Annotated in this window: 409 protein-coding genes, 23 tRNA genes, 3 rRNA genes, 1 other RNA gene, 49 pseudogenes and 4 riboswitches (2 of these 489 cut by a window edge); of the genes and pseudogenes, 376 read left to right on the top strand and 109 right to left on the bottom strand. The window is 38.3% G+C overall.

The window, feature by feature from the left end; all coding sequences use genetic code 11:
* From RGF10_RS02950 to sdhB, 5 genes and pseudogenes are all read left to right on the top strand, one after another.
* Positions 1-157, top strand: a pseudogene (locus RGF10_RS02950) (anaerobic C4-dicarboxylate transporter family protein); it begins 1158 nt to the left of the window's first position.
* Positions 158-323: 166 nt separating this feature from the next.
* On the top strand, positions 324-1775 hold the full coding sequence (aspA, locus tag RGF10_RS02955) for an aspartate ammonia-lyase (protein WP_412176674.1): 1452 nt from the start codon (positions 324-326) through the stop codon (positions 1773-1775).
* A 74-nt stretch (positions 1776-1849) separates the two neighbouring features.
* On the top strand, positions 1850-2464 hold the full coding sequence (locus RGF10_RS02960) for a succinate dehydrogenase cytochrome b558 subunit (protein ID WP_318507146.1): 615 nt from the start codon (positions 1850-1852) through the stop codon (positions 2462-2464).
* Between the two features lie 58 nt (positions 2465-2522).
* Entirely contained in the window at positions 2523-4286 is a 1764-nt protein-coding gene (gene sdhA / locus RGF10_RS02965) for a succinate dehydrogenase flavoprotein subunit (RefSeq protein ID WP_318507147.1), read from the top strand.
* A 5-nt stretch (positions 4287-4291) separates the two neighbouring features.
* Positions 4292-5045: pseudogene (gene sdhB / locus RGF10_RS02970) on the top strand (succinate dehydrogenase iron-sulfur subunit).
* Positions 5046-5101: 56 nt separating this feature from the next.
* Here sdhB and RGF10_RS02975 read toward each other — a convergent pair.
* Positions 5102-6133 (bottom strand): CdaR family transcriptional regulator, encoded by a 1032-nt coding sequence (locus RGF10_RS02975; RefSeq protein ID WP_318509316.1) that lies wholly within the window; start codon positions 6131-6133, stop codon positions 5102-5104.
* Between the two features lie 575 nt (positions 6134-6708).
* Between RGF10_RS02975 and dapA the strand changes: the two genes are divergently transcribed.
* The 8 genes from dapA (at position 6709) to RGF10_RS03015 (ending at position 14219) form a co-directional block, all read left to right on the top strand.
* On the top strand, positions 6709-7605 hold the full coding sequence (dapA, locus tag RGF10_RS02980; protein ID WP_318507148.1) for a 4-hydroxy-tetrahydrodipicolinate synthase: 897 nt from the start codon (positions 6709-6711) through the stop codon (positions 7603-7605).
* Between the two features lie 34 nt (positions 7606-7639).
* Positions 7640-8965 carry a gluconate:H+ symporter gene (locus RGF10_RS02985; protein ID WP_318507150.1) on the top strand — a complete coding sequence of 442 codons (1326 nt, stop codon included), beginning with the start codon at positions 7640-7642 and terminating at the stop codon, positions 8963-8965.
* A gap of 152 nt (positions 8966-9117) precedes the next feature.
* Complete coding sequence (garR, locus tag RGF10_RS02990) at positions 9118-10005, top strand: 2-hydroxy-3-oxopropionate reductase (protein WP_318507152.1); 888 nt, start codon at positions 9118-9120, stop codon at positions 10003-10005.
* 98 nt (positions 10006-10103) lie between these two features.
* Positions 10104-11456 (top strand): glucarate dehydratase, encoded by a 1353-nt coding sequence (gudD, locus tag RGF10_RS02995; protein WP_318507154.1) that lies wholly within the window; start codon positions 10104-10106, stop codon positions 11454-11456.
* Between the two features lie 133 nt (positions 11457-11589).
* Positions 11590-12723 carry a glycerate kinase gene (locus RGF10_RS03000; RefSeq protein ID WP_318507156.1) on the top strand — a complete coding sequence of 378 codons (1134 nt, stop codon included), beginning with the start codon at positions 11590-11592 and terminating at the stop codon, positions 12721-12723.
* A gap of 200 nt (positions 12724-12923) precedes the next feature.
* Positions 12924-13625 (top strand): FadR/GntR family transcriptional regulator, encoded by a 702-nt coding sequence (locus RGF10_RS03005; RefSeq protein WP_318507158.1) that lies wholly within the window; start codon positions 12924-12926, stop codon positions 13623-13625.
* A gap of 122 nt (positions 13626-13747) precedes the next feature.
* Positions 13748-13936, top strand: a complete 189-nt coding sequence (locus RGF10_RS03010; protein WP_318507160.1) for a hypothetical protein — start codon at positions 13748-13750, stop codon at positions 13934-13936.
* The gene (locus RGF10_RS03015) at positions 13923-14219 is read left to right on the top strand and encodes a CBO0543 family protein (RefSeq protein WP_318507162.1); all 297 of its coding nucleotides are present in this window, start codon (positions 13923-13925) and stop codon (positions 14217-14219) included. Before RGF10_RS03010 ends, RGF10_RS03015 begins: the two co-directional genes overlap by 14 nt.
* A 63-nt stretch (positions 14220-14282) precedes the next feature.
* On the opposite strand, the gene RGF10_RS03020 is transcribed toward RGF10_RS03015, so the two are convergent.
* Positions 14283-14573 (bottom strand): c-type cytochrome, encoded by a 291-nt coding sequence (locus RGF10_RS03020; protein WP_318507164.1) that lies wholly within the window; start codon positions 14571-14573, stop codon positions 14283-14285.
* A gap of 455 nt (positions 14574-15028) precedes the next feature.
* Between RGF10_RS03020 and RGF10_RS03025 the strand changes: the two are divergent.
* Positions 15029-16305 (top strand): annotated as a pseudogene (locus RGF10_RS03025) (dicarboxylate/amino acid:cation symporter).
* Positions 16306-16383: 78 nt separating this feature from the next.
* On the opposite strand, the gene RGF10_RS03030 reads toward RGF10_RS03025, so the two are convergent.
* Entirely contained in the window at positions 16384-16911 is a 528-nt protein-coding gene (locus tag RGF10_RS03030; protein WP_318507165.1) for an NUDIX hydrolase, read from the bottom strand.
* Between the two features lie 230 nt (positions 16912-17141).
* On the opposite strand from RGF10_RS03030, the gene RGF10_RS03035 reads away from it, so the two are divergent.
* Entirely contained in the window at positions 17142-17540 is a 399-nt protein-coding gene (locus tag RGF10_RS03035) for a hypothetical protein (protein WP_318507167.1), read from the top strand.
* A 254-nt stretch (positions 17541-17794) separates the two neighbouring features.
* Here the strand turns inward: RGF10_RS03035 and RGF10_RS03040 are convergent.
* Positions 17795-19851: pseudogene (locus RGF10_RS03040) on the bottom strand (molybdopterin-dependent oxidoreductase).
* Positions 19852-20149: 298 nt separating this feature from the next.
* On the opposite strand from RGF10_RS03040, the gene RGF10_RS03045 reads away from it, so the two are divergent.
* Positions 20150-21463, top strand: a complete 1314-nt coding sequence (locus tag RGF10_RS03045; protein ID WP_318507169.1) for an AAA family ATPase — start codon at positions 20150-20152, stop codon at positions 21461-21463.
* Positions 21460-22095, top strand: a complete 636-nt coding sequence (locus tag RGF10_RS03050) for a retron system putative HNH endonuclease (RefSeq protein WP_318507171.1) — start codon at positions 21460-21462, stop codon at positions 22093-22095. The genes RGF10_RS03045 and RGF10_RS03050 overlap by 4 nt, the downstream gene beginning before the upstream one ends.
* Positions 22096-22303: 208 nt before the next feature.
* Here the strand turns inward: RGF10_RS03050 and RGF10_RS03055 are convergent, their stop codons facing one another.
* Positions 22304-23254, bottom strand: coding sequence for a trypsin-like peptidase domain-containing protein (locus RGF10_RS03055; RefSeq protein ID WP_318507174.1), 951 nt, complete (start codon positions 23252-23254; stop codon positions 22304-22306).
* Between the two features lie 28 nt (positions 23255-23282).
* Positions 23283-23777 (bottom strand): hypothetical protein, encoded by a 495-nt coding sequence (locus RGF10_RS03060; protein WP_318507175.1) that lies wholly within the window; start codon positions 23775-23777, stop codon positions 23283-23285.
* A gap of 352 nt (positions 23778-24129) precedes the next feature.
* On the opposite strand from RGF10_RS03060, the gene RGF10_RS03065 reads away from it, so the two are divergent.
* Both RGF10_RS03065 and RGF10_RS03070 read left to right on the top strand, forming a co-directional pair.
* On the top strand, positions 24130-24522 hold the full coding sequence (locus RGF10_RS03065) for a YkvA family protein (RefSeq protein WP_318507177.1): 393 nt from the start codon (positions 24130-24132) through the stop codon (positions 24520-24522).
* Between the two features lie 220 nt (positions 24523-24742).
* Positions 24743-24936, top strand: a riboswitch (Lysine riboswitch).
* Between the two features lie 207 nt (positions 24937-25143).
* Positions 25144-26532, top strand: a complete 1389-nt coding sequence (locus RGF10_RS03070) for an amino acid permease (protein WP_318509318.1) — start codon at positions 25144-25146, stop codon at positions 26530-26532.
* Positions 26533-26595: 63 nt separating this feature from the next.
* On the opposite strand, the gene RGF10_RS03075 is transcribed toward RGF10_RS03070, so the two are convergent.
* The 3 genes and pseudogenes from RGF10_RS03075 to RGF10_RS03085 form a co-directional block, all read right to left on the bottom strand.
* Positions 26596-27621: a GerAB/ArcD/ProY family transporter gene (locus RGF10_RS03075; RefSeq protein ID WP_318509320.1), complete on the bottom strand. Its 1026-nt coding sequence runs from the start codon at positions 27619-27621 to the stop codon at positions 26596-26598.
* A 322-nt stretch (positions 27622-27943) separates the two neighbouring features.
* Positions 27944-29088 (bottom strand): annotated as a pseudogene (locus RGF10_RS03080) (Ger(x)C family spore germination protein).
* A complete protein-coding gene (locus RGF10_RS03085) occupies positions 29063-30700 on the bottom strand; it encodes a spore germination protein (protein WP_318507180.1) in 1638 nt (545 codons plus the stop codon). Before RGF10_RS03085 ends, RGF10_RS03080 begins: the two are co-directional and overlap by 26 nt.
* A gap of 598 nt (positions 30701-31298) precedes the next feature.
* Here RGF10_RS03085 and RGF10_RS03090 point away from each other — a divergent pair.
* Positions 31299-31955: a 5-bromo-4-chloroindolyl phosphate hydrolysis family protein gene (locus tag RGF10_RS03090; protein WP_318507182.1), complete on the top strand. Its 657-nt coding sequence runs from the start codon at positions 31299-31301 to the stop codon at positions 31953-31955.
* On the top strand, positions 31952-33157 hold the full coding sequence (locus tag RGF10_RS03095) for a toxic anion resistance protein (RefSeq protein WP_318507184.1): 1206 nt from the start codon (positions 31952-31954) through the stop codon (positions 33155-33157). Before RGF10_RS03090 ends, RGF10_RS03095 begins: the two co-directional genes overlap by 4 nt.
* Before the next feature lie 289 nt (positions 33158-33446).
* Here RGF10_RS03095 and RGF10_RS03100 read toward each other — a convergent pair whose 3' ends face one another.
* Entirely contained in the window at positions 33447-34121 is a 675-nt protein-coding gene (locus RGF10_RS03100) for a DUF975 family protein (RefSeq protein ID WP_318507186.1), read from the bottom strand.
* 262 nt (positions 34122-34383) lie between these two features.
* Here RGF10_RS03100 and RGF10_RS03105 point away from each other — a divergent pair, with 262 nt between their 5' ends.
* From RGF10_RS03105 to RGF10_RS03115, 3 genes are all read left to right on the top strand, one after another.
* Entirely contained in the window at positions 34384-34584 is a 201-nt protein-coding gene (locus tag RGF10_RS03105) for a cold-shock protein (protein ID WP_318507188.1), read from the top strand.
* Between the two features lie 171 nt (positions 34585-34755).
* The gene (locus RGF10_RS03110) at positions 34756-35889 is read left to right on the top strand and encodes a PAS domain-containing protein (RefSeq protein WP_318507190.1); all 1134 of its coding nucleotides are present in this window, start codon (positions 34756-34758) and stop codon (positions 35887-35889) included.
* Positions 35823-37043, top strand: coding sequence for a putative bifunctional diguanylate cyclase/phosphodiesterase (locus RGF10_RS03115; RefSeq protein WP_318507191.1), 1221 nt, complete (start codon positions 35823-35825; stop codon positions 37041-37043). Before RGF10_RS03110 ends, RGF10_RS03115 begins: the two co-directional genes overlap by 67 nt.
* Before the next feature lie 160 nt (positions 37044-37203).
* Here the strand turns inward: RGF10_RS03115 and RGF10_RS03120 are convergent.
* Positions 37204-38138 (bottom strand): annotated as a pseudogene (locus tag RGF10_RS03120) (VanW family protein).
* 312 nt (positions 38139-38450) lie between these two features.
* Here RGF10_RS03120 and RGF10_RS03125 point away from each other — a divergent pair.
* The 3 genes from RGF10_RS03125 (at position 38451) to RGF10_RS03135 (ending at position 41020) form a co-directional block, all read left to right on the top strand.
* Complete coding sequence (locus RGF10_RS03125; protein ID WP_318507193.1) at positions 38451-38828, top strand: PH domain-containing protein; 378 nt, start codon at positions 38451-38453, stop codon at positions 38826-38828.
* Between the two features lie 120 nt (positions 38829-38948).
* Entirely contained in the window at positions 38949-39509 is a 561-nt protein-coding gene (locus RGF10_RS03130; RefSeq protein WP_318507195.1) for a transposase, read from the top strand.
* On the top strand, positions 39506-41020 hold the full coding sequence (locus tag RGF10_RS03135) for a YifB family Mg chelatase-like AAA ATPase (RefSeq protein ID WP_318507197.1): 1515 nt from the start codon (positions 39506-39508) through the stop codon (positions 41018-41020). The genes RGF10_RS03130 and RGF10_RS03135 overlap by 4 nt, the downstream gene beginning before the upstream one ends.
* 61 nt (positions 41021-41081) lie before the next feature.
* Here RGF10_RS03135 and RGF10_RS03140 read toward each other — a convergent pair whose 3' ends face one another.
* The 9 genes from RGF10_RS03140 to RGF10_RS03180 all read right to left on the bottom strand — a co-directional run bounded on the left by RGF10_RS03140 (position 41082) and on the right by RGF10_RS03180 (position 48663).
* Complete coding sequence (locus RGF10_RS03140) at positions 41082-41300, bottom strand: hypothetical protein (protein ID WP_318507199.1); 219 nt, start codon at positions 41298-41300, stop codon at positions 41082-41084.
* A 293-nt stretch (positions 41301-41593) separates the two neighbouring features.
* On the bottom strand, positions 41594-42025 hold the full coding sequence (locus RGF10_RS03145; RefSeq protein WP_318507200.1) for an Hsp20/alpha crystallin family protein: 432 nt from the start codon (positions 42023-42025) through the stop codon (positions 41594-41596).
* Positions 42026-42171: 146 nt separating this feature from the next.
* Positions 42172-43293: a putative bifunctional diguanylate cyclase/phosphodiesterase gene (locus RGF10_RS03150; protein WP_318507202.1), complete on the bottom strand. Its 1122-nt coding sequence runs from the start codon at positions 43291-43293 to the stop codon at positions 42172-42174.
* Positions 43294-43324: 31 nt separating this feature from the next.
* Positions 43325-44257, bottom strand: a complete 933-nt coding sequence (locus RGF10_RS03155; protein WP_318507203.1) for a PAS domain-containing protein — start codon at positions 44255-44257, stop codon at positions 43325-43327.
* A 125-nt stretch (positions 44258-44382) separates the two neighbouring features.
* Positions 44383-46173 (bottom strand): diguanylate cyclase, encoded by a 1791-nt coding sequence (locus tag RGF10_RS03160; RefSeq protein ID WP_318507205.1) that lies wholly within the window; start codon positions 46171-46173, stop codon positions 44383-44385.
* 244 nt (positions 46174-46417) lie between these two features.
* A complete protein-coding gene (locus RGF10_RS03165) occupies positions 46418-47197 on the bottom strand; it encodes an SGNH/GDSL hydrolase family protein (RefSeq protein ID WP_318507206.1) in 780 nt (259 codons plus the stop codon).
* 201 nt (positions 47198-47398) lie between these two features.
* Positions 47399-47785 (bottom strand): rhodanese-like domain-containing protein, encoded by a 387-nt coding sequence (locus RGF10_RS03170; protein ID WP_318507207.1) that lies wholly within the window; start codon positions 47783-47785, stop codon positions 47399-47401.
* A 132-nt stretch (positions 47786-47917) separates the two neighbouring features.
* Positions 47918-48277 (bottom strand): rhodanese-like domain-containing protein, encoded by a 360-nt coding sequence (locus RGF10_RS03175; RefSeq protein WP_318507209.1) that lies wholly within the window; start codon positions 48275-48277, stop codon positions 47918-47920.
* A gap of 125 nt (positions 48278-48402) precedes the next feature.
* Positions 48403-48663, bottom strand: coding sequence for a metal-sensitive transcriptional regulator (locus tag RGF10_RS03180; RefSeq protein ID WP_318507211.1), 261 nt, complete (start codon positions 48661-48663; stop codon positions 48403-48405).
* A 290-nt stretch (positions 48664-48953) separates the two neighbouring features.
* Here RGF10_RS03180 and RGF10_RS03185 point away from each other — a divergent pair, with 290 nt between their 5' ends.
* Positions 48954-49409: a hypothetical protein gene (locus RGF10_RS03185; protein ID WP_318507214.1), complete on the top strand. Its 456-nt coding sequence runs from the start codon at positions 48954-48956 to the stop codon at positions 49407-49409.
* Positions 49410-49525: 116 nt separating this feature from the next.
* On the opposite strand, the gene RGF10_RS03190 is transcribed toward RGF10_RS03185, so the two are convergent.
* A complete protein-coding gene (locus RGF10_RS03190) occupies positions 49526-50464 on the bottom strand; it encodes an LCP family glycopolymer transferase (RefSeq protein ID WP_318507216.1) in 939 nt (312 codons plus the stop codon).
* Positions 50465-50683: 219 nt separating this feature from the next.
* Here RGF10_RS03190 and RGF10_RS03195 point away from each other — a divergent pair, with 219 nt between their 5' ends.
* A complete protein-coding gene (locus tag RGF10_RS03195) occupies positions 50684-51139 on the top strand; it encodes a hypothetical protein (protein ID WP_318507219.1) in 456 nt (151 codons plus the stop codon).
* A 92-nt stretch (positions 51140-51231) separates the two neighbouring features.
* On the opposite strand, the gene RGF10_RS03200 is transcribed toward RGF10_RS03195, so the two are convergent.
* Positions 51232-51864 carry an SdpI family protein gene (locus RGF10_RS03200; RefSeq protein ID WP_318507221.1) on the bottom strand — a complete coding sequence of 211 codons (633 nt, stop codon included), beginning with the start codon at positions 51862-51864 and terminating at the stop codon, positions 51232-51234.
* A complete protein-coding gene (locus RGF10_RS03205) occupies positions 51861-52151 on the bottom strand; it encodes an autorepressor SdpR family transcription factor (RefSeq protein ID WP_318507223.1) in 291 nt (96 codons plus the stop codon). The genes RGF10_RS03200 and RGF10_RS03205 overlap by 4 nt, the downstream gene beginning before the upstream one ends.
* A 214-nt stretch (positions 52152-52365) precedes the next feature.
* Between RGF10_RS03205 and RGF10_RS03210 the strand changes: the two genes are divergently transcribed.
* Together RGF10_RS03210 and galU are read left to right on the top strand one after the other, a co-directional pair.
* A complete protein-coding gene (locus RGF10_RS03210; RefSeq protein ID WP_318507226.1) occupies positions 52366-53541 on the top strand; it encodes a galactokinase in 1176 nt (391 codons plus the stop codon).
* 459 nt (positions 53542-54000) lie between these two features.
* A pseudogene (galU, locus tag RGF10_RS03215) lies at positions 54001-54877 on the top strand (UTP--glucose-1-phosphate uridylyltransferase GalU).
* 130 nt (positions 54878-55007) lie between these two features.
* Here the strand turns inward: galU and wecB are convergent.
* A complete protein-coding gene (gene wecB / locus RGF10_RS03220; RefSeq protein ID WP_318507229.1) occupies positions 55008-56153 on the bottom strand; it encodes a non-hydrolyzing UDP-N-acetylglucosamine 2-epimerase in 1146 nt (381 codons plus the stop codon).
* 318 nt (positions 56154-56471) lie between these two features.
* On the opposite strand from wecB, the gene RGF10_RS03225 reads away from it, so the two are divergent.
* The 4 genes from RGF10_RS03225 to RGF10_RS03240 all read left to right on the top strand — a co-directional run bounded on the left by RGF10_RS03225 (position 56472) and on the right by RGF10_RS03240 (position 64509).
* The gene (locus RGF10_RS03225; protein ID WP_318507231.1) at positions 56472-58568 is read left to right on the top strand and encodes an LTA synthase family protein; all 2097 of its coding nucleotides are present in this window, start codon (positions 56472-56474) and stop codon (positions 58566-58568) included.
* A gap of 391 nt (positions 58569-58959) precedes the next feature.
* Complete coding sequence (locus RGF10_RS03230) at positions 58960-60990, top strand: hypothetical protein (RefSeq protein WP_318507233.1); 2031 nt, start codon at positions 58960-58962, stop codon at positions 60988-60990.
* Positions 60991-61124: 134 nt separating this feature from the next.
* Complete coding sequence (locus RGF10_RS03235) at positions 61125-61673, top strand: N-acetylglucosaminidase (protein WP_318507236.1); 549 nt, start codon at positions 61125-61127, stop codon at positions 61671-61673.
* 256 nt (positions 61674-61929) lie between these two features.
* The gene (locus RGF10_RS03240) at positions 61930-64509 is read left to right on the top strand and encodes an N-acetylmuramoyl-L-alanine amidase (RefSeq protein ID WP_318507238.1); all 2580 of its coding nucleotides are present in this window, start codon (positions 61930-61932) and stop codon (positions 64507-64509) included.
* A gap of 142 nt (positions 64510-64651) precedes the next feature.
* Here the strand turns inward: RGF10_RS03240 and RGF10_RS03245 are convergent, their stop codons facing one another.
* Positions 64652-65554 (bottom strand): glycosyltransferase family 2 protein, encoded by a 903-nt coding sequence (locus tag RGF10_RS03245; RefSeq protein WP_318507240.1) that lies wholly within the window; start codon positions 65552-65554, stop codon positions 64652-64654.
* A 68-nt stretch (positions 65555-65622) separates the two neighbouring features.
* Positions 65623-67053 (bottom strand): oligosaccharide flippase family protein, encoded by a 1431-nt coding sequence (locus RGF10_RS03250; RefSeq protein WP_318507242.1) that lies wholly within the window; start codon positions 67051-67053, stop codon positions 65623-65625.
* A gap of 342 nt (positions 67054-67395) precedes the next feature.
* Here RGF10_RS03250 and RGF10_RS03255 point away from each other — a divergent pair, with 342 nt between their 5' ends.
* Positions 67396-68469 carry a glycosyltransferase family protein gene (locus tag RGF10_RS03255; RefSeq protein WP_318507244.1) on the top strand — a complete coding sequence of 358 codons (1074 nt, stop codon included), beginning with the start codon at positions 67396-67398 and terminating at the stop codon, positions 68467-68469.
* A 53-nt stretch (positions 68470-68522) separates the two neighbouring features.
* Here the strand turns inward: RGF10_RS03255 and RGF10_RS03260 are convergent, their stop codons facing one another.
* Entirely contained in the window at positions 68523-69509 is a 987-nt protein-coding gene (locus RGF10_RS03260) for an LCP family glycopolymer transferase (protein WP_318507246.1), read from the bottom strand.
* Positions 69510-69825: 316 nt separating this feature from the next.
* Here RGF10_RS03260 and RGF10_RS03265 point away from each other — a divergent pair, with 316 nt between their 5' ends.
* The 12 genes from RGF10_RS03265 to RGF10_RS03320 all read left to right on the top strand — a co-directional run bounded on the left by RGF10_RS03265 (position 69826) and on the right by RGF10_RS03320 (position 80695).
* On the top strand, positions 69826-70611 hold the full coding sequence (locus tag RGF10_RS03265) for a glycosyltransferase (protein ID WP_318507248.1): 786 nt from the start codon (positions 69826-69828) through the stop codon (positions 70609-70611).
* Positions 70612-70652: 41 nt separating this feature from the next.
* Positions 70653-71270 (top strand): YveK family protein, encoded by a 618-nt coding sequence (locus tag RGF10_RS03270; RefSeq protein ID WP_318507251.1) that lies wholly within the window; start codon positions 70653-70655, stop codon positions 71268-71270.
* 75 nt (positions 71271-71345) lie between these two features.
* Complete coding sequence (locus RGF10_RS03275) at positions 71346-71999, top strand: hypothetical protein (protein WP_318507254.1); 654 nt, start codon at positions 71346-71348, stop codon at positions 71997-71999.
* The gene (locus RGF10_RS03280; protein ID WP_318507256.1) at positions 71992-72555 is read left to right on the top strand and encodes a hypothetical protein; all 564 of its coding nucleotides are present in this window, start codon (positions 71992-71994) and stop codon (positions 72553-72555) included. Before RGF10_RS03275 ends, RGF10_RS03280 begins: the two co-directional genes overlap by 8 nt.
* A complete protein-coding gene (locus RGF10_RS03285) occupies positions 72552-73382 on the top strand; it encodes a glycosyltransferase (protein WP_318507259.1) in 831 nt (276 codons plus the stop codon). Before RGF10_RS03280 ends, RGF10_RS03285 begins: the two co-directional genes overlap by 4 nt.
* Positions 73383-73397: 15 nt before the next feature.
* Complete coding sequence (locus tag RGF10_RS03290; RefSeq protein ID WP_318507261.1) at positions 73398-74114, top strand: glycosyltransferase family 2 protein; 717 nt, start codon at positions 73398-73400, stop codon at positions 74112-74114.
* A 132-nt stretch (positions 74115-74246) separates the two neighbouring features.
* Entirely contained in the window at positions 74247-75122 is an 876-nt protein-coding gene (gene rfbA / locus RGF10_RS03295) for a glucose-1-phosphate thymidylyltransferase RfbA (RefSeq protein ID WP_318507263.1), read from the top strand.
* Positions 75123-75132: 10 nt separating this feature from the next.
* Positions 75133-75693 (top strand): dTDP-4-dehydrorhamnose 3,5-epimerase, encoded by a 561-nt coding sequence (rfbC, locus tag RGF10_RS03300; protein ID WP_318507266.1) that lies wholly within the window; start codon positions 75133-75135, stop codon positions 75691-75693.
* A gap of 13 nt (positions 75694-75706) precedes the next feature.
* A complete protein-coding gene (gene rfbB / locus RGF10_RS03305) occupies positions 75707-76729 on the top strand; it encodes a dTDP-glucose 4,6-dehydratase (protein WP_318507268.1) in 1023 nt (340 codons plus the stop codon).
* Positions 76729-77571, top strand: a complete 843-nt coding sequence (gene rfbD / locus RGF10_RS03310; protein ID WP_318507270.1) for a dTDP-4-dehydrorhamnose reductase — start codon at positions 76729-76731, stop codon at positions 77569-77571. The genes rfbB and rfbD overlap by 1 nt, the downstream gene beginning before the upstream one ends.
* 399 nt (positions 77572-77970) lie before the next feature.
* Positions 77971-79074 (top strand): glycosyltransferase family 4 protein, encoded by a 1104-nt coding sequence (locus RGF10_RS03315; RefSeq protein ID WP_318507272.1) that lies wholly within the window; start codon positions 77971-77973, stop codon positions 79072-79074.
* A gap of 103 nt (positions 79075-79177) precedes the next feature.
* On the top strand, positions 79178-80695 hold the full coding sequence (locus tag RGF10_RS03320; RefSeq protein WP_318509321.1) for a DUF6056 family protein: 1518 nt from the start codon (positions 79178-79180) through the stop codon (positions 80693-80695).
* A gap of 153 nt (positions 80696-80848) precedes the next feature.
* Here RGF10_RS03320 and RGF10_RS03325 read toward each other — a convergent pair whose 3' ends face one another.
* Positions 80849-81481 carry a YigZ family protein gene (locus RGF10_RS03325; protein WP_318507274.1) on the bottom strand — a complete coding sequence of 211 codons (633 nt, stop codon included), beginning with the start codon at positions 81479-81481 and terminating at the stop codon, positions 80849-80851.
* A 462-nt stretch (positions 81482-81943) separates the two neighbouring features.
* On the opposite strand from RGF10_RS03325, the gene RGF10_RS03330 reads away from it, so the two are divergent.
* The 7 genes and pseudogenes from RGF10_RS03330 to RGF10_RS03360 all read left to right on the top strand — a co-directional run bounded on the left by RGF10_RS03330 (position 81944) and on the right by RGF10_RS03360 (position 88408).
* Positions 81944-82687 carry a response regulator transcription factor gene (locus RGF10_RS03330; RefSeq protein ID WP_318507276.1) on the top strand — a complete coding sequence of 248 codons (744 nt, stop codon included), beginning with the start codon at positions 81944-81946 and terminating at the stop codon, positions 82685-82687.
* A gap of 239 nt (positions 82688-82926) precedes the next feature.
* Entirely contained in the window at positions 82927-83769 is an 843-nt protein-coding gene (locus RGF10_RS03335) for a DegV family protein (RefSeq protein ID WP_318507278.1), read from the top strand.
* Between the two features lie 104 nt (positions 83770-83873).
* Positions 83874-85364 carry an ATP-dependent helicase ComFA gene (locus RGF10_RS03340; RefSeq protein WP_318507280.1) on the top strand — a complete coding sequence of 497 codons (1491 nt, stop codon included), beginning with the start codon at positions 83874-83876 and terminating at the stop codon, positions 85362-85364.
* A 29-nt stretch (positions 85365-85393) separates the two neighbouring features.
* Positions 85394-86128, top strand: a complete 735-nt coding sequence (locus RGF10_RS03345; RefSeq protein ID WP_318507282.1) for a ComFC family protein — start codon at positions 85394-85396, stop codon at positions 86126-86128.
* A gap of 251 nt (positions 86129-86379) precedes the next feature.
* The gene (hpf, locus tag RGF10_RS03350) at positions 86380-86934 is read left to right on the top strand and encodes a ribosome hibernation-promoting factor, HPF/YfiA family (RefSeq protein WP_318507284.1); all 555 of its coding nucleotides are present in this window, start codon (positions 86380-86382) and stop codon (positions 86932-86934) included.
* Positions 86935-87304: 370 nt separating this feature from the next.
* Positions 87305-87881: pseudogene (locus RGF10_RS03355) on the top strand (chromate transporter).
* On the top strand, positions 87878-88408 hold the full coding sequence (locus RGF10_RS03360; protein WP_318507286.1) for a chromate transporter: 531 nt from the start codon (positions 87878-87880) through the stop codon (positions 88406-88408). Before RGF10_RS03355 ends, RGF10_RS03360 begins: the two are co-directional and overlap by 4 nt.
* Before the next feature lie 425 nt (positions 88409-88833).
* On the opposite strand, the gene RGF10_RS03365 is transcribed toward RGF10_RS03360, so the two are convergent.
* Positions 88834-89613, bottom strand: coding sequence for a TerC family protein (locus RGF10_RS03365; protein WP_318507288.1), 780 nt, complete (start codon positions 89611-89613; stop codon positions 88834-88836).
* Between the two features lie 537 nt (positions 89614-90150).
* Positions 90151-92665 (bottom strand): annotated as a pseudogene (gene secA / locus RGF10_RS03370) (preprotein translocase subunit SecA).
* A gap of 420 nt (positions 92666-93085) precedes the next feature.
* Between secA and RGF10_RS03375 the strand changes: the two are divergent.
* The 23 genes and pseudogenes from RGF10_RS03375 to RGF10_RS03485 all read left to right on the top strand — a co-directional run bounded on the left by RGF10_RS03375 (position 93086) and on the right by RGF10_RS03485 (position 122521).
* Positions 93086-94435 carry a cytochrome c3 family protein gene (locus tag RGF10_RS03375; protein WP_318507290.1) on the top strand — a complete coding sequence of 450 codons (1350 nt, stop codon included), beginning with the start codon at positions 93086-93088 and terminating at the stop codon, positions 94433-94435.
* Between the two features lie 127 nt (positions 94436-94562).
* Positions 94563-95237 (top strand): cytochrome c3 family protein, encoded by a 675-nt coding sequence (locus RGF10_RS03380; protein WP_318507292.1) that lies wholly within the window; start codon positions 94563-94565, stop codon positions 95235-95237.
* Positions 95209-95853, top strand: a complete 645-nt coding sequence (locus tag RGF10_RS03385) for a hypothetical protein (RefSeq protein ID WP_318507294.1) — start codon at positions 95209-95211, stop codon at positions 95851-95853. The genes RGF10_RS03380 and RGF10_RS03385 overlap by 29 nt, the downstream gene beginning before the upstream one ends.
* Before the next feature lie 470 nt (positions 95854-96323).
* Positions 96324-97670 (top strand): cytochrome c3 family protein, encoded by a 1347-nt coding sequence (locus RGF10_RS03390; RefSeq protein ID WP_318507296.1) that lies wholly within the window; start codon positions 96324-96326, stop codon positions 97668-97670.
* 649 nt (positions 97671-98319) lie between these two features.
* The gene (locus RGF10_RS03395; RefSeq protein ID WP_318507298.1) at positions 98320-99675 is read left to right on the top strand and encodes a NapC/NirT family cytochrome c; all 1356 of its coding nucleotides are present in this window, start codon (positions 98320-98322) and stop codon (positions 99673-99675) included.
* A gap of 85 nt (positions 99676-99760) precedes the next feature.
* On the top strand, positions 99761-100936 hold the full coding sequence (locus tag RGF10_RS03400) for a NapC/NirT family cytochrome c (protein ID WP_318507299.1): 1176 nt from the start codon (positions 99761-99763) through the stop codon (positions 100934-100936).
* 197 nt (positions 100937-101133) lie between these two features.
* Complete coding sequence (locus RGF10_RS03405; RefSeq protein WP_318507302.1) at positions 101134-101568, top strand: tetratricopeptide repeat protein; 435 nt, start codon at positions 101134-101136, stop codon at positions 101566-101568.
* A gap of 107 nt (positions 101569-101675) precedes the next feature.
* The gene (locus RGF10_RS03410) at positions 101676-101969 is read left to right on the top strand and encodes a hypothetical protein (RefSeq protein ID WP_318507304.1); all 294 of its coding nucleotides are present in this window, start codon (positions 101676-101678) and stop codon (positions 101967-101969) included.
* A gap of 25 nt (positions 101970-101994) precedes the next feature.
* Positions 101995-102642: a 6-bladed beta-propeller gene (locus RGF10_RS03415; RefSeq protein WP_318507306.1), complete on the top strand. Its 648-nt coding sequence runs from the start codon at positions 101995-101997 to the stop codon at positions 102640-102642.
* A gap of 118 nt (positions 102643-102760) precedes the next feature.
* On the top strand, positions 102761-104725 hold the full coding sequence (locus RGF10_RS03420) for a cytochrome c3 family protein (protein ID WP_318507308.1): 1965 nt from the start codon (positions 102761-102763) through the stop codon (positions 104723-104725).
* A 282-nt stretch (positions 104726-105007) separates the two neighbouring features.
* Entirely contained in the window at positions 105008-106816 is a 1809-nt protein-coding gene (locus RGF10_RS03425; protein WP_318507310.1) for a cytochrome c3 family protein, read from the top strand.
* 588 nt (positions 106817-107404) lie between these two features.
* A complete protein-coding gene (locus RGF10_RS03430) occupies positions 107405-109246 on the top strand; it encodes an Ig-like domain-containing protein (RefSeq protein WP_318507312.1) in 1842 nt (613 codons plus the stop codon).
* Positions 109247-109565: 319 nt separating this feature from the next.
* Positions 109566-110369, top strand: a complete 804-nt coding sequence (locus RGF10_RS03435) for a TerC family protein (protein WP_318507314.1) — start codon at positions 109566-109568, stop codon at positions 110367-110369.
* 138 nt (positions 110370-110507) lie between these two features.
* Positions 110508-111191: a zinc metallopeptidase gene (locus tag RGF10_RS03440; protein WP_318507315.1), complete on the top strand. Its 684-nt coding sequence runs from the start codon at positions 110508-110510 to the stop codon at positions 111189-111191.
* Between the two features lie 171 nt (positions 111192-111362).
* Positions 111363-112658, top strand: coding sequence for a hemolysin family protein (locus RGF10_RS03445; protein ID WP_318507317.1), 1296 nt, complete (start codon positions 111363-111365; stop codon positions 112656-112658).
* Between the two features lie 184 nt (positions 112659-112842).
* Positions 112843-113944, top strand: a protein-coding gene (prfB, locus tag RGF10_RS03450) for a peptide chain release factor 2 (protein WP_318507319.1) whose coding sequence is annotated in 2 segments (ribosomal slippage) — positions 112843-112914 and positions 112916-113944 — 1101 coding nt in all. Because the reading frame shifts where the segments join, the coding sequence is not laid out codon by codon here.
* A gap of 622 nt (positions 113945-114566) precedes the next feature.
* Positions 114567-115436, top strand: a complete 870-nt coding sequence (locus RGF10_RS03455) for a YitT family protein (protein WP_318507321.1) — start codon at positions 114567-114569, stop codon at positions 115434-115436.
* Positions 115437-115491: 55 nt separating this feature from the next.
* On the top strand, positions 115492-115824 hold the full coding sequence (gene cccB, locus RGF10_RS03460; RefSeq protein WP_318507323.1) for a cytochrome c551: 333 nt from the start codon (positions 115492-115494) through the stop codon (positions 115822-115824).
* Between the two features lie 394 nt (positions 115825-116218).
* Positions 116219-116905: a cell division ATP-binding protein FtsE gene (ftsE, locus tag RGF10_RS03465; protein ID WP_318507325.1), complete on the top strand. Its 687-nt coding sequence runs from the start codon at positions 116219-116221 to the stop codon at positions 116903-116905.
* Positions 116895-117788, top strand: a complete 894-nt coding sequence (gene ftsX, locus RGF10_RS03470) for a permease-like cell division protein FtsX (RefSeq protein ID WP_318507327.1) — start codon at positions 116895-116897, stop codon at positions 117786-117788. The genes ftsE and ftsX overlap by 11 nt, the downstream gene beginning before the upstream one ends.
* Positions 117789-118044: 256 nt before the next feature.
* Positions 118045-119337 (top strand): murein hydrolase activator EnvC family protein, encoded by a 1293-nt coding sequence (locus tag RGF10_RS03475; RefSeq protein ID WP_318507329.1) that lies wholly within the window; start codon positions 118045-118047, stop codon positions 119335-119337.
* A 182-nt stretch (positions 119338-119519) separates the two neighbouring features.
* A pseudogene (locus tag RGF10_RS03480) lies at positions 119520-120970 on the top strand (S41 family peptidase).
* A 363-nt stretch (positions 120971-121333) separates the two neighbouring features.
* Entirely contained in the window at positions 121334-122521 is a 1188-nt protein-coding gene (locus RGF10_RS03485; protein ID WP_318507331.1) for a PDZ domain-containing protein, read from the top strand.
* 129 nt (positions 122522-122650) lie between these two features.
* On the opposite strand, the gene RGF10_RS03490 is transcribed toward RGF10_RS03485, so the two are convergent.
* From RGF10_RS03490 to RGF10_RS03500, 3 genes are all read right to left on the bottom strand, one after another.
* Entirely contained in the window at positions 122651-123160 is a 510-nt protein-coding gene (locus tag RGF10_RS03490) for a DoxX family protein (protein WP_318507332.1), read from the bottom strand.
* Positions 123161-123397: 237 nt separating this feature from the next.
* Positions 123398-124399, bottom strand: a complete 1002-nt coding sequence (locus tag RGF10_RS03495) for a cation diffusion facilitator family transporter (RefSeq protein WP_318507334.1) — start codon at positions 124397-124399, stop codon at positions 123398-123400.
* Between the two features lie 81 nt (positions 124400-124480).
* Positions 124481-124771 (bottom strand): hypothetical protein, encoded by a 291-nt coding sequence (locus tag RGF10_RS03500; protein WP_318507336.1) that lies wholly within the window; start codon positions 124769-124771, stop codon positions 124481-124483.
* Between the two features lie 268 nt (positions 124772-125039).
* On the opposite strand from RGF10_RS03500, the gene galE reads away from it, so the two are divergent.
* The 4 genes and pseudogenes from galE (at position 125040) to RGF10_RS03520 (ending at position 128217) form a co-directional block, all read left to right on the top strand.
* On the top strand, positions 125040-126029 hold the full coding sequence (gene galE, locus RGF10_RS03505) for a UDP-glucose 4-epimerase GalE (RefSeq protein ID WP_318507338.1): 990 nt from the start codon (positions 125040-125042) through the stop codon (positions 126027-126029).
* A gap of 167 nt (positions 126030-126196) precedes the next feature.
* Positions 126197-126361: an LPS translocon maturation chaperone LptM gene (gene lptM, locus RGF10_RS03510; protein WP_318507340.1), complete on the top strand. Its 165-nt coding sequence runs from the start codon at positions 126197-126199 to the stop codon at positions 126359-126361.
* Positions 126362-126376: 15 nt separating this feature from the next.
* A pseudogene (locus tag RGF10_RS03515) lies at positions 126377-126697 on the top strand (redoxin domain-containing protein); the annotation flags it as partial.
* A gap of 593 nt (positions 126698-127290) precedes the next feature.
* Positions 127291-128217, top strand: coding sequence for a cation diffusion facilitator family transporter (locus tag RGF10_RS03520; RefSeq protein ID WP_318507342.1), 927 nt, complete (start codon positions 127291-127293; stop codon positions 128215-128217).
* 83 nt (positions 128218-128300) lie between these two features.
* On the opposite strand, the gene RGF10_RS03525 is transcribed toward RGF10_RS03520, so the two are convergent.
* Entirely contained in the window at positions 128301-128540 is a 240-nt protein-coding gene (locus RGF10_RS03525; RefSeq protein WP_318507344.1) for a hypothetical protein, read from the bottom strand.
* 209 nt (positions 128541-128749) lie between these two features.
* Between RGF10_RS03525 and RGF10_RS03530 the strand changes: the two genes are divergently transcribed.
* The 23 genes and pseudogenes from RGF10_RS03530 (at position 128750) to RGF10_RS03630 (ending at position 147200) form a co-directional block, all read left to right on the top strand.
* The gene (locus RGF10_RS03530) at positions 128750-130210 is read left to right on the top strand and encodes a c-type cytochrome (protein ID WP_318507346.1); all 1461 of its coding nucleotides are present in this window, start codon (positions 128750-128752) and stop codon (positions 130208-130210) included.
* Between the two features lie 287 nt (positions 130211-130497).
* Positions 130498-132949 (top strand): annotated as a pseudogene (locus RGF10_RS03535) (heavy metal translocating P-type ATPase).
* 660 nt (positions 132950-133609) lie between these two features.
* Positions 133610-133966 (top strand): hypothetical protein, encoded by a 357-nt coding sequence (locus tag RGF10_RS03540; RefSeq protein ID WP_318507347.1) that lies wholly within the window; start codon positions 133610-133612, stop codon positions 133964-133966.
* A gap of 83 nt (positions 133967-134049) precedes the next feature.
* Positions 134050-134223, top strand: coding sequence for a double zinc ribbon domain-containing protein (locus RGF10_RS23740; protein WP_412176711.1), 174 nt, complete (start codon positions 134050-134052; stop codon positions 134221-134223).
* 209 nt (positions 134224-134432) lie between these two features.
* Complete coding sequence (locus tag RGF10_RS03545) at positions 134433-134942, top strand: zinc ribbon domain-containing protein (protein ID WP_318507349.1); 510 nt, start codon at positions 134433-134435, stop codon at positions 134940-134942.
* A gap of 26 nt (positions 134943-134968) precedes the next feature.
* A complete protein-coding gene (locus tag RGF10_RS03550) occupies positions 134969-135337 on the top strand; it encodes a hypothetical protein (protein WP_318507351.1) in 369 nt (122 codons plus the stop codon).
* A 199-nt stretch (positions 135338-135536) separates the two neighbouring features.
* A complete protein-coding gene (locus tag RGF10_RS03555; protein ID WP_318507353.1) occupies positions 135537-136706 on the top strand; it encodes a PAS domain S-box protein in 1170 nt (389 codons plus the stop codon).
* A 14-nt stretch (positions 136707-136720) separates the two neighbouring features.
* A complete protein-coding gene (locus RGF10_RS03560) occupies positions 136721-136975 on the top strand; it encodes an ATP-binding protein (protein WP_318507355.1) in 255 nt (84 codons plus the stop codon).
* Positions 136968-137872: pseudogene (locus RGF10_RS03565) on the top strand (sigma-54-dependent transcriptional regulator); the annotation flags it as partial. The gene RGF10_RS03560 and the pseudogene RGF10_RS03565, both read left to right, overlap by 8 nt.
* A 244-nt stretch (positions 137873-138116) precedes the next feature.
* Complete coding sequence (locus RGF10_RS23745) at positions 138117-138350, top strand: helix-turn-helix domain-containing protein (protein ID WP_412176675.1); 234 nt, start codon at positions 138117-138119, stop codon at positions 138348-138350.
* Between the two features lie 207 nt (positions 138351-138557).
* A complete protein-coding gene (locus tag RGF10_RS03570; protein ID WP_318507356.1) occupies positions 138558-138986 on the top strand; it encodes a zinc ribbon domain-containing protein in 429 nt (142 codons plus the stop codon).
* Between the two features lie 37 nt (positions 138987-139023).
* The gene (locus RGF10_RS03575) at positions 139024-139227 is read left to right on the top strand and encodes a hypothetical protein (protein WP_318507357.1); all 204 of its coding nucleotides are present in this window, start codon (positions 139024-139026) and stop codon (positions 139225-139227) included.
* A gap of 75 nt (positions 139228-139302) precedes the next feature.
* Positions 139303-139638, top strand: a complete 336-nt coding sequence (locus tag RGF10_RS03580; RefSeq protein WP_318507359.1) for a hypothetical protein — start codon at positions 139303-139305, stop codon at positions 139636-139638.
* 210 nt (positions 139639-139848) lie between these two features.
* Positions 139849-140946, top strand: a complete 1098-nt coding sequence (locus RGF10_RS03585; RefSeq protein ID WP_318507362.1) for a hypothetical protein — start codon at positions 139849-139851, stop codon at positions 140944-140946.
* Positions 140947-141018: 72 nt separating this feature from the next.
* On the top strand, positions 141019-141720 hold the full coding sequence (locus RGF10_RS03590; protein WP_318507364.1) for a hypothetical protein: 702 nt from the start codon (positions 141019-141021) through the stop codon (positions 141718-141720).
* 1 nt (position 141721) lies between these two features.
* Entirely contained in the window at positions 141722-142198 is a 477-nt protein-coding gene (locus RGF10_RS03595; RefSeq protein ID WP_318507367.1) for a cytochrome b/b6 domain-containing protein, read from the top strand.
* Between the two features lie 2 nt (positions 142199-142200).
* Positions 142201-142512, top strand: a complete 312-nt coding sequence (locus RGF10_RS03600) for a hypothetical protein (RefSeq protein ID WP_318507371.1) — start codon at positions 142201-142203, stop codon at positions 142510-142512.
* Positions 142502-142846 (top strand): hypothetical protein, encoded by a 345-nt coding sequence (locus RGF10_RS03605; protein ID WP_318507373.1) that lies wholly within the window; start codon positions 142502-142504, stop codon positions 142844-142846. The genes RGF10_RS03600 and RGF10_RS03605 overlap by 11 nt, the downstream gene beginning before the upstream one ends.
* 9 nt (positions 142847-142855) lie before the next feature.
* Positions 142856-142984: a hypothetical protein gene (locus tag RGF10_RS03610; RefSeq protein ID WP_318507374.1), complete on the top strand. Its 129-nt coding sequence runs from the start codon at positions 142856-142858 to the stop codon at positions 142982-142984.
* Between the two features lie 84 nt (positions 142985-143068).
* The gene (locus RGF10_RS03615) at positions 143069-143458 is read left to right on the top strand and encodes a hypothetical protein (protein WP_318507376.1); all 390 of its coding nucleotides are present in this window, start codon (positions 143069-143071) and stop codon (positions 143456-143458) included.
* 108 nt (positions 143459-143566) lie between these two features.
* A complete protein-coding gene (locus tag RGF10_RS03620) occupies positions 143567-144301 on the top strand; it encodes a multicopper oxidase domain-containing protein (protein ID WP_318507378.1) in 735 nt (244 codons plus the stop codon).
* Positions 144235-145164 carry a multicopper oxidase family protein gene (locus tag RGF10_RS03625; RefSeq protein WP_318507379.1) on the top strand — a complete coding sequence of 310 codons (930 nt, stop codon included), beginning with the start codon at positions 144235-144237 and terminating at the stop codon, positions 145162-145164. The genes RGF10_RS03620 and RGF10_RS03625 overlap by 67 nt, the downstream gene beginning before the upstream one ends.
* Positions 145165-145406: 242 nt before the next feature.
* Positions 145407-147200 (top strand): urease accessory protein UreH domain-containing protein, encoded by a 1794-nt coding sequence (locus RGF10_RS03630; RefSeq protein WP_318507381.1) that lies wholly within the window; start codon positions 145407-145409, stop codon positions 147198-147200.
* 115 nt (positions 147201-147315) lie between these two features.
* On the opposite strand, the gene RGF10_RS03635 is transcribed toward RGF10_RS03630, so the two are convergent.
* From RGF10_RS03635 to RGF10_RS03655, 5 genes are all read right to left on the bottom strand, one after another.
* Entirely contained in the window at positions 147316-147531 is a 216-nt protein-coding gene (locus RGF10_RS03635) for a heavy-metal-associated domain-containing protein (RefSeq protein ID WP_318507383.1), read from the bottom strand.
* A gap of 132 nt (positions 147532-147663) precedes the next feature.
* Positions 147664-149043 (bottom strand): sensor histidine kinase, encoded by a 1380-nt coding sequence (locus RGF10_RS03640; protein ID WP_318507385.1) that lies wholly within the window; start codon positions 149041-149043, stop codon positions 147664-147666.
* Positions 149043-149729, bottom strand: coding sequence for a response regulator transcription factor (locus RGF10_RS03645; RefSeq protein WP_318507387.1), 687 nt, complete (start codon positions 149727-149729; stop codon positions 149043-149045). Before RGF10_RS03645 ends, RGF10_RS03640 begins: the two co-directional genes overlap by 1 nt.
* Positions 149730-149762: 33 nt before the next feature.
* A complete protein-coding gene (locus RGF10_RS03650) occupies positions 149763-150494 on the bottom strand; it encodes an urease accessory protein UreH domain-containing protein (RefSeq protein ID WP_318507389.1) in 732 nt (243 codons plus the stop codon).
* Between the two features lie 210 nt (positions 150495-150704).
* Positions 150705-151151, bottom strand: coding sequence for a PCYCGC motif-containing (lipo)protein (locus tag RGF10_RS03655; RefSeq protein WP_318507391.1), 447 nt, complete (start codon positions 151149-151151; stop codon positions 150705-150707).
* 300 nt (positions 151152-151451) lie between these two features.
* Here RGF10_RS03655 and RGF10_RS03660 point away from each other — a divergent pair, with 300 nt between their 5' ends.
* Genes RGF10_RS03660 through RGF10_RS03670 form a run of 3 tightly spaced genes read left to right on the top strand, consistent with a single transcriptional unit; the run spans position 151452 to position 153768 of the window.
* Positions 151452-152819, top strand: a complete 1368-nt coding sequence (locus tag RGF10_RS03660; RefSeq protein ID WP_318507395.1) for a sensor histidine kinase — start codon at positions 151452-151454, stop codon at positions 152817-152819.
* A 30-nt stretch (positions 152820-152849) separates the two neighbouring features.
* Positions 152850-153521, top strand: a complete 672-nt coding sequence (locus RGF10_RS03665; protein ID WP_318507398.1) for a response regulator transcription factor — start codon at positions 152850-152852, stop codon at positions 153519-153521.
* Positions 153522-153531: 10 nt separating this feature from the next.
* Positions 153532-153768: a hypothetical protein gene (locus tag RGF10_RS03670; RefSeq protein ID WP_318507400.1), complete on the top strand. Its 237-nt coding sequence runs from the start codon at positions 153532-153534 to the stop codon at positions 153766-153768.
* Between the two features lie 75 nt (positions 153769-153843).
* Here the strand turns inward: RGF10_RS03670 and RGF10_RS03675 are convergent, their stop codons facing one another.
* Positions 153844-155082, bottom strand: a complete 1239-nt coding sequence (locus RGF10_RS03675; protein WP_318507401.1) for a hypothetical protein — start codon at positions 155080-155082, stop codon at positions 153844-153846.
* Between the two features lie 459 nt (positions 155083-155541).
* Here RGF10_RS03675 and RGF10_RS03680 point away from each other — a divergent pair, with 459 nt between their 5' ends.
* From RGF10_RS03680 to RGF10_RS03720, 9 genes and pseudogenes are all read left to right on the top strand, one after another.
* A complete protein-coding gene (locus RGF10_RS03680) occupies positions 155542-156072 on the top strand; it encodes a YdhK family protein (RefSeq protein WP_318509323.1) in 531 nt (176 codons plus the stop codon).
* A gap of 223 nt (positions 156073-156295) precedes the next feature.
* The gene (locus RGF10_RS03685) at positions 156296-157423 is read left to right on the top strand and encodes a ParM/StbA family protein (RefSeq protein ID WP_318507403.1); all 1128 of its coding nucleotides are present in this window, start codon (positions 156296-156298) and stop codon (positions 157421-157423) included.
* A gap of 5 nt (positions 157424-157428) precedes the next feature.
* Positions 157429-157791: a hypothetical protein gene (locus tag RGF10_RS03690; RefSeq protein ID WP_318507405.1), complete on the top strand. Its 363-nt coding sequence runs from the start codon at positions 157429-157431 to the stop codon at positions 157789-157791.
* A 154-nt stretch (positions 157792-157945) separates the two neighbouring features.
* On the top strand, positions 157946-159265 hold the full coding sequence (locus RGF10_RS03695; protein ID WP_318507407.1) for an MFS transporter: 1320 nt from the start codon (positions 157946-157948) through the stop codon (positions 159263-159265).
* Positions 159266-159339: 74 nt separating this feature from the next.
* Positions 159340-159906 carry a TVP38/TMEM64 family protein gene (locus tag RGF10_RS03700; protein ID WP_318507409.1) on the top strand — a complete coding sequence of 189 codons (567 nt, stop codon included), beginning with the start codon at positions 159340-159342 and terminating at the stop codon, positions 159904-159906.
* A gap of 75 nt (positions 159907-159981) precedes the next feature.
* Positions 159982-160356: a metal-sensitive transcriptional regulator gene (locus tag RGF10_RS03705; protein WP_318507411.1), complete on the top strand. Its 375-nt coding sequence runs from the start codon at positions 159982-159984 to the stop codon at positions 160354-160356.
* 15 nt (positions 160357-160371) lie between these two features.
* Positions 160372-160578 (top strand): copper chaperone CopZ, encoded by a 207-nt coding sequence (gene copZ / locus RGF10_RS03710; RefSeq protein ID WP_318507412.1) that lies wholly within the window; start codon positions 160372-160374, stop codon positions 160576-160578.
* A gap of 80 nt (positions 160579-160658) precedes the next feature.
* Positions 160659-163081, top strand: a pseudogene (locus tag RGF10_RS03715) (heavy metal translocating P-type ATPase).
* 70 nt (positions 163082-163151) lie between these two features.
* Positions 163152-163283 (top strand): hypothetical protein, encoded by a 132-nt coding sequence (locus tag RGF10_RS03720; RefSeq protein WP_318507414.1) that lies wholly within the window; start codon positions 163152-163154, stop codon positions 163281-163283.
* A gap of 443 nt (positions 163284-163726) precedes the next feature.
* On the opposite strand, the gene RGF10_RS03725 is transcribed toward RGF10_RS03720, so the two are convergent.
* Positions 163727-163882 (bottom strand): hypothetical protein, encoded by a 156-nt coding sequence (locus tag RGF10_RS03725; RefSeq protein WP_318507417.1) that lies wholly within the window; start codon positions 163880-163882, stop codon positions 163727-163729.
* Between the two features lie 121 nt (positions 163883-164003).
* Positions 164004-164759, bottom strand: coding sequence for an alpha/beta hydrolase (locus RGF10_RS03730; protein WP_318507419.1), 756 nt, complete (start codon positions 164757-164759; stop codon positions 164004-164006).
* A 268-nt stretch (positions 164760-165027) separates the two neighbouring features.
* Here RGF10_RS03730 and RGF10_RS03735 point away from each other — a divergent pair, with 268 nt between their 5' ends.
* The 6 genes and pseudogenes from RGF10_RS03735 (at position 165028) to RGF10_RS03760 (ending at position 172533) form a co-directional block, all read left to right on the top strand.
* A complete protein-coding gene (locus RGF10_RS03735; RefSeq protein WP_318507421.1) occupies positions 165028-165261 on the top strand; it encodes a CsbA family protein in 234 nt (77 codons plus the stop codon).
* 405 nt (positions 165262-165666) lie between these two features.
* Positions 165667-167654 (top strand): annotated as a pseudogene (gene uvrB / locus RGF10_RS03740) (excinuclease ABC subunit UvrB).
* 9 nt (positions 167655-167663) lie between these two features.
* Positions 167664-170543, top strand: a pseudogene (uvrA, locus tag RGF10_RS03745) (excinuclease ABC subunit UvrA).
* Positions 170544-170697: 154 nt separating this feature from the next.
* Positions 170698-171027 (top strand): magnetosome magnetite crystal formation protein family, encoded by a 330-nt coding sequence (locus tag RGF10_RS03750; protein ID WP_318507423.1) that lies wholly within the window; start codon positions 170698-170700, stop codon positions 171025-171027.
* Between the two features lie 2 nt (positions 171028-171029).
* The gene (locus tag RGF10_RS03755) at positions 171030-172136 is read left to right on the top strand and encodes a DUF4097 domain-containing protein (protein ID WP_318507425.1); all 1107 of its coding nucleotides are present in this window, start codon (positions 171030-171032) and stop codon (positions 172134-172136) included.
* Positions 172137-172170: 34 nt separating this feature from the next.
* A complete protein-coding gene (locus RGF10_RS03760; protein WP_318507427.1) occupies positions 172171-172533 on the top strand; it encodes a phage holin family protein in 363 nt (120 codons plus the stop codon).
* Positions 172534-172636: 103 nt separating this feature from the next.
* On the opposite strand, the gene RGF10_RS03765 is transcribed toward RGF10_RS03760, so the two are convergent.
* A complete protein-coding gene (locus RGF10_RS03765; RefSeq protein WP_318507430.1) occupies positions 172637-173263 on the bottom strand; it encodes an N-acetylmuramoyl-L-alanine amidase in 627 nt (208 codons plus the stop codon).
* A complete protein-coding gene (locus RGF10_RS03770; RefSeq protein ID WP_318507431.1) occupies positions 173178-173393 on the bottom strand; it encodes an N-acetylmuramoyl-L-alanine amidase in 216 nt (71 codons plus the stop codon). The genes RGF10_RS03765 and RGF10_RS03770 overlap by 86 nt, the downstream gene beginning before the upstream one ends.
* A gap of 282 nt (positions 173394-173675) precedes the next feature.
* Between RGF10_RS03770 and hprK the strand changes: the two genes are divergently transcribed.
* The 19 genes and pseudogenes from hprK (at position 173676) to RGF10_RS03865 (ending at position 190566) form a co-directional block, all read left to right on the top strand.
* Complete coding sequence (gene hprK, locus RGF10_RS03775) at positions 173676-174611, top strand: HPr(Ser) kinase/phosphatase (RefSeq protein WP_318507433.1); 936 nt, start codon at positions 173676-173678, stop codon at positions 174609-174611.
* 34 nt (positions 174612-174645) lie between these two features.
* The gene (lgt, locus tag RGF10_RS03780) at positions 174646-175464 is read left to right on the top strand and encodes a prolipoprotein diacylglyceryl transferase (protein WP_318507435.1); all 819 of its coding nucleotides are present in this window, start codon (positions 174646-174648) and stop codon (positions 175462-175464) included.
* A gap of 149 nt (positions 175465-175613) precedes the next feature.
* Entirely contained in the window at positions 175614-176258 is a 645-nt protein-coding gene (ppaX, locus tag RGF10_RS03785; protein ID WP_318507438.1) for a pyrophosphatase PpaX, read from the top strand.
* Between the two features lie 5 nt (positions 176259-176263).
* On the top strand, positions 176264-176767 hold the full coding sequence (locus tag RGF10_RS03790; protein WP_318507440.1) for an acyltransferase: 504 nt from the start codon (positions 176264-176266) through the stop codon (positions 176765-176767).
* A gap of 188 nt (positions 176768-176955) precedes the next feature.
* Positions 176956-178122, top strand: coding sequence for an ATP phosphoribosyltransferase regulatory subunit (locus tag RGF10_RS03795; RefSeq protein WP_318509324.1), 1167 nt, complete (start codon positions 176956-176958; stop codon positions 178120-178122).
* The gene (gene hisG, locus RGF10_RS03800) at positions 178119-178748 is read left to right on the top strand and encodes an ATP phosphoribosyltransferase (protein WP_318507441.1); all 630 of its coding nucleotides are present in this window, start codon (positions 178119-178121) and stop codon (positions 178746-178748) included. Before RGF10_RS03795 ends, hisG begins: the two co-directional genes overlap by 4 nt.
* Before the next feature lie 16 nt (positions 178749-178764).
* Positions 178765-180031, top strand: a pseudogene (gene hisD, locus RGF10_RS03805) (histidinol dehydrogenase).
* 48 nt (positions 180032-180079) lie between these two features.
* A pseudogene (hisB, locus tag RGF10_RS03810) lies at positions 180080-180671 on the top strand (imidazoleglycerol-phosphate dehydratase HisB).
* Complete coding sequence (gene hisH / locus RGF10_RS03815; RefSeq protein WP_318507443.1) at positions 180672-181307, top strand: imidazole glycerol phosphate synthase subunit HisH; 636 nt, start codon at positions 180672-180674, stop codon at positions 181305-181307.
* A complete protein-coding gene (hisA, locus tag RGF10_RS03820) occupies positions 181307-182038 on the top strand; it encodes a 1-(5-phosphoribosyl)-5-[(5-phosphoribosylamino)methylideneamino]imidazole-4-carboxamide isomerase (protein WP_318507445.1) in 732 nt (243 codons plus the stop codon). Before hisH ends, hisA begins: the two co-directional genes overlap by 1 nt.
* On the top strand, positions 182039-182797 hold the full coding sequence (gene hisF / locus RGF10_RS03825) for an imidazole glycerol phosphate synthase subunit HisF (RefSeq protein ID WP_318507448.1): 759 nt from the start codon (positions 182039-182041) through the stop codon (positions 182795-182797).
* Positions 182794-183420, top strand: a complete 627-nt coding sequence (gene hisIE, locus RGF10_RS03830; protein ID WP_318507450.1) for a bifunctional phosphoribosyl-AMP cyclohydrolase/phosphoribosyl-ATP diphosphatase HisIE — start codon at positions 182794-182796, stop codon at positions 183418-183420. Before hisF ends, hisIE begins: the two co-directional genes overlap by 4 nt.
* A gap of 343 nt (positions 183421-183763) precedes the next feature.
* Positions 183764-185266, top strand: a complete 1503-nt coding sequence (locus RGF10_RS03835) for a tetratricopeptide repeat protein (protein WP_318507452.1) — start codon at positions 183764-183766, stop codon at positions 185264-185266.
* Positions 185267-185522: 256 nt separating this feature from the next.
* A pseudogene (trxB, locus tag RGF10_RS03840) lies at positions 185523-186474 on the top strand (thioredoxin-disulfide reductase).
* A 471-nt stretch (positions 186475-186945) separates the two neighbouring features.
* Positions 186946-187404, top strand: coding sequence for an 8-oxo-dGTP diphosphatase (locus RGF10_RS03845; protein ID WP_318507454.1), 459 nt, complete (start codon positions 186946-186948; stop codon positions 187402-187404).
* Between the two features lie 21 nt (positions 187405-187425).
* A complete protein-coding gene (gene rapZ / locus RGF10_RS03850; RefSeq protein ID WP_318507456.1) occupies positions 187426-188319 on the top strand; it encodes an RNase adapter RapZ in 894 nt (297 codons plus the stop codon).
* A complete protein-coding gene (locus tag RGF10_RS03855; RefSeq protein WP_318507458.1) occupies positions 188316-189284 on the top strand; it encodes a gluconeogenesis factor YvcK family protein in 969 nt (322 codons plus the stop codon). Before rapZ ends, RGF10_RS03855 begins: the two co-directional genes overlap by 4 nt.
* Positions 189285-189337: 53 nt before the next feature.
* A pseudogene (gene whiA / locus RGF10_RS03860) lies at positions 189338-190284 on the top strand (DNA-binding protein WhiA).
* Positions 190285-190308: 24 nt separating this feature from the next.
* Complete coding sequence (locus RGF10_RS03865; protein WP_318507460.1) at positions 190309-190566, top strand: HPr family phosphocarrier protein; 258 nt, start codon at positions 190309-190311, stop codon at positions 190564-190566.
* Between the two features lie 75 nt (positions 190567-190641).
* Here the strand turns inward: RGF10_RS03865 and clpP are convergent.
* Positions 190642-191242 (bottom strand): annotated as a pseudogene (clpP, locus tag RGF10_RS03870) (ATP-dependent Clp endopeptidase proteolytic subunit ClpP).
* A gap of 409 nt (positions 191243-191651) precedes the next feature.
* A tRNA-Arg gene (locus RGF10_RS03875) sits at positions 191652-191723 on the bottom strand.
* Positions 191724-191904: 181 nt separating this feature from the next.
* On the opposite strand from RGF10_RS03875, the gene RGF10_RS03880 reads away from it, so the two are divergent.
* The 9 genes from RGF10_RS03880 (at position 191905) to eno (ending at position 201120) form a co-directional block, all read left to right on the top strand.
* Positions 191905-192300, top strand: a complete 396-nt coding sequence (locus RGF10_RS03880; protein ID WP_318507463.1) for an RNA polymerase factor sigma-54 — start codon at positions 191905-191907, stop codon at positions 192298-192300.
* Positions 192248-193222, top strand: coding sequence for an RNA polymerase factor sigma-54 (rpoN, locus tag RGF10_RS03885; protein WP_318507464.1), 975 nt, complete (start codon positions 192248-192250; stop codon positions 193220-193222). Before RGF10_RS03880 ends, rpoN begins: the two co-directional genes overlap by 53 nt.
* Before the next feature lie 68 nt (positions 193223-193290).
* A complete protein-coding gene (locus RGF10_RS03890; protein WP_318507466.1) occupies positions 193291-193548 on the top strand; it encodes a glutaredoxin family protein in 258 nt (85 codons plus the stop codon).
* Positions 193549-193673: 125 nt separating this feature from the next.
* Positions 193674-194696: a sugar-binding transcriptional regulator gene (locus RGF10_RS03895; RefSeq protein WP_318507468.1), complete on the top strand. Its 1023-nt coding sequence runs from the start codon at positions 193674-193676 to the stop codon at positions 194694-194696.
* 126 nt (positions 194697-194822) lie between these two features.
* Positions 194823-195830: a type I glyceraldehyde-3-phosphate dehydrogenase gene (gene gap / locus RGF10_RS03900; protein WP_318507470.1), complete on the top strand. Its 1008-nt coding sequence runs from the start codon at positions 194823-194825 to the stop codon at positions 195828-195830.
* A 350-nt stretch (positions 195831-196180) separates the two neighbouring features.
* Positions 196181-197365, top strand: coding sequence for a phosphoglycerate kinase (locus RGF10_RS03905; protein ID WP_318507472.1), 1185 nt, complete (start codon positions 196181-196183; stop codon positions 197363-197365).
* 27 nt (positions 197366-197392) lie between these two features.
* On the top strand, positions 197393-198154 hold the full coding sequence (gene tpiA, locus RGF10_RS03910; protein WP_318507474.1) for a triose-phosphate isomerase: 762 nt from the start codon (positions 197393-197395) through the stop codon (positions 198152-198154).
* Positions 198147-199682 (top strand): 2,3-bisphosphoglycerate-independent phosphoglycerate mutase, encoded by a 1536-nt coding sequence (gene gpmI / locus RGF10_RS03915; protein ID WP_318507475.1) that lies wholly within the window; start codon positions 198147-198149, stop codon positions 199680-199682. Before tpiA ends, gpmI begins: the two co-directional genes overlap by 8 nt.
* Before the next feature lie 142 nt (positions 199683-199824).
* Positions 199825-201120 carry a phosphopyruvate hydratase gene (eno, locus tag RGF10_RS03920; RefSeq protein WP_318507477.1) on the top strand — a complete coding sequence of 432 codons (1296 nt, stop codon included), beginning with the start codon at positions 199825-199827 and terminating at the stop codon, positions 201118-201120.
* A 212-nt stretch (positions 201121-201332) separates the two neighbouring features.
* On the opposite strand, the gene RGF10_RS03925 is transcribed toward eno, so the two are convergent.
* Complete coding sequence (locus tag RGF10_RS03925; protein ID WP_318507479.1) at positions 201333-201977, bottom strand: hypothetical protein; 645 nt, start codon at positions 201975-201977, stop codon at positions 201333-201335.
* A complete protein-coding gene (locus RGF10_RS03930; protein ID WP_318507480.1) occupies positions 201958-202308 on the bottom strand; it encodes a nuclease-related domain-containing protein in 351 nt (116 codons plus the stop codon). Before RGF10_RS03930 ends, RGF10_RS03925 begins: the two co-directional genes overlap by 20 nt.
* A gap of 383 nt (positions 202309-202691) precedes the next feature.
* On the opposite strand from RGF10_RS03930, the gene secG reads away from it, so the two are divergent.
* The 7 genes from secG (at position 202692) to RGF10_RS03965 (ending at position 210442) form a co-directional block, all read left to right on the top strand.
* Positions 202692-202925 carry a preprotein translocase subunit SecG gene (gene secG, locus RGF10_RS03935; RefSeq protein ID WP_318507482.1) on the top strand — a complete coding sequence of 78 codons (234 nt, stop codon included), beginning with the start codon at positions 202692-202694 and terminating at the stop codon, positions 202923-202925.
* 166 nt (positions 202926-203091) lie between these two features.
* Positions 203092-203838: an alpha/beta hydrolase gene (locus RGF10_RS03940; RefSeq protein WP_318507485.1), complete on the top strand. Its 747-nt coding sequence runs from the start codon at positions 203092-203094 to the stop codon at positions 203836-203838.
* A gap of 48 nt (positions 203839-203886) precedes the next feature.
* Complete coding sequence (gene rnr, locus RGF10_RS03945; protein WP_318507488.1) at positions 203887-206217, top strand: ribonuclease R; 2331 nt, start codon at positions 203887-203889, stop codon at positions 206215-206217.
* A 104-nt stretch (positions 206218-206321) separates the two neighbouring features.
* Positions 206322-206789: an SsrA-binding protein SmpB gene (smpB, locus tag RGF10_RS03950; protein ID WP_318507490.1), complete on the top strand. Its 468-nt coding sequence runs from the start codon at positions 206322-206324 to the stop codon at positions 206787-206789.
* Positions 206790-206989: 200 nt separating this feature from the next.
* Positions 206990-207326: a transfer-messenger RNA gene (ssrA, locus tag RGF10_RS03955) on the top strand.
* 625 nt (positions 207327-207951) lie between these two features.
* Positions 207952-208320 (top strand): ArsR/SmtB family transcription factor, encoded by a 369-nt coding sequence (locus RGF10_RS03960; protein ID WP_318507493.1) that lies wholly within the window; start codon positions 207952-207954, stop codon positions 208318-208320.
* On the top strand, positions 208313-210442 hold the full coding sequence (locus RGF10_RS03965; protein ID WP_318507495.1) for a heavy metal translocating P-type ATPase: 2130 nt from the start codon (positions 208313-208315) through the stop codon (positions 210440-210442). The genes RGF10_RS03960 and RGF10_RS03965 overlap by 8 nt, the downstream gene beginning before the upstream one ends.
* Positions 210443-210502: 60 nt before the next feature.
* Here RGF10_RS03965 and RGF10_RS03970 read toward each other — a convergent pair whose 3' ends face one another.
* Both RGF10_RS03970 and RGF10_RS03975 read right to left on the bottom strand, forming a co-directional pair.
* Entirely contained in the window at positions 210503-211594 is a 1092-nt protein-coding gene (locus tag RGF10_RS03970) for a copper resistance D family protein (protein ID WP_318507498.1), read from the bottom strand.
* Positions 211595-211597: 3 nt separating this feature from the next.
* The gene (locus tag RGF10_RS03975) at positions 211598-212164 is read right to left on the bottom strand and encodes a copper resistance CopC family protein (RefSeq protein ID WP_318507500.1); all 567 of its coding nucleotides are present in this window, start codon (positions 212162-212164) and stop codon (positions 211598-211600) included.
* Positions 212165-212383: 219 nt separating this feature from the next.
* Between RGF10_RS03975 and RGF10_RS03980 the strand changes: the two genes are divergently transcribed.
* Positions 212384-212998, top strand: a complete 615-nt coding sequence (locus tag RGF10_RS03980; protein WP_318507503.1) for a class I SAM-dependent methyltransferase — start codon at positions 212384-212386, stop codon at positions 212996-212998.
* A gap of 132 nt (positions 212999-213130) precedes the next feature.
* On the opposite strand, the gene RGF10_RS03985 is transcribed toward RGF10_RS03980, so the two are convergent.
* Positions 213131-213439: an ArsR/SmtB family transcription factor gene (locus tag RGF10_RS03985; RefSeq protein ID WP_318507505.1), complete on the bottom strand. Its 309-nt coding sequence runs from the start codon at positions 213437-213439 to the stop codon at positions 213131-213133.
* A gap of 131 nt (positions 213440-213570) precedes the next feature.
* Positions 213571-214059, bottom strand: coding sequence for a cytochrome c-type biogenesis protein (locus RGF10_RS03990; protein ID WP_318507507.1), 489 nt, complete (start codon positions 214057-214059; stop codon positions 213571-213573).
* Positions 214060-214437: 378 nt separating this feature from the next.
* Between RGF10_RS03990 and RGF10_RS03995 the strand changes: the two genes are divergently transcribed.
* The 3 genes and pseudogenes from RGF10_RS03995 (at position 214438) to RGF10_RS04005 (ending at position 217869) form a co-directional block, all read left to right on the top strand.
* On the top strand, positions 214438-214701 hold the full coding sequence (locus RGF10_RS03995) for a glutaredoxin family protein (protein WP_318507509.1): 264 nt from the start codon (positions 214438-214440) through the stop codon (positions 214699-214701).
* A gap of 259 nt (positions 214702-214960) precedes the next feature.
* Complete coding sequence (locus tag RGF10_RS04000; RefSeq protein ID WP_318507512.1) at positions 214961-215356, top strand: DsrE/DsrF/DrsH-like family protein; 396 nt, start codon at positions 214961-214963, stop codon at positions 215354-215356.
* A gap of 550 nt (positions 215357-215906) precedes the next feature.
* Positions 215907-217869, top strand: a pseudogene (locus RGF10_RS04005) (CoA-disulfide reductase).
* A gap of 112 nt (positions 217870-217981) precedes the next feature.
* Here the strand turns inward: RGF10_RS04005 and RGF10_RS04010 are convergent.
* Positions 217982-218683: an SDR family NAD(P)-dependent oxidoreductase gene (locus RGF10_RS04010; RefSeq protein ID WP_318507514.1), complete on the bottom strand. Its 702-nt coding sequence runs from the start codon at positions 218681-218683 to the stop codon at positions 217982-217984.
* A 274-nt stretch (positions 218684-218957) separates the two neighbouring features.
* Here RGF10_RS04010 and RGF10_RS04015 point away from each other — a divergent pair, with 274 nt between their 5' ends.
* From RGF10_RS04015 to RGF10_RS04055, 9 genes and pseudogenes are all read left to right on the top strand, one after another.
* Positions 218958-219149: a hypothetical protein gene (locus RGF10_RS04015; protein ID WP_318507515.1), complete on the top strand. Its 192-nt coding sequence runs from the start codon at positions 218958-218960 to the stop codon at positions 219147-219149.
* 242 nt (positions 219150-219391) lie between these two features.
* The gene (locus tag RGF10_RS04020) at positions 219392-220216 is read left to right on the top strand and encodes a DUF4405 domain-containing protein (RefSeq protein ID WP_318507518.1); all 825 of its coding nucleotides are present in this window, start codon (positions 219392-219394) and stop codon (positions 220214-220216) included.
* Positions 220217-220603: 387 nt separating this feature from the next.
* Positions 220604-221638 carry an efflux RND transporter periplasmic adaptor subunit gene (locus tag RGF10_RS04025; RefSeq protein ID WP_318507520.1) on the top strand — a complete coding sequence of 345 codons (1035 nt, stop codon included), beginning with the start codon at positions 220604-220606 and terminating at the stop codon, positions 221636-221638.
* Positions 221635-222337: pseudogene (locus RGF10_RS04030) on the top strand (ABC transporter ATP-binding protein). The gene RGF10_RS04025 and the pseudogene RGF10_RS04030 overlap by 4 nt, the downstream one beginning before the upstream one ends.
* Positions 222334-223509 (top strand): ABC transporter permease, encoded by a 1176-nt coding sequence (locus RGF10_RS04035; RefSeq protein ID WP_318507522.1) that lies wholly within the window; start codon positions 222334-222336, stop codon positions 223507-223509. Before RGF10_RS04030 ends, RGF10_RS04035 begins: the two are co-directional and overlap by 4 nt.
* A 115-nt stretch (positions 223510-223624) precedes the next feature.
* A complete protein-coding gene (locus RGF10_RS04040; protein ID WP_318507524.1) occupies positions 223625-224305 on the top strand; it encodes a response regulator transcription factor in 681 nt (226 codons plus the stop codon).
* Positions 224253-224951 carry a hypothetical protein gene (locus tag RGF10_RS04045; RefSeq protein ID WP_318507526.1) on the top strand — a complete coding sequence of 233 codons (699 nt, stop codon included), beginning with the start codon at positions 224253-224255 and terminating at the stop codon, positions 224949-224951. The genes RGF10_RS04040 and RGF10_RS04045 overlap by 53 nt, the downstream gene beginning before the upstream one ends.
* On the top strand, positions 224944-225741 hold the full coding sequence (locus RGF10_RS04050; RefSeq protein WP_318507528.1) for a sensor histidine kinase: 798 nt from the start codon (positions 224944-224946) through the stop codon (positions 225739-225741). The genes RGF10_RS04045 and RGF10_RS04050 overlap by 8 nt, the downstream gene beginning before the upstream one ends.
* A 182-nt stretch (positions 225742-225923) precedes the next feature.
* A complete protein-coding gene (locus RGF10_RS04055; RefSeq protein WP_318507530.1) occupies positions 225924-226850 on the top strand; it encodes a DUF4405 domain-containing protein in 927 nt (308 codons plus the stop codon).
* Between the two features lie 268 nt (positions 226851-227118).
* Here the strand turns inward: RGF10_RS04055 and RGF10_RS04060 are convergent, their stop codons facing one another.
* The 3 genes from RGF10_RS04060 to RGF10_RS04070 form a co-directional block, all read right to left on the bottom strand.
* On the bottom strand, positions 227119-227847 hold the full coding sequence (locus RGF10_RS04060; protein ID WP_318507532.1) for a C39 family peptidase: 729 nt from the start codon (positions 227845-227847) through the stop codon (positions 227119-227121).
* A gap of 212 nt (positions 227848-228059) precedes the next feature.
* On the bottom strand, positions 228060-228719 hold the full coding sequence (locus RGF10_RS04065; protein ID WP_318507533.1) for an NAD(P)H-dependent oxidoreductase: 660 nt from the start codon (positions 228717-228719) through the stop codon (positions 228060-228062).
* Positions 228720-229275: 556 nt separating this feature from the next.
* Entirely contained in the window at positions 229276-230331 is a 1056-nt protein-coding gene (locus tag RGF10_RS04070) for a lactonase family protein (RefSeq protein ID WP_318507534.1), read from the bottom strand.
* A gap of 142 nt (positions 230332-230473) precedes the next feature.
* On the opposite strand from RGF10_RS04070, the gene RGF10_RS04075 reads away from it, so the two are divergent.
* The 5 genes from RGF10_RS04075 to RGF10_RS04095 all read left to right on the top strand — a co-directional run bounded on the left by RGF10_RS04075 (position 230474) and on the right by RGF10_RS04095 (position 234827).
* On the top strand, positions 230474-231097 hold the full coding sequence (locus RGF10_RS04075) for a YczE/YyaS/YitT family protein (protein WP_318507536.1): 624 nt from the start codon (positions 230474-230476) through the stop codon (positions 231095-231097).
* A gap of 103 nt (positions 231098-231200) precedes the next feature.
* Positions 231201-232547, top strand: a complete 1347-nt coding sequence (gene gabT, locus RGF10_RS04080; RefSeq protein ID WP_318507539.1) for a 4-aminobutyrate--2-oxoglutarate transaminase — start codon at positions 231201-231203, stop codon at positions 232545-232547.
* Between the two features lie 88 nt (positions 232548-232635).
* Complete coding sequence (locus RGF10_RS04085; RefSeq protein ID WP_318507541.1) at positions 232636-234081, top strand: NAD-dependent succinate-semialdehyde dehydrogenase; 1446 nt, start codon at positions 232636-232638, stop codon at positions 234079-234081.
* 193 nt (positions 234082-234274) lie between these two features.
* Positions 234275-234547 carry a ubiquitin-like small modifier protein 1 gene (locus RGF10_RS04090; protein ID WP_318507543.1) on the top strand — a complete coding sequence of 91 codons (273 nt, stop codon included), beginning with the start codon at positions 234275-234277 and terminating at the stop codon, positions 234545-234547.
* 1 nt (position 234548) lies between these two features.
* Entirely contained in the window at positions 234549-234827 is a 279-nt protein-coding gene (locus tag RGF10_RS04095) for a MoaD-like domain-containing protein (protein WP_318507545.1), read from the top strand.
* A gap of 81 nt (positions 234828-234908) precedes the next feature.
* Here the strand turns inward: RGF10_RS04095 and RGF10_RS04100 are convergent, their stop codons facing one another.
* Together RGF10_RS04100 and RGF10_RS04105 are read right to left on the bottom strand one after the other, a co-directional pair.
* Positions 234909-235880 carry a nuclease-related domain-containing protein gene (locus RGF10_RS04100; RefSeq protein ID WP_318507547.1) on the bottom strand — a complete coding sequence of 324 codons (972 nt, stop codon included), beginning with the start codon at positions 235878-235880 and terminating at the stop codon, positions 234909-234911.
* Between the two features lie 638 nt (positions 235881-236518).
* Complete coding sequence (locus RGF10_RS04105) at positions 236519-238348, bottom strand: aldehyde ferredoxin oxidoreductase family protein (RefSeq protein WP_318507549.1); 1830 nt, start codon at positions 238346-238348, stop codon at positions 236519-236521.
* A 157-nt stretch (positions 238349-238505) separates the two neighbouring features.
* Here RGF10_RS04105 and RGF10_RS04110 point away from each other — a divergent pair, with 157 nt between their 5' ends.
* A complete protein-coding gene (locus tag RGF10_RS04110) occupies positions 238506-239534 on the top strand; it encodes a ThiF family adenylyltransferase (protein ID WP_318507551.1) in 1029 nt (342 codons plus the stop codon).
* 366 nt (positions 239535-239900) lie between these two features.
* Here the strand turns inward: RGF10_RS04110 and RGF10_RS04115 are convergent, their stop codons facing one another.
* Together RGF10_RS04115 and RGF10_RS04120 are read right to left on the bottom strand one after the other, a co-directional pair.
* The gene (locus RGF10_RS04115) at positions 239901-241112 is read right to left on the bottom strand and encodes an IS256 family transposase (RefSeq protein WP_318503453.1); all 1212 of its coding nucleotides are present in this window, start codon (positions 241110-241112) and stop codon (positions 239901-239903) included.
* 67 nt (positions 241113-241179) lie between these two features.
* Positions 241180-241998 (bottom strand): helix-turn-helix domain-containing protein, encoded by an 819-nt coding sequence (locus RGF10_RS04120; RefSeq protein ID WP_318507553.1) that lies wholly within the window; start codon positions 241996-241998, stop codon positions 241180-241182.
* Between the two features lie 306 nt (positions 241999-242304).
* Between RGF10_RS04120 and RGF10_RS04125 the strand changes: the two genes are divergently transcribed.
* The 3 genes and pseudogenes from RGF10_RS04125 (at position 242305) to RGF10_RS04135 (ending at position 246403) form a co-directional block, all read left to right on the top strand.
* Positions 242305-243576, top strand: a complete 1272-nt coding sequence (locus RGF10_RS04125; protein ID WP_318509326.1) for an ammonium transporter — start codon at positions 242305-242307, stop codon at positions 243574-243576.
* 271 nt (positions 243577-243847) lie between these two features.
* Positions 243848-244783, top strand: coding sequence for a manganese-dependent inorganic pyrophosphatase (locus RGF10_RS04130; protein WP_318507555.1), 936 nt, complete (start codon positions 243848-243850; stop codon positions 244781-244783).
* Between the two features lie 397 nt (positions 244784-245180).
* Positions 245181-246403, top strand: a pseudogene (locus RGF10_RS04135) (alanyl-tRNA editing protein).
* A gap of 54 nt (positions 246404-246457) precedes the next feature.
* On the opposite strand, the gene RGF10_RS04140 reads toward RGF10_RS04135, so the two are convergent.
* The 3 genes from RGF10_RS04140 to RGF10_RS04150 form a co-directional block, all read right to left on the bottom strand.
* Positions 246458-247252, bottom strand: coding sequence for a TIGR00266 family protein (locus RGF10_RS04140; RefSeq protein ID WP_318507556.1), 795 nt, complete (start codon positions 247250-247252; stop codon positions 246458-246460).
* Positions 247253-247447: 195 nt separating this feature from the next.
* Positions 247448-247924: a hypothetical protein gene (locus RGF10_RS04145; protein ID WP_318507557.1), complete on the bottom strand. Its 477-nt coding sequence runs from the start codon at positions 247922-247924 to the stop codon at positions 247448-247450.
* Positions 247925-248016: 92 nt separating this feature from the next.
* Positions 248017-248898 carry a cation diffusion facilitator family transporter gene (locus RGF10_RS04150; protein WP_318507558.1) on the bottom strand — a complete coding sequence of 294 codons (882 nt, stop codon included), beginning with the start codon at positions 248896-248898 and terminating at the stop codon, positions 248017-248019.
* 295 nt (positions 248899-249193) lie between these two features.
* On the opposite strand from RGF10_RS04150, the gene RGF10_RS04155 reads away from it, so the two are divergent.
* From RGF10_RS04155 to RGF10_RS04165, 3 genes and pseudogenes are all read left to right on the top strand, one after another.
* Positions 249194-249871: a protein kinase family protein gene (locus RGF10_RS04155; protein ID WP_318507559.1), complete on the top strand. Its 678-nt coding sequence runs from the start codon at positions 249194-249196 to the stop codon at positions 249869-249871.
* Between the two features lie 92 nt (positions 249872-249963).
* Positions 249964-250488, top strand: coding sequence for a hypothetical protein (locus tag RGF10_RS04160; RefSeq protein WP_318507561.1), 525 nt, complete (start codon positions 249964-249966; stop codon positions 250486-250488).
* Positions 250489-250545: 57 nt separating this feature from the next.
* Positions 250546-251548 (top strand): annotated as a pseudogene (locus RGF10_RS04165) (Gfo/Idh/MocA family protein).
* A gap of 52 nt (positions 251549-251600) precedes the next feature.
* Here RGF10_RS04165 and RGF10_RS04170 read toward each other — a convergent pair.
* Positions 251601-252266, bottom strand: a complete 666-nt coding sequence (locus RGF10_RS04170) for an FMN-dependent NADH-azoreductase (protein WP_318507563.1) — start codon at positions 252264-252266, stop codon at positions 251601-251603.
* A 265-nt stretch (positions 252267-252531) separates the two neighbouring features.
* On the opposite strand from RGF10_RS04170, the gene RGF10_RS04175 reads away from it, so the two are divergent.
* Entirely contained in the window at positions 252532-253734 is a 1203-nt protein-coding gene (locus tag RGF10_RS04175; RefSeq protein ID WP_318507565.1) for an MASE3 domain-containing protein, read from the top strand.
* A 48-nt stretch (positions 253735-253782) separates the two neighbouring features.
* Here the strand turns inward: RGF10_RS04175 and RGF10_RS04180 are convergent, their stop codons facing one another.
* The 5 genes from RGF10_RS04180 to RGF10_RS04200 all read right to left on the bottom strand — a co-directional run bounded on the left by RGF10_RS04180 (position 253783) and on the right by RGF10_RS04200 (position 257309).
* A complete protein-coding gene (locus RGF10_RS04180; RefSeq protein ID WP_318507568.1) occupies positions 253783-253926 on the bottom strand; it encodes a hypothetical protein in 144 nt (47 codons plus the stop codon).
* A gap of 71 nt (positions 253927-253997) precedes the next feature.
* On the bottom strand, positions 253998-254738 hold the full coding sequence (locus RGF10_RS04185) for an ABC transporter ATP-binding protein (protein ID WP_318507569.1): 741 nt from the start codon (positions 254736-254738) through the stop codon (positions 253998-254000).
* Positions 254735-255433, bottom strand: a complete 699-nt coding sequence (locus RGF10_RS04190; protein WP_318507571.1) for an ABC transporter permease — start codon at positions 255431-255433, stop codon at positions 254735-254737. Before RGF10_RS04190 ends, RGF10_RS04185 begins: the two co-directional genes overlap by 4 nt.
* 54 nt (positions 255434-255487) lie before the next feature.
* Positions 255488-256366, bottom strand: a complete 879-nt coding sequence (locus RGF10_RS04195; protein WP_318507573.1) for an ABC transporter substrate-binding protein — start codon at positions 256364-256366, stop codon at positions 255488-255490.
* Positions 256367-256382: 16 nt separating this feature from the next.
* Positions 256383-257309: a substrate-binding domain-containing protein gene (locus RGF10_RS04200; protein ID WP_318507575.1), complete on the bottom strand. Its 927-nt coding sequence runs from the start codon at positions 257307-257309 to the stop codon at positions 256383-256385.
* Positions 257310-257908: 599 nt separating this feature from the next.
* Here RGF10_RS04200 and RGF10_RS04205 point away from each other — a divergent pair.
* Positions 257909-259076, top strand: a pseudogene (locus tag RGF10_RS04205) (FtsW/RodA/SpoVE family cell cycle protein).
* Positions 259077-259116: 40 nt separating this feature from the next.
* Here RGF10_RS04205 and RGF10_RS04210 read toward each other — a convergent pair.
* The 4 genes from RGF10_RS04210 to RGF10_RS04225 all read right to left on the bottom strand — a co-directional run bounded on the left by RGF10_RS04210 (position 259117) and on the right by RGF10_RS04225 (position 264009).
* Positions 259117-260181 (bottom strand): Ger(x)C family spore germination protein, encoded by a 1065-nt coding sequence (locus RGF10_RS04210; RefSeq protein ID WP_318507577.1) that lies wholly within the window; start codon positions 260179-260181, stop codon positions 259117-259119.
* Positions 260174-261265 (bottom strand): GerAB/ArcD/ProY family transporter, encoded by a 1092-nt coding sequence (locus tag RGF10_RS04215; protein WP_318507579.1) that lies wholly within the window; start codon positions 261263-261265, stop codon positions 260174-260176. The genes RGF10_RS04210 and RGF10_RS04215 overlap by 8 nt, the downstream gene beginning before the upstream one ends.
* A gap of 128 nt (positions 261266-261393) precedes the next feature.
* Complete coding sequence (locus RGF10_RS04220; protein WP_412176676.1) at positions 261394-262875, bottom strand: spore germination protein; 1482 nt, start codon at positions 262873-262875, stop codon at positions 261394-261396.
* Positions 262876-263040: 165 nt separating this feature from the next.
* On the bottom strand, positions 263041-264009 hold the full coding sequence (locus tag RGF10_RS04225) for an ABC transporter substrate-binding protein (protein WP_318507581.1): 969 nt from the start codon (positions 264007-264009) through the stop codon (positions 263041-263043).
* 202 nt (positions 264010-264211) lie between these two features.
* On the opposite strand from RGF10_RS04225, the gene RGF10_RS04230 reads away from it, so the two are divergent.
* The 5 genes from RGF10_RS04230 to RGF10_RS04250 are packed head-to-tail and all read left to right on the top strand — an operon-like array spanning position 264212 to position 268867.
* Positions 264212-265216 (top strand): FecCD family ABC transporter permease, encoded by a 1005-nt coding sequence (locus RGF10_RS04230; RefSeq protein ID WP_318507583.1) that lies wholly within the window; start codon positions 264212-264214, stop codon positions 265214-265216.
* Positions 265213-266265, top strand: coding sequence for a FecCD family ABC transporter permease (locus tag RGF10_RS04235; RefSeq protein WP_318507585.1), 1053 nt, complete (start codon positions 265213-265215; stop codon positions 266263-266265). The genes RGF10_RS04230 and RGF10_RS04235 overlap by 4 nt, the downstream gene beginning before the upstream one ends.
* Positions 266266-266321: 56 nt before the next feature.
* Positions 266322-267143 (top strand): ABC transporter ATP-binding protein, encoded by an 822-nt coding sequence (locus RGF10_RS04240; RefSeq protein ID WP_318507587.1) that lies wholly within the window; start codon positions 266322-266324, stop codon positions 267141-267143.
* Complete coding sequence (locus RGF10_RS04245) at positions 267136-267909, top strand: IucA/IucC family C-terminal-domain containing protein (RefSeq protein ID WP_318507589.1); 774 nt, start codon at positions 267136-267138, stop codon at positions 267907-267909. The genes RGF10_RS04240 and RGF10_RS04245 overlap by 8 nt, the downstream gene beginning before the upstream one ends.
* A gap of 40 nt (positions 267910-267949) precedes the next feature.
* Entirely contained in the window at positions 267950-268867 is a 918-nt protein-coding gene (locus tag RGF10_RS04250) for a proline dehydrogenase (RefSeq protein ID WP_318507591.1), read from the top strand.
* A gap of 88 nt (positions 268868-268955) precedes the next feature.
* On the opposite strand, the gene RGF10_RS04255 is transcribed toward RGF10_RS04250, so the two are convergent.
* Positions 268956-269087, bottom strand: coding sequence for a YuzL family protein (locus RGF10_RS04255; RefSeq protein WP_318507593.1), 132 nt, complete (start codon positions 269085-269087; stop codon positions 268956-268958).
* Positions 269088-269324: 237 nt separating this feature from the next.
* Between RGF10_RS04255 and RGF10_RS04260 the strand changes: the two genes are divergently transcribed.
* From RGF10_RS04260 to yunB, 21 genes and pseudogenes are all read left to right on the top strand, one after another.
* The gene (locus RGF10_RS04260; RefSeq protein ID WP_318507595.1) at positions 269325-271712 is read left to right on the top strand and encodes a 3-hydroxyacyl-CoA dehydrogenase/enoyl-CoA hydratase family protein; all 2388 of its coding nucleotides are present in this window, start codon (positions 269325-269327) and stop codon (positions 271710-271712) included.
* A 195-nt stretch (positions 271713-271907) separates the two neighbouring features.
* Positions 271908-273084: pseudogene (locus RGF10_RS04265) on the top strand (acetyl-CoA C-acetyltransferase).
* Between the two features lie 85 nt (positions 273085-273169).
* Complete coding sequence (locus RGF10_RS04270) at positions 273170-274954, top strand: acyl-CoA dehydrogenase FadE (RefSeq protein ID WP_318507597.1); 1785 nt, start codon at positions 273170-273172, stop codon at positions 274952-274954.
* 202 nt (positions 274955-275156) lie between these two features.
* A complete protein-coding gene (locus RGF10_RS04275) occupies positions 275157-275513 on the top strand; it encodes an arsenate reductase family protein (protein WP_318507599.1) in 357 nt (118 codons plus the stop codon).
* A 27-nt stretch (positions 275514-275540) separates the two neighbouring features.
* Complete coding sequence (gene gcvH, locus RGF10_RS04280) at positions 275541-275924, top strand: glycine cleavage system protein GcvH (RefSeq protein ID WP_318507600.1); 384 nt, start codon at positions 275541-275543, stop codon at positions 275922-275924.
* A 182-nt stretch (positions 275925-276106) separates the two neighbouring features.
* Positions 276107-276460 (top strand): toprim domain-containing protein, encoded by a 354-nt coding sequence (locus tag RGF10_RS04285; RefSeq protein ID WP_318507602.1) that lies wholly within the window; start codon positions 276107-276109, stop codon positions 276458-276460.
* 10 nt (positions 276461-276470) lie between these two features.
* Positions 276471-276779, top strand: a complete 309-nt coding sequence (locus RGF10_RS04290) for a thioredoxin family protein (RefSeq protein WP_318507604.1) — start codon at positions 276471-276473, stop codon at positions 276777-276779.
* A 23-nt stretch (positions 276780-276802) separates the two neighbouring features.
* On the top strand, positions 276803-277183 hold the full coding sequence (locus RGF10_RS04295) for a hypothetical protein (RefSeq protein ID WP_318507606.1): 381 nt from the start codon (positions 276803-276805) through the stop codon (positions 277181-277183).
* A 43-nt stretch (positions 277184-277226) separates the two neighbouring features.
* Positions 277227-277329: riboswitch (SAM riboswitch) on the top strand.
* Positions 277330-277413: 84 nt separating this feature from the next.
* The gene (locus RGF10_RS04300) at positions 277414-278724 is read left to right on the top strand and encodes an O-acetylhomoserine aminocarboxypropyltransferase/cysteine synthase family protein (RefSeq protein WP_318507608.1); all 1311 of its coding nucleotides are present in this window, start codon (positions 277414-277416) and stop codon (positions 278722-278724) included.
* Between the two features lie 126 nt (positions 278725-278850).
* Positions 278851-278967: riboswitch (SAM riboswitch) on the top strand.
* 253 nt (positions 278968-279220) lie between these two features.
* Positions 279221-280246: a methionine ABC transporter ATP-binding protein gene (locus tag RGF10_RS04305; RefSeq protein WP_318507610.1), complete on the top strand. Its 1026-nt coding sequence runs from the start codon at positions 279221-279223 to the stop codon at positions 280244-280246.
* Positions 280239-280904, top strand: a complete 666-nt coding sequence (locus RGF10_RS04310; RefSeq protein WP_318507612.1) for a methionine ABC transporter permease — start codon at positions 280239-280241, stop codon at positions 280902-280904. Before RGF10_RS04305 ends, RGF10_RS04310 begins: the two co-directional genes overlap by 8 nt.
* A gap of 18 nt (positions 280905-280922) precedes the next feature.
* Positions 280923-281759 carry a MetQ/NlpA family ABC transporter substrate-binding protein gene (locus tag RGF10_RS04315; protein WP_318507614.1) on the top strand — a complete coding sequence of 279 codons (837 nt, stop codon included), beginning with the start codon at positions 280923-280925 and terminating at the stop codon, positions 281757-281759.
* Positions 281760-282158: 399 nt separating this feature from the next.
* Positions 282159-282944 (top strand): Fe-S cluster assembly ATPase SufC, encoded by a 786-nt coding sequence (sufC, locus tag RGF10_RS04320; protein ID WP_318507615.1) that lies wholly within the window; start codon positions 282159-282161, stop codon positions 282942-282944.
* A 17-nt stretch (positions 282945-282961) separates the two neighbouring features.
* Complete coding sequence (sufD, locus tag RGF10_RS04325; protein WP_318507616.1) at positions 282962-284272, top strand: Fe-S cluster assembly protein SufD; 1311 nt, start codon at positions 282962-282964, stop codon at positions 284270-284272.
* Entirely contained in the window at positions 284272-285501 is a 1230-nt protein-coding gene (locus tag RGF10_RS04330; RefSeq protein ID WP_318507618.1) for a cysteine desulfurase, read from the top strand. Before sufD ends, RGF10_RS04330 begins: the two co-directional genes overlap by 1 nt.
* The gene (gene sufU / locus RGF10_RS04335; protein WP_318507619.1) at positions 285491-285928 is read left to right on the top strand and encodes a Fe-S cluster assembly sulfur transfer protein SufU; all 438 of its coding nucleotides are present in this window, start codon (positions 285491-285493) and stop codon (positions 285926-285928) included. Before RGF10_RS04330 ends, sufU begins: the two co-directional genes overlap by 11 nt.
* A gap of 250 nt (positions 285929-286178) precedes the next feature.
* A pseudogene (gene sufB / locus RGF10_RS04340) lies at positions 286179-287578 on the top strand (Fe-S cluster assembly protein SufB).
* Between the two features lie 208 nt (positions 287579-287786).
* Positions 287787-288632, top strand: coding sequence for a DUF72 domain-containing protein (locus RGF10_RS04345; protein WP_318507621.1), 846 nt, complete (start codon positions 287787-287789; stop codon positions 288630-288632).
* A 654-nt stretch (positions 288633-289286) separates the two neighbouring features.
* Positions 289287-290663: a bifunctional metallophosphatase/5'-nucleotidase gene (locus RGF10_RS04350; RefSeq protein ID WP_318507623.1), complete on the top strand. Its 1377-nt coding sequence runs from the start codon at positions 289287-289289 to the stop codon at positions 290661-290663.
* Positions 290664-290722: 59 nt separating this feature from the next.
* Positions 290723-291025: a YunC family protein gene (locus RGF10_RS04355; RefSeq protein ID WP_318507625.1), complete on the top strand. Its 303-nt coding sequence runs from the start codon at positions 290723-290725 to the stop codon at positions 291023-291025.
* 107 nt (positions 291026-291132) lie between these two features.
* Positions 291133-291888 (top strand): sporulation protein YunB, encoded by a 756-nt coding sequence (yunB, locus tag RGF10_RS04360; protein WP_318507626.1) that lies wholly within the window; start codon positions 291133-291135, stop codon positions 291886-291888.
* Between the two features lie 34 nt (positions 291889-291922).
* Here yunB and RGF10_RS04365 read toward each other — a convergent pair whose 3' ends face one another.
* Complete coding sequence (locus tag RGF10_RS04365; RefSeq protein ID WP_412176712.1) at positions 291923-292897, bottom strand: M23 family metallopeptidase; 975 nt, start codon at positions 292895-292897, stop codon at positions 291923-291925.
* 208 nt (positions 292898-293105) lie between these two features.
* Here RGF10_RS04365 and lipA point away from each other — a divergent pair, with 208 nt between their 5' ends.
* On the top strand, positions 293106-294029 hold the full coding sequence (gene lipA, locus RGF10_RS04370) for a lipoyl synthase (protein WP_318507630.1): 924 nt from the start codon (positions 293106-293108) through the stop codon (positions 294027-294029).
* A gap of 63 nt (positions 294030-294092) precedes the next feature.
* On the opposite strand, the gene RGF10_RS04375 is transcribed toward lipA, so the two are convergent.
* Positions 294093-294689, bottom strand: a complete 597-nt coding sequence (locus RGF10_RS04375) for a YhcN/YlaJ family sporulation lipoprotein (protein ID WP_318507631.1) — start codon at positions 294687-294689, stop codon at positions 294093-294095.
* A gap of 140 nt (positions 294690-294829) precedes the next feature.
* On the opposite strand from RGF10_RS04375, the gene RGF10_RS04380 reads away from it, so the two are divergent.
* Entirely contained in the window at positions 294830-295114 is a 285-nt protein-coding gene (locus RGF10_RS04380) for a YutD family protein (protein WP_412176677.1), read from the top strand.
* A gap of 66 nt (positions 295115-295180) precedes the next feature.
* On the opposite strand, the gene RGF10_RS04385 is transcribed toward RGF10_RS04380, so the two are convergent.
* The gene (locus tag RGF10_RS04385; RefSeq protein WP_318507634.1) at positions 295181-295447 is read right to left on the bottom strand and encodes a DUF3055 domain-containing protein; all 267 of its coding nucleotides are present in this window, start codon (positions 295445-295447) and stop codon (positions 295181-295183) included.
* A gap of 119 nt (positions 295448-295566) precedes the next feature.
* Between RGF10_RS04385 and RGF10_RS04390 the strand changes: the two genes are divergently transcribed.
* On the top strand, positions 295567-296004 hold the full coding sequence (locus RGF10_RS04390) for a DUF86 domain-containing protein (RefSeq protein WP_318507636.1): 438 nt from the start codon (positions 295567-295569) through the stop codon (positions 296002-296004).
* A 133-nt stretch (positions 296005-296137) separates the two neighbouring features.
* The gene (locus RGF10_RS04395; RefSeq protein WP_318507638.1) at positions 296138-296905 is read left to right on the top strand and encodes a TIGR01457 family HAD-type hydrolase; all 768 of its coding nucleotides are present in this window, start codon (positions 296138-296140) and stop codon (positions 296903-296905) included.
* 418 nt (positions 296906-297323) lie between these two features.
* Here the strand turns inward: RGF10_RS04395 and RGF10_RS04400 are convergent, their stop codons facing one another.
* Complete coding sequence (locus RGF10_RS04400) at positions 297324-297827, bottom strand: phosphatidylglycerophosphatase A family protein (RefSeq protein ID WP_318507639.1); 504 nt, start codon at positions 297825-297827, stop codon at positions 297324-297326.
* Between the two features lie 207 nt (positions 297828-298034).
* On the opposite strand from RGF10_RS04400, the gene yutH reads away from it, so the two are divergent.
* From yutH to thrB, 5 genes and pseudogenes are all read left to right on the top strand, one after another.
* Complete coding sequence (gene yutH / locus RGF10_RS04405) at positions 298035-299048, top strand: spore coat putative kinase YutH (RefSeq protein ID WP_318507641.1); 1014 nt, start codon at positions 298035-298037, stop codon at positions 299046-299048.
* Positions 299049-299137: 89 nt separating this feature from the next.
* On the top strand, positions 299138-300127 hold the full coding sequence (locus tag RGF10_RS04410; RefSeq protein WP_318507643.1) for a 2-hydroxyacid dehydrogenase: 990 nt from the start codon (positions 299138-299140) through the stop codon (positions 300125-300127).
* 169 nt (positions 300128-300296) lie between these two features.
* Entirely contained in the window at positions 300297-301595 is a 1299-nt protein-coding gene (locus tag RGF10_RS04415; RefSeq protein ID WP_318507645.1) for a homoserine dehydrogenase, read from the top strand.
* A pseudogene (thrC, locus tag RGF10_RS04420) lies at positions 301592-302654 on the top strand (threonine synthase). Before RGF10_RS04415 ends, thrC begins: the two are co-directional and overlap by 4 nt.
* Positions 302651-303574, top strand: coding sequence for a homoserine kinase (gene thrB, locus RGF10_RS04425; protein ID WP_318507646.1), 924 nt, complete (start codon positions 302651-302653; stop codon positions 303572-303574). The pseudogene thrC and the gene thrB overlap by 4 nt, the downstream one beginning before the upstream one ends.
* Before the next feature lie 46 nt (positions 303575-303620).
* Here the strand turns inward: thrB and RGF10_RS04430 are convergent.
* Positions 303621-303842, bottom strand: a pseudogene (locus RGF10_RS04430) (NifU family protein); the annotation flags it as partial.
* Positions 303843-303994: 152 nt separating this feature from the next.
* On the opposite strand from RGF10_RS04430, the gene RGF10_RS04435 reads away from it, so the two are divergent.
* Entirely contained in the window at positions 303995-304324 is a 330-nt protein-coding gene (locus RGF10_RS04435; RefSeq protein ID WP_318507648.1) for a DUF1462 family protein, read from the top strand.
* 99 nt (positions 304325-304423) lie between these two features.
* Here RGF10_RS04435 and RGF10_RS04440 read toward each other — a convergent pair.
* Positions 304424-305492: pseudogene (locus tag RGF10_RS04440) on the bottom strand (NAD(P)/FAD-dependent oxidoreductase).
* A 335-nt stretch (positions 305493-305827) separates the two neighbouring features.
* Between RGF10_RS04440 and RGF10_RS04445 the strand changes: the two are divergent.
* Both RGF10_RS04445 and RGF10_RS04450 read left to right on the top strand, forming a co-directional pair.
* Complete coding sequence (locus RGF10_RS04445; RefSeq protein WP_318509329.1) at positions 305828-306064, top strand: YuzB family protein; 237 nt, start codon at positions 305828-305830, stop codon at positions 306062-306064.
* A 359-nt stretch (positions 306065-306423) separates the two neighbouring features.
* Entirely contained in the window at positions 306424-306786 is a 363-nt protein-coding gene (locus tag RGF10_RS04450; protein ID WP_318507649.1) for a HesB/IscA family protein, read from the top strand.
* A 328-nt stretch (positions 306787-307114) separates the two neighbouring features.
* Here RGF10_RS04450 and RGF10_RS04455 read toward each other — a convergent pair whose 3' ends face one another.
* Entirely contained in the window at positions 307115-308110 is a 996-nt protein-coding gene (locus tag RGF10_RS04455; RefSeq protein WP_318507651.1) for an NAD(P)/FAD-dependent oxidoreductase, read from the bottom strand.
* Positions 308111-308477: 367 nt separating this feature from the next.
* Between RGF10_RS04455 and RGF10_RS04460 the strand changes: the two are divergent.
* The 3 genes and pseudogenes from RGF10_RS04460 to RGF10_RS04470 all read left to right on the top strand — a co-directional run bounded on the left by RGF10_RS04460 (position 308478) and on the right by RGF10_RS04470 (position 311377).
* Positions 308478-309646, top strand: a pseudogene (locus tag RGF10_RS04460) (NAD(P)/FAD-dependent oxidoreductase).
* Positions 309647-310070: 424 nt separating this feature from the next.
* Positions 310071-310394 carry a YuiB family protein gene (locus RGF10_RS04465; protein ID WP_318507653.1) on the top strand — a complete coding sequence of 108 codons (324 nt, stop codon included), beginning with the start codon at positions 310071-310073 and terminating at the stop codon, positions 310392-310394.
* 277 nt (positions 310395-310671) lie between these two features.
* Positions 310672-311377: pseudogene (locus RGF10_RS04470) on the top strand (3D domain-containing protein).
* A 60-nt stretch (positions 311378-311437) separates the two neighbouring features.
* Here the strand turns inward: RGF10_RS04470 and RGF10_RS04475 are convergent.
* Positions 311438-311911, bottom strand: coding sequence for a divergent PAP2 family protein (locus tag RGF10_RS04475; RefSeq protein ID WP_318507655.1), 474 nt, complete (start codon positions 311909-311911; stop codon positions 311438-311440).
* Positions 311912-312128: 217 nt separating this feature from the next.
* Between RGF10_RS04475 and RGF10_RS04480 the strand changes: the two are divergent.
* The 5 genes and pseudogenes from RGF10_RS04480 to kapD all read left to right on the top strand — a co-directional run bounded on the left by RGF10_RS04480 (position 312129) and on the right by kapD (position 316076).
* Positions 312129-313633: pseudogene (locus RGF10_RS04480) on the top strand (leucyl aminopeptidase).
* A 125-nt stretch (positions 313634-313758) separates the two neighbouring features.
* On the top strand, positions 313759-314010 hold the full coding sequence (locus RGF10_RS04485; RefSeq protein ID WP_318507657.1) for a hypothetical protein: 252 nt from the start codon (positions 313759-313761) through the stop codon (positions 314008-314010).
* A gap of 250 nt (positions 314011-314260) precedes the next feature.
* On the top strand, positions 314261-314884 hold the full coding sequence (locus RGF10_RS04490; RefSeq protein ID WP_318507659.1) for a DedA family protein: 624 nt from the start codon (positions 314261-314263) through the stop codon (positions 314882-314884).
* A 42-nt stretch (positions 314885-314926) separates the two neighbouring features.
* Positions 314927-315313 (top strand): hotdog fold thioesterase, encoded by a 387-nt coding sequence (locus tag RGF10_RS04495; RefSeq protein ID WP_318507661.1) that lies wholly within the window; start codon positions 314927-314929, stop codon positions 315311-315313.
* A gap of 142 nt (positions 315314-315455) precedes the next feature.
* Positions 315456-316076: a 3'-5' exonuclease KapD gene (gene kapD, locus RGF10_RS04500; RefSeq protein WP_318507663.1), complete on the top strand. Its 621-nt coding sequence runs from the start codon at positions 315456-315458 to the stop codon at positions 316074-316076.
* 224 nt (positions 316077-316300) lie between these two features.
* On the opposite strand, the gene RGF10_RS04505 is transcribed toward kapD, so the two are convergent.
* Positions 316301-316684: a kinase-associated lipoprotein KapB gene (locus RGF10_RS04505; RefSeq protein WP_318507665.1), complete on the bottom strand. Its 384-nt coding sequence runs from the start codon at positions 316682-316684 to the stop codon at positions 316301-316303.
* Between the two features lie 86 nt (positions 316685-316770).
* Between RGF10_RS04505 and RGF10_RS04510 the strand changes: the two genes are divergently transcribed.
* The 3 genes and pseudogenes from RGF10_RS04510 to RGF10_RS04520 all read left to right on the top strand — a co-directional run bounded on the left by RGF10_RS04510 (position 316771) and on the right by RGF10_RS04520 (position 318411).
* A complete protein-coding gene (locus RGF10_RS04510; RefSeq protein WP_318507666.1) occupies positions 316771-317508 on the top strand; it encodes a peptidylprolyl isomerase in 738 nt (245 codons plus the stop codon).
* A 95-nt stretch (positions 317509-317603) separates the two neighbouring features.
* Positions 317604-317810, top strand: coding sequence for a hypothetical protein (locus tag RGF10_RS04515; protein ID WP_318507668.1), 207 nt, complete (start codon positions 317604-317606; stop codon positions 317808-317810).
* A gap of 83 nt (positions 317811-317893) precedes the next feature.
* Positions 317894-318411 (top strand): annotated as a pseudogene (locus RGF10_RS04520) (superoxide dismutase family protein).
* An 84-nt stretch (positions 318412-318495) separates the two neighbouring features.
* On the opposite strand, the pseudogene RGF10_RS04525 reads toward RGF10_RS04520, so the two are convergent.
* A pseudogene (locus RGF10_RS04525) lies at positions 318496-319604 on the bottom strand (MalY/PatB family protein).
* A gap of 333 nt (positions 319605-319937) precedes the next feature.
* Here RGF10_RS04525 and RGF10_RS04530 point away from each other — a divergent pair.
* On the top strand, positions 319938-320438 hold the full coding sequence (locus tag RGF10_RS04530; RefSeq protein ID WP_318507669.1) for an Lrp/AsnC family transcriptional regulator: 501 nt from the start codon (positions 319938-319940) through the stop codon (positions 320436-320438).
* Complete coding sequence (locus RGF10_RS04535; protein ID WP_318507671.1) at positions 320438-321622, top strand: aminotransferase; 1185 nt, start codon at positions 320438-320440, stop codon at positions 321620-321622. Before RGF10_RS04530 ends, RGF10_RS04535 begins: the two co-directional genes overlap by 1 nt.
* Positions 321623-321803: 181 nt before the next feature.
* Here RGF10_RS04535 and RGF10_RS04540 read toward each other — a convergent pair whose 3' ends face one another.
* Entirely contained in the window at positions 321804-322142 is a 339-nt protein-coding gene (locus RGF10_RS04540; RefSeq protein ID WP_318507673.1) for a helix-turn-helix domain-containing protein, read from the bottom strand.
* A gap of 235 nt (positions 322143-322377) precedes the next feature.
* Between RGF10_RS04540 and yugI the strand changes: the two are divergent.
* The 5 genes and pseudogenes from yugI to RGF10_RS04565 all read left to right on the top strand — a co-directional run bounded on the left by yugI (position 322378) and on the right by RGF10_RS04565 (position 327675).
* Positions 322378-322792, top strand: a pseudogene (yugI, locus tag RGF10_RS04545) (S1 domain-containing post-transcriptional regulator GSP13).
* A gap of 241 nt (positions 322793-323033) precedes the next feature.
* Positions 323034-324227, top strand: a complete 1194-nt coding sequence (locus RGF10_RS04550) for an ornithine--oxo-acid transaminase (protein WP_318507675.1) — start codon at positions 323034-323036, stop codon at positions 324225-324227.
* A gap of 97 nt (positions 324228-324324) precedes the next feature.
* Positions 324325-325487, top strand: a pseudogene (locus RGF10_RS04555) (iron-containing alcohol dehydrogenase).
* Between the two features lie 155 nt (positions 325488-325642).
* Positions 325643-326992 (top strand): glucose-6-phosphate isomerase, encoded by a 1350-nt coding sequence (locus RGF10_RS04560; protein ID WP_318507677.1) that lies wholly within the window; start codon positions 325643-325645, stop codon positions 326990-326992.
* Between the two features lie 275 nt (positions 326993-327267).
* Positions 327268-327675 (top strand): YugN-like family protein, encoded by a 408-nt coding sequence (locus tag RGF10_RS04565; RefSeq protein ID WP_318507679.1) that lies wholly within the window; start codon positions 327268-327270, stop codon positions 327673-327675.
* 58 nt (positions 327676-327733) lie between these two features.
* Here RGF10_RS04565 and RGF10_RS04570 read toward each other — a convergent pair whose 3' ends face one another.
* Positions 327734-328513 carry an ion channel gene (locus RGF10_RS04570; protein WP_318507680.1) on the bottom strand — a complete coding sequence of 260 codons (780 nt, stop codon included), beginning with the start codon at positions 328511-328513 and terminating at the stop codon, positions 327734-327736.
* 335 nt (positions 328514-328848) lie between these two features.
* Between RGF10_RS04570 and RGF10_RS04575 the strand changes: the two genes are divergently transcribed.
* The 21 genes and pseudogenes from RGF10_RS04575 (at position 328849) to RGF10_RS04675 (ending at position 348931) form a co-directional block, all read left to right on the top strand.
* Entirely contained in the window at positions 328849-330891 is a 2043-nt protein-coding gene (locus RGF10_RS04575; protein ID WP_318507681.1) for a BglG family transcription antiterminator, read from the top strand.
* 33 nt (positions 330892-330924) lie between these two features.
* A complete protein-coding gene (locus tag RGF10_RS04580; RefSeq protein WP_318507682.1) occupies positions 330925-331377 on the top strand; it encodes a PTS sugar transporter subunit IIA in 453 nt (150 codons plus the stop codon).
* Positions 331378-331421: 44 nt separating this feature from the next.
* The gene (locus RGF10_RS04585) at positions 331422-331706 is read left to right on the top strand and encodes a PTS sugar transporter subunit IIB (RefSeq protein ID WP_318507683.1); all 285 of its coding nucleotides are present in this window, start codon (positions 331422-331424) and stop codon (positions 331704-331706) included.
* 159 nt (positions 331707-331865) lie between these two features.
* Positions 331866-332147 (top strand): PTS sugar transporter subunit IIB, encoded by a 282-nt coding sequence (locus tag RGF10_RS04590; protein WP_318507685.1) that lies wholly within the window; start codon positions 331866-331868, stop codon positions 332145-332147.
* A 74-nt stretch (positions 332148-332221) separates the two neighbouring features.
* Entirely contained in the window at positions 332222-333493 is a 1272-nt protein-coding gene (locus RGF10_RS04595) for a PTS galactitol transporter subunit IIC (protein ID WP_318507687.1), read from the top strand.
* 193 nt (positions 333494-333686) lie between these two features.
* Positions 333687-334733, top strand: coding sequence for a galactitol-1-phosphate 5-dehydrogenase (locus tag RGF10_RS04600; protein ID WP_318507688.1), 1047 nt, complete (start codon positions 333687-333689; stop codon positions 334731-334733).
* A 6-nt stretch (positions 334734-334739) separates the two neighbouring features.
* Positions 334740-335771 (top strand): zinc-binding dehydrogenase, encoded by a 1032-nt coding sequence (locus RGF10_RS04605; RefSeq protein ID WP_318507690.1) that lies wholly within the window; start codon positions 334740-334742, stop codon positions 335769-335771.
* Between the two features lie 418 nt (positions 335772-336189).
* Positions 336190-336645, top strand: a complete 456-nt coding sequence (gene rpiB / locus RGF10_RS04610) for a ribose 5-phosphate isomerase B (RefSeq protein WP_318507692.1) — start codon at positions 336190-336192, stop codon at positions 336643-336645.
* Between the two features lie 24 nt (positions 336646-336669).
* Positions 336670-337356, top strand: coding sequence for a ribulose-phosphate 3-epimerase (locus RGF10_RS04615; protein WP_318507694.1), 687 nt, complete (start codon positions 336670-336672; stop codon positions 337354-337356).
* Between the two features lie 48 nt (positions 337357-337404).
* The gene (locus RGF10_RS04620; RefSeq protein WP_318507696.1) at positions 337405-338280 is read left to right on the top strand and encodes a 6-phosphofructokinase; all 876 of its coding nucleotides are present in this window, start codon (positions 337405-337407) and stop codon (positions 338278-338280) included.
* Between the two features lie 103 nt (positions 338281-338383).
* Entirely contained in the window at positions 338384-340390 is a 2007-nt protein-coding gene (tkt, locus tag RGF10_RS04625) for a transketolase (RefSeq protein WP_318509330.1), read from the top strand.
* 27 nt (positions 340391-340417) lie between these two features.
* On the top strand, positions 340418-340684 hold the full coding sequence (locus RGF10_RS04630; RefSeq protein ID WP_318507698.1) for a phosphocarrier protein HPr: 267 nt from the start codon (positions 340418-340420) through the stop codon (positions 340682-340684).
* Positions 340685-340793: 109 nt separating this feature from the next.
* Positions 340794-340903, top strand: a riboswitch (TPP riboswitch).
* 262 nt (positions 340904-341165) lie between these two features.
* Positions 341166-341975, top strand: coding sequence for a hydroxyethylthiazole kinase (thiM, locus tag RGF10_RS04635; RefSeq protein ID WP_318507700.1), 810 nt, complete (start codon positions 341166-341168; stop codon positions 341973-341975).
* A gap of 14 nt (positions 341976-341989) precedes the next feature.
* Positions 341990-342800 (top strand): annotated as a pseudogene (thiD, locus tag RGF10_RS04640) (bifunctional hydroxymethylpyrimidine kinase/phosphomethylpyrimidine kinase).
* Positions 342801-342828: 28 nt separating this feature from the next.
* Positions 342829-343482 (top strand): thiamine phosphate synthase, encoded by a 654-nt coding sequence (thiE, locus tag RGF10_RS04645; RefSeq protein WP_318507702.1) that lies wholly within the window; start codon positions 342829-342831, stop codon positions 343480-343482.
* A 200-nt stretch (positions 343483-343682) separates the two neighbouring features.
* The gene (locus RGF10_RS04650; RefSeq protein WP_318507704.1) at positions 343683-343919 is read left to right on the top strand and encodes a hypothetical protein; all 237 of its coding nucleotides are present in this window, start codon (positions 343683-343685) and stop codon (positions 343917-343919) included.
* On the top strand, positions 343912-344676 hold the full coding sequence (locus RGF10_RS04655; protein WP_318507706.1) for a GerAB/ArcD/ProY family transporter: 765 nt from the start codon (positions 343912-343914) through the stop codon (positions 344674-344676). Before RGF10_RS04650 ends, RGF10_RS04655 begins: the two co-directional genes overlap by 8 nt.
* Before the next feature lie 41 nt (positions 344677-344717).
* Positions 344718-345014, top strand: coding sequence for a hypothetical protein (locus RGF10_RS04660; RefSeq protein WP_318507708.1), 297 nt, complete (start codon positions 344718-344720; stop codon positions 345012-345014).
* Between the two features lie 21 nt (positions 345015-345035).
* Entirely contained in the window at positions 345036-346148 is a 1113-nt protein-coding gene (locus tag RGF10_RS04665; protein WP_318507710.1) for a GerAB/ArcD/ProY family transporter, read from the top strand.
* Entirely contained in the window at positions 346135-347778 is a 1644-nt protein-coding gene (locus tag RGF10_RS04670; protein WP_318507712.1) for a spore germination protein, read from the top strand. The genes RGF10_RS04665 and RGF10_RS04670 overlap by 14 nt, the downstream gene beginning before the upstream one ends.
* The gene (locus tag RGF10_RS04675) at positions 347711-348931 is read left to right on the top strand and encodes a Ger(x)C family spore germination protein (protein WP_318507714.1); all 1221 of its coding nucleotides are present in this window, start codon (positions 347711-347713) and stop codon (positions 348929-348931) included. Before RGF10_RS04670 ends, RGF10_RS04675 begins: the two co-directional genes overlap by 68 nt.
* A gap of 63 nt (positions 348932-348994) precedes the next feature.
* Here the strand turns inward: RGF10_RS04675 and RGF10_RS04680 are convergent.
* Both RGF10_RS04680 and RGF10_RS04685 read right to left on the bottom strand, forming a co-directional pair.
* A pseudogene (locus tag RGF10_RS04680) lies at positions 348995-351090 on the bottom strand (transglycosylase domain-containing protein).
* Positions 351091-351247: 157 nt separating this feature from the next.
* On the bottom strand, positions 351248-351439 hold the full coding sequence (locus RGF10_RS04685) for a hypothetical protein (RefSeq protein ID WP_318507715.1): 192 nt from the start codon (positions 351437-351439) through the stop codon (positions 351248-351250).
* 155 nt (positions 351440-351594) lie between these two features.
* Here RGF10_RS04685 and RGF10_RS04690 point away from each other — a divergent pair.
* Both RGF10_RS04690 and RGF10_RS04695 read left to right on the top strand, forming a co-directional pair.
* Positions 351595-352808 (top strand): annotated as a pseudogene (locus RGF10_RS04690) (MFS transporter).
* Positions 352809-353089: 281 nt separating this feature from the next.
* Positions 353090-353683, top strand: a complete 594-nt coding sequence (locus tag RGF10_RS04695; protein ID WP_318507717.1) for a cell wall hydrolase — start codon at positions 353090-353092, stop codon at positions 353681-353683.
* A 74-nt stretch (positions 353684-353757) separates the two neighbouring features.
* Here the strand turns inward: RGF10_RS04695 and RGF10_RS04700 are convergent, their stop codons facing one another.
* Entirely contained in the window at positions 353758-355038 is a 1281-nt protein-coding gene (locus RGF10_RS04700) for an FAD-dependent oxidoreductase (RefSeq protein WP_318507719.1), read from the bottom strand.
* Positions 355039-355273: 235 nt separating this feature from the next.
* A pseudogene (locus RGF10_RS04705) lies at positions 355274-355721 on the bottom strand (Dps family protein).
* A 261-nt stretch (positions 355722-355982) separates the two neighbouring features.
* On the opposite strand from RGF10_RS04705, the gene RGF10_RS04710 reads away from it, so the two are divergent.
* Positions 355983-356951: a bile acid:sodium symporter family protein gene (locus tag RGF10_RS04710; RefSeq protein ID WP_318507721.1), complete on the top strand. Its 969-nt coding sequence runs from the start codon at positions 355983-355985 to the stop codon at positions 356949-356951.
* A gap of 112 nt (positions 356952-357063) precedes the next feature.
* Here the strand turns inward: RGF10_RS04710 and RGF10_RS04715 are convergent.
* Positions 357064-357946: pseudogene (locus RGF10_RS04715) on the bottom strand (sulfite exporter TauE/SafE family protein).
* Between the two features lie 260 nt (positions 357947-358206).
* The gene (locus tag RGF10_RS04720; protein ID WP_318507723.1) at positions 358207-358554 is read right to left on the bottom strand and encodes a helix-turn-helix domain-containing protein; all 348 of its coding nucleotides are present in this window, start codon (positions 358552-358554) and stop codon (positions 358207-358209) included.
* Positions 358555-358733: 179 nt separating this feature from the next.
* Between RGF10_RS04720 and RGF10_RS23750 the strand changes: the two genes are divergently transcribed.
* From RGF10_RS23750 to RGF10_RS04950, 49 genes and pseudogenes are all read left to right on the top strand, one after another.
* Positions 358734-359087: a DUF5658 family protein gene (locus RGF10_RS23750; protein WP_412176678.1), complete on the top strand. Its 354-nt coding sequence runs from the start codon at positions 358734-358736 to the stop codon at positions 359085-359087.
* Between the two features lie 90 nt (positions 359088-359177).
* Entirely contained in the window at positions 359178-359861 is a 684-nt protein-coding gene (locus tag RGF10_RS04725) for a TrkA C-terminal domain-containing protein (protein WP_318507725.1), read from the top strand.
* A gap of 207 nt (positions 359862-360068) precedes the next feature.
* Complete coding sequence (locus RGF10_RS04730) at positions 360069-360623, top strand: DUF6470 family protein (RefSeq protein WP_318507727.1); 555 nt, start codon at positions 360069-360071, stop codon at positions 360621-360623.
* An 80-nt stretch (positions 360624-360703) separates the two neighbouring features.
* Positions 360704-360988 carry a flagellar biosynthesis anti-sigma factor FlgM gene (gene flgM / locus RGF10_RS04735; RefSeq protein ID WP_318507729.1) on the top strand — a complete coding sequence of 95 codons (285 nt, stop codon included), beginning with the start codon at positions 360704-360706 and terminating at the stop codon, positions 360986-360988.
* 2 nt (positions 360989-360990) lie between these two features.
* Positions 360991-361476: a flagellar protein FlgN gene (locus RGF10_RS04740; protein ID WP_318507730.1), complete on the top strand. Its 486-nt coding sequence runs from the start codon at positions 360991-360993 to the stop codon at positions 361474-361476.
* 90 nt (positions 361477-361566) lie between these two features.
* The gene (gene flgK, locus RGF10_RS04745; RefSeq protein WP_318507731.1) at positions 361567-363021 is read left to right on the top strand and encodes a flagellar hook-associated protein FlgK; all 1455 of its coding nucleotides are present in this window, start codon (positions 361567-361569) and stop codon (positions 363019-363021) included.
* A 16-nt stretch (positions 363022-363037) separates the two neighbouring features.
* Positions 363038-363946 (top strand): flagellar hook-associated protein FlgL, encoded by a 909-nt coding sequence (flgL, locus tag RGF10_RS04750; protein WP_318507733.1) that lies wholly within the window; start codon positions 363038-363040, stop codon positions 363944-363946.
* Between the two features lie 141 nt (positions 363947-364087).
* Positions 364088-364717 carry a flagellar brake protein gene (locus RGF10_RS04755; protein WP_318507735.1) on the top strand — a complete coding sequence of 210 codons (630 nt, stop codon included), beginning with the start codon at positions 364088-364090 and terminating at the stop codon, positions 364715-364717.
* A 354-nt stretch (positions 364718-365071) separates the two neighbouring features.
* Entirely contained in the window at positions 365072-365980 is a 909-nt protein-coding gene (locus RGF10_RS04760; RefSeq protein WP_318507737.1) for a coiled-coil domain-containing protein, read from the top strand.
* Between the two features lie 218 nt (positions 365981-366198).
* Entirely contained in the window at positions 366199-366579 is a 381-nt protein-coding gene (gene fliS, locus RGF10_RS04765; protein ID WP_318507738.1) for a flagellar export chaperone FliS, read from the top strand.
* Positions 366580-366589: 10 nt separating this feature from the next.
* Positions 366590-366937 carry a hypothetical protein gene (locus tag RGF10_RS04770; protein ID WP_318507740.1) on the top strand — a complete coding sequence of 116 codons (348 nt, stop codon included), beginning with the start codon at positions 366590-366592 and terminating at the stop codon, positions 366935-366937.
* 226 nt (positions 366938-367163) lie between these two features.
* Complete coding sequence (locus tag RGF10_RS04775) at positions 367164-367478, top strand: hypothetical protein (RefSeq protein WP_318507742.1); 315 nt, start codon at positions 367164-367166, stop codon at positions 367476-367478.
* Between the two features lie 118 nt (positions 367479-367596).
* A complete protein-coding gene (locus RGF10_RS04780) occupies positions 367597-368289 on the top strand; it encodes a glucosaminidase domain-containing protein (protein ID WP_318507744.1) in 693 nt (230 codons plus the stop codon).
* A gap of 206 nt (positions 368290-368495) precedes the next feature.
* Entirely contained in the window at positions 368496-368894 is a 399-nt protein-coding gene (gene flgB / locus RGF10_RS04785; protein ID WP_318507745.1) for a flagellar basal body rod protein FlgB, read from the top strand.
* Between the two features lie 5 nt (positions 368895-368899).
* The gene (gene flgC, locus RGF10_RS04790; protein ID WP_318507747.1) at positions 368900-369355 is read left to right on the top strand and encodes a flagellar basal body rod protein FlgC; all 456 of its coding nucleotides are present in this window, start codon (positions 368900-368902) and stop codon (positions 369353-369355) included.
* Positions 369356-369366: 11 nt separating this feature from the next.
* On the top strand, positions 369367-369669 hold the full coding sequence (fliE, locus tag RGF10_RS04795; RefSeq protein ID WP_318507749.1) for a flagellar hook-basal body complex protein FliE: 303 nt from the start codon (positions 369367-369369) through the stop codon (positions 369667-369669).
* 30 nt (positions 369670-369699) lie between these two features.
* Entirely contained in the window at positions 369700-370515 is an 816-nt protein-coding gene (gene fliF, locus RGF10_RS04800; RefSeq protein ID WP_318507751.1) for a flagellar basal-body MS-ring/collar protein FliF, read from the top strand.
* A 7-nt stretch (positions 370516-370522) separates the two neighbouring features.
* A complete protein-coding gene (locus RGF10_RS04805) occupies positions 370523-371293 on the top strand; it encodes a flagellar M-ring protein FliF C-terminal domain-containing protein (RefSeq protein WP_318507753.1) in 771 nt (256 codons plus the stop codon).
* 4 nt (positions 371294-371297) lie between these two features.
* Complete coding sequence (gene fliG / locus RGF10_RS04810) at positions 371298-372299, top strand: flagellar motor switch protein FliG (RefSeq protein WP_318507755.1); 1002 nt, start codon at positions 371298-371300, stop codon at positions 372297-372299.
* Positions 372283-372885 (top strand): FliH/SctL family protein, encoded by a 603-nt coding sequence (locus RGF10_RS04815; RefSeq protein WP_318507757.1) that lies wholly within the window; start codon positions 372283-372285, stop codon positions 372883-372885. Before fliG ends, RGF10_RS04815 begins: the two co-directional genes overlap by 17 nt.
* A gap of 74 nt (positions 372886-372959) precedes the next feature.
* On the top strand, positions 372960-373082 hold the full coding sequence (locus RGF10_RS23755) for a FliH/SctL family protein (RefSeq protein ID WP_412176713.1): 123 nt from the start codon (positions 372960-372962) through the stop codon (positions 373080-373082).
* A 4-nt stretch (positions 373083-373086) separates the two neighbouring features.
* Positions 373087-374410 (top strand): annotated as a pseudogene (gene fliI / locus RGF10_RS04820) (flagellar protein export ATPase FliI).
* The gene (locus tag RGF10_RS04825; protein ID WP_318507758.1) at positions 374407-374622 is read left to right on the top strand and encodes a flagellar export protein FliJ; all 216 of its coding nucleotides are present in this window, start codon (positions 374407-374409) and stop codon (positions 374620-374622) included. The pseudogene fliI and the gene RGF10_RS04825 overlap by 4 nt, the downstream one beginning before the upstream one ends.
* Positions 374600-374842 carry a hypothetical protein gene (locus tag RGF10_RS04830; protein ID WP_318507760.1) on the top strand — a complete coding sequence of 81 codons (243 nt, stop codon included), beginning with the start codon at positions 374600-374602 and terminating at the stop codon, positions 374840-374842. Before RGF10_RS04825 ends, RGF10_RS04830 begins: the two co-directional genes overlap by 23 nt.
* A 12-nt stretch (positions 374843-374854) precedes the next feature.
* Complete coding sequence (locus RGF10_RS04835; protein ID WP_318507761.1) at positions 374855-375703, top strand: MotE family protein; 849 nt, start codon at positions 374855-374857, stop codon at positions 375701-375703.
* A gap of 29 nt (positions 375704-375732) precedes the next feature.
* On the top strand, positions 375733-376263 hold the full coding sequence (locus RGF10_RS04840) for a flagellar biosynthetic protein FliO (RefSeq protein ID WP_318507763.1): 531 nt from the start codon (positions 375733-375735) through the stop codon (positions 376261-376263).
* Between the two features lie 37 nt (positions 376264-376300).
* The gene (gene fliP / locus RGF10_RS04845) at positions 376301-377050 is read left to right on the top strand and encodes a flagellar type III secretion system pore protein FliP (RefSeq protein ID WP_318507765.1); all 750 of its coding nucleotides are present in this window, start codon (positions 376301-376303) and stop codon (positions 377048-377050) included.
* A gap of 15 nt (positions 377051-377065) precedes the next feature.
* Positions 377066-377335, top strand: coding sequence for a flagellar biosynthesis protein FliQ (gene fliQ / locus RGF10_RS04850; RefSeq protein ID WP_318507767.1), 270 nt, complete (start codon positions 377066-377068; stop codon positions 377333-377335).
* 4 nt (positions 377336-377339) lie between these two features.
* Positions 377340-378119, top strand: coding sequence for a flagellar biosynthetic protein FliR (fliR, locus tag RGF10_RS04855; RefSeq protein ID WP_318507769.1), 780 nt, complete (start codon positions 377340-377342; stop codon positions 378117-378119).
* Position 378120: 1 nt separating this feature from the next.
* On the top strand, positions 378121-379212 hold the full coding sequence (flhB, locus tag RGF10_RS04860; protein ID WP_318507771.1) for a flagellar biosynthesis protein FlhB: 1092 nt from the start codon (positions 378121-378123) through the stop codon (positions 379210-379212).
* Complete coding sequence (gene flhA, locus RGF10_RS04865; protein ID WP_318507772.1) at positions 379209-381242, top strand: flagellar biosynthesis protein FlhA; 2034 nt, start codon at positions 379209-379211, stop codon at positions 381240-381242. Before flhB ends, flhA begins: the two co-directional genes overlap by 4 nt.
* Positions 381239-382081, top strand: a complete 843-nt coding sequence (locus RGF10_RS04870; RefSeq protein ID WP_318507774.1) for a flagellar biosynthesis protein FlhF — start codon at positions 381239-381241, stop codon at positions 382079-382081. The genes flhA and RGF10_RS04870 overlap by 4 nt, the downstream gene beginning before the upstream one ends.
* Positions 382078-382707 (top strand): flagellar biosynthesis protein FlhF, encoded by a 630-nt coding sequence (locus RGF10_RS04875; RefSeq protein WP_318507775.1) that lies wholly within the window; start codon positions 382078-382080, stop codon positions 382705-382707. Before RGF10_RS04870 ends, RGF10_RS04875 begins: the two co-directional genes overlap by 4 nt.
* A complete protein-coding gene (locus tag RGF10_RS04880; protein ID WP_318507777.1) occupies positions 382664-383560 on the top strand; it encodes a MinD/ParA family protein in 897 nt (298 codons plus the stop codon). The genes RGF10_RS04875 and RGF10_RS04880 overlap by 44 nt, the downstream gene beginning before the upstream one ends.
* A 12-nt stretch (positions 383561-383572) precedes the next feature.
* Positions 383573-383908, top strand: coding sequence for a hypothetical protein (locus tag RGF10_RS04885; RefSeq protein ID WP_318507779.1), 336 nt, complete (start codon positions 383573-383575; stop codon positions 383906-383908).
* Between the two features lie 59 nt (positions 383909-383967).
* Entirely contained in the window at positions 383968-384768 is an 801-nt protein-coding gene (locus RGF10_RS04890; protein WP_318507780.1) for a sigma-70 family RNA polymerase sigma factor, read from the top strand.
* Positions 384769-385039: 271 nt separating this feature from the next.
* On the top strand, positions 385040-385840 hold the full coding sequence (locus tag RGF10_RS04895) for a CheR family methyltransferase (protein WP_318507782.1): 801 nt from the start codon (positions 385040-385042) through the stop codon (positions 385838-385840).
* A gap of 6 nt (positions 385841-385846) precedes the next feature.
* Complete coding sequence (locus tag RGF10_RS04900) at positions 385847-386890, top strand: protein-glutamate methylesterase/protein-glutamine glutaminase (RefSeq protein ID WP_318507784.1); 1044 nt, start codon at positions 385847-385849, stop codon at positions 386888-386890.
* Positions 386891-386989: 99 nt separating this feature from the next.
* Positions 386990-387661, top strand: coding sequence for a hypothetical protein (locus RGF10_RS04905; protein WP_318507786.1), 672 nt, complete (start codon positions 386990-386992; stop codon positions 387659-387661).
* Between the two features lie 142 nt (positions 387662-387803).
* Positions 387804-389060 (top strand): hypothetical protein, encoded by a 1257-nt coding sequence (locus tag RGF10_RS04910; protein ID WP_318507787.1) that lies wholly within the window; start codon positions 387804-387806, stop codon positions 389058-389060.
* Positions 389061-389112: 52 nt separating this feature from the next.
* Positions 389113-390018, top strand: coding sequence for a flagellar hook-length control protein FliK (locus RGF10_RS04915; RefSeq protein ID WP_318507789.1), 906 nt, complete (start codon positions 389113-389115; stop codon positions 390016-390018).
* 67 nt (positions 390019-390085) lie between these two features.
* Positions 390086-390532, top strand: coding sequence for a flagellar hook assembly protein FlgD (gene flgD / locus RGF10_RS04920; RefSeq protein WP_318507791.1), 447 nt, complete (start codon positions 390086-390088; stop codon positions 390530-390532).
* A gap of 30 nt (positions 390533-390562) precedes the next feature.
* Complete coding sequence (locus RGF10_RS23760; RefSeq protein ID WP_412176679.1) at positions 390563-390820, top strand: flagellar basal body protein; 258 nt, start codon at positions 390563-390565, stop codon at positions 390818-390820.
* A gap of 23 nt (positions 390821-390843) precedes the next feature.
* Positions 390844-391506, top strand: a complete 663-nt coding sequence (locus RGF10_RS04925; RefSeq protein WP_412176714.1) for a flagellar hook-basal body complex protein — start codon at positions 390844-390846, stop codon at positions 391504-391506.
* Positions 391507-391565: 59 nt separating this feature from the next.
* A complete protein-coding gene (locus RGF10_RS04930; protein WP_318507792.1) occupies positions 391566-391991 on the top strand; it encodes a flagellar basal body-associated FliL family protein in 426 nt (141 codons plus the stop codon).
* Positions 391992-392018: 27 nt separating this feature from the next.
* Complete coding sequence (gene fliM / locus RGF10_RS04935) at positions 392019-392993, top strand: flagellar motor switch protein FliM (RefSeq protein WP_318507794.1); 975 nt, start codon at positions 392019-392021, stop codon at positions 392991-392993.
* A 1-nt stretch (position 392994) separates the two neighbouring features.
* Positions 392995-394110 (top strand): flagellar motor switch phosphatase FliY, encoded by a 1116-nt coding sequence (fliY, locus tag RGF10_RS04940; RefSeq protein WP_318507796.1) that lies wholly within the window; start codon positions 392995-392997, stop codon positions 394108-394110.
* A gap of 27 nt (positions 394111-394137) precedes the next feature.
* Positions 394138-394500: a response regulator gene (locus RGF10_RS04945; RefSeq protein WP_318507798.1), complete on the top strand. Its 363-nt coding sequence runs from the start codon at positions 394138-394140 to the stop codon at positions 394498-394500.
* A gap of 53 nt (positions 394501-394553) precedes the next feature.
* Entirely contained in the window at positions 394554-394946 is a 393-nt protein-coding gene (locus RGF10_RS04950; RefSeq protein ID WP_318507800.1) for a hypothetical protein, read from the top strand.
* Between the two features lie 107 nt (positions 394947-395053).
* Here the strand turns inward: RGF10_RS04950 and RGF10_RS04955 are convergent, their stop codons facing one another.
* Entirely contained in the window at positions 395054-395827 is a 774-nt protein-coding gene (locus tag RGF10_RS04955) for an OmpA family protein (protein ID WP_318507802.1), read from the bottom strand.
* Positions 395828-395842: 15 nt separating this feature from the next.
* Positions 395843-396631, bottom strand: a complete 789-nt coding sequence (motA, locus tag RGF10_RS04960; protein WP_318507803.1) for a flagellar motor stator protein MotA — start codon at positions 396629-396631, stop codon at positions 395843-395845.
* Positions 396632-396904: 273 nt separating this feature from the next.
* Here motA and RGF10_RS04965 point away from each other — a divergent pair, with 273 nt between their 5' ends.
* The 17 genes and pseudogenes from RGF10_RS04965 (at position 396905) to RGF10_RS05040 (ending at position 412704) form a co-directional block, all read left to right on the top strand.
* Positions 396905-398917 carry a chemotaxis protein CheA gene (locus RGF10_RS04965; protein WP_318507805.1) on the top strand — a complete coding sequence of 671 codons (2013 nt, stop codon included), beginning with the start codon at positions 396905-396907 and terminating at the stop codon, positions 398915-398917.
* A 21-nt stretch (positions 398918-398938) separates the two neighbouring features.
* Entirely contained in the window at positions 398939-399370 is a 432-nt protein-coding gene (locus tag RGF10_RS04970; RefSeq protein WP_318507807.1) for a chemotaxis protein CheW, read from the top strand.
* Between the two features lie 34 nt (positions 399371-399404).
* On the top strand, positions 399405-399884 hold the full coding sequence (locus RGF10_RS04975) for a chemotaxis protein CheW (protein ID WP_318507809.1): 480 nt from the start codon (positions 399405-399407) through the stop codon (positions 399882-399884).
* A gap of 57 nt (positions 399885-399941) precedes the next feature.
* Positions 399942-400451 (top strand): annotated as a pseudogene (locus RGF10_RS23765) (MCP four helix bundle domain-containing protein); the annotation flags it as partial.
* A 588-nt stretch (positions 400452-401039) separates the two neighbouring features.
* A complete protein-coding gene (locus RGF10_RS23770; protein WP_412176715.1) occupies positions 401040-402077 on the top strand; it encodes a methyl-accepting chemotaxis protein in 1038 nt (345 codons plus the stop codon).
* 92 nt (positions 402078-402169) lie between these two features.
* Positions 402170-402613, top strand: coding sequence for a YaaR family protein (locus RGF10_RS04985; RefSeq protein ID WP_318507813.1), 444 nt, complete (start codon positions 402170-402172; stop codon positions 402611-402613).
* Between the two features lie 29 nt (positions 402614-402642).
* Positions 402643-403077 (top strand): flagellar basal body-associated FliL family protein, encoded by a 435-nt coding sequence (locus RGF10_RS04990; RefSeq protein ID WP_318507815.1) that lies wholly within the window; start codon positions 402643-402645, stop codon positions 403075-403077.
* 60 nt (positions 403078-403137) lie between these two features.
* Positions 403138-403251 carry a flagellar basal body protein gene (locus tag RGF10_RS04995; protein ID WP_318507816.1) on the top strand — a complete coding sequence of 38 codons (114 nt, stop codon included), beginning with the start codon at positions 403138-403140 and terminating at the stop codon, positions 403249-403251.
* 25 nt (positions 403252-403276) lie between these two features.
* Positions 403277-404008, top strand: coding sequence for a flagellar hook-basal body protein (locus RGF10_RS05000; protein WP_318507818.1), 732 nt, complete (start codon positions 403277-403279; stop codon positions 404006-404008).
* A gap of 27 nt (positions 404009-404035) precedes the next feature.
* Positions 404036-404878: a flagellar hook-basal body protein gene (locus RGF10_RS05005; RefSeq protein ID WP_318507820.1), complete on the top strand. Its 843-nt coding sequence runs from the start codon at positions 404036-404038 to the stop codon at positions 404876-404878.
* 52 nt (positions 404879-404930) lie between these two features.
* The gene (locus tag RGF10_RS05010) at positions 404931-405593 is read left to right on the top strand and encodes a flagellar cap protein FliD N-terminal domain-containing protein (RefSeq protein WP_318507822.1); all 663 of its coding nucleotides are present in this window, start codon (positions 404931-404933) and stop codon (positions 405591-405593) included.
* Positions 405547-406431, top strand: coding sequence for a flagellar filament capping protein FliD (gene fliD / locus RGF10_RS05015; protein ID WP_318507824.1), 885 nt, complete (start codon positions 405547-405549; stop codon positions 406429-406431). Before RGF10_RS05010 ends, fliD begins: the two co-directional genes overlap by 47 nt.
* Before the next feature lie 197 nt (positions 406432-406628).
* On the top strand, positions 406629-406973 hold the full coding sequence (locus RGF10_RS05020) for a carbon storage regulator (RefSeq protein ID WP_318507826.1): 345 nt from the start codon (positions 406629-406631) through the stop codon (positions 406971-406973).
* Between the two features lie 93 nt (positions 406974-407066).
* A complete protein-coding gene (locus RGF10_RS05025) occupies positions 407067-407903 on the top strand; it encodes a flagellin N-terminal helical domain-containing protein (RefSeq protein WP_318507827.1) in 837 nt (278 codons plus the stop codon).
* 1203 nt (positions 407904-409106) lie between these two features.
* Positions 409107-410102: a DoxX family membrane protein gene (locus tag RGF10_RS05030; protein WP_318507829.1), complete on the top strand. Its 996-nt coding sequence runs from the start codon at positions 409107-409109 to the stop codon at positions 410100-410102.
* Positions 410103-410276: 174 nt separating this feature from the next.
* On the top strand, positions 410277-410663 hold the full coding sequence (gene flaG / locus RGF10_RS05035; RefSeq protein ID WP_318507831.1) for a flagellar protein FlaG: 387 nt from the start codon (positions 410277-410279) through the stop codon (positions 410661-410663).
* 465 nt (positions 410664-411128) lie between these two features.
* Positions 411129-412704: pseudogene (locus tag RGF10_RS05040) on the top strand (diguanylate cyclase domain-containing protein).
* A gap of 91 nt (positions 412705-412795) precedes the next feature.
* Here RGF10_RS05040 and RGF10_RS05050 read toward each other — a convergent pair.
* Positions 412796-415624 (bottom strand): EAL domain-containing protein, encoded by a 2829-nt coding sequence (locus RGF10_RS05050; RefSeq protein ID WP_318507837.1) that lies wholly within the window; start codon positions 415622-415624, stop codon positions 412796-412798.
* Positions 415625-415931: 307 nt separating this feature from the next.
* On the opposite strand from RGF10_RS05050, the gene RGF10_RS05055 reads away from it, so the two are divergent.
* Complete coding sequence (locus RGF10_RS05055; RefSeq protein WP_318507839.1) at positions 415932-416699, top strand: MerR family transcriptional regulator; 768 nt, start codon at positions 415932-415934, stop codon at positions 416697-416699.
* A gap of 118 nt (positions 416700-416817) precedes the next feature.
* Positions 416818-417651, top strand: coding sequence for a carbon-nitrogen hydrolase family protein (locus RGF10_RS05060; protein WP_318507841.1), 834 nt, complete (start codon positions 416818-416820; stop codon positions 417649-417651).
* A 69-nt stretch (positions 417652-417720) separates the two neighbouring features.
* Here the strand turns inward: RGF10_RS05060 and RGF10_RS05065 are convergent, their stop codons facing one another.
* The gene (locus RGF10_RS05065) at positions 417721-418002 is read right to left on the bottom strand and encodes a hypothetical protein (protein WP_318507842.1); all 282 of its coding nucleotides are present in this window, start codon (positions 418000-418002) and stop codon (positions 417721-417723) included.
* Between the two features lie 397 nt (positions 418003-418399).
* On the opposite strand from RGF10_RS05065, the gene RGF10_RS05070 reads away from it, so the two are divergent.
* Positions 418400-418561 (top strand): hypothetical protein, encoded by a 162-nt coding sequence (locus tag RGF10_RS05070; protein WP_318507844.1) that lies wholly within the window; start codon positions 418400-418402, stop codon positions 418559-418561.
* A gap of 642 nt (positions 418562-419203) precedes the next feature.
* On the opposite strand, the gene RGF10_RS05075 is transcribed toward RGF10_RS05070, so the two are convergent.
* The 4 genes from RGF10_RS05075 to RGF10_RS05090 all read right to left on the bottom strand — a co-directional run bounded on the left by RGF10_RS05075 (position 419204) and on the right by RGF10_RS05090 (position 426232).
* Entirely contained in the window at positions 419204-419617 is a 414-nt protein-coding gene (locus RGF10_RS05075; protein WP_318507845.1) for a protein NO VEIN domain-containing protein, read from the bottom strand.
* A complete protein-coding gene (locus RGF10_RS05080; RefSeq protein WP_318507847.1) occupies positions 419587-423168 on the bottom strand; it encodes a sacsin N-terminal ATP-binding-like domain-containing protein in 3582 nt (1193 codons plus the stop codon). Before RGF10_RS05080 ends, RGF10_RS05075 begins: the two co-directional genes overlap by 31 nt.
* A 161-nt stretch (positions 423169-423329) precedes the next feature.
* Complete coding sequence (locus RGF10_RS05085; RefSeq protein WP_318507849.1) at positions 423330-425048, bottom strand: hypothetical protein; 1719 nt, start codon at positions 425046-425048, stop codon at positions 423330-423332.
* A gap of 50 nt (positions 425049-425098) precedes the next feature.
* A complete protein-coding gene (locus RGF10_RS05090; protein WP_318507851.1) occupies positions 425099-426232 on the bottom strand; it encodes a dsDNA nuclease domain-containing protein in 1134 nt (377 codons plus the stop codon).
* A gap of 306 nt (positions 426233-426538) precedes the next feature.
* Here RGF10_RS05090 and radC point away from each other — a divergent pair, with 306 nt between their 5' ends.
* From radC to RGF10_RS05105, 3 genes are all read left to right on the top strand, one after another.
* Positions 426539-427054, top strand: a complete 516-nt coding sequence (gene radC / locus RGF10_RS05095) for a RadC family protein (RefSeq protein ID WP_318507853.1) — start codon at positions 426539-426541, stop codon at positions 427052-427054.
* A 401-nt stretch (positions 427055-427455) separates the two neighbouring features.
* Complete coding sequence (locus RGF10_RS05100) at positions 427456-427677, top strand: glycine zipper family protein (RefSeq protein ID WP_318507855.1); 222 nt, start codon at positions 427456-427458, stop codon at positions 427675-427677.
* Positions 427667-427798, top strand: a complete 132-nt coding sequence (locus RGF10_RS05105; protein WP_318507857.1) for a hypothetical protein — start codon at positions 427667-427669, stop codon at positions 427796-427798. The genes RGF10_RS05100 and RGF10_RS05105 overlap by 11 nt, the downstream gene beginning before the upstream one ends.
* A 344-nt stretch (positions 427799-428142) precedes the next feature.
* Here RGF10_RS05105 and RGF10_RS05110 read toward each other — a convergent pair whose 3' ends face one another.
* Together RGF10_RS05110 and RGF10_RS05115 are read right to left on the bottom strand one after the other, a co-directional pair.
* Positions 428143-429171, bottom strand: coding sequence for a hypothetical protein (locus RGF10_RS05110; protein ID WP_318507859.1), 1029 nt, complete (start codon positions 429169-429171; stop codon positions 428143-428145).
* Between the two features lie 175 nt (positions 429172-429346).
* The gene (locus tag RGF10_RS05115) at positions 429347-431305 is read right to left on the bottom strand and encodes a hypothetical protein (RefSeq protein ID WP_318507861.1); all 1959 of its coding nucleotides are present in this window, start codon (positions 431303-431305) and stop codon (positions 429347-429349) included.
* A 350-nt stretch (positions 431306-431655) separates the two neighbouring features.
* On the opposite strand from RGF10_RS05115, the gene RGF10_RS05120 reads away from it, so the two are divergent.
* Positions 431656-431862: a helix-turn-helix domain-containing protein gene (locus tag RGF10_RS05120; RefSeq protein ID WP_318507862.1), complete on the top strand. Its 207-nt coding sequence runs from the start codon at positions 431656-431658 to the stop codon at positions 431860-431862.
* 190 nt (positions 431863-432052) lie between these two features.
* A complete protein-coding gene (locus tag RGF10_RS05125; protein ID WP_318507864.1) occupies positions 432053-433177 on the top strand; it encodes a site-specific integrase in 1125 nt (374 codons plus the stop codon).
* A gap of 204 nt (positions 433178-433381) precedes the next feature.
* Here RGF10_RS05125 and RGF10_RS05130 read toward each other — a convergent pair.
* Together RGF10_RS05130 and RGF10_RS05135 are read right to left on the bottom strand one after the other, a co-directional pair.
* Positions 433382-433454 (bottom strand) — tRNA-Ala (locus tag RGF10_RS05130).
* Positions 433455-433588: 134 nt separating this feature from the next.
* A complete protein-coding gene (locus RGF10_RS05135) occupies positions 433589-434284 on the bottom strand; it encodes an MgtC/SapB family protein (protein WP_318507866.1) in 696 nt (231 codons plus the stop codon).
* A 145-nt stretch (positions 434285-434429) separates the two neighbouring features.
* On the opposite strand from RGF10_RS05135, the gene RGF10_RS05140 reads away from it, so the two are divergent.
* Positions 434430-435326, top strand: a complete 897-nt coding sequence (locus tag RGF10_RS05140; protein WP_318507867.1) for a DMT family transporter — start codon at positions 434430-434432, stop codon at positions 435324-435326.
* Between the two features lie 42 nt (positions 435327-435368).
* On the opposite strand, the gene RGF10_RS05145 is transcribed toward RGF10_RS05140, so the two are convergent.
* Positions 435369-435545 carry a hypothetical protein gene (locus RGF10_RS05145; RefSeq protein WP_318507869.1) on the bottom strand — a complete coding sequence of 59 codons (177 nt, stop codon included), beginning with the start codon at positions 435543-435545 and terminating at the stop codon, positions 435369-435371.
* 576 nt (positions 435546-436121) lie between these two features.
* Here RGF10_RS05145 and RGF10_RS05150 point away from each other — a divergent pair.
* From RGF10_RS05150 to RGF10_RS05265, 24 genes are all read left to right on the top strand, one after another.
* Positions 436122-437672, top strand: a 16S ribosomal RNA gene (locus RGF10_RS05150).
* A gap of 195 nt (positions 437673-437867) precedes the next feature.
* Positions 437868-440805, top strand: a 23S ribosomal RNA gene (locus RGF10_RS05155).
* A gap of 112 nt (positions 440806-440917) precedes the next feature.
* A 5S ribosomal RNA gene (gene rrf / locus RGF10_RS05160) occupies positions 440918-441034 on the top strand.
* The 16S, 23S and 5S rRNA genes sit together here with 21 tRNA genes alongside, the layout of an rRNA operon.
* 12 nt (positions 441035-441046) lie before the next feature.
* Positions 441047-441122, top strand: a tRNA-Val gene (locus RGF10_RS05165).
* 3 nt (positions 441123-441125) lie between these two features.
* Positions 441126-441201: transfer RNA gene (locus tag RGF10_RS05170), tRNA-Thr, on the top strand.
* A 6-nt stretch (positions 441202-441207) separates the two neighbouring features.
* Positions 441208-441283: transfer RNA gene (locus RGF10_RS05175), tRNA-Lys, on the top strand.
* Between the two features lie 13 nt (positions 441284-441296).
* A tRNA-Leu gene (locus RGF10_RS05180) sits at positions 441297-441381 on the top strand.
* 6 nt (positions 441382-441387) lie between these two features.
* Positions 441388-441462, top strand: a tRNA-Gly gene (locus RGF10_RS05185).
* A gap of 7 nt (positions 441463-441469) precedes the next feature.
* Positions 441470-441558, top strand: a tRNA-Leu gene (locus tag RGF10_RS05190).
* Between the two features lie 10 nt (positions 441559-441568).
* Positions 441569-441642: transfer RNA gene (locus RGF10_RS05195), tRNA-Arg, on the top strand.
* 8 nt (positions 441643-441650) lie between these two features.
* Positions 441651-441727: transfer RNA gene (locus tag RGF10_RS05200), tRNA-Pro, on the top strand.
* 21 nt (positions 441728-441748) lie between these two features.
* Positions 441749-441824, top strand: a tRNA-Ala gene (locus tag RGF10_RS05205).
* A 20-nt stretch (positions 441825-441844) separates the two neighbouring features.
* Positions 441845-441921: transfer RNA gene (locus RGF10_RS05210), tRNA-Met, on the top strand.
* A 10-nt stretch (positions 441922-441931) separates the two neighbouring features.
* Positions 441932-442008, top strand: a tRNA-Ile gene (locus RGF10_RS05215).
* A gap of 16 nt (positions 442009-442024) precedes the next feature.
* Positions 442025-442118, top strand: a tRNA-Ser gene (locus tag RGF10_RS05220).
* A gap of 34 nt (positions 442119-442152) precedes the next feature.
* Positions 442153-442226 (top strand) — tRNA-Met (locus RGF10_RS05225).
* Between the two features lie 3 nt (positions 442227-442229).
* A tRNA-Asp gene (locus tag RGF10_RS05230) sits at positions 442230-442307 on the top strand.
* 21 nt (positions 442308-442328) lie between these two features.
* Positions 442329-442404: transfer RNA gene (locus tag RGF10_RS05235), tRNA-Phe, on the top strand.
* A 30-nt stretch (positions 442405-442434) separates the two neighbouring features.
* Positions 442435-442510: transfer RNA gene (locus RGF10_RS05240), tRNA-His, on the top strand.
* 11 nt (positions 442511-442521) lie between these two features.
* Positions 442522-442595: transfer RNA gene (locus tag RGF10_RS05245), tRNA-Gly, on the top strand.
* Positions 442596-442600: 5 nt separating this feature from the next.
* Positions 442601-442677: transfer RNA gene (locus tag RGF10_RS05250), tRNA-Ile, on the top strand.
* 17 nt (positions 442678-442694) lie between these two features.
* Positions 442695-442769 (top strand) — tRNA-Asn (locus RGF10_RS05255).
* Positions 442770-442777: 8 nt separating this feature from the next.
* Positions 442778-442868 (top strand) — tRNA-Ser (locus tag RGF10_RS05260).
* A gap of 8 nt (positions 442869-442876) precedes the next feature.
* A tRNA-Glu gene (locus RGF10_RS05265) sits at positions 442877-442948 on the top strand.
* Between the two features lie 271 nt (positions 442949-443219).
* Here RGF10_RS05265 and RGF10_RS05270 read toward each other — a convergent pair.
* The gene (locus RGF10_RS05270) at positions 443220-443357 is read right to left on the bottom strand and encodes a hypothetical protein (RefSeq protein WP_318507871.1); all 138 of its coding nucleotides are present in this window, start codon (positions 443355-443357) and stop codon (positions 443220-443222) included.
* A 210-nt stretch (positions 443358-443567) separates the two neighbouring features.
* On the opposite strand from RGF10_RS05270, the gene glgB reads away from it, so the two are divergent.
* From glgB to RGF10_RS05295, 5 genes and pseudogenes are all read left to right on the top strand, one after another.
* Entirely contained in the window at positions 443568-445514 is a 1947-nt protein-coding gene (gene glgB, locus RGF10_RS05275) for a 1,4-alpha-glucan branching protein GlgB (protein ID WP_318507873.1), read from the top strand.
* Positions 445456-446634, top strand: a complete 1179-nt coding sequence (locus RGF10_RS05280) for a glucose-1-phosphate adenylyltransferase (RefSeq protein WP_318507874.1) — start codon at positions 445456-445458, stop codon at positions 446632-446634. Before glgB ends, RGF10_RS05280 begins: the two co-directional genes overlap by 59 nt.
* Positions 446635-446676: 42 nt before the next feature.
* Positions 446677-447702 carry a GlgC family sugar phosphate nucleotidyltransferase gene (locus tag RGF10_RS05285; RefSeq protein ID WP_318507875.1) on the top strand — a complete coding sequence of 342 codons (1026 nt, stop codon included), beginning with the start codon at positions 446677-446679 and terminating at the stop codon, positions 447700-447702.
* Positions 447699-449152 (top strand): annotated as a pseudogene (glgA, locus tag RGF10_RS05290) (glycogen synthase GlgA). The gene RGF10_RS05285 and the pseudogene glgA overlap by 4 nt, the downstream one beginning before the upstream one ends.
* Positions 449142-451540 (top strand): annotated as a pseudogene (locus tag RGF10_RS05295) (glycogen/starch/alpha-glucan phosphorylase). Before glgA ends, RGF10_RS05295 begins: the two co-directional pseudogenes overlap by 11 nt.
* Before the next feature lie 46 nt (positions 451541-451586).
* Here RGF10_RS05295 and RGF10_RS05300 read toward each other — a convergent pair.
* Positions 451587-452522 carry a 1,4-dihydroxy-2-naphthoate polyprenyltransferase gene (locus tag RGF10_RS05300; RefSeq protein ID WP_318507877.1) on the bottom strand — a complete coding sequence of 312 codons (936 nt, stop codon included), beginning with the start codon at positions 452520-452522 and terminating at the stop codon, positions 451587-451589.
* 360 nt (positions 452523-452882) lie between these two features.
* Here RGF10_RS05300 and RGF10_RS05305 point away from each other — a divergent pair, with 360 nt between their 5' ends.
* The 7 genes from RGF10_RS05305 to menC all read left to right on the top strand — a co-directional run bounded on the left by RGF10_RS05305 (position 452883) and on the right by menC (position 460363).
* The gene (locus RGF10_RS05305) at positions 452883-453725 is read left to right on the top strand and encodes a chorismate-binding protein (protein WP_318507879.1); all 843 of its coding nucleotides are present in this window, start codon (positions 452883-452885) and stop codon (positions 453723-453725) included.
* Entirely contained in the window at positions 453658-454290 is a 633-nt protein-coding gene (locus RGF10_RS05310; RefSeq protein ID WP_318509332.1) for an isochorismate synthase, read from the top strand. Before RGF10_RS05305 ends, RGF10_RS05310 begins: the two co-directional genes overlap by 68 nt.
* On the top strand, positions 454287-456041 hold the full coding sequence (menD, locus tag RGF10_RS05315) for a 2-succinyl-5-enolpyruvyl-6-hydroxy-3-cyclohexene-1-carboxylic-acid synthase (protein ID WP_318507880.1): 1755 nt from the start codon (positions 454287-454289) through the stop codon (positions 456039-456041). Before RGF10_RS05310 ends, menD begins: the two co-directional genes overlap by 4 nt.
* Positions 456042-456101: 60 nt before the next feature.
* Positions 456102-456854, top strand: coding sequence for a 2-succinyl-6-hydroxy-2,4-cyclohexadiene-1-carboxylate synthase (menH, locus tag RGF10_RS05320; RefSeq protein ID WP_318507882.1), 753 nt, complete (start codon positions 456102-456104; stop codon positions 456852-456854).
* An 18-nt stretch (positions 456855-456872) separates the two neighbouring features.
* Entirely contained in the window at positions 456873-457691 is an 819-nt protein-coding gene (menB, locus tag RGF10_RS05325) for a 1,4-dihydroxy-2-naphthoyl-CoA synthase (RefSeq protein WP_318507884.1), read from the top strand.
* A 72-nt stretch (positions 457692-457763) separates the two neighbouring features.
* Positions 457764-459254, top strand: a complete 1491-nt coding sequence (locus RGF10_RS05330; protein ID WP_318509334.1) for an o-succinylbenzoate--CoA ligase — start codon at positions 457764-457766, stop codon at positions 459252-459254.
* Positions 459255-459256: 2 nt separating this feature from the next.
* The gene (gene menC, locus RGF10_RS05335; RefSeq protein WP_318507885.1) at positions 459257-460363 is read left to right on the top strand and encodes an o-succinylbenzoate synthase; all 1107 of its coding nucleotides are present in this window, start codon (positions 459257-459259) and stop codon (positions 460361-460363) included.
* 74 nt (positions 460364-460437) lie between these two features.
* Here the strand turns inward: menC and RGF10_RS05340 are convergent, their stop codons facing one another.
* The gene (locus tag RGF10_RS05340) at positions 460438-460602 is read right to left on the bottom strand and encodes a DUF1540 domain-containing protein (protein ID WP_318507887.1); all 165 of its coding nucleotides are present in this window, start codon (positions 460600-460602) and stop codon (positions 460438-460440) included.
* Between the two features lie 123 nt (positions 460603-460725).
* A pseudogene (locus tag RGF10_RS05350) lies at positions 460726-461373 on the bottom strand (metal ABC transporter substrate-binding protein) (it continues 306 nt past the right edge of the window).

Here is a 461373-nt window from a genome sequence, read left to right on the forward strand (position 1 = left end):
AACTATCCAACTGTCGTTGCGGCCATTAACTTTGACCGTACCCGGAACAACAGGAATCGGGAAATACATTCTTAACCACAGCTTCATGCTGCCAGGACTAATCGCGACCCTAGGCGCTGTAGGAATCGGCATCCTCCTAAGCATGGTCGTACTTTAAAGCGTTGGGGGACAGTCCCCCAGTGAAGTACAGCATTAAAGCAGCGGGGGACTGACCCCCGCTAATGTACAGCGTTAAAGCAGTGGGGGACTGACCCCCGCTAATGCACAGTGTTAAAGCAATCGGGGGTGTGTCCCCCACATTAGGATATTAGGAGATGATTGAGATGGAAGAATTATTCCGGATCGAAAAGGATTTTCTAGGTGAAAAAGAGGTACCAGCCCAAGCTTATTATGGTGTACAGACGATGCGTGCAATTGAAAACTTTCCAATCACTGGATATAAAATTGATGAAGCATTAATTATTGCAATGGCAATTGTTAAGAAAGCAGCCGCATTAGCAAACGCTGAAATCGGTCAACTTGACCAAAAGGTAGCAGATGCAATCGCTCAAGCAGCCCAAGAAGTAATCGATGGTAACCTTCATGATCAATTCATCGTTGATCCAATCCAAGGCGGTGCCGGGACTTCGATTAATATGAATACAAATGAAGTCATTGCCAACCGCGCGCTTGAAATAATTGGTGAAACAAAAGGGAATTACAAAGTCATCAGTCCGAACTCGCATGTAAACATGGCGCAGTCCACAAATGATGCATTTCCAACTGCGATTCATCTTTCAACCTTATCTACTTTGGATATCCTTCTTGAAACGATGGGGGATTTGCACGAAGAATTCATGAATAAAGCTCGTGAATTCGATGGAGTTATTAAAATGGGACGGACTCATCTCCAGGATGCTGTGCCGATTCGTCTTGGTCAGGAATTCGCAGCCTATGCTCGAGTGTTAAAAAGAGATATCGACCGCATTGAAGCAACACGTAAACATTTGTACGAAGTGAATATGGGCGCAACAGCAGTAGGAACAGGATTAAATGCAGACCCTACCTACATTGAAAAAGCAGTTCGTAACCTAGCTGAATTTAGTGGCTACCCATTAACTGGCTCAGAAAATCTTGTTGATGGTACGCAAAATACAGATTGCTATATTGAAGTTTCTTCAGCTTTAAAGGTTTGTATGTTAAACATGTCAAAAGTGGCAAACGACCTTCGAATGATGGCTTCTGGTCCACGTTGTGGATTGGGCGAAATCAACCTGCCTGCACGTCAACCAGGATCATCCATCATGCCAGGTAAAGTAAATCCAGTTATGGCTGAAGTTCTGAATCAAAGTGCATTCCAGGTTGTTGGGAATGACTTAACGATCAGCATGGCATCAGAAGCAGGACAATTTGAGCTAAATGTTATGGAACCTGTTATTGTCTTCAATCTATTGCAATCTATTAAGATCATGACGAATGTCTTTAATGTATTCCGTACTCACTGCTTAAGCGGAATCACTGCAAATGCAGAAAGAATGGCTGCATATGTTCATAACAGTGTCGGCGTTATTACAGCGATTAACCCACACGTTGGTTATGAAACAGCTGCTTCGATTGCTCGTGAAGCAATTGTTGGGTCAAGACCAGTTCGTGAAATCGTGCTTGAACGCGGTGTGTTAACAAATGATGAGCTTGATACAATCCTAAATCCATTTGAAATGACGCACCCAGGTATCTCTGGAAAAATGTTAATTGAAAAGAAGAAAGCAGTTAAACGTGAGCTTGTAATGGCGTAACGTATTGGATCTAGTAGACTGCTAGATTTTATAAAAGAAATAAAGCTCGTAGATAAAAAGGAGGCAGCAAGGTTATGGAGCGAGGAAAAAACCAGCATTTATACCGAAAGCTACACTCCCTGTCAGGAATCATCCCAGTTGGGGTGTTCCTGATGGTTCATTTATTTGTGAACTACACGGTAACGTGGGGGATGGACGCATACAACACCGCCGCAGGAGTAATGGGGAATCTACCATTTAAAGTTTTCCTAGAGGCGTTCATTATTTTTATTCCGCTATATTTTCACGCAATTTATGGAATCTATATCGCATTTCAAGCAAAACACAATGTCGGTCGCTATAACTATTTTAGAAACTGGAAATTTTACCTACAACGAATAACTGGAATTATTACTCTTATATTTGTGACGTGGCATATTTGGGAAACGAAGGTTCAGGTTGAGTTTTTTGGAGCAGAAGCGAACTTTGATTTGATGGCCGGTATCGTTGACAATCCACTGTCATTGGCCCTATACATCATCGGAATTGTCGGATCAATCTTCCATTTTGCTAATGGAGTTTGGACATTCTTGATTACGTGGGGAATTACCGTGACTCCGAAATCACAAAAGCTATTCCAATACATTACGCTTGGTCTATTTGTCGTGTTATCGATTATCGGGATCCGTGCGATTTTAGCATTTGCTTAAAACGAAAGTCCACACAGCAAGTAGGGTTTGTCGAAAATAGGATAGGAGGAAAAGGCAGATGAGCAAAGGCAAAATTGTCATAGTCGGCGGCGGATTAGCAGGTTTAATGGCTGCTATTAAAATCGCCGAAGCTGGAACAAAAGTAGATTTATTCTCAATTGTCCCAGTGAAACGTTCCCACTCCGTTTGTGCACAGGGTGGAATCAATGGTGCGGTTAATACAAAAGGGGAAAACGACTCTCCATGGGAGCATTTTGATGATTCCGTTTATGGTGGAGATTTCCTAGCAAACCAACCCCCTGTTAAAGCAATGTGCGAGGCTGCTCCTAAAATCATTCATATGTTTGACCGCATGGGCGTTATGTTCAACCGTACCCCTGAAGGATTACTAGATTTTCGCCGTTTTGGCGGAACGCAGCACCACCGCACAGCATTTGCTGGTGCGACAACTGGACAACAGCTGTTATATGCGCTAGACGAACAGGTTCGTCGATTTGAAGTAGAGGGACTCGTAACGAAATATGAGAGCTGGGAGTTTGTATCCGCAGTTCTTGATCATGATGGTGTATGCCGCGGGATTACCGCCCAAAACTTACGGACGATGGAGATGCAAGCTTTCCCAGCTGATGCCGTTATCATTGCAACTGGTGGTCCAGGGCTTATTTTTGGAAAATCAACCAATTCAACGATTAATACAGGCTATGCCGCAGCAAGATTGTATGAGCAGGGTGCTTACTATGCGAATGGTGAATTCATTCAAATCCATCCAACTGCGATTCCTGGTGACGATAAAAACCGCTTAATGAGTGAGTCAGCACGTGGAGAGGGCGGTCGTGTTTGGACTTATAAGGACGGTAAGCCATGGTACTTCCTTGAGGAAAAATATCCAGCTTACGGAAACTTAGTGCCACGCGATATTGCGACTCGTGAAATCTTTGATGTTTGTGTAAATCAAAAGCTTGGAATCGATGGAGAGAACAAAGTCTATCTTGACCTTTCCCATATTGATGCGAAGCAGTTGGATATCAAGCTTGGCGGGATTATGGAAATCTATGAAAAATTCATGGGCGATGACCCTCGCAAAGTACCGATGAAAATTTTCCCTGGAGTTCACTATTCGATGGGTGGCCTTTGGGTTGATTTTAACCAAAAAACTAGCATTCCAGGTCTGTTTGCTGCTGGTGAATGTGATTACTCTCAACATGGTGCCAACCGCCTTGGCGCTAACTCGCTCTTATCAGCTGTATTCGGTGGGATGGTTGCAGGTCCGTCCGCGCTTGAGTATATCAATGGAATCAGTAAGTCATCAGATGGAGTACCATCATCGATATTTGAACGCCAGCTAACTGAAGATGGGCAACGTTATCATTCGATTTTATCGATGAAAGGGAATGAAAATGCGTATTTGCTTCATAAGGAGCTTGGCGAGCTGATGACCGATAATGTAACGGTTGTGCGCGAGAACAAGAAGCTTGCGATGACGTACGATAAGCTTCAGGATTTCGTTGAACGCTACAAGCGCATTAATATTGAGGATACAGCTAAATGGAGCAATTCAAGTACATCGTTTGTGCGTCAGCTTGAAGGAATGATTAATTTGGCACAGGTGATAACACTTGGGGCACTTAATCGTAATGAAAGCCGCGGAGCGCACTATAAGCCTGAATTCCCGGATCGTAATGATGAAGAATGGTTGAAAACAACGATGGCCCAATTTAATCCAGCAACAAAACAGCCTGTGCTATCATACCAGGATGTTGATGTTTCACTAATTAAGCCGCGGAAACGGGATTACACGAAAGCTAAGAAAGGAGCGAAGTGATCATCATGACGAACAATAGTAAAAAAATTAACCTGATCATCAAACGGCAAAAGGATCAGCATTCAAAGCCGTATACAGAAGAGTTTTCAATTCCTTATCGTTCAAACATGAACATCATTTCGGCTCTAATGGAAATTCAGCGAAATCCTGTCAATGCAAAAGGGGAACCATCAACTCCAGTTATTTGGGAGTCTGTCTGCCTTGAAGAGGTGTGTGGTGCTTGTTCAATGGTGATAAATGGTAAGCCGCGCCAGGCTTGTTCTTCGTTAATTGATCAGCTTGAGCAGCCGATTCGAATCGAGCCGTTGAGCACATTTCCGGTAGTTCCGGGATTTGGCAGTCGATCGTCAGCGTATGTTTGATGCGTTGAAGAAAGTAAAAGCCTGGATTCCGATTGATGGCACACATGACTTGGGATCGGGACCAAGAATGCCAGAAAACACGAGACAATGGGCGTACGAGCTGTCTAAGTGTATGACATGTGGCTGCTGCCTAGAAGCCTGTCCGAATGTGAATGATCATTCGCCGTTCATGGGTCCAGCACCATTGTCACAAGTTCGACTGTTCAATACGCATCCAACTGGTGCAATGCACAAGGAAGAACGATTGGCAGCGGTAATGGGTGAAGGTGGTATTACAACTTGCGGTAATTCACAAAACTGCGTCGAGGTTTGCCCAAAAGGGATCGAACTGACAACTTCACTCGCAGCGTTAAACCGCCAAGTCACCCTTCAATCTTTCAAAAACTTCTTCGGTTAAGTAACACAGTAAAGCGGTGGGGGACAGTCCCCCACCGCTTTACTGTGTTAAAGTGGTTATTCACCTGCTTTTAATTTGTAATGGACATATCCGGTGTAGAGCTGAAATAAATCAGTGAATTTTTTAGGATTTTTATTTGTCAAATGTTCAATTTTTTGAAGGCGGTACGCCAAGCTGTTCCGATGAATATGGAGTTTTTTCGAAATGGCGTTCATGTCTCCATTATTTTCAATAAAACTAATGAGTGTTTCGATTAACTCTATTCCTTTAGGATTGGTTTCGAGTTCCTGAAAGCAATGACTCAATTCATTAAAAACTCCATCCACATTCGTTAGGGTGAGACAATCAATAAATTTTAAATCATCGTAATAACAAGGATTAACTGATAAGCTAAGTTTCTCTGCTATCTCTAAGGCTCTTTTTGCTTCCTGGGTCGACTTGGCAATATGGGTACTATTTGTTCCGATACCTATCATACAATTATTGGCTGATAATCGTTTTAAAATATCACTGTTTCCAAGGACAATATACAAAAGTGTATTTTGACTAAGTCGGAATGTGAATTCCTGATCCGATAAATATGGTTCCTTTATAGAAGTGCCTTTAACAATAATCGCTTTTCTCTCCAAATGTAAGTCGATTCCAACTGCTGCAGCACTATTTTTAAAAGCTTCATCATATTGATCATTTCGAAAAACCCATTGATATAAAAACTCTTCTTTTATTTGTTCTTTTATTCGGCGTTCTTTAAATAGGAACTCTTGATTGATTAATAATTCAGCTGTTATTTGAACAAGCTCAGCAAACGGTGCAACCGTATTAGGATCACCGCTAATACCAATTACACCAATGACTTTGTTTTTAAACTTAATCGGGATATTTACTCCAGGTTTTGCCCCGCCTTCTGTATTAAAGACGCTAACGATTGTTCCTAGTTCAATCGCCGTGATCGCCCCTTCATGATAGGTGCCTACTCTTTCAGTATCTCCACTCCCAATAATAAGTCCAATTTCGTCCATAATATTTACATTGTATGGAATAACTTGCATTACTTTATTCGAAATCTCTTGAGCTAGTAATTTATTCATTTTCACTAGGGATTCCTCCTTTAATGAAGTATTTTTGATATTTGGTTATTTGCCTAAAAAAATTCGGAAAATATTATGAGTTTGAATGATGATTTATTTGTAAGACAATTATACAATAAAAATGTAAACGGTTACGAGAAAATTAACAAATAGAATGATCGTTCATAGTTTAGAAAATTTACTGTAAAAATAATGTCACTTGACTTACTGTTGGAATTTAGTTGAAGCAGAAGCCCGAAAGCTTCCTTTGTTCAAATGACTAAGAAATGATATGAAAACTTTATCATGTTGAACGAAGATTTTTTTTGAAGAACCGTTTACGATAGTGTGGTAAGGAAGATTGTTAATTTGTCTTACAAAAAAAATGTAAAACGTTTTCGTAGTTTGTCAAAACTCTCACGGAAATTGTTCAAAAAGTAGATTATTATTAGATTATTATTGTGTAAATAGTGAAATCGAAATAATAATCTTTTATTGAATCTTGGTATGTGAATCTGTTCACATATAGTGTTTGCGTGGAGTTCCCTTTCCAAGATCATCTCTAAAGTTACCGGTAAATCAAGGAGGAGTCAGCAATGTTTAAACCAAATGGGGTCATCCCAGCTTTAGTCACACCGTTAGATAAGAGTGGAAATTTGATGGAAGATGCATTAAGAAGAGTAATTGATTACACCATTTCAGGTGGAGTTCATGGGCTGTTTATTCTAGGAAGCAGCGGAGAGATTTACGGATTAACAAATGAACAAAAACGTCGTGTAGTTGAAATTACGGTAGAACATACTGCTGGTAGAGTTCCTGTGTATTGCGGAGCTAGTGAAATTACGACACGGGATTGTATCCAAACTGCGAAGATGGTTGAAGAGGTTGGCGGTGTTTCCGCATTATCGGTTTTAACACCTTATTTCATGACTCCAACGCAAACAGAGTTAAAGGATCATTTTACCGCGATTGCAAAATCAACAAATCTTCCAATTATCCTTTATGGGAATGAAGGTCGGACACAGGTGAAAATAGATGTTAACACTTGTGCGGAATTAAGCAAGGTTGACAATATCATCGGAATTAAAGACAGCAGTGGAGATTTGACAAAACTAGCAGAGTATCTTCGAGTAACTGATCGAGAGACTTTCTCCGTTCTTGCTGGAAGAGATACATTGATTTATGCAGGACTTTGTCATGGTGGTACTGGGGCGATTGCAAGTACGGCAAACATCGCACCAAAGCTATGTGCGGATATTTACAATACGTTTGTAGCGGGTGATTATAAAAAATCATTAGAATTGCAATTCAAATTGGCTCCACTACGACTTGCTGTTGATAAAGCGACTTTCCCAGTTGTGTTAAAAGAAGGCTTAAGAATGGTCGGGGTTGATGTTGGCTATGCATTTGCACCTGCAGCAGAAATGAGCCCGGATAGCAGAAAAATATTAGAAGATGTGCTGAAAGATCTAGAGTTGTTTCAATCAATCTAAATCAAACTAACTCCCTTAGAAGGAAGTGTTAATCATGCCATTATTTTATGTTGCCTTAGCAGTTGTTCTTTTACTAGTTTTAATGATCCCTCTAAAAATGAACGGGTTCATCGCGCTAATCTTAACTTCTATATTTGTTGGTTTCCTTGTAGGTATGCCAATGGAGCAAATTTGGGAAGTCATTGGTGATGGCCTTGGTGGGCAGTTGTCGGGTACAGCCCTTATCGTAGGTATCGGAGCTATGCTTGGAACAGTTCTCGCTGATGCAGGTGCTGCACAGCGGATTGCTACTAGCTTGGTGAATAAGATGGGAATAAAACGTGTTCAGCTTGCAATCTTGATTACTGCCTTTGTTCTTGGCGTTACCATGTTCTTTGAAGTAGCGTTTGTGTTATTAATTCCACTTGTATTCGTTCTTGTACGTCAAACAAAATTAAATCTTTTATGGATTGCTTTACCAATGGCAATCGGGTTATCTACGACTCATAGTTTTCTCCCGCCACATCCGGGGCCAGCAGCTGTTGTTGGTGTGTTCGAAGCTGATATGGGATTAACTCTTTTATACGGATTGTTTATTGCTATACCTGTAGCTACATTCATTGCCTATACTTGGACGAGAGTTCCATTCTTCAAAAAAATCAATCCTTCCATTCCAGAGGGACTTGTTTCAAGCAAACAGTTTAAAGAAGAAGAATTGCCATCTTTTGGAGTAAGTCTTTTCGTTGCTCTTATACCAGTAGTACTTATTGCCATCGATGCTATTAACACCTTATTCTTACCAGAAGATAATGGTTTCCGACACATTATGAGTTTCGTTGGTGCATCAGAAACAGCATTATTAATTGGCCTCTTAATCTCTATGTGGCTACTAGGACCAAGAATTGGTCGTTCTTTAAAAGATGTAATGAAGTCTTGTTCCGATGCCGTTAAGCCAATGGCAATGATCCTTTTGGTTATTGGTGCAGGTGGAGCATTTAAGTCAATTCTAGTAGAAGGTGGAATTGCAGATTATATCAAAGAGATAACATCAGACTGGTCTATGTCTCCAATCATTCTTGCTTGGCTCATTGCTGCTATCTTACGTATTGCTCTTGGTTCAGCAACGGTTGCTGTTATGACAGCTGCTGGAGTGGTACTTCCAATCGCACAAGCGTCAGGAATACCGATGGAATTAATGGTCCTTTCCGTTTCATGCGGAAGTGTTGCTTTCTCTCACGTAACTGACCCAGGTTTCTGGATGTTTAAGGAATTCCTTAACTTATCGGTCACTGAAGCAATAAAAATAAGAACAACCTATACTACCGCGCTAGCCATCCTTGGATTGGTAGGAGTCTTAATCATCAATATGATTATTGGTTAAATAACTTCTTTTGAGTCAACCGGGCAGTAAATCATTACATGTCTCAGTCAGCTGGGAGTTTGCTGCCCGCCATGGTTTCAAAATTTCTAAATAAGAAAGTACAATCTTGTACTACTCTTTTATAAAAAAAAATTGTAGGAGTGAAGAAGATTATGAAGAAAATTGGATTTATTGGTTTAGGAATTATGGGTAAGCCTATGAGTAAAAACTTAATTAAAGCTGGCTATCAATTGATTGTTAGTGATTTCAATAAGGGTGCTGTTGATGAATTAGTACAATTAGGAGCAGAAGTAGAAACTACACCAAAGGCAATCGCTCAAAAAGCGGATATTGTTATTACGATGCTTCCAAACTCTCCAAACGTAAAAGCTGTTGCGTTTGGTGAAAACGGATTGATCGAAGGTGCACGTGACGGATTAATTTATATTGACATGAGTTCTATTGCACCTGCTGCTTCTCAAGAAGTGTCTAAGGCATTAGCAGAAAAAGGTGTAGAAATGTTAGATGCTCCTGTCAGCGGTGGAGAGCCAAAGGCAATTGATGGAACGATTTCAGTAATGGTTGGCGGTAAGAAGGAAGTATTTGAAGAAGTGAAAGACGTATTAGCAGCAATGGCTGGATCAGTTGTTCATGTTGGTGAAATCGGTGCAGGTAACGTAACGAAGCTTGCTAACCAAATTATCGTAGCATTAAACATTGCAGCTGTATCTGAAGCATTTGTTTTAGCTCAAAAAGCTGGTGTAAATCCAGAGGCTGTATATGAAGCAATCCGCGGCGGTTTAGCAGGTAGTACCGTTCTAGATGCAAAGGCACCAATGATGTTGGATCGGAACTTCAACCCAGGTTTCCGTATCAACCTACACATTAAGGATTTATTAAATGCCATTGAAACAAGCCATGAATTTGGTGCACCGGCTCCATTAACTGCAGCAGTGTTAGAAATGATGTATGCCTTAAAGGTTGATGGACATGAATTTGAAGACCACAGCAGTCTATTAAAATACTATGAAAAATTAGCTAACGTTGAAGTTACACGTTAATATTCATTAGGAGAAGTGGGACTTTTGTTAAAATGAAGGTCCCACGCATTCAATATTAAAAATAAGATAACAAAATTTAATTACTAGGAGAATTCCCGATGAAAACAGTACAGAACTTAACTAATCTAACTCCTGTTGTTACTGAAATGGACGTTTATCCTGTTGCTGGTCATGATAGTATGCTGCTAAATCTTAGTGGGGCGCATGGAGCTTACTTTACCCGAAACATTATTATCCTAAAAGACAGTAATGGAAATGTCGGTGTTGGGGAAGTCCCAGGCGGTGAAGGGATTCGCAAAACACTAGAAGATGCTAAGCCGTTAGTGGTCGGATCTTCCATTGGAAATTATAACAATATCCTAAATAATGTGCGTAAAACCTTTGCTGGTCGAGATGCTGGCGGTCGCGGATTACAAACTTTTGATTTGAGAATTACGATTCATGCAGTGACAGCCATTGAGGCAGCCCTCTTAGATTTATTAGGTAAGCATCTAAATGTTCCTGTAGCTGCATTATTAGGTGAAGGGCAGCAACGTGATAAGGTAAAAACACTTGGCTACCTATTCTTTATTGGTGATCGTAATAAAACAGATCTACCTTATTACAGCAATCCTGAAGCAAGTGAAGAGTGGTACCGAATCCGCCATGAGGAAGCTTTAACACCTGAGGCTGTCGTAAAGTTAGCTGAAGCTTCTCACAAACTATATGGCTTTAAGGATTTTAAATTGAAAGGTGGAGTTCTTGAAGGAAAAGAAGAAGCCAAGGCTGTTCGTGCATTAAAAGAGCGTTTCCCAGATGCAAGAATCACTCTTGATCCTAATGGAGCTTGGTCATTAGCAGAAGCAATTGAAATCGGAAACAGCTTGAAAGATGTTCTGGCATATGCTGAAGATCCATGTGGAGCAGAAAACGGTTATTCTGGCCGTGAAATAATGGCAGAGTTCAGAAGACAAACAGGTCTTCCAACAGCAACGAATATGATTTCAACAGACTGGCGCCAAATGGGCCATACGATTTCTTTACAATCAGTCGATATTCCATTGGCAGATCCACATTTCTGGACTATGCAAGGTTCAGTTCGTGTTGCCCAAATGTGTCATGAATGGGGTCTAACATGGGGTTCACACTCGAACAATCATTTTGATATCTCCTTAGCAATGTTTACCCATGTTGCAGCCGCTGCACCAGGAAATATTACAGCAATTGATACACATTGGATTTGGCAGGAAGGCATCGAGCGCCTTACGAAAGAGCCTTTCCAAATCGTTGATGGAGATATTACTGTACCTGATAAACCAGGACTAGGCGTCGAAGTGGATATGGACCAAATTTTAAAGGCACACGAACAGTACAATAATATGGGATTAGGTTCTCGTGATGATGCGGTTGGAATGCAATTCTTAATTCCAGGCTGGAAGTTTGATAATAAACGACCTTGTCTTGTCCGCTAACAAACAAAGTTAGGGTGGCTGTCAAGGTCACCCTTATCTTTTGAAATATGTTGAATGATAGATTGAAAGAGAAATTTAAAATATTTATTATTAAAATAAAGAAGATTCTAATATAAGCAAAGGATCGATTATTATGAGGTTTGTCTTAGCACCAGATTCGTTTAAAGAAAGCATTTCGGCGAAAAATGCAGCCCTTGCTATGAAAAAGGGAATTCTGGCTGTGTTTCCAAATGCACAATGTGATATCGTTCCGATGGCCGATGGTGGAGAAGGAACCGTAGAATCTCTCGTCAGTATGGACAATGGTGAATTGATTAAAACGGAAGTAGTAGGTCCATTGGGAGAAACAGTTATCGCGGCATTTGGGTTATTAAAAGAGGAAAAAACAGCGATTATTGAAATGGCAAGTGCAAGCGGGTTAGAATTGATTAACATTGAAGATCGGAACCCGCTCGTAACCACAACCTTTGGAACAGGACAGTTAATTAAACAGGCACTTGATCAGGGCGTTACTAGAATTCTTATTGGCATCGGTGGAAGTGCAACAAACGACGGTGGAGTTGGAATGCTTCAAGCCCTTGGAGTTTCGTTTAAGGACCAAAACGGAGCAGAGCTTGCATGGGGTGGCGGTGTTCTAGATCAAATACACACGATCGATATTAGTGGATTAGATAAAAGAATTAAAGATGTCCAAATTGATGTTGCCTGTGATGTGAATAATCCGCTTATTGGCGTAAACGGTGCAGCAGCTATATTTGGTCCCCAAAAGGGTGCAACAAAAGAAATGGTGGAACAGCTTGATCAAAACCTGGCTCATTATGCGAAAATGATTCATCAGGAATTAGGCATTGATATTGCCAATACTGAAGGGGCCGGTGCTGCGGGTGGACTCGGTGCTGGATTAATGGCCTTTCTTCATGCACGATTAAGAAAAGGCGTCGAGCTTGTAATTGAATATACAGGGCTTGAACAGCGAATTATTGGCGCTGATTATGTTTTTACTGGGGAAGGCAGCATCGACGGTCAAACCCTCTTTGGTAAAACCCCGTTCGGTGTAGCGACCATTGCGAAGAAGCACTCTGTCCCAGTCATTGCCTTTGCGGGAAAAATTGGTAACGGAGTTGAACCGTTATATGATAATGGCTTTGATGCTATCGTTGGGATTTTAAAAGGAGTCACCTCTTTGGATGAGGCACTTGCTTTAGGAGAACAAAATTTAGCTTTTTCTGCTGAAAATATTTGTAGGATTTTAAAGTTAGGTTGTTAGTGAACGTTGTGATTTTTTGCACACAGTTGATTGGAGCACCTGAAGCGGAAATCAACAGACAACTATTACAAAGCCTAGAAATAAAGTAGTGATTAATGACAATTTCGTGAGCTGCCAATTCGTTGGCAGCTATTTTTATTTTATTTGTTATAATAAAAATTAGTCTAACAAATAAATTGTATTTAATAAGGAGCGAGAAGATGGAGGAGTCTCCTAAGAAATTTTCAGTTGAATCAGTCAATCGGAATACATTGGCGAAGCAGGTTTTGGAACGTATTATTCAGCTATTAACAAGTGGCCAGTTAAAACCAGGAGATAAGCTCCCAACCGAAATGGAGCTATTAGGAGAACTAGAGGTTAGTCGGCCTGTCCTTCGTGAAGCATTAAGTTCTCTCGAAACACTTGGAGTTATCACAAGAAAAACACGAGAAGGAACGTTTTTTAACAATAAAATTGATAGTCATCCGTTTTCAGTCATGTTAGCTTTGGCTGCTGATAATATGCCTGCTATTTTAGAAGCAAGGATGGCATTAGAACTAGGTCTAATTGCCATCGCTGCTAAAAAAATTAATGAGGAACAACTATCAAAATTAAAAGAAACCATTGATTTCATTGCGCAAAGTGAGGACAATAACTACGGAGAAGCCGATCTTGAATTCCATACAATTATTGCATTAAGCGCTGAAAATCCAATCGTAGAAGGCATGATTGATTCTTTATTAATTACTCATCGAAAAATTGATAGTGAGATTAAATATCGGGAACGCGATTTAACGGTTGCGCATCACACTGCTATTTATGAAGCGCTAGTAAAGAGAGATCCCATTCTAGCTTTCCAACAAATGTTTAATCACTTAGATTATGTCAACAAAAAAGTACTAAAGCATTATAATTACCAATAAACTGACTTTAACGCAGTAAAGCAGTGGGGGACAGTCCCCCACTGCTTTACTGCGTTAATGGATATTATTTTGAATATTAGTCAAATATGAAGGTATGCGGTTTTTTAGGGGAGTCCGATGGAGTGAGTAAAGAGATTCTTGTTCTTATTATTGTTTGGAGCCTAATGATTTTGGCACTGCTTATTTGGATACCTAGAAAGAATATAAGGCATTCAATTGTTATCTTTTTCTTCAAGCAGTTTATGACGTGGATATTGGGGTTAATTGTTGTAGAGTTAGGGTTGATCACTTACCCAGGTGCGCGAGTTTGAAAAAGCAAGTCATACAAGCTTTTCTTTTGAATATTTCATTTACCCTGCCATCTGTGTTCTATTTAATTTGTATTATCCGAGGGAAAAGAGTGTGCCACACCGAATTGGCTGGTTTCTATTTTTTCCAAGTTGGATGACGGTTTTAGAGGTGTTGATTGAACACTACACGCAATTAATCAACTACATTCATTGGACCTGGTATTGGACGTGGTTATCATTGTTTATCACTTTTGTTTTCTCGTTCCTATTTTACCATTGGTTTTTTAAGATAAAGATTAGATGAAGCATTAATAAAAGACTGTCACGCCTTATGAAGAGGGTGATAGTCTTTTAATTAGAAGCGGTCTTATTTTTCCAATAGCCATTCAGCCACTAGCTTCGCATCTTCCTCTGACAAAAGTCGTGCTGGCATCATGCCTTTTCCATTGTTCATCAGCTTTAGCAGATCCTCTTCGGTGTATTTGCTTTTCATATTAAGCACTGGCGGGCCTGCTTGTGCCCCATTTAAATCTGCACCGTGGCATGTAGAACAGCTTTTCTCGAAATGCCCGGCAGCATCAAGTGTCTCTGGTTCTTTTGCTGAACAACCAGCCATTAACAACAAAGAGAATATAGAAATTACCAACAGTCGTTTCATGATGTTTATTCCTCCATAACATATATTTAATAAAATTGTAGTTTCTAATAATTAATTCCAGCTAAAAGAAACATTAACATTATATTAAAATATTTCCATGGCCTAGCACTGTCCTAATTTTGTCAAAAGGTTGATTTTTTCTTATAAAGTGCACAATCCAAACTCGTTGAACAATAGAACTGGTCTATGAGTACAAATGGGATCCAAACTCGTCGTGAACATAGAGCTGGTCTATAAGCACAAATGGGGTCCAAACTCTTTGAAAGGTGAACATAGAGCCAGTCTATTAGCATAAATGGATTAACACTGTTCTTTAACAGTCGTATTTTTAAAAAATTCAGTATTTGGACTTTTTTGTTAATAAAATAGGTGTCAAATATCGTTTCCTTTACATGGAAAACTTCGGTATGATACTTCAAAACTACTACATCATTTTAAGTAGAAGGGCTGTGTTGATGTTGAAATCATTTATTGAAAATTATCGATTCACATTCATTTTATTATCAGCCATCGTGATCGGCGGAATTGCTGGAGTAATCTATGGTCCAGATGCTGCCGTCGTTAAGCCGCTCGGGGAACTCTTTCTAAATTTAATGTTTATGATAATCGTACCACTAGTTTTTTTCAGCATTGCTTCAGCAATTGCTAATATGAACGGCATGAAACGGCTTGGAAAAATCATGGGTAGTATCGTGATTATCTTCCTGTTAACAGCTTCAGTTGCGGCGATTCTTGGACTGATTGGAGCCTCGATTATTCCTCCAATCGAACATGCTGATATCGCTTCGATTAAAGAGGTGATGAGTGCAGGAGAAGAAGCGGATTCCGAGACGCAATCACTCCTTGGCCAGCTCGTCGCAACTTTTACCGTACCTGATTTTTCACTGCTGATGTCAAGAAGCAATATGCTTCAACTGATTGTATTCTCGCTATTGTTCGGAATTTCTACCGCAATGGTTGGGGAAAAGGAAAGCCAGTTTCAAGCTTCCTCGCTGGGGGTACGGCTGTGATGATGAAGATGGTCAATCTCGTCATGTATTATGCACCGATAGGGCTCGGCTGTTATTTTGCCGCCGTTATCGGTGAGCTCGGACCGCAAATCCTTGAAGGCTACGCACGGTCTTTTGTCCTGTATCTCATCTTGACGGTCATCTATTATTTTGGATTTTTTACGTTCTATGCCTTTCTTGCAGGAGGAAAGGATGGAATCAAGGTCTTTTGGAAAAATGCAATTACGCCATCTGTCACGGCCTTAGCGACCTGCTCCAGTGCTGCGTGTATTCCGGTGAATCTCGCCGCAGTCAATAAAATGGGGGTACCAAAGGACGTTGGTGAAACAATCATTCCGCTCGGGGCTAACACCCATAAGGATGGTTCCGTTTTTGGTGGTGTCTTGAAGATTGTTTTCCTATTTACCTTATTTGGCAAGGACTTAACAAGTCTTTCAAGCATTTTAAGCATCTTGGCTGTATCGTTTTTAGTCGGAGCGGTCATGGGGGCAATTCCTGGTGGAGGAATGATTGGCGAAATGCTCATCATTAGTGTTTACGGCTTTCCGCCAGAGGTGTTACCGATTATCGCCGTGATTAGCACGATTATTGATGCCCCTGCAACACTGCTCAACTCTACTGGGAACACGGTTTGTGCGATGCTTGTCACTCGTCTGGTTGAAGGGAAAGACTGGCTTAAAAAAGCAGGCCTTAATGGGCGGAAAAAGGCGAACGTGATGTAGGGCGATTTTTAATGGTAAAACCTTATTTTTAATAAAATAAATAAGCCGATGACTTTTAACTGGTCATCGGCTTCATTTTTAATCTGTAATAAATTTATACCGCAAAACGGCTGCCAAACCGGCACCATGCTGGAATTCGCCTTTTTTAATTAAATCCTTCAGCTCCTCCATGCTTAGCTTGTGGACGTCAATTTGTTCACTGCTTTCTAAGTTTTGCTGCGTTGGCGTTAAGCCTGCTGCTGCAAACAAATAAATTTCCTCGCTGGTTGAGCCGGGGGAAGGATAGAAGCTTCCTAAATCAAGCCAATGCTCAGCAATATAGCCTGTTTCTTCCTCAAGCTCCCGCTTCGCTGTTTCAAGTGGGGAGTCGCTACTTGTATCAATACTTCCAGCAGGTAGCTCCCACTGCCAGCTTTTTAAGGCATGGCGGTATTGCTTTAAGCAAAGGACTTCGTTATCCTCCGTGATGGCCAGAATACATACCCCTTTAGCAAAATCTAAAAAGGCAAATGTTTTTTCCTCACCGTTAGGTAAAATCACTTCATCAATCGTAATTCCATAGCGATTCACCTGTTTCCGTTCCGAGCTTTTTATCTTCCAAACCATGTTGTTCACCTCATCCATAAAATCATCAGGAAGTATTTCCCTACAATATGAATATTATAGCCTGTTTTGATGTTCATAGATAATTTGTTTCATTTTCTAATTGATAATGTTTTTCTGGAAAAATAAAAATAGTAAAAAGATGTCATAAACATTACATATTTTGGTATAGGGTTTATGATAATTTTTATAGAAACTAGAATAGTAGTTAAAAATAATAGGGAGGTTACAGAATGAAAGGTTACTTATCTTTATTGTTTGGAAGCTTTATCATTGCACTTATGCTTATCGTTCCAGGAAACGCCGCATTTGCTGAAGAGCCTGCTGGAGAAACTCAAACCACAACAGATGATTGCGGTTGTGATGTATCGATGTTAACCGGTTCTGAAAGAAATAAGATTTTATCGGATTTACTTAAGAGTGATGAGTTCAAGGCTGAAAAACAGGTATTGAAGGATCAAGGCTATAAATGGAATGGCGCTGGTACAACTGAAGTCATCATTAACCATAGTTATGGTGATTTGATTATGGTAGGAGTTATGTTTACTGCTGAAGATGGAAAACAGTATGCAGCTGGTTTTTTGTGTCCCCCTGGTGGTAACTTCATTTTTAGAGGAATCGCACCATATTAGTAGTAAGTCAAGTTTGGCACGAGTTTGTAAGTGTAAAAGCCCCCAATTTTTTGAATTGGGGGCTTTTCTATATGATTATTTGTGACAGAAAAATGGTATCGGCAAATAAGGAGCAAGAATCGGCTAATAAAAAACCGATATTGGCAAATAAAACGCAGAATTGGCAAATAAAATGGCAAAATCGGCAAATAAGACGCTGAAATCGGCGAATAAGACTAGGTTCACCGTTGTCAACCCATCCTTAGCTCCTCAACTTATCTCACAAGTTTTTCTATACTTACCCGACCTGAAAAGAACGTCGCCCCGCCACCCATATCGGCGATTCGATCGGGGGTTAGCGCATTGACTAGCTGTTTTGTACCTTTCAAATCGGCCCACAGCCCTTGGCTTACGACAACACCAGGAAGAACGTTGTCCCCGACTGAAGCCTTCAATTCGCATTCACCGCGGTTGTTCCATACTCGCACCATTTCACCATTTTCGATTCCTAGCAAGCTTGCATCCGTACTATTGATATGGAGCAATGGCTCTTTTTCAAGCTGTTGATGCTTTTGATTATTTGAAAAGGTTGAATTCAAGAAGTTATGGTTCGGCGCTGGGACGAATTGGAATGGGAATCTATTGTCCGTGCTAGCTTTGTCATCTTCTATAAGTGGTATATAGGTTGGCAATGCTGGATAGCCATCCTGCTTCATTTTTTCAGAATAAAGCTCGATTTTTCCACTTGGAGTCTTTAGCTTTCCTGGAAAAAGCGGAGCAACCTTTGCTTTCACAAACTGTTTTTCTAGTAAAGTATTATAATCGATACCCTCCAAATAAGGGTTATCAGGATGATCGAGTGCTTCAGCAATCATTTCTGCTTCTGTAGCCGTAAACGCATCCTCATCAAAGCCCATGCCCGCAGCAAGTAAGCGGAACACCTCGACATTTGACTTGGATTCACCATAAGGCTCAATCACTGGCTGCTGCAGCTGCATATAATGATGCCAATACGATGCGTAAAAGTCGGTGTTTTCAAAGGACGATGTCGCTGGCAGGATAATATCTGCATATCGAGCCGTTTCGGTTAAAAATAAATCATGAACCACAACGAATAAATCATCGCGCTCAAGACCCTGTCGCACTTTGTTGTTGTCAGGTGCGACAACGATTGGGTTTGAGCTATAAACGTACAACGACTTAACCAGGTGGGTCTAAATTAAGCAATGCATCTCCCAATCGGTTCATGTTAACGACCCGCGTTGCTTTATTTTTCAATAATTCAGGTCGTTGCAAGGCATCCGAGTTATGCGCAAGCCAGCCTGCATTACTCTTGATGGCACCGCCACCCTTAACCAGCCACTGGCCAGTTAGTGCTGGCAGGCAAGCAATCGTACGAATACACATACCGCCATTATCGTGGTGCTGCGGCCCGTTGCCAATCCGAATATAGGCTGGTGTGGTTGTGCCGTACATCCGTGCAAGCTTATAAATATCGTCTACTGGTACACCGGTAATAGCCGAAACCGAAGCAGGGTCGTACTGCACAACATGCTCACGCAATTGTTCATATCCTACGGTGTATTGCTTTAAGAATGCCTCGTCGACCAGGTTTTCTGCGAAGAGGATATGCATGATTCCTAAGGCAAGTGCGCTATCTGTTCCTGGTAAAATTGGAATAAACCAGTCGGCGAACTTTGCTGTTTGATTTTTATGAACATCGATTACGACAATCTTGGCGCCGTTTTGCCGACGGGCTTGCTGCGCAAAGGCAATTTGGTGCATGTTCGTGCTCACTGCATTTACGCCCCAAAAGACAATTAGCTTTGAATGGACTGTGTCTTCAGGGTCGATCCCGAAACCGCCACCCATTGTATATTTATTGCCCTCAACACCGGCGACCGAGCAGATGGTTCGATCGAGCTGAGTTGCACCTAGACGGTTGAAGAAACGACGGTCCATTCCTTCTGCGGTCAGGTTGCCCATATTTCCATAAAAGCTATAGGGCATAATGCTTTCTGGCCCATCAGCTTGGATTAATTTTTTCCAGCGTGTAGTAATGGTTTCGATTGCTTCGTCCCAGCTAATCCGTTCGAATTGGCCGTTCCCCTTAGCACCTGTGCGTTTCATCGGGTACTGAAGCCGATTTTCATCGTAAATCCAGGTTCGTCATATGACGGACCTTGTTGCAAATATTTCCTTTTGTAACAGGATGATTCGGATCTCCTTCAATCTTGACTATTTTTCCATCCTGTTTATGAACAAGTAAGCCACACTGATCTGGACAATCGAGCGAGCAAACTGAGTGAAAAATACCATCACGAGGCAGCATTTAAAAAGTCTCCTTTCAATAGTCACTGCGGACCATCCAAATTACTGTATTTGACATGCTGTTGTTCGACGTCGCTTTGGACCATCGGAACATTATCTGGAAATGAATACGTACGATTTTATGAAAAGTTTAATAGTAATATTATAGTTCGTTATATCAATATATTTCGATAGTAAAAATAGACAAAATGAATGTTTTGATATTTTGCAGTTTCTCACCAACCGTAGGAGGCTGTCAAGGATTATGATATGATTAGTTTAAAGGCATTTCCTGAATTTGGGTCAAGAGGTGTTCAATTTTGAAAATAACAGAGATTGTATTAGAAAACTTTCGTGGATTTAATCAATTACAGTTACGTTTTTGTGGAAAAAATGTGGTGTTAGTGGGAACGAATGGGGTTGGGAAATCGACGATTCTTAATGCAGCGATTATAGTATTATCAAGATTTGTTGAAGTTCTTTCTTATGGTATTTCTAAAAAAATAAGCCTCAGTGAGACTGATATTAAGAATGGAAATCAGGGATTAAAAATTAAATGCAGTTTGACCTACGATGGGCATGTAGGCGAACTGGAATTAACGAAAATAAAGGCAACAGAAGCCGGCAGTAAGCTTGTCGTGAAGGATACAACAAAAGAAATAATTTCCCATTTACATAAAAAACTAGCAGAGGATGAAAGCTTCAATGCACCGATTTTTGTCAATTATCCGGTGCATCGGAATGTGAAGGATATCCCAGAGAAAATTAAGGCGAGAAAGGGCCTTGATCCTTATTCAGCCTATCACCAATGTTTTTCGCGGGATGTTGATTTTGGGTCGTTTTTTGAATGGTTTTTGCAACAGTCTCAAATTGAGTCGTTGCGGGCTGGGACGGATTCTATTAGTCAAGAGGAGGACGCCGCCAAGCCTTTGCAATCAGCACCAGCGTCCCTAGAACCATCATGGGAGAATCAGCTCAATGCAGTTCGAAAGGCGATTTATAATTTTTTACCGGGATTTTCGGATTTAAAGGTGCTACGGAATGGGAAAGCTCGAGTGATTGTTACGAAAGGGAAGCAATGCCTTGAGGTTAACCAATTATCAAATGGTGAGAAAGTCACGCTTGCAATGATTGGCGACTTGGCGCGACGGTTAGCATTGGCTAATCCAAGTCTTGAAAACCCTTTGGAAGGGGAAGGGATTGTCTTAATCGATGAGATTGAGCTTCATCTTCATCCAGCTTGGCAGCGTGAAATAATCAACTTGCTTCAGTCTACATTTCCTAATATTCAATTTATCCTGTCCACCCATTCTCCACAAGTATTGGGCGAGCTGAGTGATGCTGAAATCTTTTTTGTAACGCAGGAGGAAGATGGTGAGGAAATCAAGGTTCGCAGTGTACCATCTTTATTTGGCAAAGATTCAAATATGATCCTCGAGCAATTTATGGGTGTGGCTGAAAAAAATGAGGAAATAAAGTATATGCTGCAAAAGCTATTTCGTTACATTATGGAGTCTAAGCTTGTTGAAGCGAAACGAATGCAGGAACAGTTAGTTGAGATTTTAGGCAGTGATGATCCGAATTTGGTCAAAGCGGATATGATTATTCGGAGAAAAGAGAGCTTGGGGCAATGAAGCATATTGAAAAAAAGCCCTCACCAAGTGCATTTGAACATTGGAAGAAATCAGCCGGAGGTTCTGCAAGCTACCCGACGATTCCTCCGGCCATCAAAAATATTGTCCGCGAAAGCTTGCTAGATGAACAGTACTGGCTTTGTTGTTATTGTGGTCTCAGTTTGACCAGAAATAATATTCATATTGAGCATTTTCGACCACAATCTAAATTTAGATCACTGCAGTTAGACTACCGAAATCTTCATGCCTCTTGCATGGGAAAATTGGTTCATCATGACAAAGAGGTTTCCGACTTCTGTGGCCATTCAAAAAAGGATTGGTTTGACCCGGATTTGATGGTCTCACCGCTTGATCCGAATTGTGAAAGTTATTTTGAATATGGCTTTGATGGAACGGTTATTGGGGCCAATCATAACCGTGCTGCTGAAGAAACCATTCATCGCCTAGGCTTGAATACCTACTTACCGATAAAACAACGAGAAGAAGCGATTAATGCGATATTTGATTTGATCGATTTCTCAGATACAGAACAAATCAAGGAAATGATCCAATTTCTCGAAACACCCGATTCCACCAATAGACTACCATCGTTCGGTTACATAATTAGTAGATTACTAAAAACATTGCTTTAAAGCGGTAGAGTAATGGGGGACTGTCCCCCGCTGCTTTATCGCGTTAGTGTAGTGGGGGTCAGACCCCCATTGCATTAGTGCGTTAGTGACAAACCTCCAAATGAAACAGGCGGACTAGAATTGAAGTTCTAGTCCGCTTGTTTGTCTCATATTTTATAATGTGGGATTGTGTTTGCCCATGCCCATTCCCGCTTTATTAGCCCAGGCATTATTCATTTTTGTTTTGATCATCCGTTTTCGGCGATTGTGGTGTTTGCTGTTGCTGACTGCTGAGCTGAGCATCTGGGCTATCTATATTTCCAACATTATTTTGGTTTGGTGCATTATGATTAGGTGATGTCGGCGGACTCGCTCCAGCGATTGGTCCCGATCCAGGTCCTGCTCCGGCTCTTGGTAGCGATTCTGTTTGCTGAGTAATTCTTGGTCCTGCTCGATGATCAACTGCGGGTCCTCCAGCAGTAATCGCCATCACTTTTGGTTTTTTCGGAACGAAAACAAACGTAAACAGCATTAAAATGATAATCAGTAATCCTGCCAAACCGTCGACTATATAGAAGATAGTCGAATAATTAGACCAGAGGATTTTACTATCATCTACCTTTTTCTCAGAATCGGTAATGTATTTATCGATAGATGAATGATTTGGGAAGATTCGTTTAACCGATTCAAATTTTTCTAAGGCATCTTTATAGTATCCACCCCAATACAGGTCCAGACCTTCCTTAAATAATTTATCTGTTTCGCTGCTAGTATTTTTGGCGCCAGCTTGATTGACAAATTCTTTTACGGTGTTAACCGGCATCATAAAGTCAAATCCAGTTAATTCTGAGCCGAAGGTGAGGAGACCTACTATTTCCCCTTTATCATTAATAACTGGTCCACCACTGTTACCGGTTGACGTTGCAGCGTTAATTTGAATGACGCTCGTTCCTGTTTCCAGCTTTTTAGATGTAGCCGAAATTTCACCGGAGTTCATGGTTGACTCTAATGAAGAATCAACTGATAGTATGTTAAATTCTACTACTGAAGGGTAACCAATTGCCCATACTTTTTCTTGATCTTCTACGGCATCGGAATTACCCAATTTCAATGTTGGAAGGTTTTTACCTTCTATTTTTAAGACCGCAACGTCCTTCCAGTCTCCATCTTTTTCACCCACTGGTGAGCCGTAGCTTTTAATCTCGCCATCAAGTACATCTCCACCCAGGTAAGTATACCTCTGTCTGTCTTGTCAGGTTTGTATATCCTAAAACTTGAATTAAATATACATAAGCCGTTTCAATATCCGTTTGGAAGTACTCCGCAACAATGGAGGAGAGTTGGATTAAGGCTTCCTGCAGAATTTCTTCATCCGACATTTGGGTAGTGCTAACCACGTGTGCATTGGTTACGACATATCCATCAGGCGTAATAATGGCACCTGAACCATATCCACCAACAAAGGTCTGGTAATCTAGTTGTTGAAGGAGTGCTTCCAATTCAGGGAAAACGTCATATAACTCCCATTGAACGATGGCGTAGTCATAGACTCGAACAACGGCCGGCTTAGAATATTCAGCTAGCTTCTTAGCTTGATCAATGTGAGAAGTGTTTGGTTTAATGCTCATTAGAAAGAAAGAAGTAACGATTACCGCAATAAGCAATATGCTAATCGGTACGGTAAATAAGGCCCTCTTTTTCATCACACTCACCTCTTATAAAGGAATGTAAAGCCTTTATAACTATATTCACTATATGAAACAATTTATTTTGTACACACAAATAAATTAGCCCACCAGCGTACTAGCATATAAGAAAATCCACGGCCAAATGAACTAATTTCTTGGAAAATTTAATCATCATCACTGCAACGAATTAACGCGCTGGGGGACTGTCCCCAGCGCGTTAATTTGTTAAGTTTTGTGCAAAATTATGACATAAACATTGCAAGGGGTTTGGGATAATTTTGTCGAATAATAGTAATAATGAGAAGAAAGAGGTGAACGGAATGATGGAGCATGAAGACTTTTATCAAAGCTTTAGGAAGAAGATGCAGTGGTGGGAAAAAGTGAGGACGGCAAGACGAATAAATATGTAGAAATATTAATGTTTGGTCCAGATCTATTCCATTTGTTATGTAAATTATCGGTTGATAACAATGTAACCTTTTCTGATAAAGCCAAATTAGGAGCCGCAATTGCCTATTTTATCTCCCCTGTAGATTTGGTTCCTGAAGCATTGATGGGTCCAATCGGTTATGTAGATGATATCGCCGTTGCCGCCTATGTACTGAATAACATAATAAATAATACGAGCCCTGACATCGTAAGGGAGCACTGGGCAGGCGATCAGGATGTGTTAGAAGTCATTAAAAAAATTATTGCCACTGCCGATAAGATGGTTGGCGCAGGCATCGTGAAAAAGATCCGCAAGAAATTTGGCGTATAGGAAGACAATGGGGGACAAGCTTTCACTACTTTAACAATTTAGTGTAGTGGGGGACAGTCCCCTATTGCGTTAATGCGTTACTCCTGTGAGGGACTGTCCCCCAGTACATTAACGCGTTTTTGCTTTCCAGCTTAGGAAAAAACATGTTATTGACTTTTCTTTCGGCTGGATTTATAGTTAAAAATGTTCTACTAATATAATATTTTACCCTCATCCTAACCGATGAGGTAGAGGTCGCGGTTTTGATTAGTAAAGTAATGGAGATGGAGAGACATCAATGAAGTTACTTGAAAGGTAAAATCGCCGAAGCTTGGACTTTTTCTCTAAAGAGCCTTGGCTGGGGCTGTTTCCGAATAGGAACAGAACTGTCACGCTTGTCATAAACCACGGCAGGTGTGTTGAGCTATCTTAATGGAAGGTTTGATGGTGTTAAATAGAGAATGCCTGCGAAAATCGTTGGCTTTTTTTATTGAAATAATACACTCCTTCCTATTAAAAAAAGAAAAGGAGTTTTTTTATATGAGTCAAAACAATGCAACAGCACGTGTTTTACCCAGGTCGGATGAAGCACAGCAGCAAGAACCACAATTAAGGCGTGGCCTTCAAGCTCGTCACTTATCGATGATCTCCATTGGTGGAGCAATTGGTACAGGTCTATTTTTAGCAAGTGGATCGGCGATTCATACAGCAGGCCCAGGAGGGGCACTACTTGCTTATGTGATTATAGGAATCATGGTTTATTTTTTAATGACAAGTCTTGGTGAGCTAGCATCTTATATGCCGGAGGCAGGATCGTTTAGTACCTATGCAACAAAATTTGTTGATCCATCATTGGGCTTTGCGCTTGGTTGGAACTATTGGTATAACTGGGCGATTACAGTAGCAGCGGAATTAGTTGCTGGAGCTTTAATCGTGAAATTTTGGCTTCCAGATAGCTCCTCGCTTCTATGGAGCGCACTATTTTTAGCAATCATGTTCGGATTAAACTATATGTCTGTTAAAGGTTTTGGTGAGTCAGAGTTCTGGTTCGCTTTAATCAAAGTAGTGACGATTATTATTTTCCTTGCTGTCGGTATCTTAATGATTTTTGGAGTATTTACGGGAGAAGCTGTTGGATTCTCTAACTTTATGCTAGAAGATGGACCTTTCCATGGCGGATTCTTCACGATGATTGGAATTTTCATGGTTGCCGGATTCTCCTTCCAAGGAACAGAGCTTCTTGGGGTGGCTGCAGGTGAAAGTGAAGACCCAGCCCGCAATGTACCGCGCGCGGTTCGCCAAGTGTTCTGGCGCATTCTATTATTCTATGTATTAGCAATTTTCGTGATCGGAATGCTAATTCCTTTTACAAATGAATCTTTAGCAAGTGGCGATGTAACGCTTAGTCCGTTCACGCTAATATTTAAACGTGCAGGATTTGCGTTTGCTGCATCAGCAATGAATGCTGTTATCTTAACATCCGTTTTATCAGCAGGTAACTCTGGAATGTATGCATCTACACGTATGCTTTGGAACCTTGCAAAGGAAGGCAAAGCGCCGAAATTCTTAGCTAGTGTTGATGGACGTGGTGTTCCCGTTAATGCATTGCTTGTAACGTCTGCTGTTGGACTTGTTGCCTTTTTCGCTTCTTTATTCGGTGATGGTGCCGTTTATATTTGGTTACTAAATGCATCAGGTATGTCAGGCTTTATTGTTTGGTTAGGAATTGCTGTGAGTCATTATCGTTTCCGTAAAGCCTTTGCTGCACAAGGACGCAGCCTATCAGAACTACCATATCGAGCAAAATGGTTCCCATTCGGTCCGATTTTTGCATTCGTTCTTTGTGCGTTTGTTGTTTTAGGTCAAAATTATCAAGCGTTCATGGGTGATTCAATCGATTGGTACGGGGTAATGGTTTCCTATATCGGCTTACCATTGTTCCTAGTAGTATGGTTAGGCTATAAAGTGGTTAAAAAAACAAAGGTTATTCCATTAGAAGAATGCGATTTAACCCCAACGTTAAAGCAATAATGAAGCTTAGAAAAAGCTGTGAACCAAATAGAGGGGGTTCACAGCTTTTTTCTATTATAATGCTTATGACATCCTGTGACTGTCATTTATTTTTTTCACACTGTTTTTATATTTTGAAGCAACCACCACAATTATGGCCAAAATAAGAATAGCTGCACTAAACACGAGGCCGTATACATAATATTTTTCCATAAAATCATAAAAATCAATTGCCGTATCAAAGGTATTCAAGGAGACCACTAAAACTAAACCACCCAAAACCCAGTTAACTAGATGGTAATCCTTTAGTTTGAACCAATTTGCGACAGCGACGCTAGCTCCGTAATGGAGAAGAGCGAGCCGCAAATAGGCGGACACTGACATGATGGTCAGTCCATAAATATCAAAGCGTTCAATAAAGCCGACATTAATTAAACGAACCATACTTTCAACTGGATACATAAATTTTGTCGCTTGATTTTCACCAAAGATCGCAATTACCCCAGCAGCTGTAGAAGGAAAAATAATTAAATTTCCGATAAACGTAAGAAGATATACTTTTCGAAACGAAATCGACTTTTGCTCGGGCCGCTGAATATTGATCATTAACAGGACAATTATTTCGCCAAATAAGGCTAGGATAACGAGGATGACCGGGATAATTGGATCGATTCCATTTTCCATAATCGGAAGTAGCTTTTTATAGTCCTTCAGTGGCTTTAATGCCAATGAGACAAATATACCGGCTAAAATATTTAAGATAATAATCCATTCCGATACTCTGGCAATGACCTCAATCCCTAGGTGGACCGTATAAAATACGGCAATCGCAAATACCAGTGCGATTAACCACAGACGATGCTGTGGCAAAAATACAGCTGTGATGAAAATCGAAAAGCCATATAAAGTTAAACAAGAGTGAATAAAGAAAAAAGCAATAAGTGGAAGTGTCAGCATCCTACCGAAAAAGGGTCCGAGTGTTTCGAGTGCGTGCTCAACAAGGGTTTTCCCATACAGTTTTTCGCTTAAAATGGCCATGGCAAAAAATAGTAGCAGACCAGGGACAAATCCAAGGATCATCCCCAACCATGTATCCTTTCCAGGCCCAATCTAAAAAGACCTTTATCAAGAAAAAGTGACCCGGAATCACGATAAGAGGGGTAACAATAAAGAAAATCTGTCTCGTTGCAATGGCTGTTTTACCCATATTTTCCTCCTCTTAGTGTTGTGATGAAAAAGATAAAGCTTATCAGGGCGTAAGCACCTTGAATAAGCTTCTCTGAAACATTCATGAATTTATAATCTGAACCCCATAAACCACATGTCGATACTATAATGGATTTACTTCACCGGTTTCTCTTATGTATTTGTTGTCTCCCAAAAGAACCTGAATTTGATTGCAAAAAATCGCAAAAAGACTCCCTTAAGCAATCTAATAATTGAATAACCCTAAATTTCGAACATCTACATTCACCTTAACCTCGATTGGGATACTGGCAAATTGATGATCCCAATCTTGCCGGTTATTTTTCCAAAATGATGGAGCTGTTCGGTGTATTACCTCACCGAAGCCGTATATGTCTACTCGCATCTCTTTTGCTCTAATGACAGAATCAAGGATTTCTTTTTTATCACCTGCTCTGCAATCAATTTTATTTCATCGATTTTTTTATGATTTAAGGCGGTATACTCGGTTAACATTTCTCCGATACTTACCGTACAATTCAACTCAACGTTAATTGATTGAATGCTACCATGTGCAAATTTTGGTTTAATGTCTAACTTTGTTTGGTCCAGTATTTCTAATCCGATTTTTCCAGTTCCTTGTAAAGCTGGAATAACAAGAATGCCGCCTTTTACCTCATCTTTTAGCCAAAGCAGTCCTCTTGTTTCTTGAGTATTTAAATTACCAACCCACTTTGCATCCTTAATGACTCCTGTATTCTTAATTTTTGGCATCTCTTCTTTCCCTTTTTTCACGGTATCAATAATGGCCAAATAGCCAACCCGCTTTGGAGATAGCATCATCTCTGTAAACTGGTGAAGTTTGATAGCAGGTGTGAATGCAACTTCGCCTTGTTGCTCAAGCATTTTCTCGATAATCACAGCGGGAATCGAAGAGAAGTCAACCTTGGCTTTAATAATGTCACTGGCATCCTTTTTTGATAAAAGAATATAAGGATTTGGCTGAACGGCATTGTTTCGATTTAAAAAGTCTAAATAAGGAAGGATGTTCGTCTTTGTCACGGACTGGCCGAGGACAACAATTTTAATATAGGGCCATATTGGTTGTTTTCCGACTTTATCAATCAACGCTCGTGCAGCATCAAAAATCGTATCGCCTTCACTGGTATAGACATGGATCCCTTTTGCTTCCTGCTGTTCAGTTGGCCTAGTGTCAATTAATGCAAGCGTCAGCTTTACTTTGTCATTCTCGATTTGGTCAATTCCGATTGCTGAGAGAATGACCATCCCATCGAGTTCTTCTCTATTGCATCCGGATAAAAGAAAAACAATTGTGAGCAGGATACAAAATAATAATATTGGATGCTTATTCTTTTCCTCTACGTCCTTCACCAGAAAGCCCCCCTAACTTTTGTTTGACAGGATTTCGAGACTTAAAGGTAACCGGGCGTCTAGTAAGAAGCCAAAGTGGAAGTCGCATCATACTATCTCCCCAATCTTGGATTTTGATTGGAAAAAGTGGAGCGGTAAAGGGTACACCAAAGGATCTTAGTGAGGCCAAATGACTGACTACAATCATCCCGACAATCAGGATTCCAAACAGACCAAAGGTTGCGCCGGCAATGACAAACACGATTCGTAATAAACTGATTGGTTCTGAGAGTGAATTTACTGGAAAAGACGAAATACCGACTAAAGCCACCGTAACGACAACTGGTATACCAACTAAGCCAGCTTGTACAGCTGCCTCTCCTAAAATGAGGGCTCCGACAAGGCTGACCGCTTGACCGACAGGCTTTGGCATCCTAAGGCCGGATTCACGAATAATCTCAAAAACAATCAGCATAACAATGATTTCAATATAAAGCTGAAATGGAACGTTGGCTCTTGTTACAAAGAATTTAACGAGCAATGAAAAAGGGATTAGGATCGGATGATAATATTGGATTGCAACAAAAATTCCAGGCAATAAGGTGGAAATAAAGAAACTTACGACGCGCAACACACGGACAAAATTTGAATAATACGGTCTTGAAAAATAGTCCTCAGAAACTTGAAAATGATTAATCAGCAAGTAGGGAACAGTTAGAACAATTGGAGTACCATCAACAAAAATCGAAACTCTTCCTTCGAGCAATTGGGCGGCGACAATATCTGGTTTTTCTTGATTGCCGACCGTAGGAAAAATAGAAAAGGGAGCATCCTCGATGTATTGTTCAATATAGCCAGATTCTAAAACTGAATCTATATCAATATTCTCCAGTCTCCGATACACTTCTGTTAAAATCTCTGTGTCTACAATTCCGTCAATATAAGCAATTACGATTTTTGTATGAGTTTGCTTCCCAATTATGAAAGGCTCACAGCGCAGGTTTGGATTACGGATTCTCCTTCTTAGCAGTGAGATATTAGTTGAAAGGTCTTCAGTAAAAGCGTCTCTGGGACCCCTTATCACTGTTTCGGTAATAGGCTGTTCGATTCCTCGCATTTCCCACGCCTGTGCATTAATAACAAGCGCAGCATCCTCGCCTTCGATAAAAACAATGATTTTCCCACCGAAAAGTTCATTGGCGATTAGATGAAGATTAATTTCATACTCAATTTCTGCCACAGAGAGAACCGATTCTTTTAAATAGGTTAAAAGAGGCAGACTCGAATTAGGTGGAGACATATTCATTAACGGACCTAAAACATTTTCATTAATAACGGTTGTCTCAACCATTCCGGATATGGCAAATAAAAGAGCAGGATGCGATGAGTTTTCTCCCATATTAAAGCCTCTATTAATTACGCCGACATTCCGTCCTAATGAAGTCTCAAGAAAATTTCTATTCTGTTGGAGAGATTGGCTCACTTGCTCAAATTGATCTAAACGAGCCCCTTTACTATTCGTCATGACAGTGCTCTTTTCAACATTGATCGATGTATTTTTGTTTTGTTTGTGCGAATCTGAAAAGGCTTTTCGAAATAGTTTGCGACGAGACATTTTAATCCGACTAAACATGGTACACCTCTAGGTAAAATTATCTTGATGTAAATATAATATTTAGCAGGATATTGGAATAATATACATGTGTTTCATAGGTTTAGGGAGCAGGTTTTTGCTAAAGTTATATAAAAAATAATATTATTTCGAAACATGAAATACTTGTTAGAAACTTGATATATAGAGGTTTTTATGGCTTTTTATAGGGTTGGAAATTGTCGCAAAAACATATCTTAAAATAATTGTTTCGGGTACAAAAATAATTTTTACGAGAAAGCTATAATTGGAATTAATTGTAAATAACAGCGTACGGGGTATTGTGTTGGAAATTATTTGGTAATATCATAGAATTAACGCATTAAAGCAGCGGGGGACAGTCCCCCGCTGCTTTAATACGATAAAGGAACTTTCGTTTATTTCTTCAGAATATCTAGGTCTCTGGTCTTAGTGTTATTTAGTTTTGTGGTCTATAGGAAATTGGGGATGTTTGGTGTATTCTGTAAGTATAGAGTGAAGATTCAAAAATAAGGACTTTATAATTTGTGTTGAGATTGAAACATTGTTCTTAATTGTACGTATGAATAGTATGGATTAAAAAGTCAGGAGTCGATATACAATGAACCCGTTTATTTCGTTTTTTGTAGGAATATTCGCTGCTATACCAACAGCCATATCCGCATGGCTGTTAAGCTTTTTCGTATTTGATCAAACCTTTTGGCCTTCATCAGCATATTCTTTGGCTTTCGGATTTGGTGTTTATTGGCTTATTTCTTTAGTGCTGAAGACCCATTTCCTGAAAAAAAATCAGCTGACACGAAAGGAATATCGTTATATAAAAAAGAATTTAGAAGAAGCAAAACAAAAAATCAAGCGCTTAAACCGTTCCGTTTTTCATATCCGCGAAATCCCGTCGTTTAAGCAAAGAATCGATATTGTCCGAATTACACGACGGATATACAACCTAACTAAAAGAGAACCGAAGCGGTTTTATCAAGCTGAGGAATTTTATTTTTCGCATCTCGATTCAATTGTAGAGATCTCTGAAAAATATGCGCTCTTATCTAGTCAGCCTAAAAAAACACTTGAGCTTAACGACACGTTGCGTATGACACGCCAGACTCTAAACGACTTATCAAAAGTTATTGAAAAAGACTTATACGTTGTTCTTTCCGATGATATTGATCACCTGAATTTCGAAGTAGATGTCGCAAAATTTGCGATTAAGACCAAACAAGATTCTAAATTCATTGAGGAAAGCAGGTTGAAAAAATGAGTGAAAAAGAACCAACTTTGTTCAATCGCACCGACCATGTACTGGATGATATGCTTGCAAATCCATTTGGAGAGACAAAAGACCCCAATGCTCAGGATGATCCATTACAGCCCCAGTTACAGCAACAAAAAATTGGACAAGATAAGCCAGTTAAACTAATTGATGTAATCCCACCAGAAAGCCGGCAAAAGGCAATCCAACTTGCCCAGCAAATTGATCCGAGGAACCAACAATCGATGATTTTATATGGGACACAGGCGCAAAGCAAGCTGTTATCATTTTCCCATACGATGCTAGAGCATGTGCAAAAAAAGGATGTCGGTGAAGTCGGGGAAATCATCAATGACTTGATGAAGCGACTGAATGAAATAAGCCCGGATGAACTGAAGCAAGAAAAGCAGGGGTTATTCTCGCGTATGTTCGGCAAAATTTCAGGCTCGATTCAAGAGGTGCTGTCCAAATACCAAAAAACAAGTGCGCAGATTGATCGCATCAGTGTAAAGTTGGACCGCAGCAAAAACGTGTTATTGTCCGACATCGGAATGCTTGAAAAGCTATACGAGACAAATAAGGAATACTTCCATGCGTTAAATATTTATATTGCAGCAGGCGAATTGAAGCTTGAAGAGCTTAATACAAAAACCATTCCGGCTCTGAAAAAGGCCGCTGAAACGACACAGGATCAAATGAAATTTCAAGAAGTAAATGATATGATTCAGTTCACGGACCGTCTTGATAAACGCTTGTATGACTTGAAATTAAGCCGAGAAATTACGATTCAGAGTGCGCCACAAATTCGCCTAATCCAGAACACAAACCAAGCGCTCGTGGAGAAAATTCAATCTTCGATCGTGACGGCGATTCCACTCTGGAAAAATCAGGTGGCAATTGCCCTAACCTTGTTGCGGCAGCGTCATGCAGTAGAAGCACAAAAGCAAGTTTCGAAGACGACGAATGAGCTTTTATTAAAAAATGCAGAAATGCTGAAAACCAATACAATTGAGACCGCAAAAGAAAATGAGCGCGGACTTGTTGACATTGAAACCCTAAAGAAAACTCAGGCCAGCCTTGTTTCGACCCTTGAAGAGACTCTTCGCATACAAGAAGAAGGTCGCCACAAACGTCGAGCTGCAGAACAGGAACTCTCATCAATGGAAAATGAATTAAGACTAAAATTACTCGAAATCAAAGACGGAAAATAAATATTTTTTGAAAATCCGACCCATTTCCAGTCGAATGTTTATATTTAAGTTATAAAAGAAATTCTTTTTAATAGAGTAATAACACAGATTAAAATGTTGACTTCATTCAATTTCAAATTAATAGGAAAGGCTGTTAAGGAGATTCCCCCCTAACAGCCTTTTTTATATTGTATTTGTCTGTTTATTTCCGCTCCAGGTGCTCCCTTTCCGCGCAGGAGTTTTCGCACCTTCCACTCCAATCAACATAGTGCTCTAATATCATCACCGATCTTTATCGCAGCCAATTTGTTTAAATTGGTTCTTCTTCCTTATATCGATCCTGATAGCTAATCAACTCATTATAAAATGTAGCTGTTGCAGTTGAAATATAAGGTGAAAGCCACAAAAAGCCAATACCTAAGGTAATTATGGATAGAATTGCCCAGCCAATAAAGCTCAAATTTAATAAAAAATACTGCCATTTGTACCCATTCATCCGCTTTCGACTTTCAGTAATAGCTTCAAGGATTGAATATTCAGGATGGTCCTTTAACAATAGATAGGTTTGAGAATATGAAAGGGATTTAATGATGCCTGGAATTAGGAGCAGAAGGGACCATAAAAAGACGAAAATGCCAATTAACAGGGATGCGCCTATCAGCTTAAAATATGTTTTACTATCTTTAAATACCGAAAATACATCAGAAATTTTCGGACCTTCCATACGAACCAATGCTAAGAAAAACCAAAGAGCTGAAACGGTCAATGGAATCAAGGCGATGGAGACCAATGTGCTAATTAAGCTAGCAAGAGGCGGCACAGTGTCTTGCATAAGCCAATTTGAAAAACTTCCACTAAAAATTCCTTCGAAAATACTAGGAATGATTGAACTGATTAAAAATACGATTAACGTGAGCGATACTGCCAAGCCCCATTGTCCCTTAAGAACACTAAGAGCCTGTTTCTTTATCAAAGAAATAGACATTGTTTTTCTTCCTTTCTTTTTCGGGAAAAGGAATGTACCTCTTCCTCTTCTCGCATAATGACTTTACCGTGTAACTAAATTATATCATTACTGTTTGTTCAAACAATTAATGTTTATTCAGCATACCTTGTCCTAATGTATTAAGTTATGAATTTGTCCTTAAAATGGAATTTGTGTTTAAGATTTCAATTTAATGGATATAATACAATTTGCAGGATTCATTTGAATTTTTGTGTATATTTGTGTGCTAGGAGGCAACGAAATGGAACGTGGAAAAGTAAAATGGTTTAACAGTGAGAAGGGCTTTGGCTTTATTGAGCGCGAAGGTGGAGAAGATGTATTTGTTCATTTTTCAGCTATTCAATCAGAAGGCTATAAATCGCTAGAAGAAGGTCAAGAGGTTACGTTTGATGTTGAACAAGGCCAACGTGGCCCGCAAGCTGCTAATGTTCATAAAGCATAATTGAACGAGTCCATGCATGGGTTGAACTTCAACCTATGCATTTTTTTTGGACTTAAGGGGCGGTGCTAAATGTTTGTTTTAATCGTAATCGTGCAATGATAGTAGTATCTTATATGGTAGTATGTTATTTTTTTCTTATAAAGACTTATTATTGTTTTGAGGAGTATGTTTGTGAAGCATAATCATTTATCTATAAGTGTTCCAAAGGTTATTATGCAATTGGTTATTTCCTATTTAATCGGATGTGTTGTTCGTGAATTGTTTTTAGAAGGGATACTTGAAGACTTAACTATTTCAAAGTGGATGAAGGATATTATTGGTTTGCTATCTATGATCATTATTACGGCACCGATTTTTTATCTTCTATTTTATCCTGCACTAAAAAGGAACAATATGTCAGATCAGCTTTTATTAGAGAAATATAATCAACTCAAGCAAATCCTCGATAATGCACCAATTGGTTGTTATATCTACGGTGAGAACGGATTTATTTATGCAAATAAAAGATTAAGCAGCATTTTGGACGTTGAAGAAATAGATATTATAGGTAAAAGGTTTAATGAGGCAGAAATATTTGATGCTAAAACAAGTGCAATGCTTGCTGAAACTGTTCGAAAACGATTTATACATGATAAGGCTGTTCCTGAGCATTATACGGCCATGATTTCTAGAAAAGATGGAGTGTCGATGGCACTTGAATTTAGGGTGAAGCTTGGGGAATTCAATGGTGAAACGGTTATTCTTAGTACTGTTGCAGATGTAACTGAGAAACAACAGTTAGTAACACATTTAAAACATAGTGAACAATTATACCGTCGTTTGTTTGAATCCAACATGGATGCAGCTATAATCATGGACTTTCATGGGATTATTACGGATGTCAATAAAGCTGGTATCGAAAACTTCGGCTATGTTCGATCTGAGATTATTGGTCAGCACTTTGAAGTATTTGTTTACAAAAAAGAGCTGGTTAAGGCAAAGGAGATATTTGATAGAGTATTGCAAGGTGAATCGATTCGCTATGAAACAAAAATTAGAGATACTCATGGGGAAATTGCCAATGTTGCCATTAGCATTATGCCATTAACGAACGATGATCATGAGATTACCGGGATTTTTGCCTTTATCAGAAACATTACCGAACAAAAGCAACACCTCCAAACCATTCAACAAATGGCTTATTTCGATTCATTGACTGGACTCCCAACCGGCATTATTTTTTATCTGAATTCGAAAGATTGCTCACTTCAGTTAAGCAAGAGCGAGGCAAACTTGCTTTGTTCTATTTGGACCTCGATCGTTTAAAAATCGTAAATGATCATTTAGGTCATTTAGCTGGGGATGAGCTGCTCCAAAAAACAAGTGAACGGCTTCGGACGATTGTAGGAGAAGAGGGGTTCATTGCCCGACTGGGCGGAGATGAATTTACGATTATTTATCGTATTAAAAATTATGAAGTTGAAATTGATAATTTTTCTGAAACGATTCTTAAAGGGTTTGAAACGCCATTTGAAATTGAGGGAGTTTCGATTCATTCAAAGATCAGCATTGGTGTTGCTCTTTATCCCAATCATGGAAGTACCACGACATCACTTGTTCAATCTGCTGATTCAGCCATGTTTCAGGCAAAGAGGATGGGTGGAAATCAAGTAAAACGATACAGTGAGGATATTGTTTCTCAGAGTCAAAAAATATTTGAATTTGAAAATGACTTTTCTAGAGCGTTGGAAAATCAAGAGTTTTCGCTTGTCTACCAGCCAAAAATCGATGCTAAAACACTAACAGTAATTGCAATTGAAGCACTAATCCGCTGGAATCATCCAGTCAGGGGAATACTCCGACCATCAGAGTTCATTCCTATTGCTGAAAAAACAGGATTAATTAGTAGGCTAGGCGATTGGGTGATGAGGGAAGCCTGTTTCCAAATGAAGCAGTGGCAAGAACAAGGTTATTCAGCAATCCGAATTGCTGTAAACGTATCCCTATTGCAGTTTAACCAAAAGAGCTTTCCTGATAAAGTTCAGGAAATATTATCTGAATCGGGTTTAGAACCGCGTTTTTTAGAGGTTGAAATAACCAAAGGAAAGTGGGCTGCTGAGAGCGAAGAGGTGTACAATGGAGTAGCTAAGCTTAAAAGAATGGGAGTCTATGTTTCACTTGATGATTTTGGAACTGGCGATACATCCATAAGTGCCTTGAAAAAATACCGATACATTGATGCGCTAAAAATTGCTGAGTCCTTCATCGAGAAAGTAGATCAAAACGAAGAGAAAGCAGCAATAGTCCAATCGATTATCACGTTGGCCCATGGTTTAAATATGCAGGTTGTCGCCGAAGGGGTAGAAACAGCAGCAGAATTAACATTTATCCAAAACCGAGCAATCGACCAATTCCAAGGCAACTACATCACCAAGCCACTCCCACCAACCCAGCTACTCAACTACTTGAAAACAAAGTAAAGCGTTAAAGCAGTGGGGGACAGTCCCCGGCGAGGTAATGCGTTAAAGCGGCGGGGGACAGTCCCCGGCGAAGCAAAGCGTTAAAGAGGTGGGGGTCAGACCCCCGCTGTGGTAAAGTATTAAAGCGCTGGCTACATTCATCCACAAAAAAACCTGCTCATTATAATTGAGCAGGTATTTCTGGTGGCAATTTTCCGGAACATGCGCGGGATCGATCTGGGTATATTGTTTATTGATTCAGATGAGAAAACCATAACGATCATTTTTCCATTGGTGGCAATTGCCCTAATAAGGATAGGTTGATTATAGCCATTTCGGAATGAAAAATCAGGTCCGTACCAGCTTACAGTAGCATCTCGCTCAGCAGGGACATAGGGTACCTTTTTGCTGTGGGAATAGCGTTCAATTATTTCCATTCCAGACTGATCCACAGCATTATATAAGGTTGAAGAAACCTGGCAAATCCCTCCGCCAATCCCTTCGGTAAGCTCTCCCTTGACGATTACCGGTGCTGATAAGTACCCTTTGTCTTTTGTTCTTTTTCCGACAACTTTATTAAAGGAAAAGGTCTCACCTGGGAAAAATGACAGAATTGTTTATTGCGGCTGTTGCCAGTGAAATATTATGTGACCTTTCTTGATTTCCGGAATTATAATACGTCACATAGTGACCAATCATATCTGTACGAATATCAGAGAGAAGCTCACTGTCAACCCGCGGATAGGTTGGCTGGATAGGTACCTCGATTGTTTTTGGACCAGTACTATAAAAATACTGATAGAATCGATTTCTAAATTCATTGTGATTCAATACTGCGCCTGTTTTTTCCTCAATCAGATTTCCTGATTGGTCAAGACTCGCATTAACGGGCTCTTTCTTAATTTGTGCTTCGACTTGGTCCTCCAGCTGTCCTAAACCTTCAAGATTTAAAAATGGGAGTAATGGAGCGGGCAGCAAAAAATCCGAGCGATTCACGACCGAAATGGTCTCACCCTTCGAATTAATGGATAAGTTATCTGCTGGAACTTCAACGTTCTGATTTAAGAGGATAAGTGCTAAAACACAAAGTATATTCACTAATCTCACCTCACTCATAGTATGAGTAGGATCCAACGCTTTCATGTGATAAGGTTGGAAATTAATTTACATAAATGAAGTAGGGTCCCAAATAGCTATCCCGCATTCAATACATACAACAACACGATATTTTAAACGGAAATTATGGTTAAAATAATCATAAACAGAGCAACCTCGGTATGCGGAATCGAAACATTATATCCTACCTATTCAATTGACCTCATTTCAATGCTAATATAAAAATAAAGAAGAGTATTATGAGCATTTCCAAAAAGGCCGAAATTTAAAGTTGATAATGTTAATAAGTAAAAAGCGAAGGAGTATTGACCAATGGGAATATTAGATGGTTTTATCGGAAATGTATCTGAAATAGAAGCAGAAGCAGTTGGAAAAGAACTCGAAATGATCGTAACGGATAACGAGAGAGTCGAAAAGGCCTATAAGCTGGTAAGAGATTTATTGGTGTTCACCAATTTAAGAATGATCCTAATTGATAAACAGGGGATGACTGGTAAAAAGGTCGAATATCATTCAATCCCATATAAAAGCATTACACACTTCAGCTGTGAAACAGCAGGGACCTTCGACCTAGATGCAGAACTAAAAATTTGGATTTCCGGATGGGAAGAACCCATTCTCAAGCAATTCAAAAAGGACAAAAGCATCTTCGACGTCCAAAAAACCCTAGCAACCTATGTAGCAAAGTAACGCATTAAAGCATTGGGGGTCTGTCCCCCAATGCTTTAATGCGTTAAACTGAGGCTCTTATTTGACTGCGGTTGTATGTTATTTTATGATAGCAATAGAACTGATAAAGGAGGTAGCTTTATGTCAAGAAAGCCCCGCGAGTGGTACCCGGGAACGGCTTGTCATATTACAGCCCGCGGTAATAGGCATGCCGAGATTTTCCATGAAGAGGAAGATTACATTAAATATCTTGAAATCCTCGAAGATGTCCGCGAAAAGTATCCATTTACGTTACATTCCTACTGTTTGATGACTAATCATCTCCATCTCCAGCTTGAAACACCGGAAAACTACATCCCAGAAATAATCCAAAAAATCCACACGATTTACGCTATTTACCTTAATAAAAAACTAGATACAGATGGACATGTTTTCCAAGGTCGATACGGCTCCAAGATCATTATATCTCAAAGATATTTTTTAATTGTAAACCGCTATATCCATCGCAATCCGCTTGAAGCGAAAATGGTTCAAAAAGCAGAAGATTACCCATGGAGCAGCTACTCAGCATACTTGGGCCTCACAGAAAATCCCCTCATCGATCCAACAAAAACCCTGTCATTTTTTTCTTCCCCAACATACCAAACTTACCGTGAATTTGTAGAAAAGGAAGAGTCTGATGAGGAGGAGGAAATCCTGTGAACTCATTTGTTTCAAGCGTCGGACTTAAAGGGCTTGAAGGGTACCGTATTCAAGTTGAGGTCCATGCACAACTTGGTCTGGAATCGATCACAATCGTTGGCTTACCAGATGCCTCGGTAAGAGAATCGAAAAGGCGTGTTGCTGCTGCTCTCTATTCAGCAGGATACTCGATAAACGGTCAAAAAATCATGATTAATCTATCACCATCAGAGCTTAGAAAAAATGGCCCACAATTTGACCTTCCCATTGCAATTGGGATACTAAAGGCATTAAACCTTTTAACTATTCAAGATCTTGATCAAATCGGATTTATTGGTGCACTTTCGCTTGACGGGAACATCCAGCCCACTGTAGGTATGCTCCCTGCGATATTGGCAGCAAAAAAATTAGATTTCAAAGTATTATATATTCCATATGATGAAACACTGCCAACCCTTCACTTTGAAAAAATAAATATCATATATGTATCCTCTTTAATAGAAGTTATTCAGCATCTATTAGGAGCACCAATAGAAACAGAACATACATCCAAAATAGAGCGAAAACATCCCATGCCTTCCTCGTCACGATTTTTTTTTCAACAAATTATCGGACATGCGTACCCAAAATACGCAATGGAAGTTGCTGCGGCAGGCGAACATCATATGCTTATGACTGGGCCCCCTGGGTGCGGAAAAAGTATGCTAGCAGAAAGCTTCCCGTCTATTCTTCCGCCATTAAGTAGGGATGCCCAACTTGAAATGATTAGTTTATACCAATTAGCTGGGGCGTCAATCATTGACCATGAAAACCCTCCGTTTCGAAATCCACATCATTCTGCATCTGGAATTTCGATCATCGGTGGAGGACAGATTCCGAAACCAGGTGAAATTTCTTTAGCCCATCGAGGCGTGTTGTTTCTGGACGAAATTGCTGAATTTACAAGGAAAACACTTGAAATGCTTCGGCAGCCAATAGAATGTGGGAATGTAACTATAGCCCGAGCCCGTTCAACATTATCTTTTCCAGCCGCATTTATTCTTATTGGAGCAATGAATCCTTGTCCATGTGGTTATAGTGGTGCAAACACACACTATTGTGTTTGTACAAATAAAGAAGTTGTAGCTTATCAAAACAAATTATCTGGCCCAATCAGGGACCGTTTTGATATTTACATCAATTTAAAAGCGATTGATATGAGGAAGGCAATCCTCCAAAAACAGGAGAATTCTGAACAGGTTCAAAAAAGAGTTATTGAGGCTAGGGAACGCCAATATCATCGTTATGGAATGGAAATGACGAACAGTAAAGTACCTTTTGAAACTCTTATTAAAGATCAACCATTAACCCAAGGACAACTCCAAAATCTTCAAGAATTGTCGTTAAAGCGCAACTGGAGAAATCGAGTTCAAATAAAATTTATCCGTCTAGCACGAACTATTGCCGATCTTGATAAAATCGACAAGATCACCGATACACACCTATATGAAGCAATAAAACTACGAGCAGCTTCCAATATAGATATTAGGTAAAAATATAATGCCGCAACAGAGCACGCTGCCGCGGCATTTTCTTTGCTTGATTGAAAAAAACTTATCCATCCAAATCACTATGACCGATTAAAGCCCTTGGCAACAATCCCCGCGGTGATAGTCCCCCATCCCGGTAATGGGGTGAAGTCGAATAGTGTACATTTGGAAAGTCTTTACTTAGGAAGCTTATATTCCCTCTATTATAAAGGTGTGGAGAATATGGTCCCCATTCCTCACCAAGTCCATTACCATTATTCATTGGATTCGTCCAATCTATCATGCTTTTAATACTCCTCTCATAATAATTTAAATTCCGAACTAACCCTTTTTTAAATAGTTTAAATTATCAGATATAAAATGTATGTGAGTTTAATCATAGAAAAAATAAAAAGATTTTGAATTTTTGTGACAATTCATTGTCACTTTACCGTACTACCGCGATGGGGGACTGTCCCCCATCACGTTAAAGTGTTAAATAAATAAAAAGACCGCTTCTCATTTTTCAATGAGTGCGGTCGTAAAAGGAGAGGTGTAGTAGTAGATTCAGCACATTTTCATTTAAAACACATTTTGCTAGTGGATTTCAATCCGTTTATGCTCAGTTCCAGTTAACTGCCGTTTTGGACAGTTGAGGGTAAGCACACCATTGGTGAAGGTAGCCTCGATTTTGTTTTCATCAATGTCTTCAACAAAGAACCGACGCACAAACTCGCCATAGTGTCTCTCTTGACGGATGAAGTTTTCCTTTTCATCAGTGCTGTTCGTTTCACGTTTTGCAGAAATCGTTAAATAATTGTGTTCATAATCAATGTTGATCGCTTCCTTTTCGAAGCCAGGCATTTCTGCCTCAATGACATAATGATCTCCAGAATCTTTAATGTCAGTACGGAATTGATGGATGTCACCGCGGACAGATGCAAGGAAATGATCACCGAAGAAATCGTTGAAAGAATCCCACATCTCACCAAATTCACGATTTCGTCTTCGTAATGATCGATTGGTCATTCTTGATTCCTCCTTTCCTATGCAATTGTCATATCTTACACTTTTATTCTACTCCTAACAAAAAACGACTTCAAACAATAACTATTAGAAAAAAAACATTGCTGACAGTGGCTATCACTTGATAACTACAAGCTTAGACCAAGAATTTAGGTGTGAACTGGACAGTCTGCTGCCGAATAGTTCGCCTTTAATAACATTTCCAATTCCTCAAATGGAAGCGGCTTGCTAAACAAATACCCTTGTCCAATATCACAGTGATTTTCTTTTAAAAATAGAGCTTGTTCTTCTGTTTCAATTCCTTCAGCGACAACGTCCATATTTAGGTTTACACCAAGATCAATAATCGATTTAACAAGAGGCTCCTTCGTCGTGCCAATATCATCAGTAAACGATTTATCAATTTTTAATTTGTCTAAAGGCATATGCTTTAAAATACTTAATGAGGAAAATCCTGTGCCAAAATCGTCAATGGCAATTTTAATCCCAAGCATTTTTATTTCCTTAATAATTGGCTTCGTAGTCTCAATGTTATGCATTATACTTTCAGTTAGTTCAAGCTCTAAATAATTTGGCTTGAGCCCAGTCTTTTCAAGGATTCGCTTTAGTTTTTTAACAAAATCTTTATCATAGAACTGCCGCGTTGACACATTGACGGAAACAGTTAGTGGTCCACAGCCGAGATCCTGCAGTCTTTTAGTCTGTTCACAAGCTTCACACAGAACCCATTCCCCAAGGGCAACGATTAAATCTGATTTCTCAGCAGATGGGATAAAATCTGATGGTGGAATGAACCCTTTTAGCGGATGCTGCCAGCGAACCAAAGCTTCCATTCCCGATATTTTTCCTGTTTGCAAATGATAAAGTGGCTGATAGTGAAGGATAAAATCCTTATTCTTTAGGGCCTTTTTTAACTCATTTTCTGTCTCAATTTTATACTTACTAATTTCATCTTTTTTATCATAAAAGTAAAACGTATTCTTGCCGTTTTCCTTGGCAATATGCATCGCATAATATGCTTGATTAATAAGATGCTTCCTATCTATATGCAACGATGGAAAATCACTAATACCAATGCTAATAGAGGTATAAACTTCTATCCCTTTAATCAAAAAAGGATCTTGAAACAAATTTAGTAATTCGAGGCAAAAGAATTCAATCTGATCCTTCGTTACATCATTCAGAATAATAGTAAACTCATCGCCAACCTCTCTGCACAATAACCCGTTATTAGGAATAATCGATTGAATTCTACCAACGGCTTTAGTCATTAACATATCGCCAAATTGATGTCCATAAGATTCATTGATGTGTTTGAACCTGGTCAAAGTTTAAAAGTAAGAATGCAAAGAAATCATTTGTACTTTTTTTGCTAGCCATATCAGTTAAATAGTTCTCAAGAAAGATATTATTTGGAATACCCGTTAAAACGTCATAAAAAGTTAATTTATTGATTTTCTCCTCTGATAGCTTGCGATGTGTTACATCGATTTTTACACCAAAAAATGAAGTTAACCTTCCATTCTGATCGAAAGAAGGAATGGCTCTGTCTTCAATCCAGCGAATCTCTCCATCGCATGGTCGAATAATTCTATATTTACATGTAACCTTTCTTCCTGAAATGAGAAGGGCATCGTTTTTTTCTGTAATAACTCTATCGTCCGGATGAATAAGTTCCTTCCATAATTGCGGGTTCTTTCTAAATTCCTCATGAGAAATACCATAAATATTCATGGCACTTGGTGAGTAGACGGTCTCGTTGGTGATAAGATTTGCATTCCAAACTACAATATTGACCTCATTAATTAAGTTTTCAAGCGAACCATTCCGATTTTTTAACTCTGTCTGTTCCCTAATAAAACCGGTAATGTCAAAAATAATTCCGTAGAAAAGCTCAATATTCATTTCCGTTTTTTTGAAGGAAGATGAGTGTCCTCGAATCCAGCGAATTTCACCATTTTGTTTAATGACACGAAATTCGTGCTCATTACTCATACCTGATTGTAATTTGTCCGCTACAAGGTCGAAAATATATTGATCCTCTGGATGGATGATTTCCTTAAGAAGGTTCGGGTTTTTCTCAAAATCCGCTCTTGGAATCCCCAAAAGCGATTCAGCGCCCTTAGAAAGAAAAATGTTTCCAGATATCATATCTACTGACCAAAAAGCTATATCTAACAAATCCAATACGTCTTTATAATATGTATTATCCTGAAAAAAAGATTCCTTACTCACAAACAAAATCCTCCTATAATGAACACCTAAACATAACATTCCCAAATAAAATTAAGATATTACCTATAGAAATCCGCAAAAAAGGTTTACCGCTTTAAAGCATCGAGGGACTGTCCCCCACTCTACTAAAGTGTTTTGATCATTTGGATGAAGGGTTTAACGAATTTAGGGTCAAATTGTTTACCGGTACACCTTTGCAGTTCGTCAATGGCTTCTTCAAAAGTTTTAATTCTTTGGTACGGTCTTTCTGAGGTCATCGCATCAAATGAGTCAAGGATGCACAAAATCCTGGCTAATTTTGGAATGTTCTCTCCCTTTAAACCGTAAGGGTAGCCAAGACCATCAAACCGTTCGTGGTGGAGCTCAACTAAAGGCAAAACCTCAGCCCAACTTTTATTGGTGGAAATGATATCTTTCCCAAAGACAACATGGTCTTTAACTATGTCCCATTCTGAGGACTCAAGTTTTCCCTTTTTTAATAACAAATATTTGGGTACTTCCAGCTTGCCTATATCATGGACTAATGCACCCAACACAAGAATATTTCGCTCATGTTCAGCTAGCTTAAGCATTTGTGCAAAATCAAAAGCATACTGACACACACGTTTGCTATGTCGATATGTATGAACATCCTTTGACAGAAACAGAGACAATTGCTGCTCCGCTTTTTCCAGCTCTTCATCAATAACAAATTGAGTTCTCGCTAACTTTTCCTGGAAAATTTGGACCATATTTTTCCCCTGTGCCTTGGAACGATACATCGCTTGATCTGCTTTATGTAATAACTCTGAACTGTTATAGGTCCCTTGTTCCAGCTCTGCAATACCAGCTGAAAAAGATAAACAGCCATATGGGAGTGCTTCGACTCCTTCAATATATGTATTATTAACGCTTCTTCGAACCTGGTTTACATAGAAAAAAGCTCCCTGACTTTTAGTGTTCGGCATTAGAATGACGAACTCCTCACCACCATAACGAGCAGTAATGAATTGCTTAGAGGAAGCATAAGATTCAATCAATGTGCCAAACGTTTTTAAAAGAACATCCCCTTGGATATGCCCATATAAATCATTATATTTTTTAAAATCATCAAGATCGAGGAGTGCTAAACTTAATGGTTGATTCATCTGTTTCGCCAATTCTATTTCCTTCTCTAGAATCTCTTTGAAACTACCGTGATTGTTTAGGCCTGTTAAAAAATCTATTCTAGCTTTGCTAGTGGCACTTTGAAAAAGTTGGAAACTATGGCTGAAAGCAAAGGAAACAAGCAAAGAAATACAGATAAACAGAAATAATCCAAAAACACCTTCATGCTCGATTAAAATCCCAAGGACAATGGAAAGTAAAAGTGTAAAAGAATAGCTAATCAAAAACGATTTGTTTTTAAAAAATTCATTCTTAATGCTAAGTTTATCTTCTTCTTTTGATAAAAATAAATAAATACTTGAAAGGAACATGTTTGTGAAAAAATAGCTACTTAAAGATAGTACATACGGCATTAAATTGGAGGAGGTGATTCCTCCGATGTCTCCTCCAAAGAGAATAAAAATAAAATAAGCAACAATGAGCATTAATGTATAGGTCGCAAAATTAAAAACATGCTTCCACCATTCAGTTTCTCTTTTCCATATTCCGTAAATGATATAGTGAAAAAGCAAAATATGTAGTGTAAACATAGGACCGTTTAAAAATAGTGTGGATAAGTAAATAGCTGAATCCATCGAAATTGTTTTTTCATAAGGTGCAATTGTAATGGTAAAGTGACTCAAGAGCAAAATAGCTCCAAGTATAGCATACGTGAGAAAAGAATTAAACGCATTCAAAAAATGGAAAGGTTCCATTAACAAAAAAGCCAAAATTCCAATTAACGAGACAAGGACTGTATAGGTTCTAGTAATATCCAATCTTATGTCCACAGTAATCACTCACTATTATAGAAGTATTGAGAAAGGCCTGACGGTAGAAAGGCATGATACTTAAACCTTTTAGTTAAGTCTGAACGCATCCTCATAACTTCTATTATAGACGTTTTAACAATGTTAAAAATGTTGTGTTTTTGACAGGATTAAGTCAGAATTTCCGAATATATATGAAAACATATAATTGCGATTAATAAGGCTCTCCAAAAATAGGAGAGCCGGTTCAAATATAACACTATTACTAGTGCTTACTAATCAAATATGCACTTACAAATTCGCTCCAAAGCTTATGCCCCAGATCATTGGGCTGAGATTGATCTGGAGTTAAGTATTCTTTAATATCTTCAGTATTAGGATCTGGCCACATACTCCAATGGTCCAAGTAAACCAGATGGTTTTCCTCTGCGTATTGTTTTAATGATGCAATTTGTACTGGATAATATTTAGCATTATAAATTGGATTAGCCGGCATTAAAATGACATCAATAGCAGGAGAAACTTGCTTAATGTTTTCTAATGTTGTCGTTAAGTTTGCAAGAGTAGTATCAATAGAAATATATCCATTATTTTTTAAAATAAATGGCTCAAATAATAGTAAGTCCGCATGTAAATCTGCAAGTTCAAATTGTTTGTTTTCTGCAATAAAAACATCTGAGGTGCCATTATACTCTCTAATTTCAACGGTGAGGTTTTCTTTCCCATATGCTTCAAGTAATTTTGCTTTAGTTGCTTGAGCCCACCCAGTTTCGCCTCCTAATACATCGGAACCAGCTATGACAATTTTGAACGGTCTTTGTTCTTTAATGGCTTTTTTAAGATTTTCAACGCTTGTATCAGGCCAATTTTCTGTAAGCGGAAGGAGATGGTCAATCGTCTCCTGCTGGACAATAGCCTGGTTCGATAGACCATTACTAAGTTCTGCTGCTTGGAGTACAGTTGTTTTTTCATTCCACCAAAAATGACTAAAACCAATAAACGCAATACAGATAATTCCATATAGCATAGTTAAAATAGTTTTCAATCAATCTACCTCCACCATTGTCTATGTAAAACTTAAAAATATTTCTTCGGAAAATGGAATAAAATCATAAATTTACCAATTTCAATTATGACAAATACTGCATTTAATAGCAATTACATTTATTCATACTAGTCCGAGAAAAAGGAGACGTATAAAATAAAAAACAGCGTCTAAAATGTGCATAGACACTGTTTCAAATCATTACTCAATTTCTCCATTCCAATCGTTCATGCCGCCCTGGACATTAACGAGCTTCGTAAACCCAAAATCTCTCAGCTTCTCTGCGGCCTGCATACTACGGTTCCCGCTTCGACAAATTATAACCACTTCTGAGTCTTTCGGGAAATTAGCACTTTCTTCACTTAAAGTACTCAGAGGAAGATTTATAATTCCCGGAATATGTCCTGCGGCATATTCATCCGGCTCACGGACATCAATGTACACGCCCTGATTATCGCCACTTTCAAGCTTTTTAGCCAGTTCATCAGTTGAAATATTGCTAATTTCAGCGGAACTATCCATAAATTGAAAACCTATAAAACCAATAAATAATAACACAATCAACCCAACTAATAATTTTTTCATCATCTGCAAATCCACTCCATCATGTAAATTCAGTCTTTTATAGCCATTGTATAAACTCTATCTCAATTTAGCCATGTAAATATTCCTACACTTTTACGTAGGAAGGGTAATGTTTCAGAATAAATTCACCAAATTCTAGTGCCAAGCACTCATTCCTCCTCGGACATTTGTTACGTTTTTAAAACCAGCCTTCTTTAATAGCGAGCTAGCCTTATTGCTTCGCATTCCACTCTGACAAATGACAACCACCTCTTTGTCAGACGATAACTGGTGTGTGCTTTGAGCTAAATGGTGCAGTGGAATATTCTTAAACTGGCGAATGTGGTTTCCTTTGTATTCACCAGGGGTACGGACATCGATAAATTGAACATCTTTATTTTGCAAGTAGTCTTTTAATTGAGCAGTAGTTATTTGTTTCACGCCTTTTGTCGGCATTAATCTAAGAATTAACAAGATGATAAAAACTCCCATAATAGCGTAATTGACTAAATCCATTGTTGATTCTTCCTCCTTAAAATGCGGATTCTTTTATAAATACACAAACCCCTATAGGTATTAATGGTGGAAAATAAAAAGGAGTATCTCCTTTTTTACACAAGCATGTCAAAGCGGATCGCGTGTTAACGGCTTTTTACAAGTAACTCGACTGCTTCTTTCACTAATTCTTCTGCATCCTGCCCCTGCGTTTCGGCATCTTTTACACATTTTATTAGATTAGAGCTGACGACTACACCAATCGTGCGGTCAATCGCTGTTCTTGCAGCTGAGAGCTGAGTGATGACTTCTTTACAATCCTTATCTTCTTCCATCATTCTCAAAATTCCGCGTAATTGACCTTCGATCCGTTTTACACGGTTTTTAATTTTATCATTATAATCCATATTTTTTCCTCCTTACATAGAATGTATCATGGTGTTAAAAAATAGAACTAGATTTATATTATACCCTAAAGGGTATAGTGTCAATCGAGTTTTTTAAAAAATTAAACTGACTATAAAGTTTATATATATAGTAAAATTATCGCCGCGTTGGTAGGTAAATAATTATATGAATGCCGAACTTACCGTTTTGGTAAATAGTGGGGAGTTCTCTAGTTAAAAATGAATGCTCTAAAAACGACCCAATCATATTTACTCTCCGCCTAAATATACATAGTACAAGGTGATGCGATGTGAGAAGACGGAATAAACCACTCTTATTAATAGCGATTACGATGGCTGTAATTGGAATTGCAGTGGCCAGTTTAATGGGGACAATGAAAAGCGAGCCGGAAAAACTTGTTGAGCAGTTTTTTGAGTTTGAACAAGAAGGTGATTTTGGGAGTTCTTGGGAATTATTTCATTCACAAATGAAGCAGCGCTTTAATAAAGATCAATACATTCAGGGGCGAGCACATGTATTTATGCAGGATCTGGATACGAAAACTTTTACCTTTGAGTTGGGCGATACAAAAGAACACGATGAATGGAAAGCACAATCGGACAGCCCAACATTGAAAAACGTACAAGAGGTCATTGTGTATCAAACGTTCCAAACGAAATTCGGGAAATTTACGATTGAGCACCCATGTTATGTTGTTCAAGAGAAAGGGGAGTGGCGGATGCTTTGGGATTATAATTTAGATTAGGCAGCAAACATGTAATTCGTTATGTGACGTCCAACCTAGAATACCACTCAACGATATCGTAACCAATCAAAAAAACCATCGAACCTCATTAAAGTGGGCCGATGGCTTCTTTTTTATTATTGCTGATCAGCTTTTGTTAATTCCAAATGATTCTTCATAATATCTTGGACTCTTTGTTTTTCTTGATCAGGAACTTGTAGATAATAGATTCCATCAATCATTGTTCCTTTACCAGAAATGGTTACGTGCTCAATATTCTGACTGGCACTCTTGTAATTCTTTTGAATTTCAACCATTTCACTAAAGGTTAAGTTAGTTTTAACATTGCTGCCTAATGCCTCGAAAATAGAACCGAAATTTGTGATGGAGTTTAAGCTTGCGCCTTTACGAATCACTCCTTGGATAACAAGACGCTGACGCTGCTGCCGGCGAAAATCTCCATTTGGATCCTGTTTACGCATTTGAATATAATCTAGTGCATTTGAGCCGTCCAATGTTATTTCACCGACTGGGAAATGAGAACCACCGTACGTAAAATCAAGGTTGTTATTAACTGTAACACCGCCAACTGCTTCAACAATTTCTTGGAAACCTTCCATATTAATTTTCATATAGTAATCAATTGGAATATCAAGGAAGTTTTCGACTGAGTCCATCGACATTTCTGGTCCGCCAAATGCATACGCATGATTGATTTTATCCACAGTCCCGTGTCCAACAATTTCCGTCCGAGTATCACGAGGAATACTCAGCATTTTGACTGAGTTTTGATTTGGATTAACCGTTAAAACAATCATAGTATCTGAACGTCCACGGTCACCTTTCCGCTCATCAACACCAAGCATTAATACGGAGAATGGTTGTTTCTTCTCAAGTGTAACTTCCTCCACTCGCTTATCCGATTTTCGGTCGATTGGTTCATGGATATCATTTAAAGCGGATGAAAGTGACCGGTAGAATATAAATCCATAGATTGCAATTCCAATAAATAAAACTAAAGCGACGATAGTCGTCACTTTAAGCCATAAAGGCTTGCGAGTCTTCGAACGTGCCATGTTTTAAGAAACCTCCAAATGAATTGACAATTATTTTCTATTTCATACAATACCAAAAAAAAATACGGTTGAATACAGGGAATTCTTTTAGCAAAGGTTTTATCCTCAAATTTTGACAAAAAATATGCTACTATTTATTTGGCGTTAAATGTATTCAGTCTGTTTCATCTATTGTTTATTTATTTTTTGAAAATATTTGGTGTTATCGGGGGATGACAAATGGAAAAATCAAAATGGTATAAAACAGCCATTGGAAAAGCGGAGCGGAACAAACAAAGTTTGAATTATAGTACGATGAGAAAATATAAAATAAATTTCTTGCCAAAAATGATTGAGAGAGTAGAAGGCTTTTCACACGAAAACTGCAAAAAATGTGAAGAAAATAAGCAGAGTATTGATCAGTTACTTGGTACCACAGAAGACATGATAAAAGGAAAGCCAGTCGATTTGAAAAAATTTAAAGCTGATTTGAAAAAAGTTTTGACACATTTAAAGAAGGACCATGGTTTAGTAGAAGAAAGGCAATATATCAATCAATGGCTTGTTCTAGGATTAATTTTCGGGTTAGCGTTTATGTTCGTACATATTTACTCTGTATCGTTCGGTTTAATAATAGGAATAGGTCTTGGGGCAATGCTTGATGCAAATGCTAAAAAGAATGGCAAGCAGCTTTAATTGAGCAAAATAATAAGAGAACATCGAATGAATGAATTGTTAGCCGACTACATGGGAACTCATCATTTGCACGATGTTCTCTTTTAAAGTTTCTACGATAACTTTTTAAATTGCCAGTAGGAATATAGATAAGGTGCGACGATGACTACTGCAAGTACGGCGATGATGATTGTCTGTTTTAATACTCCTGACAAAAAGGTTGATAATAAGAGAATGATTCCGCATCCAAAGAATAGCTTTCCACCAAAACGATGCGTTTTTTTCCATACCTCATCATTACTGAGAGTCCATGGTGTCCGAAGTCCAAGGAAAAAGTTTGAACGAATCCGTTGCATTACATTGCCCAACACGATAAAAATCACGCCGATGATGACGGTTCCGAGGGCGGACATAGGAATATCATAGCCTAAGCCATAAAGTATCATTAGTACATTCAATGCAAAGAAAATACCTAACAGTGCATTATAGATCAATTGATAACTACTAGAGAAGTATTTGTAATTCTTTTTTCGTGGATCAATTTTAGGCAAAAAGGCAATTGAAACATATATAAGCACCATAATAGCTACCTGAGTGAGCATGGCATTTAGTTTTGAAGAGTATCCATCAACTTCTCCATTGAAATTCCAATGAACGGGGAGCTCGCTCGGAAGCTTCGAGTAAGTAATAATCCAAATTAATATTGTTAAGGCAATAATGGAAATGGGAATGATGTGTTTCTTCATTTATATTTATCCTCCTTTTTATCCTGATGTGAAGGTTTTGTAAAATGAAAGACCCAGTTAAGTAAATCCTGAAACACGGTTGTATTTAATGAATAGATAATGTATTGTCCATTTTTTTCATCCTGGATTAACTCAGCATGCTTTAAGATTTTTAAATGCTGGGAAATACTCGGCTTTGACATTTGAAAGTGATCTGATATTTCACCAGCAGTTAGATCCTTTTCCTTCAACAAATCAAGAATTTGCCGTCGGGTTGGATCTGATAAAGCTTTAAAGGTAGAATTCAACTGACCCGTCTCCTTTCGCTAATAAGTATTTAGTTATTTAACTAAATATTAAACTATTTTGTGTTTAGATTCAACTGCCGTTGCTTTAATGGAAAAAAGGAATTAATTAGGGTATTTATCAATATTTTCATTGACGGACTCACTAACTTTTACTACGCTTATAGGTGGAAAGGGTTTATGGCACTAACAATCTCTTTATTGAGGAGTGGTTCATGTGAATTTTCGCGCCCTTGCATCAGACTTCCAGACTTCTTTTTCACAAGAAGCTGATCATTATTTCTTTTCTCCTGGTCGTATAAACTTATTAGGAGAGCATACTGAATACAATGGTGGTCATATATTACCTTGTGCCATTACACTCGGAACATATGGCGCTGTAAGCAAGCGGACTGATCGATTAGTTCGTTTGTATTCGAAAAATTTTTCAGAGCAAGGCATGATACAATTCACACTGGATGACCTGGATTTTTTACCAAGCCATGGTTGGGTAAATTATCCGAAAAGAATTCTATCCATTTTGCAGCAAGAGGGCCATAAAATAAATGAAGGATTTGATCTGCTTGTTTCCGGGAATATACCGCAGCGTGCAGGAGTCTCTTCTTCGGCATCATTACTGATGCTAGTAGGAGAAATCGCTAATAAATTATCTCAGTTGCACATCCCTCGGTTGGAACTCATTAATGCAGGGAGAGCCGCTGAGCAAGAAATAAATGGCGCAATAAATGGAATAATGGATCCATTCATAGTAGCAAAAGGAAAAATGAACCATGCAATCCTCTTGGATTGCCACACATTAGCCTTCGATTATATCCCATTAAAATTAGAACATTATAAAATTATCTTAATGAATACAAACAAGCCTAGTGAGCAGGCAGCTTCTATCTATAACCAACGACGAGACGAATGTGAGCATGCACTTCGTCATTTGCAAGGTGCGATAAATATATTGTCACTTAGCGATTTAAATTTAGAGCAATTCGAAAACTCTAAGCACTTAATTCCTACTGATATACTAAAGAAGAGGGTCCAACACGTGGTCTCTGAAAATGCACGGACATTATTGGCGATTAAGGAGATAAAACGAGGGAATCTTCCTGCGTTTGGAAGCTTGTTAAATCAATCACACATTTCATTACGGAATCACTATGAAGTTACAGGTGTGGAGTTGGATACACTTGTTGAAGCATCCTGGCGGCAACCTGGAGTACTTGGAGCTAAAATGACGGGTATCGGAATGGGAGGCAGTGCCATTGCCCTTGTCGAGACTAGCGAGGTCGACCAATTTATGGAGCACGTTAATGATGCTTATCGAATGAGACTGGGCTATGATGTTGATTTCTATGTCACATCAATTGGTGATGGAGTAAGAGAAGTGAATCTAGAGACTTAAAATAACTATATATGGTAAACCCCTCTTAATAATAAGAATGAGGGGTTTTTTCAATTTTCTAAATTCACGGCCATTAATGCGAGACCCATTTCGTTTACCCCTTCGATCGATTTTTCACTTACAGAAAATCGATTGAAACGCAAATTAGCCATAGGCATTGGCATGATTGATTTTATCCTCTTTCCCTGACCTCCATTTAGAACAAAATTTTCCCAATCTGTTTAAATGAATATCCTGTTTGTATAATGTAGCAATATGTCGGGAGCTCGAGAATAGAAATGAATACATCCTGTAAAAGTGATTTTTTACAATAGGGAGTTGGAATTTTCGTAGATAAAAGAAATACTAGGTTGTATAAATTCTTGTCTTATGAAATAATTTTTGATATAAAAAGGAAAAAAATGATAATGAAAATATTTTTTTGAAGTATATTTGATAATTGCAAATGGAGGGTAAAAAGTGAAAAGAGTGCGAAAAGCGATTATTCCAGCAGCTGGTCTCGGTACGAGGTTTTTACCAGCTACAAAAGCAATGCCAAAAGAGATGCTGCCAATTGTTGATAAACCAACCATTCAGTACATTGTAGAAGAAGCAATTGAATCAGGAATTGAAGATATAATAATTGTTACCTGGAAAAGGGAAGAGAGCCATTGAGGATCATTTTGACAATGCTTTTGAATTAGAACAGAACTTATTGGATAAGGGAAAATTAGAATTATTAGAAGCGGTACAAGAAACTTCTAAAATGGTAGATATTCACTATATAAGACAAAAAGAGCCAAGAGGATTAGGTCATGCGGTGTGGTGTGCCCGAAACTTTATTGGAGATGAGCCATTTGCTGTTCTTTTAGGTGATGATATTGTTCAAGCTGAAACACCTTGTTTAAAACAACTAATGGATGAATACAATCGAACACATTCCTCTATTATTGGTGTAAAAAGAGTTCCGGAAGATGAAACGAATCGGTATGGAATAATAAATCCAATTGAACAAATGGGACGTTCCTTCCAAGTGCGGAATTTTGTAGAAAAGCCTGCGTTAGGGACTGCACCATCTGACCTGGCGATTATTGGGAGATACGTGTTTTCACCAGAAATCTTTATGTTTTTAGATAATCAGGAGGTAGGGGCTGGTGGAGAAATTCAGCTCACAGATGCGATTGAAAAGTTAAATAAAATACAACGTGTATTTGCATATGAATTTGAAGGCAACCGGTATGATGTAGGTGAGAAACTAGGCTTTATTGAAACAACAATTGAATTTGCTTTAGAAAAGGAAGAACTGCGTGAAGATTTGTTGAGATTTATGGAAAAAAAACTACGCGAAAATCAATAATAAAACCAATAAAAAGCCTATACTCCTGTTAATTAACCGAGTATAGGCTTTTTATTGAATTGCATGCAGAAATCAATTAAAACCAATATTTCTACTATATGAAAAATCTTTGTAAAATGGTAAATTACTTTCAATCACCAAAATCATTAGTTTTTTCCTCTTTGTATCCAAAGTGATATAGAATAATATCGACAATTCTTTTCGATGCTTGGCCATCTCCATATGGATTAGAGGCTTTCGCCATTTTATTGTGAATATTTATATTCGACAGTAGTTCATCAGCGAGCCTGAAAATAGTTTCTTCATCTGTTCCAGCAAGCTTTAATGTTCCAGCTTCAACTCCCTCTGGACGTTCAGTAGTATCCCTTAATACTAAGACGGGAACGCCTAAGGAGGGTGCTTCTTCTTGTACACCACCAGAATCAGTTAATATCAAGTATGCTCTTGAAGCGAAGTTATGGAAATCAATAACATCTAACGGTTCAATAAGGTGAATGCGGTCGTTTTTACCAAGTATTCTATTAGCAATCTCACGTACAACAGGATTCATATGTACAGGATAAACTACCTGGATATCATTGTGTTTTTCAGTCAAACGTTTTATCGCATTAAACATGTTCTCCATTGGTTTCCCCGTGTTTTCTCGACGATGAGCAGTCAATAATACTAATCGATCATCTCCAACTTTCTCTAAAATCGGATGTGAATAATTGAGTTTGACTGTGGTTTGTAAAGCATCTATTGCAGTATTTCCAGTAATGAATATAAAGTCGCCATTTTTATTTTCCGATACTAGATTTTCCTTAGATTGACTAGTTGGTGCAAAATGAAGGTCAGCTAGTACACCGGTTAATTGCCGATTCATTTCTTCTGGATAAGGGGAATATTTATTCCTTGTCCGAAGACCAGCTTCAACATGTCCTATTTTTGTGGAATTATAAAATGCAGCCAGACTTGCTACAAACGTAGTTGAAGTATCCCCATGTACTAATACAATATCAGGTTTTTCTTCCTGAATTACCTTATTTAGACCTTCTAAACATTTAGTAGTGACGTCGATAAGAGTTTGTCTATCCTTCATGACATTTAAATCGTAATTAGGTACTATGTCAAAAATATTCAAGACTTGATCTAGCATTTCACGATGTTGTGCTGTAACTGTTACGATGGACTCAATTTGTTTATGATGTTTTTCTAATTCTTTCACAAGTGGTGCCATTTTTATAGCCTCTGGTCTCGTTCCAAATACCGTCATTACCTTTATTTTACTACTCATCCTATCCTCCAAATTTTAAGAAAAATTTTTGTGTTTACAAACCATTTTAATAAATTACTTAATGATTATCTGATAGTTCTTGAATATTGTATATAACCAAACCAACATAAGCAAGAAGATAAAAGGATCCTATTTTAATTACCTATTATACCTTATGGTGTTTTGATTGACACCCATTTGGAAATATTAAAAGAGATAACAAAGAGTAATAAAACATATTCAGCTTTTATTTAAGTTCACTTAGTTTAAGTTTTTTGGGAGGGAGTCCCACTTGAAAAAATATTAATTGTGAGGAAAATAGGTTGAAAGGACAGAAAAATGAACCTAATAATTAAACAAATGCTATTATCCTTATTAATAACTATTATTCAGGTATGTTTGATTATTTTTAGTGTTGAATGGATGTATCGTGGAAGCATCTTTGATTCCATAACTTGGCTTAAGGAATTCCCAAAACAATTTTGGTATAACTTTATCATCCTTTTTTTATTTTTCTATTCCTTACAGTTATTCAAAAGGAAACTATGGGTTTTCTTTTCATTTTTATTTACAATTCCTTTATTTCTTTTGGCAATTGCATGTAATTTAAAACAAGAAATAAGAGGAGAGCCTGTGTTACCTTCTGATCTAATTCTTGGAGCAGAAGCTTTTAATATGCTAGATTTCTTTTCGGAAAATTTATTGATGGTGTTGTCTATAGTCTTTTTAGTGGTTGCAGCATTAATTGTATATATAATATACAGGGTACCTAATCAAAAGAGTCTGAATAAAATTCCGATATTTGTATCTGCCTTAATTTTTATCATCTTTGTGTTTATTTTTAATAATGAGACCAAAAATACTAATACGTTTCTTAAGGAGAAACTAAACGTAGAATATTTTCCATGGGACCAAAAAATGACATATCAGCACGATGGTGTTGTTGCCAGTTTTATAATTAATTTAAAATGGCTGTCGATAGAAATGCCTAAAGGTTATTCAAAAAAAACACTTGAAAAAATAATAGAAGATGTAACCGTTTTAAAAGAAGGAAATGAAAAGGAAAAACCTAATATTATCGTGTTAATGAGTGAAGCTTTTTGGGATCCAGTTCGTCTTGAAAATGTACAATTTAATAAAGATCCTATCCCATTTTTTCGTCAATTACAGGAAGTTCAAAGCTCTGGGTATTTGAATGTTCCTGTTTTTGGTGGATCAACAGTTAATACGGAGATGGAATTCTTGACGAGTATTTCCATGCAGCTTTTACCTGCTGGTTCTATTGCATATTTACAATATGTAAAAAAACCGATACCTTCGATACCATTTATTTTGAAAAAATATGGTTATGATACAACTGCAATTCATACATGGCACCATTGGTTTTATAATAGATCACAAGTATACAAACTCTTTGGGTTTGATAATTTTATTAGTCTAGAGTTTATGGACAATGTAATTGATGGTAATCCTTATATACATGATCAAACTTTAACTGATCAGATTTTGAAAAAATTAAATAATAATAATGAAAAACCAAATTTTATTTTTGCTGTTTCTACTCAAAACCATGGGCCGTATAGTACAGATGAGAAAAAACCATTTGCTAACATAGAGGTAGACCTATTAAATTCTAAAAAGGGATTTTCTAAAGAGTCGGAAAACATCCTTGAAGTGTATTCTGATAATTTAACTGAAGTCGACAAGCAACTAAAAAGACTTATAACGGAAATTGATAGTATGCAAAAGAAAACGATTGTTGTCTTTTTTGGCGATCATTTACCTTTACTTGGAGAAGACTATCAGGTTTACCGAGAATCAGGGTATTTTCAAAATGATAATACATACCAAGATTACATAAATATGTATTCTACTCCATACATTATTTGGGACAATTTTTCTGGTAAAAAAAATAATAATAATATTGGAACAATACTACTAGGGCCTATTTTATTGGATAGAGCTGGAATAGAAGGTAATAATCTTACAAATTATCTAATTTCAAAATTTAATAATGGTACATTAAAAAATGTCCCTAGAAGTGATTTTTTGAAGAAAGAAAAAATGGATTTACAAGTTTTTAATGATTTGAACCTATTACAATACGATGTGTTATTTGGTGAAATGTATGGAGTTAATAAAGAAACATTAAATTCTAACAAAAATTTTAGGTTGGGACATGCAAATCCAAAGATAAGACAGGCTTCTATTGAAAAAACTGCGCAGGGTGAATCCTTGATAATTAAGGGTGAATACTTTACAAAATTTTCGAATGTGTATGTAAATGGGGATAAATTTGAGAAGGACATGGTCACTGATTCAGAAATACATGTCCCTTATTCTGCCGAAAATGGAGGGGAAATAAAGATATTAATAAAAATTGTTGATTCAAATGGTTCTATTTTGTTAAAGAGTAATGAGTATGTTATAAAATAAAATTGCCCTATCTATCAGATTATGGCGACTGATCGATAATCTGGATCCAAATCTAACATAGTAAATAAAAATGGCTTAAGATTAGCGCTTAACTATTATACTGTAGACAATTCGATTAATTTCGAGTTTGTCTACAGTTTTTTTGTTTAGTAACAAATATGAGATTATAGCTAGCTTTTCAAAACACAAGAGATCAATTTGAGTGAAAGAACCAATACTTTTGGAGTGCTGATATGGTCCTAAGCTATTTTTAAAAATAAAAATTAGTAATATAATAATAGTTTTCTAATTGGTTTTTTATGCTAGACTAATAGTATTATTACTTGAAAATTGTCGAGTTAAGTTAGTATTTGTTTTTTTATATATAAATAATATATAAGGAGTAGTATAAATGAAAGGAAATCTAGTTCTAGTAGGAATGCTATTAATGGGATCCACGGTTCTTTCACAAGAAAGTGTTGCTTATGCAATTGAAGGTTCCCAAATAGGAAGTGTTGAAGAAGACTTTAATTATTATTTCATTTATTATGGTGGTGGAGAACAGGAAATCGTAATTAATGAAAATGCAAAATTAATTTTAACTGGGTGGACTGATGAATCAAAATCATCTTTAAATGGTAAATTGGAAATACAAAAAGATTCGACAATTCAAATTGAAAATATAACCTTAGAGGTTAACAATGAACTAAATGAATTAGCTATATCTGAAACTGAAAGTATAAAATATAGATTAGCTTTATCAGATTCATTTAAAGTATTAGAAGTTAAACCGCTAGAATTAAATGAGCAAGTATCAGTTGTTGCGGAAAACGAAAACGGAACTTCTATTGAAGAAATAAAGACAGTTGATGAAAATGGTACTGTGATTCAAAATGAGGGTAAAATATACTATTCAACTAATGAGAATAACCAAAAAATTGTGATTACTGAAGAAGAATATAATTCATTAAATTCTAATGTTGATTCGGTAGGAAATGTTGTATCTTCCAATGATAGTTCAATAGAAAAGGTGGAAAATTCCAGCCAAATAACAGAAGAAGTTACTTCAGTTCGAACTTTATCAATAAACCCCACCCCTATTATTAGTTACTCAACCCATGTTCAAGATTACGGTTGGTTAGGTCAGGTCTCTAATGGAGTAATGTCAGGAACGGTAGGACAAGCGAAGCGATTGGAAGCCATTAAGATTTCATTAGAAAATGCTCCATTTGCAGGAAGTATTTCTTACTCAACCCATGTACAAGGCTATGGCTGGTTAAGTGATGTATCAAATGGTGCACTATCTGGCACATCCGGAGAAAGTAAAAGATTAGAAGCGATTAAAATCAACCTAACTGGTGAAATGGCAGAACATTTCGATGTATATTACCGTGTTCACGCGGAGAGCTATGGTTGGCTAGATTGGGCTAAAAACGGCGAATCTGCTGGTACACAGGGACTATCGAAGCGCCTGGAAGCAATTGAGGTTGTATTAGTTGAAAAGGGTGGAGCAGCCCCTGGTCCAATTAATAAACCATTTATTGTTGATCCATCTGTTGTTTACTCAAGCCATGTTCAAGATTATGGTTGGCTAGCAGATGTGTCTAATGGAAAAACGTCAGGAACTGTAGGACAAGCGAAACGAATGGAAGCCGTAAAGATTTCATTAAAAAATGCTCCCTATCCAGGTGGGATTTCTTACAGAACTCATGTTCAAGATTATGGCTGGTTAAATAATGTATCCAATGGTGCATTATCAGGAACATCTGGTCAAAGTAAACGTCTAGAAGCTATCCAATTAAACTTGACTGGTGAAATGGCAGAACGTTTTGATGTATATTACCGTGTTCACGCGGAAAGCTATGGTTGGCTAGATTGGGCTAAAAATGGCGAATCTGCAGGTACACAGGGACTATCGAAGCGCCTGGAAGCATTTGAGGTTGTTTTAGTAGCAAAGGGTGGAGCAGCCCCTGGTCCTACTAATAAGCCATTTGTAGATGTTGGATTATTCATTAACTACAATATGTATAACATTACGTTGACCGATGCAGTAAATATGCAAATGAAAGTTGCACCACAGACTGATAAATATAGCGCTGCCCCTGCTTATGTAAGTAGTCAATATATCAATGTGTTTAATGGGGGCTCCATAAGTGGAAACGGTGTAAACCTTAGAACTTCTCCAACCTTGAATAGTAGCATTGATGTTAACGTTGGAAAAGGTACTTTATTTAAAATGTTGGATGATAATGTTACAGGAGATATAGTTTCGGGTAGTACAAGGTGGTATAAAATAGAATACAATGGAAAAGTTTTGTATGTGCATAGTACACTTGCAACAATATTAAGACTTGGTGAAGTAACAGCTGATTCGCTTAGTGTTAGATCAGAAAAGAGTACTGCTAGTCATATTTATGGTACAGAAAAAAAGGAGCACTATTAACTATCTTAGAAGAAAGTAATGATGGATGGTGCAGAATAAGTTACGGTAGTTGGCGTAATGCAACATCCTCAGATGTATCATATTATTTAGATCCAGTTAAATTTGTAAATGATGAGAAGCAAAGACTGCAATTTATGAATCTAACAAAATTGAGTGGAGTGTCTGCTGAGACCTTAAATATATACCTTAAAGGAAAAGGAATATTAGAAAATCAAGGTCAGGCATTTATAGATGCTGGAAAAAAGTATGGGATAAATGAAGTGTATTTAATGGCTCATACTTTGTTAGAAACTGGAAACGGAACTTCCACACTGGCTAAAGGTATAGAATATAATGGGAAAATTGTTTATAATATGTATGGCATCGGGGCGATTGATTCCAATCCAATTGGGAACGGGGCAAAAACAGCTTATGAAAAAGGTTGGTTTACTCCATATGATGCAATTGTGGGTGGTGCTGCATTTATTGACAATAGTTATTTGTCAGGTAATAACTACACTAATACAGTTCAAAATACATTATATGAAATGCGCTGGAATCCGGAATTTATGGCTACTAAAGGCACCGCTAGCCATCAGTATGCATCAGATATTGGTTGGGCATATAAACAAGTCAATACGATGTATGAAGTATATAAAATTCAACCATTTACCATATATTTAGAAATACCTAAATTTAAATAAAATAATATAAACATTTAGTTAAAAGGGCTGCCTTAAAGTTATTGATAGATAACTTTGAGGCAGCCTTTGTTTCTAATATAAATAAGCTTCATATACTCTCTCTACCAATTTATTAATGTTTATAATTTACTATTATGTTAGAATAATAGTATTAATGCATGGAAATATTAACCTTTAGGTTTTTATGTATTAAAATATATTAATAAGGAATATGATGATGAGAAGGAAATTTTTACTATTAATTTGTATGATATTAATGAGTTTTGAATTCCTTTCCAAGTTTAGCATTGCTTACGCATTGGAAAGCGCAAGTACTAGAAATCTAGAAGGTTTTAGTTATTATCTCATTCATTATAATGGTGAAGAACAAACAATAGTAGATAATGAAGATGTAACATTGATATTCACTGGTTGGGCAGATGAATCGAAATCAACTGTAAATGGTAAATTTGAAGTTCATACTGATTCTTCAAATAAAGAAGAAAAATTCATGATTGAGGTTACTAATGAATTAATCGAATTTACAGTAAACGAAAAAGAGCGTATTTATTTTAGAGTATCTATGTCTGATTCATTTAATGTTGAAGAAGTAAAGCCTCTTGAGTTAAAGGATCAAAGCACAGTAGTGGTAACAAACGAAAATGGGACTTCCGTTGAAGAAGTAAAAACAATTGATGAAAACGGAACTATGATTGAAAATCATGGCTTAACTTACTTTTCTACTGATGATGAGAATCAAAAAATAGCCATATCGAAAGAACAATACGATTCAATAAATCCAGGTTTAGATTCAACTGTAGATTTTGGCAATACAAAGGAAACTAACGATGATATTATAGGAAATATAGCTCAATTTGATCAATTAAACCAGTTAAACACACTTAGTACTCAGGTGACAAATGAGAAACCTTCTATTAATTATTCCACTCATGTACAAAACATTGGTTGGCAAAACGCTGTTTCTGATGGTGTGACATCAGGTACAGAAGGTCAAAACAAACGTTTAGAAAGCATAAAAATATCAATTGATAATGTTCAGGGTTTGGGTGTAAAATACTCTACTCATGTACAGGGCAATGGTTGGTTGAACTATGTTTCTGATGGTAATGCAAGTGGCACTACAGGTGAAGGCAAACGCTTAGAAGCGATTAAAATTGAACTAACCGGTGAAAAGGCTGAAAATTACGATATCTATTACCGTGTGCATGCACAGGATTATGGTTGGATGGATTGGAAAAGAAATGGTGAATTATCTGGAACCACTGGTGAAGCTAAACGTTTAGAAGCTATTCAAATTATGGTTAAAGAAAAAGAACTTACACCACCACCTAATGAAGATCCTATGACATTAGAACCCACTGTAACTTATAAATCACACATTCAAAATAGTGGATGGTTAGATTCAGTATCAGACGGAGAATTAAGTGGAACTGTTGACCAAGAAAAACGCTTAGAAGCAATTCAGATTTTCTTAGATAATACTCCGTATACAGGAGGGATTTCCTACAAGACTCATGTACAAGATTACGGTTGGTTGGCAGCTGTTTCTGATGGAGCAACAAGTGGTAAAACAGGCGAACAAAAACGAGTTGAGTCCATTCAAATGAATTTAACAGGAGAAATGGCAAATAGGTACGATGTTTATTATCGTGTATACCAACAATCGTTTGGTTGGTTAACCTGGTCGAAAAATGGTGAAACAGCTGGTAATGTAGGACAAGCAAAACAATTGGAAGCGATTGAAATTGTATTAATCGAAAAAGGTGGAGATGCACCTGGTTCGTCTTTTAAAGACCCTTCTGTCGCTTATTCTACTCATGTTGAGACTTACGGCTGGTTAGAATATGTGAAAAATGGTGCAATGGCTGGAACTCAAGGGCAAGCTAAACGCTTAGAAGCAATGAAAATTGAATTACAGAATACACCGTATAGCGGTGATATTATCTATACAACACATGTTCAAGATTATGGATGGCTAAATAATGTGTCGAATGGTCAAGTTTCGGGCACATCTGGGCAAGCCAAGCGATTGGAAGCTGTAAAAATAGACCTAACTGGTAACATAGCAAATTACTATGATGTTTATTATCGTGTTCATGTTCAAGGATTTGGCTGGTTGGGGTGGGCAAAAAATGGAATGAAAGCTGGCTCTGAAGGACATTCAAAGCGTTTAGAAGCAATTGAAATTAAGTTGGTTCCCAAAGGTATGGGTGAAGCAGTCAGTGAAAAAAATGCATTTAAACAACCAAATACTGTATTTATAGACCCAGGCCATGGTGGAACAGATCCAGGTGCCATTTTTGGGAGTTATCATGAAGCGGATTTGAATTTAGCTGTTGCGAAAAAAGTTCAATCCATCTTATCGGCTCGTGGCTTAATCGTTTATATGTCTCGATATGGTAATACTACTGTAGAATTGCTCAATCGTTCTATAATGGCGAATAATACTGGTGCGGATATTTTCGTCAGTATTCATACCAATTCTACAGCTTCAGGAGAAACATCTGCTTCCGGGATTGAGTCATATTATTATCAAGATCAAGGAATCGCCCCAAAAATCAATGGTGCAATGCATAATAATCCAGAAAGAATTTCTAAAAGTGTTACACTTACCAATTTGATGCAAGGAAAAATGATTGGATATACAGGTGCGGTGAATCGTGGAACTCAAGGGCAATCTTTTTCTGTTGTACGTGAAGCAGCAATGCCTGCATCTTTAATCGAGATGGGCTTTATTAACAATTCAAGCGACCGTCAAAAATTATTTACAGATGCTTATCAAAATAAATTAGCATTAGCAATCGCTGACGGAATTACTTCTTATTTTGAACTGTAATATATTTTTATTATAAGTGTTGGTAAAATGATTGTAATAAGAGCTTAAATACAAAAGGACTAGAAATCAAAATAGATTACTAGTCCTTTTTTTATTTATCCTCCATTTACGGGAAAGAACTCCCGTTGGTGAAGGTTCCACTTTATAATTTATTTTCGTATTTATTTTTACTAGTTAAACCATGGTAAAAATACTTAGCAAATTTTAACCCATCCTTTTTAATCACACCACGATATAAACTATACAAAATTAGGTAGGGATAAAAAACAAGAAGTTGGTTCATTTTCGCGTTTCGATTCATAAATATGACAACGTTTCGGTACATAAAGTATTCTGATAACCCCGAAATTTGATTGATCGAAGCAGAACCTTTATGAATAACTTTTGCATCACAGTAACAGATCACTTCATAACCCATCTTTTTTATATTTAAACACCATTCTGTCTCTTCATAGAATAAAAAATAATCCTCAGGGAAATACCCGACTTCATTAAGGATATTGCTCTTGAAAAGTAAACAGGCACCACCGACATAATCACACGAGATTATTTTTCCTTTTACTTGATCTTCATGAACTAGATTATTTAAAACATTGACTCTTCCTGTATTAAAATTAATCATCGCACCAGTAGATTGAACAAGCTCAGGTTTATCATACTCACAAACTCTAGGTCCTACTACACCAACATTTGGATTTGTTTCTAGATAATCCAATAACATTTTCAAAAAGTCTTTATCAGTAATGACATCGTTATTTAAAATACAAATGTAATCGGCATTCTGATCTTTTGCGAATTTCATTCCGATATTGTTTCCGCCCGCATATCCTAAATTGGCACCAGTTTGAAGGAATGTATGTTGTGGAAACCTTTGCTTTAAAATAGCTTCAGAATTATCTTTTGAAAAATTATCGACAATTATAATTTTAAAATTTTCATAATTAATTTTTTCTGCTTCTTCTACACAGGCAATTGTATCATCTGGATTATTGTAATTAAGAATTACAATATAAACAGAAGGTAAATATTTAGTACTTATATCCAAAATGTCTTGCTCCCTTCACTTGCTAATCATTCAATTCTAAACAAAAACATAGAGACTATAAAAACTAATTAACGAATAATTCTTTGTTTTACTATATTTGCTAGCTTTACGACAATAGAATCCTTAATAATCAGTAATCCAACGAAATATATGCTAAACCCAATGAACAATTGAACGAAAGTAACTAGCAATGGACTAAAATTTAATAATCGATCAACTGTGATAGCGGATAAATAAACCATCATGCTTAATACAAAATATTTCATGAACATTTTAATGAAGCTTTTTATATTAAAGTATTTTCTTGCAAAGAACAATTGAATTATTGCACCAGTTCCTTCAGCAATCAAAAGTGCTAAGGTTGTTGCTGTGCTTGCCATATGAGCTACTAAAAGTATATTGGTTATTAAACTTAGAATAGCCCCAATCGTAATGGAAATAGCATATTTATTTTGCTGATTTGTAGAAACTAAAATCTGGATACCAAAAATATTGGCTAAACCAACAAAAAATATTACCGGGCTCATTATTATTAGTAAGTTTATTACAGATTTAAATTCACTTCCTAAGAACCAGGCAACGAAATTATGAGAAATTCCCATTAAACCCAGAGTCATCGGTAAGGTAATCATTAAGACAAATTGAAGGGAATAGTCAATGTATTTTTTCATTGAATCTATATTGCCTTGTGAATATTCTTTTGCCATTCTTGGAAGCAACACCGTACCTAATGATGTAATAAACCCTAATGCGATTCGAATTACTTTGTCTGCTTGGTTATAGTAACCAACCTCTACTTCTCCAGAAACCCGTCCTAATACAATTTTGTTAACAAGGATATAAATTTGAATCATAATCTGTGGTAAGAACAAACTTATGATTGGCATTAGATGAACTTTAATATCTTTAAAAGTGATTTTTTGGAATTTTATAGTTTTTAATAATGGAATCCACATGATTAACTGGCCAATGAAAAGGGTTATTGCATTAATCATTATATAAATGGGTAAATCATCTATTTCTTTGACGAAAGTAAATATTAATGTAATGCTGACTATTCTCACTACTATATTTCTAGTCGTTATACTTTTAACTTGCTCCTGACCAATATAGTACCATGAGATATCAATTGATGTAGCAATTAAAGTGAAAATGTGGATTAAAAAAAACATCTTATAATCGTTAACTGTCAATATGAATAGTCCATAAATTAATAGAGTAAGCAGTGAAATAAATAGTTGAATACAATAAATCGACCAAAATTCCTTTGATCTTTCTTCCAAATTCATTTTTGTTGCAATTTGTCTACTCCCGTACATCGGAATACTCAAAATAGCAAAAACTAAAAATAGTTGAACAATAGATATTACATATGCATCAGTTCCTATTCCCTCTGGTTTTAATACCCTTGAAACATAGGGTGTCGTGATAAAGGGGGTAAGGACTAATAGTAATTGATATATGACCGTATATAAATAGTTTGATATGAGTTTGCCCATAGAATGGATTCAATTCCTTCTAAAAGTTTTATATTTATATGAAAATTTTTTCAATTATCTTGTAAAATGGAATCATTTAAGAATAACATTAAAGGTTATTATAAACAACGTTATGACATATTTCTACAAGTATTCGGTAAAAATAAAATGGATGCTCTAAATAAATAATGTTGAATGATACAGAAATATCCTTTTTTGTAGTAAACATATTAAATTTTTATTAAATAGAAAAATGCGCACATTGAATGTGTATAGTGGATATATTATACTAAATCTATTGTGAAATTTGTCTGTGACTATGTAAGACTATACCTATTATTTAATACATAAAAGGAGTTATTCATGAATAAAAAGATTTTTTACCTAATGCATGTGGATTGGAGTTGGATAAAACAAAGACCACATTTTCTTGCTGAAAATTTAAGTAAAGTATTTAATATTTTAGTTTTTCATTTATACTCAAGGAATAGAAAGGTTATGACTTCTAATCCTTCTGATATTAATAAGCTTCCTATCATCACATTTCCATTAAAACGCATTAAAATATTTAATATCTTAAGCATTGCATCTCAAAAGATAATTTTTTACTTTTACCTTAAACAAAAGAAACCAGAAATTATCTGGATTACCTATCCGGCTTTGTATGATTATTTACCAAAAAAGGAGTTAAAAAATTACAAAGTTATTTATGATTGTATGGATGATGTACAGGGCTTTAATAATATTCCGAGAATAAAAAAAGAGCTTGAAATATCAGAAATACAATTGTTAAAAGATGCTGATCATGTGTTTGTTTCGAGTGAGAACCTGCGAGATAAGATTGTTCAAAGGGGCTGTAATAGGGATAAAACGACCTTGGTGAGAAATGGATATGATGGAAAAATTATTGATCCGATAGAACAAAATAACAGTAGTGAAATATTTAAAATAGCTTATATTGGGACAATATCGGAATGGGTAAATTTCGACATGATTGTAGAGAGCACGAAGAGCGTTGATAACATTGAGTATCACTTTTATGGACCAATTGATTGCGAAGTGCCAACAAATAGTAAAATAATTTTTCATGGTCCTGTAAAACATGAGGATTTATATAAGACCATTCAGGATTGTAGTTGTTTAATCATGCCGTTTAAGGTGAATGAATTAATTCTATCTGTAGATCCAGTTAAATTATATGAATACATTAACTTCAATAAGAATATTATTACTGTTTATTATCCTGAAATAGAGCGATTTAATGACTTTGTTTATTTTTATCATAATAGTGAAGAGTATTTTGAACTACTGCGACAATTAAAGGAAAATAATCAGATAAAGTACGATAGAATTCAACGATATGATTTTCTTAAAGAAAATTCTTGGGAAAAACGCTCTGAAGTCGTGATAGATATTATTAATAAAAAGTTTTTCTAACACATATAAAAAGATAAAACGGGATTCAGAATGTCTGATCCCGTTTTATCTTTTTAGTCCACCGGAATATTTTCTTTTTTTAATCCTAAATGTTCTCGTAATTGATCTGACAAACTCTGTCTAGTCTCATCTTCAACAATGTAATACCATATATCGCTTTTGCCATTGTTGATAATTTTCCCGGTTCCTTCAATTTCTATTCTATCAATCGCTTCAGCTGCAGGTTTATATTGCTTCTGAATGCCAAGCATCTCATTTAAAGTTAGGTTTGTTTTGATATTTTTTTCTAGTGCTTGTAATATATCGTCATAATTAGTTAATGATTTTAAGGATAGTCCCTTATCAATAACTTTTGAAATTACTTCACGTTGTCTTTCTTGTCGTCCGAAATCTCCTTTTGGGTCTTGTTTTCTCATTCGAGAATATTGAAGTGCTTCTTCTCCATCAAGGTGCTGTTTTCCAGTGGGAAGATATGTTCCGTCCAATTCAAATGCATATTGATTATTCACATTAATTCCACCTACAGCATCAACAATATCTCTAAAACCTTCCATATTAACCTCAGTGTAATAATCGATTGGGATGTTTAGAAAATGTTCAATCGAATTAATTGTCATTTGGATTCCGCCAAAGGCGTATGCGTGGTTCATTTTATCAAATCTATTGTTATCTTCATCTTTACTATCAATTAATTTTGCTCTAGTATCCCGAGGAATACTTATGAGTATTGTCGATTTTTTTTCAGGGTTTAGAGTCATCACTAACATTGAATCAGTTCGACCATTATCTCCATCCCTTTCATCCACTCCTACAAGCAGAATCGAAATTGGATCCTTTTTGACAAACTCTACTTTGTCATCTCTCTTTTCTGAAACTTTCCTCTCAATCGGCTTATTCATATTATTTACCGCACTTGCCACATCACTGTATATATTATAAAGATATATACCTAACCCTGTAATTAAAAGGGAAGAAGCAATCATAATTATCCGTTTCCAGTTAAGCTTTTTCTTCTTTTTATTCTCCATTCTACTTCGCATTAATAAGTATCCCTTCTTTACAATAAAGTCAAATACTGACATCTAAATACAATCATACTAAAAATTATAAGCCCCTACTAACAAAAGATGCAACAATAATTAAAAATTTGACAAACCAATATACAAAATCCGACAAGTTGGTGCTATAATAGGTTTTTGTATAGAAAATGGGTACTCCATTATAAACGATATTGTAAATATATTTTTATCATTAGTAAACGTATTGGATATGATACTTAGTATTACTTTAATGAATGTAATTATAAATAAATTATTTAAATAGCAAAAAGTAGATATGAAAGTGTGTGTGAAAATTGTGGGAAATGCAAAAGTTGCCATAAGTATAGTTACCTATAATAGCCAGCATATTTTTACTGTTTTAGATAATGTAAAGAAGGAATTTGGAGGGGATGATCGTTTTCGATTTGTCATATTTGATAACAACTCTAATCCTGATTATCAGAAAAGATTAAAGGAATATGAAGATTTTGTTGATATTACCTTTTATAAAGAAAACAACGGATTTGGATTTGGCCATAATTATAACTTGTTGGAGGCAACTGAAGATTATTTTCTTGTATTTAATCCAGATATCATTCTAAAACGAGAAGATCTTTTAAAGATGATTTCTAATATGGATAATGATCGTACGATTTCTCTCCTTGTTCCAAAGGTATTGAATCCAGATGGAACCACTCAACATTTAATTCGAGACCGGGTTACGGTTTTTGATTATGCTTTACGGTTTATTCCGTTTAAATTCGTGAAAAATATATTTGATAAGCGACTTGCATCTTATGAATGCCGGAACCTACCAGGCGATCGTTTGATCGATATTCGGATTGGATCTGGGTGCTTTATGTTGATTCGTGGTTCGGTATTTAAAGAAGTAAACGGTTTCGATGATCGCTATTTTATGTATTTTGAGGACTATGATCTTTGCTTAGAACTAAAACGACGAAATAAGCGCATCGTCTATACTCCGTTCTCTAATGTCGTTCATTATTACGAAAGGGGCGCACATAAAAACTCAAATTTATTTAAAATCTTTATCAAATCAATGATTAAATATTTTAATAAATGGGGTTGGAAGTTGGTATAAGATAAAATACTAAATACTTTACGAATTTACGGAGGTTCATTATGGAAGGTATAAAGTTAATAAAGGATTTAATCAAAGTTTTTAAAAAATATATCTGGATCATTTTATTAGGTGTATTAGTTGGTGGCGGTATTGGGAAATTGTTAGTTCCTTCAGGTCCTGCACCAACCTATAAGTCATCTGCGTTAATTCTTGTTCAAAAGAAGCAAGCTGAAACAGGTGTTGTCATTTCACAAGGAGATGAAACAGGGAGATTTTTAAATACTGCTGTAAGATTAATTGAAACAAGAGCCATATTGGATGATGTAAAAAATGAATTGGATTTAAAGGAAAGTACTAAAGATTTAGAGGATATGATTGAAGTTGTTATTGAAAGTAACTCAAATATTATTAAAGTAACAGTTGAATCGGAAGATGCCAATAAAGCAACAGATATTGCTAATGCTACAATAGGTGCATTTGCCAAACAAGCGAGTCAATATTTAGATATAGACAGTGCAACTGTGGTTGAAAAAGCAAAAAACGGATTAGAAACGCAAATTCTTCATACTCGCTCAAATGCGAATATTGCAATGGGGGTTATTTTGGGTCTAATAATTAGTACCATTGCAGCGTTTTGGTTAAATAGTGTATCTAATCGAAAAAAACATGTGAAATAATATGGCGAATATTCAAGTTTTTTATTCACTTATAGATTTTGAGACTGGATTCATTGGAAAGGGGTCATCATTATCGTGATAAATCCTTATTTTATACATAGTTTTTCTTTTATCGCAGTATTGGTGGCCTACCTATTCAATTGGTCTAATTTATATCCAGACCTAGGCCTATCATTATTGATGTTTTTGATGCTGTCTATTCTTGTAGCAATCCTTCTTGGTCGCTATATTATGAAAAATAATATAATCGTTTTTCATAATATTCCTTATAGAGATTATTTTGCTTGGATTACTTATGGAATTTTGTTTGGATACATTATAGAGTTTATTTATCACCGTAATTTTCCATTATTGGCAATCTTGACAAATACATCATTAAGCTATGATGAATTTGGGATTCCAACCTTCCATGTTTTTTTAGTTACGTTTAATTCCTTTTTCTCAATTACGTTATTTCAAGTTATTTTATCAAAAACAGAAAAAAGAATAAAAACAATTGTGCTATTTATCCTGAATTTAGTCCCCTCTTTACTCATAATAAACAGAGGTATGTTAGTTATTATTTTAATAAGCTGCGTCTTCGTTTATTTAATAAAATTTCAAAATAAAATAACACTAAAGAAAATAGTAGGATTATCCTTTGTATTAGTGATCTGTTTGTATTTTTTTGGTGTTGTTGGAAATATGAGGGTCAATAGTTCATATAATACCTGGAACGTCAATGTTTGATAATTCGCTCTTTTTACAAATAGGGGGAGCTACTGAAGAATTTAAAGAATCACCTATTCCAAAAGAATTTTTTTGGCCGTACATCTATATATCGTCACCTTTAGCAAACCTCCAGGAAACGATTAACCATTATGAGTACGAAGAAGATATCTCACTTTCTGATACATTTGTGTTTTCAGTAACACAAGTTTTACCTGATTTTATTAGCAAGAGAATTGTGGCATTTTATGAAATTGTAATACCAAATAGTTTACAAATTACCCCTGAGTTAAATGTATCAACTGCTTTTGCACAATCCTATGTTATTTTAGGATGGGTTGGTGTGTCCCTTTTAACCTTGTTCATGTTTATTTTTGCTTTGTTTTACATTCTCCTGCTAAAAAGTTTAAATAGTGAATATTTCATTGTCGGTGTTGCCATTTTGAATTCAATTTTTGTATTCAATACATTTAGTAATATGTTTTCATTCACGGGACTAAGTTTCCAGCTAGTGTATCCAATTTTGTTTACACTGCTTTCAGTAAAAAAAATAATACCAAAAGGACAAGCAATATGAAAACGACTGTCGTAATGGTGGTATATAACATTAAGGTTAATTATTCAAAAACATTTCAAGCATTAAGTAACTTACTAAATCAAAATATGATCGATAAAGATTTATCCATCATTATTTATGATAATAGTCCAGTTAAGCAGGAAATACCGTCAGAATATAAGTACTTAAATATTCTTTATAAACATGACCCAAGAAATATAGGAATTGTGACTGCTTATAATTATGCGTTTCAAAAGGCTAAGGAAGAAGGAAGTGAATGGTTGCTTTTATTAGACCATGATACCGAGCTGACCGAAGATTATTTTGCTCAATTACATCTTCTAGATTCCTTTGATAAAAATATTGCAGCAGTCGTTCCGCAAATTCATTGTGAGAATCAGATGATTTCTCCTGTATACAGTGATCGATTGCGTCCGCTACAGGGGGAAAGGCCGGGAACGGGAGAACAAAACACCCCTGTCATGGCAATTAATTCTGGTGCTTTCATCCGTGTATCTTTCTTAGATAAAATCAATGGTTTTAACTCGGAGTTCCCATTGGATTATCTTGACCATTGGCTATTCCATGAAATTTATCATAATGGTAGTAAAGTTTGGGTGCTCGACACGAAATTGGAGCATGAGTTATCGGTAATGGATTACAGTCGCGTGTCGCTTAAACGTTATCAGAGCATTTTAGATTCTGAAATCAATTTTTATAAACATTATAAAAAGGAATTGCTGCCAGCCTATCGAACTCAGTTAGTGAAGCGTTTAGTAAAACAATTCCTTACGGTTAAAAACAAAAAGATAGCAGCGTATACACTGCGTCGGATTGTTTCGATGTAGAAAGGATTTTTTATAATGAAGAAAACAGTTTGTTTAGCAACCTATAATGGAGGTCCCTTCATCGTACGCCAGCTCGATTCGGTTATCGAGCAATTACATAAAGATGATCAGGTGATTGTAGTCGATGATGGTTCAAAGGATTCAACTGTTACCTTAATTAACGAGAAGTATGGTAAGCGAGTAGAAGTTTATGTCAATGAACAAAACATGGGTGCGATCAAAAGCTTTGAAAAAGCGATGAAGCTGGCAAAAGGTGAGATCATTTTCCTTTGCGATCAAGATGATATTTGGGAAGCTGACAAGGTTGACAAGGTTATGAACGCATTCAAACAACAACGTGCTGATCTGGTTGTCCATGATGCCTTTGTGGTTGATGGAGATTTGAACATGATGAACGAGTCATGGAATGAGTATAACGGTAATAATGTCAAACAGGGCATAGCAGGAAATGTGATTAAAAATGCCTTTACCGGTGCGATGATGGCCTTTAAAAAAGATCTAGTACCGCTATTTCTTCCTTTACCAAAAAGTATTGAAATGCATGATCAATGGATTGCACTCGTCTGTATGCTTGAAAAAAAGAAAATTGTTTACATAGATAAGCCATTAATGAAGTATGTCCGTCATGGTGGGAATGTAACAGGAATGCGAAAACGATCCATTTCCGAACAAATGAAAGGACGGCTAGGAACGCTGACTGCAATTCTTCAATTTAAAAAGAGCAAACCTTGATTCTTACGTTTGTGTTACAAAAGTCAAGGCTTGTTTGTCTTTTTTTTACTGGTTCTTTATAATAAATGAGGATGAATGGCGATAATTGTATTATTTTGTAGATAAGACAAAATTCTGAGGAGTTGTTTTTTTATGAAAGGAATTATTCTTGCAGGTGGTAGTGGAACACGTCTGTATCCATTAACGAAAGTCGTTTCCAAACAACTGCTGCCTGTTTACGATAAACCGATGATTTATTACCCACTATCCGTATTAATGCTAGCTGGAATTAAAGATATTTTAATCATTTCTACTCCAGAGGATACCCCTCGTTTTGAACAAATTCTAGGGGATGGCTCTGATTTAGGGATGAACTTTTCCTATAAAATTCAACCACATCCAGGTGGACTGGCTCAAGCCTTTATTATTGGCGATGAGTTTATTGGCAATGACAATGTTGCCCTAGTTCTTGGCGATAATATTTTCTACGGTCATGGATTAACTGATTTATTAAGAAAAGCGGCAGCTCGTGAAACGGGTGCATCTGTATTTGGATATTATGTAAACGATCCGGAACGCTTTGGGGTTGTTGAGTTTGATGCAAACGGTAAAGCGGTATCAATTGAGGAAAAGCCTGCTGAACCAAAATCAAATTATGCTGTAACCGGTCTTTATTTTTATGATAATCGTGTGGTTGACATTGCAAAGAATATCAAGCCTTCTCCACGTGGAGAACTAGAAATTACCGATATTAATAAAGCTTATTTAGAGATGGGCGAGCTAAATGTTGAATTACTTGGCCGCGGTTATGCTTGGTTGGACACTGGGACTCATGCGTCTCTTCTAGAAGCTTCACAATTTATTGAAACTGTTGAAAAGCGTCAATCATTAAAAATTGCTTGTTTAGAAGAAATTGCATATAAAATGGGCTATATTACAAAAGATAAGTTATTAGAACTTGCTGAGCCATTAATGAAAAATCAATACGGTCAGTATTTAGTAAAAGTAGCAAGTCAAGTAATGAAATGAGGGTAAACAAATGAATGTCATTGAAACAAAACTTTCTGGTGTGAAAATACTAGAACCTAAGGTGTTTGGAGATCATCGCGGTTATTTTATGGAAAGCTATAATAAAGAAGTTTTCGATCATTTAGGCTTGCATTTTGATTTTATTCAGGACAATCAATCGCTATCTGCTCCCGTAGGAACATTACGCGGTTTACATTTTCAATTGAATCCGAAAGCACAAACAAAAGTTGTTCGTTGCGTAACAGGTGCTATTTATGATGTGGCGGTTGATATTCGAAAGGGTTCACCTACATACGGCGAATGGGTTGGCGTTATTTTAAGCGAGCACAATAAGCGTCAATTACTTGTGCCAAAAGGCTTTGCACACGGATTTTGTACATTGGTCCCTGATACTACAGTTGCTTATAAAGTGGACGAGTATTATTCTCCTGAGCACGATGGCGGAATTCTATGGAACGATCCAGCGCTTGCAATCGATTGGCCGACAACAAATCCTATCCTTTCCGAAAAGGATACAAAGCATCCAGTATTAGCAGAAGCAACCCATCTTAATTTTGTGTTTGAGGAATAGGAGGCAACTATAGATGAAATTATTAATTACAGGCGGTGCCGGTTTTATCGGCAGCAATTTTGTTCGTTATATGGTCAAAAAATATCCAAATTATAATATCGTAAATCTTGATTTACTAACTTATGCAGGAAATCTTGAAAACCTAAAGGATATCGAAAATGCGCCAAATTATAAATTTGTTCGTGGCGATATCGCTGATTGTGACTTTATTAATGGCTTATTTCAGGAAGAAAAGTTTGATTATGTATTGAACTTTGCTGCTGAGTCACACGTTGACAGAAGTATTACAGACCCAGGAATCTTTGTGCAAACAAATATTCAAGGTACATTAGCACTTCTAGATGCTGCAAAAACACTAGGTGTGAAAAAATACTTACAGGTTTCAACAGATGAAGTATATGGTACGCTAGGTGAAACAGGTTACTTTACAGAAGAAACACCACTTGCTGCAAACAGCCCATACAGTGCAAGTAAAGCAGGGGCTGACCTATTGGTTCGTGCTTATAATGAAACATTTGGTTTACCTGTTAATATCACTCGTTGTTCCAATAACTATGGACCATTCCATTTCCCTGAAAAGCTAATTCCGTTAATGATTATTAATGCATTAAACGACAAAGAGCTTCCTGTATATGGAGATGGCTTAAACGTTCGTGACTGGCTTCATGTAGAAGACCATTGCCAAGCAATTGACCTTGTATTACATAATGGTCGCGATGGAGAGGTTTACAATGTAGGAGGAAACAACGAGCGTACGAATATTGAAATCGTTAAAACGATTCTAAAGGCATTAGACAAGCCAGAATCACTTATTAAATATGTAAAAGACCGCCCAGGACATGATCGTCGCTATGCGATTGATGCAACAAAGCTTCGCACCGAGCTTGGCTGGACACCAAAATATACATTTGAAACAGGTATTAAGCAAACCATCCAATGGTATTTAGACAATAAAGATTGGTGGGAAAACATCATTTCAGGTGAGTACCAGGATTATTTTAAATCCCAATATGGTGACAGATTAGAGGTAGAGTAATGAAATTTGTAATTACAGGTGTTAAAGGACAATTAGGCTATGATTTAGTGAAACAATTGTCTGGAGCAAATCATGAAGTCATTGGTATCGATCGAGAAGAACTGGATATTACAGATGAGTCAGCGGTGTTAGCCTACATCGAAGAAGTAAAGCCAGATGCAATTCTTCATTGCGCTGCATTTACAAATGTCGATGCTGCGGAAGAGCAAAAGGATGCTGCCTATGCAGTTAATGCTTTAGGACCAAAATATCTTGCACAAGCAGCAAGCAAGGTTGGCGCAAAAATGGTCTATGTTAGTACAGATTACGTCTTCAATGGTTCTGCTTCTGAACCATATGAGCCAGACCAAGCAACAGATCCGCTAGGCGTTTATGGGGAAACAAAGCTTGCTGGTGAAGAATTTGTTAAGCAATACTTAGACAACTACTTCATTGTCCGTACAGCATGGGTGTATGGCATTAACGGTCATAACTTCGTGAAGACGATGCTTCGTCTTGGTGAAGAGCGCGGTGAAGTCGGTGTGGTTCACGATCAAATCGGTTCACCAACCTACACAGTGGATTTAGCTGCATTTATGATTGAATTAGTTCAATCAGAGAAGTACGGAATTTACCACGCTACAAACGAGGGTGTATGCTCTTGGTATGAGTTTGCAGTAGAAATTTTCAAGCAGGCTGGAATGGATGTAAAGGTTAATCCATTAACTTCAGATCAATTCCCACGTCCTGCAGCACGCCCAAGCTATTCGGTTTTAAGCAAGAAGAAAATTGCAGAACAAGGCTTTACACCTTTACGTGATTGGAAAGAAGCATTAGCTGCATATTTAACTGAACTAAATTAATAATATGGGGTATAGAGAACGCTGTTGTGGCATTCTCTATACCCCTTTTATAATAAAAGAGTTCTTTTTTTGACATAAATCAAAAATAAGTTACTTATGTATTCTTTTTCACAAAGTTCCGTCTAATTAATTGGCTAATGTTAATATTACAATGGAGAAAATTGTACAAAGTTACAAATATTACAGGTTCTTTTCATTTATTAAATATAGTAAACTCCATATATTGTTGGCTAAATAATAGTTTCATTGATGTATAGACTGTGCTATAATCCATTAGGAGTATTTTATCGAAATTTGGAATGAAAAAATTTTTTGGAAAGAAAAAAATTCAATTTATATAAATAATTAACAACATGATTTTAAAAAATAAGGTAATGATATTAGTATGGAGGGTCCTTAATGTTGTATTTTACTTTGTTCCTGTGTTTTTGTGCTTCGATCTTCCTCACACCGTTTGTAAAAAAATTAGCTTTTAAAATTGGCGCAACTGACAAACCCAATCAGCGTAAAGTTCATCAAAAAATAATGCCACGCTTGGGCGGGTTGGCTATATATATTAGTTTCTTGATTGGTATTATTATTATTCAGCCAAGTGAAAATTTCCATTTGCCACTGTTAAATCCAACAGGAGCAGGACATCTTCATCTAGCGATCATATTAGGAAGTTTAATCATCATCCTGACAGGTGCTTTAGATGATGTAAAAGAAATATCTCCTAAAGTAAAATTATTTGGTCAAATTCTAGCATCGTTCGTGGTCGTGGTTCTTGGTGATGTTAAGGTTGACTTCATCAACCTCCCTTTTAGTGGCGGAGAACTAAACTTCGGTATGTTAAGTATCCCTATTACAATGGTGTGGATAATCGGTATCACAAACGCAATTAATTTAATTGATGGATTAGATGGATTAGCAGCTGGTGTATCAACAATAGCTCTCCTTACTATATCTGGAATGGCCTATATGATGGGGAATCCATACGTAATGGTTGTTGCATTAATTGCTGCTGTATCAAGTCTTGGATTCCTAGTTTATAATTTCCATCCAGCTAAAATTTTTATGGGAGACACAGGAGCATTATTTCTTGGTTTCTTAATCAGTGTTCTTTCATTACTCGGCTTCAAAAACGTTACGTTCATTTCCTTAATTATTCCTGTCATTATATTAGGAGTGCCAATCTCGGATACATTCTTCGCGATTATAAGAAGATTGGTCAATAAGCAGCCTCTATCTGCACCAGATAAATCGCATTTACACCATTGCTTATTGCGTGCTGGTTATTCACATAAGCAAACAGTATTGCTCATATATGCAATGAGTGCCATTTTTGGACTTGCGGCCTTTATCTTTTCACAAGCAACGATTCGTGGCTCGGTTTTGATTTTACTTACAATTTTGATTATCATTGAGTTGTTTGTTGAGAAGATTGGACTTGTTAGAGAAGATTATAAACCGTTGTTAAAATTGTTAAGAGGCTTAAGACCGATCAATATGAGGGATAAATAAATTGAAAAAATAGGGCGGACTCACAAATGTGAATCTGCCCTTGATTTGTTTGTCTATATTTATTACCATGCATGTATTTAACTCACCTGGGGGATTAATTTTGATGAAAAGGCATTTTCAGAGTATGAGTACTAAAATTATTTTTGCTTTGTTTTTATTATTTTTGATTTTACAACACCAATACATTTATCTTTATTTTGATGATTACGGTCATGCTTCGTTAAGTTATGGCAAAGTGATACCAAATGTTAACGGGACAAACTTTAATTTTGAACAGTTTATTGCATGGATATCTTGGTACTATATGGAGTGGGGTGGAAGAGTTGTTTATTATTTCCTTTTCCTAATTCCGTTATTGTCTAAATCTATCTCGTTGTTTATGTTTATTCAATCAATTATTCTCTTTTTTATATTTTTTTATATGTATAAAATCATTCAAATATTTAGTGAAAAATTCTGTCCGCTAATTACTATAATTAGTTTAATTACATTATTTGGATTAATATCAATTGATTTATTAAAAGAATCCGTATATTGGGCATCTGCATCTGTATGCTATATTTGGTCATTACTTCCTTTGTTAATGGGGATTTATTATTTTATTAATGCTTCAAGAAATAAAGAATCAAACATTAATAAGTGGGAGTCAATACTAATATCAGGTTTATTCTTTTTTGCAGCTTCTTCATTTGAACAATCTGGAGCAGCAGCACTAGTTTTTGTAATATCTTATACATTATTTTCATTAATAAAAGGAAAAAAGGTGTCCTTAAAATTAGTTATTCCCTCATTTTTCTTTTCTCTACTTGGTGTGTCAATCCAATATCTTTCTCCAGGAAATTACCAACGCATGAAATTAATGCATGCTGATTTTTTGGAATTATCCTTTTTGGATAAACTTAGAAGTGGGGTTCCTAGTATCGTAAATTATATTTTTGACCCCAGGATATCCATTTTTATTGTTATATTAAGCATTTTATCTATCGCTTCGATCGTATTTTATTGTAAGCACAGTGGAAAACGTTTTTGTTATCTGTTATGTGCGATGCCAATTCTTTATCTTATTAATATATACTTCGGTTTTGAAATGGATATCTCATTTAAGTATTTGCTATTTGCTATATTGTCCATCTCTTTGTTACTTTTTTTATCTGAAATTGATGAGGTTGTTCCTTTATTCATTACTATTTATTCATCGATTTTTTGTTTAGTCTTGTCACCAGTCCTTCAACTAAGATCGTTAGTTTTCTTTTTGATTTTACTTTTTATTCCTATAGTTATTGTTTTGAACAATATTTTTATGCTGATTTCTAATAAAAATAGAGTGCTGTTCCTCATTGTAATGATTGCTTTTATGACTATTTCATTCAATAATTATAAAAATAACTTTATTGGTTACAAAGTAAATTATGAATATGCTATGGAGAATCATCGTTTACTTACTTCGGCTAATAGAACTGGAAATATAGATAAAATCCAATTGTATAGATATCCCATGGACTTATATAGAGAGCCAATGCCATATGATGAATCAACAGCATATTCAAAATACTGGTTAACTCAATATTACGACCTACCCGAAACTATTGAGATTGAATGGGTTCAGCCATCTATTGAATAACAAAATTTTGTTATGTGGAATAAGTTAAATTAAAAACTACATCATAACAGATGTAGTTTTTGGTTTAACTTAAAAATGGAATTAACTTAGTGGAAATGCAAACTCAAACTAACCACGATCGATTAGGATGGGTGAATCAATCTGCTTTAATTATCAAATTTCTTTTTCTTTATATAATAGCTCTCCCTTTACGATGCCCCCTTGTCCATTTGTTAGTTCCACCATCCAGTCCACAAAGGTTTGGATGTCACCTTCTTCGACAAAAGCTTCAATTTCAACCTTATCGAGATAGTGGATTTCTTTTATTTCATATACGGAAGAACGAAGCTCATTTTCTAGCTTGCCGAGCCATGTGTAATCGACAGTAGTATGCATGATTCGCATTAACCGTCGTTCAACGATGCCGGTTGCTGAGAGACCTTCGGTTGTGGCTTTGCCATAGGCGCGAATAAGACCGCCGGCCCCTAGTTTAATGCCGCCAAAATAACGGGTAATCACGACTACTGTATCTTTAAGCTTCCGTTTTTTTAACACCTCTAATATGGGAACGCCAGCTGTACCGCTTGGCTCGCCATCATCATTTGCTTTTTGGATTTGATCATTTTCCCCAATTAAATAAGCAGAACAATTATGAGTGGCATTCCAGTGCTGTTTTTTGATGCTTTGGATAAATGCTTGAGCCTGTTCCTCGTTTTCTGCTCTAGCAACATGGGCAATAAATCGAGACTTTTGAATCACGATTTCATGCTCACCACGCTCTTTCACCGTTAGATATTGAGGTAACATATCAAATCACTCCAATCTATATGTACAAAAAGTTTTCTGCAAAAATCATCTTTTTTTGACAAAACATGAGAGAAAATGATGGGAATCGAAAAAAATAGACAGGTACTTTCTAACTGATTGTAATAAAATTTGCCATAAGAAGATAGTGTTTTGTGTTATAATTTAAACATTCTGAAAAGGTAAAAATTAGAAATTATCTGAAATCGAAAGTGGAGCCATCTATAAGGTAACATCCCATTTCCATGGGTAGAATAAAGTATTTCAGCACGCTCATTCCAAAGAAACAGAACTGTAATCGGATTGAAATATTAGCTGTGCGTTCTACCCTCAGAAAATAGAAAGTGACTTTCGAATCATATTTTAACGCTAAAAAAATCCCGTTCTACGATTTTTGGGTCGGTAGAATGGATTAGTTAGACGGGAAGAAGATGAATAACTCCCGAATCGGATCGAGAACTACTTATGGATCCAAATACCATTTTAAGGAAAGTTGCGATAAGGGGAGAAAAAGTGACAACAAGTATTGTAATTATTGACGACCATCAGTTATTTAGAGAAGGTGTAAAAAGCATACTCGAATTCGAGCCAACATTTAAGGTTGTAGCAGAGGGTCAAGATGGACAAGAAGCCGTTGCTTTGATTGATACATATACACCAGATGTTGTCATCATGGATATAAATATGCCAAATACAAATGGAATTGATGCAACTAGACAGCTAATTGAAAAAAATCCAGATACGAAGATCATTATTTTATCATTTCAAGATGATGAATATCACGTGATGCAAGCATTAAAGACTGGAGCAAGCGGCTATTTATTGAAAGAAATGGATGCAGACATGCTAATTGAAGCTATAAAGGTTGTTGCAGCTGGCGGAAGCTTTCTTCATCCGAAGGTGACACATAATCTTGTGAATGAATATCGGCGCCTTGTTGCAGCTAGTGTTGAAAGCGTTGAAGTCCGACCTTCTACATACTTTGCTAATGAAATTCGCCGTCCGTTACACTTATTAACGCGCCGGGAATGCGAGGTACTCCAGCTACTGACTGATGGGAAAAGCAATCGAGGTATTGGTGAAACTTTATTTATTAGTGAAAAAACAGTCAAAAACCATGTGAGTAATATTTTACAAAAAATGAATGTAAACGACCGAACACAGGCTGTAGTTGTGGCCATTAAAAATGGATGGGTTGAGGTGCGCTAGCAGGGAAACAGATAAGCACAAAATGGTTAAGAACAAAATAAACCTTAAAATTTGAAAGTAATATGACATATATCCAAATGCTTTGGAGGTATCACTTTTGCGCTGTACTTTAACAGCGTTTTTATTTTGGCATTAAAATGATTAATGTCTCTAGAAAAATGCATTTTAGTGGTTTATCATATAAAATTGTTATAATACATATTATTGAAGAAAAAGTAACGAGGATGGTAAGCCGATATATGAAAATTGCAGTTGTAACGGATAGTACAGCATATATACAGAAAGACATTCTAGAAAAGCTTCAGATAAAAATGATTTCATTAAATGTAATTTTCGGTAATGAGGTTTATCAGGAAGAGAAAGAGCTTGGGCCTGAGGACTTTTATCGAATTGTAAAGGATCGTGAGCTGCCCACTACCTCGCAGCCTCCGATTGGTGAATTTGTTGAGCTATTTGAATCGCTATCAAAGGAGTACGATGCCGTCATTAGTATCCATCTTTCCAGTGGAATAAGTGGCACGTATCAAGGGGCGGTGACCGCTGGCACGATGGTTGATGGAATTAAAGTATATCCATTCGACTCAGAGATTAGCTGTATGGTGCAGGGCTTTTATGTGATTGAAGCCGCAAAAATGGCACTTGCAGGCAGCAGTCCCGAAGAAATTATGACACGCTTAAATGAAATGAAGCAAGATGTACGTGCGTATTTCATGGTTGATGATTTATCGCATTTGCAGCGTGGCGGGCGTCTTTCCAGTGCCCAAGCCTTTATTGGTAGCTTGCTACAGGTTAAGCCATTGCTTCATTTTGAGGACAAAAAAATAGTTCCGTTTGAAAAAATTCGCACGAAACGGCGGGCAATGAAACGAATTGAAGAATTGTTAAAGGAAGCTGTTAATGATGGTGCACAGTACGAAGCAGTCATTATTCACGCCAATAATGAGGAAGAGGCACAAGTATGGCGGGCCGAGCTTGAACCACAACTGCCGAATGTAGACTTTACCATTAGCTACTTCGGTGCCGTCATCGGAACCCACCTCGGCGAAGGCGCAATGGGCCTAGGCTGGTCCAAAAAATCTTGAACGCAGTAAAGCAGTGGGGGACTGTCCCCCGTTGCAGCACCGTGTTAAAGTGATGGGGGACTGTCCCCCACTGCTTTATAGTACTAAAGTATTGAGGTGATAGTATGAGTTTTGAGAATCCGCCTCTTGGTTTCCCCAACGTTAACCCCGATTTTTGTTATGATCGTGACATCCAAACGATAACCACTGGAAAACAACTACTTTATGAAGATCTTCCTTTTTCCCGCGAGCAAATACAGCTTCACTATGAACATGGCTATCTTATTTTTCGCAACGGGCTTGAATTTATCAAGAAAACACCGCGGTGCGTCCGATGTGGAAATACTGATTCCTCTTGGTTTGGAACATTCCCGTGTTCGAGATGTGGACAAGTCTGCACCTATTGCCGGAAGTGTATTATGATGGGCCGAATTAGTTCTTGCACAAAGTTGATTAGCTGGAATGGCCCTGAGCCAAGCATAGAGCCCTCTCTAAGCAGCAATACCACAAAACCTACACTAGAACCTATCGTAAGCCCTAACGCTCAACCTACCCTATTAGCGTGGTCAGGCCGTCTCTCGGAAGGACAAACCCATGCCTCAATCAAAGTGACCAAAGCAATTCACAACAATAAAGAGCTCCTTGTTTGGGCTGTATGTGGTGCTGGAAAAACGGAAATCTTGTTTGCTGGCATTGAAAAAGCACTTCAGAACGGCGAGCGAGTCTGCATTGCCACCCCAAGAACCGATGTTGTGCTTGAGCTTACCCCTCGACTACAAGCAGCCTTCCCATCGATTTCGGTAGCCTCCTTATATGGTGGAAGTTCAGACCGACACCTTTTTGCTCAACTGACCATCGCAACAACCCACCAATTGCTCCGCTTCTATCATGCATTTGACTCGTTGATCGTTGATGAGGTTGATGCGTTCCCTTACTCCGTTGACGAAACGCTTCAGTACGCTGTCAATCAAGCAAGAAAGCCCAATTCCTCCCTCATTTACTTAACTGCTACTCCTAATCAAAAATATCAAACAATGTGCAGGAAAGGAAAAATGGAGAATGTCATGATTCCAGCCCGATTTCATCGCCACCCTTTACCAGTCCCAGAACTCATTTGGTGTGGCAACTGGAGTAAATTACTGAAACGAAACAAACTCCTCCCAAAAAATGTGCTGCTTTGGTTAGAGCAGCGAGTGAAGGAACATAAGCAGGCACTATTGTTCCTGCCAAAAATTCAATTAATTGACGAATTGCTTCCGATTTTAAAAGCAAAATTTCCTTCTACTGTTATCGAAGGAGTCCATTCTGAGGATCCCAATCGAAAAGACAAGGTGGGCCGGATGCGAAAGCAAGAGATTTCCATTTTGTTAACGACAACGATTTTGGAACGAGGGGTAACGTTTCCGAATATTGATGTAGCCGTGTTAGGTTCGGAGGATGCAATATTTACCGAAAGCGCACTTGTGCAAATTGCCGGTAGGGTCGGTCGAAGCACAGATTATCCAAGTGGTACTATTACCTTTTTTCATTATGGAAAAACGAAGGCGATGGTACGCGCATATCGGCAAATTACAACGATGAATCAGAAGGCCAGAAGACTAGGTTTGATAAATTGAACCTGCATGAGAATAAAGGAGGTCCGCTTATGCTAAATCAGCTATTACAGAACAGCACCTGTGTCATTTGCCATGAGGAAATAGCAATTGAAATGGGCTGGGTGCAGTTGTTTTCTAAGGAAACTGAATCATCTATATGTCATCAATGCCAGAATAGGTTAATCAAGATAAGTGGAGAAACCTGTAGAATTTGTGGTCGTTCCTTTGAAAATGGGGAATATTTATATAAGCGGGATGACCTCTGTTTTGACTGTGTTCGTTGGGAGGAGGACTCGGAATGGTCTGGCCTTTTGGCGAGCAACACCCCGCTCTATTCTTATAATGATTTTTTAAAAGAAAGCTTAGCTATGTTTAAGTTTCGTGGTGACTATATGATTATTCATGCTTTTTCTGATTTTCTTAAAATAAAGCTGAATGAGCTGAAACCAGATCTATATGTCCCAATCCCATTGAGTGCCGAACGCTTGTATGAACGCGGGTTCAACCAGGCAGAAGCGATGATAAAAGAAGCAGGACTCGTCCCAACGCATTTGCTTTCAAGGATTCACTCCGAGAAGCAATCGAAAAAATCTCGGTCTGAGCGAATCCAAATCCCGCAGGTGTTCTGCTTGGCTCAAGATGCTGCTCCAGAAGAAATCCAAGGGAAATCGATTCTACTTGTCGATGATATTTACACAACGGGTTCAACACTGCGCCATGCTGCAAAAATTTTAAATGATGCTGGTGCGGAAGTCGTAACATCGCTAACATTGGCAAGAGGTTAAATAAGAAAATAAACATTATTTGGAATGTCAAGGTTTTATCAGACATAACCATTAAAGAAAGCCTGTTCAAAAATTAGACACAATTAACCAGGGTTTTAGCAGGATTTAAAGGGGGTAAAATAGAAATAGATTACATAGCTTTTATTACTACAGCATGGAAAATTGATTCGAGTTTAAAGTTGGCAGACTTTAGAGACAAGTTGTATACTCTAATCATAAGCTGTGCTCATTAACAAAAGGAGGAGTTACTTATGAACTACAGCATTCGTGGTGAAAACATTGAGGTTACTCCAGCAATAAGAGAATATGTAGAGAAAAAAATTGGAAAATTGGAGCGTTATTTTACAGAGACCCCAAATGCACAAGTGCATGTTAACCTCAAAGTATATAGCGACAAGAAGTCTAAAGTAGAAGTAACCATTCCAATGACGCAACTAGTGTTACGCGCAGAGGAAGCAAATGAAGATATGTATGCAGCGATTGACTTAATTGCAGATAAATTAGAACGACAAATTCGCAAGCATAAAACCAAAGTTAACCGAAAATTCAGGGAAAAAGGCGGACTGACTTCAATGTTCAACGTTTTAGACGAGAACAAAGAAGCTCCTGTTGTGGAAGATGATCTGGATTTAGAGCTTGTCCGTACGAAGCGTTTTGACCTTAAGCCAATGGATAGTGAAGAAGCCATTCTACAAATGAATCTGTTAGGTCACAGCTTCTATGTATTTACGAATTCTCAAACTCACAACACTAACGTCGTTTACAAGCGTAAAGACGGTCGCTATGGATTAATTGAAGCACAATAACCAAATATTAGTGTGAATCTGGCACAGTCCTAAGTTCGCTTAGGGCTGTGTCTTATTTAGACTCGAAATTTCTTACATCCGAAGCTATTTCTACAGAAAATTTAAAAACCTCCTATAGAATTCTGCAATTCAAACTAGGTATTTTCCTCCCTCACCCCAGTGAGCAATCATATCCTCAATCCTAAGAAATGGCTGCTGTACAGCAAAAAAATTCCACTATTGTAGTGTAAATAAACCCATTTTTAAAATCCATCATGGTTATGAACAACTTTAGTTATTATAATAATAATGGAAGGTTCGATAAAATAAGGGGTTTCCCCATAGAAAGAAACACGTTCCGCAAAGGAAACTAGAAGGGTGAGCGAGCTTAATGAAGCAAGTTGATATATTTTTGGCTTTTTTTCGAGTAGGGGTGCTCGGATATGGTGGCGGTCCGTCCTCGATTCCATTAGTACATAAAGAGGTAGTCGAGCGGTATAAATGGATGAATTCGGATGAATTTAGCGATATTTTGGCACTTGGAAATGCCTTACCTGGACCCATTAACACGAAAATGGCGGGTTACATTGGCTACCTGGGTCGGCGGGATGCTTGGGATGATAAATGCTGTACTTGCAACGGTAGTACCAAGCATTATCCTCGTGATTTTACTGTTAACCGTCCTTAATGCATATAAGGATAAACCATGGGTTAGTGGAATGTCACAAGCAGTTGTACCTGTTGTGGCGGTGATGCTCGGCACGTTAACATGGGATTTTTACAAAAAGTCGGCTCAGTCTAATTTGGGAAAGCGCTGGACCGTTTTGCTGATTATCGGCAGCTTCATTTTACTTCAGCTGGTGGGGCTTCATCCGGCCATCATCATCTTTGCACTGTTAATTGGAGCATTGGCACTGAAAAATAAAAACAAAACATCTGAACCAATGAAGAAGGTGCTAGGCAAATGATTTATATTAACCTCTTTTTAGCCTTTTTCATTCCTGGAATTCTTGGCTATGGTGGTGGCCCGTCCTTTATCCCGCTTATTGAAGCAGAGGTGGTTGACCGGTACCATTGGCTTTCCGTCAATGAATTTAGTGAGGTTTTGGCAATAGGGAACTCTCTCCCAGGTCCAATTGCGACGAAAATGGCCGGCTATATCGGCTATGATGTGGCTGGAGTGCTCGGTTCGATCATTGCCGTTTTCGCGACGGTAGCGCCTTCGTTAATTTTGATGATTACCTTGCTTAGCTTGTTAATGAAGTTTAAAAACTCCCCACGAGTCAAAAGAATGACTATGGTTGTGCGCCCGGTGATTGCCGTTTTACTAGGAATAATGACTTATGATCTTATTTTTTCATCTTATGAAAGTTCAGGCTGGATTCACACAATTTTTATCGGTGCTTTAAGCTTCTTTCTTATGGAAAAAGTAAAGGTGCATCCTGCGTTTGTTATTGCTGGGGCATTAGTATATGGGGGATTTTTTTTATCATAATGTAGAACGCCAACTCTTGAGAGGAGTCGGCGTTTTTTGTGGTTTTTCTGGCATGGCCTTTTTAATTTAGAATAATTAAAATGTACGGATAAACAGCGAGAATTTTCGGATAGCAAGCGGGAATCTACGGATAGCGAGCGAGGATTTACGGATAGAAAGTAAGAATCCTCGGATAGAAAGAAAAAATCTACTGATAGAACAAGAATCCTCGGGTAGAAAGAGGAGATCTACGGATAAAAAGTAAGAATCCCGGATAGGCTCCGGATAGTGAGCGAGAATCCCTAGCTAGACAGGAGAAAATTGCAGTTAAGAGCAAAATTTCAGTTGATTAAGCAGCAATAAAACAATTTAATGCTTCCTACCTCAATCAACCACCTCATACGCTGTTCCTTTTGTGCGGATTTCAAATCAAATTCTTACTATCATCAGTGCCCTTCCAATGGCGTCCGTTTTCCCTTATTCCGACCAGACAAAAACCAGCCTCCGATTGCGATTAGAAGGAGGATTACCCAAAAGCTGAGCTTCCAGCCGCCACTCTTAGGGAATTTTTCATAAATAATTCCGATATCAGGGTGTGCTAATGTGTAGACTGCAAGCTTCACTCCAACCCAGCCGACAATTAAGAAAGCAGCCGTTTCCAGTCCAGGTCGCGAGTGTAGGATTTTTGTGAAAAATGTAGCAGCAAAACGCATGATAACAAGCCCGATGATTCCGCCTGCTAAAATAACGATAAACTGACCGCCATCAAGGCCGCCGATTTGAGGTAAATTCGTTTCCGGCAATGCAACTGCAAGGGCGACCGCTGCCAAAATCGAATCGACCGCAAAGGCTAAATCAGCTAATTCGACCTTTAAGACAGTCATCCAGAAGTTGCTTTCCTTTTCGTCTTTTTGTACATGATCTTCTTTTTCACGCTTTAGAACATACCGTTTGACGATATGATTAAGTGAAATAAAGATTAAGTACACTGCTCCAACTGCTTGAACCTGCCAAACATCAGCTAGAAACGAGATAATAAAGAGCGAAATAAATCGGAAGACAAAGGCACCAGCAAGCCCATAAAATAGAGCTTTCTTTCGTGTTGTTTCTGGGAGAGGCTTGACCATAATCGCGATCACTAATGCGTTATCCGCAGCTAAAATCCCCTCGAGACCAATCAATACTAATAAGACCCAACCATATTCGAGCAATAAACCTGCATCCATATCTTGCGCTCCTTTCAGTAGCACATGCTCTTATTAGTGTATTTAGAAGGGCGAAATTCATTCAAAAAAGAGAAATTGAGGTTCGTTTCTATCGGAAAACGTGGTATTAGTCCGTATTTTTGGTTCTTTTTTGGTAATGAAAATAGCCCAGTTCAGAATAATCTGCGCTAGGATTTTGTCCACGGACATACAAGCCCTTATTTTGCTAAAATCCCCCTGTTTCTAAACTTAAGCGGACACAGGAGCCCTTATTTATATAAAAACCACAGAAGGATGCCAATTAATGATCAAATAACGAACCTGATGTCCTCGTAGCATATCAAAACACCCCATTTTGTAAAAATAGGGGAACAGATGTCCGCTCAACAAATCGCAGGATTACTTCGCCAATCATCGTACCTAAAAAATCCCAGGAGTCCATTGCACCCATGCAAATATCATATCCGCATGAAAAAAGACTAACAAATTATCAAACAATTTGTTAGTCTTTTATTGCCATCGGTTACGGAAACCGTTCCCCGACTAGGCTCTCTTTAATTACTCATACTTGCCATGGCAGTTCTTATATTTCTTGCCGCTACCGCAGTAGCAAGGGTCATTGCGGCCAAGTTGTTCTTTTTTGACAACTGGTTTTTTCTTAACGGTTTCTCCATCTTCTTTTGGATTAACGGCGTGCCCTTTTGCAACCTCTTCACGTTGAAGATTGTTGCGGATTTCGGCTTTCATGATGTATTTTGCAGCTTCTTCTTCGATTGATTCAACCATTGCTTCGAACATCGCAAATCCTTCAGATTGGTATTCGTTTAAAGGATTGATTTGGCCATAGGCACGAAGATGGATTCCTTGACGAAGCTGATCCATTGCATCGATGTGATCCATCCATTTTGAATCAACAGAACGAAGCAGGATGACTTTTTCAAATTCGCGCATTTGCTCTTCAGATAGCTGTTCTTCTTTTTCAGCGTAGCGCTCTTTTACTTTTTCAAAAATAACATCCTTCATTTCTTCTGGTTCTTTGCCTTCTAGGTCTGCTAAGACAATGTCAACCTCACGAAGCAGGTTGGCATGGACATAGTCAACGATACCTTGCAGGTTCCATTCTTCCTCATCTTCTGTTGGTGGAGTATGAGCATCCACGTTACGAGCAATCGAGGCAATGATCATATTTTGAACGATGTCGCGCAGGTTTTCTGAATCAAGGACATCATTACGCTGCTTGTAAATGATTTCGCGCTGCTGACGCAATACATCGTCGTATTGTAAAAGCTGTTTACGGGCGTCAAAGTTGTTGCCTTCAACACGTTTTTGGGCAGATTCAACTGCTTTGGATACCATTTTGCTTTGGATTGGCTGTGAATCATCCATGCCCATCTTTTGCATCATGGCTTTCATATTATCAGAACCAAAGCGGCGCATCAGTTCGTCTTCCATAGAAAGGTAGAATTGAGTTACCCCTGGGTCTCCTTGACGTCCAGAACGTCCGCGGAGCTGATTATCAATCCGGCGTGACTCGTGTCGTTCAGTACCAACAACCGCAAGACCACCAAGTTCAATAACGCCTTCGCCAAGCTTAATGTCTGTACCACGACCCGCCATGTTGGTCGCAATCGTAACGGCACCTTTTTGGCCGGCTTCCATAATAATTTCAGCTTCTCGGCCATGGTTTTTCGCATTCAGGACGTTGTGGCGTACACCTTTTTTGATTAACAGACTGGAAATAAGCTCAGATGTTTCAATTGCAACCGTACCGACAAGGACTGGCTGCCCTTTTTTATGGCGGTCGGCAATATCTTCAACCACCGCATTGAACTTACCAGTCATAGACGCAAAAATTAAATCGGGACGGTCATCACGGATAATTGGCTGGTTAGTTGGAATCGCAACAACATTCATATTATAAATATTGCGGAATTCCTCTTCCTCCGTTTTTGCTGTACCAGTCATCCCCGCCAGCTTCTCATACATCCGGAAATAGTTCTGGAATGTAATGGTTGCGAGAGTCATGCTTTCATTTTGAATCTCAAGACCTTCTTTTGCCTCGATGGCTTGATGCAGGCCTTCACTGTAACGGCGCCCTTTCATAAGACGGCCGGTGAACTGGTCGACAATGATGATTTCGCCTTCTTGGACAACATAGTCCACATCAAGATGCATGCTGACATTCGCTTTTAGAGCCTGATTTATATGATGATTCAGCGTAACATGTGAGTAGTCGAACAGGTTATCAATTCCAAATGCTTTTTCAGCCTTGGTGATTCCTTCCTCTGTCAGCATGACGCCTTTTGTTTTCTCATCGTACGTATAGTCTGCTTCTTTTTTCAATGTACGGACGAAAGCATTAGCTTGAATATATAATGCCGTTGACTTTTGTGCTGAACCTGGAAATGATAAGCGGTGTCCGAGCTTCATCAATTAGGATGGAGTCAACCTCGTCAATGACGGCATAGTGAAGCGGCCGTTGAACCTTTTGGTTATTATAAAGGACCATGTTATCCCGTAGGTAATCAAAGCCATACTCATTGTTTGTTCCATATGTGATGTCTGCTGCATAGGCTGCTTGCTTTTCTTCCTTTGACATTCCGTTGAGGTTTAAGCCGACAGTTAGTCCAAGGAATTCGTATAGCTGCCCCATTTCAGTTGCGTCACGACTAGCTAAATATTCATTGACGGTTACGACATGAACACCTTTTCCAGTGACCGCATTTAAATATACAGGCATCGTAGCGGTTAACGTTTTCCCTTCACCTGTTTTCATTTCGGAAATATTCCCCTCATGAAGAGCAACACCCCCCATTAATTGAACTGGGTATGGATATAGACCTAAAACGCGACGAGCCGCCTCACGGACAACTGCAAACGCTTCTACTAGAAGATCATCAACAGTTTCACCTTTTTGGTAACGCTCCTGGAACTCTGCTGTTTTTGCGCGAAGCTCGTCGTCAGATAGTTTTTCTGTTTGACTCGCAAGTGCATCAATTTGTTCCGCTTTTTTCGTTAAGCGTTTTAAGTCGCGCTTATTTTGATCAAACACTTTATTTAAAATTCCAAGCATTCATTAACGCTCCTTTATTCGATTGGAAAACCGTTATTGATGGTAGGATTCGCCAAAGCTTAAGTAGAATCCTTTTAAAATAAATCGAGTAATTTCTTACTAATATTATCACTTCCGATATAGGGTGACAACTTTGCTGAGCAATTGCTATGTAAAGATTATATGAAGAAATAAATATATAAGGATAAGAGTCGAATTCTATTCACAATTTAACTCACCAGTAAAATTCAAATAATGGAACCAAACTACTTTTTTACCTTTATCTAGGTTAATATCGTTTTTAAAATGTTAAAAGTATAATTATCTGAATTGAGCATCTTTTCACAAAATATACATTGGTAATTAACCCATATCTTGTAAGATACTATTGTTATAGAGAGATAATTTTACCGTTTCTAGATTTATAGAGAGGTGATGATCATGGCTTTTTGGAAAAGAGAGAAGAAGGGTCCTCCAGAAGAAAATCCTGAAGGTAAGAAAAAACCAGGCTTAATCCGTAGGCTTTGGCGGAAATTTAGAAGTATTGATTGGAAAAATCCAGTGAATCGCTGGAAGTTATTATTTGTTTCATTATTTATTGTCATTTTCGGATTAACCTTTGTTGGTGGAGCAATCGCATTTACCAATAGTCCAAGCTTCTGTAAGGCGTGTCATGAAATGGCGCCGGAACATGTTACCTTTGAAAAAAGTGCTCACAATCAAGTGACATGTGTCCAGTGTCATATTGCACCAGGGAATGTTGAAATGGTCTTACATAAGATTGGTTCTTTAAAAGAGGTATATTATCATATTACCGGTGTGCCAGATCCGATTGTCCAAACCGTGGCTGTATTGGATGAAAACTGCGAACAGTGCCATTCAAAGAACCGCTTAGTAACGGCAACTGGAGATCTTATCGTCAACCATGAAGGACATATCAAAGAAGGAATCCCTTGCGTTGTATGTCACAGTGGGGTGGCGCATGCAAAGGTTGTTGAACGTGGAATTAATGGTTCTGAATCGTATGACGCTTGGACGATGGAAAACTCTGATAAACTAATGGACCAAAAATATATGAGGCCGAATATGGGTTCTTGTATTGATTGCCACGACCAAGTGAATCAGGGTAAAAAACCATGGAAGGATTATTCTTACCGAGTGCCTGAAAATCCTCACGCTGAGGGACACAGTGATAAGACAAAGGGTAATGAAGCAGAGGCTGCGAAACTAAGCGCAGCAGAGGAAGAGCAAAAGAGCAAAGAGGCTACACAGGATATTATTCTTCAAGCTATCGGGAAGCAAAAGACAGATGTAAAACTCTCAATGGAATGTTTCACCTGTCACCAAGAAATTAATACACCACAAAACCATGATATTGCTGAATGGAATCAAAATCATGGTGGCTACGCCTTCCAAGAACTTGATAAATGTATGAATTGTCATCAAGATGAAAAATGGATTAAGCATTTCGGAAAACAAAATATTGATGAATTATTAAATACTAGTTCTGACAAAGAAAAATATACTGCAAATATGATTCAGGTTAAAGATCAATCCCGCCAGAATCATTTCTGTAGTACGTGTCACGCCAACCGTCCTCCAGGACATCTCGATAGTGACACTTGGTTAACCGCCCACGCACCAAAGGCACAAACAAACGAAGAAAAGGCAAACTGCTATGTTTGTCATGATCGAGAAAAGCCGGATGAAAATGCGACAGGAATTAAAGCGCCAACTGACGTTTACTGTCAATTCTGTCACCGTACTGGGTTTAAGGGTGAAAAACTTTAAAATATAATTCATAATATCCAAACTGCTTTAACTAAGGGGCACAACTAGAGATTCAGAGTTGTGCCCCTTTTTGTCATCTCAAAATCTCCTGAACGAACAAGGAGTTTGAGAAGGGGGGCTTTTGGAAATGAAAAAATTAAAATTTCCATTAAGCGTAATTATTGTTTTAGTGTTGATGCTGATAATTGTTGCCAAAGTGATGTCGCCTACCATCCTAGAAACCGTTAATCGAACTGAGACCACCTCACAAGTCAATGGACAGGATTTTTCAGACCGCGTTCACATTGAATTTCAAAACAACACCAACTCGTGTAGAAGCTGCCATGAACCTCTTACAACGGTTTCTAGCAACTATTTCTACCATAATGGGGTATATTCAACCTGTACGGCCTGTCATGACGGTTCCTTAGGAATCTATAATGTGTTTACTGGAAATGATTCTTCTGGTAGTTTCGGTGGCTCTTATTCTGGGAATATGTCGATTCACAATGTAAACTCAGCTCTTAAAAATGAAGCGGCTCCAGGCGGAAACCGCAAAAGTGAAGAAGATAACTGGACCGCTAATTTTTCATGTGGCAGCTGTCATAATCCCCACGGGTCCTACTCTGACCGTTTATTAATAAATAATCCAAATAATATGGGGAATGTAACCGCTGATAAGGGTGGGAAAAGATTGGTTGGGGTCCCGGTAGTAAAAACTTTTACGGGTGCTACAGCCAGTTACATTTTATTAAAAACTACCTTAATGAGCGATCCCTCTATATCCTATCCCAATGCTTCTGTGGGACCTGGAGTATGTTAAGACGGGATTAAACAAAGGAGATGTAGTTATTCAACTTTATAGGAAGAATGGCACAACCTATGTTGCTGAAAAAGATCCTTGGTTAACTGGATTTGACTGGGATCTAAAGTTAGGTAAATTATATTGGACCGCATTCTATGAATCCGCTGATTCCCCTCAATTGCTCCATGCCGATTTGCTAAAAGAAGGGGTCATTCTTGGAAATGGCTTTATTGCAGCTAAGGCAAATGATGCAGACGCAGTGTTTCCATCAAATATTTTAATTGCAAATATTTCACGTGCCTATGTAGTTAAGCTTGACGTTCAAACAAGTACAGATCCAAAATATTCAGCATTTCATGCTACAACAACAAATGTTTCAACACTTTGGTCCGCTAATGATGGTAGAGGAAAGTCGATGTCAGCATTTTGTTCTTCGTGCCACACTGATTATCTAGCCAAATCTGGTTCATTAACAGGAATATTTAGCCATGCGTACCGACATACAACCATTTCAGACCGATTTACGTGTGTACGCTGCCATTATGCTCATGGAACGGATGTTACATTAATGAAAGATGCACGGGGGAAACGGTTAACGAAATTATTACAGATCCAACTTACTTCCCGGATATAAAAATCAAATCCGTACGGGTTGCCTTGGCGAGAGATTATATGTTGGATAGAAATCCTTCATCTGCTCTAAAACGTTATACTAACATGTCAATATGTTGGGGTTGTCATCATGACAATACATTTTTCGTAAATACTAGTTACTACAAATCTGGTTCTGTTGCAGCGCAGCCATAGAAAGATGTATTTTAATTACTTTTTGGAAAAACCTCCACTTCGAATTGACTAAAACAATGTCCATGTTAAGAGGACACTATATTTATTTGTTTCTCCATTTTTATTTGAATACTATTTTCCTTTAAAAATATATTCAATGGTGTATTTCTTATTAGCACTGTAGAATGGCATTTTACATAGCGAGAAATTTCATAAAAAAGAGAGACAACAAACCGCTCTTTTGTGGTACTATTTTACTAAAATGTCTTTTTGGAGAGTACTAGCTTTGGTAAAATATGATTATAAGGGGGGATTGTTATGGCTTTTTGGATAAAAAAGGAGAATATTGAGCCAGATCAAAAACCCGTCGAATGGACTGAAAATCATGAGGAATATAAAAATAGCCGAGAAAAAAAGAAAAGCTTACATCACTGGAAGCTAATTGTTGCTGCGTTAACCGCATTTCTTGCTTTACTAGGTCTAATATATGGAGCAATTTCCTATACCTCCACTCCCCCTTTTTGTGCGACTTGTCATGAAATGGCAGCGGAGCATGTGACTTTTCAAGCAAGCGCTCACAATCAAATAAAATGTACTGAGTGTCATATTAAACCTGGAACAGCTAATTTAGTCATACATAAAGTAGAGTCACTAAAGGAAGTTTACTCCCATATTGTTGGACCGCCGGATACGATTATTCAAACCGTCGCTGTTTCAGACGAAAATTGTAAGCAGTGTCATTCGAAAAATCGCCTAATATCCGCAACCGGGGACCTAATCGTTAATCACGATGGCCACATCGAGGAGGGTATCCCATGTATTACCTGCCATAGCGGGGTTGCTCACGCTAAAGTGGTTGAAAGAGGTATTAACAGATCAAATACATATGATTACTGGACGACGGCAAACGCAAAAAAGCTAATAGATGAAGAATATGTCAGACCAAATATGGGAACATGTATTGATTGTCACGACCAAGTAAATCAAGGGAAGAAACCATGGAAGGATATTGCGTATAGCTTACCAGAAAATCCTGCAGAAAAAAAAGATAGTGATAGCATTTCTGCATTCAAGCCCACACCGGAAATGGAAGCGGGAGTCCTTGAACGTGACGTTCCGGAAAACACACAAAAAATAATCCTTCAGGCTCTCGGCCACCAAAAAGACGGTGTAAAGATTTCAATGGATTGTTTCGTCTGCCATCAAAAAATTAATACTCCTAAAAATCATGGTGAAGAAACATGGGGGAAACGCCATGGGTACTTTGCATTAAATGATTTGAATGAATGTTTAAAATGCCATCAGGACTCTAAATGGGTTAAAAAATTTAAGCAACAGGATATAAGAGAATTGCTTTCTGAAGATAAAGAACTGGAAAAAAGTGTTCAATATCCTATTTCAATAAAAGAGTTATCCCGCAAGAACGATTTCTGTATTACCTGCCATTCTGTTTCAAGACCTGATGATCATCTAGACCGTTATACTTGGTTAACAGACACGCATCGAATGGCAGGAGACTCAAAGGAAGCCCGTGAAGGCTGTTATGTATGCCATAATTTTGAGAAGCCTGAACCAAGCAAGGGAATCACAGCACCTTCGGACGTATACTGTCAGTTTTGTCATAAAAACGGATTTGTTGGCGAGACTATTGCAAGTGTAAAATAGTAAAAAGGTAATCATGTTTTACAACAATAGAGAACATTTTCTTCACAAAAAACACACTTCACTTATTTGACAAAAAGTTTGTGAATTTATCTTTTTTAGTGGCTCAATCTCTGAATGGTGTACGATTGCTCCAAACTTTTTGATTATTAAAATCCACATAACTAAAGAGCAGGATTGAACGATGATCTTCTTCATCGCTCAATCCTGCTCTTTTATTATCTCTGAATATTTTTTTCAATTGATTAAGCATTATTTAGTTGAACCTTCAAAACTACTATATAAAAAACTACTCCATTCATCTCTCTTGTTTTTGTTCACATAGAGTAGACACAATTGTTTCCATTCTGTCACTTTTATGTGATTTTTGTGAGTTTTTTTTGAGTATGATTTTGATAGTGAAATAATTTATTAGGAAAGTATTTAACACCGTCATCGCGTTGCTTTCTTTCCTGTTTAAGCGGTTTCAATTTTATTATTTAATCTCCACCTTTTTTACTAGAATGTGTAAAAACTAAATAAAAAGTAATGCATCTTTTTTCACAAATTGTCCATTGGAAAAAACCCTTACAAAGTAAGATACTAACTTTAGAGAGGTAAAAAACATAGAAAAATAACAAGATATGATTAACATCAGAAAGGGTGAACATCAGTGGCCTTTGGGAGAAAGAAAAAGACCCAAGAAGAAAATCCAGGGGAAAAGAAACCCGGTCTGGTCCGAAGACTTTGGAGGAAGTTCCGTGGTATAGATTGGCAGAATCCTGTTAACCGCTGGAAGGCTCTATTTGTATCATTATTTGCTTTTATTGCATTACTAGGAGTTATGTACGGAGCTGTCGCAGCTACTTCAACTCCAACATTTTGTAAAACCTGTCATGAGATGGCTCCAGAGCATGTAACGTTCACAGCCAGTGCGCACAACCAAATTTCTTGTGTACAATGTCATGTGAAGCCAGGTATCGGTAATACTTTAGTCCATAAAGTCGAAGCACTAAAAGAAGTTTACTATCACGTTGTTGGACCACCAAACCCAATTGCACAAACAGTGCCAGTATTAAACGAAAACTGCGAACAATGTCACTCGCAAAACCGTTTAGTTACTGCAACTGGTGACCTGAAAGTAAATCATAAAGGTCATGTTAAAGAGGGAATCCCATGTATCACATGTCATAGTGGGGTTGTTCACGCCAAAGCGGTTGAACGTGGACTTAACACTCAAGAAAACTTAGATTACTGGACTGCAGACAATGCTGAAAAATTGATGGGCGAACAGTATATGCGTCCTAATATGGGAACCTGTATTGACTGTCACGATCAAGTCAACCAGGGCAAAAAGCCTTGGAAGGATGTTGGGTATAGTCTTCCTGAGAGCACCCATGGTAAAAAGCATGATGAAAAAGAAGCTACAAAAGAAGGCGAAGAACATGAAGCAGAAGCTACTGAGGTAAGTGCTGCTGAAACTGAAAAAATTAGTCATGATAAAACGCAAAACATTATCCTCCAAGCCATTGGTAAACAAAAAATAGATGTAAAGCTATCAATGGAGTGTAAAACTTGTCATATCGAAGTGAGTACACCTAAAAACCATCAAAACGAACAATGGGCACAAAGTCACGGTGGTACTGCTTTAGATAAACTAGATAAGTGTATGGATTGTCACCAAGATTCAAAATGGATTAAGAAGTTTGCAAAACAAGATATTCAGAAGTTACTAATGGACAGCGGAGATAAAGAAAAATATACAAAGAATATCCTTGTTGTCAAAAGTGAATCTCGCCAAAACCATTTCTGTAGCGCATGTCACGCAAACCGTCCTCCAGGACACGTCGATAGTGACACATGGTTAACGGCACATGCTTCACAGGCACAAACAAACGAAGCGAAGGATAATTGTTACGTCTGTCACGACAAAGAAAAGCCAAACGAGGCATCAACCGATATCAAGGCGCCAACAGATGTTTATTGTCAATTCTGTCATAGAACTGGATTTAAAAGTGAAAAGCTTTAACGATTAACCGCTTTAAATAGGAGGGAACTCAGATGGAAGAAGAACAGATCGAACAGACCCCCCTCCCCAGCTGACGAAATATAAGGTGATAAAAGCAATGACCTTGATCCTGGTTTTTATCACTGTTTTTATTGCACTCGGATATGTAGGAGTAGAATCAACGTCAAGTTCAAAATTCTGCTCCTCTTGTCACGAGATGAAACCTGAATTTTATACTTGGAAAGCATCCAGTCATAGCGAAGTTGATTGTGTACAGTGTCATATTAGCCCAGGTGCTGAGAACTTTACCAAGGCAAAAGCTAATGGTTTGATGCAGGTGTATAAGAAAAAAACGAACACCTATGTTGCTCCAATCCGAATGCCAAAAGAAATACCAGATTCAGCATGTGAAAGGTGTCACAATATAAATACCCGAAACTTCAGTGTATCAGGGGATCTTATCATTCCCCATGACAAACATAAAGCAAAAGATGTTGAGTGTATTCAGTGTCACAGTGGTACAGCTCATGGAAAAATCTCTGATCGTAGAATGACATTTCAGGCTGATTATGATAAATGGGATGATACAGTCGGTACAGTTGCGATGAGTGATTTGAAATTTGTAAAGCCTGATATGGAAAGCTGTATGGAATGCCATAGAGCACGGAAGGTGACTACAGAATGTTCAGCTTGCCATACTACAGGAATGATTCCAAAAAGCCATAAAAAAGAAGATTTTAAACTAGGAACTCATGGCGAACAGGCTGCAACAGATCTCCAGAAATGTAATATGTGCCATAAGGACATGTCAACTAAACCAATAGAGGGCTATGATGAGGAATCAACTCTAAAAAAAATCCTAAATGGTAACCAAGTACAACCAAAGAAAAAGAACCAGTACAATTATGCCAAGGAAAACACCTTCTGCAGTGATTGCCATAGTAAGCGGCCAGCAAGTCACACAAAATATTTTGTGACAGAGCATGGGGCGCAAGCGAAAAAAAATAAAGAACGTTGTACTGCTTGTCACAGTATCCAAAAACAAAGTGACTCTCCGATAAATATTGTTGCTTGTGCTTCCTGTCATCCAAGTAGTCATGCAAGAAGCATAGGTTGGAGGGACAGGCATCCAATCGAAGTGAGTCCAAATCAAAAACTTGTTAGAAGCTGCTATCAATGTCATAACGAAGCTAAATGCGGTAGTTGTCATATTGATAAGGATGCTCAAGAAAGCGCAAAGAATATAGTAAACATTGAGAATACCGAGAACAATGAGGAGTGATCTCTTATGGAAAGTACTGCAAATGAACTCTCCAAGGATTCAGGTAAACAACCTGAATCAAATGAAAAAAAGGAAAATCACCGAAAAATGACCGTTTTAAATGGTGGCAGGCGTTATTAATTTTAACTCTTACACTCGGTGTTTCAGTAGGAGCAGGATACTATATAAGCAATAAATATTTTTGGTCTGATGTAGATATGAATCGTATTAACGAGCAACTTGCCTACTATAAGGATAAAGTCGATGCAAAGCCAAATGACCCAGCATTAAGAGTAAATCTTGGATATACCTACTTTTTAAAGGGTAAAAACGATGATGCAATTAAACAATTAAAAGTTGCATTAGATCTGGATAAGAAAAACTATGATGCATACTTAAATCTATCAATTGTATATAACGATGAAAATCGCTTTGATGATGCTTTGAAGGCAGCACAAAAAACAGTGGAAATTAACCCAAGAGATTATAAGGGTCAACTCCAAATGGGGACAATCTACCGAAAACTTAAAATGTATAAGGATTCTCTTGAAGCTCTTAACAAAGCAAATGAATTAATGCCCAGGAAATACAGATATTATCTATCAAATTGGCCGGCTCTCAGAGGATCAAGGAATGAAGAAAGAGGCTGCTGATATCTATAAAGATGTTCTGACCTATGACCCTTTACACAAAGAAGCGCTTGCTGGCCTAGATCGAGTTAATAAAAAATAACTTACATGACTAAAGGGAGTTGGAACATGTGAAGAAAAAAACAGTCTATAAATGGATGGGTGTCATCGTCAGCTTAACGATCATCGCATTTGTAGCTATTTACTTCTTAAATTTACAAGATAAAGTAGAAAAAGCAAAAAGTATTGTTGACCGAAACGGACCTCCTGCTTTTAGTCAACTAATATATGGTGATTTTGATAAGGCCTTAGATAAACCGATGGATGTCGCAAAAATTGGTGAATTTATCTACGTTTCTGATACAAAGAATAAACGTGTTCAAATCTTCGACTCTACCCGGAACACCAATTTCTACATTTGGTAAAGAAGGCTCCGCTAAGGGAGAGTTTATGTTCCCGTATGGAGTAACTGGTGATAAAAAGGGAAATGTATATGTAGCAGACTTATATAACGGAAATATCTCTATCTTTGATAAAAAAGGAAAATTTATCGATTACTTTAAAGAAAATGGTAGCAATGTAATAAAGTCTCCTGGTGGTTTACGTATCATAGAGAACAAGCTTTATGTAACTGATATCGAAAACAGTCAAGTTTATGTGTTTGATCTAAAAGGGAAGTTATTACTTACTGTCGGTAAATCTGGTGAAAATGACGGTGAATTGAGAGCTCCTAATGCTGTAACTGCTGATAAAGACGGTAATATTTATGTCGTAGATTCAGGTAATCAACGTGTTGAAATCTTTAATAAAGAAGGAAAATATAAAAATACAATTAACGGATCAAAAGATGGTAAAGGGAGCTCCACTTTTGTAAACCCTCGTGGAATTGGTATTGATTCTCGGGGAATCGTTTACATCGTAAATAATATGACGCATTATGTTATTGGATTTAATGCTAAAGGTGAAAAAGCCTTTGAATTTGGTGGAATGGGTGACGCAAACGAGCAATTCTACCTGCCAAATGGACTTTTTGTGGATGACACCGATCATGTATATATAACCGATACCTTAAATCAACGCGTAGCTATTTATTATTAAAATCATGATAAATAGTTAGTCCTTAAAGGTGGTGATGCCTGGAATTAGCGATAGAATGTATTCTTAAGAATTTACTAGAGAGAGAAAAAATCAAACAAGATTTAGGGAGGTTTTTAGAATGTCAAAGAGAAAGATAGGTTTCTCATTGTTGACTGCACTAGCATTACTTCTATTGTTCAGTGCAAGCGCAATGGCTGCTGCATTTGGTGTTACAAACTTAAGAGCAAGTTTGGATAATGATGCTGCAACTTTAACTGCAAAATGGAATGCTGATACAGCTACAGGCGTAACTGGTTATACAGTTACAGTTAAAGATGGTGCAACTGTAGTTGATACACAAACTGTAGCAACTACTACTTACACAGCTTCTGGTAAATTTGCACACAGCACGGTTTATACTGTTGAAGTTACAACTAATGGCGGTGTTAATGATACTGGAGTTTCTACTATCGATGTAAAATCTAAGTCAAACACTGATATTTCTTCTAACGATGTAGACAATACACTTTCCAACGCTAACCAATCAGGGCTAGGTGTTACAACTAATGATGGTACTACTGTTGGTAAAGTAATCAAGTCAAAAGACATGGTTAAAAACGACGGTACTACAGGCAACCACAGAACACACGGCGAATACCAAAACAACACAAACTCTTGTGCAAGCTGTCACCAAACACATACAGGTGCATCTAAGAGTTTGTTATTCAAAGACGGTGTTTACAACACTTGTACTGCTTGTCACGATGGTACATTAGGATTCTACAACGTATTTGAAGCATCTAATGCTGGTACTTTCGGTGGTACACACCAAGGTAACATGTCTGTTCACTTAGCTGACGGATCTGTTCAAATCAAAGCTGCTCCTGGTGGTAACGGTGCTGCAAACTCTGGTACTTGGGTAGGCGAATTCAACTGTGCAAGCTGTCACAGCCCACACGGTTCTTATTCTGACCGTTTGTTACACTACAATCCAAATGGAATGGGTCTAGCTAAGAAAGCTGACGGTGGTATCGGTCTTAAAGGTGCAACAGTATATGACTTCACTGCTAAACCTGCTACATCTGCTGTAACAGATAGCAATTATATTGCTGTTAAAGGTAAAGGTTCAGATTTCTCATTACTTGCTGCTGACCTTGGCGGAGCTGACCCTGCTACAACAACTGTTATTACTGTTATGGAAAAATCAGGAACTTCTTGGGTAAAATCTAAAAATCCTTGGTTATACGGATATGTATATGGTTCTCCTAAGAACTACTATACTCGTTTCTATAAACAGCCAACTGACGTAACTGGTCCAACTGCAGGAACTCCTGATGGAGTAGTTGATGATAAAGACCAAAAATGGGCTATTGATGATGGCCAGGGCGGTAAAGACTACGTTTATATCGCTGACTTCCACGATAATGAATTAGGAAACTCTGAAATTGCATTTAATAAAGGTTTTATTTACTCAACAGGCACTTACCTTGATGATGTTAAAACAGCTGATGTAGGTCAGGCTTACACAGTAAATCTTGACCTTCAATTAATTGCTAAATTCGGCGATGCAACAAATGGAGTACCTATTTATAAATCTGATTCTACTAGCTTAATGAACGGTACTGGCGAATTCAAAGGTGAAGGTGTTAAGTTAAATCAATACTGTGCAACATGTCACGTTGACTACTTAGCTCACTCTGGTTCTGCTACTGGTACATTCTCTACAGCATACCGTCACAGCACAGACAGTGACTCTTATACTTGCGTACGCTGTCACTATGCTCACGGAACTGATGTAACTATCATGATGGATGCTCATAACCAGACTCTTGCATCATTAACTGCTCCTGGTGGGGAATTCGAAGGTGACAATGCTAAAGCAACTGATTACCTATTAGACAAAAACGCTTCTTCTGCTCTTAAGCGTTTCACTAACATGTCAGTATGTTGGGGCTGTCACACAGACTCTAAAGCTGAACAGTTAAAGAATACTACAAGCTTCAATGATGACAACGATCCTCACGGATTAGAGCCATATGCAGCTACTGGTGGTAAAATTAGCCAATCAGTTATTGATTCTGGTGAAGTAGTACTTCAACCTTAATAATTAAGCTACCAAATAGCCCTACTATTTGATAGCTCAGAAAGAAAATATCCAATTGAACAAGGTAATGACGCTCATGCGTTGTTACCTTGTTTTTTTACATTATTACATTCGGTCACAAAGTTGTCAAATATTCTTCACTGCTCTGTTACTCAATTCCTTTTTTAATATGAGTATAATAAAAATATATTTATATAAACTTTATTATTCTTCCTAAGGACACTTGTAATAAAAGCCAATGATATATGAAAAATATTGGCATAAAAGAAGGATGAGCAGAATATGGACAGACAAAACTTCAGAATATTTCACAGCAGTTACTTATTACTCTTAATAACCATTCTTTTATCCTTAATCCCGCTAAAAGTTAATGCCGAAGACTTAGCCCTTCCTAATATGAAAATCAATGATATTAAATTACAAAATGGGGTTACAACCATTGATGGTGTTATTACTTACGGTACAATTCCCAAAGAGCAAATTTCAATAGGTTTATATGATTCGACCGACCAATTATTATCGTCGATTACTCCAGATGAATTCAATAAATGGTCAGTATCTGTATCAACTACCCAAAAACCAAATACTTTATATGTAATGGCTTATGAAACTGCTAATCCTTCAAATCTATCGAAAATTAATGTTGATGTAACCCGTCCACATGTTGACTCTGTTTATTTGCAGTATTATGACGTGAACACACCAACCACACCAGTAGAGTTTAACTTACTCCAAAATGAAGGTATGAGCCGGGTTTTAATTAATACGACAATAAAAATCAAGATTTCAGATAATGATTCCCTTAATAATTACTCAGAAAAGGTTAATATACCTAGCCCAGTAACTATTTTCGATAAGAACTTTACTAATATTGAAGGTACAGCTACGTTTGATCCGACAACTTCAATGATAGAATTCCAACCATCCCAATACTTGCTACCAAGTATGAACTATTTTATAATATTTAACTCCTCGCTAATTCCAAAACAGACACAGTCCGGTTATGCACCATTCACGGATGACGCTGGAAATAATGTTTTTCCAATTGTGAAAAAATTTACTACTGTTAGTGTCACTGTCAGAAATGCTGTTATAAACCCCGATATGTCAAGTTGGGATCAAAATCCACATGGATACTACACATCAAATGTAAATACATGTGGAAATTGTCATGGAATACATGTTTCAACTAAAAACAATTTAAGTCAGCCAACACCTGACTATACACCAAAGGATACCACATTGGATGATAGCTATTGTATGGCGTGTCATGATGGTACGACTGTGGCCCCTGGTCCTTTTAATTTTAAAACTGGCATTATATCTAAGCATGATGTCGTTCCGGATTCTGAACATTATTCAAGCGCGGGTTCCTGCACTTCATGTCATAATCCGCATTTAACTTGGAGTGCAGAAAATCCTAATTTCTTGAAGGATCATTATGTATACAAGCACAATGATAATTATAGTGATGGACAGATTATTGGGGAAATTGACAGCAGAATTCAACTTTGTGAACAATGTCACGGGATGAACACTCAAGCCTATAAAAATCAGGCCGAACAGGAAGCGGCATTAGATAAATTGCCTGCTCCATATAGAGTACTTCATTATCGGAAATCCTCATCTTCCAAAGGACTAGACAGTGATTACGACCTATGTTTTAGCTGTCATAACAGTACCCAAGAGCTTAAGGATGGAACAAAGGATATATTGAAATACTATCAGCAAACGGATTCTATGCACAGATTAACAGCAACAGATGGATCACAATTAGATGGAGCAATTCCTTGTTCAGAGTGTCATGATACGCATGGATCAACAAACCTAAAACTACTAAAAGAAAACATAGGGCATGAAAACCAACAATCAGCTTTTTCATATACTAGCGGAGATTGGGAAGCAAAAGAGAAAGAGTTCTGTATCAGATGTCATAATGGTTCCACATCCATTTATGGTGTAACAGGAAAAGCGCTGTCAGAAGCGAATCACCCTGAACCGTTAGCGTCCTGTAAAACATGTCATAGCCAATCCAATACAATTGAGGAAGTTGTTCATAGTCCAAAACCGAAAAATGTCCAAACACCATAGACTATCATTTTATAAACATATATTAGAGGAAATCCAAGTCCTGTATTCCACAGAACTTGGATTTTTTTAGTTACTATTATATTTATCTTTTGTGTGCATTTAGGTTGTGAACGAAACTTAATAACTATAAAGGTCTTTTTTGCTTTTTCACCTAAAAATTGTGTCCAAAATGTCAAGTAACAATCACATTTTGTCTATTCTTTTACATTACTATATGAACTATAATTACCGTGCGGTAGTTTTAAAATATAACGATGTGAATAATGTTGTTTTATAAAAATATTACATTAGTAAACTATTCAATAATATGGGAATAGTAGAAAGGACGGCTCTATGATGTTAAAAAAAATAAGACCCTACTTGATTGCTTTTATCATCGTTCAATTTTTTCTAAACTCTATCCGTCCTACTATTAGTTTTGCGGCAGGCCCCACTATAACCATTGATAGCAATTCAGTGCTGGGTGCCCTGAACCACTGTATTTGGTTCGGTAGTTGTTGCTGATGTTGAAGGTTTAGTGAACGTTGAAATGGTAATAGAAGATGAAAATGGTAATCCAGTTGCATCTTTTATCCCAAACGGTCAAAATTGGTCGTATACTTTTCCCGGGATTTAGGGGATGGTAATTATAAATATACAATTGTCGCAACCGCTAATTATCAAAATTTTTCACAAACTGTTTCAGAAACAGCGCTAAACTTTACAGTTGACACCACAGCACCAACAATATCAAATAATACTTCTTCTATTTTAAATAATAAGGATTCTATTAATGGGGTAGCATTTGATGGGTTAATATCGGGTACAAAACCTACTTTTGAATTAGAGTTATTTAACTCTAGTTTAAATAGTATTCACACTTCAATAATGACGGACCCGCAATTAGTAGGAGATAAGTGGCACTGGTCTTTTTCATTACCAGAAGGATTACCTGATGGGAATTTCACTTACATTATTAAGGCAACAGACCTAAATAATAATACGGGCACCCAAACTTATTCGTTTACCCTGGATAATACTCGACCTAAAATATCTTCTATAGAGGTTAATCTATCAGATAGCGTAGCTACTATAGAACAACCAATAATCAATTTAATCTCTAATGAAGACATGAATAATGTTAAAATAAATACCAGTATTAAGATGTTAATAACGGATGAAAAAATGATTAAGCGTGAAACAATTAAGAATCCAATAATTGTTTTTAATAGTAAAGGTGAAAATATATTAGGGAATATAATCATTACTGAAAAGGATGATTTTAATGTAGAGGTGGTATTTACACCAACCTCACCGTTAAAAACAAGTACAACCTATTATGTGTTAGTCAATCCTTTACTTATTGATAAAAATCAGGTTGAACCTACAATATCAACTGATGAGGCAGGAAATCCAACTTTCCAGGTAATAAAAAAGTTTACTACTGAACGAGAGTCCGATTTAAACAAATTTATAGATAATAAGGTGATTTATCATAATTTGAATGACCCTCACGGAAATGTATCGACAAACTCGAATACTTGTGGAAATTGTCATCGGACCCATGATTCGAAAGGTGGGACGAAACTGGAGCAGCCTAGTTTTGAATATGACACATATAATTACTGTATGGCATGTCATGATGGAACAGTTGCCGCTACTCCAGAAAATATGAATAAAAACGACCACTTTCCGGCATATGATGACCCATCAGTGAAGAAAACAGCAACAGATTGTTCTGCTTGCCATAATCAGCATTTGAATTGGAGTGCAGAAAATCCCAATTTATTAGATGATCATTTTGTTGTTGAGAATCATCCTGCTGTTGAAGGTGTTTCTCCAGAAATGTATGACAGTGATAAGCAGCTTTGTGAATCCTGCCATGAAAGTGATACAAGAAGAGTGAAGGACTACGTGCCAAAGGATTCAAGTGACCCTATTGTTGTTCGATATAAGGTTCTCCATTACCGAAAATCAACAGCTACGGGGAATAGTGGTGATTTTGCACTCTGCTTCCGATGTCATGATGGAAGCAAAAATAATGTTACCAATATAAAAAATTTCTATACTGACAGCAATTCAAAACACAGGATTTCTGCCGCTGATGGAAGCTCATTAAACATTAATACCCCTGATAGTGGCCATATTCCTTGTGCAGAGTGTCATGGTACTCATGGGGCAAAAAATATTAAAAGCTTAAAAGATAAGATTGGGCATGAAGACAGAAGGGCATTTACAGCTTTAACTGGTGAATGGGATGCCTTTAAAGAACGTGATTTCTGTATAAAATGCCATAATAGTTCAACTGGTATTTATGGGGTCACTGGGAAAGGACTGGATACGAGTCGAGATGGACACAAGGGGACGGATACTGCCGCCTGTTCCTCTTGTCATGGAACAGGAGATACACCAGAGCAAAAAGCCTTAAGTGCCGCGCATGCTCCTAAATAAGCTACACCAGATAAAACCCGAGTTATCACACTCGGGTTTTATTTTATTATTGACATTTCCCCATTTTTCCCGTACATTTATCTTAATATCATATTTCCTTTTAAAGGGGAGTAGCTGGACAGTAAAGTCGTCATTCCGAGAAAACGTGTTTTCTCCGGCTTTATTGGCAACGTGACGTTGTTAGCGAGACCTTTACTAATTTTTAGTAAAGGTCTTTTTTGTTTTTTTCGGGCCTTTACCACATCGGTAGAGGCCTTTTTCGTTGCCCTAGGGATGTGACTTTTATAAAAACCTAACTTTTAAAAGGAGGATTATTTATATGGAATTATCATTATTATTAGAGTATGGTTGGGTCTTATTAGTCCTAATCGTGTTAGAGGGATTACTTGCTGCAGATAATGCCCTTGTATTAGCGATTATGGTGAAGCATCTGCCGGTAGAAGAACGAAAAAAAGCACTATTTTATGGTTTAGCTGGTGCATTTCTGTTCCGATTTGGTTCGTTGTTCGCGATTTCTTATCTCGTCGACGTATGGCAGCTGCAAGCGGTAGGGGCACTTTATCTTCTATTTATGGCTGGAAATCATATCTTTCGCAAGCTGGTTAAAGGCAAGGCGGAAGAATCTGCCCAAGCAAAAGTGGAGACATCGAAGAAGGGTTCTAGCTTTTGGGTGACTGTACTAAAGGTCGAAGTGGCGGATATTGCATTTGCCGTTGACTCGATCCTTGCTGCAGTAGCACTAGCCGTTATGCTTCCTGATACTCCATTGCCGAACATAGGTGGACTTGATGGTGGAAAATTCTTAGTTATTTTTGCTGGTGGGATGATTGGATTAATTATTATGCGTTTTGCAGCGAACTTGTTTGTTGATTTGCTCCACAAGCGTCCTGGACTGGAAATCGCTGCATTTATGATCGTTGGTTGGGTCGGTGTTAAACTTGCCGTATACACCCTTTCACACCCTGCATTAGGTGTTTTAAACGAAGAGTTTTCACATTCGATGCTGTGGAAAATTACCTTCTACGTTGTCTTAATTGGAATCGCCGTCGGCGGTTGGTTTTTTTCGAAAGAAAAAGTGGAAGAGCCTGTAGTAGCTTCTGAAAATGAAACAAATGCTATTTAAATCATGAAACCTTTTGCGTTGTTATTCGTAATAACTAAGTATCTAAATCGGTTGTGAGGGAGCGGGTTTCCAGTTTATACACCCGTTCCTAGTTAGTCTTTTTAACACATCGTATTAATTTTATAGGAGGAATGAAGCTTGTTTTTTCATCCAATGGATTTTTTAATCATCATTGCATTTGGAATTTCGATTTGGGCACAATTTCGAGTAAAGGGGACATTTAACAAGTGGGTCGAGGTACCAACTAGAACAGGTGCTTCTGGTGCTGAAGTGGCCCGACACCTACTTGACCGGAATGGCCTTTCTAACGTTCCGATTGAGGTTGTACGCGGAACACTTTCTGACCACTATGATCCGATTCATAAGGTCGTTCGTTTGTCTGAAGCGGTATATTATGGACGCTCGATTTCATCGATTGCGGTAGCAGCTCATGAAATTGGACATGTTATTCAACATAAAGAGGGCTATAAGGCTCTTACAATAAGACATCGCATGTTTCCTGCGGTTAATATCGCCTCAGGAATTGCGCCTTTCCTATTACTTGGTGGGTTCTTGTTTCAAGCACTCTCTTTAATCGGTTTAGGAATTGCTTTTTTCTCAGTCGCTGTTGCCTTTCAGTTAATCACGCTGCCAGTTGAATTCAACGCCAGCTCTAGAGCAAGAAATCTTATGATTGCAGAAGGTTTCCTCTACAACGATGAAGAGGACGGAGTGAAAAAAGTATTAAACGCCGCTGCTTTAACCTATGTAGCTGCTGCGCTCATTTCACTGCTTGAGCTATTAAAATATGTCATGATTTTTATGCAAGGTGACGATGATTAATCTAATACTTTGCTTTAGCTAGATAAAATTTTTAAACTATGTTGATTGTAGAGGAAGGCGCGGGACTCCCCCGCGGAAAGGGAGCGCCTGTAGCGGAAATCAACACACATGTTTAGCCCTATTTTTTTACACATCCAGGAGGTGTAATCCTTACATTTGTAAGGTAACTTGTTGATTATTATAAACTTATTATTAGTAGCATTATTAATTGCATTAACCGGATTTTTCGTAGCAACCGAATTTGCGATCGTAAAAGTTAGGAGCTCCAGGATTGACCAGTTAATTGCTGAGGGCAAAAAAGGAGCCATCTCAGCAAAAAAAGTGATCAACCATTTGGATGAATATTTGTCGGCATGTCAGCTTGGGATTACGGTAACAGCATTAGGACTTGGTTGGTTAGGTGAGCCTACAGTTGAGCGGATGCTTCATCCCTTATTTGAACGATGGCAAGTAAACGATTCACTTTCTTCTCTCTTATCATTTGGTATTGCCTTTGCCTCCGTTACGTTCCTACATGTCGTTATCGGGGAACTTGCTCCAAAGACAGTTGCCATCCAAAAAGCAGAGGCAGTTGCTTTGCTATTCTCACGCCCAATCATTGTGTTTTATAAGGTGATGTATCCGTTTATTTGGGTGCTTAACGGTTCCGCTCGTTTGTTTGTAGGTTTGTTCGGATTAAAGCCTGCAGCCGAGCATGAATTGGCGCATACTGAGGAAGAACTGCGAATTCTTCTTTCAGAAAGCTATGAAGGTGGCGAAATTAATAAAAATGAATTGAATTACGTCAACAATATTTTTGAATTTGACGAGCGGATTGCCAAAGAAATAATGGTGCCGCGCACAGAAATCGTTAGCTTTGATATCGAAGATTCTTTCGAAACAATTATGGAGACCGTTCGTAACGAGAAATATACGCGATATCCCGTCATTAATGGAGATAAAGATAGCATTCTCGGTATGATTAACATTAAAGAAGTCCTAACCCTAAAACTGACTAGTCATGATATAAAAACGGAATTTAATTTAGGTAAACTTGTTAAACCTGTCATTCGCGTCATTGAGACGATTCCAATTCACGATCTATTAGTCAAGATGCAGAAGGAACGGATTCATATGGCCATCCTGCTTGACGAGTATGGTGGAACATCTGGACTTGTCACAGTTGAGGACATTCTCGAGGAAATTGTCGGTGAAATTCGTGATGAATTTGATGCGGATGAAGTAGCTGAAATTCGTAAGGTCGGTCCGCAGCAATACATTTTTAGTGCCCGGGTTCTCGTTGGTGAGGTCAATGATACTTTGGGAACGAACCTTGATGAAGAAGATGTTGATACAATCGGTGGATGGTTCTTAACGCGAAACATTGATGCCAAAGTAGGCGATGAAATAGAAGCGGACGGTTATATTTTTAAAGTAAAAGAAATCGAAGGCCATCATATATTATTTTTAGATGTAAAAAAGAAATAACTGGTAGGGCAGAAGCAGTTCATTTAGAACTGCTTTTTCAGCTTTAACGGGAATAAATTGTTATCGTAAAAACAAATTTTCTGGCATGATTTCTGAAGTCTTTCCATAATTAAACGTGTTGGCTTTACCATCATTGGTGAAAACGATTATAATAGTATATAACTTTTATTAGAGGTGACGTAGGATGGAATTAGCGGATATTCGAAACGAGCTTGAAAAAACAGCTAATAAGTTAGCGGGCTTTAGGGGGTCTCTTTGACCTGGAAAACAAGGAGGCGCGAATTGCCGAGCTTGATGATGTGATGCTTCAGCCAAACTTTTGGGATGATCAGCAAGCAGCACAGGCAGTAATCAGTGAATCAAATGCCCTCAAGGATCAGGTCCATGTCTTTTATGAACTCAACGAATCCTATGAAAATCTTGAGCTGACCTATGAGTTGGTGAAGGAAGAGGCAGATGAAGAACTGCAGGGAGAATTAGAAACGGAATTAATCGAGCTAACGGAACGGTTGAGCAAGTTTGAGCTTGAACAGCTTTTAAGTGAGCCATATGATAAAAATAATGCAATTTTGGAGCTTCACCCGGGTGCAGGTGGTACAGAATCTCAGGATTGGGGTTCGATGCTGTTGCGGATGTACACGCGCTGGGCTGAGAAAAAAGGTTTCAAGGTCGAAACATTGGATTACCTACCAGGCGATGAGGCCGGAATTAAGAGTGTCACGCTTGCGATTAAGGGCCATAATGCATACGGTTATTTGAAGGCTGAAAAGGGTGTCCATCGTTTAGTACGGATTTCTCCTTTTGATTCCTCAGGGCGCCGCCACACGTCATTTGTTTCCTGCGAGGTTATGCCGGAATTTAATGACGAAATTGAGGTTGAAATTCGTACGGAAGACCTGAAGATTGATACGTATCGTGCAACTGGTGCAGGCGGTCAGCATATCAATACAACGGATTCAGCGGTGAGGATTACGCATACTCCAACAGGAGTTGTTGTAACATGCCAATCGGAACGCTCCCAAATCAAAAACCGTGAAGCAGCCATGAAGATGTTAAAGGCGAAGCTTTATCAAAGGGAAATTGAAAAAAAGGAAGAGCAATTGGCTGAGATTCGCGGTGAACAAAAGGAAATCGGTTGGGGGAGTCAAATTCGCTCCTATGTATTCCATCCCTATTCCATGGTGAAGGACCACCGTACCAGCACCGAAAGCGGCAACGTTCAAGTCGTAATGGATGGAGACATAAACCAATTTATCGATGCTTACTTACGTTGGAAGCTAAATTAAAGTTTTTTTGCAAAAATAAAGCCTTTGCCAAATGGTGGCAAAGGCTTTATTTTTGCTATTTTTCATAATCCCAAATGAAAACTCACACTCTAAAAGAAATACCAATGATTCAACGATTTATATTAGTACCCTAACTTGCAGCCAATAAGGGAAATGAGTTAACTAAAAAGTCTATTAGTGCCTTAACTAGCAATCAAAATGGGAATAAGGGTAACTAAAAAGACTTTTAGTACCTAACTGACAGTCGAAAAGGAAATTGAGGTAACCAAAAATAATAGTGCCCTAACACGCCGTCGAAAAGGAAATTGAGGACATTAAAAAATTTTTAGTGCCCTCACTGACAGCCGAACAAGACAATAGGTTAATTAAAAAGCCAATTAGTGGCCTAATTGACAGTCAAAAAAGAAAATAGGGTAATGAACTTATCCTACTTGAGCCAACCACTACCCAATAAGGAAACCATCATAATGAAGCCTGAACTTGAATTTTAATGTAGTACCTTTATCGCTTTATCACGCTAATTAACTGGCATTTACAAAGGTACACCCACATGCTATACTCACTCTCGTTTATAAAAAATTATTTTGAAATTATATTTAAGTTTAAAAGAGGAGAACAAAACATGCTGAAAAGAAAACAAGAAGGATACGGGGGAAACTCAGTAGCAGGTAAAATGCTGGAATACATATTTATTTTAATCGGAGCAGCCTTAGTGGCGATTGCCTTTAATGTGTTTTTGCTGCCAAATAGAGTTGCATCAGGCGGAGTAAGCGGAATTAGTACCATTCTTTTTGAGGTTTTAGGATGGAAGCCGGCCTTTGTTCAATGGTCGTTAAATATCCCGCTTTTTATTGCAGGCGTCGTATTGCTTGGGAAGCAATTTGGAGTCAAGACACTGGTGGGGACTATTTTTTTACCGTTTGTCGTGTTTTTAACAAGTGATTGGGCACCGTGGACAAAGGATCCGCTTTTAGCTTCATTGTTTGGGGGAATATTAGTTGGTCTGGGGATTGGTATCGTTTTTCGCGGTAAGGCGTCTACAGGTGGAACGGATCTCGCGGCACAAATCATTCATAAATATAGTGGTATGTCACTTGGTACATGTGTAGCGGTGATTGATGGATTAATCGTCCTTTCAGCTGCGCTTGTGTTTAATATCGAGAGTGGTTTGTATGCCTTGCTCAGTTTGTTTGCAACAAGCAAAACCATTGATCTCGTCCAAGTCGGACTCGGTCTGTCAAAAATGGCCATGATTATTACGAATAATGAAGAAGAAGTACGCGAAGCAATCTTGAAACAAATGGATCGTGGTGTTACTAAACTATCTGGGTATGGTGGTTATACCGATTCGGAACGGCCAATTATTATGTGTGTGTTTAATCACACAGAGTTCACAAAATTGAAACAATTAGTAAGAAGCATTGATCCGACTGCATTTGTCATCGTTATGGAAGCGGCAGAAGTTCTTGGAGAGGGTTTCAATCGGACATAAAATTGTTATAATATTCTTGAATTGCATATATTGACAATCCAAGGGGGATTTTGGCATGAAAAAGAAGTTGTTTGGATTATTAGTCGGAGCATCACTAGTATTAACATTGGCAGCCTGTGGCGGTGGCGGAGATGATACGAAAGACACGGCTAGCGGCGGCGGTGCTGATCCGGAAAAATTATTTTCACAAAAATGCTCAAGCTGTCATGGTGCTGACCTCAAAGGCGGCGGTGGCGGTTCATTCCCAGATTTAACTCAAGTAGGATCAAGACTTTCTAAAGATGAAATTGAAACAGTTATTCTAAATGGTAGAAATGCGATGCCAAAAGGTCAGTTAACTGGCGATGATGCATCAGCAGTTGCTGGATGGTTAGCTGAGAAAAAATAAGATAACATAAACGTTCCAGATAATCTGGGGCGTTTTTAATTTGTTTTAATTAATTATATTAATATAATATCGGTGTGGAGTTTTGTTGGTCTGTGTCGAATATTTATTTGAATAGACTAGGATTTTTTGTGAATTAATTACAAATAATGACATAAGGCGAATGTCCTATGTAGGTAAATTATGCCTTAAGTAGCAGGTATGATACGAAACTGTAATATTTTTTATCATCAATTTAACATACTATAATGTTATAATTAATTGTGTTGTCAGAACGACGGCTATTTTGTTGTTTCTTTGTTCAATTTGTCGCGTGGAAATAAAAAATAAAAAATTTGTCGAATAGCTTTTATTCATTGAAGGCTCCTATGACATACTTTGACTACAGGTGATATAGATGATTGAAATGCAGGATGTTTACAAAAAATATCCCAATGGGGTAACAGCCGTAAATGGGATCAGTGTCCAAATAAAACAAGGTGAATTTGTCTATGTTGTTGGTCCAAGTGGTGCTGGGAAATCTACTTTTATTAAGATGATGTACCGCGAGGAAAAGCCAACAAAGGGTGACATCATGATTAATGGTGTAAATTTATCAAGAATTAAAGATAGCAAAGTTCCGCTATTGCGTAGAAATATTGGCGTCGTCTTCCAGGATTTTAAGTTGCTTCAAGGATTAAATGTATATGAAAACGTAGCATTTGCCTTAGAGGTAATTGAAGAGCAGCCCAAATACATTAAAAAACAAGTAATGGAAACCTTAGACCTTGTGGGGTTAAGACATAAAGCAAGAATGCTCCCTTCAGAGCTTTCTGGTGGAGAGCAACAGCGTGTTTCCATTGCCCGTTCCATCGTCAATGCACCAAAGGTTGTCATTGCAGATGAACCAACAGGAAACCTAGACCCTGATACATCATGGGAAATTATGAACATCTTTGAAGAAATCAACACGAGGGGCACTACTGTTGTTATGGCAACGCACAACCGTGAAATCGTTAATACGATTAAGAGACGTGTTATTGCGATTGAGTCAGGCAAGATTGCCCGTGATGAACAGAAGGGTGAATACGGCTATGAAAATTAGAACTATTCGCCGTCATGTAAAAGAAAGCTTACGAAGTATTGCCAGAAACGGCTGGATGACATTTGCTTCCGTCGGAGCTGTTACGGTCACACTTCTACTTGTCGGTGTATTTTTCGTGATAATGATGAACCTTAATAATGTGGCAACTTCTATCGAGGAAGACGTTGAAATTCGTGTTCATATCGACGTTGCTGCCAATAAAGAAGATCAACAGGCGTTAAGGGCAAAAATCGAACAGATTTCAGAGGTAAAAAGTGTTAAATTCTCCTCAAAGGAAAATGAATTAAAGGGCATTATTGAAAGCCTTGGTGAAGAGGGAGAAGCATTTAAACTGTTCGAACAAGACAATCCACTAAACGATGTATTTATCGTAAAAACGAAAAATCCGGTTGATACGATGAAAACAGCAAAAAAAATCGATAAGCTTGAATATACTGCCAAGGTTAAATATGGCCAAGGTGAAGTGGAAAAGCTATTTGGATTTACGAAGGTTAGTCGAAATGTAGGACTTGTCCTAATTGCAGGATTACTGTTCACGGCCATTTTCCTTATTTCGAATACAATAAAAATAACGATTGTAGCAAGAAGAAGAGAGATTGAGATTATGAGACTGGTTGGTGCTACCAATGCCTTTATCCGTTGGCCATTTTTCTTAGAAGGTCTATGGCTTGGTATTCTTGGTTCTATTTTACCAATGATCGTAATCGGTATTTCCTACTATTATGTATATGATTACCTAAAGCCGAAGCTTCAGGATCATTTTGTACAACTGCTAGAATTTTCGCCATTTATTTTTCAAATATCGGGACTGCTTCTCTTAATGGGTGCACTAATCGGTGTTTGGGGAAGCTTAATGTCTGTACGTAAATTCTTAAAGGTATAAACGAAAGCTTAAGTTAAGCACAATGTTGATTTATGAGCAATCTGTTGATTGGAGCGGAAGGTGCGAGACTCCCCGCGGAAAGCGAACACCTTGAGCGGAAATCAACAGACAAACTTAACAAAGTCAATTAACAAGAAGATTGAATCGCTAAACGATTGTGAAAGTCCTCGCAAAAATAAATAAGCAAGAAGCTTAGAAGAAGTCTTCTAGGCTTCTAGGCTTGTTTTGTACAGAGACATAGAGAGGAGAACGGAGCTTGAAACGAACAGTATATACTCTATCAGTGGCAACTACATTCATGCTAGCAAGCTTTTATCCAGTGGTTGGTGCAAACACTGCACTTGCCTCAACATTAAATAACTTACAGCAGCAAAAGGATCAAATCAATCAGCAAAAATCGAGCGTGACATCTGAAATTAATGAATCAAATGAAGAAATTAGCAACATTCAAAATCAAAAGGCAGCTTTGAATGACGAGATGAAACGAATTGATTTAGCAATTGGCGATACCAATTTAAAAATGGTAGAAAAATCAAAAGAAATTGAAGTGAAAAAGGGAGAAGTCCAACAGCTTCAAGTAGATATCGGCGAAATTACTGAACGAATTAATAAGCGAAATGAATTGTTAAAGGATCGTGCACGTTCCTTCCAGGAAAATGGTGGCCGCGTTAGCTATATCGATGTTTTGATGGGAGCTCAAAGTTTTGGTGATTTTATTGATCGAGTGGGGGCATTAGCAACTATTTTGGAAGCAGACCAAGATCTTTTACGTCAGCACAAGGAGGACAAGCAACTCCTTGAGGCAAAACAGAAGCAGGTTGAAGCAGATTTGGCATCGCTGGAGAAGATGCATAGAGAGCTTGAAGTAATCAATCAGCAATTAGCATCAAAAAGAGCTGAAAAAGATAAAGTCATATCTTCACTCGAAGCTCAGGAAGAACAAATTCATGCTGAAAAACTAGCTTTAGAGGAACAGGCTCAAATTCTAGCATCCCAGGGGGCAGCGGTTCAAAAGGCGATTCAATTAGAAAAACAGCGAGTGGAAGCCGCTGCCGCAGCAGCTGCAGCAGAAGCTGCTGCCAGAAACAATAATGGAAGCAGTAACGGTGGATCCTCAACTAGCGGCGGCGGTAGTGCCCCTGCAGTTTCCAGTGGTTTTTGGACGAGACCTGCAGCGGGGACGATTACGTCAGGTTTAGGAATGCGCTGGGGTGAATATCATGCAGGGATCGATATTGCCAATCGCGTATCGGTGCCAATTGTGGCGGCTGCAGATGGAGTAGTAAGTCGTTCCTATTACTCTAACAGTTATGGAAACTGTATTTTTGTTTCTCACTATAATAATGGCCAGGTCTATACAACTGTTTATGCTCACATGAACAGCCGCTCTGTAGGTGAGGGTGCCGTTGTGAAAAAAGGACAAACAATCGGATACATGGGGAATACAGGTTATTCAACAGGTCAGCATTTGCACTTTGAATTGCACGTTGGTGAATGGAATGCAGCCAAATCCAACGCTGTAAACCCATTAAACTATGTACCTATGTAATTATTAATATATCAAAGGAGGCGCGAATCATTCGCGCCTCCTTCTTTGATGAGGGGGCCAGTCCCTCCGCTGCTTTAAAGCAGTGGGGGACTGGCCCCCAGCGCTTTAAAGCGGTAAATTTGGGGAATAACTTGTCCTTTGTTTTCATATGATGTATCGATATGGAGAACAGGAGGATGGGGATGAACCGAAAGTGGACAGCACTCATATTAGCTGGGTCGCTATTAACAGGAGCCGGAGGTACCTATGCCTGGACTGTCATGGTGGGATAGCAGGCAACAGTCGGACAAGGAAGCGGTAGCACTCCAAACAACAAAAGAGCAACAGTCTAGTGATGCCAATGAACTCCAAAAGGTGTCTCAGGCGTATGATCTCATTTTAAAACGGTATGTTGAAGACGTTGATGAGGACTTACTAGTTGAGGGAGCAATCCAAGGGATGCTTTCGAAACTAGAGGACCCTTATTCCGTTTACATGAATGAGGAAACAGCAAAGCAATTCAATCAAACGTTAGAATCTTCATTTGAAGGAATTGGGGCAGAGGTTAGCAGTGTCGATGGGAAAATAGTAATTGTCTCACCTTTTAAAGGCTCACCAGCGGAAAAGGCCTGGATAAAACCAAATGACCAAATCCTAAGGGTTGATAATGAAAGTGTCATTGGATTGGACCTTTATGAGGCTACACTGAAAATTCGCGGTGAAAAGGGAACAAAGGTAAAATTAGAGATTCAAAGAGAAGGGCTAAGCAAACCGATTAAGGTCGAAATCAAACGAGATGAAATTCCATTAGAAACCATCCATGCTAAAATGAAAAAACAAAACGGTAAAAACATAGGCTATATCGAAATCACCACCTTCTCGGAAAATACAGCGAATGATTTTAAAAAGGAACTGAAAGCATTTGAAAAAGAAGGAATAGATGGTCTGATCATTGATGTGCGCGGCAATTCCGGGCGGTCTATTAACAAGTGTGGAGCAAATCCTGCGTCAGCTCGTGACAGATAATAAACCATATGTCCAAATTGAACAACGCAATGGAGAAAAACTTCGTTATTTTTCTGAATTGAAAAAGAAAAAAGATTACGAGGTTGCGATTTTGATTGATAAAGGCAGTGCATCGGCATCAGAAATATTGGCCGGGGCCTTGAATGAAACAGAGGGCTACGCGCTGATTGGTGAAAAAACATTTGGAAAAGGGACTGTGCAGCAGGCTGTGCCAATGGGGGACGGAAGTAACATTAAGCTGACATTATTCAAATGGCTGACACCAGATGGCAACTGGATTCATAAAAAAGGAATTAAGCCAACCATTGAAGTGAGTCAGCCTGCGATGTATCAAACGCATCCCCTAAACCTTGAAGAACCATTGAAAAAGGACATGAACAATGAGCAGGTCCAAAATGCGCAAGAAATTTTAGCGGGACTTGGTTTTTCACCAGGGCGAAAGGATGGCTATTTTAGTGCTGAGACGGAAACAGCGGTAAAAGCCTTCCAGCAGGTGAAAAAGCTCAAACCAACCGGTGTGATTGATGAGAAGACGGCCACTGCCTTGGTCGATTCGATTCGCGACGAGCTTCACAAAGAGAAAAATGATTTGCAGTTGCAAACGGCGATGAAGTATTTAAGCAAATAATGATAGTTTGGATTAGGGCAAAGTCGCTAGTGGCTTTGCCCTTTCCTTTATAGAGGGTGTGAGTAGGTTTTAGCTCGTTTTCGCCGATATATTTTGGATTTCACCGATATATTTTTATTTTCACCGATATATTTTTGAATTTCACCGATATATCCAAATCTTCGCCGATAAATCACAATTTTCACCGATAAACCCAAATCACACACTTAAATGCCCCCGACCATCCTCCTATTAATCCCACAAACATCCAAAATCTTTTCCCAAATTTGAAAAAACTAGTAATAGGTTTTGTGCTTGATTTTTGCTAGAATATATAGTAATAGTGTTTTTCGGAAATTAACAGGCAAGGGCAGGTGGCATAAAGTGGCGCAAGATTGGCTAGTTGAATTTCTAATCGGGACGGGAAAATTGTTTCTTCATCCTTTGTTTTATGTAATGTTTTTAATTTCTGCATACTTAGGTGTTAGCCGGGTTAAGCGCGAGCGAAAGAATTTTCATGTCCGCGTTGAAAATGCCTATTTTGAGCTGCGGCAGCTCCTTCCGTATGGCTTATTAATTGGGTTATGTCTGTCTATTTTCATTGTAGCGGCAGGAGTCGTCATTCCTTTTGGAGCCATTGTGCTTATAGCGGCAGCATCATTCTTATTTTTATTAACAACAAAAATTCGCTTCGTATCACCAGCTTATACATTGGGCATTGCGCTCATTGCTATGTTCTTAATACATTGGCAAAATTGGACCATTCCATTCATTGAAACAAAGAATTTCAATGGCCAAGCATTTCCAGCTGTAGCAATCCTACTTGGTTTATTGATTATTGCCGAGGGAATTCTGATTCTTTGGAATGGTAAAAAGGGCACCTCGCCGATGTTGATTAAAGGAAAGCGCGGAGCAGGTGTTGGTGCACATGAGGTGAAAAGATTGTGGATGGTTCCGCTCTTTCTCCTTATTCCTGGAGACGTTCTGCAGCTTCCATTTAGCTGGTGGCCGACATTTGCTGTGGGTGGCGAAACGTTTTCACTCTTACTCGTCCCATTTGGCATCGGAATTCATCAGCAAATTCAAGCTGTTTTACCTGCAATCGCGATGAAAACACATGGTAAACAGGTTGTCATTCTTGGAGTCGTGATCGCGTTTCTAGCTGGCGGAGCTTACTTTATGCCAGTTGCGTCGATTGCTGTTGCTATGATAGCGATCGTAAGCCGTGAAATCATCGTTTGGAGACTGCGAATCCGTGAACAGAATTTACCGTTTTATTTTTCAAAACAAAATCATGGTCTGATGATTTTAGGGATATTGCTTGATTCACCAGCTAGTAAAATGGCTCTTAAAGTTGGCGAAATCATTTCGAAGGTAAACGGCCAAACTGTCACGGACGAAACGGAATTCTATGAGGCATTACAACGAAATCGGGCTCATTGCAAGCTTGAGGTATATGACGTGAATCAGGAAGTGCGTTTTGTCCAGCGTGCGTTATATGAAGGCGATCATCATGAACTTGGCATTCTGTTTGTCCAGGACGAAAAAAAGAAGGATTACCAAGCGGGTTAAACAAGACCAAGATCACCAAGAAAAATCCAATGCACATTCCCGCATCATTCCACATACAGTAAACTATTCACTAACAAAGAACAATGGGAAAATAACCTTCCCATTGTTCTTTTTCTTTATCGAGTTAGGTTAAGTCGTTTTTGGCGAGTATTCATCGCCTTTTCTAAACATGGTTCTGCGAAAGAATGGAATAATCCAACGATCTAAACCGTAACGGCCTGCATTATAGCCGGAGAACAGGATAATTGTTCCAAAGAAAATGTCTGTTGGATTATGGGAAACAGTCCCTGCAAGGAAAAATGAGAAGTTCATCACTAACCCGAAAAAGGCTGCAGCCGTTGTTAAACAACCGAGAATTAAGCCTAGTCCGATTAAAAACTCCCCAAGTGGTACAATTGTGTTGAAAATCCCGACATTTGGGATGGCGAAATTTTCTAGGAAGTTCACATACCACCCATAAACAACGCCACCATCAGGGCCTTTGACTGGATTGGCAACGGAATACTTTAAAAATCCAGTTGCATCAAAGCCCCCTGTCAATTTGCCCCAGCCAGCGGTTAGCCACTGATAGCCCATGTATATTCGAATTACTGCTAAGATGATTGCTGCAGTTAAACTTTCCCTCAAAAAGCTTACCATGAGAATCCTTCCCTTCAGTTTGATTTAAGTAAAGCAATGATGGAAGTGCTTCTAGAAACAAAATTCCCCATCTGAAAAATTAAGCAAGAGGAACGCTGTTAATAGAATTACTTTATCATTTCTTACTTTTTGTTTAAGAAGGGGGATTTATGCATCGATAAAGATAAAAAAACCGCACAAAAGCATTGTGCAGTTTGAATGGATAGGTATTCACAGGAAGCGTGCCGGCCCATTAGACTATTCAAGTACCTCATCACGATACAATGGAGGCCAATCCTTCACACCATTGTCTTCGATAATCCCTATTGTAACATCTGCAATATCCTGATCAGTCAGCAGATGATCCCGAATCCGGAATTTGATGTCATCGGCTACAGCCAAGGATAGTCCCGGTCGTAACTCAACGTATCCTTCGACATGGTAATAACGTCCTTCTTGAGTTATTCGAATCTTGTTTATGTCGGTTACATCGGCATCATTTAAAATCATCTTGACGACCTTTTCCTCGATATCCTTTGGTGCCGCTACACCAATCAAGCCAACCATATTGTCAAAGCCAACTCGAAATCCAACGCCAAACATCAGTAAGCCAATTAGGATCGTCGTAAGCCCATCTAATGCATCGAAATTGGTAAGGGCCGTTATCACGACCGCGATCAACGCTAACAATGCGCCCGAAACGGCAACTAAATCTTCGTAAAACACCAATCTCGTTGCTGGAGCAGCACGCCTTACATTTTTAAAGGCACCGAAAAAAATCCCTAAACCTTTTGCTTTGGCACTTGCTTCAACATTAATTTCTTTCATCGCTTTGAGTAAAATCGCCCCGTCGATCGCAAGGTTAATAAGCAGGACGGCAATATTAAGCCATAATCCTCCGTGAACATCAGCGGGATGATGGACTAAATGCCAGCCTTCCTTAACGGTCTCATAAGCCATAATCGTTACAACAATCACGGCAATCATGCAAAATAGATTAATCACTCGACCAAAACCTGTTGGGAAGCGCTGAGTAGGCTTTTTTTCTGATAAAATACTCCCGACAAATACAAACCCTTGATTAACCGCGTCAGCCAGAGAGTGCATTGCAGACGCAAACATTGCCCCACTTCCACTTAAGCCAGCGGCGATTCCTTTCGTTGCTGCGATTACTGCATTTCCTACCATCGCAATTGCTGAGGATTTATTCCCTTTCTTTACTAATGCAAAGAAATTGTTTCTTTCTGCAGTATGTTCCACCTATCATAATCCTCCAAAAGTGAGTTTGAAGTTAGTATGCCTTTTTAAGATGGAAATATGAGTTAGAACCTTTTCTAAACCTTAATCTATAACTTTCTCTTGTCCCTCTGTTGTACATTGATCAGGACTGTCTACCTTAATATGGGAAGGAGCTTGTACATTTGCATTGTTCATTTCCATGTTACAGGTTTTACCGGCATCGGAATCGCCCTCATTGCTCAAGCCCATCCATTCCTTGCATTGGTTTACCATTTGTTCCACATTGTTTTCAACCGATGTCCTTTGTTCAACATTAAGAGTGTTGGCAAGAACCGCACCACCCATGCCAAAAATTGCAGATACAATTATGATTGATAAAATGATCTTTTTCATCGTCATTCACCCCATTGAAACTCAAATAATAAATTCACATAGAATAATGTGTTATTTTATTATAGCTGAGGTTTAAGTTAGAAAGAGGTACAAGTTGTATCAGCTTTATGAAATAGGGCATGATCTGTTAAAAACAAACAAAATTACGTCATGTTATCCGGTTCTTGGTGGGTAACTTGTGGTACACTTGTGTGGTAATTTTCTCCCTTAAAAGGAATGAATTTGCTTTATTTTTACATAATATATTGATGCAATGGAGGCAATGGGCATGGCAATTTTAGTTACAGGCGGCGCAGGTTACATAGGAAGTCACACAGTCGTTGAGCTATTAAATCACGGAGAAGAAGTGATTGTGATTGATAATCTGCAAACAGGCCACGAGAAAGCGATAACGGGTGGGACGTTTTATAAAGGGGATTTGCATGATCGCGAATTTCTCGATCGTGTTTTTCATAACCACAACATCGAAGCGGTTATTCATTTTGCAGCGAGTTCATTAGTTGGTGAAAGTGTTCAAAAACCGCTTGCCTATTACGATAATAATCTAATTGCTTCACATACATTGGTTTCAGCAATGATCGATCATAATGTGAAGAAAATTGTATTCTCATCGACTGCAGCTACATACGGGGAACCGAAGCAGATTCCGATTCAGGAACAGGATCCAACGCAACCGACCAATCCATATGGGGAAACGAAGCTGGCGATGGAGAAGATGTTCCGTTGGTGCGATGGTGCAGACGGTCTGAAATCAATCTCGCTTCGATATTTTAATGCAGCCGGTGCACATCCAGATGGCATCATCGGTGAGGATCATGATCCAGAGACGCATTTGATTCCAATCATTTTGCAGGTTGCATTAGGTCAAAGGGAGGCAATCGGCATTTATGGTGATGATTACCCTACTGAAGATGGAACCTGCATCCGCGATTACATCCATGTAATGGACCTTGCTAATGCTCACTGGCTTGCGCTTGAGTATTTACGCAAAAATGAGACGAGCGACGTATTCAATCTCGGAAATGGCAAAGGCTTTTCAGTTAAGCAGGTTATTGAAACAGCGAGAAGTGTTACTGGCCATGAAATCCCTGAAATCATCAGCCCAAGACGAGCAGGTGATCCAGCTGTATTGATTGCGACATCTGAGAAAGCACAAACTGTTCTTGGTTGGAAACCAAAATACAACGAACTTGAAACGATTATTGAAACAGCGTGGAACTGGCATCAAGTAAATCCACAAGGGTATGGAGATAAATAAAGCCATGTATATAAACCGATGGAATCATTTTTGGTTCCATCGGTTTTGGCGTATTTAGGTTAAAACCCCTATATTTTCTCACTTTCTACAGTTCGTTCATAATTTACATAAAAATAATACCTCCGTACACTTTATACTTAATAGGAATACAATCTAGGAGGAAAAGCATGCGAAATAAATTTTGGCTCATACTCTCATTATTATTGGCCATTGTCCTATCCGGATGCGGAAATGATGGTCCGATCGTACTCCCAGATGATCAGGGAAAAGATGTATCATTTGAAAAAATGGAAGAACCGGCATTAGTATTTTTCTTTACCGGGAACACCTGAGACTATTGTAAATCGCAGCTGGTCGAGCTGCAGAGCAAAAAAGAATTATTTAATGAATTCCCAGGAAAAGTTTATGCTGTTAGTGTGGCATCCGTTAAGGATCACAAGGATCTGAAGGAAGAGTTAGGACTTGATTATCCACTTGTTTCAGATGAGGATTTAGTGTTAATCCGAAAAGTAGAAATGGTCGATAAAAATGCACCAAAGTCCCTGCGTGGGTTTGCAGTACTGGATAAAGCAGGAAATGTACTCCATCATGAAGTAGTCGATCCATTTGGCGATAATGCAGAAGCAATTATTCAATTTGCAGCTGAGAAAATTTCTAGTCAAAAATAATACATAAGCTGGATTTCCGTCAATAGTTCAACGGAAACCAGCTTTTTTATTTGCTGGTTGATTCTTTTATAAAATAAAGAAAGGTTTTGGTTAAGAAATTAGTTTTGTTGGGGAAAATCCAGCCATTTTTCTCGAAAAAATAGCTTTTTTTACGAAAATGGTAAAGTTATTAGAAAAAGTGCTGGATTTTAGGACGTTTTATGCACGCAAATTTGCTGATATGCACGTTTAATTGTGGATATGATTCAAGTTTAAAATTTTATGATACAACTTTTCAGATTTATGCACGACTTTGAAAATTTATGGTTCAACTTTTGAAATTTATGCACGTTTAGTTGTGGATATGCTCACCCAAATCGGTTTATGCACGTTTACTTCAGTTGTCAATATTAGAACACAAAACTGCCAAAAACTCGCACATCCAACCCCAAACTTCAATGAGTTTTTCCCTCAGCCTAAATTCTAATTAAAAATAATTCTCATTTTCACAAAAAGTTAATTGACAATCAAATGCCTGTTTGAATAACATAGCCTTAAAGGATAATTTTATTGAAATCATCATTCATATTTTTTGAAACGAGGAGGAATGGACTATGGGGCATCATCACCACGGTCACTCCCATGAACATGGTCATCACCATCATCATTCTGGGAATAAGCAAGCGTTATTATGGTCGTTTATCCTAATTGCTACGTTCATGGTCGTAGAAGTCATTGGAGGAATTGTTACAAACAGCTTGGCGCTATTGTCTGATGCGGGGCATATGTTAAGCGATGCTGCGGCATTAGGGTTAAGCTTTTATGCCATCATATTAGGGACAAAGAAAGCGACAATTAGCAAAACCTTCGGGTACAAACGGTTCGAAATTATTGCTGCCGCTCTAAATGGACTGACATTAATCCTTATTGCTGGTTATATTTTTATTGAGGCCTATCAGCGATTCCAAAACCCGCCTGACGTATCAAGTATGGGAATGCTCTCTGTTTCTGTGCTTGGACTAATTGTTAATATCGCGGCTGCCTTCATTCTAATGCGGGGCGACAAAGATGAAAATCTAAATGTTCGCAGTGCTTTTCTTCATGTAATTGGCGATATGCTCGGTTCCGTTGGCGCCATTATCGCCGCATTATTGATTTATTTTTTCAATTGGGGAATAGCTGATCCAATAGCAAGCGTAATCGTGGCATTTTTGATCATCGTCAGCGGTTTCCGGGTTACGAAAGACTCTTTCCATATTTTAATGGAAGGTGCACCGACTAATATTGAATCAGAAAAAGTAAAAAGTTCGCTTATGACGATACCTTGTGTAAACGATGTTCATGATTTGCACGTTTGGTCGATTACCTCTGGTATGCCGATGCTAACCTGCCATATATCGATATCGGATGATGTGAGTCATGATTCAGTCCTAAGCAAGGCGCAATCGCTGCTTCATGATGAGTTTGGGATTGACCATAGTACTATCCAAGTCGAACAAGAAGCAATCGGTTGCGCAAGTCCGCACGGTACGTGTAACTAAACGAACCAAACTAATAAATCAAAATAAAAAACATGCTTGGCGGGGAACCAGGCATGTTTTTCATTTTGTTCGAGAACTATAATCTATAGCTTATTCACTACATTCTGTTGTTGAGGTTCTTGACTGTCAGTATCATTCCCATGGCATGAGTCGTACAGTTCTTTTAATTCCTTAGTAGATAAATCTGGATGCATTTGCTCCATATGTGGTTTCATTTGACCGAAGTTGTTAATTTCTTTTTCCTCATTCCCCGCTGCAAATGCGCCTGTTCCTACACCAATCAGAAAAGCAGCAAATAATATTCCAATTATAATTTTCTTCATTTTTTATCCCTCCCTTTCATCTTGGTTTAACAATAACAATCAAACATGCAGAAATTATGGAGTTCCTATGTAGATGATATGAAGTTACAAAAGTTTTTAAAAAGCGCTATCCCTGTTCAATATTTGTTAACTTTTGAAGCATAATAACAGGACAAAAGCTTGATATTCCATAATGCAACATAGAAAAACTACATAAGGGAGGTATTTACTTGGATAATATTAGTAAATACATAAAACTAACAGTTCTAGCAATGATTTCCTTTCTGTTTATCCTTACGGGGTGCGGTGGGAATGAAGAGTCAGCAGAACATGATACAAGTAAAACGGAGGAGCATGCTGACGAAGCAACTGATCAGGATCTTGAAACAAAACTTGCAGGTGGAAAGCTGGGGAGTGATAGTCTAGCTTTTGTCGGTGGAGGTTCAAGTAACAAAATTTGGGTGATTGATGCAAAATATCATAAGATGTTAACCGCAATCGATGTTGGAGGCCCGAAACTGGAGCGTACTCAGCAAAATTATCCAAACCTTCATGACACTCATGCTGTTACCTTCACAAAAGATTTCAAGCTTATGTTCACAGTAGATTGGTTCAATTATGATGAACCATCTTATGCCATTGCAATGGATCCTAAAACATACAAGGAATTGTGGCGTGTTCCAGTCGGCAAAGGCGGACACCATTCTGCGCTTTCCCCAGATGATAAGTATCTTTATGTAGCCAATCAGTATGGCGACACAATTTCAGTGATCGATGTCCAAGCAAAGCAAAAAATAAAAGACATTCCAACTGGGAAAGGAACCGATTATATTTCTCCTTCTATGTACTGGGATGGTAAAGTAATCGATTCACCGTACCTGTTTGCTAGTATTGATCAAGAAGATAAAGTAGCGGTACTTGATTGGAAGAAGAATGAAATTATTAAAAATATCCCTGTTGGCGGTAGCCTACATGGCGTAAACCTAACTCCGGATGCTAAGCAGGTTTGGGTTGCAGTTGGCGGTGCTAAGAAGGTCGTTGTTATTGACGCTAAAACGTTAGAAATCACCAAGGAAATTAAATTTGAAGGCGGGCCAATTCATATCTCATTCACACCTGATGGAAAGTCTGCCTTAGTAACGACCGGCGGCAATCAAATTTATAGAATAGACACGAAGACTTATAAAATAAAATGGAATTCAACTGGAACAACGATTCCTGCTCACACTGGTGTAAGTCCTGATGGAAAAGAATTATGGACGTTAAACCACGGAATGGACAAGCGTTATGGTTATCAACTCGGTGGTGAGGTGGTAAGCGGCGTCCAGGTATGGGATATTGAAAATGGAGAGTTAATTACTGAAATACCAGCCGAGGGAATTCCGCATGAAATTCAATTCGTACCATTTTCGGCCTTAGGTGGTTCAGATTTAACAAGTGAAGAAATTCATTCTGGCGGATCGCATTCAGTTGCAGAAGCCGGCGAAAAGCTTTATCAGAAGAGCTGTTTAAGTTGTCATGGAGAGAATCTTGAAGGCAAGGCAGGCCCAAGTCTTAAGGTGATTGGTGGCAAGTTATCTGAGAAAGAAATCCTGTCTATTATTAAAAATGGTAAAGGGATGATGCCGAGTGGCTTAGTTTCCGATGCCGAAGCAAAAATTCTTGCGAGCTGGTTAGCTGAGAAGAAATAGTATGTTAGTGACAGTCCACTACTTTCGGACTGTCTCTTTCTTTTTAGGTCCTTAGAGCACAATTGGCTCGAGGTCACAAGTCATTGTCATTTCGGCAGGCGCTTCTTGTCGCTGATAAGCTGTGCGCCTTGAACTTTTATTTTTACCAACATGTAAATATGACAATTGTCGTAACACTTCTTTAGAACCATTCATCTTCATATGAATTACATAAAAAATTAGTACAGTATGCTAGTAGATATTTTAAGATAATCATTCACAGATATTAGCATAGAGGAGTTGGATCCATGGCTACCAAAGTTTTGAAAATTCAAGGGATGACTTGTGCAGCCTGTGCCAAGGCAGTCGAAAGAGTAACGAAAAAATTGCCAGGCATTAAAGAAGCAAATGTAAACTTTGCTACTGAAAAATTAAATGTAGATTTTGATGAAGGGATGGTAACGGTTACTGACATTCAAAATGCTGTAAGTAAAGCAGGCTATAGTGCTTTACTTGATTCAGCAAGCAAAGTGATGAAAATAGAAGGAATGACCTGTGCTGCCTGCGCCAAAGCAAGCGAGCGGGCCGTAAAAAAACTGGACGGTATTATGGAGGCAAGTGTAAACTATGCCACTGAAAAATTGAATGTCACGTTTGATACATCGAAGGTATCAGTTGCAGATATTAAGAAGGCAGTTTCTAAAGCAGGTTATAAAGCTATAGAAGAAGAGGTAAGTGTAGACGAAGATAAGGAGAGAAAGGAAGCCGAAATCAAATCGCTTTGGAAGCGGTTTGTTGTTTCCTTAATTTTTACCGTACCATTGCTTGGCGTATCAATGGGACACATGTTAGGGTACATGCTTCCGAAACCGATTGATCCAATGGCGAATACTGAAAACTTTGCTGTCTTACAGTTAGTGCTATCATCTATCGTATTATTATTTGGGATTAAGTTTTTTGAGGCTGGCTTTACGGCTATTTGGCGTAGAAGTCCGAACATGGACTCGTTAATCGCATTAGGAACATCAGCGGCATATATATATGGACTTTTTGCCATTTATCAAATTTTTACAGGAAATAAAGATTATGCTTATGAATTATACTTTGAATCAGCCGCTGTTATCTTAACCTTAATTACTTTAGGAAAGTACCTTGAATCCGTTACAAAAGGAAAAACGTCTGAAGCAATTAAGAAGCTGATGGGATTAGCTCCGAAAACAGCGACGGTTATCAGGAATGGAAAAGAAGCCATTATTCCTTTCGATGAGGTTGAGGTTGGAGATATTATTGTTGTGAAGCCAGGTGAGAAGCTTCCGGTTGACGGTGAAGTCGTTGAGGGCAACACAGCGATTGACGAATCGATGCTAACTGGTGAAAGTATTCCAGTCGAAAAAGCACCTGGAAGCAAGGTTATTGGAGCAAGTATTAACAAAAGTGGTTATATAAAATATAAGGCGACAAGAGTTGGGAAAGATACAGCACTTTCTCAAATTATTAAACTAGTTGAAGATGCCCAAGGCTCTAAGGCACCAATAGCCAAAATGGCTGATATTATTTCCGGTATCTTTGTGCCAATTGTTATGGCATTAGCTCTAGGTGGTGGACTTGCCTGGTATTTCTTAGGCGGGAGTTCCGGTATTTTTGCACTAACGATCTTTATTTCTGTACTAGTTATCGCTTGTCCTTGTGCACTTGGTCTTGCTACACCTACAGCCATCATGGTCGGTACAGGAAAAGGGGCTGAGCACGGGGTTCTAATTAAAAGCGGTGTTGCCCTTGAGACAGCGCATAAAATTAAAACGATTGTTTTTGATAAAACCTGGTACAATTACGGAAGGTAAACCAAAGGTAACCGATATTGTTACAGTAAATGGGATGAATAAGGAGCATCTTCTTCAAATCGCGGCAACAGCTGAAAAGGGTTCAGAGCATCCACTAGGTGAAGCGATTGTCAGAGATGCTGAAGAAAAGAAATTAGAGTTCAAAAAGATCGATCAGTTTAAGGCGATCCCTGGTCACGGGATTGAGGTTGTGATTGAGGGAGATACCATTTTGCTTGGAAATAGAAAGCTAATGGTGGAAAGCAATGTGGATATAAGCCAATTAGAGGACACCTCTGGAAAACTGGCTGGTGAAGGCAAGACACCTATGTATATTGCGATCAACCATTCTATTAGTGGTATTATCGCAGTGGCTGATACAGTAAAAGCAAGCAGTAAAAATGCCATCGAGGCGCTTCATAAAATGGGTATCGAAGTAGCAATGATTACTGGAGATAATCGAAAAACGGCCGAGGCTATTGCAAAGCAGGTTGGCATAGATGTAGTACTTGCAGAAGTGTTACCACAGGATAAGGCGAATGAAGTAAAGAAATTGCAAGCTCAAGGCAAAAAAGTGGCCATGGTTGGTGATGGAATAAATGATGCTCCAGCCCTAGCACAAGCTGATATTGGGATAGCGATTGGGTCAGGTACAGATGTTGCGATGGAGTCTGCTGATGTCGTTTTAATGAGAAGTGATTTAATGGATGTGCCGACAGCTATTCAACTTAGTAAGAAAACCATTAATAATATTAAGCAGAATTTATTTTGGGCATTTGGCTACAATACATTAGGTATTCCAGTCGCTATGGGGATTCTTTATATCTTCGGAGGTCCGTTATTAAATCCAATTATTGCTGCAGCAGCGATGAGTTTAAGCTCGGTCTCTGTACTATTAAATGCAATAAGATTAAAAGGATTTAAGCCAGTGACTAAATAAATTGTTAAGAAAGCTGATTCAATCGTTGCTAAAGTAACTTTTCGAATCAGCTTTTTTTCTTTACAGTTGATCTTACTGTTCAAATTTCTACAGTGCACTGTTTGAATTTACACAATTCTTTAGGATGTGTCCTAGTGTTAGAAAACATAGAGCTTATTATAACCGTAAAATCAATAACAATGTTATATCGATAATTTGGCATAGGAATTGCAAGTAAAAATATTATCTTAGAATAAAAAGGAGGAAATAGAATGAAGGGACTTTATTTGACTGCTGGAGTAGTTGTCGTAGCTGTAGTTGGTTATTTGTTGTGGATGTATGTATTTATGGATGCGTCACAAATGTAAACAGCCGATCTTTCTAATAGTGGGAAAAAGCTAAATGGATGAGGTAAATCTCCTTATCCCTCGTAATAATTTAATATTATATTTTAACAAAATGATGAGGGAAACTTCATCATTTTTTAATTCATAATTGTAGGATGAAATGAGATTTGAAATAATGGTTATTGTGCGGTTATTTATATTCCGTAAAAATATTAAATGAAAAAGATTATATTGTGAAAATTTGGTATGATTCTTGCTTATTATAAAAGTAGAGTAGCTAATTAAAATTAATGTTTATATAAATTAAAGAGTAACCTTACTAAGGGGTGATTATATGAATCCTAAAAAATTATTTTCTATATTTATAGGTATTTTGTTACTTATCGTTGTCTATAACTTTATCTTACCTTATTTTTCGATACAAACCTCTAATAGCATGGTAATGGGCATGGGTATGGGAATGCATGGAGGAGGGATGGGGAATAATAATTATTTTTACAATTATAACCTGATTCCTAATCTTATCATTATCATTAGTATTGTTTTTTTAGGCTTTTTCATTGTCAACAAACTATCTCATTCTAGTACACCTAAATGTAAGAAATGCAATTTGCCAATTGAGAGTAATGAGTGGAAAATTTGCCCACGATGTGGCAACCAGCTTCAAGATAGAGGGGGTACCAAATCTTGACTCTATTATTTTTAATTATCATAGCCGTGATCGTTTATTATATTTTCATCAATAACCAAGCCAATAAAACAACTGTCTTGGGGATGTCGGATAAAAAATGCCCTAATTGTAGTAATTCTATTAAGACAGACTTTAATGTATGCCCAGTCTGTAAAGAAACGTTGAGAAAGAAGTGTGGTGCTTGCGGGAAGATGGTAGATATCACTTGGAAATACTGTCCTTATTGTGAGGAAACTTTAAGAAATAGTCATTATTAGAAAAAATCGCTATCGTAAAAGATGGCGTTTTTTTATTTAAAACTGTTCATTATTGTACACCTTCCTGTTCGATTTTATACAAAACAAGCAAGGATTGCAGGAGTATAAAATACTTTTTATTAATAGATTGCTGATTTTTATCAACCCCACGATGGCACAATAATTGCATTAATTGTAGTGAGTGGACAAATTTTTGAGAGGTGAATGAAATGAAGAAGGATTCTGCCTTGAAAATATTGGGGCTATCAGCTTTAGGATTAATTTTTCTATGGTTATTGAATACTGTATTTTTTTCATCAGGATATGGGATGTCAGTTCGATATAACATGCCAAGCTACTACTATAGTACCGGCTATAACAATTACTTTGGAATGAATGGTTTTTTAATTTCAATCCTCAAAATTGTATTAGTAATATTTATTTTCGCGTTTTTCGCTGCAGTTGTTATGATTGTAAAAAATAATTTACTAAAGCCGGAGGATATTCATGCTATAAAAGAACAATTCACAAATGATTTCAATAAAGAAATAGCTGAATCGGATACAAAGAATTCAATTTCAGGAATAGAAGAAATAATAGCAGAAGATCTAAATCAAGAGATTAAAGAAAAAAGTATTTGCCCTGAATGTGGTCATGAATTGGATCCTGAGTGGAAAATATGTCTGAATTGTGGGAAGGAATTAAAAAAGAGTAGGAAAAAGAAAAACACAAATAATTAAAGAAGAAAATAATTGGAGGGATTAAGATGAGAATCAATTCGTGGTTTAAATTAGCTGCTGTTTCTTTAGCAGGAATGATACTAAGTTTTTTAATCCTCTGGGGGCTACAACAGTATAATCAATATCAATATTATAATAATATGAACGGTATGCAAATGAATGGTTATAGTAACATGCAAGGGAATTCTGGCTATATGAATGGTGGCAATATGCAGGGTGGTTGGAATATGCAAGGGAATTCTGGCTATATGCCAGGGGTGAATATGCAGGGCGGCTGGAACATGCAAGGGAATTCTGGTTACATGCCAAATATGAACGCCCAAGGCGGTTGGAATATGCAAGGCAATATGAACAATATATCAGGTGTTAATATGAACGGGAATATGGGAATGTAGTCCTCCGAAGTGTTAGGGAAAACCCAGGGGAAATCCTCTGGGTTTTTCTTTGCTTGTATCACGAGGCAAGTTCTTATGCTTTTTATTTTTTCAATAATTATCCACAAAAGCCTCTTTTATTTACCTTCTTTCTACATCTAATCTACATAACTGAAATTTATACTAATCATATAAGGTAGTTCATAGGAGAGTACTTTGAATGAAAAATAAACGGTGTTTTAAATTCTTAATCGCATTGCTTATCCTTAGCATTGCCGCGTTACATAGTTATTCTAGTTCTTCAAATTCGACTCTACATCAATTTTATAAGCTATTGTATTTCGTTCCCGTCATATTAGCCTCATTTAAGTTTGGTTTTAGAGGAGGAACCGTTACAGCACTTATTATCAGCATTATTTACTCTCCCCAAAAATTATTATCCTTTAGTTTTACAGGAGAGACGATTAGTGAGCTACTAGATATTCTACTGTTTTTTGCGATTGGAATAATCACCGGAATATTAGTAGAGAAGAAAAATCTAGCTATTCTCACAATAGATAACCAATTAAAAAAATACATCATTCTTGAGAATTTTTCGAACTCTATTTTTGAAAGCATTCATAACGGAATTGTATCAATAAATAAAGATTGCTTGATTACTTCATTGAACACTGGAGCAAAAAATATATTAGGAGTAAATAATGACTGCATAGGTACAAATATTCTTGAGATGTTCCCTACAAGAGATGATTTCGAAACCATAATTTGGACTGTGATGGAAACAGGCGAACCTCTAATAAATATTGAAAAACATCTCTATATAAAAAATGAGGAAGTTACGATTGAGCTCGGAGTCTATCCACTTAGTTTGGACAACAAAAATAAAGGGCTAGTGATCATTATTGAAGATATAACAGAAATAAAAAAAATTAAGGAACAAATGCAGAGAAATGATAAACTGGCCACTGTTGGTGAGCTTGCTACAGGGATTGCACATGAAATAAGAAATCCGTTAGCCATCATAAAAATGATTGAACAGACGATGAGAAGTGAACTAAAGGAAAATAAAGATGCAATAGTAGAGCTTGAGATTATTGATGAAGAAGTGGAAAGAGCCAACAAGGTCATTAAATCACTAATGGAATTTGGTAAGCCTAGTAAAAATGAAAAAAACAGCTATTCCTTAAATGAAATAATAGAGGATGTTTTGATTATTGTTAATAAATATACGTCTCAGCATAATGTAAAGGTTTGTTTTAACCGATCTGATATTCCATACGCTGAGCTAGATAAGGAACAGTTGAAACAGGCTTTTGTTAATTTAATTTTTAATGCTGTTGATGCCATGCCTAATGGGGAGAACTTACGATATCAACAGAATACTCTTTAAATAAGTGGATAAAAGTGATCTTCCAAGATTGTGGCCAAGGAATTGCAGAGGAAAATATGGAAAAAATATTTTCTCCTTTTTTCACGACAAAGGATGAGGGAACTGGATTAGGCTTATCGATTGTTCACAGAATAATAGAAGATCACCGAGGGATTATCAAGGTAACAAGTAAAGAAGGAAAGGGAGCCTGTTTTGAATTGTTATTTCCCATAGAGTTTGATTCTATGGAGAAATTTACTCAATCACTCTCAGCAAGATTTAATGCATAGTTTTATAGATAGAGGAGGCAATCCCTTGAAGATATTAATTGCAGATGACGAAAAAAATATGCGTTGGATCCTTGAAAAAAACTTAAAATCAGAGGGTTTTCAAGTAGTCACTGGAGAAGATGGCGAAGATGCTTTTAATCTATTTTTAGATGAAGCTCCAGATATGGCTATTTTAGATTTCAAAATGCCAAAGCTTGATGGAATGGAGGTATTAAAAAGAATAAAAAAAATTAATAGTGCCATTCCGGTGATTATGATAACAGCACATGGCAGTACAGAGGCAGCGGTTGAAGCGATGAAGCTAGGTGCAATTGATTATATTTCAAAGCCATTTGATATTAATGAGTTAAAGATGACAATATTCAGAGCATTAAATATCGATAAATTAAATAAAGAAATTGAATACTTAAGGGAACAATCATTCGATCATTTTGATAATAAAATAGTTGGAAATAACCGAAAAATGTTAGAGATTTTTGAGATGATTGAAAAAATCGCTGACACGAATGCCACCGTTTTGGTTATGGGAGAAAGTGGAACAGGTAAAGAGGGAATCGTATCATCGATACACAATAAAAGCAGTAGAAGGGATAACCCATATATTAGGGTGAATTGTGGTGCTATTCCAGAAAATTTAATAGAAAGTGAGCTTTTTGGACATGAGAAAGGAGCTTTCACTGGTGCAAATTTAAGAAAGTTGGGTAGATTCGATCGGGCACAAGGTGGGACTCTTTTTTAGATGAAATAGGTGAATTGAGCTTAGCACTGCAAGTTAAAATACTTAGAGTACTTCAAGAAAAAGAGTTTGAAAGAGTCGGGGGAACAGAGGTTATTAAATCGGATGTTCGAATCGTAGCCGCTACCAATCGAAATCTTGAGGAGATGGTCGAAAAAGGTGAATTTCGCGAAGACCTATTATATCGCCTTAAAGTCATTCCAATCTATTTGCCGCCATTGCGGGAACGAAAGGACGACATCCGTTCATTAGTAGATTATTTTATCGCTAAATATTGTAATGAAACAAATAAAGAATTATTAACCATTGAAGAGGATGCACTGGATCTTCTAAAGGCATATGACTACCCTGGAAACATTCGGGAATTGGAAAATCTGATTGAGAGAATGGTTATTCTCAGTAACGATGGGATTATTCGGGCAGCAATGCTTCCGAAAGAAATCGTCAAAGGTGCATTCTACAATAGCAAAGACTCTTTTATCTTACCTGGAAGAGGGCATAAATTTTGAAGATGTCGAAATAAGTTTTGTGAGACAGGCTTTGGAAAGATCAAAAGGAAACCAAACTCAAGCGGCTAAGTTACTTGGAATGTCCAGGCATGCACTTATATATCGAATGGATAAATTTAATCTGAAATAAATTTTCAAGGAAAGAAAGGATCAGCTAATTACTAAAGCACGGGCATACTGTTCAAAATTTCACAGGTATCTGTATAAAACTCAACAACATCCTAATTTAGTAAGTTAGAAAAATCTTTAAAGACTACTCTTTTATGAAAAAACAACTTGGCACGGTAATTGCATTATAACTAAGCGAAAGGAAAAATAAGTTGAGGAGGTGAATCAAGTGAAGAATGATTCAGCCATCAAAATGATTGGATATTCGATTCTAGGTATAATCATACTCTGGCTTGCCAAAGCTGTTTTATTCCCTACAGGATATGGCGTGTCTGTAAGATATACAATGCCAGGATATTCCAGAAATGGTTATGGATATGAACATACCTATAATTCCTTCAATAGTTTTAATAGTTTAACGAGTTCTTTCATACAAATCTTATTTTTTGTATTTTTAGTAGCACTAATTGTGGGAGCAGTAATGGTAGTCAAAAACTATCTATTTACTCCAGAAGATATTGCCGAAATTAAAGGATCCTTTATTGGAAAAGCAAATGGAGTAACAAATCCTTGCGTCACTTGTGGAAAAGAAATAAATCCAGAATGGAAAGTATGCCCGCATTGCGGGAAAGATGTAGGTACTAAAGATAGGGAATAACCATTAATTATAGGAATAAAGAGGGAGGTATTTTATCATGGTTACAGGTTTTGGTTTAACTTCAATTAGCTTGCTGTTAACATTTTTAATTAAATTCTTTTTTGTCGTATTTATAGTAGGTCTAGTTGGAGGTTTAATTGTCACAGCGAAAAATTATGTTTTTACTCCAGAGGATATAGCAGCATTTAAGGCTCCTTTTAAAGGGAAAGAAGCAGAAAAACTGTTAGAACAAGATAAATAAAATAAAAAAATTGGAAAACTCCAGTAATCTTTTTTCGAAAAATCTCAACTAATAATAATAATGGAGGAATATAGAATGAAAACTAATGCATGGTATATATTAGCAGGTGTTTCTTTAGCGGGTATCATTTTAACATTTGTCATATTATGGGGAATTCAACAGTTCAATCAATATCAATATTACAATAATATGAATGGCACGCAAATGAATGGCATGAATATGCAGAATGGTACGATGCCAGGCATGAATATGCAAGGGAACATGAACATGCAAGGTGGCAATATGAATATGCAGAGTGGCAATATGAATATGCAGAGTGGCAATATGAACATGCAGGGTGGCGGCATGATGATGGATAACATGGGTATGGACAATATGAAAATGCAAGGCGGCATGATGATGGGAATGTAATGACCAAATCAATAGTGAACCCAGGGTTTTACCTCTGGGTTTTTTCTATGTCGTCAGTAGTCAAAAAATAGTCACATATTAAATTTTTTGTAGTAGATTTCATCTTTCTACATCTGAACTACATATGAAATTTTTATACTACAGCTAGATATAAAAGATAAAATCTTTCGAACAATATTTTATCTTAGCTACTATTTAGGAGGTAAAAAAATGGCATCAAAGAATAGTGTTTTTGGCAAAATAATAGCTGTTTTTCTCGTATTGATTATTATCGGAGGATCAGGTTTCCTTGGCTATAATTTATTATCTGGTTCAATCGGTAGCATGGATATGGCTAGTATGAGTACTGGTTCGGCAACAAACAAAGATCAGTCGAAAGAAACAACTAATAAAGCTGATACTTCTAATCAAGAAATGAAAATGGATGATACTACATCAACTGACTCAATGAACATGGAGGATTCAAATGAACAATCAAACTCTCAATATTCAACTCAAGTCATTTCAGCTGTTTTGCAAAACAAAGATGATCTTGAAAAGACAATGGTTACTTTAAAAGAGTCATTAAGTATGATTACGATTGACCCTAATTCTGCGGAAGACCCGAATGCAAATGCAACACAAGAGCAAGCAACAAGTCAAACCACTGATCAAACGACTGAAACAAAGGATAATCAAGGAAATACCATTATAAATGTGTATCCTCAAGATGGTACCACTCAGACAACGACGATGGAAAATATGGGGACTACCTATGATGCAGCAAAAATGGAACAACTCCATACAGCTGTTTACAAAGTGGCTGTTGGGATGCAGTTATTAGAGCAGCTTAAGACTAATTTATCCAATCAACTAGAGATGGCAAGCACAAGCGTAACAGATTCAGCTCAATATTTTAATAATCAGTATTTCACCACTGTACAAAACAAAACTAAATTAAATGATGCATTAAATTATATTAATGAAGCTGGTTCCTTAATAAATATTAATCCTTATGTTTCAAAAGATGGACTTGTATATGATCAAGCCAAGATGGGGCAACTCCATGAAAGTATTAATAAGCTAGCGGTGGCAGTAGTCGGTTTAAACAAAATCAATGATAACTTTTCACAGCAATCAATTCAATTTAGTAATTTAGCGCAAACATCTCCAGCGATGACAAGTATGGATATGAGTGGAGGTTTCTTAAGCAATATAAACATGACAACAGTGTTTAATGCTTTAGTGATTGTCTTTATTTTAATTTTTATTATCTCAATTTTTGGGTATATTAGCAGATTGTTAAAGTCTCCAAAAAGCTCAAATTAAAATAATGTAAATCTCACATTCTTAAAAATAGGATAATTAGTGTTTATCCAAACTACAAAAAGGAGTGTAACTATGTGGGACCTCATCAAGAATGACCCAATTTTAAAATCAATCACAATCCTTATAGTCGGCATCTTCGCCTTTTCTTTCGCCTTCAGTATCATGTTTGGCACAGGACAATCGGGAATGGAACATGGGACAAGTACAGTAGGTTATAGTGCTGCCACTGGATTAGGGCAGATCATTGTTCTACTGTCTAAACTGTTAATCATTACCCTACTAGTAGCGATTCTTATCGCAACAGTTAAGTTTGTTAAAAAGCATGTCATTGGTAATGAACCAATCAAAGGTATGGATTACTTGAAAAATAAGCCAGTCTTGTCCATTTTGGTTGGAATTGGCGGAATTCTATTGCTAGTTCTTGCTATGAATCTATTGGCGCCACCAACCAGTGGAAATGAAATGGCCCATGCTACTGCAACAACAGGTGTTGCAAGTAATAGCATAGGATTTGGATTAACTGGAATCCTTACTCTGCTATTAAAATTGGTGTCAGTCGTTTCATTAATTGGATTGATTACTGGTCTAGTGATGTATTTCAAGGGTCGTTATTTCGATAGGTTAAATACAGCTATGATATTAAGCAAAGAAAATTGTTCCACATGTGGTGTTGAACTTAAACACCACTGGAAGTGTTGCCCAGGCTGTGGTACTGAAAAAAATAATAAAAATGAAGTAAACGAAAAACTAGCTTTAGAAAACGGACAAAACTAATATGAAAATCAAATTTGATCTGGTTATGCACTGGCTGTACATCATCGTTTGGGCATTGCTTGCCATTAGTGGCTTCGCCATGACCGGAGCAAACTATGGTTGGTTATTAAATTTTGATATAGCCACTGCAGACTATGTACATCGTATATCTTCAGCCATATTTGTCATCCTTACCCTTATGTCAATTATCTACGAAGTTATTAGAGGGATTAAGAATGAAGTGAAAAATTCAGCATGGATGGTAATAGGGAAACAGGGATACCAACTGTTTACTTATATTACAACGTTACTATTTATCGTAACAGGAGCATTAATCTGGTTCTGTATGGAATTCGACATGTCCTTTATCAGTTTTCCGCTCCTCGTTCATGAATACTTATCCTATATCGTTCTAGCAAGTGTGATCTGGCATATTTACATGAAATGTCACATTCTATTATGGCCTAAAAAAAGAGTGGTCCAAAGGGAGGGGAAATAAAGATGATACAAAAGCGATGGTTTAAATTATTTATCTGGTTTCTCGCTACCTTTTTCTTTTTCATGGCAAGTAGTGTCATCATTTCCATGTATAAACCCGGCCCCTCTGAAATGGATGTGATGAACTTTATGTCAGGTATGATGGGGGCGATGGAAAACTCGATTATGGGCGTGACGATGCATGTCGAAATGAATAGCACGATTGGGAAAATACTAGCCTTCTCTTACTATATGCTTACTCCTATCATAGCGGTCAGCATTGTAGCAGGCTTTGCGATCAGGTTTATGCGTGGGAGTGGTAGGCGTGTTCAATAAAAAGAAATTGAATTTTTGGAGATTAGCAGTCTTTTATATTGGAGCAACCGCATCGATTTTGCTTCTTTTATGGAATTCGCCGTATAAGTCACAATCAGCGATGATGGACGGCAGCATGGGTAGTATGATGAAGAGTATGCATATGTCAAACACTACCATTTATGATTTGCTTGGTAATCCTGAGGCACAACAGGAGCAAAGTAATGATAGTGCAAGCCATCATGATAATTCGCCAGTATATAATATGGGAGTTTTAACGACAGTCATTGTTTTTCTATTGCTCCCACTTATTATTGGGGGATCCATCATACTGGCAATAATCTGGATAAAATAGGTGATTTAAATGGGTTTACTAGGTGCAATCGGACAGCAATATATGTTTCTATTATTGGTTCTCCTATTTTTAGGGTTTGGCTTAGGAACATGGTCAGTTATTAAATCAATCTTTGAACATGAAGAGCCTAAGGGGTGAAAAAAAGCCCCAATAACCTTTGAATAGGTTAAATGATGAAATGAATCTGTATACAAAAATATATAACAATTTGGAGGAATGGATATGAGTAATGGATGGTTAAAATTAGGAGCATTTTCACTTGGAGGTTTGATCATTAGCTTTTTGATCTTAAACTTTATTTCAACGAACAACATGAATATGCAAGGAAATATGAATGGAATGAATATGCAAGGCACGACGTCAACACAAATGAATGGCATGAACATGAATAGCATAGGCAGTATGAACAGCATGAGCAACATGAGTGGTACAAGCAGCATGAACGGAATGAGCGGACAAACAAGCGACATTCAAACGCAATTAAATCAAATGCAAAACCAATTAAATCAAATGCAACAACAAATGCAGAATTCCAATAGCGGTAGCGGTAGTATGAGTGGCAGTGGCAGTAGTAGCGGCAGCATGAGCGGCGGCGGAATGAGCATGATGTAATAATCCTAATTGAGGATGACTCAAAATAAAGGGCTTAGACCCTAAAGAGTCATCCTCTTTTAGCATGAAATTTATTATAGATTCATTTTTTAAAGGGGTGCATATTCAATGAAGAAAAAAACTTTGGCTATATTAGCGATTATTGCTCTGATCGTAATAAGTTTATCTGTTGTTACTTATATGAATAAGCATTCAAACATGAATATGGACAACATGTCAAACGATGAAATGGATAAACAAAACGCAAGTAATTCAGCTATATCACTTAGCACACATAGCTATGCAAATAATATCGTCAGTCCAAAAACGGGTCAACCCATAAAAAAATTCACTTTAATAGCGATGGAAGGGAAAACTGAAATCGTAAAGGGAGAATTCATGCCGATTTGGGGATATAACGGCAAAGTCCCTGGACAAGAAATTAGGGTGACACAAGGTGATTTTGTTGAGGTAACTTTAAAAAATACACTTTCTGAGCCAGTAACCATTCATTGGCATGGATATCCGCTGAATTCGGCTATGGATGGTGTACCAGGCCTTAATCAGGATGCGATAAGACAAGGGGAGAGTTTTACTTATAAATTTTCAGCAGATGTTCCAGGTACATATTGGTACCATTCTCATCAGGAAGGCTCTACTCAAGTAGATAAGGGATTGTATGGAGCTCTAATTGTTGAACCTAAAGCCTGGGAAAAGCCTGATAAAGATTTTACCTTGATCCTTGATGAGTGGGCCGAAAATAATTCTAGCATGGATTCGATGGAATCAATGCCGGGATGGGCGAAACATCCGCAACCTTTCATTCAGCTGAAGAAGCAAGTTTGGCTGAAGAAGAGAGTATGAGAGACATGTATAATATTTTTACCGTGAATGGAAAATCAGGTGAACTTATTACCCCTCTAAATGTTACTCAAGGTGATGTGGTAAGACTTCGCTTAATTAATGCAGGTTATCGTTCTCACGCAGTACATGTACCAGGAACTGATATTAAAGTTGTCAGCACTGATGGCCAAGATATAAACGGACCACAAGTTATTAAAGATAAACTAGTCAATCTATCACCAGGTGAAAGATATGATATTGAATTTACAGTAGATCGCAGTGAAAGCTTTTATATTGATTTTCATGACAATAATAAATTTAATAAACAAATCAAAATTCCTGTTTATGTGGATGGTAACAGCCAAAAATTTATTACCGAGGAAATCGAAAATCCTGAGCTTCTTGATTTTACTAACTACGGTACACCTTCTAAAGAAAGCTTTACTTTAGATATGGATTATGATGAAGTTTACGAAATTGACTTAGGGATAAAGCTAAAAAGCAATTCATTACAATACACGCTAAACGGTGAAGTTTTTGATGAATTACCTTCACTAAAATTAACCAAAGATGATCTTGTCCAAATCACTTATACGAATAAAACCAATGTAGACCATCCAATGCATCTGCATGGTCACTTCTTTCAAGTGATTGCTAAGAATGGTGTGGCAGTAAGTGGCGCAACTTTGTCGAAGGATACACTATTATTAAAACCGGATGAAAGCTATACCATCGCTTTTAAGGCAGATAATCCTGGGGAATGGGTCCAGCACTGTCACGAGCTACATCACGCTGCAGCGGGAATGATGCAAAAAATAGAATATAAGGATTTTAAATCAAACTATAGTCCAGATCCTAAAAATAATTTTAATAATCCAGAGTAAGCTAGATTAGTGGAAAAGAATAGAAGAACTTGCATAAAACCCTCATAGAATTTTTTCTATGGGGGTTTTATAGTTAATATGTACAATCCTTAGACGCTTTTACAGTATCTTCTTATTTCTATCATTTTCATTATTTGTTCACTTTAGCCTATCTTTTCTTCATACCATCAACATAACTATTTACTATACTTTAAGTAATAAGAATGAATGTTACTTATCAACATGAAAAGGTAGTGAAACATATGAGTATCAGAAAGGAAAAGATCAAGGTGTATGGCATGACCTGTACATCTTGCGAAAAACGTGTTGAAAGATCTTTAAATAAATTAAGTGGCTTATTTAAGGTAAAGGCAAACTTTAGTGGCCAATTCGCTGAAATTGAATACGAGGAAGAATTGTGTAGTCTCAGTGAAATTAAGGATGCCGTTAAACGTGCGGGCTACACTACAGAAAGCTCGAAGGATTTTAAGTTTATTGGGATTCTAGTAGTTGTAATAGCAGTGGCACTGCTCGGGATGAATACGAGTGGCTTTAATATGGATGCAAAGCTTACCAATGCCTCTTACGCTGTGTTATTTATGGTTGGAATTCTCACCTCTATTCACTGTGTCGGCATGTGTGGCGGTATTATGCTTTCACAAAGCTTAAAAACAGAAAGTAAGAACAAATTTGATGCGATGAAGCCAGCCCTTTTTTATAATCTTGGACGAGTCGTCTCCTACACGATATTAGGTGGAATTGTAGGAGCAATCGGTTCGGTATTTTCACTTTCACTAACGGCTCAGGCAGGCATGCAAATCTTTGCCGGAATGTTCATGATCATGATGGGCTTTAATATGGCGGGATTTAGTGCCTTCAGAAAGTTTCAAATAAAATTGCCCGCTGCAGTTTGCAAAATCCAAAGTAAACCGAGAACTCCGTTTTTAGTGGGATTTTTAAATGGATTAATGCCATGCGGACCATTGCAAACAATGGAAATCTTTGCTCTTGGGACAGGAAGTGCAATGGCTGGTGCATTGTCGATGTTTATGTTTGCGTTAGGAACTGTTCCACTCATGCTAACGTTCGGAGCGGTGTCTGGATTATTAAGTAAAGGGTATACAAAGAAGCTTCTAAAATATAGTGGGGTTCTAATCATCGTATTAGGGCTTATCATGAGTAATAGAGGTTTAGCGTTAGCAGGAATGAATATTGGCCCAACTGCTTTATTAGGGAATATTGGTGCCTTTGGTACTGGAAATACGGCTTCAGCAAATGCCATTAAAGCGACTGTAAAAGATGGAGTTCAATATGTAAACATGACGGCAGATTACTCTGGTTATAATCCAAATGAGATTTATGTTCAAAAAGGATTGCCAGTTAAATGGGTGGTCGATGGAAAAGAGTTATCAGGCTGTAATAATACGATTGTTATTCCGGACTTAAATATTCAACAGAAGCTGCAAAGCGGGTTAAACACGATTGAATTTACGCCAAAAGATAAAGATCTTGCCTTTAGCTGCTGGATGGGAATGATTCGTGGCACGATTAAGGTTGTGGATGATCTTAAAACCGTTTCCGCTTCAAACAGTGATGCATCTGCGGATGATGCTTCTGCAGGGACATCTAATGGAGGGAAAACAACCACTCAACAGGAAAGCATTTATGGAGACGATATCACGAAAGTACCAACTGATCGCTTAGTAAAAAAAGCTGAAGTAAATGCTGCAAATGAGCAAACTATTACGATTAAAGGGATTGGTTATGAATTAGAGCCACTTGTCCTCGTAGCAAAAATTGGTGTGCCAACCAAGATGTCTTTAGACTTAACAGAATTTGATACTGCTGATGGAAGCTTTTCTATTTTGAATGCTGAAACTCAAGAGGTTGTGACGAAGTTTGATGGTCAAAAAGGAGTAATGGAGCTTGAGTTTTCTTTCAATAAAGCAGGTACGTACGGAATCTATCAAGATGAACAAATAATAGGTCTAATTGAGGCCGTTGATAATTTAGATGCTGTTGATTTAGAGCAAATAAGAACTAAGTACCTCCAATAATAGGTATGAATAAGCGCTTTGATATTCAAAGCGCTTTTTTCGAGTTTATGCAAAACCAGCAGAGTTAATTTCAAAGAAAAGGTGTCCCGGTTTTTACCAGGACACCTTATATTAATTATAATACTTCGATTCCTACTACATCATAACCTGCGTCATCTAAAGCAAATTTGATATCTTCATCTTTTACTTCCGTATTTGCATTTAGAATAGCAAAGTTTTCTTTTAAATTAACATCAACATTTGTTACTCCGTTAAGTTCAGTTAACGCGTTTGTAACATGCTTGATGCAATGGTCACAGCTCATGCCTTCGATTAATATTTTTTTATTCATTGGGTTTTCCTCCTATTCATTGTCTAAACTAGTTTGTCATATTAATTAACAATTTAACATTGTTACTAACTCTATATTAATGGATTTATATGTGGATTGTATGAAGAAATGAAGAATGTCATATTTTAGCCATTAAATGAATTCAGTTGCTTTTTTAAAATAGATCCTTACGGTGGTGCCTTTTCCTTCTATACTTTCTACGTCTATGTTTGCGTTGTGGAGCTGAATGATATTTTTGACGATGGTTAGGCCGATACCCGAACCTTCAATTTGGCTTCTGCTCTTGTCACCTCGATAGAGTCGTTCAAAAATGAAGGGTAAATCGTCAGCCTTAATTCCAACCCCGTTGTCACTTACCTCTACAATAATTTTCTGATCTTCAGAGTAAAGATTAATCATAACCGTTCCATTTTCATTAGAGAATTTTAAGGCATTTGTTAATAAGTTAATAAATACTTGTTTAAGTTTATCTTTATCTCCGGTAATATTATATTTTCCGTTTGGATGTATATAGTATTCTAATTTGATGTTTTTGTTTTCGGCAGCCATATAGTAATCGTGACAAATATCGGTTATAAGTTCATCTAATAAGATGTCTTCATAAACCAGTTTTATGCTTTCGGCTTCAAACTCTTTTAATACATTTAAATTGTCAATTAATCTCCCAAATCGGATGACTTCTTCATTGAGATTGTTTAATCTTTCTGTTGTAACTGGAAAAACACCATCAATCATCGCTTCTAGGTTATTTTGCAAGACATTTAAAGGCGTTCTAATCTCATGCGAAATATCCGATACTAATTTTTTGCGAAGAGCATCTTGGTAATTTAATTTTTGGGCCAATATATTAATGCTCGCTCTAAGTTTTTCCAATTCTTCCATATTGCTCGGTGTAATTGATTTCGTATTAAAATTACCCCTTGATAAGTCTTCAGACATATTTGCTACTTCTCTAATTGGATTTGAGAACTGTTTTGAAAAATAAAGGCTTAATAATATGGTGATAACCAGAGTTAGAACTCCACTTGCGATAATGCTTTTATTAATTGAGGTTTTAAAGTTTACATCCTCTTCTGATAAAAGTACGGAGGAATACTGGCCAATTTCAATATAGCCAACTATTTTTCCATGAGATTTAATTTCAAAACTATTCGTATTATAAACTCCATTTCCTTGCATAAACATGGACTTTAAATGGTCTCTGTTTTGGAGTTCATCTGGATTCATTCCCCAGACGACTTTTTTATCCTCATCTTTAAGGGTTAAACAATAGTTCCCCATATATGCTTCATGCATTAATTCCATCCCAGTCGTGTTCGTCCACTTTCCTTCATTGTTATAAGCATCCTCAAAGTAGGATACGATTCTTGTGAACCTTTTGTCCTGAACATCCTCCATGTATTGATTGAACTTTGTATTAACGGTAAAATTCACAAATAATGTTACGAGAAGGATTGAAGCGACAGAGCAGCCAACAAAAAGAAAACTTAATCTTTTACGGATTGTTTGCACTACATTTCACCACCAAATTTATAGCCAACCTTCATGACCGTTACCACATATTTTGGATTTCTCGTATCAGACTCAATTTTCTTTCTAATATTTTTGATATGCACATCAATTGTACGGTCATATCCTCCGAAATCTGTCCCAAATATTTTATCAATTAGCTGTTCTCGTGATAAAACTTTTCCTTTATTTGAAGCCAAAGCAATAAGGATATCAAATTCATTAGGAGTAAACGGGATTTTTTGGTCCTGAATTTTTACCATTCTTTTTTCATAATCAATGAGGAGGTTTCCATCATTAAAAAGATAAGCAGATGTATCTCCGCCACCATTTAATCTACGAAACAGCGCATTAACCCTAGCAGTTAGCTCGCGCGGACTAAACGGTTTTATCAAATATTCATCGGCACCGATATTTAAACCTTCGATTCGATCATTTAGCGCTCCTTTAGCAGTAAGCATAAAGATATGCACATTCGAGCTTTGTCTGATAATTTTACAAATTTCTTCACCACTAATATCAGGTAGCATTAAGTCTAGGATAACTAATTGAAAGTCATTGGTTTTGAAAAGCTCAATGGCTTTAAGACCTGATGTTGTACTTTGTACGTTATATCCATCCTTCTCTAAATATCCTTTAATAACCTCCGAAACTTTTTCTTCATCCTCGACAATTAAAATATTTTTCATGATTTCACCTCAGTAGTCTCTAAATTTTGATTCTTACCCCCAATAGGTAATGGTGTCTAATATTCCGATGATGATAAATAAACCTGCAGCGGATTTTTGAATTAGATTGCCGATTTTCTTACTTTTTTTCAGTAAGGCTCCATCAAGGCCAATATAGGTTACGATCCCAGCAAAAACAAGCACAGGAATCGATGTGCCAATAGCGAATACTGATGGCAGCAAGGCTCCGTATGAGGATGCTAAAACGATTGGCATTAATGTGAAGAAAAATAAAGTAAACATCGTCGGGCAAAAAGCGATTGAAAAGCTAACACCCATTAAGAATGAACCAAGCTTTCCTTCTTTCTCTGGAGTAGGAACCCATTTTGTTAAAGTAGAAATGAATCGTAGTTTCAATATCCCAGCAAGTACAAGGCCGATGACAACAAATAATGGACCCATAAATTTTCTAAAAACAGAAAAATAGTTAGGGAGGATATCCTGGAATTCTCGACCGAGACCCCAAACAGCTAATCCTAATACGGAAAAGACGACGATTTTTCCTAAAACAAAAAATCCTATTTCAACCCATTGGCTTTTAGATTGAAGGCTGCGGTTTCCATAAAAGGTAATGGCCCCAATATTCCCTGTTAACTGACATGGTGCAAGTGCTCCGATAAGGCCTAAGACAAGTCCAGCCAAAAGTGGAATTTGCTTTGCTTCATTTAAAATATTCAAAAAAGGAAGGCTCAGGAAATGGCTGATTTCCGATAAAATTTGATACATAAATTTCCTCCATATAGTTTGTTCATTTCATTATACTTGGATAATATGTTGAAAGTATGTGAAAGAACTCAATCCGGCCGCATACCTGCAATGGATTCCCAAATCGTTCACATATGGTCATGAATGATAGAAAAAGGATCGATTTTGACATGAAAAATATGTCAGCAATCCATCCTTTTTAAGACTATAATTTTTAAAAATAAAGTAGGATCATTTAGGTACTGGAGTAGGTGTCGGCGTACCGTATGATTCGTATTTTTTCGTAATGGCACTATTAATTTCTTTTAAATCTTTTCCATCTTTATGCATATCAGTCGCCTCACGGGCGATTACGACACAGATGTCTCAAGATACTCCCATTGCGTCCCATTCAGTGACAGCGTTATTTGAATCCATGCTATCAACAAAACAATCAAGATTACTAGTATGTCCATCAAGTTCATAGCAACCACAGTAACAAGGAACAGATGCCAGTACTTCAGGATACGCGGAAGCCATAATGTAGGCTCCTTTAACCTCTTCTTTTGCATTAACGACATATTCAGGTAGTTCTTTATGCTTAGCATCTAACGTTGCGTCTTCTTTTGAACCGCAGCCCGTTAAAAGCAAACCTAAAATAAAAGCACTTGATAAGCCGATTATTTTTGCTTTTTTCATTAAGTCTCCCCGATTTTTCGAAAATCTGCTGTTTAGGCTATTATAACAAGATAACGAAGTTGGATAAGGTGAAAAATAGTACAGTTTGATGACATAAACATATTTTGGTATATAATGATAGCTTTATAAATAATCGTAACGGAAAAGTTTGAAGAAACTATGGATTTTAAAAAATATTTAAAAATAAATTGCCCTGTTTTCTTCATAGTTTCTTGAAATTTAATGAGTATAATTTAAGTTGTGAAAGATGATGAAACAGATGAAGTTAGGTTCATATCGATATAAAACGGGAGTAAAACGATGAGAAGAATCAATAGCATTTCACTCAAACTGGGATTATTATTTAGTTCAGTATTCCTGGCATTGATCTTTATCCTAGAATTGGTCTTATATGGGGTATTTACAAACATATTTGTTGATTATGTAACACAGGATTTGCTGGCAAGAGGAACCAACCATGTAAAAATCTTAGAAGCGAACTACAATCAAAAAACAATTGATCATATCGTTACAATGGAAAAAGGGTCCAGAACATCAGTATTGATTACGAGCGCTGAAAATAAAATTATTGCATCATCACGTGAGCCAGATAAAGATATGAAAAACCATATTCTTAAGAACGGAACTGTTAAAAAAAGTGAAGTTTTGGAAAAGGATTGGAATGATCATGATTACCTTATCGCCGTTATATCCATTGGGGATAACAATGGACATTTATATATGTATTATCCATCAAAGATTATCAAAGAGATTGTGTTGGTGATAAAAATATTAATCATTTTCACCTTTGTCGGTATGATCTTGTTGTCATTTGGTCTAATCGGAATTCTATCTCAAAAGCTGACGAGGCCTCTGTTAATCATGAAGGATGCAACGAAAAGAATGGCAAAAGGGGAGTATGAACAAATCATTATCACAAAAGGAAATGATGAAATAGCTCAGCTAGGTCAATCCATTCAAAGCCTAGGAGAGCAACTTCAAGCCTATGAGGATACAAGAAATGATTTTTTAGCGGATGTTTCTCATGAACTGAGGACTCCTTTGACTTATATAAAAGGTTACAGCGATATTCTAAACAAAGGAATGTATAAGACCCCAGAGGAACAAGCAGAGTATACAGCCATTATTAACAAAGAGGCGAATAGACTGTCTTTTCTTATTAATGATTTATTCGAAATGAGTAAGCTTCAGGTAGGAAAGTTCGAATTAAAACGGGAATGGACAAACATTCATTTGATTGTTGATAAAGTAGTGAAAAATCTTACCCCAGCAGCTCTGGAGAAGGGGATTGCACTTGAGGAGCAAACAGATAAGGATTTGCCTCAAATTCAGCTTGATGTCCAAAGAATGGAACAAGTGCTATATAACTTAATCGAGAACGCGATAAAATATACGGATAAGGGAAATATCTCGGTTAAGTCATTTAAGCAAAAAGAAATGATCATCATTGAAATTAAAGATACAGGTATTGGAATTCCAAAGGAGGATATCCCCAAAATTTGGGATCGCTTTTATCGAGTAGATAAATCGAGGACTCGAAAAGGCCTGGGGAGCGGTCTCGGCTTATATTTGGTGAAGCAAATTGTCGAAGGGCATGGAGGAACAATCTCCGTGAACAGTACAGAAGATATGGGTTCAATCTTTACCATTTATTTAAAGGATGTCTGATTGGATATCCTGTTTAGGAGCTGAATGAAAATGAAGAAAATCTTAATTGTTGATGATGAAATTGCAATGAGAAAATTGGTAGGGATTTATCTACAAGATAATTTTGAAATAGAAGAAGCCGAGAATGGAGAAGAAGCTTATAAAAAAGCGATTGATCATGAGTTTGATCTGATTATTCTTGATGTCATGATGCCAAAAATGGATGGTTGGGAAACTTTGAACAAAATCAGGGAGAGATCAGATGTACCAATCATTATGCTAACAGCAAAAGGGACTGTTCAGGATAAAGTGACAGGCTTGTCAGGTGGAGCTGATGATTATTTAGTGAAACCTTTTGATGGAGCAGAGCTAATTGTTAGGGTCCAAGCATTATTAAGAAGAGCCAATCTAACTAATAAAGAGGAGAACGTTCTTAAATATAGAGGGATTGTTATTGATAGTGGTGCTCGTGTTGTTAAATACCAAGATGTGCTGATTAACCTTACACAAACTGAATTTGATATTCTTGAATCTCTAATTCAAAACAAAGGAAAAGTTCTTACTAGAGAGCAATTAGTTGAAATTGTCTGGGGACTTGAATTTCAGGGTGAGGACTGGACTGTTGATTCACATATAAAGAATCTCCGTGAAAAGTTAAAGTCAGCTGGAATGGATAAATCTTTTATTAAAACAGTATGGGGAATTGGATATAAAGTGGAATAAGGTGATCGTCATGAAAAGTATTTGGTTAAAAATATTATCCATATTTTTTATCTTTCTTGGGGTTGGTTTTTTATCCTTTGTTGTCAGAATGATTTGGTTTCCTCCCAGTTCCTCGGGTATGATGATGGGCAAGGAGATGATGCTCCATCACGTTTTCTTTATGTTTATTCTAATCTTTCTGTTTACGATTATTTACCTGGGTATTTATGGAGTCATTTGGATGATAAAAGACAAGAAAAATAAATGATAATAAAGAATAGTAACCTATGATTAAGAGCCGTTACATGAATAAGTAACGGCTCATTTAAATTCAAAATAATGATTATATATGTTTTGAGATTTTCTCTAATACATTTAAATCAGTACCAAATTTGCACATCGCTTCGCAGTCACAACGTAAATCAGAAAACAGGATATACGAAATATTACATATGTTTGACTGAGAGAAGGATGGTCGGTGCAGCTGGGCTTTAATTTCTTTTTCCCTTTTGTTTGGTGCAACAAGGTAAAACTTACATCGATCATGTTCCAGCGACATTGATAGGTCGTTAAGTCTCAATATTCCCGAATAAATGGAAGTGCTCTTTTCCACTTCAAAAGCACATATTATTGATCCATTTTCATCCAGCCATAAAAGGTCAATAAGGGAAATAGTATCTCTAACGCTTTTGATAATACTTGGAAGGTGGAGTTGATTTAATGATAGCTCCCCGAGCTTTTGATTATTCCATTCTCTTCGGTGATCGTTTTGAGCCACCCAAACTTGATATCCTAAAGATTTGCCTAATAGCGCAAGATGGTATTGCATCTCTGTATGAGCATTTTCCTCTAGAATATCATTTGTAATTTCTTTATGTCGCTTAGCCTTGCTTTTTTCAATATTTTCAAGAGTAATTTCAAAGTTTTCCGCTGTAACCAACCTGCCGATACCAATCTCGAAGAATAGCCCCCCTATTGCTCCAAGATCTTTAGACAATAGCTGGATGAGTTTTTCATTCCATTCCATTATGATTTGTCTCATTTTAAGGTACTCATCCCATGAACCTAGTTTTATTTTTTGCTGAAACAGGGCGTTAAATCCTTTTACAATAGCTGTATTAAAAGGAGGAAATAAAGTGGGATGGAGAAAGTATAAAATATTGGCAACAGCCGGACCAAGACCTTTTATTTGCAAGTTTTTTAATGTTATTACTTCTGCTAAAAGCTGTTTTTCTGTTGAACTTTGCAGGCACCCTTTTAAAAACCTACCAAATGCCACTTTGTTTTCCTCGTTTTCGTATATATCCGGTATTCTTAGTTTTGGTTTCCAAAAAAATGCATGTGCAGCTCCTTCAAAAACTTGCTTTTGTTCAGCAATCGCGGTCACCACTGTTTCAAGGGAGGATCCTTTGAAGTCATTACCAAAGCGACCGGTTTCAATATCGGCAATGACATCCTTAATACCACTGCGAATGGTACGAAATGCTTTTAATCGATCATTACTATTAATGAACCAGGTATGATAGACCGATTCATTATCAGTTTTATATTCACCAATTAATTTCTCAAAATGCTGCTCCACATACTTTCCTCCTAAGATGCTTCAAATATTTCTATAATAATAAAAAAATATGCAGATTCTATGGAATTCAAGAAATTGTAAAAACTACTAAGTTTTAAATTCAATTTTTTATGAAAAAAGGTCCTCTTTTTATCAATTTTTATAAAAAACAGTGTTAAAGAACGTATTTATATTTAGGCAACTCTGTTGATTGGAGCGGAAGGTGCGAGACTCCTGCGGGAGAAGGTGTCACGGGAGACCCCACAGGCGTAAAACGCCGAGGAGGCTTCCGGACTCCCCCGCGGAAAGGGAGCACCTGGAGCGGGAAGCAACAGACAAAGTTTACTCGAAAAAATATCTTCAAAGTGACTTTTGTCGTTTGTTTTTCGTAAATCCATACTTTCTGCACAAATTGGAAGTATTATGTACTCAAGATAAGTAAACCAAGGGGTGGTTATTTTGAAAAGTAAAAAAGTAATAATGGGGTTTGTGGCGTTCATAACTGCCATTACGTTATCCGCATGTTCTGGTACTTCACCAAAAGAAGAATCTACTCAAAATCATAGTATGGAGATGGATCATTCAGGATCAGGTGACGTTTCAGGCAATTTGAAAGAGGCAAAAAATCCAACTTATAAAGTTGGAGATAAAGTGATAATTAAAAAAGGGCACATGGAAGGAATGGAAGGTGCTGAAGCCACGATTGCAGGTGCCTATGATACAATTGCCTATTCCATTTCTTATACTCCTTCAGATGGTGGAAAAAGAGTTGAAAATCATAAATGGGTCATCCAAGAAGAAATAAATGAAGCAGGAGAAGAACCGTTAAAACCCGGAGCAGAAGTTACGATTAATGCGGATCATATGAAGGGGATGGATGGAGTAACGGCAGTAATTGATTCAGCTGAAAAGACAACAGTGTATATGATTGATTTCACTTTAACGACTACTGGGGAAAAAGTAACCAATCATCAATGGGTAACAGAAAGTGAACTCGCACCAATTGAATAGATGATTTAGTAATCGATTTTAAGGGGATGTTTCCATTGCATTTTGGAACATCTCCTTTTTATGTTTAATTACTGTCTAACAAGTCAACTAGTATTGTTTTATGACGATTCGACACAATGGTGTATGATTCCTCAATATACGAAATTGCTAGTAATTGCAGGAATCGATAGAATAGAAATAGAGGTTGAATTTTCAGAATTTTTAACCAAGGGGAGGAATAAAGATGGATTTTGCCGCTATTGACATGGGGAATTCTCTATTTCAAGCAATTATTAATGGTCGTGAGTATTTAATGCCCAACGCGCTGGCTCGATGTACGGTGGATCGTGTAGATTATTATGATTCAACGCAGCAGTACTTTATTGAAAATTTAATAGTAGAGATTAACAGCCATGCTCTTCAGCATACTCACCATCAATATTATGTTGGATTTTCGGCAACGGAAAAAGAGAATGTAACGAGTGTGGCAAAGAACAATCAAAAAGCATACTCGGATCGGTCTATTATTCTTCTATTAACGATGTTGGCCTATGATGCCGTACAAGATCATAAAGGGGAAACAACGATTAAGCAACAATATGATGTGGTGTCTACAGCACTGCCGACTCGTCAGGTTCGTCGGGATCGAGAAGAGCTAAGGAAAAAATTGCAAGGTGAACATACTGTAACATTCAATTTTGTACCTGGTAGAAGCAATATTACGGTGCTCATAAATATAGTAGATGTGTTAGTGGGAATTGAAGGTTCAACAGCTTATGTCGCCCTCATTCGTGATGCTGATACTTTAAAAATTAAACATGAAGAACTAATGCGAGAAACTCTCCTAATTGCTGATATGGGCGGTGATAGTACTGATTTTGTTGGGGTTCGGAATAATAAAATAGTGGATGGAATTGAAGGGGAAATATTTGGAGTTAATACGTATCTTGATCGAATTATTCAGGATGTTGAGAATCGAACAGGTTATCGATTTCCATCTAGGTATAGCCTAGAGAAAAAATTAGCACTCGGTCCTGAACGTTGGAAGGTTGTCATTGATCAAGAAGATGTAAATATTACAAATTGCATTGAACCCCATCTCATTGAAATGAGTGAAAAGTTTTTAGATCTTTTAGATCAAAAACGCAAGCACGTGGCCCTTCAAGAGGCGAAGTATTATTTTTGTATCGGTGGACCTGTAAAGGTAGCGAAGAATTATATAGAAACAGAAAATCAGAAACGTGCAAAACCAATGAAGTTAAGCTTCCCTGAACATCTTGAACAGTTAAATGTTCTAGGACTGTGGATTCTTGCCCGAGCACAAGGGATAAGAAATATTCAACAAGAAGTTGCTAGTACGAAGCAAGTGTGAGTTGAATGTTGATGCAATCAAAAGAGAGTGGATCCACCAACAACACACTTACGATTTTTACCATTCCAGAAAGCTTTGTTCATATTGAAACGGGTGAAATCCAAAAGGTAACCCCTGAAATGCATCGCTTCTTCCAAAAACACTTGGAACAAAATAATGTAATCAACGCCTTCATGTCGGCCGTATATGACAGCGTTCATGATAATAGACAATCTGTGGAGCTTGTAGGGTTAGAGAGAAAAGTGGAGGAAGTTTTACAACTATTAAAGGGTAATAATTTGGTTAGTGCTCCTGTGGAAAAAACATTCACGGACCAAATAGATTTACCAAACGATTTAATAGAACTATTAGATGAGTTTGGAGGTTAACTCTTTAAGGTCATCTAATGTTTATAGTTTGAAGTGGAAAAGGCGTGTGTCCGAGTACATACGTCTTTTCAATTTGCCCAATTTTTCAGTATAGCTCCCATCTTGATGAGAAAACTAAGTCAATATAAATTGATTTTAAGGGAGCTAAATTTGAATGAAGGAGATTCGGAAGCTAGAAAAACCTATGCTATTTTTATTGTTAGGTGTACTACTGGCCCATTTAGGGATATATTTAGTGACACCGCTTTTGCCAATCGTGTTAAGAACTGCAGGTGGCTTGTCCATTGTCCAAATTGGAACCGTTCTTGCAACAATTGCGATTTCCTTTCAAACTGGCAGTATTATGGGAGGTTTTTTAGCCGATCGTATCGGAAGGCGATTCATGATTGGATTGGGCGCGTTTGTTGGTGGGGTTGGCTATAGCGGCTTTGCTTTGTTTAATTCCTATTGGTCTTTTTTATTCGCAGCTATCATCTTTGGGATTGGGAATGGAGTTTATGCTCCTTCAACAAAAGCAGCCATCGCTGCACTAGCTTCTAAAGAAAATCAGACTACCGCTTTTTCCCTTCGGGGAATTGCGGCCAATATTGGAATTGTACTAGCTGGATTAATTGTCTTCTTTTTTTTATCGGGTACCTCGAAAACTATTTTTTGGATAGCAGCGATGATTTATTTTGTGCTTGCACTTGAGAGCTGGCTATTGGTTCCGAAAAGTTGCGGGAATGAGCCTTGCCCAGAAACTCCTAGTGGAGCGATAAAGGAAGTTTTTAAGAACAAACCCTTTTTAGTGTTTGGCGCTGTTGGAATATTTATATGGGCGTTATACGCACAGTTTTCATTAGCTTTGCCATTGCGAGCAGCAGAGATTTTACCCGATCCTAAAAATGTCTCACTAATTTGGACGATCAACAGCTGTATTGTAATTTTTCTACAAGGAGCTGTAACAACTTGGATTATTAAACGCCTCCATCCCTTAACTGCAATGGCGCTTGGCATTGGATTAATCGGATTTGGGATTGGTTCATTATATTGGGCAAATGAATTTACTCATTTAGTGTTTAGTGGTGCAATCTTTATAGTAGGTGAAATGTTGATTATGCCCACAATGGATAGTACAGTATCACAGCTATCAAGAGCGGACTTAATTGGTATTTTTTTTGCGTTGGCCAATGTTGTGTCTGGATTAGGAGAAGCCGGTGGAAAGTTTGTGGGTGGAAATCTTTTGGAAATGGGGACGAGAATTAAATATTTACCGTGGGCGGTTTTTTCAATCGGTGGTCTTTTGTTGACCTTTACAATCGTATTTGTCTTAAAAAGATGGAAACCGTTAGAAATAGCTTTGCATGATGCTGCTACTAAACCAAATTCTCCAAAACAAGCACCTAAAGTAAACTCGGGGCCTATTCAACATCCATCCCATCCTTTTAGCAATTGGGAGCCAGAAGTGTTTTTAAGAAAGAGAAGAAATACATAAGTTTTTCTCTGATGCATTTTTCGATAGAATATGGCTTATGGGATAAAAGTAGATTTAGGAGTGTTGAAGTAAGAATGAATCAACAAGTGGTAGAACTGCTTCAAAATTATAAGCCATACGCTTTTGTCATTAGTATTGTTATTAATATCATCATTAGTATTTTTGGATTTGTTCCTAGTTTGTTTCTAACTGCTGCAAACTTAGTCGTATTTGGTTTTTGGAAAGGAATGTTGGTTTCCTTCGTTGGTGAAGGAATAGGTGCAGTTGTTGCCTTCATTCTATATAGAAAGGGTTTACGAAGAGTTTCTGAAACAAAGACTTTTCATCGTCCAATTGTTAAAAGGCTGCTTGAAGTGGAGGGGTCACAAGCTTTTATGCTCGTTCTATCATTACGACTCCTTCCATTTGTTCCTTCTGGTGTGATCACTTTTTTATCAGCTATAGGGAAGATGACAATTTGGATTTTTGCTATTTCTAGTACGATTGGGAAACTTCCTGCTTTGTTGTTTGAAGCTTACGCAGCGAATCAGGTTGTTCAATCAACCTGGCAAGGAGAAGTTGTAATCACAATAGTGGCCGTAATATTGTTAATCTCTGTGTTTAAAAGCTTAAATAGAAAGAAAAGTAAAGATTTTATATAAATAAAAAAATGGGTACTTTATTACTTTACATAGGGTAGAGGGGTATGGTAATATCAATTTAAAGGAGGTTGAACTATGGACCATAAAAATCCTCATGAAACAGAAACATCACATTGTTCTAATGAAAATTCTGAGACAAATGAAAATATAGAATGCCATCTAAACTCTAGTCGCACCAGTCATCATTCTGAAAAAACGAAGCAAAACCTGATCACAAGGTTAAACCGAGTGGAAGGTCAAATTCGTGGTATTAAAGGATTAATTGAAAAGGACACATACTGTGATGATGTTATTACGCAAATTTCAGCAACTCAGGCGGCCTTAAATAGCGTAGCGAAAATCCTGTTAGAAGGACATTTGCGAAGCTGTGTAGTGGAACGAATCCAAGAGGGCGATCATGAAGTGATTGATGAATTATTGACAACTATTCAACGATTAATGAAAAAATAGGAAGGGGAAATAAAAATGGAAAATACAACTTTACAAGTAAAAGGAATGTCTTGTGGTCACTGTGTTAAAGCAATTGAGGGAAGTGTTGGAGCTCTAGCTGGAGTTGAAACTGTGAAGGTGGACTTAGGTGCTGGCTCTGTAGCTGTAGCATTCAACTCAGCAGTAGTGACTTTAGAGCAAATTAAAGAAACAATTGATGAACAAGGTTACGATGTTGTTTAAAGAAATCTTAACGTGCTAGCAATAGCACGTTCATTTTAGGAAAAAAACATACCCAAACGGGGTATATGGAGGTTGGTTTTATGAGCCAAAATCTTAAGGAAACAACCATGCAAATTTCAGGAATGACCTGCGCTGCTTGCGCGGTCCGTATTGAGAAAGGTTTAAATAAGCTTGAAGGTGTCGAGGAGGCAACCGTCAACCTTGCTTTAGAGAAATCAGCAGTTAAATTTGACCCGACGAAAACGAATGTAGAAAGTATTCAGAAGAAGGTTCGGGATTTAGGCTATGATGTGGTGCTTGAAAAAGCTGAGTTTGATATTACCTGGAATGACATGCGCCGCATGTTCAGCACGGATTGAAAAAGGTTTAAACAAGCTAGAAGGTGTCGTCAAAGCGAACGTGAACCTTGCTCTTGAAAAAGCAAGTGTTGAGTACAATCCTGGAACTCTAAATAAAACTGATATTATCAAAAAGGTAGAAGCTCTCGGTTACGGAGCAAGTGTAAAAGAAGAGGCAAATGGGCAGGATGCTGCTGATCATCGTCAACGGGAAATAGAAAATCAAACGGGCAAGTTTTTATTTTCTGCCATTCTTTCGATTCCTTTGTTATGGGCGATGGTTGGGCATTTTAGCTTTACTTCGTTTATATGGGTACCTGATATGTTTATGAATCCTTGGTTCCAGCTTGTTCTCGCCACACCCGTTCAATTTTTAATTGGTCGGCAGTTCTATGTTGGTGCTTTTAAAGCTTTAAAAAACGGGAGTGCCAATATGGATGTCCTTGTCGCACTTGGGACATCTGCTGCTTATTTCTATAGCCTTTATCTTTCGATTATATCGCTAACAGGAAACGCACATACGGTTGAGCTTTACTACGAAACGAGTGCAGTGTTGATTACCTTAATTATTTTAGGAAAGCTGTTTGAAGCGAAGGCGAAGGGTCGTTCATCTGAGGCGATAAAAAAATTAATGGGTCTGCAAGCGAAAAATGCTTTAGTCGAGCGCGATGGGGTAGAGCTAGAGATCCCACTTGAGGAAGTTGTCGTCGGTGACATTCTTCATGTTAAACCAGGTGAAAAAATCCCGGTTGATGGAAAAATCACTGAAGGTCAGTCAGCGATTGATGAATCCATGCTTACCGGTGAAAGTGTACCGGTTGATAAAACAATTGGTGATACTGTTATCGGTGCAACGATCAATAAAAATGGCTTTTTAAAGGTGGAAGCCACCAAGGTTGGTAAAGATACGGCGTTAGCGCAAATTATTAAAGTCGTCGAAGAAGCACAAGGTTCAAAGGCACCGATTCAGCGCCTTGCTGATCAAATTTCGGGCGTGTTTGTGCCAATCGTAGTCGGAATCGCTGTTGTGACCTTCCTTGTATGGTATTTTGCTGTGGCACCTGGCGATTTTGCCGAGGCGTTAGAAAAATTAATTGCGGTATTAGTTATTGCCTGTCCGTGTGCGTTAGGTCTTGCAACACCAACTTCGATTATGGCAGGTTCAGGTCGAGCAGCCGAGTTCGGAATTTTATTTAAAGGTGGAGAGCATCTCGAAATGACTCACCGCATCTCTGCCGTCATTTTAGACAAAACGGGTACAGTTACAAATGGTACTCCTGTTTTAACGGATGTTATTCTTGCTGGTGAACAATCACAGGCTGAATTTTTATCCTTGGTGGGTTCAGCTGAAAAGCAGTCTGAGCACCCATTAGCACAAGCAATTGTTCAGGGAATTAAAGATAAGGGAATCGCCTTGCAGGATGTTTCCGGATTCGAAGCCATTCCTGGGCTTTGGGATTAAGGCAACGGTTGCTGAAAAAATACTGCTGGTTGGAACCCGAAAATTAATGATCAAGGAAAACGTCGAGATTAGCACGGCCCTGGCAAAAATGGACGCGCTTGAAAAAGAAGGGAAAACCGCGATGCTAGCAGCAATTGATGGCCGATATGCAGGTATCGTCGCTGTAGCAGATACGATTAAAGAAACCTCAAAAGAAGCGGTTGGTCGTTTGAAGAGCATGGGTCTCGAGGTCATTATGATTACTGGTGATAACCAACAAACAGCTAAGTCGATTGCAGCGCAGGTTGGCATAGACCATGTTATTGCCGAGGTATTACCAGAAGGAAAGGCCGATGAAGTGAAGAAATTGCAAGCTCAAGGCAAAAAAGTGGCAATGGTCGGCGATGGAATCAACGATGCACCGGCACTTGCGGTTGCGGATATCGGGATGGCGATTGGAACGGGTACAGATGTGGCAATGGAAGCAGCTGATATTACGTTAATTCGCGGAGACTTAAACAGCATTGCTGATGCAATCTTTATGAGCAAAAAGACAATTACAAATATCAAGCAAAATCTGTTCTGGGCTTTTGGGTACAATACATTGGGAATTCCGATAGCAGCTTTAGGGTTTTTGGCACCATGGCTTGCTGGTACAGCGATGGCCTTTAGCTCTGTATCGGTTGTATTAAATGCTCTCCGTCTGCAGAAGGTGAAGCTGTAATTTTTTTGTCAGGGTTGGACCTTGAGCAAAACTTGAGATTTGAATAATTTTCTAAATGAGGTGAAGTTTAATGATTAAAAAATGGGTCATCGGAGCGGTAGCCTATTTAATCATTGTAATTGTAGGTTTTAGCATCTACACATCCATCGTCGAACCAGAGCCAATGAATATGGATGGGCAAGATGAGATGCATGAAAAGTAAGAAATTGTGTGTAATAGAGGCGTGGTGGGGTATGTTTGACCCTGTCATGCCTTATTTTTTTATCATAGCTTGGATTTCAGCAAACTGCTTAAATCGTAAACTCGCCCTTTGTTTGAGCCAGAGTACGTAAGGTGTAGGTTCGAAAGAAGGTATTTTGCGATATTTGGTGAGTGGATATGAAGAAAATTGCATAACTGCCGGTTTGTAATTTCTGAATTTATAAGCAGACAGTAATCTGTTAAAGCCTGAATATGGGCATCATTAGAGGTATGTGCACAAATCGGACAACCCAAGTTCCACGTTGGCGATTCAGGTGAAAAAATAAATATATCGGTGAAAAACAACCAGATATCAGCGAAAAACAAAATGATATCGGTAATCACCCCAAATCTATGCCCGAAATTCACAAAAAGCTGCCACCAAGTAAAGTGACAGCTCTTTCCCTATTCTCCTCCACTATGTAAGCTTGCATCGGCAACAGGTCCGGATTCCTTGTTATCCTCTTCGGCAATCGGAAAATTACTAATAATAAAAGCAAACACCAACACAGTAAACAACAAACTAATAAACACGTAAAACCGTTCCTTCAAAAGTCTCATTTGTTTTCTATTCTCCCTTACAAAAATGGTGAAGATGGGTTGATGCCACGAACCAGTTAGTGACACCCGCCGTAAATGATAAGAATTTAACCGAACGTTACATGTTTATTAGCAAATGTGCCTATTTATTTCTAATTTTTTCAATAAAACTTTTACTATATTGCGCAATTTTGTCTTTTTCAAAGTCAAGTGAGGCCACATGGTATGAGTTTTTCAACATGATTTGGCCCTTATTTTTAGAAGAAACAGTCTTGATAATTTGCTGAGAATCGGAAGGCGGAACAACGTGGTCCTCCTCTGAAGTCAATGTTAGTACAGGAATCTCCACTTTATCTAATCGCTGGATTGTAAGGTCGAGAGTTTTTTGTAATTCATGTACGGCACTTAGTGGGACAGAATCATACGTAATTTCGTGAGCTGTCGAATCCTTAATATCTGGTGCGCCTTCAGCGATGAATCTTGGTCCTTGGGCATTTCGGTATGCATCAAAGGCAGGAACATGTAAGGCAGCATTGATGGTAACCACGCCTTTAATCTCGGGATATTTCGCTGCAAGTTGTAAGCATAGGGCGCCCCCCATGGATTGACCAATCACAAATACATCTTTGCAAGTTTCCTTAAGTTCAAGATAAGCATCTTCAAGGTCCGAAATCCAGTCTGTAAATTTTGCTTCCTCAAGGTCGTAAATGGAAGTTCCGTGTCCGGTTAGTCGCGGGGCTAATACCGTAAAACCGCCATAACGATTTAGTAATTCTCCAACCTCGCGAACGCTCTGTGGTGTTCCTACAAACCCGTGAGATAAAAGAATACCAGTTTCATTTCCTTTAAGAAAAAAAGCTTCCGCGCCAGTGATTACTTGTTCATTTATTTTGATCATCGATATGCCCCTCTTTCCGAATTGATATATATGGTTAAGTTTATTTGTTATTTATTCTTGTTTTTGATTATAGAACGGTTTTGTTTGGAAATCAAGACTAATTTTATAATTCTTATGAGAAAAGTAGGGATTAAACAAAATCTCAAATCAATAGATTTTGCAATTGAGGTGGTTAGAGGTTATTCTATTATTATTGATAAAACGGAAAAGATTTCTTAGTGTGAAACTAAGTATTGATAAAAGGTCGGTTTGGAGAGAAGGTGTGTCAATGGTTATCAAATATTTATCTGCGCTTATTTTACCTGGAATTGTGGTGATCATGTTTTCTCGGGTAACCTATAATCATTTCATCGGTTTAATCCTATCTGTGGCACTAATCGCAGCATCTGTTTATAAAGGGTATACGGATTCCTGGTGGTTAATTATTGTTGATGCCTTTTCATTAACTGCAGGATTTTGGTACAGTACGAGAATGATTGAAAAAACAAGGAAAAGAGCATGAACGATCAACCACAGCTAACGAACTGTGGTTTTTTTATTTAGGGTTTGTTAAATTTGTTGTTGCTTTCCGCTCCAGGTGCTCCCTTTCCGCGGGTAGTCTGGGAGCCTCCTCGGCGCCTTAGCGCCTGTGGGGTCTCCCGTGCCACCTTCTCCCGCAGGAGTCTCGCACCTTCCGCTCCAATCAACAGATTTCCTAAAAATCAACTACATTCTTTAACACATCAATTATTCAAATAACCGAATACTTGTTCGTTTTTTGTTGGTTTGTTTTGCCTCAATTGTGGTAGAATGGGAATAGTAGATTATTGAACAGGATATTAGCGTCTAAGGTCGCTGATTTTTTATAATAGAAACACCATATCACTTTTAAACTAATCAAATTTCCAAAAAGGGAGGTCAAAAATACGTGAAGGATCAACAGCAATTTGAACTTGTTTCTAAGTACACTCCTCAAGGTGATCAACCTGAGGCAATAAAAAAAATCGTCCAAGGGATTCGCGAAAACAAACGGCACCAAACCTTATTAGGAGCAACCGGAACGGGTAAGACATTTACGATTTCAAATGTCATTAAAGAGGTTAATAAGCCAACATTAATTATCGCTCATAATAAAACATTAGCGGGTCAGCTTTATAGCGAGTTCAAAGAGTTCTTTCCAAATAACGCGGTCGAATATTTCGTCAGCTATTACGATTATTTTCAACCGGAAGCTTATGTGCCATCTACCGATACATTTATTGAAAAAGATGCCAGTATTAATGATGAAATAGATAAGCTTCGTCACTCAGCGACCTCCTCGTTATTTGAACGGCAGGACGTAATCATTATCGCCAGTGTTTCTTGTATTTACGGCTTGGGGTCACCAGAAGAATATCGTGACCTCGTTGTTTCGCTTCGAACAGGAATGGAAATTGAACGAAATCAGCTCCTCCATAAGCTGGTCGATGTCCAATATAGCCGCAACGATATTGATTTTCAACGTGGAACGTTCCGGGTACGTGGAGATGTCGTCGAAATTTTTCCGGCCTCTCGTGATGAGCACTGTATTCGTGTTGAATTTTTTGGAGATGAAATCGACCGGATTCGTGAAGTGGATGCGTTAACAGGTGAAATCATGGCAGAACGTGACCATGTCGCGATTTTCCCGGCCTTCCACTTCGTTACCCGAGAAGAAAAATTAAAGGTCGCAATTCAAAATATTGAGCAAGAGCTCGAAGAAAGACTAAAGGAACTTAGAGAAAACGGAAAGCTATTAGAAGCACAGCGCCTCGAGCAGCGGACTCGTTATGATTTAGAGATGATGGCTGAAATGGGATTCTGTTCTGGAATTGAAAACTATTCCCGTCACCTAACCTTGAGACCACCAGGATCAACGCCATATACGTTATTAGATTATTTTCCGAAGGATTTCCTACTCGTTATCGATGAGTCGCATGTAACCTTGCCGCAAGTTCGCGGGATGTTTAATGGAGACAAAGCCAGAAAGCAGGTCTTAGTTGATCACGGCTTCCGACTACCATCAGCGCTAGATAACCGGCCGCTTACCTTTGCTGAATTCGAAAAGCATATTAGCCAGGCTGTTTATGTTTCTGCAACCCCTGGTCCGTATGAGCTAGAGCATACGCCGGAAATGGTGCAACAGATTATTCGACCAACCTGGGCTCCTTGATCCAACCATTGATGTTCGTCCAATCGAAGGACAAATCGATGATTTAATAGCCGAAATTCATGATCGAGTTCAAAAGAATGAACGGGTCTTAGTTACAACATTAACAAAGAAAATGTCGGAGGATTTGACCGACTATCTGAAGGAAATCGGGATTAAGGTTAACTACTTGCATTCAGAAGTTAAAACCCTTGAACGAATCGAGATTATACGTGAGCTTCGGCTTGGTAAATACGATGTTCTCGTCGGAATTAATCTACTGAAGAGAAGGATTGGACATTCCAGAGGTTTCGCTCGTGGCGATTCTCGATGCAGACAAAGAGGGCTTCCTTCGTTCAGAACGATCCCTTATCCAAACAATTGGTCGGGCGGCTCGTAATGCAAATGGGCACGTAATTATGTACGCAGATAAAATTACGAATTCAATGGAGCTTGCCCTTAATGAAACGAAGCGTCGTCGTCAGGTGCAGGAAGAATACAACCTTAAGCATGGAATAACGCCAATGACCATTCAAAAGGACATTCGTGAAGGCATTCGAGCTACGCATGCGGCCGAGGAGCAAGAGGAATACAAACCATCAGCAGCACTTGGCAAGCTGACCAAAAAGGAAAGAGAAAAGGTCATTGCCAAACTAGAAAAAGAAATGAAGGAAGAAGCCAAAGCACTCAATTTCGAGCGGGCCTCCGAGCTTCGTGACCTGATCTTTGAGTTAAAAGCGGAAGGATGACGTAAAAAAATGGCAATGGAAAAATTAATTGTAAAAGGGGCCAGAGCTCATAATTTAAAAAATATAGATGTCACCATTCCGAGAGATAAGCTTGTCGTGTTAACGGGACTTTCCGGTTCAGGGAAGTCCTCCTTGGCCTTTGATACCATTTACGCAGAAGGTCAAAGACGATATGTGGAGTCGTTATCAGCCTATGCCCGGCAGTTTCTTGGGCAAATGGATAAGCCGGATGTCGATGCAATTGAAGGTCTATCGCCAGCGATTTCGATTGATCAAAAGACAACAAGTAGAAATCCTCGTTCAACAGTCGGAACGGTTACAGAAATCTATGACTATTTGCGTCTATTATTTGCAAGGGTTGGGCGTCCAACATGTCCGATTCACAACATTGAAATTTCCTCTCAGACAATTGAACAAATGGTCGATCGCATTATCGAATACCCTGAGCGCACGAAAATGCAAATCCTTGCTCCGATTGTTTCGGGACGTAAGGGTGCACATGTTAAAACGCTAGAGGATATTAAAAAACAAGGCTATGTTCGTGTGCGGATTGATGGTGAAATGTATGATCTAGGTGATGAAATCGAGCTGGATAAAAATAAGAAGCATTCGATCGAAGTGGTCATCGATCGGGTTGTGATTAAAGAGGGTATTTCTTCTCGGATAGCCGATTCCCTTGAATCCGCCTTAAAGCTTGGCAGTGGACGCGTTTTTATTGATGTTATCGGCGAAGAAGAGCTATTATTCAGTGAAAATCATTCCTGCCCACATTGTGGATTTTCTATCGGAGAACTTGAACCAAGGATGTTTTCATTCAACAGTCCATTTGGAGCTTGTCCTGAATGTGATGGTTTAGGGTCAAAGCTTGAAGTGGATGTTGATTTAGTGATTCCAAATCGTGATTTAACCTTAAACGAAAATGCAATTGCGCCGTGGGAGTCCATTTCTTCGCAATATTATCCGCAGCTTCTTCAAGCTGCGTGTAATCATTATGGTGTTGATATGAATGTTCCAGTAAAGGACATTCCTGAACATCTCATGAATAAAATTCTTTATGGTTCAGACGGAGAGAAAATTTTCTTCCATTATGAAAATGATTTTGGGCAAATGCGCGAAGGCTATATTGACTTTGAAGGGGTCATTCGCAATGTGGAGCGCCGCTATAAAGAAACAAGCTCAGATTTTATTCGCGAGCAAATGGAAAAATATATGGCGGAGCATTCCTGTCCTACATGTAAAGGATACCGTTTAAAGAAGGAAGCGATGGCGGTATTAATTTCCGGAACGTCATGCTGGGGAGATTACTTCCCTCTCTGTCGTTGAAGCGCATCAATTTTTCGAAAATATTGCACTCACGGAAAAGGAAATGAAGATAGCTAACTTAATTTTTCGAGAAATTAAAGAGCGTCTTGGTTTCTTAATCAATGTTGGCCTCGATTATTTATCGCTTAGCCGTGCCGCTGGAACCCTTTCTGGGGAGAGGCGCAGCGGATTCGGTTGGCGACACAAATCGGATCGCGCTTAACAGGTGTCCTTTATATTTTAGACGAACCATCAATCGGTCTCCATCAGCGTGATAATGATCGTCTTATTAGCACATTGAAAAACATGCGTGATATCGGCAATACTCTTATTGTCGTTGAGCATGATGAAGATACGATGATGGCAGCGGATTATTTAATTGATGTTGGTCCTGGAGCAGGTGTGCACGGAGGGATGATCGTATCGCAAGGGTCACCGCTTGAAGTCATGGCAGATCCAAATTCTTTAACGGGGCAGTACCTTTCTGGGAAAAAATTTATTCCACTGCCAATTGAGCGGCGGAAGCCAGACGGCCGTTACCTTGAAATTAAAGGGGCAAAGGAAAATAATTTGAACAATGTGAATGTGAAAATTCCGTTGGGAATGTTTGTCGCGGTTACAGGTGTGTCCTGGCCAGGGAAAAGTACGTTGATTAATGAAATTCTTCATAAGTCGCTAGCACAAAAGCTTAACCATGCTAAAATCAAACCTGGAGAACACCGTGAAATAAAGGGAATTGAGCATTTAGATAAGGTGATTGATATCGATCAATCGCCAATTGGGAGAACGCCGCGCTCCAATCCAGCTACCTATACAGGGGTTTTCGATGATATACGTGACGTATTTGCGGCGACAAATGAAGCAAAAGTCCGTGGTTATAAAAAGGGCCGCTTTAGCTTCAATGTAAAAGGCGGACGTTGCGAAGCATGTCGGGGCGATGGAATTATCAAAATCGAAATGCATTTCCTCCCTGATGTTTATGTTCCGTGTGAGGTTTGCCATGGAAAACGCTATAACCGTGAAACATTGGAAGTAAAATACAAAGGGAAGAATATTTCTGATATACTAGAGATGACCGTGGAGGATGCACTTGATTATTTTGAAAACATCCCAAAAATTAAGCGCAAAATCCAAACCATCGCTGATGTCGGGTTAGGTTATATGACGTTAGGGCAACCTGCGACTACATTATCAGGAGGAGAAGCGCAACGTGTAAAGCTAGCTTCTGAGCTGCATCGTCGTTCCACTGGCCGCTCGATTTATATTTTGGATGAGCCGACAACAGGACTTCATGTCGATGACATATCCCGGCTCCTAATTGTACTTGAACGACTCGTCGAAAATGGTGATACCGTATTAGTGATTGAGCATAATCTCGATGTCATTAAAACCGCCGATTATCTGATTGATCTTGGACCAGAAGGTGGCGACAAGGGTGGTACCATCGTCGCAACGGGTACACCAGAAGCAGTAGCAGAGGTTCCACTTTCCTATACTGGCAAATACTTAAAGCCGATTCTCGAACGAGATCGAGCAAGGATGACACAGCAAATTGCCGAAAAAGAGGCACTGAGCAACCTAACCTAAATAATTTAACAAAACAAAATTTAAATACGACACTCCAAAGGATCTGACAGCAAAGAAAAACTGCTCGTCAGGTCCTTTATTTTTTTATATAAATAAAAACATTTTTGAAACTTCATCCAGAATATTGCGTAAGTATTATAAGGAGATGAATGACGTGGAGAACAATAAAATCATTTCCGCATTATCATACTTCAGTGTTTTATTTTTTGGATTGATCTTTCCGATCATTGTTTATTTTGTAGTAGATGATGAAGAAGTAAAAAAACATGCTAAAAAAGCTTTTTTTTCGCATATTATACCGTTGATTACTGTTCCGTTTGTCATTTGGTCAATTGTTTTAGGAATAACGGGCCATGAATTAAGTGTCCCGTTTGTTTTGATACCAACATTGCTCATTTGTTTTTTATTAGATTTGCTTGTTTTTGTCTGGAACATCATTCAAGGTATTAAAGTCCTAAAAGAGAAAAATTGGTTGGAGGGATAATCATGCAAGAGGAAAGAAAGCGAATTTTAAAAATGGTTGAGGAAGGCAAACTGACTGCTGAGGAAGCATTGGCATTATTAACAGAGCTGGAGCAGTCTCAGCAAACAATGGAAAAAAAACAGGAGGAGCTTGTTAATGAGCTATCAACCGTAGTCAAATCCGAAGAAGGAAAGAAAGAGGATGAATCATACCAACATAAATTCCAATCATTGAAGGACATGATTCTCGATTTTGTTGATTCAGCATTTAAAAAGATTAAAGATGTTGATTTGGACTTTAATTTCGGTCAGGCTTATGAAATTTCTCATATCTATCAACAAAATGAAGCAGAGCTTCGCAACATCGATATCGATATTGCCAATGGAGCGGTGCAATTTATTCCGTGGGATCAAAGTGATGTTCGCGTTGAATGTGGTGCGAAGGTTTATCGAGGCAACTCGCACGATGAAGCTCGGGCCCATTTTCTCAAGGAAGTGCTTTTTAAAACAGAAAACGGTACATTGCGATTTGCTGCACAGCCAAAGTGGATGAAGGTAGAGGCAATTATTTATCTCCCACAGGCTGATTACGAAAAGATTCGGGTTCGAATGTTTAATGGTCCAATACAATGTGAAAACTTAAAGGTAAAATCATTTAAAGTTAAAACAGCCAATGGAAAAATTAACGTGGTTGGGCTTGAAGGAAAGAAATTAGAGGCGGAAACGGCTAACGGAAAAATAAAAATAAACAGAAGCCGAATTCAAGATCTTGAAGCCGAAACATTAAATGGTGCGATTCATTTGGATGGAGAGTTTAAACGTCTGGAATTGCAATCGTTTAATGGTAATATTGTTTGCCAATTAACTGGTTCAATTGCTGAAGAGATTGATGCAAAAACGATGTCCGGTAATATTGACTTGGCTATTCCGACAGGGCTAGCTGTTTCGGGGGAACTTAAATCGAACCTTGGAAGCTTTGCCGTTGAATTAGACGGAATTCAAATCGTTTCGGAAAAGAGTGAAGTGGTTCAAAAGAGTCTCTACTTCAAGCCGGTAGTACCTGGCCAGCATCCATTCAATCTTACTGCAGAAACCAAAACAGGATCCATTTCAGTAAAAAAGAGTGTTTAATTTATTTTAAGCAAGGAAAGGGATTGCGAAGCATATGAGATGGTTGTTTGGAATCTTGATTAATGCGGTCCTATTTATCGCACTAGCGGGCTATTTTAATGAAACAGTTCAGCTTTCGGGTGTAGGGGCTGCGGTTACTGCTAGCATCATTTTATCCATATTAAACATACTAGTTCGACCAATCTTAATTATTTTAACCCTACCCATTACACTACTAACACTAGGTTTCTTTTTATTAATTATTAATGCTATCACCTTAAGCATAACGGATTCGATAATGGGAGATCAGTTTGAAATCCACGGCTTTGGCATGACTTTGTTCGTATCAATTATTATGTCATTGATCAATGTTGTGATTCAAAAAATGCTAATTGATCGTAAGGAAGAACAAACATGAAGAGCCAGCAGAAAGTATGCCGGCTCTTTCGATTTGTATGGGAATACATGACCTAACTTTCTAAAGGACTTTGTTGGATGGGCAACACTACGTCTTCAATAAATTAATCGCGAAAAATGAACGGTTGGTACCCTTTATTTCTTAATTTTTGTAACTGCTCATCCGCATTCGCTTTTTCCTTGAATGCACCAGCTTGGACTTTATATAATCCGCTATTAGCTGTGATAAAGTTTTGGAAGCCGTCCTTTGTTAACTGTGCGGATAATGCATCTGCATTGCTCCTTTGTTTAAATGCACCGACCTGTACCTTGTATAAGCCTGTGGATGGGGAGGGTGATGGAGCCTGTGTAGGAGCTGGGGCAGGTGCTGGTTTTTTTACAAGACTGAAATGATCAGCAAGTGCAGCGACAATCGCCTCTGCACACGTACGACGATAGTTTTCGGAACGGAGAAGTTTAATTTCTTCCTGATTGGTCATGAATCCGCATTCGATTAAGACAGCATCCATATTTGTTTCACGTAGGACATGGAAGTCTGCTGTTTTTACACCACGGTTTTGTAGTCCAGTTCTATTAATTAACTGATTTTGGATTTTTGTAGCGAGTGAAAGGGCACCAGGTGGTCGTGAAGGATATACATAGGTTTCAATTCCGCGTGCAGTACTCCATGTGCTTCCTGGAAGCATTGGCATGGATTGAAACGTAAATATCAACTTGAAGGTTGTTTGCATTATTTGTCCGCTGTTGTAGAGGTACGTCCGCTTGATCGGAGTGGGCAAAATATACTGCTACATTCTGATAACCATCGAGAAGTCCTTTTGCATATGCAGCTACAGCACGGTTAAATTCATATTCACGCATACCATCGGGGCTACGCTTTCCCGTGTGTCGTACCCATGCCCTGCATCTAACATGATTTTCATCGAAAAACTCCTTTCATGGTATTCGATATTTGAAATTAGCTGCTCAATTTTAATATATGTTTAGTGGGTCGAAAAGGACATGGTTTTATCGACTAAAAATAAACAATGGGCGGATTCCCTTGATAAAATAAAACAGTTCATTTGGTTCTATTCAAAAAAGTGCTAAAATAAAGCTTATAATTATTAACCTTGATCTTTAATTATAAAGGAGGAGGCTTTTTTGCCAAAAGTTCGCACTAAAGACATCATTGAGAAGTTTAATCTTGAGCTGATCAGTGGAGAAGAAGGCATTAACCGCCCGATTACGACAAGTGATATTTCACGTCCTGGAATTGAGATGGCTGGCTTTTTTGACTACTATCCTGCAGAAAGAATTCAATTATTGGGAAAAACAGAGTTATCTTTCTTTGAAAAACTGAATGAAGCGGATCGAGAATATCGAATGGATCAGCTTTGTACCGATATTACTCCAGGTATTATTGTTACTAGAGGTTTGCAGGTTCCAAAAGAACTAATTGAAGCTTCTGAGCGTGACTCAGTTCCTGTCATGAGAGCACCGATGAAAACGACCAGGTTTTCGAGTCGTTTAACGAATTATTTAGAAAGTAAGCTAGCACCGACGACAGCAGTCCATGGAGTTCTTGTTGATATTTATGGGATAGGTGTCTTAATTACAGGTAAAAGTGGTGTTGGTAAGAGTGAAACCGCGCTTGAGCTTGTGAAAAGAGGCCATCGTCTTGTAGCTGATGATTGTGTTGAGATTCGGCAGGAGGATCAGGATACATTGGTTGGACATGCACCCGAGCTGATCGAGCACTTGCTTGAGATTCGCGGTCTTGGCATCATTAATGTCATGACGTTATTTGGTGCAGGATCTGTCCGCAGTCATAAACGAATTACGCTTGTGATTAGCTTGGAGCTTTGGGATCAAAACAAGCAATATGACCGCCTTGGCTTAGATGAAGAAAAAATGAGAATTATTGATACTGATATAACGAAATTAACCGTACCAGTTCGTCCAGGTCGAAACCTTGCCGTTATTATTGAAGTTGCGGCAATGAATTTCCGTTTAAAGCGTATGGGCGTCAATGCTGCTGAGCAGTTCACTCACCGCCTAACGGACGCAATAGAAGACGGGGATCACGAGGAATTCTAACAGAATAGTATCGATGGATGAAGGAGAAATGAAAATGGAAGAAAGTATTCAACCGCTTAATCCGATTGCTTTTTCACTTGGACCGCTTCAGGTGCATTGGTACGGATTAATCATCGGTGCAGGGCTTGCGCTTGCGCTATGGTTGGCGATTCGCGAGGCAGATAGAAGAGGTTTACCGAAAGATACCTTTCCTGATTTGATGCTGTGGGCCATTCCAATTGCGATTATCAGTGCTCGTATTTATTATGTTATTTTTCAATGGGATTACTATTCTTCCCACCCAGGCGATATTGTCAAAATTTGGAATGGTGGGATTGCCATTCATGGTGCACTAATTGGTTCGGTGGCCACTGCCTACGTTTTTTCCAAAAAGAATCATTTATCCTTTTGGAAAATTGCTGATATTGCCGCTCCAAGTATTATTTTAGGCCAGGCTATTGGAAGATGGGGAAACTTTATGAACCAAGAGGCACATGGCGGAGAGGTCACCCGTGCCTTTTTAGAGAACTTGCATTTACCTGAATTTATTGTTAATCAAATGTATATTAACGGTGCCTATTATCACCCTACATTTTTATATGAATCTGTTTGGGATTTAGTCGGCTTTTTCCTTTTAATCGGGCTGAGAAAAGTGAATCTGCGCCGTGGAGAGATTTTCTTAAGCTATATGGTGTGGTATTCGATTGGTCGCTTTTTTGTCGAAGGATTACGGACAGACAGTTTGATGCTGACCGAAAATTTAAGGATGGCTCAAATGATTTCGATTGGTTTAATTGCTCTAGCTGTTGTTCTTTTCGTATACCGCAAAAAAAGTGGCTTAGCTAAAGTGCATTATTTAGAGAAAGAAAATTAATCGTTGGGGGTGGGGAAATGCTCGTTGCTTTCTGAAGGAATGAGGATTTTGAGCGAATTATTTTTTCCTGCCCCCCTAATTGTTAACGGTTTTTGTGTCATCATTTTGGAAACCTCCAGAACTTGCAAACAGAAAGGAAGCAGTGGTTTATGAACAATAGCATTAACACAGTTTTATTCGACTTAGATGGAACATTAATCGATACAAATGACTTAATAATTTCTTCTTATTTACATACACTTGAACAATATTTTCCAAATCAATATAAGCGAGAGGATGTCCTCCCATTTATGGGACCTTCCTTAAAGGAAGTATTTGGCGCAATGAATCCTGAAAAAGAGGAAGAAATGATTCAAACGTATCGTACGTTTAATTTGGCAAATCATGATTTGCTGGTAAAGGAATTTGAGGGTGTATATGAAACAGTAAAGATCCTGAAGGAAAAGGGTTATAAGCTTGGGATTGTGACAACAAAAATGTTAAACGTCGTAAAAATGGGATTAGAGCTCTCAAGACTGGCACCATTTTTTGAGGTGGTCGTGGCAATTGATCATGTGAAAAAAATAAAGCCAGATCCAGAACCAATATTATTGGCACTTAAGCAGTTAGACGCAAAACCAGAAGAGGCGATTATGATTGGCGATAACTATCATGATATTTTAGGTGGTCAAAACGCTGGTACGAAAACTGCTGGAGTAGCTTGGTCGTTAAAGGGAAGAGAAACATTAGAATCGTATAAGCCTGATTACATGTTGGAGAATATGCGCGACCTTCTGCCGATTCTTGGGGTATAAGCCTGATGCGAAATACGAAGCGATATCCTGTTGAGGGAGCAAACTCTTTATGGCAGGTGTACAAAACGGTTTCATTTTGGAAGGTAGCGAAAAACTTCGTTATTATCCAAATGGCCCGTTATACACCATTTATGAGTGTAAAAAATTGGCTTTACCGGACATTTCTGCGCATGAAGGTAGGCGAGAAAACCTCGTTTGCGCTCATGGTTGTTCCGGATGTTATGTTTCCGGAAATGATTACGGTTGGAAGCAATTCGATCATTGGCTACAACACAACCCTTCTAGCTCACGAATATTTAATTAAAGAATATCGGCTTGGTCCTGTTATCATCGGCAATGAAGTGATGGTCGGGGCCAATTCGACTATTTTACCTGGTATTACGATTGGTGACGGAGCAATCGTCGCAGCTGGCACACTCGTCCACAAAGATGTCCCAGCGGGAGCTTTTGTCGGCGGAAACCCGATGCGCATAATAAGGGAACAGTCCCCCAGCACATCACCGCGGTAAACAACTGGGGGACAGTCCCCCAGTACGGTAGTGTGTTAAAGAATTTGTCCTTGACGAGAAGCATTTTGAAGAGTAAACTACTAATAACTTCATTGTGCTAATACATTAGCGAACTAAAGGATGTCTGAAATTTGCGAATCGAAAGATTCATTAATGTCGATATAAAGGGTGAGCTTATGAGTCTATTTATGTTTGAAAAGCCGCTAGGAATGAGAGATACGTTACCAGAATTATATGAAACAAAACAACGCGTAAAAAGGAAATTAGAAGAAGAAATGAAGGGTTGGGGCTATCAATTTATTGAAACACCGACACTTGAATATTTTGAAACGGTCGGTCAAGCCTCAGCGATATTGGACCAAACATTGTTTAAATTATTGGATCAACAGGGACATACCTTAGTGCTACGTCCGGATATGACTGCGCCAATTGCTCGTGTTGCCGTCTCGAAACTATTAAACGAGCTGCCGCTTCGCCTTGCCAGTTCAGCAAACCTTTTCCGCGCACAGCAGCGTGAAGGTGGCAGACCGGCTGAGTTTGAACAAATCGGTGTTGAATTAATTGCTGATGAAACGTTGAGTGCTGATGCAGAGGTCATCTCCCTAATGGTATCGTCAATTAAGGCCGCTGGGTTAAAGGATTTCAGAATTTCTGTTGGCCATATTGGATTTGTGCAAGAGCTATTTCTACAAATACTAGGCACAGAAGAAAGAGCCAAAACGTTAACGAAATTTTTATATGAAAAAAATTATGTAGGCTACAGCGAGCATGTAAAGGCATTACCACTTTCTTCTATTGATAAGCAACGCTTGTATGATTTATTGCAGCTCCGTGGTGGTTCAGAGATTATTGAAAAAGCATACGGCCTAATAGAAAACGAAGCAGGTCGAAAAGCAATTGAGCAGCTTCGCCAATTATGGGACATTGTTACTGACTATGGTGTTGAATCGTATGTAAAATTTGACTTAACCTTAATCAACCACATGAGCTATTACACAGGTATTTTATTTGAATTATATGCGGGCAAAGTCGGCTTCCCACTTGGAAGTGGCGGACGTTACGATAAGCTTTTAGAAAAATTCGGGAAGAAAACAGGTGCAACAGGCTTTGCCGTTCGTGTTGATCGTCTGCTTGAAGCGCTTGGTCAACTTGAGAAGCCGGATCCAATTGTTTGTATCCTCTTTAGTGAAGAAAGACGCAAGGAAGCTTTTCAATTAGCTACCCAAAAACGAGCGCTAGGAGAACAGGTTGTATTACAAGACATTAGTGGTGTGAAAAATGTAGATTCTTTAACTAATAAATTTGCAGATACAGTATTTCTGCTTGGAAAACAAGAAAGGGGGTCTGTCCAATGAGTACGATGTTAACAATCGCCATGCCAAAGGGAAGAATTTTTGAAGAAGCATCTGACTTACTCAGAAAGGCGGGCTTCCAGCTTCCACCAGAATTTGAGGATTCTCGCAAGCTCATTATTGATGTTCCGGAGGAAAATTTCCGCTTTATTTTGGCTAAACCGATGGATGTTCCAACCTATGTTGAGCATGGTGTTGCCGATTTAGGGATTGCAGGTAAAGATGTTATGCTTGAAGAGGAACGCGATGTATATGAATTGTTAGATTTACAGATTAGTAAATGCTATCTTGCGGTTGCCGGATTGCCAGACACGGAGATGAACAATGTTGCGCCGAAAATTGCCACAAAATATCCGAATGTTGCGGCAGCTTACTTCCGCCAACAAGGTGAACAAGTAGAAGTGATCAAGCTGAACGGTTCGATTGAATTAGCGCCTATTATTGGCTTAGCCGACCGAATTGTTGATATCGTCTCTACCTGCCGTACCCTAGTCGAAAATGGGTTAGTTGAATATGAGCAAATCGTAAGTATTACGTCAAGGTTAATCGTTAATCCTGTTAGCTATCAAATTAAGGATGAACGAATTCGCGAATTAGTGGAGCGCTTAAGTGAAGTGATTGAAGCTTAAGAAAGGATGAATTTTCGTGAAAATTTTGCAGGTAAGTGATGAGATTTCAATAAAAAGATCGGTCGAGGCTGGAACGGATGAACAACGTACTGCCGTCAAAGCGATCATTAATGATGTTCGAATTAATGGTGATTATGCCTTAAAGCAATACACTGAAAAGTTCGATGGGATTACACTTTCTAATCTTTTAGTAAGCGAGGAAGAGATTCACGCAGCGTATTCGGAAGTGAGTGACAATCAGTTGGCCATCATTCAGGAGGCAGCTGCTAATATCCGTGCTTTCCACGAAAAACAACTTCGTCCTTCATGGATGACGACAGAAGAGAATGGCACAATCCTTGGTCAAAAAATAACGCCGTTAGATTCAGTCGGACTATATGTTCCGGGGAACGGCAGCATATCCTTCTTCCGTATTGATGAATGTTATTCCGGCTGAGACAGCTGGAGTGGAGCGGATCGTTGTTGTTTCTCCGCCTGGAAAAAACGGAACGATTCCCGCTGCTGTTCTTGTTGCTGCACAAGTAGCTGGTGCAAAGGAAATCTACAAGGTTGGCGGAGCCCAAGCAATCGCTGCTCTTGCATATGGAACGGAAACGATTAAACCTGTTGATAAAATTACGGGTCCTGGAAATATCTATGTAGCTTTAGCAAAACGCGAGGTCTTTGGTGATGTCGATATTGATATGATTGCTGGTCCAAGTGAGATTGCCGTATTAGCTGACGATTCGGCCTATGCCGATGAAATTGCGGCGGATCTTCTTTCGCAAGCAGAGCACGATCCACGTGCCTGCAGTGTTCTCGTAACACCGTCAAAGCAATTAGCTCAAGCTGTTTCTGCTGAGGTTGAAAAGCAGTTGGCTGTATTGCCGCGCCTGGAAATTGCCCAGGCTTCAATCGATCATTATGGTACGATTTATGTGACGGAGACAATGGCCGAAGCTGTTGAGACGATTAACAAGTTAGCGCCTGAGCACTTAGAGATTATCACGGCTAATGCAATGGAGCTATTGGGGCAAATTCGCCATGCTGGAGCAATTTTTATTGGCCGTTATAGTTCTGAGCCTGTGGGTGATTATTTTGCAGGACCAAACCATGTGCTTCCAACGAACGGAACAGCACGGTTCTCAAGTCCATTGAACGTTGAAGATTTTCAAAAGAAATCAAGCGTGATAGTTTACAGTAAAGCAGCCTTCCATGCCAACGCGGCGAAAATTGCTGAATTTGCACGGATTGAGGGACTAGAAGCACACGCCAGAGCAATCGAAGTGAGATTGAATAAATAATAGCGGGGCGGCTTCCCGTATCAATAAAAAAAGTGGAGGGTCAAAATAATGGAAAGAACGGCAAGAGTAGTTCGGAAAACAAATGAAACAGATATCAAATTGCAATTGTCTATTGATGGGGAAGGTCAGTCAGATATTGAAACAAGCGTACCGTTTCTTAACCATATGCTTGACCTGTTTACTGAAGCACGGTCGATTTGACCTTTCTGTAGACGCAAAAGGCGACATTGAGATCGACGACCACCATACCTCAGAGGATATCGGGATTTGTCTAGGACAAGCTCTTCGTGAAGCCCTAGGTGATAAAATAGGAATCAAACGTTACGGCAATGCCTTTGTTCCAATGGATGAAACATTAGCACAAGTTGTGGTTGATTTAAGTAATCGCCCGCATCTCGAAATGCGTGCACAACTACCAAGCCAAAAGGTGGGAACCTTTGATACCGAGCTTGTACACGAATTCCTTTGGAAACTGGCACTTGAAGCGCGCATGAATCTACACGTCATTGTGCACTATGGACACAATACACACCATATAATAGAAGCAATTTTTAAAGCCCTGGCCCGAGCACTAGATGAAGCAACAACCGTTGACCCAAGGCTTAAAGGGGTTCTTCCATCAACGAAAGGAATGTTGTAGATGATCGGAATCATAGATTACGGGATGGGCAATTTGTTCAGTGTCAGTAAGGCACTTGAACGCCTAAATGTTCCCTACTTTATTTCTGAAAATAAAGAAGAGCTGTTGGCAGCAGATGCCCTGCTTTTACCAGGTGTTGGTGCATTTCGAGATGCAATCCAACGCTTAAACGAAACAGGCCTCTCGGATATGATTCGCGCATATGTCACAAGCGGAAAACCATTACTTGGAATTTGCTTAGGTATGCAGCTCCTATTTGAAGAAAGTGAAGAAGGTGGTTTAACGACTGGACTTGGCATATTACCTGGTAAAGTCGTGCGTTTTACTGGTCACACAAAGGGTGGTTTGTCCTATAAAGTCCCTCATATGGGCTGGAACAAGCTTACATATCTGCATCCTTCTCCAATTTTAAAGGATATTGCCGAGGACTATGTTTACTTTGTCCACTCTTATCATGTTGACACAGACGAGCAAGATGTGGTTATCGCTGAGGCTGAATATGATGTTAAGGTTCCAGCTGTGGTCGGGCGCGAAAATGTATACGGCATGCAGTTCCATCCTGGAAAAAGCAGCAAGCTCGGAATGGAGCTTTTGCGAAACTTTACCGAGTTAGCAGTTGAAAGGAGTCAGGTCTGATGAGCTTTACAATTTACCCAGCGATTGATATGCGAGGCGGAAAATGCGTGCGCCTCCTTCAAGGTGACTATGGTAAGGAAACGATCTACGGTGATTCACCGTTTGAAATGGCAAAACAGTTTGCCGAAGCAGGGGCTTCATGGATTCATATGGTTGACCTTGATGGAGCAAAAGATGGCAAGCGTGTCAATGATACGTTCGTGATTGAGGCCGCGCAAAACCTAAATGCAAAGGTGCAAATCGGCGGTGGTATCCGAACAGAAGCTGACATTGCTCACTATTTGGAGCGCGGTGTTGAGCGTGTCATTATCGGAAGCATCGCTGTATCAAATCCTGAGTTTGCGATTGAAATGATTCGCAAGTATGGGGCCCATATTGCTGTTGGAATTGATGCGAAAAATGGTTATGTTGCAACACACGGCTGGTTGAATACCTCAGAGCTAAAGGCGGTTGAGCTTGGAAAACGCTTTGCAGATGCAGGAGCAGAGACCTTTATTTTTACCGATATTGCGACAGATGGCATGCTTTCAGGTCCAAATGTTAATGCAGTGACAGAAATGGCTGTTGAAACGAAGAAAAGCGTCATTGCATCTGGTGGTGTTAGTTCATTAGCAGATTTAACGACACTAAAGGCATTAGTTGAAAAAGGAGTGTCTGGGGCGATCGTCGGCAAGGCTCTGTATGAAGGACGCTTTTCCGTTCGACAAGCTTTAGAAGAGGTGAGAGCATAAATGCTAACGAAAAGAATTATTCCGTGTCTGGATGTAAAAGATGGACGGGTTGTAAAAGGAATTCAATTTGTGCAGCTACGTGATGCGGGTGATCCAGTTGACTTAGCTCGATTTTATGATGAACAAGGGGCTGACGAGCTTGTTTTCCTAGACATTTCAGCCTCCCATGAAGGTCGAAAAACGATGACTGAAGTGGTAAAATCGGTTGCTTCTGAGCTTGCGATTCCGTTCACCGTTGGCGGTGGAATCAATTCATTAGAAGACATGAAGCGGATTTTACGAGCTGGAGCAGATAAGGTTTCACTAAATACCGCAGCACTATTGAACCCTGAAATTATTAATGAAGGAGCGAGCTTTTTCGGCTCGCAATGTATTGTGGTGGCGATTGATGCCAAATACGATGCAGAGCTTGGCTCATGGCGCGTTTTCACACATGGTGGTCGTAATGCGACTGAGTGGGAAGTAATACAATGGGCAAAGGAAGCGGTTAGCCGTGGTGCTGGTGAAATTCTGTTAACAAGTATGGATTGTGATGGTGAGAAAGCGGGATTTGACCTCGCTTTAACCAAAGCTGTTAGTGAAGCGGTACACGTCCCAGTGATCGCCTCTGGTGGTGCTGGAAATGCCGAGCACTTTGTGGATGCATTTGTAAAAGGAAAAGCGGATGCTGCGTTAGCGGCGTCGATTTTTCACTATAAAGAAACCTCCGTCACTGAGGTTAAAGGGTTTTTAAGGGAAAGAGGAGTGGTTGTGCGATGAATATAGAAGAAATCAAGTTTGATGAGAAGGGGCTAGTTGCCGCCATCGTTCAAGATATCGCGACAAAGGAAGTCCTCACGCTTGCTTATATGAATAAGGAGTCTTTAGAAAAATCACTAGAAACTGGTGAAACGTGGTTTTACAGTCGCTCACGTCAAGAGCTTTGGCATAAGGGAGCAACGAGCGGCAATACGCAGAAAATCCATGAAATAAAGTTTGACTGTGACAAGGATGCGTTATTAGTCTTAGTAGAACCAGCAGGTCCAGCGTGTCACAATGGTACGGATAGCTGTTTTGTTGAAAGTCTATATACAAGTGATGCTGTTGTTCCAAGTCTAACCGATTATCAAATCCTATTGACGTTAGAAAAAGTCATTAAAGATCGTGAAGAAAATCGCCCAGAAGGTGCCTATACGACTTATTTATTCGAAAAAGGCGTCGATAAGATTCTTAAAAAGGTCGGAGAGGAAGCAGCAGAGGTCATCATCGCTGCTAAAAATCGAAGCCACGAGGAGCTTAAATGGGAAGCATCCGATTTACTCTACCACCTGTTAGTACTACTAAGGGAGCAAAAGCTACCATTTGCAGAAATCTTGAACGTGCTTGAAACACGTCATAAATAGGTTTACTTTGTGTGTGGGTCGGCACCTTGATGTAAATCGAGGCTGCCGGCTTTTTCGTGTCATAAAATATGGCGAAAGCGGATAAACTGCTTATTTAGGCGGATAAATCCTTAAAAGAGGCGGATAACGGGGAAATTAGACGGATAAACAGATAATTAGGCGGATAAATACCCAAAAATGGCGGATAAATAAATTGACTCTCTGAACATGCGTCAAAGTATCGTACCTAGACAAACGATGCTACTCACCTCTGTCGATTTCTTTCTACCTACTTCCACTTCTCTATTACCTCGTTCGTATGATATACTACATAAGTTAAAAATCAATATTTTAGGAGGCTTTCATGAGTAAAGACTCTAAAGCGACAAAGCAAAAAGCAAAAATTCTATCATTCGTCCCAACGGCAGAGTACTATTTTACAAAAGGTGTAAAAGCTTATAATCGTCGGGATTTTCATAAAGCAAAAAAATACTTCCTTCGTGCGCTTCAGTTAGAGCCAGGTGAACCGATGATTACCTGTCAGCTTGCTGTTTTGTATACAGAAATGGGTGAATATCAGCAATCTAATCGCCTTCTCCATTCAGTATTAGATGAATTGGATGAAGAGTTGTATGAGTGTCATTATTTCTTAGCGAATAACTACGCTCATCTTGGATTGTTTAAAGATGCCCATCACCATGCGAAGCTGTATATGCAGCTTGAGCCTTACGGTGAGTTTGTGGAGGATACGGAGGATTTACTTCAACTGCTCACACTCGAGGCAGAAGAATTAGAAGATGACGATTTTTATGAGCATGATGATTTAATTGTTCAACAAGAGCAAGCAAGAAACCTGCTTGAATCAGGCCATTTTCCAAAGGCAATTGAGGTATTAACATCGATTATTGAAAATTATCCTGAATATTGGTCTGCCTACAACAACCTAGCCCTTGCTTATTTTTATCTAGGTGAAGTAGAGCAAGCATTCGAGATTCTTAATGATGTGTTGCAAAAGAACCCGGGTAATTTGCATGCTATGTGTAATCGGTTAGTATTTGCATACTACCAGCAAGATCGGCAGGAAGTAAATCAGCTTAAGTCCGTGCTTGAAAAAATCAAGCCGCTATCGATTGACCATCAGTATAAATTAGGGACCACCTTTGCCTTGATTAAGGAGTATGAGCTAGCCTATACGTGGTTACGGAAGCTGCATAAGCATGGGTATGAAGGGGAGGGCGCCTTTTTTTATTGGTTAGCCTATGCGGCTTACTTTACTGGTCATGAAAGTTTAGCCCAAAGCGTTTGGAAGCAGGTGCTCGAGCACAATCCTGAAAAGGAAGGCTTTGAGCCGTGGAGTGAGGACAAGGAGAAATATAGCGGTTTTGAAGAGCATGTTCCTTCTATTATGAAGAAGTTCGATAGTCAATTTGTCGAGGAAAGGCTTTTTGCCATTTTCTTAACATCTGTATCGAATCAAAAAGATGAGATATTATCAAAGGTTCTTCGTAAAAATAATAAAAATTTCTCAAGCCTTGAAAGAGAGTACCTGTCCTGCATTAAAGAAGATGATGCTGATTATGCAAAGCACTTTTCTGCTCATGAGACAGCAGAACTTTTATACCAGTATCATCAACCAATTGGTTCTGTGGAATCTGGTTTGTACCTAATGTGGTTTACAGTTTATGTGAAAATCTTAAATGAAGAGTTGTCGTTAAAAAATAAACAAGCGTGGGCTGCAGCTGTTGAATATGTTTGGCTCCATCTGCGCAATGAAAAAATTACCCAAGCAAGTTTAGCAAGCAAATATAATCTATCGCCAGCAACGCTTCAAAAGTATGTGAAATCCGTGAAGAACTTACTGGTATAGGCTGACCAAGCCGCTTCCGCTTTTCTATTTGTCCAGCTGCAGCGGCTAGCCCCTCGAGGTCATAAGCCAATCAGTCCAAAAGGTCAAAGAACGACCTTTCGGCCAGCTCGTCTTATGCTTGTCGGGGCTGACCAAGCCGCTTCCGCTTTTCTGTGAGCAGATTTTTGGACTCTAATTTGATGTTTTTATAGGATAAGTGTAGATACTAATTATTGTGTCAATACATTGATAAGGGAAATGAAGGAGGTTTGTGCAGGTGTCTGAGGAAAAAATTTATGACGTCATTATTGCAGGTGCAGGCCCAGCTGGGATGACAGCTGCTGTATATACATCACGAGCAAGCATGTCAACGCTTATGATCGAGCGCGGAATCCCAGGTGGTCAAATGGCAAATACGGAGGATGTTGAAAATTATCCTGGATTTGAATCCATTTTAGGCCCTGGAGCTTTCCACAAAAATGTTTGAACATGCCAAAAAATTTGGTGCAGAATATGCATACGGTGATATTAAAGAAATCAAGGATGGCGTTGAATACAAAACGGTCGTCGCTAGTTCGAAAGAATACAAAGCACGTGCTGTCATTATTTCAACTGGTGCAGAGTATAAAAAGCTAGGCGCTCCAGGTGAAAAAGAATTAGGCGGTCGCGGTGTATCGTATTGTGCCGTTTGTGATGGTGCATTCTTCAAAAACAAAGAGCTTTTTGTAATAGGTGGAGGCGATTCAGCTGTTGAAGAGGGTGTGTACTTAACTCGCTTTGCTTCAAAAGTGAATATTGTTCATCGTCGTGATGAGCTTCGTGCACAAGCCATTTTACAGAAACGTGCCTTTGATAACGAAAAGGTTAACTTTATTTGGAGTCATACAGTCAAGCAAATTAATGAAAAAAATGGCAAGGTTGGAAGCATCACATTAGTTTCAACAAAAACTGGTGAAGAACAAGAGCTACCAGCTGATGGCGTGTTCATCTATGTTGGAATGGTACCTCTTTCTAAGCCATTCGAAAGTCTTGGAATTACCAATGAAAATGGCTATATTGAAACAAATGACCAAATGGAAACGAAGGTACCTGGTATTTTTGCTGCTGGGGATATTCGTGAAAAAACTTTACGTCAAATTGTTACAGCAACTGGTGATGGAAGTATCGCTGCTCAAGCCGTTCAACATTATGTCGAGGAATTACAAGAAACATTAAAAGCAAAAGCATAATATTGAAACCGCGCCATATAAACGGTGCGGTTTCTTTCTTTAACTTTTATTTAATTCAATTGTAACAGTGCTGAAACAAATATAAATTACAATAAGAATAAGTAATTGACCCCCTTTATTAATTATATTATTTACGGCACAGGGAAACCTGTGCCAATTTTTTTGCACTTTAAAAAAGTATAAATTTTCAGCGGAGTTGCTTATTCGACGTAGGTGAAAATTTTAGGAATAAAGTATAAGCGCAACTACGCCTCTGTCTTCGCCTTTACAGGCTTGCCAATCGGCGAGTTTTCTTTATTTCAACCCTATGCGGAACGGTAACAATTATCGAACTACTTTCATTGTTAGAGAAACCCAATAATAGTATAATAAAAAGAATAAAGCATATATAACTTGAGTATCTTGTTCAAAGGACTCAGTAGCATTTGTCGCAGTACATGCGCTTTTCAAAAAAGATTGAGGTGTTAAGAAATGCAAAGGGTCACAAATTGTGTATTAATAAAGGAAAATAAAATCCTTCTTTTGCAAAAACCTCGTCGTGGCTGGTGGGTGGCACCTGGTGGAAAAATGGAGCGCGGTGAATCGGTAAAGGACTCTTGCATCCGAGAATTTCGAGAAGAAACTGGGATTTATTTGAAAAACCCCAATATTAAGGGGATTTTTACATTTATCATGGTTGATGGTGATAAAGTTCTTTCAGAATGGATGATGTTTACCTTTGTTGCTACCGACGCAGAAGGCCCTACACTCCACGAATCAGATGAAGGGAAAATTGCCTGGCATGATTTGGATCAAATTAACAACCTGCCAATGGCTGAAGGAGACCACCATATCATCGAATATATGATTCATGGAAAAGGAATCATATATGGGACATTTACATACACACCGGATTTTAAGTTAATGGCATATCGACTGGATCCGAGCTAAACGAGTAATGGAGGGAAGCAAATGAGTACAGGTGCAACGAATGAAACCCAAATGGTCATCATCACAGGCATGTCAGGAGCAGGAAAAACAGTAGCCATTCAAAGCTTCGAAGATATAGGTTTTTTCTGTGTCGATAACCTACCGCCTACTTTGTTACCCAAGTTTTTAGAGCTGATGAAGGAGTCAGAAAACAAAATGAATAAAGTAGCGTTAGTAATGGACTTAAGAGGTAGAGAATTTTTTGATTCCCTTTTTAAGGCATTAGATGAGCTAAGTGAAACCTCTTGGGTAACTCCACAAATTTTGTTCCTTGATGCCGATGATTCCACTCTTGTTCGCCGATACAAGGAGACGCGACGGTTTCATCCATTGGCACCATCAGGTCTTCCTTTAGAAGGGATAAAGCTCGAACGTGAATTATTAGAGGAATTAAAAGGCAGAGCCCAATTAATTTATAATACATCGCTAATGAAACCGAAGGATCTTCGTGAGAAAATCTTAACCGAATTTTCAGTCAACAAGCAGACGATTTTTACTGTTAATGTTATGTCTTTCGGTTTTAAGCATGGAATCCCGATTGATGCAGACCTTGTTTTTGATGTCCGTTTTCTCCCAAATCCTCACTATATTGAAGCAATGCGTCCAAAAACAGGTCTTGATGATGATGTTTCAAGCTATGTTTTAAAATGGAACGAAACCCATAAATTTTTAGAGAAAGTAACTGAACTGCTTGCTTTTATGCTCCCGCACTATAAGCGAGAAGGAAAAGCCCAACTGGTGATTGCTATCGGCTGCACTGGAGGTCAGCATCGCTCTGTTGCTTTAGCTGAACATATTGGACATTTTTTTGAAGGGGATTATCAAACCCGTATTAGTCACCGCGACATTGATAAAAGGAAGGAAAAAATAACATGACTACAAGTCGACAACCTAGAATTGTCATCATAGGCGGTGGAACAGGGTTACCTGTTCTACTGCGGGGGTTGAAACAATATCCTGTTGATATCACAGCTATTGTAACGGTTGCCGATGACGGTGGGAGCTCTGGGAGATTGCGTGACGACCTACATATCCCGCCACCAGGGGATGTTCGCAATGTTTTAGCTGCGTTGTCAGATGTTGAACCACTGATTGAAGAAATGTTTCAACACCGATTTAAGACTAAAAATGAGCTTTCAGGTCACTCCTTAGGGAATTTAATCCTCGCTGCAATGACATCTATAACAGGGAATTTTGTTCATGCTATTCAAGAAATGTCCAAAGTCTTAAATGTTCACGGTAAGGTATTACCTGCAGCTAATCATGGTGTTGTTTTGCACGCTGAACTAGAAGATGGTACGATTGTATCCGGTGAATCAAAAATCCCCTTTTCGGGCAAAAAAATTAAAAAAGTATTTTTAACTCCAAAAAGAATCAAGGCCCTTCCTGAATCAGTAGCGGCTATTTACCAAGCAGATTTACTCATAATAGGTCCGGGAAGCCTTTACACAAGTATTCTGCCGAATCTGCTAGTTCCGGAGCTAGGGAAAGCAGTTTGTGCCACACAGGCAAAAAAGGTTTATATCTGTAATTTGATGACACAAGCTGGCGAGACATTGGACTATACAGCAAGTGATCACGTAAAAGCGATTTACGATCATATGAATTGCAGGTTTATCGATACGATTCTCGTTAATAATAAACCGATACCTAAGGAGATACAGGAGCGGTATCAAAAGGAATATGCTGAACCTGTTTATTTCGATGTACCAAATCTGTTAGAATTGGGTGTTGAATTGCTTGAGGATGAATTTATTTGTCTTCAAGCAGGTGCGATCCGCCATGATACGAACAAAGTGGCAGAAATATTATTTTCTTTACTAGAACATGAAACAAAATAGGGGTATCAAGCGTAATACTTTAAGATACTGGTCGCGGATGGAGGTGATTTAAGGTGTCTTTCGCTTCAGAAACAAAAAAAGAACTTACGAATATCGAAGTAAAAGCATGCTGTAGTAAATCCGAACTCTCCGCTTTAATTCGCATGAATGGCTCCCTGTCGTTCTCAAATCGTAAACTTATTGTAGATATTCAAACTGAGAATGCTGCAATTGCTAGAAGGATTTATACCTTAATCAAGAAGAACTACGAGGTGCAGGTTGAATTGCTTGTTCGAAAGAAAATGCGCTTAAAAAAGAACAATGTCTATATTGTTCGGCTTTCAGATCAGGCAAAACCAATCCTTGAGGATTTAAAGATTTTAGGCGATGGTTTTACCTTCGTTCATAATATCTCCGAAGAATTGATTAAAAAGAAATGTTGTAAGCGTTCTTATTTGCGTGGTGCCTTCCTTGCAGGAGGTTCTGTGAATAATCCAGAAACCTCCTCCTATCATTTGGAAATCTCCTCCATGTATAAAGAACATAATGACTCTTTGTGTGAATTGATGAACACATTTTCGCTTAACAGCAAAACGTTGGAGCGGAAAAAGGGTACATTACCTACCTAAAGGAAGCAGAGAAAATAACCGAATTGCTAAATATCATTGGAGCGCATAACGCGTTATTAAGATTTGAAGATATTCGCATTGTCCGAGATATGAGAAACTCTGTGAACCGTTTGGTAAACTGTGAAACAGCCAACCTTAATAAAACGATTGGGGCTGCATTAAGACAGGTTGAAAACATTCGATATATTGAGCAATCAGTTGGGTTGCAGATTTTACCTGGAAAGCTACGAGAAATTGCGGAACTTCGCGTTAATTATCAAGATGTCACGTTAAAAGAATTAGGAGAAATGGTTTCGGGTGGTGCCATTAGTAAATCTGGAATTAATCATCGACTTAGAAAAATTGATGAAATTGCCGACAAACTAAGGGCAGGAAGTCCGGTAACAAAATAGAGAAAACAAAAGGGGAGAAATGGCATGTTAGAAAAACAAGTAAAGGTCAAACTGAAAACAGGTTTACAAGCACGTCCTGCTGCACTATTCGTCCAAGAAGCCAACCGGCTTTCATCAGATATTTTCCTGGAAAAGGGTGGGAAAAAGGTAAATGCTAAAAGCATTATGGGTTTAATGAGTTTGGCGATTAGCTCGGGATCAGAAGTCTCGTTAATGGCTAATGGTAGTGATGAAACAGAAGCAATTGAAGCCCTGTGCAAGTACATTTGTGATGAAGCATAAAAAAACTCGCGCTCCAAAGTTGAGCGCGAGTTTTTTTTATGTAGGAAAGCTTTTTTAAAGCTTTCGCCATGATTATTATTTTTTATCAACAGCAGTACTGCGTTCGATAATGTGATCAACTAAGCCGTATTCTTTAGCTCGATCAGCTGTCATAAAGTTATCGCGCTCTGTGTCACGCTCAATTACTTCCAATGGCTGACCAGTACGTTCAGCTAAAATTCCGTTTAGTTTATCGCGTAGGAAAAGAATACGCTTTGCAGCGATTTCAATTTCAGTTGCTTGCCCTTGTGCTCCACCAAGTGGTTGGTGAATCATTACTTCCGCATTTGGTAAAGCATATCGTTTGCCTTTCGTTCCTGCTGCAAGTAAGAATGCTCCCATGGAAGCAGCCATACCGATACAGATTGTTTGAACATCTGGCTTAATAAATTGCATAGTGTCATAGATTGCCATTCCTGGCAGTGATACTACCACCAGGGCTGTTAATGTAAATAGATATATCTTTTTCAGGATTTTCGGCTTCTAGAAATAGCAATTGGGCAACAATTGAATTGGCTACATTATCATCAATGGCGCTACCAAGCATGATAATCCGGCCTTTTAATAGGCGAGAATAAATGTCGTATGCGCGCTCGCCGCGGTTTGTTTGTTCAATTACTGTAGGAATCAAATTCATTTTTCTGTTCCTCCTTTGATCTTAATCACTCATGGGAATAGTCCCACATTTTTCTAAGTCTTTAAGGTGTTAAAAATTCTTATGTATTGTTATCATACACTGATGGTCAATTAAGGTCAAACGAATCGCCTCAGGATTCTAAAGGATTTGTTCGACAACTCTGTGATTGACCTATTTAGCCGATTTGTATTTATGACGGACCAAAATGACTATGCATTTCAGCTTAACCGCATTCAAATGTTTTTAAACAAGATTGTGTTGATTTCCACTGCATGCACTCTCTTTCCTCAAGGGAGTCTCACTCATTTCCGATCCAACCAACGCACTAAACAATATACTATCTTTTCTTATCCATGCCTTTTTCTACAAAGAAAAAACCTCTTACCTAAAAGGCAAGAGGTTTTTGGTACGCCCTCGGAGGGAATCGAACCCCCATTTTAAGAACCGGAATCTTACGTGCTATCCGTTGCACCACGAGGGCATATAGAAAATTACGGTACGTTTTAATATTATATGGTATGATACGCCTGTTGGCAAGTTTTTTCTGCTTATACAAGAACTTATGATTAGGGTTTTAAATTAACACTCAACATTTACTAAAATTTTATATATGATAGATATAAATCATAAATTTTCTGAAAACATCAAAGGAGGAGAGGTAGATGGAGTTAAGACCAGGGTTATCGCAGCAGCAAACAATGAAACTAACAATGACACAGGAGCTTTCTCAAGCGATTGCGTTATTACAATATTCATCTGTAGAGCTTGTTGATTTTTTAGAAAATAAAGCACTTGAGAATCCACTACTTCAAATTAAAAAAAGCCAAAGAGATGTCGTTCGTCCGAAAAAAAAGGGGAATGGCAAAAATTCAAATGATAAGGCATGGATTGAGCAATTAAGTGATCAACGGTTTACGCTAGCAGACCATTTGACCCCTCAAATTCAAGATTTATCAATAAGTCCAAAACAAAAGCAGCTGTTAAATCACTACATATTTCATCTCGATGACAATGGATATTTTACCTGGAGACCTGCAGGAAATAGCGAATCAATTTAGAATTCCATTTTCAGAAGCTGAGATGTATTTATTGATTTTACAAAAGTTCGATCCTGCCGGTATTGGCGCTCGAAATCTTAGGGAGTGTCTTCTCATTCAAATCCAACGACTTGGAAGTGAAAATGAACTGGCACAAACGATCGTTTCTGAGCATTTTACGATGTTTGCGGAGAAAAAATGGAAAGCGCTTGCAAGGGTATTGGAGATCGATGTTAAAGAGATTCAACACGTATTTGATTTTATTTTAACCTTAAATCCAAAGCCAGGGGCTGCGTTTCATTTCGAGAGAGCAGCGTATGTCGTTCCTGATGTAATGGTTGTTCAGGAAGGTGAACAGTTTATCGTTCAATTATTTGATAGCATTATTCCAAAAATCGAATTGAATAAAGAATATATCTCGAATATATCTTCTTATCATGATAAAACGGTAAAGGAGTTTATTCATGATAAACAACAGGATTTTCACTGGATCGTCAGGAGCTTAGAGCAACGTCAAAAGACCATTCTAAATGTAACAAGTAAAATTGTGGAGAAACAAATCGCTTATTTTGAAAAAGGTCCGAGTTATCTTAAACCAATGACGATGAAGGAAATTTCAGAGGAAATAGGTATCCATGAATCAACTGTGAGCAGGGCAGTCAGGGAAAAATATGTTCAAACTCCATTTGGAACGGTTGAATTGAAATCTTTCTTTACCAATGGGATTGAGTCAGTCTCCGATGAATCCATGTCCTCCAGTAAGGTAAAAGAAGCAATGGAGAAATTCTTTAAAGAGGAAAATAAGCAAAAACCTTTATCGGATTTAGAAATGGTTCAACTATTAAAAGAGAAACAAGGCATCATTGTTTCACGAAGAACGGTCGCAAAGTATCGTGAGCAGCTAGGAATTCCATCCTCCTCAAAACGAAAAAGGTATGATTGATTGCTAGTCTTTTTGAAGTGGTGTATAACTGTATGTAAATGGTAAAAGTGTTTAGGAGGACGAAAATAGTGGAGCCGGCAACTGTTGTAACATTTTATACGAGAAAAAAATGCCATTTGTGTGAAATCGCAAAAGACATGATAATGGAACTGCAAGCAGAGTTTCCTTTTACGCTCCAAGAAGTCGATATCGACTCAGATGATCAGTTAACAGAGCTTTATGGAATTATGATTCCGGTTGTCTTAATTGATGGTGAGGAAGTTCAATATGGACGTATTGACAAATTTGTCATACGTAAACGTTTGCAAAAAAAAATATCAAATTAATGTGTTGTTTTTTATTTTCACTCCTGTTAGAATAAGTTTGGGTTTAGGAGTGATTTTTTTTTAACCGAGTGGGACACAATATGTCTATACGGGACATAAAATGTCCAGATAAGGAGAACATTACCATGGACTCGATGATTGAATTACAAAAAAGATTATTACCTGACCTCTTACAAGTTATGCAAAAACGCTTTACGATTCTGCAATACATACGCTTGATGCAACCAGTTGGCAGAAGAAGCTTAGCGGGAAGTCTTAGTCTAACAGAACGAGTACTGCGCAGTGAAGTTGAATTTCTAAAAGACCAAGATTTAATTGATATTTCAAGTGTAGGAATGAGTTTAACATCTGAAGGAACACAGCTATTAAAAAAGCTTGAAAATGTAATGAGGAAAATATCAGGGATTGCTGATATGGAACGGTCACTAAAGCACCAACTTAATATTAAGAAAGCCATCATTGTTTCAGGTGATAGTGATGAATCGCCTTGGGTGAAAGGTGAGCTTGGCCGAGCAACAGCTAACTGTATGAAAGACCTGCTTAACGGTAAAAATATTATAGCTGTGACTGGTGGAACGACCATGGCATCCGTGGCTGAAATGCTAACATCAGATTTAGCAGACAAAGAGTTGCTGTTTGTACCCGCACGAGGTGGAGTTGGAGAGGTTGTGAAAAATCAAGCCAACACAATTTGTGCAACGATGGCCGAAAAAACAGGTTGTAAGCACCGAGTCTTTTATGTTCCTGATCAAGTAAGCAAAGAAATTTATGAATCCTTTATAAAAGAGCCTTATATTGCGGAAATATTAGATTTATTGCATTCAGCTAGCATGGTTTTACATGGGATTGGAGACGCTATAGCAATGGCAGAACGCCGTCATACTTCTCCAGAAGTTCTTGAAAAAATCAAGCAACATAAAGCTGTTGGCGAATCTTTCGGGTATTACGTTAATGAGGCTGGAGAAGTAGTTCATAAGGTTCTGACTGTAGGACTTCAGCTTGAAGATATTCACAACATTGAGCATGTTGTCGCTGTCGCAGGTGGGGCATCCAAGGCAAAAGCGATTCGTGCTTATATGAAGCAAGCTCCACCGTCAACGATTTTAATTACCGATGAAGGTGCAGCGAAACAAATGCTATTGGGTTAATCTCATTTTCACTTTATATGCATACGTTAATGGTTAGATGGGAAAAATTACAATTGTTTTTACTGGGGAATTTCCCCTTTTATATAAATACTTAAAATCATGAACATCCTTAAGGAGGAAATAATAATGGCAGTTAAAATGGGTATTAATGGATTTGGACGTATTGGACGTAATGTTTTTCGCGCAGCTTTAAATAATCCGAATGTTGAAGTAGTAGCAGTTAATGACTTAACTGATGCAAATATGCTTGCACATCTTTTACAATACGATACTGTACATGGCAAATTAGCTGAAACTGTATCTGTAGATGGTGATTTCCTAGTAGTTGGCAGCCACCGTGTAAAGGTTATTGCTGAGCGCGATCCTGCACAACTTGGCTGGGGTGACCTTGGAGTAGAAGTAGTAGTTGAATCTACTGGTCGTTTCACAGATCGTGCAAATGCTGCAAAACATCTTGAAGCAGGCGCTAAAAAAGTAATTATCTCTGCTCCAGCATCTGGTGAAGATTTAACAATCGTTATGGGTGTTAACGAAGACAAGTACGATGCAGCTAACCACCACATCGTATCAAACGCTTCTTGTACTACAAACTGCTTAGCTCCATTTGCAAAAGTATTAAATGATAACTTTGGTATCAAGCGTGGTATGATGACAACTGTTCACTCATATACAAACGACCAACAAATCTTAGATTTACCACACAAAGATTACCGTCGTGCTCGTGCTGCTGCAGAAAACATGATCCCAACTTCAACTGGTGCTGCAAAAGCGGTTGCTCTAGTTCTTCCTGAATTAAAAGGAAAATTAAACGGTATGGCTATGCGTGTACCAACTCCAAACGTTTCTGTAGTTGACTTAGTAGCTGAGCTTGAAAAAGAAGTTACAGCTGAAGAAGTAAATGCAGCATTAAAGGCAGCAGCTGAAGGCGAATTAAAAGGTATTTTAGAATACACTGAGCTTCCACTTGTTTCTACTGACTTTAACGGAAGCACAGCATCTTCTACAATTGACGCTGATTCTACAATGGTTATGGAAGGCACCATGGTTAAAGTTCTTTCTTGGTACGATAACGAAACTGGTTATTCTAACCGTGTAGTAGATCTTGCTGATTTTATGGGTAAAAAAGGCTTCTAATATTGGATATTCATTCCATAAACGTCTATAATGGTATAGGGTGTGTGTCTAAACACAACTGCTAACCAATATTCAAAAGAGCGAGTTCATTAAATTCCCTGATCATCAGGGAATTGCCAATAGGACGAAATAAAAGGGGAGCGGGGATGATTCCCCACTCCCTTTTTATATTTATTTCGAATCTTGAAAATTTAGGTTAGCGTGTATTTAAGACATTCCGGAAAACCGTTACGAGCAAACTTATTTTTTAAAAAGGTTTGTTAATGCACATTGTTGATTGGAGCGAGCACCTGCTGCTGAAATCAACAAGCTAATTAACAAAGCCCCCAAAAAAAGGAGGACCATCCTGTATGAACAAAAAATCTGTAAAAGACGTAACAGTAAAAGGCCAACGTGTGTTTTGCCGCGTCGATTTCAATGTACCAATGAGTGAAGGCCAAATTACGGATGATACACGTATCCGTGCAGCTCTTCCAACCATTCAATACTTAGTCGAGCAAGGGGCAAAAGTTATTCTTGCATCCCACTTAGGTCGTCCAAAAGGACAAGTGGTTGAGGAATTACGTTTGACTGCTGTTGCAAAACGTCTTTCCGAGCTTCTTGGTAAAGAAGTGAAAAAGACAGATGAAGCATACGGAGATTCCGTAAAGGCTGAAATCAATACGCTAAATGAGGGAGAAGTTCTTCTTCTTGAGAATGTTCGTTTCTACCCAGGCGAAGAAAAAAATGATCCTGAATTAGCAAAAGCTTTTGCTGAGCTAGCAGATCTTTATGTGAATGATGCATTCGGTGCCGCACACCGTGCCCATGCCTCAACAGAAGGAATTGCACACCACATTCCTGCTGTATCAGGATTTTTAATGCAAAAAGAACTTGATGTTCTTGGTAAAGCACTTTCAAATCCAGAGCGCCCATTCACAGCAATCATCGGCGGTGCAAAGGTAAAAGATAAGATTGGCGTTATTGATAACCTTCTTGAAAAGGTTGATAACCTCATCATCGGTGGAGGTTTAGCTTATACCTTTATTAAGGCTCAAGGTCATGAAATTGGTCAATCATTGTTAGAAGCTGACAAAATCGATTTAGCCCTTTCTTTCATTAAAAAAGCAGAAGAAAAAGGCGTTAAATTCTATATGCCAATCGATGCTGTAATAGCAGACGAGTTCTCTGCAACTGCTAATTCAAAAGTAGTGGGAATTGATGAAATTCCTGCAGATTGGCAATCACTTGATATCGGACCAAAAACTGCAGAGCTATACAGCGATGTAATCAAAAATTCTAAATTAGTTATTTGGAATGGTCCAATGGGTGTATTTGAAATGGATAAGTTTGCCGGCGGTACAAAAGCTGTTGCCGAAGCACTTGCTGAAAGCACTGATACATATTCTGTTATCGGTGGAGGAGACTCTGCAGCGGCCGTAGAAAAGTTTGATTTAGCAGATAAAATGAGCCATATTTCAACTGGTGGCGGTGCTTCATTAGAGTTCATGGAAGGTAAAGCATTACCAGGAGTTGTAGCATTAAACGATAAATAAGGTAACCACAGAAAGGATGTACATCACATGCGCAAACCGATCATAGCAGGAAACTGGAAAATGCATAAAACTCTAGCTGAAGCAAAAAGCTTCATGGAGCATGTAAACGAGCTAGTCCCTTCAAAAGAGAAGGTAGATTCAGTTGTTTGTGCTCCGGCTTTATTCCTAGAACAACTTGTGTTAATTTCTAAAGACTACCATGTAGAAATCGGAGCCCAAAACATGCACTTTGAAAAAAGCGGCGCATTCACAGGTGAAGTTAGCCCTGTTGCACTAGCAGACCTTGGTGTTAAATATGTAATCATTGGTCATTCAGAGCGTCGTGAAATGTTTAACGAAACAGATGAAAGTGTTAATAAGAAAACTCATGCTGCGTTTGCACATGGCTTAACACCAATCGTTTGCTGCGGTGAAACACTAGAACAGCGTGAAGCGGGACAAACGAACGATTTCGTTGGCGGACAAATCAAAAACGGTTTAGCTGGCTTAACTGAAGAGCAAGTGAAGCAAACTGTTATTGCTTATGAGCCAATCTGGGCAATCGGTACAGGTAGATCATCTTCTGCAGCAGATGCAAATGAAGTATGTGCTTATATTCGCCAAGTGGTTGCTGAACAATTTTCTCAAGAAGCAGCACAGGCAGTTCGGATTCAGTACGGTGGTAGCGTAAAGCCTGAAAACATCAAAGAATATATGTCACAACCGGATATTGACGGTGCGTTAGTAGGTGGAGCGAGCCTCGAGGCTGAATCTTACCTACAATTATTGGAGGCAGGATCAAATGAGTAAATCTCCCGTGGCATTAATAATCCTCGATGGATTTGGATGTCGTAATGAGAATAAAGGTAATGCAGTTGCGCAAGCAAACAAACCTAATTTCGATCGTTATTGGAAAAACTTCCCGAACCAGCATTTAACAGCTAGTGGGGAAGCAGTAGGATTACCAGAGGGCCAAATGGGGAACTCTGAGGTTGGACACCTTAACATCGGTGCCGGCCGCATTGTGTACCAAAGTTTAACACGAGTGAATGTGGCGATCCGTGAGGGTGAATTTGAGAAAAATGAAACCCTTGTTGGCGCAATCAATCATGTGAAAAAAGAAGGTACAAGCCTACACCTATTCGGATTACTATCTGATGGTGGTGTCCACAGTCACATTCAACATATGTTTGCCCTTTTGCGCTTAGCTGCAGCAGAAGGTGTGGAAAAAGTCTATGTTCATGCTTTCCTAGATGGTCGTGATGTTGGACCACAAACGGCTGAAGGCTTTATCCAAGAAACAATGGATGAAATGAAAAGAATCGGTGTCGGTGAATTTGCAACGATTTCCGGTCGCTATTATTCAATGGACCGTGATAAGCGTTGGGAACGCGTTGAAAAATCGTACCGTGCAATGGTTTACGGAGAAGGTCCTTCTTACACCAATCCAATGGATGTTGTAATGGATTCATATGAAAAGGGCATTTATGATGAGTTCGTTCTGCCTTCTGTTATCACGCGCGAAAGCGGCGAGCCGGTTGCGACAATCGGTGACAACGATGCGGTAATTTTCTATAATTTCCGTCCTGACCGTGCGATTCAAATTTCTAACACATTTACAAATAAGGATTTCCGCTCATTTGACCGCGGGCCAAAGCATCCGGAGAACCTATTCTTCGTATGTATGACACATTTTAGTGAAACTGTTGATGGTTATGTTGCATTTAAGCCAACAAACCTAGATAATACATTAGGTGAGGTATTGTCGCAAAATAATCTACAGCAGCTTCGCATTGCAGAAACGGAAAAATATCCGCATGTTACCTTCTTTATGAGCGGTGGCCGTGAAGCAGAATTCCCTGGTGAGGAAAGAATCTTAATTGCTTCTCCAAAAGTTGCAACCTATGATTTGAAACCAGAGATGAGCGCTTATGAAGTTACGGATGCATTAGTTGATGCAATCAACAAAGACAAGTTTGACGCCATTATCTTAAACTTTGCTAACCCAGATATGGTTGGACACTCAGGTATGCTTGAACCAACCATTAAAGCTGTTGAAACAGTTGATGAGTGCTTAGGCCGCATCGTTGATTTAATCCTTGAAAAAGGTGGAACAGCGATTATCACAGCCGATCATGGAAATGCTGATGAAGTCATCACACTTGAAGGCAATCCAATGACAGCACACACAACCAATCCAGTACCAGTGATTGTCACTAAAGCTGGCGTTGAACTTCGCGACGGTGGAATTCTTGGGGACCTAGCTCCAACTATGCTTGATTTATTAGCAATCGAAAAACCAGCAGAAATGACTGGAACTTCGTTAATTAAGAAGTAAGTTTTTAGTAAAGCTTAAAGTTGATTGGAGTGGAAGGTGCGAGACTCCCTGGCGTGAAAGCGCAGAAAGGGAGCTCCTTCTCTGCAATCATCTGACAAGTTTAGCAAAAAAATAAAACTGTATATTTAAGGAGAGATTTTTAATGCCATTTATTACTGACGTATACGCTCGTGAAGTCCTTGACTCCCGCGGTAACCCAACAGTTGAAGTAGAAGTTTTCACAGAATCAGGTGCATTTGGACGCGCTCTAGTACCATCTGGTGCATCAACTGGTGAATACGAAGCAGTTGAGCTTCGTGACGGCGACAAATCCCGTTACCTTGGTAAAGGTGTATTAAACGCAGTTAAAAACGTAAACGACATTATCGCTGATGCGATCATCGGTATGGACGTAACAGACCAAGCTGGCATCGACCGCACAATGATCGAGCTAGATGGCACTGAAAACAAAGGTAAATTAGGTGCAAACGCAATCCTTGGCGTTTCTATGGCTGCTGCTCACGCTGCTGCTGACCTAGTAGGTCTTCCATTATACCGCTACCTTGGTGGATTCAACGCGAAGCAATTACCAACTCCAATGATGAACATCATCAACGGTGGTTCACATGCTGACAACAACGTTGACTTCCAAGAATTCATGATCTTACCTGTAGGAGCTCCTTCATTTAAAGAAGCAATCCGCATGGGTGCTGAAGTATTCCACAGCTTGAAAAAAGTTCTTTCTGGTAAAGGCTTAAACACAGCTGTAGGTGACGAAGGTGGTTTCGCTCCAAACCTTGGTTCAAACCGTGAAGCTTTAGAAGTAATCATCGAAGCCATCAAAGCTGCTGGTTACGAAGCTGGCAAAGATATCTTCCTTGGTATGGACGTTGCTTCTTCTGAGTTCTACAACAAAGAAACAGGCAAATACGATCTTGCTGGTGAAGGCCGCACAGGTTTATCTTCTGAAGAAATGGTTTCTTTCTACGAAGAGCTTGTTAACGAATTCCCAATCCTTTCAATCGAAGATGGTTTAGACGAAAACGACTGGGAAGGTCACAAATTACTAACTGAGCGCATCGGTGGACGCGTACAGCTTGTTGGTGACGACCTATTCGTTACAAACACTAAAAAGCTTGCTGAAGGTATTGAAAAAGGAATCTCTAACTCAATCCTTATCAAAGTTAACCAAATCGGTACATTAACTGAAACTTTCGAAGCAATCGAAATGGCTAAGCGCGCAGGTTACACTGCAGTTGTTTCTCACCGTTCTGGTGAAACAGAAGATGCTACAATCGCTGACATCGCTGTTGCAACAAACGCTGGTCAAATCAAAACTGGTTCAATGTCTCGTACAGACCGTATTGCTAAATACAACCAACTTCTTCGCATCGAAGACGAACTTGGCGATTTAGCAGTATACGATGGTTTAAAATCTTTCTATAACTTAAAGAAGTAATTCTTTAGATACGTGAACGCCGGCGGGAAGTACTCGCCGGCGTTTTTTTATGATTTTATGAGCGTTTGTGACAAAAATATGGCATTGGCTAATAGAATGCAGAAATCCGCTAATAGGGTATTAAAATTGTCTAATAGCACATAGAAATCCGCTAATAGAAACTTAAAATCGGCTAATAGAAACTCAGAATCGGCTAATACACAATGAGCTAGTTAATAAATATCAAAAGAAAGCAGGTAAACTCGGTATTTATTCTGTCCTCTGGAAGGCAAATTCAATTTTTTTAGCATTTTTGAGGCAACATGAACTGAATCTACTCCCAAAAACCAGCGAAATTGTGCATTCGTAATCTCCTCCCCCCACAAAAGAAAGTAATCTCTCAATGCAATTAGATGAGCATCCCGCGATTTACACTGACATCGCGGACAAAACCACGCACCTTGATAGTACTTCATCCCTAAAAATAGACAAATAGGGCAGTGAACCCCTGGACGCAGGTCCGTACGAGGAATTTTATAAATTTTTTCAATGTCAAAGCTAGGTTCACTATTCATTTTTATCAAAAGTCTTCCTAGTTTTCTTAGCATGGCAGGACATAATATTTCGTTCTTATATTTATAAGCAAAATCCTCAATCCGATAGAGAATCTGTCGACCGCGACAGACTCGGTACCGAGCTTCAGGGTCATTTTCAATTTTTACGATACAGTTTGGATTGCTCATCATGACAAGCGGTTCAATGGGGATAGCAGGAAAACCGTGCTTGAACAATAATGCACGAAGCTGACGAACTTGGAATTCGGCCTGCATGAGCGGATCCTCATAGCCAATTTCCTTATCATTTAGTCGTTGAATCATTTGGCCTGGATGCTCTGTCGAAAGACAGTTCACCACTCATGTATTTAACTTCAGTTGGAATGATGTGGGTCGCAGTATAAAGGAGGTTATCGATTTGAAAGTAGGTGCCATCCTTGTTCGGGATGTGGAGCCCTTGGAATATGTGGTAATCTTTCGGAGGAAGTTTAGTTGTTAATAATCGATCCAGCCGTTGCTCTCCAATGTGGCCAGCTTCTTTGCGCCGATTATCTTCCAGAATGACTGGGATTTTAGGATGGTGCGGCAATAATCGGCCAATCGCCGCATTATTGAACAGGATTTTCAGAGGGTATTTTCTTTCACTTATGATCAAATGCATCACACCTTTTCTTTTCATAAGGCTCTGTTAAATTAGAATGTTAATTTTTGCTCCAAGTGCTCACTTTCCGCGGAGCGGGCGCTGAGGCTCTACGGCATTTTACGTCTGTTTTCTCCTGTGACACCTTCTCCCGCAGGAGTCTCGCACTTTCCGCTCCAATCAACAGAGTGCTCAAAAATCAACATCGTTCTTTAACATAGCTTTTCATAAAAACTACTTCTCTTTCTTTTGAAAAAATCCTTTGCTTATCAAAATTTTTTGCTCCAGTTTTTTTGATTTGTTCACGCATTCGTAAGAGGTTGTGCTATTGTCTCTCGTTATAAAGTATGGTACAGTAAAACTACTGTAATTTGTACGTTTTTCAGGAGGTGGACTACATGCACGCATTTTTGGTTACCCTTTTAGTCATCGTAAGTATTGGTCTAATTGCGGTTGTACTTCTTCAATCAGGAAAAAGCGCAGGTCTTTCAGGAGCTATTTCTGGAGGAGCAGAGCAGTTATTTGGAAAGCAAAAAGCACGGGGAATCGATCTTATTCTCCACCGTATCACGATTGTATTATCCGTACTGTTTTTCATTTTAGCGATTTTAGTTACGTACTTCCAACTTTAATCATAAACGCAAACCTGAACCGCAAAGGCTCAGGTTTTTTTATTTTTAAAATAAATAAGATTATGCACAGCATCAAGCATATTGGTGGAATGCAGGATCATAATTTGCTAAAAAATAAGAAGGGCGTACACAACATACATAGAGTTTCATGAAGGGGTATTATACGATGAAGATTGTTCAATCAAAGCCGTTCACATTTAAATCAGGAAAAAGGGCAGTGTTGCTGCTGCATGGGTTTACGGGGAATACAGCCGATGTCCGGATGCTTGGTCGCTTTCTTGAAAAACAAGGCTACACATGCCATGCACCGTTGTATAAAGGACATGGCGTTCCACCTGAAGAGCTTGTACTGTCAGGGCCAGAGGACTGGTGGAATGATGTAATAACTGGCTATAACTATTTAAAATCTCAGGGACACGAGGAAATTGCGGTTGCCGGTTTGTCATTAGGTGGCGTATTTTCTTTAAAATTGGGATACACTGTTCCTATAAAGGGTATTGTGCCGATGTGTGCCCCGATGTACATAAAAAGCGAAGAGGTTATGTATAAAGGAATCTTGGAGTACGCTTGCGAATATAAACAACGGGAAGGAAAAACGCCTGAGCAAATCGAAAAAGAAATGGAAGAGTATCAACAAACGCCGATGAAAACATTAAAGGCACTGCAAAATCTGATTGCGGACGTGCGTGATAATGTTGATATGATTTATTCACCGACCTTTGTTGTGCAGGCTCGCCATGACAATATGATTAATATGAACAGTGCCAATATTATTTACAAAGAGGTCGAGTCCCTATTCAAGGAAATCAAGTGGTATGAACAGTCGGGACATGTGATTACACTTGATAATGAACGGGATCAATTACACGAGGATATTTATCAATTTCTAGAAAAGCTAGATTGGAAAGAATGAGGATTCGTGTTTAAAACAATAAATTATCTCCTCAAAGGAGGGAAATAAATGGACGAAATTAAGCTACACATTGACAGGCTGTTGTCACACATGAAGGATGAGGCATACAAGCCGTTAACGGTCCAAGAGCTTGAAAAGGCTTTTGGGATTGAAGATTCTTCAACTTTTAAGGATTTTGTAAAAGCACTTGTCGTGATGGAAGAGAAAGGGATGGTCGTCAGAACTCGGAGCAATCGCTATGGCCTGCCTGAAAAAATGAATTTAGTGCGTGGAAAATTAACGGGTCATGCCAAGGGATTTGCATTTGTCGTGCCAGATGAGCCTGGAATGGACGATATTTTTATACCACCGAATGAAACGAACAATGCGATGCATGGTGATATCGTACTTGTCCGGGTAGCAACAGCAACCTCTGGTCAACGCCGCGAAGGGACTGTTGTCCGCATCATCGAAAGAGGTATTCAACAAATTGTTGGGACCTATACCGAAAGCAAGCATTTTGGGTTTGTGCTCCCGGATGATAAAAAGTTTGCGAGTGATATTTTTATTCCTAAGGCAGCCTCAATGGGTGCAGTAGAAGGACATAAGGTTGTTGTAAAATTAACAACGTATCCGGAAGGTCGGAAAAGTGCTGAGGGTGAGGTCATCCAAATTCTTGGCCATAAAAATGACCCAGGTGTCGATATTTTATCAGTCATTCATAAGCATGGGCTTCCACTTGGATTTGAGGAGGAAGTTCTAGACCAAGCTAATCAAACACCGGATGAAATCGATGAAAGTGAAATCGCAAACCGTCGTGATCTTCGCAATGAGGTAATTGTGACGATAGATGGTGCTGATGCGAAGGATTTAGATGATGCTGTTCAAGTGAGCAAGCTTGAAAATGGCCATTATCGTCTCGGTGTTCATATTGCCGATGTTAGCTATTATGTGACGGAAGGCTCACCAATTGACCGAGAAGCTGAGGAGCGCGGCACAAGTATTTATTTAGTTGACCGTGTTATTCCAATGATCCCACATCGATTATCAAACGGAATTTGTTCATTAAATCCGAAAGTCGATCGCCTCACGCTTTCCTGTACGATGGAAATCACGCCTGATGGTGAAGTCGTTAACCATGAAATTTTTCAAAGTGTTATTAAAACCACTGAACGGATGACGTATTCCGATGTGAATAAGATCCTGACAGATAAGGATGAGGCATTGTTAAAGCGGTATGAGCCGCTTATTCCGATGTTCCAGACGATGGAGGAGCTAGCTGAAGTTCTGCGCAAGAAACGGATGCTACGCGGTGCGATTGATTTTGATTTTAAAGAAGCTAAGGTTCTTGTTGATGAGGACGGAAAGCCAACTGACGTGGTATTGCGCGAGCGTTCAGTCGCTGAAAGGTTGATTGAAGAATTCATGCTTGCAGCCAATGAAGCGGTAGCCGAGCATTTCCACTGGATGGATGTTCCGTTCATTTACCGGATTCACGAGGATCCCAAAGAGGATAAGCTAAGACGCTTTTTTGAATTTATTACAAACTTTGGCTATATCGTCAAAGGGACAGCGAACGAGGTCCATCCAAGAGCGCTGCAGGAAATTATCGAAGCGGTGCAAGGAAAACCAGAGGAGATGGTCGTTTCCACGGTGATGCTGCGGTCGATGCAACAGGCGAAATACGATCCTGAAAGCCTAGGACACTTTGGACTTTCCACGGAGTTCTATACCCATTTCACATCGCCAATCCGCCGTTATCCAGACTTAATTGTCCATCGCCTGATTCGGACATATTTAATTGAAGGAAAACTGGATCAAGCGACAAGAGAGAAGTGGGGCGCAAGATTGCCAGAGATCGCTCAGCATTCATCGAAAATGGAGCGTCGGGCCGTTGATTCGGAACGTGAGACAGATGAGCTGAAAAAAGCAGAATATATGGCTGATAAAATTGGGGAAGAGTATGATGGAATCATTAGCTCTGTCACCAATTTTGGGATATTCGTCGAGCTGCCAAATACGATTGAAGGTCTTGTCCATGTTAGCTACATGACCGATGACTATTATCGTTTTGATGAGCGCCATTTTGCGATGATCGGTGAACGGACAGGAAATGTTTTCCGTATCGGTGACGAGATCACCATCCGTGTTATTAATGTTAATAAAGATGAGCGCTCGATTGATTTTGAAATTGTTGGGATGAAGGGCACGCCACGCCGCATGCGGACTGATTCACCACGTGTATTCAAGACAGGTAGTGACAAAAAGAAACCGCGTCAAAGTCTTAGCCGCCCGGAAAGCTCTAAATCGCCATCTTCCAAACGAACTGGATCGAAAAAGAAGAAGTCTTACGATAATGCTTCAAAAGCGAAACGGGAAGGTAAGAAAAAACGACGGTAAATCGTTGCGAGGGCCTGTCATTTGGCAGGCTCTCTTTTTCCCTTCTCGTTGAGGCTTTCTGCAAGTTTTGCTAAAATAGAGAGATAGAAAGCGGGGGAAGTCCAATGCCAAAAGGCGAGGGAAAAGTTGTCGCACAAAACAAAAAAGCATACCATGATTATTTCATCGAAGAAACCTATGAAGCTGGAATTGTCCTGCAAGGAACTGAGATTAAATCGATTCGCGGAGGTCGCGTAAATTTAAAGGATTCATATGCTCGTATACATAATGGCGAAATGTTCTTATATAGCATGCATGTCAGCCCATATGAGCAAGGAAACCGGTATAACCATGACCCACTGAGAACGAGAAAGCTGTTGCTTCACAAAAAGCAGATTAGTACATTAATTGGTGAAACAAAAGAAGCAGGCTACGCGCTCGTTCCATTAAAAGTTTATTTGAAAAACGGCTTTGCCAAAGTATTAATAGGTCTAGCCAAAGGGAAAAAGAAATACGATAAACGCGAAGACTTAAAACAGAAAGAAGCAAAGCGTGAAATCGAGCGTGCTTTCCGTGAAAGACAGAAGATGTAGATTAGTTAGTTTCGGTTGAGTAAAAGAAAATGCCACCATGGCAACATAACCAAGAAGTTACAATTGAAAAACCGGTTGGCTATGTTATAATAATAAATGTCACCAAGTGAGTGACGGATAACTTTTGCTCGAGACTTCAATGAGCAATCCTAACGTCAAGTGAGCTTAACCGCCCACTGACCCTTCTAACATGGGGACGCTACGGATTCGACAGGGGTAGTTCGAGCTTAGGTTGCGAGTCGAGGGGATCGGCCTCGTTAAAACGTCAAAGCCAATAACTGGCAAAACTAACAATAACTTAGCTTTCGCTGCTTAATAGCGCTTAGGCTGTTCCTCCCTCCATTGTCCATGTGGTAGGGTAAGGGACTCACTCTTAGTGGACTACGCCGGATTCCACCGTCTGAGGAAGAAGGAAGAGAACAACCAGACTAGCTGTTCGGACGCCTGTCGGTAGGCATAAGATACAGCGAAGCGCCAATATGCCGACTACACTCGTAGAAGCTTAAGTGCCGATATTTCTGGACGTGGGTTCGATTAGTAATTAGTCGCCTTGTGTGGTAACACACAAGTGAAAACCTGGCTTTATCGGTGAAACCTAAGTTGCTTATTTAAGCAATAGGGCAATGCCGAGCGGTATGTGAAGCAATTCAACAGCCGTGTATCGACTTATAGACTGCCACAAAAAGTGGTAGTACTAGGATGCGAAATCCTTACCTGACAGGTAAAAAATTATGTTTCGCATAAGACGCCAGGGGACCTGAGCAGATCAGGTTCAAGATATAGTCAGTGCCATGTCGAAAGCATGGAAGAGCACGTCCCACCGTCTCCACCATACATAGGTGGAATCCAAGACTAGCTGTTGTAGCTAGTCTTTTTTATATGCTGAAAAAGGTTTTTTCAAAATCTACCTTCCGTTGAAGTTGTTCAATATTATATTTACCATTCCTTTGCGTAACCAAATCGTAATTAGCAATTATCCATAATACTTTTTGAATTATTTAAGCATTGTTTCTATATTGAAACATGCTTTTTTATGTTTAGAAAATGTTAAATATATTAGTGAATAAAAAGCAAATTAATATTCAAATATCCATTTGACCATTATAAAAATTAAACATATACTAATAATCAAATAGCTATTTGAATAAGGGGCGTGGAACGATTGAAACATGATGATGTTTGCGAAATAACCTGTGTGGATGATATAAAAGTAAAACGGGTAAAGGAAGTCATTAACTCAAAGAACACATTGGCTGTTTCACAGATATTTAAAGCGCTATCCGATGACACAAGAATAAAAATTGCCCTAGCATTAAGCGTAGAAGAAGAATTATGTGTATGTGATGTAGCCAATATAGTTGGTGCCACCACAGCAACTGCTTCCCATCATTTAAGGCTGCTTCGTAATCTTGGATTAGCGAAATATCGTAAAGAAGGCAAATTGGTTTTTTATTCATTAGATGATGATCATGTAAGACAGTTGATTCAAATTGCTTTCGCACATCAAATGGAGGTGAAAGTTGATGAGTGATGTTTTAGAGCAATCAATTCATAAAACTGTTTATCGTGTTCAAGGCTTTTCCTGAGCTAGCTGTGCAAAAAAGTTCGAAACGAACGTAAAACACCTGGATGGTGTTTCTAATGCAAGTGTTAATTTCGGTGCTGCTAAACTTACTGTTTATGGTGAAACAACACTAGAAGAACTTGAAAAAGCTGGGGCATTTGAAAATTTAAAATTGATTCCTGAAAAACAGCGATTTGAAGAGATAAAAGAACCGTTTTTGAAGAAACATTCTACTGTCATCGTCTCGTTCGTTTTTCTCCTAATTGGATGGTTATATGGACAATTAAACGGTGAAGAAAGTATTCCTTCCATTTTAGCTTATGGGATGTCTATCTTAGTTGGAGGATATAGGCTATTTAGTACAGGATTAAAGAATTTAGTCCGTTTCCAATTCGATATGAAAACCTTAATGACCATTGCGGTAATTGGTGCCGCATTTATTGGGGAATGGGGTGAAGGAGCAACAGTTGTTATTTTGTTTGCCATAAGTGAAGCTTTAGAAACTTACTCAATGGATAGAGCGCGAAATTCCATACAATCATTAATGAATATTGCTCCAAAAGATGCCTTAATTCGGCGTGGTAACCAAGAAATGATGATTCCAGTTGAAGATATCCAAATTGGCGATATGATGATTGTGAAGCCTGGACAAAAATTAGCTATGGATGGAATTGTCATAAAAGGAACTTCAACGATCAATCAGGCTGCCATTACGGGAGAAAGTGTGCCTGTTGCCAAAACGATAGACGATGAAGTGTTTTCTGGAACATTGAATGAAGAAGGATTACTCGAAGTAAAAGTTACCAAACGCGTGGAAGATACTACAATATCAAAAATTATTCATCTCGTGGAAGAAGCTCAAGCAGAAAAGGCTCCTTCACAAGCGTTTGTCGATAAATTTGCGAAATACTATACTCCGGCAATCATCGTTTTAGCATTCTTAATTGCCATCTTCCCACCTTTATTATTCGGGGGAGATTGGAGCGAATGGATTTATCAAGGTTTAGCCGTGTTAGTAGTTGGTTGTCCTTGTGCACTTGTTGTTTCTACTCCTGTTGCTGTTGTTACGGCGATTGGGAACGCAGCAAGAAATGGGGTGTTAATTAAAGGTGGCATCCATTTAGAAGAGGCAGGAGCATTAAAAGTCATCGCCTTTGATAAAACAGGTACATTAACAAAAGGCGTACCTGCTGTTACAAACATCATCACGTATGGTGGAAATGAAAATGAACTAATGACCATCACTGCTGCGATTGAAAATGGATCACAGCATCCACTTGCTACAGCAATCATGCGAAAGGCAGAGGAAAATGGTCTAAATATTAAGGATGTATTAGTGGAAGATTTCCAATCCATTACTGGTAAAGGTGTAAAAGCAAGAGTCAATAAAGAGTTCTATTACGTAGGTAGCCCAAATCTTTTTGAAGAAATCCTTCCGAATAATATTCAAGAAGAGAAGAAAGAACAAATTAAAGCACTTCAAACACAAGGAAAAACTGTTATGGTTCTGGGAACGGAAAAAGAAATCCTAGCATTAATAGCGGTAGCTGACGAAATCAGAGAAACTTCAACAGAAGTGATTCGTAAACTTCATGGAGTTGGAATTGAAAAAACCGTGATGCTTACTGGAGATAATGAACGAACTGCTGAATCAATTGGTAATGAAGTTGGAGTTTCCGAAATTAAAGCGGATTTGCTTCCGGAAGATAAACTAAACTTCATCAAAGAACTCCGCGCTAAATATCATAGTGTGGCGATGGTTGGGGATGGTGTGAACGATGCACCCGCTTTAGCAGCATCAACTGTTGGGGTAGCAATGGGTGGTGCCGGAACGGATACCGCATTAGAAACAGCTGATATTGCCTTAATGTCCGATGATTTAAGCAAATTGCCTTACACGATCAAATTAAGCCGCAGGGCATTAGCGATCATTAAGCAAAATATTACTTTCTCCTTGGCGATTAAAATTTTAGCGCTGCTATTAGTTGTACCAGGTTGGTTAACCCTATGGATAGCCATTTTTGCTGATATGGGTGCAACTCTAATCGTAACATTTAACAGCTTGCGACTTTTGCGAGTGAAGGAATAAAAACAAAGGGCTTTCCGATTTTCTCTCGGAAAGCTCTTTTTCAATAGCTGGAATACCAACTCATTTAACACTCAGTAGTAAAGATAAATATAAACAAAAAACCAATAGAACACTCATTAGAAATGATACAATTGCTGGTGCTTTTTTTAAAAATGAAAGAATAATTAAGGTAAGGAAAAGGACAGCGATACCTAATAGGGTAATGCTTGTCGGATTCATCATTAGTTTTACTGTCATTTCTGGCTGAATCTGTCCTTGATAAAACAGTGTGAAAAGGGAAGAAACTTCTTCATTCGTTACAATCGTTTCATGTGGAGGTGATTGTTGTCCCAATGCAGCGGTGGCTGAAAAAATCAGCAATATAATGATGCTTTCCATTCTTGCCCAAGGTTTGGGATTAAATTGCATATTCGTTTTTAATTTCTTTTTTAGAAAAATGCTATTAATCGATGCAAATACAAGTAATGGAATAATCAACAAGTGTTTTATCAATAAGGCTTGTCCATATGGGAGCATCCAAGAATTTGCATAATCTTTGAATTCCACCACAAAGGTCATTAGGATAAGTCCAGTTACTATCGTACTCACAAAGCAAACAATCGCAGTCGGTGTAAACCATTTTAAAAAATTAACCCAATTGGCGTAATCCTTTGAGAACCAACTAACAACAAGAAGAATGCCTACCCAAATGCTAACAGCGGTAAAATGGGTTGTATGAATAAGAAAGCCAAAAACCTTGTCAATGGAACTTGCATGACTGGACCATCCTAATGCTAAAATCAACATAAAAACGATAACCATTCCAATGTAAGCATATGATTTATTTTTTCGGTAATCAAACCATACGATAAACATAAATAAAATGTTCGACAAAATGTAAGTGAAGATCCATGCTTTTCCAACTTCAAACGTAAATAGAACGGATTGCAATGTTTGCATAAAACCGATACCTGGAGAAAGATATAAGATCAATTCCAAAACCGGAATAAATGAGAATATGGTTATGCAACCTACAGCCGTCATCAAGGCTCCCTTAGGGACTGAAATAGTTGGTCGATAAGGTGGCGGCACAAGAGATAAAATAAAGCTGCCTATAAGAATAGCAAAACAAAGATATAATAGTGCTTGAGTAACAGTGCTCACAAAAATCATGTACTATTTCTTCCTCTTCATAATAAAAAAGAAACTACCGACCACGATAATGATAAAAATCCCTAAAATAGCCGGAATTACATAGGATGGAAGTTTGTTTTGGGCAATTTCTTCAGTTTCTTTTTCCTTTACAGTATCGACTTTTTTATCCTCAACTTTTGGTTCGGGCTTTGTTTCTTTTTGTTGCTCAGCCGGATCTTCTGCAGGTGCTGTAGTTACAGGCATATCCACAGAGAAAGTAAATTCCCCTTCAATTGGATGTCCATCGGCTCCAATAATATTCCAATTTACTATGTATTCCCCATTCTTTAACGGGTTTGATAGATTTCCAACCATTTGATTTTCTGATAAAGCAAGGTTTTCAACGATTACTGGCTCTCCAATCGAATTTTGAAGTTCAAATTTACTGCCTTGTTCTACCTTTGTCTCAAAAGTTAATGTAATTTGTGTTATTTCTTCCTTGATTATTTCTCCGTTTTGAGGTGATGAGCTTTCTAATCCAGTATGTGCGAAGGCAAAATTATTAAATGATAAGAAGAATACCAGTGTAAATAAAAGAATCTTTTTCATGATAAACAACCTCCGAATAGTATTAATTAAAATTATTATATCAAAGTACAAATTTATACTCAAAAGATTATTTGAATATAGCCTGATTGTACTGTTTAACATAAAGTTCTTATTGGTTAATATTCAAATAATCAAATGAATGTTTGACTAACTGGAAGGGAGACCATAAAATGGAATTAGCAATAATTTGAATATTAACCTTATTGGTGGAGGATAAATATGATGAATTCATGGAACAAGTTCATTTATAAAATCTGGTCTCCATTTTATGATAAGATTTTTAATTCTGGTGTTTTTTTATATGCCCGAAAACAATTATTCAAAGATATAGCAATGGAACGTAATCAAAAACTTTTATTTGTTGGGGTAGGGACGGGGGCTGATCTAGAGCTTATTGATTTATCTAGTTTAGATATAACAGCAATTGATTATTCCCCAGCTATGCTTGATAAAGCGAGAACGAAATTTAAAAATTCTCAGATTCATTTTTTAGAAATGGATGCCCAAAATTTGGAGTTTAACAATCATTCTTTTGATTACATAATTGCCTCTCTAATTGTTTCGGTAGTTCCCGATGCGAAAAAATGTTTTCAAGAAATGACAAGAGTTTTAAAGCCGGGAGGAAAAATAATACTCTTTGATAAATTTTCTCCTAAAGATAAAGAATTGTCGTTGATGAAAAAAATCCTTCGACCGCTTATTAGAGTTTTGGGAACAGATATTGGATTGAGTTTTGAGGATTTGTTCCATAGCAATAATCAAAATTTACAAATCGTAGAGGATCAACCAGTCTTGCTCAACGGGATGTATCGAAGAATAGTAATCAGAAAATAAATTCCATCTGCAACCTTTTACGAAATAATTAAAGGCTTAAGGTAAAATATCCCCCCAAGCCATAAAGTTAGTTCACTATCTCACCTGTCCAGCCATCCATGCCGCCACACAACTTAATATCTTAATAGAATCTTATTTTTGAAAATTGTCACTAAGTGATTTTACATAATTGACAAGGAATTCATCTGCACAATGAACCATCTTCTTAATATCATTATTCCTCAGACTATAAAAAATTTTCGGTCCTTCTCTTTCGCTAGAAAGGATTCCAGCATCCTTAAGAATTTTTAAGTGTTGTGATAAATTGGCTTGGCTAAACTCAATGTTCCCATTCAATTCACAAACACATTTTCTCCCATCAAGAAGGAAAAGTACGATTTTAAACCTAATCGGGTGTCCTAATGCTTTAAACATCTTTGCAATTAACTCTTCTTTTTCCATTTAAGGAAGCTCCCTTTAGCTTGATTTATACTAGGTGAATTCCTAATACCAGATCATTTTAAATGATAATTATGTAGATATAATGATTTGAACTATTTTATCAATATTTTACCTTTCTATTTAAGTTCGGACTACAAAAATTTTCTGCGTTCTTCATCAATTAAAGATTGATAAAGATCATCATCTATACCCTCGCCATTTTGCGCTGTTTCAAAAAGTAAGGGAGGGGTATTTTTTTTCCATTTTTTAATTAAAAAATAAATCAGAATCATCACAGCTAAAATTAAAAGAAACGGTAGAACCCAAAGGGTAAGATTGAAGCCTTTTTTAGGTGGTGCCTGTAAAGCCTCAACTCCCAGGTTTTCAACGTAATAATCTAAGATTTCTTGTTTGGACATTCCTTTTTCAAACATTTCAGCTACTTCTTGGTAATATAATTGTTTCACACTGCAGGAAGAAAGGTCATCATTTCCATGTCCCTCCATCGATAGCATATCGACTGTTGCCCGAAATTCAGGGTTGGAGTAATCGAATTCTTTTTTTGTTTCGGTACTTGCAGATACGTTTATTACTCCTAAAAGAAGGAAAACCAACAAAATAAGACTAGTAATATACTTCATACTCGACCTCCTTTATATCGTATTACTTTTTCGAAAAACAAATAATAAGAGTAGAAACAAGCATTAAAATGGGATTTATTGAAGAGCTTTTTTTGAAAATAGTATTAGGAACTATTTCATTATATTATTATTTAATTAAATGCTTATATGTGTGATTTGAATAATTTAAAAACATTTATATAGATCTCTTTACCTAAAATAATTAGTTGAGGGCTTTCATATTATATTTGCGTTGAATTTAAGATAGCTTTTGGCATATTAAAATTGCAAATTATATTAAATGTTTTGAGGTGATCCTTAAGGGAAATGAAGAATTGACAAAATACCTATAGGGGTATAAAATGAAAATGTAGAAAATATGTAAAGGAGCAATGCAAAATGAATTCAGTTACGGTTTATACAACGAATCGTTGTCCATATTGTGTGATGTTAAAAAATTTCTTGGCTGATCAACATATCCCTTTTAAAGAAGTAAATGTAGAGACTTCGCCAGGAATGATGGATTATGTGGTTAAAAAAACAGGCCAACTGGGTGTGCCGCAAACAGAAATTAACGGGAAATGGATTTTAGGCTATGATCCACAAAACATTATGCTTGCACTAAAAAATAATAACCAACAAGAGAATGGTGATAATCAGTGAGTAACTGCCAACATAACACATGAGGAATCAATCAGAAAGAATCCCAAAAACAGAGAGTCATACCGCCAATATGACCTGGAGTTTGGGTCTGGCTCCTGGTAGGAGTCATTATATTAATTCAGAGATTTTTATAATGTTATCCAATGTCGACTTACAAGAAATCTTCGTATGTTGACAGGTTAATTTCTATCTATTATGATACCAATAGGGGTATAGGTAGGTTGTGATCGACCTATAAATTATTTAGGAGGAATGAACAATGTCTAAACGTGTAGCGATTATTGCAAGTAATGGTGGATTATTTGATGCTTATAAGGTGTTTAATATAGCAACAGCGGCAGCAGCTTCTGATCAAGAGGTAGGGATTTTCTTTACGTTTGAAGGGTTAAACTTAATTCATAAGGAAGGAAATGCTATGCTACCAATGCCTGAAGGGAAAGAACAGTTTGCGGAAGGCTTTGCCAAGGCGAATGTCCCGTCCATTCCTGAATTAGTTGTAATGGCGCAGGAATTAGGCGTTAAACTGATCGGCTGCCAAATGACAATGGATGTTATGGGATTGGAAATCGATGCGTTCGTTGATGGTGTAGAAGTCGGCGGTGCCGTTACGTTCTTAGATTTTGCGAAGGATGCTGACATTACATTAAGCTTTTAATAATAGATTAATACTATTGGGTAAATATACCTATTTTTTGAGCGAACCTTTGTGTGATGAAAAAAATCAAAAATACTTTGGAGAGTTTGACCGATTTTTTTAAAAAAATAGCTATTTCCTTAAAAATTGACTAAGAAATTTGATTATTAATAGCAATAATGGCTAGTTTTTAGAAAAAAATAAGTTACTTCAGTTGTTTTTATGAACACAAATAAGCCGATATGCACGTTTTATTGTGGATATGATATAAGTTCAAAAATTTATGGCATAACTTTTCAAATATATGCTCGACTTTTTAAATTTATGATACAACTATTAAAATTTATGAATATTTAATTGTGGATATGCACACCTAAATCAATATATGCTCAAGTTTGAGATTCTTTGCTACGATTCAATTAGTAGTTATTTTGAAATTGATGAAATCAAATCCTAAATTGAAAAATTGTGCAAATTTTTTTACCACAAAACATACCTGGTAGGGTAAGTTTGAATTTGAATTACATCTAAGTCCGTCCTATATAAAAAAGAACTCTAGGAGGAAACAGCCTTGACTAAAAAAGTAATCATTGTCGGTGGAGTTGCCGGAGGAGCTACGGCTGCAGCAAAATTAAGAAGAAATAGTGAAGATATCCAAATTATTTTGGTCGAGCGCGGCGAGTATATCTCGTTTGCAAATTGTGGACTTCCATATTATATTGGCGAAACAATTAAGGACCGAAGTAAATTATTGGTGCAAACGATTAAAGGAATGTCAACACGATTCAATATGGATATTCGTAATTTGAGTGAAGTCGTGAGCATCGACCCTACAAACAAAAAGGTCACGATTAAAAATCTACAAAATAATGAAGTATACGAAGAATCATATGACAAACTGTTGTTATCACCTGGGGCACAGCCTATTGTCCCGCCAATCCCAGGCTTGGACGAGAATCAAGCCCTGTTTACACTTAGAAATATTCCGGATACGGACAAAATTAAAGGTTATGTCGATGAGCAAAAGCCTCAAAAAGCCGTTGTCATTGGTGGTGGATTTATCGGAATTGAAATGGCAGAAAACCTTGCTGATCGTGGAATTGAAGTGACGATTATCGAGATGGCTAATCAAATTATGGCTCCGATAGATTTTGAAATGGCATCGATTTTACACCGTCATTTAAAAGAAAAAGGTGTAAACTTAGTACTTGAAAATGGTGTAAAATCATTCACTGACCAAGGGAAAAAAGTCCTTTTATCAGATGGTACCGAAATCGAAACGGATATGACGATTCTTTCCATTGGGGTAAGACCTGGAAAATGAGTTGGCTAAATCGGCTGGTCTTGAGCTTGGTGAACGCGGTGGAATTATTGTCAATGAATATCTCCAAACTTCAAACGAGGATATTTATGCAGTTGGAGATGCCGTAGAAGTTGTTGATTATATAAGCGGGACAAAAGCGATGATCCCACTTGCTGGTCCAGCGAACCGTCAAGGGCGAATCGCTGCTAACAATATCATCGGTAAAAAGGAAAAATATCAGGGTACACTAGGTACGTCAATTGCCAAAGTGTTTGATTTAACGGTAGCGGCAACTGGCAACAATGAAAAAACATTAAAACGCCTTGGAGTACCGTATGAGGTTGTGCACATCCATCCAAGCTCACATGCTGGCTACTATCCAGGAGCAGCTCCGATATCACTGAAGTTAATTTTTGACAAAGAAACAGGCAAGATTTTTGGAGCGCAGGCTGTTGGTGCTGATGGAGTGGACAAACGAATTGATGTCATTGCGACAGCAATCAAAGGTAATCTAACCGTAGAAGATCTTACGAATTTAGAGTTGTCATACGCACCACCTTATTCATCTGCAAAGGATCCAGTAAATATGGCAGGATATGTTGCGACTAATCTACTCGAAGGCGAGCTGGAGCATGTTCAGTGGCATGAAGTCGATGAAATTATAGCCAACGGTGGTTTGTTAATTGACGTTCGCGAGCCGATGGAGCGGGAATTTGGGTATATTGAAGGCTCTGTCAACATGAGATTGGATGATTTAAGAACTCGATTAGAGGAACTACCTAAGGATCAAACCATCTATGTCAGCTGTCAGGTTGGTTTACGTGGATATTTAGCTAGTCGCATTCTAAAAAGTCACGGCTTCCAGGTGAAAAATGTAGATGGTGGTTGGAAGACCTATTCGTCTGTCTATGGAACCAATATCGAAAAAAACGTTGAGACAACAACAAATGATCGTGGCGAAACAGAAATTAAAGAAGAGGCTAAGCCACCTGCTGAGCCAACGATTCCATCCGATATTACTTTGGATGTCTCAGGCTTTGCTTGTCCAATGCCTGTCGTGAAGTTGAAAAAAGGAATCGATGCTTTAGAAAGTGGTCAGGTTATTGAGCTTCAAGTAACGGACCGTGGTTCTTTAAACGATATTCCTCTTTGGGCGAAAAATGCAGGTCATGATGTACTTAAAGTAGATCAAGCTGATAAAAATATTACATTTTGGATTAAGAAAAAATAATGAATTCGTATTTAAAGGCGGGAAGCAGCATCCATGATGGTGCTTCTACCCGCCTTTTAAATTTTAAAATCAAATATTGAAATTTCCAGAACGTTACCGATATCGTTTACCCCTATGCATCGACAGATAATGGGAAGTCATCCAACTGGATTACCTTTTTCTCATGCAGTGATTTAGTTTGTGCTAATTGAAGTAAATATGGTGCGACATTTGCGGGATCATCTCCAATGTGAAATAAGGTAGTCTTCATCACACCTGGATTAAAAACATGAACCTGAATCCCATTTTTGTGCTCCTCATCTTCAACCGAGAAGCTTAATGCTTCAACAGCCGCTTTACTTGCAGCATAAGCACCAAACCCTGCAGCACCTTCTCTAGCAAGCCCTGAAGTAATATTGATAATATGTCCTGCCTTTTGATTACGCATAATCGGCAAACATTCTCTCATCATAAGAAACACACTTGTCGTATTATTGTGAATTAAATATTCGAAGGAATCGAGCGGGCAGTCAATGACATGATATTGATTGAAGTCAGCTGCACAATTAACTAAAATATCAACCCTTTGAAAATGGTCAAATGCTGCTTTGAAGAGTGTTTTAACATCCGATTCAATTGAAACATCTGCGCCGACCACTAAAACATCTACATCATATTGGTCAGTAATGAGGTCTTTCACTTGCTCAAGTTTATCCGTGTGACGTCCGCAGATAACCAGGTTTATCCCTGCCTTTGCAAAGGCCAAAGCCGTTTCTTTACCTAAACCGGTTCCTCCACCTGAAATTAGAGCTACCTTCCCAGTTAAATTGTTCAATGAAAAACCTCCTCTATTTGTTGTCTAATCATTTCATTATATTTATTGTAGGTTGAGATGAAAAAACTGTCAATAAATTCTGAAAATCGCTCCGTTTACACCATATTTTCAAAAAAAATTAACAACTTTGTCACAATGTAAAATACTAAATAGTAAAAATTAGACAAAATCATTTAAATTTTGCAAGAACTCACTCTATAATAGGAGTAGGGGTATGTTCTACCGTTTTCATATGCAATAAAATTCATTAAGCTAAGGGGAGAGTTTGTTTAAAATGTATATCGTATTGGTGGTAATGCTAGTTCTGGCCTGTCTGACATTGTTTTATTGTGGATACTATTTAGCCGTTATCAAAGAAAAGATGGGAAGAAGTGTATTAATTGCCATCCCAATTACTATTGGAATCTTTATGTTTAACGTTATTTGGGCACTAGTAGAACTAGGTAAATCTCCGCATTGGCAATAATCTTTTCTAAATTATATATTTGTTAAAAGAACCTCATTTCCTGTGCTTTCAAGGAAATGAGGTTTTTTTGTATAAGTTTTTTTAAACTGTCTGTTGATTTCCGCCGGCTTGGCTAAATGGAAACAGCAAAATGTTATTATTTTCTTATCGATTTGGTCATAGTTTATTCATAAATTTCCGTTACCCTATTGTTATACGTGAATCAATCCCCTACCTACAAATATTTATTAGGAGATTGATCAATGATGAAAAAAATTCCATATATAAAATTCACTTTAGATATTCTAATCGGTGTAACCTTTGCATTATTTTACAATAAAAATGTGCTCGGTGGGCTGGCTTTCCATGAGATTGCTGGTTTGGTGATTTGTGGTGCTTTTGTAGCCCACGTTCTACTTAATATTAATTGGGTAAAAAATGTTACCTTGAAGCTTTTTGACCGGAAGCTACCATGGAAGACCAAGCTGAATTATGTATTAAATTTACTGTTGCTCATCACGATGACCACGATTATTGTAACCGAAATATTGATATCCAGGGTTGTTTTTCCTAACCTTACTATTGGAAATGAACAATGGATGAAAATGCTGCATTTAACTGTTTCTTATCTCACACTGATTATCGTTGCTGTTCATGTCGGGCTACACTGGCAGTGGGTTATAAATATGTTCAAAAAGGTATTTAAAATTAAATCTTCATCAAAAGTACTAGGGTATACAGCAAAGATTATTACAGTTTTAATGTTACTTTTTGGTGTATATGAAATGTACGCAACAGGATTTGGTAATAGAGTAGCCCAGTCTGCTAACATGTTTTCAACCACAACTCAGCAGGGACCAATGGGTGAGGGAGACTTTAGTCAAAATGGTCAACCGCCAGAAGGATTCGATGGCGAAAGACCGACTCCACCGTCCGGTGACTTCCAAGATAATGAGAACGCAACTTCTGATCAAGCTAATAGTCAAACAGCAAGCGGAGACAACAGCACCTGGTCAAACAGCAGTTGCACAAAAAAGTGGAAGCATGCCTGCTTCAATGGATGGGAAAATGAGAGGAGAACACGGTGAGAGTTCCAATGCTTTCGGAGTGCTGCTTACTTATTTTAGCATCATGTCAGTGTTCGCTATCGTTACACATTACTTAGGGAAAATAAAAATAAAAAGAAAATCAAAAGCAGTCATCTAATCAATAAAAGGCTATCTTCCTCGCTAAGGAAGAAGCCTTTTTTATTTTTCGGAAAGCTATGTTAAACGTATTGTTGATTGGAGCACCTGGAGCGGAAATCAACTTCCAAGTATAAAAAAATTAAAAAATAATCCCTGACATCTTCCTGACACATTGGCTGTTTATTATAGGGATGTAGGTAGGGAGCAGTATAAAAGTTAGACAAGTATGATCAAAGATTATCGCCATTCATTCGTTTTTAATATATTGAAAAGAAAGGAAGAGAAAGAATGAAAAAATGGATAATAAGTATTGTTGTTATGATTGTCTTAATTGGTGGGGGTGCAGTGGCTTACAGCTACTATCATGATAATACCGAGGAAAATAATACGCCACAAACACAAACGCAAACAGCTACGGCAGAAACAGGAACGATCGAGGTTACGGTGAGCGGAACCGGTAATATATCATCGATCAATAAAGAAATGCTAACTTCTGAAGGAAATGCTACAGTAGATGAGGTTTTGGTAGCAGCTGGGGATACAGTAGCAGCCGGTGACGAACTGATTACCTTTGAAGACGATCAATTGGACCCTATTACAGCACCATTTGCAGGAGAAATTACGACCTTAAACGTTGAAGAAGATGGCACTGTTCAAATGGGTGCAGAATTAGTTGAAGTTACCGATTATAGCAATTTAGAAATGATTGTAAATATAGATGAATTAGACATTGATAAGGTTCAGGTTGGACAAACCGCTAATATCGATATAAGTGCTCTTCCTGACAGTGAATTTACTGGTACGGTTACAAGTGTTGCAAAAGAAGCAAACTCTGACTCTAGCAGTACCGTTGCCAAATATCAAGTCAATATTACCATCAATGAACCAACAGGAATTAAGGTTGGAATGACAGCGGAAGCAACGATCACAACTGAAAAGAAAGAAAATATTGTCACAGTTCCAGTCGCAGCCGTGCAAAAGCAGGATGATGGATATTACGTTCTTGTTCCGTCAGATAACCAAACGACAGCTGAAACAACTGATCAAACTGATAATACTACAACAACTGATGATAGCTCAACAACATCTATCCAGACAACAAAGCAAACAATTGAAATCGGTCTTCAAAATGCAACCGTTGTTGAAATTGTTAGTGGTCTTACGGAAGGAGATACAGTCGTTCTTCCATCGTTAAACTCTGATAGTAGCAGTAATGGAAATCAAAATGGAAATAGCTTCTTCCCAACAGGTGACATGGGGCAAGGACCACAAGGTGGAATGCCACCAGGAGACCGTTCTAGCCAAGGAGGCGACGGTCAATGATGGAGGAGCAGCGAATCGTCGAAATAAAAAATTTAAAGAAATATTATAAAATGGGTGGTGAAACGTTAAAAGCATTGGATGATGTTAGTTTTTCGGTAAATAATGGGGATTTCATTGCCATTATTGGTCCATCTGGTTCAGGAAAGTCTACTCTTATGAACATGATTGGCTGCCTGGATATTCCGGATTTCCGGAGAATATCACCTGGATGGAAAAGATGTATACTCGTTAAAAAATAAACAGCTGGCGGATGTTCGTAACCAAAAGATTGGATTTATTTTTCAATCGTTTAATCTCTTGCCGAAGCAGACAGCATATGAAAATGTTGAATTGCCGCTTATCTATCGTGGACTCCATGCTAAAGAAAGAAAAGAAATTGTCATGGATGCTTTAAAGAAAGTAGGCTTAGAGGGTCGGGCCAATCATCGCCCGACTGAGCTTTCAGGTGGACAGCAGCAACGGGTAGCGATTGCCCGTGCGCTTGCTGGTAACCCTCCGATTTTGCTGGCGGACGAGCCCACTGGCGCTCTCGATAGTAAAACAGGTGCAGAAGTATTGAATTTAATGAAGGAATTAAATAAAGTGGGTCACACAATTATTTTGATTACCCATGATTTAGATATCGCAAAGCAAGCAAAAAAAGTAATTCACATCCATGATGGTCAAATTTTAGAAGGGAAGGAGGTTGTTTACCATTGAAATTTGGTCAAGCATTAAAAATTGCCTTTAAAAATATCCGCTCAAATAAACTTCGCTCGATGTTAACGATGCTTGGAATTATTATTGGTATTTCAGCGGTTATCGCTCTTGTCTCGTTAGGCCAAGGTGCATCACAATCTGTTTCCGACGATATTTCTGGGCTCGGTACGACCAAGGTTTCGATTAATTTGTCAGGCAACTCTGAGGAAGAAGTTGTGACATATGATGATTTAATGGATTTTGAGGACCTATCAGAGGTAGAAGCCGTTTCACCGACTACTTCAGGAAGTGGTACAGTTGCCAATGGTACCACAAGCTCAGACGACATTACCATTAAAGGGGTAACGCCTTCCTTTGAGAAAGTCGAAGAAACTTCAATGGAATCAGGCCGATTTCTCTTGGAAATTGATCAGGATAACCGTAATCAGGTGGTTGTATTAGGATCAAATGTTGCAACAGAATTATTTGGATTTACGAATCCAATCGATAAAGAGGTTAAAATTGATGGGACAACCTTCATCGTTGTTGGCGTGCTTGCAGAAGAGGGTGATGAGCTCCAAGGCTCTGTCGATGACCAAGTGTTGATTCCATTCACAACTGCTCAGCGCTTTTTGGGGCAGACCGTCGTGACTTCTGCTGATGTGTTAATGAGCTCAGAAGATGCAGTTGATATAGGTATGGCTAAGATGGAACGGACTTTATATATCCAATTCGGTGGAGATGATACGAGTTACAGTGTTCGAAATCAATCGGATATCGCAGAAGCATTAACGTCTGTTACGGATACAATGACAATGCTTCTAGCTGGAATCGCCGGGATATCGCTTATTGTTGGCGGAATTGGCATTATGAATATCATGCTCGTTTCCGTGACAGAAAGAACGAGAGAGATTGGAATCCGGAAAGCAATTGGAGCGAAAAAGAAGGATATTCTTGGTCAGTTCTTAATTGAATCGATTGTACTAAGCGGAATCGGTGGAATTCTCGGAGTGCTGATTGGTATTGGAAGTGCAGAAATTCTTTCAACGACGATGGATTATGCTGTGTCCATCTCTTGGTGGGCAGTCGGAATAGCTGTTGGCTTCTCGGTCTTTATCGGTGTTGTTTTCGGAATCTTCCCTGCTAATAAGGCGGCAAATTTAAGCCCATTGGAGGCGTTGAGATACCAATAAGAAAAGGCCTCTGAATATGGAGGCCTTTTCAACTACACAAACCTTTACGGAAAGAGAGGAAAACTCCTGTTTTTATTGTGATATAATGTTCGAAAAATAAACAGGTGGCATGGTGATGAAAACAATCCTGATTGTTGAAGATGAAATGACGATATCGATGGTGTTAGCGGCTTATTTAGAGAAAGAGGGGTATTCTGTCCATCAAGCTTATGATGGACTTGAGGGAATTCAGCAGGTGGATGAAGTGCATCCAGCGCTCGTATTATTGGATGTGATGATGCCGAACATGGATGGCTGGGGTGTTTTGGAAAAAATTCGTGAGAAAAGCTCTTGTCCGGTGATTATGTTAACGGCTTTATCGGATACAGACCAAAAATTAAAGGGGTTTGGCGGAGGGGCAGATGATTATATTACGAAGCCGTTTGTAGCGGAGGAAGTTGTGGCTAGAGTCAATGCCGTATTAAGACGATCTCTGCAATTACAAGAAAAAGAACAACTGAATCTTTATGGCTCGTTAAAAATAAACTTTTTAGCTCATCAGGTTTTGTTAAATGGGGTTGAAATCATTTTTACTCCGCGAGATCTTTCGTTATTCCTTTTTTTGGCCCAGCACCCAAACCAAACCTTTACAAGAGATCAGTTAATCGAGAATGTATGGGGGTATGATTATGATGGAAGCGATCGGGCAGTTGATTTAGCGATTAAGAGAATTCGTAAATTATTAAAGGGATGGGATCTGGCAGATGGAGAAATTAAAACGTTTCGTGGCTTGGGCTACCAGTTTTATGTTTCCTAAGAAAACAAAAGAGAAGACTCCACTCCTCTATTATTGGACAAGACGGTATTTAATCACGTTAGTTAGCGGACTGTTGATTATCGGGGTCGTATCCATTTTATGGATTCACCATAATACTGTGCAAAATAAATTAGAATTAACGAAAATGCTATCCCAAGAGCTCGCCGATCGAGTCATAAATGACGAAGGGGAAATCATGGTTAACCAAAAGCTTCCCTTTATCCTTGAAGAACGGACCAAATTTTTAAATCCCGGCCAACCGATGCGTTTTTATATTAAAAATAGTGACGGTGAAGTGATGTCCCCTGATGGGAAGGGCCCGGCTATGTTTGAGGATACAGCGATTGACATGGTTCATTCCCTCTCGCTTCCTTCCGAAGTAACAGTTGAAAAAATCGAAATGGATTCACAGCGAAAGGACTATGTGGTGATATCCCCCATCCTATATGAAAAAAAGGTGGTTGGAGCCGTCTATATTTTTCAGCCTGTTGATAAGCTAATCGATTTTAAACAGCAGGACTATTACTTAGTAGCGTTATTGCTAGGAAGCCTGGCGCTTTTAGGCTGGCTCGTTATTTATTTTCTATCAAAGAAGCTAGCAAAACCTGGTTCTTCGTGTTGCAGAAGCAGCAGAGGAAGTGATTAAGGGAAATTATGAGGTTGAATTGAACGATGATGTTCAGGAGAAGGAGCTCTATCAATTAATGAATTCCTTTAAGGGGATGACCACCCGATTAGAGCAGCTCGAAACGTTAAGAACACAATTATTAGCGGGTGTCACTCATGAGCTTAAAACTCCTATCACTTCCGTAAGCGCACTTGTACAAGCGGTTAAGGATGATATCGTAAAAGGTGAGAAGCAAAAGGAATTTCTACAGATGGCATTGAAAGAATCACAACGATTGCAAAGCATGGTTGAGGATTTAATCAGTTTTAACACATTTAGTACGGGCTCCGTAAAAGTGGCAATGGAGAACATAAACGTAACCAGAGTAATTAAGGAAATAGTCTATCAATGGGAAATTGTCCATCTTTCACAAACGAACCATGTGACCTTAAAGTTTATAACCAACCAAGACAGTATTTTAACCGTGGCAGATCCTTTGCGAACACAACAAATCCTCGTTAATTTACTAAACAATAGCTTACATGCAGTAAAAGGAAAAACAGACGGAGAAATAACAGTATCCATTTATCAGGATAATCATTGGGTATCAATTGAAGTAGCGGATAATGGTTACGGAATATCAGTTGACGAGCAGCCAAATGTGTTTGAAAGATTCTATCGCGGAAAAAATAAAAAACATGTAGAAAGAGGCCTAGGATTGGGCCTTCCCTATAGTCTCCTCTTAGCCAAAGCTCAAGGCGGGAATCTTTCATTAAAGGAAAGCTCGGAAAACGGCACCACCTTTCTACTGCAATTACCGAAACGGTAGCGCTTATAGAGGTACAGAAATAAATAATAAGTGTTCAATCCCCCAGCATAATTGCTTGGGGGTTATTTTTCGTAATGTTATTAATTCTTTAGGAATTTGTTAATAGTTTGGACATAGTTTTTGCATAAAATCATTTCTATGAATGTTTGAATCTAAATTTATGAAGTTAGGAGAATGCTGGTTTGAAAAAAAGAGTCCCGTATATCAAATATGGTTTGGATCTGATCATGGGTATTACCTTTGCCTTATTTTACAATGACCGTGTGCTTGGAGGATTAGCGTTTCATGAAATTGCAGGTCTTGTTATTATCGGGGCTTTCTTAACTCATGTTTTACTGAATGGTAAATGGGTAAAGAATGTCACGCTAAAATTGTTAAATAAGAAGCTGCCATGGAAAACGAGATTTGGCTATTTATTAAATGTACTATTATTGATTACAATGACAGCTATTATTGTAACAGGAATCATTATATCGAAGGTTGTATTCCCTAATCTCACAGTAGGTAACGAGCGTTGGATGCAAATGCTCCATATATCCGTTTCCTATATTACCCTTGTTTTAGTAGCTATCCATGTTGGCCTGCATTGGCAATGGGTCATGAATCTATCGAAAAAAATCGTTAAGGTAAAGGCTCTCCCAAATTGGTTCGATTACATCGTGAAAATATCCGTTGTTGCCTTGTTCTTGTTTGGTGCGTATGAAATTTACACAACAGGTTTTGGAACTAGATTAGTTTCTTCGGCAAACATCTTCTCTGGTTCTGAGCAAGGGCAATTTGAGGGTAAACCGGGAGAAGGCTTTACAAAAGGTCAGTTTAGCGAAAATGGCCAGCCGCCTGAAGGCTTTAATGGTCGTTCAAATAGGGATTTTGAAGGACAAACACCACCAAATTGGGATGAAAGCGGAGAGAAGCCAACTCGACCTGATGGAGATTTCCAAGGAAATGGCGAAGGTCACGGTGGGATGAGAGGAGAAAAGGGTGGATTTGGAGCAAGTCCTAGTGCCTTAGGAGTGATTGCCACATACTTTGGTATCATGGCATTGTTTGTCATCCTCACTCATTATTTAGGGAAAATTAAGCTAAGAAGAAAAATTGAATTGGCTTAGAACGGCAAGTGCCACTTAAATTTTAAAGACAAAAAAGTAGAGGGAAAGCGGATAGCCCCTCTACTTTTTTTAAAACATAGTTTGTGGAAAAATCGTAAGGTAATCTTAATTAGAATATTTGTAATTTACGGATAAGATGGAATAATCCCCGGATAAAATCTAGAAATCTTCGGATAGAAGACCAGGATCCTCGGATTGAATCAGAAAATCTACGGATAGAAGTCAAAAATCCCCGGATAAGGGGTTCAAAACGTAAGGATAAGGCACGTTATTCAATCACAATCGACTGTTTACCCATTTGTTCCCACGCTGAAATAAATGTGCCACGTTCGACCTTTTGATTTTTCACACCATACGGATTATTAATATAAATATTTTCCTTATCATAGCCGGTAATGACGACACTGTGCATACTATAGGTTACATCAACGGGACCTTGAGGAGTTTGCCAAGTCATAAAATCGGAAACAGGTGCAAACGTTTTGGTGGTGAGAATCCAAACAGGATTGCCTTTTGCTACCTCACTAAGCAGAACCTCAAATGGCTGTTGTGTTAAATCTGATGCTCGATCCCCAACATAGTTCTTTGCGAGATTGAAGAGGGGAACATGATTAACACCAAGACCAGGCCCGTCCTCCATATTTCCAACGAATCCAACATTTGGATTACCGTATTGACCAGAATTATATCTCAATGGAACACGGGGGATCTCCTCAGCTAATTGATTCTTCGAAATTTGTATCCCTTTATAATTTAAAATCATCGCTAAGCTGGTTATCTCACAACCGCTCTTTAATCGGGGAGCATCCATTTGATTCAGGAGTGGAACATCCAGGATAACGGTGTCAGCTAACGGTTTTGTTTCCTCCGATTCCTTTTTTTCTTTAGGAATTTTCGTATAATTATCATTATTCTCTGATAATACCAGTGTCGTACTAAAATAGACGGTTGCACCCATAATCATTACCCCGAGTAGGAGCCGAAATAGTTTACCCACGTAAATTTCCTCCGTAAAACATCATTCTTTATTACCCTATACCAATCTGATGTTATCTATATTTATGATTATATTATTATAGCAAAAGATCCCAAACAAAAAAGAGTCTCTTACATGAAGAGTCTCTTTTTGTATGCATTCTATTAAATCACGATCGCCTGTTTTGCGGTTCACTTGTTGATTTTTTTCCTACACGGATGTTTACCAAAGGGTTACACAGTTAAAACAGCTTTAGCCATTTGCGCTGCAGTTTCTCGAGCCTTCATCTTTGCCTGTTCAACAATTTCTTCAGCTTGTTTTGGGAAATAATCGAACCCCTCAGCAACAACTGTATCCAGCACATCAATTCCTAAGAAACTTAAAGCAATCTTTAAATAGCGGTCGCCACACTCAAGCTCGGCCATCGGAGTATTTGTATATAATCCACCGCGTGTTTGAATATGCACTGCCTTCTTCCCAGACAAAGCTCCCTTTGCACCGTTTGGAGTATAGTTAAAGGTCTTTCCTGACACAAATAAATTATCCAAATATTGCTTTAAAACAGGAGGTGAGCTTAAATTCCAAACTGGCGAAACGAATACATAGTAATCGTAGTCGACGAATTCGTCAGCCACATCGTGCATCGCTAAATATTTCGCTCTTTCTCCTTCTTCGAGCTCTTCAAGCTTATAACCATAGCCACCAATTTTTCCACGTGCAGAAACTAATTCAGCATCCATTTTCGGAATATCCGCTTCAAATAAATCGATTTTCTTAATTTCCACATCTGGCTGTTCGACCCGAAAAGCCTCAAGAAAGGCTTCACCAATTTGCAGCCCCTTTGATTTACTTAAGCCTTTGGGATTCGCAGTAATATATAATAATTTCGCCATTTAGTCTCATTCCCATCATTATAATCTATCATTTATTATATAAAAATAATGATGGTCAATCGTTGAACAAATCATGACATTCATGAACATTACGTGACCTGCTTTCAACATTGAAAAAGACATTGGTCCACAAATTAGCACAAAAAAAGGAGCTGACCACCGGGGTCAGCTCAAAAATAATAGAGAGGTTTTAAAAAAATAACTTAGAAAGTTTGTGACAATGGCCTTAAGGAATTACGTTTCCTTAAGAGGTGAAAATCGAGGTTCCTAAATTATCGATTTTCAGTAGAAGGTTTTTTCCGAACCTTCATATGTGAATAGAATTTTTAAAAAAGTGATTCAAGAAATTGCTTCAGGAATGTGTTATTCCTTTTTCAATATCTTGTCTTTCCATGTCTTTATATTACTGTGTAGATTTGTAGAACTTATGAGGAACTTATGTGGAAGTTGTGAAGATTGTTGTTGAGATGATCTTTGTATTGTCGATTACCGATTTAATCAACACAGCAAGCAAAATAAAGCAGGACCGTTCAAAGAACCGTCCTGCTACTCCATTTTAATAAGCTAAAAATTTCACACAAACAGGGTGACCAACAGTGATATCATTTTGAAGCAAGGTCAACTTACCTGTTTCTTGGTTTCGGGCAAATAGCACGATATTACTCGATTCCTGATTTGAAGCGACAATGAATTTTTCACTTGGATCAAGGGAGAAATCGCGTGGCCAATCACCTTCTGTTGATACATGCTCCACAAAATTAACGAGATTTGTTGCTTGGTCAATCTCAAACACCGCAATACTATTATGACCGCGATTTCCTACATACAAAAATCTACCGTCAGAAGAAAGCTGAATCGCACTTCCCTGATTATTCTCGGTAAAGCCAGCAGGCAAAGTTGAAATGGACTGAACCTGTGTAAAACGCCCCGTTTCACTTTCGTATTCTAACACAAGAACCTCTGAGCTAAATTCCGTCATCACATAGGCAAATTTCCCATTGTGATGGAAAGCTAAGTGTCTTGGACCACTTCCAGGGGCAACAGATAGCGCGCTAACCTCTGAAAGGGAACCATTGGTTAACTCGTATGTAAAAATTTTATCAATCCCTAATTCCACTGCGACAATATATTTTTCATCTGGTGTAAATCCAGCATAGTGGGTATGAGCTTTTTCCTGGCGTGGATCGGGACCAGAGCCTTCATGCTGAGCAATCGCTCCATTGCTATGAATTTCTCCATTCACCCTATCAAGTGAATACGCTTCAAGCGTACCTTTATGATAATTGGTGCTAAGCACCGTTTGGTTTTTGCTATCAACGTTAACATGGCAAGGAGGTGAGCCTTCTGCAAGCACATGATTTAGTGGGTGTAGCTCGCCGTTTTCTTTATTAAGTGAAAAAGCAGCAAGTCCTCCTAATTCATTTATTTTTCCAACTGAATAAAGATATTGATTATCCTTGGAAATCGTAAGGTAGGTCGGATTTTCAAGCTTTGCCGCCACTTTAACCTCTGTGATTTTTTGGAGATTAGTATCTAATAAAAATGAATAGATTCCTTCACTTTCACCTTTTGTGTAGGTGCCGATATATCCTCTGAAAATTGTTTGCTCCATCTTTGTTGTTCCTCCTACGTTTAGTTGTGTGTCTCATTATATCAATTTTACATTGATTATTAAAATCACTAAAGAAATTTGCATCAAGTGATTGGGGTTGTTCATATTATTGAACTATCACTTCAAGAGGAAAGGGATTCATATGGTGAAAAGAATTACTTTTTATTTGGTCGGTTTAGCGATTGCCTGTTTGGGTGTTTGCTTCCTAATTCATTCAAAGGTAGGAGCCGGGCCTTGGGATGTTGTTAATATGGGTTTAACCGAAAGATTTGGGTTAACACTTGGGACATGGATGGGGCTTTGGCAGGCTTTTTTTCTACTGGTAAATGCGGTCTTATTAAAGCGGAGGCCGGAATTTGAATCCATCATAACCATCACCATTTGGGGACTAATCATTGATTTTTGGATGGGGATTGTACTGAAAAACCTCGATTTAACTCAAGCGCCGCTCTCTGTAAAATGTAGTGTTTTTTCAATAGGTGTACTGTTCATAGGGATGGGGGTGGGGATTTATTTAACCGCTGATCTTCCAAAAATGCCATATGACGGGACGATGGTCGCTCTTAGCACGAAGTTTAATCTAAGTTTTACCATAACAAGAACCATGCTAGAGGGTTCTGCTGTTGTCTTAAGCTTTTTCGTTGGTGGCTCTATGGGGATTGGGATCGGGACGATTATCATCTTCGTAGTGATTGGTCACATTGTTCAATTTTTTAACAAGGCTTCTTGGATACTGTACAACAAGAAAATTAGTATATTTGTATAAAATGAAAGCCTGAAGTTGCATTTCTGAAAGATCTGGTCTAGGTCTTATTTTTAAAAAATATGATGATATAGGAATAAAAAAATACTTTGGAGGTGTCGTTAAGGTGGAGAAAAAATTTGCAAAGCAAAAAACCTCTATACCAGGCCCTCAATCTTTGGATTTATTAGCAAAAAGAGAACAATATGTCCCTCGAGGCATCAGTAATAATTGCACCTCGTTTGTAAAAAGTGCAAATGGTGCAATCGTCGAGGATGTCGACGGCAACACCTATATCGATTTTGCAGGAGCGATTGGCACCTTAAATGTTGGTCATTCCCATCCCAGTGTTGTCAGTGCACTCCAGGACCAGCTTCAGCAATTCATTCACACGGGCTTTAATGTGATGATGTATGAATCCTATATACAATTAGCCCAACGACTTTGCGAGCTTGCCCCAGGAGATTTTTCGAAACAGGCAGCATTTTTTAATAGCGGGGCGGAGGCAGTTGAGAACGCTGTGAAAATTGCTCGAAAATATACAAAACGTCAGGGAATTGTTGCTTTTACAAGAGGGTTTCATGGACGAACCTTACTGGCGATGACGATGACCAGTAAAGTCAAGCCATATAAGTTTGGTTTTGGTCCGTTCGCGCCAGAAATCTATAAAGCACCTTTTCCGTACGTTTTTCGGCGCCCAGATGGGATGAACGAGGCACAATATAGCGCAATGTTAATTGAGCAGTTTGAACAGTTTTTGCTTGCCGAAGTGGCACCGGAAACAATTGCCGCAGTTGTAATGGAACCGGTCCAAGGTGAGGGCGGCTTTATCGTTCCAAGCATCGACTTTGTAAAAAGAGTACGAGAAATATGCACCCAATATGGAATCCTTTTTATTGCCGATGAAATTCAAACGGGTTTTGCGCGGACAGGAAAATATTTTGCGATTGAACACTTTGGGGTGGTTCCGGATATCGTTACGGTATCGAAGTCAATGGGAGCAGGTGTGCCAATTAGTGGGGTCATTGGTCGGACAGAAATAATGGATAGCTCCGATATCGGAGAAATTGGCGGAACGTATTGCGGCAGTCCGCTCGGCTGTCGTGCCGCACTAGCTGTACTCGACATTATTGAGGAAGAAAAATTAAATGAACGAGCGACGAAATTAGGTGAAAAAGTGCGTGAAAAGATGGCAGCACTTGCCGCTCGCTTTGAACAAATTGGTGATGTCCGCGGACTAGGGGCAATGAATGCCATGGAAATTGTCATGGGTCGAAACGACAAAACACCGAATAAAGCGGCGGTTGGAAAAATTATTAAAGAGGCAGGTGAGCGTGGATTGCTCCTGTTAAGTGCCGGTCTGTACAGCAATGTCATTCGGATCCTCATGCCGATTACGATTACGGATGACCAGCTTGAAGAAGGCATGGAAATCTTAGAGGAAGCTATGGCAGCAGTTTTCACAGGATCTTAGCTTGAGAATTTAGAAATGGTTGGAGTTCTGATTGCGACTTACCCCGTAACTTTAAATTGTGGACTTAGAAATGGTTGGAGGGGCAGCAATGAGTGAAACCAAGATTTATCACATGTATGTAAATGGAGAATGGGTTGGAAATGATGCAGAGGAGCACACGGAGGTGCTGAATCCCGCTACGAATAAGGTTATTGGGTCGGTTCCAACTGGCGGTGCGAGAGAAGCTATGCAAGCGGTTGATGCTGCTTATGCGGCCTTTAAGAGCTGGTCGAAAAAGACGGCACAGGAGCGGTTCCAAATCTTAATGAAGTGGCATGATCTAATTGAAGAAAATATCGGTGAAATCGCGAAAGTAATGACGATGGAGCAAGGAAAGCCTTTAAACGAAGCAAAAGGAGAAGTTGCCTATGCGAACGGCTTCATCTCCTGGTTTGCAGAGGAAGCGAAGCGTGTGTATGGTGAAACAATCCCTGCGTCCGCACCAAATAAGCGGATACTCATTCGCAAGGAACCTGTCGGCGTGATTGCCGCCATCACGCCATGGAACTTTCCAGCGGCAATGATTACAAGAAAAGTGGCACCAGCACTGGCCGCTGGCTGCACAGCTGTCATCAAGCCAGCGAGTCAAACACCGCTAACCGCATTAAAATTGGCGGAGCTAGCACACGAGGCTGGAGTCCCACCTGGTGTATTAAATGTCATCACGGGAAAGTCAGGCGAAATTGGTGAAGCATGGCTAAAAGACAATCGCGTAACGAAAATCACCTTTACTGGCTCGACTGAAGTTGGCAAAACCTTGATGAGGGGCGCGGCAGAAACGGTGAAAAAGATTTCGCTCGAGTTAGGCGGAAATGCCCCGTTTATCGTCATGGATGATGCCGATTTAGCAAAAGCTGCTGTTGGTCTTGTGCAATCGAAATTCCGCAATGCAGGCCAGACCTGTATTTGCACGAATCGTGTCTACGTTCAACGGAATGTGGCCGATGCTTTTATCCAGCTTTTTCAAGTGGAATTGGCAAAGCTTAAGGTCGGTAACGGCTTGGAGTCTGGGATTGATATTGGACCATTGATTGACCAGGCTGCGTTACATAAAGTCGAGGGAATGGTGGCTGATGCATTGAAAAAAGGCGCGAAGCTTACGTTTAACGGTGTGATACCTAATGATGTTGCGGGCAACTATTACCCCCCGACCATCTTAACCAATGTTAGTGACAATATGGAATGCATGCAGGATGAAATATTCGGTCCGGTAGCCCCGATTTCCACCTTCGAAACAGAGGAAGAAGTCATTGCCCGTGCAAATGATTCTACTTATGGCTTGGCTGCCTATGTGTATACAAAAGATTTAAGTCGCTCGTTCCGAATCACCGAGCAGCTGGAATATGGAATTATCGGCTTAAACGACGCCCTGCCATCCGTTCCACAAGCGCCATTTGGCGGCTACAAGGAAAGCGGCCTCGGTCGGGAAGGCGGCCATTATGGAATCGAGGAATATTTAGAGGTTAAGTACATTTCGATTGGCTTGGATGAATAATGAAGCTAGGTGTAACGTCGCCTACTGCTTTGACAACAACAGATTCTGGCTTGAATCAATCATAATGGAGCTACGCCCTGTTTTTTTCGTGAAACAGGGTTCTTTTTTTGAAAAATTCAAAATCAAAATACTAAAATAGTGACAACGCTTCACTTTGATTTTAATATAAACATAAACAGAGAGGGGCGATAGAATGCAGGTGAAGGTATTTGCAAATCTTCGGGACATATGCGGTGGCGTCACAGTAGAAGTAAAGCTAAACGGCGAACGGGTCATCGACGTGCTCGACACCATGAACGAGATGTTTCCTGAATTATATAATGAAATTTTTACAGAAGAGAAAGAGCTGAAGCCATTTGTCCATGTTTACATCAACGGCAGAAATATCGTCCACGCTGACGGACTTGAAACCAAGGTGAAGGAAACCGATCAGTTTGCCCTCTTCCCGCCAGTGGCAGGAGGCTAAAATGGTTAGCCGTGAGCTCGAATTTCGAGGCATCAATCGTCAACATCTGGAAATGTACTTCGAAGAACTAGGCGGTAAACGGAATGTGTCCGCAGAGGCTTTTCTGGCTGCGTTTACTGGAGAAGGCTGGGAAGCCCAAATTGTTAGTGAAGATGATCTTACGTTCACTGCTGTATTCAAGGTTAATGCGGTTATCGTTAGGTTTGTTGCTGACGACGATGCTAGTTTAGAAGAGTTGATTAAGCACTATCGTTATAAGACTACTAGAGTTGGGGGCTAAGGGATTAGTACCTGTGCTTGCGCATGAATAATGGGTCGAGGGCAGAAATTGTGCCCTTGGCTTTTTTTGTGAAAAAGGAATTTATTTATCAGTAGGAAAAGGGAAATAGACTCGGCCTTTGTTCGAACCTTGATGGGGGAGATTCATTGAATTGAGGATTCTAGTTGCCTTTGCCCGCTGCTGAATATTCGTTATTTTGCGGAATTCTTTGTTTGTTAACGTTGAGTTGTAAATGAAAAAATAATCGGCGATTAATTGTTCGTGGGCAGTCTTTGATTTTTCTCCACAATAAGAGCATTCCCATGTTCCGTAAGTGTACACCATAGGTCTACTGTAGCAGGTTTGGCACTGGACTCCTGGTAGGACCTCGTCTGTTGGAATTTGAAAACGTTTAAGAATATCGATATCAAGCGGCTCATTTTGTTTTAATAAAATTTTACCAAGCCTTTTTCGTTCTTTTGCAGTCATATATTCTGTTTGATACATTTTTTCCATGATTGCTATTTTTTCGGTTAGATTAATACCGCGGCATATTTTCCAGAAATGATTGGAATTCCCATTGATTCTTTTGATATGGCAGTTGTTGTTCGAAAAAGCAACTAAGAAATCAACAGGTATCGTAGGACATTTTTGTTCTTTGAGCCATTGAATGAATTGCATTCTTTGTTGCTGTGCTTGTGAAATAGGATCATCGTATACCTTAATAATCCCGTTCTTGTCTTGTATTAATTGCCCTTTTGTATGATCAATTTCAATATCGCCGGTTAAGTATTTTATCTCAATAGGAAGCAAAAAGTAATTGGAGAGGACAAAGGAGTCAATTTGAAAGTAGCGATCCTTGTTTTTTAGACGGAGTCCGGGGATAATATCGTATTTCTCTTTATCTAATTTGCCAAGGTGATAGTCGATCGAGCATTCTCCATAATAACCAGATAGATGTTTTGAAAGTTCATTATTTATCTCGGGGATTTTCCAATGGTTTGCTGGCAAATTACGGATTAGAGCTTCACATTTTTGTACGATTAATGGTATTTTTCTCTCACCTAAAAACATTTGGTTGGTCTCCTTTAGAATAGATTTTTATTGGTAGCAATAGATAAACGGATGATGAGGATTTATGTGTAATTTGGGAGATTAATTACGTAAAAAATTACGTTTTTTTGAAAAAAGGTAGGATTTAGATATAAAAGGAGGAATTTTCAGTTGGAAAATAGTGAATTTTTACGATTAAAACGGTTTTTTTTGAAAAGGGAGGTATTCATTAGAAAAAGTAAGTAGTTTTATGCACGCGAAATGGACGATATGCACGTTTGAACGGGGATATGATACAACTTTAAAAATTTATGATACAACTTTTTAAAAATATGCACGACTTTAAAAATTTATGATACAACTTTAAAAACTTATGCACGTCTAGTTGTGGATATGCACGCTCAAAAGGATTTATGCACGTTTAGGAGTAGATATGCACGATTTTGCTACAGCCTCCACCCCGACACCAAGTTCAATGCAAACAGTCCCAATTTCTCTCCACCCCCCGACACCAAGTTTGAAGACACACAATATCACATCATCAACATATACACCTATCAGTTTATCTTCCAATACTTAACCGGTCAAACAAAAACAAAAAAACACCACAGGCAACGTACTAATCACCTGTGGTGCTCAAAACAAGGTTCAACACACTTCTATTTCTGCTCAACTGCCTCATCAATAATGCCTAATTCAATCAACTTCTCAGTTGGAACGACCCCATCAACCCAGCCGCGCACTTGATAATACTCTTCTAGCATAATATCCATGCGGCTTACATGACCTGCGCTGTTGCCGGAAGCAGGCTCTTCGGTGAAACGCTTCGGTAGGAAGTCATTTTCGCGCTTATCGAAACCTGCTAGATTGTTATAGTAGCGCTCAAGGTTATAGATGCGCTCACCAATTTTCATAACATCTTCGCCAGTCAACTCAACCCCAGTCATCGTGCCATATTGCTCTGCATAATGCTCAGCATTTTCTGAGAAGGAGGAGAATTTACAAATATTCATAGAATCAGAGAAAGATAATAAGTCTTGGAAAATTTTCAGAAGCTCGCCTTTGCCGTGGGCTTCTAAGCGATCAGTTGGCTCAGGAATTCCGGCAATTTCACTTGCAACCGTATAGCCGCGTAAGTGACAGGCGCCACGGTTACTTGTGGCATAGCCCAAACCAATTCCTTGGATTCCGCGTGGATCATAAGCTGGAATCGATTGACCTTTTACAGACATTGAAAGCTCAGGAGCACCCCATAAAGCAGTGGCACGGGCTGGACCTTCTGCTAACACACCACCGAGTCCTTCTCGATAAGCAATTTTTCGAGTTAGCTCGACCATCGCATCGGCATCGCCCCACTCAAGCTTTTCATCAATGATACCTTTTTCAAAGGCTTCCATTGTTACGGAGAAAGCGTGGCCAAGCTCGATTGTATCAAGTCCATACTCGTTACAACGGTCAATGATATAAGAGATTGCTTCAGCATCACTTAATAGACAGTTGGCACCGATGGACCATGCCGATTCAAACTCAATACTCTCAACGCGAGTTTTATATTTTCCTTCCTTAACCTCAACTTCGATTTTACAGCCAACAGGGCAAGCGTGGCACGTATTGTTCGATACCAGCAAATGCTTGTTATAATATTCACCACTGTGCTTTTCAGCTTCATTCCAGTGCGTTAATTGAGAGTTTTTCGTAGGAAGCGCTCCCACTTCATTAATTAAATTTGTTAAAACATTCGTTCCATAGACTGAGAGACCGCCTTTATTCGGTGCAGTCAGTCCACCTTCAAGAATCGCTTTAACGGCTTTTTTATTTGCTTCTTTATATTCATCCTTTAGAGCAGGCTCTGGCATATTGCCTTTTTGAGGTGCTTTAATAACAATTGCTTTTAATAATTTATGGCCAGCGACAGCGCCTGTGCCACCACGGCCAGCAGAACGATCATGTTCATTAATAAATCCAGAGAAAAGGACGCGATTTTCACCTGCTTGACCGATCGTCATGACGCTAAGATCATCGGCCCCGTGAACTTCTTTTAAGGCCGCAATTGTGCCGCGAGTTCCTTTTCCCCATAAATCAGCGGCATCGCGAATTTCTGCTTTTCCGTCTTCAATATAGAGGTATACTGGTTTGTCACTCTTGCCTTTAACAATAATGTTATCAACACCAGCCCATTTTAAGCGAGCCGCTGTCCAACCACCCATATGGGAATCCGTAACGGTCCCAGTTAGAGGTGATTTTGTAACGACCGCAAGTCGTCCACTCATTGACGAGCGTGACCCTGTCACAGGACCGGTCATCACACATAAAATGTTTTCTTCTGAAAAAGGCTCTACCTCAGGTCCGTTATCAAGGACATATTTTACTCCCAGTCCACGGCCACCGATGTACTTTCTGGCTAAATCTTCATTAATTTCTCTGTAAGTAATTTCACCGTTAGTTAAATCAACAACAACTTCTTTGTTTTTAAATCCGCCAAGCTTCATCGTATTACACACACCTCTTTCATTTCTATATTGAAAAAATGTACTACCCATATTATATTAGCTAATTTTTTAAAAAATCCTTTTTTTCAGACACACGAAATAATTAGTAAATTTAAATAAAAAATAATTTATAATGAAAAAGATAAGGAGGTTGTCCATGAGTACATTAGAACGGTATTCGAGACAGATGTTATTTAAACCGATTGGAACAGAAGGACAAACGAAAATATCTCAAGCACGAGTTGTCATTGTTGGAATGGGAGCGCTTGGCACAGTAATCGCCAACCACCTCGTACGTGCTGGAGTTGGGTATGTGCGCATGATTGACCGCGATATCGTTGAGTTGTCCAACCTACAACGTCAGGTATTGTATACGGAGGAGGATGCTTCTGCCAACTTACCAAAGGTGGTGGCTGCTGAAAAACGACTCAAGGCAATTAACTCAACCGTGATAATTGACCCTATTCTTTCAGATTTAAATCTTGATAATGCAGAAGAATACTTCCGAGGCTTTGATGTGATTGTTGATGGTACGGATAATTTTATGACCCGTTATTTAATCAACGATGTGGCGATAAAGCTAGGAATTCCCTGGGTATATGGCGGTGCTGTTAGCTCAAGAGGTATGTTCGCAACATTTATACCGGGTAAAACACCTTGTTATCGTTGCTTATTTCCTGATGTTCCGGCAGGGTTAGGTGAAACTTGTGATACGATTGGTGTGCTCTCGCCAATAACGGACATCATTGGTTCTTTCGAAGCGATAGAAGTTCTGAAGCTTTTAGTTGGTGCTGACTCAAACCCCAATCTGGAGCAGTTCGATATTTGGACAAATTCCTTTTTTCAAATGGATATTTCGAATGGTCACAACCTGTCATGTCCAGCGTGTGTGAATCACGAATTTGAATTTTTAGACCGTTCTTCCAGCAAGCAAATCGCCTATACGAGTCTGTGTGGTCGAAATACGGTACAAATTAACCCAAGAATCAAGCAGCCCATCGATTTTCAGCAAACAGCTGATCGCCTTAAAACAAGTGGAAAGGTCGAAATGAATCCGTATATGCTGCGCTTTTCTCCGAGTGAGGAAATAACGATGGTATTTTTCAAGGATGGACGTGTCCTTATTCATGGACTAAATGATCTTGTGCAAGCCAAAAATTATTATTCGAAATATATCGGTACATAATTTGTCAACAAAAGGAAAGGAAATCGACGGAGAGGCTCGATTCCCTTTCTTTTTTTGGTGGAGATATATATGAAAAGGTGCCATTATGGCGCTTTAATAGGGGCAAAATACTTTAAAACGTATCAATAGATCATTCCAATAGGGAATGTAAATTATTTTGTGTAAATGATTTAATTACAATAATTTTGACTACACTTAAACTATAGTGCTCTTACTTACTAGGGGGATAGGGCAATGCTGGGGAGCAACCCGAGCACCTAGTAAGGTTCTGTACAAACGGGAGAGGTGTATTCACCTCTCTTTTTCCCTTTTGGGAGAACAAAAAGCGATAAACCCTAGGGCGCAGCCCTAAACTAAACAACAAACTTAATCGTTAATTCCAAGACGATCACTAAACATGATTTCAAACTGCTGTCTACATTCTAACCAACCTGGGATAGCGTTAGTCCATGTGTCTGTTACCCCAACAGTCGCCAAGTAAACTATCTTTCTAAGAGCATTGTCGGTTGGATAAGCCGTCTTTGTTTTTGTGACTTTTCGCAGCTGTCTATGGAATGCTTCGATGGTGTTAGTTGTATAGATTAACTTTCTGATTTCAACCGGATAGGCAAAGAAGGCCGTTAGTTCTAGCCAATTATTCTCCCAAGACTTAACAACCGATGGAAACTTTTTATCCCACTTTTCTTTGAACTCAGTAAAAGCCATTTCAGCCTGTTCCAGCGTAAATGCCTTATAGACTTTTTTTAAATCATCCATAACCTCTTTACGATGTTTGGTAGGGACATACTTTAAATTATTGCGTAGTTGATGTATCACACACAATTGAATATCAGTCTTTGGGAACGTAGATGTTATGGCGTCTGAGAAGCCGGAAAGCCCGTCTTTACAGGCAATTAGGATGTCTTGAACTCCTCGGCTTTTCAATTCCTGGCAAACGTTTAGCCAGAAACTAGCACTTTCATTTTCACCAATCCAAATGCCAAGAATATCTTTAACACCATCGGTGTTGATGCCTAATACCGTATAGGCAGCTTTATTGATAATCCGATTTTCATGCTTAACTTTGAAGTGAATCGCATCAAGAAACACGATTGGATACACAGGGTCTAATAAACGGGACTGCCACTCATAAACGAGCGGTAATATTTTATCAGTCACCTTACTAACCAAAGAAGGTGAAACACTAATACCGTAGATATCTTTCATGTGATCCTCAATATCGCGGGTAGACATTCCTTTTGAGTAAAGTGAAATAATTTGATCCTCTAAGCCGTTAATAGAGGTCTCGTACTTTTTAATTATTTGAGGTTCATATTCACCTTTTCTGTCCCTAGGAATCTTTATTTCTGTTTCGCCCAACTTAGACTTGATAGTCTTCTTACTGTATCCGTTTCTACTATTTCCTGAGTTGTTTCCTTTCACATTGTGTTTTGAGTAACCGAGGTGGTCTTCAATCTCAGCCTCGAATACCTGTTGGAGTGTTTCTCTAAATAAGTCTCGAATCATAACTTGAATGTCATCCACTGTTTCACATTGACTGGCTAATTCTCTTATGGTCATATCACCAAAGTTTTGCATAAACGATCATCTCCTTAATTGGAAAGTATAACCATTTACACAAAAATATAGACGTTCTCTTCCAATACTACATCCCTTTATTAAATTGATTTTTGTACTGACCGGGTGTGAAGTAGGCAAATTTCTTAAAGCCTCTTATAAAATGAGCTTGGTCGTAATAGCCATAATCATAAATAAGGTCCAATAAATCTGTATCATCTTCAAATAAAAGATTGTGTAAGCAATTTTGAAATTTGACGATTTGACAGAATTGCTTTGGAGAAAAGCCAATGTATTCCTCAAATTTCCCACGAATATATCGATCGGAATAACCGATCTTCCTTGATAATTCACTGATATTTAATAAACCGCTTGTAGCCGCGATATTTTTTACGGCAGAAATAATGATTTGTGAGTCATTGTTCGTGATGGGCTCTAACCGTGATAAAAATGCACTAAACTTCTTGATTCTTTCATTAAAAGAAGGAGTAGTACAAATCATTTCAATCCATGAAGGATCGAATGTCATCACATCTGTAAGTGGAATTTGGCGGTCCAGCATTTCCTTCATTGGGTAATTAAGCTTTATTAGGCTCTGTTCAGGATAGAAGCGAATCCCAAAATAAATACAATTCTTATGAAAATTAGGTTGCAACCGCCGCTGCAATGGACTTGTCCAAAGGATAGCATCTGGCTGCTTGTCGTCACAGCGGAACAAAATATCAAAGCACCCATCAGGTATTAATGAGAGAGAGTGGATGGAGTGTTCCGTCGTTTTAAATTGATAAAATAAAGCTATTTGGTTGTCATATTTAGAGCCAATTGGCTTCATTTCCTGATAAAGGGCTGTATTCAGTTCGATTTCTGGCTGTGCAGGAAAATAGACTTTCTCACTATACATATTCATTGTTAATCCTCCTGACAAACTTATGTCACATTTATTCATCCATTATTAGATAAATTGGGAAATGTATCCACAAGGTTGTTAGATAACCTGACATTAATTTTCAGAATAAGGGAATTTTCAGAAAAATAGTTCCGATTTTTACAATCCAACCACCTCAAAACTAATTAACTTTAATGATAAGTCAAAAATATGGGAGGAATTTCAATGGGTCTATTTAGGAGAAAGTTTGCTTTACTTGGAATCTTATTTTTTATTTTCTTCATTTCAATCCCTGTAAGTGCCTTGGCAGCTGGAGAAAAGCCAGTAATCGATACCGGTGATACAACGTGGATGCTCGTGTCGACAGCGGTCGTGTTATTTATGCATGTTCCTGGTCTGGCATTGTTTTATGGGGGATTGGTAAGTGAACGAAATGTAATTTCAACGATGATGCACAGCTTTGTCAGCTTGCTAATCGTAACCATTGTTTGGGTCTTATGGGGCTATACGCTTGCATTTGGAACTGACACAGCCGGATTAATTGGTTCTTTCGAATTTCTTGGCCTAAAAGGGATTGGAACGGGAACAACCTTAGGGTTTACGATTCCTGATCTGCTCTTTGTTATTTTCCAAGGAGCGTTTGCTGCGATTACAGTGGCAATCATTTCAGGGGGAATTGCTGGTCGGATTTCCTTTACTGCCTGGACCTGGTTTACTGTTTTATGGGTTACTCTCGTGTACGCACCTATGGCTCACTGGGTTTGGGGTGGTGGTTGGCTGTTCGAGATGGGAGAGCTTGATTTTGCAGGTGGAACGGTCGTTCATATTCTCTCAGGTGTCAGTGCGCTTGTCGCCGCGATTGTGATTGGGCCACGCGATGAAAAGCTGAAAAATGGTCATGCACCACATAATATCGTATTTTTTCTAATTGGGGCTGCAACGCTCTGGTTTGGCTGGTATGGCTTTAATGGTGGAAGCGCGCTTGGATCAGGTGGTCTTGCTGCCCTTTCGTTTGCCACAACAACAGTAGCAGCGGCGACTGGAGGCTTTGGCTGGCTGATGATTGAATGGTTTATTCGCAAACGGCCAACTCTTGTTGGCGCAGCGACCGGTGCAATTGGCGGTTTAGTGGCGATCACACCAGCAACTGGATTTGTAACCATTCCATCTGCACTTTTGATTGGCCTTCTCTCTGCACCAATTTGCTATTTTGGTATAAATTTTGTTAAGGTTCGCTTTAAATATGATGATACATTGGATGCGTTTGGTGTCCATGGGATTGGCGGAATTTGGGGCGCGATTGCGACTGGAATTTTTGCCACTAAAAGTGTAAATGAAGCAGGAAATAACGGACTGCTGTATGGAAATCCAGAACAACTCCTTCACCAATTTGTTGGAGTAGGAGCAGCGATTTTGCTGGCAACAGTCGGCACCTTTGTCATCCTGAAGGTCATCGGGCTGTTTACCCCGCTGCGTGTTAGTAAGGAAGAGGAGCTATTGGGCTTAGATTTAAGCTTCCACGAAGAATTTGCTTATAATTCTACGACTCCCACTGCTGCTTCCATATCATCCATCAATGCAAAACAGGATGCACTTTAGTAGGAATCAAGAGTAAGAAACATAGGCAGGCTTCTACTTCCAAGTAGAAGCCTGTTCTTTATTATTGGGCTGATATAAAGGACGTTGTTGATTTTAGGCACCCTATTGATTAGAGCACCTGGAGCGTATATCAACAGACAAGTTTAATAAAGCCTTTCAAATAAGAAAAAACTTTGTCGATGATTTTTTTTTGTATTTTTGACAAAATCCTTTAAAATAGAATACGGACATATACATAGCCAATATGTAATAAATGATAAGGAGATTGAATATGGATAAAGTATTTATTTTCGGCCATAAAAACCCAGATACAGACACAATTTGTTCTGCAATCGCTTATGCAGATCTGAAATCAAAATTAGGTGTAGAAGTGGAGCCAATCCGTTTAGGTTCTGTAAACGGTGAAACACAATATGCGTTAGATCAATTTGGAGTGGAAGCACCACGCCTAGTGGAGCAAGTCTCTGCAGAGGTTAAACATGTTATTCTTGTTGACCACAATGAGCGCCAGCAAAGTGCGAACGACATCGATCAAGTAAAAGTACTTGAAGTTATTGATCATCATCGTATTGCTAATTTTGAGACTTCAGATCCTTTATACTACCGTTGTGAGCCAGTTGGTTGTACAGCAACAATCCTTAATAAAATGTACAAAGAAAATGGAGTGGCAATCGAGAAAAATATCGCTGGTTTAATGTTGTCAGCTATTATTTCTGATTCATTGCTATTCAAATCTCCAACATGCACGGAGCAGGATGTTGCGGCTGCAAAAGAACTAGCTGAAATTGCTGGTGTAGATGCAGACAGCTATGGTCTAGCTATGTTAAAAGCTGGAGCGGACCTAAGCCAAAAAACAATCGCTGAGTTAATCACGTTAGATGCGAAAGAATTCCAAATGGGCAATGCTAAAGTAGAAGTAGCTCAAGTTAATGCGGTTGACACGAACGATGTTATGAGCCGTCAAGCTGAGCTAGAAGATGCTCTTAACGGTGTGATAGCTGAGAAAAATCTTGATTTATTCTTGTTTGTTGTAACGGATATATTAACAAATGATTCAGTTGCTGTTGCATTAGGTCGCGAAACAAGTGTTGTTGAAGAAGCATTCAACGTAACATTAGCAAATAATAGTGCGGTATTAAAAGGCGTTGTTTCTCGTAAAAAGCAAATCGTTCCACCACTTACAGATGCATTTGTAAAAAAAGCTTAATCTAGTGAAGTAAAGTGCCCGATCTTCCATGTCAATGGAGGAACGGGTTTTTTCATGTTCCCGCCTAAATCTCAAAGCGTGCATATACAGAATTAAACGTGCATAAATTTTTAAAGTTGAATCATAAATTTCAAAAGTCGTGCATATATCTGAAAAGTTGTATCATAAAATTTTGAACATATATCATATCCACAATTAAACGAGCATATCTGCAAGTTTATGTGCATAAAACGAATCGAAATTTCCCTTTTCTTTAAAAAAATGAGTGATTATACCCCGAAATAAGTATTTTTATTAAAAAAATCATCAATTCCTTTTCAAAATCCTTAATTTCTTCTCAAACCTATCAATTTTCAATCCGACTTGACCTGCAAGAGGATATTTGTTCAAATTAATGATGAATATATCGTGCAAGGAAAGAGGAAATAAAGTGGAGCATAAATTATATTATAAAGATCCATATATAAGGTCATTTTCCGCAAATGTGATAAAACAAGTACAAGGATCCTCAGGCCAGTGCTACATCATCCTTGATCAAACCGCCTTTTACCCAACCGGGGTGGCCAGCCACATGACACGGGAACTATTAATGATGAAAAAGTAATAAACGTGGAAGAAATTGATGGGGAAATACGACACTATCTTGAAGCACCGCTACCAAATCGACAAACGGAGGTCCTCGGCGTTATTGATTGGCAGAGACGCTTCGACCACATGCAGCAGCATGCAGGGCAGCATATTTTGTCTGCAGCTTTCGAAGAATTATTTGATTTCCCTACAATCAGCTTTCATTTAGGTTCTGAAATGCTGACGATAGATCTTGAAACGGAGGAGCTTACGGAAGAGCAGGCCCAACGAGTAGAGGAACGAGCGAATCAAATTATTCTTGAAAACCGTCCAATTGAACCAAGATGGGTTTCACCTCAAGAGGTTGCCCAGTATCCACTTAGAAAGCAGCTATCCGTAACAGACGATATTCGTCTCGTTATCATTCCAGATTACGATTATAACGGCTGTGGCGGAACACATCCGAATTCAACAGGTCAAGTTGCCGCAATTAAAATCCTTGATTGGGAGCGTCAGAAAAAGAAAATTCGTGTCTCGTTTGTTTGTGGTAGCCGGGTTCTTATGCAGCTTGGTCAAAAGCAAAAAGTCCTAAAGCAATTAAGTCCATTATTGAATGCACCAGAACCGGAAATGGTAGCAGCCACTCAAAAGTTACTAGAGACAGCTAAAGAAAAGGACAAGGCGCTCGAAGAAGCTCGTGAGTCCTTATTGCATTACGAAGCACAAGATCTGATTCAAGCTAATGGGAAAACTAACATTATCACTGCCGTTTTCCAAAATCGTTCCATTCAGGAACTGCAAAAATTAGCACGTACTCTCGTAGCGAAAGCCTCGGACACAGTAACGATTCTCATCTCGGAAAATGGTTCGAAAATTCAGCTTGTATGTGCGCGCGGAGAAGCCGCTAAAGGAAGTATGAAACAAATCACGGCAGAATTATTACCTTTACTAAACGGAAAAGGTGGCGGCAATGATGCCTTTGCGCAAGGTGGAGGAGAAGCAACAATGACAGGGGAAGAACTACAAAAAAGGGCCCTTGAAATGTTTGTGTAATCAAAAAAAACAGGGAGGCAATCGAAAATCTTTGCCTCCCTGTTTTTATAGATTTTAATCTCCATTTAACATGTTAAATAGCCCTTTGGCAATGCTGCCCTCGTCTTTTGAGCCTCCTCCAGCAGGAGCCGCTGCAAATACTCGGCTGGCAAGGCGGCTAAATGGCAGAGACTGAATCCAAACCGTACCAGGTCCTCTTAGTGTTGCAAAAAATAAACCTTCGCCGCCAAACATTGCGGTTTTAATACCACTGACAAATTCAATATCATAATGTACATCACTTGTTAGTGCCACCAGACAGCCTGTGTCCACTTTGAGCATGTCGCCAGCTGCTAGTTCTTTTTTATGTATCGTGCCACCTGCGTGAACAAAGGCTAAACCATCGCCTTCAAGCTTTTGCATAATAAAGCCCTCGCCGCCAAAGAATCCTACACCGATTTTCTTTTGAAATTCAACGCCGACTGATACCCCTTTTGCTGCTGCTAAAAAAGCATCCTTCTGACAAATGATTTTGCCATTATGCTCGCTTAAGTCCATGGGAATGATGCTTCCAGGGTATGGTGAAGCAAATGAAACATGTTTTTTTCCTGTCCCTTTGTTGGTAAACGCCGTCATAAATAAGCTTTCACCTGTTACAAGGCGTTTTCCTGCACTGAAAAGCTTACCCATGATTCCACTGCCGCTATCACGACCAGAACCATCGCCAAAAATGGTTTCCATTTGAATGTCGCCATCCATCATCATAAAGCTACCGGCTTCTGCAATAACGGTTTCTTCAGGGTCTAATTCTACTTCGACGAACTGCATGTCATCTCCATAAATCTTGTAATCAATTTCATGGTTATTCATTTTTATCCCTCCAGCCTTTTTGGTTACTGTTTCTATACGTAATAGAATATGTTTTATACCTAGCTATTATTATAAAGGATTTATGCTAGTATCGCTTATGATTTACCGGCAACAGTTGAATAAATGGTGAAAAAATCCATAAAAAAACTACTTTCTCTGAAATGAGAAAGCAGTTTGATTTTATTAATAACTCATTTAAACATTTTGCCTTGTAAAGCCTTCTTCTACTAAATAGTGTTCTGCTTCTTCGTATGTAGCAAAAGTTTCGTCGAGGTTTAGTCCTGCATAGATATTCCACATTCCGTCTTCATCAACTAGAATAAGGGTGTGGTTTTCGGTATCAACCCAGCGTTCCTCGAACGCATCTCCGATAATTGCTTCTTGTGCGACAGTCCTTGGTGCTAAGGCCTCGATCGCCTGCCCAATAATTGTACGAAGTTCATGCTTGGAAAAGTCTCGAATGTTGACCATTCCCTTTTGGTCAGTAGAATAACCGCTTAGTGGCTCAGCATATACAAATCCATTTCCATTAGGATGGAGATGATAAACAATATTTTTCTTATCCGTCACACTTTCTTCATATTGGAAATTGATGCGACCAAGAGATACATTTTTCCGTGTTAGCTCAGGAAAAGATTCAATGATCGCTAATTTTTCTTCAAAAGTTAACATATTGCCTCCACAAAATCTATATTTTAGCCTTCATTATAGCATTGTCTATTACAAGCACCAACTGTGCAGTGTGTCTGTCATTCTCTCACAATTTACAAAAGCTCTTTAACATCATACGGTTCGATATGAACAAGAACATAGGTGTTCCTGTGTTCGACTAGCATTTTCTTTTCAATGTCCTCGGTAATTTTATGACTCTCCACAACGGTTAGGTGCGGATTAACAAGGATGGTTGTGTCGACATACACTTTATTGCCGTGCTCGCGGGCCTTAATATCCTTTACATCGAGAACTCCTTCAGTTCTTTCAACGGTTTTCTTGATTAATGCCAAACGGTTTTGATCAAATCCATCTGTAAGTAAAGTAGAGGATTCTCGGAAAATCGAGAAAGCTGTTTTAATGATGATGATTCCTACAATAACGGCCGTAAAGCTATCGAGCCAAGGGGCGCCTAATTTGGCACCAATAATACCGATAAATGCCCCAATACTGACTAGTGCATCTGATTTACTATCCTGAGCAGCTGCCATTAGGGAGGAGCTATTTAATTTTTTTGCTAAATTCCGATTGTAAAAGAAAACTATGAATAACACTAATGCACCAAAAAGTGCTGTCCATGATGTGAGCATATCTGGCTGAGAGTAGTTTGAAGACAGGAATGAACGCCCTGCATTCATTATGATCTGCACACCGACGGCGGTCATGACAATGGCTGCAATTAATGAGGCAACAGATTCTGCACGATAGTGCCCGTATAAATGGTTTTCGTCTGCTGGTTTTCTTGAAATTCTTAATCCGATAAGGACCGCAATCGAAACAACGACATCTGTTGTGTTGTTTAAACCATCTGCACGTAAAGCCTCTGAATTTCCAATATAGCCAACACCAAGCTTAAGTATTGATAATAAAATATACACTATGATACTGAGCCAGGCACCTGATTCCGCCTTTTTTATTTCTTCCGATCTTTCCATCTTTTGACACCCCAATTTGTACTATTCGTTTTAAGAGTAACAAACAAATCTCGTGTGGGTCTAGAGAAAAAGAGTAGGTGTAATGCATGTTAATTGACCTTGATATAAAATTTTGCCATAGACCAAAATTAATAAGCTAAAATCTCCACGCAAATTCAATTGAAGGTGTGTGATAATGGAAATATGCAATAAACATGTGATGAAAAATGTGTTTGGTGCTTGAGGTTATGTTACTTTCATAAATATTAGTATCGTCATTTTTATCATTTTCATAAATAAAATTGAGGGATTGTACATGAATATTAACGCCTATATCAGGTTAATTGAACAAGAGCTACTGCCAAATGTCACATTAAAAGCTGACAATTTGTTTGACCCAATTGAAGTAATTAACACATCTGACTGTTGGAGAATGCTTGGAAGTGGCAATTATGCTGCCGTGTTTTATCACAAAGCAAAACCCGAATGGGTCGTAAAGATATATGGAAGAAGCCAGCATGAGTTAAAAAAAGAAATTGAAGTTTATAAAAAAATTGGTGGGAAGCACGAGGCATTCTCGAACCTCTATGCCTTTGGAGAAAATTATTTGGTGTTAAAAAGGATCAGAGGAATCACGCTTTTTAATGCGGTGGTAAAAGGAAAGCAGATTCCGGAATCAGTGATGAAGGATATTGACGATGCCCTTCATTATGCGACCACAGTTGGATTAAATCCGTATGATGTTCATGGCAAAAATGTAGTGATGAATGGGAAAAAAGGATATGTAGTTGATATTTCTGATTTTTATAAGGAAGGATATTGCAGTAAATGGCCTGATCTAAAGAAGGCTTATAAAAAAATTTACAAACCGTTATTGTATCGCTTGCATCCACCGATTCCGTTGTTCATTATGAATATGGTAAGAAAAGGGTATCGTAAATATAAAAAAGTCAAAAGCCTATGTTCAAAAAAATTTCTAGAAAGCGAAAACTAATAAATGGCTTATTTACATTATTTCGGTATAATTTTAATGTATTCTTATTAGCTTCAATTAGTTATAAAACATTCTAGAAAGGTGTTTGTGAAATGAAGAAAAAAATATTACTATCTTCAGTCTTTCTAATTATTATTACTGGATTACTTTTTGTGAAGTTGAATACTTATTGGTTGGATAACAAAGAAAATGCAATTGCTGTGAACAGAGTCTATGATAAACAGAAGGACGATTCTGATAAACGAAACATTAGTGATGATAGTGAAAATATTTTTATTGGAGAGGTCATTAAACAGGTGGGCCATGAAGCTTATCAAGGAAAACCGAGCACACAGTTTTCCGTTCGAATCACTCAAAATGTCAAGGGTGGGTTTCTGGATGACATTATCGTCAATCAACAGGCTGGATACTACAAAGAAAAGGGTAAGCTTTATTTATCAAAATATGAGGGAGATGCTCTACTAAAGCCTGGAAGCATGTACTTGTTTGCAACATCACCAGATCGCAAAAATGGTTGGCAGCAAATCATCCCGAAATTCGGTAATACACTTATTCATAATGAACAACAAAAATATAAACTAATAGATGAATACAAAAGTGCCATGAATAAAGAATAAACCACTAATGCATAAAAACTATGGCACTCTTTTGGTTACTTAAAAGGAGGAAAATACTTGATTAGGTTTGGTGTAGTTGGTACGAATTGGATAACGGAAAGCTTTATTAGTGCAGCAAAGGAACATCCAGATTTTCAATTATCAGCAGTCTATTCAAGAGCTGAGGAAACAGCTCAAGCATTTGCAAAAAAGTTTGGAGTCAAAAACATTTTCACAGATCTTAGTGAAATGGCAAACAGTTCCGATATTGATGCCGTTTATATTGCGAGTCCTAATTCGTTTCATGCGAGACAGTCTATCGTTTTCTTAGAACATGGCAAGCATGTGCTTTGTGAAAAACCGATTGCCTCAAATAAAACCGAACTTGAAGCAATGGTCGCAGCAGCAAAGAAACATAATGTGTTATTAATGGAAGCACTAAAATCAACGACCGTACCAAATTTTCGCGTCGCAAGTGAAAACATACATAAGATAGGAAAGGTAAGAAGCTATTTTGCTAGCTATTGTCAATATTCCTCAAGGTATGATGCCTACAAAGCAGGCAATATTTTAAATGCATTCAAACCGGAATTTTCTAATGGAGCCATTATGGATATTGGAATCTACTGTATTTATCCATTAGTCGTATTATTCGGGGCGCCTGAAAGTATCCAAGCTACTGGCCTTCGCCTTGAGTCCGGAGTAGATGGGAAAGGGAGTATCATCTTAAAATATAAAGAGATGGATGCGGTTGTTATGTTTTCAAAAATAAGCAATTCTACCCTTCCGGCCGAAATTCAGGGGGAAGAAGGCAATATCATTCTTGATAAAATTAATATACCTGGAGACAGTGGAAATTCACTATCGTAACGGTGAAAAAGAAGATTTATCAGTTGCCGATGAGCATCAGCCTATGTACTATGAGGCGAAGGAGTTTATTGAGTTAATTAAAGATGGTCAAAACCAGTCGAAGATTAATTCTCTTCCAAATTCCTTAATCGTGATGGATATCCTAGATGAAGCTCGTAAGCAAATGGGCATCGAGTTTCCCGCAGATCATTCACCTGTAACTAAGCTTTAATAGATGAAAAAAGACTGTCAGTGTCACTGACAGTCCTTTTTTCTATTTGTTATTAAGCTTGTTTAACTGGTTCTTTTGCCATTTCGCGAGCTGCAGCTGCTGCTTTTTCTTTAGCCTCTGCCATGATTTCTGGAATTTGTTTAGGGAAGTGATCTAGACCTTCTGCAAACACAGTTTCTTTGACGTCCATTCCTAAGAAGCCAAGTGCAGCTTTTAAGAAGCGATCGCCAAATTCAAGTGGCTCCATGCGACCGTGTGAATAAATGCCACCACGAGTTTGAATATGGATAGCTTTTTTATCTGTTAAAAGACCTAATGCACCTTCTTTTGTATAGGTGAAAGTCTTGCCAGCAACAAATAAATTATCTAAAAATGCTTTTAAAATAGCAGGAGATCCAAGGTTCCAAATTGGGGAAACAAACACATAGTAATCAAAACTAATGAACTCGTCGGCTAATGCCCACATTCTTGTAATTTGTGAACGTTCATTCTCCGATAAATCTTCCATCTTATAGCCCATAAAAGAAAGCTTTGCACGAGCGTATAATAAATCTTCATCCATTAAAGGCATATCTAAGTTATATAAATCCCAATTAACGATTTCAACGTCCGGTTGTTCTTCACGGAAGGCTTCTAAAAAAACTTCACCAATTTGACGTCCTTTTGAGCGTTCAATATCTTTTTTTGGATTAACAGTAACATAAAGTAGTTTAGCCATTATGAGCAACCCATCCTTAAGTAAAAGTATAGTGTCCTTTCTTCTATAATAAAGAAAAAAACTATGTGTGTAATTGAACAAGTGGTGAAGTTCATGACTATTATGTGTCTTTCGCTTTATCCTTATGAGGCTGACAGAGCCAAGTTTTTAAAAATAAATACATTTTAGTGAAAAGTCATAAAGATGCAAAATCTTACTCGTCGAAGTGGGAAAAGAAGGAATTATAATATATTAAAAAAAGAGGAAGAGAGAGGAGGTGTAAAATATGAAACCCTCTTTAACAGAAGGAAAGTTTTTATTTTATATTTTATTTTCAGTACTGCTGCTGGTCACAACCTATTTTTTCCACACGCAATTATCTGCTCTGTACAATCCAATTAATTTTGTCAGCATCCACCTAATTTTGGAGTTCTTTGCCATTGCTATTTCATCATCCATTTTCTTATATGGCTGGAAAAAATTCGGTCAAATTCGATCTAGTAAAATGCTCGTTCTGGCCCTAGTTTATTTCATTATAGCCATGATTGATTTGATGCACACGATTTCCTATAAAGGAATGCCATTTTTCATTACAGACAGCTCAGCCAATAATGCGACATGGTTTTGGGTCATTGCCAGGACATTTGAAGCAGCATCTTTGTTACTCATTTTGATTCTTCCTGATCGGAAGCTCAGCTACGACCCAAGGAATCTATTATTGACTGCTAGTATTAGTATTGTTACGCTAATTGGATTTATCGTGTATCAATATGAAATGAGCTTGCCGTTATTGGTTGTAGAAGGAAAAGGAACAACATATTTAAAAAACTCGATTGAATATTTCGTTTGTTTCCTACATATTATGTCAATCGTTTTTGCACTGTTTTTCTACAACGAAAGGAAAAAACAAGAATATCTATATTTTGCGCTTGCCTTTACTGTTTTATTTTTATCAGAGTTGATTTTCACTATCTATAAAAGTGTATATGATATTTATAATTTTTCAGGGCATTTATTTAAGGTGGTGGGCTACTTTTACATTTTAAAAGGTTTCCACTATTCAATTGAGAAAGAAAGCTTTTTTGAAAGTCATTTTCAAAAGAATGAGTTACAATTATCAGATTTGTTGCATGAGTTTCAGGGAATCTTTTTTACCTTTAAAAAAGAAGGGAAGCAATTTATTCACAATACCTGTGATGGAGACTTATTGGAGGAATTAGGAATATTGCCAACTAGTGTGGTGGGAAAAACAACCTCCGAGCTTTTTCCTAAAAAAGCTACCTTGATTGAGGAATACTATCAAAGGTGCTGGGACACAGGCACAAATGTCACATTTAAAGCCGTTGTACAAAACAAACAACTTCTCTTTAGGTTAAAACCACTATTCAACGAGAATGAAGTAGTTGAGGTACTTGGCACAGTGATTGATATTACCAATATTGATGAATCTGCTCATCAGCTCCATCGATATTCATCAATCCATTTTTAATAGATTAACAAAACGGCTGACGAGAGATCGTTAGCCGTTTTTTGGGTATTATTCGTCACTTTTGTCATTCTGGCTCTTATTTCGCTTGTTCCCTTTGCTATTATCTCCGCTTGTAATTTCCTTTGCGAACTCTGTTTGTCCTCTTCTAGGCGAGTTTTGGTTACTTGAGCCTTTATTCACTTTCTTCGTCATTTTTCTAGCTCCTTTATGAAAAGAATTCAAGGATAGTATGCAATGTAAGCTAGAAAATTATGTATTGAAAGTTAGCCTAGAACCCCACTTAATGTCCATTCGCTGAGGAAGCTGGCTGTTTTTTCATTTGGCAAGGAAATAACTTCTTCGGTTGTGCTGGCTTGTTCGATTTTCCCGTCGATCATAATCATTAAATTAGATGTAAGAAACTTGATCTCTAGCATATCGTGACTAATAAAAACAGTCGTCGTTTTCGTGGTTTCGAGGATTGATTTCAAATCCTTTAACAGCTTAACTTTTGTTGGAAAGTCTAGGGCTGAGAATGGTTCATCCAAAAATAACACCTCTGGCTCTAAGACGAAGGCTCTTGCTAAATTGACTCGCTGGGCCTCACCGCCTGATAGGCTTTTCGCATTTTTATTCGCCAAATGAGCAATATGAAATTTTTCTAACCAGTAATGGACTTTCTCTGCAATTGTATTTTTACTTAACTTTCGTAGCTTTAGCCCGAGTGCGACATTTTGAAACACGGTTGTATTAAGTAGCAAGGACTGTTGAAGGGCAATCGCAAATTTTCGGCGCTGTTCGAGCGAAAATGATTTCACCGTTACCTCAGCTCCATGATAAAAAATAGAGCCAGTGTTAGGCTCCTCTAATAAGGCCATTACCTTCACTAATGTACTTTTACCAGCTCCATTTGGACCCATAATTCCAACAACTTCGCCCTGATTTAGGTGAACATCAGGAATTTGCAGGATCGTTTGTCCGCCTCTTGCATAGGTAATATTTTGGAGGTGTAAGATAGGTTTCATACATTTCGCGTCCTTTGCTGGAGAAAAGTTAATAAGAAAGTGATCAAAAACGCTATCGTAATTAAGATAAATGAGAGGGCAAGGGCAACATCAAAATTTCCTTTCGAAACCTCCATTACAATTGAGGTGGTGAGGATCCGTGTTTCACCCTGCAGGTTCCCACCAACCATCATCGCTGCACCTACTTCTGCTAAAATCCGACCAAGCCCCGCCATAATCGCGGCCATGATTGCGATTTTCGTTTCTTTTAACAGAATCCATACTGTTTGTACTTTTGTTGCTCCTAAAGCTTTAATTTGCAACAGCAGCTTTTGATCGATTTGTTGAAAGGCTGTGCAGGTTAATCCTGTAATGATAGGGAGAGAGACCAGGATTTGTGCCATCACGATTGCTGTTGGTGAATAGAGCAACGATAAATCCCCTAGCGGACCTGAACGCCATAGGAAAATCGTTATCCATAAACCGGCAACCACTGGAGGTAGCCCCATACCAATATTGATTAGCACTAAAAGGAATCTTTTCCCAGGAAATCGGGTTAGCCCTAGCAATGTACCGACGGGTATGCCAATGAGCATGCTGATGAAAATTGCTGTAAAGGACACCCTTAATGTCAATAAGGTGATAGCGAATATTTCGCTATCACCTGATAAAACCATTTCAACTGCTTTTTTTAAGCCTTCAAATAATAAATTCATCTGCCCGCTCGCATCCTTCAGTTGGAAAATTTTGCTGTTCAGCGGGAAAACGGATTATTCTGTGTAAGAGAAGAATAGTGGCTCTCCGTATTCTTTCACGCCAAATTCACTAATGATTTTTTGTGTTGAATCTTTCACCATAAACTCAACGAAAGCTTCTGCACTCTCACTATTTACTTTATCATGTTTTTCAGGGTTTACCTGCATCACATGATAAATATTTTGTAAATCTTTTCCGCCTTCAACTAAAATGCTTACTTCACCTAAGTTTTTCTGTTGGGCTAAGAAAGTCGCACGGTCTGTTAATACATAACCGCCTTTTTCAGCAGCGATTTGGAGGGTTGGTCCCATCCCTTGACCTGCGGAAACATAAGAAGAAAGGGTTTTAGGATCTAAACTAGCCGCAGTCCAAATTTCCAGTTCCTTTTTATGTGTGCCAGAATCGTCGCCACGAGAAACGAAAATTGATTTTGAATCAAAAATCTTTTTGAATGCTTCTAAAGTATCTAAGCCTTTTACACCAGCAGGGTCTTTTTTTGGACCTACGATGATAAAATCATTATACATTACGCGTTTGTAATTAATGGCGTCGCCAGCATCAACAATCACTTGCTCGGACTTTGGAGCGTGTGTAAGAAGCGCATCTGCTTCACCTTTTGTTCCCATTTCAAGGGCTTGTCCTGTACCGACCGCAATGATCTTAACATTAACATTTGCCTCTTTTTCAAATTTAGGGATTATTACATCCAGAAGGCCGCTATCCTGCGTACTTGTTGTAGTGGCAAGAATCATATCCTTTGGTGCTTCAGCTTTTTCTTCAGTCTTTTTCTTATCATTGCTTGTTTCTGTTTTCGTGTCGTTTTGAGCACATCCAAACAATAAGAACATCATTAAAAATACGACACTTAATAACGAAAACTTTTTCATTTTCATGTTGAAATATCCCCCACTAATGTTTTTGATAAATTATTTTACCTAATTCACTAAAGTCATAGCCTTCCATGTCTCGCGTGCTCGATGCAAAATCTGGTGATTGGATTAAGGAGATTAACGCATCAAGAGCACTTTTGTTTTCGTCAGTCCAACGAAATACGAGATCGAATTGCTCATTTGTAACCGGGATGAAGTCGAGATTGAGCTGACTTGCAGCCGAGCGAATCCCAAAAGCAACATCTCCTGCACCACGACTGACAGCTGAAGCGGTTGATAAATGAGTCCATTCTTCATTGTCATAGCCTATAATAGAGGCAGGTGCGATATTATGTACTGATAAATAATGGTCAAAGATAAATCGTGTGCCAGAGCCCTTTTGTCGATTAATAAACGAGACATCTTTCCGTACAAGATCCTCAAATGATTGAATTTGCTTTGGATTCCCATTTTTTACAATAAATCCTTGTTCTCTAGCACCCAATCTCAACACTGTAATAGGCTCGTGAACAAAAAGCTGTTTGATAAATGGAATATTGTATGTTTGTGACGCTGGATCAAGCAAGTGAATCGCTGCAACATCAGAAGCGCCATGGTAGAGTGTCATGAGTCCTTCCAAACTACCGATAAATGATGGCTGTAATGAAATCGAATGCATTTCCTTTTGGACCATTTTAAGCAAGTGTTCAATAACAAAATCATGACTGCCTGTAATTTTAATAGTATACATTTGTATAGAATTGGGAGGGGTATTGCTCATTTTTTCTTGCTTTGGCGCTGCCATCATACTTCCTTTATAGCGGTCAACCTCTGACTGTTCAATTCGCATCTTGTTTCCTACTTTAAAGGCTCGCAATTCACCTCTCTTTATCAGCTCATAAACGGTATGCTTCGATATTTTAAATATCGTAGCGATTTCATCTGGCGTATACATTTGGTCATTCATTCTGGACCCTCCTAGCAACTCCATATTAATAGTATAATTGAAGTTTTAATTAGTTTCTATGATTTTTATCATGTATCGTTAAGTTTTGTTAAGTTTTGTTAAGTTCCATCGATTTTGGTTGAATTAGTCTGTTGATTTCCGCTGCAGGTGCTCAGCGACCCAGCGGGGAGTCCGGGAGCCTGTCTAGCTGCAGCGGCTAGGGGCTCGGGGTCATAAGCCAATCCGTCAAGAAGGTCAAAGAACGACCTTCATGCCGGCTCGTCTTATGCCTGTCGCCCCTGGGCAAGCCGCTTCCGCTTTTCGTTCTCCTCGGCGCCCTAGCGCCTGTGGGGTCTCCCGAGACACCTTCTCCCGCAGGAGTCTCGCACCTTCCGCTCCAATCAACAAATGTTCAAAAATCAACCATGTTCTTTCATTGGTAAATTAATTAAATATGAAACCAAAGTACTATTTTCTACGTCTTATTCATGATATCCTATTTTTTCCGAGTTGTGATTTTGGATTAATAAAAATATAATGAAAGAATGGACTTTCGTCAGTGGCTAATAGTATAACTCACTGATAGAAGAGATTCACTTTATTAGAGTAGGGGATTTAACATGGCTACTAATCAAAAAAATACACCTCGACTAGACTACGGTTTAGTTTTAATATTATTTTTATTATTTTTATCCAGTTGTTTGGCAATCTATAGTGCCCAAGGACAATACGAAGGAAATTTCTTATTTAAACAAATCTTTTGGTATGCAGTTGGTACTGGTATTATTGCTAGTGTCATTACATTGGATTCGGATCAGTTAAAAAAAATATCATGGTATGTTTATGGCCTCGGGTTAGTCGTACAAGGTTTTTTAATTGTGGCCCCAACAAGTATTGCGCCTGTCATCAATGGTTCGAAAAACTGGTACAAGTTGCCTTTTGGTTTAGGAACAATTCAGCCTTCAGAGTTTGTTAAAGTTTTTCTTATTTTGACATTAGCGAGAGTGATCATTGAACATCATCAGAATAATCAAGTGAAAACGATCAAAACCGATTTCTGGCTGCTTGTAAAAATTGGACTAGTCACGTTTGCGCCATTGATTTTAGTTATAAAGGAAGACCTTGGAACTTCACTTGTATTTATCGCCATTATGCTTGGTATGATTTTTATTTCAGGGATAAACTGGAGGCTGTTATTGCCGATTTTTAGTACCCGGTATATTGCTCGTTTCTTCCATCTTCTATTTAGTGATTGCGAAACCAGAGTTACTAGAAAAAGCGCTTGGTGTTGAGCAATATCAATTTAATCGAATTTATTCGTGGTTGGACCCATATAACTTCCAAGATTCAACCGGTGACCAATTGACGCAATCGCTGCTTGCAATTGGATCTGGTGAGACGGTCGGAAAAGGTTTTGGTAAAGGGGAAGTCTATTTACCAGAAGGGCAAACGGATTTTATCTTTAGTATTGTTGGTGAACAATTTGGGTTTGTAGGGGCGAGTGTCGTTGTCAGCTTGTTCTTTCTGCTCATTTATCATATTACGAGAATCGGTATGGAGACGAAGAATGATTTTTATACGTTTATTTGTGTGGGTGTGATTAGTATGATTACCTTCCACGTTTTTCAAAATGTTGGGATGACCATCGGGGTCCTTCCAATTACCGGTATTCCTTTGCCGTTTGTCAGTTATGGTGGTAGCTCGCTTATGGGGAATATGCTTGCGATCGGGTTGATTTTTTCGATACGGTACCATCACAAAAAATATATGTTTTCAACCTCAGATTAAAAAGAGTGGGAGCCTCAATGAAATGGCGCTCCCACTTTTTTTATTCAATAACCCCCGCATCAATAATTTTAACTTTTGTTTCTATTTTTATCGGTACCGTTTTATAGGTGGTTTTCCATTTTTCATAGTCGAAATGTCTCGTTCTTGATTTAACAAAATGGCCGATTCCAACTGGATCAATTCCAATTTCTTTAAAATGATTGAGTAGCTTCAAGCTTTCTTGATTTACTTTTTTCTCCATATTTTTTTCAATCGCTTTTATGGCTTTCGACGAAAGTTTATTTCCTGAGAATTCTCGAATGGATCCTTTTATTTTAATGTGAATGGTTACTTCAGTAGGATTCTTCTTTGATAATTCAAAATGGGTTTTCGATAAAATGCTCCGTACAGCAGCCTCTTCATCACCCATTTTTATTTTATAGGTTCCTTCGCTATATTGATCGACCAATAGTTTAAAAAAGAACATTTTGCTTGTGGGAAGGGTGTCGACGACTTTATCCTTTTTAAAGAGACTTATCCCGCTTATTTCCATTTTATCTTTACCAATTTTTTTTAATGTCGGAAGATAGGAGTCTTTACCTGTTTGGAAAAAATCGTAAATGAACCTATGGAGATTGGACTTTGGCAAATCACGGGCTTTAATATTTTGTTCAATTAGATTAGAAATATAGGTAGCGTTTCCACTTGTTCCATAATCGTGCTTTAATAGCTCACTTGCTTTTCCATCTACGACGACTAAGTATAGCCGCTCACCAATTGTTGCATCCCGTTGCAGCGAGTCAATGAGGTCAATAATGCCGTTTTTGGCTAATTTTTCACCAAATAAAGCGACCTGTAAGCTCCCAATTACGAGGGGATCGGCTGATTGTCGTTGCATTTCAAGAAACAATTCGCGATTCATGGCAGAAACAGACGTATAGGTCACATTTTTTATGGATTTATCAGGCATATAATTGGGCACTAATGCTGTTCCTAAAATCTGACCTTTTTTATAATAATCAAACCCAAGTCCACTTTCGATGCTGATGTCATCTAATATTTCCTTTTCGACACACCCTGTTAATAGTAGGAGCATCAAGCATATGAAACTACATTTTCTAAGCATGCTTTTTCACCCTCTTGGCAATCATGACGGCAATAAATAAACAAGGTATATAGATACTATTTACAGCAAAACTCATTTTTCCAAACAGATCAGATAGATTATTAATATCCATTCTAGTTATAACGAGGGATGAAGCAATTAAGCAAATAAGGGATAAGACGATGACTCCTTTTTTTTGCTTGAAATTAAATATTTGTTTCATTAGTCGGCTGGCAATCCATAGTGAAATACATACATTCGGTAATACAATAAGATTCCAATTGGCAATCCCTATATACTCAAACCGTTCAACAAAGGGCATCTCAACAATTTTCCAAATGTTTAATGTTGGCCAAATGGTTTCCTGAAGCTGCCGTTCTGAAAAATACGCAAAGGTGATAACGGCTAGTCCGGTATAGATGATGGTTGTAGTTAGAACGGACATATGGGCCCACTTTTTTGATTTTTGAGGGTCTTTAATAAATGGGTAAACAAATAGTAACGTTTCAAAGCCTGTGTATGTTAGGGACATATGAAAATAGGCCATTAATAGCCCTTTAATGGAATGGTCCATAACGGGCTGGATATTACTAATATCGCAATAAGGCAGCGCATAGGCAAAAATGAAAATTAAATAGACTGGCAACACTGTTCCGAAAAAGGCAATCCCTGTTACGGTCCGAAAGCCTCCAAAAACGATATATATACATAAAAATAAAAAAGCGAACGAGAACCAAAAAATATTTAGATCTGGAAAAACCCAAACTTGAATAACTTCAACAAATGCTCTCAAAACTGCTGTGGCATAAAGACAAAAGTAAAAAATAAAGATGGAACTGACTATTTTTCCAAACATTTTCCCGAAAATATATTGATGGACCTTAAATAAATCTCCATCTACGGTTTCTAGAATTTTATACATCATCCATACATGGATGTGGATGGTTAAACCTGCAAGCACTACTGAAACCCATGCATCATATCCAGCATCCTTGGCTATAATTCGTTGATATCCAAGAATACCGATTCCAATTTGCATGCCAATTATTAAATAATAAACAAGGAAAGGGGATATTTTTTTATTTTCAGCAATAGGCTGTGGCAAGTGTATCCCTCCTTTGATTAATGGGATGGCTTTGTTAGATTTGTCTGTTGATTTTCACTGCAGGTGCTCCAATCAACTTTGCACAAAAATCAACATTCACTTTAATAAGTCAATGGAAAAAATAAGTATCATTCATCAATATCCTTCTTTTCTTTCGCCTTTTTTGTATTAAAGCGATTGGGTTGATTTGTTCGCAAATAACTAGGCCTTACTGAAAGCTTTTTAAACGGTAGACGAACAAATGCATCCTTTATGTCGACTGTCCTTGGAGGATAAATCGGTTCCAAGAACGGTCGACCTAGTGATGTAAGTCTTAGTAAATGTGTAAGCAATAGACAGAAACAATAGACGATGCCCACTAATCCCCACAATTCGGCAAAAAATAAAAATGGAAAACGCATTAAACGAATGGTGTTGCCCATTTTATAGACGGGAGTAGTAAACGAGGCAAGTGCTGCTAAGGCAACAATGATTAATAAAACGTTACTCGTCAATCCAGCTTCAACTGAAGCCGTTCCAATCACGATCCCGCCTACGATACCGATTGTTTGTCCGACCTTTGTCGGAAGTCTTGCTCCAGCCTCTCTAAGTAATTCGATTGTGAGTTCTAGAAAGAACGCCTCAAGGATAGGAGGTAATGGAATTAACCTTCTTGATGACACAAGCGTTGTTAATAAATCCTTAGGAATCAGTTCATAGTGATAATTGAGGGCTGCCACATAAATCGGTGTGATTAAAAGTGAAAAGGCAACCGCAAATAAACGAATAAGCCGGAAAAACGATGATAAAAACCAATTTAAAAAATAATCTTCAAATGAGCTGAAAAATTCAACAAGTGTCGTCGGTGCGATCAGGACATGTGGAGAACCATCGACCACCACTGCAATTTTTCCTTCTGCTAGAATCGCGGCGACACGGTCGGGTCGCTCAGTATCCAAAAGCTGTGGGAAGGGAGAATTCTCATTATCGCAGATGAGCTGAACAAGATACGAGCTATCTGCAATCAAATCAAAATCTAAATCTTGAATCCGCTGGCGAATCGTATTGACATTTTCTTTATCAGCTATCCCATCTATATGCAATATGGCGATTTCTGTTTTTGAAAGCTTCCCCACTTTCATTTGCTCAATATATAACTCTTTAATTGGAATGCGCTTTCGAATCAGATTTAGATTTTGTCCAATCGATTCGACAAAGGATTCCTTTGGTCCAACAACACTGAATTCCACTTCTGGTGCTGCAATACTGCGCACTATTTCCTTGCGGGCAGAGATAAAAGCAAATTGATTTCGATTTGCTTCGAGAGTGACCATAACATAGCCATCAAACAGTTTTTTCTCAATCATTGCGACATCCTTGCTAATTTGAATATCAGCAACGGGAACGATGGTAGCAATATCCTCAAGAGAATGAAAGGTACATTCCAATAGATTGGGAAGAATACTCGTCTGCAGGACATTATCATCAATCAATGTTGCGATAAATGAAAGATGAAATTGCACATCTGTTTCTTTATTCACACACTCTGTTTTTTTATAATCAGCAGAATTAGCTAGTTTTGTTTCTAACTCTTCTAATTCCTTAGGTTTCCTTTTGAACCAATCCATCATGTTTATCACCTATGTCGTTCTGCCTTTTTTGTATTATTTCCAACACAGGAAATGTTATGAATGGAATGGGAAAAATGAATAGAAGGAGTGGGGGAAAATAACCAATAAAAAAGGACTAGCCAATGTATCCGATGGCTAGCCCCATATTATTAGGGAGAGGATTCTTTATTTTAAAAATTTGTTTTCTAAATCGTCTAGCATTAAGTTTGCGGCAATAACGCCACCAGCAGTGTTCCAGATTACATCATTCACTTTGTGGACATTTCCTTGTTTTGAGACTTCTAGGTTTTTAAATAACGGATCTTGGGTCCATTCCTTTTCTAGCTCAGTTGCAGTGCCATCTCCTGTATCATAGGTGAAGTAAAAAAGGATATCACCATCCATAGCTGGTATACGTTCCTTCGTTACATTACGCTCAGCAAAATCATCTACATTCTGGCTTTCAGGCCGGGCGAACCCTAGTTGATCTAAAATAACCCCAGAAAAAGTATCCTTATGATAGATTCGAACATCACCTGACATAAAGCGCACCATTGAAACCTTCATGCTTAGTTTGTCGCCAAGTTCTTCCTTTAAACCTGCAATTTTGTCTTCGTATGCCTTTAGCACTTCTTGCCCTTTTTCCTCTTTATTAATGGCCTTTGCATAAAGTTTGAAGTTTTCTTGCCAATCGCCACGTAATGTTTCTGCAAAAATAGTAGGAGCAATTGCACTTAATTGCGGATAAATATTTTCTTGGCGCATTTTATTACCTATGATTAGATCTGGCTTTAGAGCCGCAATTGCTTCAACATTGACTTGTGATTCTACCCCGACAACTTGAACATCCTTCATATCTTTAGCAATATGATCATACCAAGGATCTCCTGTCCAAGATTGAACAGCGCCTACTGGAGTTACTCCCATCGCAAGTAATGCTTCTGTGCCTTCATTTGTTAAAATAACAATTTGTTTAGGCGTTTTTTCTAATGTCGTTTCGCCCATTGCATGCTGTATCGTATAGCTTGTTTCTTCGGTTTTCGGTTCCTTTTCCTTCGTTTCCGTTGTCTTGTCTGCTCCATCCTTCCCACAAGCAGCGAGCATAAATAGAGCTCCGAGTATAAGAAGGGATAGGAAAATCTTCAATTTTTTCATCAGTATGTAGCCTCCACTTAATTGTTAATGATAATCATTTTCAATTGAACAACCATATCATAATGGCAATCTAAACACGTTGTCAATACATAAAGTAATTGTTTTGATTAAAAATGAAAACGATTCTCATTGACATTGATTCTCAATTAAAATAGACTGAATTTGAATTCATCTTTTTATAACAATAAAGAGGGTATCTATAATGCTATTAAAAAGTAATGTTGAAAAGTGGGTAGGTTTAATTGTTGTTTTAAGCCTACTTTTGTTATTAGTGTGTTCCAGTGTTGTTTATGGCTACACTGATACTTCTTGGAAGGTTGCACTGGATTCTTTTACAAGCTTTAATGGTTCAAATGAGCATTTGATTCTTCAAACAGTACGTCTCCCGAGGGCGTTTATTGCTGCTGCTGTTGGTGCGAGTTTAGCGATTTCTGGTGTTTTATTACAAACCCTTACGAAAAATCCACTGGCATCCTCTGAATTTTTCGGCGTTAACGCTGGGGCTGGATTGGCTGTTGTCATTGCTGTGGCCATCTACCATTCAAGTAATCTTCAGCTGTTTACATGGGTATCATTTTTCGGTGCTGCAGTGGCAGCAATCTGTGTCTTTGCTGTCGGTTCCGTCGGACGTGAAGGCCTAACACCGATGAAGCTGACCCTTGCTGGTGCAGCTTTGACGGCAATGTTTGCCTCATTAACCCAAGGCTTGCTCGTCATAAATGAAGCGGCACTAGAGCAGGTTTTGTTTTGGCTATCAGGTTCAGTTGCTGGAAGAAAATTAGAAAATTTAATGTCGGTATTGCCGTACCTATCATTTGGTTGGGTTATTGCACTTATCATTTCTGGTAAATTGAATGTGTTTGCGATGGGGGAGGACGTAGCTAAGGGACTAGGATTAAATACAGGTTTTATCAAAGTGATCGCCGTGATCATAGTCATTCTTTTATCAGGTGGAGCAGTTGCCGTGGCAGGTCAAATTGCTTTTATTGGGATAGTTATACCTCATGTAACTCGTGCAATCGTGGGGACGGACCATCGCTGGTTGATTCCCTATTCTGCGTTATTAGGTGGGATTCTCTTAATCGCAGCTGATATCGCAGCACGTTATATTGTGATGCCAGAGGAAATGCCTGTTGGGGTCATGACGGCTATTATTGGAACTCCATTCTTTATTTATCTTGCTAGAAGGGGGTTCAATGGACGATGAATCAATACAAAAATGTAAGATTACTTAATGGAAAAATATCTTACCTAATGAATATACGTGCATTATTCGTGTTTTTTAGCTTGCTGTTTTTGACTGCAGCCGTTTTTGTTGTTAGTACAGGTCTTGGTGAAATGAAAATAGGTCCCTTAAGTGTCCTTGAAGTGCTTTTTGGTGGAGGAACAGACATGGACCGCTTGATCATACAGACCTTTCGCTTACCTAGAATCATTGTTGCAATGATGGTTGGGATGGGCTTAGCTGTCGCTGGCGGCATTCTCCAGGGAATGATCCGCAATCCTTTAGCCTCTCCAGATATTTTAGGGATTACAGGTGGAGCTGCCGTTGCAGTTGTAGGATTTTTAGCTTTTTTTAGTGATGAAAATAATGCGTTAACGGTAAGTATCAAATGGATGCCTGTTGCTGCATTTTTCGGTGCAGTAATGGTAGCTTTTCTTGTTTATTTTTTGGCTTGGAAAAATGGAGTTTCGCCAATCAGACTTGTTTTAATCGGCATTGGAATCATGACGTTAATGAAGGCTTTAACCACCCTGATGATGGTTTTCGGTCCAATCTATCAAGCAAGTCAGGCAAATATTTGGATTACCGGAACCGTCTACGGATCAAATTGGGATAATGTTTCAGTACTTGTTCCGTGGATTTTCATCCTGTTAATCATTACGTTTATTTATGCTCGCCATATTAATATTCAAGAGCTTGGTGATGAAATAGCCATCGGCTTAAGCGGAGAGATTCAACGACAACGCCTCGTACTATTGTTGCTAAGTACTGGACTAATTGGCGGGTCGGTAGCGTTTGCGGGTGGGATTGGGTTTGTTGGCTTAATGGCGCCACATATGGCGCGAAGATTAGTTGGGTCTGCATTTGGGGCACTATTACCTGTTTCAGCACTAATCGGAGCGATTCTTGTGATAGCGGCAGATTTAATTGGACGGACTCTATTTTCACCTCTTGAAATCCCTGCAGGGGTATTTACTGCCAGCATTGGCGCACCTTATTTTATATACCTATTATTTAAAGCACGACAATAAATCAGAAAGACTAGGTAAAGCTTATTGGAACAAAACCAAGTAAAGGTGTGAAAAAAATGAATACGGCGATTGAAACAAATCATCTGAGTCTTTCATATGGAGATACGATAATAATTGAAGATTTAAATGTAAAAATCCCTAAGGGGGAGATTACTGTTTTTATCGGTGGAAATGGCTGTGGTAAATCAACACTGCTTCGCTCGATTGCCCGATTACTTAAACCAAAAACTGGCACTGTACTGCTTGATGGCGCTACTATTGCCAATATGTCAACAAAAAACGTAGCTAAGAAAATGGCGATCTTACCGCAATCACCCATTGCTCCAGAAGGATTAACGGTACTACAGCTTGTTAAACAAGGGCGTTATCCTTATCAATCATGGTTAAAGCAATGGTCAAAAGACGACGAACTAAAGGTAGAGGCTGCCTTAAAAGCAACAGGCATGGAGCTATTTAAGGATCGAAGTGTTGATTCTTTATCAGGTGGACAGAGACAGCGTGCGTGGATTGCCATGACACTTGCCCAAGACACCGAGGTCATTCTATTGGATGAACCAACCACCTATTTAGATATGACCCATCAAATAGAAATTCTTGATTTGTTATTTGAATTAAATGAGCAAGAAAACCGAACCATTGTGATGGTGCTACATGATTTAAATTTGGCCTGTCGCTATGCCCATAATATTGTAGCGATTAAGGATCGGACAATTTATGCACAAGGTAAGCCGGAAACTATTATGAACAGTCATCTCGTCATGAATGTATTTAATATGAAATGTGAAGTCACAATCGATCCGTTATTTGGTACACCTTTGTGCATCCCTTACGGTAAGGGGAGATTCATTCAACAAAAGGGGAAGGTAGTACATGGCTAACAGGATGAGCTTAACTGAAGAAGAACTGACGGAGCTTAAACGTCTCCGTTTGACAGAAAAAAGAGTGTCATCTGAGCTTTCTGTGCCCTTACATGAAATCATGAATGATAGAGAAGGCTGCCTAGCATATTTACAACGTGTTAAGGAAGAAGTCGGCGCTCCGAACGATAAGGTTGCAGTTTCGATCCTGATGAAACGGTACGCATTTCTTCCTGCTATTTATTTGTACGCGATGACCGTTTGGAACAAACGTCTGAATATTACGTTTGAAAATGTATCGATTGAGTCCAGCTATCAAGGAGATTTGTGGCTTCCTTCTTTCTGTTTTAATGATTTAAGCTTCTTTGAAGCATCTGAACCACGTCATGAATGGCGTCGTGAGGCAGTAGCAGAAGTGTTTGCCAAGCATATATTTCCATTGATGAATGCTTTTGTTCGTATTTCGAAAATCTCGAAGTATATTTTATGGGAAAACATTGCCGTATACATCTTTTGGTTGTACGAATCTTTTCTAAATGAATGTAAAGATGATGCAGTTAGAGAAAGAGCTGTCGATGACTTTCAATTTATCGTAAAGCATGCGAGTGGTGAGTTATTCGGTGATTACCACCAAAATCCATTAACCAAATACTACACGAAATCTGTATATAACAAGGAACAAAATAGAGAAGTCCGGGTAAGGACAACCTGCTGCTTTACAAATCAATTAAAAAAGAACATGAAAAGTTGTAATATCTGTCCGGTTACTTGTAATAAATTAAAATAACGAGTTAGTTTGTCCATGTCATAATTGGGGAGAGGTTACGATGGAACAAGCAATCCGGAATTTTTTTCTTTTTTTATCGAAAAATAAAACAATGACCAAGCTCGCAAAGAAATACGGGTTGCGATTTGGTGCGTCGCGCTTTGTGGCCGGAGAAAGTATTGAACAAACTATTGAGGTGATCAAAGGATTGAACGCACAAGGTTTGTTGGTCACATTAGACTATTTAGGTGAATTTGTTGACAGTGAAGGAGAAGCAATTGAAGTAGCATCGCATTCCATTAATGCAATTGAAGTGATCGGCCAAGAAAACCTGAACGTCCAGCTCTCCATAAAACTAACTTCATTAGGGTTAGACATTTCCGAGGAAGTAGTGATGAGAAATTTACATCAAATCCTGGAGACAGCAAAAAAACACCATGTGTTTGTTACGATTGATATGGAGGACTTCAATCATTGTCTAAAAACGATTGAGATTTTTAAAAAGCTTAAAGTTCAATATAATCATGTCGGAACGGTCCTTCAGGCCTATTTATTCCGAACGATGGAAGACATTATCGATTTAAGTCCATACTCACCAAATCTTCGTTTAGTTAAAGGTGCTTATAAAGAACCTCCATCCGTTGCCTTCCCCGAGAAAAAAGATGTCGATGAAAACTTCAAGAATATCATTAAGCTTCACCTTTTGAATGGTCATTACACGGCTGTCGCTACCCATGATGATGTCATGATTGAATATACGAAACAATTCGTTCGTGAACACAATATTTCAACTGACCAATTTGAGTTTCAAATGCTCTATGGCATTCGTCCTGAAAGACAATTAGAGCTTGTAAAAGAGGGCTATAAGATGCGCGTCTACGTCCCTTTTGGAACTGATTGGTACGGCTATTTTATGCGCAGATTAGCAGAGCGTCCAGCTAATGTAGGGTTTGTGCTGAAAGGGATGCTAAAGCGCTAGACCTATGCAGACAGGGTCAAACCACAAAGCTACAATCTTGAACCGCGAACTTGTAAATCGTAGGTGAGGTCTGACCCTAATCCCAAAGTTACTTCTTGAATTGGTTGTTTTGGCTATTAACTTTATCGATACCGGCCATCTCTCCACCAGGTCCGGCATTACCTTTAACACTTGCTGCACTAACACCAGCTTTAGAAGGATTTTTCTTATGCTTCGCCATAATATATCACCTCCGTTTATAGATTACCCAAAATAATCAATCCTCATTTTTAAAAAATATTTCGCAAAGGAATATTGATTAAATATTCAAAATATTCTATAGTATAGATATCCACTTTGATGGGCGTAAATCCAAGCTTAGAAGATGATGGATCAAATGAACTCAATTTAAATTTTTTTGGCACAAAAATGAATGAGTACTCATTCATAAAAACAAAGTGTCGAAGGAGGAAAAACATTGATTCAACGGATAAACAAAGCTGCTGTATTAGGTTCAGGGGTTATGGGGTCAGGAATCGCTGCCCATCTTGCTAACATTGGCATACCAACACTATTACTGGATATTGTACCGAATGAAGTAACGGATGAAGAAAAAGCAAAAGGTTTTACATTGCAAAATAAACAGGTTCGAAATCGTTACAGCAATCAAGCACTTCAGAAGCTACTAAAGCAAAAACCAGCACCACTTGCCTCTAAACAAAATCTCGCGTTAATAGAGTCCGGAAATTTTGAAGACGATATGGTCCGGCTCAAAGAAGTTGATTGGATTATTGAAGTTGTCGTTGAAAACTTAAACATAAAGCATAAAGTTTTTGAAAAGGTGGATCAGTATCGCAAACCGGGCAGCATTGTTAGCTCGAATACCTCTGGGATTTCAATCGAAGCTATGGCCGAGGGAAGAAGCGATGACTTTAAAGCCCACTTTCTAGGAACGCATTTCTTTAATCCACCCCGCTACTTAAAATTACTCGAAATCATTCCAACGAAGAACACAAAACAAGAAATAATTTCATTTATGAGCAAATTTGGAGAAGACGTCCTTGGGAAAGGAGTTGTACTTGCAAAGGACACGCCTAATTTCATCGCCAATCGGATTGGAACATACGGGCTACTCGTTACACTAAAACAAATGCAAAAGGGTGGCTATAGTGTAGGTGAGGTTGATTCCGTAACAGGACCTCTAATCGGACGCCCGAAAAGTGCAACGTTTCGGACGCTTGATGTAGTCGGTCTCGATACATTTGTTCATGTAGCCAACAATGTGTATGAGCAAGTTGATGGTGCTGAACAAGCAGTATTTGAAGTACCTGAGTTTATGAAGGAAATGCTGCAAAAGAATTGGATTGGCAGTAAGTCCGGTCAAGGTTTTTACTTAAAAAAAGGAAAGGAAATTCTTGAGTTAAATCCAGCTACGTTAGAATACAGTGCGCAAAAGAAGCTTAAGGCTGCATCCATTGAAGGAAGCAAACAGGAAAAAGGCCGGGCAAATAAAATGAAAGCGCTTGTGTATGCAGAAGACCGTGTCGGAACGTTATTATGGGATATTCTCTCACCTGTCCTCCTGTATTCTGCAGAGCAGCATGGCAAGATTGCCGATACAATCGTTGCGATGGATCAGGCAATGAAATGGGGCTTTGGCTGGGATCTTGGACCATTTGAAACCTGGGATGCAATAGGCATTGCGAAATCCGTTGCAAAAATGGAGGCAGAAGGTGCCACTATTCCTGCTTGGGTTAAACAAATGCTGGCTGAGGGTCGTTCGTCTTTTTATCAAGAAGTTGAAGGCAAGCCTTGCTATTACCACAAAGGGGAATACAAGGAAATTCAACAAAATCCAAAATCAATAGATCTTAAAAGGTTAAAAAAACAACCGAAAAACATCATTAAGAAAAACACTGGTGCCAGCTTAATTGATCTTGGTGATGGAGTGGCACTCCTAGAATTTCATTCGCCAAACAATGCGATTGGGCCAGATATTACACAAATGATAAATGTCGCGATTGATGAGGTCGAAAAAAATTACAAAGGACTTGTCATCGGCAATCAAGGGAAAAACTTCTGTGTTGGTGCAAACCTGGCCATGATTCTGATGGAGGCTCAGGATGATAATATTTTCGAACTCGATTATGTAGTCCGCAGCTTCCAGCAAGCGATGATGAAAATCAAATATAGCAAAAAGCCGGTGGTGGTCGCGCCTTTTGGAATGACACTTGGTGGTGGGGCTGAGGTTTGCTTACCGGCAGCTTCCATCCAGGCTTCACTCGAAACCTATATCGGTCTTGTTGAAGCAGGAGTCGGCTTAATCCCTGGTGGTGGCGGTAATAAAGAGCTATATATCAAGCATCTAAATTCAATTCCGCAAGGGGTAGAGGTTGATTTGCAAAAGGTTGCCAATAGCGTTTTTGAAAAAATAGCGATGGCGAAGGTTTCAACATCGGCAGAAGAAGCGCGGGAAAATTTCTTTCTAGCTAGCAAGGATGGTGTCAGTGTTAATGGAGATCATCTAGTGTTTGATGCTAAGCAAAAAGTGCTGGATCTGGATCGTAAAGGCTTCAAACCACCGGTTCGTAAAAAAATCCCAGTGGTCGGCGAAACCGGCTACGCTACCTTATTGCTTGGGGCTCAATCGATGTACCATTCAGGCTACATTTCAGAACACGATTTAAAAATTGCCAAAAAACTAGCCTTTGTAATAGCTGGAGGAAAGGTCCCCTACGGTACAGAGGTTGATGAGCAATATCTTTTGGAGTTGGAAAGAGAGGCGTTCTTAAGCCTAGTTGCCGAATCAAAATCTCAGCAACGGATGCAGCATATGCTGATCAAGGGCAAACCACTGCGAAACTAGGTCTACTAGTATCATAGATTTATCCAATTTGTGCACATAGACAGGTTCTACGTTCACTATTTGAAGAGTTTGCACCCAATTTGTGCACTTATACCGAATCATTTTTAGCCCCCACGGAAAAGGAGACCTGAAACGGAAATCAACAGATAAACTTAACACAGCCATATAAAAAAATAATGAAAGAGAGGGAATTGGATGAAAGAAGCGGTGATCGTTCAGTGGAGCTAGAACCCCAGTAGGTAAAGCAAAAAAGGGGACATTGGCGCAAACACGCCCCGATGATTTAGGTGCTCTTGTTGTAAAAGAAACCTTGCGGCGTGCGGGTAATTACGAAGGAAATATTGATGATTTAATCATTGGTTGTGCGATGCCCGAGGCCGAGCAGGGGATGAACATGGCGCGTAATATTGGTGCTCTCGCTGGACTCCCGTATACAGTCCCAGCAATCACGATCAATCGTTATTGTTCCTCTGGCTTGCAATCAATTGCTTTAGCTGCTGAAAGAATTATGCTTGGTCACTCCGACACGATTATTGCTGGAGGAGCAGAGTCGATGAGCCTTGTGCCGATGATGGGCCATGTTGTGCGCCCAAATGCGAAGCTGGCTGAATCTGCACCTCAATACTATATGAGTATGGGCCATACCGCCGAGGAAGTGGCAAAAAAATACGGCATTAGCCGTCAAGACCAAGATGAGTTTGCTGTAAGAAGTCATCAAAAAGCTGCGAAAGCAATCGAGTCTGGAAGATTTATTGATGAAATCGTTCCAGTTGATGTGACCGTCCGTTCAGTTGGTAGCGATCATAAGCTTTACGAAAAAACCATAAGGTTTAACCAGGATGAAGGCGTTCGACTAGATACAAATGTGGAGACATTAGCGAAGCTACGTCCGGCGTTTTCAGTTACAGGCTCCGTCACAGCAGGGAATGCATCACAAACAAGCGATGGAGCAGCAGCTGTGATGGTGATGGAGCGTGAAAAAGCAGAAGGTTTAGGTTTAGAGCCAATGGCAAAATTTCGTTCCTTCGCTGTTGGGGGTGTTCCGCCTGAAGTGATGGGGATTGGGCCAATCGTTGCGATTCCGAAAGCATTGAAAATTGCTGGCCTTGAACTTACAGACATCGGTTTAATTGAGCTAAATGAAGCTTTTGCATCACAATCGATTGCGATTATCCGCGAGCTTGGCCTTGATGAAAATAAAGTAAATGTAAATGGTGGAGCGATTGCACTCGGTCACCCGCTTGGCTGTACAGGAACAAAGCTGACTCTATCCTTAATTCACGAAATGAGACGTCGCAATGTCCAATTCGGTATCGTGACAATGTGTATTGGCGGTGGCATGGGAGCCGCTGGTGTATTTGAACTCATCTAACGTTTGGGTGTCACTGTTTTTTCACCTTGTCCAATTTACTAAAGAAAAACTTAAACTATTAATTTTTTGAAAAGAGGGAAGAAGTATGTCTAATCAAACCGAAAAATTGATTAAAGGTGGCAGCTTTTTAATTGAAGATATAAGCTATGAGCGGATGATAACTCCTGAGGATTTCACAGATGAGCAGATCATGATTGCCAAAACAACAGAGGATTTTGTTGTCAATGAAGTGGTTCCAGAAGTGGAGTACTTAGAAAAGCATGAGTTTGATCGGACGGTACGCCTACTAAAGGAAGCCGGTGATTTAGGGTTATTAGGTGCGGATGTACCCGAGGAATACGGTGGCCTAGGCTTAGATAAAATCAGCTCTGCGTTAATCACGGAGAAAATGACACGTGCTGGAGGATTCTCTTTATCGCACGGTGCACATGTTGGAATTGGCTCACTACCGATCATTCTTTTTGGAAATGAACAGCAAAAGCAAAAGTATTTGCCAAAGCTTGCAACAGGAGAAAAGCTAGCTGCTTACGCCTTAACAGAACCAGGCTCAGGCTCTGATGCACTTAGTGCGAAGACGACTGCCAAATTAAATGCCGAAGGAACCCACTTTATTTTAAATGGGGAAAAGCAATGGATTACAAACGCTGGCTTTGCAGATGTATTTGTTGTCTATGCCAAAATTGATGGAGAGTATTTTTCGGCATTTATCATTGAGCGTGATTTCCCAGGCGTTTCGACTGGTGCTGAAGAAAAGAAAATGGGGATTAAATCTTCATCAACACGCACCCTTATCTTACAGGATGTTCCGGTGCCAAAAGAAAACCTGTTAGGTGAACCTGGCAAAGGCCACATTATTGCGTTTAATATATTAAATATTGGCCGTTATAAGCTTGGAGTGGGTGTTGTTGGAGGATCAAAACGGGCTTTTGAATTAGCAGTGAAGTATGCAAATGGTCGTCAGCAGTTTAAAACACCAATCGCTCAATTCAATTTGACGAAGGAAAAATTAGCAACTATGGCATCGAAACTTTATGCCGCTGAGAGCTCAGTTTATCGGACAGTCGGATTGTATGAGGAACGAATGGGTGGATTATCAGAAGAGGAACAAAAGAATCCAAAAGTCGTTGCTGCTTCTATTGCTGAATATGCGATTGAGTGCTCATTAAATAAGTTCTTTGCTTCTGAGGTATTGGACTACGTTGTCGATGAGGGCGTCCAACTCCACGGTGGATACGGCTTTATGCAGGAATACGAAATTGAACGGGCCTACCGTGATTCACGAATCAACCGAATCTTTGAGGGAACGAATGAAATAAACCGCTTGTTGGTTCCAGGCACATTCATTCGGAAAGCATTAAAAGGTGAGCTTCCGCTATTCCAAAGAGCGCAAACCCTGCAGGAAGAACTAATGATGATGATGCCGGTTGAGCCAGGTGATGAACCGCTTGCTCAGGAAAAATATTTAACAAGTAATGCCAAGAAAATAGGCTTATTAGCAACGGGTCTTGCAGCCCAAAAATTTGGTAAGTCTCTAGAGAGGGAACAAGAAATACTTGCCAATATTGCCGACATTATTTCAAATGCTTATGCGATGGAATCCGTTGTACTCAGAACAGAAAAAGCGATTTCTGTAAACGGGCTTGAAAAAAATAAGCAAAAGCTTCTCTATACGCAAATTTTCTGTCAGGAAGCTTTTAATAAAATTGAGCAGGATGCAAAAGAATCGCTATTGGCGATTGAGGAAGGAGATACGGTACGGATGCTGTTATCAGCGCTTCGAAAATTCACACGCCACACTCCAATTAACGTCATTGCCAAAAAACGCGAAGCAGCCTATAAATTAATTGAGCAAGAAAAATATATTGTGTAATAGATTATGGTGGCTTTCTTCTTTTAGGAGAAAGCCTTCATGATTTTTTAAAGGATTTTCAACAATAAAGTCGAATTGTTTTTAGGTGGTCGAAATACATTTGATGCATATGTAGAGGAACACTCATGCATGATTCTTGGATTTTTCCTTTTCATGTATTACAATGTACCATTGATTGGCAAAATAACATGGAGGTGAAAAAATGTCATTATCCCTTTACTGGTATCCGAAATGCGGAACATGTAGGAAAGCAAAAAAATGGCTTGATGATCATGGTATTGAATATGACGAAATACATATTGTTGAGAATCCTCCAACTAGACAACAATTAGAAGAGATGTATCAACAAAGTGGTTTAGAATTGAAAAAGTTCTTTAACACAAGTGGCCAAAAATATCGGGATCTTGGAATGAAGGACAAAATGGGTCATGCTAGTGATAGCGAATTGTTGGATTTACTCGCCTCTGATGGAATGCTAATTAAACGTCCGATTGTATATGATGGAACAAAGGTAACCGTTGGCTTTAAAGAGGAAGAATTTGAACAAACTTGGAGCTAATTACAAATGAGTGGAGGAAAATAATTGATGAATATTCCTAAAGAATTTCGTTATTCAAATGAACATGAATGGGTTAAGGTAGAGGGAGATAAAGTTCGTGTGGGCATTACTCATTTTGCTCAATCAGAATTAGGAGATATCGTCTTTGTAGAGCTTCCAGAGGTTGGGGACAAGGTTGTTGCGGGTGAACCATTTGGTAGTGTTGAATCTGTAAAGACTGTATCAGAATTATATGCACCTGTAAGCGGCACAGTTGTGGAGATTAACGAGGAATTAAGCGACAGTCCTGAATTTGTCAACGAATCACCGTACGAAAAAGCATGGATGATTATAGTTGAACCTACAAATTTAAACGAAGTTGAACAGTTAATGACTGCTGTGCAGTACGAAGAAATGACAAAAGAAGATTAAGTTATACAAGCGCCGTTGCTATGAGCAGGGCGCTTTCTTTATGAATCTGACTAAGAAATGAGGATTTTCTCTAAAATATTAGTTAAAAATATAAATAGTTGAGTCTTAGGAGGAATACTACACCAACTTATTGAATATTGAATAATCTAAGATAAATACAACTTCGTTTTCAGGTGATAAATATGAGAGAGCTCAGCGATAAAGTAATCATTGTTGAAGGCACTTCAGATAAGAAGAAAGTTAAAGGCATTATTCGGGAGCCAATTGAAATTATTTGCACCAACGGTACGATAGGGATTAACCGTTTAGAAGAATTAATTGATTCTGTCTTAGATAAAGAAGTCTATATTTTAGTCGATGCTGATGAGGCTGGAGAAAAACTTCGGAAGCAATTTAAACGCGAGTTTCCAGAAGCGGAGCATCTTTATATCGATAAATCATATCGTGAGGTCGCTACCGCACCTGTACACCATTTAGCGACTGTTCTAGTCCAAGCAAACATAGATATATTTACTGAATTTTTAGAAAGAGGATGAATCGCAAGAAATGAATGAGTTGTCAGTTGAACAAGCCAATACAATCCTCCATCAAGAATTTGAAGGAGTCCTCTATTTGTATACTCCAATGTGTGGTACATGTGCAGTGGCTCAAAAAATGCTTACGGTCATTGAGGAGCTTATACCAGAAGTCGAGATGGTTAAAGTCAATGTGAATTTTTCCCGAGCGCTAGCTGAACAATTAAAAATTGAAAGTGTACCATGCTTATTAATATTCAAACAAGGTAGAGTGCAACAAAAAATATACGCATTTCAGTCTGTTCCATATTTGTACGACACAATCAAAAAGATCATCTAAAGGGATAAGGTGGGGTGAGTTCCTTGGGTTGCCTAGTGGAGTCTTTTGTCGAAACGTTTAATCATAAGCTTCATCTTCACGATTTAGTTAAAAATAATCCTATACAGGTATGTATTGATACCGAAAAAGGAAAGAGTTATTTCATCGTGCAAAATGGTCTTGCTAGAAATGCTGTTCAAGAATCAGTGTCAGATGAGTGTGATATCGTTTCAATTGCAACCAGTTATGATACTGCAACTGAATTATTATCCGGAAAAATAAAATTACGAGAAGCACAGGCACAAAAGCTACTCACTGTTTCAGGTTCACTACGGACAGCACTATTGTTAGAAACTGTTTTCTATTTAACAACCAAGGATATGTATATAACAATAGATTCAGAAAAGTTAAATAATATTTATTGACTTAAAAAGAATCGCTATGATAAGGTTTAAAAGTAAATAGAATTTCTTATCAAGAGAGGTGTAGGGACTGGCCCGACGACACCCAGCAACCGGTTCAGAACACGGTGCTAATTCCAGCAGAGTAAGACAACTCTGATAGATAAGAAGAGATGATAAAGTTAGCGAACCCTCTTCTTATTAGAAGTGGGTTTTTTGATGTTTACTATCATTACATAAGGGAGAGAGAAAGAATGAGTGAAAAACAAAAAAATTATCGATTTGAAACCTTAAGTGTTCATGGTGGCTTAGCACCAGATCCTGTAACTGGGGCGCGTGCTGTTCCGATTTATATGAGCAATGCCTATCAATTTGAAAACACTGAGCATGCTGCGAATTTATTTGCCCTAAAAGAACCAGGTTATATTTACACAAGAATACATAACCCAACTGTTACGGTATTTGAAGAGAGAGTGGCTTTACTAGAGGGTGGTATCGGAGCACTCGCAGTCGCAAGCGGAATGTCGGCGATTACATTAGCCATTTTGAATGTCGCTCAGGCAGGGGATGAAATTGTTGCCGCGTCAACTCTTTATGGGGGAACTTATAATTTATTTGCGATGACGCTACCACGTTATGGAATTAATGTGAAGTTTGTAAATGCAGAGGATCCAGAAAATTTTAGAGCGGCCATTACGGATAAAACGAAAGCAGTGTTTGCTGAAACAATCGGCAATCCAAGCCTACGTATTTTAGATATCGAAAAGGTTGCAGATATTGCGCATGAGGCAGGAGTACCGTTAATCGTCGATAATACATTTGCCACACCGTACTTGTTAAAGCCAATTGAATATGGGGCAGATATTGTCATCCATTCTGCAACAAAGTGGTTGGGTGGAAACGGTACGACATTAGGTGGAGTCATAGTGGATGGAGGTAAATTCGATTGGGGTACGGGCAAGTTTCCTGGGTTCGTTACCCCAGACCCAAGCTACCATGATCTCGTGTATAGTGAAGCGCTTGGGGCAGCAGCCTTTATCGTTAAGGCTCGTGTTCAGCTGTTGAGGGATATGGGACCTGCAATCTCGCCACAAAATGCATTCCAGCTTACATTGGGGTTAGAGACATTGCACGTAAGAATGAAGGAACATATTGCTAACACGAAGGAAATCATAAAATATTTACAAGCACATCCTGCCGTAAAATGGATTTTATACCCAGGAAATGAGGATCATCCGGACAAAGCTCTTGCTGATAAATATTTACCAAAAGGACCTGGATCTGTCGTTGTATTTGGAATTGAAGGTGGACGTGAGGCAGGGGCGAAATTTATTAATGAATTAAAGCTTTGGACACATGTTGCCAATGTTGGCGATGCTAAAAGCTTAGTCATTCACCCAGCCAGTACAACCCATCAGCAATTAGATGAAGAGGGCTTAGCAGCCGCAGGTGTTCCAGAAGATTTAATTCGTCTTTCAATTGGAATTGAAAATGTCGAAGATTTAATCGAAGACCTTGACCAAGCAATCGAAGTAGCAACTGGCTTAACGAGTGCTGTCAAATAACTTAGGTAAAAATATCCATTATTTTAAAATAAATATTCTAATTGACAGAAATAATTTATGCGTGATAGAATCACTTTAATAGTAAGGAATTCAGAACATATAATTGATTGAATAATAGAATAGTTGCTCTTATCAAGAGAGGTGGAGGGATGTGCCCTATGAAGCCCAGGCAACCGTCATATTGCTTAGCAATGTGAAAAGGTGCCAATTCACACAAAGTCATACGACTTTGGAAGATGAGAGAAGGGAAATAGAAACTCACTATGCCTTTCTGCTCATTTTGCAGATAGGCATTTTTATTAGGTTCGAATTCTTTCTAAATTTTATTAAAATAGCATTTGTTAACTGTTGGAATTCAGGATGAAGGTACATTAAAGAAAAAACATATAAACATGCCAAATTATGAATGAATGGTTAAGAACATTCAAAACATAATGAAATACTAGAAGTCCAACAAAACAGCATCTGCTAGGAAGAATTAAAAGAGGGTGATCGGATGATTCATATAAAAGGAGTAAACAAGATCTATCCTTCAAAAAATGGTCGTGTAACAGCAGTTGACGACGTGAGTTTGGAAGTGAAAGAAGGAGAAATCTTTGGTGTTATAGGCTATAGTGGTGCCGGAAAAAGCACCTTGATTCGGATGCTGAATGGGCTAGAGATTCCAACGCAAGGTTCAATTAAAGTGGCTGGTAATGAGGTTTCCTCGATTAAAGGAGCAGCTCTCAGGAAGGCTCGCCAAGAAATTAGTATGATTTTCCAGCATTTTAATTTGCTCTGGTCTCGGACTGTACGAGAAAATATCGCATTTCCACTTGAAATCGCTGGAATCTCGAAGCTTGAACGGAACAAACGGGTGGATGAATTAATCAAGCTCGTTGGGTTGGAAGGAAGAGAAGAATCATACCCTTCACAGCTAAGCGGAGGACAAAAGCAGAGAGTAGGGATTGCGAGAGCACTAGCGAATAACCCGAAGGTTTTGCTTTGTGATGAAGCAACAAGTGCATTGGATCCACAAACAACTGATTCAATTTTAGATTTGTTAGTTGATATAAACAAACGTCTAGGACTGACAATCGTGTTAATTACACATGAAATGCATGTGATTCGAAAGATTTGCCACCGCGTTGCGGTTATGGAAGACGGGAAAATTGTTGAGCTTGGCCCTGTTTTAGAGGTGTTTAAACATCCTGAACAGGCCATTACAAAGCGATTTGTCCAACAAGTAACGGAGCCAGAGGAAACAAAAGAAACGATTGAGAACTTATTGACACGTTATCCACATGGACAAGTGGTTCAATTATCCTTTGTAGGAGAAGCAGCTGAGCAACCAGTAATCGCTAATTTGATCCGTCAATATGAGTTAACTGTTACGATTTTGCAGGGGAAAATATCCCAGACCCAAACAGGTTCTTATGGGACGCTATTCCTACATCTAGATGGGAAGCAACAGGAAATTGACAAAGCAACAGAATTCCTACATTCCCAGCACGTAGGGGTGGAGGTGATCAAGAATGGCTGAGATAATTGAGCAACTGAACTGGGACCAATTATGGATTGCGACACAAGAAACGATCTATATGACGTCAATCTCTGTGATCACCACATTTATATTAGGACTTTTACTTGGATTATTATTGTTTCTAACAGATAAAGGGAACATTTGGGAGAATCGCTTTATTAACATTATCATTGCTGGTTTTGTGAATATTTTCCGATCAATCCCATTTATTATATTAATTGTTTTGCTTATTCCGTTTACAAAATTAATGTTAGGAACCATGCTTGGTGCAAATGCAGCACTCCCTGCTTTAATTATTGGGGCTGCACCGTTTTATGCACGTATGGTGGAAATCGCACTTAGAGAAATTGATAAAGGTGTGATCGAGGCTTCTCAATCAATGGGGGCGACACATAGTCATATCATTTTTAAAGTACTGATTCCTGAATCATTGCCTGCGTTAATCTCAGGGATTACAGTAACCGCCATTTCGTTAGTAAGCTTTACAGCGATGGCTGGGGTCATTGGTGCGGGTGGTCTTGGACATTTCGCGTATTTAGAAGGATTTCAGCGTAATCGACCACTGATTACACTAGTAGCCACTATTGCTATATTAATTTTGGTATTTATTATCCAATTCGTTGGAGATTACTTTACAAAAAAAACAGACAAACGTTAACTAGGAGGAAAAGTAGACATGAAAAAGTTATTCGCGATTTTCACAATTGCCATCCTTGCTTTAACACTAGCTGCATGCGGCGGTGCTAAAGATGAAGCAACTAAAAAGGAAGGAAAAGGCGGTAACAAAACTCTAGTAGTAGGTGCATCCGCTGTTCCTCATGCTGAAGTGCTTGAAGCAGCAAAACCGTTATTAAAGGAAAAAGGAATTGATCTTAAGGTTCAAGTATTTACTGATTATATCCTACCAAATGTGGCGTTACACGATGGAGAGATTGATGCAAACTATTTCCAAACACCTGGCTATTTAGAGCTTCAAATGAAAGAAAACAAGGACTTTGACTTTGTAAGTGTTGGGGAAATTCACCAAGAACCAATTGGTGTATACTCTAAAAAATATAAAAGCTTAGATGATCTTCCTAAAGGCGCAAAAATTATCATGAGTGATTCTTTTAGTGACCATGGTCGTATTTTACCGATTTTTGAAAAGGCTGGCTTAATTAAGCTTAAAGAAGGCGTTGGAGCTAACGCTCGCGTTGAAGATATCGTTGAAAATCCTAAAAACCTTGATTTCTCAACTTTAATTGAAGCAAAATTATTAGCTTCTTCATTTGAAAATGGCGAAGGTGATGCGGTAGTTATCAATACAAACTACGTATTAGAGGCTGGAATCAATGCGAAGGAATACCAGATTGCTCGTGAAGGTGACGATGTTGTTCCTGCGAACCTTGTTGTTGTAAATTCAAAAGATAAAGACAATGAAGAGATAAATACACTGGTTGAAGTATTAAAATCGAAAGAAATTCAAAAGTTTATTGAAGAAAAATACAAAGGTGCTGTACTATCAGTAAAATAACTTTTGTAATTAAAAAAAGCAGGCATGAATAATGCCTGCTTCTTTTGTATTTAGGGAAAATTTGATATATTTAAACATGCTGAAATTGATTTAGAACAAGGAATAAAAACCAAAATCCTTATAATATAGAAGAATAGTAAGCGGCACCATTTCTAATTTTTTGATAGAATAGAAAAGGAAATTCATTTTATTGATCTTAATGCTGATACATGAAAAGAGGTAATTCGGAAAAGATAGACATGATAAGCCAATTTTTGTTCTTTATAAAGGACTTTTGTTATTACTGCTAAAGTGTTGCTAACAAATTCGATTTGTTATAAGATTGTAATGAGAATAAACTGAGAATGAAAAAATTCAGCAGTTTTTGCTGGATGATATATAGTGATGGAGGTATATATAATGGCAGGATCAACGTTAAAAATTACAGATCTTCATGTTGCGATTGAAGAGAAGGAAATTCTAAAGGGTGTAAATCTAGAAATCAAAGGCGGAGAAATCCACGCTATTATGGGACCGAACGGTACAGGTAAATCAACCCTTTCCTCAAGCATCATGGGTCACCCTAAATACGAAGTAACACAAGGCACAATTGAGTTAGACGGACAAGACGTATTGGAAATGGAAGTTGACGAACGTGCACGCGCAGGTCTATTTCTCGCTATGCAGTATCCAAGTGAGATTAACGGCGTAACAAATGCAGACTTTTTACGCTCAGCAGTCAACAGCCGTCGTGAAGAAGGAAATGAAGTTTCTTTAATGAAATTTATCCGTGATATGGATAAAAAAATGGAATTCCTTGAAATGGATCCAAACATGGCACAACGTTACTTAAATGAAGGATTCTCAGGTGGAGAGAAAAAACGTAATGAAATTCTTCAATTAATGATGATCCAACCGAAAATTGCTATCTTAGATGAAATTGATTCTGGTTTGGATATTGATGCTTTAAAGGTAGTTTCAAAGGGAATCAATGAAATGCGCGGCGAAAACTTTGGCTGTTTAGTGATTACACACTATCAACGCCTTTTAAATTATATTACTCCTGACTTCGTTCACGTGATGATGCAAGGCCGTATCGTTAAATCTGGTGGCCCTGAATTAGCACAACGCTTAGAAGCAGAAGGATACGACTGGATCAAGCAAGAGCTAGGAATTGAAGACGAAACAGTTGAGCAAGAAGCGTAAGCGTTGGGGGGATTAACATGACAACTGAAATAAAATTACCTTTTGATCAGGACTATGTTCGTTCTTTTTCAAAAGAGATGAATGAGCCTGATTGGTTAACAGACTTTCGTTTGCAGGCGTTGACACAAGCACAAGCATTGCCAATGCCAAAGCCGGATAAAACAAAAATCGATAAATGGAATTTTACTGATTTTTCTAAGCACATCGTTAGCAGTGAGGATTTTGCTTCCCTAGAAGATCTACCAGAGGAAGTAAAAGCATTAATCGATCTAGAGTCTACTTCTAAAAATTTATATATTCAACGCAATAATCGCCCAGCTTTCTTAGTACTATCACAGGAATTAATTGACGCTGGCGTTATTTTCACTGATATTTTCAGTGCTGCTCGTGAGCATGGTGATTTGCTACGCCGTTTCATTATGAAAAACGGTGTAAAGGTGGATGAGCATCGTTTAACAGCAATTCATGCAGCCTATTTGAATGGTGGTACATTCCTTTACATCCCGAAAAATGTAGAAGTAACTCAACCAATTCAAGCTGTATACCTACATGATGATGCCGATGCGAATCTATTTAATCACGTTCTTGTTGTAGCAGAGGACAACAGCTCTGTAACGTATGTTGAGAACTACATTTCTACGGTTGACCATGCAACTGGAATTTTCAATCTTGTAACAGAAGTGATTGCAAATGGTAATTCTAGAGTTCAATATGGTGCCGTTGATACGCTAGCACAAGGTGTGACAACCTATGTCAATCGTCGTGGAGTTGCTCAGAAGGATGCACGGATTGAATGGGCGCTAGGTTTAATGAATGATGGAAATACGATTTCTGAAAACACAACCAATCTGCTCGGTGATGGGTCAACTGGTGAATCGAAAACCGTTGTTGTTGGTCGCGGCGAACAGACACAAAACTTTACAACAAGCATTGTTCATTTTGGGAAGAACACGACTGGTCACATTTTAAAGCACGGAGTTATGAAGGATAGCGCTTCATCCGTGTTTAATGGAATTGGAAAAATCGAACATGGTGCTTCAAAATCAAATGCAGAGCAGGAATCTCGCGTATTGATGTTAAGTGAAAAGGCACGAGGCGATGCGAACCCAATTTTATTAATTGATGAAGATGATGTAATGGCAGGTCACGCAGCATCTGTAGGCCGAGTAGACCCTGTTCAATTGTATTATTTAATGAGCCGTGGAATTCAGAAAAAAGAGGCAGAACGCCTAATCATTCATGGTTTCTTAGCACCGGTTGTTAATGAACTACCAATTGAAGGGGTTAAGAAGCAACTTGTTGAAGTGATTGAAAGGAAAGTAAAATAATGAACAACCAAGAGATCCGTAAATTGTTTCCAATATTAGATCAGGAAGTAAACGGTCATCCACTTGTTTATTTAGACAGTGCAGCAACATCGCAAAAGCCAGTACAGGTAATTGAGTCTATTAACCGCTATTATCGCGAATACAACTCGAATGTCCATCGCGGGGTACACACGCTTGGCACTAGAGCTACCGATGGTTATGAAGGCGCTCGTGAAAAGGTTCGGAAATTTATCAATGCGAAATCGATGCAGGAAATTGTTTTTACTCGTGGAACAACCACCTCATTGAACACGGTCGCTAGAAGCTACGGTGGCGCGAACCTTAAAGAGGGCGATGAAATTATCATTACCTATATGGAGCACCACAGTAACATCATTCCTTGGCAGCAAGTGGCGAAGCAAACTGGCGCTACCTTGAAGTATTTTCCGCTTCAACAAGATGGCACGCTTTCATTAGACGATGTTCGCGCTACGATTACACCAAATACAAAAATCGTATCGGTCATGCAGGTGTCAAACGTTCTTGGTACAATTAATCCGATCAAGGAAATCGCCAAAATTGCTCATGAAAATGGCGCAATAATGGTAGTCGACGGTGCACAAAGTATTCCGCATATGAAGGTCGATGTACAGGATTTAGATTGCGATTTCTTAGCTTTCTCTGGTCACAAGATGTGCGGCCCAACTGGTATCGGTGTACTATACGGTAAAAAAGAATTACTAGATAAAATGGAACCAATTGAGTTTGGTGGGGAAATGATTGATTTCGTTGATCTATACGATTCCACTTGGAAAGAGCTACCTTGGAAGTTTGAAGGCGGTACTCCGATTATCGCTGGAGCAATTGGCTTAGGAGCAGCAATTGACTTCTTGCAAGAGGTTGGATTGGATCGTATCCTCGAGCATGAACATAAACTAGCAGCATATGCTTTAGAAAAAATGTCAACAATTGACGGAATCACAATTTACGGTCCAAAGGATCCAAAAAATCGGGCTGGAGTTATCACCTTTAATTTAGATGATGTACATCCACATGATGTCGCAACGGTTCTTGACGCAGAAGGTATTGCGGTTCGAGCAGGACATCACTGTGCTCAACCTTTAATGAAATGGTTAAAGGCATCTGCAACAGCTCGGGCTAGCTTCTATTTGTATAATACGGAAGAGGATATTGATAAGCTCGTTACTGGGCTTGTTAAAACAAAGGAGTATTTTAGCGATGTCTTTTAATAATTTAGATACCCTTTATCGTCAAGTCATTATGGATCATTATAAAAACCCTCGTAACAAAGGTGTTTTAGAAGACGGAAGCCTAACAGTTAACATGAACAATCCAACCTGTGGCGACCGAATTCGCTTAACGATGAAGGTAGAGAACGGTATAGTTGTTAATGCGAAGTTTGAGGGAGAGGGCTGTTCGATTTCAATGTCATCTGCTTCAATGATGACACAAGCGATTAAGAACAAAACCATCAATGACGCAATTAAGATTTCCCATGCGTTTTCAAATATCATGCAGGGGAAAGAATATGATGAAAGCTTAGACCTTGGTGACATCGAAGCCTTGCAAGGTGTTTGTAAATTCCCTGCACGAATTAAATGCGCAACTCTAGCATGGAAGGCAATGGAGAAGGGTCTCGAAGAAGAAGGTAAATAAAGTTTTTCAACGGAAATCCTTATTATAGATGATTTGAACACTTGTTGATTGGAGCGGAAGGCACGAGACTCCTGCGGGAGGAGCTGGTCTTGGGAGACCCCGCAGGCGCGTAGCGACGAGGAGACTTCCGGACCGCCCCGCGCGGCGCTGAGTGCCTGAATCGGAAATCAACAGCCAAGTTTAACAGAACCAAAATGTAAAGCATGATTCCCTCAGAGGGTGACTGCAAATCGAATGGAGGAATTCGACGATGGCTAAAAAAATGCCTGAAATCGGTGATTATAAATATGGTTTCGCCGATAAAGACGTTTCCATTTTCCGATCAAAACGCGGTTTAACCCGTGAAATTGTTGAGGAAATTTCAAAAATGAAGAACGAGCCTCAGTGGATGCTTGATTTCCGCTTAAAATCGTTAGAACACTTTTACAATATGCCAATGCCTCAGTGGGGCGGTGATATGGCTTCATTAAACTTTGATGAAATTACGTATTACGTAAAACCATCTGAGAAGTCTGAAAAATCTTGGGATGAAGTTCCTGAAGAAATTAAGCAAACTTTTGATAAGCTTGGTATTCCTGGAAGCTGAACAAAAGTACTTAGCAGGTGTATCTGCACAGTATGAATCAGAGGTTGTTTATCATAACATGAAGGAAGACTTAGAAGCACTTGGGATTGTGTTCAAGGACACGGATTCTGCTCTTCGTGAAAATGAAGATATTTTCCGCGAGCATTGGGCAAAAGTCATTCCACCAACAGATAACAAATTCTCAGCATTAAACTCTGCAGTTTGGTCTGGTGGATCTTTCATTTACGTACCAAAAGGCGTAAAGGTGGACACTCCACTTCAAGCTTACTTCCGAATTAACTCTGAAAATATGGGTCAGTTCGAGCGTACGCTAATCATTGTCGATGAAGGCGCGCATGTTCATTATGTTGAGGGCTGTACTGCACCTGGTTTATACAACCAATTCACTTCATAGTGCCGTTGTAGAAATCATTATTAAAAAGGGCGCATACTGCCGTTACACTACGATTCAAAACTGGGCGAACAATGTATTTAACCTTGTTACGAAGCGTGCAGTTTGTGAAGAAAATGCAACAATGGAATGGATTGATGGAAACATCGGTTCCAAGTTAACGATGAAATACCCTGCCGTTATTTTAAAAGGAGAAGGTGCTCGTGGTATGACCCTTTCTATCGCAATTGCAGGAAAAGGCCAACATCAGGATGCTGGTGCAAAAATGATTCACTTAGCACCAAATACATCTTCTACAATCGTTTCGAAATCAATTTCGAAGCATGGCGGTAAAGTTACTTATCGTGGAATCGTCCATTTTGGCCGTAAAGCCGATGGTGCCCGTGCAAATATTGAGTGCGATACATTGATCATGGATAATCAATCAACATCCGATACCATTCCATACAATGAAATCTTTAACGATAATATTTCACTTGAGCACGAAGCGAAGGTTTCAAAAGTATCTGAAGAACAACTATTCTACCTAATGAGCCGCGGTATTTCTGAGCAGGAAGCAACTGAAATGATCGTAATGGGCTTCATCGAGCCATTTACTAAAGAACTTCCAATGGAATACGCAGTAGAAATGAACCGCTTGATTAAGTTCGAGATGGAAGGTTCTATCGGCTAAAATATATTTAAGTATAAGGTCCGCTTACCATGTTGGTGAGCGGATTTTTAACATTAAATAAAACCGTTGGCAAGTAAATTTTCAAAACTGGCAAGTAAAACATCAAAATGGCAAGTAATCCTCCAAAACTGGCAAGTAAAACAACAGTCCATATCATTGTTTTTCTCACAATTTGTTATGCTATCATGAACTATAGGAGGTGCATAAAATGATTTTAATCGGATTAACAGGCTGGGGCGACCATGATAGCTTATATGCGTCAAACTTATCTCCACGAGACAAGTTGCGTGAATATGGAGGTTACTTTCCAACTGTTGAAGTCGATTCGTCTTTTTATGCGATCCAGCCTAAGCAAACTGTTGCGAGATGGGTAAAAGAAACACCAGATTCCTTTCAATTTATTGTCAAAGCCTATCAGGGCATGACTGGACATATGCGCGGTCCGATTCCATTTCAAAATAAACAGGAAATGTTTGCAACTTTTATTGATTCACTAGAGCCCTATCAGCATAAATTGGCAATGGTCCTGTTTCAATTTCCCCCGTGGTTTGACTGCAAACGTGAAAATGTTGACTATTTACGCTGGTGTAAAAGTACAATGGGTGACATACCATGTGCACTTGAATTTCGACATCGCTCTTGGTTTTCAGCTGAATTTACTCCAAAAACGCTCGATTTTATGAAACAAGAGGGCTGGATTCATAGCATCTGTGATGAACCGCAGGCAGGTATTTCATCAATTCCAACTGTTTTAGAAGTGGTCAACCTTGAAAAGGTGCTGGTTCGCTTTCACGGACGAAATGTCTATGGCTGGAATAAAAACCAACGGAACGGCCAGGATTGGCGAGATGTTCGTTATTTATATCGTTATAACGAGCAGGAATTACATGAGTGGGGCGAGAATCTAAAGAAATTACAAACTCAAGCAAAAACAGTGTATGCATTATTTAATAATAACTCAGGTGGAGATGCGGCCGATAATGCGAAGCAAATGATTAATATATTATCGATTACATATAATGATTTAGGCCCCAGACAGCTGGATTTATTTTAATGGCTGTGTTAAAGGTTATTGTTGTTTTTCGTAAGTTGATTGGAGTGGAAGGCACGAAGACTCCTGCGGGAGTAGCTGGTATGGGAGACCCCACAGGCGCGAAAGCGCCGAGGAGGCTCCCAACTAGCCCCACGGAAAGCGAAGTGCCTGAAGCGGAAATCAACATTCAAATTTAACACAGCTATTTTAATAAAAAGCTGTGTTGGTAGGGTAAAAATGAAGGCGAATTATGCAAACTACTTCTAGAAGAAATACACTTTTTTCTGAAGTTATTATGTGATTGTTTGTATATGCTGCAAAAATGTTTATCTTCCGATCAGTTTTTCTAGTTTTTCGGGAAAAATGAGGCTGATTTTGAAAAAAATTACTCTTTGTTACTTAAAAAAACAGCTTTCGCTTAAATAAATGCACAACTTTAGTCCTTTATGCACGTTTAGATGTGTATATGATACAAGCTCAAAAATATATGATTCAACTTTTTCAATATATGATTCAACTTTTGAAATTTATGCTCATTTACTTTGGGATATGCACGACTTTTCCTTGATATGCACATCTTGCTTGTAGCCTGTGTTAGAGATTGGCGTTCAACCCAAAGAGAAAAGCTACTCCAAAAATGTTCAACCATAACCCTACTGAAAAAAGGAATGATTGATGATGGAAATCATCCATATATATCACACAAATGATTTACATAGCCATTTTGAACATTGGCCAAGAATCCATACCTTCCTTAAACAAAGAAAAGAGTGGCACGCACAAGTAGGTGATGAGGTTTACCTTTTTGATATTGGTGACCATGTTGACCGATTTCACCCCTATTCTGATGGAACAATGGGCAAAGGGAATGTCAGTCTGCTAAATGAAGCCGATTATAGTGCAATCACAATCGGTAATAACGAAGGAATAACCTTTCCGTTCGAGGCACTCAACACAATGTATAGTCGTGCAGCTTTTCCTGTTCTGGCTGCGAATCTTTATTACAAGGATGGCAGTCGACCTCAGTGGGCAAAACCGAACACCATCCTAACGACAAAAAAGGGAACCCGAATTGGTTTAATTGGATTGACCGTTTTTTATGAACATCTTTATCAATTATTAGGTTGGAAGATTACCGATCCTTTTATTGAATTAAGACATCAAATAGACGAGCTCAAAGACGAAACGGATGTAATTGTTCTATTATCGCATTTAGGAATCAATGAGGATGAAACGATTGCCACTCAATTTCCAGAAATTGATGTGATCTTAGGAGCACATACTCATCATGTTTTGCATGAAGGGAAAATCATCGACAACAGCCTCATTTGTGCCGCAGGAAAATATGGGCAATTTGTAGGCCATGTCATTCTTGAACTGGAAAATAACGAAATTCAAAAGCGAAAAGCACTTATTTACGATAGTAATGAATTACCTGAAGTCAATCGAGAAAAAGAGATGATTTCTCATTTTTATCAGGAAGGGAAGCAGCTCCTAACAGAAAAAGTAGTCGAGCTAGACAAGGATTTGAATTCTGATTCCTTTCAAGCATCGCCTCTGCCAACGATGCTATGTGATGCCCTGCGCGAATGGTGTGAGGCAGATTGTGCCTTTATCAATTCAGGACTATTGCTAGATGGATTAAAAAAAGGTACGATTACCCGCTTTGATTTACTTGAGATCTGCCCACATCCGATTAATCCGTCAACCGTGTTGCTGAATGGAAGCGAATTAAGGGAAGTCCTTCTGCATACGATGGATGAACAATGGCCACACCTTCAAATAAGAGGATTGGGTTTCCGCGGGGTGGTAATGGGCGCATTCATTTACAGTGGAATATCCTTTAATCGATCTAAGCATGGAATTGAAATTATGATTGATGATGAAATGCTTAATCCGTCAAAGCAGTATAAAGTTGCTATTCCCGATATGTTTACATTTGGCCGCTTTTTTCCGGAAATCTTCCGTTCGAAAAATAAAAACTATTTCCTTCCAGAATTTATGAGAGATCTGCTTGAATGGAAGTTAAAAACAAGTAAAATTTCGAATTAGAAACTATACACATCCATTCCTTCATGCTCATAAAATAAGACAGGAAGGAGTGTGAAAAATTGATAGAACTGTTACCGATTGAAATAAAGGGTCATACCTTTGTTGGTGTTTCAGTAAAACTTCCGAAAACTACGTTGCTGGTGGTTTCCAATGATAAAGGGTATATCATGTGTGGTGCACTAGACGTGGGCTTGCTTAACGAAAAGTTAAAGGATAGGAAAATCATTGCTGGGCGAGCAGTTGGTGTCAAAACACTTGAGCAGCTCCTTGATGCACCGCTAGAATCCGTAACCTTTGAAGCTGAAGAAATAGGGATTACAAAGGGTATGATCGGTCGAGATGCACTTTTGAAAATGGTGTAAAAACAAGCATGATGAACCTTTCGGATATATATAAATAGAAAATTTACTTTTTTGCGCTAGTTCCCTCCTTTCTTGCATAAATATAGCAATGTAAGGAGGGATTTATTTTGCCAAGAATTCGAGGTCCACTTCGGCGAAGAGGTCCTCTGCCTTTTCGATATGTCTTTTTACTTACGATTGTCTTTTTTACTTTTTCAACAGCTATGGGTTTATGGCTGGTCAATGAGGGATTAAAACCAACATTGATTAGTTACGCAGAATCACAAACACGGAAGATTGCCACGCTTGTTATTAGCAATGCGATTAATAAAAAAATTGCCAATGAAATGGAAATTGAAAACATTATTGAAACAGTTCCAGATCAAGAGGGCATGTCAAAGTTAAATGCAGAAATTGTTAATCGCGTTAAGGCCGAAACAACCCATCTTATTCAAAAGAATTTAAAGGATGCCGAGAGTGGCAACCTGTCTGAGCTAGAACTATTAACTGATGTGGAATTTGAGAAAGCAGATAAGAACGATGTGGAGGGGATTGTTTACTACGTTCCACTTGGGCAAGCAACGAATAATGCATTACTCGGAAATTTAGGGCCTAAAATCCCGATTCGTTTTACGGCGATTGGAGATGTTCGTTCAGATGTAAAGACAAGCATTAAAGATTTTGGAATTAATAATGCATATGTTCAGGTATATGTTCATCTTATCGTAAATGTTCAAATCATTATTCCTTTTGCGACAAAGGTTACGACCATTGATGAAAATATTCCAGTCGGTATGTTTATTATGAAAGGAAATGTTCCTCAGTACTATAATAATGGCAACGGGGGATCGTCACCAGCATTGCAATTGCCTGATAAAAAATAATAAAAAAACAGGACTTCCCTTTGAAGGAGTCCTGTTATCTGTTTTTACGAGCTTTAAGCCTGTCCTGCCTTTCCCAAAGCTTTAAATGAGGAAAAGGATCATACGACCATTCGGTATAGCCATTGTCCTTATACATGCCATAATGCAGATGAGGAGGGAATTTGCCGGAAGTTCCTGGAGGCCCATAGCCTGAGCTGCCGACACCACCAATTACTTTACCTGGTTCAACCACTTGACCAACCTTTAAGTCTTTAGTAAAACCGCTCAAATGAGCAAAGTAGTGATAATTATTATTGATGTCACGAATACCGATGCGCCAGCCACCATATTTATTCCAGCCCTTCATTTCGATTATTCCATACGATGTAGCGCGTACTGGAACCCCGTAACCAGCAAAAATATCTGTGCCCTCATGGATTCGGCGTCCACCCCATCCACGAGCATCCCCCCATGTGTTTTTATAGCTAAAATTGCTTCGAATTGGAACAGGGAAAGCATGGTCATCTAAAGCAAGATGACCGAAGTGGCGATAGAGCTGAGCTTTGCCTATGATAATCCCAACCGTTTTATCTCGATGATAATACTCCCATAAGCCGATTTTTATGTTTTCATGATCTACACCGTAGTTTAACAGGAAATTGGCAAAGGCATATAAAACATCTTCATCATCTTGAAGATTAGCCCTTCCATCTCCATTGCCGTCCATGCCCATTCCATCAAAGAATTGGATAGATGAAGGATTATTATCCTGAATATTTGGATTTAATAGCCCTGCCCATACTTCTGGCTTAAAATAAATAGCAATGGTACCTTCAGCTTTCGGAATATCCTTCCGTGATAAACGAACACTGCGCTCATATTGATCGATTGCTGCAAGGTAATACCATGGAATATTCGAGATTGCTTCCACTTTTTTGTATAATTCCATTCTGTTCTGATACTTTTCAGCCTGTGCTTGGTTATTGGCATAGGTTTGATTTGATGATAATAAAAAGCTTGAGACGAGCATAATTAATAAGAGAACAAGCCGCACAACAATCCTCCTCTCTTTGTAAAAATAGAACGATGTAACTTTTTGCTTTTTGGTTTCGTATTTATTTTGTGAGCTTCTGTAAAAAATCATTTATATCAATAAATGGTAATCGAGCACGTTGCTTGTTCTTGATTTTTCAATATGATACAGTGACAAATGAAAGATGTACGAAGGGTGTGGAATTATGAGTAAAAGACGAGAATTACAACGTAAACCAGAATGGTTAAAAATAAAACTAAATACAAATGAAAACTATGTCGGATTAAAAAAAATGATGAGGGAAAAAAGCTTACATACTGTATGTGAGGAAGCAAGATGCCCCAATATTCATGAATGCTGGGGTGAAAGAAGAACCGCAACCTTTATGATTCTTGGTGACATTTGCACACGTGCCTGTCGTTTTTGTGCGGTCAATACAGGCTTACCTTCAGAATTAGATTTACAGGAACCAGAACGCGTGGCAGACTCTGTTCAACTCATGAATTTGAAGCATGTTGTTGTTACGGCAGTAGCCCGTGATGATTTGAAAGATGGTGGTGCAGGTGTTTTTGCGGAAACAATCCGTGCGATTCGCCGTAAAAATCCATTTACGAGCATCGAGGTATTGCCATCTGATATGGGTGGGGTGGCTGAGAATATTGCGATGATTATGGAAGCTAAACCAGACATTCTTAATCACAACATTGAAACGGTTCGCAGCCTTACCCCTAGAGTTCGTTCGAAAGCAACTTATGAACGGTCATTGGAGCTTCTGCAGCGTGCAAAAGAGCTTCAGCCAGATATACCGACGAAATCAAGCATTATGGTGGGTGTTGGCGAAACAAAAGAGGAAATTATCGAGGCAATGGATGATTTACGTGCGAACCATGTGGATATCCTAACGATTGGTCAGTATTTACAACCTACAAAAAAACATTTGGCGGTTGAGAAATATTATAGTCCTGAAGAATTTCAGGAATTAAAAGAGATTGCCCTCGAAAAAGGCTTTAGTCATTGTGAAGCTGGGCCTCTTGTACGTTCATCCTATCATGCTGATGAACAGGTAAATAGTGCAACAAAGGAAAAGCAAATTCTTGGGGAAGTTTCCCAAGAAGCAAAAGAGGCATAATAATAAAGAGTTCAGCTACTGCTGAACTCTTTTTAGCCATCATAAATGAATTTGACTAAGGGATTAATCAGTCACTTCTTTACTGCGGTCATCATTTCCTTGCGGTGATAAGGACATTTTCTTAATTATATTTTCCATTAGGCTATCGATATTGCGGCTATCGGCATCGAGGGTAGCAAAGTTTTCAACATCCTGTCTAAGGTTTGTATTGTCGGTGACGTAAACATCAAACCAGCTCGGTACGACAGATGCTGCCGTACGTTTAACTTGATCTGCCGTTAAGGAACGATCCTTTGAATCAGTCTTATAGACAATCAGAACTTTATCGTCTGTGACAAGGGTTGAAACATCATCAACATTCGGCACATCGGTTTCAAATTGGCTGATGATTTTGGCTAGCTGTTCCCGATCAATTGCAGCATAGTGATCACTTGACGCATTCGTTCCCATGACTGGATTTCGTTGATGTCTGACATAACCAAAATCTTCACTTTTGTCGCGCATACTTTTATGATCATCTTCGTTATATAGCTCAGCACGGTCATTATTGACATTGATGGTATTACCGCTTTCTTTGTAGGGGTCATTTGCTCCCAAACTTGCATTGTCATTGGTACAAGCTGTTAACGCGAATATGCCGCAAATCCCTGGCAAATACAAGGTTTTTTATCATTCTATCCACCTCCTCATGTTTAGAATGACCAAGAAGTACACTTTTTCTCTTAGTAATTGATGGGGAATAAGTTATAATTTAAATAAGACTAACTTTGTTAAGGCAGATTCCTATGAAAGTGAGGTGGATGGAGAGCGTGATTTGTATAAATAATGTTTGTTATGAAGTAATTGAGGATCAACGAGATGGTTTTAATGAGGAAGCTTTTAGAGGAAGATATAGCGACATATTGAACAAATACGACTATATTGTTGGAGATTGGGGTTATGGTCAGCTTCGTCTGAAGGGATTTTTTGATGATCAAAATCAAAAGGCAACATTCGATACTAAAATCAGTACATTAACCGAATACTTATATGAGTACTGCAATTTTGGTTGTGCTTATTTTGTCATGAAAAAAGTTAAAAAATAACAATTGGTCAGATATACTTAATCTGACCCACGTTATTTTACATGCTCATAAATGGCTCCCTACAGTTTAGAGGGTTTCATAGAGGAAGCCTCGAAGTTCAGCTGCCTGTTCTTCTGAGAGCTGGTAAGCATGCTCGAGATAGCCTTCTTCCTCTAAATCATCAGGACCGATAATCGCAAACCGATTTCCTTGTAGGTCAAGAACTAATTGTTTGCCATAAAAGCGCTGTGATTGCACAATCGCTAAGTCAAATCTTTGTGTATCACCTACAAAGCTCACATAGCGAGTTTTAGATTCCTCATTATCATCATATAAAAAGTAACGATTTGTCATAATGACCTCCTAAGAATTACACGATAAAATACGTACATATGCCTATCTTATCAAATTTTTTAAAAAATAAAATAATTTTGCTTTTCAACCGGAATTAAATAGCGAAAGGATGAAGCTGCATGTATTTTGTGGATAGAGATAAAATTGAAGTGATTTTAGTACATTTAGAAAAACAAATCGAATTGTTCGAGCAAAAGAAAGATTGGGAAACACCATATGAAAAAGCTGCACTTGAGCGAATTCCCCATATCATGATTGAAGCCATATTGGATGTTGGGAATGATATTATTGATGGCTTCATTATGCGCGATCCAGGTAGCTACGAAGACATCATTGATATTTTGACAGATGAAAAGGTAGTCACACAAGAACTAAGTCTAGCATTAAAGAGAATTATTCCATATCGCAAAATTCTTGTTCAGCACTATACCGAAGTGGACCATAAACAATTGCAAACGGATTTTACAGAAACCTTGCCTATCCTAAAGGAATTTGCTCCGCTCGTTCGCAACTATTTGCAAAATGAGCTCGGACCAGTTTCTGCATTTAGACGTTAGTCTGGGAATAAACAATGCTTCCAAACTTGGGAGCATTGTTTTGTTGTATTCATATAAGGAGGAAATTTCTGTGGGCCTTATAAATGGACTGAAGCCACAGAGGTTAAGATATGCTACAAGAGGGAGTGAGTAAATGAAAAAGTATAGTGGATATCTAATTGATTTAGACGGAACGATGTACCGTGGGACAGAGCGAATTATTGAGGCAGTCGAGTTTGTTCAAAAACTTTACCACAAAGGGATTCCTTATTTATTTGTGACGAATAATTCCTCACGGACGCCAGAGCAGGTCGCACAAAAACTCCGGTCATTTGGCATTCCCTCAGAGGATAATCAAGTTTTTACGACAAGCCAAGCAACAGCAAATTATATTTATGATAAAAAACAAAATGCTTCTATCTTTGCGATTGGCGAAGAAGGAATTATGCATGCGTTAGAGGAGAAGGGCTTTTCAAATGCCTCTGAGACAGCAGACTATGTCGTTATTGGGATTGATAGAGGAATTAGCTATGAAAAATATGCAGTAGCTTGTCTTGCGATTCGCAATGGTGCAACGTTCATTTCCACTAATGGGGATATAGCGATACCGACTGAAAGAGGGCTATTACCAGGTAACGGTGCATTAACATCCGTCATCACCGTATCAACAGAAACGAATCCTATTTTTATCGGTAAGCCTGAATCCATCATTATGGAACAAGCGTTAAAGGTATTAGGGACGAAAAAGGAAGAAACGTTAATGGTCGGCGATAATTATGCAACCGATATTATGGCTGGAATTAATGCTGGGCTGGACACGCTGCTCGTTCACACCTGGGTGACAACGAAGGAGCATCTAAAGGGATATACGATTCAACCAACGTACACCATCAATTCCTTGGATGAGTGGACAGAGTTTTAATAATAAGAAAAGGAGGAAACTGCAAAGCAGATTTCCTCCTCAGATTGTCGAGACAGGGTATCTTTCTCGGCATTTTTTATTTTGTCATGCTAATTGACCGGTCGATTTCCGTTCCAAGTGCTTCGCTTTCCGCGGGGTGGGCGGTGAGCCTCCTCGTCGCTACGCGTCTGCGGGGTCTCACCTGTCCCACTGCTCCCGCAGGAGTCTTCGCACCTTCCACTCTAATCAACCTGGGTGTATCAACCAGAAGAATTGCCACACACTTTTTCTAACCTTGCTTCCGCTTTTCGATTTGTCCAGCTCCAGCGGCTAGGGGCTCGAGGTCATAAGTCGATTCCGGCCAGAAGGTTAAAGAACAACCTTCCGTCCGGCTCGTCTTATGCTTGTCGCCCCTGGGCAAGCCGCTTCCGCTTTTCGATTAGTCCACATTGGCTGCGCGGTGTGCTAATCGGCTTGAGGCAGCTGCTGCAATTGCCCCAACAAGGTCGTCTAAAAACGTATGGATTTTACCTGATGATTTATCGTTTAATTCCTGTAAAATTCCTGGTTTTTGCTTATCAATGTATCCATAATTGGTAAAGCCGATTGAACCATAAACGTTGACGATGGAAAAGGCTAAAATTTCATCAACACCATAAAGCCCTTCATCTGTTTCAATCATAGCTTGTAATGGTCCTTCTAATAACTTTTTCTCAGCTAACACATCAAGCTGAATTCCTGTAATAATGGCATTCTGAACCTCCCGCTTAGCTAGGACGCGCTCAACATTGTGAATGCAATCCTTCATGTCTAAACTAGGATGGTATTTTTCTTGGAGGTAATAGACTAATTTTGCAATATCTTCAATTTGGACTCCTCTGTCATTTAACAGCTTAATAGCCGTTTTATCAGACATTTTTACGACTTTAATTTCTTCCTCCATATGCTCACCTTTTCTTCTGTATTTTTCCTATATATATACGTTTTTTTAATAAAATATGCTCCTATAATACAGGCTTCACCAACATCTTTTCCCATAAAAATTTGATTATTCATTATTAATAATAAGTTACAAACAAGTTTTTAGCAAAAATTTCATATAGTTACAATAGGGAAAAGCTTATTAATGCCTTTTAAAGAGGTGAAAAGGATGATTCAACCATGGCTTGAACAGCAATATGGAATTAAAGCTGAGGAGGAGCTGTCGATTGGACGTTACTCAGCATGCAAACGAGGCGATCAACTGTATTTATTAATTCATCCAGTTAAACAGGATCAAGAGGAAATTGTTGAACTTCAGAAGATTACTCAGCATTTGGCCTACACAGGTGACAAAACCGTTCCGTTGTTTTTTCCTTCTAAAACAGGTGAAATAGTAAGTGAATGGAAAAATGAAAAAGCCTGTGTATTAGCTTGTAGAAGCGGAATGAAACGAAAAACAACATCACCGCTCGGACGAAAGCTAGCAAAATTCCACCAACGCGGAAGAACTTTATCAGTACCGATTAATAAAATGAGCCGATTAGGACAATGGAAGCAAATTTGGGAAAAAAGATTAGATCAAATGGAAGGTGTTTGGTCCTCTAAAATATATCAATATCCAGAAAATGAGTTTGAAAAAATGTTTATGGAATCCTTCCCGTATTATATGGGGTTAGCGGAAAATGCAATTCAATATCTTGTTGATACAGAAATAGATGAAAAGCCAACAAGTGTTGATCATGGGACAGTATGTCATGAGCGTTTTTCTGAGTCGACTTGGGGTGAAGAAGCGGTATTTAAAAATCCGTTTGAATGGATTATGGACCATAGCAGTCGTGATTTAGCCGAATGGACAAGGGAACGATACTTTCATAACAGCCAGACGTATGAACCAGATGTTAAACAATTTTTTTTCGATTATCAAAGCCGTTCAAAGCTTTCTCCATTTTCTTGGCGCCTACTTTACGCGAGAATGATCTTTCCGCTTCATTACTTCGAATGTATTGAGGGGTATTATGTTTCTAGTACGGAGCAAACTAGGCATACATTAGAAGACAGACTGCAAAAGCTACTAAATCATTCGAGTGAGTATGAGCAGTTTTTAGCAGTATTTTATCAAATCGTTGAAGCACCGGTTAGAGCGTACCGCATTCCAGAACTTGATTGGCTGAAACGGATATAATTTGAAAATTCAATCCATAATACTTCATGAAAACCTTTTCTTGTAGTATATTAATATAGTAATCATGATATACAGAGATGGGGTAAAATATGAAACCTTATATTTTTATTACAAGAAAACTACCCGAAAATGCTATTTTAAAATTAACAGAACACTTTACCGTAAACATGTGGGATAAGGAAGATGTCCCTGTTCCCCGCGAAGTTTTATTAGCAGAAGCCAAAAAGGCACATGCCTTGCTAACGATGCTCTCTGATAAAATTGACGAAGAAGTAATCATTGCAGGTGAATCATTGAAGGTTATTGCAAACCTTGCAGTTGGCTACGATAATATTGACATCAATACAGCGACGAGCCGAGGAATAGCCATTTGCAATACACCTGAAGTCCTAACAGATACGACTGCCGACTTAACCTTTGGTTTATTGATGGCAACCGCACGCCGCTTAATTGAAGCAGCTGAATTTGTTAAAGATGGTAAATGGCAAAGCTGGAGTCCGTTATTACTTGCTGGCCATGACATTCATCATAAGACAATTGGGATTGTTGGAATGGGGAAAATCGGTGAAACAGTTGCCAAGCGAGCAACTGGTTTTGACATGGAGATTTTATATCATAACCGCTCACGAAAGCCAGAAGTCGAGCAAGCAATTGGTGCACAGTATGTGTCCTTTGACGAGCTTGTTACTCGCGCTGATTTTATTGTTTGCTTAACACCGCTAACGAATGAAACGAAAAACCTGTTCACAGCTGAGGTCTTTAAACAAATGAAGTCTTCTGCTATTTTTATTAATGCATCAAGAGGCCCCGTTGTTGATGAGAATGCTCTTTATGATGCTCTTATCAATGGAACAATCGCTGGTGCTGGACTGGATGTGTTTACGAGAGAGCCAATCTCAGTCGATCATCCACTGCTTAAGCTGACAAATGTTGTGGCACTCCCACATATCGGTAGCTCAAGCGTTGAAACAAGAACAACCATGATGAAATTGTGTGTAGAAAACATTCTTAATGTCTTAACAGGTGAGAATCCGAAAACATTAGTTAACAAACAATGGAATTTACAAGGTACCCATTAATGTAAAGTGAAACCTGTGGAAATGATTTTCACAGGTTTTTTTCAATGAAAGCGATTAACTTCGAAAAGGGGGTAAAAAACTATTGTAAAATCTGAAAACTAGAAATATAATGTCTTTTATATAAATACAGTTGTTCATTCTAAGAGTACAAAGGGCAGGGGGTTATCGTATGAAAGCTATCTCAGTAGGATTACTAGGTTTAGGTACGGTTGGTTCTGGTGTCGTTACGATTATCGAGAACCATCAAGATAAATTAATGCATCAAGTTGGATGTCCAATAAAGGTGAAAAAAATCCTTGTTAATGATATAAATAAGCCAAGAGCAGTGGAAGTATCCAGAGAATTATTAACCACCAATGAAGCCGATATTTTAGATGATCCAGATATTGACGTTGTGATTGAAGTCATGGGCGGGGTCGCAAAAACAAGAGAATATCTCCTTGAAGCTCTTAGGAAAAAGAAACATGTTGTAACAGCTAATAAAGATTTGATGGCTGTTTACGGTACAGAGTTACATACAGTTGCGGCTGAAAATGGCTGTGATTTATTTTATGAAGCAAGTGTTGCCGGCGGAATTCCAATTCTTCGTAGCTTAGTAGATGGACTTGCTTCAGATCGGATTACCAAAATGATGGGAATCGTCAATGGAACGACAAACTTCATTTTAACCAAAATGACTAAGCAAGGTGTTGCCTATCAAGAAGTATTAAAGGAAGCACAGGAACTAGGATATGCTGAGTCCGATCCGACTTCAGATGTAGAAGGCTTAGACGCTGCCCGCAAAATGACGATTTTAGCTACATTAGGCTTTTCGATGAAAGTAGATCTTGATGATGTAAAAGTCACCGGAATTACGCAAATTACAGAGGATGACTTAAAATATGCTAAGCAGCTAGGCTATACGATGAAGTTACTTGGGATCGCTCGTCGTGATGGTGAAAAGGTAGATGTTAGCGTTCAGCCAACATTATTACCTGATACACACCCGCTTGCATCTGTAAATGACGAGTACAACGCCGTCTATGTTTTTGGGGAAGCTGTTGGGGAAACGATGTTCTACGGACCTGGTGCAGGTAGCTTGCCAACTGCCACTTCAGTCGTGTCTGACGTTGTGGGTGTCGTCAAAAATATGCGTCTCGGTGTTAATGGCCGAAGTGCAGTTACACCGCAATTTCCAAAGAATTTAAAAAGCTCAGACGAAATATTTTCAAAATATTTCTTGCGTTTGCACGTATATGATGAAGTTGGCGCATTTGCTGACATTACTGGAATTTTTTCAAAACATCGAGTTAGCTTTGAGAAGATTCTTCAAATGCCGTTAAAGCGTAAAGAGCTTGCGGAAATTGTTCTTGTAACACACCATGCAAGTTTAAAAGACTATGAGGAAATCCTAAATGAATTAAAAGATTTACACGCTGTGAAGGAAATCAAAAGTTCATATCGTGTGGAAAGAGGCGAAAGAGCATGAGATGGAAAGGCTTAATTGAAGAATACAAAGAATTTTTACCCGTTACCGAAAATACACCAGCATTAACGCTTAATGAAGGGAATACTCCACTTATTAAGCTTGAGAAGATTTCTGAGGAATTGGGAATTAACCTATATGTAAAAACTGAGGGGGCAAACCCAACTGGATCATTTAAGGATCGCGGAATGGTGTTTGCTGTTGCGAAAGCAAAGGAAGCAGGGGCAGACACTGTAATTTGTGCATCAACAGGAAATACATCTGCAGCAGCAGCAGCCTATGCAACTCGCGCAGGAATGAAATGTATTGTAGTTATTCCTGAAGGAAAAATTGCTCTTGGAAAGCTAGCACAAGCTGTTATGTACGGGGCAGAAATCGTTTCAATCGAAGGAAACTTTGACCAAGCGTTAGCTATGGTTCGCAAAATTAGTGAAACAGAGCCAGTCGCACTCGTAAACTCTGTTAATCCATATCGACTTGAAGGACAAAAAACAGGGGCATTTGAAATTTGTGATCAGCTTGGTGAAGCTCCTGGACATTTTAGCTATTCCAGTTGGAAATGCAGGAAATATTAGTGCCTACTGGAAAGGCTTTAAAGAATATCATGAGAAAAAAGGTCATAAACTACCAAAAATGTTTGGCTTTGAAGCGGCTGGTGCGGCAGCCATTGTTCATAATCGCGTATTTGAAAACCCTGAAACCATTGCCACGGCAATCCGAATCGGAAATCCGGCGAGCTGGGAATTAGCGGTCAATGCTGGAAAAGAATCAAATGGTTTAATCGATGAGGTAACCGATGAAGAAATTCTTGCCGCATACCGTAAAATTGCTGCAACTGAAGGGGTATTTGCGGAGCCTGGTTCTGCTGCTTCAATCGCAGGTGTCTATAAAAAGGTACAGCAAGGTGAGATTCCTAAAGGATCGACGGTTGTTGCCATCCTTACTGGAAACGGCTTAAAAGACCCAGATACAGCAATTTCTGCAAGTCCAATCAAACCAGTATCGTTACCAAACGATGAAAAAGCTGTTGCGGACTATATTAAGGGAGTTGTCCATCAATGAGTGAGGACGGGATGTTTGTTATCAAAGTGCCTGGCAGTTCGGCAAATCTAGGACCTGGATTTGATTCCATCGGCTTAGCTGTAAATCTTTACCTAACCATTAAGGCAGAGAAGAGCGAGGCTTGGGAAGTGATTCCAGAGAGCCCGGAGCTAGCGGAATTCCCAGCAGATGAGAATAATTTTATTTGTAAAACTGCGATTCAGACAGCGTCCTTATATGACAAAAAAATGCCGCCTTGCACGATAAAGGTATCAAGTGACATCCCTCTGACAAGAGGATTAGGTTCAAGTGCTTCGGCAATTGTTGCCGGAATTGAATTAGCAGACTGTATGTGTGAGCTAAACTTAACGCAAGATGAAAAACTTGTCATTTCATCTCAGATGGAAGGCCATCCAGATAATGTGGGAGCTTCCATTTATGGCGGCTTGTTCATTGGCTACCAAACAGATGAAGAAGTGTATAAAGCTGTTTTCAGAAATCTTAGTCTTGATTTAGTGGCGGTTGTACCAAAAGAGGAATTGTTAACGAAGGCGTCACGTAACGTACTGCCAGAGCAGGTACCATTTTCAGAAGGAGTCGCCTCTGGTGCAGTCGGGAACTTACTTGTTTCTTCTCTATTGTCAGGGGATTACGAGCTTGCTGGTAAAATGATGAAAGCGGATCGCTACCACCAGCCATATCGCCGCAAGCTTGTCCCACATTTTGAACAGGTTGAAGAAACAGCTTTAAAGTCTGGTGCATTCGGTGCAGCGTTAAGTGGTGCTGGTCCTTCTATTCTGTGTTTTGCTGAAAAAGGTGCTGGTCGAGCATTAGAAGAAGCGTTAATTGAACAGTTTCCAGAAATGGACATATTGCCTTTGGAAGTTGATCAAAACGGTTCAATTGTCAGTGAATGCAAATTTGAAAAATGTGGAAAATAAAAAACAGGGCTGAATTCCTTGAAGAATTCAGCCCTGTTTTTTGAAATTAAAATACTTGTTCGACTTCCACAACGCCCGGTACTTCTTCTAATAAAGCGCGCTCGATACCAGCTTTAAGTGTGATAGTAGAGCTTGGGCAGCTGCCACAAGCACCTAATAAGCGTAATTTTACAACGCCATCTTCAACATCCACTAGTTCGCAGTCACCGCCATCACGTAAAAGAAATGGACGTAATTTATCTAATACTTCTTGAACTTGTACTAACATATCTTGCTCAGACATTCAATCTACTCCTTTCCTTAATCTTATTATAATCAGAACAACCATAAAAATCTATTCCCGAAACCGTAAAACTAACATAAAAAGGTGAATAATATTAGAATATTATTATAGATAATTTATAAAAAAGGAGGGGTGGGATGGATAGAGAAGGTTTGGAAATAATTGTATACGGGGCTGAGCAGGTTTGTTCCAGTTGTGTTTCGGTCCCTTCATCAAAGGAAACGATAGAATGGTTAGAGGCTGCTATCAGCCGAAAATTTCCTAATCAGCATTTTGAACTCTCCTATGTGGATATTTTTAATCCACCAAGTGGAGATCGGGTAAAGATGGATTTTGCACAGAAGGTCATCGACGAGGATTTATTTTATCCTGTTGTTGTGATCAACGGAAACATCGTTGGTGAAGGCAGCCCAAGGCTAAAAGTGATCTTTGCGGAAATGGAGAATAATGGGTATAAGGCGGAATAAAGGAATCGCTTGAATCGGAAATAGCTAACCGAACAACTTCTATTACACAAAAAAACGCTTGGGAGATTACTTCCCAAGCGAATCTTCTTCTACATATCATCATCCATTATGATACTTATAAACCCATAAAATTCCTGATTTTAACAGTCGCGCAACTCTCCCCGTAATCGGTCGATCAACAAGCATTCCGAAGCCGTGCTTTTTACCAAGCGAGCCTAGAACACCCTTTAATTTAATTTGCGGGAAGGATTCAGGCGGCTCCTCGCCATTCCAGCGATTCACTAATACTTGAACAATTTGTTCAGCCTGTCCCTCTGCGAGCTGTGCACTTGGAGCATGAGGCAGGCTGGCACAATCGCCCAAAACATAAACATGTTCATTATTAGGGATGTTGTGCTGCGGCGTCAAAATAACGCGGCCCTGATTATCTTTGTCAACATCTAGGTCTCGAACTACTTTAACAGGCTGAATACCTGCTGTCCAAACAATCGCATCAAAATCCATTGGTGCATCATGGTTGTAGAGGACGTTTTCTTCGACTCGTGTAATATTGGCATTATTAATGATGTCAACGCCATTTGTATCGAACCAGTTTTCAACATACGTGCTCAATTTCTCAGGGAAAGCAGATAGAATAAAATTACCACGATCGAATAGCTTTATTTTTAAATCTTTCCTGCTTTCATTTAATTCACTCGCAAGTTCTACTCCACTTAGTCCTGCTCCAACAATGGCTACTACTGAACCCGGTGCAAGGTTGTTGAGGGCTTGGTAAGTATTTCGTGCTTTTTCAATTGTTTGAATGCTGTAAGTAAATTGATCAGCACCAGGAACATTATGGTATTTATCCTCACAGCCAAGACCGATAATCAAGTCGTCGAAGCTAATGGAAGCTTGTTCCTCTAAAGAAATGGTTTTTTCATCGAGATTAATGGAGGTGATTTCTCCATATTGAAGTTGAACTCTAGGATGGGAAGGAAATGGAACGCGTACATGCTGATCGGAAATGGTACCTGCTGCTAAAGCGTAAAATTCCGTTTTTAAACAATGGTAAGGACTTCTGTCTACAAGTGTAATGGAAACATCATCCTGGAAGCTGGTTTGGTAACAGACGTTGCAATATGCGCATTCCGCCATATCCGCCACCAAGAATAACAAGATTTTTCATGCATTTTTTCCCCTTTTCCCCAAAATATATAGCAGCTTCCATGAACTGCTTTCTCTATGTATCTCTATTAAAATCAAAATAAGTAAACTTTGATGATTGAACTCTATAGATGAGAAGTTTTTTAATCACATAAAAACAGTGAAAATGCTAACTAGTTGCTAATACAAGAAACTTGTATAATTCGACAATTATAAACACTTTTCAGTATAACGAAGTTGTCACAAAATCTCAACAATTTCCAAACGAAAACGTACCAAATCTTTTGATTAAAGGAATTGACGTTTAATATCAAGAAGAGTAGCATATGAAATTAGTAGAGAGAGGTGAGTGACTTGATTAAGCCAATGGTCGAATTTTGTATTGGTAATTTAGTAAAAGGATCTCAAGTAGCATTCGAGGCTCTTCAAAGAGACCCGAATTTAGATGTTATAGAGTATGGCTGTATGAGCTATTGTGGTATTTGTGAATCGACATTATTTGCAGTAGTGAATGGTGAAATTATTAAGGGATCTACACCAGACGAACTGGTTGAAAAAATATATCAATTCATTGAAGAAAACCCGATGTTTTAACGAAAAGCGGAAGCGGCTTGCTCAGCCCCGACAAGCACAAGAAAAGCTGGCTGAAAGGTCGTAATTTGACCTTTTGGACAGATTGGCTCGTGACCTCGAGAGGCTAGCCGCTGGAGCTAGACAAAACGAAAAGCGGAAGCGGCTTGCTCAGCCCCGACAAGCACAAGAAAAGCTGGCTGAAAGGTCGTAATTTGACCTTTTGGACAGATTGGCTTGTGACCTCGAGGGGCTAGCCGCTGGAGCTAGACAAAACGAAAAGTGAAGGCGGTTTGAAAAAATTAGGCAATCACATTAGTTGAGTCATCTATTGTTAGTGTATATACTGTTAATAAAAGTGTTCCGAGAAAGGTGTGAAAAGGATGGAACAAATTATCACCATTACTGAAGCAGCAGCACTTCAAATTAAAGATATGATGAAACAAAATGATGAGGACGGAGCGTTTTTACGTGTTGGAGTTCAAGGCGGAGGCTGTAGCGGTCTTTCTTATGGAATGGGATTTGATCATGAAATAAGCGATACAGATACGAAGCTGGAACAACATGGCATCACTGTTCTCATTGATGCAGAAAGCGAGCCTATTCTCAAAGGCACAGTGATTGATTTTAAAGAATCAATGATGGGTGGCGGCTTCACGATCGATAACCCAAATGCCATTGCATCTTGCGGATGTGGATCATCGTTCCGTACAGCAACAAACGAAGGTAAACCTGAAGAGTGTTAATATAAAAAAGCAAAGTGGAATTTTCCACTTTGCTTTTCTTTTTTAAAAGTAAAGAAAGTATAAAATTTTGATGGGTGGTCTAGCTCCAGGCGCCATCGGCTCGAGGTCACAAGTCTGTCTAGCTGCAGCGGCTAGGGGCTCGGGGTCATAAGCCAATCCAGCCAGAAGGTCAAAAAGCAACCTTCCGACTGGCTCGTCTTATGCCTGTCGCCCCTGTGCAAGCCGCCTCCGCCTTTCGAACAATCCGTCCAAAAGGTCAAAGAACAACCTTTCGGCCGGCTCGTCTTGTGCTTGTCGCCTAAGGCTAAGCGCCTTCCGCTTTTCTTCTTTATTTAAACATTGAAGAACTGTGCATTGGTTGGATTTTTGATTTTGGATCAATGTAATGTTTTGCCATGCTTACCGCGATTGGTGCCTCGCCAAAACCACAGGCAATCAGCTTAACTTTTCCATCATAAGTACAAATATCGCCAGCTGCAAAAATGCCAGGGATGTTTGTTTCCATTTTAGAGTTTACGACAATCGAGTTTTTTTCAATTTTAAGTCCCCATTCTTTAATTGGACCTAAAGAAGAGACAAAACCGTAGTTGACAATTACGGCATCGACATCAATATTTTCCAATTTCTCATCATTTACATTTTTTATTACGACTTGCTTAATACCGGCCTCATTTCCGATTAAATCTGCCGGAACAAAAGGAGTTTTAACATCAGTATTTGAGTTTTGAAGGTTTTCAACACTATGCTCGTGTGCTCTGAATTTATCGCGACGATGAATGATGGTTACTTTCTCTGCAATTGGCTCTAACATTAGGGTCCAGTCGACTGCAGAGTCGCCCCCACCAAATACTACGACCTTTTTACCTGCGAATTGGTTAAGATCATCAATAAAATAATGAAGATTTTTGGCTTCATATTGAGCCGCACTTTCTAATTCTAAGCGACGTGGCTGGAAGGCGCCGTTCCCAGCTGTAATAATGACAGTTTTTGTAAAATGCACTTCTTTGTCGGTTGTTAATTTAAACGTGCCATTTTCTTGTTTTTCTACTTTTTCAACGGCTTGCTCAAGTACAACAGTTGGCTTAAATTTAGTTATTTGCTCTTTTAGGTTGTTTACAAGCTCTTGTGCCCGAACCTTAGGAAAGCCTGCTACATCATATATGTATTTTTCGGGATAAAGCGCGGCTAATTGACCGCCAAGTTGTGGTAAGCTTTCAATAACCTTCACACTTGCCTGTCTCATTCCACCATAGAAAGCGGTGAACAATCCAATTGGACCCCCGCCAATGATGGTAATGTCATAAACTTGCTGATCTTCCTTCACGCGATAACCCCCCAACAAATGTGCTTGCATTTATTTAATTTATAATACCATAAATTGTTTAAATTGCTCTAAGAATAGGGGTAAATATTATTAGAAAATTGAAAATTTAACAAAGTAGGCTTTTCGTGCTTGAAAATGAATTGTAAATGGAATATTATAATCTTGGAATTATGTTAATTTTTTGTGACGATTTTTTAACGATTTTTTGTCTATGAAAGTGAAGTATCTCACAAACTTCTCTAGGATATAGAAATAATCAGCATCCAACAGATAAAAAGAATGGATTTTTAAAAATAAGAAAAAAGGTGGATGGATTACTTTGAGTAAGCCGAAAATAGTTGTTTTAGGGGCTGGCTATGGCGGCCTAATGACTGTTACAAGATTGCAAAAAATGGTAGGTGTAAATGAAGCTGATATCACATTGGTAAATAAAAATGATTACCACTATGAAACAACTTGGCTTCACGAGGCATCAGCGGGAACGCTTCATCATGACCGTGTTCGCTATCCAATCAGTAATGTTATTGATCGTAGCAAAGTAGAATTTGTTCAAGATTGTGCGATTGAAATTAAGACCGCTGAAAAGAAAGTGATTTTGGAGAACGGTGAACTAAATTATGATTATCTAGTTATCGCACTTGGCGGGGAATCTGAAACATTTGGTATCAAAGGCTTGAAAGAGTATGCTTTCTCTATTGTAAACGTAAATGCAGCTCGACAAATTCGCGAACACATCGAACTACAATTTGCAACTTACCAAAATGAAGAGGAAAAGAAGGATGATCGACTAACGATCGTTGTTGGTGGTGCTGGTTTCACTGGTATCGAATTCCTTGGTGAAATGGGAAATCGTATTCCAGAATTATGCAGAGAGTACGATGTAGATAAAAGTAAAGTAAGACTTATTTGTGTTGAGGCTGCACCAATGGTTCTTCCAGGATTTGATCCTGAGCTAGTTAACTACGCTGTGGCTCAATTAGAGAAAAAGGGGTAGAGTTCCGCATCGGAACAGCCATTAAAGAATGTACACCAGAAGGAATTATTGTAGCTAAAGGTGAAGATCAGGTTGAGGAAATTAAAGCAGGGACTGTTGTTTGGGCAGCTGGCGTTAGAGGAAACTCAATCATTGAAAAATCTGGAATTGAAGCAATGCGTGGACGTGTTAAGATTCAAGCAGATTTAAGAGTACCTGGAAGTGACAATGTATTTGTAATCGGTGACTGCTCACTAATGATTAATGAAGATATTAATCGTCCATACCCACCAACTGCACAAATTGCGATGCAGCAAGGGGAATGCTTGGCTAGAAACCTAACAGCATTAATCAGAGGTAAGGGTGAACTTGAAACATTTAAGTTTGATAATAAAGGTGCTGTTTGTTCCCTTGGTCACGATGATGCAATTGGTTTAGTATTCGGAAAGAAAGTGGTTGGAGCGAAAGCTTCTTTCATGAAAAAAATGGTTGATAACCGTGCGTTATTGCTTATCGGTGGCGCTTCACTCGTCATGAAAAAAGGTAAATTTAACGTACTATAATAACTTATCATATATAAAGACAATCCATCGCTATCGAATCCAATAGCAGGGTTGTCTTTTTATCTTTGGCTGTGTTGAATTTGTCTGTTGATTTCCGCTACAGGTACTCCCTTTCCGCGGGGAGTCTGGGAGCCTCCTCGGCGCTTTAGCGCCTGTGGGGTCTCCCGTGACACCTTCTCCCGCAGGAGTCTCGTACCTTTCGCTCCAATCAACAGAGTGCTCAAAAATCAACACTGTTCTTTAACACAGCCTTATTTTTTAATTATGTCCTAACAGCCTTTCTATTAATAGAAGAATCTATCAGAAATATTAACTGAAAAATGAAAAAAAGGTCGAAATAGCGGCGAGAAAAAAGACGAATCCATTGACTACCTCTGACAAGTTCAGTACACTTTAAAATGAAGTGTTAGGGGGAGGGAGCTTGATGGAACTTACCATCGTTACGCTTATTATTTCAATGCTTTTGTTTTTTGTGCTGTTTTTTGGAATTGGCTTTTTGCTCAATATGCTATTAAAAATGACATGGATTATGGCAATTGTCTATCCATTTATTGCAATTTTCATAGTTGATAAGGTTCGGTTTATTGAATACTTTCAAAATAGTAAAGAGTCATTTCGTGAACTAGGTGGACTTTTGAGCAGTTTAGCTCCTGCGGATATGATGATTTTATCAAGTGGGTTAGCTGGGGCAATCTTAGCAGGATTTACAATTAAGGTACTACGCAAAAAAGGATATCTTATGTTTTAACTATATTAAGCAAGAATATCATTGTTACCACAGTATCCTTACTGTGGCTTTTTTTATACTTTAAGAAAGCATAAATTTCCAGCAGAGATGTATATTCGACGTAGATGAAAATTTTAGGAAAAAAGTATAAGCGCAACTACGCCTTTGTCTTCGCCCTACAGGCTCGCCAACCGGCGAGTTTTCTTTATGCAATTTTTTATTAGAAAATAAAAAACGTTAAGATGCATAATTCACGTTTTGGTGGGAATGAATAGAGTTGGGAGGTAGAATTCGTTTTATGATAAAACAACTTAAAACATGGACAAGGCGGTTCATCATGTCTTGTTTGTTTTTTGCCGCATTACTCACGACTTATCAGTCTATTTCCGGCGTAAAAGTAGAAGATTTATTCTCAAGTGTCAAGCAGCGAATACAAATTGAAATCGCAGACTCAGGTTTACCATCTATACCGATGGAACTGGCAGAGAAATTAGTCGAAACGTTCGGGCAATACATGACGCAAATACTAGCAACAAATGTGTCAGCCGCTAGCCCACAATCATTAGAGGAAGCGATTGATTGGACAAAGTATCCCAAAAAAACCGTCGTAGCCACTGGCTATACGGCTGGATATGAATCAACCTGGAAAAAATCCTGATCATCCGGAGTTTGGCATCACCTATTCAGGTGTTCGGGTGAAGCGGGATTTGTTTTCAACGGTTGCAGCTGATTTAAATGTGTTCCCAATTGGCACGATTTTGTTTATCCCTGGATATGGCTACGGAGTCGTGGCAGATAAAGGTGGGGCGATAAATGGAAATGAAGTGGACTTGTACTACGATACAGTAGATGAGGTTTACAATGAATGGGGGAAGCGAACCCTCGATGTGTATATTATTGAAATGGGAGCAGGAACACTTTCCGAAAATAAGCTAAAAGAGCTAAATGAAAATGAATCGATGCAAGTGTTTCGTCAACAATACATTCGAACAGAGCGGAAATAGAAAAGAAGGCGGGTACAAGTGTATCTGCCTTCTTTTCTGAGTTTTATTAAGTAAAAAAGATCAAATTAAAAAATATAACAACAAGGTTAGTGCAATTCCAGTTAGGCCACCAAAAAATACTTCAATGGGTTTGTGTCCCAGTAATTCTTTTAATTCTTTCCGTTTCTCTATCTCGGGCTTGCCTGTCCAGTTTTTTGCTTCAAAAATAATTTTATGAAAATCGGCAACTAGCTGGTTTAAAACAATTGCTTGCTCTCCAGCTTGTCTCCGCACACCTGTCGCATCAAACATCGTAATTATCGCAAACAAAGCCGATACGGCAAATACAGGAGAATTCAATCCTGCTTCTAAAGCTACACCGGTAGATAGGGCTGTCACGGCTGCAGAATGTGAGCTCGGCATTCCGCCTGTACTCGTTAATAAAGACCAGTTGATGTGCCTGGTTGCTAAAAATTGAATCGGAACCTTGACAAACTGAGCAAAAAAGATTGAGGCGATCGCAGACCAAAATGGGAAATTTGAGAGCATTTCCATTGGGATACCTCCTTAGTATTGTATCCATTTGCGGAGTACGTGTAATGCACACATTATATATTTCTATTATCCACAAGTTTAGTAATTTATGCCATTTATAAACATTAGGTTTACTGGTTTTTTGTTATGGCTTCCAATAAATCGGGATATGTGTTTAAATCCCATATCAATTTAAGTATCCGTTATAATGTAGATATATGATATGGAGGTGTTTTGGATGTTTCAATTAAAGGATAGATGGGACTTATCAGATTTTCATGAAGGAATGATGATTGGGGTATATGATCGTCCTGCTAAGCTTGAAGGATTTTTAGCAGAAGTCGATGCGGCATTTGCTGGGAATTTAACGGAGTTGTTCAAAAATAATGATATATCAGGAAAGAAAAAAGAAGTAACGGTCATACATACGCTTGGGAAATTTAACATAAAAAAACTGATTTTTGTTGGATTAGGTAAGGAAAAGGAAGCTAGCTTTGAGGCAGTACGCGAGACGGTAGGATACGCCTTTAAGGAGCTTCAAAAAATGAAAATGACTGAGGTGGCCGTGGCGCTTGATTCATTTGTAAGAGGGGAATTGGATGTTCTTGATATGGCTCATGCACTGGGTGAAGCCTTTCAGTTATCAACCTACAAATTTGAAGGCTATAAGCAAAAGTCAAATGAGCCTGAAAAGAAAATTAGTCTGATCACGGTTTATTCTGAGCTAAACGATGCAGATGAAATTAATGCAGCGTTACAGGTCGGTTACACCTTTGGTCAGGCAACCAATTCTGCACGGACGCTCGTGAATTTGCCTGGCAACATGTTAACGGCGACAGATATCGCGAATTACGCGAAGGAGCTAGCTGAAAAATACGGTTTTGAATATGAAATTTTAGAAAAAAAGAGATGGAATGTCTCGGTATGGGCGCGTTGCTTGCGGTTAATCAAGGATCTGTTGAGCCACCAAAAATGATTATCCTCAAATATCAGGGAAAAGAGGAATGGACTGAAGTAATTGGTCTAGTTGGTAAAGGGATTACCTTTGATACAGGCGGTTATTCCATCAAATCCAAGGATGGAATTGTTGGGATGAAAACAGATATGGGCGGTGCAGCAGCTGTTTTGGGGGCAATGGAGATCATCGGTGAATTGAAGCCAGAGCAAAATGTAGTCGCCGTTATTCCATCTACCGATAACATGATAAGCGGGGCAGCACTAAAGCCGGATGATGTCATTACTTCAATGAGTGGAAAAACAATTGAAGTGCTAAATACAGATGCAGAGGGCAGACTTGTCCTAGCGGATGCCGTAACGTATGCCTTGCATCATGGCGCAAATTATCTAGTTGATGTTGCAACGTTAACAGGTGGTGTCATCATTGCACTCGGGAATGACACAACCGGAGCATTAACCAACAATGAACGCTTTTTTGAACAGGTTTTAGAGGCATCTAATGAAGCAGGGGAACAAATGTGGAGGTTGCCAATATTCCCTAAAGATAAAGAAAGAATTCGTAGTAGCAAGATTGCTGATTTAAACAATTCACCAGGGCGTGAAGGGCATATGATTATGGGGGGAGCATTTATAGGTGAATTCGCAGAGAATACTCCATGGGTTCATCTCGATATTGCCGGCACTGCTACGACAAACAAGGACTATGATCTTGGTCCAGCGGGAGCCACAGGTGTGATGGTCCGAACGCTTGCCCTACTAGTTGAACGATTCGAGCCGTTAAAGTAAGGATGGCCATTTAAAAAGTATTGGATAGACGTATTCACTATCATGGCTTTTGCCCATTCCAATTACCTCCTTTCTGCATATTAAATAGTGTAGGTAGAGAGTAGAAAGAAAAGGAGGTAGACAGAATGGAAGATGTTCGTCGTCCGTATGGTGGTTTTGGAAGACCCGGATTTGGCTTCGGTAGACCCGGGTTTGGTTTTGGAAGACCTGGATTTGGCTATGGCAGACCAGGCTTTGGCTATGGTGGTCCATTTCTTGGAGGTGTGTTAGGTGGATTATTAGGCAGTACACTGCTATATCCGCGCCCATACTACCCATATCCGTACTATCCACCGTATTACCCGCCATATTATTACCCACCGTATTACCCTTATTAATTAAAGGCATATAAAAATGAACAGGCTGGTTCTGTAGGTTAACTAATCTAAGAGTCAGCCTTTTATTTCTTTTGGATGACTCTATTCAAGTGATTTTGTTCATTGTTTCTTAAGGATTTCTTAACATATTATTTCTTGTTATTTCTGGTGAAATAACTGAAAATAGGGATATAAAGGTAAATCAATGTTTTTAGCAGACCTTTTACCTAAACAACCTCCAGCTCAATGAGCTCGCATAGGAGGAATGACGATGGATATGGATTTAATATTAAAAGTGACTGAGAATTATGGGTATCTTGGTCTTTTCTTATGGTTATGGCTTGGTATTTTCGGAATTCCTGTGCCAAACGAAGTAATTGTGATGACGATTGGCTTTCTTTCATTTGAAAGGGTGCTCCATCCTGTTATCGCCTTTGCCGTAACTTATATCGGGATCATATCTGCATTAACCACTTGTTACGTTCTGGGACGATTTGTCGGACGCCCGTTCTTACATTTTTTTGAAAAAAGGAAAAGGTTTTCCAAGAAAATCGATTCTTCTTTTAGGCTAATTGAACGCTACCATGCTTTTTCACTTTCACTTAGCTATTTCCTGCCTGGTTTTCGAAATTTTGTACCATTTTTATATGGAGTTGGCCGTTACTCTTTCAAATCGTTTGTGATTTTTTCGTATAGTGGAGCGCTCATGTGGTTGGCTATTATGTTCTCAATTGGATATTGGTTTAATGATAAGATGGAAACAATCCTTATCTATGGAAATGAACTGTTGTTTGGAATCGTGTCCGTCGTTGTTATTCTAATTATTGCTAAGCTAATCCAGCGATTACGTCATAAAAAAATCAATGCAATCAGAGGTCATGGACCTCACGCATAGTAAAGAAGTGTAAAAACGAAAGTTGAAAAAGGGGTTAAGACAATGGACTTAAATGAGACACTGATTGGTGCACTAGGTATTAAAATTACAAACCTTGGTCAAGGCACTGTTACGGCAACCATGCCGGTTGATGAACGAACAAGACAACCAATGGGTTTCTTGCATGGAGGCGCATCCGTTGCGTTGGCTGAGACAGTTGCGAGTATTGGTGCTTACAAGCTAGTCGATCAAGAAGCTGAAGCGGTAGTGGGTCTTGAAATTAATGCAAACCATATCAAAGGAAAAAGGGATGGAATGGTTACAGCTGTTGGGACGCTATTACATCAAGGCAAAACAACAATGGTTTGGGATATAAAAATTACCGATGAAATTGGACAAACAATCTGTATTTCACGTTGCACTATTGCCATAATTAAATTAAAAAAATAAAGAGACTGCCGCCGTACAATTTGATGGTGGCATTTTTTGTTTGGAGTCATTATAGAAAAATTTAAAAAATTTCCGAAGTTCATGTTATAATAAAATTAAATATTTTGAAAGCAGTCGAGAGGTTAAGAAAGCAGGTGAATTAATGAGAGAGGACCATCAATATTTATTTATTGATTTTGAGTTTACTATGCCTGAAAGAAGTGAAAGATTTAAAGGGTTTTATCCGGAAATAATCGAGGCAGGAATCGTTTCTGTCATAGGCGAGCACGTTAATGAACAGTTTTCCTCATTTGTTACTCCTGTCCGCTTCCCTATTTTAAGTGAACGCTGCAAATCATTTCTACATATTTCTCAGGAGCAGGTTGATCAAGGAATTTCTTTTCGAGATCTTGTTAAGAAGATGATGGATTTCAATAGCCTATATCCAACCACTATTATTACGTGGGGGAACATGGATATGCGAGTGCTTCGTCATAATTGTCAGCGAAGCGGAAATGTGTTTCCGTTTAATGGTAAAGAAGTGGATTTATCGATGGAATATAAGCGCTTTTTTGGTGACCAAAATCAAACTGGACTGTGGAAAGCAGTTCAGGAGTATGGTAAAGAGGGTACTGGTAAACACCATCGCGCCTTGGATGATGCTTTAACTACCTATAATATTTTTAAATTAGTCGAAAAGGATAAGAAATATTTAGAAAAACCAAAACCACCAACAATTGGTGATCGAGTTGATTTTTCAAAGCTATTAAATAAATTCGCATAAAAAGCCAAATCACCTCAAACTGATTTGGCTTTTTAATAGTTTAAGAAAGCATAAAAATTTGATGGGTGTCTAGCTCCAGCGCCTAGCGCCTAGTGGACTTCACCCTCCCTCCCTACGATAAGTCAACATCGATTCGCTACTTACGTGCTCATCGTGTTTCCTTTATCTCAGTCGGAAGGGCTCCAGTCCATACGTCGCTGAGCAAGGCGCTTGCGCTTTTCTTGTTACGCTTTAAAATAATCCTGCTCTAGTTCTTCAATCAGTGTTAGGCTTTGTTGTGACCAGGCTGTCGCTTTCTCCGTTAATTCCTGCTTCATTTTATCAAGCGCTTCCTTCAGTGATTCTAAGTAATCCGGTATAACTTCTTCGTAAGGTTTAACCATTTGTTTTGGAATATTGGCCTGCTCGCGAAACGCAAGTGCACGACGCTGGTGAAAGAAACCGACATCCGCATCCTTTGGATGGTGTAGATCACCTTGCATTGGGTGCTTCGCAACAGCTAGGGTACGGACTAAATAGTGTTGAGGCCGAATGTCGGTAATTTCCCCTATATATTTTCCTGTTTTATAGATGGCTGTCACTTTATCGCCAACATTTAATTCACTCATTATAGTTCCTCCTTCATGACAATTGGACTCTTTAATCATTATGGTTATAATAAGGAAAACAAATCAAGATTTTAAAGGAGAAAAAAATGAAATTACGAGTTTTAATGATTATAACCGTCCTATTCCTTTTGTCAGCTTGTGGAAACAACGATGAAAATGCCAATACAAATGGAAATGGTCAAGAAACAAATAATGAAGCAGTTGAACAGAATAATAATGAGACTGAACAGGCTCAAGAAGATCGTGAATATCCACAGTTATCAAGTGAGGTTGGCGAAGATGAAATTCTAGTTGAAATGGAAACATCAATGGGAATGATTAAAATTAAACTATTCCCTAAATATGCACCGAAAGCAGTTGAAAACTTTGTTACTCACAGCAAAGATGGTTATTACAATGGACTGATTTTCCATCGAGTCATGAATGAATTTATGATTCAAGGCGGAGACCCGACCGGAACAGGTCGCGGTGGTGAAAGTATTTACGGAAAGAATTTTGAAGATGAATTCTCAGAAAGTCTTTATAATATTCGCGGCGCATTATCAATGGCAAATGCAGGTGAGGATACAAATGGAAGCCAGTTCTTTATCGTCCAAAATTCAAAGCTGGACCCACAGGCGGAAAGCCTCCTTGAAAATTATCCTGAACCAATCCGCGATGCCTATCAAAAAGGTGGAACTCCATGGCTTGATTTTAAGCATACTGTATTTGGTCAAGTAATTGACGGTATGGATGTAGTGGATAAGATTGCTGCAACGCCAACTAATGCTGAAGATAAGCCAAAGAACGATGTGGTAATTAAGTCGATCGTAGTGAAAGAGTAGCCATAAAAGTGGAAATCGTTTTGGTTGACCAATCTGGACTAGTCCTTGTTATAATAGGTCATGGGGATCCTGCCTAGAGCAGAAGGGGGAAAAACATGATTAACGAGTATGTGTTAGCATTATTTTTGTACTTTCCAGAGGATAAAACAGAGTATATTCCAGCATCGATTTCATTTTTAATCTTTTTTATTGCCGCGGTTTTGACCTTTCGCTTAATTAAAAAGGTATCAAAGCGTGAAGAAGCAAAAACGAAAGAGCTAGAGGAAAAAATCAACAGGCAAAACATCTCAAAGGGCAGCTAAAAAGCTTCCCTTTTTTATTTTTATTTTTTCACTGTTTGAAAGGGCATACTAAGGGCGATATTCCTTATGGGAGGGAAGCCCAATTGCGAAGATTATGTTTTCTCATTCCGATTGTATTATTAGCTGGGTGCGCGAATGAAAATCCAACGAAAATAGATGTGAAATTGGTTGATCAAAAAGGCGATTCAGTAGGTACGATAGGTCTTCAGGAGCAAGCGAGTGGTGTCAAACTAACCTTGAATTTAAAAAATTTGCTTGCTGGTGAGCATGCCATTCACATCACTGAAAAAGGAGAGTGCAAAGGCCCGGATTTTAAAACAGCTGGCAATGACTTAAATCCCGATAAAAAAAGCACGGTCTGCTTCATCCTGAAGGTGCTCATGCAGGGGATTTACCGAACATTATCGTAAAAGATAATGGCAAGGTAAAGGGTGAATTAATGGCACCTAATGTTACGATGCTTGAAGGGAAAAACTCTTTATTTACAAAGGATGGTACGTCCATTGTCATTTATGAAAATAAGGATGACGGGATGACTCAGCCAGAAGGAGATGTAGGCGAACGTATCGCCTGCGGAAAAATTAACAAGGACAAAAAATAATCCAGCCCTTTTTAGGACTGGATTTTTCTTCTTTTCAAATAAATAGGTCAGTAAGTAACAAAGACGGTGAAATAGCAAAGACTCTTAGCTAAACGAGTCCCGTAACCGTTTAAGTCCCTCCAGTAAAACTTCCTGTGGACAGGCGAGATTCATCCGTACAAAGCCTTCTCCGCCTGGTCCATACTTAGCCCCAGGCTCAAGCGCCAGTTTACCAATTGTAAGCAAACGGTCTTGAATTTCTTTGTCTGATAGACCAAGTTCCCGGCAGTCAATCCATAGCAAATATGTGCCCTCCTGGTTCCATTACTGAAAGCTTTGGCAGCTTCTCGCCAATGTATCGCTTCGCAATCGCTACGTTTTCTTTAAGATAGCTAAGTAGAGACTCGAGCCAATCTTCACCATGTTGATAGGCTGACTCCATCGCGACTGTGCCAAAAACGTTCAAACTAAAAGCCCCGTGCTGCTGTTGCACCCTGCTTATTGCAACACGATTTCTTTCATTAGCCGTAATAATTGCACTTGCCTGCAGTCCTGGCAAGATTAAACGTTTTGCTTGGGGCAACACACGTAATGACGTTCTGTTCAAGCTCTTTGCTGAGCGAAGCAATTGGAACGTGCTTGGCGGGCTTAAAGATTAAATCTGAATGAATTTCATCTGATAAAATTAAACAGTTATATTTTAAGCAAAGCTCACCTATTCTTAACAATTCAGCCTTTGTCCAAACTCGTCCACCTGGATTGTGGGGGTTGCAAAGTAAAAATAGTTTAACCCCCTGCTGTAAGCTTTGTTCAAATATCTGAAAATCAATTTCAAAGCGATGCTCATCAAGTGTCAAGGGAGCATTTACAACAATCCGGTCATTCTTTTCAACCATAGTGAAAAAAGGTGTATAGACAGGAGATTGGAGCATGACTTTGTCTCCAGGCTCGGTCAAAGCTAATATAACGGTACTAATCGAAGGCACAACTCCGGGAGAATATTGAATCCATGATGTTTCAATTTCCCAATTATGACGACGTTTGAGCCAATCTTTAATGGCTTGGCCTGTTGAAGGGGGAGTATATGTATAGCCAAAAATACCATGCTCTACTCTATTTTTGATTGCCTCGGTAACTTTAAGTGGTGGAGTAAAATCCATATCGGCCACCCACATTGGCAGTAAATCTTCTTTCCCATAGACAAGCTTTGTCATTTCCCATTTTACTGATGCTGTGTTACTCCTGTTAATAACCTTATGAAATTCATTTTGAACCAAATAAAACACCACCTAGTGATTTTATTTTCAACCTATTTTCAAAATTAAATATAATAATTATTATTGCGAAATGAAAGCCTCACGCTTAGGCATTAGCTATTTTTCCTTACAAACTGGAGTGATACTTAGTTTAGCATAAGCAGAATTATTTTTACCAATAAGAAAATTGTTCACACATCTGTCGACTAATTTTGGTAAAATTAAAAAATGAACTTACAATTCTAAATTCGGCAGAATGAACTCAATTTTATAAATTAAGGAGGGAGTTTCATGCAGCTTTCTGAAAAAGAGCTTGAGGTGCTTGAAATTCTGGAAAAGGATTCGCGTGTATCCAATCAAGACTTGGCAAAGATGGTCGGGATTGAAGTAGCAGAAGTGGATGGATTAATCCATAAACTTCAAGATTTAAACATCCTTGTTCGTCATATTTCGATTGTTGACTGGTCCAAGGTCGATGGACACGAGGGAGTAACAGCAATGATTGATGTAAAGGTTGCACCAAAGCGAGGGGTGGGCTTTGATGAAATAGCCGAAAGAATTTATCGATTTAAGGAAGTAAAATCCTTATATTTAATGTCTGGTGCATATGATTTATCTGTTATTATCGAGGGCAAATCAATGAATGAGGTCGCTCGATTTGTTTCACAGAAATTATCTACACTTGATTCTGTGCTTTCGACAACAACCCATTTTATATTGAAAAAATATAAGCATGATGACACGATTTTCGAACAAACTGATGATGATCGACGGATTGTGGTGTCACCCTGATGAATAAGACAAAAACGTATGTTGCAAAAGCAGTTGAAAGTATGAAGCCTTCTGGTATTCGTCGCTTTTTCGATTTAGCTGCTGGGATTGAAGGAGTTGTGTCACTAGGTGTTGGTGAACCAGACTTTGTTACACCATGGTCTGTAAGGGAAGCAGCCATTTTGTCGCTAGAGCGTGGTTACACGTCCTATACAGCTAATGCAGGACTTTTAGAATTAAGACAGTTGATCGCAAAATATATGAATGACCAGTTTCACGTTAAATATAAACCTGAATCTGAAATTATCGTCACTGTAGGAGCAAGCCAGGCGATTGATATTACACTTCGGGCAATCCTTGATCCAGGTGATGAAGTGATTGTCGTTGAACCATGCTTCGTTTCATATGTGCCCCTTGTTGAATTAGCAGGTGGTAAGGCCGTTCAGGTTCAGGCGTTAAAGGAAAATGATTTCAAAATTCAAGCCTCACAGCTTGAAGAGGTTGTTACGTATAAGACAAAGGCTTTGTTTATTTGTTCACCTAATAATCCAACAGGCACGATGCTAACACGCAGTGACTTAAAGGAAATTGCTCTTTTTGCTGAGAAGCATGATCTACTAGTCATTACTGATGAAATCTATGCGGAGTTGGCTTATGATGAAGAGTATACAAGTATTGCAACAATTGAGAATATGTGGGAACGAACCATTTTAATTTCTGGTTTTTCAAAAGGCTTTGCGATGACTGGCTGGAGATTAGGTTTTGTATGTGCTCCAGAAGAAATTTCTCAGGCGATGTTAAAAATTCATCAGTATGCGATGATGTGTGCCGCTACGATGGCACAATATGCAGCCATTGAAGCCTTGAAATCAGGTGAATCTGATGTGGAAGATATGAGAAAGAGCTATCGTCGCCGTCGGAATTATATCGTTCAATCCTTTAACGAGATGGGGTTAACCTGTCATATACCTGGTGGTGCATTTTATGCATTTCCATCGATTGCAAGTACTGGTTTGACCTCGGCAGAGTTTGCCGAAAGACTGCTGCTCGAAGAAAAAGTAGCAGTTGTGCCTGGAGATGTCTTTGGTGCTAGTGGTGAAGGACATATTCGTTGCTCGTATGCGACATCAATGGAACAGCTTCAGGAAGCTATGCTGCGGATTAAAAGATTTATTACCAAATTAAAAGTACCTGTTAGTAAATAAAAAAGGAGGATGTCTCAAGCGGAATGGACCACACTCATTTGTGGTTGTCATTCCGATAATTTGAGCCATCCTCAATCAAAAAGGGGGAATACTAGAAAGCCTTATGCTATAAGGTTTTCCAGTTTCCCCTTTTTTATTCATTTTTATTTGCCATTATTTTATAATCTTTTTATTTTTTGCTTCATTTTGGTACTTTCATAAGATCCAGGATCTCTTCTTCTGTCAAATCACGTGCCAATTTTAAAATTAATTTTGCTTTGTCGGGACCGATTTCACGAATAAGCTGTTCCATTTCATGGTCAATTGTTGACAAATGTGATTGGAAGTCTTGCTCAAGGAGAACAGATGCAGGAATATCTAATACTGTACAAATAGTTAAAATGGTTTGGGTATCAGGTCGAAGTAGACCTGCCTCGTATTTCTCAACGGTAGTTGGTCCAACTCGGATTTTTCGAGCTAACTCCTGTTGAGACATATTGAGATTTTCTCTAGACTGTCTAATTTTTTGTCCAATAGCCATTTCCATGTCACCTCTTTCAACTTACTTTACCTTTATTTTATCATGCTGACCTAGATTGAAAGCGTGAACATTTCGTTAAATATTTTCATTATTTTAAAAATTTTTAAATAATTACCACGAATCTTTTAAATCCTATTATTCAGACCTCATTTTTTGCTTCCTTATTATTACTATGCTATAATTTTATATTGCGTATAAATGGGATAAATTCAAATATAAAATTAGGAGTGTTTCTATGTCAGAAACTTTACAGGTAGGTAGTGTTGTTACCAGGTAAAATAACCGGAATTCAACCATATGGTGCATTTGTTGCATTAGACGAAAATACACAAGGGCTTGTTCATATTTCCGAAATTACACACGGTTATGTGAAAAATATTAATGACCATTTGAAAGTAGGGGATCAAGTTAACGTTAAGGTGCTTTCAATTGATAAGGAAGCAGGAAAAATCGGCTTATCAATCCGGGCAACTGAAGCTGCACCAGTGGAGCAAGAAGATCAAGCAAAACCGAAAAAACAGAAAAAGCGTTTGATAACAAATGTTTCTTTCCCTACTGAAGGCGAGTTAACAGAAGGATTCAACACACTTAAAGAAAAGCTACAAGAATGGATTGACCAATCACAACGCGAAGATTTAATTAAAAAGTAAGCTAGTAAAAGAACATTGCGATTTTTAAGCAGTCTGTTGATTGAAGCGAGCACCTGGAGCGGAAATCAACGGTCAAGTTTAACACAATCTAAAAGTAAAAAAGAGCGGAATAATCATAGAGTTATCTTCTTCCTTGAATTATAGGTGAATTCCTATAATACTAAGAGTTGAAGGTAGCTCTTTTTTCTAGTTTGCGTTCATAATAGTTAGTAGGTCAAAAAATGTGGAAGGTGGGAAAGGTATGACTGAGTCAAAAAATATGATAGACCTTACCGAGAAATATGGTGCAAAAAATTATCATCCACTGCCAATCGTGATTTCAAAAGCTTCGGGAATTTGGGTTTGGGACCCAGAAGGAAACAAATACATGGATATGTTAAGTGCATATTCAGCCGTTAATCAAGGACATCGACATCCTAAAATTATTCAAGCTTTAAAGAAACAGGCAGATCGGGTCACCTTAACCTCACGAGCCTTTCACAGTGACCAACTAGGACCTTGGTATGCAAAAATTTGTTCCCTTACAAAAAAAGAAATGGCACTGCCAATGAATACTGGTGCTGAGGCAGTTGAAACAGCTGTTAAAGCTGCACGACGTTGGGCGTACGATGTAAAAGGAGTAGCAGAAAATAATGCTGAAATCATTGCTTGTGTTGGAAATTTCCATGGTCGAACCATGACAGCTGTTTCTTTATCATCAGAAGCGGAATACAAGCAGGGCTTTGGGCCAATGCTACCGGGAATCAAGCTTATCCCTTATGGTGATCTTGCTGCATTAGCTCAGGCCATTACGCCAAATACAGCAGCTTTCTTAATTGAACCAATCCAGGGGGAAGCTGGGATCATCATACCACCCCAAGGATTTTTAAAAGAGGCTTATAATCTTTGTAAAGCAAATAACGTATTATTTATTGCAGACGAAATTCAGGTCGGATTAGGACGAACAGGGAAATTGTTTGCATGTGATTGGGAAGATGTTGAGCCGGATCTTTATATTTTAGGTAAAGCATTGGGTGGAGGTGTATTCCCGATTTCCTGTGTCGTCGCGAATGAGGACATTCTTGGCGTTTTTAATCCTGGATCTCATGGCTCTACATTTGGTGGAAATCCACTGGCTTGTGCTGTTTCCATTGCGGCTTTAGACGTTACGATCGAAGAGAATCTTGCAGAGCGCTCGTTAAAGCTGGGTGAATACTTCATTAACAAATTAAAAGAAATAAAACATCCAATCATTAAAGACATTCGGGGCAGAGGTCTCTTTATTGGGATGGAGCTACATGTTCCAGCGCGTAAATATTGCGAGGCATTAAAGGAAGAAGGTTTGCTTTGTAAAGAAACGCATGACACCGTGATTCGCTTTGCTCCTCCGCTTATCATTACTGAGGAAGAATTAGATTGGGCGATAAAGCGGATAAAGAAAGTATTAAACCAGTAATGTTAATAAGAGTTGTTATTTCTCATAAAAAAACAATCAATTGATGCAAGTCTAGTTGGTAAATAGCTCATAATAAGAAACGAGGAAGGTGGTAAAATTGGATAATTTTACATATAGAAATCCAACAAAGCTCATTTTTGGCAAAGATCAGCTTTCACAATTAACGGTGGAAATTCCCAGTATGGAAAAAATGTTTTACTAGTATATGGTGGAGGCAGTATTAAAAAGAGTGGTTTATATGCTAAAACTCAAGAGTATTTGAATCAAATGGGTGTTAAAGTATTTGAGCTAAGTGGAGTAGAGCCAAACCCAAGAATTTCTACTGTCAGAAAGGGAGTAGAGATTTGTAAACAAAAGAAGATTGATTTCTTACTTGCAGTTGGTGGGGGAAGTGTGATTGATTGTACGAAGGCGATAGCGGTAGGAGCAAAATATGATGGCGACCCATGGGACATTATTACGAAAAAAGCAGCCGTAATGGAAGCTTTGCCGCTTGGCACTGTTCTAACGTTAGCGGCAACAGGATCTGAAATGAATTCAGGCTCAGTCATTACAAACTGGGAAACGAATGAGAAATACGGCTGGGGTAGTCCGTATGTATTTCCGAAATTTTCAATTTTGGATCCTGTCAACACCTTCACGGTTCCGAAAAATCAAACGATTTATGGTATTGTCGATATGATGGCTCATGTGTTGGAACACTATTTCCATCATACTGAAGAGACGTTGTTTCAGGGCCAGGATGTGCGAATCACTTTTACTCACAGTGATGGAGACAGCGCCTAAATTATTAGCAGACCTCGAAAATTATGATCATCGTGCCACCATATTATATTGTGGAACAATGGCCTTAAACGGTATGCTCTCGATGGGATATCAGGGCGATTGGGCGACCCATAATCTTGAACATGCCGTATCAGCAGTTTATGATATTCCACACGGGGTGGGTTAGCGATTCTATTTCCGAATTGGATGAAGCATGCCTTAAAGGAAAATCCAAAACGCTTTGCCAAGCTTGCGAATCGAGTATTTGGTGTTGTCCAAAATGGGAAAACGGATGAAGAAGTAGGATTAGCAGGGATTGAAGAGCTTCGCAAATTTTGGAATAGTATTGGTGCGCCAGCCCGTTTGGCAGACTATGAAATTGACGATTCAAAGCTTGAATTAATGGCGGACCGTGCGATGGTATATGGTGACTTTGGACGCTTTAAGAAGCTAAACCGAGACGATGTTTTGACAATTTATCGTGCGTCCTTATAAAATTTGACAAGTAATCTGTAGAATATTTTTGTTTTTGTTGAATGATGTAAAAATGTTTTCATAATGAGAGCGCTTTAAAAAGAGAATGATTCTTGATTATCCTCACATCATTCGATAAAGTGTAAGGGTACAAATAACTAAACGGAGGATCCTACATGACACATATTCGTTTCGATTACTCAAAGGCACTTCAATTTTTTGGAGAGCATGAGGTTACATACTTGAGAGATTTCGTTAAAGTTGCTCATCATTCATTACATGAGCAAACTGGTGCAGGGAATGACTTTTTAGGGTGGATTGATCTTCCGGTCAATTATGACAAAGAAGAATTTGCGCGTATTCAAAAGTCTGCAGAGAAAATTAAACAAGATTCAGATGTTTTATTAGTTGTTGGTATTGGTGGATCTTATTTAGGTGCACGAGCTGCGATTGAAATGTTAAAGCATAGCTTCTATAATGCATTACCAAAAGAAAAGCGGAAAACTCCACAAATTATTTTTATTGGAAATAACATCAGCTCAACTTATATGAGAGATGTAATGGATCTTCTTGATGGAAGAGATTTCTCCATTAATGTTATTTCAAAATCAGGTACAACGACTGAACCGGCGATCGCGTTCCGTATTTTCCGTAAATTGCTAGAAGAAAAATATGGTGTTGAAGGTGCTCGTTCACGTATTTATGCGACAACTGATAAAGCACGAGGTGCACTAAAAACATTAGCAACGGAAGAAGGCTTCGAGACTTTTGTCATTCCTGATGATGTTGGTGGTCGTTATTCTGTTCTAACTGCTGTAGGTTTACTCCCAATTGCAGCTTCAGGGGCAGATATCGAAGCAATGATGAACGGTGCAGCGCAGGCAAGAGATGATTTCGGTAAATCAGAATTAGAAGAAAACCAAGCATATCAATATGCAGTTGTTCGTAATGTCCTTTACAACAAAGGGAAAACGATTGAAATGCTGATCAATTACGAGCCAGGTTTACAATATTTCTCTGAGTGGTGGAAGCAGTTATTTGGTGAAAGTGAAGGGAAAGACCAGAAAGGAATCTACCCTTCATCTGCTAACTTCTCTACTGATCTTCACTCATTAGGACAATACGTTCAAGAAGGTCGCCGTGATCTTTTTGAAACGATTGTAAAAGTGGAAAACCCACGCCATGAATTAACAATCGAGGAAGCTAGCAATGATTTGGATGGATTAAACTATCTTGCTGGACAAACTGTTGATTTTGTAAACAACAAAGCGTTTGAAGGCACGATGCTTGCGCACACAGATGGTGGAGTACCAAACTTAATCGTTTCGATTCCAGCAATGAACGAGTATACATTTGGCTATTTAGCTTATTTCTTCGAAAAAGCTTGTGCAATGAGTGGATACTTATTAGGCGTAAATCCTTTTGATCAGCCAGGGGTTGAAGCGTATAAAGTAAACATGTTTGCTTTATTAGGTAAACCTGGCTTTGAAGAAAAGAAAGCAGAGCTAGAGAAACGCTTAAAATAGGCATTATAAAAATAAGGCATGTGCATTGGCACATTGCCTTATTTTTTTGTTTCGGGTGACGTGAATGGGGATATCGGTGAAAAAATGAATATATCGGTGAACTTTCACATTATATCGGTGAAATTCTAAATATATCGGTAAAATCTTCATTATATCGGTGAAATCCCCAATTATATCAGCGAACTGACAAATAATAGAAAACGAGCTCCCCTATTTTTTTCAACCAGCTAGGGAAAACTATCATCACAACTAAATCACGAAAGGCGGCTAACATTATGATTGAAATATCTTCTCAGCTCGAAGGGAAACATTTTGATTTGTATACATTGGAGCAAAAATTAAAGCCAATGGGTTATACCATAGGTGGAAATTGGGATTATGATCATGGGGCGTTTGATTACAAAATGGGTGATGAAGGAAGCTACCAATTTTTGCGGCTTCCATTTAGGGCGATCGACGGTCAACTTGACTCACGGAACTGCAAGGTTGAATTAGGCAAACCTTATTTATTAGCACATCAGTATCAAAAAGGGCTTGATGATCATGCGCATAGCGATAATTCATCTGCTGCCTTTAATCAATTCCAAGAACCTGCCGATGAGGACGCACCAATCCCAGATAGCTTTCATAGTGTCGGTAAAACACTCGTTCATCAGCTTGAAGACGTACTGTTAAAGGATTAAAATAACCGACAGTTTGTAGCTTAAAATTATGCGGAGGATGGATGAATATCTCCTCCCCTTACGTTTCATCAAACGAAGTCGAAAAAATACTTTTTAACATTACTGAACTCAACAAGATATTTGCTTGTATTATATGATCTGCACCAGCGCGTTTAGCGTTTAATACTTGATCAGAGGTTAATATTTCTGCGATACACTTAATAGATGGGTTGATGCCTTTAATGGCAAGTAAGGTTAGAATGGTATGCATATCTGCCTGCAATTCATCTTTATTTTGATCTGCCGTAATGACTACCTCTGTTGCTTCTAATACATTTGCCTTCTGCAATGTTTCATCTGAATTGGATCTTCCTTTAATAAAATGAACATGGTCCAACTGCTGTGGGCGTTGTTCAAGTGTTTCATCGATTAAGACCATTTCAGTTGAAACAGCTTGTTTTGATATGGTGGAGATGATATTGCGCGAGCGCTCATTCCAACCGATAATAATTAAATGTTTCATCCCCTTGAAAACCCGCTTTCCTTCAACAATTTCATTTTGTCTCGTGACGGCCTCCGTTGATAGGTGGGCAAAATAAATGGTTAAAATGCTTGCACCAATAAAAATCAGAAGCATTCCCGTTACACGGCCAAGGATGGTTTTCGGCGTATAATCCCCAAACCCAACAGTTGAAGCCGTGACAATCGCCCACCAAATTCCTTCAAAAATGGTAGGGAAATGCTGTGGCTCGATTAAATGAATCATTACCCCAAATAAAACCATCGTGAAGCAAGCAATCAACAAAAATCTGATTACTAGCGGAAACCGACAGTATCTCACATATAAATGCTTCCACATTTCCTACCACCTCAAGCCATCTTTCTAAGTACATTATTTCCGAAAATTATTCTAATCATAATATGATAACTAGGGTTATTTTAAGATTGAATATAAAGTTAGTCTCAACAGAGGTTAACTTTTTTTTGCAGTGGTGAAGCTTGTTAGACGTAACGGTATAAGTTTTCTTTATACTGTGGAACTTGAATTCCAATTAAGTTACTATGGTAAAATAACGAATTTAGAATATCTAATCATCATGTTGCACAATGAAAGCGCAACAAATGGGAATGAAAGCGGAAACAATTCTTTCAATATAACTGTTACACTATAAACAGATAAGGGGGCAGTCAATCATGTATCTAGACGAGAGGAGCAACCAGCTTTTAAATGAGGTTATCGCTAACCCTGAAATCTCGAATACGTTTTTGGAAGAAAAATACCAGCTGTCTCGAAGACAAGTAAGCTACAGCTTCAAAAAAATTAATGATTGGCTAGATGAAAAGAACTATCCGACTATTAAACGAACCAATAGTGGTAAGTTCATCATCAATCCAAAATTAATAGACTTGTTAGCGAATAAATCAGAGAGTAATGACTCGAAGTATATCCCTTCTGAAAAAGAGAGAGCCCAACTTATCTTGTTAATGGTTTTAAGTAGCGATGATTTGTCACTTATCCATTTTACGACTGCATTAGAGATTAGCAAAAACACTGTGCTCCGTGATTTGAAATATGCACAAACAATCATCAAACCCTATCAACTTGAAATCGTTTATTCAAGAGTTCGTGGCTACGAGTTATCGGGTAATGAATGGGATAAGCGAAAACTGCTCGTTGATTTATTACCGTCAATCTTTTCTATCTATAATGGTGAAGGCTTTATCCAAGAACTTATCCAAATATCAACCTGTGAAATAGAAAAAATAAGGAATAAGATGGATGAGGTTGAAGCAAAATTAGGGCTAAAGTTTACCGATGAAAAAATTAAAGTTTTGCCGTATAGCATTGCCATCCTGTTAAAAAGGATGAGGCGAGGAAAGCTCATAACTGATACTTACCATATTGATTACAAAGAGCTATCTGATACAAAGGAATACGAAGCAGGAGAATTATTGATTGAAAATCTTGACGATTTTCCTGAATCAGAGCGCTTCTATATCACCTTACAGCTTTTGATTTCAAATGTTTCTTCTTCTCAATTATTAACGGAAGAGGAACTGCCACAGTTGCGAAACGCGTTGGACGATTGTTTATACTTATTCGAGAAAAAAGCTTGTATAACATTAAAGGATAAGGAAATCCTACTTCAAAGATTGATGCAGCATATGAAGCCAGCTTACTATCGAATGAAATATCAGTTAACAACCAACTATTCTGTCATCGAGAAAATTAGTAGTCAATTCGAAGCGGTGCATTTTATCGTCAAGGAATCCATTAAGCCACTCGAAGAATTTATCGGTACAGAGATACCAGAAACAGAAATTATGTTTATTACAATTTATATTGGTGGCCATCTGACCCATATTGGTGAAAAGCTTCATATCAAGAAAAAAGCCGTTGTTGTTTGTCCAAACGGAGTCTCGATTTCTAAACTTATGGAAAATACATTACGAGAACTTTTTCCTGAATTTTATTTCTATGATGCGATGTCTATTCGTGAATTTGAACAGATGAAGCTGGAATCAGAGCTGGTTTTTTCACCAGTACCACTGCAAACTAACAAGAAATTATTTATTGTAGAACAATTTATTTCTGAGTTTGAAAAGGTGCAGCTTCGTCAGCGTGTTATGAAGGAAATGTTCGGTCTGAACTCATCGATCATTAATGTCGACCAAATTATGAATATTATTGAGAAATTCGTGAAACTGGACAATAAGCAGCCTTTAACAAATGCCTTACAGGATTATTTTTCAATAAAAGAAACAGCTGAGATTCAACAAAAACAAGGGTATACGCTCAGTGATTTAATTACACCAAATAGCATTATCCTTAGAGATGAAGTAGAAAGCTGGGAGGAAGCCATTTCCGTGGCAGCTGAGCCGCTTCTTGCAAAGGGAAATATTACTGAAGGCTACATAGAAGCGATGAAAAAACAGTATCCAACGATGTCACCTTACATCGTGCTAAGACAGAGTATTGCGATTCCACATGCTAAACCTGATGACGGAGTTAATGCAATTGGGATGAGTTTATTAAAACTAAAAAAAGGGCTTCAATTTGAAGAAAATATTAAAGTCCATTTAGTAGTTGTGATTGCTGCAGTTGATAAAAATCAACATTTTAATGCTCTCAAACAATTGTTAAAGCTATCAGGCGATAAAAGGGAAATAAACAACCTCATCGCAATGGATAATGAAATCGACATTTATCAAACGATTAAGTCTTATTCAAAATAAATTACAAACATTGGGTGCAAGGAGAGAGTATCAATGTCATTACAACCATTTTTAAAGGATGAATTGATTAAAGTTCATGTTAACTGTGAAAATCAAGACCAAGTTTTTGAATTAATTTATAAGGAAGCATTAGAGCGAGGATATGTTAAGGAAGAATATCTAAAAAAGGTTAAAGAGCGAGAAGCGATTTTTCCAACTGGATTAAACATGAACAGCCACAATGTAGCGATTCCTCATACAGATCCAGAATATGTTCATGAGCAATTCATTGCAGTCGCAACGTTGGATAATCCGGTTCCATTCTACCTAATGGATGATAATACGAAGCAGGTTGACGTAAATGTTGTGTTTATGCTTGGTTTAAACGAACCGCATAGTCAATTAACGGTTCTACAGCAAATAATGGGTGTTATTCAAGATGGTTCGAAGATTGAAGAAATTTTAAAAGCATCAAAAGGTGAAGAAATACGAGCCATTTTTGCCTAAAAGGAAGACATGTTAGTTAATTGCTTGAAGGGTGGTGATAAATAGTGAAAAAATACACCGTACTAGTAGCTTGTGGAGCAGGAATTGCTACATCAACAGTGGTGAGTGAGCATGTTGAGGAATTATTGAAGGAACACAAAATTTATTCGCAAGTCATTCAATGTAAAATTGCTGAAGTTGCATCTATGCAGGATTATGCTGATTTAATTATCTCAACGACTATACTGCCCACAACATATAGAATTCCAGTGTTGAATGGCACTGCATATATAAGCGGAATTGGGATGGAGAAATTAGATCAAAGTATTATCGACCATTTAAAAAGCTAGTCGAATTTTTCACTACTATCTAACCGAAACGTGCAATCATAAATTTATTATTGTCATTTTAATTGAATGTATTTACGGTCAAATCAATTATTTAAAGTTTGGAAGTCTAGCAATGTAAAAGTTGCTATTAAATTATAAATATATTAGGGGGAAGACATCATGAAAAAATTTACAGTATTAGTAGCTTGTGGAGCAGGAATTGCAACTTCAACAGTGGTTTGCCAAAAGGTTGAAAACTTAATTAAGGACAATAACATCAATGCAGAAGTTGTTCAATGTAAAATTGCAGAGGTTAAGTCAAGACAAGAAGGCGCAGATTTAATCGTTTCAACTACTATCCTGCCGACTACATATGAAATTCCGGCTATTATCGCTACTGCTTATATTACAGGTATCGGTATGGATAAATTAGATCAAAAAATTCTTGATCACTTAAAATAAATCATTCTGTTATTGTTTAGTAGGATCCCGTTTCACTGATAAATTATATAAAAAACACATTACGGGGGTTAATTATGGACAAATTATTAGCTGGCGTTCAGTACGTGTTAGGTCTAGGACCAACCGTCATTCTACCAATCGCTATCGTTATATTGGGACTGATTTTTAAAACAGGCTTTAAGAAAGCGTTTAAATCCGGGATTATCATCGGGATCGGCTTCGTTGGTATCAATCTAGTTATTGGATTATTAGTTGATAACCTCGGCCCTGCAGCACAAGCAATGGTTGAACGGTTTGGCTTAAATCTAACCGTTATTGATACCGGTTGGCCATCAGCCGCGGCTCTTTCTTGGGCATCACCAGTTGCTGCAATTTTGATTCCAATCTGTTTAGTTGTAAATATTTTATTGTTAATGGCAAAATTCACGAAAACACTTGATATCGATATTTGGAACTACTGGCATTTTATCGCTGCTGGAGCAACTGGTTATATCGTAACTGACAGCTGGTGGTTTGCGATTCTATGTGCGGTTCTTTATGAAATCGCTGTCCTTTATATCGCTGATAAGACAGCGCCAATGGTTGCAAAATTCTATGGCTTAGAAGGTATTTCGTTACCAACCGGTTCTACTGCAGCATTCGGACCAATTGGTATTTTAGTAGGTATGCTTGTTGAGAAAATCCCTGGGATCAAAAACCTACATGCAGATCCTGAACATATTCAGAAGCGCTTTGGTGTGTTTGGTGAGCCAATGATGATGGGTCTTGTTCTTGGTCTTGTAATCGGTGCTTTAGCTGGTTATGAAGTTGGAGAAATACTACAGGTTGGTATTTCAATGGGTGCGGTTATGATGCTTTTACCACGTATGGTAAAAATCCTAATGGAAGGCTTAATTCCAATTTCTGAAGCTGCACGTGATTTCTTACAAAAACGTTGGGGCGATCGTGAAATTTACATCGGTCTTGATGCAGCACTAGCTGTTGGGCACCCTTCAGTAATGGCTACAGCTTTATTACTTGTACCTGTTACATTATTCTTAGCTGTTGTATTACCTGGAAACAAAGTATTACCATTCGGTGACTTAGCTACCATTCCATTCTACATCGCTTTCGTTGTTGGTTCTAGAAAAGGAAATATCATTCATTCACTAATTGCTGGTGTTGTAATGGTTGCATTATCACTATACATGGCTACAGACTTTGCAGAAGTTCACACATTAATGATGGACGGCGCGCAATTTGATATGCCAGAAGGTGCTACTCAAATTTCAAGCTTAGACTTAGGTGGTAACTTATTAAACTGGTTAATCCTAAAATTTGCTCAACTTTGGAATTCAATTTTCTAAGTTATCGTTTGTAACGCTAAATAACTTCTAACAGTGGGGGAGATGTCCCCCTCTGCGAGAAGCTTTACATTTTTAAGTAGTAAGAAAATTCTGTTAATTTTATAAAGGCTCCAGGTACGATTAGTTTTAAGCGAACATTTAATCGCTAAAGACTTTGGACCTGGTGCTTTTCTAAAAATTGGAGGTCCTTAGAGTGAAAGCCGCAGTCTTACATTCAGAAAATCACTTTGTCTACCAGGAAATTGAAATTGGAGCTTGTAAAGCGGATGAAGTGAAAATAAAGGTCATGGCAGCAGGGATTTGTGGATCAGATACACACAAAATGGTCAGCAAATGGAAGTATCCACTCCCAGCCATCATGGGTCATGAATTTTCAGGTTGTATCGTTGAAAAAGGCCAAGATGTCACCAATGTAGAAATTGGAGACCGTGTTGTCGCGATTCCTTTCCATCCGTGTAAAAAATGTGAATATTGTCTCCGTGGAGAATACAACTTATGTGAAGACCACGGCATGATTGGTAGTAAATCATTTGGCGGCTTTGCTGAGTTCTGTAATATGCCTGCAGAGTATGTGATTCCAATTGGTGACATGGATTTCGAAGAAGCAGCGATGATCGAACCTTTGGCCGTTGCACTACATGGAGTCTTAAACATTGAACCAAGAATCGGTGATGTTGTTGCTGTGTTTGGAGTAGGTACGATTGGGATATTAGCGATTCAATGGCTGAAAATTGCCTGGGCAAAAGAAATTATCGCGATTGATATATCTGACGAGAAGCTGGCTGATGCAGTAGCAATGGGGTGCGAAAGAACCATTAATCCACTTCATGAAAATCTAGAAGAAAAAATTAAAGAATACACAAATGGCTTAGGTGTAGATATTGCGCTTGAATGTGCCGGTTCAAAAATTACTCAAGAACAATGCTTACTTGTCACTCGCAAAAAAGGCAAGGTTGGTTACTTAGGAATAGCTTATGCGGATGTTACGCTTCATGAAAGAGCATTTGAAAGCATCTTTAGAAGAGAATTAACGCTAAAAGGCTTCTGGAATTCCTATTCCGCACCATTCCCAGGCGAAGAATGGAAAACAAGCATTGATTTTATCAATAAAGGAAAAATCAAGCTAAAAGAACTTATTTCCCATCGATTCGAGTTACAGGATACTCAAAAAGCCTTTAACGTCATGATTAATCGTGAAGAATCTTACAACAAAGTTTTGATTATTCCAAATGAGGTGTAAATAGAGATGAAAGCAGTAATGAAGCAAGAAGTCGGATATGACAACATGTCATTGGTCAATATCGAAGAACCTAATGTCTATGATGATAAAGTGAAAATAAAAGTAGCTTATACAGGGATTTGTGGATCAGATATTCATACATTTAAGGGTGATTACAGCAATCCAACTCTTCCTGTTGTTCTTGGGCACGAGTTTTCTGGGGTTGTTGTTGAGATTGGTCCAAATGTTAAAAATGTGAAGGTTGGCGATCGCGTTACAAGTCAAACAACTTTCACTACTTGTGGAACTTGTGAGTATTGTCAAGAAGGTGACTACAATTTATGTCCAAATCGTAAAGGTCTTGGTACTCAAGTAAATGGTAGTTTCGCAGAATTTGTTATTTCCCGTGAAGAAAGTGTTCACGTGCTCCCAGAAGAAGTAAGCCTAAAGGCTGCTGCGTTCACTGAACCATTAGCTTGTTGTGTACATGCTGCGTTAGAAAAGACAACCGTTACCGCTAAGGAAAAGGTATTAATCTTTGGACCTGGTCCGATAGGGTTGCTGCAGCTTCAAGTAGTGAAGGCACAAGGTGCTTTTGTTATTATGGCTGGGATTACAAAGGATCAAAAACGATTAGAGTTAGCGAAAGAATTGGGCGCTGATGTGATTGTTGATACGCTGCAAGAGGATTTAAAGGAAATCGTCCTTTCTCATACAGATGGCTATGGAGTCGATAAAATCTTCGAATGCTCTGGGGCTGTACCAGCTGTAAACAGCGGTTTACCGTTAATGAAGAAAAAAGGTACCTTTGTACAGGTTGGTTTATTCGGAAATAAATGCAACGCTATTGACCAAGAGTCAATCATTCAACGTGAAATTTCCTATGTTGGATCTCGTTCACAAAAGCCAAGTTCTTGGTTAATCGCTCTTGATCTACTAAAAAATAACAAGATTGATACAGAAAAAATGATTACAAAAACCGTTCCACTAGACGAATGGCGTCAAGGGTTTGAAGCTGTTATGGCAGGGAACGAAATTAAGGTTATCGTCGAATCTTAAAAGCTTGCAACCCGCAAACTCCTAAACGAGATTGCGGGTTTTTATGTCTGAATATTTTGAAAACGCTTCCAAAAAAACGTATAAATAAGGTTGATTTGAGCATGAGTAACAGAAAATATTTAATTTTCTGTGTTGACAGCACTTTCATTGGGCAATAAACTAAAAGAGGAATCATGACAAATGATTTAAAGTGGAACAAATGTAATGTTAATAATAATATGTTGAGTTCTGTGACATCTGTGCAAATTTTTATTAATTGAACTACCCAGTATGCAATGATCATAGGAGTTTTTTCATCACTTTAAACTACAATGATCATGACATGAAATGGGATGAAACCGCATTCTTTATCCAGTTTTTAGATGATACTATTAGGACATGAAAAGACATCACAAGCAGAATAGAAAGGGTGAATAATATGAAACTTGCAATTGGTTGTGATCATGGTGGATTTCAGTTAAAAGAAGCAATCAAAAAACACCTTGAGCAAAAAAATATTGAAGTTGAGGATTATGGTACCTATAGCAAAGATAGTGTGAATTTCCCTGTTTATGCAACAAAGGTTGGGCATGCAGTAACTTCGGGTACTAGCGACTTAGGGATATTGTGTTGTGGGACTGGAATTGGCATGTCAATTGCCGCCAATAAAATTGACGGAGTTCGGGCGGCTGTTGTAAGCGATACCTTCTCTGCACAGGCGACGAGAGAGCATAATAATAGTAACGTCCTCTGTTTGGGTGAACGAGTAGTTGGCGAAGGCCTTGCGTTATTAATCGTCGATACTTGGTTGAATGCAGGTTTCCAGGGTGGTCGTCACCAAGAAAGAATTGATCAAGTGACTGAAATTGAAAAAAGACGAACGATTTCTATTTAGAAAAACACATAGGAGGGGACCAATATGCATTCGATTGCAGCTTCGATTATGTGTGCGAATCAATTACAGCTCGCAAAAGAATTGAAAGAATTAGAGGATGCTAAAGTGGAACTGCTCCATTGTGATGTTATGGATGGAAGGTTTGTTCACAACTTAGCAATGGGTCCATATGTTTTAGAACAAATCAAAAATGGTACCACCATTCCGCTTGATATACACTTAGCAACAGAAGATCCGTCAAAATATATTGATATGTATTCATACATTCAACCAGAATACATTTCCTTCCACGTTGAAGCAAGTCAAAATATAGAACGAGATATTGAAAAAATTAAGGAAAAGGGCATTAAACCAGCCTTAGCCTTAAGCCCGCAAAGTCCGATTGAATTAATTATTCCATACCTCTCCAAGGTTGATATGATCTTAATGATGACTGTTAATCCTGGCTTTGCAGGACAAAAATTTAATTACGATGTATTAAAGAAAATGGATGATTTGAATAAAGTGTTGGCTACACTTCCAGAAAGTAATAGGCCATTAATTGAAGTGGATGGTTGTATTAATAAGGAAACGATTCCTCTATTAGTAGAAAGAGGAGCCAATATTTATGTTGTAGGAACGTCAGCCCTTTTTAATGAAAAAGAGGGTACCTACGAACAAAAGGTTGAAAGAGTTCGAAAATTATTCCCGGCCTTCTCTAGCGATAAGTAAACTTGCTAGACTAGTCTGAGACGAATAGAAGAAAAGGATGAATCTGTTATGAAAATTGGTCTTGTGGTTTTCGGAATTTACCCAGCAGGGTTAAAACAGTTGATTAATAAGGTCATTTCTGAAGCAACCAAGGATCAGCTCTTCTTTGGCATTGAGGTCGAACGAGACCAAGTAGTGAATGTTCACCCAATAATTGCTGATAAAGAGAATGGATCAACAAAGCTTTTAATAAAAGCATCTTTAGTTTCAGGTCATTCTTTGCTGCCTGAGACGATGAAGGATTATGATGCCGTCATTGTGATTGGTACAGCAGAAACAAAAGCAGTAGTAGATGACTGGATGTTGCAGGCGAAGCGACCAAGATTGTTATTTGTACCTGTTTCAATCTTAAACGATATTCCAGGCTCTGACGTATCCTTAGGATATGATACGGCAATGAATTCGATTGTCGAGGGGGCCCTAAAAATCCAGGATACGATTCATTCTGTTAAATATGATCATCCAAGATTATTTGGAGTAGGTGTACCAGGAATGGCGCCTGATCATATGCTTGAAGATCTAGCATTAGCAACCGAAGGCTATTATGTTTCAAAACGCTTTACAGAAAACCAATTACACAAATTATGTGAAACGATTCAAATGAACTTCTCAGAATTGAGAACTTCATCGATTCTATTTTTCAATGAAGCGATTAGTCCAGAGTGGCTTAAGGAAAACGTCCTTTCTAGATTAGAAGTTGATTGGAAGGCATCCGTGGTCGATGAAGCATTATGTATGGGGTCATACCCGACAGCAATTGATCGTATTCTAGCTAGTAAACTAGCAGAGCAAATCATTCTCTGGTTAAAATTTGGGATGGATTCTGGGCAATTACTCATTATGAGTAATGAAGTCGCCTACCAAGAACTGGGCAATATTGTTTAAGCATTTTGCAGGGTCAATAGGCTCTTGCATTGATTAATAGAAATAGAGTTTCACCACCAACACCAACAAAAAATTTTAGGAGTGTTTTATAGTGGAAACAGTTATGACAATAAAGAACGTAGAAGAATTAGCTATTATGACCATTCGAACATTATCAATTGATGCAATCGAAAAATCAAATTCTGGTCATCCAGGAATGCCAATGGGCGCTGCTCCAATGGCCTATACATTATGGACGCAATTTATGCACCATAACCCAAGCAATCCAACCTGGTTTAACCTGGATCGTTTTGTATTGTCTGCAGGCCACGGTTCTATGCTTTTGTATAGTCTTTTGCATTTATCAGGTTATGAAGTAACAATGGATGACATTAAGTCATTTAGACAATGGGAAAGCAAAACGCCGGGACATCCTGAATTCGGCCATACATCAGGTGTTGATGCTACAACTGGACCACTTGGTCAAGGGATTTCGACTGCAGTCGGAATGGCAATGGCTGAAAGACATTTAGCTGCTAAATATAACCGTGAATCACTAAATGTAATTGATCATTTTACATATGCTATTTGTGGTGATGGCGATTTAATGGAAGGGGTTTCAGCAGAAGCCTCCTCACTTGCAGGTCATTTAGGCTTAGGAAGATTAGTAGTTTTATATGATTCAAATGATATTTCACTAGATGGAGAATTAAACCTAGCCTTCTCTGAAAGCGTAGAAGCGCGTTATAAGGCATATGGCTGGCAGGTTCTTCGTGTTGAAGATGGAAATAGCATTGCGGAAATTTCCAAAGCAATTGAGGAAGCAAAAGCCGATACAACACGTCCAACCTTGATTGAAATTAAAACTACTATTGGTTTTGGTTCACCAAACAAAAGCGGTAAATCAGATTCACACGGCTCTCCACTAGGAGCGAAGGAAGCTGCATTAACTAAGCAAGCATATGGCTGGGAATTCGAAGAAAGCTTCTATGTTCCACAGGATGTCTATGCGCATTTCGAAGCAGCAGTAAAAGTTGCCGGTGAAAAGGTAGAAGCAGATTGGAATGAATTATTCTCGCAATATAAACAAGCCTACCCTGAGCTTGCAAGTGAACTAGAAGCGGCGATTGCAGGAAAGCTTCCTGAAAACTGGGAACAGCAATTACCAACTTACGAGGTAGGGAAGAAAGTTGCTACTCGTACATCTTCAAGTGATGCGATTAATGCGATTGCGGAAGCTGTTCCAGCCTTCTTTGGTGGATCTGCTGACCTTGCTTGTTCCAATAAAACGTATATGAAAAATAAAGCTGATTTCGGTAAATCCGATTATAGCGGAAAAAATATTTGGTTCGGTGTTCGTGAATTTGCGATGGGTGCCACAATGAACGGGATTGCTCTTCATGGCGGATTAAAAACCTTTGGTGGAACCTTCTTCGTATTCTCTGATTACCTTCGCCCAGCCATTCGTTTAGCAGCACTTATGAAATTACCTGTAACTTACGTGCTGACCCATGACAGTATTGCAGTAGGAGAAGACGGCCCAACACATGAGCCAATCGAGCATTTAGCAGCATTACGTACTATGCCAGGTCTTTCTGTAATTCGTCCTGCTGATGGAAATGAATCAACAGCAGCTTGGAGACTAGCAATTGAATCAACAGATACACCAACAGCGCTTGTCTTATCAAGACAGGATTTAGCAGTGCTTGAGGGTGCAGCAGAAGATACTTACGAAAAGGTTTCTAAAGGAGCCTACGTGCTTTCTGCAGCGAAAAAAGAAAACGCAGATGCGATTCTAATCGCAACAGGCTCTGAAGTTGAATTAGCTGTTAAGGCACAAGCAGCACTTGAAGAAAAGGGCATTTTCGTATCTGTTGTCAGCATGCCATCATGGGATCGTTTCGAAGCGCAATCAGCAGACTACAAAGAATCTGTTTTACCTCGTAGTATTACGAAACGCTTGGCAATTGAAATGGGTGCTTCATTTGGCTGGCATCGTTATGTTGGCTTTGAAGGAAGTATTCTTGGCATCGATACTTTCGGAGCATCTGCACCAGGCAACAAACTAATCGAAGAATTTGGATTCACAGTAGATAATGTAGTGGCGAAAGTTTGTGAATTAGTAAAATAATAATTTTTCAAATAAGGGGGAATATCAATGTTAGAAAAAAACTATACAATCACAAGTCATGCTGGTGTACATGCTCGGCCGGCAACGATTCTAGTCAGTGCGATTGCTCCATATCAATCAGAAATTTCACTTCAATACAAAGAAAAAACGGTAAATTTAAAGTCCATTATGGGTGTCATGTCACTCGGAATTCCTGAAGGAGCAACGATCAAAATTACCGCTCAAGGAGCAGACGCAATTCAAGCGTTGGCAAAAATCGATGAAATTTTTAAGGAACATGAGCTAGGGGCTTAAATTTCATACAGTAAATAGTGAAACAACACGGTAAAATTTTTGAATGGACAGATAATTCTTTACAGTCTATCTTTTAAAAGCTATGATATTTTTGTAAGAAAATATCATATGGAACTACTAGGGGTGCCCGAATTGGGCTGAGAGAGAAACCTTTGTGTTTTTAAACCCTTTGGACCTGATCTGGGTGATACCAGCGTAGGAAAGTAGTGAAAAGCGTATACGTCATTCTTTCACTTACAAAAGCCAGGTCCATCGGGATCTGGCTTTTATTTTTTTGCTGGGTTAAATTTGTCTGTTGATTTCCGCTCCAGGTGCTCAGCGACCCAGCGGGGCGGGCGGTGAGCCTCCTCGGCGCAAAGCGCCTGTGGGGTCTCACCTGTCCCGCTGCTCCCGCAGGAGTCTCGCACCTTTCGCTCCAATCAACTTGGTGGAATTAATCCGCTTTTACTAAACCTATTTTTTAAAAAAGGGGAAATCGAATATGAATAATGAAAAAATTGCTATGTTGTTGCAGCGGGTTCGTGAAAAAAATCCGCTTATCCACAATATTACAAATGTTGTTGTTACTAATTTTACGGCAAATGGCTTATTAGCACTCGGAGCCTCGCCAGTGATGGCTGATAGCCGAAAAGAAGTTGCGGACATGGCGAAAATCGCTAGTGCCCTTGTTATCAATATTGGAACGCTAAATGAAAGAACGGTTGAGGCGATGCACCTTGCTGGTAAATCAGCAAACGAGCACATGGTACCTGTCATGCTTGATCCAGTCGGAGCAGGCGCGACTCCATTCAGAACAGAAACCGCCCGAAGCCTTTTGGAAAATATTCAATTTGCCGTAATTCGAGGAAATGCAGCTGAAATTGCCAATGTCGCAGGTGAAAATTGGACTGTCAAGGGTGTTGATGCCGGAGAATCACAAGGTGATGTATTGGATTTAGTCATTTCAACAGCGAAAAAACTAAACACAGTTGTCGTCGCGACGGGAAAGGAAGATTTTGTTTCAAATGGTACTGACACGATTGTCGTTCGAAACGGGCATTCCATTTTAACGAAAGTAACTGGAACGGGCTGTCTATTAACGTCCGTTATTGCTGCTTTTGTTGCAGTTGAACAGAACGTAGCCGAAGCATGCGCTTCAGCATTAACGGTTTATGGTATTGCTGCTGAGCTTGCTGCGTTGACAACAGCGGAGCTTGGACCAGGAAGCTTTCAAATTGAATTTTTAAACCAATTAAACAGGATCTCTGCAGAAGATGTCATTCAATATGGTCGAGTTGAAAAAATTTCTTAAGGATGGTGTGGGATATGGTCAGAAAAGCATTAACAATTGCAGGCTCGGATAGCGGTGGCGGCGCTGGAATACAAGCCGATTTAAAAACCTTTCAGGAGTTGGGGGTATTTGGGATGTCTGCCCTTACAGCCGTAACAGCTCAAAATACACTAGGTGTACACGGAGTCTATCCCTTAACAGCAGATGCTGTCATACAACAAATTAAAGCGATTGGTGAAGATATGGGGACAGATGCCCTCAAAACTGGAATGCTTTTTAACGCCGAAATTATCAAGGCAGTTTCTGAAAAAATTAGCTACTACGGCTGGAAGAATGTAGTAGTCGATCCCGTCATGATTGCAAAGGGAGGAGCTTCTTTACTTCAAGCAGAAGCGATTACCGCATTGAAAGAGTACCTGCTTCCACTTGCGATGGTTGTTACACCAAACATTCCTGGAGGCGGAAGTGATTACGGGATTGAGTATCAAATCTCTTGAACAGAAAAAAGAAGCGGCAATTAAGCTTGTCGAGCTAGGAGCTAAGAATGTGGTACTTAAGGGAGGTCATGATGATGACTCCGACGAGGCCGTTGATTTGTTATACGATGGAAAAGAATTTTCCTATTTTACTAGTAAAAGAATCCAGACGAAAAATACTCATGGTACAGGGTGCACATTTTCAGCAGCCATTACAGCGCAATTAGCGCAAGGCAGAAATATTAAGGATGCTGTGACGATTGCAAAACAATTTATTCAGGCAGCGATAGAAGACGACCTCCATATTGGTTCAGGTCATGGGCCAACAAACCATTGGGCATATGGGCGGAGAGTTGAGGTCAACGGGTAAGAATATTGTAAGGAGTTGTTGATTACAAGTGACAAGAATTAATTCGGAAAAGATTCGAAAGCTACTGCAGGTGTATTTTATCGTTGGAGGCAATAACTGTTATAAAAATCCTGCTGAAGTGCTAGCGGAAGCGATAGCAGGCGGAGTAACGCTGTTTCAATTTCGAGAAAAAGGCACAGGAGCACGTTTAGGCTTGGAAAAACTAGAGTTGGCCAAAGAACTCCAGCAAATTTGTCGAGAATTTTCTGTTCCGTTTCTCGTTAATGATGATGTCGATTTGGCGCTTTTACTAGATGCAGACGGTGTCCATGTTGGACAGGATGATGAATCTGTTGAAAGTGTTCGGCAGCGTATCGGCAATAAAATCCTCGGTGTATCTGCACATAGTACCCGTGAGGCAGAACTTGCAATCGCCCAAGGAGCCGATTATTTAGGGATAGGCCCAGTATTTCCAACCACTACAAAGGAGGATGCCCGTGAGGCTGCTGGGTATACATTGATTCAGGATCTGCGAAAAGCAGGCTTCACTATTCCGATTGTTGGGATAGGTGGAATCAATGATAAAAATTGTGCCTCCGTGATTGAGGCAGGGGCAGACGGCGTGTCAGTCATATCAGCGATAAGTAATGCGCCGTCGTTTATGGTGGCAGCGAAAGAAATACGAAATCAAATCATTATTTAATAGTAGGTTGAAGGATGAATTTCTACAGAAATTCATCCTTTTTTTTATGGAATGGTTAGAAAGAAGTAATTGGTAATGATTGAATACATATTTCCAAAATTACACATAATAACCGAAAATTAGTTAGAAGTTTAATGGAAAACAGTTATGTTTGAAACTGTTCTTAAAATAAGGAATTACTCTTCTAGGGTGTGTCGATAATGATTTCTTTGGCTTATATTTTTGTTCTGGTGCTCATGGTTAGTGGTGTTTTTTTGATTGATTACTACCTTCTTCATAAGTCTATAGAGGATATGTATTTTATCATCATGATGTTACAGGATGGTACACAGCGGACATGGGTTTTAGCGGCATTGTTATTTGGGTTCATCCTTTGCATCATTATGGATGTCAAAGAGCGCAAAAAAAAGCAAGCAACTGGTATTAGCAATGGATAATAACAAAATTGAATCGATATCGATTCTTCAGGCTAGTATTTTGATTTTTATTTTCATCACTGGGTCAGCCGTTGTTATCGGGATCGGCGGTGAGGCGAAGCAGGATGCCTGGATTGCCATCTTAATCGCCACTTTTTTCGGCATCCTTCTTTTTCGCTATTATCTCTTTCTGATGGAAATGTCGAACGAGACGAACCTCTTTACTCTATTTGACCTATGCTTTGGTAAATGGGTTGGTAGAGCGTTAGCCATCGTTTATATTTTCTATTTTTTTTATATTGCTGCGAGGGTGTTACGCGATTTTGGAGAACTTATGGTCACGACGATTTACAAGGCTACGCCACTTGAAGTGGTTGACATTTTATTAATGCTTGTGGTCGCTTTCATATTGAGAAAAGGAATGGAGGTTCTGGCAAGGTCATCAGAAATCTTTATTCCCTATATTCTGTTCTTTTTACTTTTTATCGGAATAGGCATTTGGGCTTCGGGCGAGTTGGATATTTCTTTTCTTGAACCAGTATTAGGCAATGGCATCATGCCCGTGGTAAAAACCATTTTTCCTGACATTCTTGGTTTTCCGTTTGGAGAATTAATTGTTTTTACGATGCTGTTTTCCAGCATGACATTTAAAAAAAAGACCAACAGGATTCTATTGTGCGCCGTTGGTGTAGGTGGGATGACTCTTGTTTACACTACGATTATTCAAATTTGCACACTTGGGGTTTCAATCAGGGATCGCGCTAGTTTTCCCTGCTAACAGCAGCGCGTGAAATTTCATTATTAAACTTTATTGAGCGAGTGGATTTACTCATTGTGTTTACAGTGATGTTTGGGATTGTAGTCAAGGTTTCGCTTTTTTTTTATGGAGGGTTAAAAGGAATGGAGCACATCTTTCATATTCCATTTCGTAACCTTATCTGGCCAATGTCCGTTCAGATAGCCTTTCTCTCTATTTTTATTAGCGAAAATTATGCAGAGCATCTTCAGGAGGGGTTAAAAATCATTCCTTTTTATTTCCATATGCCACTGCAAATAGGAATTCCTTTTGTAATTTTTCCAATCTTGTGGTGGAAACAAAAACAAATGAAGCAATGATCTGCAGGAATGGGTGAGAATATGAAACCAGTCCATAAAGAGACAATATCTAGATTACAATTATTTATCCTTATTGTCCTTTTTGATATCGGAAGTGCATTGATTTTGAATATTGGACAGGAGGCGAGAAATAACGCTTGGCTGGCGATTCTGTTAGCAAGCTGGGGTGGCGTAGTAATTTTTTATTTTTTTATTTACCTGATGTCCGTATATCCACAAAAGGATTTGTTTCAAATGCTTGCGGGTGGATTTGGAAAATTAATTGGTGCAATAATCTGCGCAGGCTACATTTTTTACTTTTTTATCAATGCAGGCCTTTCGATTCGAAATATAGGAGAATTAATGGTCAATACGATTTTTAGGCAAACACCGATTCATATTTTCCTGATTACGATGGTCTTAACGAGTGCTTATATTTTATTTTTAGGAATTGAGGTGTTGGCTCGATCAGCTGAAATCTTTATTCCTTATTGTCTTTTGTTTTTATTGTTTGTTGGAATTGGTTTGCTTTTTTCCAATGAATTATCTGTTCAATTTCTGGAACCATTCCTAGGTGAGGGAATCCAGCCAGTTTTAAAGGCTATTTTCCCCTATCATTTGACCCTGCCATTTGGTGAGATTGTCGCCTTTCTTGTCTTGATTCCAGATATGGAATCAAGGAAAAAAGTAAGTGAATGGGGAATTTGGGCTGTTATTGCAAGCGGACTGATTCTCTGTTATTCCTCATTACTGCAAACTATGACGCTAGGTCCGATCAAAGAGAGGACTAGCTATCCATTGCTTTCTGCTGCCAACGAAGTGAAGCTGTTAAATTTCGTGGAACGGATTGATTTGTTGATTGTCTTTATCATGCTGTTAGGGATTTTAGTCAGGGCTTCTATCTTTTTTTACGCAGGGTTAAAAGGATTAGAGCATCTTTTTAAGCGTTCATATCGCTCATTTGTGTTCCCAGTAGCTGTAATTATCGCATTTTCGGCCTTGTTACCTGCCAATTCGTATTTGGAATACGTTGAGTTCGGTAAAAAAATATACAGTATTCAAATTTTATTTGATTTCTTGATTCCGGTCCTGTTGCTCTTTATTGGAATATGGCTTAAAAGAAAAAAAGGGGGAAAGAACAGTGAGATTTTTTAAGAATAAACTTAAAAAATCCTACCCACAAGCAAAGCAATGGGGACAGGAACAGGTAAATATGGATGATACAAGAACTTCTTCCGATCTGGATGAGAATATCGAAAAGCTAAAAGCGATTTTTGGAAACACCAGTGATTTAGAAATCCAAATTATTCAAATAGTTGATAACAAGGGGATCGTTGTTTATTTAAAAAGCATGGTCGATATAAATGAAGTGAATAGCGTCATTCTTCAGCCATTAGCTCAGCTAAATCAACATGAATATCAGTTCATGGATTGGAACGATATGGAAATGGTTCGCCAAAAAATCTTTTCAGGCTTGTCCTATCAAGCACGTGAAGACGTTCGTCAAATTACAGTGGATTTACTAAATGGCTATGTTCTTATTTTGGTTAATCGTAATAGTCAAGCTTATTTATTCTCGCTTAGCAACACGGATTACCGTTCTATATCTGAACCAACAACACAAACGGTTATTCGTGGTCCGAAGGATAGCTTTAATGAATCGCTTCAAGTGGGAATGACATTAATTCGAAGGCGGATTAGAAATCCGAGACTGCAGTTTGAGGAATTTGTAGTTGGGACAGAATCCAGAACGGCTGTTGCGATTAGCTATATGAATGGAGTCGTCGACGAAGGCGTTTTAAATGAAGTAAGAAGAAGAATACAAGACGTCAATTTAACAGCTCTTTTTGACTCTGGAAATCTTGATGAGGCGATAGCTGATGAAACGTTCACAACCTTTCCGCTAATCTTTAATACAGAAAGACCTGATGTGGTGGCTGCCGGTATAATCGAGGGGAAAGTTGCCATATTAGTGGATGGCAGCCCGTTTGTTCTTTTGGCCCCAACCGTGTTAACCGATTTTTTCCAAAGTCCCGAGGATTATTATCATTCATTTTTAATTGGTACCTTTATGCGGCTTGTTCGCTATGTTTCATTTATGGTGGCAATGGTCTTCCCTTCCTTATATGTTGCACTTGTAACCTTTCACCATGAGCTCATTCCGACTGAGTTGCTTATTAGTGTTCAAGCGCAAAGACAGGGAGTTCCGTTTCCGGCTGTAATTGAAATCGTGTTGATGGAATTTACCTTTGAGGTACTAAGGGAAGCGGGAGTTAGGATGCCTAGAGCGGTCGGACAAACGGTATCGATTGTCGGTGCACTAGTCCTTGGCCAAGCCGTGGTGGAAGCAGGTTTAGTCTCAAACGTACTCGTCATTGTTGTGGCGTTTACAGCGATCGCATCGTTTGTTTCGCCGATTTACAATTTCTCAACTCCGACCCGATTATTGCGATTTGCATTTATATTGGCAGCTGCAGCATTGGGACTGTATGGTGTCCTTTTATCATTAATCCTTATGGTTGCACATCTTGTCAGTCTTCGCTCGTTTGGAGTGCCCTATTTAGCGCCGGTTGCTCCCTTTATAGTGGAAGACCAAGGAGAGGTGTTCTTCCGGGTTCCAAGCTGGGCTGACCTGCGTAAGCCTTCCTATTTAAATAGTAAAACCTTTAATAAAGGGAAGGTCTCAAAGCCTAAGCCACCGCAAAAGGGGGGAGGGGATGAGAAGAGCACGGTATGTGTCCTTATTGTTTGTTTTTCTACTCAGCGGCTGCTGGGATATTATTGAATTAAACGATATATCAATCGTAACAGGTCTTGCTGTTGAAAAAGGAGAAAAGGAAAAATATAGTTTAACGGTTAGTACAGTTAATTCCTCTGAACTCTCAAAAACGAGTCAGATGGGAAACACGGCTAATACCACCTACCGATTGGAAGGGAACTCCATTTCAGAGTTGGCAAAAAAAATGAATGTCGGTTTGTCGCGAAGATTGATTTATTCACATACACGTGTGTTGGTCATTGATAAGCAGGTCGCTGAAGAGGGGATTCTTGGTTTTCTTGATTATCTAGAACGAAGTGGAGAATTTCGGAATGACTTTAATATTTTAATTGCCGATGATGCAAAAGCATCAGATATATTGAAAATGACTTTTCCGGTGCAAAGAGATCCAACATTAAAAATTCATGCTCAGTTAAATTCCTTTCTTGAGGATTGGGGAGGAGATCCGAACGTTCGCCTGACAGATTTTATTATTGCCTTAACTGAAGGTGGAAGAAATCCTGTTTGCGCAGTTGTTACGATTAAGGGTAAACCAGAAAAAGGAGAATCGGTTGAAAATAATAAAAAAGATCAACTTGATGCACTTGTTATTGTTAAAGGATTGGCGATTTTTAAAATAGATCAATTAGTCGGTATTCTAACAGTTGAAGATACGCGTAATTATCTATGGACGCAGGATTTGAAAAAAACGAATATTACAGTTGCCTGTGGAAAGGATGAAAGCGGAAATAAGCTTTACAATGATATTCAAATCGTTTCAAGTTCCTCCAATTTAACTGCAAATTCTATCAAAGGAAATATTAAAGGGAATGTAAAGATTAATGGAGAAGCAAAGCTTATTGGAACACAATGTTCTGATAAACTGACAGATACGAAAATTTATAAAAAATATCAAAATGAGTTAAATAACTATATAGAGACGTCCATTGCAAAAACCATTGAAACGATTCAACAGGATTACAGGTCCGATGTGTTTGGCTTTGGAGTTTACTTGAACCGCAAGCAACATAAAATCTTTAAAAAAATCGATGACTGGGATCAGCAATTCGCAAGGGCATCTATTACCGTAAACTCTAACTTTTTCTTAAGAAGGGCAGGGGTAAGAACGGATAGCTTTATCACCGAGGTTGAAAAACTGAAGAAGGAACAAAAAAAGTAGTCCGTTGAAAATTCACGGACTACTTTATATGCAATATTCGCGTGAAGGGAGAAAGAAAGGCAATTAATCAATCATTGTGCTGATTTTATTAAAGACATTCTCGCCAATGCTTTGCAGTATATCAAGTCCCTTTTTAAAGTTTTCCTTCCATTTAGGACTTTCCTCGACAATAAGCTCTTCGATTTCCTGCGCCTTTTTCTTTACTTGTTCTGTTTTTTCTTTAATGACCTTTGCAGTCTGCTCCTTTTGGGCAAGCTCGCTATTGACCGATTCTGTATTAAACTCACCTGGTTCATAAAAGGGTAGTGTCCCCTCCATAATCGATCGGAAAATTGGAACGACGGTTTCAGAGCTGCTATTCGGTAAATAATGCTTCCTGGTCGGTTAAATCATAACCAAGCCATACGGCCCCAACTAAATTAGCTGTAAGCCCGACGAACCATTGATCCTTTGTCCCATTAAGATCAGCATATGGGAGCTGGGTTGAGCCTGTCTTTCCAGCAATTTGAACATTATCAAGCTTGGTTCGCTGCCCCGTTCCAGTTTCGACCACATTAAGAAGCATAGAGGTCATCTTATCTGAAACCTGTTTTGAGGTCACTCTTTTTGTTTTTGGCTTACTTTCGGCGATGACGGTTCCTGTAGGTCCTACGATTTTCGTAATAAAGTGACTTTCTGTCCGTTTTCCTTCATTGGCGAAAACAGAATAGGCTTCTGCTAATTGCTGTGGTGAAACCCCTTGGTGCATTCCACCTAAGGCAATGGCTAAGTGTTCATCCTTTTCATCATACGGGATGCCAAATCGTTTCAGTGAATCCAGTCCTTTTTTCAGTCCAATTTTATCTAAAAGCCAAACGGCAGGAAGATTCACCGAATTTTCGACCGCTTTATACATTGGGATTTCACCTTGATACGTTTTTGAGGCGTTTTCCGGCGCATAACTGCCAAAAGTCATTTGTTGGTCAATCAGCATAGAAGTCGTTTCATAGCCTTGCTCGAGCGCTGGGGTATAAACGGCCAGCGGTTTTAAGGTCGAACCTGGGCTGAGCCTTTAATTGTGTTGCTCGATTGAAGCCGCGGAAGACATAGTCTCCGCGACCGCCAACTACGGCACGAATTCCGCCAGTATGCGGATCAATCAGAATTCCACCACTTTGCACAAGGACGGAAGAGTCCATGCTCCTAGGAAACAATCCATTTTGGGCATAAACCTTTTCCAAGGCACTCTGTAAATTTTGATCCATTTCTGTATAAATGCGATAGCCCCTTGTGAAAATTTCATCTTGGGTAAGTCCGTATTCTGAGATGGCTTCATCTAATACAGAATCTACATAATAAGGATAGGTGCGCTCGATAAAGCTCCCGCCACCATCTTCCAGTTTGATCTGTTCTTTTTTGGCTGTTTTGTATTCAGAGTTTGAAATCATTCCTAATTCTTTCATTTTACCAAGAACGGTGTTTCGGCGATTCATCGCCCGATCGTAGTGTTGATAAGGATCAAGAGCAGATGGTGATTGTAGAAGTCCTGCCAGCAGGGCTGCTTCGCTGATTGAAACCTGCTCAATAGGTTTGTTAAAATATTTCTTTGAGGCAGATCCAATTCCCCATGCACCACTTCCAAAGTAGACTTGGTTTAAATACATTTGCAGAATTTCGTCCTTCTCATAGTGGTTTTCTATTTCAATTGCAAGAAATAACTCTTCTAATTTTCGCTTATATGTTTGTTCGGGTGACAGCAGGGCGTTTTTCGTTAACTGCTGGGTGAGGGTGCTTCCGCCACCAGTGATCTCAAGTGAAAATAAATTTTTAAAAAAGGCACGGGCAATCCCCTTAATATCAAATCCATGATGCTCGTAGAAGCGTTCATCCTCAATGGCGACTACTGCATTTTTTACATGATTTGGGAGCTGCTCTACCGTAACCCCTTTCGTCCGATTGGTCGATAAAGTACTCGCTTGCTCGCCGTCCTTATCATAAATAATGGTCGATTGACTTAAGCCGTCCTTCAATGTCTGTACATTTGCCCGACTCGCCATTATCGCAAAAAATGATATCGTCACTAACACAACGACTAACATGAGCAATAAGAAAATTTGAGTCAGGTGTTTTTTTTTCCAAAAGCGAACAATCGCTTCTCGACATGAATGAATCAAATGCATATGCGATCTCCAAACCTTCTTTTGATAATTTCGTAGGCTCATCGCCTATTCCATTCATTTTACTCTCAACAGTAAATTCTGGCAAAGAATTTTAACACAGTAAAGTGGTGGGGGACTGTCCCTCACCACTTTGCTGTGTTAAAACGTGATGTTTATTTTAGTTGATTCCAGTCGGTATAAAGACCGCTGCCGTTACAGCCAGGACAATCATAAGGATTGGAATAATACACAAATTCATTGACTGGGTAGGTGTGGAATCCTTTACCATTGCAATCTGGACATTTATTTTGGGACTCCATATTTGACAGATGATTTTCGTACCGAGCCTCTTTCCATTGATGATAGGCATCAAGCAAACCCATAATCTCACCTCGCCTTTTAAGATTAGTATTTATTAATGTTGGAAATATTATACTTTTTAAGGGGTATTATCATTAGTAAACCGAAATATTATAGGTTAAAATAGGGGGTATCATGTAATACAAAATAGAGAGAAGGACAATTATGAATCAACAGTTAAGGAGTCAAAAAGAATTCCTTAAAAAGGATAAAGAAAAAATTTGGACGAAAGATTTCATATTAATATGTGTGGCTAACTTTTTTATATTTTTGGGATTCCAAATGACATTGCCCACTATTCCTCTGTTTGTAGAAGAGCTTGGCGGCAATGATTCCATGATTGGCTTCGTTGTTGGGGTATTCACCTTTTCTGCCCTATTATTACGGCCTTTTGCAGGTCATGCTTTAGAATCGAAGGGAAGAGGGATCGTCTACTTAAGTGGTCTGGCAATTTTTGTCGTCTCAGTCGGTTCATATGGTTTTGCAACGGGGATTATGTTTCTTGTTATACTTCGGATTATTCAAGGTATTGGCTGGGGATTTTCGACAACTGCCTCCAGGTACGATTGCTACGGATTTGATTCCATCCAACAGACGTGGAGAGGGAATGGGCTTTTATGGTCTCTCTGGAAATATGGCCATGGCCTTTGGTCCATCGTTAGGATTGGCACTCGTTGGCGTGATTACCTTTAAGCAGTTGTTTTTTATTTGTGCAGGATTAGGGCTAGCGGCTTATCTATTAGCTTCAAGGATTACATTTAAAAAAGCCGAGAAGGTGGGTCAACTCAAACAAACTAAACAAACATCAGGCACTCGTAAATTTGATTTATTTGAAAAAAGTGCGCTCCCGCCATCATTCTTATTGTTTTTTAATACAGTAACCTTTGGTGGAATTGCAACCTTCCTTCCACTTTACACAGTTCAAAAAAACATTGAAGGGATTCAATGGTACTTCCTTATTTATGCGATGGCCTTGATGCTAAGTCGGTCTTTTGCTGGTCAATTATATGATCGAAAAGGTCATCAATCGGTATTTATTCCTGGCACCATTTTAATCATGGGTGCAATGCTTCTGTTAGCTTGGCTTCCAAATAGTATCGTTCTTTACAGTGCAGCTGTTCTTTACGGTCTTGGTTTTGGTACGATTCAGCCTGCGCTGCAAGCATGGTCTGTAAATCAGGCTCCCATGCACCTGGAAAGGAATGGCAAACGCAACCTTTTTCTCCTTTTTTGATTTGGGAATAGGAATCGGGGCGATGATGTTTGGTTTAATCAGTCATACATATGGCTATGATAGCATTTATTTAACCTCTGCATTTTCTGTGTTTATTTCAATCCTACTATATAGTATTATGTTATTGAAAAAACGTGAGAATTAAACAAGGTGCTTGTCCTGACATATCCTGGGGCAAGTGCCTTTTTTTGAGCTTTGTTACTGAATTGCAACCATTTGTAATAAATAAGGATATTTTTCCCTCTAATAAATATTTTTGGAGAATATATTGGGATGGGAAATTTTAACTAGTAGGAGCTTAATTGTTTTATAGCAAGGGGAAATAGTATTTAAAAGAGATTACCGAATTTTGGATGATGAACAGAAATATTACATCTGATAGCCTAATAGTAGATTAACAAACGACTACTAGGAGGAATTGATCAGATGAATAAACTTAAAAAACTATTAGTAGCCGCTGGATTAATGTTTATAATTTCAGCATTTACTTTAACAAATCAAGCAGAGGCAGCAACAACTCACAAAATTCAATATGGTGAAACATACTGGAACATTGCTAAAGGATTCGGTATTCCAATTAATAGCTTAATGAATACTAATGGTAGTAAGCCACTAATAGCTGGTCAGTATATGACTCTACCAAATTCCCCTATTTCAGCAGCAGATAAGGATTTATTGGCACGATTGGTTCGTGCAGAGGCAGTTGGTGAGCCTTATGCAGGGAAGGTTGCCGTTGCTGTTGTTGTGCTCAACCGTGTAAAAAGTGACCAATTCCCGAATACGATAAGGGAAGTCATTTATCAAATTTCAAATGGATATTATGCCTTCACCCCTGTAGCAAACGGTCAAATCAATCAGCCTGCCGATTATGCTTCTAAAAGAGCAGTTAATGAAGCGATTGCATTAATGGGAAAAGGAAACGGTTCTCTATTTTTCTACAATCCTAATACTGCTACAAATTCTTGGGTTGCATCTCGTCCAGTTACAGCAAAAATCGGAAATCATGTATTTGCTAGATAATCATCGATTAAAGGGCTCCAAAAAGTCTAATAACTGACTTTTTGGAGCCCTTCTTTGATTAAAACAAAACTGTATTAGCTATATTGAGGACGAAGCTTTGAACGTTTGTTTACATGCTGCTCCGCGCTTAGTGCGGCAATTGCTCCATCAGCAGCTGAAATAACTGCTTGTTTGATTGGAGTTCTTCGAGCATCGCCACCAGCGAAAACACCATCGACATTTGTGCGGAGAAGGTCATCGACAAGGATATAGCCTTCTTCATCGCGCTTGACAGCATCCTTTAAGAAGTCAGTACCAGGCTTCATTCCACCTAGATATAGGAACACGCCATCAACATCCCAGGTTTGTTCTGTTTTTTGATCATCAAGTAGAACGATTTTCTCAACACTATCGTTTCCTTTGATTTCTTTTAAGCGATAGCGCTTGTATATTTCAACATTTGGCTTGCTTTCCAAAGAAGATAGGTCTGCTTCACCTTTCACTTGTGTGGTTGGTACTAAAAGCTTAACCGTTTTACAATATTTTGCAAGAACCTCAGCTTCATGAATGGCTTCCTCATTATCACCAACCACCGCCACGACGCGATCCTGATAAAAGGCTGCATCACAAGTGGAGCAATAGCTTACACCGCGACCAGTAAATTCTTCTTCACCCGTAATTTTGCTAGAAGGGGCTTTTGCACCGACACCAATAAAAACGCTTTTCGCTTTAATCGTTCCTTCAGCCACTTCAATCTTCTTAATGTCATCTGTAAAATCAACAGACAAAACGGTTGTCCGAACAAATTCAGAACCAAAATCCTTTGCCTGTGCTTGCATGCGATTTAATAGTTCAAGACCCGTAAGTTCTTCACGTACGCCAGGATAGTTGGCAATTTTATGTGTAATGGCTAGCGTTCCAGCTTTCGGCGCCTTATCAATGACTAGAGTCTTTAATTTACCGCGTGCTGCGTAAACAGCTGCAGATGCACCAGCGGGACCGCCGCCAATTGTTACAAAATCATATACTTGATCAAGAATTTCTGGTGTGACCGTTTTAAAAGTCGAATCAGATTCTGCGCTTCCTTCTGCTGCTAGCTCAGGAGTAGGAGCGGCAGCCGCTGTTGGCGCCTGATCTTCAGTAATTTCTAATAGCCTTCTTAATTTCTTCTCTTGGAATCCAAGGACAAGTTTGCCGTTAATCAATGTAGCTGGAGTACCCATAATTTTTCTTTCCATTAATTCATCGAAATATTGCTTATGAATCGAAGCGTTCCGTTCTTCGTATTCAAAGCCCCATTCTTTTAAGAATGCTTTTACTTTTTCGCAATGAGGACAACCTGTACTGCTATAGACGATAATTTCAAACTGTGACATAGTGAAAATCCTCCTATCTATCTGTAGAACTTTTATCGCTTATTGTAAATCATTGATGCTGTTTGATATTAGAATTCATGAATGATGTTTCCATATATTGTTCTATAGTAAAAATAATAATCGTTACAATAATTAAAGTCAATCCTTTTTAATAATTATTATAAATAATGTTTTTCAGATATGAGAAAGGTCCAACATGAATAGATATGTTGGACCAGTGTTGTTTAATCGACTATTAAATTGTTTTGCCTAAGTAGGCTGTTAGCATCCAAACATGCTTTTCAAGACCTGGAGTGGATGGCAAGGAGCATATCCCCAGTTGTTTCGTCATCGATTTCGCCAGCTAAGCTCATGCCTTCTTTTAGTTCACCAATGATAATAGAGAAATCATTGATAATCGCTTGAACCATTTCTTGTGATGATTCAGATCCTGTTGCTTCCTGAACAGAAGCAAGCTCAAGATTTTCTTTCATCGTCGCTACAGGTTGACCGCCAATAGCTAGTAATCGCTCAGCGATTACATCAACATGTAGGGCTGCTTCATTATATAATTCCTCAAACTTCACATGCAAAGTGAAGAATTGCTCACCTTTTACATACCAGTGAAAATTATGTAATTTCGTGTACAAAACAGACCAGTTTGCGATTTGTTTATTAAGGACATTTGCTAGTTGATTATTCATATGTCATCCTCCTATTAATTCAGTACATAATAGTATACGAGAACAAACAGGGTGATTCCTGTCACAATCAAAAGGAAAGTGTGTCCAAAATGTGAAAAATGTAACAAAGAACACAATCATTTACCGCAGTAACGTAGTGGGGGACTGTCCCCCACTGCGTTACTGCGGTAAATGATTGATTTGTTATTCTGTTCAATTTGATAAGAAAGGAGTAAAATGGTGTTTATTATTTGAAACATAGAAGCAAGGGAGATTTAAATCATGTTAGTTTCTCTAAATCGAATCATGGAGCGAATGATGCCAATTATTACCCCCGTGAGTGTAATAATCGGTGTGTTGTTAGCAGATGGATTAAAGTCCTACTCATTCTTAGTACCATGGATTTTTGCAATCATGACCTTCATTGGAAGTTTAGGCTCCAATATAAAATCATTAAAGGATGTCGTGCTTCACCCAATGCGCTTGTTTACTGTCCTTCTGATTCTTCATGTCATCATGCCGTTGTGGGCGCTTCTTTTAGGACACCTCACCTTTAGTGGAGATGCACATACGATTACGGGAATTATTTTAGCCACTCTCATTCCAACTGGCATAACGAGTGTCATTTGGGTATCTGTCTATAGCGGTAATACGGCGTTAGCCTTAATGATTATACTGGTCGATACTTTTCTATCCCCGTTTGTTGTTCCTTACAGCGTATCATTGTTTGCAGGAGAGTCAGTAGTCATTGATGTGTTTGGAATGATGAAAGGATTAGTTGGAATGGTTGTGCTCCCATCATTAATAGGGATGCTGTTAAATGAACTAACAAAGGGAAAAATAAAGCAGAAACTCGGAATTCCATTAGCTCCGTTTTCCAAGCTTGGATTAGCAGCGGTGGTTATGATTAATAGTTCAGTTGTTTCGCCATATTTAAAACAGGTTGATTTGAAATTGTTTATGATTGCCGCTCTTTCTTTAACGGTGTCTGCATCAGGCTATATCATTTCCGTTCTCATTGGCAAGCTTTTAAAATGGAGCAGGGAGGATGTCACCTCCTTAATGTTTACGGGTGGGATGAGAAACATTAGTGCTGGGGCCGTTCTTGCCGTTGCCTATTTTGACCCAGCAGTAGCGGTTCCGGTTGTCATCGGGATGCTATTTCAACAAGTATTAGCCTCTTCGTTCGGTGCGCTCCTTCATAAATCATACAAAAAACCATTCATTCAAAAACAAGTCAAAGGTGCCTAAATCGAACAAGCCATTGACGCAGTAAAGCGCTGGGGGACTGTCCCCGGCGCTTTACTGCGTCAATGAATGAAACCACGAACGAGATTGTGGAAACGTCCTCTAAACCTGTTTATCAGGCTATTTCATTTTGTATTTTGCATTTTCTGAGGTTTCTTACTACGATGGCGACTCCGATAAACCAAAGGATGACGAGGATTGCATAGATGCCAACCATAGTAGATGGGGAAAGATTAAAGGTGAGCATTAGTGTTCTCACATTAGTGAGAATAATCATTCCTCCAACTAAAATCCCAAGCAGATTTGATGGGATGATTTTTACGAGCCATGCCGCAATTGGAGCGGCAATAATTCCCCCAATCATTAAGGCAAAAACCCAAGTGAAATTGATTTGACTCCATCCTAATGAGATGAAAAATCCAAGCGATGAAAAGATGGCAATCGCAAATTCGCTCGTATCAACAGAACCAATTACTTTGCGTGTTTCAAGATTATTTTTTGACAATAATACCAGGTGTGGCAATTGGCCCCCAGCCGCCTCCTCCTGTTGCATCAAAGAAACCTGCAATAAATCCTAGTGGAATGAAGAACTTTTTATTTACATTCGTCTCCATTTTTTGCTGAGCGGTATTCGTTCTAAATAAGAATCGGTAAATGACAAAGCAGCCTAACCCAAGGAGAAATATTGAAACATAGGGTTTTATGATATCTCCAGGGATGCTTCCTAAAAAAATCGCGCCAATGAATGCACCAATTGAACCTGGGATGATTAATTTTTTTACAATTCCTTTATCAACGTTACCAAATCGGAGGTGCGATACTCCGGAGGCAGCTGTGGTAACAACTTCTGCTAAATGAACGGAGGCAGACGCTGCTGCCAGTGCAATTCCAAACATTAATAAAAGGGAAGTGGAGGTTACACCATAGGCCATACCAAGTGAACCATCAACTAACTGTGCGCAAAGCCCGATGATCGCTAGAATAATTAGTTTTTTCAAGAAAAACAACTCCTTTATCGTACCGCCTGAGTCCAATTTTCTGCAGTAGTTGTTGCAATCAGCAAACAGATATATAAGAAGTACTCTGAAAATCATAAATGATAAACTTAGGCATTTTACCCTATGATATGAGGCTGGGAATGACTGGGTCACAAGTCCAAATAAAATTGGGTGCAAAACCATTTAATTCCTTTACCCATTAATGTTCATAAAAAAACAAGGTGCATAGCCCTTGTGGATTAAATCCAACCATAAAAGGGTTATACACCTTGTTTTTTATTTTTTTGACATTTGATTGTATCTAGATAGTTCCTAAATTCAACCTTACAGGCTCCTGAATTAATCGCCAACAAAATTAAATCTGTCCAATCATTATCTAAATCGGAATTACGATTTTTTTGTTTATCATCCATGTCTGTGCCAAGTAGATACTCGATATTCGTATTTAATGTTTTTGCCATTTTATCTAAAAACAGAAGGGATGGATTCTTCTTAATGTCCCGTTCAATTAGACTTAAATAGGATTTAGAAACATTTGCAAGCTTAGCAAGTTCTGTAATCGAGTAGCCATGTTGTTCTCTTAAATTTTTTATTTGTTTACCTAGCAATGCCTACCACCTTCCTTAATAAAAATGTTAATAATTTTCAAATCAATTAATTGGATATATAATAGAGGAGGGTTCTTAAAAAAGAACGTTCTTTATTCTGTAAAATACTCCGAATACAAAAATAATGACGTGATCTTATATGTTTGTTCTCTATAGTATTCAAGCATATAGGTTTTTTTATGGGGGTAATATTCTTTATAAAGAACAACAAAAGGGGTGGGATTTTGAATTATTTATTTCACTATTTATCAGCTTTAAATATTCTTGATGCCGTTCTCACATTTTTTGGACTGGAATATTCCATAATTGGTGAGATGAATCCAATTATGGAGAAGTTATATAACATACATCCATTAATCTTTTTGTTTTCAAAGTTTATCCTATCCTTTTGTCTGTATTTATTTATCATTTTTAAAAGAGTTCCTAAGTCAAAATCTTCAAAAGTCATTACTTATGTGGCAACTGGACTGTATACCTTTATTTTTGTTCTCCACAGTGTTTGGTTGATCGAATACGTTTCCTTATACACATGATCTTGAATGGACTATTAAAAATTCTGACTGTACCATTTATCAAAACGTTTTTGAAAAATGTACTCGCAAACTCTAAATGAAAAGAGTATAGTGAAAAGTATTGAAATGACAACTGGAGTCATTGTTTTTTACAATTTTGATGGTGGTGAAGGATGGGTGCAAAAGCCAAAAATACCCACATACGAGCGAATAGCAATTGACCTTGCCAATCGCATCTACGATGGAAAATTTAAAGAAGGTGAAAAGATTCACGGAAGATCAACCTTGGCAAGCGACTACAAGGTTTCACCTGAGACTGTGCGAAGGGCAATTAAAATTTTAGAGGATGTTGAAATTGTCCAATCCACGAAGGGTAGTGGAATCGTTATTTCTTCACGTGAAAATGCGTTTAAATATATAAATCGATTTTCAAGCCTTGAAAGTATTCATGAATTGGAAAAGCAAATGAATACGCTAATTTCTGAACGTGAAAGTCTTGATGATCAATTATATGATACGCTCAGGAAAATCACCGATTACTCAGTTAAGCTCCGCCACACAAATCCACTTGCTCCGCTCGAAGTCGAGGTAAAAGTTGGCTGCAGCCATATCGGGAAAACTATTTCTGACCTGATGTTCTGGCAAAATACTGGCGGTACGGTGATTGGCATAAAAAGGCGGGGAGAGCTCATCATTTCCCCTGGACCATATGCATTGGTTCTTGAAGGTGACGTCCTGCTCGTCATTGGCAATGAAATGGCCTACGATCGCGTCTTACATTTTATGAATGATTAAAAAATGGGATATTCCTAATAAAGGAATATCCCATTTTGTTAATCCAATAACCCTTCCTGTACTAAGAAGTCCTTGGCAACCTTGGCTGGAGCTTCCTTCTGACTGTCGACTTTATAGTTCAGCTCGCGCATCTTAAACACTATGTGTATTTTGTCGATATTATAGTAATATAAAAATGAAACCTTTTAATTGAACAGGAGGAAGAATATGCAACTCCCTCAAATCCAACTACAACAAACTTATGGAAAAATTGGACTTAGAATATCTCAACCTGTACAGGAAATCGAACAACCTATCGCCGAAATGTCTATTAAACAATCTCCTGCAAAAATGATGATTGAACGAACACCATCCATTTTAGAAATAGATCAAGAGCAAGCAAGGAATGAGTTAAACTGTAAGAGCCCTAGTGTATTCTCTCAGGATTCTGCGGAGTATGGAAAACAACAAGCTTTTGAGGCAATTGCTATGATTGCACAAAAAGGTGATCGCTTAGCAAACATCAAAGGAAAAACGGATGCCATTGTGGCAATCGCGATAGAAAAGAATCTTAAAGAGCCACTTGACTTCAATATTGCCTTTATTCCCAGCTATGGATCGGTCCAAATTCGCTATACCCCTTCAGACCTTAAAATCGATTGGCAAGAGGGTGGGACTGAAATTGAAGTCGTTCAACAAAAGCCAGTTCATAATTATACACCAGGAAAAACAGAAGTCTATATGAGTCAATGGCCGGAACTAAAAGTCGATGTTATAGGATAATTTATTTATTAAAAAAGAAGTCTAAACTTTTTTTCAAAACAGTCGATAATATAAAAAATAGAATAGGAGGCGACTAGTTAATGAGAATTGATAATATGAAATATGGAATTTATTCCTACCAAAATCAACAAAAGAATACTAACACAACAAATGTTACAAAAAAGTCACCTTCCTCAGCGGATGTAACGATTTCATCGATCGGACGAGAAATTTCTCAAGCAAAAATGACAGAACAAGCTCAACATAAAGTACGAGTGCAGGAATTGAAACAACTCATTTCGGATGGGAATTACAAGGTTGACAGTAATGAAGTTGCCGGAAAGTTAATCAATTTTTGGAATTCAGACAGAAAACAGGAGAAATAGGAATGGACTCTTTAAAAAAACTAATTGAAATATTGGTTTTAATGGTTGATGCGCATACTCGTTTGCTAGAGTTAACGAAAGAAAAGAGAAATGTTCTTATAGCAGGGGATCATCAGTCCCTTTTTAATATAACTCACCGTGAAAATTCCTTTGCGATGGAAATTGAAAAATTGGAAGTGCAAAGGAAACAGTTTGCCAAAGAGCATCTTGAGAAAAACGGTTATGCTGGAATTTCATTTACGCTAGAGGAAATTGTTCAATTACAGGATAATACTAAGATAAAAAATACTTTAAATACAATCGCAAAGAAGCTTCGCAGTCTTGTTCAGGAAATTGCAAATATTAATAAGGGAAATCAACAATTAATTGAAACAGCCCTTTCTTATCTTAATTACTCTATCGGGATGTTTGTCCAAAAGGAACCCGATGTGGGGTATGGGCCAAAATCAAAGAATGGATATGCCAGACTATTGGATGCGAAGGTTTAAGATTATGGTAAGGAAATAGGACCTATTCCATGCATAAGTCAAAGTAGTGCGGAAATTCATTCATTGTTCTTGAAACGGAGGAAAATCATTATGACTTCAACTTTTCACGGTCTTGAGTTAGGGAAACGTGCACTAATGGCACAGCAAACTGCTTTATCAACAATTGGACACAATATTTCCAATGCAAACTCCGCTGGATACACGAGGCAAAGAGTAGACTTGCATGCAACCAATGCCATTTCTGTAACAGGATCATCTTCCTATAAATTAGGAACCGGTGTAGAAGTAAGCCAAATTGAGCGTTTAAGGGAAGATTATCTAGATGTTCAATTGCGAAATGAAACTAAAAATTCAGGATACTGGGAAGCCAAAAGTGAATCGCTATCGAAAATTGAAGAAATTTTAAATGAGCCTTCTGATGAAGGTTTATCGTATGTATTGAATGAATTTTGGAAGGGTTGGCAGGAGCTAGCAAAGGATCCGGATAGTGCAGCTGCTCGAGCAGTGGTTCGCCAAAGGGGAGTTGCTATGACTGAAACCTTTAAGTATGTTGTGGATTCTTTGGATCAGATGCAGACAGACCTGAAGAATGTTATTGTGACGAAGAGGGATGAGGTTAATTCCTTAGCTACCCAAATTGGTAGTTTAAATGATCAAATATCTCGTCTAGTAGCCAATAGCTATGAGCCGAATGATTTATTCGATCAACGGGATTTACTAATTGATCAGTTATCAAAAATCGTCGATGTTAAGGTGAATAAATCAACAAATGGAATGGTTGATATTTCAGTTGGTGGAGGAACTTTAGTTCAAGGCAAAACGGCAAATACACTGACTGTTGAATTTGATCAAACATCAGGGCTTGTAAATCCTGACAGTATCATGCTCGGTGATAAGAAGATCAACCTTGGTACTGGAGAATTATTAGGACGGATTGAATCGTACGGAATTGAAGGTGGGGGCTCCGAATCCACAATTCCTTATATTAAAAATAAGCTAAATGATTACGCAATGACGATCGCTAACGCGATAAATGAAGCACACCAAAATGGTGAGAGTTTAGATAATATTAACAATGCTACAACGACAAAGGTTGATTTCTTCACAGGAAGCTCTGCAAAGGATTTAACCGTAAATCCCTTAATTATGGAATCGCTAGATTTGATAGCAGCAGCTCAGAAAGATCCAGCAACTAACATTGCTTCAACTGGAAACGGGGAAAACGCAAAAGCGATTGCAGATGTATTATTAACGAAAAATCTTAATTTTCCAGAATCCTCATCAACTGTGGATGATTTTTATCGAAACATTATTGGTCAACTTGGGATTGATTCTCAGGAAGCAGGACGAATGTTCGATAATTCACAGGGCATTATTAAACAAATTGAGAATCGTCGCCAATCGATTTCAGGAGTATCGATTGATGAAGAGATGGCCAATATGATTAAGTTTCAACAAGCATACAATGCTGCGGCTCGTGTCGTGTCTTCTGTGGATGAATGTCTAGATAAAGTAATTAACGGTATGGGTAGGGTAGGATTGTAAGGGGGAATGAAATACAATGCGTGTTACACAAAATATGCTAAACTCAAATATGTTATATCACTTACAACGAAGCAATTCTTCGATGAATAAATATATGGATCAGTTATCTACAGGTAAAAAGATTAATAAGGCATCAGATGATCCTGTAACAGCTGTTAGAAGTATGTATTATCGCTCATCATTAAGTGAAGTCGAACAATTTAAGAGGAATTTAGAAGATGGTCTTTCGTGGATGTCTACGACTGATGAAGCGCTGGATCAGATTAATACAGTAGTACAGCGTGTTCGGGAACTAACCGTCCAAGGTTTAAGTGATACAAATGATTCAAATGACAGACGTGCCATCTCTGAAGAAATTAAACAATTAAAAGAACATATTGGGGAGATTTCTAACTCACAAATTGCTGGAAGATATATTTTTGCAGGAACTGACGTAAAGACACCGCCATATAGAGTAACGGCAAATGATCCTAGTAACCAAAAGGAATTTATTAATAATAATCAGGAAAAACTAGAACTACAAGTAGGACAAACTAACTCTATTCAAATTAATGTTTTAGGAACCGATGTGTTTAATAATGATGGTGAGGGCGGAATTTTTAAAGTGCTTACTGATATTGTTAATTATTTCGAATCTTCTGATGGTAGCAACGGTGAATCGAACCATTTAGATAAACTAGATAGTCAGATTAATAATATATTAAAAGAGCGTTCTGAATTAGGAGCAAGAATGAATCGGCTTGAGTTAAGTACATCGAAGGTCGAGGCGCTCGAAGTATCAACTACCAAGTTATTGTCTTCTGAAGAAGATGTAGATATTTCCCAAGTAATTATTGACTTGAAAGCGCAAGAAAATGTTCACAGTGCAGCACTCTCTGCTGGGGCTCGAATTATTCAACCAACATTACTCGATTTCTTGAAATAAAATACAACCAATAATTGATGCTGACAGTAAAAGTTTGTATTACATTACTTTCTTTTTTGTTAGCCTTTTTCTTATTTTAGAGACTTACTATTTTTCTCAAAGGGCCTTTATATATAAATCAAAATAAAGCAGGGGGAAAGCATGTATCCAAAAGTTAACCAGCAAATTTTAATTGATGTTGTCGATAAAAACATATCTTTTAAAACAATCATAGCTGAAAACGGAGAAAATGAAATACTTATAGGGATCCCAATGGTTGATCAAATAGGGATATTACCCAATGGAATGGAAATCGATGTCACTTTTCGTACAGGCGATGACATGTTTAGATTTCCATCAGAGATTATTGGTAAAAAAATAGATAATATCCCTTTATATATAATCCGAAAACCTCATGAAAAACAGATAATTAAAATACAACGTAGAGAAAACTTTCGGGTAAATCTTAATCTAAAGCTTTTGTTAAACGATATTGAATATACCACGGTCAATGTAAGTGCAGGTGGGTTACTGTTTTCAGGGAGTGATAAAACCGATCTTAAGGAAGGCGAAATTATGACTGGGACAGTGGTTGTCCCGAATGTTCAAACGCATGAGATCGAGTTTGTTACCTTTCAAGGTGAAATAAGACGGGTCTATGATCACGAAATTAAAGGATTAAAATATTTTGCGATGCAATTTATTGAAATTGATCCGCAAGATCAAACCAAAATCGTTCAATCTTGCTTTGAACAACAAAGACAAATGCGGCTTCTTAAAAGACGGAAATAGTAATCTAATAATATTCTTACATCCTTAATAATTTTATAGAAATAATCCAAATTCACCACTGTAAATGCGGTTGTATTTGGATTATTTAAGTTTGTTCGAATTTTTATTTTGATGTAAAACTTTACATGTTTGGTTTGAAAATCTATAATATTTATGTAATATTCAAAATTAATAAGACTTTTTACCTAGTTTTCATCAAGAAATGTGATGTTTATTAATCCAAAAAAATTATTTTCTACATACGGAAATAAAAAATGAACCTTTATCGAAATATATAATCGAGTTTGATTGACATCAAAAATTCTATTGGACATCTGTAATGGAACATTAAAAATGTTCGAAGGAGGGATTGTTGTGAGTTTAAGAACTGCGATATTTCAAATGAAAGATGCATTAAAGGTTAAAGATTTGGAATCGGTAAACGTTGAGTTGATTGATGAAATTGAAAAAATAAATGGTTTAAAAGAAGGTATATTGGCCTCTTATTTAGCTCATTTAAAAAAGCTAAACTTAAATATATCAGATGAGGAATTACCTCAAAATGAATCCAAAAAAATTAATCGTAAATGGACAAAAAACGAAATAGAGTTTATGTTTCAATATTTAAATGACCGACAAGATGAAGGTGCAATAAATATTACAGAAATATTGGAGGAAATTGCGCAATTGTTAAACCGTGGCTACCAGTCTGTTAATTATAAATACTATACCCTTTTGAAAAAGCAAGGGAAAAAGGATCCAGATGACAGACAGCAAAATTATCAATTTACGACAATTCCAGAGATGAAAATCCCGGTTATTTATACTGAATTAATTCCCCAAATCCAACCTGAACAAAAGGTATGTCAGGTTACAACGACAAAGGAAGATGATTTATTAGATGTTTTATCAGGATTCATTACGAACATCCAACAGCTTCCTGGTCTAAATCTAAATGATTTGCTCCGGAGTTTATACCAGCTAAGTGATATGGCACTTCAGAATCTTGACGATGTTACTACATTTGAAAATATTAAAAATGAAATTATTCAAGAAAAGGCTGAACTTCAGGAAAAACTTAAGCAAAAAGAAAGACAATTAGCACAGGAAAAAAAACGAAATGAAGAATTGCAAAAAGCGATCTTGAACATTGCGAATGAGGTTAGTGCTTTTAACCAGTTGAGCGATGTTGCAAAAATTCAAAACTTAAAATCATTTAATCAGAGACTTAATTCTGTTTTAGAAAAACCTGCGTATCTCGATCAAATTAGCAGAACGGTTTAATTTGACACTTCAACTCATATTGAAAAGCTATTCAAAAAATGGGTAGCTTTTTTCTATCCGCTGTCGTTATAATTAATAACGCAACCTTAAGCAAATTGTAGATGAACGATTAGTTAGCCCTATTTTAAAAATCTCCGAAATCAACTCTCTAAACAATTCTTTTTAGTATCCGATAATAAAAGAAGGATGATAAATTAAACGTGAAGGAGCCTTGCGTTATGACGGTACGAAATCCATACCAAAGCTATCAAAAACAAGCTGTTACGACTTCGCGGCCAGAAGAATTAACCTTTATGCTTTATCAAGGCCTAGTTAAGTATATCCGCTTATCAAAAATAGAACTTCAAAATAAGAATCTTGAAGGAAGTCATCATAATAATTTAAGAGCTCAAAATATATTAACTGAGTTAATGGTCACACTAAAAGCAGGATACGAAGTTTCGGATAAGCTTATGTCATTATATGATTTTATGAAAACCCGATTAATAGAAGCGAACTTTAATAAAAAAGTAGAGTTGTTTGATGAAGTAGAAGAGTTTGCTTTAGAATTACAGAAAACGTGGTCAGATGCAATGAAAATGAATAAAACAAAAATTTAGGGCTGAATGTATGAAAGAATTGATAGCAACATTATATGAAATTACATTAGCAATGAACAAGGAATTTGAACGGGAAAACTACGAAGAACTTGACAAGTTACTTATCAAACGAAATAACATAATGGACAAAGTAGATCAGATAAAGAGTGAAGATTCTACCTTCCGATATTCAAATGAAACAACTACGATGCTTGAAAAAATCGCCATAATGAATCACGACTTAACAACGAAATTAACAGTGAATCTTGAACATACGAAATTCCTTATAAACCAAAGAAAAATAAATAAACAAGTTTCGAAAAAGTTTCAACCATATAGTAATCAAAGTAGCGGAATATTTGTAGATGCAAAGAAATAGGGCATTTACTAATATCCGCGTTTTTGATGTAGTGGGATATTTTTGCACAATTTCGTAACAATTATTGCAAAATAATTACAACTATATCATTTATAATAATGGTTGTTAACAAAAAAATATTTTCTTATTTCACGAAGCATAAAGGAAGTTCTTTTTTGAAATTACTTCAACTAGAGAAGAACGATTCCGCTCTTTTATAATGGTCATTTGAGAGAGGAAGAAATTCATGCGTAGACTTAGAAATGGACAAACGCATAACAGTGGTCAAATCTATAATTTTTTTGAATATAAAAATACTAAACCTTATTTCAAATATCCTATTAAAATTACTGTATGTAGCAATCCAATTAACGATACATATTACATGCTGAAAAATATCGTATACAAAGGAAGACAGATATTGGCTTTAAGCAAAGAACAAGAGCCAAGCACGATTATTTTAGCAGAAGGCGAAATTATGGATGGGCAGCTTCAATATTTATTGAGGCTGCCTGATGAAAGTATAAGTGAAATAAAAATGCTGTTTGAAGGAACTCTTTAAAAAGGAATTAATAATCAAAATAGTCCTATTTAAGTGCGCGGAACACAAAATTATATACGTGTTCGCGCATTTTTTTCTTACAGATTCTAAATAATTACGTTGAGAGGGATGCTGGAAATTGATCATTGGTGATGATTTACTAACAAAAATTATGCTTACTAATACCTTATCTCGCAATGAGAAAATAAGATCGCAAATGTCAGAGTCAGCTCAGTTTAGTTCATTTTTTTCAACTGTGTTAAACCAGCTTCTGACGCAACAACAAGGATCACAAAACACAGAACAGGGGAATATCGATATATTTCTGTCTGATATAGGGATACAAAATGGGGTTTCTTATCAAACTTTCCCTATTGCTACAACAGAAAATTATATCACACAAAATCAGTTATTAAGCATTGGATCTAATTCTATCTCTGCAGTTAATATTGATAAGGTGTTAAAAGGAAAGTTAAGTGGTATGGGACAGACGTTTATAGATGCGGGACAAAAATATAATGTGGACCCTTCTCTTTTAGTGGCGATATCCCAACATGAAACGGGAAATGGTAAATCTCGTGCAGCAGAGGAAAAAAATAATATTGCTGGAATGATGGGTAAAAATGGGTTGAAGTCCTATGCTACTGTTCAAGAAAGCATAATGGATATGGCCAGAAATGTAAGTGAGAACTATGTAAAGAAAGGCTTAACTAGTATTTCTACGATTGGGGCAAAGTACGCACCTATCGGTGCCGCAAATGATCCGACTGGTTTAAATAATAATTGGGTGAATGGAGTTACTAAATATTATAACACGATAAATATTGGCTAAAATTGAAGTTATTTGCCATTTGGAAAATTGCTCTAGAAGGAATAATTTAAAGTCCAATTCAATCTTAATTATTTATCGTTACCTTAAAAGTATTTGTGACTAAAAAAATCATAGATTTTTTTCCTTTTTTTATAGTATATTGATAATAATGCATGTCAAATATAATCAAAATAACTAAAAAACTAACAAAAACTTAATGAGGTGGAATGATTTTGAATAATATTAACCTCCTAAAATCAGCGTTAGATGCTTCAAGTATGCGTCAACAGGTTATTTCAAACAATATTGCCAATGCGGAGACGCCGGGATATAAAGCAAAGCAAGTTGCGTTTGAGGATATATTAAACAAACATTTATCTAAGCAATCCAGTTTCGTTGGATTTCAAACCAATTCTCGCCATATAGCAATTGGAAAAGATGCTAGTATACCAGAACCAAAAATAATCGAGAACACCGAAACAGTAATGCAAAATAATAAAAATAATGTAGATATTGACCAGGAGATGACGCAAATGGGTAAAAACTCCCTATGGTATTACATGCTCTCCCAACAAATTTCAGGTCAATTCTCGAACTTATCTTATGCTATTAAAGGAAGGAGTTAACAAATATGTTTGATTCATTAAACATCAGTGGATCCGCGCTAACTGCTCAACGGTTGCGGATGGATGTTACTTCATCCAATATAGCCAATGCCTCTTCGACACGGGGAAAGTTTGTGAATGGTGAATGGGAACCATACCGTCGTAAAATGGTCGCTATGGAACCACGAGAAAAATCATTCAATCAGATATTACAGGGGGAAATGAATAAGCAATCGCGAAATTCTGCACAGTTACAAGGAGTAAGGGTAACGCAAATTGTCGAGGACCAGACTCCGTTTAATGTTGAATTTGATCCAACCAATCCAGATGCAAATGCTGAAGGGTATGTACGGACTCCGAATGTTGATTTATCTAAAGAGATGGTTGATTTACTGTCTGCATCTAGAGCATATGAAGCCAATGTTACAGCATTTAATACTGGAAAATCCCTCATGTTAAAAGCGTTAGAAATAGGGCGATAGGAGCAGAATAAATGGAAGTTTCGTCAATAGCAAGTGGAATAGTTAAAATGAATCAAAATCCATTCCAAAAGGTGGAAGTGGAGACTGGATCAAAGACGTCGTTTGCAAACGTCCTCAAAGGCTATATGGAAAATGTAAATTCGACAATAAACAAAGCTTCAGAGTTAACAGCACAGGTTGCTGCTGGCAAGATTGATAATGTGCATGATGTTATGATTGCCTCACAGCAATCCAAAATTGCCTTGGAGTTAACCGTTGCTATAAGAGATAAGGCGGTAGAAGCCTATCAAGAAACAATGCGTATGCAATTTTAAAGAATGATAGAAAGCTGAGCTGGGTGAGAAATGAACCGATCATGGATAGATCAAATCAAACAAACAAGAGAAGCATTCAGTGGCTATTGGAGTGCTCGTAGCTCGAAACAAAAAGGTCTTATTATTGGAACTTTTTTGTTTCTTATTGCTGTCCTTTCTACCTTTATTTTTATTGCATCGCGGCCACAATATGTGCCATTGTATACCGGGCAATTATCACAGCGAGAAGTCGGCGATATAAAAGCGGAATTGGACAAGCAAGGCTTTACGGACTATAAACTATCCGAAGATGGGACGATGCTGCAGGTTCCAAAAAAGGAAGCACCAGAACTATTGGTCGACCTTGCTGCTGCTGGTTATCCAAAAGATAACAAAATTAATTATGATGTTTTCAGTGAAAATCTATCATTTGGGGCTACGGATCGGCAATATGACATCCTTGAACGGGAAGCGATGCAAAATAAACTAGCAAGTATCCTTAAGTATGTAGATGGAATTGAAAACGCGGAAGTGATTTTGACATTACCTGAGGATTCGGTATTTGTTAGGCAGGATGAAGAAGAAAGCTCCAGTGCCTCTGTCATGGTGGAAGTAGAGCCAGGCTTAAAGCTGGATTCGAAGCAAATACAGGCACTTTATACACTAGTATCTAAAAGTGTACCGAATCTGCCAATCGAAAATATTACGATAATGAACCAGTATAGTGAGACATTGGCGCAAGAGGATGCAAGTGATGATCAATCACTAGATAAATATGATAAACAACGAAAAATTCAAAAGGATATCGAACAGGATATCCAAAAGAGTCTACAAAGCTTGCTAGGGACTCTTCTAGGTACCTGGTAAGGTGTATGTGCAAACGTTTGTCAAAGTCAATTTCGATAAAGTCAAAACAGAAGAAAATTTAGTTAAGCCTACAACTGAAAATAATGAAGGAATTGTGATTAGCTCTGAAAAGAATTCTGTTACATCTAACGGTAATGATACTAATGCCGGAGGTGTTGTCGGAACTGGTGAAACAGATATTCCTGGTTATGTAGGCGAAGAATCTTCTGGTGATAGTTCGTATGAAGAACTCCAAGAAAAAATGAACTATGAAGTTAACCGCATTAACAATCAAATAGAGAAAAGTCCTTATGTCATTGATGATATTACTATCAATGTTGGGGTGGAATCAAACACATCATCGTCAAATAAGTTGCCCCAGGAAACATTAGATAATATCCGTAACGTTGTATCCAATACAGTAAGAACCGCGTTAGGGCATCCAGAGTTAACGGACGAACAGGTAGATCAGCGAATTACCATTTTTCCTCATAAATTTGCCGAAAACACGACCGAAAATAGTGAAAAAGCACTTGTATGGCCTTATATCGCAGGAGGTGTAGCAGCATTTGTCCTATTAGTAGGGGGCATTGTTTTGTGGTGGATGCGGAAAAGAAAGAGAGCAGAGAATGAGCTTGAAGATTTTCCATTTGTACAACATTCACTACCTAATGAAGACCTGGAATATTTCGCTGAACAAGAAATGGGTGTTGATGCTCAATTGAAAAAACTACTCGATCAAAGGCCAGAGGATTTCACAAAAATGATTCGTACTTGGCTTAATGAAGAGGAGGTATAGCTTCATGGCAAAATTGACTGGTAGGCAAAAGGCAGCAATTCTTCTTATAGCTATGGGACAGGAAGCTTCATCAAAGGTATTTAAGCATTTACCAGATGAAGAAATTGAACAATTAACGCTTGCTATCTCGAATGTCCACAGGGTTGACAGTCAAGATAAGAATGAAGTATTAAAGGAATTTCACGAAATGTGTGTTGCGCAGGATTATTTGTCAATGGGTGGGATCGACTATGCACAAAATGTGTTAGAGTCAGCATTAGGCAAGGAAAGAGCTCAGCAAATCATTATAAGATTAACGTCACAGTTACAAGTAAAACCGTTTGATTTTGCGCGAAGAATTGATCCTGTCCAAATCTATCAATTTCTGCAAAATGAGCATCCACAAACGATTGCACTTGTATTAGCCCATTTAGAGCCAAAACAGGCATCGATGATTCTTTCTTCCCTGTCTGTTGAACTGCAATCAGATGTGGCAAGACGGATAGCGTTGCTTGAGCAGACTTCCCCAGATGTCATTAAGGAAGTTGAACATATATTAGAAACACGGTTAGCTTCGACAATCCGTCAAGATTTCACAATAGTCGGTGGAATTGAATCAATTGTCAACATCCTAAACGGTGTGGACCGAACAACAGAGAGAAGTATATTAGAGCACTTAAACGAGCAAGACAATGATCTAGTGGATGAAATTAAAAAGCGGATGTTTATTTTTGAAGACATTATTAACCTTGATCGTCGAGCCATTCAACGGGTTATTCAAGAAGTTGATAATCAGGACTTAATCCTTGCATTGAAAGCTTCTAGTCCTGAAGTGAAAAAAGTTATATTGGCCAACATGTCCTCTCGTATGGCTGAAAGTTTTCAGGAGGAAATGGAGTTTCTTGGTCCAGTTCGTGTCAAAGTTGTTGAGGAAGCACAAGGAAGAATTGTGTCCGTTATTCGTCGCTTAGAGGATTCAGGTGAGATTGTTATTGCACGGGGTGGCTCTGATGATATCCTACTCTAAAATATTTAAAGCCTCCCAGCTTACTATTGCCAATGATGTTAAAGTCATTAGTCAACCACAGATAAAATTGAGTGATTTTCTTGAGGAATCCGAGGATAATATGTCTATTGAAGCAATCGGTGACGATTCGCATCTTTCGGTTCAGGAGACAAAGGAGCAGGCACAGGCAATTATTGAAGAGGCAGAGCTTACTGCTAGCTTACTCCTTGCTTCAGCTGAGGAAAAAATTAAGCAATGGTGGAATGAAAACGAAAATAAGTTGGAAGTTACTCTGATTGATGCGAAGCATCAAGGCTATGAAGATGGATATCTGCAGGGGAAAATGGAGGCTGAAGCTGAGTTACGGACCGAGTATGAAGAGAAGTTGGACCAAGTTCAGCAGATTCTAACAGAAGCGTTTGAGCAAAAGAAAGCAATTATTGATGAAGCGGAACCATTTTTACTTGAATTAAGTGCATCGATTGCTGAACAAATTGTCAAACAGGAATTAAAAAGCTACCCGCATAAATTTGTCGAGCTTATTCAGCAGCACATTATCCGCTTCAAAGAAAAAGAGCATATAACGATTTGTGTTCATTCCGGATGATTTTGATTTAATACAATCGCAACGTGCACATCTACTATCGGTTGTGAACGGGGAAACCGAAATTAGAATAATTCCTGGACCATTCTGTTTCGCAACAAGGCTGCATCATTCGCACAGCATACGGTAGTATAGATGCCCGCATCGATACCCAGATTGAAGAAATTAAAAAGGCCATTTTAGAAATAGGAAGGGAGTAGAACAGTGGTATTGTCGGTAGAAAAATACAAAAACGTCATCCGTGGCATTGATCCCGTAAGAATAAACGGAAAAATAACCCAGATCATTGGCTTAACAATTGAATCACAAGGCCCAGATGTACGAATTGGCGAACTCTGTTCTATTTACCCAACTAATTCACAAACTCCCATTCAAGCCGAGGTTGTAGGGATTCGTGAAAACAAGGTTTTACTCATGCCGTTAGGAGAAGTTCGTGCGATTGGCCCAGGGTGTGATGTTGTGGCAAGTGGAAAACCAATGATGGTCAAGGCTGGATTTCAGCTATTGGGAAGAATTTTGGATGGATTAGGCAATCCAATTGATGGGAAACCCCTGCCATTTGGGCTTGAAGAAGTTCCAACCCATTCTAAGCCACCTAATCCATTAACAAGACCCAGGATTCATGCACCTTTAGGAGTTGGCGTTCGGACCATTGATGGACTAATGACAGTTGGAAAAGGGCAGCGGATGGGTATATTTGCAGGAAGTGGAGTTGGGAAAAGTACTTTGCTTGGAATGATCTCTAGAAATACCACTGCAGATGTCAATGTGATCGCATTAATCGGTGAACGAGGACGTGAGGTGCTTGACTTTTTAGAGCAAAACTTAGGTGAGGAAGGCTTAAAAAAATCCGTCGTCATTGTTGCAACCTCAGACCAACCTGCTTTGATTCGAATTAAGGGCGCACTAACTGCTACTTCCATTGCAGAGTATTTCCGTGATCAAGGAAAAGATGTGTTGTTAGTTATGGATTCAGTAACGCGATTTGCAATGGCACAAAGAGAAATTGGTCTAGCTATTGGTGAACCACCGACAACCAAAGGATATACCCCATCGGTTTTCGCAATGCTACCACAACTATTAGAACGAACTGGTACCTGGGCTAAAGGGATCGATTTCAGCGATGTACACAGTATTGGTGGATGGCGATGATATGAACGAACCAATTGCTGACGCTGTACGTGGAATTTTGGATGGGCATATTGTTTTAAAGCGTTCAATTGCCAGGAAGGGAATTTTTCCTGCGATAGATGTATTAAACAGTGCAAGCCGGGTAATGACGGAGATTACCTCAGAAGAGCATTTAAATGCAGCCAGGAATTTTACGAGATTGTTAGCTTCATTTAATGAAGCGGAAGACTTGATTAATATTGGTGCATATAAAAAGGGCTCGAATCGCGAGATTGACTTAGCTGTCCGATTAAAGCCGCAAATGGATCAGTTCCTTAGACAGGGTATCTATGAAGCTTCTAATCTTGAGGATGGTAAATCTTATTTAATATCACAGTTTGGGGTGACGATGCGGTGAGTTTTATTTTTCCTTTTCAAAAGGTATTGAATGTAAAAGAAAAAGAAGTAGAGATTGCTCAACAAGAATATAGTTCAGTAAAACAACAACAAATGCATTTAGAGGAGCATTTGAAAAGACTAGATACTTCAAAGGACAAAGCATTCCACCAATACAATGATGTTGACCTGGAAAAGTGTGTGGGAAATTTTGGAGTTTCAACAAGAGATTGACCATGTAAACTTACAAATGAAACAGCTTTCTTTTAAAGCCCAAGAAATTGATCAAGAGGTAGAAAAGCACCATCAGGTTTTGCTTGAAAAATCAAAAGAAGCAAAAATATGGAACCAATGGAAGGCTAAATCAAAGACAACGTTTGAACAACTAATCAATCAAAAAGAACAGGCGATGCTAGATGAGATGGCTGTTCTTCGCCACTCTAGAAGGCTATAAAGGTAAAAATGAATGGATGAGAGAAAACGAAGAAAGTTAGAATCCCTTTTTTATATAGTGATTATACCACTTATTTTCACGTCAATTTTCGGGCTGATTTTTATTAATGTTTTAGATATTCCTGTCTGGAAGTCCTTTAAAGAATGGGGAAATCGTGTTCCTATTGTAATGAACATTGTTCCAGGCGTGAATTCAGCAAAACCTAATTCGGGCTATAGCATAGTATCTGATAATGCAAAAGCTCCTGAGAAAGAACTTAATGAAAAAAATGAAAAAATTATAGAGCTTAAACAGCAAATTAGTGCGAATAAAAAAAGTATTGAAAAGCTGAAGCAAAGCAATGAAGAATTGCAACAACAAGTAAAAGTAACACAATCAAAAGAATTTCAGAAACAGATCAAAAAGGTAGCGGAAATTTATTCTGATATTCAACCCTCAAAAGCAGCTGCCATGCTTGTGACAATGCCAATCGAGGAAGCTACTTTAACCATTGCAATGTTAAATCCAAACCAGCAAAGCAGTATTTTAGGAAGTATGAAAGATCCAAAACGGGCAGCGGAAATTACGATGATATTAAAAGAAATAGTTGTATTAAAAGAAACTGACCAAGTCTCACTTCAAACAAAAATACGTGAAATCGCACTAAAAAATGAAAGCCCTACAAAAACGTTCGCCCAAGCGATATCAGGGATGCAGCCTGTTCAGGTAGCAGCTATCCTGCAATCGATGATGGCTGTAAATTCCCAGGTTACGATCGATGTTATAAAAGATTTACCAACAGTCAATCGCACCAGTATTTTAGCAGAACTAGCAAAAGTGGATGGCGAGATGGCACAACAAATTACGTCAAACTTAAATTAGTCGGAATCACTCCAAGGAAGGAGATCAGCATGAAACGCTTTATTGTATTCTTAATATTAATTTATTCTCTATTTTCCTATCAATCCACCAGTTTTGCCTCAGATTCAACTTCAGACGGAGAAACTTCCGTCTATGATGCTATCCAAAAAGGTGAGAAGCAAACTACACCAAAGTCGACAAAAGATGTGGATAGCCAATCAACTACGTTATTTCCTTCAATGATAAAATTTTTTGTCTCATTTATATTTGTAATTGGTCTTTTGTACTTTTTAATGAGGTTTCTTTCAAAACGTAATCGACCGTTCCAGGGAAATGGTCCGATTTTGTCATTAGGGGGACAATCACTTGGAAATAATCGATCACTGCAGGTGGTTCTTTTAGGTCAGACTATTTATATCATCGGCGTAGGTGAAACGATTTCTCTGATTCGAACGATTGAAAAAGGTGAGGAATACCAGTCTTTACTGGAAGGCTTTGAAAATCAAGCTGAGGTACTGACACCGAAATGGCTAACACTTGATTCGAAAAAAAATGGTACTCTGTGCTTCGTAAATATATGAAAAAAATGCAGAAAGAAAATGATAGGGAGTAGAGTCGATGATACGTAAATTAGCTATACTAGTCCCTATTTTTACATTCTGTTTCTTTTCGCTTGTCCATGCAGAGGAGACGACAACCTCCATCATACCTGGGATTGACCTCGGTTCAAGTAATGATCCCGATCAAGTTGCCAATACATTAAAAATTGTAATACTTATCACGGTCCTATCGATTGCACCAGCTATTCTAGTGTTAATGACGAGCTTTACCAGAATAATTGTTGTCTTAGGCTTTGTTCGAAATGCTCTTGGTACACAGCAAATACCACCAAATCAGGTGCTAATAGGTTTATCACTGTTTATGACCTTTTTTATCATGGGTCCGATTTTTTCGCAAATCAATAAAGAAGCGTTTCAGCCTCTGATGGAAGGAACTATCTCTCAGGAGGAAGCTTTTGACACAGCAAGTGTCCCTTTGAAGGAATTCATGACAAAGCATACTCGTGAAAAAGATTTAGCTCTTTTTATGGATTATGCAAAAATGGATCGACCAGATCATGTTGAGGATATCCCTATGAGGGCATTGGTTCCGGCTTTTGCGATTAGTGAATTAAAAACGGCCTTTCAAATGGGCTTTTTAATATTTGTTCCTTTTCTTGTAATCGACATGATCGTTTCGAGTGTCTTGATGTCGATGGGGATGATGATGCTGCCGCCGGTCATGATTTCATTACCTTTTAAAATTCTATTATTCATCTTAGTTGATGGCTGGCATTTAATTGTAAAGTCATTACTGGTGAGTTTTTAAGGTGGGGGGTAGAGCATGTCGACTGAAATGATTTTTCGAATTGCCCAAGAAGCTATTTATACGATTTTGATTGTAACTGCTCCAGTTGCAGGTGTAGCGCTAGCCGTTGGTTTATTGGTGAGTATCTTTCAAGCAACTACTCAAATTCAAGAGCAGACTCTCGCTTTTGTACCCAAGATTATCGCAGTGTTTTTATCGCTTTTATTTTTCGGTTCGTGGATGCTTCAACGTGTCGTCGAATTCACTCAAAATTTACTAGGAAATCTTTCACAATTTGTGGGGTAGCACGATGATATTTGATGCTTCTTCTTGGTGGAGTTTTTTACTCGTATTTGTGCGAATCTCTACCTTTCTCGTAACAGCGCCTATATTCACCAGCAGACAAATCCCGAACACCTACAAGGTGGGATTAAGTGTCCTCTTAAGCAGTTTGTGTGCTGGAATGGTGAAAGAAATACAGGTAGAAACCTGGTCTTATGGGTTATTATCACTTATGATCCTTAAAGAGTTTTTAGTTGGTTTAGTACTAGGAATGGTAGCTAGTTTCATCTTCTATGCTGTTCAAATGGCTGGATCACTAATGGATTTTCTAATTGGCTTTTCGATGGCCAGTCTTTATGATCCAAGCTTTGGGACCAATACCCAGCTGACTGGACGGTTTAAAAATATCTTAGCTTTTTTAGTTCTATTTGCGATTGATGGTCACCATATCCTATTACAAGGGATATTGACCAGCTTTGATTGGGTATCGATTGGATCGACCATACCATCATGGATGGATGGAAGACTATCTACCTTTTTATTAGAATGTGTTTCACAAATGTTTATGATCGGCTTTATGATGGCAGCTCCAATTGTTGGAACTTTGTTTCTCGTCGATATAGCTCTAGGGATTGTATCGAGAACTGTACCGCAAATGAATATGTTTTCTATCTTCCCACCACTAAAAATATTGATTCATTTTGCCGTCTATATCTTTGTTTTACCGAGCTTTTTTTACCTATTAGACTTACTTTTTGAAAGCATGTTTGATTCAATGTATTCTATTTTGAAAATAATGGGGGCATAATATGCTTCGCTTAAATCTCCAATTCTTCTCTGATGAAAAAACAGAAAAAGCGACCCCACATAAGCGTCAAGAGGCAAGAAAAAAAGGCCAGGTTGCCAAAAGTCCCGAGGTTTCGTCTGCTCTGACGTTAGTTCTTTGTTTTGCATATTTAATGATTGCTGGAAACAGCTTCGTTGAGGGATGTTTAAAAATCTTCCGTCAGGTTTTTCAGGAATATTTATTGTGGGACTTGACGATTGACAGTACGAAGCTATTGTTTACCGAACTTTTATGGGAAACCGCTAAGTTTGTTGTGCCGCTGTTTGCTGTAGCCTTAGTTTCAGGTGTGGTGGCTAATTATATGCAAGTTGGCTTCATGTTCAATACTGAAGGATTAAAAATGAATTTAGAAAAAATAGATCCAATTAAAGGGATGAAAAATCTTTTTTCGCTAAGGTCGCTTGTAGAACTAGTAAAATCTATTTTAAAAATGTTGATTACATCAGGTATTGCCTTTTGGGTAATTTGGAGGAAGAAAGATGATCTGTTTTCGATTGGAGAAAAAACGATTTGGGATGCAGCGAGTTTGGTAGGATCATTAGCGATTCAAATTGGGATAGTTGTTGCCGTATGTTTAATTGTCGTGGCAGCTGCTGATTATTTTTTTCAAAAATTCGACCATGAAAAGAAGCTGAGGATGTCGAAACAGGACATCAAGGATGAATATAAAAAGATGGAAGGGGACCCGTATGTTAAGGGTCAACGACGAGCAAAACAGCGTCAAATCGCAATGAATCGCATGATTCAGGAGGTGCCAAGAGCAGATGTCATCATCACTAATCCAACGCATTTTGCAGTTGCAATTTGCTATGATTTCGATACGATGAGTGCACCTAAAGTCATTGCGAAAGGAAAGGACTATGTCGCGTTAAAAATTAAAGAAGTGGCAAAAGAACATAAAATTATGACGGTTGAGAATAAGCCGTTGGCGCGAGCGTTATTTGCCAGTGTTGAAATTGGGGAAACCATTCCCGAAGAATTATTTAATGCAGTTGGGGAGATTTTGGCTTATGTATACTTCCAGGAAGGTCGGTATAAGGGGATGAAATCATGAAAATAAAAGACTTGGCTGTACCTATAGTTGTCATATTGATTGTTGCGATGATGATCATCCCGTTGCCTACATTATTATTAGATTTTCTATTAATCTTTAATATTTCATTATCAATCATGATTTTATTAGTTGCAATGAATACAAAGGAAGCTTTAGAGTTTTCTATTTTTCCAACTGTACTATTGTTAGCAACCTTATTCCGGTTAGCTCTAAATGTGTCGACAACTCGTTCTATTTTATCGAAAGCAGATGGAGGGACAGTAATTGAAACATTTGGTTCCTTTGTAATTGGTGGAAATGCAGTTATTGGTTTTGTCGTTTTCTTAATTCTCGTGGTCATTCAATTCATCGTTATAACGAAGGGATCGGAACGGGTTGCGGAAGTAACTGCTCGTTTTACCTTAGATGCGATGCCAGGGAAACAAATGAGTATTGATGCCGATATGAATGCAGGGTTAATTAGTGAGCAGGATGCGCGCGCACGCCGTAAAAAGGTTGAGCAGGAAGCAGACTTTTATGGGGCTATGGACGGTGCGAGTAAATTCGTAAAAGGGGATGCTATTGCCGGAATTATTATTTTGATTATTAACGTTGTTGGTGGATTTGCGATTGGGATGGCGATTCACGGAATGGGATTTCAAGAAGCGCTTAGTACGTTTACCCTTTTATCAGTAGGGGATGGTTTGGTCAGTCAGGTGCCAGCTCTGCTTATTTCAACCGCAACGGGTATTACGGTTACTCGTGCTGCTTCCGATGGGAACTTAGGAACAGACATTATCCAACAAATATTTACTTATCCGAAGCAATTATACATTGTGGCAGGAACGATTCTGACGCTTGGCCTTTTTACACCAATCGGCTTATTGCTTACCTTGCCGGTAGCTGGAATTCTGGCCTATAGTGCATACTCAATGCAAAAGGCTGTGAAGCAAGAAGAACAGCGCAGCGAACAAGCAGATAATGAGGAAGCAGAAGAAGATATTCGTAGTCCGGAAAAAGTCATCAATCTTCTTCAACTCGATACATTGGAGCTTGAAATTGGCTATGGCTTGATTCCATTAGCCGATTCGAAACAGGGTGGGGACATATTAGACAGGATTGTCATGATTCGTCGTCAATTTGCGATTGAATTAGGCTTAGTCATTCCGACAATTCGAATTCGTGATAATTTACAGCTTCAGCCCAATGAATATATTTTAAAGTTCCGAGGCAGCCGAATAGCAACGGGGGAAGTGTATCTTGATCATTATTTAGCGATGAATCAAGGATCAACAAGTGAGGATTTAGAAGGAATAAAGGTGATTGAGCCAGCATTTGGTATTCCTGCTATATGGGTCAACATGGATGAAAAACAAAAGGCCGAGCTACTCGGCTATATGATTGTCGATCCACCATCGGTGATCGCTACTCATTTAACGGAAATACTTAAACGCTACGCTCATCATTTACTGCGCCGTGAAGAAACGAAGGAATTAATTGATAACCTTAAAGAGACACATCCACATCTGGTTGAGGAGCTTGTACCGAACTTGATGTCGATTGGTGAAATTCAAAAGGTACTACAAAACCTGTTGCGCGAACAAATTTCGATTCGTGATTTAGCGGCGATTTTTGAAACATTGGCTGATTATTCCCTTTATACAAAGGAGCCCAAGGTATTAACAGAGTATGTTCGGCAGGCATTAACACGGCAAATAACCGAGCAATTTGCAGAAAATGGCGTGATACAGGTGTTAACCGCTGGTTCAACACTCGAAAAGGGCATTTCGGATTGTATTCAGCAAACGGAAGCGGGAGTATACTATCTATCAATGGATCCACAGCTTTCCAGAAGAATTACCGAAGTTCTCCAGCAGCAAATTGAGCGAATTATCCAGGCAGGTGGTCAGCCAATTTTCCTAACTTCCCCTTCGATTCGAATGTATTTGAAGCAGTTAGTCGATAAAATTATGCCTGTTGTACCAGTTCTTGCTTATACCGAATTAGAGCCTGACATTGAGATTCAAAGTATAGGAGTGGTGAACATATGAAAACGAAAAAAATCATTGCTGATTCCATGCCCCATGCTTTAAAAATGGTTCGTCAAGAATTAGGTGAAAATGCAATTATCGTGAACACTGCTGTAATAAAAACAGGGGGGGTGTTTGGGTTATTTGCAAAACAAAAATATGAAGTAACAGCTTATGCCATTGACAATGATGGGGACCAGCCTGAACCAAAGTTCTCAGTTGAATTTAGGGAGAAGCCCAAAATAAATATTCCGATTCAAAACAATCATGAGAAGTATAATCAACAAAATTATGAGGAGAAAGAAAATAACTCGTCTGTGTTTCACAGTAAGCCCCAAAGGCTGTATCAGTATTATTCACAACCAAATGCCGAGGAAGGCAAAAAGGATGTTGGTATTAGCACATCCGCGGAAAGAAATATGAGGAAAGAAGAACTTTTTCAGCTACAAATGGAGGAATACCAACCTTCGATTAAGACTAATCAACGACAAATAGAACGACCATATAAAGCAGATGAGCAAAGCAAACCTGTAGTGCAACATCAGCCACCACAGAATGAAAAGAATGAGCAGCTTCTTGACGAAATTCAGCAAATGCGGAAAATGATGATGAATTTTATGATGAATGAACAACAGGGGAGCACACTTCCTGCTGTTGTAACCAAATGGACTAACCATTTGAAAAAGCAGGGAGTAGAGGAAGAGATTATCCAGCATATTTTGGATGAAATATTAAAAAAGCACAATGATATAGGTCAGCTTGATGAATCGGTATTCAAGCAGGAGCTGGCAATTAGTATCGAACAAATAATTGCAAAGAAAATCCCATCCTCGATATCTGTGGGGAAAAAATTAGGATGATCAATATAATTGGACCTACTGGTGTTGGGAAAACAACATCCATTGCCAAGCTTGCGACGGAACAAGTATTAAAGCAAAAACGCAGAGTGGCAATGATCACGACAGATGTCTATCGGATTGCAGCGGTTGAACAACTTAAAACATATGCAGGTATATTAAATGTTCCAATTGAAGTCGTCCGTTCAGCTGAAGAACTCAAACTTGTCCTAACAAAACTTGAACATTATGACCTTATTTATATGGATACTACAGGTCGAAACTATAAGGATGCGGCCTATCGGAAATCAATAAGCGAATACCTAGACCATCCTTTTGAAAACGATAATTATTTGGTATTAAGCATGACCACTAAATATGAAGACATGGAACATCTATTAACTGAATTCATCGATAGTCCAATCAATAAACTGATTCTGACAAAATTTGATGAAACAACAAGCTGTGGTTCAATCTTAAATATCGCTTATAAATACCCATATCAATTAGTTTATATTACAAATGGACAAAGTGTTCCAGAAGATATAATCGCCTTTGATGCCAAGCTGCTCACCCGATACTTATTAGGAGAGGAAAAAAATAACGATGGATCAAGCACAATCCCTTCGAGAATATATGCATCGATTTAGTGTTCAGCAAAGTGATCAGCAGCAAGAAAAGCAATCTGCTCATGTTATCACCATAACCAGTGGTAAAGGGGGAGTCGGAAAAACAAATTTCACCCTGAACTTTGCTCTTGGATTAAAAAACATTGGAAAAAAGGTTGTACTTTTGGATTTAGATTTATCAACTGCCAATATTAACATACTAATGGGGCTCACCCCTCAATTCAGTCTCGGAGATGTTCTGCACCAGCGCAAAAATATTTGGGAAGTTATTGAATCGGGGATAGATGGAATTAATTATATTTATGGCGGTCTGGCGATCCAAGATCTAATGGAACTCGACCAAGGTATGCTGACCCATTTCTGGAATCAAATTTTAGAATTGCAAGCTTATGCAGATTTTATTTTACTCGATACTGGAGCAGGTGCCTCAAAAGAGATAGTCGACTGGATTCTAGCATCTGATGAAACGATTTTGGTGACAACACCGGAGCCAACATCGATTACTTATTCTTATTCTGTGTTGAAAAGGGTACATCATTCCTCAAAAGAGCAACCACGGATTAGATTGGTTGTTAACCGGGTTCAGAATTTTAAGGAAGGGTTGGAAACATCAAGAGCACTAAAAAATGCTACCAATAATTTCTTGAAGTTTGAGTTAAATACGCTTGGTTTTTTAATGGAGGATGACCATGTACAAAAATCAGTAGAAAATCAAACACCATTCCTTTTATCATATCCAAACTGTACTGCATCAAAAAATATCAGTCAAATAGTTGCAGCATATATCCCAGAAAAAAAACGAACTACCTCATTATCCCCTAAAGGAATGAAGGGTTTTTTTGACAAAATGTTGTCCTTAGGAAAAATGCCGTAAAGGGGGATTAAGATGGTAGGGAATTGGAAGATTAATATACTTTTAGGTGCAACAGGTTTCCTATTTACCTATTTATTTTCGTTTATGAATAATACATGGTTAACCTCTATTTTTAGAGCAAGTTTAGTGTTTCTGCTTTTCTTTCTACTTGGCTATGGCTTACGGATTGGTTTACACCAATTCACTAGGGAGGAAACCTCTGATACGTCACATATAGGACAAACAGTTAAAGACGCAGTTCTTCCTCAGAATAACATAAGTAATCAGATCGAAGAATCTACAAATGTCCAAGTCGAATTTGAAGAGGTTCCTTTACAACACATACATTCGGCTAAGAACGCCAATTAGTTCGATAAAGTGTAGCCATATTTAGCACTGACAAATCTAAAAGAGGGAGGGATATCGACTTGGAACCGATTATGAAGGAAACCATACCGAATTATTTATTATGGAGAACTTTTCAAGAAGGTTATGATTCAACATCACAGGAAAAGTTGGCAAAGCAATATATTCATTTGGTTGAACAAATGGCGAATCGATTGAGTATCAGTATCCCACACCGAATTATTCCTAAAGAGGATTTAATGGGATTAGGCTATATCGGTTTGATTGAAGCTATTCAGAAATTTGACTATAAAAAGGGCTATCAATTTGAAACGTATGGATTATGGCGAATCAAAGGTGCTATGCTTGACGGAATTAGACAAATGGACTGGATACCGCGAGGTTTAAGAGAAAAAGCGAAGAAGCTAAATGCTGCCTCAGCTCATCTTGAGCAAACATTAATGAGAAAACCAACAGAAGATGAACTAAGTGCCTTTTTAGATGTTTCGCTGGAGGATGTCGAACAAACAATATCGTCTTTATCAATGTCAACACTGCTCTCACTAGACACTCCGATAAATGCAGATGAGGAAGGAAAACAGCAATCGATTGTAGATCAAATTATTGACGACAAGTCTGTATCCCAGGACCATCAATTACAAATGGCTGAATTTCAAAAGATGCTTGCCGAGTGCATCGATAAAATGCCAGAAAAGGAAAAATTAGTAATTACACTATTTTATTACGAGGGCCTGACACAAATAGAGATTGCTGAGGTATTAAGTCTTACAAAAGGGCGAATTTCTCAGCTTCACTCCAAAGCAGTATTCCGTATGCGACAGCATCTTGAAGCCAAAGGATTTTCTTTGGATTCTTTTATGTAAACAAAAAAATAGTAATATAGGTTGAACTTTAAAATGACGTGTTTATATCGCGTCATTTTTTTGATAAAATAATTTATTTTGAAAATATCAAAATATAACATCGAAAATGCCAATTTTATCAAAATGCATTTGACTAGCAACTTTTTATCTAGTAATTTTAGAATATACATATTTTGATAGTTATTTAAGTAATTTGATTAGGAACTATTGATAAAAAATTGAATGGCCACTAAAAAGGAATTTTTAGTTTGCCGATAAAACAGGTGAGAGAATGCAAGACAAAGGGCTACAACATTTAAGTCAACTGATTAAAGACTATTGTGGTCTTCGTTATGGAGACCGATTAAATACTTTAAAAGAAAGAACTTCAGATAGAATCACAACACTTGGACTTTCATACTGGGAATATTGTCGGTACCTCCAAACTACACCAGCTGAGTGGGATTCATTAGTAGAATTACTAACAATAAATGAAACCTATTTTTACCGTGAAGAAAATCAGCTAAATGAATGCTGTTCAGTTATCCTACCGACAATAAAAAAGAGAATCAATCGCCCGATTCGGATATGGAGTGCAGCCTGTTCATCTGGTGAGGAGCCCTACACACTTGCAATGTTAATCCATGAAACTGGATTATTTCTTCCTGGAGCTGTAGAAATTATTGCAACCGATATCGATATAAAGGTCCTGGAAAAAGCAAAAAAAGGCTGGTACCATCAAGGCTCCTTTTCTTTCCGCCGCATTCCTGCACATCTCTTAAAAAAATATTTTTCCGAAGCAGATGGAGGATATCAGATTTCTCCATCGATAAAGCGGATGGTAAAATTCCAACAATTAAACCTGCTGGATGAAGAAATGGTTGCTAGCATCAGCGAAGTAGATGTTATCTTTTGCCGAAATGTATTAATTTATTTTGATCAAGAGGTGACGAATACAGTTATTAGTAGTATGAATCGTAATTTGGTATCTGGTGGATATTTATTTCTTGGCCATGCTGATGCAATTACAGATTCTAGACTTGGGCTCAATAAAGTGTACTCAGATAAGACTTTTTATTATCGAAAGGATTAAATCGGAATGAAAAAGTACGGTATTTTAGTTGTAGATGATTCTGCCTTTATGAGAAGGAGTATTAGCCGTATATTAGAATCTAATCCTCACTTTTTTGTAGTAGGAATCGCCCGAAACAGGGAAGAAGCGGTAGAAAAGGTTCAACGTCTTCAACCAGACCTGGTAACAATGGATGTAGAAATGCCTGTAATGAATGGTCTGAGGTCATTGGAGGAAATAATGAAAATATTTCCAGTCCCTGTCGTGATGTTGAGTTCACAAACCTGTGAAGGAGCTTCTGAAACTATCAAAGCACTAGATTTAGGTGCAGTTGATTTTTTTCTAAAAGACAAATTACTAAATGTTAATAGTGATGGTAGTCAAATCCAGGAGTTTTTGCTTAAATTGCGATCAATTGCCGAAAAAAAGCGCCCATTTGAAACCAAAAGGGTTCATCAACACCGCGGGGAAGAACGTAAAAAACAGCAAAGGCAAATAAAGGTTATTATAATTGGTTGTTCAACTGGAGGACCTTCGGCATTACAAGCTATTCTTCCACATTTTCCAAAAGGTTTTCCGATACCGATTGTGGTTGCGCAACATATGCCTCCAGGTTTTACCACCCCATTAGCGGAACGATTTAATACATTATGTCAGCTTGAAGTACAGGAAGCTGTAAATGGACAACCTTTAATGCCAGGGAATATATATATTGCACCATCCGGTTTTCAAACACGTTTTATTAAAAAACAAGATACCACTGTTGTTTTCAAAGTGGATAACCCTGTGGATAAAGACACATTATATAAGCCATGTATCGATATTACCCTAAGTTCTGCTGCTCCCATTTTTACCGATTCAATTTTATCTGTTATCTTAACCGGAATGGGTACAGACGGAATGCAGGGGTGTGGCTTTGTGAAACGATTTAATGGGATTGTATTTGTTGAAGCTGAGGAATCTTGTATTATTTATGGAATGCCAAAAGCAGTCTTCGATGCAGGATATTCAGATGGTCAATTTGTTGTAACACAAATGTATCAAGAAATTGTAGATTGTGTACAGGAATGATTTTTTAAAATATAGCAGCCACGAAATTCTTTCAAAAAATTGCCTTATTGGTGTTAGTGAAAGGATAATTCAGAAGTTTGAAGGAAAGGGAGCGGGAATATGGCAGCCCCAGAATTAATGGTTGAAAATGAAGGTGTTGAAGAAGTTGCAGAAAAGCCTGATGGAGTATTTACTAAGTTCGTTGTTTTAATTTTGCTTCCAACCGTTTATACGCTTGGTTTAGGAATGTTGCTATTACATTTTTCAGGTGTAAATATCCATACTCAAGTCGAGACGATTGAAAATGTTGTTAAACCTTTAATTGGAAAAATGGAAACATCGAAAAAGACTGCACCAACAAAGGAAAACAAAGAGACGGATTCGAATAAGACCCTTGAAACAAGTGTGGAGAGTCCTAATGCAAGTAGTAATAACGATAGTACTCAATCTGAGTCTGAAAATCAAGAAAGTCAAAATGAGGATTCAGCAACAGAGACTAATAGCTCTCAAAGTACTAGCATTGAGGCAAGTGAAAGCATAGTAGCAGCATCACAGATTTATGCTAATCTTAAGCCAGAGCAAATTGCAACTATCTTTAAGGGGATTAACAATAATGAAGAGATACTAAGGGAGTTTAAAAAGCTTGATCCGAAAACTGCATCACAAGTAATTATCCTTTTAGACCCAAATGTTGCCAGGTTGGCTCGTTTTGCAAATGGAATAAAACTAAATATATATTTAATAATTATACATAAGGAGTGCTTATTCGCGCTTCCTTTTTTTAGTAGGTGAAAGTTTCATGAAAAATAATCAAAAAATACCGAAGTGTCACCCTTTGATTTTGATAACTATCAAAAAACCTCATGACTTAGCCTACACTATAAGTTATAATTGTATAGTGATTGGGGATAAAAATCCAATTAAAGGAGGATGAATGTTGAGCCTCGGTCCAATAATAATCAAATTAAATCAAACAGTTCAATCGAACGGAGAAAAACAAGAAAAATCAAACATTCAATGCAATTTTCCCTCACAATCTTTTAATAACATATTATCATTATTTAATATGATAGAATCACCAAAAACAGATGATGTAAGTTCGGAAATGCCTTTGTCTACTGAAATAGAACAGGTCGAAGATATTAATAGCAGCAGCGTTCACCAATTGACAGACTCTGATTGGCAAGAAATGGGATCGCTTATGCTGGAATGGTTTGGTTATTTCCAGCAATATCAGGACTCATCCAAGGTTGCAATTAATTCATCCAAGTTAGATTCAAAAGGTGGAACTCAAGACGGGGCAAATAACTCAATTGTGAATATTATGAAGGACATTCAGAACGAAATAACACAGATGTTCCAACCATTAGGTGGAATTCAACAACTGTCTGCTTTTGAAAAAAAACAATTAATAGAGCATATAGCAAAACATATTACTGAATTGCATGTGCCAAACACCCTTTATAGTAATTTTTCGCAGGAGAATGCTTCCATACCTGAAAAAGAGAGCTTAGAAGAAAGCCAGCAAATGAATAGACCAAATTTAGTCGAATCAACTAAAATGGATGAATTTGTTAAGGAGCTTAAAGTGTTATTTGGTCTCAACGATGACAGTGAAAAACAAAGCATAATCTCGTCACAGCTTGTCAGGGAAAGCCTGTTCGATCAAAAACAAATTGAAGTCGATATGGGCCGTGAAGGGCAAATGATTCAGAGGATGCTAGAGCCATCAGCCCTTGAATTGAAGAATAGTAATGTAAATGGGTTTTCTAACATTGAAAGCCAATCTACAGAAGAACGATTATACGGAAAAGTCCAACGGAACCAATTTGACTACCAAATAAGAAAACAGTCAGATTCTCTAGTAATAGAGCCGATTCTGTCCGACAAAAGCATAGCTAAAACTCCCAATAAGGCAAGTAGTGCAGTTAGTGAACAGCTGTTAGAACCTTTGTTAAAAGGTTCTAATACTAGTAGCTTTTTGGATGATTACCATGTTAATGATACTTCCAGAACAGTCCCAAATGAGGTTGATGGTGGAATACGCCAGCATTCACCGAATGTGCTTAGAGACAAAAGAAATATCGTCAATTCTTTATTTGAAACATTAGAAGCATCTGTGGACAATCCAAGGTTAAGTAATAGATTTCAGTCTGATAAAAGAATATTCAGGAAACCAGGAATCTTCTGAGATTAGCAATATTCAAGTGGCGGCACAAGCCCCTCTAGAAATGGAAGACGGAATGAAGATAATTGATCGATATCAGATTGATCATGGAAAGCTAGATTCACCAGAACAATTCATGGTTAAATTCACAAATAGTCAAGTGGTTGAGCCATTAATTAATGCAGATGCAAAAACATTAATCGCTGAAAACCAACAAAAGAAAATAGTCCTACCTAATCAAATGCCGTTAAAAGCCCACGAGAAAATTAATACTAACACAAGTCTAGAAGGTTATAGCCCAAAAGCAGATATTGATGAATCAGTTACAAATCTTTTTGTCCAAGAAGGTCAAGTGTACAATGACGTTCGTGACAAGTTTTCAAAAACTAATCACACTCCAGTACAAGTCGAACTTCTTACTGATTCCGCGCCTGAAGAGCAATTGATTACAGGAGGTCTGTTACATAAAATTCAAACGGTCCAAAAGGAATCTACTTCTGAGGTAATACCATCAAGTCGAGTATTATCTGTTAACGATTTTGTTCCAGAAGTAAGCGAGTGGATTGGGCGATTTGTAAAGGTTTCACATGGAATCTCTGGGAGCAGTGAAGCAAAATTTTTACTCAATCCTGAACATTTAGGTCGACTTGAAATAAAAATCACATCTCAACAAGGCCATATAGCAGCACAAATTTTTACCGACACTGCTGCTGCAAAAGAAACATTAGAAGGACAAATCTCCGTGTTAAAACAAGCACTTCAGCAGCAAGGGTTACAGGTTCAGAAAGTAGAGATAGTCCAACAAATCCCTGGTACATTCGATGTTAATCAAGGAAACCAGTCTTTTCCACATGGAGGAAATAACCAACATTTCAATCAATCAACTGAGCAAGGCGCCTATACTCCTTCAGATGGATCAAAAAATCGGAGCGAGGATGATGCTCCAATTCAGATTGAATTGGGGAAGAGACCCCGTCATTAACATATGGAGGAGTCTCAATAAGGACCACTTCACGAATTGATTTTTCGGCATAGGAAGGAGAAAAAGGATGAGCAGTTGGATTGATGTTACAAATGTTGCTTCTAACTATTCGCAGTTCAGTAATACAAAATCTTTCGAAGAACAAAGCAATCTTGGTAAGGATGCCTTTCTAAAAATTTTGACGACACAGCTATCCAATCAGGATCCATCAAGTCCATTGGAGGACAAAGATTTTATTGCGCAAATGGCCACATTTAGCTCTCTAGAGCAATTGACTAATCTTAATCAAGCATTTGAAAAGTTTTCGGGCAACCAAATGAGTCAGTATACTGCTTCGATTGGGAAAGAAATTACATGGACACCAGAAGGATCTACATCTGCAGTCTCAGGTGTTGTGGATGGGATTTCAACGCAAAATGGGAGTTATTTCTTTATCGTTGGTGAACAAAAAATACCTGTTGGCTTGGTAACAGAAATTAAGCAAAAAACTGAACCAACAACCGAATCAAACTAACTATTCTTGAAAATATAGGAGGAAGAAAAAATGTTAAAATCACTATACTCTGGCATATCGGGAATGAAAGGTTTTCAAACAAAACTAGATGTTATAGGAAATAATATTGCCAATGTTAATACAGTAGGTTTTAAGAAAAGTCGTGTGATGTTTCAGGATATTATGAATCAAAATATTACTGGCGCAACTCCTCCGCAAGCACGACAAGGTGGAACCAATCCAATCCAAATCGGACTGGGATCAAAAATTTCATCGATTGATACTCTACACACACAGGCAGCCCGATGACAACAAGCTTTGGATCTGACTTAATGATAGATGGAGATGCATATTTTATTGTTGGACCAGAAAAGGAGTTAAATGGAAATATTGAGCCGGAAGGTAATTTATTGACAAAGGCTGGAAACTTTACGCTTGATGGGAACGGATTCTTGGTTAGTTCAAATGGATTTTTCGTTTCAGGTACAACGGGTGAGCCAGGAGTTGGGGGCGCAACTGGTACCTTAAAACAAGTTGCCATAAAAATAACAGAGGATGAAGTAGATCCATCAAATCCAAAACTTAAATTTACATCCTATTCAATTGATTCAAATGGCTTTATTAATGTTGTTCGTGAGGATGGAAAAATAGGAGTATTGGCGATCGATGCTTCAGGTAAATATAAATTAAGTGAAGATCCCCAATCAACTGAAAATATTTCTTTAACGACTGCAACGGTTTCTAACCCTTCTGGTTTATCCAAGGTTGGCAATACAATGTTTCAGGTAACAGGAAATTCTGGTGCAGCAAACACTGGACGTATTTCAGACATTAAAGGGGGTTCCATAAACGCTGGAGCACTTGAAATGTCCAATGTCGATCTTACCGAGGAATTTACAGAAATGATTGTGGCACAACGTGGATTCCAAGCAAATTCAAGAATTATTACTACATCTGATTCAATTCTTGAAGAACTAGTTAATTTAAAACGATAAGCTTGAGTAGGATTCGGGCGGGTTTTTAATAGCCTCTTTGTAAAAAGGTAGGAGATACCATGAAAGCGAAATTAAAACTGATTATCATTATGGTCATTGCAGCGATTACTTTGCTAGGCCTCATTTGGTTTGGTTTATACCAATTTACAACGAGAGAAGCAAAGGCAAATGGACAATCTGCAGATGATATTTTAGCCTCGAGTATTGAAACGGAGCCCATTACAACCAATTTAGAAATGGGTGATTATATCAAGTTGCGCTTCAGAATTCAAACAAACTCTGAGGAAGCGAGTGAAGAGCTTTCTGAGCGCGATTTTCAAGTGCGGAATATCATCCTTAGACTTGCTGCTTCAATGACAGATGCTGAAGCTAAAAGTCCCCAAGGGATTGAAAAGCTTGAAGAGGAATTAATGAATGAAATCAATGAATTTCTGCAAAGTGGAACTGTTGTTCAAGTTTATACAACGGATAAAATAATTCAATAACTCAAGGAAGAGTTAGGGGGATATCCTTTGTCAGATGTATTATCGCAACAAGAAATAGATGCATTACTTTCGGCCATTCATAGTGGGGAAATTCATGCATCGGATGTTACCGAGAAGCAGGAAAAGGTGAAGGTTTATGATTTTAAACGTGCCATGCGGTACTCAAAGGAACAACTCCGTAGTATTACACGGATTCATGAAAACTTTACTCGCCTTTTAACTACATTCCTTTCATCACAACTTAGAACGGTTGTTAACATAGAAATCGAATTGGTCGACCAAGTTACTTATCATGAATTTATTGCTTCTATCCCCTCGAAAACCGTGTTAAATGTGTTTGATGTAAAACCTATGGATGGAAAAATGGTATTGGAAATTAATCCACAAGTAACATATGCGGTATTGGAACGGATGCTTGGCGGACAAGGAGCCCCATCTAACCGTAACGGGACACTGACAGAAATTGAATCCGTTCTAATGAAAAAAGTGTTTGCGCAAGGCTTTAATTTATATGCAGATGCATGGGAAAACATAGAAAAAATCAAAGTCAATTGGGAGGCAATTGAATCAAACCCGCAGTTTATTCAAATAGCCTCTCCCAACGATACTGTTATCATCATTGTTCTCCAAACAACAATTGGAGAAATTAAAGGTCGAATGACACTGTGTCTGCCACACTTAATATTAGAGCCTGTCCTGCCTAAATTAACGTCACATCAGTGGCTATCTTCGATGGTAAAAACAAGTGGACCAAATCAAGATAAACTCAAGCAAAACCTGGACAATGTTCAAATGCCGGTTGTTGCTGAATTAGGAAGAGCAATGATACCAATATCAGATTTGTTAAATCTCCAGATTGGAGATGTTATAGGAATCGAAACAGGTAAGCTTCAAATTAAAGTTGGAGATTTAACTAGGTTTCTCGGTAACCCTGGTGTACAAAAAGGCCATTACGCATTCCAAATAGACCAGATAATCGACACGGAAGGAGATAATCACTAAGATGAACGATGGTTCACTATCTCAAGAAGAGATTAACGCACTGTTTAATCAAACAGATGTTAACCAATCATTAATACTCGAAGATTTTTTGTCACCCATGGAAATTGATGCTCTTGGAGAGATCGGAAATATCTCGTTAGGTAGCTCTACAACAACTCTTTCCACTTTGTTAAATCAACGGGTTGTCATAACCACTCCTAAGCTTTCCTTTATCGAGCATGCTCATATTGATAAGTTGGTAGAAGAAAAGCAGGTTGCAGTTCATGTTGATTATACCTCGGGTTTACGAGGAAAAAACCTGTTGATGATTAAAGAAAATGATGCGAAAATTATTGCAAATTTGATGATGGGGGGAGATGGTACAACGCTTGAGCCCGAACTTTCAGAGCTTCATTTAAGCGCTGTTCAGGAAGCGATGAATCAGATGATGGGTTCTGCAGCGACATCAATGTCCACCATGCTCCATCATAAAGTGGACATTTCGCCACCCACAATTGATTTGCTAGATATTCCCCTAAAAAAAATGGAAGAGCTAAAGGATGATATTATCATTAAGGTTTCTTTTCGCCTAAAGGTAGGAACATTGATTGATTCTGATATGATTCAGTTAATCCCACTATCGTTTGCAAAGGAAATGGTTACACAGATTACTAGTTCGGATACTACAACCATACTTGAGGCTGAACAAAAATCTGAGCCGCCTGTTCAAAACACTGGAGCCCAGTCGGTATTAAGCTATCAAGCGGATACTCATAAAACTATCCCGCCTGTTTCACCACCTAAGCAAGAGAATGCGCATGTCCAACAAGTAAAATATACGACTTTCTCGGAACCACAAAGGGCTGCTGAGGGGGTAAGCAATCTTGATATGCTTTACGACATTCCTTTAGGTATTACTGTAGAATTAGGTCGAACACAGTTGCCAATTCGAAAAATTCTTGAATTAGGTCCAGGTGCGGTGGTTCCGCTTGATAAACTAGCTGGAGAACCTGTAGATATTCTCGCAAACCATAAACTCATCGCCAAGGGCGAGGTTGTGGTAATTGAAGAGAACTTTGGGGTACGAATTACCGATATTATTAGTCCGATAGATCGCTTATCAAATATGACAAAATAGAAAACCATTTTTATTGGAGGATTCAACATGGCAAAAGTTTTAATTGTAGATGACGCTGCATTTATGAGAATGATGCTAAAAGATATTTTAACGAAGAACGGAATAGATGTTGTGGGAGAAGCTTCAAACGGATTAGAAGCAATTGAAAAATATCGTGAACTTAAGCCGGATTTGGTGACAATGGATATTACGATGCCTGAAATGGATGGAATCTCGTCTGTTAAGGGAATTCGTGCAGAATTTCCAGAAGCGAAGGTCATTATGTGTTCAGCCATGGGGCAACAGCCGATGGTAATTGAGGCCATTCAAGCTGGTGCAAAAGATTTTGTTGTAAAACCCTTTCAGCCAGAAAGAGTAATGGATTCAATTACAAATGTATTAGGGAAATAGAATTAATTTCTCTTGGCTATTCACCAATTCACTGTATAAAGGGGATGAGAAACTTGGTTGCTCCGTTAGGCAATTGTCCAAAATGCGGAAAACTGTTTTTAAAAGTAAGAATGATATGCGATGATTGTTATGATAAGCAAGAGGAAGATTATCGAAAAGTATCGTCCTATTTGTGGGATTATCCTGGGACAACGATTGAACAGTTAAATAGAGCAACTGAGGTCACGGTTTCTCAAATAAGGCAATTCATTTTGTCGAATCGAATTATAGTCAGTCAATATACAAATTTGGAGTATCCTTGCGAAAATTGTGGGACGATGATAAAAGAGGGGAAAACATGCAAAGCCTGTTTGGGAAACATCAATCAACTTGCACAAAACGTTGAAAAAGAAATACAAAATGAAGAAAATGGTCGAAAAACAGGCAGCTATAAATATAGAAACTAAGATGGATTATGAAAAAACGAGAAGATTGGAACGATTGAATCGTTCTAAGGTTCTCGTTTTTTTATATAAAAAAACCGAAGACTGCGCTTCGGAGATATTCTGCAAATTTATTTACGAAGAACAATGATATTAACTCGTCTGTTCGATTCGCGATTTTTATCAGAATCATTTGGTGCTACAGGTTTATATTCTCCATATCCAATAAATCGTAAACGATTAGGAGAGATTCCGTTATTCTGTAAGTAATGGAGAACAGATGATGCTCTTGCTCCAGAAAGCTCCCAATTCGAAGTAAAATTAGAATTATGAATTGGTTTGTTATCGGTATGCCCTTCGATGGTAATTGAGTTATCAATCCTCGCTAAAATCCTCGTGATTCCACCTAGGTTAGGAAGAAAGTTATCTTTAATATGATCACTCCCAGAATCAAATACGATCCGATCCTTCATCGTAATCTGAATTCCCTCTGAAATATCGGTAAGAGTAATTTCTTGCTGTAACCCGTTTTGATTGATGTGCGCTTGAAGCTCAGATAAGAGCTCCTGGAGGTTCTGCTCATCCTTATCCATAACGGGAGAAGTTCCAGCGGGAGGCTCTTGACTTTCAAGCTTTTTCAAATCCTCAGTATTTGTATCCGTACTCTTCGGGTTCGGGTTACCAGGCTCTTGACCTCCGCTGCTTGAATCGAAAATGTTAATAGTGTTTAAGGCATTATTAAGGGAATCAAACATGGCATTTGACTTTTGTACATCCTCTGAACGCATCGAAAAAAGGACGATAAAAAGTGCTAGAAGAAGAGTAAGCAAATCGGCATAGGGAATTAACCATGACTCATCAATATGTTCTTCCTCATGATCTTCTTTGTGTTTTCTCTTGGCCATTGGTAACCCTCCACTTTAAGATGCCGCATCTAAATTTTTCTTTTCAAGTTCGTTAGGATTTAGGTAAACATTTAACTTGTGTTCCAATTGTCTACTCGTTATACCTTCTTGAATGGAGAGAAGTCCCTCCACCATAATATGACGAATTTCTATCTCTTTTTTTGAAATCAACTTAAGTTTATTACTCATCGGATGCCATAGAACATATCCTGTGAAAATCCCAAGGAGTGTCGCAATAAATGCTGCAGCGATAGAATGACCAAGCATCTCTATATCGTTTAAATTACCTAATGCTGCTATCAGTCCTACTACGGCCCCCAATACTCCTAATGTTGGTGCATAGGTTCCTGCCTGTGAAAAAATTAAAGCACCTTTACGGTGTCGCTCCTGCATCGCACTTACTTTCTCCAATAAAACGTCACGAGCAAAATCCGAATCGGTTGTGTCTACAATCAATTCTAGTCCTTGCTTAAGAAAAAGATCATCAACTTTGTCTATTTCACTCTCGAGTCCCAGTAAACCTTCCTTCCTCGAAATCGTAGCCCATCCTGTGAATATATCAATGATTTCATTCTTGGACGGGATTTTATTACTACCACCAAAAACGATTTTCAATAATACCGGAAACTTCTTAATTTCCTCCATAGGAAAACTTACGAATAAGGCAGCTGCAGTCCCACCTATAATAATTAAATAAGCTGCTGGGTTTACTAACGCTACTAGACTGGCACCCTTTAGTACCATCCCCACTCCAATGGCGATTAGCGCTAAAATAATCCCGATCAGTGTCGATGGATCCCTCATAATCGGCACCCCCTTATAAAATTAAATCTATTTTAATCACACATTTTTATTTTATTTGATAAATATTAATAAGACAACTGTTAGTTTGATAGAACTGATGACAATGTAATCAAAAAAAATAATTTTACAACGTTATTAACAAAAACTATCAAAAATGTTTACGAAATAAATCGAAATATATGCTAAAATTATGGATATATTTATCTATTTTTTTAGCTCACCGCACAACAGCTTAAGGAAAGCATTGACAAAGGTCTGCGAAGGGAGTTTGCCATGGATTTTAACGATTATCTTGAGATGTTTATTGAAGAATCAAAAGAGCATTTGCAATCGATAAATGATGAACTGTTAAAACTAGAAAGTGAACCTGAAAATACTGAGACTGTGAACGAAATCTTCCGATCGGCACACACTCTTAAGGGAATGGCCGGTACAATGGGATTTGAAGACTTAGCCTCATTGACTCATGAAATGGAAAACGTGCTAGATCTCCTTCGTAACTCCAAACTTACTATCACGACTAATATAATGGATGTGATATTTAAGTGTGTAGATTTAATTGAAAAAATGGTCGTTAGGATTGAAAATGGTGGAGATGGAAAAGAAAATGTAACAGAAGTTGTTGAGGAGCTAGCCAGTATTTCAAAAGGAACAGCTTTTATTTTAAAAACACAAAATGATTTTGATGATAGTTCTGAGGATGAGGAGTTTTTCCTTGATGATTATGTTATCTCCATTATTAACGAAGCTAGAAAGACTCTCCATTATGTTTATCAAATCAAAGTAACACTCGATGAAGCGAGCTTAATGAAGAATGTTCGGGCTTATATGGTGTTTCAAGTCGCTGAAGAGTTTGGCGAAATCATTCAATCTTATCCGTCAGCTGAAAAGCTGGAAGGAGAGGATTTTGGTTATACATTCAGCTTACTTCTATTATCTCAACGGACAGAAAGCGAAATATATTCGCAATTAATAAATGTAATGGAAGTAACAGAGGTTTTAGTAACTGATAAAACTGAACAGAATTTTAGCTCATCGCGGATATTAAGCAAACAGGAAATAGCAGTTGGTCATGAGGATGTTGTCAGCACGAAAACAAATGAAGCTACGGAAATCACCAAAAAGAAAAATCGTTCAAAATCGATACGAGTCGATGTAGAAAAGCTCGATCACTTAATGAACTTGTTTAGTGAGTTGATTATAGACCGAGGTAGACTTGAACAAATTTCGAGAAGATCCGATATTGCCGACCTAACTGAAACTGTTGAGCATATGGCAAGAATTTCAACGGATTTACAAGGTCTTATATTAACTATGCGTATGGTTCCAGTTGATCAAGTGTTTAACCGTTTCCCGCGTATGGTACGTGACCTGGCGAAAGATCTGAATAAAAAGGTGCAGTTAGTCGTGATAGGTGCAGAAACTGAATTGGACCGCACTGTTATTGATGAAATCGGTGATCCATTAGTGCATTTGCTACGAAATGCTTTAGATCATGGACTAGAAAGTACTGAAGAACGGATCGCTGCAAATAAAAGTGAAGAAGGACAAATCATCCTTAAGGCATTCCATGGTGGAAATCATGTGTTTATCGAAGTCGTTGATGACGGAAAAGGTATTAACCGTGAGAAGGTGCTAAATAAAGCGATTGAGCGTGGGGTGGTTACAAAAGAAGAAGCGAAATCCCTTACTGAGCAGCAGGTGAATTTTTTAATTTTCTCTTCAGGATTCTCAACGGCTGAAACGGTTTCTGATATTTCTGGCCGCGGTGTCGGTTTGGATGTAGTCAAGACGAAAATAGAGTCCCTAGGTGGCAGTATTACGATTGATTCGAATCTCGGAGGAGGTTCTACGTTTCGAATTCAGCTACCATTAACCCTTTCAATTATTTATTCGATGCTTGTAAAGGTTGAGGAAGAAACGTACGCAATTCCATTTAGCTCCATTGTAGAAATTACAACGATTGCGCAGGATGATGTAGCTACACTGCATGGAAAAAGGGTATTCCAATTCCAGGGACAGGTTGTACCACTTATCTATATTAAAGAAGTTTTTAATGTTCCTCTAAGTGAACTGGCTGCGCAAAATGAACAGCTCTTTATTGTCATTGTCCGCAAGGGTGATCGAATTGTTGGGCTTGTTGTTGATTCTGTTATTGGCCAGCAAGAAGTCGTATTAAAATCCTTAGGTGGGTTTTTATCTAATATTTATGCGATATCAGGAGCGACAATCCTTGGAAATGGTGAAGTTGCGTTAATTATTGATTCCAACCAGTTTTTTAATTAGAAAGGGTGAATCTCGTAATCTATGGGAATGATGAAAATTGTCGCGTTTAAATTAGGAAATGAAGAGTATGGTATAGACATCGAGAATGTGCAGTCGATTGAAAGAATCAATCAGTTTACGAGAGTTCCAAATGCATCCATTCACGTAAAGGGTGTCATAAATCTTCGTGGGAATGTCACACCCATTATTGACCTTTCTAGTCAGCTAGGAATGGGAGAAGTTCAGCTAACTGATCAGACAAGAGTAATCATCATACAGTCCAGTGATAGTAGTCAATTGGGCTTTATTGTCGATGAAACGAGCGATGTGTTAAATGTTGCATCTGAGGCGATCGAATTTGCGGATTCAAACAGCAATTTTGATTCAGTATATTTTTATGGGATTGCTAAAATCGAAACGCGTTTGATTATCTTATTAAACCTAGAAGAATTACTTGAAAATGTTAGCCACTAATCTAGTAGGGAATTTTATTAAAAAGAGGACAAATATGGATACTCAAACATTTGAACAGGATTTAAAAACTTTAGTTTTTAGAGTAGGCAAAGAGCATTATGGAATACATATAAATCAAGTTGTTTCAATTGAAAGAATGCAAAGTATAACACCCTATCCTAATCGACCACCTTATGTATTAGGGGTCACAACCGTTCGAGAAGAAGTGATACCCGTAGTTGACTTGTGTGCTGCACTAACAGGCGAATCATTTCAGCATGAAGCTTCGTCCCGAATCATCATCGTTCAAGTATACGGAAATGCAATTGGACTGCTGGTGGACGCAGCTACGGATGTGTTAGATATTGCAGCTGATATAATCCAGAAGCCCAATTTATTTGAAACGAGGGAAGTGACCTATCTAAAGGGGATTGCTAAGCAGGAGGAACGTTTATTAATTCTTTTAGATATTGAAAAGCTGCTTGAAGACACTACAAATCTAGACGATTTAAAAGAAATAAAGAATTACTTATAGCTCGTTATGATAATTCGGGAGTGGTGAAAAATGGGGAATGCATTTAGTAAAGTGTCGATGGGATTTAAACAATGGGGAAGCTATTTCGTAATCATTATCTTTTTTGCTGTATTGAACTTAGTTGCCTTTCATAGTATTGGCAATTTAACCGATAAAATAGATTATTTAGGTGAAACACAAGCCAAAAAGCTGGAATATATCGGGAATATTAAAGAGGATTTTACCCGTGTCCGTTTATACACCACCAAGCATGCATATGAAAGAAATATAGAAGATAAAAACAAAATGGAGGAGTTTGTTAACCGCGATATCGCCAATGTCAGGAAATCAATTGCCAATCTGGAACAGCTTAACCTGACAAGTGATAATAAAAAGTTCCTAAATAAATTTAGTGATGATTTTGATCTATACGTTGCTAAATTACCAGATTATTTCGAAGGCTCCTTCAGCAACGACTATGACACAGTCCATGAACTAATGGGCATTATGGCTCCGCTAGGAGAGGACGCAGTTAAATCCATTGCGGACCTTTCTGGTGACTTCAACAAAGATACAGGGGAATTTGTCAAAGAATCTAATGACTTTGCAACGAAAGCAGTCTTAGAAAATATTGCTGTATCTGTTGGTGCTGCAATCTTTTCCATTTTCATTTCATTCCTTATGACAAGATTGATTCGCCGTTCAGTTAACACCGTAGTGAAAAATGTTGACATTACCACCAATTCTGTTGCTGAGATCAAAAAATCGATTGAACAATCAGCTGCTAGTGCGCAGGAATTGGATGCATCAATGGATAAAACGACAGAATCGCTTAGTGAACTTGTAGCTTCGATTAATGAGGTTGCAGGCAATACGTCCACCACTACTTCCAGTGTAAATGAAATATCTGCGGCAATTGAGGAAATGAGTAGTACGATTAACTTAGTCGCAGCAAGTGCAGATCATCTTTCTGTTGCAGCAGATCAAAGCTCCTCTGCAATTCAGGAGATGATGGTCTCTATTGAGCAAGTTGCTGGGAACACCGGTAATGTTGGAGCGGGTGTTGAACAAATTTCAGCTGCCATTGAACAAATGAGCAGTTCTATAGATGGAGTCTCGCAAAACGCTGTTAGCTTAACAACAACTGCAGATGAAGCAAACACAGCCGTCCAAGAAATGATTACTTCTGTTCAGCAGGTAACGCATAGTGCACATGTGTTAAATGAATTGAGTCAATCGGTTAAAAATGATGCAATAAACGGTACAAATACTGTAAATGAAACCTTAATTGCCATGAATGACATTTCCAAGGAAATTAATCAGGCAAGCTCAGTTATGGTTAACCTTGGGAAGAGCTCAGAAGAAATTGGTATCATTATTGAAACAATTGATGATATCGCGAGCCAAACCAATCTACTTGCTTTAAATGCAGCGATTGAGGCTGCACGTGCTGGTGAACATGGAAAAGGCTTTGCTGTAGTGGCAGATGAAGTTAGAAAGCTAGCTGAAAGAAGCGCAACAGCAACAAAGGAAATAGCTGTCTTAATCAAAGGAATCCAGCATGAAACCGCTATCGCTGTTAATTCGATTAAGCATGGGGCAGATAAGGTTGAAATCGGAAATCAGCTTGCGGATAAAACAAATGAGGCCATTAAAAAGATTACCCAAGGTATTACGATTATGTCAGAAGAAATGCATCAAATTGTCGAAATAACGGAAATCCAATCAAGAAATAATGAATTTATTACGAAGTCAGTTGAAAACGTCGCAAATCAAGCGGTACAAATGACCAATTCAACCCATGAACAATCTTTAACAGCTCAAGAAATTGTAAGAGGAATATTGGATATTCGTAATCAAGTACAGCAAATTACTATCGCGACAGCAGAGCAAGCAAAAGGCGGCCGCGAGATTGTTTCTTCGGTAGAAAATGTTACAGGACAATCAAACTCCGTTACAGCCGCAACAAGAGAACAGGCACTTGCATCGGAAGAAATTGTGCGCAATTTAAATTCAATTAAAAATATGGTTAATGAAATTACAATCGTCACAAATGACCAAGCGAAATTTGGTCAAGTCATTTCCGCTGAAATTGAAAAGGTACGTAGTCAAACAGCGGAGCTTAATAACAGTATTGAAACACAAACCAAGGAAGCAGAAGGAGTTGTAAATGCCATCCGTGATGTTGAAATTCAGGTTGCAAAGTTAAAATAGACCTGATATTTATTGGACAATGCGTTTTTCTTCTGGGGTAAAGGCGATTTATTTCAATTTTTTCAGAACAATTATCAAGGAGGTGGACACAGTTGAAAATACAAGAACATGTTCGTGTCAATGTGAGTGATCCACAGCCGACAGTATCTGAGAGGTCTTCTGCAAGTAAAGCCTCCTTTCAAAGAATCATCGGTTCCTATTCAAAAGAACTTACACAGGATCGTATTCAACAGCTCATGGATAACATCGATCAACAGGGCAAACAGCTTAGCGAACGTCGGAACTTTCATGAGTTGCGGAAATACAAGGACTTAATCAAGCAGTACATGAATGAGGTTTCAAAACATGGAATTGAGCTGCATCAATCGGAAACTTGGGATCCATATTCCGGAAACAAAATGCTAAAAACAATCAAAACAATTGATGCAAAGCTTATGGAATTAACGAAGCATGTATTGGACGAGCAAAATTCAAGTTTATCAATATTGGAGCGAATTGGTGAGATTAAAGGTTTACTTATCAATCTCTATACTTAACCTCATCAAATAATAAGGGGCTAGTCAGAATGAATTTGTTAAAAAAATCTATATTGATTGTTGCAATCATCACAATCATTGGCGTCGGTGCGTTTTTTGCTTGGCATCTATTAAATAACGCAGACGAAGAAAAGAAAAATAGTGAGGAACTTACAGTCGAAGAACTGTTAGAAATATCGATTGATACTGAGCCAATCACGACGAATTTAGCAGATGGCAGTATTATAAAAATCGATTTTAAAATTGTTACAGATTCGAAAAACAGTGCTGAAGAAATGGAAAAGCTTAAATTCCGCGTCGAAAGCACTATTATAAAAAGTTTAAATGGTATGAAAAAGAAAGATGTTATTGGCCTTGAAGGCTTTACAGCGATTCAGGACAAGTTAAAAAATGAATTAAATAAAGAGTTTGTTTCAAAGGATATGATCACTAAGGTCTATATTGTTGATTTATTAGTACAATAGACGGTGAATCTTAGTAGATCATGAGCTAACAAGATTAATGAAGAAATGAGTGTTAATTCTATGATTAGAGGGTTGAATACGGCTGCTTCAGGGATGTTTTCACTAGAACGCAAACAGGAAGCTCTAGCCAATAATCTTGCCAATGCGCAAACTCCTGGGCTACAAAAAGGATGACGCGGTTCTAAGAGCCTTCCCAAATATGCTAATGCAACGAATTCAAGATTTTGCTCAAAATGCAAATGGCTCAGTAGGCGTTCAGGTTCCCGGTCAGGCTGCGTCGATTGGTGAACTCACAACGGGAGCTTATGTACAAGAAAGAATCCCTAGTTTTAGCCAAGGTAGCCTTGTCCAAACGAATGGACCCTTAGATTTAGCGATTGAAGACCAAGGTATTCCTTACCAGAACATTAATGGTCGTTTGGTGAAGCCAGCTGCATTTTTCGCCGTTCAATTGGCAAATGGAGAGGTTGGCTATACCCGGAATGGCAAGCTCGATGTCGATGCTAATGGTCAACTAGTCACTCCTGATGGCTATCGGGTACTCGGTGCTACACGACAACCGATTCAATTGCCTGCTGGGGTGAGCAAAGAGGATTTATCTATCGACACAGCGGGCAATATCATCGCTTATCCGAATGATCCAGCTCGATCGACTAACATTGGTCAAATTGGGATTGCTGTCGTTCAAAATCCAAATGAGCTTGTTCGTAACGGTGAGAATGTGTACACTGCTACAAACCAAATTCCGCTCGTTGGGAATCCAACTGTTTCGCTTCACCAAGGTTATATCGAACAATCGAATGTGGATACAGGACAGACAATGACCGATATGATGGTAACAGTGCGTAACTACGAAGCCAATCAAAAGGTCATTAATGCATACGATCAAACACTTCAGCAATTAAACTCAATTGGAAAAATAAATGGCTAAATCCATGAAGAATAGGAGGTAGCGAAATTGAATACTTCAATGTCGATCTCTGCTGGTTCACTGCGTGCCTACCAGCAAAAACTAGATACGATTTCAAACAATATTGCCAATGTTAATACAACCGGCTTTAAAAGACGTGAGCAAAGCTTTAGCGAAATTCTCGCCTCGCAGGTCAACAACCAGCCACGCACAGATCAGGAATTGGGCCGCTTGACACCTAATGGGATACGGGTAGGCTATGGAACGCGAACGGGTCTTACCCAATTGGATGAAACTCAGGGCCAAGCAATCAAAACTGACAACCCATTAGGGATGATGATTCAAGGGAAGGGCTATTTCCAAATTAGTGTTCCTTCACAAACTCCGGGAGCTGCAAGAGAAGTACGCTATACACGTGACGGAAATTTCCAGGTCAGTCCAAATCCTGATATCCCAGGAATGTACAATATTGTTCATCCAAATGGAGGTTACTTACTAGATCAAGCGGGTAATCCGATTTTATTGAATGATCAATACGATGTTCAGGTTAATTCCAGTGGTGAAATATTATTGAAAAATAAAAATGGTTCTGGGGTTCCCTTTAATTCAGGTGAACGCGTCGGAATCGTCGAGATCCAAAATCCACAGACGCTTCGAGGTTTGGGCGGGAATCAATTCGCTATTGACCCAGCTGCGGGTGGAAATGCAGGTGTTAGAATGATGGGATTGGACGAGGTTGAGGTCGCAAGTGGTTACCTTGAGGGTTCAAACGTTGATTTAACAACGGAAATGTCTGATCTGATGCTAACCCAAAGAGGCTTTCAATTAAACTCGAGAGCACTTTCCTATTCCGAGCAAATGCTAGGGATTGCCAATGGAATCATGAAATAAGCATTTTAGTCTACATTCTGTAAAAAGTCTATAAACAAAAGGAGGGCAACCAGTGTCAACTGTCAATAATAATACATTAAGAGTAACCGGGCTCGCTTCTGGAATGAACACAGATGAAATCGTTGAAAAGCTAGTAACTGCCCAAAGTGCACGCTTGAATAAAATGATCCAATCAAAAACAATCGCAACGTGGAAAAGCGATTCTTATCGGGATATTAATAAAAAGCTAGATGAATTCCGTAAATCGATGGAAAGCTTGCGTCTGCAGTCAACGTTTAATAAACAAAAGGTAACTTCCAGTGATACTAGAGTGGAAGTATCGACAGCTGGTACAAGCACTAGAACTGACTTTGTCATTTCCGAGGCAAAACCCGCTACATCGGCAAAACCGGCTTTAGTAAGCTTCAATAGCATGGGGGCAATCGTGAATGCTGACACGACTGTTACTCTAAATAATATGTCAATAGCTTTAACAAAGGATATGACATTGGATCAGGTTATTACTGAAATTAACAAGTACACAACAAACACAACGGATCCAACCAAATCAACCAATGTGAAAGCTGCAAATGTTGGCGGATCTTTAGTTCTCACCTCAACAGGAACTGGTGATACAGCAAAAATTGATCTTACTGCTGGAGTGAACAATTTAGGAATAGCAGAAACACATGTTACCTGGAACAAAGGCGGAGTCTGGCTATATCGTAATAGATAATAAGAAAATTGATGTTATTTCCAATAAGTTTACCTATGATGGCGTTGCTTTTAACATAAAAGAGCCCATAGCAACAGGTAGTACTGTTTCCGTGCAAATTACAAGTGATACACAAGGAATTTTTGATAGTATTAAAGGTTTCGTAGATAAATACAATGAGTTAATCGCAGACTTAAATGGACGTTTGTCTGAAAAGAAATATCGCGATTACACTCCATTAACGGATGAACAGAAAAAAGATATGAAGGAAAACGACATTACACTTTGGGAAGCAAAAGCAAAAAGTGGTTTGCTTCAAAGTGATTCAACGATACAAAGTTTTTTATATGAAATGCGAAATAGTCTTTCAGCTACAATAAAAAACGCAGGAGTATCAGTGGATTATGACTCTTTAAAGGATATCGGCCTGAATTTCTCGTCTAATTATAATGATAATGGGAAAATTGTTTTAGATGAGACAAAGCTTAAGAGTGTTTTAGAAACAAATTTAGAAGATGTAAAAAAATTGTTTACAGCTAAAGAAACAGGAACTACAAGTACTTCAACCACTGTGACTGATCAAAATATGCACGATAAAAGTGGGTTTGGCTGGAGAGTTTATGATCGTATTAATGTGGGAATCACACAGCTAGGTAAACTTGCTGGCTATCCAAATTTAACGGTGGACACTCAAAGCTTCATGGCGAAACAAATTAAGTCATTAGAATCGAACATCAGCCGGGAGCAAGATAAAATAGACGCCTATGAAGCAAGACTTTGGAAGCAATTTAGTGCTATGGAAAGTGCTTTATCCAAGATGAATTCTCAAAGCTCATGGCTTTCACAGCAAATAGGTTAATATAAATATTTAAGTCATTCCACTGGAATGGCTTTTTTTTGCTGCCTTCAACTAAACTATTTACATTAGACTCCGATAAAAATAATACAAAAAAGTTTTTTGAGTTATTTTGGTGATTTTTATCAAAAAAGCTAAACATTTCTTTTGATCCTCCGATAAAAGTAATGTACAGCAAATGAACTTCTGGAGGGAGAAAAATGCTGATTGTAGGCAGAGAAATTGGACAATCCGTCATTATTGGAAATTCAATCAAAATCACCGTTCTACAAGCAGGGCTCCAGCCTCGAGTAGCGATTAAAGCGCCAAAGAATTTGCGAATCACCAAGGTGAAGCAACACCCAAGTAATAAATGTGTTGGCAAACAGGTGAGAAAAATTATTTACACTATTCTAATCGAGGATAAGATCAAAGTTACAATCATGCAAACTGTATCTGGATTAATAAGATTCGCAATCGAAGCACCGAAAGAAATAGGCATATTTCGGGAAGAGCTGTGTCAAACAAACTACCTTTCAGAGAGTGAAGAGGTAATGATTATTTAGTTTAGTTTTTTCATTTTTGTTAATAGACCCATAGGGTTTGTTATAAAAGGGAACACTCCCTACATAATAAAAAGAAATTAGGAGGATTTTATAATGCGTATTAACCACAATATTGCAGCACTAAACACACACCGTCAGTTAGCAAGTGCATCAAATGCACAATCAAAATCAATGGAGAAATTAGCTTCAGGACTTCGTATCAATAGAGCAGGGGATGATGCGGCGGGTCTAGCAATTTCTGAAAAAATGCGTGGGCAAATCCGTGGTTTAGATATGGCATCAAAGAACGCACAAGATGGCATATCTGTAATTCAAACAGCTGAAGGAGCATTGAATGAGGTACATTCAATTCTGCAAAGACAAAGAGAACTAGCTGTACAATCAGCCTCTGATACTAACGTTGCGGCAGATAGAACTGCTTTAGGTGATGAATTCTCTCAGTTAACAGCTGAAGTAAAAAGAATTACAGACCAAACTGAGTTCAACGGCATGAGATTGTTGGATAAATCAGCTAATGGTGCTACGGGTGTTCTAAAAATCCAAGTAGGTGCTAACGCAACACAAAGTATGGACTTAAAATTAGACACTGCTGGAGTTGATTTAACTGCTGTTAATACTGCTCTTGGATTAGCAAAGGTAGATACTCAAGCTAATGCTGATCTTGCATTAACATCACTTGATACTCAAATTGCATCAGTTTCTTCAGGCAGAAGCTACCTTGGTGCTACACAAAATCGCCTTGAACATACTATCAGTAATTTAGACAATGCTTCAGAAAATCTAACTGGAGCAGAATCTCGTATCCGTGACGTAGATATGGCGAAAGAAATGATGAACCAAACTAAGAATTCTATTCTTTCTCAAGCTGCACAAGCAATGTTGGCTCAAGCAAACCAACAACCACAAGGCGTACTTCAATTACTTCGTTAATAAGGTTATAAAAAGGAATGGAATTTCCATTCCTTTTTCATTTCCATTAAGATAGTTTACTCTTTTCAGAGAGAAAGCGAATAGTTTGCTCTTTGAGAAGAATACACTTTTTAATGAGGAGTAAGGTAAATATGACAAATACTCTATTTGACACTCTAATTCCAACATATCTAAAAAAATTTACCTGTAGTGGGTCAGCATGTGAAGATACTTGCTGCTCGGGATGGAGAATAGACATTGATGAGGGAACACTAAGAAAATATAAAAAAATTAAAAATCCGGAGATGAAGGAAAGACTGAGGAAGGATAGCAGCCAAATTAATTTTACTTAACAAAAATGGGATTGAGTTTGAACGAGGTAAAGAAAAACTATCCATTAGACAGTTTACAAATATAATCAATGCCAATAAAGATGAGATAGCCCATTGGAAAGATTGCATGGATTAATATAGATACATGATGATTCTGATTTTACAAAATAGAAATTATACTTTAGATGAACGTTTATTAATTTTAGCGATGCTCTTAAATGAATTAGAAGACTGTAAGAATAACCATAAACTTAATGATATCCCTCATATTTTGGGGCAATATCTAAAAGATATAGACATACAAGTTATCTTACAATCAATACTATATTCCGTTTATGACACAACATGAATATATATTAGAAAATTACTTAGTCAATTATGTCTTTAAAAATTGTATGCCTGTTGATTGTACCTCTCCATTTGAGAGCATTTCTAAAATGGTTTTACATTATGCTTTAATTAAGTTGCATTTGGTAGGTATGGCAGGTCATCATAAAGGGTTAACTACAGACTTAGTCATTAAATTAATCCAATCTCTTTCAAAAACATTCGAGCACAATGGAACATATTTTGAAAAAACTATGAAATTATTAAAAGATAATGATTTGATGAATCTAACATATGTTTCAATATTAATTCGTAATTAAATTGTACACATCTTCAATAATTAAGATCTTTTAAAGGGACTCTAGCTATCTAGGGTCTTTTGTTATATATATGGGTAGTCGTACATACATTTGATGTTAACCATATAGACAAAACGAAACTTGTGAATTTTCTTTCAATTACTCTGTGTCACAAAACGTTCAATATTATAAGCTTCAAACGATTTGGAGATAATGTATATTACTACTATGTTCGTGTTGTTTTTAACATTCAGGAGGAAGCTTCAATGAAAAAATTATTTATAGTAGCAGTATGTATTGGACTCATCATCACTCCATTATTTACAGACGCTCATGTGAAATGGTTCACAGAAATGACACCCAAAAAAGAATCGGTTGAACACATCCTGTCCCCATTATTTATGTCAATCGCTATGTTGGCGGCTGTTATCTTGGCGATTCTTCCGCTCTTCATTCCGAAGCTTGAAAAATTTGAGCTAGTTAAAAAATGGGATCAGAAGCTTTCAAGCTTGAGAATATATTCTAGATGGATTTTAAAGTACGGGACAGCGGTAGCTTTAATTCTTCAAGTGATCAATGGCAGTCTATTTGCTCCCGAATTGGAAATTAACCATGTATTAGCCATTATCTTTACCTGGGTGGCGATAGGGTTATTGCTCGTTCCTCATCATCTATCGACTAAGCTCGGATCTGTTGTGCTGCTAGGGTTATTTATTTATATCACGATCCAGCACGGCGTTTTTTACATGCTCGACTATGGTTTTTATCTAGCGATTATTGGCGTACTGCTAGTTGGCAAAACGAAGTATGAGAACATTGGCTTTCCGTTTCTCTATCTTGGTACAGGCTTGTCGCTCTGTTGGGTAGCTGTTGAAAAATGGGTGTATCCAAGCATGTCGCTTGATATTGTTGCCAATCATCATGTTCCGACCTTTGGCTTTGAACCAGCTGTTTTTATCGTGTTGGCAGCGTTCATTGAATTTGTCGTTGGCTATCTGCTGGTTGTGGGTATTTTAAACAGGGTACTAGCCTTTGTCGTTACTGTCATCTTTGTGATGACGACGATGTTGTTCGGGATGAAGGAAATCATTGGTCATTTCATGGTGCATATCATCTTAATAATCTTTATTATTGAGGGTGTTTCATTCTATCATCCACCAATAAAAATGCACAAAACATTAATTGACCAATTCATTTTTGTTTTCTTGAATTTTATTTTTGTCTTAGCAACATTTGTGTTGATTTATTATCGATTTGCCTAACAAAGTATCCCCACTTAAACTTCACTCTTTTCTAGAAAGTCAAAGTGGGGTTTTTTAACGATTGATCTACATAATACATCCTCATTTCTTGAAATTTTCAGTTTTCTCCCATAAACTTTTCTTGAAAATATCCGATACATCTTATAGAGAAATGCCCATAGGAGGAGATGAACCATGTCAGATAGGATGTCCATCACAAATAATATCGCGCCGGGTTTAACTTCGTATTTTACGACAGATTATCAAGCTAAAACCGTTGAAATGGTTGAAGCAGTTCAAAGGACTAAAGAAACAACACCAGAAAAAAATGGGGAGCAATCTCAGCAACAACAACATTCTCGCGAACAAACTGAGAAGGTTATTAACGGTTTAAACGAGTTTTTAAAAGCGTCTAATTCACACTTGAAATTTGAGTTTCATGAAAAACTAAAAGAATATTATGTAACGGTAGTTGATGACAAAACAAATGAAGTGATCAAAGAGATTCCTTCCAAGAAGCTAATGGATATGTATGCAGCAATGGCTGACTATATTGGCCTTATAGTCGACCAAAAGATTTAGTAACCCATCAAAACGGTTTGCTTCGTATTTAAAATACAAAAATGATATAACAACAAGCCCATTCTCAATATACTCAAATAAAGAAGAAAAACCATACAGTCTCCACGGCTGTATGGTTTTTTTGACCAAAAAGTGACAAATTGTTATAAATGTCATTTGGAAAATTTTAAAAATATAGTAACTTAAATGGGAGAACGGAAATCAATATAGTACAATAGAACTATAAAATGATAGTGTGGAGGTGGAGAAATGAATAATCCAATTGCAATTAACCAACGACACAAATCTATAGTTAAGGTTATTTGGGTTGTTTTCATCATGTTGTTCATACCTCTTAATGTCTATTGGAAAGACGTTTCTATAGTAAAAGAAATCAGCATTGTTGTTCTACCTCTCCTACTATTTTTAACGTATTTATCTGTGAAAAAGAGACGAAATAATCTATCAATATATTTACTAGCAATCATGTCGTTTTATGTATTAAGTTTATTAAATCATCAATCTAGCGGGTATGCCTACCTTTTTATCCTTAGTCTGCCACCACTATTGAACAGTAAAGGACTCGAAGTCGAAGCAAATTTACAAAACCAGTTCAGATTATTAAATGGAGTATCCGAAGCGATTAATACCTTATTCACAAAAACTAACCAAAAAGAAGCAATCAATGAGGCGTTAGCACTGATCGGATATGCTACTAAAGTTGATTGTATTCATCTTTTTGAGAATACTTTTTCTGAGAGTCGAAACGAATACCTTCTAGTAGAGCGGTATCGGTGGGGTAAAGAAGCTAATCTGGCTGATTCCCGTAATAATGAAATGCAATATATAAACACTGGTAGGTCTCATTGGGTTGGAATTTTATCTTCTGGGGTGACAATTCAGGGCCCTGCTTCTGCATTCCCTGAACCTGAACGATACACATTTGAATTAAATGGGATTCGTTCTATCCTAGTCCTTCCAATATTTATCGATGACTATTTTTGGGGCTTTATTTGTTTGGAAGATTGTGAAAATGAACGTTACTGGAATCTAGATGAAGAAAACACTCTTTTAACAGCAGCATCAGCATTAGGCGTTGCGGTTAAACGATTAGATTGGAAGAAGCAGGAAGAAAAGCTCAAGCAGCGTTCAGTCAGACTAGAAGCGTTAATTTCCCATATGGATTCTGGCATTGTCGCAGAGGACAAGCAAAATCGATTATTTCTAATTAATGAGCAGTTTTATCAAATAATGGGGGTTCCACCACTACATGAAAGGGGACAAGGAATATCCCGTGAGCAGTTTTTTGATGAAGTAAAGAATTTCTTTAAGCAAGGAGAATTAATCGCGAAACGAAATAAGGAAATTTTTTTAAGCCGAAAAAAGGTAATCGGAGAGGAGTGGGTGTTGAAGGATGAAAGGATCATCAGTCGTGATGCCATTCCAATTTTTACAAATGGTGAGTTTGACGGATACCTATGGCAATTTAGAGAAACAACTGAACAAAAAAGACATGAACAAAAGCTTAAAGAAGCATCAATCATTGATGGGTTAACCAAAATATACAATCGGCGCTACTTTGATGAAAAGTTAGAAAAAGAGTGGGGGCGTTGTAAAAGAGGGGCTAAACCGCTCACTTTAATATTGTTTGACATCGATGGCTTTAAAATTTTCAACGACACATACGGTCATCAAAAAGGGGACAAGTGTCTTATTCAAGTAGCGCAAACCGCCAAAGAAATACTCAGACGGCCGTCTGATGTCGTATGTCGTTATGGGGGAAGAATTTGTTGTAATTCTACCTGAGACCCATCAAAAAGGGGGAATAAAAGTTGCCGAAAAAATTCGCAAAGCAATTCTCGAACTGAAAATCAATCATTTATCATCAACGGTAAATGACTATGTTACTTGCAGTCTTGGTGTCGCGACCGTCATTCCGACAATGGTTATTTCTCCAGAAGAAATCATCAGGATGGCTGACCAAGCGCTGTATACCTCAAAAACCTTAGGGCGAAATTGCGTGAGCTTTTATCGGTTCCAAAAGCACAACATTGTGAACTAAGTGACGTTATATTAAGATTATCCAAATTAGCATCTATGATAAAAGAAAAAGCGCAGATTGGGTCTGCGCTTTTTGCGATTTTATTAGCTTGTTAATCTCTTGGGAAATTTTCCAATAACAAACACCACTCACTTTTTTCCTGTTTATCAAGTATTAAACAAACCTCATATAAATATTTATCATCATCCAATTCCCTTTTCCATACTACAGTTCCAAATAACTCCAGCTCAACACCAAGGATGTTTGCATTGAATTGTAAAACTAAATCAGGTTGGATGGAAAGCTTCGTTGTTGATTCTACTTGAAGTCCATTGATTCCAATTTTGGTAATCATTACATCTGTTGAACCAAGGCTTAGCTTTTCACCGCTGATTTCCGAAATCGACATCTTAGCTAGTATGGTGCAAGGTAAAGCAATCTCTGAATTCTGTTTTTGTACCGAAGCTATCGATCCTGCTATCCAATTCCACGGTTTTGGTGCGCAATTTTTTTGAACGAGGAATTCCTCTAGCTCGTTTTGTAACACTGGTCTACTATATAAATAGCCTTGAACTTCCTCACACTCCATTTGCTGTAGAAATTGAAGCTGTTCTTCCAATTCAACCCCTTCGGCGACGGTAATAATCTTTAGTCTTTTTGCAAGTTGTACGATGGAACTGACGATTTCAGTACTATCTGATTCGGTTGGTATATCTCTAATAAACGAGCGGTCAATTTTCACTGTGTTCGCTTTTACCTTTTTCAAATAGCTAAGCGAGGCATAACCCGTTCCAAAGTCATCAATTGCAATCCGAATACCAAGTGCTTTAAGTTCACTAATTTTTGCTAAAACATTCTTTTCGTCCTTCATCACAGCTGTTTCTGTAATTTCAATTTCCACCCATTTAGGATCGATGCCAGTTTCCTTGAGGATTCGGTCAACTACCTGAATCATATCGGGTTGCATAAATTGGTGCACTGAGAAGTTTACAGAAACAGTAATCGGCATAAAGCCTTGGTCTTGCCAGCATTTGTTTTGGCGACAGGCTTCATGGAGGACAATTTCGCCGATTGAGTGAATAAATCCGCCTTCCTCCGCTAATGTGATAAACTCAACTGGAGAGACGAGTCCCCACTTAGGATGCTTCCACCTTACTAACGCTTCAGCTCCGACAATTAGGTCCGTTTTTGCATCGATTCTAGGCTGGTAGACTAGGAAAAACTCATTGTTTTTCACAGCTTTACGTAAATCTTTCATTAATGAAAAACGTTTGTATGTCTCTATATCCATATTTGGGGAAAAAATTTGGTAATGATCCTTGCCCTTTTCTCTTGCTTGATATAAAGCAGAAAACGCATGTTTAATTACATGCTTAATATTCGTGCTGCTATCAGGGTAAACACTTACGCCGATATTGCAGTTAAGATAATGTTCAAATTCATTGATCAAGAAAGGCTGTTTAAATAATTGAACAAGTTCTTTTGTAACTTTTTTGATATTTTTGTCCAAATCCGGAAAGATGATGGCAAACTCTTTCCCGTTTAAGCGAAACAGAATACCTTGCGTACCGGTGTATTTCTTCAATCGAATCGATGCTTCCAACAGTAACCGATCTCCAGTTTCCGTACCAAAGGAATCATTAACAAATCTAAATCCATGCAGGTCAACAATGAATAAGGAAAACTTCCCATCAATTTTTGACTTCGCCCGTTCCTGTTCATCGATAATTCTCCATTCGAATTGTCTTATATTCGGGAGCTTAGTTGAAAAATCGTAGTATTCCGTTTCATAAAGCTTATGATAATTTTCGCGGATCTCTTTTTCCATCACTTTTTGATCCGTAATATCTGAACGAATTCCAATAAATTGATACGGCCTACCGTGATAGTCAAAAAGTGGGACAATTGTAGACGCACCCCACCATATACTTCCGTCCTTAGCTTTGTTACATAGATCACCACGCCAAATGTTCCCACTCTTAATCGTATCCCATAATTGCTTATATAAATCGACAGAATGGTAGTTTGATTTAAGGATTCGATGATTTTGACCGATTAGCTCATTGCGGCTGAACTTTGATATTTCGCAAAACTTATCGTTAACATAAATAATATTTCCGTTCACATCCGTAATCGAAACGGTGGCAGCTTGATCAAGTGCATATTTGAAGTCTTCTAGTTCCTTGCGTGTGTTTTTTATTTGGTTTTCGTGATGTTTCCGATGAGAAATATCCTCTATCAAAATCATTGCGCCATTACAGTTTCCCTCATGGTCATATAATGGTGTGGTATATACTAAACAATTAAGCCATGTACCATCTTTTCTTATTCTTTTAACCTCAATTCCGGTTAATGAGTGTCGTTTCGTGGAGTTCATTAGCTTTTTAACAAATTTTACACTATTAAAATTTGGAATGAGGGGATAGGGTTGATTTAGTACTTCTTCTTTATTCCAACCAAATAGCACTTCAGCAACCTGATTCCAATTTTTAACCAACCCATTTATATCAAGCGTTATATGGGCCAATGATGATCCATTGAATATGGAATTAGCATTGATTTCCCAAGTTACGTGTTCGGTAACATCGAGCAGCTGGAGCCGGATGATTCCCTCATGTATTTTATGATATAAGACCTTTAAGTAAAGTGGACTATTATCGTGTTTTTTTCCTCTAATATGAAAAGCTGCATCACTATTTTTCTCGTTGATGGTTCCTGCCAGTATTTTGTTTAAATCTTCAGCTTCAAATAAGTCTACTAATCTTTTAGCTTTCAGCTCGTCACTGGTATAACCAAATATGGAGCAAAAGTATGTGTTCGCAAACAATTGGTCTCCATTTTCATTTATCAAAATGATAGCAATCTTTAATTCCTTATAAACTCGATTTATATCTTCTTCATTGATAAAATCATATTGTGTAAATCGTATTTCGTTTTCCATTTCGTTAGCCCCCTAAGTAATCAACGAAACGAAATACAGTGGCAGCAAGTCAGGAAAAGTCACTATTTATCAACTTTTTTACTACATGTAAAAATTTTCCCGTACCTTTTAATGTTATAAAAAAATCAGTAAAAAACCGACGACTTTTATCACATTTTTTAGTGCTTTATCATAGAAAAGCGCTGTTTTTTTCCAGTGGAGACGGTAGATATTAAAAAATGAGAGCTAATTAAATATTGAATTATGAAAACCTATTGACCTTTACGCAGCGTAAAGGTGTAACTTAAGGATGTGGGGAGGTAATCGCATGGAATATACAGTGCAAAAGCTGGCCAGTCTCGCTGGAGTAAGTACGAGAACGTTACGGTATTATGATGAAATTGGGATTCTTAAGCCGGCAAGGATCAATTCATCAGGATACCGGATCTACGGTCAAGATGAAGTAAACAAACTTCAGCAAATTTTATTTTACCGTGAATTAGGAGTGAATCTCGAAGCAATCAGAGAAATCGTAACCGCTCCTACCTTTGATGGTGCCAAAGCGCTGAAAGAACATCGCGAAAAGCTCCTTGAAAGACGGCAACAATTAGAATTATTAATTGCCAACGTTGAAAAAACGCTTGCCTTAACCGAAGGGAGAATAACGATGAGTGATAAAGAAAAGTTTGAAGGATTTAAGAAAAAGCTAATAGATGACAACGAGCAAAAATATGGAAAAGAGATCCGCGCGAAGTACGGCGAAGATGTCGTGGAAAAATCAAATGCGAAAATGATGAACATGACCCAGGAGCAATTTGATGAATCCACGGCGTTAGCAGAACAAATTCACATCACCTTAGCTGAAGCGTTCAAAACAGGTAACCCGGCAGGAGAGCTAGCTCAAAAAACAGCTGACCTACACAAAAAATGGCTCATGTTCCACTGGCCGCAATATAGTAAAGAGGCTCATGCCGGTCTAGCGCAAATGTATGTCGATGATGAACGGTTTACCGCCTACTATGACAAAGATCAACCAGGTGCCGCACAATTCCTACGAGATGCTATTCAAATCTACACAGGGATGAAACAACAGTAATAACTTATCTTGAGAGCGACTAGCATCATACTGGTCGCTTTTTTTTGTGGAAAAACACTGATTTTTCTGTTAAATGGTATAATTAATTCAATGAATTGATTTGAAAAGGATGGGGCAAATGGGGGATAAATTAAGAGTTTCACTTGTGCAAATGAGAGTAACCAATCAAGTTGTAGAAAATGTTAACACCGCGATAGAATTAATTCGCGAAGCTGCAAAAAGCAAACCGGATGTAGTAGTGCTACCTGAAAATTTTCATATCATGGGACGGAAAAGTGAGTTTTTTGAAGCAGCAGAGACCATTGATGGTCCAACCTTAACAACCTTAAAGGATTTAGCAAAAGAACTCGAACTTTACATAGTCGCAGGAACGATGTATCTCCGTGAAGATGGGCAGGGAAAATTAAAGAACACCTGCTGCGTCATCAATCCAGAGGGTGAAATACAGGATACTTATGAAAAAGTTCACACCTTTAGTGCACAAATCGGTGACGTGGCGATTGATGGCAGCAAAGTCGAGGAAGCTGGAGATAAACTGGTTGTGACGAATATTAAAGGTGTACCGGTGGGTTTGAGTGTTTGTTTTGATATTCGTTTTCCTGAAATGTTCAGGATATTAGCTTTAAGGGGAGCAAAGGTAATCCTAACACCAGCGATTTTCTTACTTCATACGGGTAAAGATCATTGGGAGGTGCTTCTCCGTGCAAGAGCGATTGAAAATCAAGTCTATATGGTTGCGCCAGCTACCTTCGGGAAATTTCCGCCTCATAATGAATGGAGTTACGGCAGAAGTATGGTTGTCGATCCATGGGGTGTCGTAACTGCACAAGCTTCCGATCAAACCTGTGTCATCACCTCTGATCTTGACTTAGTCTATGTTGAGAATGTTCGAAAACGGGTGCCAACACTAAGCAGGCGCCGTCCAGACGTGTACGACTGGTCTGAGTATTAGAATCTAATCAAAATCAAAAAAAATCACTCCATTATTTATGAAGTGATTTTTTCTTTGTTAGAGGGAAAATTAGCCTTGTTTAACTTCTTCCCAATAATATTGAATGGCTTCCTTACGCACGACCTCAGGACATTCAACTTCGTCTCCCCAATGGTCATAATTGTTTTCACCGTTGATATGGTGAATATCAACACTATAGAATTTATCTTTGTATTTAAAGATTACGACGATCATTTCAGAATAACCGGCATCATCATTTCCTAGCTCCTGGATAAATTCAAGCCCGTATGCTTCATGGCTTCTTCCTTCTGCAACTGATTCAAGAATAATATTCTTAGGGAACTTCATCATTATCGCTCCTTCATTTTTATAAGCGTATTTTAATACGCTACTAAATAAAAAGAAATAACCTATGCTATATTAATGTGTCTAATTTGTGACAAAAGCAAACGGGGTACAATAACTAGAAAGAGAATATAACAAAAGGATTTCGATTTTCATAAAGTTATTAAGGTTAACACTGTTATTTAATGAAGTCTTAATAAATATTTATGATTGACTGTATACCTACCTGGGTATATTATATAGTGGAACAATTTTTTAAGTTATGGAGGTTAACTATATGGTGAAAATTACACAAGCTGCAATATCTGCAATAACGAAAGAAGTCCAGGACGTTATGAACGAAGGTAAAATGCCCCTTATTCGTTTAACGATGGGCATTGGCTGAGGGGGTCCACAGCTTCGTTTGGCTCTGGAAGAGTCAGCTTTAGAAAATGATGAAATAACAGAAATCAGCGGTATCCAGTTTCTGGTAAATGAAAGAGATAAGGTATATTTTGATAATGCAAAAATTGATTTTACTAACAATTTATTCGGTGGCGGACAATTCAAAGTGCTCAAAGTTTAAATAGTTAATAGAAAGAGCCTGTCAACACGCCTAAATTAGCGGGAGACAGGCTCTTTCTATTAACTGTCATCTACAAAATAATCAAATATAAAAAAGTAAAATAATAAGTGCTAAACTCTGTAATTATCTCTCCAATAGTCTTAATACCTGCGACTATTATTATAATGGAGAAAATAAAAAGAAGGACCGGTAAAATGAAATGTTTGAATATCACAGAAAAAACCCCTTTTCACAGCGGAATTTTGATTATGAAATATTCTAAATATCCATTATTAAAATAATAAAAGATTATTGTTAACTTTTTATAAATTTACAACTTAGTTATAATCACGAACAAATGGTCCTTACACAATAATCCGTAATATTAATGACTAGTAATGGAAACAAAAAAACCGAAAAACCCAGTATTAATGGTTTTCGGCTTTTTTTAGGATGGAGAATAGGGGGCTCGAACCCCTGACCTCAACGCTGCCAGTGAAGCGAGTAGGTTTTCTAGATTAAGAGATTTGCAATAGTAGGCTTGATAAACTAAGGTAATTAAGACATTCAACTTTATATATCCGAGGATTTGGGATAACTCCAAATAGAAAAAGTGTGACCAAAAATGTGACCATTACAAATAACTTAATTCATTCTAGTTAATCAAATTAATAACTTGATTTGGTCAAGAAATATTTCACCTTTAATAATTAAATCTGCAGGGGAATCAATGATTTCAATACGAACATTTTTTTTACCTACATTAAAAATCCTATAGATGCAATAATTCTCCATGTTCTTAAACATCCAATCCCATTCTTTTCTTGAAAAATCTACTTGTGATTTATTATCCGATGGTGTTGATTTTACCTCAATATATTTTATAGAATTATTTTCTTCAATAACAAAATCATAAGGCAAGTAGCTTTCATTTTGTAGGTTATTCCATGTAACTCTAATAATCATCATGTTGTTTTTATATAATTCAAATCCAGTATTATTTTCTAAAAGCCGTAATTCGCTATGTCTGTTTCTGTATTGTGTTTTTAGATAATAATAAGTTGCAACTTCCCCCATTTTCCAATGTCAACTTTAACATCATCGTCTTGGATAGTATCGTATTCTTTATTATCATCATTTATAATTGTAGAATTTAAATTCCTATTAAATACATTCAAGGTAGAGTAATTAATATCTGATGCTTTTACCTCTGGAGAAAAAATGGTAAGTTGATTATTTGGAGAATCATTAGAATCTTCAGTATTAGTATGTTCATCATTCTCAAATTCTCTACTATTAGAATGGTCCTCTTTATAAAATTTTTCTTCACTTAAAACAGAATTTGAATATGTGAAAAATTTATAATCTCTCTCCAAAAACCATTTTTTCAATTGATTTAAATCAAGCTGTAAAATCAATGTTAATTCATTTTCTATATTCTCAAGACCAAAATAACTACATAAAGAATTGCTTAGAGAATACAAGGTAAGTGGACTATTCCATTCATCAGCATAATAAAAATTAAAATTATTGTCGTACCAAGTATTAGTCTTTTGCCTATAAATGATGACATTATTAACTTCATAAACTAGTTCCATCATTTCAACTTTATAAAAATTTGTCCTTTGTAATTTCTCATTAAACCTTTGATGAACAGGTTTAGGATCTTCATAGGTAAAATTTGAATACAAACTACATATATAATCAATCTTTTCCTTTAGCTGAATAAATAGATTATCATCATGTTTTCTAATTTTTGTTTTTAATTCTAAATTATTATAAGAAATAATTGGGATTTCAAAAAGATTACAAATCTCCTTTTGTTCATTGAGTTGTATGGTTGTTGGAATTTTTATAAAGTATTCCGAATTAGCAGGTTGCGCTACCCCAGCGACCATGAAACAAAACAATTGATTAAGGTTTCTATAAGTATCATCAGTTGCCAATAACTTTCCTGTGCTATTCCATAATTTAATTTTTTCAATTACTTCTTTTTCTGATTCTTTATTCTGAAGTAACAAATGTTTATAAAGTAAGGATATAATATCTACCTTTTTGTGTGAAAAATCCTCATTACTTATTATTTTAAATACATTTAAAATATCATCTACATCAAGAATTCTTTTTAATTTCAAAAATTCTATTTGTTCTTCAGTTAAGGTAATATCAAGATCAACTACTGGTAAATATTCTGAAAGTAAGGATCTTAATTTTGGAGTGTATATGTCCACAGACTTATAAACCTTCCTATCAAATGAAGGTATACTTGGGAAATTACAAACTCTATATTGAATATAAGAATCAATTTTATTATCACTAATCATTGTATGATAACTTGTATCTATACTTAGTTCATGAAGTGCTATCCAATATTCTTGAAATATTATCTTCCAGAATATTTTTGCGAAAGAATAGTCGCTAAGAAATTCCATAAATTCGACATATACAAAATTATTTATTTGGTGTTGTGAATCCCTATATCCATAAGTTCTTGAGGGGTAGATATTACTTGAATCTATGTAATCAGTTAAATAGGTTGAGATCTGCGGGTAATTACTTTGCAAAGTACGTCTATAGGTTTTTCCTCTTTCTGGGAAAATCTTTACTTTTTCTCTAACACCTATTTTTAAGAATAAATCCTTCCAACCAGATATATCTTCCCGTTTTTCAACGTAATTTTCAGAAATAAAATTACCATCATTAAGAATATTTTCTATTTTTAATTCTGGATCATATAAATTTGATAAATAACATTTTTCGGGTAACAGAATTTTTGATTTTGAGGTAAGTAGCCATAGCTTTTTTAGCTTTTGATAGTCAAGGTCACTCAATTTACCACTTTTGTATACTTTAAATACAAATTGACCAACTATAATAGCATTACTTGCATTAATTAATTTATGTTCTATCATGTGATAAATTGATCTTCTTAATATTTCAATTTCGGATGAATCCTTTACACCAATTGAATTCAACCATTCATTTTTGTTTTTGTCACTTTGAATGTGCTCAAGTATGTATGGATGCAAAAATTCTAATTGAATAAAGTCAAATTCTCTACCATTCTTTAATGGATAATAAATAGTACTAGGGCTACAAAGGTTACATCCTTTGCTTAACAAAAAATTAATATCATTTAGCTTTTTGAGCCAATCTTCTTGTTTTTTTTCCGTGGTGGAATTAATGAAAAATAAAATAAGCTTTAAATTATTTTCAGGAATTTTTATTATTTCTTGAAAATTAAACCACTCTATCAATTTAGTAAGCTTTTCAAAATTAAATGTTTGTGCTCCTAATGCTATTAATTTATTAGTATTATTAATTGTTGATGCTGCGATAAAATATTTATCATCATAAAATTTTTCAATAATCTTGGTATCGAAATAATCAGAGAGATTAATTTGATCTATCAGACATTCATTAACTTTTAGCAATTTACCATTTATTCGCCCTGGAATAAATCCAATATTACTAATTGCATATTCCAATCCTTCGTTATAACTTTTTTTTACTTTTGTATTTGGCTGGGGAAATTTCTCTTTTATTAAGCAAGTTATTTGATTTTTATAAATAGAATTGGCAAGCTCAGAAAGCCATATAATTTTATAATGAGCTATTTGGAATAATAAGAAAAAGTTCCAATCATTCTCTAACAAATCAGACCTTTCAGCATTTAAAATAAAGTCGCCATTTATTAAAAAAGGAAATTGCATATTTAATTTAGTTGGTAAATAAGAATAAATTAACGATTCCTTAACACGAACTAATTTTCCGTCCTCAATCTTTGCAGCAAATGTCAATTTTGTCTTGTTTGTTAATTTTAATTTTTCAGGACATTCTTGATCTGACAATTGGTTTAACTTTTTCTTTAGCTCTGCAGGAACATTAATGATAAAATCTTTTATCAGCCATGTACTCCTAATTTGTTCATTGTAATAGATTTGATTGAACCCATTTATTTCTTTTTTTTCAACTTTAAAGAGTCGATTTGATTTATCATAAAAAGAGATTGTTACGACATTTCTTAAAAAAAGAGTTATTTGGGGGTCTTTAAAAACCTCAGTAATCTCTTCTAATATTCTTTTTTTACTATCTATGGAGATAATTGTGGTTACTTTCTCTTTGTCTATGTATAAGTTTACTTCACTTGGAATTTCATTTTCAGACCAAATAGGTATAATTTGCCAAGGATAATCATTTTTTTCTCTCCATAATTTGTAATCCTTGTCAAATCTAAAAACAAAATTATTAGATTTGATATAAACACAAGGTGAAATTCCAAAAACGGATTTGAAGCCAATACCTTTATAACCAGTTTTTTCGGTATCCTTTGCTTTACCACTGTCACCACTAGCTACATTGGAAATCCCTCTTACATCATCATTTGAAAAATGTTTTCCACTATGGGAAAAGATAAGATAATTATCAGTTAAGATAAAATCTACTTTAACTCCTTCTCCTGGTTGTTTTGGTGAATCATCGGCATTTTGTAAGAGCTCAAATACAAATCTGTTTGTACTTCCGAAAACAGTACTAGTTAAAACATTGAGTAGACTTGCCAAACTTTTTGAATTATCATCATTTCTTGCTTTTATATAGAACAATTCTTCAATTAGCGACTGTTCCATGAATTTAATTCTCCTTTATTGCAGCTTTTTATTAATTTACAAAAGCATCAATACATTTTTTGTCGTAAATTGTCTGTTTTTGATCTTGCTTTTACTGAATTAACAATTAAATCAGTCACTATTAAGGTGCAATTAATCTTTCGAAACAAAAGTCTAATTGATTAATTTAATAATGCCTTTTCTCTTATTTGATCTAATTCTTTAAGGAAGTTATTATGAACTGAATACATATCCTTTGTAAGACATTTTTTGTAGTTGGTAAGCCGTATTAGGTTAGCAGCTTGATGTTCTACTCCAGTTGATCTTTCACTACCAATTATGACCTGCCCATCATCAGATAGAAGTAGTTCTAATGCAGAATTTATATTTTGTAGATTATTTTCATCTTGTCCTTGTTGATTTGGAGTATCAATAACTAGGAATTTAAATGGTGTTGCTTCAGTTGATAGATTATATAAGTATAGGGCAATGTAATAAGAATAGATTACTCTAGGTAGTTCACTCCCAGTTTTTTTTATGACAGGCATGAAACTTCGAAATTTTATGGATACTCCAGATAAATCAAGTTTTTCAAAGAGTAAATTCATATATTCTTTTAAAGATTGTGTAATTTCGGTTTGCCTTTTTCTTGATTCAATAGATTTTATTTTCGATTGATAATCTTCTTTTAAACCAAGATATTCATCTCTATTTTTTCTAATATTTTTGATTTCATCGTAACTTGATAGAATCAATTCGTTTTTTCCTTCATTTTTAATTGTATTAATGGCATTTGTTTTTTCTTCTATCTCAATTAATTCTTTTCTGTGAATTTCATAATCAGAGTTTATTTTATTGTATTTTTGATCCAATAAGTCTATGGTGATTCCAATTTGCTCTAATTCTTTAGTAGCCTGAGTCAAGATGTTGGTGGCAGTTTGAATGTCTTTAATTATTTCAGATTTCTCTATTATTTCGTTATTATGTATTACTCCGCAAAAAGGACAAGTGATTTTCTCGTCTAATGTTGATGCAAAATTATGATCTTCAATTAGTTCCTCTGAATACATAGTTAAAGAATTAATAATAATTTTCTTTTCATATTGATCGTTTTGGAGTAGGCTTAACTCATTGCTAATTGCAATTCGTTCTTTTTCCATATTTGTAAGTTTGTCTAGTATATTCTTACTCTTAGTTAAGTCATCTTCAATAAATGATGTATCTGCTTCATCCAAATGTTGATCTCTTTTTATAAGATCTGATACAAAATCTTCTATATTTTTTATTTTTATCTCAATTTCTTTAATTAGAATTTTATATTTTTCAATTTCCTTTTTATGTTTAAAATACTCCTCTGTTTGATAACCAATTATATATTTAATTATCTGAGTGTCCCAATTAGAAATATAAGCAACTTTATTAAAGCTTCTGGCGATTGAATGCCAGCCTTTGTCCTGATCTATATATTGGAATGAAAAAAGATGGGGAGGAGTTATAGGCTGTTCTTTTCCATTTTTGTCAATCCAAGTTGCATTTATATTGAATAATTCTAAAAACTTTTTCGAGAAATCCGAAAAACTAAAAGAACCTTGAAAAAATAAGGACTTTAAATCATCTGTAGTTTTAAATAAAACATATGTATTATCTTGTCTTTCTAATAAATAATCTTTATCCCCAACGCTAAAAATAACTAAGGAGCGCTTATTCAACTTCTCCCAATCTTCGTCAAATTTTACTTCACAGCCAAAAGAATAAAAGATAGTTTTGATTAAAGATGACTTTCCAGTTTTATTTTTCCCTAAAATAATATTTAAACCTCTATGTAAAGGAACTTCTAATGATGCTTCATCTGATCTACTTATTATTAGTATCTTTTTTATCGTTAAATGTTTGCTTATCATTATTGATATCTCCCTTTAATGATTGAAGTCGTAGATTTCTAATAAGCCTTTTATAAGTTATTACTTTCTGTCGATAAGATTGTTTCATAAAATACACCTCTCAAAAGCATATTATCAATATCTTGATGTCTTGGTTGATTACGAAAGGAAGTTATTAACTTTTCTAATAAAGAGTTTAATTTACTAAAATCAGACATTTCTTCAAATTTTTCTTCAAGTAACACTTCTATTTCATCAATAAACAACCTAATTGTGTCTTGATATAAAGTATCTGAAACGTCTACTATTTTTTTGTGATGTTTGTTTAATTTTCTTAAAATAGCATTAATTTGTAAGTCGAGAAAGCCATTTTGTGTTAAAAAGTCCTTTATGTTTTTATATATTTCGTTATGTTTAGGCATAGTACTAAAGGTTGCTTCCAATTGCTTGAATATATCAGAAGAAATCCCTTTTTGCTGTTTAAGGTCTTCGTAACTAATTGGAGTGGAAATAATTGTTTTTGTTTTTTTTCGAACTGATTCAACTATTGTAGTTAAAAGGAGATACCCGCTTTTAATATCTAAATTAAACTTGCTTGCAACTTCAAAAAAAACTCCTTTTACCTGATCAACATGTCCTTCAAGAGTCAAAGGGGACTTAGTCAAGTGTGTATTTTGAACAAACCGATTGAAAACTTCTTCAAATTCAGTCTGAGTTAATGTAGGGTATTCTTTTTGAGCAAGTTTTTTTATTGTATTGAATAAATCTAAATCTTCCATCTCTAATACTTTTCCATCTTTTATGATAGATTGCCATTTTAAAATATCAGTATCAAAATTAATATTTGATATAAAATGACACTTGCTACAATCATTAGAGAATTTATGAAAATTATAAAATATAAATCCTAGAAATGAATTTTTATAAGTACCATTTGGTCGTTTAGCCTTTCGAAAAAGGTCTTTTAGAGACCAAGTTTTTTTGGTTTCACTAGTCTTAACTTGGAAAAACTCCATACAATTTGGCGAACTAGTATTTTCGCTTTCTGCCATATCGTCATGAAATTCACAAAAAATAAGAAACTCTTTTTGTTTTTGAAAGTTGTCAAGCATGTGATATACAATCCAATGTGCTTGATATTCATAACGATTATAAGAATCTGATCCTGCTTTTTCACGTAATTGAGTAACTAAAATATTTTTCATAATTTCCTCCTGCCTTTACAGGATTTACTATTTCCTTTTTTTAGTTTACTACAATATTTTACAATCTTCTACAAACTATTGATAAAACACATTTTATGAGTTTAGTATGAGAAATTTTAATGAGAAGTTTAATTCGTATTGTCTAAATAATTAATTATATATTATTCCAGTGAGTATAATGGATCAGATTTTAAAGTTGGGTACAAAAAATATTTAACTTCTAGTAATAATATTGGAACCATCTTGTGAGAACCTTTTCCCAATTTTAATGCTTTCCTAACATCCAAATATTTGGAGGTCATAATCATGAGGAATTATTTAGTCAAGCAAACTGAGCAAGGGGAGTTATTCGAGTTTAAAGAAAAAGGTAGAAAAAAATTATCAGCAAAAAGAATTAATATTGTAAGTTTAAAAATAGTCCGTGAGAAAAGTATGCTGTATCCAAAAAGATCAGTTAGATCACCTGAGGATGCATATGACATACTAAAAGGTTTATTAGCTGATGCAGATCGTGAATATTTTATCGTCATGTGCCTTGATACAAAAAATCAACCAACAACTATTAATGTCTGTCATGTTGGAAGTTTAAATGCAAGCATTGTACACCCTAGAGAAGTCCTAAAATCTGCAATTCTGTCAAACTCAGCTTCAATGATAGTAGCTCACAATCATCCTAGTACTAACACTAATCCTTCAAAAGAGGATATTGATGTTACGAGGCGACTCGCTGAGTCTGGTAAAATTGTAGGCATAGATTTAATTGATCATCTTATTATTGGTGGGGATCATTTTTATAGTTTGAAAGAACATGGATACCTATAGATAAAGAAAAAAACAGAAAAGAGTCAGTCAGTTTTATCTTTGATATTCTCGAAAATAAATTTGTTTTTTAAACGAAAGGGCACACTTTTAAATGCATATTCTTTATTAGTTACAAAAACCATGAAATATTATTGAATCAATGTTTATAAATTGTGTAATTGGTCCAAAATATAGATGTAACACCCAATCAATAATAAATAATAATTTAACTATCAAGGCGTTTTCATACAAAAGGTATATAACGAAATGAAAAGAAGATCAAGAGTCGGTACTATTTTGATTTGCTTTTGTTTTCAATCCCTTTTGTATTTAAGCGCCTTTTACTTTTTTTGGAGGTGATCTTAATCGAATATCTATTTTGAATTAATTAAAAAGACAAATAGTAGAATGATGAAAGGAGGATGATGATGGGATTTTTAAGAAAAATAGTAAGTGGTACATCTGGTGGGCTTGTTGGAGGGGCAACAGGTGCTACATTATTAACAGGAGTAGGATTTTTATTAGGTGGACCAGTAATTGGTGCAATTTCATTTGGAGTAGGAACTGTTGTAGGAACAGCTGGAGGAGCAATTGCTGGGAATGAATTATCAAAAAAAGTAGGTGAAAGTGAAAATGGGAAATAATAAATTCGAAGATGGTGCTAATGTAGGCTTTAATGCTTTTATTGATCTTGTTACAGGAGAAAAAGACCTACTAGAAGCAATGGATGATGTAAAGACCCAATTAGAAGAAAAGTCTGAATAAAATTCTTGTGTAAGAATCCAATGATTTAAATTGGGTTCTTATTTTTTTGAGTTTGAAGAAAAGTATAACAGATAATTAATCCATCTGGTTCTTTCGAATATCTAGCGTTATTGAAAATTTAATTTAAAGTCATTCAGATTGAACAAACCAGGTCTAGTTTCCAACCTACGAATGGCGATTAGGAAGTTGGCTTTAAACGAAGAATTTAGTTCAATATCAAGGCTCAATTTTAGCTGGAAAGGTGGATAAATCGGATTTGAGCTAAAAACACCTTGGAAAATACAAAACGATATTCATCTGGTAGTTGATATTAAATTCTCTATAGATTTTTACTTTATATTTTACTAAATAAAAATATCTCTAATTTTGTCATACAAATTTTCTAAATATGTTATCTTCCATTCTGAAGGTAAAACAACAGGGTTTATCCCTAATTTCCTTAATTGGTTAATGCGTTTGCTAAATGTGTCTGCAGGATCTTGTGTATTATTTTCACTTAGAAAGGCTTCTTTTGCTTCAACAATACTTCCACATTTATCAATCAATTTTAATATTATTTCAAGCTCTATCTGCTTTTGATGATCATTCACCTTTTCTTTTATTATTTTTAAGGCGGTATTTAATTTATAATAATTACCTTTACCCACAATTTGTTTGTAAAATTTAAGAACCTCCTTTTTACAGCGCTCCTGATTTAAAACATCCATTACTAATTCATTGCCATCTCTTACTTGAGTTTCAAAACGTAAAATTCCCTTTGTCTCTGAAAAATCTAGAAATTTCTTATGAGCTTTCTTTTCTTTTTCCAATAAAGTCTCGTATCTGTTATACCAATTAACAGTTTTATTAACGGACATCAAATAGACATTGGTTTTGGAATCCTTGTATTTTTGAGTCTGTGGATTTATAAGAAAATAATCAGGAATATTACCTTTCTTAAATAAAAACAAATATTTAGGGATTATTTCTTCATCAATTTTTAAATCAATTGCTGCTTCTATTCTAAGTGCTTTCCATTTAAAAAAATCAGGTAATTTTAAAGATAAAATGTCATTTAGTATATAATTGAAACCAATGCTTATCTCTTCAAATTCTGAGATTGATGTCAGTTGATAGTAGCCTTTGGAATCAATTAATAATTTAGGTCTTAATCGAATTTCAATAGAATAGTATTTCCATTTATTTTTTCTTAATCGAATTTCCTGAAATCCGTATTTAGCTAAGCCATTAGTAATATAAACATCCTTATCCCAAGAATCCCTTCGAAGCTGGTGAGATCTAAAGTTCTGTTTCAAGAAGTTCTGCAAATTTTTAAATATGTTATTGTAATCAGAGTTTGTCAATCTATAACTTATATACATCATGTCAATCAACTAACATCCCTCACTAACACCCCCAAAAATGCCTGCACCAGTAGATACCATTAGCGGAGGGGGTATATTATTTAAGTCAAAGAATTGTTAGTTGAATAATAAAAAAATACATGGCTGTTAATTTTGCAGCCATGCCTTTTTTACAGATAATTTCATTTGGAATTAAAAGATAAAACTATTTCTTATTTTCTAGATATTTAATACTTTGAATTTTGTTAAATTTAAAAACTCGAATTACTTTGTTTAAGTCAGACTTTCCTATTTTCATTGGTTTCTCAATCTCTCCTATTTTTATTCCTTCCTTATCTATCTTATCTGCATCAGGAAATATTCCAGTAGAGTGACACTTTTTATACACCATTGTCTTATATTTTGTAATTTCAGATTTTTGTTCGCTTTCGCTTAGTGTATCAATATTATTATTCACCTTTGTTAAAATATGTGAAAAAATATCATTTTTTATATAAAGCAAATTATTATCCTTATCATCAACCCACAATAAGCTCTCTGAAGTAAGATTTTTGTCTTTACGTTTTGGTATTGAATCAGGCAATAGTTTTAATAGATTCTCTAAAAAAGCGATATGATCTTCTTTTAAATTAAGTATTTCATCAACAGCTACTTCTAGTTTTTCAATCTTAGGAGCATTTTTTATAACACATTCTTGTTGAAAAAGTTGAATAGCATCTTTTAACAATATTTCAGTGTTTTCGTCATGCGCATTTTCATTAAATAGGTAGTAGTTTTCATTGCTTCCTAATTGTAAAAAAAGATTGTAGCCAATAAGTAAGTATGAGTATATATGCAACAAGTCCTCTTCCTGTTTTAAATCCTTACAATCTATTTGTTTTCGAAAATATTTATACTGGTTTTGAAAAAATTTTTTAATTTTTTTCCGTGAACCTCCAAAATATATTGAAAAAATGGTTCTTAATTGTTCTGTTGCATGATACAAAGAAGTGGTTAGTAACTTTGGTTTGAGACGCATATTGTTGACAATTAATTGATTAATTTTTAAATCTGTTATATCTAGATTTAAGATAAATTCTCTATCAATTTTTTTGTCACTAATAAAAAGCAGCAAGTTTTCGAAGTCATTTTGAAGTAATGCTCTTTTAATCATTTCAGGTCGTTGTTCCGTATTTATAATTAAAATACCGTCTCTAATACGAGCTGCTTTTTTCTGTAAGCCCTTTTGTTCAACTCTAGAATTTGAATGGAACTTTGAACTAATGCTGGATATTTGTGATTTTCTATCGTAAAAATTGCAAAATAAATTAGCAAATTCTTTATTGCTAAGGAATTTATTATTTCCATAAACATTAATAGAAAATTTAGGTGAAGCAAATTCTTGAAAGTGATTTAAGCTGGTCACCAAAGAAAGAAATGCATAGGAAAGTAAGGGGACTGTTACCCTCTTATCGCTAATATCCAGTATCTTAAGCATGGAGTGAAAAGATTCATATGGTTTTGAGTTATCAACTATTTCAAGTCCATATTTTGAGTTTAAAGCTTCAGTATAAATTACCTCATCCTCCTCAACTGATGTAAAAGGGACATAATACCAGTTTTTTATTCCTTCTACCCAACCAATTTGATTAGTATAGACAATAAAGGGACCATTTTTGATCATATTGTTTACTATTCGATTGAATTCGGTTCTATAGTTTTTTGATTTAATCAATTGTTGGGATATATTCCAGTTTTCACCAATGTATTCGGATAATTTAATCCAAAAATTATCTTTTGAAAAATCCTTGCTTTGAATATCAATAATTTTCACACGTATTCCATTCTTTTTACTTTTTACGCATACCATCCTCAAACCAAAAATAATTTTCTTATTTCCATCAAAAAAGAAAAGGGTATGACTTGGAAAAATAAAAAAATTATTGTAAAAAGTATGTACCTTTTCTTTAACTTGATCTAGAACATCATCAATGCAAAAACTGTCAATGTTAAAGTCTTTATGTAATAGTAGAGTGGATCTTGTTATTTGATATTTGTCATTTATCATAAGATCAATATTTTTTTCAGAAAAGGACTTGTTATATCTTGCTCTTATCCTTTCGATCAAATCTGGTGGATCTGTAAATAAATGGCTTGCTCGAAATAGCTGTTCTGGCTTTATCATTTTATTCTCCCTTCATAATAGTAACGAAGTAACGGCGTAACAAGGTAACGATATAAAAATCAATAGTCCCCGAGTTGTTACTTACTTTTAAAAATCCCCTTGCTACTATAATAAATCTGCCATTTGAATATTTTGTTAAGTCCTCTCAATACAGAATTTTACCATAATCAGAAACTTTTTTTAGTTTCAATATATGTTCCTTTCTTATATTAATAAGTTACTTGAATAATTAAATTTAATCATTCTAGGGACCATCTAATTAAAACTAATTTGGAATAAACATTAATGTAATAGTAATTCACGCATTTAAAAATATATATTATCACCGTGATAAGCGAAAGGAGGATACTATGTTTACTCAGTATGATGATTTATTAACGATAGAAGATATTATGGAGATTTTGGGTATTGGACGTAATAAAGCTTATCAATTATTACAGTCTAAAGAGGTAAAATCATTAAAAATAGGAAAAGCCTACAGAATACCAAAAGTTTGCCTCAAAGAATATGTATTAGCCAAAGTTCAAAAGAATATTGAATTGTACAAAGAGGAATAAGTATTAAATAATTTGAATTGCCGTGGCAAAATGCTACGGTATTTTTTATGCCTAAAATCTGTGAGATTTAATGGATGTTCTAATAGTTGAAATTTAAAAAAATTGAAGATATACAGATAGTTAGTTTTTAAAATGGAAAAGTATTTAAACTCTAACATCTCCATAACTATAAAATTTGGAGGTACTCAAAATGCAAATGAAGGTTCATAAAGATGAAAAAAAGGGAACGTATTGGTTTGTTGTAAGCGCAGGAAAAGATGAGAATGGTAAGAGGAGACAAATTAAAAGGCGTGGTTTTCGCACAGAAAAAGAAGCAATGAGAGAAATGCGAAAAATATTGCAGCAAGTGGACGAGAATACTTATATCAAAAACACTAACCTTAGATATATAGAATTCTTAGAAGGTGAGTGGCTAGATAGCAAATCATTGAAATTAAAGGAATCGACTTTTAGAACGTATAAAATGAATATAAAAAATCATATTTCTCCTTATTTTAAAAACCAAGAAATTGGGAAAATTACTACTCAAATGATTGAGAAGTTTTATGCGTATTTATCTAAAGAAAAAGGGTTATCTGAACGCTCAATTTTAGATATTCATAAGGTTGTAAAAAGTTCCTTTAAAACAGCAGTAAAAAGAAAGTATGTTTACTTTAGTCCTGTAGAGGACGCTGAGGCTCCAAAAGTGCCGCGTAAGGAAATGCTGGTCTGGAATTTAGATCAAACCACAAGATTTTTAAAGCAGACAGAAGAAAGTCCTATGTATATTGTTTTTATTCTTGCACTTACAACGGGTATGCGACAGAGTGAATTACTTGGTTTACGTTGGAAGGACATTGATTTTGAGGAAAGGGTATTGCACGTAAGACAAACCCTCAGTCATGATGGAAAAAAACTGTCCAAAGAGACAAAGACAAAATCTAGTATTAGAACTATCTCACTAACTGATAAAGCAATAAATGATTTAAAGATTCATAGAAAGAAAATTGCAAAAGAAAAACTTGTTGCAGGAGATATGTATGTAGATAATAATCTTGTTGTATGTACAAAGTTTGGAACCCCCGTAAACCCTCGCAATTTGCTTCGCATTTTCTATAACTTAATGAAAAAGGCTAAGGTTCCGAAAATAAGGTTTCATGACCTTCGCCATACTGTGGCTACTCTAATGTTATCACAAAGTGTAAATCCAAAAATTGTTAAAGAAATATTAGGTCATTCAGATATTAGGGTTACTCTTGATACCTATAGCCATGTTTTACCTAGTGTTCATAAAGAGACCGCAAAGCAATATGGGGATATGTTATTTGGGGAGTAATTACAAAATTCTAAGTTCCTGTTTCTAAGCTCGATAAATATATACTTCTGAGCTAGTCCTATAAGTAAGGAAACCCGAAAATTTCTAAAAAAAATAGGTAGTGTGACCGTTAGTGTGACCAACAGGAAAATGTTTGTCATTTTTAAATAAAAAGAAAGCCATTAAATGCTCGGAAAACCAAGCGTTTAATGGCTTTTTTTTGTATGGAGAATAGGGGGCTCGAACCCCTGACCTCAACGCTGCCAGCGTTGCGCTCTCCCAGCTGAGCTAATCCCCCGTAAGTAATAGACTTTTTACGGTACAAGAAAAATTATAACGAGAACCTTACCAATATGCAAGTGTAATTTTTTCATAAAAATAACAAGTGAGGAACCAAGGATCCTCACTTATTTGCTCAACTATAGATATAAATTAAGACATACTTTCCACTTCGAGTTTTTCAACACCCGCAATTTTAACAACATGATTATATACTTCAGTCGTATCTTCGCTAAAATCAACAATTAACATCAATTGTAGAAGCAGATCCCCTTCACTGGTATCCTTAATTTTCAAAGTTTTAATCTTAATTTCCTCTTTTTTAATATTAGCGATGATTTCACCCATTTTCTCACGATTGCGAACATGGAGCTTTAGCTGAACTTCTTTTTCTCGAAGTCGCCGAATACCAATAAAACCCATAAGATAAGGAACTATTTCAACACTGACAATAAGCAAAATAACTCCAGCAAAAGCTTCCATATAAAATCCAGTTCCAACTGCAATCCCAATCCCAGCAGCACCCCAAATCATCGCTGCTGTTGTTAATCCAGAAATACTGTCATTCCCGCGTCGTAAAATCACCCCAGCACCTAGGAAACCAATTCCAGATACAATTTGAGCTGCTAAACGCAGAGGATCCATTGTAATATTTACATCATCATCATGTGGAAATAAATACGCAGATTCAATCGATACTATTGTAAGCAGACAGCTTACAATACAAATAACCAAACTGGTTTTTAATCCAACTGGCTTTCTTTTTAATTCCCGTTCTAGGCCTATAATTAATCCTAAAACAGCTGAAATCCCTAATTTCACCAATATATCTTTGTCGATATCAAACATTATCCTCCCCCGCTTTTCCACTTGTAATTTCTATACCATAAGGTTTTTTTATATAAAACAATATTAAATAGAAAAAATCACTCATAAAGGAGTAAAATTATATCTACATAAATTTTAACATGTATCGTCTAAAAGGAGATAAAAAATGGGAAAACCAGTAATAAATCCATACATTGCCCTTGCGATTGGCGTAATTTCGGTATCAACCTCCGCCATCTTTGTTAAGTATTCTACAGCACCAACAGGCGTAATAGCTTTTTATCGGTTATTTTTTTCAGTTATCCTGATGCTTCCGGTTTTTCTTTTAAAATATGTTTCAGAACTTCGACTTATAACGAAACGGGATTGGATCTTCTCCATTGTATCCGGAGTTTTTCTAGCGTTTCATTTTATTCTTTGGTTTGAATCGCTCAATTACACGTCTGTTGCAAGCTCAACTGTACTCGTTACGCTACAACCGCTATTTGCATTTGTAGGAACCTTTGTCTTCTTTAAAGAAAAACTATCATTAAAAGAAATTATAAGTGGAATTATCGCAGTAATAGGAAGTGTTGTTATCAGTTGGGGCGATTTTAGAATCAGTGGAAACGCTCTATTTGGCGACATCCTAGCGCTCATTGCTTGTGGACTTATCACAGCCTACTTATTATTCGGTCAAACAGTAAGGAAGAGAGTATCTTTAATTACTTATACATTCGTTGTATATTCAATTAGCTCGATTACTTTATTACTTTATGTTTTAGCTGCTCACGAACCATTAATTGGTTTTGAAAGTGACAATTGGCTTTATTTCTTCCTATTAGCACTTATACCAAACCTGTTTGGTCATACGTTTTTAAATTGGTCAATTAAATGGCTGAGTACATCAACGATTTCAGTTGCAATTCTATTTGAACCGATTGGCGCTACCATCCTAGCCGTCATTCTATTAAGTGAAGAAGTACTTTGGACGCAAATGGTGGGCGGACTCATTGTATTAATCGGGATCATGATCTTCTTAGTCGATGTAAAAAGAGAAAAAGTAAAAGAAGCAACATATTAAAAAATGCGGCAACCTTATGGTGAGGGTTGCCGCATTTTTTATTTAACTAAAGACAAAGGTGGCTTTAGAAAAAATTAGTGCAAAGACAACGCAGAAAATCAATGTGCCACCGTATACTATTTCAGATGAATTGGCAATCAACATTGCCTCTATATATCCCCTAACAAATAAGATTAGTGTCATAAATAATGATAGGTAAAAAGCAATAGACTCTAGCATTTGGTTCTCCTTTGTCTTTTTTAATATGTTATGAAGCTGAAATTACATCTAGTACTTCCTGGGTCTATTGAATGATTTCAAATACTGTTTAATTAAAGAGGAGTGTAGTGAATAGAATTGTGGATAAACAATAAGAAAGTTGTTGATAAAGTTTTGATATTCAGAAAATTAATATATTTACCACTACTTTACTTCCATTTGGACTGTGGATAAAATTAATGCTGAGATCAATGGTTTTTCCCCAAAAGTTATTGAAGGTATACGATAAAAGCAATTTCTTTAATATAAAACCAAAAAAAATAACGAAATGTATTGCATTCATTTTTTAGCCGTGATATATTAGAACACGTCCTCACCGAGAGGAAAATAAAAAACAACTTTCGAAAATGTATTTTGAAAGATATGTTGACAAACAGAAGTTGAAATGTTATATTAAAAAAGTCGCTTCTGAGCGATGATAAAGAAAATTGTTCTTTGAAAACTAAACAAACAAACGTCAACAATAATAAATTTTAGTGCTTATAACTTCGGTTATAAACACACTAGCCAACGTAACATTTTTGAGCTAAATCAACTTTCTTGGAGAGTTTGATCCTGGCTCAGGACGAACGCTGGCGGCGTGCCTAATACATGCAAGTCGAGCGGATTGATGGGAGCTTGCTCCCTGATATCAGCGGCGGACGGGTGAGTAACACGTGGGCAACCTGCCTGTAAGACTGGGATAACTTCGGGAAACCGGAGCTAATACCTGGATAATCCTTTTCCTCTCATGAGGGAAAGCTGAAAGACGGTTTCGGCTGTCACTTACAGATGGGCCCGCGGCGCATTAGCTAGTTGGTGAGGTAACGGCTCACCAAGGCGACGATGCGTAGCCGACCTGAGAGGGTGATCGGCCACACTGGGACTGAGACACGGCCCAGACTCCTACGGGAGGCAGCAGTAGGGAATCTTCCGCAATGGACGAAAGTCTGACGGAGCAACGCCGCGTGAGCGAAGAAGGCCTTCGGGTCGTAAAGCTCTGTTGTTAGGGAAGAACAAGTACCGGAGTAACTGCCGGTACCTTGACGGTACCTAACCAGAAAGCCACGGCTAACTACGTGCCAGCAGCCGCGGTAATACGTAGGTGGCAAGCGTTGTCCGGAATTATTGGGCGTAAAGCGCGCGCAGGCGGTTCCTTAAGTCTGATGTGAAAGCCCCCGGCTGAACCTGGGAGGGTCATTGGAAACTGGGGAACTTGAGTGCAGAAGAGAAGAGCGGAATTCCACGTGTAGCGGTGAAATGCGTAGAGATGTGGAGGAACACCAGTGGCGAAGGCGGCTCTTTGGTCTGTAACTGACGCTGAGGCGCGAAAGCGTGGGGAGCGAACAGGATTAGATACCCTGGTAGTCCACGCCGTAAACGATGAGTGCTAAGTGTTAGAGGGTTTCCGCCCTTTAGTGCTGCAGCAAACGCATTAAGCACTCCGCCTGGGGAGTACGGCCGCAAGGCTGAAACTCAAAGGAATTGACGGGGGCCCGCACAAGCGGTGGAGCATGTGGTTTAATTCGAAGCAACGCGAAGAACCTTACCAGGTCTTGACATCCTCTGACACTCCTAGAGATAGGACGTTCCCCTTCGGGGGACAGAGTGACAGGTGGTGCATGGTTGTCGTCAGCTCGTGTCGTGAGATGTTGGGTTAAGTCCCGCAACGAGCGCAACCCTTGATCTTAGTTGCCAGCATTTAGTTGGGCACTCTAAGGTGACTGCCGGTGACAAACCGGAGGAAGGTGGGGATGACGTCAAATCATCATGCCCCTTATGACCTGGGCTACACACGTGCTACAATGGATGGTACAAAGGGTCGCGAAACCGCGAGGTCGAGCCAATCCCATAAAACCATTCTCAGTTCGGATTGTAGGCTGCAACTCGCCTACATGAAGCTGGAATCGCTAGTAATCGCGGATCAGCATGCCGCGGTGAATACGTTCCCGGGCCTTGTACACACCGCCCGTCACACCACGAGAGTTTGTAACACCCGAAGTCGGTGGGGTAACCGTAAGGAGCCAGCCGCCTAAGGTGGGACAGATGATTGGGGTGAAGTCGTAACAAGGTAGCCGTATCGGAAGGTGCGGCTGGATCACCTCCTTTCTAAGGATATTGTCGTAAAGACAATCGGAATGCAGACCTTCTGGTCTGTACTGTTGACCGCTTTGTTTGTTTAGTTTTGAGGGATCAATTCCTCTTTATCATTTCGTTCTTTGAAAACTAGATAATCGTAAAAGAAGAAAACAAGAAACACCACATTAGTTTTTTCTCTCTTAATAATAAGAGAATTAACCTTTAGGTTAAGTTAGAAAGGGCGCACGGTGGATGCCTTGGCACTAGGAGCCGATGAAGGACGGTACTAACACCGATATGCTTCGGGGAGCTGTAAGTAAGCTTTGATCCTGGAGATTTCCGAATGGGGGAACCCACTACTCGTAATGGAGTAGTATCTTTACCTGAATACATAGGGTATTGAAGGCACACCCTGGGAACTGAAACATCTAAGTACCCGGAGGAAGAGAAAGCAAACGCGATTCCCTGAGTAGCGGCGAGCGAAACGGGACATAGCCCAAACCAAGAGGCTTGCCTCTTGGGGTTGTAGGACACTCAACATGGAGTTACAAAGGAACGGGGTAAATGAAGAGATCTGGAAAGGTCCGTCAAAGAAGGTAAAAACCCTGTAGTTGAAACTTCGTTCCCTCCTGAGTGGATCCTGAGTACGGCCTGGACACGTGAAATCCGGTCGGAAGCAGGGAGGACCATCTCCCAAGGCTAAATACTCCCTAGTGACCGATAGTGAACCAGTACCGTGAGGGAAAGGTGAAAAGCACCCTGGAAGGGGAGTGAAAGAGATCCTGAAACCGTGTGCCTACAAGTAGTCAGAGCCCGTTAATGGGTGATGGCGTGCCTTTTGTAGAATGAACCTGCGAGTTACGATTACATGCAAGGTTAAGTTGAGAAGACGGAGCCGCAGCGAAAGCGAGTCTGAATAGGGCGTATTAGTATGTGGTCGTAGACCCGAAACCAGGTGATCTACCCATGTCCAGGGTGAAGGTTGGGTAACACCAACTGGAGGCCCGAACCCACGCACGTTGAAAAGTGCGGGGATGAGGTGTGGGTAGCGGAGAAATTCCAATCGAACTTGGAGATAGCTGGTTCTCTCCGAAATAGCTTTAGGGCTAGCCTCACGTAGTAAGAGTCTTGGAGGTAGAGCACTGTTTGGACTAGGGGCCCTCATCGGGTTACCGAATTCAGACAAACTCCGAATGCCAAAGACTTATCCGTGGGAGTCAGACTGCGAGTGATAAGATCCGTAGTCAAAAGGGAAACAGCCCAGACCACCAGCTAAGGTCCCAAAGTATACGTTAAGTGGAAAAGGATGTGGAGTTGCTTAGACAACCAGGATGTTGGCTTAGAAGCAGCCACCATTTAAAGAGTGCGTAATAGCTCACTGGTCGAGTGACTCTGCGCCGAAAATGTACCTGGGCTAAACGTATCACCGAAGCTGTGGATTGACATCTACGATGTCAGTGGTAGGAGAGCGTTCTAAGGGCGTTGAAGCTAGACCGTAAGGACTGGTGGAGCGCTTAGAAGTGAGAATGCCGGTATGAGTAGCGAAAGATGGGTGAGAATCCCATCCACCGAATGACTAAGGTTTCCTGAGGAAGGCTCGTCCGCTCAGGGTTAGTCGGGACCTAAGCCGAGGCCGAAAGGCGTAGGCGATGGATAACAGGTTGATATTCCTGTACCACCTCATTATCGTTTGAGCAACGGGGGGACGCAGGAGGATAGGGTAAGCGCACTGCTGGATATGTGCGTGTAAGCAGTTAGGCTGGAAATGAGGCAAATCCCGTTTCCGTAAAGGCTGAGCTGTGATGCCGAGGGAAATATAGTACCGAAGTTCCTGATTCCACACTGCCAAGAAAAGCCTCTAGCGAGATAAAAGGTGCCCGTACCGCAAACCGACACAGGTAGTCGAGGAGAGAATCCTAAGGTGAGCGAGAGAACTCTCGTTAAGGAACTCGGCAAAATGACCCCGTAACTTCGGGAGAAGGGGTGCTCTTTTGGGTGTTAAAGCCTAGAAGAGCCGCAGTGAATAGGCCCAGGCGACTGTTTAGCAAAAACACAGGTCTCTGCAAAGCCGCAAGGCGAAGTATAGGGGCTGACGCCTGCCCGGTGCTGGAAGGTTAAGGGGAGAGGTTAGCGCAAGCGAAGCTTTGAACCGAAGCCCCAGTAAACGGCGGCCGTAACTATAACGGTCCTAAGGTAGCGAAATTCCTTGTCGGGTAAGTTCCGACCCGCACGAAAGGCGTAACGATCTGGGCACTGTCTCAACGAGAGACTCGGTGAAATTATAGTACCTGTGAAGATGCAGGTTACCCGCGACAGGACGGAAAGACCCCGTGGAGCTTTACTGTAGCCTGATATTGAATTTTGGTACAGCTTGTACAGGATAGGTAGGAGCCGTAGAAACCGGAGCGCCAGCTTCGGTGGAGGCATCGGTGGGATACTACCCTGGCTGTATTGAAATTCTAACCCATACCCCTGATCGGGGTAGGAGACAGTGTCAGGTGGGCAGTTTGACTGGGGCGGTCGCCTCCTAAAAAGTAACGGAGGCGCCCAAAGGTTCCCTCAGAATGGTTGGAAATCATTCGTAGAGTGTAAAGGCACAAGGGAGCTTGACTGCGAGACCTACAAGTCGAGCAGGGACGAAAGTCGGGCTTAGTGATCCGGTGGTTCCGCATGGAAGGGCCATCGCTCAACGGATAAAAGCTACCCCTGGGATAACAGGCTTATCTCCCCCAAGAGTCCACATCGACGGGGAGGTTTGGCACCTCGATGTCGGCTCATCGCATCCTGGGGCTGTAGTCGGTCCCAAGGGTTGGGCTGTTCGCCCATTAAAGCGGTACGCGAGCTGGGTTCAGAACGTCGTGAGACAGTTCGGTCCCTATCCGTCGTGGGCGCAGGAAATTTGAGAGGAGCTGTCCTTAGTACGAGAGGACCGGGATGGACGCACCGCTGGTGTACCAGTTGTCTTGCCAAAGGCATAGCTGGGTAGCTATGTGCGGACGGGATAAGTGCTGAAAGCATCTAAGCATGAAGCCCCCCTCAAGATGAGATTTCCCATAGCGCAAGCTAGTAAGATCCCTGAAAGATGATCAGGTTGATAGGTCAGAGGTGGAAGCGTGGCGACATGTGGAGCTGACTGATACTAATCGGTCGAGGACTTAACCAAAAAACGTTTTTCTTCTTCTACATTATCTAGTTTTGAGGGAATGAAATAAAAATTCTCTTGCAAAAGTATAAAAACATTATTATAATAAATAATGTCTTTATGAAAATAATAGTCTGGTGGCGATAGCGAGAAGGTCACACCCGTTCCCATACCGAACACGGAAGTTAAGCTTCTCAGCGCCGATGGTAGTTGGGGGCTCTCCCCCTGTGAGAGTAGGACGCTGCCTGGGCTGTTACAAAATGGAGGATTAGCTCAGCTGGGAGAGCATCTGCCTTACAAGCAGAGGGTCGGCGGTTCGAGCCCGTCATCCTCCACCATATGCCGGTTTAGCTCAATTGGTAGAGCAACTGACTTGTAATCAGTAGGTTGGGGGTTCAAGTCCTCTAGCCGGCACCATTTTTCGAGCCATTAGCTCAGTTGGTAGAGCATCTGACTTTTAATCAGAGGGTCGAAGGTTCGAGTCCTTCATGGCTCACCATTTTAAAATATATGCGGGTGTGGCGGAATTGGCAGACGCACTAGACTTAGGATCTAGCGCCGCAAGGCGTGGGGGTTCGACTCCCTTCACCCGCACCATATTTTGCGGAAGTAGTTCAGTGGTAGAACACCACCTTGCCAAGGTGGGGGTCGCGGGTTCGAATCCCGTCTTCCGCTCCAGATTTTTGCCGGGGTGGCGGAACTGGCAGACGCACAGGACTTAAAATCCTGCGGTAGGTGACTACCGTACCGGTTCGATTCCGGTCCTCGGCACCACTTTAATAATGCGCCCGTAGCTCAATTGGATAGAGCGTCTGACTACGGATCAGAAGGTTATGGGTTCGACTCCTTTCGGGCGCGCTTAATTCCGGGAAGTAGCTCAGCTTGGTAGAGCACTTGGTTTGGGACCAAGGGGTCGCAGGTTCGAATCCTGTCTTCCCGACCATTAAAACTTCTCATTGTGTATGGGGTCTTAGCTCAGCTGGGAGAGCGCCTGCCTTGCACGCAGGAGGTCAGGGGTTCGATCCCCCTAGACTCCACCAACTATCTTAATCAAAATTATGGCGGTGTAGCTCAGCTGGCTAGAGCGTACGGTTCATACCCGTAAGGTCGGGGGTTCGATCCCCTCCGCCGCTACCATATTTTTTTAGGACCTTTAGCTCAGCTGGTTAGAGCAGACGGCTCATAACCGTCCGGTCGTAGGTTCGAGTCCTACAAGGTCCACCATGAATATCTTATATGCGGAGGAATACCCAGAGTCCGGCTGAAGGGATCGGTCTTGAAAACCGACAGGCGGGTTAAACCGCGCGGGGGTTCGAATCCCTCTTCCTCCGCCATTATTTTAAACAAATTAATAAAATTTTTTATTGTCGCGGGGTGGAGCAGCTCGGTAGCTCGTCGGGCTCATAACCCGAAGGTCGCAGGTTCAAATCCTGCCCCCGCAATATGGTCCGGTAGTTCAGTTGGTTAGAATGCCTGCCTGTCACGCAGGAGGTCGCGGGTTCGAGTCCCGTCCAGGACCGCCATTTTTATGAAAAGAAATGTATGGCTCAGTAGCTCAGTCGGTAGAGCAAAGGACTGAAAATCCTTGTGTCGGCGGTTCGATTCCGTCCTGAGCCACCATTATCATGCTAAAAAAAGTGTGAAATGATGGCGATTGTGGCGAAGTGGTTAACGCACCTGATTGTGGTTCAGGCATTCGTGGGTTCGATTCCCATCAGTCGCCCCATTTTAATATTCGCGGGTGTAGTTTAGTGGTAAAACCACAGCCTTCCAAGCTGTTGTTGTGGGTTCGATTCCCATCACCCGCTCCAAATATGGGCCTATAGCTCAGCTGGTTAGAGCGCACGCCTGATAAGCGTGAGGTCGATGGTTCGAGTCCATTTAGGCCCACCATATGTTTTTACTAACGTTCCGCAGTAGCTCAGTGGTAGAGCATTCGGCTGTTAACCGAACGGTCGTAGGTTCGAGTCCTACCTGCGGAGCCAATTTATTTGGGGAAGTACTCAAGAGGCTGAAGAGGCGCCCCTGCTAAGGGTGTAGGTCGGGTAACCGGCGCGAGGGTTCAAATCCCTCCTTCTCCGCCAGATAAATTGGCCCCTTGGTCAAGCGGTTAAGACACCGCCCTTTCACGGCGGTAACACGGGTTCGAATCCCGTAGGGGTCATAAAAAAGCTATTAACTACATGTTAATAGCTTTTTTATTGTTTTCATAGATTTGATTTGCAATCGAATTCCTTACGAATAAATTACATTTCTACTATCACACCGTGTAGTAATTCTCTCAAATAAATAATTAAAACTGATACGTTTTTTTAAAAAAACAATAAAGCGCTTACTTAAAAGTGTTATATCTAAATAATAATTAGTATAGGACTAAAGACTTATCTTAAATCCTGTTCTATATCCTCCTCTGGTAAATTTCTTCCTGGATTGCTTTAATCGAGATCGGATGTGAATCCGGTAGAAGGACCTCTAAACATATCACCTGTTGCTAGTATTTTTTCATCAGGTGCTTCAAATAATGGAACCTCACCCTGCTTGTTTTCTAGTCTTTTTCCAGTCTGGTCTTTCATAAAAAATTCTCCTTTCAATTTATATGTTTATTTTGTCATATTACCATGATTATTATGTCGAAACGGAGTAGAATGCCGAGAATAACCTCGTTATGTATCATATATTACGATTTGTTGTCTTAATATTTGGAAAATTATTTCTAGGATAATATTGTAGAGAATAGTATAGTTTTAAATAGGCCAAGTAAAAAAAGAGTGGCGGGGTGTCAAATGACAGTGAAAACATTTTTACCTACTGAGTATGAATTGTATCTCTTTCACGAGGGTACATTGTTTGAAAGCTATCAATTATTTGGAGCTCATATTTTTGAAGAGGGAGATCGCTCATTTACTAGATTCTGTGTTTGGGCGCCTCATGCTAAGGAAGTAAACCTTGCTTGCGATTTTAATAATTGGAATGGAAATGGGTATGCCTTTCATAAGTTAAATAAAGAAGGTGTTTGGGTACTCGTTCTCGAGGGGAACCTAGAGGGCTGTCTATATAAGTATGAAATTATTTCACAAGATGGGGAAAGGCTGTTAAAAGCAGATCCCTATGGTTTTTATTCAGAACTGAGACCACGCACAGCATCCGTTGTTTATAACTTAGAGGGTTATAAATGGAACGACCAAGCATGGAAAAGAAAAAAGGCAAGGAAAAGTGCTGCGGCGGAACCGATGGTCATTTATGAAGTACATGCGGGTTCATGGAAAAAGAAGCCGGACGGAAGCTTTCTAAATTACAGAGAATTTGCTGATGAGTTAATTCCTTATGTACTTGATGGGGGATTTACCCACGTGGAATTATTACCACTCGTTGAACACCCGCTCGATATTTCATGGGGCTATCAAGGTGTAGGTTACTATTCTTTAACTAGCCGATACGGTACACCAGAAGATTTTATGTATTTTGTTGATCAATGTCATCAGAATGGATTGGGAGTCATTCTGGATTGGGTACCAGGGCATTTTTGTAAAGATGCACACGGACTGTACCGCTTTGATGGAGATTACACCTATGAATATAAAGCCACAAACGATCGTGAAAATCACGTTTGGGGAACGGCAAACTTTGATTTAGGAAAAAGTGAAGTTCATAGCTTTTTGATTTCAAATGCACTGTTTTGGATGAAGTATTACCATGTTGATGGGTTTAGAGTCGATGCCGTCTCCAATATCATTTTCTGGCCGAACTCAAATGGAGAACATGTAAATACATTTGGTTTGGATTTTCTAAAAAATCTAAACAAAACAGTTCATCAGCATGATCCTTCAATGTTAATGATTGCAGAGGATTCCACGGATTGGCCCCAGGTAACGGTTCCGGTTGAGCATGGAGGACTTGGTTTCAGCTATAAATGGAATATGGGCTGGATGAATGACATGTTGAGCTATATGGAAACAGAGCCGGAATATCGTTCTTCAAAACATAATAAGGTTACTTTTTCATTTTTATACGCCTTTTCAGAAAACTTCATACTTCCATTTTCCCATGATGAGGTCGTTCATGGAAAGAAATCACTTTTAAATAAAATGCCAGGTGATTACTGGAGGAAATTTGCACAATTACGATTGCTATTAGGTTACATGATGGCACATCCAGGACAGAAATTATTGTTTATGGGCACAGAGTTTGGGCAGTTTGCGGAGTGGAAGGATAAAGAAGAACTTGATTGGAATTTATTTGAATATGAAATGCACGAAAAGTTAAATGTATATTTTAAACAGTTAGTAAAAATCTACAAACGTTCAAAGCCATTGTATGAATTGGATCATACATATGAAGGCTTTGAATGGATAGATGTGAATAACATAGAACAATCTGTATTCTCTTTCATTAGAAAAGGCTCAAGCCTCGACGATATTCTCATTGTGGTGTGCAACTTTAGTGAACGACCATATGAAAAATATAAGGTTGGCGTGCCAAAGGAAGGGACATATCGCGAAATATTAAATAGTGACGCTCATCATTTTGGTGGTGCCGATAATTATAACAAAAAAGCATTAAAGACAATTGCAGAGCCATACCATGGAAAACCGTACCATGTGGAGATGACGATTCCTCCATTTGGAATCACGATATTGCGCCCTGTAAAACAACGAAAGGAGCTGGGGGATAATGGGAAAGAAAAAGTGCGTCGCCATGCTGTTGGCAGGAGGAAAGGGAAGCAGGCTTAATTCCTTAACAAAGGATATTGCGAAACCTGCTGTACCGTTCGGAGGAAAATATCGAATAATTGATTTCGCACTAAGTAATTGCACTAATTCGGGAATTGATACGGTAGGTGTGTTAACCCAGTATCAACCGTTGTTACTAAACTCATATATTGGGATTGGAAGTGCTTGGGATTTAGATCGGAGAAATGGTGGGGTTACTGTACTTCCCCCTTATGCGGAAGGCTCAGAAGTGAAATGGTATTCAGGTACAGCAAGTGCAATTTATCAAAATATCAATTATTTGACGCAATACGACCCAGAGTACGTATTGATTCTGTCAGGTGATCACATTTATAAAATGAACTATGAGGAAATGCTTGATTTTCATATTGAAAAGGGTGCAGACGTAACGATTTCTGTTATTGAAGTGCCGTGGGATGAAGCGAGCCGTTTCGGAATTATGAATGCTAATGATGAAATGAATATTACGGAATTTGAAGAAAAGCCAGATTTTCCAAAGAGTAATTTGGCATCAATGGGAATTTATATTTTCAATTGGAAAGTGTTAAAAGAATATTTAATAAAGGACAATGATGACCCATGTTCTAGTCATGATTTTGGGAAGGATATCATTCCGTCCTTACTTCAAGAGCAAAAGAAGCTGGTTGCGTATCCTTATAAAGGTTATTGGAAGGATGTTGGTACGGTAAGAAGCCTTTGGGAAGCAAATATGGATTTGTTAGATGAAAAATGTGAGCTTGATTTATTTGATCCATCTTGGCGCATTTATTCTGTAAATCCGAATCAGCCGCCACAATTCATTTCACCGAAAGCTTCCGTCCTAGAATCGCTCATAAATGAAGGTTGCACGATTGACGGGGACGTTGAACGCTCAGTCGTCTTTCAGGGTGTTTGGATAGAAGAAGGGTCGGTTGTACGTGAATCTGTGATCATGCCTGATGCAGTGATTGGGAAAAATGCATTTATTGAAAAGGCGATTATTCCAGGGGGCATTGTCATTCCAGACGGGGCTGTTATCCGTGGGAATAATGATCCTGAGGGAATTATCTTAGTTTCTGAGGATCTTCTTCCAGAAATACCTGTTCAAGCAGAAACAACGCTGAATAAAAAGATTGGTTAAAATTTTTCAAATTACATTAAAAAAGATCGGGAGGTTTCAGCGTTGAAAAGAAGATTATTGGGTGTTATCGATGCAACCTATTCAGCAGAACTAGAAGAATTAATTATCGATCGATCCCTTGCAGCCGTTCCATTTGCAGGGCGATATCGATTAATAGATTTTATTTTATCAAGTATGGTGAACTCGGGGATTAAGAAAGTGGCACTTTTCCCTCAATATCAATATCGATCCTTGATGGACCACTTAGGTTCTGGGCGAAACTGGGATCTGAATCGGAAACGAGATGGAATCTTTTTATTTCCTCCGCAAATTTTAGACACTCCGCACACTGGTACTGGCTCCTTTAATCAGTTTGCGGCGAATATCGGCTTTTTTAGTCGAAGTACCCAGGAATACTCATTAATTGCTAATTGCTTTACCGTTGCAAATATGGATTTTCGGAAGATTTTGAAGTCCCATATTGATTCTGGCTGCGATATTACGGAAATTCGCCAGGAAGGCAAATCTTTGGATATGTATCTTGTGAAGACTTCCTTATTAATTGAATTAATTTGTAATCGGGATAAAACTGGTTTTACTTGCATGTGCGATGTAGTCAATTCACTTAGTCATGATTACAAAGTTTGCTATTATCATTACTCTGACTATGCGGTAATGATTGATTCTGTGAAAAAATACTATACTACTAGTATGGAACTATTAAAACCGGCCATTTGGAAAAAGCTGTTTATAAAAGATCAGCCTATTTTTACGAAGGTGATGGATGAACCACCAACCCGTTATGCACAAGGAGCGTCCATTCAAAATTCAATGATTGCGAACGGCTGCCAAATTGGTGGGAAAATTGAAAATAGTATTATTGCCCGAGGAGTAAAAATTGGTAAAAATACATTAATTAAAAACAGTGTGATTTTACAAAAATGTGAAATTGCTGACGATTGTAAACTTGAAAATGTCATCCTTGATAAGGATGTTTATATTGAATCTGGACGAATCATCAGAGCAACGGTTGATTCACCCGTTGTAATCCGTAAAGATAAGATCCAAGGAGCGCTGATGAATTCGTGAAAATCTTATTTGCAGTCTCAGAATGTATACCATTTATTAAATCAGGAGGACTTGCAGATGTTGCGGGATCATTACCGCAGGAATTAGTGAATCAAGGTACAGATGTAAGGGTAATTCTCCCTAATTATGGTAGCATTCATCAGAAATATAAACAGAAAATGCGCAGAGTGGTGGATTTTACTGTTAAGGTTGGCTGGAGAAATCAATATTGTGGCTTATTGGAGCTTAAGTTAGATGGGGTAACTTATTACTTTGTCGATAACGAGTATTATTTTAAACGTGATGGCCTTTATGGTTATTTCGATGATGGTGAAAGATTTTCGTTTTTCAATCGTGCAGTCCTCGATGCGATTGCCCACTTGGATTTTTCCCTGACATTATTCATTGCCATGATTGGCATACAGGTATGATTCCATTTTTGTACCGTGTTGAATATTATCGGAAACCAGGCTATGAGTTCATTCGAACCATTTTTACCATTCATAATTTGTTGTTTCAAGGAATTTTCCCACGCGAAACGTTGGATGATTTACTTGGAATCAACAGCAAATATTTCAATCAAGATCAGCTCGAGTTTTTTGGAAATATCAATTTCATGAAAGCCGGCCTTGTGTCGGCGGACATGATTACGACGGTAAGCCCTACTTATCTGGCTGAAATTCAGACTGATTATTTTGGGGAAAAATTGGACGGACTCTTAAGGAAGCGCAAATCCGATTTGAAAGGGATTTTAAACGGAATTGATGATGAATTCTATAATCCGGCAAATGATTCTTTAATTCATCAAAATTATGATGCACAAAGCTTGAAGCTGAAGGTTGGCAATAAGCGACATATTCAGAAAACACTTGGTTTGGTTGAAAATGATGAGATTCCGTTGATGGCAATGATAACCCGACTGACAAAACAAAAAGGGTTGGATCTTGTCAAAGCGGTTTTTCATGAAATCATGGCCGAAAAGGTTCAAATGGTTGTGTTAGGAACGGGAGATTTGGAGTTTGAATCGTTTTTTAGGGAAATGGCACATCAATATCCTGACCAGGTCCGAGTTCAAATTGGTTTTAATGAGGAATGGGCGCATCAGCTTTATGCTGGGTCTGATATGTTTTTGATGCCGTCTAAATTTGAACCGTGTGGACTTGGGCAAATGATTGCGATGCGATATGGAAGTATACCAATTGTTCGAGAAACTGGCGGTCTTAATGACACAGTCCAAGCCTATGATGAGTGGTTGGACAAGGGGAATGGTTTCTCCTTCACTAATTTTAATGCTCACGACATGCTGTATACCATTCGTCGCTCTTTATCGTTTTATCATTATAAAAAAACGGTTTGGGCAAAACTCGTGAAAACAACGATGGAAATGGATTTTAGTTGGGCGCAATCCGCATTTCAATATAATCGGCTTTATTCCGAACTAATATCAAGGAGTGAAAGCCATGTTTTCTAATAAACAGGAGTTTCAACATACTTTTCTTAAACGGTTGGAAGCGATGTGTGGCAAGCCATTTAAGGAGAGTACAAAGAGTGATCATTTCCAAACACTAGGCCATATGATCCGTGAGTATGTAAGTACGAATTGGATTCATACAAAAGAGAAATACAGTGTCGCAAATGAGAAGCAAGTGTATTATCTTTCGATTGAATTCTTGTTAGGACGCTTGCTTCGCCATAATTTAATGAATTTAGGAATTGAAGAGCTCGTTGAAACTGGGCTCAAGGAGCTTGGGGTAAACTTAGGCGATTTAGAGGAAATTGAATCTGATGCTGGTTTGGGAAATGGCGGGCTAGGAAGACTGGCTGCCTGTTTCTTAGATTCTCTAGCATCGCTTAATCTTCCAGGACATGGCTGTGGCATCCGCTACCGCCATGGATTATTTGAGCAAAAGTTTGTTGATGGTTATCAGGTCGAACTTCCTGAGCAATGGCTGCGCTACGGCCAGGTTTGGGAGATTCGCAAAACGGACTTAGCAGTAGAGGTACCATTTTGGGGCGAGATTGAAGCGTATTGTGAGAATAATCGTCTTTGTTTTCGCCATATCAATGCGGAGGTTGTCACAGCGGTTCCATATGATCTTCCAGTTATTGGCTACCTGGACGGAAACGGTTAATACGTTGCGGCTATGGAGTGCAGAACCGTCGCCTTATCCTTTTTATCAGGATGTTATGAAGTATAAACGGGAAACTGAGGCTATTTCGGAATTCCTTTATCCGGATGATACGCATGATGAAGGGAAAATCCTTCGCTTGAAACAACAGTATTTGCTTGTATCCGCAAGTATTCGGACAATCATCCGTGGGTTTAAAAATACCAATCGGCCGTTAGCGGATTTACCGAATCGGATTGCGATACATATTAATGATACTCATCCTGTAATGGCGATACCAGAATTAATGAGGATTCTTCTGGATGAGGAGAAATTAAGCTGGGAAGAGGCATGGGAGATTACAACCCAGACCATCTCCTATACGAACCATACGACCTTATCTGAGGCTTTAGAGAAATGGCCAGTTCGTCTGTTTAAGCCACTGCTTCCAAGGATCTATATGATTATTGAAGAGATTAACCGTCGCTTTTGTGAGCAGCTATGGGAGAAGTATCCTGGAGACTGGGATCGCATCAATAGCATGACGATAATTTCTCATGATGAGGTTAAAATGGCGCACCTAGCTCTTGTCGGTAGTGTTAGCGTTAATGGTGTCGCACAAATTCATACTGATATTTTAAAAAATAGAGAAATGAATCAATTTTATCAGGTTTACCCTGAGAAGTTTAATAACAAAACAAATGGAATCACCCATCGGCGTTGGCTATTAAAATCGAATCCTAAGCTGTCATCCTTAATAACCGATGCAATCGGAACGGATTGGATTACTTCGCCACAAGAGCTAGTAAAATTATCTGCGTTTGAAGATGATCGTGGTTTTTTAGAGAAGCTAAGAGGGGTAAAGCAAGAAAATAAAGAACGGTTTGCTCATCGAATCCTAGAACAAACGGGGATTAGAATCGATCCTCATTCGATCTTTGACGTCCATGTTAAACGACTTCATGCTTATAAGAGGCAACTGTTAAATGTTCTTCATATTATGCATTTATATAACCGCTTAAAGGAAGATCCGAGCTTTAAGATGTATCCACGTACCTTTATCTTTGGGGCAAAGGCATCACCTGGGATATTATTATGCGAAGAAAATCATTAAGCTGATCAATACCGTTGCGGATCGTGTCAATCGTGATCCGGATGTTAGGGATATGCTAAAGGTTGTTTTCTTAGAAAATTACCGCGTGTCTGTTGCCGAAGAGCTGTTTCCGGCTGCTGATGTTAGTGAACAAATTTCTACGGCAAGTAAGGAAGCCTCAGGGACAGGTAATATGAAGCTGATGATGAATGGTGCGATAACGGTCGGGACGTTAGATGGGGCCAATGTGGAGATTAAGGAAAAGGTTGGTTTAGATAACATCTTCATTTTTGGATTGACCGCTGAAGAGGTGCTCCATTTTTATCAAAATGGCGGGTATCATTCGATGGAATATTATCATCATGACAAAAAAATCCGTCAGGTGATTGACCAGTTAACAAACGGTTTTTTCCCGGATGTTGATGATGAATTCGAGCCAATTCATGATTCCTTGCTGATTCAAAATGATCAGTATTTTGTACTGCGGGATTTTGATTCGTATGTGTCCGTGCATAAAGAGGTCGAGCAAAAATTTAAAGACCGTGATCAATGGATTAAAATGAGCCTACAAAATATTGCTGGCTCCGGTTATTTTTCAAGCGATCGAACAATCAAGGAATATGCAGACGACATTTGGAAAATTAAACCTGTACAATAACAAAAGGCTTGGGGAAAATCCCAAGCCTTTTGTTATTGTGTTCAAATTATAGGAAATACGCTATAAAAAGTCCGATAGATAGTAAGAATCCGAAAATCGTGTTCGTTTGTGCTGTTGCTTTCATCGCAGGCATCATTTGCAATGGTAGAGTATTTTTGAAGAATCCACTGATGGCTTTTAATGGCTTTGGTGAACTTAAAAGTACAATCGCTAACCATGGTGAAACGATTTTTAAGAAAATAAGTGCAAAAACCCAAGCGTATGAAATAATAAACATTCCGGCAAGAAATAGGATCGCGCCTTTTCTACCGAGAAGGATGGCAAGTGTTTTACGGCCAAATTTCTTGTCGCCATCTAAGTCCCGGATGTTATTGGCCATCAGGATTGCACCAACTAAAATCGTGATGGGAATCGATACAAGAATGGCGGTGTCGGAAACTGTTCCAGTTTGAATGAAGAAAGAAATTAAGATGATTAAACATCCCATAAAAAAGCCTGCAAATAGTTCTCCAAGTGGAGTATAGGCAATTGGAAGTGGTCCGCCTGTATATAAGTAGCCAGCTGCCATGGAAACAGAACCAATCAGTGCCAGCCACCAGCTCGTATTGGCGCAAATATAGACGCCAAGTAGCATGGAGATGGCATATAAGCCAAGTGCGGCATAAAGCACCGTTTTTGCTTGAATGCCTTCACGAACAATCGCTCCACCAATTCCAACAGATTCTGCTGTATCGAGGCCGCGTTTAAAGTCATAATACTCATTAAACATGTTCGTTGCTGTCTGAATAAGTAAGCACGCCAGTAACATGGTAGCAAAAAGTCCAAAATGAATATCCGTCTCTGGCATAGCTAATGCTGTTCCTAATAAAACTGGCACAAATGCTGCAGTCAATGTATGTGGTCGGGTAAGTTGCCACCAAACTCTCCATCTCGGTTGTCTTACAACTGCGGAAGACTTCGAATTTTGCATTTGTGGTTGCATATAATAGTCGCTCCTTTGCTAACAATAATCGGAAAATATAGATTCAAACCTTTTTATTTTAATGGAAAAATTAAAAGCTGTAAAGAAGCATATAATTTAAGTTTAGGGGATAGATGAAAAAAGCGCAATTCTTTTCATGTGCTTGGAAATGAATATCAAAAGGATGATATTTCTGGATAAATTCTTTGGTTTGTGACGAAATATCGTCATTTTGAATAGAGAAATTAAAACGATAATATAATAAGGAAAATACTAGGATAGCTGTAATAGGAATCATTGACACGATATGTAATGAGGTGTATCTTATAATAAGCTTAAAATGAAAGGATAGCAGTAGTTTACTGTTATTGGGGGATTATTTTGGTAATCTTACATGATTCGGAGCTAAAGTTACGGATCTTCGATGCAATCGAAAGAGCCAAGTCTTTAGACGTTCCTGTGCTAGTTAGCGAAGTTCAAAAAATTGATCCTATTGAACCCCTGTCATTTTTCTTTTCTGGTAGTGAAAAATATTTTGGCGAGCGGTTTTTTTGGAAAGACCCGAGTGACCAAATTATATTAGTTGGTTTAGGGATTTGTAAACAATTTGAGGCAGATCAGGCAACTGATCGTTTTAGTCATGCCCAACATGAGTGGAAGCGCTTTATTGAGAATTCCATTGTTGTTAACCCATTCTCACATAATGGCTTGGGTCCTGCTTTGTTTGGGGGCTTTTCTTTTGATCCTTTAAAGCCCAAAACTTCGCTTTGGTCTCATTATGCAAATTCACTATTTCACATTCCAAAATATATGTTATCTGTTATAGAAGGACAAGCCTATTTAACGACCAATATCCTATGTACCCAGCATGATGATTCATCGCTTGTTGAGAAAATTAGTGAAGAAAGAGAGCAGTTATTGTTTTCGAAAAACAAACCGCTAGCTTTTTGTGATAGTCACCTTGTGAAAACAGAGGAAATTCAACCAGAAGCTTGGAAAAGAACAGTTGATGAAATAGCAAACGAATTAAAGGAAGGCCCTTTGAAAAAGGTTGTTTTAGCTCGAGAATTAAGGCTGCATTTTAATGCACCTGTCCAAGTGGAAAGAGTGTTGAGTCATCTTTTTAAAGAGCAGGCAGAAAGCTTCATTTTTGCATTTGAATCGCAAGGCGATTGCTTTATCGGGGCATCACCTGGAGCGGCTTTTGAAAAAAAACGGAAATGACGTCTTTACCACCTGCTTAGCAGGGTCAATCAAACGTGGAAAAACAACGAAAGAGGATCTGGATTTAGGTGAGGATATTTTATCCGACCAAAAGAACCTGATCGAACATCAATATGTGGTGGATATGATTAAAGAGGCAATGAGTGAGGTATGTACGGAAGTCATTTTACCTGATCAACCACAGTTAATGAAAATGAGAGATATTCAACATTTATATACTCCTGTCACAGGAAAAACAGATGATCAAACATCATTACTGGATATCATCGAGCGTCTTCACCCAACCCCAGCATTAGGTGGGTTACCGAAAAAGCCGGCAGTCGAAAAAATCAGGGAAGTAGAGCTATTGGATCGCGGCTTTTATGGTGGTCCAATTGGTTGGATGGATTATCGTGGGAATGGAGAGTTTGCGGTTGCGATTCGGTCCGGGTTAATTCAAGGAAACGAAGCATCCTTGTTTGCTGGCTGTGGGGTAGTAGCACATTCAGATTCAGAAAGCGAATACCAAGAGACAAACATTAAGTTTCGTCCAATGCTTACAGCGCTTGGAGGCGAAGGAATATGAATCATCAAGAGTCACTAACTGCTTATTTAGCAGCGTTTGTTGGAGAATTGGTCGAATCAGGTGTTACTGACGTCGTTGTCAGCCCTGGTTCACGCTCCACTCCACTTGCATTAATGATGGCCGAGCATCCCGGTCTTAAAGTACATATTCAAATTGATGAACGGTCGGCAGGATTTTTTGCACTAGGCATTGCCAAAGCATCTGGTAAAGCAGTGGCTCTTTTGTGCACGTCGGGGACAGCAACAGCGAATTATTATCCTGCTATTATTGAAGCGAATATTTCTAGAGTGCCTCTTATTGTACTAACAGCAGACCGTCCACATGAGCTGCGTGATGTTGGAGCTCCGCAGGCTATTGATCAATTCCATTTATATGGCCGTCACGTAAAATGGTTTGTAGAGATGGCCCTTCCAGAAGCCACGAATGAAATCATTCGCTATGCGCAAACCGTTTGTGCGAGGGCAGTTGCCACTTCACAAATAACACCAGCAGGACCTGTCCATTTAAATTTTCCGTTCCGCGAACCATTAATCCCACAATTAGATGATTCGGAGTTGTTTGCTAAGTATAAGCGCGCTAAAGGTTCGATCAAGATTCAGGCTGGAGAACTGACTCTTTCCGATGCTGGGTTCAGCAGATTAGCCCAATCGTGGTCAGAGAATGCTAAAGGTGTTATTGTTTGTGGACCTATCGATGATGCGATATTTGGCCAGGCTGTGATTGAGTTAGCTGAAAAGTTACAATTTCCGATTATCGCTGATCCATTATCGCAATTGCGCAGTGGCTCTCATCGAAAAGACATGATAATCGATACATATGATACATTTTTACGAAATCCAGCTGTAAAAGAGTTTTTAAAGCCCGATTTGGTCATTCGCTTTGGTGCGATGCCAGTATCAAAGGCATTAACTATTTTCTTAAAGGAAAATTTAGAGGCGATGCATTATGTTATTGATGGCGGCGGAGGCTGGCGTGATCCGAATTCCATTACGTCTGAAATGATTTATTGTGACGAAGCAGTCCTTTGTCAGTCGATCCTACAGCATGTGGAGACACGCGAAACGTCTTCTTATTTAACACAATGGTCGAATATGAATGACCTTACCAAACAAAATTTAGCGAGAATCAATGATGAAACTGGATTAAGTGAAGGAAAATTGTTCTACAGGCTTGCTGATTTACTTCCAGACAATGCAACAGTATTTGTTGGGAACAGTATGCCGATTCGTGATTTGGATTCATTTTTCTTTATTAATGAAAAATCAATTAGGGTTATGGCTAATCGTGGTGCCAATGGCATCGATGGAATTGTTTCAACCGCTTTAGGGGCAGCAACGGTTCATCAGCCTTTCTATTTAGTGGTTGGTGACCTGACCTTGTTCCATGATTTAAATGGATTATTGGCATCAAAAATGCATGGAATCGCAATCAATGTCATTCTTATTAATAATAATGGTGGCGGAATCTTTTCGTTTTTACCTCAAGCAGGTCATCCAAAGCATTTTGAATTGCTGTTTGGAACACCAGTTGATATAGATTTTAAACATGCCATCAAAATGTTCGAGGGGCAGTATGAATTAATTAAGGATTGGGACCATCTTTCAGAGGTAATTGTGAAGGATAAGGTGTCGGCTGGATTGAATGTATATGAGATTTCGACTTCACGGGATTCGAATGTAAATGAACATCGAGAATTGTTTAAATTTGTTTCCCAGGAAATAGAAAAATCGTTGAAGGACATCGGAAAATGAAGGTAGTGGTTCATGGTGTTAACTATCATGTTGAAATGATTGGTGAAAGCGGGTATCCGCTTGTTTTACTTCATGGCTTTACCTGGAAACGGGTCAAACTGGCTCCCATTTTTCGAGAGATGGTCTCAACATTCAAGGCTAATTATGATAGATATTATCGGCCATGGTCAAACCGATGCACCGGAGAACCCAGAGCGTTATCGGATGGAGCAGGCTACTAGAGATTTAGCTCGATTGCTTGATATTTTAGCAATCGATCAAGCTGATTTTTTAGGATATTCAATGGGAGGAAGGTTGGCGCTTTCTTTTGCTGTCTCTTATCCTGAGAAAGTGAGAAAACTGGTGTTGGAGAGTGCATCACCAGGTTTGAAAACAGAAGAAGAGAGAGCAGCTCGAATCGAGAGTGATTGGAAACTGGCTTCGTTTATCGAGAAGCAAGGGATTGAAAAGTTTGTAGATTATTGGGAAGGGATTCCGCTATTTCAATCACAAACAGAGCTGTCAATACAGCAGCGTGACGAAATCAGGAGGCAGCGCCTCGCTAATTCTGTAACGGGTCTCTCTGGAAGTTTAATCGGGATGGGAACGGGCGCACAGCCATCATGTTGGAATGATTTGAGTTCCATTTCAAATGAGGTGCTGATGATCACCGGCGAACGAGATAAAAAGTTTTGTAAGATTGCGATTGAAATGAATGAAAAGGTGAAAAATAGCAAATGGACGATGGTTCATTCATGTGGACATGCAATTCATGTGGAACAAGCAGAAAAATTTGGTACAATAGTAAGTGAGTTTTTAAACAAATCTATATAATAAGGAGGAAGAGAACATATGGCAGTTGAATGGGTAGCTAGTCGTCAATATGAAGATATTTTATATGAAACATACAACGGCATTTGTAAAATTACCATTAACCGTCCAGAGGTACGCAATGCGTTCCGTCCTAAGACTGTAATGGAGCTTATCGATGCGTTTGCTTATGCACGTGATGATAGTAATGTTGGTGTTATTGTATTAACAGGTGCTGGGGATGATGCATTCTGCTCTGGTGGAGATCAAAAGGTACGTGGCCATGGTGGCTATGTCGGAGATGATCAAATCCCACGTTTAAATGTATTAGACCTACAACGTTTAATTCGTGTTATTCCTAAGCCAGTTGTGGCGATGGTAAAAGGTTATGCAATTGGTGGCGGCCATGTATTACATATTGTTTGTGACTTAACGATTGCAGCAGACAATGCTAAATTTGGCCAAACAGGTCCAAAGGTTGGTAGCTTTGATGCTGGTTATGGTTCAGGCTATCTTGCAAGAATCGTTGGACATAAAAAAGCGCGTGAAATTTGGTATTTATGCCGTCAATACAATGCACAAGAAGCATTGGATATGGGTCTTGTAAACACAGTTGTTCCACTTGACCAGGTTGAAGATGAGACGGTTAAATGGTGTGAGGAAATGCTGGAAATGAGCCCGACAGCACTTCGCTTCTTGAAGGCTGCGTTCAATGCCGATACAGACGGTTTAGCGGGTATTCAGCAATTTGCTGGAGATGCTACCCTACTTTACTATACAACGGATGAAGCAAAAGAAGGTCGCGACGCGTTCAAAGAAAAGCGTAAACCAGACTTCGGCAAATTCCCACGTTTTCCTTGATTTTTCGTAGAGAACAGCTTGATGGAGCCCATCAAGCTGTTTTTTTGGCAGAATAAATTAAGTAGGTGATTAATCGTGACAGAGGCAATCCCAAACTGGTTAAAGAAGCGAGCCTTCTTAACTCCACAACGAACTGCGCTTATTTATGAGGGAGAAACTTACACCTTCCAGAATACATATGATCACGCAATTGTAATGACTCAAAAGTTAGCCGCTATTCCCGTCACAAAGGGGGACTTTGTCGGTGTTCTATTGAAAAATCACCCTGATACGGTGATGATTCTATATGCACTGCAAATGATTGGTGCCACGGCCGTTATTTTTAACAACCGTCTAACACAAGAGGAATTGGCTTGGCAGCTTGATGATTCTGACTGCACCACCTTTATTACAGAGAAAGCATTCGAGCCAATGATTTTATCGCTAAAAGAAAAGCAGACCTCCTACGCTATTCTGTTTAAGGAGGAGCTTTCACAACATCAACGGGCCAAAGTCAACATTCTTAATGAATTTGTACTTGATAACACTTGCACAATTATGTATACGTCAGGGACGACTGGTTTTCCAAAGGGAGTTATGCAAACTTATGGCAATCATTGGTGGAGTTCGATAGGTTCTGCGTTAAACCTTGGTTTGACGGAGACAGATCGTTGGCTTTGTACTGTACCGCTTTTTCATATCAGCGGTTATTCAATATTAATTCGAAGTTTAATATATGGAATGCCGATCATTCTCCATGATGGGTTCGACGAGTATAGGGTAATCGAGGACATTCACCACCATCAGGTAACAATCATGTCAGTGGTTTCAACAATGCTTAATCGTATTGTGAGGGTACTAGGATCTGAGCAAATGCCGTCATCGTTTCGCTGTATGCTACTTGGTGGGGGACCAGCATCCTTAGCGCTTCTAAATAAATGCGCTGACAAAGGAATACCTGTTTTTCAAACTTATGGAATGACTGAAACATCGTCGCAAATTGTCACCCTCTCACCAGAAGATAGTATGAAGAAAATCGGCTCTGCTGGAAAACCATTATTTCCTTCTCAATTAAAAATTGTTGATCGAGATGGACTGGAAGTATCTTCACACCTAGAGGGAGAAATTGTTGTAAAAGGTCCTAATGTTACACGTGGCTATTTAAACCGTGAGGTCGAGACCGCTGAAAAAATACGGAATGGCTGGCTTCATACAGGTGATATTGGCTATGTGGATAGTGAGGGTTTTCTTTACGTACTCGACCGACGTTCGGATTTAATCATTTCTGGAGGAGAAAACATCTATCCTGCAGAAATTGAAGGCGTTCTGCAATCGCACGAAGGAATTATTGAGGCGGGAGTTATCGGTTGGAAAGATGAGCAGTGGGGGCAGGTGCCAATCGCGTTCGTCGTTACTGAAAAAGGGAACTCGATTTCAGGGCCTGACTTAATTTCTTTTTGCCAGCAAAAACTAGCAAAATATAAGGTGCCAAAGAGGATTGTTTTTATAGATGTCCTGCCGCGCAATGCTTCAAATAAATTAATGAGACGTAAGCTTCGTGAAGAACTGGAAAAGGATGAATGAGGATGAAAATCAAAGAAATTACGCTTCGAATCATTTCTCAGCCATTAAAAGCACCTTTTACAACCCACTTAGAAACAGTGACGAATCGCGAATGTATTATCGTGGAAGTAAAGAATGACGCTGGGATAACGGGCTATGGTGAGGTGGTTGCCTTTTCCTCACCGTGGTACACGGAAGAAACGGTGCAAACAGCTTTTCACATGCTTAAGGAATTCTTCATCCCATTGATAAAAAAACAACCAGTTCAGCATCCAGAAGAAGTTACGTCCCTTTTAGATAAATACAGACGAAACCAAATGGCGAAGGCTGGCTTGGAAACAGCGATTTGGGATCTATATGCAAAAGAAAAGCAAATATCGCTTTCCTGCCTTCTTGGAGGTGTTAAAACGGCGATTCCTGCTGGAGTCGTTGTGGCAACAAACTCAATTGAAGACGCCATTCGTCAAATCGAAGCCTTTTTAGAAGATGGCTATCAGAGAGTGAAGCTGAAAATTAGTCCAGAGCATGATCTTGATTTAATTGAACCGATTCGTGCTCGATTTCCAAGCCTGCCGATTATGGCAGATGCAAATTCAGCCTATTGTCTTGGGGATATACATCGTCTGAAGGCACTTGATGAATTTGGCTTAATGATGATTGAACAGCCATTAGCGCATGATGATATTATTGAACACGCTAGGCTTCAAAAGGAAATTGCCACCCCAATTTGTCTAGATGAAAGCATCGTGACTTATGAGGATGCCAGAAAAGCAATCGAGCTTGGCAGCTGTCGCGTTATCAATATTAAAATTGGTCGGGTTGGCGGGCTGCAAACGGCAAAACGAATTCATGACCTAGCTCTTGCTCAAGGAGTTCAAGTTTGGGTCGGGGGGATGCTAGAGTTTGGTATTTCAAGGGCACATAATATTGCGTTAGCATCGTTGCCAGGCTTTACCATTCCGGGAGATATATCGGCTTCAAGTCGGTATTGGGAAGAGGATATTACTGTTCCTGAAGTGACAGTTAAAAAGGGTTTGATTGAAGTTCCAACTGGTCATGGAATTGGATTTGCTATTAATGAAAAAAGGCTTCAGCAGTGTACGATTTATCAAGAAAAATTTGTATTTTAGTTGTAAAAAGAGGAGTCAAGCTTATGCGCTTTACTCCTCTCTTATATTGTCCCTATTACGGGAGAACTTACTTATTATGAATAATCTTCACTAGGGATAAATGTCTTACAGTCGGTTCCAGAGCTGGAAATAGCCATCTCTTCCGTTCTGTTTTCGACATAAATTTGGTCAGCACTGCAACGGTTCCCATCTTTCCAAAAATGACAGTTGCTTACAGCGCATAAAACGTCTTGTGCCATCCAGTATCACTCCTTGTTATAGAGGTACATGAATAGCTTTTGAAAAAAGCAAGGACTCTATACTTGTTAAAAAGTAGTATCCCTTTATTGCATTAACGCATTGGGGGACAGTCCCCCACTACGTTAATTATTTAGTGCTTTACTGAGTGTTTCGATGTTTTGGTTCATGATGGTAAAGTAGGTGTCGTTGTTGTCGATATTTTCTTTTGTTAATACGGAAAGATTGTGGAGTGTTAATGCTTTTGCCCCAACTTCTTCTTCGACAATTTTTGCCAACTTTGAGTTTACATTTTGCTCAAATAAAATATAGTGAATGTTGTACTTTTTTGCTTGATCAATAATTTCTTCAAGTTTTTTCTGTGATGGTTCATTCGTTGTTGATAATCCGGAATATACTGATTTGTTTAATTCCGTAACGAGATTCCCAATAGCCGTATGCAGAGTGGGCAACAATGATTTCTTTTCGGTTTGCATCTTTAACCATTTTTTTAAACGACTGATCTAATGTATTTAATTCTTCTACGAGTGTTTGATAATTTTTTTCAAATGTATCCTTCTGGTCAGGCATTTTTTCAATTAAAGCGTCTTTAATGGATTTAGCTAACTCTTGGGCATAGACTGGATCAATCCATACGTGAGGGTCTACGGTATGACCATGCTCATCCGCTTCTCCATGAGCGTCCGCTTCCTCGGTATGTGCCGCTTCGCTTTCTTCAAGGGAGAGCCCCTCGGCAGTAGCGACCAGCGTAACATCTTCATTTTTTAAAGTTT

This window comes from Bacillus sp. T3 (assembly GCF_033449965.1).
GTDB lineage: Bacteria > Bacillota > Bacilli > Bacillales > Cytobacillaceae > Bacillus_BU.

Coding starts and splice junctions, on each gene's coding strand:
- RGF10_RS04130 (WP_318507555.1), top strand. CDS start 243,848: ATGGATAAAGTATTTATTTTCGGCCATAAAAACCCAGATACAGACACA.
- RGF10_RS05300 (WP_318507877.1), bottom strand. CDS start 452,522: ATGCAACCACAAATGCAAAATTCGAAGTCTTCCGCAGTTGTAAGACAA.
- RGF10_RS04185 (WP_318507569.1), bottom strand. CDS start 254,738: ATGAAACCTATCTTACACCTCCAAAATATTACCTATGCAAGAGGCGGA.
- RGF10_RS04015 (WP_318507515.1), top strand. CDS start 218,958: ATGTATATCGTATTGGTGGTAATGCTAGTTCTGGCCTGTCTGACATTG.
- RGF10_RS03990 (WP_318507507.1), bottom strand. CDS start 214,059: ATGAAGTATATTACTAGTCTTATTTTGTTGGTTTTCCTTCTTTTAGGA.
- RGF10_RS04115 (WP_318503453.1), bottom strand. CDS start 241,112: ATGCAAAACTTTGGTGATATGACCATAAGAGAATTAGCCAGTCAATGT.
- RGF10_RS04995 (WP_318507816.1), top strand. CDS start 403,138: ATGATTAGAGGGTTGAATACGGCTGCTTCAGGGATGTTTTCACTAGAA.
- hisA (WP_318507445.1), top strand. CDS start 181,307: ATGAGCTTTACAATTTACCCAGCGATTGATATGCGAGGCGGAAAATGC.
- gap (WP_318507470.1), top strand. CDS start 194,823: ATGGCAGTTAAAATGGGTATTAATGGATTTGGACGTATTGGACGTAAT.
- RGF10_RS03845 (WP_318507454.1), top strand. CDS start 186,946: ATGCAAAGGGTCACAAATTGTGTATTAATAAAGGAAAATAAAATCCTT.
- RGF10_RS05115 (WP_318507861.1), bottom strand. CDS start 431,305: ATGATAAAGCCAGAACAGCTATTTCGAGCAAGCCATTTATTTACAGAT.
- RGF10_RS04990 (WP_318507815.1), top strand. CDS start 402,643: ATGAATTTGTTAAAAAAATCTATATTGATTGTTGCAATCATCACAATC.
- RGF10_RS03320 (WP_318509321.1), top strand. CDS start 79,178: ATGAAAAGGCATTTTCAGAGTATGAGTACTAAAATTATTTTTGCTTTG.
- RGF10_RS03290 (WP_318507261.1), top strand. CDS start 73,398: ATGAAGAAAACAGTTTGTTTAGCAACCTATAATGGAGGTCCCTTCATC.
- RGF10_RS05135 (WP_318507866.1), bottom strand. CDS start 434,284: ATGTTTGATATCGACAAAGATATATTGGTGAAATTAGGGATTTCAGCT.
- RGF10_RS23760 (WP_412176679.1), top strand. CDS start 390,563: ATGTTAAAATCACTATACTCTGGCATATCGGGAATGAAAGGTTTTCAA.
- RGF10_RS04255 (WP_318507593.1), bottom strand. CDS start 269,087: ATGGCGAAGCATAAGAAAAATCCTTCTAAAGCTGGTGTTAGTGCAGCA.
- RGF10_RS03385 (WP_318507294.1), top strand. CDS start 95,209: ATGCTTCTGTGGGACCTGGAGTATGTTAAGACGGGATTAAACAAAGGA.
- RGF10_RS03755 (WP_318507425.1), top strand. CDS start 171,030: ATGCAAGAGGAAAGAAAGCGAATTTTAAAAATGGTTGAGGAAGGCAAA.
- RGF10_RS04120 (WP_318507553.1), bottom strand. CDS start 241,998: ATGAATATGTATAGTGAGAAAGTCTATTTTCCTGCACAGCCAGAAATC.
- RGF10_RS03375 (WP_318507290.1), top strand. CDS start 93,086: ATGGCTTTTTGGAAAAGAGAGAAGAAGGGTCCTCCAGAAGAAAATCCT.
- RGF10_RS03500 (WP_318507336.1), bottom strand. CDS start 124,771: ATGAAAAAGATCATTTTATCAATCATAATTGTATCTGCAATTTTTGGC.
- RGF10_RS03105 (WP_318507188.1), top strand. CDS start 34,384: ATGGAACGTGGAAAAGTAAAATGGTTTAACAGTGAGAAGGGCTTTGGC.
- RGF10_RS04290 (WP_318507604.1), top strand. CDS start 276,471: ATGAATGAGTTGTCAGTTGAACAAGCCAATACAATCCTCCATCAAGAA.
- rnr (WP_318507488.1), top strand. CDS start 203,887: ATGGACGAAATTAAGCTACACATTGACAGGCTGTTGTCACACATGAAG.
- RGF10_RS04020 (WP_318507518.1), top strand. CDS start 219,392: ATGATGAAAAAAATTCCATATATAAAATTCACTTTAGATATTCTAATC.
- RGF10_RS05085 (WP_318507849.1), bottom strand. CDS start 425,048: ATGATAAGCAAACATTTAACGATAAAAAAGATACTAATAATAAGTAGA.
- RGF10_RS03625 (WP_318507379.1), top strand. CDS start 144,235: ATGGGCGAAACATCCGCAACCTTTCATTCAGCTGAAGAAGCAAGTTTG.
- RGF10_RS04070 (WP_318507534.1), bottom strand. CDS start 230,331: ATGGAGCAAACAATTTTCAGAGGATATATCGGCACCTACACAAAAGGT.
- RGF10_RS04285 (WP_318507602.1), top strand. CDS start 276,107: ATGAGAGAGCTCAGCGATAAAGTAATCATTGTTGAAGGCACTTCAGAT.
- tkt (WP_318509330.1), top strand. CDS start 338,384: ATGACAATAAAGAACGTAGAAGAATTAGCTATTATGACCATTCGAACA.
- RGF10_RS03175 (WP_318507209.1), bottom strand. CDS start 48,277: ATGGATTTAGTCAATTACGCTATTATGGGAGTTTTTATCATCTTGTTA.
- sufC (WP_318507615.1), top strand. CDS start 282,159: ATGGCAGGATCAACGTTAAAAATTACAGATCTTCATGTTGCGATTGAA.
- RGF10_RS04650 (WP_318507704.1), top strand. CDS start 343,683: ATGATTTCTTTGGCTTATATTTTTGTTCTGGTGCTCATGGTTAGTGGT.
- RGF10_RS04475 (WP_318507655.1), bottom strand. CDS start 311,911: ATGGAAATGCTCTCAAATTTCCCATTTTGGTCTGCGATCGCCTCAATC.
- RGF10_RS03180 (WP_318507211.1), bottom strand. CDS start 48,663: ATGGATTATAATGATAAAATTAAAAACCGTGTAAAACGGATCGAAGGT.
- RGF10_RS04910 (WP_318507787.1), top strand. CDS start 387,804: ATGTTGAGCCTCGGTCCAATAATAATCAAATTAAATCAAACAGTTCAA.
- RGF10_RS05075 (WP_318507845.1), bottom strand. CDS start 419,617: ATGGGGGAAGTTGCAACTTATTATTATCTAAAAACACAATACAGAAAC.
- menC (WP_318507885.1), top strand. CDS start 459,257: ATGAAAATCAAAGAAATTACGCTTCGAATCATTTCTCAGCCATTAAAA.
- RGF10_RS03795 (WP_318509324.1), top strand. CDS start 176,956: ATGTTTGAAAAGCCGCTAGGAATGAGAGATACGTTACCAGAATTATAT.
- RGF10_RS04775 (WP_318507742.1), top strand. CDS start 367,164: ATGCGTAGACTTAGAAATGGACAAACGCATAACAGTGGTCAAATCTAT.
- RGF10_RS03325 (WP_318507274.1), bottom strand. CDS start 81,481: ATGTTACCTCAATATCTAACGGTGAAAGAGCGTGGTGAGCATGAAATC.
- RGF10_RS04250 (WP_318507591.1), top strand. CDS start 267,950: ATGGAACAAGCAATCCGGAATTTTTTTCTTTTTTTATCGAAAAATAAA.
- RGF10_RS04175 (WP_318507565.1), top strand. CDS start 252,532: ATGAAACCCTCTTTAACAGAAGGAAAGTTTTTATTTTATATTTTATTT.
- RGF10_RS04945 (WP_318507798.1), top strand. CDS start 394,138: ATGGCAAAAGTTTTAATTGTAGATGACGCTGCATTTATGAGAATGATG.
- RGF10_RS05080 (WP_318507847.1), bottom strand. CDS start 423,168: ATGGAACAGTCGCTAATTGAAGAATTGTTCTATATAAAAGCAAGAAAT.
- gcvH (WP_318507600.1), top strand. CDS start 275,541: ATGAATATTCCTAAAGAATTTCGTTATTCAAATGAACATGAATGGGTT.
- RGF10_RS04925 (WP_412176714.1), top strand. CDS start 390,844: ATGATAGATGGAGATGCATATTTTATTGTTGGACCAGAAAAGGAGTTA.
- flgD (WP_318507791.1), top strand. CDS start 390,086: ATGAGCAGTTGGATTGATGTTACAAATGTTGCTTCTAACTATTCGCAG.
- galE (WP_318507338.1), top strand. CDS start 125,040: ATGGCAATTTTAGTTACAGGCGGCGCAGGTTACATAGGAAGTCACACA.
- RGF10_RS04045 (WP_318507526.1), top strand. CDS start 224,253: ATGGAGAAATTAAAACGTTTCGTGGCTTGGGCTACCAGTTTTATGTTT.
- kapD (WP_318507663.1), top strand. CDS start 315,456: ATGAGAGAGGACCATCAATATTTATTTATTGATTTTGAGTTTACTATG.
- RGF10_RS04880 (WP_318507777.1), top strand. CDS start 382,664: ATGGATCAAGCACAATCCCTTCGAGAATATATGCATCGATTTAGTGTT.
- RGF10_RS03035 (WP_318507167.1), top strand. CDS start 17,142: ATGAAAGGTTACTTATCTTTATTGTTTGGAAGCTTTATCATTGCACTT.
- RGF10_RS03575 (WP_318507357.1), top strand. CDS start 139,024: ATGGTTACAGGTTTTGGTTTAACTTCAATTAGCTTGCTGTTAACATTT.
- hisG (WP_318507441.1), top strand. CDS start 178,119: ATGAGTACGATGTTAACAATCGCCATGCCAAAGGGAAGAATTTTTGAA.
- RGF10_RS03585 (WP_318507362.1), top strand. CDS start 139,849: ATGGCATCAAAGAATAGTGTTTTTGGCAAAATAATAGCTGTTTTTCTC.
- RGF10_RS03225 (WP_318507231.1), top strand. CDS start 56,472: ATGAACCTAATAATTAAACAAATGCTATTATCCTTATTAATAACTATT.
- RGF10_RS05090 (WP_318507851.1), bottom strand. CDS start 426,232: ATGAAAAATATTTTAGTTACTCAATTACGTGAAAAAGCAGGATCAGAT.
- ppaX (WP_318507438.1), top strand. CDS start 175,614: ATGAACAATAGCATTAACACAGTTTTATTCGACTTAGATGGAACATTA.
- RGF10_RS04105 (WP_318507549.1), bottom strand. CDS start 238,348: ATGAAGCTTGGCGGATTTAAAAACAAAGAAGTTGTTGTTGATTTAACT.
- RGF10_RS04970 (WP_318507807.1), top strand. CDS start 398,939: ATGGGAATGATGAAAATTGTCGCGTTTAAATTAGGAAATGAAGAGTAT.
- lgt (WP_318507435.1), top strand. CDS start 174,646: ATGGAAGAAAGTATTCAACCGCTTAATCCGATTGCTTTTTCACTTGGA.
- RGF10_RS03145 (WP_318507200.1), bottom strand. CDS start 42,025: ATGACCAATCGATCATTACGAAGACGAAATCGTGAATTTGGTGAGATG.
- RGF10_RS03195 (WP_318507219.1), top strand. CDS start 50,684: ATGGAAAAATCAAAATGGTATAAAACAGCCATTGGAAAAGCGGAGCGG.
- RGF10_RS04220 (WP_412176676.1), bottom strand. CDS start 262,875: ATGATGGATTGGTTCAAAAGGAAACCTAAGGAATTAGAAGAGTTAGAA.
- RGF10_RS03620 (WP_318507378.1), top strand. CDS start 143,567: ATGAAGAAAAAAACTTTGGCTATATTAGCGATTATTGCTCTGATCGTA.
- RGF10_RS03250 (WP_318507242.1), bottom strand. CDS start 67,053: ATGGGCAAACTCATATCAAACTATTTATATACGGTCATATATCAATTA.
- RGF10_RS04315 (WP_318507614.1), top strand. CDS start 280,923: ATGAAAAAGTTATTCGCGATTTTCACAATTGCCATCCTTGCTTTAACA.
- ftsE (WP_318507325.1), top strand. CDS start 116,219: ATGATTGAAATGCAGGATGTTTACAAAAAATATCCCAATGGGGTAACA.
- menD (WP_318507880.1), top strand. CDS start 454,287: ATGAATCATCAAGAGTCACTAACTGCTTATTTAGCAGCGTTTGTTGGA.
- RGF10_RS04540 (WP_318507673.1), bottom strand. CDS start 322,142: ATGGCTATTGGACAAAAAATTAGACAGTCTAGAGAAAATCTCAATATG.
- RGF10_RS04630 (WP_318507698.1), top strand. CDS start 340,418: ATGTTAGAAAAAAACTATACAATCACAAGTCATGCTGGTGTACATGCT.
- tpiA (WP_318507474.1), top strand. CDS start 197,393: ATGCGCAAACCGATCATAGCAGGAAACTGGAAAATGCATAAAACTCTA.
- RGF10_RS03130 (WP_318507195.1), top strand. CDS start 38,949: ATGTCAAGAAAGCCCCGCGAGTGGTACCCGGGAACGGCTTGTCATATT.
- RGF10_RS03340 (WP_318507280.1), top strand. CDS start 83,874: ATGAGTTTTGAGAATCCGCCTCTTGGTTTCCCCAACGTTAACCCCGAT.
- flgC (WP_318507747.1), top strand. CDS start 368,900: ATGTTTGATTCATTAAACATCAGTGGATCCGCGCTAACTGCTCAACGG.
- RGF10_RS05000 (WP_318507818.1), top strand. CDS start 403,277: ATGCTAATGCAACGAATTCAAGATTTTGCTCAAAATGCAAATGGCTCA.
- RGF10_RS05065 (WP_318507842.1), bottom strand. CDS start 418,002: ATGATGAAGTTCCCTAAGAATATTATTCTTGAATCAGTTGCAGAAGGA.
- RGF10_RS23745 (WP_412176675.1), top strand. CDS start 138,117: ATGGGATTATTCGGGCAGCAATGCTTCCGAAAGAAATCGTCAAAGGTG.
- RGF10_RS03635 (WP_318507383.1), bottom strand. CDS start 147,531: ATGAATAAAAAAATATTAATCGAAGGCATGAGCTGTGACCATTGCATC.
- RGF10_RS05280 (WP_318507874.1), top strand. CDS start 445,456: ATGGGAAAGAAAAAGTGCGTCGCCATGCTGTTGGCAGGAGGAAAGGGA.
- RGF10_RS04655 (WP_318507706.1), top strand. CDS start 343,912: ATGGATAATAACAAAATTGAATCGATATCGATTCTTCAGGCTAGTATT.
- RGF10_RS03030 (WP_318507165.1), bottom strand. CDS start 16,911: ATGGTTTGGAAGATAAAAAGCTCGGAACGGAAACAGGTGAATCGCTAT.
- RGF10_RS04510 (WP_318507666.1), top strand. CDS start 316,771: ATGAAATTACGAGTTTTAATGATTATAACCGTCCTATTCCTTTTGTCA.
- RGF10_RS03690 (WP_318507405.1), top strand. CDS start 157,429: ATGTTGATGCAATCAAAAGAGAGTGGATCCACCAACAACACACTTACG.
- RGF10_RS04160 (WP_318507561.1), top strand. CDS start 249,964: ATGAAGAAAAAAATATTACTATCTTCAGTCTTTCTAATTATTATTACT.
- flhA (WP_318507772.1), top strand. CDS start 379,209: ATGAAAATAAAAGACTTGGCTGTACCTATAGTTGTCATATTGATTGTT.
- RGF10_RS04065 (WP_318507533.1), bottom strand. CDS start 228,719: ATGGCGAAATTATTATATATTACTGCGAATCCCAAAGGCTTAAGTAAA.
- RGF10_RS04330 (WP_318507618.1), top strand. CDS start 284,272: ATGAACAACCAAGAGATCCGTAAATTGTTTCCAATATTAGATCAGGAA.
- RGF10_RS03125 (WP_318507193.1), top strand. CDS start 38,451: ATGGGAATATTAGATGGTTTTATCGGAAATGTATCTGAAATAGAAGCA.
- RGF10_RS04565 (WP_318507679.1), top strand. CDS start 327,268: ATGATTGAAATATCTTCTCAGCTCGAAGGGAAACATTTTGATTTGTAT.
- RGF10_RS04620 (WP_318507696.1), top strand. CDS start 337,405: ATGAAAATTGGTCTTGTGGTTTTCGGAATTTACCCAGCAGGGTTAAAA.
- hisF (WP_318507448.1), top strand. CDS start 182,039: ATGCTAACGAAAAGAATTATTCCGTGTCTGGATGTAAAAGATGGACGG.
- fliY (WP_318507796.1), top strand. CDS start 392,995: ATGAACGATGGTTCACTATCTCAAGAAGAGATTAACGCACTGTTTAAT.
- RGF10_RS03925 (WP_318507479.1), bottom strand. CDS start 201,977: ATGATTCAACGACTAAATGATAAGGAAATTGGCTATGAGGATCCGCTC.
- RGF10_RS04595 (WP_318507687.1), top strand. CDS start 332,222: ATGGACAAATTATTAGCTGGCGTTCAGTACGTGTTAGGTCTAGGACCA.
- RGF10_RS03140 (WP_318507199.1), bottom strand. CDS start 41,300: ATGATAGATTGGACGAATCCAATGAATAATGGTAATGGACTTGGTGAG.
- RGF10_RS05030 (WP_318507829.1), top strand. CDS start 409,107: ATGAAAAAATTATTTATAGTAGCAGTATGTATTGGACTCATCATCACT.
- RGF10_RS03540 (WP_318507347.1), top strand. CDS start 133,610: ATGAATCCTAAAAAATTATTTTCTATATTTATAGGTATTTTGTTACTT.
- RGF10_RS03610 (WP_318507374.1), top strand. CDS start 142,856: ATGGGTTTACTAGGTGCAATCGGACAGCAATATATGTTTCTATTATTG.
- RGF10_RS04225 (WP_318507581.1), bottom strand. CDS start 264,009: ATGAAAAAATTGAAGATTTTCCTATCCCTTCTTATACTCGGAGCTCTA.
- RGF10_RS04235 (WP_318507585.1), top strand. CDS start 265,213: ATGAATCAATACAAAAATGTAAGATTACTTAATGGAAAAATATCTTAC.
- RGF10_RS04580 (WP_318507682.1), top strand. CDS start 330,925: ATGTCATTACAACCATTTTTAAAGGATGAATTGATTAAAGTTCATGTT.
- RGF10_RS03545 (WP_318507349.1), top strand. CDS start 134,433: ATGAAGAAGGATTCTGCCTTGAAAATATTGGGGCTATCAGCTTTAGGA.
- RGF10_RS02960 (WP_318507146.1), top strand. CDS start 1,850: ATGGAGCGAGGAAAAAACCAGCATTTATACCGAAAGCTACACTCCCTG.
- aspA (WP_412176674.1), top strand. CDS start 324: ATGGAAGAATTATTCCGGATCGAAAAGGATTTTCTAGGTGAAAAAGAG.
- RGF10_RS02975 (WP_318509316.1), bottom strand. CDS start 6,133: ATGAATAAATTACTAGCTCAAGAGATTTCGAATAAAGTAATGCAAGTT.
- sdhA (WP_318507147.1), top strand. CDS start 2,523: ATGAGCAAAGGCAAAATTGTCATAGTCGGCGGCGGATTAGCAGGTTTA.
- wecB (WP_318507229.1), bottom strand. CDS start 56,153: ATGAGTAGTAAAATAAAGGTAATGACGGTATTTGGAACGAGACCAGAG.
- RGF10_RS03680 (WP_318509323.1), top strand. CDS start 155,542: ATGGGGTTTGTGGCGTTCATAACTGCCATTACGTTATCCGCATGTTCT.
- RGF10_RS05125 (WP_318507864.1), top strand. CDS start 432,053: ATGCAAATGAAGGTTCATAAAGATGAAAAAAAGGGAACGTATTGGTTT.
- RGF10_RS03345 (WP_318507282.1), top strand. CDS start 85,394: ATGCTAAATCAGCTATTACAGAACAGCACCTGTGTCATTTGCCATGAG.
- RGF10_RS04535 (WP_318507671.1), top strand. CDS start 320,438: ATGAATAAGACAAAAACGTATGTTGCAAAAGCAGTTGAAAGTATGAAG.
- RGF10_RS03425 (WP_318507310.1), top strand. CDS start 105,008: ATGGACAGACAAAACTTCAGAATATTTCACAGCAGTTACTTATTACTC.
- RGF10_RS03260 (WP_318507246.1), bottom strand. CDS start 69,509: ATGCGAAGTAGAATGGAGAATAAAAAGAAGAAAAAGCTTAACTGGAAA.
- sufU (WP_318507619.1), top strand. CDS start 285,491: ATGTCTTTTAATAATTTAGATACCCTTTATCGTCAAGTCATTATGGAT.
- RGF10_RS04530 (WP_318507669.1), top strand. CDS start 319,938: ATGCAGCTTTCTGAAAAAGAGCTTGAGGTGCTTGAAATTCTGGAAAAG.
- RGF10_RS04195 (WP_318507573.1), bottom strand. CDS start 256,366: ATGAAAATGAAAAAGTTTTCGTTATTAAGTGTCGTATTTTTAATGATG.
- RGF10_RS04100 (WP_318507547.1), bottom strand. CDS start 235,880: ATGTTTTTAGGTGAGAGAAAAATACCATTAATCGTACAAAAATGTGAA.
- RGF10_RS03705 (WP_318507411.1), top strand. CDS start 159,982: ATGGACCATAAAAATCCTCATGAAACAGAAACATCACATTGTTCTAAT.
- RGF10_RS04190 (WP_318507571.1), bottom strand. CDS start 255,433: ATGAATTTATTATTTGAAGGCTTAAAAAAAGCAGTTGAAATGGTTTTA.
- RGF10_RS03150 (WP_318507202.1), bottom strand. CDS start 43,293: ATGACTAAAGCCGTTGGTAGAATTCAATCGATTATTCCTAATAACGGG.
- RGF10_RS04310 (WP_318507612.1), top strand. CDS start 280,239: ATGGCTGAGATAATTGAGCAACTGAACTGGGACCAATTATGGATTGCG.
- RGF10_RS05055 (WP_318507839.1), top strand. CDS start 415,932: ATGGAATATACAGTGCAAAAGCTGGCCAGTCTCGCTGGAGTAAGTACG.
- RGF10_RS04170 (WP_318507563.1), bottom strand. CDS start 252,266: ATGGCTAAACTACTTTATGTTACTGTTAATCCAAAAAAAGATATTGAA.
- RGF10_RS23750 (WP_412176678.1), top strand. CDS start 358,734: ATGGGGGTAATATTCTTTATAAAGAACAACAAAAGGGGTGGGATTTTG.
- gpmI (WP_318507475.1), top strand. CDS start 198,147: ATGAGTAAATCTCCCGTGGCATTAATAATCCTCGATGGATTTGGATGT.
- RGF10_RS03670 (WP_318507400.1), top strand. CDS start 153,532: ATGAAAAGTATTTGGTTAAAAATATTATCCATATTTTTTATCTTTCTT.
- RGF10_RS03230 (WP_318507233.1), top strand. CDS start 58,960: ATGAAAGGAAATCTAGTTCTAGTAGGAATGCTATTAATGGGATCCACG.
- RGF10_RS04095 (WP_318507545.1), top strand. CDS start 234,549: ATGGTTAGCCGTGAGCTCGAATTTCGAGGCATCAATCGTCAACATCTG.
- yutH (WP_318507641.1), top strand. CDS start 298,035: ATGATTCAACCATGGCTTGAACAGCAATATGGAATTAAAGCTGAGGAG.
- RGF10_RS04075 (WP_318507536.1), top strand. CDS start 230,474: ATGGTGAAAAGAATTACTTTTTATTTGGTCGGTTTAGCGATTGCCTGT.
- RGF10_RS05020 (WP_318507826.1), top strand. CDS start 406,629: ATGCTGATTGTAGGCAGAGAAATTGGACAATCCGTCATTATTGGAAAT.
- copZ (WP_318507412.1), top strand. CDS start 160,372: ATGGAAAATACAACTTTACAAGTAAAAGGAATGTCTTGTGGTCACTGT.
- RGF10_RS03685 (WP_318507403.1), top strand. CDS start 156,296: ATGGATTTTGCCGCTATTGACATGGGGAATTCTCTATTTCAAGCAATT.
- RGF10_RS03390 (WP_318507296.1), top strand. CDS start 96,324: ATGGCTTTTTGGATAAAAAAGGAGAATATTGAGCCAGATCAAAAACCC.
- RGF10_RS04840 (WP_318507763.1), top strand. CDS start 375,733: ATGAAACGCTTTATTGTATTCTTAATATTAATTTATTCTCTATTTTCC.
- RGF10_RS03090 (WP_318507182.1), top strand. CDS start 31,299: ATGAACCCGTTTATTTCGTTTTTTGTAGGAATATTCGCTGCTATACCA.
- RGF10_RS03725 (WP_318507417.1), bottom strand. CDS start 163,882: ATGAGACTTTTGAAGGAACGGTTTTACGTGTTTATTAGTTTGTTGTTT.
- RGF10_RS04395 (WP_318507638.1), top strand. CDS start 296,138: ATGAAAAAGTATAGTGGATATCTAATTGATTTAGACGGAACGATGTAC.
- rfbA (WP_318507263.1), top strand. CDS start 74,247: ATGAAAGGAATTATTCTTGCAGGTGGTAGTGGAACACGTCTGTATCCA.
- RGF10_RS04145 (WP_318507557.1), bottom strand. CDS start 247,924: ATGTTAACTTTTGAAGAAAAATTAGCGATCATTGAATCTTTTCCTGAG.
- RGF10_RS03865 (WP_318507460.1), top strand. CDS start 190,309: ATGTTAGAAAAACAAGTAAAGGTCAAACTGAAAACAGGTTTACAAGCA.
- RGF10_RS03050 (WP_318507171.1), top strand. CDS start 21,460: ATGAAGCATATTGAAAAAAAGCCCTCACCAAGTGCATTTGAACATTGG.
- RGF10_RS04380 (WP_412176677.1), top strand. CDS start 294,830: ATGGAGAGCGTGATTTGTATAAATAATGTTTGTTATGAAGTAATTGAG.
- RGF10_RS04155 (WP_318507559.1), top strand. CDS start 249,194: ATGAATATTAACGCCTATATCAGGTTAATTGAACAAGAGCTACTGCCA.
- RGF10_RS05145 (WP_318507869.1), bottom strand. CDS start 435,545: ATGCTAGAGTCTATTGCTTTTTACCTATCATTATTTATGACACTAATC.
- RGF10_RS04590 (WP_318507685.1), top strand. CDS start 331,866: ATGAAAAAATTTACAGTATTAGTAGCTTGTGGAGCAGGAATTGCAACT.
- RGF10_RS04675 (WP_318507714.1), top strand. CDS start 347,711: ATGAGAAGAGCACGGTATGTGTCCTTATTGTTTGTTTTTCTACTCAGC.
- RGF10_RS05270 (WP_318507871.1), bottom strand. CDS start 443,357: ATGAAAGACCAGACTGGAAAAAGACTAGAAAACAAGCAGGGTGAGGTT.
- RGF10_RS04200 (WP_318507575.1), bottom strand. CDS start 257,309: ATGAATGACCAAATGTATACGCCAGATGAAATCGCTACGATATTTAAA.
- RGF10_RS04210 (WP_318507577.1), bottom strand. CDS start 260,181: ATGCTTAGAAAATGTAGTTTCATATGCTTGATGCTCCTACTATTAACA.
- RGF10_RS04390 (WP_318507636.1), top strand. CDS start 295,567: ATGTATTTTGTGGATAGAGATAAAATTGAAGTGATTTTAGTACATTTA.
- RGF10_RS04275 (WP_318507599.1), top strand. CDS start 275,157: ATGTCATTATCCCTTTACTGGTATCCGAAATGCGGAACATGTAGGAAA.
- RGF10_RS04240 (WP_318507587.1), top strand. CDS start 266,322: ATGAATACGGCGATTGAAACAAATCATCTGAGTCTTTCATATGGAGAT.
- dapA (WP_318507148.1), top strand. CDS start 6,709: ATGTTTAAACCAAATGGGGTCATCCCAGCTTTAGTCACACCGTTAGAT.
- fliP (WP_318507765.1), top strand. CDS start 376,301: ATGATACGTAAATTAGCTATACTAGTCCCTATTTTTACATTCTGTTTC.
- RGF10_RS03660 (WP_318507395.1), top strand. CDS start 151,452: ATGAGAAGAATCAATAGCATTTCACTCAAACTGGGATTATTATTTAGT.
- RGF10_RS03095 (WP_318507184.1), top strand. CDS start 31,952: ATGAGTGAAAAAGAACCAACTTTGTTCAATCGCACCGACCATGTACTG.
- RGF10_RS04740 (WP_318507730.1), top strand. CDS start 360,991: ATGGACTCTTTAAAAAAACTAATTGAAATATTGGTTTTAATGGTTGAT.
- RGF10_RS03720 (WP_318507414.1), top strand. CDS start 163,152: ATGATTAAAAAATGGGTCATCGGAGCGGTAGCCTATTTAATCATTGTA.
- RGF10_RS04465 (WP_318507653.1), top strand. CDS start 310,071: ATGGAACTTACCATCGTTACGCTTATTATTTCAATGCTTTTGTTTTTT.
- RGF10_RS03235 (WP_318507236.1), top strand. CDS start 61,125: ATGAATCTAACAAAATTGAGTGGAGTGTCTGCTGAGACCTTAAATATA.
- RGF10_RS03580 (WP_318507359.1), top strand. CDS start 139,303: ATGAAAACTAATGCATGGTATATATTAGCAGGTGTTTCTTTAGCGGGT.
- RGF10_RS03490 (WP_318507332.1), bottom strand. CDS start 123,160: ATGGTAAGCTTTTTGAGGGAAAGTTTAACTGCAGCAATCATCTTAGCA.
- RGF10_RS04730 (WP_318507727.1), top strand. CDS start 360,069: ATGCAACTCCCTCAAATCCAACTACAACAAACTTATGGAAAAATTGGA.
- RGF10_RS04575 (WP_318507681.1), top strand. CDS start 328,849: ATGTATCTAGACGAGAGGAGCAACCAGCTTTTAAATGAGGTTATCGCT.
- RGF10_RS03595 (WP_318507367.1), top strand. CDS start 141,722: ATGAAAATCAAATTTGATCTGGTTATGCACTGGCTGTACATCATCGTT.
- RGF10_RS03600 (WP_318507371.1), top strand. CDS start 142,201: ATGATACAAAAGCGATGGTTTAAATTATTTATCTGGTTTCTCGCTACC.
- RGF10_RS04695 (WP_318507717.1), top strand. CDS start 353,090: ATGAATAAACTTAAAAAACTATTAGTAGCCGCTGGATTAATGTTTATA.
- RGF10_RS04305 (WP_318507610.1), top strand. CDS start 279,221: ATGATTCATATAAAAGGAGTAAACAAGATCTATCCTTCAAAAAATGGT.
- flhB (WP_318507771.1), top strand. CDS start 378,121: ATGCTTCGCTTAAATCTCCAATTCTTCTCTGATGAAAAAACAGAAAAA.
- RGF10_RS03285 (WP_318507259.1), top strand. CDS start 72,552: ATGAAAACGACTGTCGTAATGGTGGTATATAACATTAAGGTTAATTAT.
- RGF10_RS04710 (WP_318507721.1), top strand. CDS start 355,983: ATGTTAGTTTCTCTAAATCGAATCATGGAGCGAATGATGCCAATTATT.
- RGF10_RS23740 (WP_412176711.1), top strand. CDS start 134,050: ATGTCGGATAAAAAATGCCCTAATTGTAGTAATTCTATTAAGACAGAC.
- RGF10_RS04605 (WP_318507690.1), top strand. CDS start 334,740: ATGAAAGCAGTAATGAAGCAAGAAGTCGGATATGACAACATGTCATTG.
- lptM (WP_318507340.1), top strand. CDS start 126,197: ATGCGAAATAAATTTTGGCTCATACTCTCATTATTATTGGCCATTGTC.
- rfbD (WP_318507270.1), top strand. CDS start 76,729: ATGAAATTTGTAATTACAGGTGTTAAAGGACAATTAGGCTATGATTTA.
- RGF10_RS04915 (WP_318507789.1), top strand. CDS start 389,113: ATGAAGATAATTGATCGATATCAGATTGATCATGGAAAGCTAGATTCA.
- ftsX (WP_318507327.1), top strand. CDS start 116,895: ATGAAAATTAGAACTATTCGCCGTCATGTAAAAGAAAGCTTACGAAGT.
- RGF10_RS05025 (WP_318507827.1), top strand. CDS start 407,067: ATGCGTATTAACCACAATATTGCAGCACTAAACACACACCGTCAGTTA.
- RGF10_RS05100 (WP_318507855.1), top strand. CDS start 427,456: ATGATGATGGGATTTTTAAGAAAAATAGTAAGTGGTACATCTGGTGGG.
- RGF10_RS04365 (WP_412176712.1), bottom strand. CDS start 292,897: ATGCTCGTCTCAAGCTTTTTATTATCATCAAATCAAACCTATGCCAAT.
- motA (WP_318507803.1), bottom strand. CDS start 396,631: ATGAGGGATCCATCGACACTGATCGGGATTATTTTAGCGCTAATCGCC.
- RGF10_RS04345 (WP_318507621.1), top strand. CDS start 287,787: ATGATTTTAATCGGATTAACAGGCTGGGGCGACCATGATAGCTTATAT.
- sufD (WP_318507616.1), top strand. CDS start 282,962: ATGACAACTGAAATAAAATTACCTTTTGATCAGGACTATGTTCGTTCT.
- RGF10_RS03335 (WP_318507278.1), top strand. CDS start 82,927: ATGAAAATTGCAGTTGTAACGGATAGTACAGCATATATACAGAAAGAC.
- RGF10_RS04150 (WP_318507558.1), bottom strand. CDS start 248,898: ATGGAAAGATCGGAAGAAATAAAAAAGGCGGAATCAGGTGCCTGGCTC.
- RGF10_RS03270 (WP_318507251.1), top strand. CDS start 70,653: ATGGAAGGTATAAAGTTAATAAAGGATTTAATCAAAGTTTTTAAAAAA.
- RGF10_RS04140 (WP_318507556.1), bottom strand. CDS start 247,252: ATGAATAACCATGAAATTGATTACAAGATTTATGGAGATGACATGCAG.
- RGF10_RS04495 (WP_318507661.1), top strand. CDS start 314,927: ATGGACTTAAATGAGACACTGATTGGTGCACTAGGTATTAAAATTACA.
- RGF10_RS04450 (WP_318507649.1), top strand. CDS start 306,424: ATGGAACAAATTATCACCATTACTGAAGCAGCAGCACTTCAAATTAAA.
- RGF10_RS03695 (WP_318507407.1), top strand. CDS start 157,946: ATGAAGGAGATTCGGAAGCTAGAAAAACCTATGCTATTTTTATTGTTA.
- garR (WP_318507152.1), top strand. CDS start 9,118: ATGAAGAAAATTGGATTTATTGGTTTAGGAATTATGGGTAAGCCTATG.
- RGF10_RS04090 (WP_318507543.1), top strand. CDS start 234,275: ATGCAGGTGAAGGTATTTGCAAATCTTCGGGACATATGCGGTGGCGTC.
- thrB (WP_318507646.1), top strand. CDS start 302,651: ATGAGTGAGGACGGGATGTTTGTTATCAAAGTGCCTGGCAGTTCGGCA.
- fliQ (WP_318507767.1), top strand. CDS start 377,066: ATGTCGACTGAAATGATTTTTCGAATTGCCCAAGAAGCTATTTATACG.
- RGF10_RS03970 (WP_318507498.1), bottom strand. CDS start 211,594: ATGATTTTTGTGAGCACTGTTACTCAAGCACTATTATATCTTTGTTTT.
- RGF10_RS04955 (WP_318507802.1), bottom strand. CDS start 395,827: ATGGCCAAGAGAAAACACAAAGAAGATCATGAGGAAGAACATATTGAT.
- RGF10_RS04040 (WP_318507524.1), top strand. CDS start 223,625: ATGAAAACAATCCTGATTGTTGAAGATGAAATGACGATATCGATGGTG.
- radC (WP_318507853.1), top strand. CDS start 426,539: ATGAGGAATTATTTAGTCAAGCAAACTGAGCAAGGGGAGTTATTCGAG.
- RGF10_RS03985 (WP_318507505.1), bottom strand. CDS start 213,439: ATGGAAAAAGAAGAGTTAATTGCAAAGATGTTTAAAGCATTAGGACAC.
- RGF10_RS04245 (WP_318507589.1), top strand. CDS start 267,136: ATGGCTAACAGGATGAGCTTAACTGAAGAAGAACTGACGGAGCTTAAA.
- rapZ (WP_318507456.1), top strand. CDS start 187,426: ATGAGTACAGGTGCAACGAATGAAACCCAAATGGTCATCATCACAGGC.
- hpf (WP_318507284.1), top strand. CDS start 86,380: ATGAACTACAGCATTCGTGGTGAAAACATTGAGGTTACTCCAGCAATA.
- RGF10_RS04570 (WP_318507680.1), bottom strand. CDS start 328,513: ATGTGGAAGCATTTATATGTGAGATACTGTCGGTTTCCGCTAGTAATC.
- RGF10_RS03995 (WP_318507509.1), top strand. CDS start 214,438: ATGAATTCAGTTACGGTTTATACAACGAATCGTTGTCCATATTGTGTG.
- RGF10_RS03980 (WP_318507503.1), top strand. CDS start 212,384: ATGATGAATTCATGGAACAAGTTCATTTATAAAATCTGGTCTCCATTT.
- RGF10_RS04770 (WP_318507740.1), top strand. CDS start 366,590: ATGAAAGAATTGATAGCAACATTATATGAAATTACATTAGCAATGAAC.
- flgB (WP_318507745.1), top strand. CDS start 368,496: ATGATTTTGAATAATATTAACCTCCTAAAATCAGCGTTAGATGCTTCA.
- eno (WP_318507477.1), top strand. CDS start 199,825: ATGCCATTTATTACTGACGTATACGCTCGTGAAGTCCTTGACTCCCGC.
- RGF10_RS03255 (WP_318507244.1), top strand. CDS start 67,396: ATGAATAAAAAGATTTTTTACCTAATGCATGTGGATTGGAGTTGGATA.
- RGF10_RS03590 (WP_318507364.1), top strand. CDS start 141,019: ATGTGGGACCTCATCAAGAATGACCCAATTTTAAAATCAATCACAATC.
- RGF10_RS05060 (WP_318507841.1), top strand. CDS start 416,818: ATGGGGGATAAATTAAGAGTTTCACTTGTGCAAATGAGAGTAACCAAT.
- rfbC (WP_318507266.1), top strand. CDS start 75,133: ATGAATGTCATTGAAACAAAACTTTCTGGTGTGAAAATACTAGAACCT.
- RGF10_RS04900 (WP_318507784.1), top strand. CDS start 385,847: ATGAAAAAGTACGGTATTTTAGTTGTAGATGATTCTGCCTTTATGAGA.
- RGF10_RS03765 (WP_318507430.1), bottom strand. CDS start 173,263: ATGCAAACAACCTTCAAGTTGATATTTACGTTTCAATCCATGCCAATG.
- flgL (WP_318507733.1), top strand. CDS start 363,038: ATGCGTGTTACACAAAATATGCTAAACTCAAATATGTTATATCACTTA.
- RGF10_RS04515 (WP_318507668.1), top strand. CDS start 317,604: ATGATTAACGAGTATGTGTTAGCATTATTTTTGTACTTTCCAGAGGAT.
- fliS (WP_318507738.1), top strand. CDS start 366,199: ATGACGGTACGAAATCCATACCAAAGCTATCAAAAACAAGCTGTTACG.
- RGF10_RS03360 (WP_318507286.1), top strand. CDS start 87,878: ATGATTTATATTAACCTCTTTTTAGCCTTTTTCATTCCTGGAATTCTT.
- RGF10_RS03790 (WP_318507440.1), top strand. CDS start 176,264: ATGCGAAATACGAAGCGATATCCTGTTGAGGGAGCAAACTCTTTATGG.
- RGF10_RS05120 (WP_318507862.1), top strand. CDS start 431,656: ATGTTTACTCAGTATGATGATTTATTAACGATAGAAGATATTATGGAG.
- RGF10_RS03940 (WP_318507485.1), top strand. CDS start 203,092: ATGAAGATTGTTCAATCAAAGCCGTTCACATTTAAATCAGGAAAAAGG.
- RGF10_RS03895 (WP_318507468.1), top strand. CDS start 193,674: ATGGACTCGATGATTGAATTACAAAAAAGATTATTACCTGACCTCTTA.
- RGF10_RS04110 (WP_318507551.1), top strand. CDS start 238,506: ATGAGTACATTAGAACGGTATTCGAGACAGATGTTATTTAAACCGATT.
- RGF10_RS04895 (WP_318507782.1), top strand. CDS start 385,040: ATGCAAGACAAAGGGCTACAACATTTAAGTCAACTGATTAAAGACTAT.
- RGF10_RS03000 (WP_318507156.1), top strand. CDS start 11,590: ATGAGGTTTGTCTTAGCACCAGATTCGTTTAAAGAAAGCATTTCGGCG.
- RGF10_RS03760 (WP_318507427.1), top strand. CDS start 172,171: ATGAGATGGTTGTTTGGAATCTTGATTAATGCGGTCCTATTTATCGCA.
- RGF10_RS04490 (WP_318507659.1), top strand. CDS start 314,261: ATGGATATGGATTTAATATTAAAAGTGACTGAGAATTATGGGTATCTT.
- RGF10_RS03700 (WP_318507409.1), top strand. CDS start 159,340: ATGAATCAACAAGTGGTAGAACTGCTTCAAAATTATAAGCCATACGCT.
- RGF10_RS03525 (WP_318507344.1), bottom strand. CDS start 128,540: ATGAAGAAAATTATAATTGGAATATTATTTGCTGCTTTTCTGATTGGT.
- RGF10_RS04875 (WP_318507775.1), top strand. CDS start 382,078: ATGATCAATATAATTGGACCTACTGGTGTTGGGAAAACAACATCCATT.
- glgB (WP_318507873.1), top strand. CDS start 443,568: ATGACAGTGAAAACATTTTTACCTACTGAGTATGAATTGTATCTCTTT.
- RGF10_RS03005 (WP_318507158.1), top strand. CDS start 12,924: ATGGAGGAGTCTCCTAAGAAATTTTCAGTTGAATCAGTCAATCGGAAT.
- RGF10_RS05340 (WP_318507887.1), bottom strand. CDS start 460,602: ATGGCACAAGACGTTTTATGCGCTGTAAGCAACTGTCATTTTTGGAAA.
- RGF10_RS03520 (WP_318507342.1), top strand. CDS start 127,291: ATGGGGCATCATCACCACGGTCACTCCCATGAACATGGTCATCACCAT.
- RGF10_RS03855 (WP_318507458.1), top strand. CDS start 188,316: ATGACTACAAGTCGACAACCTAGAATTGTCATCATAGGCGGTGGAACA.
- RGF10_RS02985 (WP_318507150.1), top strand. CDS start 7,640: ATGCCATTATTTTATGTTGCCTTAGCAGTTGTTCTTTTACTAGTTTTA.
- RGF10_RS04415 (WP_318507645.1), top strand. CDS start 300,297: ATGAAAGCTATCTCAGTAGGATTACTAGGTTTAGGTACGGTTGGTTCT.
- flgK (WP_318507731.1), top strand. CDS start 361,567: ATGACTTCAACTTTTCACGGTCTTGAGTTAGGGAAACGTGCACTAATG.
- RGF10_RS03905 (WP_318507472.1), top strand. CDS start 196,181: ATGAACAAAAAATCTGTAAAAGACGTAACAGTAAAAGGCCAACGTGTG.
- RGF10_RS04410 (WP_318507643.1), top strand. CDS start 299,138: ATGAAACCTTATATTTTTATTACAAGAAAACTACCCGAAAATGCTATT.
- RGF10_RS04930 (WP_318507792.1), top strand. CDS start 391,566: ATGAAAGCGAAATTAAAACTGATTATCATTATGGTCATTGCAGCGATT.
- RGF10_RS03190 (WP_318507216.1), bottom strand. CDS start 50,464: ATGGCACGTTCGAAGACTCGCAAGCCTTTATGGCTTAAAGTGACGACT.
- RGF10_RS03835 (WP_318507452.1), top strand. CDS start 183,764: ATGAGTAAAGACTCTAAAGCGACAAAGCAAAAAGCAAAAATTCTATCA.
- flaG (WP_318507831.1), top strand. CDS start 410,277: ATGTCAGATAGGATGTCCATCACAAATAATATCGCGCCGGGTTTAACT.
- RGF10_RS04025 (WP_318507520.1), top strand. CDS start 220,604: ATGAAAAAATGGATAATAAGTATTGTTGTTATGATTGTCTTAATTGGT.
- RGF10_RS04905 (WP_318507786.1), top strand. CDS start 386,990: ATGGCAGCCCCAGAATTAATGGTTGAAAATGAAGGTGTTGAAGAAGTT.
- RGF10_RS03020 (WP_318507164.1), bottom strand. CDS start 14,573: ATGAAACGACTGTTGGTAATTTCTATATTCTCTTTGTTGTTAATGGCT.
- menB (WP_318507884.1), top strand. CDS start 456,873: ATGGCAGTTGAATGGGTAGCTAGTCGTCAATATGAAGATATTTTATAT.
- RGF10_RS04435 (WP_318507648.1), top strand. CDS start 303,995: ATGGATAGAGAAGGTTTGGAAATAATTGTATACGGGGCTGAGCAGGTT.
- RGF10_RS04975 (WP_318507809.1), top strand. CDS start 399,405: ATGGATACTCAAACATTTGAACAGGATTTAAAAACTTTAGTTTTTAGA.
- RGF10_RS04815 (WP_318507757.1), top strand. CDS start 372,283: ATGATATCCTACTCTAAAATATTTAAAGCCTCCCAGCTTACTATTGCC.
- rpoN (WP_318507464.1), top strand. CDS start 192,248: ATGACAATGGATATTTTACCTGGAGACCTGCAGGAAATAGCGAATCAA.
- RGF10_RS04870 (WP_318507774.1), top strand. CDS start 381,239: ATGAAAACGAAAAAAATCATTGCTGATTCCATGCCCCATGCTTTAAAA.
- RGF10_RS04230 (WP_318507583.1), top strand. CDS start 264,212: ATGCTATTAAAAAGTAATGTTGAAAAGTGGGTAGGTTTAATTGTTGTT.
- lipA (WP_318507630.1), top strand. CDS start 293,106: ATGAGTAAAAGACGAGAATTACAACGTAAACCAGAATGGTTAAAAATA.
- hisH (WP_318507443.1), top strand. CDS start 180,672: ATGATCGGAATCATAGATTACGGGATGGGCAATTTGTTCAGTGTCAGT.
- RGF10_RS04000 (WP_318507512.1), top strand. CDS start 214,961: ATGTCTAAACGTGTAGCGATTATTGCAAGTAATGGTGGATTATTTGAT.
- hisIE (WP_318507450.1), top strand. CDS start 182,794: ATGAATATAGAAGAAATCAAGTTTGATGAGAAGGGGCTAGTTGCCGCC.
- fliG (WP_318507755.1), top strand. CDS start 371,298: ATGGCAAAATTGACTGGTAGGCAAAAGGCAGCAATTCTTCTTATAGCT.
- flgM (WP_318507729.1), top strand. CDS start 360,704: ATGAGAATTGATAATATGAAATATGGAATTTATTCCTACCAAAATCAA.
- smpB (WP_318507490.1), top strand. CDS start 206,322: ATGCCAAAAGGCGAGGGAAAAGTTGTCGCACAAAACAAAAAAGCATAC.
- RGF10_RS03630 (WP_318507381.1), top strand. CDS start 145,407: ATGAGTATCAGAAAGGAAAAGATCAAGGTGTATGGCATGACCTGTACA.
- RGF10_RS04505 (WP_318507665.1), bottom strand. CDS start 316,684: ATGAGTGAATTAAATGTTGGCGATAAAGTGACAGCCATCTATAAAACA.
- thiM (WP_318507700.1), top strand. CDS start 341,166: ATGAATAATGAAAAAATTGCTATGTTGTTGCAGCGGGTTCGTGAAAAA.
- RGF10_RS03435 (WP_318507314.1), top strand. CDS start 109,566: ATGGAATTATCATTATTATTAGAGTATGGTTGGGTCTTATTAGTCCTA.
- RGF10_RS04550 (WP_318507675.1), top strand. CDS start 323,034: ATGACTGAGTCAAAAAATATGATAGACCTTACCGAGAAATATGGTGCA.
- RGF10_RS05105 (WP_318507857.1), top strand. CDS start 427,667: ATGGGAAATAATAAATTCGAAGATGGTGCTAATGTAGGCTTTAATGCT.
- RGF10_RS04560 (WP_318507677.1), top strand. CDS start 325,643: ATGACACATATTCGTTTCGATTACTCAAAGGCACTTCAATTTTTTGGA.
- RGF10_RS04385 (WP_318507634.1), bottom strand. CDS start 295,447: ATGACAAATCGTTACTTTTTATATGATGATAATGAGGAATCTAAAACT.
- RGF10_RS03405 (WP_318507302.1), top strand. CDS start 101,134: ATGAATCGTATTAACGAGCAACTTGCCTACTATAAGGATAAAGTCGAT.
- RGF10_RS03085 (WP_318507180.1), bottom strand. CDS start 30,700: ATGTTTAGTCGGATTAAAATGTCTCGTCGCAAACTATTTCGAAAAGCC.
- RGF10_RS03315 (WP_318507272.1), top strand. CDS start 77,971: ATGTTGTATTTTACTTTGTTCCTGTGTTTTTGTGCTTCGATCTTCCTC.
- RGF10_RS03665 (WP_318507398.1), top strand. CDS start 152,850: ATGAAGAAAATCTTAATTGTTGATGATGAAATTGCAATGAGAAAATTG.
- RGF10_RS23770 (WP_412176715.1), top strand. CDS start 401,040: ATGATTACTTCTGTTCAGCAGGTAACGCATAGTGCACATGTGTTAAAT.
- fliD (WP_318507824.1), top strand. CDS start 405,547: ATGTTACCTGGAACAAAGGCGGAGTCTGGCTATATCGTAATAGATAAT.
- fliR (WP_318507769.1), top strand. CDS start 377,340: ATGATATTTGATGCTTCTTCTTGGTGGAGTTTTTTACTCGTATTTGTG.
- RGF10_RS04485 (WP_318507657.1), top strand. CDS start 313,759: ATGGAAGATGTTCGTCGTCCGTATGGTGGTTTTGGAAGACCCGGATTT.
- rfbB (WP_318507268.1), top strand. CDS start 75,707: ATGAAATTATTAATTACAGGCGGTGCCGGTTTTATCGGCAGCAATTTT.
- RGF10_RS03420 (WP_318507308.1), top strand. CDS start 102,761: ATGTCAAAGAGAAAGATAGGTTTCTCATTGTTGACTGCACTAGCATTA.
- RGF10_RS04755 (WP_318507735.1), top strand. CDS start 364,088: ATGTATCCAAAAGTTAACCAGCAAATTTTAATTGATGTTGTCGATAAA.
- gudD (WP_318507154.1), top strand. CDS start 10,104: ATGAAAACAGTACAGAACTTAACTAATCTAACTCCTGTTGTTACTGAA.
- RGF10_RS04965 (WP_318507805.1), top strand. CDS start 396,905: ATGGATTTTAACGATTATCTTGAGATGTTTATTGAAGAATCAAAAGAG.
- RGF10_RS04885 (WP_318507779.1), top strand. CDS start 383,573: ATGGTAGGGAATTGGAAGATTAATATACTTTTAGGTGCAACAGGTTTC.
- fliE (WP_318507749.1), top strand. CDS start 369,367: ATGGAAGTTTCGTCAATAGCAAGTGGAATAGTTAAAATGAATCAAAAT.
- RGF10_RS03280 (WP_318507256.1), top strand. CDS start 71,992: ATGTTTGATAATTCGCTCTTTTTACAAATAGGGGGAGCTACTGAAGAA.
- RGF10_RS03555 (WP_318507353.1), top strand. CDS start 135,537: ATGAAAAATAAACGGTGTTTTAAATTCTTAATCGCATTGCTTATCCTT.
- RGF10_RS04270 (WP_318507597.1), top strand. CDS start 273,170: ATGTCTAATCAAACCGAAAAATTGATTAAAGGTGGCAGCTTTTTAATT.
- RGF10_RS03730 (WP_318507419.1), bottom strand. CDS start 164,759: ATGATCAAAATAAATGAACAAGTAATCACTGGCGCGGAAGCTTTTTTT.
- RGF10_RS03455 (WP_318507321.1), top strand. CDS start 114,567: ATGCTGAAAAGAAAACAAGAAGGATACGGGGGAAACTCAGTAGCAGGT.
- RGF10_RS03645 (WP_318507387.1), bottom strand. CDS start 149,729: ATGAAAAATATTTTAATTGTCGAGGATGAAGAAAAAGTTTCGGAGGTT.
- RGF10_RS04685 (WP_318507715.1), bottom strand. CDS start 351,439: ATGCCTATCATCAATGGAAAGAGGCTCGGTACGAAAATCATCTGTCAA.
- RGF10_RS03330 (WP_318507276.1), top strand. CDS start 81,944: ATGGATCCAAATACCATTTTAAGGAAAGTTGCGATAAGGGGAGAAAAA.
- RGF10_RS03380 (WP_318507292.1), top strand. CDS start 94,563: ATGAAAAAATTAAAATTTCCATTAAGCGTAATTATTGTTTTAGTGTTG.
- rpiB (WP_318507692.1), top strand. CDS start 336,190: ATGAAACTTGCAATTGGTTGTGATCATGGTGGATTTCAGTTAAAAGAA.
- RGF10_RS03650 (WP_318507389.1), bottom strand. CDS start 150,494: ATGTATCAAATTTTATCGGAAATCAGCCATTTCCTGAGCCTTCCTTTT.
- RGF10_RS04085 (WP_318507541.1), top strand. CDS start 232,636: ATGAGTGAAACCAAGATTTATCACATGTATGTAAATGGAGAATGGGTT.
- RGF10_RS03550 (WP_318507351.1), top strand. CDS start 134,969: ATGAGAATCAATTCGTGGTTTAAATTAGCTGCTGTTTCTTTAGCAGGA.
- RGF10_RS04300 (WP_318507608.1), top strand. CDS start 277,414: ATGAGTGAAAAACAAAAAAATTATCGATTTGAAACCTTAAGTGTTCAT.
- RGF10_RS03365 (WP_318507288.1), bottom strand. CDS start 89,613: ATGGATGCAGGTTTATTGCTCGAATATGGTTGGGTCTTATTAGTATTG.
- RGF10_RS03770 (WP_318507431.1), bottom strand. CDS start 173,393: ATGCGTGAATATGAATTTAACCGTGCTGTAGCTGCATATGCAAAAGGA.
- RGF10_RS03415 (WP_318507306.1), top strand. CDS start 101,995: ATGTTCCCGTATGGAGTAACTGGTGATAAAAAGGGAAATGTATATGTA.
- RGF10_RS03100 (WP_318507186.1), bottom strand. CDS start 34,121: ATGTCTATTTCTTTGATAAAGAAACAGGCTCTTAGTGTTCTTAAGGGA.
- RGF10_RS03170 (WP_318507207.1), bottom strand. CDS start 47,785: ATGATGAAAAAATTATTAGTTGGGTTGATTGTGTTATTATTTATTGGT.
- RGF10_RS04400 (WP_318507639.1), bottom strand. CDS start 297,827: ATGGAGGAAGAAATTAAAGTCGTAAAAATGTCTGATAAAACGGCTATT.
- RGF10_RS03975 (WP_318507500.1), bottom strand. CDS start 212,164: ATGAAAAAGATTCTTTTATTTACACTGGTATTCTTCTTATCATTTAAT.
- RGF10_RS03200 (WP_318507221.1), bottom strand. CDS start 51,864: ATGAAGAAACACATCATTCCCATTTCCATTATTGCCTTAACAATATTA.
- RGF10_RS03060 (WP_318507175.1), bottom strand. CDS start 23,777: ATGAAAAAGAGGGCCTTATTTACCGTACCGATTAGCATATTGCTTATT.
- RGF10_RS04665 (WP_318507710.1), top strand. CDS start 345,036: ATGAAACCAGTCCATAAAGAGACAATATCTAGATTACAATTATTTATC.
- RGF10_RS03240 (WP_318507238.1), top strand. CDS start 61,930: ATGAGTTTTGAATTCCTTTCCAAGTTTAGCATTGCTTACGCATTGGAA.
- RGF10_RS04180 (WP_318507568.1), bottom strand. CDS start 253,926: ATGACGAAGAAAGTGAATAAAGGCTCAAGTAACCAAAACTCGCCTAGA.
- RGF10_RS03070 (WP_318509318.1), top strand. CDS start 25,144: ATGATCTCCATTGGTGGAGCAATTGGTACAGGTCTATTTTTAGCAAGT.
- fliF (WP_318507751.1), top strand. CDS start 369,700: ATGAACCGATCATGGATAGATCAAATCAAACAAACAAGAGAAGCATTC.
- RGF10_RS03880 (WP_318507463.1), top strand. CDS start 191,905: ATGGAGTTAAGACCAGGGTTATCGCAGCAGCAAACAATGAAACTAACA.
- RGF10_RS04350 (WP_318507623.1), top strand. CDS start 289,287: ATGATGGAAATCATCCATATATATCACACAAATGATTTACATAGCCAT.
- cccB (WP_318507323.1), top strand. CDS start 115,492: ATGAAAAAGAAGTTGTTTGGATTATTAGTCGGAGCATCACTAGTATTA.
- RGF10_RS04835 (WP_318507761.1), top strand. CDS start 374,855: ATGGATGAGAGAAAACGAAGAAAGTTAGAATCCCTTTTTTATATAGTG.
- RGF10_RS04615 (WP_318507694.1), top strand. CDS start 336,670: ATGCATTCGATTGCAGCTTCGATTATGTGTGCGAATCAATTACAGCTC.
- secG (WP_318507482.1), top strand. CDS start 202,692: ATGCACGCATTTTTGGTTACCCTTTTAGTCATCGTAAGTATTGGTCTA.
- RGF10_RS05050 (WP_318507837.1), bottom strand. CDS start 415,624: ATGGAAAACGAAATACGATTTACACAATATGATTTTATCAATGAAGAA.
- RGF10_RS05140 (WP_318507867.1), top strand. CDS start 434,430: ATGGGAAAACCAGTAATAAATCCATACATTGCCCTTGCGATTGGCGTA.
- RGF10_RS04700 (WP_318507719.1), bottom strand. CDS start 355,038: ATGTCACAGTTTGAAATTATCGTCTATAGCAGTACAGGTTGTCCTCAT.
- RGF10_RS03735 (WP_318507421.1), top strand. CDS start 165,028: ATGGTTATCAAATATTTATCTGCGCTTATTTTACCTGGAATTGTGGTG.
- RGF10_RS03615 (WP_318507376.1), top strand. CDS start 143,069: ATGAGTAATGGATGGTTAAAATTAGGAGCATTTTCACTTGGAGGTTTG.